Raw genomic sequence first — 448934 nt, 5'->3', positions numbered from 1 at the left:
ACCCAGGCTGATGCTTCCTCCCGGCAACTTGATGGACGTCGCCAGAAAGCTGCGGGTGGACGAAGTCATCGTTGCGGTTCGGGAACGGCGGGGGGGCGTGCTGTCACTGCGCGAGCTTCTCGACTGCAAGCTTGCCGGGTTGCGGATTCGGGATCTTTCGTCGTTCTTCGAATGCGTCCAGGGGCAGATTCGCCTCGACTCCCTGCGTGCAAGCTGGCTGATCTATGGAGACGGGTTCCGCCAGGGGTGGTTGCGCACTTTCGTGAAGAGGTGCTTCGATCTTGTGGTGGCCATGCTGCTCCTGCTGGTTTTCATGCCGATCATGATCGTTACGGCGGTCCTTATCCTGCTCGAAGACGGTGCGCCGATCTTCTACGCCCAGGAGCGGGTCGGTCTGGGCGGGCGAGTCTTCCGGGTGGTCAAGTTCCGCAGCATGCGCCGAGATGCCGAGAGGGATGGCAAGCCTCGCTGGGCGAGCGCTAACGATGATCGTGTAACGCGGATCGGGAAGGTGATCCGCAAGCTGCGCATTGATGAGTTGCCGCAGCTGTTCAACGTGCTGCGCGGGGACATGAGTCTGGTGGGGCCGCGACCCGAACGGCCGTTCTTTGTCGAGCAGTTGACGGAGCAGATTCCCTTCTATGCGGTTCGTCATTGCGTGAAACCAGGGGTAACGGGGTGGGCGCAGGTACGCTACCAGTACGGGGCTTCGGTCGATGATGCAGCGGAGAAGCTGCAGTACGACCTTTACTACGTAAAGAACCACACCCTGGTTCTCGATACACTGGTGCTGTTCGAAACTGTGCGTGTGGTGCTTACGGGAGAAGGGGCGCACTGAGCGTGCCGTGTCCGGTGAGGCAGTGCCAGGGTTCGGAGGCAGGGGTGTGCGTGTGCAAGCTTAAGGCGGAGCGGATGAATGCTTGAAGTCGCAGCCTGGAGTTACGGAGTCGCTGCGGTCGCCTATCTGGCTTTCGGGCTATACATTTTCTTTGCCTGGCGTGGGGCGCTGCCGGGCGGTGTGCTGTTTGCGGCGGTGACGCTGTCGGCGCTCTGGAGCGGGCTTTCCGCTCTGGGTGTGACCGGTTCAGGAATGAGCGTTTCGCTGGCGGCAAGCGTTGCGGACGTGCTACGGATCGGTGCTTGGTATGCCTTCCTGATCGTGCTCGCCCGTCCCTTGTGGGGGGGGCGACTGCGCTGGCCTGCGCAACTGGCCGTGCTGACGGTACTGATTCAGTTCGCCGCGCTCATTGCCGAGCTCTATCTGGGCGGTGCTGCCCTGGCGATTCGTCCGCTGCTGGCCGCCTGGCTGGGTCATGCCATTGTTGGCCTGATGCTCGTCGAGCAGCTCTACAGGAACGTGCCCCCCGCCTCGCGCTGGGGTATCAAGCCGCTATGTCTTGCGCTTGCTGCCGGCTATACCTTCGAGCTCTACCTGTTTGCGGATGCGGCCCTTTTCTCTCGTATCGATGAAGATGTCTGGGCTGTGCGCGGGCTTGCTCATGCGCTGGTGATTCCACTTATCGCGCTCTCGGGTGCGCGTAGCCCCTCGTGGACATTGCGCATGTCCGTCTCCAGAGAGGTGGTGTTTCACTCCACCGCGCTCGCGGGAGCAGGCCTCTATCTGCTTGTGATCGCTGGCGCAGCCTACTACGTGCGTTATTTTGGCGGTGACTGGGGCCGTGCCCTGCAACTCGCGCTGCTGTTTGCCGGATTGGTGCTGCTCGGTGCGCTGCTGTTCTCAGGGGCGCTGCGGGCGAAGCTGCGTGTGCTGATCAACAAGCATCTCTTTCCCTATCGCTACGATTACCGCAACGAGTGGTTGCGCTTCACGCAGGCGCTGGCGTCCGCAGACAAGAGTCTGGACCTCGGGCAGACGGTCATCAAGGCGCTGTCGGATCTTGTCGAGAGCCCGGGGGGGGCGCTGTGGCTTGCCAACGGGCGGGGTGCGTTTGCCCTGCATTCGCGTTTCAATCATCCGGATGTGGATGCCTTCGAACCTGCTGATTCGGCTTTCTGCCGCTTCATGGATGAACGAGGCTGGGTGGTCGATCTGGGCGAGTATGCCGAGCGCCCGGAGCGGTACGAAGGGATGGTGTTGCCGGGCTGGCTGTGCCGTTTGGAAGAGGCCTGGGCGGTGATTCCGCTGCAGACGCCGGATGGATTGATCGGCTTCGTGGTGCTGAGTTCGCCACGCACCCCGTTCGAGATCGACTGGGAGGTGCTGGATCTACTGAAAACCGCGCAGCGCCAGGCAGCAGGTTACCTCGATCGCATGCTCTCGGCAGAAGCACTGCTCGAGGCACGCAAGTTCGACTCGTTCAACCGCATGTCGGCCTTCGTCGTGCACGACCTGAAGAACCTTGTCGCACAACTCTCCCTGATGCTGCGCAACGCCGAGCGCCATCGAGCCAATCCCGAATTCCAGCAGGACATGCTTGAGACCGTCGCGCATGTGGAGTCGCGCATGCGCGGATTGATGACGCAGTTGCAGGAGAAGCGCTCGATCGATCCGCCGCGCGCGGTCGATCTGTGCACCCTGCTGCGCACCGTATGCGAGCGGCGGCGCAGCCAGCGGCCTGCGGTCGAGCTCGCACTGAACGAGGCGCATGGCATTGAGGTCGCGGCGCACCCGGAACGGCTGGAAAGAATCATTGGTCATGTCGTGCAAAATGCACTCGACGCAACGCCCGAGGATGGTAAGGTTTCATTGAGTGTTTATCACGCGACGCCAGGTTGCGCGAGTCTGGTCGTTGAAGATACCGGCTGCGGTATGACGCGTGCGTTCATTCGCGAACGCCTGTCGCGCCCATTCGAGACGACCAAGGCGAGCGGCATGGGCATCGGCGTGTTCGAGACCCGGCAGTACCTTGAGGAAATTGGCGGGAGTCTGCGCTACGACAGCGAGCCTGGGCGCGGTACGCGGGTGACGATCGAGTTGCCGGTGGTCCAGCGCGAACGTCAACGTTCGGAAATTACAGGAATACAGTGAATACGACGCCCGACAAGCAGCGCACGCTCCTGATCGTGGAGGACGATCCGGCGCTGCAAAAGCAGATGCGATGGGCTTTCGACGCCTGCGATACGGTTGTTGCCGACGACCGGGAAAGCGCCATTGTACAGTTGCGCAAGCACGAGCCGGCCGTGGTTACCATGGATCTGGGACTACCCCCAGCCCCGGACGACGTGACTGAGGGCTTCAAACTTCTCCGCGAGATCCTCACTTTGGCGCCCGACACCAAGGTCATCGTGCTGACCGGCCAGCATGATCGCGAGAACGCGGTCAGAGCGGTCGGGCTGGGTGCATACGACTTTTTCGCCAAGCCCTTCGAGCCCGAGTTGCTGAATCTGACGATTGATCGCGCCTTCCGCATGCACGACCTGCAGATGGAGAACGCCCGGCTTGCAGCGCTCGCAGGTAGCCCGATGTCGGGGCTGCTCACGCGCGACCCGGGCATGCTCAAGGTCTGCCGCACGATCGAGCGCCTGGCCTCCGCGTCGGTCACGGTCGCCTTGCTGGGGGAGAGCGGAACCGGCAAGGAGATCCTTGCCCGTGGGTTGCACGCTCTGTCGCCGCGTTCGCAGGAGCGCTTCGTGGCGATCAACTGTGCGGCAATCCCGGACACCTTGCTCGAGAGCGAACTGTTCGGTTACGAAAAGGGAGCCTTCACCGGTGCAGTAAAGCAGACTCCGGGCAAGATCGAGACTGCGCACAAGGGAACGCTCTTCCTCGACGAGATCGGAGATCTACCCCTGGCGCTGCAGGCCAAGTTGCTGCGCTTCCTGCAGGAGCGCGTCATCGAGCGCATCGGCGGCCGTGATGAGATTCCGGTCGATGTCCGTATCGTCTGTGCCACCCACCGCGACCTGAAAACACAGATCCAGGCGGGGGTTTTCCGCGAGGATTTGTATTATCGTCTGGCGGAGATCGTGATCGAGATTCCGCCGCTGCGTGCGCGTGACGGTGACGCTGCCCTGCTCGCGCACGCATTCGTGCAGCGCTATGCGCGCGAGAACGGGCGACGCCCGCCGGTGCTGGGTGAGGATGCCCTCTCCGCCATCGAGGCATACAGATGGCCGGGCAACGTCCGTGAGCTTGAAAACTGCATGAAGCGTGCGGTGATCATGGCCGACGGCGACTGCATCGGTGCGGTGGATCTCGGTCTTGGTGCCGCCGACGAGGATCTGTCCCACCTGAACCTGCGTCATGTCCGGGATGAGGCGGAGCGGACCGCGGTGCTCAAGGTCATCGCCCGCACTAACGGCAACATTGCGCGGGCTGCCGAGATCCTCGGCGTCAGCCGCCCCTCTTTGTACGATCTGCTCGGCCGCTTCGGCCTGAAGAAGGAGAATGGTTCGTGAGCTCGAGAAAACCCATACTGCGCCCGATCGCCTGGTCCGGGCGTGCCCGCGGCGCTGCTGCGATCGCGTTCTCCGCGCTACTTCTCGCGGGCTGCGGCCAGAGTCCCGACGAGATGTTGGCCTCGGCCAAGACCTACCTGGACAAGAAGGATCTTGCTGCGGCGAGCATTCAGTTGAAGAACGCCCTGCAGGAAAATGGAAGCCTTGCCGAGGCGCGCTTCCTGCTTGGCAGAATCCATTTGGAGCAGGGAGATGTGCTCGGGGCGGTCAAGGAACTGCAGCGAGCGCAGGAACTCGGTTACGCCAGGGACGAAACCGCGCCGCTGCTTGCCCGGGCACTGGCGGATGCGGGGGAGTTCGACAAGTTGCTCGAACAGTTCGCTGACCTGCGTGTCGGCAATGCTCAGGCCCAGGCGTCGATCCTTGCGGCGGTCGGTGATGCCCACCTCGCCAAGGGCAACCTCGAGAAGGCGCGCGCGGCGTTCTTGGATGCGCTGGTGGCCAATGACAATGATGCCAGGGCGCGGATCGGGCTGACGCGGGTCCATCTCGTCTCCGGCGACCTGGAAGCCGCGGAGCGTGAAGCTCGCCTGGGTGTTGAACGCCACCCCGAGCTGGCCATCGCGCATGCCTCCCTCGCAGACGCCCGGCTGATGCGGGGTGAGCCTGTCCAGGCGCTGGATGCGATGCGTGAGGCGGTTCGTCTGGCGCCGAAGAACGTCAGTTACCACAATGCCTACGTAATGCAGCTGCTGCGTTCGGGCAAGGCCGACGAGGCTGGCAAGGCGCTTGAGGCGATGCAGGCGGCGGCGCCCAATCACCCGCTCACGCGCTACATCAAGGCCGTGATCGACTTTCGTGATGGCCGGCTTGCCGAAGCACGAGACAACCTGACGCTAGTGCTCAAGGATGCGCCCAACCACCTGCCGGCAGAACTGCTTGCAGGGGCGGTACTCGTGCGGCTGAACGAGCACGCGCTTGGGCGCACCCATCTGGGGCGCGTGCTCGAACGTGCCCCGCGTGACGTCTTCGCGCGGCAGTCTCTGATTGTTTCGCATCTCGCCACCGGCGAGGCGCAGCGTGCCCTCGAACTGCTCGAGCCGCTGTTGCAGATGGCCGAGCCCGATGCTCGCCAGCTCGGACTGGCGGGGCAGGTGTTCCTCGCCAACGGGGATTTCGAACGTGCGGAGGCCTACTTCGACCGCGCCGCCCAGGCCGCGCCCGAAGATCCGCGTGCGCGCGTACGGCTCGGTATCACCCGCATGGCGACCGGCGATGCCGAAGCCGCCTTTGCCGACCTGGAGAATGCTGCGCAGATGGACGAAAGCGGGATCCAGGCCGATCTCGCGATCGTGATGGGGCATTTGCGCCGCGGCGAAGCAGACAAGGCGCTCGAGGCGCAGGCGCAACTCGAACGCAAGCAGCCCGACAATCCACTGGTGCACAATCTTCGTGGTGGGTTGATGCTCGCCAAGCGTGATGTGCCAGCTGCCCGGGAAGCGTTCGAAAAGGCGCTTGCGATCAAGGGGGACTACCTTGCCGCCGCCGTCAATCTGGCGCGTCTCGACCTCGCCGAACAGCAGAGCGAACAGGCGATCGCGCGCATCAAGACGGTTGCCGACCAGAACCCCCAGAACGTGGAGGCCCTCCTCACGCTGGCGGAGATTCAGCGCGCAACCGGGGCGAAGCCCGCCGAGGTGCTCGCCTCGCTCGAGCGCGCCGAGGCCGCGTCGCCCGGAGCGGTCGCGCCCAACCTCGCCATCGTTCGCCACCACCTCGGCCAGGGTGACTTTCCGCGTGCGCTGCAACTTGCGCAGAAGGTCGCAGCGGCCCATGGCAACGACGCCCGGGTGGTCGAGATTCTTGCCCGCGCCCAACTGGCCTCGGGTGACAGCCAGCAGGCAATCTCGGCACTGAATCGCCTCGGCAGCCTGCTGCCACGTTCACCCCAGCCGCACATCATGCTGGCCGATGTGCAGCGCTCGCTCAAGGACAACAGTGCCGCGGAGCAGGCCTTGCGTCGTGCGCTGTCGATCGCGCCGGATGCGACCGAGGCCCAGCAGCGGCTGATCGCGCTGCTTGTCGAGCGTGGTGACCGCGATGGCGCGCTCAAGCTCGCGCGCGAGGCGCAGTCGCGCCAGGCCGAACGCCCCGCAGGCTACCTGCTCGAGGGTGAGATCCATGCCAATGGCGGCAAGTGGAACGAAGCCGCGGAGGCGTATCGCAAGGCGCTGGAGGCCAACGGCGGCGGACCGGCTGCGGTGCGCCTGCATGGCGCCCTGTTGCGCGCGGAACGCCGGACCGAGGCGGATCGCGCAGCCGCTGCGTGGCTGGAGAAGCAACCGGATGATCTGATTGTTCGTGGCTACCTTTCGGAAATCGCGTTGTCAGAGGGGCGTCATGCCGATGCGATGACGCTGCTCTCGCGCATGCACGAGATGGTCCCCCAGAATGCACTGATCCTGAACAATCTGGCGTGGACCGCCAAGGAGATGAAGGACCCGAAGGCGCTCGAGTACGGCGAGCAAGCCTTGCGCCTCGCCCCCGACAACCCCGCCATCCTCGACACCGTGGGCATGATCCAGGTGGAAGGCGGCGATATCGAGAAGGGCCTGGTGAACCTGCAGCGAGCGGTTACGCTCGGCCCCGACCTGCTGCCGCTTCAGCTCAACCTGGCGCGCGCACTCGCGATCGCTGGGCGCAAGGATGAGGCGCGCGCAATGCTCGAAGCGCTGCTTCCGCGCCTCAAGGAAGGGACCTCACTGCACCGCGAGGCGCTTGCGGTGCAGGGCACGCTTTGAACGAACCGCATCTCCAAACTCACAAGGAACACGCTACATGACCACCATCGCCGTCGTCGGGCTCGGTTACGTCGGACTCCCGCTCGCCGTGGAGTTCGGCAAGAAGTACCGCACCCTCGGCTTCGACCTGTCTGCCGAGAAGGTTGCAGCCTACCGCGAATTCTGCGACCCGACCGGCGAGGTCGCGTCCGAGGATCTGCGTGCCGCCACGCAACTCAGCTGTCACACCGACCCGGCCGTGCTCGCCGAGGCCGACTTCGTCGTCGTGGCCGTACCGACGCCGGTCGATGCCGCGCATCAGCCGGATTTCACACCCTTGGTGAAGTCTTCGGAGACGGTGGGCAAGCACCTCAAGCACGGCGCAGTCGTGGTGTACGAATCCACCGTCTATCCGGGCGCTACCGAGGAGGTCTGCATCCCCATCCTCGAGCGACAGTCCGGCATGAAGTGGAAGGAGGGTTTCTTCGTCGGCTATTCGCCCGAGCGCATCAACCCGGGCGACAAGGAGCGCACCGTTACCAAGATTCTCAAGGTGGTCTCGGGCGACACCCCCGCAACGCTGGCGAGGGTGCAGGAGGTCTATGGCTCGGTGATCACCGCAGGTGTGTATCCGGCCAGCTCGATCAAGGTCGCCGAGGCTGCCAAGGTGATCGAGAACACTCAGCGCGACCTCAACATTGCGCTGATGAACGAACTCGCGGTGATCTTCCACAAGATCGGCATCGACACGCTCGAGGTGCTCAAGGCGGCGGGTACCAAGTGGAATTTTCTCCCTTTCCGCCCTGGCCTGGTGGGTGGGCACTGCATCGGGGTCGATCCCTACTACCTCACGCACAAGGCCGACATGCTCGGCTATCACCCCGAAGTCATACTCGCCGGTCGGCGCATCAATGACGGCATGGGCAAATACGTGGCCGAGCAGACGGTCAAGCAGATGATCGTTGCCGGCTCCAGCATCAAGGGTGCGAAGGTTGTGGTGCTGGGCCTGACCTTCAAGGAGAACTGCCCCGATCTGCGCAACAGCAAGGTGATCGACGTCATTCACGAATTGCAGAGCTACGGCTGCGAGGTGATCGTGCACGACGCGGTGGCATCGTCCGCTGAGGCCGAGCACGAGTACGGCGTGTCGCTGTGTGACTGGGACGCACTGCCGGCGGCCGATGCGATCGTGGCTGCGGTTGCACACCGGGAGTATGTCGAGATGCCACTCGAGCGCCTGCTCACCAAACTTGCCCCGGGCGGCGTTTTCGCCGACGTGAAGTCCAGCTACGATCCGGCCGCTCTTGCGGCAAAGGGCGCGCGGGTCTGGCGTCTTTGACCTCGGCATGCCATAAAGAAGCATGGAGAAGAGCAAGCGTAAAGCCTCGTTTCGAACCGTGCTTCGCCCGTGGCGTCTTGGCGCAGGCATTCGCCTGGCGCTTGCGGTGGGCTTGTCGTTCGCCCTGGGCCTTGCCGCCCCCGTGTTCGCTGCAGGCAAGGATGCTGTCGCGCGTGTCCTTGCCGAGCAGGCGTCCTATCTCACCGCCGAAGCGATCGGCTACGAGCATGGCGAGGGTGTCCCGCGTGACCAGCCTTATGCAGCGCGGCTGTATTGCGAAGCGGCGCGTTTGGGCAATGTGCAGGCCATGTACGCGCTGGGCTGGATGTATGCCAACGGTCGCGGGGTCGAGCGCGACGATGCGCACGCGGCGTCGTTGTTTTCGATGGCGGCCGAGAGGGGCGACGAGCACGCGGCACGGATGCTGCGCTACACCGGCGGCGCGGAAGGGGCTGCGAGATCGCCGGCCTGTCTCAAGACGCCTTCTTCCATCCTCGCGGAACGCTGGCCGGTCGCGGCGCTTATCGCCCGTCTGCCTGCGGAGCGCCAGCAGGTGGCCCAACTGCTCGCTGAACTTGCGCCTGCTTACGGGGTGTTGCCGCAATTTGCGCTCGCGGTCGGGCTGACCGAGTCAGCGCTCAACCCGCAAGCCCTGTCGCCCAAGAACGCGATGGGGGTGATGCAACTGATTCCCGCCACCGCCGAGCGCTTCAACGTCACGCGTCCCTACGATCCCGAGCAGAACATCCGCGGTGGCTTGGCCTATCTACGCTGGCTGCTGGCGTACTTCGAGGGGGATATTGCGCTTGCCGCGGCTGGGTACAACGCGGGCGAGGGCACGGTGGACCGCTACCGCGGCGTGCCGCCGTACCGTGAAACCCAGGCGTATGTCGAACGCATTCTTCGCCACGTCGGGCACGACCATCACCCCTTTGACGGTAGCGTGGTGGCACCCAGCCCGATGCTGCGCAAACTTCGCCTCGCCAGCCAGGAGGAGCACGAAACGTGAGCCCTGAACGCCGGGCAGAAGCCCCGTCGGCGCCGCGCCGGCGCACCCTCGTCGCTGCGTTTGCGCTGTCCGTGCTGGCGGCATTTCCGATCACATCTCGCGCGGGCTTGGTGGACACCGTTCCCCGCATCAAACCCTCCGTGGTTGCGGTGGGGACGTATCAGCGCACGCGCAGTCCTGCTTTCCAGTTCCGGGGCACCGGTTTTGTCGTCGGCAACGGTCTGCTGATTGCGACCAATGCCCATGTGCTCCCGGAAAGCCTCGAAAGCGACAAGATGGAGACACTCGTCATCGTCACCGCGGGTGACGCTGAAGAGGGAAGGGTGCGGGCGGCCAGCGTCGTTGCCACCGAGCGCGAGCGCGACCTCGCCGTACTCCGTCTCCTGGGCGGCGCACCGCTGCCTGCGCTGCGTCTGTCTTCAGGCGCGCGTGTTCAAGAGGGGCAGGAGGTTGCATTCACCGGATTTCCGATTGGCAACGTGCTCGGCATGACGCCGGTCACGCATCGCGGTATCGTCGCCGCAATCACCCCGATCGCCATTCCCCAGGCCAACTCCCGCGCACTTAACCCGGCGCTGATCCGGCGCCTTGCGAACGATCCCTTCCGCGTGTACCAGCTTGACGCGACCGCCTACCCAGGCAATAGCGGCAGCCCGCTCTACGATCCCGAGACGGGCGTGGTGATTGGCGTGCTCAACATGGTGTTCGTCAAATCGACCAAGGAGAACGTACTGTCAGATCCCTCGGGTATCAGCTACGCGATTCCGGTCGAGTATCTTCAGCGTCTGCTGTCGGGCGTCCAGTAGTCCCCACCCGCGTCCGCCTTGTGTTCAGCTTGCGTCGAGGATGGCTTTGGCCAACTCGGCCGGCGAGGTCGCGGCGCGCCAGTGCGGGGCCAGTTCGTGGCTGCCCAGGCTTCCGTACCCCCAGGTTGCGGCGATGAAGGGCAGGCCGTTGGCGTCGGCCGATTCGCCATCCTCGCTGCGGTCGCCCACATACACGGCCTGCTCGCGCGTGATGCCGCGGTCTGCCAGCAGGCGGGCAATCATCGTGGCCTTGTCCGGCAGGCGGGGGGTGAACAGATCGAGCGCATACACCGCCGCAAAATGCCGCGCCCAGCCGAGGTGCTCAAGGATCAGCTGCGTGGGGTGCAGGCGCTTGTTGGTCGCGATCGCAAGCGTGCATCCACCGGCCACCAGCGCCTGAAGCAACTCGCCTACGCCCGCGTAGGCCGCGGTTTGAAGGTAGCCGGTGCTGTCGTAGCTCGCCTTGAACGCGCCTGCGAGCGCATCGATCACGCCCGGGTCTTCGGTCCCGGCCAGCATCTGCAGCGTCTCGAGCAGCGGCGGGCCTACGATCGAGGCGTCGATGGAGGTCACCGGTTCGCGCGCCGTAGCGCTGAACGCGTCGCGATAGCTTGCGAGGATGGCCGGCGCAGAATCAACGAGCGTGCCGTCCAGGTCGAAGAGCACGTGGGCGTAATGCGGCATGGGCGGGTCACCGAGGTCGGCCGCGCAAAGTCGCGCAAGCTTGAGCAAGTGGTCCCGCCACCAGGAATCGAACCTGGATCTGGCGCTTAGGAGGCGCCCGTTCTATCCATTGAACTATGGCGAGACTCAGGGGCGGCATTCTAGCCGTTCGGAGGCCTCAGACCAAGCCCGGTGTAGGGAGTTGTCGGGAGCCCGGCTGCCAACAGCCAGGCTCCCTGTGCCTGGTTGATCAGGCCTCCGCTCGAGTTCGGCAGTGCTCAGCGGGTGTCCTGCGATGACGCGGCGGCGGGCTCGTCCGAGCGGGGTGGGAACAGGAAGGCGTGCGGCGTACGCAGGAGGCGGCGCAGCAGCAGGCCGCCCAACGCACGGCTCTGGGCGAAGGTGATGCGGCGCGCGCGCATTGCCACGCTCAGCGTGAGCAGGAAGCTGACCAGCAGGTTGGTGAGACCGATCAGCAGCACGCCAGAGAACGCCAGCAGCACCGTCCCGAGCGGAATGGAGAAGTCCAGCGCGGCGCTTGCATAGCCCAGGTAGGCCGACGAAAAGGCGATGTGGCGAATATCGATCGGCAGGCCGAACAGGACCCCGAGCGCGGTGGCGCCGCCGAGCAGGAAGCCGAAGAAGAAATTCCCCGCGAGCGCGCCGATGTGCTCCTCGACGTACTCGGCCAGTTGCGCCTGGCGTTGTTCGCCGAGCAGCCGTCGCAGGCTGCGCAGCTGGCGAAGGCGTTGCGGGACGCGGTTGTAGGCGGAGAGGTTGTCGTAGTAGGCGGCGATCAGGCCCGACATGAACAGGCACACGCCGGCGATCGCTGCGTAGAAGAGGGCGCCACCGCGCGGGTCGATCTCCTGCAGCAGCACCTCGGCCTTGTCCGGCGATACGAAATGGTCGCCGGTGGCGAGGTGGATGAGGAGCCCGACGCCGATCGCCACCGGGATCGCCACGCCGATGTTGCCCAGGATGGCGCCGGTCTGGCTGCGGATGGTACGCACGATGAGGTCGGCGAGCGCCTCCAGGTCGCGCGTCTTGCCCTTCGCCTCACCGATCGAGGCGGCGATCGCATTGGCGGTCATCGCCGGCTGCTTGGTCGCCACCGTGCCGCCGAGCATGTGGATGAGCATGAAACCCAGGCCGTAGTTCAGGCAGAACGACAGCAGTTCGTTGAGCGGCGCCATGCCCTGACCACCGAGTACGATCTTGTTGGCCGCCATGAAGGCGATGATCAGCCCGCCGAGCGCAGCGGAGGCGAGCAGGCCGAAATACTCGCGCCGGGTTGAGGTGATGTAGTGCTCGCCGGTCCGGCTCGCGCTCTCCGTCATGCGCAGGGACAACAGCTCCACGTTCTGCCCCCAGTAGTCCGAGAGCACGTTCTTGCGGCATTCGGCGCGAACCAGGGTCTTGAACAGGCGAACGATGCGTGGTGCAGCATCCTCGACCACCCGCCGCGTGCGAAGCTCGCCGAGCAGCTCGATCAGGTCGTGGATGCGCTCAAGATGCTGGCGCAGACGTTCCAGCTTGAAAGTGAGGGTGAGGCTGGTGCCGATGCGCATCGCACGTTTGCGCACGCGCTGCAGGATCTCGTCGCACTGGTGCAGCATCACGGTGAGGTGCTTGTCGTCGGCGATCAGCGCCCCGGGGGTGGTCCACCACTTCTTGTAGTGTTCGATGTATGAGAGCAACTCCGCGTTCTGCGCGAGGAAGGGTGACTCATGCTCCTCAAGATTGGGGTCGATGCGCACCAGCTCGCGGTCCAGTCCGATTGCCGAGACGTGGAAGGACAGCACGCGCAGCGACTCGAGAATCTCCTCCACCGCGTTGGGCAGCGGGCTGGCATCCTCCTCGAACATCGGTGTCTGGTGGCCTACCAGCAGATGCAGCAAGGCCTGCCAGTCCTCGTCCGGGATGGCGTTCACCCAGATCTCGTCGTCGACGCGGTGGAAGGCCGCAGAGATGAAGTCCTTCAAATAGCTTGTGTCAATGATCTCGGGCAGCAGCCGCCCGCCCACGCGGCGGAAGGTCTCGGAGAAGAAGCCCGTCGAAGGCAGCAGGCCCGAGGAGACGTACATCGTGACCTGCTTGTGCTCATCGAACAGGCGCAGCAGTGCGCCGCGCAGGTTGGCGAGCAGGTCGGAGCGGCGCGCGAGCAGGTGGCTCAACGCGCGCAGGTTCTCCGCAGCCTTGTCAGCCTGTGCGGCTTGCGGCGGACGCAGCTTGTTGATCAGCGATGCCCACAGGGCAGCCTGATCCTGGTCGGAGCGACCAAAACGTTCGAGAAGTCGTTCCATGATCCCTTTCGTGTCGATTCTGCCGGCCCGGAGCGCTGGGCGGGTAGGGGGTCCCGGTCGGTACCCGCGCTCTGCGCCCGGCCCTTTCGGCGATGCATTATGCGGCATTCCGCACCAGCGCCTTGGCGGGGGCTAGAATTCAGCCTTTCCCATCACCCTGTAGCCGTCGCTGCACAACCCACGATGCCCCTGCTTTCGGTCGAGAATGCCTGCCTTGCCTTCGGTCACGTCGATCTGCTCGATCACGTGAGCTTCCAGCTCGATCTCGGCGAGCGCGTTGCGCTCATCGGGCGCAACGGCTCGGGCAAATCCAGCCTGCTGCGTGCGCTTGCCGGGCAGGCGGCGCTGGATGATGGCACAGTCTGGCGGCAGGCTGAAATGGTCACCGCCTATGTCCCGCAGGAGCCGGACTTCCAGTTGGAACGCGACGTGTTCGCGACCATCGCCGACGGCCTGGGTGCAGCGGCGCAGCTACTGGTTGACTACCACGCAGCGATGCTCGCGGTGGCCGAACACGCCACGGCTGAGGCGATGGCCCGGCTCGATGCCCTGCAGCATGCGGTCGAGTCGGCCGAGGCATGGCGCCTGAACCAGCGCGTCGAACAGGTCGTGGCGCGTCTGGGACTCGATCCGACGGCATTGGTTTCCAGCCTCTCGGGCGGCGGCGTCAAGCGTGTAGCCCTGGCGCGCGCCCTGGTCGCCGAGCCGGATCTGCTGCTGCTCGACGAGCCGACCAACCATCTCGACCTCGACGGCATCCTGTGGCTCGAAGAGCTGATCCGCGACTTTCGCGGCGCGGTCATCGTCATCACCCACGACCGCGTCTTTCTCGACCACGTTGCCACCCGCATCATCGAGCTCGACCGCGGCCATCTGGCGAGCTACGCAGGGCGCTTCTCCGAATACCAGCGCCGCAAGGCCGAGGAGTTGGAGGCCGAGGAGAAAGCGGCTGCCCGCTTCGACAAGTTCCTCGCGCAGGAAGAGGTCTGGATTCGCAAGGGGGTCGAGGCTCGCCGCACCCGCAACGAGGGGCGCGTGCGCAGGCTCGAGTCCCTGCGCCGTGCGCGCGCTGCTCGCCGCGACCGCCTCGGCGACGTCAGCCTCACGGTCGACACCGGCGACAAGAGTGGTCAGATGGTGGCCGAGCTCACCCATGTCACCAAGCGCTACGGCGACAAGGTGGTGGTGCGCGACTTTTCAACCCGTATCCTGCGCGGCGATCGCATTGGCTTCATCGGTCCGAACGGCGCCGGCAAGACCACGCTGTTGAAGCTGATCCTGGGCGAAATCGAGCCCGACGAGGGCACGGTCCGCCGCGGTACCCGGCAGACGGTGGCGTATTTTGACCAGCTGCGCGCCCAACTCGACCCCGAGCTGCCGCTCACCGAGGTCATCAGCCCGGGCTCGGACTACGTCGAGATCGGGGGCGAGAAGAAGCACGTCATAGGCTATCTGGGCGACTTCCTGTTTGCGCCGCAGCGCGCGCGTTCGCCCGTCAAGTCGCTGTCCGGTGGCGAGCGCAACCGCTTGCTGCTGGCGCGCCTGTTCGCACGCCCGGCCAACGTGCTGGTACTCGACGAGCCGACCAACGACCTCGACATCGAAACCCTGGATCTGCTCGAAGAGCTGCTCGCCGGATACGACGGTACGCTCTTCCTCGTCAGCCACGACAGAGCCTTCCTCGACAACGTTGTGACGCAGGTGATCGCCGCCGAAGGCGACGGGCGCTGGGGCGAGTACGCGGGCGGCTACGAGGACTGGCAGCGTGTGCAGGCGCGCCGCGCCGAAGATGCAGCCGGCCGTGAGGCGGCAGCGCGCGAATCCGCGAAGCGTAGTGCGCCGGCGGTCGATAGGTCGCGCGTGACCGACACGCGTAGCGCAAGCCGGCCGGCCAAGCTCTCCTTCAACGACAAGCGTGAACTGGAGGCGCTGCCAGACCGCATCGCCGCGCTCGAGGACGAGCAGACCGCGCTCCATGCACGCATGGCCGACCCGGCGCTGTACCAGGGCGCTCCGCACGAAGTCGCGCAGATCAAGGCCCGGCTCGAGGCGCTCGAGGCTGAGATCGAGGCCGCGATGCTGCGTTGGGAAGCGCTTGAATCGCGCGCCGAGGGCTGACGCAGCCGCACGGGATCGGCACGCTGCGGGAGGCCCCCCTCGCGGGATGGCGTCTGTCCAGAGGCGGACGTGCGCGCGCATGCAGCCGTTCAACCTGCGGCGTTCGCGAGCGCGCGCCCACGGGGTGTCGCGGGTGAACGTTCGCGGCAAGATGATGGACTTCAGATCACGCCAATCTGCACGAACCAGGCCCCGGCACCTGCCGCACCGACGAACACCGCGGCGTGGTATGCGGCCAGCCAGCGGTAGTTGCGGCCGATCTCTTCCGGGTCGCGGTCGGAAATCAGGAACAGGCGGCGCCCGTCCGGGCGACGCACCACGTGCAGATCGGGTGCGGCCAGGGCCTCCGTCTGCATCCGTCGCACCTCGCGCCTGGCCTGCGCGCGGGCCAGCTCCCATTCGCGGATGTCGATCTCGCCATTGCCATCGAGGTCGAAGCGGGCCAGCAACTCGGGGTGGTTCAGCTTCCACTGTGCGAGCAATTCCCTGACCTGCGCGGCGCTATCGGTCGCGACATCGGCGCTGCCCAGGGTGGCGAAGTCGCCCAGCACATAGATGCGGTCGTGGCGGATCAGGGACCACTGGCGGTAGCGCAGGTCGCCGTTGCGGAAAACGTCGCAGCGGCGCACCAGCATCTCGGCGCCGTCCGGGTCCACCACGCACTGGCCGCTACCGTCGTCGAGCAAAAAGGACGCGTCGCTGGTTTCCGTGCCGGTCACACGCCATTTGCCGTCCGACTGTCGGCGCTCGGTGACCAGCCGGTACCACAGCAGCGGCAGGCCGTTCACCGGGGAGAGCAGCGGCATGCCGTCCAGCGGCTGACCACGGCCCTGCAGTTCGGTGTAGCCCTGGGCGGCAGACGCAATGCGTGCGGTCGGTGTGTCGGCGATCAGGCGCGCATGGCGCAGGGCGCGCACCCAGCCGAGCAGGCCGGTGCCCAGCAGCAGTGCGATCGCAACCGCCGTGCCTGCCCCTTCGCTGAAGCGCAAGGCGAGGGCGACGGCCGCGAGCTGGATTGCGGGCAGCGCGAGGTCGGTGCGCACATGGCGCAGATGCACGAGCATGGCTCAGGCCGACGTGTGGCGATAGGCAGAGGGTGCCGCCAGGTCAGGCGCGGAACAGGGCCTTCAGGTCGACGTCGGCCTTTTCCTCGGTGCTGAACTGCAGCAGCGGCTGCTCGCTGTAGGCGAACAGGCGGGCGATGATCAGATCCGGGAATTGCTCGATGCGGACATTGTGCAGATTCACCGACTCGTTGTACCACTCACGCCGGTCAGCGATCCCGTTCTCCAGTGCGGTGATGCGTGTCTGCAACTGCATGAAATGCTCGTTGGCCTTGAGCTCGGGGTAGGCCTCGGCCACCGCGAAGATCTGCCCGAGTCCGGCACGCAGCAGGTTCTCGGCGGCACCCAGCGCGGGTACGTCGTGCGCCTCGCGCGCCTTCGCCACACGTGCGCGTGCTTCGGTTACCCGTGCCAGTGTTTCCTGCTCGAACTGCTTGTACTGGCGGCAAACCTCGACCAGTTTTGGCAGTTCGTCGTGGCGCTGCTTGAGCAGCACGTCGATGTTGGCCCAGGCCTTGGAGAGGTTGTGCTTGAGCTGCACCAGGCCGTTGTAGACCACGATGCCGTACACCAGGGCAAGGACGATGAGGCCGAGAAAGACTGCAGTGCCGATGCTCATATGGGACTCCTGTTCGTTCGGGCTGCATCATATACTCCCGTCCTTGCCACAAGCGTTACGCATGCCACAGTCGCACTCAATAAAGGGTGCCAGATAACGGAAAACTGCAGCCTTGACCCCCGATTCCTCCTCATTTCTGCGCAGGCCCGCCGTGGTGCTCGTCTGCGGCGCGCTGATCCTTACGCTGGCCATGGGGGTGCGCCACACGGGCGGACTGTTCCTGCAGCCGATGACGCTCGACCAAGGCTGGTCGCGCGAGCTGTTCTCCTTCTCGATTGCGCTGCAGAACCTGCTGTGGGGCCTGTTCCAACCCTTCGCCGGGGCCTTCGCCGACCGCCACGGTGCGGGCCGCACATTGGTCGGCGGTGCGCTGCTCTATATCCTCGGGCTGGTGGTGATGGCCCATGCCGACACCGCGCTCGGACTCAACGTGGGCGCGGGCTTGCTGGTTGGCATGGGCCTGTCGGGCACCACCTTCAGCGTGGTGCTGGGCGTGGTCGGTCGCATGGCGGCGCCGGAGAAACGCAGCATGGCCCTCGGCCTTGCTTCCGCCGGAGGCAGCTTCGGCCAGTTCGCGGTGCTGCCGGTGGGGCAGGGGCTGATCAGCATGGTCGGCTGGCAGGATGCCCTGCTGTGGCTCGCACTCGGCATTGCGCTGATCATTCCGCTTGCCGCGGCCGTGACCGGCACCAGCGAGCGTGGCGGCGGTGTGGAGCAGTCGCTGCGCCAGGCGCTCGGCGAGGCGATGCGCACGCCCAGCTTTCATTACCTGTTCTGGAGCTTCTTCGTGTGCGGCTTCCAGACCGCCTTCATCATGCTGCACCTGCCCGCATTCGTGGTCGATAGCGGCATGTCGGCCAACATCGGCATGACTGCGGTGGCGCTGATCGGTCTGTTCAACATCTTCGGCTCCTTCCTGTCGGGCTGGCTGGGCGGCTGTTACAGCAAGAAGGGGCTGCTCGCGGGCATCTATGCGCTGCGTATCGTGGCGATCCTTGCGCTGCTGCTGTTTCCGCTCTCGCAGCTCACGCTCTATCTGTTCGCGGCGGTGATGGGGTTGCTGTGGCTGGGCACGGTGCCGCTGACCAGCGGCCTGGTCGGGCATATCTTCGGTCTGCGCTACATGGGCATGCTGTACGGCATCGTCTTCCTCGGCCATCAGATCGGCGGCTTTCTCGGCGCCTGGCTGGGCGGGCGGATCTTCGACCTGAGCGGCTCCTATCTGATGGCCTGGTGGCTGTCGATTGCGCTGTCGGTGATGGCGGCCGCGCTGTCGCTGCCGGTGCGTGAAGCGCCGCTGCTGCGAACGGCGGCACGCTGATGCACGCGTGGCTGCGGATCGTGCTGATTGCGCTTGCTGCGCTGGTGCTGGGGGTGATTTTCGCCGCCTATCAGCATCCCGCACTGCTGCTGGATTTCGGCAGCCTGCTCCTGATGTGCGGCTGACCCCGCGCGGGCTCAGCCGCCAGCGGGTGGCGCGAGCAGGCGCTCGAGCGCCTCTTCGGGCGCGCCGAGGCGGGTGAGGAGGGTTTCGCGTCCCAGATGAAGCAGATCCTCGAGTGCGGCGAGGTCATCAGGCAGTGCTGGATCATCCCAGCCATGGGCGAGGTGGCGCGTGAAGTCGGCCGCCAGCCGGATCGTGCGTACGCGCGGGTTCTGCTGCTCGCGGTCGTCCAGCAGGGCCACCAGCAACTGCGGCATGTGCCAGGCGCGAACCAGCGCGAGCTGCAGTTCGGCAGCGGTGACGCCGAACACGGCGCGCTGGGCCTCGGCCGATCGCAACCCGGGCTGTGCCTGCTGGCGGCGCAGGACCTCCAGGCTCATCGTGGGCGCGTGAATCCAGGTGACGATCTCGGTGGTGTCGTGCAGCAGTGCCGCGACGGTGATCTCCTGCACGTCGAGGTCGCGGCGCAGCACGGCAAAGTCGCGCGCGTACTCGGCCGCCCTGCGCGCCCTTCCGATGACCCGAAGCACGCCCACGAGTGCTCTGGGGTGCGCGGCGAGCGCGTCCTCGACCGTGGGCAGTTCGTCGAAGGCCTTGAAGAAGGGCTCCACGCCCATCATCATTACTGCACGTTCGATGGTCGTGATGTCGTGGTTCTGCGACGCTCGGCGATGACGTTCGAGGTACGAGAGCAGTCGCAGCGTCATCAAGGGGTCGGTCAGCACGATGCCCGAGAGTTTGCGGGCATTGATCGATTCGCCGCTGTCTCTCAATGTCTCGAGCGCACGTACTGTATGGCGGAGCACCGGCAGCGAGGTCGCAGAGAACGCGTCCACATACGCGGAGACCGACGAAAGGGGAGAATGCAGCAAAGGCATACGGGCCTCGTGGTGCGGCATGGGGTGTGTACGGGTCAGATTACGGCAGTCTGAACGCTCTTCTTGAGCGCGTCACGTGCTGAATTCACGATGCGGCGGGGCGGCCGCGAGTTGTGGCTATAATTATGCATGACGCGGCGCATGCGCTGACGGATACAGGACGAGGAGACTACCGGATGAGCCCCTTCAAGGCCTTCCAGATCGATGAGGGCACCAGGCGCGCGCTTGCTGGCCAGGGCGGCTGTGTACCGGGTCGCGGAGCCTGAGGCGAACACGGGCATGGAGGGGGAGATGAACGAAGACGGCAAGCTGCCCCGCATCCTCGTCGTGGACGATTCGCGCATGGTTCGTGCGACCATCGTCAAGCACATTCGTGGCCGCTTCGAGGTGCGTGAAGAAGCCGATGGCGAGGCGGGGTGGCAGACGCTGCTCGTAGACCCCGACATCGAACTCGTACTGACCGATATCGGCATGCCCAGGCTGGACGGCTATGGCCTGCTCGAGCGCATCCGCGCTTCCAGGGTGTCGCGTGTGCGCGACCTGCCGGTCGTCATCATCTCGGGCGACGAGGACGAATCCGCCCGCGAGCGTGCGCTGACGCTGGGTGCCAATGGATTCATCGCCAAGGGTACGGGCAGCGTCGAACTCATCGCCACGCTCTCGTCGCTCGTTCGCCTTGCCAAGGCGCAAAGCGAGCTTGAGCGTAACCGCGCGGCGCATGCAGATCAGGGCGCGGCTGCCGTAGTGGATACGGAAACCGGGTTGGCGAGCCCGGCGTATCTCAAGCAGCGTGCGGTGCAGGGGGTGGCCGAAGCCCGGCGTCAGGGGGGCGACATCAGCGCCATGGTGGTGCGAGTCGATCAGTTCGATGCGCTCGAGCAGCGCTATGGTGAGCAAGTGGCGCAACTCGTGCTGCGCAAGCTCGGCAAGATGCTCGCCGGGCGCATCCGTACGGAAGATACGCTTTCCCAGCATTCCGCCTCCGAGTTCGTATTGCTGTCGCCCGGTATCGACCGGATATCGAGCTGCGCCTTTGCCCTGCGTGTGCGAAGCAGCGTGGAACGGCTCGTCATGGTGTACCGCGAGGAACGTATCCGCGTCACCCTGAGCATCGGAGTGGCCAACGCGATGAGCGATGGGCGCGAGGTGGTCAGCGAACTGCTGGCGCTGGCGCTCGAACGTGCAGCCCAGGCCCGCGCTCATGGCGGCAACCGGGTGGTGGGCCGGGACGGAGAGGTCGACCCGGACGAGGTTGAGCGCATGCTCGGGCGTGCGCCCAGCATCGACCACGTTTTACGGCAGTTGCGCGCAGGTGAGCGCGAAGAGGTCGCGGCGCAATTGCCGCAGATCGTCGGTGCCCTGATGCCGCTGCTCGAATTGCTAGAATCAAGGCTTCATGCCGGCATACCGCTCGCCCGACTCGGCGAGTTCCATGACAAGAGCGGATCCGGCAAGGATGAGGGTGGGTTTACGCGCACCGTCGTCTGACAAAGGTGTGTCGGCCTGCATTGCAGCGCTATCCCGGCGCGGCACCGCGGGTCTCACGTCAATTGCGTTCCAGAAACATTGAAGGGAGAGGAATCAATGAGCAACTACCAGCAGTTTCACCGCCGTTCTATCGAAGACCGTGACGGATTCTGGGCCGAGCAGGCCCAACTCGTGCATTGGAACAAGCCCGCAGAGCAGATCTGCGACTTCTCCAAGCCGCCGTTCGTCAAGTGGTTCAGGGGCGGCGAAACCAACCTGTGTTACAACGCGGTCGACCGCCACGCCGCCGCGCGCCCGAACGACCGTGCGCTGGTGTACATCTCGACCGAGACCAACGAGGAGAAGGTCTATTCCTTCGCCGAGCTGCAGCGCGAAGTCGAGCGCATGGCGGCGATCTACCAGGAACTCGGCGTCAAGCGCGGCGACCGCGTGCTGATCTACATGCCGATGATCGCCGAGGCGGCGTTTGCGATGCTCGCCTGTGCCCGCATCGGCGCGATCCACTCGGTGGTGTTCGGCGGCTTCGCGGCCGGCTCGCTCGCCACCCGCATCGACGACGCCAAGCCGGTGCTCATGGTCAGTTCGGACGCCGGCATGCGTAACGGCAAGCCGGTCCCCTACAAGCACCTGGTGGACGAGGCCTGCAAGCTGGCCGAGTTTCCGCCCGCCAAGGTGCTGATCGTTGACCGCGGCCTGGACAAGGGCTTTCCGCGTGTTGAGGGCCGCGACGTCGACTATGCCGAGCTGCGCGCCAAGCACATGGACGCCCAGGTGCCGGTGACGTGGGTCGAATCCTCCGAGCCGAGCTACATCCTCTACACCTCCGGCACCACCGGCAAGCCCAAGGGCGTCCAGCGCGACACCGGCGGCTACACCGTGGCCCTGGCCGCGTCCATGAAGCACATCTTCACCGGCGGCGCAGGCGAGACCATGTTCTCGACCTCGGACATCGGCTGGGTGGTCGGCCACAGCTACATCATCTACGGCCCGCTGGTCGCCGGCATGGCCACGATCATGTACGAAGGCACGCCGTTGCGCCCCGACGCCGGCATCTGGTGGCAGATCGTCGAAAAGTACAAGGTCAGCGTGATGTTCTCCGCACCCACCGCGGTGCGCGTACTGAAGAAGCAGGACCCGGCCTTCCTCAAGAAGTACGACCTGTCCTCGCTCAAGCACCTGTTCCTGGCTGGCGAGCCGCTCGACGAGACGAGCCACAAGTGGATCATGGACGAGCTGGGCATCCCGGTCATCGACAACTACTGGCAGACCGAGACCGGCTGGCCGATGCTCGCCATCTGCCGCGGTGTCGAGGACAGCCCGATCAAGCTTGGTTCGCCCGCCTTCCCGGTCTATGGCTACGACCTGCGCATCTTCCGTGAGGACGGCAGCGAGTGCGGCGCCAACGAGAAGGGCATTGTCGGCATCGTGCCGCCGCTGCCGCCGGGCTGCCTGTCCACCGTGTGGGGCCAGGACGAGCGCTTCGTCAGCACTTACTTCAGCCTGTTCACCGATCCGGTGGTGTATTCCTCGTCCGACTGGGGCATCAAGGATGACAAGGGCTACCACACCATCCTCGGTCGTATGGACGACGTCATCAACGTCGCTGGCCACCGTCTCGGCACGCGCGAGATCGAGGAGGCGGTGCAGACCCACCCGGCGATTGCCGAGGTGGCGGTGGTGGGCGTGGCGGACGAGCTCAAGGGGCAGATGCCCATGGCCTTTGCCGTGGTGAAGGATGCCAGCACGGTCGACACGGCCGATAAGCGCGCCGTGCTGGAGAAGGAGGTCATGAAGAAGGTGGACGAGAGCCTGGGGGCGATTGCACGCCCGGCCCGCGTGCACTTCATCGGTGGACTGCCCAAGACGCGCTCCGGCAAGATGCTGCGCCGCTCCATCCAGGCCCTGGCCGAAGGTCGCGACGCCGGCGATCTGACGACGATCGACGATCCGAGCACGCTCGAGCAGATCCGGGAAGCGCTCAAGGGCTGAGGCCGCATACCGGCATCACTCGAGCACGAAAAGGCCCGCGCAAGCGGGCCTTCCTGTTTCAGGTGGCTGCGGGCCGAAAGTGTCGGCGTTTTTTACATAAACCCCGGATGAGGGACGCGGGGAAGTGTGTAACATTCGGTACGAAATGCATTTTTCTCACTTGTGGCGCGAATATTGCTCTATGTGAGACCGGAAGAATAAAAACCTCTGCAATCCATGTGGTCAACATGAAAGCCATTCGCCGTTTCTCCCTTGCCCTTCCGCTTTCTGCGGGTCTGATGTTCCTCGCGAGCAGTGCCGTTGCGGCGCCGTACATAACGAACCCGGATACGTGCAAGGATGACCGGGTGACGATCAACACCATCGAGAGGAGCCCTCTCGATGGGCAAGAGATCATCTATCCGACCGAATCCCTTGGCGCCCCGATTGATGCGACCAGCTGTTTTGGCGTCATCGCGGGCAACGACCACCAAGGGGGGCTGAGCGCGCCGGATCCGAACATTGGTCAGCTGAATGATGGCCTGCTGAATGGAGAGCGCGGTTTGATCAGCCCGCTTCAGTTCATCACCCAAGACCAACTGCTCGACCTGGATGGCGATGGCACCGCGACCGACCCAGGCTGGATCTTCCTCGGTGATGTTCAGCAGGGCAGGGGGTTTTCCGCTTACGACAAACCGCTGGACATCTCGACCATTCTCGATTTCACCTTGCTGTGCACGGGCAGTGGTGGGGATGCCTGTACGTCCGGCACCTGGTCGCTCGAAACCGAGCTGAACATCATCGACATCGTGCAGAAGGAACTGGGTCGCAATGCCTTCGACCATCTGGCATTGGTGATCAAGGCCAGCAACCGCTACGCGATCTACGATTTCGACTTCAACATCCTGGCACCGCAGTTCCTTGCAGCAGGGGGAGACTTCGACTTCGAGACCCCGTACTCCTTCACCGGTACCTGGAACACGCAGGACTTCCTGAACAAGAAGGGCAAGCCGCAAGACTTCTCCCACATCTCGCTCTGGGTGCGCGACCCGCTTGTGCAGAACGACGTCCCGACCCCGGGGACGCTGGCCTTGCTGGGTGCGGGCCTGCTGCTGCTGGGTGTGGGTCGCTATCGCGCCTGAGGTAGCACTGCAGCGGGGCGCGCGAGGAATGCGCGCCCCAGGTTGAATGCTTTGAGGCAGCGCTCAGTCGGGCGTTGCCTCAAAGCTTTTTTCGACCTCAGCGTGCACTTCCCGCCACAGCGGCTTCATCAGCGTGCGCATGTTGGCGATCACGTCCTGCACGTCGATCATCGAGGGTACGCGCGTGCCGCGGTGCTCAATCGGCCCGCCGATGCGGGTGATGCGCACGCCGAGCCGGGCGAAGTGGGCGGCGAGGCGGGGTTCGGTGAGAACGAACAGGGTGTCCACGCCCTGGCGGGCGGCGATGGCGATGCTGCCCATGTACAGGCTGACCGGAATGTACGGGAAGCGCGGTTGCTGTGCGGTGCCGAAGTCCTCGTCGCTGACGTCGTTGATCTCCTGCCGCTCTTCACCCTTGCGTCGCCGGTAGGCTCTGCGCACCGCGAGCCTGGAGACTTCGGCGATGCGTTCGCGCGGAAGTCTGGAAGGATCGATGATGCTGCGATCAAGCACCTCCGCGCACACTCGCTCGAAGGGCAGGAGGCTGTCGCGGTCGTCCGGGTTGGTCATCACCACCCGCGCGCAGCCCACTGGCCGGAACGGCTCGCCCACCGTGCGCAGCAGGCAGTGCAGGCTGTGCACGTCGAATGCGTCGGTCTCGCGCCTGTCGTCCCGGACCGGCTCGAAGCCGAGGTCTTCGCAGTAGACCTCGTGCCGGATGCGGTACACCTCATCGTGCAGGCTTTCGCCGAGCGCGGCGTCAATGCGGAAGTACTTGCGGAAGCCGTGTCCGAGGTTCAGATTTTCGAGAAATGACAACATAGTCTCCGTGACCTGGAAGGGGTGGCGAACCACCCGTCATTCGCGCGTCCTGAGCGCGCCGATGATGCTGAGCCTGGACAGCCGCCATGCCGGGTAGAGCGCCGCGACGACCGTGGCGAAGAGGCCGATCAGCCAGGATTCGGCCACCACCGAGGGTACGATCCGTATGAATGCATCGTAGCCCAGGTCTGCGTTCGGCGGTGGTGGCATCGGGATGCCCACGCCCGAAATCAGCACCGCCAGCCCCACCCCCAGCAGCGTGCCCCCGGTCGCACCGACGAAGCCCAGCGCTGCGGACTCGCCGATGATCAGCGAGGCCACGGTGCGCGTGCTGTTGCCCAGCGCGCGCATGGTGCCGAACTCCCATGAACGCTCCACCAGGCTCATGTTGACCGTGTTGATCACGCTCAGGCACACCATCAGCAGGACCATCCCCTTCAGGAAGCCGAACTGCTGGCGATACAACTCCACCGTCTTGCCATAGAAGTCGTTGAGCGCCATCCAGTCGCGCACGGAAAGCCCCTGCGCGGCCAACAGCGGGCGCAGGGTGTCGACCACCGTTTGTGTGCTTGCGGTGTCGTGCAGCGCGAGCACGAGCCGGCTGACACCCGTGGTGGCGAGCAGATCCTGTGCGTCCGGCAAGGCGATGCGCACCGCGCGCGCATCGAAGTCCTTCGAGAAGGTCTGGAACACCCCGACCACCTCGATATCCAGCGTGTTCATTGCGCCATCGATGGTGCTCACCAGCAGCGTGGCCTGATCGCCGGGCGCGAGCCGCAGCGCGCTCGCCACGCCTTCGCCGATCATCGCGCCGAAGCGGTCATCGTCTCGCAGCGTGCGCCCCGCGACCAGGTGGAGATGGGTGCCGAGCGCGTTCTCGCGGCCGGGCTCAACGCCCTCGGCCAGGATCGGGTAGTCGGTCCGGCCATTGTTGAGCAAGCCCGAAAAGGCGATCCGGCCCATGACGTCCTTGACCTGCGGCAGCGCACCGACCTGTTTGCGCAGGGCTGCGTGCTCCTCGATCAGGTATTGCTCCGGGGTGCGGGAGCCGTGGGTGAAGACCGCCTCCTGGCCGATCTGCACGTGTCCGCTCTGGGAGTGGATCAGCGCCTCGCCCAACTGCACGAAGATGTCACGCACGAAACCGCCGGACAGGATCAGCCCGCACACGCCGAACATGATCGCGGCCAGCGTGATCAGGGTGCGCACGCGGTTGCGCAGCAGGTTGCGCAGTGCCAGCCGGGAAAGATTGTGCATGGCGTGGCTCCTCACTGGCGGGCGCGCAGGGCGTCCACGATCTCGAGCCGCGAGGCTCGCCACGACGGGTACAGGCTCGCTGCCAGTGTCGTCACCAGCGCGATGCCGGCCGCGGTCAGCAGCGAGCGGGCCGAAAGCAGGATGCCCGCATCGTAGCCCCAGCTCATGCCTGGCCCCGGAGGCATGGGTATCCCCACTGCGCTCACGAGTGTTGCCAGCAGCACGCCGACCACCAGGCCGATGGAGATGCCGACCAGCCCCAGAATCAGCCCCTCGAGCAGAAACTGGGTGCGGATGCCGCTGCGCCGGATGCCGAGCGCCATCAGGGTGCCGATTTCGCCCACACGTTCCATGACCATCATGGTCATGGTGTTCGAGATCGACAGCACGATGATCACGGCAATGATCACGTAGATCACGCCGACCTGCTTGGCGAACAGCGCCGCGGTCTTGTTGTAGAAGTCGGCCAGCTCGGTCCAGGGCACGATCTGCACCTCGGTCGCGGGCAGGCTGCGCGAGAGCTGGTCGAGCGCGGCCGGTACGGAGCCGACATCGTCCAGATACACCAGCCGGAGGTGTTCGCCCTCGGTGCGCATCAGCTCCCGCGCCAGCCCGATCGGCACACGCAGCGCCGCATCGTCGTAGGCCTGCGAGATGGACTCGAAGATGCCCACCACCTGTGCCTCCACGGCGCTGATGCCACCGCTCTCGGTGTTGGCGATCAGCACCAGCGAAGCGCCGATCTCCAGTCCCAGGTTCTGCGCCAATCCACGCCCCACGACTGCAGTGTTCGGTTCGCCCGGCGCCAGGTTGCGCCCCTGCGGAAAGCGCAGCCCCGATTGCATGCCTGCTTCCGCCTGCGGATCGACCCCCTCGCCGATGAAGGACAGCGTGACTTCACCCGAACTCGCCAGCCCCGCGAGCAGCAGGCGCGGCGCAGTGAACCGGTAGCCCTTCACCGCCTGCAGTGCAGCATGCTCGGCCTCGCCCTGCGGCGGCAGCAGATAGGCGTAGGGATCGGCGCGGCCGTTCTCCAGAAAGCCGGGCTTCATCAGCTGCAGATGCCCGAGCTGGGACTCGATCGTGTTGTCGCGTCCGAAGCGCAGGTTCCAGTCGATGAACCCCGCTGCCAGCACCATGGCGACTACGCCGAAGGCAATTGCCGTAAGGGCGGCGCGGCTGCGGTGGATCTGGCGGGTGATGTTGCGCCAGGCAGTACGTAATGTGTGCTGTTGGGTCACAAGCTCAAGGCCCCGTCCGAAGGCGATGCGGCGTAGATCGGCTCGCGTCAGCAGTATGCATCCTCTATTTGACGAAGACAAAAAAAACTGCAGCCCGTAGGCTGCAGTTCTGGACCCGTATGCTGCAGCGTTCAGGCCGCTTTGAAGCGTCGCGTCACGCCGATGCCAAGCAGGCCGGCGCCAATAAGCGCGAGCGACATGGGCTCGGGTACGTTGAAGACGATGCTGCCGTCCAGCGTGGTCTGCCGCATGTAGGAGGTTCGACCGTCACCGTAACCCACCGCCTGCACGCCGCCAAGGTTATCCGCCGGGGCGGTGCCATCAGCATTGATATTGGTATCGAGTTCCCACTGCACGGCGAGGTTCAGCGGTGCTGCGATGTTGTCCAGCCAGAGCTCGTAGAAGGTCTTGTTGCTGTCTGCATCAACAAAGAAATTGCGCTGGAACGCCGACGTTGTGTCATCCACACCGTCTTCAGTCCAGTCAAAGCTGACGTTGCCAAAGATCGTGTATTTGAACTGGTTGCCGACAACAGGCTGCGTCCCGAGAACGTTCAGTCGGGCGATCTGGGTTCTGGCGGTTGCAGTCGGATCCTCCGTGAAGAAGATGTCGAAGTAGCCGCCGCCGAACAGAGCACCGTCGACAACGTTGCCGGCGCCGAGCAGGTAGTAGTCATAGACGATACCAAAACGGCCACCAACCCCCCAGTCACTGGGATCGCCGCGGAACCCGTTGGTGTCCAGGGTGGTCCCCGTGACCTGGTTCAGCGTGTCGACGTTGCTCTGTCCCGGAGCCGCGTAACCGAAACCATTCGATCCAGCGACGGTGTTGAACCCGTAGCTGTTCATGATCGATGCAATGTTCGTGTCGATGACGGATACATTTACACCGGAAGTGTTCGGATCGCCAAGGTAGATCGAAGTGGCCAAGGTGCCCGAATAGCCCAATTCGGCAAGCTCGCTGGTCCGAGTCGAACCATTCCCGCCGAAGTCAAAACCGGAGTCGATATAGAACGGGCCCGCGTAGGCAGATGCAGAGAATGCGAGGGCGACTGCTGCGCCAAGAAGTGACTTTTTCATTTGTCCTCTCCAACGAGTCCAGGTGATGGTGAGAAGGTAAAAGCACACTCTGTGCCAGTAGGCATTTCATACCCGGGAGGGGTTCGTAAGTCCGCGAAAAATAAGGAGTATTTGTGTGCGTCTCGGTTCTTCTCGTTCTGCGAAGATCGTGTGGGATCGGGGGTGTGTAAAAAAAACCGACACTCTCAGCGCGTAGCGACTTCAGCATCTGCGGGCGCAAATGCGCATAATGCGTCCGAGAAACTCAACATTCGGGTGCTGCAATGAATGCTGGCTTCAGTTCCGTCTCTGCCTTCTCGCGAAACATCGGCTGGGTCTCGGCTGCTGAGCAGCTTGCGCTCGGCGGCGCTCGTATCGCCATCGCTGGCCTGGGCGGGGTCGGGGGCGCGCATCTGCTGACGCTTGCGCGGCTAGGGATCGGCGCCTTTCATATCTCGGACTTCGATCGTTTCGAGGTGCACAACTTCAACCGCCAGGCGGGCGCGTTCATGTCCACGCTCGATCAGCCCAAGGTCGAGGTGCTGGCGCGCATGGCGGCGGACATCAACCCCGAGGCGGACATCCGGACCTTTCCCGCGGGCGTCACCCAGGACAACGTGGACGCCTTTCTCAATGGGGTGGATGTCTATGTGGACGGGATCGACTTCTTCGCCATGGATGCGCGGCGCATGCTCTTTCGCGCTTGTGCGGAGCGGGGCATTCCGGCGCTGACGGCGGCGCCGCTGGGCATGGGCGTGGCGCTGCTGTACTTCAAGCCGGGCGGGATGAGCTTCGAGGAGTATTTCTGCCTCGAGGGGCAGAGCCGGCAGGAACAGTTTGCGCGCCTGATGGCGGGGCTCTCGCCGGCGATGCTGCAGCGGACCTATCTGGCGGCGCCGGAAGCGGTGAACTTTGGCGAGCAGCGCGGGCCGTCCACGGCGATGGCCTGCGATCTATGCGCGGGGGTGATGGGGACGGCGGTGCTCAAGGTGTTGTTGAAGCGTGGACCGCTGCGGCCGGCGCCCTGGGGCATGCACTTCGATGCCTACCGGCAGAAGCTGCGCTTCACCTGGCGTCCACTCGGCAATCGCAATCCGCTGCAGAAGCTGCTGCTGGCCTTCATCCGACCGCGCCTGCACATGAAGTGAGGCGCAACGAATAAGCCGCTCCGGAGAGCGGCTTATTTTGGGCCCGTTTTTTGGCTCGCGCGCCGGGTCTGAACGACCCGGTTGCGCCTCAGGAGGCCTTGCGACGACGCAGGCTGGCGCCAACGCCCAGCAGACCCATACCAAGCAGTGCAAGCGTGCCAGGCTCGGGCACCGGCAGCGGGCGGGCGCTGATCGCGAAACCGAAGCGCTCGGTGGTGCGACCACCCTCGGCGGTGCGGAAGCCGAAGCAGCCATTGGACAGGCCGAGTGCCGAGCACTCACCGTTCGTCAGGTTGCCGATGCCGATGCTGTCAACCGATCCATCCGAGTTCAGTGACAGCACGCTGACGAAATACGTGAAGCCATCGTAGTTGAAGAACTGGTTCACGATGCTCAGGTTCTGATAACCGAAGAGGTCGGGACAGCCACCCGGGTACGCTGCTGCCGAAGTGCCGTCGGCGCAGAGCCCGCCAACACCGCCTGCGTTCGGTGTTTCGCTGAACTTGAACACGAACTGCAGATCCGGACCTGGCTCGGTCGGGCCGCCGCTCGGCAGAACCGGCGTCAGGCTGAGTGTGTCCAGGATCGTTGCACCGGTGAGGGTGGCGAGGGTTGAACTCAGTGGATTGTTCCAGTGCGAGATCGAAATGCCCTTCGCGATTTCGCTGCCCGCAAGTGTTCCATCTTCGTCGGTGGTGACCAAGCCGGTGGCCGGGCCGCCGCCGGTGAGGGTTTCCGGGCTCTCGCTGAAGTCGCCGATGGTCAGCGCGCTGCGCGTTCCGCCGGTGAAACTGCCACCCGTCGTGCCCCAGGAGAGCTCCGATGCAAGTTCGGTGGTCGTGCCGCCACCGCTATCCCAGGTCGCAGAGCCCGCCACGAAGACCGCATTGGTCGAGTAGGACCACTGCGTCACCATCGCGGCGCTCGCGCTGCCGGCGAAGGCGCCCAAGGCGGCGACCAGAGCGATGGCCACCGGCTTCATCGTGCGTTTGGTGATTGTGTTCGCTTTCATTTTCCTTCTCCTTCGCGGAACGGATGCCTGTGCAATCCTTGCGAAGGACAAAGCATTTCGCGTGCCAGGGTCTTCTTGTGCTCGCTCGATTTCTTTTTTCTTTTCTGGATATAAAGCGTAAGTCTATGAAATGAATGGGAAAAAAGATGCAATAAGCAAGAGGGTCATTGCTCTGATGACGTATGTGTTTCTGATTTTCGGCGTCGAAATCGGGTGAGTGTCAAAAATTCCGACACTCCGAGCGGGGCAAGAGGGCGTGGCTCACACCATGTTGTCGCGGTGGATCAGCTCGGGCTCGTCGATGTAGCCGAGGAGCTTTTCGATCTCGGCGGTGGGCTTGCGTGCGATACGGCGGCATTCCGAAGCCGAGTAGTTCACCAGTCCGCGTGCCACCTCCTCGCCGGTGAGGGTCCGGCAGGCGACCGCCGCGCCGCGCTTGAAGTCGCCGCGCACCTCGATGACGCCGACCGGGAGCAGGCTCTTGCCGCCCTTGAGCGCGGCGACGGCGCCATCATCGATGACGAGGTCACCTGCCAGCTGCAGGTGGTCCGCGATCCACTGCTTGCGCGCCTGTAGTGGCGTGCTGCTGGCGTAGAGCAGGGTGCCCAGCGCCTCGCCCGCGGCCAGGCGCAGCAGCGGGTCACTCTCGCGGCCGCTGGCGATGCAGGTGTGCGCGCCGCTGCGGGCGGCGCGCTGGGCGGCGCGGATCTTGGTGATCATGCCGCCGCGGCTGATGCCGGTGCCGGCGCCACCGGCCATGGCCTCGTACTGGCGGTCTTCGGCGCGGCCTTCGTGGATGAGCGTGGCGGCGGGGTCGCGGCGTGGGTCGGCAGTGTACAGGCCTTGCTGGTCGGTGAGGATGATCAATGCATCCGCTTCGATCAGGTTGGCGACCAGGGCGCCGAGGGTGTCGTTGTCACCGAACTTGATCTCGTCGGTGACTACGGTGTCGTTCTCGTTGATGATCGGCACCACGCCGAGCTGCAGCAGGGTGGTGAGGGTGCTGCGGGCGTTGAGGTAGCGGGTGCGGTCGGCGAGGTCCTCGTGGGTGAGGAGAATCTGCGCGGTCTGCAGGCTGTGGCAGGTGAAGGCCTTCTCGTAGGCTTCGACCAGGCCCATCTGGCCGACGGCGGCGGCAGCCTGCAGCTTGTTCATCTCATGCGGACGCTTGGCCCAGCCCAGACGCTGCATGCCGGCGGCGATCGCGCCCGAGGACACCAGCGCCACTTCGCGGCCTTCGGCGCGCAGCGCGGCGATCTGGCGCGCCCAGGCGTCGAGCGCGTCCTTGTCGAGGCCGGCACCATTGTTGGTGACGAGGGCGGAGCCGACCTTGACGACGAGGCGGCGGGCGTTGCGGATCTTGGTTCTCATCTTTGCAATGGGCCTGGGGGCAAAGGTGGAGGGGTTGAGTCGGGAGGGAGTCAGTCCTTGCGCGGCGGGTGTTCCGGCAGGGTGTCTTCGTCGTCGCGGGGGGCGTCGCTGCCTCCGCCCTCGCCTTCGCCGTCCTCCGCGTATGCCTCTTCCTCATAAGCTGCATCGGCAGCGAGGCGCGCGGCCTCCAGCGCGGCGAGGCGGGCGGCTTCGGTGGCCTGGCGTTCGGCGCGCTCGGCCTCGATGCGGGCACGTTCGGCGTCGAGAAAGTCCTGGACCGCAAAGATCAGCGTCTGTGTCCCTTCGCCCTTCATGGCGGAGATCTCGAAGTGGCGCTCGACGGGACCATAGGCGTCGAGGAAGGCCTGGATGCGTTCGGCGCGCTCCTCCTCGGGGATCAGGTCGAGCTTGTTCAGCACCAGCCAGCGGGGCTTGGCGTAGAGCTCGTCGTCGTACTTGCGCAGCTCTTCCGCGATGGCCTTGGCGTCGGCGACCGGATCGGCCTCCGGGTCGAAGGGGGCGAGGTCGACGAGGTGCAGCAGCACGTGGGTGCGCTGCAGGTGGCGCAGGAACTGGTGGCCCAGGCCGGCACCCTCGGCTGCGCCCTCGATGAGGCCGGGGATGTCGGCGATCACGAAGCTGCGCGCCTCGGTGGTGCGCACCACGCCAAGGTTGGGTGCAAGCGTGGTGAAGGGGTAGTCGGCGACCTTGGGCTTGGCTGCGGACACGCTGCGGATGAAGGTCGACTTTCCTGCGTTGGGCATGCCGAGCAGACCGACGTCGGCCAGTACCTTGAGCTCCAGGTGCAGGTTGCGGTACTCGCCTTCCTGGCCCATGGTCTTCTTGCGCGGGGCGCGGTTGGTGCTGGACTTGAAGTGGATGTTGCCCAGCCCGCCACGGCCGCCACGTGCGATCAGCACCGTCTTGCCGTCTTCGTCGAGGTCGGCGATCAGTTCGTCGGTCTCGAGGTCCTTGATCACGGTGCCGACCGGGAAGCGCAGCGTGATGTCGTCGCCGCCCTTGCCGTAGCAGTCGCGGCTGCCGCCGTTCTCGCCACGCTCGGCGCGGAAGCTGCGCGTGTAGCGGTAGTCGATCAGAGTGTTGAGGTTGCGGTCGGCCACGGCGTACACGCTGCCGCCACGCCCGCCGTCGCCACCGCTGGGGCCGCCCTTGGGGATGAACTTCTCGCGGCGGAAGGTGGCCGCGCCGTTGCCGCCGTCTCCGGCGTAGACTTCGATGCGGGCTTCGTCAAAAAACTTCATGCCTGATCAACCTCTTCGTGGCGCGCACCGCAAAGCGCGCGCCGGAAACAAAAAAGCCCTACCGCAAGGATAGGGCTTTCGTACTGCAGTGCGATCAAACGCGCGCGATCAGGCCGCTTCCGGCACGATGATCACGGTGCGGCGACGCGAGGGGCCCTTGACCGCGAACTGGACGACGCCGTCCTTGAGTGCGAACAGGGTGTGGTCCTTGCCGATGCCGACGTTGTCGCCCGGGTGGTACTCGGTACCGCGCTGGCGAACGATGATGTTGCCTGCGAGCACGAACTGACCACCGTAGCGCTTGACGCCGAGGCGTTTCGATTCCGAGTCGCGGCCGTTACGCGAACTACCGCCAGCTTTTTTGTGTGCCATGTCGGATTACCTCCTGCGCCTTAGGCCGAGATCGCTTCGATGCGAAGCTCGGTGTAGTTCTGACGATGCCCCTGGTGCTTCTGGTAGTGCTTGCGACGGCGCATCTTGAAAATCTTGATCTTGTCGTGACGGCCGTGGGAAACCACGGTCGCCTTGACGGTAGCCCCGGCAACCACCGGCGTGCCGATCTTGACGGCGTCGCCTTCACCGACCATGAAGACCTGGTCGATGGTGATTTCGGAACCCACGTCGGCCGGTATCTGTTCTACCTTGATCTTTTCGCCAGCGGCAACGCGATACTGCTTGCCACCGGTTTTTATCACCGCGTACATGGTGTTGCTCCAGTTGATGGGTCTGCGAAGAATCGCGCACTCTAGCGGGGGCGGCGGAGAAAGTCAATGCCGATCAGCGGCTTGTGCGTTATTCCGCTTCTGCCTGACGCGGTGCGAGTTCGGGCAGCAGCGCGTCCAGCGCATGGTGTTCGGTGCGGTAACTCGCCTGCGCCTGGATGCGCGCCCAAACGCCGTCGCGCTCCATGGCGTCGATCACCTGCTTCTTCAGCCCGCAGAAGGCGATCTTCTGGCCCTGGGCGTTGAAGCGCTCGATCAGGCCGGCCAGGGTGTGAAGGCCGGTGGCGTCGATGTCGTTGATGCCGGCGGCCGACACCAGCACGATGCGGACGCTGTCTTGCGCGCGCGCGGCGCCGAGCATCGCATCCTCGAAGGTGGCAGCGGTGACGAAGCTGAGCGGGCTGTCGAAGCGCAGGATCACTAGTTCGGGATGAGGGTGGGCGAGCCCGAAGCGCTCGCGGTCGCGGTAGGTGCCGTCCGCGTGCAGACCGAGCAGGGCGGCGCGTGGGCGCATGCCGCGATAGACCAACAGCCCGAGCGACAGCATGAGGCCGGTGAAGATGCCGTTCTGGATGTTGGGCGCGAAGGCCAGCGTGGCGACGAAGGTGACGGCGGCGGCCGCGCCGTCATCCTTGCTTGCACGCCAGGCCCGCCGCAGCACCCCGGCGTCGAGCAGGCCAGCCACCGCCTGCAGGATGACTGCGGCGAGCACCGGCTTGGGCAGGTGCCACAGCAGTGGGGTGAGGTACAGCAGCGCGAGCAGCACCAGGCCAGCCGTGATCAGCGAGGAAAGCCCCGTGCGGGCCTCATTCACATAATTGAGCGCGGAGCGTGAGAAGGATGCGCTGACGGGCATGCCGCCCGTGAAGGCGGCGGACATCTTCGCCAGCCCCTGGCCGATCAGCTCCTGGTCCTGTTGCCAGGCCTGCCGGGTGCGCCCTGAAATCAGTTTGGCGCTGGAGGCCGCCTCCATGAAGCTGACCATCGCGATGACGAAGGCGGCTGGCAGGATCGCGATCACGAGGTCGAGGCGCATCGGCGGCAGACTGAGTTCGGGCAGTCCGCGCGGGATCTCGCCGACCACGGCCCCGCCGCTGGCTGAGAAACCGGTCCATGCCGACAGCACGGTGGCCCCGGCGACCACCAGTGGCACGCCAGGCAGGCGCGGCCACAGCCGCTTGAGCGCGGCCAGCGCCGCCAGGCTGCCCAGGCCGAAGCCCAGGGACGGCAGGTGCGGTGCCGCGAGCCCGCCCAGGGCGTGTGCGAAATCCAGCACCAGGTGCTGCGAGTAGGGCATGGCCAGGCCGAGCAGAGGCGGAACCTGGGTGAGGCAGATGATCAGCGCCGCGGCGTTCACAAAGCCCATCAGCACCGGCACCGAGAGCAGGTTCAGCAGCCAGCCGAGGCGCATGAGCCCGAGCGCGAGCTGGATGAGTCCCGAGAGCAGTGCGAGCAGTAGCGCGAGCCCGAGCAGATCGCCCCCGGCAAGCCCGGACAGCGGCAGGATGCTGGCGGCGACCATGAGGCTGGTAAGGGCTACCGGGCCGGTGGAGAGCTGGCCGCAGGAGCCGAACAGCGCCGCGATCACCGCGGGGACGAGCGCCGCATACAGACCGATGTGCGGCGGCAGGCCGGCGAGTTTGGCGTAGGCCAGCGCCTGCGGAATCATCACCAGCGCCACCGTCACCCCCGCGATCAGGTCGCCACGCACGCCGGCGGCGCGCCATTGCGTGGGCCAGGACAGGAAGGGGAGCAGGCGCTGGAGTGTGGGCATCTGGGCGGATGTGGGCGATCACCCGGTTGCGGGCGAATTGTTCGCTGCGGCGTTGGCCGTGGGCAGGGGTGCCATGGTAACGAGAACGAGGGCACGATCAAACTGCGGATGCAGTGCCTGAGGTGCATTCACACCAAGGGCGCGCGCATAATGCGGCGGCGCTTCAGATGGTCCGGAGTCCCGTCCCGATGGCAACACGCCGCATCCCCCCGATACAGTGCCTGCTCACCTTCGAGGCGGTGGCGCGCTTGCGCAGCGCCAGCCGTGCAGCGGAGGAGCTGTGCGTGACGGTGAGTGCGGTCAGTCATCGGCTCCGCCAGCTTGAGACCCACCTCGGCGTGCGCCTGTTCAGCCGCGGCGATTTCACCCTCACCCACGAGGGCGAAACCTATCTGCAGCATGTGGACACGGCGCTCGCGGCGCTGCAGCAGATGCCGGGCGAGCGTGCGGCGGTCGGGCCGCGCCGCCTGCGGGTGGCGGTCACGCCTTCCTTCTGCCGCCAGTTCCTGATGCCAAAACTCGAACTGTTCCGTCGCAGTTATCCCGACATCGAGCTCACGCTGCACGTCTCGATTCCCTTGCGCGACGTCACCGCCGAAGCAGCCGACCTCGAGATCCGTTACGGTTTGGGGGGGTACACGGACGTGGAGCACCGGCTGATCCTGCGCGATGTGGTGACCCCGGCGTGCAGCCCCGCCTTCCTCGACGAGTTCGGCCCTTTCGACGGCTTCGAGCACGAAGCAGAGTGCGCCCGGGTACGGCTGATCCGCAGCCCGCTCGAACCGTGGGGGAACTGGTATGCGCATTGCGGGCTCGCGCTCACCGAGCCGCTGAATGGCGCGCAGTTCAACGACCTGGGGCTGGCCTACGACGCAGCGGCGAGCGGCTTCGGCGTGGTCCTGGTACGGCACAAGCTGGGCGCAGCCTGGTTCGACAGTGGCCGACTGCTCAATCTGTCGGAGCGCCCGATGCGTTCGCCCTTCGGTCACTACATCTGCTGGGCGCCGGGAACACTCGAGCGCTGGGAGTGCGCCGCCTTCGTCGACTGGCTGCAGGGCGTGCTGCCCTGATACAAGGTCGGGCGTGGCGAAGTTTCTTCAACGCCCCGGCAAAAATGCATCAAGCCGTGGCGTTTGCCCGGCGCCTATACTTGCGCGACGTGGCGGGCGAAGGGATCCGCCGCAGGCCCAAGGCGAGGACCGGAGACGATGAATACCGAAGCTGAAGTGCTGGCGTTCGGCGAGACCGAGCGCGACTTTTCCAGCGTGGACAAGGCGCGCGTGATCGAGGCGCTCAGCCGCGTGCTGCCGCCCGGCACGCTGATATACGACGCCGAGGACCTGCGCCCCTACGAGTGCGACGGTCTGGCAGCGTATCGGGCGTTGCCGCTGGTGGTGGCCTTGCCCACCACCGAAGAGCAGGTGGTCGCGGTGCTGCGCATCTGCTTCGAGCTGGGCGTGCCGGTGGTGGCGCGCGGCGCAGGCACCGGGCTGTCGGGCGGTGCGCTGCCCCATACCCGGGGTGTCCTGCTGTCGCTGGCACGCTTCAACCGCATCCTGAAGCTCGATCCGCTCGCTCGCACCGCCATCGTGCAGCCGGGCGTGCGCAACCTCGCCATCTCCGAGGCCGCCGCCCCGCACGGCCTGTACTACGCGCCCGACCCTTCCTCTCAGATCGCCTGCTCGATCGGTGGCAACGTGGCCGAGAACGCTGGCGGCGTACATTGCCTCAAGTACGGACTGACGGTGCACAACCTCCTGCGCGTGCGCGGTGTGACCATCGAGGGCGAGATCGTCGAGATCGGCTCGGGGGCGCTCGATTCGCCCGGTTACGACCTACTCGCGCTGGTGACCGGCTCGGAGGGCATGCTGCTGGTGCTTACCGAGGTGACGGTCAGGCTGGTGCCCAAGCCGCAGCTTGCGCAGTGCGTGCTCGCGGCCTTCGACGATGTGGTGCGTGCGGGCGATGCAGTGGCGAAGATCATCGCCGCCGGCATTATCCCCGCCGGGCTGGAGATGATGGACCAGCCTGCCACCGCGGCGGTGGAGGAGTTCGTGCGTGCCGGCTACCCGCTGGATGCCAAGGCGATCCTGCTGTGCGAGGCCGACGGCACGCCGGAGGAGGTCGCCGAGGAGATCGGCCGCGTGCGCGCGGTGCTGGAAGGTAGCGGCGCCACCGAGATCCGCGTCTCGCGTGACGAGGCCGAGCGGCTGCGCTTCTGGGCCGGCCGCAAGGCGGCGTTCCCTGCGGCGGGGCGAATTTCCCCCGACTACTACTGCATGGACGGCACCATCCCACGCAAGCGCCTCGGTGAGATGCTGACCGCGATCCAGGAGATGGAGGGCCGCTACGGCCTGCGCTGCATGAATGTCTTCCACGCTGGCGATGGCAACCTGCACCCGCTGATCCTGTTCGACGCCAACCAGCCGGACGAACTGGAGCGTGCCGAAGCCTTCGGCGCCGAGATCCTCGAACTGTCGGTGGCGCTGGGCGGCACCATCACCGGCGAGCACGGCGTGGGGCTGGAGAAGATCAACCAGATGTGCGCGCAGTTCACCGCCGCCGAGGTGCGCCAGTTCTTCCGCGTCAAGGCCGCGTTCGATCCGCCCGGGCTGCTCAACCCCGGCAAGGCGATCCCCACGCTCAACCGTTGCGCTGAGTACGGCCGCATGAAGGTGAGCAAGGGCCACGTGCCCTATCCGGACATCCCGCGCTTCTGAGCAGGAAGGACACGATGACGACGATCGAAAGGGAATGGGCCGAACGCGTGCGTGCGGCGGCTGCGGCAAAAACCCCGCTCTGCCTGCGTGGCGGCGGGAGCAAGGATTTCTACGGCCGCACGCCGGTGGGCGAGCCGTTCGACCTGCGCGCCAATGCGGGCGTAGTGGCGCATGAGCCGACCGAACTGGTGGTGATCGTGCGGGGTGGGACACCCCTGGCCGAGCTCGAAGCGGCGTTGGCCGCGCGCGGGCAGTATCTGCCCTTCGAGCCGCCGCACTTCGGTGCCGGCGCGACGGTGGCGGGGTGCGTAGCGGCAGGTCTGTCCGGCCCGCGGCGCGCGAACATGGGTGCGGTGCGCGACTTCATGCTGGGCGTGAAGCTCATGGATGGCCGCGGCGAGGTCATGAAGTTCGGTGGCCAGGTCATGAAGAACGTGGCCGGCTACGACATTTCGCGTCTGGTTGCGGGCAGCCTGGGCACGCTCGGCATCCTGCTCGAGGTGTCGCTGAAGGTGCTGCCCCGTCCGGTGGCCGAGGCGACGCTGCGCTTCGAACTCGATGAGCCGACGGCGTTGCGCCGGGTGAACGAGTGGGGCGGCCAGCCATTGCCGGTGTCGGCCAGCCTGTGGCACGGGGGCACGCTTCACCTGCGCCTGTCGGGGGCCGAGGCGGCCGTACGCGCGGCGATCGAGCGCTTGGGCGGCGAGCAACTCGCACCAACCGATGCCGCGGTGCTGTGGGATGGGGTGTGCGAGCACGCGGCGACGCCCTTCGTGCTCGGCCCCGGCGAGGTGTTGTGGCGGGTGTCGCTGCCGAGTACGGCGCCGGCGCTGGCGCTGCCGGGCCGGCAGGTGGTGGAGTGGGGCGGCGCGCTGCGCTGGGTGGTGGCTGAAGGCGATGGGGCTTCGGCGCATGGTGCACGCATCCGGACACGTGCCGCGGAGCTGAGCGGTCATGCGGCCGCCTTCCGCGGAGGCGATCGCGGCGGCGAGGTCTTTCAGCCGCTGTCCGCGCCGCTTGCAAGCATTCACCGCAGGCTCAAGCAGGCCTTCGACCCCGCGGGTATTTTCAACCCGGGCCGCCTTTATCCGGAGTTCTGATCCATGCAGACCCAACTCGCCGAATTCATCCGCGATACCCCGGAGGGGCGCGAAGCCGAAGAGATCCTGCGCAAGTGCGTGCATTGTGGCTTTTGCACCGCCACCTGTCCGACCTACCAGTTGCTGGGCGATGAGCTCGACGGCCCACGCGGGCGCATTTACCTGATCAAGCAGGTGCTCGAAGGTGCCGAGCCGACCGAGAAGACCCGCCTGCACCTCGACCGCTGCCTGACCTGCCGCGCCTGTGAAACGACCTGCCCGTCGGGGGTGCACTACAGCCGCCTGCTCGACATCGGCCGCCACGTCGTGGAGGCGCGCGTGCCGCGCAAGGGCGCGGACGCGCTCGTGCGCCGTGCGCTGCGCACGCTGGTGCCGCGGCCCGGGCTGTTCGGGGCGGCGATGAAGGCCGGTCAGTCGGTGCGCGGCCTGCTGCCGAAGACGCTGCAGGCCAAGGTGCCCGAGGCGCGTGCGGCTGGAATGTGGCCGGCGCCGCGGCATGCGCGCCGGGTGATTGCGCTCGCGGGCTGCGTGCAGCCGTCGATGGCGCCTTCGATCAATGCGGCGGCGGCGCGCGTGCTCGATGCGGTGGGCATCTCCATGGTCGAGGCGGACGGTGCGGGCTGCTGCGGTGCGGTGCGTTTTCACCTCAACGACCAGGCGGGCGGCTGTGAGGACGCGCGCCGCAACATCGACGCCTGGTGGCCCGCGATCGAGGCCGGCAGCGTCGAGGCGATCGTGATGACGGCGTCGGGCTGTGGCGTGCAGGTCAAGGACTACGGCCACATGCTGCAGCACGATCCGGCCTACGCAGAGAAGGCGAAGCGGGTGGCTGCGCTTACGCGCGACATCGGCGAGGTGGTGGCGGCCGAGGTGGTCAGCCTGGAGGCTGCGCTGGCAGCGCACGCCCAGCCGCGCGAGAAGCTGGCCTGGCATGCCCCCTGCACGCTGCAGCATGGACTGCGCATCCGCGGCAAGGTGGAGGCCCTGCTCACGGTTGCAGGCTTCGACCTGACGCCGGTGCGCGACGCACACCTGTGCTGCGGTTCGGCGGGCACCTACTCGATGCTGCAGCCGGAGCTTTCGGGTCGCTTGCGTGCGAACAAGCTCGACTGCCTGCTCGAAGGCAGGGCGGGCAGCATCGCTTCGGCCAACATCGGTTGCATCACCCACTTGCAGGCGGGCACGCAGACGCCGGTGCGGCACTGGGTCGAGCTGCTCGATGCTCGCCTGCGCGGCGTGCACGCGTTAGCCTTGCGAGGCGCCGAGCGGGGCAGGGTGTGACATTTGTCACAGCCCGCGCCGCTTGGCGTGTTTCCATTCCGGGGCTTGCGCTCCGGAGTGGGCAGCCGGTTGCTATCATCGGCCGATCCTGACCCTGCGGTGTGCATGCCGCCACCGAATTGACTCCCCCATGTCCTTTACCGCCGAAACCTGTGTTGCCATGCATATCGGCGACCGCAAGGAACAGCAGGACCGCGTCGCACTGTTCGGCCATCCCAAGCGCTCCGGGCTGGTGATGGCCGTGCTCGCGGACGGCATGGGTGGGCACAGCGGCGGGGCGATGGCGGCCGAGCAGGTGCTGATCCGCGCCCGGCAGAATTTCGAAACCTACGCGCCCCTGCACGAGACGCCGCGAGAGCTGCTCGGCAGCGTGATCGACGAAGCCCATGTCGTCATCAAGCTGACGCGCTTCACCAGCGAGCAGGACCCGCACAGCACGGCGGTGGTGTTCCTGCTGCAGCAGGGCAAGGCCTACTGGGCGCATTGTGGCGACTCGCGCATGTATCACTTCCGCGGAGCGCAAACGGTGTCACGCACGCGAGATCACTCGCTGGTCGGCGAGCTCGTGCGCAAGGGCCGCATCGGTGAGGAGGAGGCGCAGAACCATCCGCAGCGCAACGTGCTGCTGTCCTGCCTGGGCAGTGAACGCGAGCCGCGCATCGAGTATGGCTGCGAGGAGTCGCCCGTAGCGGGGGACTGCTTCCTGCTGTGCTCGGATGGGCTGTGGGGGCACTTCTCCGATTCCGAACTGGCGGCCGCGCTGCAGGCGCTGCCGCCGCGCAGCGCCGCGGAGCGCCTGATCGCGACTGCCCGTGAGCGCTCGGGCGGGATCGGCGACAACATCTCGCTCGCGGTCATCAAGCTCGTACCCCCCGCCTGACGCCAGGCCGATGGCCCGCCCGCGGCGGCGTGTGGCTGGTGCGCGGCTTGCGCCCTCCCCGAATGACGGTAATATCGGTCCTGTGTCGGCCCCGATGCGCTTTGCGCGGGGCAGGGGGATCAGAACAAATCAAGATGCGGCCGACGCATTCGACTCAGTTCCGTCTTTAAAGCCCTATTGGAAGGAGTACGCCCATGCCTCTGGTCATCGGAGTGCCAACGGAGACACGCTCCGGCGAACGACGCCTGTCGGTCGTTCCGGATGTAGTCAAGAAGTACCTGGGACTTGGTGCCCGGGTTGTCATGCAGAAGGAGGCGGGCAAGGCGGCCCACTTCCGGGATGCGGATTTTGCCGACGTGACGTTCGTCGACAGCGCGGCGGAGGTGGCCGCTGCGGCCGACGTGCTGTTCTGTGTGCAGGCGCCCGACGCGCAGGTGCTCGCAGCGCTGAAGCCGGGCAGCGTGCTGTGCGGAATGCTGCAGCCGTGGGCGAGCGCCGAGCGCGTGCAGCAGCTGGTCGACGGCCAGATCACCGCGTTCGCGCTGGAGCTGCTGCCGCGCATCTCGCGTGCGCAGAGCATGGACATCCTGTCCAGCCAGGGCGCGGTTGCCGGCTACGAGTGCGCGCTGATCGCGGCCGACCACTCGCCCAAGTTCTTCCCCATGCTGACCTACGCGGCCGGCTCCATCCGCCCGGCCAAGGTGCTGGTGATCGGCGCCGGGGTGGCCGGGCTGCAGGCCATTGCCACCGCGCGCCGCATCGGCGCCATGGTCGAGGCCTACGACGTGCGTCCCGAGACGCGCGAGCAGATCGAATCGCTCGGTGCCAAGTTCGTCGACACCGGGGTGTCGGCGGCGGGCAGTGGTGGCTACGCACGCGAGCTCACCGAGGAAGAGAAGGCCAAGCAGGCCGAGCGCCTGGCCAAGGCGGTGGCGCAGTGCGATGCGCTGATCACCACCGCGGCCATCCCGGGCAGGCAGGCGCCGAAGATCATCACCGCCGACATGATCGCGCGCATGAAACCGGGCGCGGTGGTCGTGGACATGGCCGCCGAGACCGGGGGCAACGTCGAGGGCACGGTCGCGGGCGAGAAGGTGTGGATCAACGACGTGCTCGTGATCGGCCCGACCAACATCGCCAGCCGCATGCCGGTGCATGCCTCGGAGATGATCGCCAAGAATCTGTTCAACTTCATCTCGCCCTTCATCCAGGACGGTGCGCTCGCGCTCGACTGGGAGGACGAGGTCATGGCCGGAAGCTGCCTGACGCACGCGGGCGAGCTTCGCCACGCCGGCGTCAAGCAGGCGCTCGGACTGTAAGGAGGATCGCGTCATGGATGGTTTTACCGCGCTGTACATTTTTGCGCTGGCCGCGTTCACCGGTTACGAGGTGATCTCGCGCGTGCCGGTGATCCTGCACACCCCGCTGATGTCGGGTTCGAACTTCGTGCATGGTGTGGTGCTGATCGGCGCCATGGTGGCGCTCGGCCATGCCGACCCGGAGAGTCCGCTGCAGTTGCTGATCGGCTTTTTCGCGGTGTTCCTCGGTGCGGCCAACGCGGCCGGTGGCTACATCGTCACCGAGCGCATGCTGGGCATGTTCAAGGCCGGTGGCCGCAAGCAGGGGGGTGAGCAATGAGCGGGAACTGGTTCGTGAGCATGGCGTACTTCATCGCCGCCGTCGTGTTCATCTTCGGCCTGAAGGCCATGGCCTCGCCGGTGACGGCCCGCAAGGGGGTGGTCTGGGCGGGGTACGCGATGATCGGCGCCACGGTGGCGACCTTCTTCATGCCCGACCTGCACAACGTCGGCCTGATGGTGCTGGCGATCGTGCTCGGGGGCGGTGCTGCCTGGTACAGCGGCAAGGTGGTCAAGATGACCGACATGCCGCAGATGGTCGCGATCTACAACGGCATGGGCGGTGGTGCCGCGGCCGGCATTGCGGCGATCGAGCTGGTGCGCGGAGTGCCGCACGACAGCGTCACCTCCACGCTGCTCGCGTTGGGTGCGGTGATCGGTGCGGTGGCGTTCTCGGGCTCGTGCGTGGCGTTTGCCAAGCTGCAGGGGCTGATGAACAAGGCGATCCGTCTGCCGGGGCAGAACAACATCAACTTCCTGCTCTCGGTCATCACCATCGGCATCGGCCTCACGGTGGCGTACTCGACACATCCGGGCGGCTTCGAGATCTTCCTGTTCTTTGCGCTCGCGCTCGCGCTCGGCGTGGTGCTGGTGATGCCGATCGGCGGCGCCGACATGCCGGTGGTGATCTCGCTGCTGAACGCCTTCACGGGCCTGGCGGTGGGCTTCAAGGGCTTCGTGATCGGGAATCCGGCGCTGATTGTGGCGGGCATCGTGGTGGGCGCCTCGGGCATGCTGCTCACCCAGCTCATGGCCAAGGCGATGAACCGTCCGATCAGGAACATCATCTTCGCCCCCATCACGGGAGCCGCGGCCGAAGGTGGCGAGACGGTCGAGGGCACGATGCGCGAGCTCTCGGCGATGGATGCGGCGGCGCTGATGCGCTACGGGCAGAAGGTCATCATCGTGCCGGGCTACGGCATGGCGGTGGCCGGTGCCCAGCACAAGGTGTGGGAGATGGCGCAGTTGCTCGAAGAGGGCGGTGTCGAGGTGAGCTTCGCGATCCACCCGGTCGCGGGCCGGATGCCGGGCCACATGAACGTGCTGCTGGCCGAAGCGGGCGTGCCCTACGACAAGATCTTCGACCTCGACGAGATCAACAACGACTTCGCGCAGGCCGACGTGGCCCTGGTGATCGGCGCCAACGACGTGGTGAACCCGGTCGCGCGCACCGACAAGTCGAGCCCGATCTACGGCATGCCGATCCTCAATGCGGACATGGCGCAGAACGTCATCGTGGTCAAGCGCGGCAAGGGGGCGGGCTACTCGGGCATCGAGAATGCGCTGTTCTACAAGGACAACTGCCGCATGCTCTACGGCAGCGCGCAGGAAGCGATCGGCGAGGTCATCCAGCACGTGAAGTCGATGGAAGCATGATTTCCTCCCCGCTGCCGGCCGCTGGGCCGGCAGATTCGACTCAAGTCGGAACCGCATCGGGCCGTGAACGGAAGCAGTCTGTTTCCGGGAGCGGTCCGATGCGTTTTGTGCGCGCACTGTCTGGCGTGGTGCTGGCATTCATGCTCGCCATGGCGGAGGCTCAGATGCCGCAGGTCGTGCCGGACGCTGCGCCTGCACAGCCGGCGGGCGTGGACGCAGCACCGGCTCCGGGTGCCAGGACGGTGCCGGAGTGGCGCAGGACCGATGGCTATCCCTTCCCGGCGCGTGCAGACGTCACGCGACGCCTGCAGTTCGTGGCGCAGGCGATGCAGCTGCGCGAGTATTGCGCGGACGCCACGGTGGCCAATGATTTCGTGCGTGCGCAGTTGCAGCGCTTCAGCAGCATGACCGGGCGTGAAGAGAATTGCCGGACCCTGCTCGACTACTGAGCGTGCCGTCCGTCGGGGAGCGCGAAGTACCGGGCATCGACCGGCGGCCCGAACAGTGGGCCCTGCTGCAGATGACAGCCAAGCGCCACGAGGAAGGCCTGCTGCCCCGGATCCTCCACGCCGCGTGCATGCACCTCTAGGCCGAGGGCGCCCGCCATTGCGCCGATCGCCTCGACCGTCGCCTCGCTGTCCTCATCCTTGCCGACGCCACGAATGATTCCGGGGTCCAGCTTTAGCGCGTGCACCGCCGAGCGGCGCAGCCGGGGAACGGAGGACAGCCCAGCGCCGAAGCCGTCGATCGCCAGGCGAACGCCGATGGATCGCAGTTCGCGCAGGGTTTCCGAGATGCGTGGGTTGTCCAGCTCGAGCACCTGTTCGGGGAGGTCGAGCTCCAGCAGGCGGGGTGCGAGGCCGGATGCCTGCAGGGTCGTGCGCACCTCTTCTGCGAGGCCGGGCGCCAGCAGGCGCTCGATGGAGAGATTCACCGTCACCCGGATACCCGTACTGCTGGCAGGCCAGCGATGTGCGGCCTGGCATGCGTTCGACAGCGCCCAGGTGTCCAGCGCGATGCGCAGGTCGGGGTTGCCGATGGTGTCGTCGAAACGCTGGAAGGGCAGCAGCCCGCGTTTGGGATGCTGCCAGCCCAGCAGGGCTTCGCCGCCGAAGAGCTTCCCCGTGCGCGCATCGACCAGGGGCTGGAACTGCAGCACCAGCTCATCGTGCGCGAGTGCCTCCGTGAGGCCCTTTTCCAGCCATTCGAGGTCGAACCCCGCGTCCAGCGGATTCAGATAGGCGCCGCTGCGTGCACCTCCGACACGGCGCGCATGCACCAGCGTGCTGCGCGCCTGGCGCATGCGCTGATCGAGTTCCTGCGGGCTGTGCGAGGCCTCAGGCGCCGCGTGCGCGTGCGGCGCGGCGAGGACGATCGCATGCAGCCCGGGGCGCAGTCTGGGTGCGGCAATGAAGTTCAGCGCGTGCGCTTGCCCATCCGGGCGGGCGAAGGCGAGCGTGCCGCGCCGCTCGCCCTCGATCAGGAGTCGCCGCCGTGCCTCGAGAAACGCCGCTTCGGAGGGGAACAACGCAGCGAGCGGGCGGGCGACGACCTCGCGGTAGTCACGCCCGAGCAGGCGGCAGGCGGCGCTGTTGGCGTCGAGCACGAGATCGTCGCCGGTGATCAGGAGGCCTTCGTCGATCAGCTCGAGCAACGCGAGATATACGCCGGCCTCTGCGCCCTCGGAGAGGTCCGGTAGAAAGGGTTCGATGCTCGCGCCGGGCACATCCTGCGCGGGCAGGGCAGCGGGTGCAAGCGGGTTGGGGCGGCGTCCGGGGAGGGTCACGGCTGGGCTGGGCAATGAAGTCGAGAAGGCCGGCCGTGGTTCGGCCGGTGCGCGGTGAGGGAAGCTTAATCCTGTGCGCTCCGTGCCCGTGGGCGGAATAGGCGGCGTGCTGCCGCCTATTTCCGGCCCAGACCGCCGAGCAGGACCGCGATTGGGCGCTGCCCGCGGCGGGCGGGTTCGGGCTGTGCGCCCGCGGCCAGGCCCGCCATGCCGGCCTCGGCGGAAACAGCGACTGGTGGCTGGGCCGGTTCGTAGGGTTTGCTGAAGTCGAACCCGTCTGCGGCCACGTGGCCACGGCCGCCGCGGCGCTGTCGTGCGCGCGCCTCGCCGGAGGCGCCGTCCTGCCGGCCTTTGCCCTCGCTGACCGGCGCCGTTCTCGTCGCGCGCGGGGACCTCTCGGGGGCTGCAGTGTCCTGGTCGACGCTGGAACGGCGGTGGCGGCCGGCGCGGCTGCCGGCCTCGAAGAACTCGGGCTCCGGATCGAAGCCGGGGACGGGCTCCTGCGGGATCTCGAGCTTGATCAGCTTCTGGATGTCCGCGAGGCGGTGCTTTTCCTCCGCGCACACAAGCGAGATCGCGTTGCCCTGGTGGCCGGCGCGGCCGGTGCGGCCGATGCGGTGTACGTAGTCTTCTGCCGTATGCGGGAGTTCGAAGTTGATGACGTAGGGCAGCTCATCGATATCGATGCCGCGTGCCGCCACGTCGGTCGCGACCAGCACGCGCAGCTTGCCGCTCTTGAAGGCTTCGAGCGTCTCGGTGCGCTGCTGCTGGCCCTTGTCGCCATGGATGGCATCGGCGGAGACGCCGTGGCGCTCGAGAAAGTGCGCGAGGCGGCCGCAGGCGAGCTTGGTGTCGACGAACACCAGCGCCTGAGTGTCGGGCTTGTGGCGCAGCAGGTGGGCGAGCAGGTTGCGCTTCATGCCCGAGGACACCGGATGCACGACGTGGGTGATCGTTTCCGACACCATGTTGCGGCGCGCGACCTCGATCAGCTGCGGGTTCTTCAGCATCTGGTCGGCGAGCTTCTTGATCTCGTCCGAGAAGGTGGCCGAGAACAGCAGGCTCTGGCGGTTGGCGGGCAGCAGGGCGAGGATGCGCTTGATGTCGGGGATGAAGCCCATGTCCAGCATGCGATCGGCTTCGTCCAGGACCAGCACTTCGACCTGGGACAGGTTGATGGACTTCTGTTCGACGTGGTCGAGCAGCCGTCCCGGGGTGGCGATGACGACCTCGATGCCGCGGCGCAGCTCTGCTTGCTGGGGGCGGATGTCAACGCCGCCATAGACGCACACCGAGCGCAGTGGCAGGTGCTTGCTGTAGGTCTTGACCGACTCGTACACCTGCATCGCAAGTTCGCGTGTGGGGGCGAGGATCAGCGCGCGGGTCTGGTGCCGGGCAGGAGAGGTGCTGGTGCTGGCGTGGCGCGCGATGCGATGCAGCAGCGGCAGCGTGAAGCCGGCCGTCTTGCCGGTGCCGGTCTGAGCGCCGCCCATGACGTCGTGGCCGGCGATGACGGTGGGGATGGCCTGGCGCTGGATCGGCGTGGGCTCGGTGTAGCCAGCGTCCGTGACGGCCTGAAGCAGTTCGGGAATGAGGCCGAGATCGGCAAAGCTCATGGGTACCTTCGGGGCGTGGGCGATCGCAAATGCTTCGCCGTTGTGATAAAGCGCGGATTATACACGCGGCAAAAAACCTTTACCCGCCAAGGGGTTTGCCAGTTTCCCCGAAGAGGCGGGCAGGGGGCGGGTGAGCTCGTGCTCAGCGCTTGAGGGTGAGGAAGGCGGTGACTTCCTCGCGGTCGTGGTACAGGTGCTTGATGCGCAGATCGAAGGGGCCGATGCTGGCGAGGCGCTTGCGGATCAACTCGCGGCACTGTTCGACCGCTTCGAGCCGGCGCTTCATCGGTAGCTTGAGGTTGAAAATCGTGTAGCGGCAGCGGCCGGTGGCGACCCATTCGGCCATCAGCGAGGCGATGCGCGAGGGTTGCTCGACCATGTCGCATACCATCCAGTCCACCGGGCGCGGCGGGCGCCAGGTGAAGCCGTCGGCGCGCAGGTGCTCGACCATCTCGGTGGCCATGACGGTGTCGCGCAGCGGGCCGTTGTCGATCGCGGTCACGCGCAGCCCGCGATGCACCAGCTGCCAGGTCCAGCCGCCGGGCGCTGCGCCCAGGTCTACCGCGCGCTGGCCGGCGCGCAGAATGCTGTCGCGTTCGCCGTCGTCAAGCAGGGTCATGAAGGCCTCGGCGAGCTTCATGGTCGATCGGCTCGGTGCGTTCGATGGCATGCGCAGACGCGGCACGCCCATCGGCCAGGTCGAGCACTGCCCCGGCTGGCCAGCGGCCAGCCATGCGGTGGTGGCGCTGGTGAACATCACATGCAGCACGGGCAGGCCAGTGCGGCTGGTGCGCAGGCAGCCCGATTTCTCCAGCGCCTGCGTGAGCGGTTCGGTGAAGCGCTTGCAGAAGCCGGAGCGCTGCTTGGCTTCGTCGGTGTCGGGGGTGTCCAGCACGACGCCGGAGAAGCGCTGGCCGCTTGCCTTGACCGCCGCGATGATCGGCGTGGCGCGGTCGCGTTCGGGCAGGTCGTTGATGCGTGCGAACCAGGGGAGGAGTTGGCGCGCGAATACCGAGCGACGCCAGTCCGTGGCGGTGCCGAAGTCTCCCAGCGGGGAGGGCTCGAAGGTTTCGAACACTGCGTAGGCAGCATCGGGATCGGCGCGGACGTATCCGATCAGGCCCGCTTCGGCAGCGAGATCGTCGAGCTCGCCGGCGAGCTCCTTCTCGAAGCCTGCGCGGCAATAGCCGATGAGGCCGGCGCATTGCAGGCCGGAGGCGGGGGTGTGCTGGTTCATGATGGGGGCGCCTGAACGCGGCGGACTGATTGGATGTGGCCGGCCTTGCCGGAGTGCCAGGCTGGCAGTTCCGGATGATAAGCCGCCACGGGCACGATGGCGAGGATAGGGGCGTGCGGGATACGAGCCTGCAGGATGCAGGCGGACATCCTGCAGGGTGCGTCGGCTGGCTCAGCCGGCGTCCGAGGGTGGGGGCGTCTTCAAGGGTGTGCCGTCCGGGAGCAGGCGTGAGGGCACGACCTCGAGCTTGTGTTCCATCATGTAGTCGTTCATGTCTCGCCATCCGGCGAAGATCGCGGCCTTGTCGGCGCTGCCGTTGAGCGCATAGCAGTCTTCCAGGGACCGTCCTGCGTGCCTGCATGCGCTGCCGATGGCGCGGCCCTCTGCTTCGGCACGGGCTGCGTCCCGCGACGGATTGGGCAGTTCGAGCAATTCGGCGACCTGATCGCAACCTGACAGCAGAGGCAGCAGGGCGAACAGGAGGACGCGCAGGAAGGCGGGAGCGGGGGGGCGCGAAGTGGAGCGGCGCATGGCGGGCAGGTTCGGAGACGGAGTCTTGGTCTTATCGACGCGTGAGGCTGGATTCTGAAGCACTTTTACAATTCGTGGTGTAGCGGAGAACTATAATTCGGCGCGTTACCGGGCCGTCGGCCCGGCGCTTGTGCAGGCCAGTCAAACTCATGCTCAACCTCCGTATCAGGGGTGTATTCGTGGGGCTCGCGGCGGGGCTCGCGGTCATCGCACCCCAGGCTGCTACCGCGGCGCCGCAGCAGATCGAACTCTTCCACCGTTTGCCCACTTCCAAGGCCGCGGCGCTCGAGGCGCTTGTCGAGCGCTTCAATGCGCAGGCCAAGGGATATCGGGTGGTGGTCCGTTCCGGGGAATGGAAATCCAGCGCGGCGCACATGCTGATCCTCGAGGGTGACGACGAGGAGTCGTTCGTTGCGGGCAAGCCCCGCTTCAAACCGCTGCACGAACTGATGAGGCAGAATGGCCGGGCACTGCAGACCCTGCGCCCGCCGGCGATGATGACGCGCACGCCGGTCGACGCGAAGGGGCGGTTGCTCGCCCTGCCAATCGGTCTGTCTACGCCCGTGCTGTATCTGAACCGTGATGCGTTGCGTCGCGCCGGCATGAACCCGGAGACCACCCGCATCGACACCTGGCAGGCGTTGCAGGACACGCTCGGTCGCCTGGCCGACACCGGCCATGCCTGCCCTTACACGGTGGCCGAGCCCGGGCGGGTGATGGTCGAGAATCTCAGCGCCTGGCACAACGAGCCGGTGGCGATGCAGCAGGGCAAGCAGGTCGTGCCACGCTTCAACGGGATGTTCCAGGTCAAGCACGTGGCGATGATGGCGAGTTGGACGCGTGCGCGCTATCTCCATATATTCGACCAGCAGGCGGAAGCCGAGCGCCGCTTTGGGGAGGGCGAATGCGCGGTGATCGCGGCGCCGTCCGCGAGCTGGGTTGATTTTCGCCGTACCGGCAAGGTCGACGTCGGGGTGGCCCGACTGCCTTACCATGACGACTTCCCTGGCGCGCCGCAGAATACCGTGGCAGATGGCCCGGCTTTGTGGGTGTCGGCCGGGAAGAAGGCTGCCGAGTACAAGGGGGTAGCGAACTTCGTGAGCTTCTGGCTCGAACCCGCCAATCAGGTCGCCTGGCAGCGCAGTACCGGGTATCTCCCGCTGAATCGTGCCGGGTTGCTCGCATCGCGCAGCGAACTGCTCGGAGGCGACCTCGAGAATGTGCAGGTCGCGGTCGACCAGCTCGGTAACAAGCCCCCGACGCCACAGTCTTCGGCGCAACCGGTGGTAGAGCGGCAGAAGGTCCGCCGCATCCTGGACGAGGAACTGGCCGGCGTGTGGGCCGATGAGAAGGCCGCCAAGGAGGCGCTGGACAATGCCGTCACGCGCGCGTTGAAGGAGTAGTCGCACGGCTGCGCATCCTCCACGAGTGCGGGTGCTGGCAAGGCTGCGGCCGGCTTGACGCCGGGCGCGGCCGCCCCATACCATCGCCGCTTTTCCAGCGAGCGTCACCGCCTTGTCAGTCAAGCAGCTTTTCGCGCCGATCGCCGCCGACATGCAGGCGGTGGATGCGGTCATCCGCCTTCGGCTGCATTCGGACGTGGCGCTGATCCGCACGGTCGCCGAGTACATCGTGCAAAGCGGCGGCAAGCGGCTCCGCCCCGCGCTCGTGCTCTACACCGCCGGCGCGCTGGGCTACCAGGGTACGCATCATCACGAGCTTGCTGCGGTGGTGGAGTTCATCCATACCGCGACGCTGCTGCACGATGACGTGGTGGACGAATCCGATCTGCGCCGCGGCAATCCGACGGCCAATGCCCGCTTCAGCAACGCCGCCGCGGTGTTCGTGGGCGATTTCCTGTACTCGCGTGCATTCCAGATGATGGTTCGTGTGGACAGCATGCGCGTCATGCGCGTGCTCGCCGAGGCCACCAACGTGATCGCCGAAGGCGAAGTGCTGCAGATGCTCAACTGCCACAATGCCGACGTGCGGATCGACGACTACCTGCGCGTCATTCGCTACAAGACGGCGAAGCTCTTCGAGGCCTCGGCTCGTCTGGGCGGCATCGTGGGCGGTGCGGATGAGGCACTCGAAGCGCGCCTGGCGGCTTTCGGCATGCACCTTGGCACGGCCTTCCAACTCATCGACGACGTGCTCGACTACTCGGCCGACGAGGCCGATACCGGAAAGCACCTGGGTGACGACCTCGCCGAGGGCAAGCCCACCCTGCCGTTGATCCACGTCATTCAGCACGGATCCTCCGCGCAGTCGGCGATGGTGCGCAGCGCCATCGAGAATGGTGGGCGCGAGGACTTCGCTGCGGTCCTAGCCGCCATCCAGGACACCGGAGCCCTGGACGAGACGCGCCGCTACGCCGAGGCCGAGGCTGCCCTCGCAATCGAAGCGATATCGGGGCTTCCCCCTTCCAATTTCAAGGATGCATTGCTACAATTATCGGACTTTGCAGTTCGGCGAAATCACTGATATAGTTCAGGGCTTCGCAGGGCAGCAAGGCCTGCAACAAAAAGTGTCGGGGAATAGCTCAGCCTGGTAGAGCACTGCGTTCGGGACGCAGGGGCCGGAGGTTCGAATCCTCTTTCCCCGACCAGTAATTCAAGCAAAACGCCCAAGTGATTCAGTCGCTTGGGCGTTTTGCTTTCGTGGTGCGCCTTGGATGCGCAGCCGGGAGAGGACGGCACGTCCAAGGTCACATTGAGCCTCACCGGGACCGTCAGCCGGATGGCTTCCTCAGCACCAGCACATCACCGCGTTGCGTAAACTCGAGGTGCTTCAAAACGCTCATGCCGAGCAGCACGTCGTCGTCACGCATGCCCGGATTCAGGTGGGCTGGGGCGCCGGCGAAGCGGAACGGCCCGATGTCGAGCGATGCAATGGTCGTGGCATGGACAATCACGCTGCCGTTGGCGGTGGAAACCATCGAACGGGCTCCAGGGCTCAGACCGAGTTGCGGGCCCAGGTGCGCCGGTACCGCCGTGTGGGTCGCGCCCGTGTCGAGCAGGAAGCGAACGGGCTGGCCGTTGATCAGGCCGGGTGAGAAATAGTGGCCGGCGCGATTGCGTTGCAGCACCCACTCTTCCGTGCCGTGCGCAACGGTCAACGCACGGTTGGGGTCCTCGCGGTGTTTGAGGACGCCATCGAAGGTCGCCCAGCCGAAGCCGAGAAATGCCAGGGTTGCGAGCAAACCCATGCGGCGCCCAAGCTTGCGATGCGTGTGGTCTGAGTTGGTCATGAGAAAGTGTCTTGCCGTCGCGCTCCGGCGCTGGACCCTTTGCGTACCTGCAGGGATGGGCGACGCCCTGCTCAGGTGCGAAAGCCCGCAATCGCCTGCGCGAGCAGGCCGGTCTGTTCGCGCAGGCGTGTAGCCGAGTCGCTCATGTCTCGAGCGGCTGTGCTGGTTTCGTCCGCAGACTGTGCAATGCGTTTCATGTTCTTCGCGACCACGGCGAACCCGCGTCCTTGCCCCGGCGCAGGATGTTCTTCCACTCCTGAACCTGTGTCTTGAAGCTCACCTGGGCGCTGCGTGCAGTGTCGACCGCATCGATCAGCCTCTGTTGTACGCGATCACCTTGGTCAGGGTGCTGTTCAACTGCCCCGCCTGGTAGAACGAGAAGCCACCGATCGCGACCAGCAGTGCGAGGGCGCACAGGGTCAGCAGGCCGAGCTTCACCTTGATGTCGAGGTTCTTCATGAGTCGTCCTGTTCCCTGTGAAGTTGCGTACCCGTGCGACCACGGAAAGTCCCTGCACGGTGTGCATGCAGCGTTTTCGGCATTTCGGTGTGAGGGCTTGAGCGAATTCCCGGCCGCGGACGCTGCCTTTTTGCCCGTCGGCTTGAACAGTTTAGACTGCGGCCATTCCGGTCATGACAATTCCGAAGGAGTCCATGCTGATGCAACTCAAGGACAGCAATCTGCTGCGTACGCGCGCATACATTGACGGCGCCTGGCTCGACGCGGACGGCGATGCCCGTTTCGAGGTACGCAACCCGGCCGATGGCAGCGTGATCGCCAGCGTGCCCGACATGGGTGCGACCGAGTCGCGGCGCGCGATCGCCGCCGCCGAGGCTGCATTGCCGGCGTGGCGTGCGCGTACGGCGAAGGAGCGTGCGGCCGTGCTGCGGCGCTGGTTCGAGCTGATCCTGGCCAACCAGGAAGACCTTGCCGTGCTGATGACCGCAGAGCAGGGTAAGCCGCTGGCCGAGGCGCGTGGCGAGGTCGCCTATGGTGCATCCTTCATCGAGTGGTTTGCCGAGGAGGGTAAGCGCATCTATGGCGACGTGATTCCGCCGCACGGCGCGGACAAGCGTATCGTCGTCATCAAGCAGCCGATCGGCGTGGTGGCGGCGATCACGCCGTGGAACTTCCCCAATGCGATGATCACGCGCAAGGCCGGCCCCGCCCTGGCTGCCGGATGCACCATGGTGATCAAGCCCGCCGAGGACACGCCGCTGAGCGCGCTCGCGCTCGCCGAACTGGCCGAACGTGCCGGCATGCCTCCGGGCGTGTTCAACATCGTCACCACCAATCGCGCTGCCGAAGTCGGCGCCGAGCTTACCGCCAGCCCGGTGGTGCGCAAACTCTCCTTCACCGGTTCGACCGAGGTGGGTAAGCTGCTGATGGCCCAGTGCGCCGGCACGGTGAAGAAGGTCGCGCTCGAGCTCGGCGGCAACGCGCCTTTCATCGTCTTCGACGATGCCGATCTGGACGCTGCGGTCGCGGGGGCAATGGCTTCGAAGTACCGCAACGCGGGCCAGACCTGCGTGTGCGCGAATCGCCTGCTGGTGCAGGACGGCATCTACGACGCCTTCGCCGAGAAACTGGCCGAAGCGGTGGCGAAGCTCAAGGTAGGCCCGGGGCTCTCGGGCGAGGTGCAGCAGGGACCGCTGATCAACGAGGATGCGGTGGAGAAGGTGGAGGAGTTACTCGCCGACGCGGTGGGCAAGGGCGCGCAGATCGCGTACGGTGGCAAGCGCCATGCGCTCGGCGGCACCTTCTTCGAGCCCACCATCGTCACCGGTGTCACCCCTGCGATGCGCGTGGCGCGCGAGGAGATCTTCGGCCCGGTGGCGCCGCTGTTCCGCTTCCATACAGAAGAGGAAGCGATCCGCATGGCCAACGACACCGAGTTCGGTCTCGCCGCCTATTTCTACGCGCGCGACATCGCCCGCGTGTGGCGCGTGGCCGAAGGGCTGGAGTACGGCATCGTCGGCATCAACGAAGGCCTCATCTCCACCGAGGTCGCGCCCTTCGGCGGCGTCAAGGCCTCCGGCGTCGGGCGCGAGGGCTCGAAGTACGGCATCGACGACTTCGTCGAGATCAAGTACCTGTGCATCGGCGGGATCCGCTAATCGCTGGCTGATCTCGGCGCGAAGGCTGCGCGGTGGTGGCGGGGGGCGCTGCAGGCGCCACCCCGTCCGCCTGTGCTCACTCCCAGCTCAGCGCGCCGCCGGTCTGATACTCCGTGACCCGCGTCTCGAAGAAGTTCTTCTCCTTGCGCAGGTTGGCCTGCTCGTCCAGCCAGGGCAGCACGTTTTCCGCGCCGGGGTAGGGCTCGGCCAGCCCGAGCTGGCGGGCGCGGCGGTTGGCGATGTAGCGGAACTGGCCCATATGCTGCGCAGCCGAGTAGCCAAGGATGGGCTCGCGCAGCAGGTAGCCGGCGTAGGCGGTTTCGGCGGCCTCGGCCTCCTCCCACAGGCGGGCGAGCGCCGCGGGATCGAGCTGCAGGTTTTCCTCGGCGATGAGCGTGCGCACGGTGCGGATGCCGAAGGCGCAGTGCAGCACCTCGTCGCGCATGATGTACTGCAACTGCTCGGCCGTGCCCTTCATCAGCCCGCGCCGTTGCAGCGCGAAGATGGGGGTGAAGCCGTTGTAGAACCAGCAGCCCTCGAAGATGGCCGCGAAGAAGAGGTAGGAGAGCGCGAATTCGTGCAGGTTGTCGCGGTCGGTGAGGTCGAAGTCGGCCCGCATCACGCGCTCGAGGCGGCGGTTGGCGAGCGCGATCTTGCCGTGGATCTCGGGCACGACGCGGTAGCGGTTGTAGATCTCCTGCTGGTCCAGGCCCAGGCTTTCGATGCAGTGCTGATAGGTCCAGGTATGCAGGGCTTCCTCATACACCTGGCGGGCCTGGTAGATCTGCAGTTCGGGCGCTGTCATCTTCTCCATCACCGCCAGGCCGATGTTGCGCATGGCGAGGATGTCCGAGGTGGTCAGATAGGACAGCACGTTCTCGAACACATGGCGCTCGGCCGGCGTCAGGCGATGGTGGTAGTCGTGAACGTCCTGCGCCATGGAGATCTCCAGCGGCGTCCAGTGGTTCTTGTTGGCGTTGAGGAAGAACTCCCACGCCCAGGGGTACTTGAAGGGCGCGAGCTGGTTGATGTCACCCTGGCCGTTGACGATGCGCTTGTCGGCAGCACGCACCGGCGCCAGCGCGCCCGGCCGGGCATCGGTGGCGGACAGGGCCGCGTCGGGGCCGGATGCCGTTGTCGTGGGCGTCGCCGTGGAAGCCGGGGAGCCTGCCTGGCGGGAGGATGGCGTGGTGGCTGGAGCAGTGGCTGCCCGAGGGCGAACCGGCGTGTCCCAGTCGTCGAAGAAGGCGGTCATTGGCAGGCCTCGCAGTCGGGGTCGAGAATGGAGCAGGTCTTGGGCGCCGGGTCGGCGCTGGCGGTGGCCGGCGTGTTGGTGCCGGTCTTCTCCATTGCGGTGGCGCTCAGGGTGCGCAGGTAGTAGGTGGTCTTGAGCCCGCGCAGCCAGGCCAGGCGGTAAAGTTCGTCGAGCTTGCGCCCCGAGGCGCCGGCGACGTAGAGGTTCAGCGACTGCGCCTGGTCGATCCATTTCTGCCGGCGCGAGGCGGCTTCAACCAGCCAGTGCGGCTCGATCTCGAAGGCGGTGGCGTAGCGCGCCTTGAGCTCGGCCGGGATGCGCTCGATCGGGGCGAGCGAGCCGTCGAAGTACTTGAGGTCGGCCACCATCACTTCGTCCCACAGGCCGAGTGCCTTCAGCTCGCGCACCAGATGCGCGTTGACCACGGTGAACTCGCCCGACAGGTTGGATTTGACGTACAGGTTCTGGTAGTCCGGCTCGATCGAGGCCGACACGCCGACGATGTTGGAGATGGTCGCGGTCGGCGCGATGGCGACGCAGTTCGAGTTGCGCATGCCATGGCGGGCGATGCGTTCGCGCAGCGGGCTCCAGTCGAGCGAGGAAGAGCGGTCTACTTCGAGCAGGGCGCCGCCGCCCGCGTTGCTGCGCCCGCGGCCCTCGGCCAGCAGCGCGAGGCTGTCCTGCGGCAGGATGCCCCGGTCCCACAGGCTGCCGCGGAAGCTGGAATACCGCCCGCGTGCCTCGGCCAGCTCGGTCGAGGCCCAGTAGGCGGCGTGGCACACGGCTTCCATCGAACGGTCGGCAAACTCGATAGCGGCGTCCGATGCGTAGGCCAGCCCCATCATATGCAAGGCGTCGGCAAAGCCCATGATGCCCAGGCCCACCGGGCGGTGGCGCAGGTTGGCGGCGCGCGCCTTGGGCGTGGCGTAGTAGTTGAGGTCGATGACGTTGTCGAGCAGGCGCATCGCGACACGCACGGTGCGCTGCAGCTTGTCGTGGTCGAGCGTCCAGCGCCCGTCGCCGTCGCGCACCAGATGGGCGGGCAGGTTCACCGAGCCGAGGTTGCACACCGCGGTCTCGTCGGCCGAGGTGTTGAGCGTGATCTCGGTGCACAGGTTGGAGCCATGCACCACGCCCACGTGCTGCTGCGGCGAGCGCAGGTTGCAGGCGTCCTTGAAGGTGATCCATGGATGCCCGGTCTCGAACAGCATGGTCAGCATCTTGCGCCACAGCTGGATGGCGGGCAGGCGCTTGAAGAGGCGGATCTCGCCGCGCTCGGCCTTTTCCTCATACGCGCGGTAGGCCGTCTCGAAGTCCTGGCCGTAGCGCTCGTGCAGGTCGGGCACGTCGACCGGCGAGAACAGGGTCCATTCGGCGTTCTCCAGCACGCGCTTCATGAACAAGTCGGGAATCCAGTTCGCGGTGTTCATGTCGTGCGTGCGGCGGCGCTCGTCGCCGGTGTTCTTGCGCAGTTCGAGGAATTCCTCGATGTCGAGGTGCCAGGTTTCGAGATAGGCGCACACCGCGCCCTTGCGCTTGCCGCCCTGGTTCACCGCCACCGCGGTGTCGTTGACCACCTTGAGGAAGGGGATCACGCCCTGGCTCTGGCCGTTGGTGCCCTTGATGCGGCTGCCGAGCGCGCGTACCGGCGTCCAGTCGTTGCCCAGACCGCCGGCAAACTTCTGCAGCAGGGCGTTTTCCTTGATCGACTGGTAGATGTCCTCGAGGCTGTCGGCCACCGTCGTCAGGTAGCAGGACGACAGCTGCGAATGGCGGGTGCCGCTGTTGAACAGCGTTGGCGTGCTGCTCATGAAGTCGAAGCTCGACAGCAGCTCGTAGAACGCGATCGCCTGTGCCTCGCGATCGATCTCGTTGATCGCGAGGCCCATGGCCACGCGCATGAAGAAGGTCTGCGGCAGCTCGATGCGGCGGTCGTCGACATGCAGGAAGTAGCGGTCGTACAGCGTCTGCAGGCCGAGGTAGTCGAACTGCAGGTCGCGCTCGGGCCGGATCGCTGCCGCCAGGCGGGCGAGGTCGAAGTCGGCCAGGCGGGGGTCGAGCAGCTCCGCCTCGATGCCACGGCGGATGAAGGCGGGCAGGCAGGCGGCATAACCCCGATCGGGGTCGGACATGTCGGCCTGCGAGGTTTCGTGCCCGAGCACTTCGACGCGGATCGCCGACAGCAGCAGGCGGGCGGCGACACGGCCGTAGTCCGGCTCGCGCTCGATCAGCGTGCGTGCGGCCAGCACCAATGCCTGGCGCACGGCGGCAATCGGCACGCCGTCGTAGAGGTTGTGCAGGGCGTGTTCGAGCACGGTGTCGGCGGACACACCGTCCAGCCCTTCGCAGGCCTCGCGGCACACGGCGAGCAGGGCGGCGCGGTCGAGCGGGCGGCGCGCTTCGCCATCGACGACGTGCAGCACGGGGCCGGTGCCGCCCGCCTGCGCTTCGGCGTCCTGCTGCGCGGCGCGTTCGGCGGCGCGGCGTTCGCGGTAGAGCACGTAGGCGCGCGCGACGTCGTGCTCGCCCGAGCGCATCAGCGCCAGCTCGACCTGGTCCTGGATGTCCTCGATGTGCAGCATGCCGCCGTCGGGCAGGCGACGGGTGAGGGCGCCGACCACGGTATCGGTGAGTCGGGCCACGATGTCGCGTACGCGTGAGGACGCCGCGCCCTGGCGGCCCTCGACGGCGAGAAAGGCCTTGGTCATGGCGACGGCGATCTTGTTCGGATCGAAGGCGACGACGGCGCCATTGCGGCGGACGGTCTGGAATGCGGCGAGTTGCATGGCGCTATCAAGTGCTTCGGCGGGAAGTCGGTCCACGGGTGGTCCTCGTCTGGGTGAGTGCGGATGAAACGGGTTTCTGAGGGAAGGCGAGCTTCAGGCGGCGGCCGCGAGGCTGACTGCGCTGGGGGCCGGGCAAGGATGGGTGTCGTCGCCGGCGTGGGACTCGGCCCGCAGATCCAGCGTCAGGGGGGCGGTGTGGCTGCCGCCAGGCCGACGGAAGCCGCTGGCGGCAGCCATGTGGAGTACCGCCGGGCTGACGCTGTGACACACGATCCGGCCTGCGCCGTGCAGGCGGGCCAGTGCAATGACGTGGTTGAACAGTGCTCGGCCCAGTCCGCGCTGGCGATGAGTTGCGGTGACGCTGAGCCCGAAGTCGACCTCCCCATCGCGCACCGCGACATGGGCGAGGGCGACGATGTCGCCTTGTGCGGTGCCCAGACCATGCACATGGTCGCGTGCGAAATCGAGCGTGGCGACGTAGGCGGCGATGCCTTCGTCGCGGATGCCGTGGCTGAAGCGCAGCAGGCGGTCATCGGCATCCAGCGCAAGAAGGTGTTCGAGGATGCGGGGGGCGTCGGCGGGGCCGAAGCGGAACATCGGCCTCAGAACGGCGCCCGTGGAATCGGTCGGCGGTGTCAGCGTTGCAGCGGGGCGGTCGGCGGTGGACATGGCGGAGATCCGGTGCGGGCAGGGCGGATCTCCGACGCACGGGCGTGATGCGTCACGCGCATGGCAATGCCATGCGGTGCTGCCGTGCCATCAGGAAAACGAGCAAGTGAAATGGTGTGAGCCATGCCTCTTGTCAGGGACACCCCGCCCCAAACTGTTGAAGGTGATGTGCATGGCAGGTCTCCTGGCTCACGGGTCGTCGTCTTGCGCCAGCCTTCCCGGAAGATTTCCAGTGGCAGAGAGGGCGCAGGACTCGCCGATTACAGTTGCGGGGGCAGCTCCGGGGTTCGCGCTGGGCGCGGCACCGGATTCCCTTTTCATGTCCGCCGATGACGGCGGACAACCATGAACAGGGGCGGAGGTTAGCCCTGGCCCCCGGCGCTGTCAAACGCGCCGCGTTCGATCGTACGCACCAGGGTATGCACCGCGCGATGCGTCGGAACTTCGAGCCCGGCCGCCTCGGCCATGGATAGCAGGGCGCCGGTGATGGCGTCGATCTCGGTGTGGCGGCCGGCGAGGACGTCCTGCAGCATGCTGGCGCGGTTGGCGGCGGTGGCGCGGGCAACGCCATGCACCCGCGCGAGCGCGGCCGCTTCGTCGAGCTCGAGGCCGTTGGCGCGCAGTACCGGCAGTGCCTCGCGCACCAGGGCGTTGAGCAGTACGCGGTGCGGCGGCTCGAGCAGGGCGCCGTTGGGCACGCGGAACAGCGCCGCGAGCGGGTTGATGGCGACGTTCACCAGCAGCTTCGCCAGCCGCGCGGCGGTGATTTCCGGCTCGATGCGAGCCTCGAGACCCGCGTCCGCCAGCATCCGCGCGAGCGGCTCGAACCCGGGCGGCAGCAGGGTTTCGCCTGCGCCTGAGGGCTGCACCCGGTTGCCGTCGCGCCACGCGCCCTCGGTGGTGATGCCCTGATCCACGTGTTGTGCGTGGCAATGCCCGCGCAGCATGTCCACGGTGATCCCGTTCTGCAAGGACAGCACGCCGATGGGGCGCATGCGTGAGGCGACTTCCGCGGCTGCCGCTGTGTCGGCGGCCTTCACCAGCACGATCACCCAGTCGGCGACAGGGGGGTGGGCAGCGTCGAAGGCTTCCAGGGCGAGTGTTTGCTCGCCCACTTGCACGCCGGTGCGGAGGCTTGCGACCCGGTGTGCGTTACGCGCAATCACGGCGAGCGGCACGACGGCGCGCAGCCGCGCAGCAAAGTGCAGGCCCAGCGCGCCGGCGCCGATGATCGCAACCGGGAAGCGCGTGTCGGCCTGGCTGTGGTGTGTGGCACGAGGGGGTGCCTCGAGATTACTGTCCATTCGATACGTACGGAGCGGTTCGGATTTCAAGTGGATCCCTGCCTGTTGCGTGCCAGACGGCTTCGCGGTCGCGATGTCGCATAAACATCGGATGGGTGCTCCAGCATGCCTGCTCCATGGAGCATCTGGAGCAACTCAGCCTGTTCATTCCACCCAATGGGAACAGCCGATGGGATGTGCTGTGGGGCTGGAATGCCCGAATCCAGGCGCATTCGCATTCTGGCATGACTCCTGCTGGAGGTGAGATGCAGCGACTTGCTGTGCATCCAGAAAATCGAGGAGACGAGATCATGCTGTACGCAATGCCCGGCCAGGCCGACGCCAAGGTTCAGTTCAAAAGCCGTTATGACAACTTCATCGGTGGCAAATGGGTGGCCCCGGTCAAGGGGCAGTATTTCGATGTGGTCACCCCGGTTTCCGGCCAGAAGTACACCCAGGCCGCGCGCTCCACGGCCGAGGACATTGAGCTGGCGCTCGATGCCGCACACGCGGCCTTCCCGACCTGGGGCAAGACCGACGCCACCACGCGCTCGAACATCCTGCTCAAGATCGCCGACCGCCTCGAGGCCAACCTCGAACTGCTCGCCTACGCCGAGACCGTCGACAACGGCAAGCCGATCCGCGAGACGCTCAACGCCGACATCCCGCTCGCCGTCGACCACTTCCGCTACTTCGCCGGCTGCCTGCGCTCGCAGGAAGGCGGCATCTCGGAGATCGACGAGAACACCATGGCCTATCACATCCACGAGCCGCTGGGCGTGGTCGGCCAGATCATCCCGTGGAACTTCCCGATCCTGATGGCGGCGTGGAAGCTGGCGCCGGCTCTGGGTGCGGGTAACTGCGTGGTGCTCAAGCCCGCCGAGTCGACCCCGATCTCGATCCTGGTGCTGATGGAACTGATCGCCGACCTGCTGCCGCCGGGCGTGCTCAACATCGTCAACGGCTATGGCCGTGAGGCCGGCATGCCGCTCGCCACCAGCAAGCGCATCGCCAAGATCGCCTTCACCGGCTCGACCTCCACCGGCCGCGTCATCGCCCAGGCCGCCGCCAACAACCTGATCCCGGCCACGCTGGAGCTGGGCGGCAAGTCGCCCAACATCTTCTTCGCCGACGTGATGGACAAGGATGATGCCTTCCTCGACAAGGCGATCGAGGGCCTGGTGCTGTTCGCCTTCAACCAGGGCGAAGTGTGCACCTGCCCGAGCCGCGCGCTGATCCAGGAATCGATCTACGACCGCTTCATGGAGCGCGCACTGAAGCGCGTCGCCGCCATCAAGCAGGGCAGCCCGCTCGACACCGACACGATGATGGGGGCGCAGGCCTCGCAGGAACAGATGACCAAGATCCAGTCCTACCTCGCGCTCGGTCGTGAGGAGGGCGCCGAGGTTCTGATCGGCGGCAATCGTGCCCAACTTGGCGGTGACCTGACCGACGGCTTCTACATCCAGCCGACGCTGTTCAAGGGCCACAACAAGATGCGCATCTTCCAGGAAGAGATCTTCGGGCCGGTGCTCGCGGTGACCACCTTCAAGGACGAGGCCGAGGCCCTTTCGATCGCCAACGACACCCTGTACGGTCTGGGTGCCGGCGTATGGAGCCGCAACGGTAACGTCGCCTATCGCATGGGCCGGGCCATCCAGGCCGGCCGCGTGTGGACCAACTGCTATCACGCCTACCCGGCGCACGCTGCCTTCGGCGGCTACAAGGAGTCGGGCATCGGCCGCGAGACGCACAAGGTCATGCTCGACCACTACCAGCAGACCAAGAACCTGCTCGTGAGCTACAGCGAGAACAAGCTCGGCTTCTTCTGAGCGACCGTCCTCTCTCCCCATGCCCTGTCCGGGGTATCTCCTCGGGGGCGGGCAACCGCCCCCTTTTCTGCATTGCGGAGGACGAAGCCATGGTCGAACGCGTTATTGCCACGCCTGCGGCGCTGGAGCTGATCGCGCAGCTCAAGGCCGAGCATGGCCCCGAGCTGATGTTCCACCAGTCCGGCGGCTGTTGCGACAACAGCGCGGCGAACTGCTACCTGCCCACCGACCTGACGATCGGGCCGCATGACGTGCGTCTCGGTGAGATCGGCGGCGTGCCGTTTTACATGAGCGCGTCGCAGTACGAGTACTGGAAGCACACTCAGCTGATCATCGACGTGGTCGAGGGGCAGGGCGGTACCTTTTCGCTCGAGGGGGGCACGGGCAAGGCCTTCCATACCCGGTCGCGACTGTTCAGCGACGAGGAGCTCGCTGAAATCGACGCTGAAGAGCTTCAGCGCAAGGGCTGAGCGCGCTCTGCAGCGTCAGAAGGACAAGGTTTCCCAGCCCGGGGCGCGCGCACGGGAAAGCCGCTGCACCTGCCTGGCCAGTGACCTCCGGGCACCGCACATCGGGGGCGAGCCCGTGAGCGCGCATTGCGGTAGGGCAGACATGGCAGCCGGCGCCGAAGCGAGTCAGAAGGGCGTCGCGCACTGCTGCTGCGCCATTCCTTGGCGCGAACAACTTCACCAGGTTGCCGGCGATCGGATTAGCATGTGGCCCGTGCGTCGGGGGCTGGCCTGCAGCCACGCCGATCGCACCGATCGAGATAGCTCGCCGGGCGTCTGCAAGCAGCCCGAGCATCGGCTGCGGGGGAGACGAAACGATGAGATTCGAAGCGGCAGACGTAGTCGCGCCCAATGCGGTGGCCTCGTTGCGGCGCAGGTTTCTTGAGCGCGGTGAATTGCCCCAGCGGGGGGTGGCCGCGCCCGTGCTGCGATCCTGGGAACGTTGCCTGCGATTGAGGATGGAGGTGGGCGACAGGGGGGAGTTTTCAGGTTCGACCCGCGGTGACCTGGTCGTGGCGCGTGAGCGCAATACCGTGCTGCTCAATCACGCGAGCGCGGTCATGGAGCACCTCCATGAGCAGATTCGTGCCTCGGGGAGCATGGTCTTGCTCGCGGACGCGAGTGGCTTGATCTTGCACGGCATTGGTGATCCCGCCTTTGTCGATCGCGCCAGCCGGGTTGCCCTGCAACCGGGTGCGAGCTGGAGCGAATGCCATCGTGGCACCAATGCAATCGGTGCGGCGTTGATCGAGCGCGCGCCGGTCGAGGTGCTGGGTGCCGAGCATTATTTCGAATGCAATGGTGTGCTCACCTGCAGCGCTGCGCCGATCCTGGACAGCCGCGGGCAACTCATCGGCGCGCTCGACATCTCGGGCGACCATCGCAGCCATCAGCCGCATACGCTCGGACTCGCACGCATGAGCGTTCGCGTGGTCGAGCGCCGGATGTTCGAGAGCGAGTGTGCGCGCCACGCGATCGTCGCCTTTCATCCGCGCCCGGAAGGGGTGGGCGGTCTGCAGGAGGGCCTGCTCGCGGTGGACCAGGATGGCGCAATCGTCGCTGCAGACCGACAGGCGCGGGTGCTGCTGGGCCTTGGCGATTCGCAGTCGGCAAACCTGGGGCTCTTCGGAAAGTTCTTCTGCAGCAGTTTCGGATGGGTGATCGGCCGCGCAGCCCGTCATCCCGAGGCCTTGGCCGAGCTCGCGCTGCGTTCGGGTGGGGCTGTGTTTGCGCGAGTCCGGGTGAGTCCCGCCTGGCACGTCGGGGAACGTGTCGGACCGCCCGTAACCGATCGGTCGGTCCGGGGCCGTGGGGAGAGCCTGCCGCCGACCCGGGCGGCTCGGCCGCCGGTCACGCTGGATGCGCTGTCGACCGGAGACCCTGCATTGCAGGCGGTGCTGGATCGCTGCGCCCGCGTGATCGGGCGCAACATTCCGGTGCTCATCCAGGGCGAATCAGGATCGGGCAAGGAACTGCTCGCACGTGCCTGCCACGAGAGCAGCCCGCGCGCCGGAGGGCCGTTCGTTGCGGTCAATTGCGCTGCGATTCCGGAAACGTTGATCGAGTCTGAGCTTTTCGGCTACGTCGGCGGTGCGTTTACGGGGGCACGCAAGGAGGGGGCGCTGGGCCGCATCCGGCAGGCTCATGGTGGAACACTGTTCCTGGATGAGATCGGCGACATGCCTGCGGCCATGCAGGCGCGCCTGCTGCGCGTGCTGCAGGAGCGCTGCGTCCAGCCAGTCGGCGGGTGCGAAGACGTTCCGGTGGATGTTGCGCTGGTGTGCGCCACCCATCGCAACCTGGGCGAACGGGTTGCCGCAGGGCATTTTCGCGAGGATCTGTATTACCGCGTCAATGGCCTGAGTGTGCGCCTGCCGCCGCTGCGCGAGCGCAGTGACCTCGCGCAACTGACGCGTTGCCTGATCGACGCCGGCAGCCACCCGGAGCCCGGTCGCGTGAGTCTGGCGCCAGAGACAATGGCGATCATTCAAGCCTACGCCTGGCCCGGAAACATTCGCCAGCTGCAGAATGCGATCGAGCTTGCCCTCGTGCTGCTCGACGAGGGGGAGTTCAGCATCCTGCCCAGGCATCTGCCTGAGGAGGTGTTGCAGGGGGGGGCGGGTGCCGGGCGTGCGGTGGTGGCGGCAAATGCCCCCGTACCGCAGTCGATGCAGGACTTTCCCGAGGCGGCTCCTTCGGTGCGCTCCGCTGGGTGCATGCGGGGGAGCAGGCAACTGGATGAGACGAAGATCCGTCAGGCGCTGGAGCGTTTCGACGGGAACCTCTCCGCCGCGGCCCGCTATCTCGGCGTCGCGCGCAATACGCTTTACCGACGGCTCGGTCGCGACTTCTGAATCAAGGTCCGCCCGAGTGGGGGGCACACTGCGCTGGCTCAGTCCCAGCGTGCAGCGTCCTCGTCACGAACGAAAGCGATGGTGCGTCCGTCCGCGAGCAGCTCGCGGATGCGCCACGGCACGCCTTCGGCGTCGACTTCGACGAGGCCGATGCCTGCGCCGTTGAGCAGGCGGCGGCCGCGGGCGGCGCCTTCGTACTTGCGCGGGATCACGCGCATGTGGCGGCGTCGGGTCAGCCAGTTGAGCGGCGAGCGCGGCGAATACAGCCAGCGGTTGAGGCGGTCGAGCACCGCGAGCAGGCGGGGCGGGAATTCGTTGCGCACGCCGCTGCTGCAGATCTGCCAGATGTCGGGGCCGTGCTCGCGACCGCGCAGCTCCACGTCGTAGACGAAGGAGTAATGCACGTCGCCCGACAGCACGACGAAGGTCTGCGGCGTCTTGCGGTGGCGGAAGATGTTGAGGATCGCCTGTGCGGCGCCGGGGTGGGCCATCCAGTTCTCGGCGTCGACCATCAGCGGGTGGCCGAACCAGGTGAACACGCGCTGGATCGCCTCGATCAGCTTGACGCCGAAGATCGGCGCCGGCGATACCAGCAGCACCGCCGGCAGGTCGCGCAGGCCGTGCTGCAGGTCGGTGAGCGACTCCCAGTCCATCAGCCCCGAGGGTTGGCGCGCGGCGTGCTCGGAGCGCCAGCGTCGGGTGCGGCTGTCGAGGACCATCAGTGGTGGCGTGCTCGGCCAGGCGTAGTGCCAGGACTCGAACTTCAGCAGATGCCTGATGCAGTCTTCGTGGGCGTCGCCGCCGGGCGCCTGCAGCGCCTTCGAAAGGTGCGCCAGCGAGGCGTCGTCGAAGGCGTCCGGATCGTTGCCCCAGCCCTGGTTCACCGCGTAAGCAAGCAAGGCGTTGCCGATCACGCGACGCGAGAAGGGGTGCTCGTAGGCGATCTCCTCCCATTCGCGGCTCAGGTTCCAGTCGTCGGTGACGTCATGGTCGTCGAAGATCATGGCCACGGGGACGTGCGCGAGCGCGCGGCGTACTGCTGCCAGGTCCGTGCGGAAGGTGTCGATGAGCGCGCTCTCCTTCGCCCACAGCGCGGCATCTTCCGCGCTCAGGTTCGACGGTGGGGCGATGCGCAGTCCGGCCCATGGCGCGGGGGACCAGACGAGCAGGTACATCGCCAGCACTTCGGCGAGTGTAATCAGGTGGTTGTGTGCGCTGGCCGAGGTGAAGACCGGCTTCTCGACGCCGCCGAACAGCACCTCGATGAGCGCGTAGTTGCGCTTGTGCTGGGGGAGCAGGGTTTCGCGGCGGTAGTAGCTCGCCGGGTGGGCGTAGAGCGCGGCGGCGTCGTGCACGCCGGCTTCCTCGGCGCCGCGCAGCGCCTCGACCGGTAGACCCAGGCGCCCGATCAGGGCGTGGATTGCGCCCAGCATCGGGCCAGCAACGTCATCGGCATAGATCTGGTCGCCGGTCAGCACAAGCGCGGAGGGCCAGCCGGGCAGGCCGTCCTCGCCCGGTGCGGGGTCGGCGTCGGCGGCATTGGTGGCGATCAGCTCGCCGAGCAGGCGATCGACCCGGGTGAGCCCATCACCGCCGTCATGATGCGGCTTGCGGCAGGAGCCGTGCAGCAGCGAGGCTACCCTGGGGGCGAACACGAAGCCGGGCGTAGCACGGTCGGGGTAGCACAGCTCGGGCGCCCAGTCGCGCCAGTGCTGCCAGTTGGCACCTGCTTCCGTCCCGGTGCGGTCAATCCCGTCGGCGGGTGCGAGCGCAAGGTCGTAGCCGATCCATCGCCCGGCTGGCAGTGGCGTCTCGAGCGCGAGGTCGATCAGCATGTAATGCAGGCGCGCACCGGCCTTGAGCAGGCGGTACGCCGGCGAGCCGGGGATGGGCCGGAACTGGCAGGGTGCGCCTTCCCCTGTGTCCACTTCGATCTGCACCTGCACGGCGCGGCTGGTGGCCGGCCACAGCACCAGGCGTTGCGATTCGACCCGGCGCAGGATCGGGCCAGCGAGCACGAGCGGTAGTTCGTCGCCTGCCGGGGGCGTGGTGGCGGTCACGGTGACGGACGGGCTCGGGGCGGTGGCGGCTGGTGCGTGTTTCTGTGGCAGCGTCATGGCGTGTTTATATCAAAGCCGGGTCGTGAGCGGCAGCTTGCGCGCGTGGCGCCTGAGAGCGTGGTCGGCGTGGGCGCTACGCTTGCCGAGCCTGCAGGCTCGCGTCCGTAGGTTAGGGGGCTGGCGGGTTAGAATTCGCGTCCGCATGCGTCGTCTCGGCGCGCGTACGCCTCGCCCTTTCTCGCCCCTCGCCCGCCCCGCCTCCTCCATCTCCACCCGCCCCAGAACCGTGAACATCGATCCGTCAACGCTGCCGCCCGGCTTGCCGCCTATCGAGCCTTTCGCATTGCTCGACGACTGCCATGCCACGCGTGCTGCGCCGACCAGCCGCCTGTACACGATGTTCGTTCGCGAGCATTGCTGTAACGACCCGACGGCGCTGGAGACGGTGTGGAGCGCGGTGGATGCCGACCTGCGCGCTGGCTTGCATGCCGTGGTGCTCGCCGACTACGAGTGGGGCGCCCGTCTGATCGGCGCGGGGCACGAGCGCCTGAGCGCTGCGGATGCGGGGAGTCTCCGCGTGCTGATGTTCGCGCACATGCAGCGGCTCGATGCCGATGCGGCGTCGGCGTGGCTGGCGGCGCGCGAGCGGGCGTGCGTGTCCAGCGCAGCTGGCGGGGCCTGCGAGCCCACCGACGCCGCTCAAGTCTTCAAGCCCTCCGAGCCCGAACCCGCCGGCGTGCTCGACCTGCGGGCCTCCGTGGATCGTGCCGCCTTCGATGCAGCGATCGTGCGCATCCACCACGCGATTGAGGCGGGCGAAACCTATCAGGTCAATTACAGCTACCGGCTCGATTTTTGCAGCTTTGGCTTGCCGCTGAGCCTGTACCGCCGCCTGCGCGCGCACCAGCCCGTGGCCTTTGGTGCGCTGATCGCCCTGCCGCGTGGCGACGCGGGTCCGGACTGGGTGTTGTCCTGCTCGCCCGAACTCTTCCTGCGCAACACGGGGGGCCGGCTGACCGCCCGCCCGATGAAGGGCACGGCAGCGCGCGCGCAGGATCCCGGAGAGGATGCGGAAATCGCCCGCGGGCTTGCGGCTGACGCCAAGAACCGCGCCGAGAACCTGATGATCGTCGACCTGCTGCGCAACGATCTGGGCCGCGTCGCGCGCACCGGCAGCGTGCGCGTGCCGGCACTGTTCTCGGTCGAGACCTACCCGACCGTGCTGCAGATGACCTCCACCGTCGAGGCCGAGTTCCCCGCCGGAACAGGCTTCCCCGCGCTGCTGCGCGCGCTGTTCCCCTGTGGCTCGATCACCGGGGCGCCCAAGCACCGGACCATGCAGTGGATCGCCGCGCTCGAGGATTCGCCGCGTGGTCTCTACACCGGCAGCATCGGCTGGATCGACGCCCCCGTCGCGGGCAGTGCATGCGGCGACTTCTGCCTGTCGGTGGCGATTCGTACCCTGAGCCTGCGCTCGCGCGCGGACGGTGCGGGCTGCGATGGCCGCATGGGGGTGGGCGCGGGCATCGTCATCGACAGCCGCGCTGCCGACGAATACGCCGAATGCCGCCTCAAGGCCCGTTTTCTGACCGCGCTCGATCCCGGCTTTGTGCTCTTCGAGACGATGCATGCGATGCGCGAGGCGGGTGTGCGTCATCTCGACCGCCATCTGGGGCGGCTGGAAGCCAGCGCGGTGGCGCTCGATTTCGGTTTCTCCCGCGAGCGCATTGTCGCCGGGCTGGAGCAGGCGGTGGCAGCATTGCCGAGCGGCGCGGCACACCGGCTGCGGCTGGCCGTGCACAAGGACGGACGCTTCGAGCTCGCGGTGGCGGTGCTCGATCCGCTGCCGCCAGGGCCGGTCGAGGTGCTGCTTGCGCGCACACCGATTGACGATCCGTTCGGTCTGCTCGGCCACAAGACCACGCTGCGCAGCCGCTACGACGAAGGCATCCGCGCCGCGCAGGCGCGTGGTGCGTTCGACATGTTGTTCTTCGATGGCGAGGGCTGGCTGACCGAAGGCGGACGCAGCAATGTCTTCCTGCGCGTCGAGGGACAGTGGCTGACGCCGCCGCTCGGGCGTGGCGTGCTGCCGGGCACGATGCGCGCCGCGCTGCTGGCCGATCCCGCATGGTCTGCGCGCGAGCGGCGGCTGCGGGTGGGGGATCTCCTGCGCGCCGAGCGCATCGTGCTCACCAATGCGCTGCGCGGTGTGCTGGAGGCGCGGCTGGCGCCCGGCGAGGCCGAGCGCGGGTGCCTGGGTCCGGTCTTGCCTTCAGCCCGCCGATAGCCGGCACGCCGCGTACTTGAACTCCGGAATCTTGCCGTAGGGGTCGAGCGCCGGGTTGGTGAGCAGGTTGGCGGCGGCCTCCACGTAGCAGAAGGGCACGAAGACCATGCCCTCGGGCATCCGCGGGTCGGTGCGGGCGGCGAGGGTGATGCAGCCGCGGCGGGTTTCGATCGTCAGGGGCGCGCCCGGGGCGAGGCCGAGGCGGGCGAGTTCGCCCGGGGCCAGCGTCGCTACGGCAGCGGGTTCAAGCGCGTCGAGCACTGCGCTGCGCCGGGTCATCGCGCCGGTGTGCCAGTGTTCGAGCTGGCGGCCGGTGATCAGCACCGTGGGCCAGTCGGCGTCCACCGGTTCGTCGGGCGGCAGCGGCACGGCGGGGCGGAAGCGTGCGCGGCCGCTTGCGGTCGGGAAGCGGTCGTCGAAGACCACGTCTTTGCCTGGGGCGTCGCCCGCGGGGCAGGGGTAGGTGACGGCACCCTCGCGCTCCAGCCGCGCCCAGTCGATGTGGTCGAGCGAGCGCATGGCGCGCTTCATCTCGGCGAAGACCTCGCGCGGGTGGGCGTAGTCCCAGTCGAGGCCGAGGCGGCACGCGAGCTGCTGGATGATCCACCAGTCGGGGCGGGCCTCGCCGGGCAGCGGCACGACGGCGCGGCCGAGCTGGATCTGGCGGTTGGTGTTGGTCACGGTGCCGTCCTTTTCGGGCCAGGCCGAGGCGGGCAGGATCACATCGGCAAACTGCGCGGTCTCGGTGACGAAGAGGTCCTGCACGACCAGATGTTCCAGCCTGGCGAGTGCGGCGCGGGTGTGGTGCAGGTCGGGGTCGGACATCGCCGGGTTCTCGCCGAGGATGTACATCCCGCGCACCCGGCCGGCGTGGATCGCGTCCATGGTCTCGACGACGGTGAGGCCGGGCTGGGCTGGCAAGGGCGTCGACCACAGTTCCTCGAAGGCGGCGCGGTACTGCGCGTCGCCCACCGGGCGGTAGTCGGGTAGCACCATCGGGATGAGGCCCGCGTCGGAGGCGCCCTGCACGTTGTTCTGCCCGCGCAGCGGATGCAGGCCGGTGCCGGGACGGCCGATGTGGCCGGTGGCGAGCGCGAGGGAGATCAGGCAGCGCGCGTTGTCGGTGCCGTGCACATGCTGCGAGATCCCCATGCCCCAGAAAATCATCGCGCGCTCGGCCTGGGCGTAGAGGCGCGCGATGTCGCGGATCTCGTCCGGCGCCACACCGCACAGCGGCGCCATGGCCTCGGGCGTCATCGGCGCGACGTGGTCGGCGAGCGCCTCGAAACCCTCGGTGCGCGTGGCGATGAAGTCGTTGTTGCACAAGCCCTCGTCGATGATGACGTGGAGCATGGCGTTGAAGAGCGCAACGTCGCTCCCCGGGGTGAAGCGCACCATGCGGTTGGCGTATTGGCCGAGGACCAGGCCGCGCGGGTCGAGCACGATCAGCTTCGTCCCGCGTTTGGCGGCCTGTTTGAACCAGGTGGCGGCGACGGGGTGGTTTGCCGTCGGGTTGCAGCCGGTGAGGATCACTACGTCGGCTTGCGCCGCCTGCATGAAGGAGGCGGTGACTGCGCCCGAGCCGATGCATTCCATCAGCGCGGCGACCGAGCTGGCGTGGCACAGCCGGGTGCAGTGGTCTACGTTGTTGGAGCGGAAGCCCGTGCGCACCAGCTTCTGGAACAGCCAGGCCTCCTCATTCGAACACTTCGCGCTGCCGAAGCCGGCGAGCACGCCAGGGCCGTGGGTGTCGAGCAGGCGGCGCAGGCCTGTGGCGGCGAACTCGAGCGCCTCGTCCCAGCTCGCCGGGCGGAAGTGGCTGAGCGGGCTGGCCGGGTCGAAGGCTGGATCCACGCCCTTGGGCACGCCCTCGCGGCGGATCAGCGGGGTCGTCAGGCGGCCGCGGTGATTGGGGTAATCGAAGCCGAAGCGGCCCTTCACGCACAGGCGGTTCTCGTTGGCCGGGCCGTTGCGGCCTTCTACGAAGAGGATGCGACCGTCCTTGACGTGGTAGGTGAGCTGGCAGCCCACGCCACAGTAGGGACACACCGAATCCACCTTGTGATCGGCGCAGGCCGAGTTGCCGCGGCCAAGCGCGTCGGCCACGCTGGCGGGCATCAGCGCACCGGTGGGACAGGCCTGCACGCATTCCCCGCAGGCCACGCAGGTGCTGTGGCCGAGCGGGTCGTCGAAGTCGAACACGATCTTCGTTGCCGCGCCGCGGTGGGCGAGACCGATCACGTCGTTGACCTGCACCTCGCGGCAGGCCTGAATACACAGCCGGCATGCGATGCATGCATCCAGATTCACGCGGATCGCTGGATGCGAGGCATCCGGCGCCGACGCGTGCGAGACGCGGACCAGGAAAGCGTCCTCCTCCACCCCCGCGGGGGCGTCGAGCAGGGCCATCTGCTCCGCCAGCTCCCAGAAATGGCTGGAGCGGTCGGGGCTGTCCTCGCGCGCGGCTTGCTCGGTGCGCAGCAACGCCATGACGCCCTCGCGCGCGCTGCGTGCGCGCCCGGATTTGCGGCTCCTGATCACCATGCCTGGCCGCGCCTCGCGGATGCAGCTTGCGGCCAGGGTGCGTTCGCCCTCGATCTCGATCATGCAGGCGCGACAGTTTCCGTCCGGTCGGTAGCCGGGTGCATCACGCAGGCACAGGTGGGGGATGCGCTCGCCTGCCCGTGCCGCGACTTGCCACAGGGTTTCGCCGGGGAAGGCCGTGACGGTGACCCCGTCAAGCGTGATCTCGAAGGCTTCGTTATCTGTTTCGGATGAGGCCGTGTGGCCTTGTGCCGTGTTCATCGCGCGTCCTCTTCGTGGCCGGCCTGCGTGGCCGGCGCTGTGTGTATCAGCCGAACGCCCCGGCGCGAAAGCTCATCCGGGAAAAAACGCAGCAGGCTGAGCACCGGGTTGGGAGCGGCCTGGCCGAGGCCGCAGATCGAGGCGTCCTGCATCAGCTGCGCAAGTCCTTGCAGCTGTGAGACATCCCACTGGTCGCGCTCGATCAGGCCCAGCATCTTCCCGGTGCCGAGCCGGCACGGGGTGCATTGGCCACAGGATTCGTCGGCGAAGAAGGCAAGCAGGTTCTGCACCGCCGCGCGCAGGTCGTCCTGGTCCGAGATCACCACCACCGCGGCCGAGCCGATGAAGCAGCCATGTGGCTGCAGGGTATCGAAGTCGAGTGGCAGGTCGGCCTTGCTCGCGGGCAGGATGCCGCCCGAGGCGCCACCGGGCAGCCACGCGAGCAGGCGGTGGCCCGCCGCCATGCCGCCGCAGTGCTCGTCGATCAGCTCGCGCAGCGTGATGCCTGCCGGGGCGACATGCACGCCGGGCTTGTTCACCCGCCCCGAGACCGAAAAGCTGCGCAGGCCGCTGCGGCCATGCCGCCCCTGGCTGGCGAACCACGCCGCGCCTTTCGCGTGCAGGAGCGGGATCCAGTAGAGCGTCTCGACGTTGTTGACCAGGGTCGGGCGGCCGAAAAGGCCGTGCTGTGCCACGAAGGGCGGACGATGGCGCGGCTTGCCGGGTTTGCCTTCCAGCGACTCGATGAGCGCGGATTCCTCGCCGCAGATGTAGGCGCCTGCGCCGCGGCGCAGCACGATGAAGCCGGGTCGGGTGATCCCGGCCTGCTCCAGTTCGGCGATCGCTTCGCGCAGCACGGTGTGCAGTGCCGCGTATTCGTCCCGCAGGTAGAGGTAGACCGCCTCGGCTTCGAGCGCCTGCACGCTCACCAGTGCGCCTTCGAGTACCTGGTGGGGCCAGCGCTCGAGGTAATGACGGTCCTTGAAGGTGCCGGGCTCGCCTTCGTCTGCATTGATCACCACGTAGCGGGGGCCGGCTTCTGCGCGCACCGCCTGCCACTTGCGCCAGGTCGGGAAACCCGCGCCGCCCATGCCGCGCAGGCCAGCATCGCGCAGCAGATGCTCGATGTGCGTTGCCTCGAGTGCGCCTGTGCGCAGGGCTTCGAGCAGGGCATGGCCGCCTTCGGCCCGATAGGATTCGAGCCGCTGCCAGGGGGGATGCTCAGGCGCAGCGCCGCCTGGTGCCAGGGTCGCGCGTACGCGTTCGGGAGTGGCATGACCGAGCGTGCGATGACCAATCTGTGCCGCTGGCGCACAGTCGCATTGGCCCATGCAGGGAGCGCGCAGGATGCGTACGCTGGAGGGGTCGAGCGCGCCCTCCAGTGCGGCCTTCAGATGCGCGGCCCCGGCGAGCTGGCAGGGCAGGCCGTCGCATATCCGGATCGTGAGCGCCGGCGGCGGGGTTTCGTCATCGCGCACGAGGTCGAAGTGGGCGTAGAAGCTTGCGGTCTCGAAGACCTCGGCCATCGGGAGGCGCATCCAGGCCGCGAGCGCGTGCATGTGGTTCAGCGACAGGTGGCCGAAGTGATCCTGAATCGCGTGCAGGTGCTCGATCAGTGCATCGCGGCTACGGGGGCGGCCACCGAGCAGGTCGGCCACGGCGCGTTCGGCGTCGGCGTCGAGCTGGCGGCCGCGCGGGGTGGCGCGGGTGCGCACCCGTTCGTGCGTCGTGTCTGTTCCTGCGGCGGGTGCCGCGGAGGATGAAGTCGGTGGCGTCATCGGCGCATGTTCCTGGCTTGCTGGGATGCCCTTTCGGCACTGCTCCCGCACTGTACTCCCCGGCGCGCCGTGCGGGCATTGTGGCAAGCCCGATCCCTCGACGGAGAAAGGGTTATCCCCGGCTTGACCTCGAGCCTCAAGCGCCTATGCTGCGTTTTGCATAGGTGAGTCATCCGTGTGCGCGGTTACGGTTGCGCGCGCCCCAGGATGAGCGCCGATTGTCATGACGAATAACGTGAACAACGCGAAACAGGAGACGATCGATGTGGAAAGCACTGCACATTGATCCCGCGAAGTGCACCGGCTGTCTGCAATGCGAGATGGCCTGTTCCTACGAGCACACCGGGGTCATCAATCCGAGCAAGTCGCGCATCAAGGTGTTCAACTTCGAACACGAGGGCCGCAAGGTGCCCTACACCTGTACGCAGTGCACCGAAGCCTGGTGCCTGAATTCCTGCCCTGTCGACGCGATCCGCATCGACCTGAGCACCGGCGCCAAGATGGTGTTCGAGGACACCTGTGTCGGCTGCAAGGTGTGCACGATCGCCTGTCCGTTCGGCACCATCAACTACAACCAGGACACCGGCAAGGTGCAGAAGTGCGATCTGTGCGAAGGCAACCCCGCCTGCGCCAGCGCCTGTCCGACCGGCGCCATCACCTATGTTGACGCCGACTGGACCGGCATCGACAAGATGCGCGCCTGGGCCGCCAAGGCCAACACCCCGGCTTCGGCCGCAGCCTGAGGAGGACGGATCATGGGTTGGAATCGAAAACTCCTGCGGGTAAACCTCTCGGCGGGCACCTGCTCGGTGGAGCCGCTCAACATGCAGTGGGCCGACGAGTACCTCGGCTCGCGCGGCCTGGCCACCAAGTACCTGGTGTCCGAGATCGACCCCAGGGTCGATCCGCTGTCGCCCGACAACAAGATGATCATGGCCACCGGGCCGCTCACCGGCACCATGGCCTCGACCGGCGGGCGCTACACCGTCGTCACCAAGGGGCCACTGACGGGCGCCATCGCCTGTTCGAACTCCGGCGGTTTCTTCGGCGCCGAGATGAAGTTCGCCGGCTGGGACATGGTGATCTTCGAGGGCAAGTCGGCGAAACCGGTGTGGCTCTACATCGAGAACGACAAGGCCGAACTGCGCGACGCCGCCGGGTTGTGGGGCAAGAGCTGCTGGGAGACCGAGGAGCAGATCAAGGACGAGCTGCAGGACCCGCTCGTGCGCATCTCGTCGATCGGCAAGGCGGGCGAGAACCAGGTGCTGTATGCCTGCGTGGTCAATGACCTGCATCGCGCGGCCGGCCGTTCCGGCGTGGGCGCGGTGATGGGCTCGAAGAACCTCAAGGCGGTGGCCATCCGTGGCACCAAGGGCGTGTCGGGCATCAAGGATTTCGGCGCCTTCCTGAAGGCGACCAACGACGCCAAGAAGGTGCTCGCCGACAACGCGGTCACCGGCCAGGGTCTGCCCAAGTACGGCACCCAGGTGCTTATGAACGTGATCAACGAGATTGGCGCGCTGCCGACCCGCAACCACCGCGACGTGCAGTTCGAGGATGCGTCCAAGATCTCCGCCGAGGCGATGCACGAGAAGCGCGAGTCGGATGGCAAGACCCACCTCGTCACCAACGCCGCCTGCTTCGGCTGCACCATCGCCTGCGGCCGCATCTCGGAAATCGACAAGGGGCACTTCACCGTCAAGAACAGCCCGAAGTACTGGGGCGCTTCCGGCGGCCTGGAGTACGAGGCCGCGTGGGCGCTCGGTGCGGCCAATGGCGTGGGCGACCTCGAGGCGCTGCAGTACGCCAACCTGATCTGCAACGAGCAGGGCATGGACCCGATCTCCTTCGGCGCCACCGTGGGTGCGGCGATGGAACTGTACGAGCTGGGCATCCTCAACGACGACATCATCGGGATGGCGGCGCCCTTCGGTTCGGCCGAGGCGCTGGCGAAGATGGTCGAGATGACCGCGGTGGGCGAGGGTTTCGGCAAGGAGCTCGGCATGGGCAGCAAGCGCCTGTGCGAGAAGTACGGCCGTCCCGAGCTGTCGATGAGCGTGAAGGGGCAGGAATTCCCGGCCTACGACTCGCGCGGCATCCAGGGCATGGGCTTGGCCTACGCCACCTCCAACCGTGGCGCCTGCCACCTGCGCGGCTACACGGTGGCATCCGAGGTGCTCGGCATCCCGGTCAAGACCGACCCGCTGGCCACCGACGGCAAGCCCGAGCTCGTCAAGGCCTTCCAGGACGCCACCGCGGTGTTCGACTCGGCCGGCATCTGCGTCTTCACCAGCTTCGCGTGGACCCTGGCCGACGTGCAGCCGCAGGTGGCCGCCGCCTGCGAGGGCGACTGGAGCATGGAGAAGCTGAACGAGGTGGGCGAGCGCATCTGGAACATGGAGCGCATGTTCAACAACGCCGCCGGCTTCACCGCCAAGGACGACAACCTGCCGCCGCGTCTGACGCAGGAGCCGGCCAAGACCGGTCCGGCCAAGGGCATGGTCAACGGCCTGGCGAAGATGCTGCCCGAGTATTACCAGGTGCGCGGCTGGACGCCCGAAGGCCAGCCGACGGCCGAGACGCGGGCCCGTTTGGGACTGTAACGGTGCAAGCCTGAGCGGGCGCCCTTCGGGGCGCCCGCCTTTCGTTCGAGGATGCTCCAATGAAACACCTTATTCTCGGCAACGGCCCCGCGGGTGTCGTCGCCGCCGAAACCCTGCGCAAGGCCGCGCCGCACGACGAGATCGTCATGGTCGGCCACGAGGACGCACCGCCGTATTCGCGCATGGCCATTCCCTACCTGCTCGAAGGCAACATCGACGAGTCGGGCACCTATCTGCGCAAGGGCGCCGACCATTTCGAACGCCTGCGCGTCCGTCAGATGCGTGGCCGTGCGGTGGCGCTCAACACCGAAAAGCGCACCGTGCTGTTCGACGACGGCCATTTCGAAAGCTACGACCGCCTGCTCATCGCCACCGGCTCGCATCCGGTGCGCCCGCCCATCCCCGGCGTGGACCTGCCCGAGGTGCAGACCTGCTGGACGCTTGCCGACGCGCGTGCGATCGCCGCCCATGCCAAACCAGGCGCGCGCGTGCTGCAGCTGGGCGCCGGCTTCATCGGCTGCATCATCATGGAGGCGCTCGCCAAGCGCGGTGTGCAACTCACCGTGGTGGAGATGGGCGACCGCATGGTGCCGCGCATGATGACGCCCAAGGCCGGCGGCATGATCAAGCGCTGGGTGGAAGAGAAGGGCGTCCGCGTCGTCACCTCGGCGGGTGTGCAGCGCATCGATCGTGGCAGCGAGGCGGGCACCGACGCGCCGCTGGTGGTGACGCTGTCGACCGGTGACCGCCTGGATTGCGACCTCGTCATCGTCGCCGCGGGTGTCGCGCCCAATGTCGGCTTCCTGGAAGAGACCCCGGTGCATGTCGCCAAGGGCGTCCTCGTCGACGACCGTATGGAGACCTCGGTGCCCGGCATCTTTGCTGCGGGCGACGTGGCCGAGGCGCCGGACCTGTTCACCGGCGCGCACCTCGTCGCCGCCATCCAGCCCAACGCGGCCGACCAGGCGCGCATCGCGGCGATGAACATGGCGCGTGGTGCAGCGGCCCGTGACACGAAGCTCAACGGCGTGCTCGCCATCAACGTGCTCGACACGCTGGGCCTGATCTCCTCGTCCTTCGGCCAGTGGTGGGGCGAGAAGCCGGATGTCGGCGGCAGCGGTGTCGAGTTGGTCGACGAGGCGCGCTACCGCTACCTCAGCCTGCAGTTCAAGGACGACGTGCTGATCGGCGCCACCTCCATCGGCCTGACCCAGCACGTCGGCGCACTGCGCGGCCTGATCCACGGCCAGGTCAGGCTTGGCGACTGGAAGGACCGTTTGCTCGCCAACCCGCTGTCCTTCGTCGATGCCTATGTTGCCCGCAGCCAGCAACCGATGGCGCTGGCGCGCTGAGGGCGGCGCATGGAGACCCGTGTGACGATCCGCATCGCCTTCAAGCTCTTTGCCTCGCTGTCGGACTACCTGCCCGACGGCCACCGCGGCAACCGGCTGGAACTGGACGTGGACGCGGGCACGACCGTGGCGGAAATGATTCACCGCTACCGCGTGCCCGAGCGCAGCGCCCACCTGGTGCTGGTCAACGGCCATTTCGTGCCGCCGGCCGAGCGCGCCAGGCGCCGCTTGCAGGACGGCGACGAGCTCGCCATCTGGCCGCCGATCGCCGGCGGCTGAGGCGTGGCCTTCATCAACGGCCCGGTGCCCGAGTCCTTCGAGCGCCGGGTCACCGCCACCGCGCGTGAATTCGAGCGCGACCTGCGCCAGGCCTGGCCCGCGGTGCAAGGCAACGCCGAAGCGCTGCGCTTCAGCCTGCAGGACGGTGCGCAATCCCTTGTCATTGACATCGAGCCCGCCGGCGTGCAGCGGCTCGGGCTGTTCGAGCTGCCGCAACTGATCGTGCGCTACCGCTTTGGCCCGGGTGCCGAGGCCATGCGCCGTGCCCTGCTCGTGCGGCTGGATCGGGCGATGCAGAAGGGCGGGGGCTGATCCCCCCACCTGCCCCGATCCGAGGCCGCATGCGTTACGGACCGTGCGGCCTTTCGGGTATGCTCCCCGTCGATGTCCGCCTTCGCCGCCACCTTCTCCGACGCCTTTTCGCTGCTCGCCACCTTCGACCACACCGTGGCCGAGATCGTGGCGCTGTCGCTGCAGGTCAGTGGTGGCGCGGTGCTGCTTGGCACGCTGATCGGTCTGCCGCTGGGCGCCTGCATCGCGGTGGGGCGCTTTCCGGGCAAGAGTACACTGTCCGTTCTCATCAACGGACTGATGGGCCTGCCTTCGGTGGTGGTGGGCGTGGTGGTTTACCTGCTGCTGTCGCGCTCGGGGCCGTTCGGAAGTTTCGGCCTGCTCTACACCCCGCTGGCGATGATCATCGCGCAGACCCTGCTGGTGATTCCGCTGATGGCGGCGATCACGCGCCAGGTGGTGGAGGACGTGTGGCAGCGCTACGCCGAAGAACTGCAGCTGATGCGCTTTTCGTGGTGGGACAGCGTCACCACGCTGCTCTACGACTGTCGCCACTCCTTGCTGGTGGCGGTACTGGCGGGCCTGGGGCGCGCGATGAGCGAGGTGGGGGCGGTGATGATCGTCGGCGGCAACATCGACCGGGCGACGCGCGTGATGACCACCGCGATCGCGCTCGAGACCAGCAAGGGCGACCTCGCGCTGGCGATCGCGCTCGGCATCGTGCTCATCGTCATCATCCTCGCGCTCAACGCGCTGGCCTTCATGCTGCGCCACTGGGCGATGCGGCGCTACGGCTGAGACGGATGATGGCGATCTTTCCCCTTCGCATCCGCGACCTGCGTTACCAGCCCAACGGCCGCGAGGTGCTGGCGGGCATCGACCTGGAACTGGGCGAAGAAGGCATCACCCTGGTGCTGGGCCCGAATGGGGCGGGCAAGAGCGTTCTGCTTCGCACGATCTGTGGCCTGATCGAACCGGACGCCGGCAGCATGGCCTGGGGCGACGAGGGCGCGCGCCGACCGGCGCAGGGCGTGATGATGGTGTTCCAGCGGCCGATGATGCTGCGCGCCTCGGTACTGCAGAACGTGGCTCTGGGGCTGAAACCCCTTGGGCTGACCGCCGCCGAACGCCGCCGGCAGGGGCTGGCGATGCTCGAGCGTGTCGGCCTGGCCGACCGTGCCGAGGACAGTGCGCGACAGCTTTCCGGGGGCGAGCAGCAACGCCTCGCGCTGGCGCGCGCGTGGCTGACGAAGCCGCGCCTGCTGCTGCTCGACGAGCCCACCGCCAGCCTTGACCCGTCGGCCAGCGCCGAAGTCGAGCGCATCATCCGCGAGATCCGTACCGACGGCACCCGCGTCCTGATGGTCACCCACAATCTTGGACAGGCCACGCGGCTCGCGGACGACATCGTGTTCATGTCTGCGGGGCGGGTGTGCGAGCACACCCCGGTGCGCGCCTTCTTTGCCCGTCCACAGTCGGAAGAGGCGCGCCTCTTCATCCAGGGAGAACTTCCATGGCGGATGCGTTTTCACGGCGCGTGAAACGTTCGATGCCCGTGTCGGCGCTGATCCTCTTCGCGCTCGCGGCGCTGGCGCTGATACCGGCGCTGATCTGCTTTGCGGGCGAGGGTGCGCGACTGCACCCGGCGCTCGCAGACCCGATGGCTGGGCTGGCCTTCCTGGTGTCGGCGGTCGCGCTGGCGGGGTCGGGTGCTTTTCCGCTCGCGCTGGCCAGGCTGGCCCGCAGCGATGAGGCCGGGCGGCGCGACTGACCCGCTCGTGCGCCTCAGGCCTTCCAGTGCCCCGATTTGCCGCCGAGCTTTTCCATGAGCTGAATGCCTTCCATGCGCATGCCGCGGTCGATGGCCTTGCACATGTCGTAGATCGTGAGCAGGCCGACATTCACCGCGGTGAGCGCTTCCATCTCGACGCCGGTGCGGCCGACGGTTTCGGCGGTGACGGTGCAGCGGATGGCGCACTCGGTTTCGTCGAGGTCGAACTCCACCGCGACCCGCGTGAGGGGGATCGGGTGGCAGAGGGGGATGAGGTCGCTGGTGCGCTTGGCGGCCTGGATCGCGGCAATGCGGGCGATGCCGAGCACGTCGCCCTTCTTGGCCGTGCCGGATTTCACCATCGCGAAGGTATCTGGAAGCATCAGGATGCGGCCGGTCGCAATGGCGACGCGGCGGGTCTCGGCCTTGGCGCCGACGTCGACCATGTGGGCCTGGCCTTCGCCGTCGAAATGGGTGAGCGGGTTGGAGGATACGGTCGTCATGGGCGGAGATGGGGGCGGGCTGCTCGCGCAGGGCGCATGCTGCACCGGACGAGGTGCCAGCAAAACACGCCGATACATCGAGTGTGGGAACGGGTTGGCGTCGGGCAGTATCATAGCATCCGATGATGCGACGACCTTTCGCCCTCCTGCTCAGTTGCGCGCTTGCGCTGCCCGCTCCGCTCAGTGCCCAGTCGTACGATCTTCCGGATCTGGGCGACGTGGCGGCTACCGAGCTTTCCCCCGCGGCCGAGCGCCGCATCGGTGAAGAGATCATCGCCCAGATCCGCTGGCGGGATGCCGCCTACCTGGATGACCCGGAGATCGAGGAATACGTCAATCGCCTCGGACATCGGCTGGCGGGGGTGAGCAACAACCCCACGCAGGACTTCGACTTCTTTGTCGTGCGCGACCCGACGCTCAACGCTTTCGCGTTGCCTGGCGGCTATATCGGTGTGCATACCGGGCTGCTGCTCGCGGCGCAGACCGAGTCGGAGTTCGCCTCGGTGCTGGGGCACGAGATCGCCCACGTCACCCAGCGCCATATCGCACAGATCGTGGGCAAGCAGAGCCAGTCGGCGATGCTTATGATGGCTTCGCTGCTGGTGGCGGTGCTGGCGGCGCGCAGCAATTCCGATGTGAGTCAGGCTGCGATCGCCGCCGGGCAGGCCGGGGCCATCCAGTCACAGCTCGGCTATACCCGCGCCTTCGAGCGCGAGGCCGATCGCGTGGGGCTGGAGACGCTGGACAAGGCGGGGATGGACGTGCGCGGCATGCCGAGCTTCTTCGAGCGTCTTCAGCGCAACACCCGGGTGTATGAGAACAACGCGCCGGCGTACCTCCGCACTCACCCGCTGACGACGGAACGTATTGCCGACATGGAGAACCGTGTCACGCGAATGCCGTACCGGCAGGTGCTCGACTCCGTCGACTTCCGCTATGCACGCGCGAAGCTGCGTGCAGATGCGGGCCAGCCCGCCGACGCGGTGCGGGACCTGGAGTCCGAAGTGGCGCGTGCGCCCCAGGCGGAGGAGATGGCCTATGGGCTCGCACGCGCGCTGCTGCGTGCAGGACGTGCCGACGATGCCCTGGTGCGTCTCGATGTGGTGCGAAAGCGTGCGCCCGCGTCCCCCTGGCTGGAAACGCTGGCTGCTGAGATCCACATCGCGCGCCGGGACGGTGCGGAAGCAGTGCGCATCCTGGATGCGGCGCGCCGGCAGTTTCCGGCCAGCCGCAGCGTGGCCTATGCGCTTGCCGATGCCCGCATCCAGGCAGGGCAGGCCGGCGAGGCCGCGAAGGCGGTGCGGCGCCTGCTTGACGATCGTAGCGGTGATCCGCGCCTGTGGCAGTTGCTCTCGCGCGCGCACGCTGCACTCGGCGAGCGTAGTGCGCAGCACCGCGCGCAGGCGGAGGTGTATGTACTGCGCGGTAGCTTGCCGGCGGCCATCGAGCAGCTGGAGATCGCGCGCAAGGCGGGTGACGGCGACTTCTATCTGCTGTCTGCCGTGGATGCCCGTTTGCGCGAGCTGCAGCGCAGCCTGCAGGAAGCGCGGCGGCAGCAGTGAGTGTTGCGGCGCTTTGCCGGTTGCCTGCCGTACTTTAGAATCGGTCGCGCTTGAAAACCCCAGAACAAAGGACGGAGAGGATGAATTTCGACAAGGAAGTGGATGCCCGTGGTCTGAACTGCCCGTTGCCCATCCTGCGTGCCAAGAAGATGCTGGCAGAGATGCTTTCGGGCCAGGTGGTGCGCGTGGTGGCGACGGATCCGGGTTCAGTCAAGGACTTCCAGGCATTTGCACGCCAGACCGGGAATGAGCTGGTCAAGCAGGGCGAGACGGCAGACAAGGCGTTCGAGTTCTTCCTGAAGCGGAAGTAGGTTTGCGGCGACGCCGGGCCACGGCGAAGCTGCCTGACGGCGTCATGGCGAACCGCATTCGCGCCTGGTTGCCGTAAGACAGCAAACGGGCTGCCGCGATCAATCGGGCAGCCCGTTTTGTCTTGCCAGCGCAGATGGGTACTTAAGCGCCCAGCTTTGCCAGTTGCGGTTTCAGCTTCTCGAGGGTGGCCTTGAATCCGGCGAGGCGATCCCGCTCCTGCTGGACCACCGCGGCGGGTGCACGATCGACGAAGCTGGCGTTGCCAAGCTTGCCTTCGGCCTTGGCGATCTCGCCGTCGAGGCGGGCGATCTCCTTGCCCAGGCGTTCGCGCTCGGCAGCGACGTCGATCTCCACCTTCAGCATCAGCCGGGTCTCGCCGGCCACCGCGACCGGGGCGAGTTCCTCCGCGCCGATCTCGTCAACGATCTGCACCTCGGCGAGCTTGGCCAGGCCGGCGAGGTAGGGCGCATAAACGGCGAGCGCGGCCTTGTCGCCCGCGGCCACCAGCGGCAGGCGCTGGGCGGGGGAGATGTTCATCTCGCCGCGCAGGTTGCGGCAGGCGTAGATCATTGCCTTCAGTTCGGCGACCTTGGCCTCCGATGCCTCGTCGATGCGGCCCATGTCCGCGCGCGGGTAGCGCACGCGCATGATGCTGTCGCCGTCCTTGCGTCCGGCAAGCGGTGCCACGGTCTGCCAGAGCTCTTCGGTGATGAAGGGGATCAGCGGATGCGCCAGGCGCAGCACGGTCTCGAGTACGCGCAGCAGCGTGCGGCGGGTGGCGCGCTGCTGGGCCGCAGTGCCGGTCTGGATCTGCACCTTGGCGAGTTCCAGATACCAGTCGCAGTATTCGTCCCAGACGAACTCATACACCGTGCGCGCGACCAGGTCGAAGCGGTAGGCCTCGAACTGCGCTGCGACCTCGGCTTCGGTGCGCTGCAGGCGCGACACGATCCAGCGGTCGGCGAAGGAGAAATCGAGCACCTCGGCGGAGCAGGCGACGTTGTCGCCGATGCCGCAGTCCTGGCCCTCGCAGTTCATCAGCACGAAGCGGGTTGCGTTCCACAGCTTGTTGCAGAAGTTGCGGTAGCCCTCGCAGCGCGCGAGGTCGAACTTGATGTCGCGGCCCGGGCTGGCGAGCGAGGCGAAGGTGAAGCGCAGCGCGTCGGTGCCGAAGGCAGGAATGCCCTCGGGGAATTCCTTGCGCGTCTTCTTCTCGATGCTTTGCGCCTGCTTCGGGTTCATCAGGCCGAAGGTGCGCTTTTTGACCAGCTCGTCGAGCGCGATGCCGTCGATGAGGTCGATCGGGTCGAGCACGTTGCCCTTGGACTTGCTCATCTTCTGGCCTTCCGCGTCGCGGATGAGACCATGCACGTAGACGTGATTGAAGGGGATCTTGCCGGTGATGTGCTTGGTCATCATGACCATACGCGCCACCCAGAAGAAGATGATGTCGAAGCCGGTGACGAGCACGGTCGAGGGCAGATAGAGGTCGAGCGCGTCGTTGCTCTTGCCGGGCCACTCGGCGGTCCAGTCCAGGGTCGAGAACGGCCACAGCGCCGATGAGTACCACGTGTCGAGCACGTCGTCTTCCTGGCGCAGGCGGCCGGCGTCGTGTCGGGCATGCAGCAGCGCCAGGCGCTCGGCGATGGCAGGGTAGTCAGCCGCGGTCTGGCCATCGCGCTGGCGCGTCTGGACCTCGGCGTTCAAGGCGTCGATCTCGGCCTGAAGCTCGGCCTTCCAGGCGCGGATCGCTTCCTCCTCGCAGGTGGCGACGTAGATCTTTCCTTCCTCGTCGTACCACGCTGGGATGCGGTGGCCCCACCACAGCTGGCGCGAGATGCACCAGTCCTGGATGTTGTTGAGCCACTGGTTGTAGGTGTTGATCCAGTTCTCGGGGTAGAACCTGATCTCGCCCGAGGCCACGACCTCAAGCGCCTTCTGAGTGATCGACTTGCCATCCGCGCCTGGCTTGGACATGGCGACGAACCACTGATCGGTGAGCATGGGCTCGATGACCACGCTGGTGCGGTCGCCGCGCGGCACCTGCAGCTTGTGTGCCTTGATCTCGAGCATCAGCCCGAGTTGCTCCAGTTCTGCGACCACCGCATCGCGCGCCGGCACGCGATCCAGGCCGGCGACCGTGGCCGGCATCGGCACGCCTTCCAGCGTGATGCCGTCGGTGGTGTAGCGTTCCGCAACCGCGGGCACGCTGCCTGCGAGCGTGAGCACCACGATCATGTCGAGCTTGTGGCGCTGGCCGACGGCGTAGTCGTTGAAGTCGTGCGCCGGGGTGACCTTGACGCAGCCGGTGCCGAACTCGCGGTCGACGTAGTCGTCGGCGATGACCGGGATGTGGCGGCCGGTGAGCGGCAGCGCAACGGTCTTGCCGATCAGGTGGGCGTAGCGTTCGTCCTCGGGGTGCACCATCACCGCGACGTCGCCGAGCAGGGTCTCGGGGCGCGTGGTGGCGACGGTCAGGCCCTTCAGCTCACCGATGGGACCGTCGCTGAACGGATACAGGATGTGGTAGAGCTTCCCGTCCTCTTCCTCGGACACCACTTCCAGATCGGACACCGCGGTGCCGAGCTTCGGATCCCAGTTCACCAGTCGCTTGCCGCGGTAGATCAGGCCCTCGTTGTAGAGGCGCACGAAGGTCTCGGTGACGGTCTTCGACAGGCCCTCGTCCATCGTGAAGCGCTCGCGCTTCCAGTCCGGGCTGGTACCCAGGCGGCGCATCTGGCGCGTGATGGTGCCGCCGGAGTACTCCTTCCACTCCCACACCTTCTCCAGGAAGCGCTCGCGGCCGAGGTCGTGTCGGCTGATGCCTTGGGCATCGAGCTGGCGCTCCACGACGATCTGGGTGGCGATGCCGGCGTGGTCGGTGCCCGGCTGCCACAGCGTGTTGTCACCCCGCATGCGATGGTAGCGGGTGAGCGCATCCATGATCGTCTGGTTGAAGCCGTGCCCCATGTGCAGCGTGCCGGTGACGTTGGGCGGCGGCAGCAGGATGCAGAAGGCGTTGGGGTTCGACTTGTCGAGTCCGGCGTTGAAATAGCCGCGGGATTCCCATTCCGGGTACCAGCGACGTTCGATGTCGGCGGGCTCGAAGCTCTTGGCCAGTTCCATGGTGTTCTACGCGCTTGTAGGCAAAGCGCGGATTATAGCGGATGCGCGCCGCGGGCCCCGATGCGCGCGCCGGCGTGTTCAGGCGCGGGGGGGCGGCGTGTCGTCGCTGTTCTGGTCGAGCAGGGCGCTGATGCGTGCGGAGATCTCCGGCAGCAGGGTGGCGCGCAGGTGGGACTGGACCTCGATCTCCAGTTGCCGGCGCACGCGATCCAGCTCGCGCGAGACGAGTTGAGGCAGCTCGGCTTCGACCCAGCGTGAAATCTCGCGGGCAATCGTGGTGTCGAGTTCGACGAGTCGCTCCGTCAGGTCCGGTAGCGCTGGCGTGCCGGCTGGGGGGCTGTCGGGGAAGACCGCATCCAGGACCGGGTCCGGCCCCTGTGTCGATGGCGCTGGGGCCGCAAAGGATGCGCTGGGTGCTGGCTGGGCTTTGATGGGGGGGGGCGCAAGGTCTTCCCAACGCAGTGGTGCGGCGAGTGGTTCGATGTGTTCGGGTTCAGCTGCGGGCTGAGGCATCGCTTCCGCCGGGCGCCAGCCCGCGGGCGGCTCGAAGTCCTCGACCACTTCGGTGAGGATGGGAAGTTCGTCGTCGTCGAAGCGCTCGTGGGCGGGCTCATGGGGGACGTTGGGTGCTGGCGCGTCGGTCCCGCGGTGACGGCGCAGCAGGGCGTCTGCCTGGTCGATCAGGTCGTCGGCACGTTCGAACTCATCGTCGTCAGGAAACGAGGACCATTTGTTCATAGCGCCTCCCTGCGTTCGGCGTCGAAGGCCTTGAGTTCGCAGCCCAACTCGCGGTAGCGCATCCAGCGCTGGCGGGCAGCGTGCCGTTCTGCAGCGTCGTGTCCGACGATCTCGACCACCATGCGGAAGGCGTCGTGCTCGGCGGGCAAATCGTCGCTGAGGTTGAGCAGCACGTCGCCATGCGGCCAGTTCGGGGCTTCCCCCGCGCATGCCAGCGTGACGGGCGTTTCGCTGGCCAGTGCATGGTCAGCGGGGACATGGGGGATGAAACTCAGCGGTTCGGCCGTCCACAGCAGCTTGTCGAGCGTACGGAGCTGCTCGGGAGTCGTGCAGCGCACCGCCACCTTGCGGCTGCGGCCGTGGGCGTTCGCGACCAGCTCGCAGGCGAGGGCGAGCCGGTCGGGCGTGTTGTGGTAGAAATGAACGCGTGCGGCCATGGCAGGACGACCGTTGCTCAAGCCTTTCTGGCGGCGCGGCCGATCAGGAAGGACGACAGCAGCGGCACCGGACGGCCGGTGGCGCCCTTGGCGTCGCCCGACACCCAGGCAGTGCCCGCGATGTCGAGATGCGCCCATTTGTAGGCCTTGGCGAAGCGCGACAGGAAGCAGGCAGCGGTGATCGTGCCGGCGTAGCGGCCGCCGATGTTGCCCATGTCGGCGAAGTTGCTCTTGAGTAGCTCCTGATACTCCTCCCACAGCGGCAGCTGCCATGCGCGGTCGCCGGATTCGGTGCCGCGGCGCAGGATCTCGGCGGCGAGCTCGTCATCGTTTGCGAGCAGTCCGCTCGGGATCTTGCCGAGCGCGACCACGCAGGCGCCGGTGAGGGTGGCGATGTCGATCACGCACTCGGGCTTGAAGCGCTCGGCGTAGGTGAGCGCATCGCACAGGATCAGGCGGCCTTCGGCGTCCGTGTTGAGCACCTCGATGGTCTGCCCCGACATCGAGGTGACGACATCGCCCGGCTTGGTGGCGCCGCCACCGGGCATGTTCTCGGTGGTGGGGACGAGACCGACGAGGTTGATGGGCAGGCCCATCTGTGCGATCGCCTTGAAGGTGCCGAGCACGCTGGCGGCGCCACACATGTCGAACTTCATCTCGTCCATCTCGGCGGCGGGTTTCAGCGAGATGCCGCCGGTGTCGAAGGTGATGCCCTTGCCGACCAGCACGATGGGCTTTGCCTTGGTCTTGCCACCCTTGTAGTGCATGACGATGAACTTGGGTGGCTGGTGCGAGCCGCGGGCCACCGACAGCAAGGCGCCCATGCCGAGCTTTTCCATGTCGGCGCGTTCGAGCACTTCGACGTCGAACTTGTACTGCTTGCCGAGCGCCACTGCGGTTTCGGCCAGATGCGTGGGGGTGCAGAGGTTGCCCGGCAGGTTACCGAGATCCTTCGCCAGCGCCATACCGGTGGCGATCGCCTGCCCCTGCAGCATGGCAGTGTCGAACCCGGCGTCGAGTTCGCTGCTGACGAGCAGGGTGAGCTTCTTCGTGCCGCGGTGCTTCCTGTCCTTCTTCTTGTCGGTCTTGAGCGCGTCGAAGCGGTAGGCGCCGTCGGCGAGGATGCGCGCGGCCTGCTGCAGGCGCCAGGGCAGGTCACGGCCGCTTGGCCCCACCTCCGCGAGCGTGATCACGGTGTCCTTCGCCGGACTGGAGGCGAGCACCTTCGCGGTGGCGCTCAGCGCGTCACGGTAGGCCTTGTCGCTGAACGCGTCTTCCGTGCCCAGGCAGACAAGCAGAACGCGCTCCGCGTGCGTGCCATGCACGTCGTGCAGCAACAGCGTGGAGCCGGCCTTGTCCTCGAGATCCCCGCGCTTGAGCAGGGCGGAAACGAGCCCTTGCGCCGCATCGTCGACGACTGCGCTGAGAGGGGGGAGCTTGCTGCCGGCGAACACGCCGAGCACCAGCAGGCCGGTCTTCAGCTGTGCCGGGTTGCCGGTCTTTATGGTAAATTCCATCCGCTTTTTCCTTGTAAATACGCCGGTTTCGGATTGCGGTCGATTATGGCCCGTTCGCAAGCAGGGCGTCAAAAAGGCTTCCCGTCTGCATCCGCGCGAGCTGCGCGGCGGGGTGCCGCGTTCCGGTACCGCATCTTGCCCCGCTTCCCGTCTCCTCCGCCTCCTTCTTCGCTGCTTCTTCCGAGCCGATCCGGGCTCGTCGTCCGATGATCTTCCGTCGTGCCTTGCAACGGGAGCTCGCGCAGACGGCAGCCGCGGTGTTCGTTGCCCTGTTCGCGATCCTGATCTCCACCGTGCTCATCCGCCTGCTCGGCCAGGCGGCAGGGGGCAGCGTGCCGGCCGATGCGGTCGCTGCGCTGATCGGCTTCGGGGCGCTCGCGCAGATGCCGACGGTCCTGACGCTGACGCTCTTCATTGCCATCCTGGTTTCACTTTCGCGCAGTTACCGTGACTCCGAGATGGTTGTGTGGTTCGCTGCGGGTGTGCCGCTGACGTCCTGGATCCGGCCGGTGCTGATCTTTGCCCTGCCGCTGGTGCTGGTGATTGGCGCCGGGGCGCTCTATCTGTCCCCCTGGGCGCAGCAGAAGAGCGGCGAATACCGCGCGCGGCTGGACAGTCGCGACGATACGCAGCGTGTCGCGCCAGGCGTGTTTCGTGAATCCTCCAGCGCGCAGCGCGTGTTCTTCGTGGAAGTGGGGGCGGGCGAAGACGGGCGCGTGCGCAACGTGTTCGTCAGCGAGCAGACACGCTCTGGCGGGTTGGTTGTGATCGTGTCGTCCGAAGGCTTCCTGCGCAGTGATGGCGAGGGACGGCGCTACGTGGTGCTGGAGAACGGACGGCGCTATGACGGCACCCCGGGTACGCCGGCGTTCCGCGTGATGGAGTTCGGTCGCTACGAGGTGCAACTGGAGCAGAAGCAGGTCACCAGCCAGCTCGCCCGCACGCGCGCGCAGCCGACCGCATTGCTGCTGGCGCAGCAGGACAAGCGCAGCCTGGGCGAACTGGTCGGGCGCATCGGCGTACCGGTCGTGGCGCTGCTGCTTGCGCTGCTGGCCATTCCGCTCTCCTTTGTCAATCCTCGCGCCGGGCGGGCCAATAACATGCTTATCGCGCTGCTCGTCTATCTGCTCTACAGCAACGCGATCTCGGTGTTCCAGTCCTGGGTGACGCAGGGGCGGGTTGGTTTTGTCCCGGGCCTGTTGCTGCCGCATCTGGTGGTGCTCGGTGCGCTCGGGCTGCTGTTCTACACGCGGCTCGCCGTGTCACCGTTCTGGCGGAGGCGTACATGAGCGTGGTGCTGCTGCGCTATATCGCGCGGGAAATCTTCGGCTCGACCCTGCTGGTGCTGGTCGCCTTCCTCGGCCTGTTCGCCTTCTTCGACCTCATCAACGAGCTCGAGGACATCGGCAAGGGGGGCTATACGCTCTACCAGGCGGTGATCTATGTGGTGCTGACCCTGCCGGCGCGGGTCTACGAGCTGATGCCGATCGCGGTGCTGATCGGTAGCCTCTATGCGCTGGCGACGCTGGCGCGGCATTCCGAGATTACGGTGATGCGTGCCTCGGGCATGTCGAACGGCGCGCTGATGCGCACCCTGGGCCTGATCGGCGTGGTGTTCGTCGCCCTGGTGTTCCTGATCGGTGAGTACGTCGCGCCCCCCGCCGAGTCGGCGGCGGAGGAGTGGAAGCTCAACGCAACCAAGGCCACCGTGTCGCAGCAACTTCGCTCCGGGCTGTGGGTGAAGGATGGGCGGCAAGTGATCAACGTGCGTACGCTGATGCCGGATCGCACGCTGCGCAACGCGCGCATCTACACCTTCGACGAGAACTATGCCCTCGTCTCCATCGCCGAGGCCAGCCAGGGCGTGTTCGACGGGCAGGGTGAATGGAAGTTGCTCGAGGTCGCCCGTACCCGCTTTCACGGTGACCGCACCGAGGTCGAGCACCTGCCGGAAATCGCGTGGAAGTCAGAGCTCACGCCGGAAGTGCTGGGTGTGCTGATGGTGTCGCCGGAGCACATGCAGCTTGGCAGGTTGTGGACCTACATCAAGCACCTGCGCGACAACGGTCAGAATTCGGACCGTTTCGAGATCGCGCTGTGGAAGAAGATCATCTACCCCTTCGCCGTGCTCGTGATGATGGCGCTGGCCATGCCATTCGGTTTCATCCATGACCGCATGGGCGGCGCGAGCGCGCGCATCTTCATGGGGGTCATGCTGGGGGTGGGCTTCCACCTGCTCAACGGCCTGTTCTCCAACCTTGGCATGATCAACGCCTGGCCGCCGGTCATGGCCGCGCTGACGCCGAGCCTGATCTTCCTTGCTGCGGCCGCCTGGCTGATGCACTACGTCGAGCGCCGTTGAGCGCAGACGCTGCCGCTTGGGAAGGCGCGGCATTGGATATGCCGGTGAACGAAAAAACGGGCCCGAAGGCCCGTTGCGAGAAGTGACCGCAGCGCGCTGCGATCAGCCTTCCTGTTGCTGCTGGGCGGCGCGCTTTGCAGCGGCCGCCTTGTAGTCCAGCTTTTCCTTGATGCGAGCCGACTTGCCCGAGCGCTGGCGCAGGTAGTACAGCTTGGCGCGACGCACGTCACCACGACGCTTGACCTCGATGCCGGCGACCAGCGGCGAGTAGGTCTGGAACGTACGCTCGACGCCCTCGCCCGAGGAGATCTTGCGGACGATGAAGGAGGAGTTGAGGCCACGGTTGCGCTTGGCGATCACCACGCCCTCGTAGGCCTGCAGACGCTCGCGGTTGCCTTCCTTGACCTTCACCTGGACGACCACGGTGTCACCGGGGCCGAAGGCGGGGATGGTCTTGCCGGCGGCGACGCGGGCGATCTCTTCCTGCTCGAGTTGCTGAATCAGGTTCATTGCAAAAACTCCATCGATGTTATCGGCCTTCCGCCATCTGCGTCGGCCTGGCCGCAGAGCAGGTCGCAACCTGGTACGTGCCGTTTGTGTAAGGGGTTCAGGTCTGCCGACCTTCCGCCCCGGCTTGCTCCTGCCTGAACTCCTCAAGCAGTTTCAATTCGGTCTTGCTCAGCTGGCGCAACCCGAGCAGGTCGGGTCTGCGCTGCCAGGTGCGGCCCAGCGCCTGCTTGAGCCGCCAGCGGCGGATCGCCGCGTGGTTGCCCGACAACAGCACATCGGGCACTCGATCGTTCTCGTACATCTCTGGCCGCGTGTAGTGCGGACAGTCCAGCAGGCCGTCGGCAAAGGAGTCTTCCTGTGCCGAGTCGGCCGTATTCAGTGCGCCGGGCAGCTGACGCACGATCGCGTCGAGCAGTACCATCGCCGGCAATTCCCCGCCCGACAGCACGAAGTCGCCGAGCGAGAGTTCTTCATCGACCTCACGCTCGATCAGGCGCTGATCCACGCCTTCATAGCGTCCGCAGAGCAACACCAGCCCAGGCTCTGCAGCCAGTTCCATCACCACTGCCTGGTCCAGCCTTCGACCCTGCGGCGACAGGTAGATTACCCGTCCGCTGCGCCCTAGCGCCTGTTCCTGCGCCGTGCGCGCCGCAGCGATCGCCTGTGCGAGCGGCTCGACCAGCATCACCATGCCCGGACCGCCACCATAGGGGCGGTCGTCCACGGTGCGGTGCGGGTCGCTGGTGAAGTCGCGCGGGTTGTGGAGCCCCATGGCGTACAGCCCGCGATCGATCGCCCTTCGTGTGATGCCGCTTCCGGTGAGGGCCGCGAACATCTCGGGGAAGAGCGTAATCACGTCGTAGCGACGTTGCCCACCTTCGATGCCCTTCGGCGCTCCTTCCTGCGTAGCGTCCGTGGAGGCTTGCGCTTCGACCGGAAGCGTGCAAGTCCGCGTCACCAGTCTTTTTCCCAGCTCACCCGGATGCGCCGGGCAGCCAGATCTACGTCCAGCACGTAGGCGGCGACAAAGGGAATCAGGCGTTCCACGCTCCCTTCGCCTTCACCTTCCTGCAATTGCAGCACGTCATGGGCACCGGTCGAAACCAGTCCCTTCACCGTGCCCAGCGCTTCACCGGCCTCGTTCTCGACCGCCAGGCCGACAAGGTCGCCCCAGTAGTATTCGCCCTCGGCCGGCTTGGGCAAGGCTTCGCGCGGCGCGGCGATGTAAAAGCCATCGATCGCTTCTGCGGACGACCGATCGGGGACCTCGGTCAGCGCGGCGACGAGCCCCTTGCCGTGCGCGCGGCAGGCCGCGAGCGTGTATTGCTTCCATTGGGAAGCCGGCGCAGCGTCGTCGCTGCTCAGCCACCAGTGGGACATCTTGCGCCACGACAGTGGATCGTCACCGAAGGGGTGGATCTTGACCCACCCTTGAACGCCAAAAGGGGCGACGATGCGCCCCAGTACGATCATGCTTCGTTCCGCCGTGGCAGACCGCAGCCGATCAAGCAGCCTTGGCGGCCTGCTTGACGAGGCGGGCAACCGTCGGCGACAGCTGGGCGCCGTTCTGCTGCCAGTAGGCCAGGCGCTCGGTGTTGATCACCAGGCTCTGTTCGGCGCCGGCAGCGATCGGGTTGTAGTAACCGACACGCTCGATGAAGCGACCGTCGCGACGATTGCGCGAATCAGCAACGACCATGTTGAAGAACGGGCGCTTTTTGGCGCCACCACGGGCAAGGCGAATGACGACCATCTGTTATTCCTGATCGGTGGATGCGAAAAACCGCGGAGTATAGGCCTTTGCTCCCGAGACGGCAAGAATAATGCGCAACTTTCCTGTGCATGGAGATGGGCCGAAAGGGCCGCTTCCCCGTAGCGGTGGAGCAGATAGAATGCGGTGTGCCCGACAGCGCGACCGACCATGAACACGTCCCCACTTCTTTCCGACGAAGCCCAGGCCCTGCTCGACCTGTTCGAGGATCGGGCTTTTGCGCCTTCGGTCGAGGGCCTCGAGGCCCTGCGCGATCCGCTTTGCGCGGTCCTGCAGAGGGGCGGTGCGCTGGAGGGGGGAGGTGTCCGTGTCGGCGTGGCGGCGGTGTCCTTTCTGCGGCGACTCTGCGCGGATTATCGCGCCGAGGCGGCGGGCTGCCCGCTGCCGCTTGACGAGGCGCTGTTCGCACGCCAGGCGGCATTGGGCTCCTTGTTGATTGCTGTTTCGGGCGGGTTGCTCCAGTTTGTCGAATCCGGTGCCGGGGGCAGTGCATCCGAACGGGATGCGGCCGCTGCGCACGCTTTCGAGGCGGTGCTCGAAGTCTTCCGTGTCGCGGGGCTCGCGGCGTCGGACGTGCCCGAGGGCAGTTGGCGGCTCGCACATCGACTCGCGCGCTCTACGGGGATCGGCACGGCTGCCGGGCAGCGCCTCGCGCCCTGGTATCTGCGCCTGCTCACGCTTGCCGCTTCACAGCCCGATGCGCTGACCGGCCGGGAACTCGTGTGGCTGTTCGATTTCCTCGATGAGCGCCTGCTCTCGGTTGCCGATCTTACGCGGAGCAGCCCGGCGGCGACTGCGGCGCAGTGGTGGGTGGACCTGGCGGGCGACGCTCCACCGGTGGCGGTCGCGCGCAGGCCTGTGCCGGCCGAGCGGGAGGGTAGCTCCGAGATCTGGTCCTTCAATCCCAGGCCGATGGCGCAGCGCTTGGGCGAGTGTATTGATTGGGTAACGGCGAACCTGACTGCCGCGGAGCTTGCCGGCGCCCAGGACGAACTTGCGCCGGAGGCGCTGCAGGGCGCGGGTCTGCCGCCCGGGCTGAAGGTCCTCGAGGCGCTCGCGCTGCTCAAGCGCTTGCGTGGTCTGTGGATGGCCGTTCCGGTGCGGGAGCAGCCGCGTCGCGCCCGGCACTATGCAGTCCAGGTGTGCGTCGGGCTGCATGCGATGTGGTTGCTGGGAAAGGATGCTGCGCGCCCGCTGGCCGGCATCCAGAAGTGGGAGGTCATCAACGAGAGCCCGGGTGGGCTTGCGATCATGAGCGTTGCCGGCGTCCGGGGAGAGATTGAATCGGGCTCCACACTGGCTCTGCGGCGCGACGCCGAACAGCCTTGGTCCATCTGCATCGTGCGTTGGGCGCGCAGCGAGCACCCGGGGCAACTCGAGCTTGGCTTGCAGATCGTCGGCATCGGTTTTCAGCCGGTGGAGGTCGGTTTTCGCGGCCGGGCCGCGAAGAAGCTTGAGCCCGCGCTCGCCCTTCCGGCGATGGAGCCCGTGCGGCGCCATCCCGCCATGCTTGCGCCCGCTGGCACCTATGCTTCGCGCCGCTTTGTGTTCGTGCGCGAGGGCGCGTCGCTCTACATCGCGCAGGCGCGTGCGCTCGGACTCGACATGCAGACCTCGCGTGTCGAACTGTTCCAGTACGAGCTCGATCCGTATCCGATCTGATCCGGCGCCCGCGAGTCGGGATCCGAGGTCCGGAGCCCGTTACCCGGAACCCGCAGGGCTGCCGGGGGACGAAGGGTATAATTCGCCCCCCGCCCTGGAACACAGCCCCCATGCACGAAATCCTCGTTCTCTACTACAGCCATCGCGGCTCGGTACGCGCGCTCGCCGAACAGATCGCCGTTGGCATCCATCAGGTCCCCGGGGCGTGTGCGCGGGTCAGGACTGTGCCGAGGGTTTCCACCGTGTGCGAGGCGGTGGAGGACGACATCCCGGCGGATGGCCCGCCCTACGTCGAGGTCGCCGATCTTGAGGCCTGCATCGGGCTCGCACTGGGCAGTCCGACGCGGTTCGGCAACATGGCGGCGCCGATGAAGTATTTCCTGGATGGCCTCGCTGGCGCGTGGGTCAACGGCGCGCTCGAGGGCAAGCCGGCCTGCGTGTTCACGTCCTCGGCGAGCATGCACGGTGGTCAGGAGAGCACGCTGCTGAGCATGATGCTGCCGCTCTTTCATCACGGAATGCTGGTCATGGGGCTGCCCTTCAGCGAGGGGGTGCTGAGCAGCACACGCTCGGGCGGCACGCCCTACGGGGCGAGCCATGTGGCGGGGGGGGACGGGCAACCCGAGCCCAGCACCGACGAGGTTCATCTGGCGCAGGCGCAGGGCAGGCGGCTGGCAGAGACGGCGCTGCGCCTGGCGGGTGTGCGATGAGTGCGCAATCGCTGTCCAGGCTTTCCAGCGTCCTGCTGCTGTCCCTGATCGCGCTCTGTGTGGTGTGGGAAGGCTGGCTCGCGCCGCTGCGACCGGGCGGGTCGTGGATGATGCTGAAGGCGCTGCCCTTGCTCCCGGCGGTGTTCGGTGTGCTGCGCGGGCGTCGCTATACCTCGCAGTGGCTGTCGATGCTCTCGCTGCTGTACTTCACCGAGGGCGTATTGCGCGCCACGGATCCCGGTCTCACCGGACTGTTCGCAATCGTGGAGATTGCGCTTTCGGTCGCGCTGTTTGCCAGCACCATGTTGCACGCGCGCGCTACCGCGCCGTCGCGGATGCAGTGACGCGGGGGAGGAAGGGGCAGGGGGCTTGCGCCCTCAGTCTGCCTGCCCCTGCGTGTGACGGGCTCAAACCTGCGGGTTGAGGCGCTCGGTGCCGACGTGCAGCTTGTTGAGCGCGTTCAGGTAGGCCTTGGCCGAAGCGACGATGATATCGGTGTCGGCGCCTTGCCCGTCCATGACGCGCCCTTCGTGCGACAGGCGAACGGTCACTTCGCCCTGGGCGTCGGTCCCGGTGGTGATTGCATTGACCGAATACAACAGCAGTTGGCTGCCGCTCGTGACGATGGACTCGATCGCCTTGAAGGCCGCATCCACCGGCCCGGAACCTTCGGCACGCGCATGCGATTCATGTCCGCCCACGGTGAGCGTGAGCTCGGCCACCGGGGTTTCTCCCGTTTCGGAGTGGAAGCGGGTCGACACCAGGCGGTACTGCTCGGGCGCTGGCGTGACGGCCTCGTCGCGCATCAGTGCGGTGAGGTCCTCGTCGAAGATCTCCGACTTGCGATCGGCGAGATCCTTGAAGCGGGCGAAGGCCTGGTTCAGGTGCTCCTCGCTTTCGATCTCGATGCCAAGCTCCTGCAGGCGGGCGCGGAAGGCGTTACGGCCGGAGAGCTTGCCGAGCACCAGCTTGTTGGCACCCCAGCCCACGTCTTCGGCACGCATGATCTCGTAGGTTTCACGGTGCTTGAGTACGCCGTCCTGGTGTATGCCGGACTCGTGCGCGAAGGCGTTGGCGCCGACGATGGCCTTGTTGGGCTGCACCGGGTAGCCGGTGATCTGCGACACCAGCTTGGAGGCGGGCACGATCTGGGTGGCGTCGATGCCAGTCTCGACCGGGAAAATGTCGGCGCGCGTGCGTACCGCCATGACGATCTCCTCCAGCGAAGCATTGCCCGCACGCTCGCCGAGGCCGTTGATCGTGCATTCGACCTGGCGGGCGCCGGCGCGTACCGCGGCGAGCGAGTTGGCCACGGCCAGGCCGAGGTCGTTGTGGCAGTGCACCGACCACACCACCTTGTCGGCGTTGGGGACGCGCTCGATCAGGGCGCGTACGGTACTGGCGAACTGCTCGGGTACGTTGTAGCCGACGGTGTCGGGCACGTTGATCGTCTTCGCGCCGGCCTGGATGACCGCCTCGAAGATGCGGACCAGGAAATCGATCTCGGAGCGGCCGGCGTCTTCGGCCGAGAACTCGACGTCGTCCGTGTATTCGCGCGCCCAGCCGATTGCCTTGACCGCCTGCGCGACGACCTCGTCGGGTGTCATGCGCAGCTTCTTCTCCATGTGGATCGGGCTGGTGGCGATGAAAGTGTGAATGCGGCCGCGGGCTGCGGGGGTGATTGCTTCGCCCGAGCGGCGGATGTCCTTCTCGTTGGCGCGGGCAAGGGAGCAGACCGTAGAGTCCTTGATCGCTTCGGCGATGGAGCGAACGGCCTCGAAGTCTCCGTTGGAGGCGGCAGCGAAGCCGGCCTCGATGACGTCGACCCGCATGCGCTCGAGCTGGCGGGCAATGCGCAGCTTCTCGTCGCGGGTCATCGATGCGCCCGGGCTCTGCTCGCCGTCGCGCAGGGTGGTGTCGAAGATGATCAGCTTGTCTTTCATGGCTTGCTCCCGGGGTCGGTCAAATCGCCTGCCGTCGATGCGTCAGGGCCGTCTTTCTGGTCTTTCTGTGCAGCGGAGGCGGGTGGGGCCGGTGGCTCCTGCCTCGACTGCCTGCGTCTGTGCCAGCGCAGCACGGCAATCACATAGCCCGATGCGGCATAGACCAGGAAAAGTGCGAACAGGATCCCCGGCGGATAGCTGGAGATGAGCGCGAAGGCCAGTACCAGTGCGATCAGTACGATGAAGGGGACGCTCTTGCGCAGGTTGATGTCCTTACCGCTCCAGAACAGTACGTTGCTGACCATGGAGACGCCGGCGAAGATGGTCAGCGCCGCGGCGTACCCACGCAGTTCGTCGCCGCTGAAGCCGTTGTCGATGCCGACCCAGACCATGCCGGCAACGAGGGCGGCTGCGGCGGGGCTGGGCAGGCCCTGGAAGTAGCGCTTGTCGACGACGTCGATGTTGGTGTTGAAGCGGGCCAGGCGCAGAGCCGCGCCGGCGCAGTAGATGAAGGCGGCCATCCACCCCAGCTTGCCGAGATCCTGCAGCGCCCACTCGTACATGACGAGCGCGGGTGCTGCGCCGAAGGAGACCATGTCGGAGAGGGAGTCGTACTCGGCACCGAATTCGCTCTGGGTATGCGTCATCCGGGCGATGCGGCCGTCCAGTCCGTCGAGCGCCATGGCCACGAAGATCGCTACTGCGGCGTATTCGAAGCGGTCGTTCATCGCCTGCACGATGGCGTAGAAGCCGGCGAACAGCGCGGCCGTCGTAAAAAGGTTCGGCAGGATGTAGATACCACGCCGACGTTTCTCGATGACCGGCGCGAGATGCGGTTCGTTGTAGGGCACGTTGGGCTTACCAGCTAGAGATCCTGAATGCGCATTCTAGCGCAGGCGCGCGTATGCCCGGCGCTCCGGAGCGCAAAGCGCAGTGATTGCCTGGCCCGCGCAGGTGGCGGAAAAAGCACAAGGCCGGCCCCGCGCGTGCGGAGCCGGCCTTGTGCATGATGCCGGAAGCGAAGATCAGTTCTTCGACTTGTCGACCAGGGCCTTGGCCTTGATCCAGGGCATCATTTCGCGCAACTGGCCACCGACCTGCTCGATCGGGTGGGCTGCGTTCAGACGGCGGCGGGCGGTCATGCTCGGGTAGTTGGTCTTGCCCTCGAGGATGAACATCTTGGCGTATTCGCCGGTCTGGATGCGCTTGAGCGCATTGCGCATGGCTTCGCGCGATTGCTCGTTGATGACTTCCGGGCCGGTCACGTACTCGCCATATTCGGCGTTGTTCGAGATCGAGTAGTTCATCGTCGCGATGCCGCCTTCGTACATCAGGTCGACGATCAGCTTGAGCTCGTGCAGGCACTCGAAGTAGGCCATCTCCGGCGCGTAGCCGGCTTCGGTCAGGGTCTCGAAGCCCATCTTCACCAACTCGACGGCGCCGCCGCACAGCACGGCCTGTTCGCCGAAGAGGTCGGTCTCGGTCTCTTCACGGAAGTTGGTCTCGATCACGCCGCCCTTGGTGCCGCCGTTGGCTGCAGCGTAGGACAGGGCGATGTCACGCGCCTTGCCGGACTTGTCCTGGTAGACCGCGATCAGCGACGGCACGCCGCCCCCGCGCAGGTACTCGGAACGCACGGTGTGGCCGGGGCCCTTCGGGGCGACCATGATCACGTCCAGGTCTTCACGCGGCACGACCTGGTTGTAATGCACGTTGAAGCCATGCGCGAAGGCCAGCACGCCGCCCTTCTTGATGTTCGGCTCGACTTCTTCCTTGTAGACCTGCGGGATGTTCTCGTCCGGCAGCAGGATCATGACGACGTCGGCGCCCTTGACGGCCTTGGCGATCTCTTCGACCTTCAGGCCGGCAGCCTTGGCCTTGTCCCAGGACGAGCCGTCCTTGCGCAGGCCGACGGTGACCTTGACGCCCGAGTCGGACAGGTTCTGGGCGTGGGCATGGCCCTGCGAGCCATAGCCGACGATGGTGACCTTCTTGCCCTTGATGAGGGAGAGGTCGGCGTCCTTGTCGTAATAAACCTTCATGTCTTTCCTTTGTTTGGCGGGTCGGTACGTGAAAACGGGAACGTTGTTTCTTGTGCTCAGACCTTGAGCACGCGGTCGCCGCGGCCGACGCCGCACACGCCCGAACGCACGGTCTCGAGGATCAGGGCCGGGTCGATGGCGCCGATGAAGGCGTCGAGCTTGCCCTGATTGCCGGTGAGTTCGACGACGTAGGAGGCGTCGGTGACGTCGATGATGCGGGCGCGGAAGATGTCGGCGGTGCGCTTGATCTCCTCGCGGTCCTTGCCGGTGGCGCGCACCTTGACGAGCATCAGTTCGCGCTCGATGTGGGCGGCCTCGGAAATGTCGACGACCTTGACCACTTCCACCAGCTTGTTCAACTGCTTGGTGATTTGCTCGATGATCTCGTCCGAGCCCGTGGTGACGATGGTCATCCGCGACATCGAGAAGTCTTCGGTCGGGGCGACGGTGAGCGACTCGATGTTGTAGCCGCGCGCCGAGAACAGCCCGGAGACGCGCGAAAGCGCGCCGGATTCGTTTTCGATCAGGAGGGAAATGACGTGACGCATGGTGTTGTGTTCCGCAATCGGTGGGTGGCGATCAGAGGTCTTCGGCCGACAGGATCATCTCGGTGAGACCCTTGCCGCCCTGCACCATCGGATAGACGTTCTCGGTCGCGTCGATCTGGAAGTCGAGGAACACGAGCTCGTTCTTGTGCGTGGTGAAGGCCTCGCGCAAGGCGCCTTCGACGTCGGCGGGCCTGTCCACGCGGATGCCCACATGGCCGTAGGACTCGGCCAGCTTGGCAAAGTCGGGCAGGGAGTCCATGTAGGACTCGGAGTAACGGCCGCCGTGGAACAGCTCCTGCCACTGGCGCACCATGCCCAGGTAGCGGTTGTTCAGGTTGCAGATCTTGATCGGCAGGCGGAACTGCTTGCAGGTGGATAGTTCCTGGATGTTCATCTGGATCGAGGCTTCGCCGGTCACGCAGGCCACCGGCATGTCCGGGTTGGCGAGCTTGGCGCCCATCGCGTAGGGCATGCCGACGCCCATCGTGCCCAGGCCGCCCGAGTTGAGCCAGCGGCGCGGCTTGTCGAAGCGGTAGTACTGCGCGGCCCACATCTGGTGCTGGCCCACGTCGGAGGTGATGATCGCCTCGCCGCCCGTCACTTCCCAGAGCTTCTGGACGACGAACTGCGGCTTGATGATTTCGTCCGAGTTCCGGTAGACCATGCAGTTGCGGCTGCGCCACTCCTCGACCTGCTTCCACCACGCAGCGAGCGCCTCGGGGTTGGGCCGGGCCTCGCCGGACTCGAGCTGGCGGATCATCTCGTCCAGCACTTCCTTCACGTCACCGACGATGGGGATGTCGACGCGCACGCGCTTGGAGATCGAGGACGGGTCGATGTCCACATGGATGATCTTGCGCGGCTCTTCGCAGAAGTGGTCGGGGTTGCCAATCACGCGGTCGTCGAAGCGGGCGCCCACGGCGAGCAGCACGTCGCTGTAGTGCATTGCCATGTTGGCTTCGAAGGTGCCGTGCATGCCGGGCATGCCCAGATACTGGCGATCGCTCGCGGGGTAGCCGCCCAGGCCCATCAGCGTGTTGGTGATCGGGTAGCCGAGCAGGCGCGTGAGCCTGGTGAGTTGTTCGGCCGCATTGGAGAGGATCACGCCGCCGCCGGTGTAGATCATCGGGCGCTTGGCTTCGAGCAGCAGTTGCACGGCCTTCTTGATCTGGCCCGAGTGGCCCCTGACCACCGGGTTGTATGAGCGCATCGAGATCTCTTTCGGGTACTCGAAGTCGCAGCGCTGCATCGACACGTCCTTGGGGATGTCGACCAGCACCGGGCCGGGGCGGCCGGTGCGTGCGAGGTAGAAGGCCTTCTTCATCGTGGCGGCGAGGTCGCGCGCGTCCTTGACGAGGAAGTTGTGCTTCACGCAGGGGCGGGTGATGCCCACGGTGTCGACTTCCTGGAAGGCGTCCTGACCGATCGCCGCAGTGGGGACCTGACCGGAGATGATCACCATCGGGATCGAGTCACAGTAGGCGGTGGCGATGCCGGTGACGGCATTGGTGGCGCCCGGGCCGGAGGTTACCAGCGCGACGCCGACCTTGTGCGTGCTGCGCGCGAAGCCGTCGGCGGCATGCACCGCGGCTTGCTCATGGCGCACCAGTACATGGCGCACCTGGTCTTGCTGGAACAAGGCGTCGTAGATGAAGAGTACCGAGCCACCCGGATAACCGAAGACGTATTCGACCTTTTCTTCCTGAAGGCACCTGATTAGAATTTCGGCTCCGGACAGCACCATCGCGAACTCTCTCGTATCTAGGGGTTTGAATAAACGCAGAACGTTACCGGCCGCTGATGGTTTGGTCAAGGCTGGCGGGGCTTTCACGCCCATGTCCGCGCATGTCATGACCCTGCCGGATTTCTGCATCGGCTGCGGCCTTCCGGCGCCGCAGCCGTCCTTCAGCCCGACGTCGCGAAAGCGGCGCATCTTCCGGAAGATTTCATGACACGCAGCAGGCGCGCTGGCCGCAAGGCCGGCGACAGCGGGGCTGGTCCCCTTTCAGTAGTTTCCGCCACCGCCGCGGACGAGGCCGGGATGACGAACCGAACGGTGGCTGAGCTCGCGGGGCTTCGCCGCCGGTTCGCATCCATGCTGTACGAATCCATGCTGCTGCTCGGCGTGCTGGCGCTTACCTTCCTCGTGCCCTACCTGATCCTCGGTCCGGTCACCGGATTCACGCCGCCGGGATGGATGCTTTGGATTCACGTGTTCCTGGTGCTCGGCGTCTATTTCGTCTGGTACTGGCGGCGGGGCGGGCAGACGCTGGCGATGCAGACCTGGCGGTTGAAGATCGTTGCCGCGGATGGACAGGGCGCGAGTCTCGGACGCTGCTGGCTGCGCTACGCCCTGGCCTGGCCCTCGGTGCTCCTGCTGGGCTTCGGCTTGCTGTGGGCGCTGATCGACCGTGAGCGCCAGTTCCTCCACGACCGACTTGCCGGCACCTGCATCGTTTTACTCTCGCAGCAGCCCAAGACCTGAACTGCGTCACCGCCGCGAAGCCCCCGGGGCTGCGGGCGGCTTCGCGATTGCTGCATCCCCCCTAGTTGCGCCTCGAAGCGCCGACGGAGAAAGAATGAAAACCGAACAATCCCCAAGCATCCAGCGCGCTGATTACCAGCCGTTGTCGTGGACGGTCGAGTCCGTCGATCTGCACTTCTGCCTCCACGCCGAGGCCACCGTCGTCACCAACCGCATGCACTGCGTGCGCAATCGCGCGGCCGTCGACGGGCCGATTCGCCTCTGGGGGGAGGATCTGGAGCGCCTGTCGATCACCGTGGATGGTGCGCCGGCGCAGGTGTTGCGCGAGGACGGCACGCTGATCGAGATCGCGGCGGAAGGCGAGCGCGCCGTCGTGGAGGTGCAGACCCGCATCAACCCGAAGGCCAACACCACGCTGTCGGGGCTCTACCTGTCGAATGGCGGCTTCTTTACCCAGTGTGAGGCCGAAGGCTTCCGCCGCATCACCTGCTTTCCCGACCGTCCGGATGTGATGGCGCGCTTCACCGTCACGCTCGAGGCCGACCGTGCGAGCTGCCCGGTCCTGCTGTCCAATGGCAACCTCGTCGAACAGGGCGAACTGCCTGGCGGCCGCCACTACGCGAAGTGGGAAGATCCGTTCCCGAAGCCGTCCTACCTGTTCGCGCTGGTCGCTGCCGACCTCGTCGCGCTCGAGCGAAAGGTCGAAACCATGTCCGGCCGCGAGGTGCTGCTGCAGGTGTGGGTGGAGGCGGGCAACCTCGACCGCGTCGAGCATGCGATGGACTCGCTCGTCCATTCGATGCGCTGGGACGAGGAGACCTTCGGCCTGGAGCTTGACCTCGACCGCTTCATGATCGTCGCCGTGGCCGACTTCAACATGGGGGCGATGGAGAACAAGGGCCTGAACATCTTCAACACCAAGTTCATTCTCGCCAAGCCCGACACCGCCACCGACGTCGATTACGAGCACATCGAGAGCGTGGTGGCGCACGAGTACTTCCACAACTGGACCGGCAACCGCGTCACCTGCCGCGACTGGTTCCAGCTCACGCTGAAGGAGGGGCTGACGGTCTTCCGCGACCAGCAGTTCTCGGCCGACATGCTGGGGAGGATGGCAAATGAGGCCGCCGGTCCCGAGGGCGCTGCCTCTGCGCGCGCGGTCAAGCGCATCGATGACGTGCGCGTGCTGCGTGCCGCACAGTTCCCCGAGGATGCGGGGCCGATGGCGCACCCGATCCGCCCGGACAGTTATCAAGAGATCAACAACTTCTACACCGCTACGGTGTATGAGAAGGGCGCGGAAGTCATCCGCATGCTGCACACCCTGCTGGGTCCCGAGGGTTTCCGGAACGGCATGGATCTCTACTTCAGCTACCACGATGGTCAGGCCGTGACCTGCGACGATTTCGTCGAGGTGATGTCCGAGGCCAACAACGGCTTCGATCTCGACCAGTTCATGCGCTGGTACAGCCAGGCCGGCACCCCGCGGGTGAAGGCCAGCGGGCAATGGAATGCCGCCGACGGCAGCTACACGCTGACGCTGGCTCAGAGCACGCCTGCCACGCCGGGCCAGCATGCCAAACTGCCGCTGATGATTCCATTCGCGGCCGGCCTCATCGGACCGGACGGGCGCGACTGCCCGCTGCAACTCGAGGGCGAGTCCCAGCCGGGCGCCACGACGCGCGTGCTCAAGCTCACCGAGGAGTCGCAGACCTTCCGCTTCGTCGGCCTGCCGGCCGAGCCCGTGCCCTCGCTGCTGCGCGGCTTCTCGGCACCGGTGATCCTCGAGCTGGACGAGGACGATGCGCGCCTCGCCTTCCGCATGGCGCACGATGCCGATCCCTGCAACCGCTGGGATGCCGCACAGCGCTACGCCGAGCGCGTCGCGCTGGCGATGGCGGCCGACCCATCGGCTGGGGTGCCGCCCGCCTTCCTCGACGCCTTCCGCGCCCTGCTCGGCAATCCCGCGCTGGAGCCCGCCTTCCGCGCGCAGGCGCTGGCCCTGCCAGGCGAGGCCTATCTGCTCGAGCGCATGAAACCGGCCGATCCGCTGGCGCTGCGGTCGGCGCTCGTGCGCCTCATGCGCACGCTGGGGGCGTCGCTCGCGGCTGAATGGCTCGCGACCTGCGAGTCGATGCAGGTATCCGGCCCGTATCGTTACCATCCTGCCGATGCGGGCCGCCGCGCGCTTGCGAACCTGGCGCTGCGCTACCTCGCGGCGGCGGGGAACGCCCAAGGGCTGGCGCTCGCACAGGCCCGCTTCGAAGCCGCGACCAACATGACCGAGCGTTTCGGCGCGCTCGCTGCGCTGGTGCAGAGCACGAACCCGGCGCGTGCCTTGGCGCTGCGTGCCTTCCACGAGCGTCATCGGGACGATGCGCTGGTGCTCGACAAGTGGTTCGCGCTGCAGGCCGGGGCATGGCGCTGGAGTGACGAGGCGGAGCCGACCCTCGTCCGTGTACGCGCTCTGCTCGAAGATCCTGCCTTCAGCCTGTCGAACCCGAACAAGGTCTATGCCTTGCTCGGTACGTTCTTCCGCGCCAACCCGGGCGAGTTCCACGCGGCCGATGGCAGTGGCCATGCGTTCTGGGCCGACCAGGTGATCGCGCTCGACAGCCGCAATCCGCAAGTGGCCTCGCGCATGGCGCGGGCGCTGGAGAACTGGCGCCACTTCACGCCGGCGCTGCAGGCCAGCATCCGACCGCAACTCGAGCGCGTGCTCGCGGCGCCGGGACTGTCCGTCGATGTAGCCGAGATCGTCGGCAAGGCACTGCAGGCTTGACCTGTGGCCGTGCGCCCTAGCCAGGGCGCATGGTCCGGAATGCCAGAACGCCGGACACCCTCCTCGGGTGATCCGGCGTTCCTGTGTCTGCGACAACGTCCCTGTCCCGCGTGCGCGGGGCAGGCTCACTCGGCGGCGAGATCGCCCGCGATGTAGCTCTCGAGCTGCTTGATGGTCTTTTCCTGCTGGGTAACGATGGATTTGACCATGTCGCCGATGGTGACGATGCCGAGCACCTTGCCGTCCTCGACCACCGGAATGTGGCGGAAGCGCTTGGCTGTCATGGTCGCCATCACCGTGTCCGCGGTCTGCATCGTGTCGATGGTGTAGGGGTTCTTCGTCATCAGGTCGCCAACCTTGACGTCGCGTGAGACCAAGCCCTTGAGCACCACCTTACGGGCATAGTCGCGCTCGGTGAAGATGCCGACCAGTTTCTCGTGCTCGATCACCAGTACGCTGCCGATGTCGTGCTGCGCCATCAGCGACAGCGCGTCGAACACCGAGTCGGTCGGGCGCACGGACTGGAAGGCTGCGCCTTTCTGATCGAGGATCTGCTTGACTGTCGTGTTCATTCTGTTGCTCCCCCTTCTTTGTTGGCGAGCGTGCCCCGCCATGCGGAGCGGCCCGGTTCTTCAGGTGATCTGGTTTTAACCATAACTGCTGGTGCGCGCAAGAGTGGGCGAACCCTTATCGCATCCGCCCGCTCAGATTTCGAGGTTGTCGATGAGGCGTGTGCGCCCAAGCTTGGCGGCGGCGAGCACCACCAATGGGTCGTCCATGTGCGCGGGCGGCTGCAGGTCGATGCGACGACGCACCGCGATATAGTCGGGTTCCCAGCCCGCCGCCGCCAGCTGCGCCACGGCCTCGGTTTCGAGCTTGAGAAGGTCGTGGTCGCCCGCGCGTACGGCGTCACGGATGCCGCACAGCAGTCGGTAGAGCAGCGGCGCGCGCGCGCGTTCTTCGGCGCTCAGGTAGCCATTGCGCGAGGAGAGTGCGAGGCCGTCGTCGGCACGTACCGTCTCGCCAGGCAGCACTTCGACCGGCATCGCCATCTCGCGCACCATGTTCGACAGCACCATCAGCTGCTGATAATCCTTCTTGCCGAACAGCGCGATGTCGGGCTGAACGATGTTGAGCAGCTTCAGTACGACGGTGGCGACGCCGCTGAAGTGGCCGGGGCGGAACTCGCCCTCGAGGATGGAGACTTGCGCCGGCGCAGGTTCGACGTAATAGCGTTGCGGTTGCGGGTACATCACCTTTTCGTCGGGTGCGAACACATGGGCTACGCCGGCCGCCTGCAGTTTCTCGCAGTCGGCGGCGAAGGTGCGCGGATAACGCTCGAAATCCTCGCCGGCGCCGAATTGCAGTCGGTTGACGAAGATGCTGGCGATCACGCAATCGGCGTGCTCGCCGGCCTGGCGCATGAGCGCGATGTGACCCTCGTGCAGGTTGCCCATGGTGGGCACGAAGGCGACCTTGCCGGCCTGGGCGCGTGCAGCGCGCACGCTCTCGATGGTGTCGTGGATCTGCATGGGTGAAGGCTCGCGAAGGGGATGCCGGCGGGCGGCTCAGTAGCAGTGCTCGGCGGCGGGGAAGCTGCCGTCCTTGACCGCGGCGACGTAGCGCCCGACGGCGTCCTCGATGCTTGCCGCCCCTTCCATGAAGTTGCGCACGAAGCGTGCGGTCTTGCCGTGGAACACGCCGATCATGTCGTGCAGTACCAGCACCTGGCCGTCACAGTCCGGCCCGGCGCCGATGCCGATCGTCGCCATGTTCTTCAGGCTGGCCGTGATCTCGCCGGCCAGTGCAGCAGGTACCATTTCCATGACCATCAGCGCGGCGCCCGCCTGTTCGAGCGCGAGCGCGTCGGCCTTGAGCCGGGCGGCTCCTTCCTCGCTGCGACCCTGCACACGGTAGCCGCCGAGTTGATGTACCGCCTGAGGTGTGAGACCGATGTGCGCACACACCGGCACGCCCCGCTCGACCAGAAAGCGGATGGTCTCGGCCATGAACTCGCCCCCCTCGAGCTTGAGCATCTGGGCGCCGGCCGCCATCAGGCGGGTCGCGTTGCGCATGGCCTGCTCGCGGCTCTCATGGTAAGTGCCGAAGGGCATGTCCGTGATGATCAGCGGGCGCGCGTCGGCGCGCGCGACGCATTCGGTGTGGTAGGCCATGTGCTCGAGCGTTACCGGCAGGGTGGACTTCTGCCCCTGCAGTACGTTGCCGAGCGAGTCGCCAATGAGGATGCAATCGATCCCCGCGCGCCCGAGCAGTGCCGCGAAGCTCGCGTCATAGCCGGTGAGCATGGCGATCTTGTGGCCCTCGGCGCGCATCTTGCCGAGTTCGAAGAGGGTGACGGGCTTCTGGTCCTGAAGGTAGCTCATTCATGACTCCTGGTGGGGGGCGCAGTGTTTCACCAAACGCCTGCCGGGTACAAGCGCAGGCGGCGATGCGCAATCACGTGGGGATAGGGGGCGCCGGCAAGGTTCAGTCTGCGTAGCCGAAGAATTCACGGTAGCTGCGCATCTCGCGCAGGCGTTCGAGCAGCATCTCGAAGTCCTCGTCGCGGTCGACCGGATTCAGTCGGCCATTGTCGACGATGAAGAGCGGTGCTGCGTCGTATTGGTAGAAATAGCGCGTGTAGCGCTCGGCCACCTGGTGAAGGTAGGTTTCGGTGATCCGTCGTTCGGCCTCGAGGCCGCGCTTGTGGATGCGGCCGAGCAGGGTGTCCGGTCGCGCCTGGAGGTAGATGACGAGGTCGGGTCGGGGGGCGTTGACGGGCTGCAGCGTGTCGTGCACGCGCTGGTAGAGCGCGAGTTCGCTCTCGGCGAGGTTCTGCTCGGCGAACAGGCGGTCCTTGTCGAAGAGGAAATCCGCGACCACCCTGCGTTCCCCCTCGATCGGCCCCAGCCCGGCGAGCTGGTCGATGCGCTGGAAGAGAAAGGAGAGCTGGGTTGCCATGCCCCAGCGTTCGGGTTGCTGGTAGAAGCGCCCGAGAAAGGGGTTGCGTTCGGCCTGCTCGAGCAGGGTTTCGGCCTGCAGGCGCTCGGCCAGGCGCTTCGCGAGCGAAGTCTTGCCGGCTCCGATCGGACCTTCGACGACGATGTATCGGGCTTTGTCGAGCATGCGTGCGTGGCTTCTCGTCCGCCTCAGCTGCGGAAAATGAAGTAGACCGCCCCGAGCATACACAAGGCGGCCCACAGATAGTCAAGCTTGATGGGCTGCTTCATGTAGAGGATGACGAAGGGCACGAACACCAGCAGCGTGATGACCTCCTGCATGATCTTGAGTTGCGCGAGGCTGAGCGCGGTGGCGCCGATGCGGTTGGCCGGAACCTGAAGCAGGTATTCGAACAGGGCGATGCCCCAGCTTACCAGCGCGGCCACGTACCATGCCTTGCCCTGCATGTTCTTCAGGTGGCCGTACCAGGCGAAAGTCATGAACACGTTGGAGGCGGTGAGCAGCAGCGCGGTCTGGAGCCAGACGGGGTTGGCTGTGAAGGACGTGGTGGCGGAGTGGAGCCAGGCGGGCATGATCAGCGCGAAGCCTCGGGTGAAGCGGCGGACGGGGCGGGCAGGAGGGGGTAGGTCTGCAGCGAGTATGCTGCGGCTGGGGCCGACCGCGCGCTCAAACGCGGGTGGGTGAGGTGTCCGGCATGCGTTCGATGGCCTGGTCGGCCACTGCCGGGAGCAGCTCGGTGACTGCGCCGAGCCCGGGGATCACCGCGTCGGGCGCGATCTCGGCCAGGGGCAGCAGGGTGAAGGCGCGCAGATGCATGCGCGGGTGGGGCACCTGCAGGCCGTGCTCCTCGATGATTTCCCCTCCGTAGAGCAGCAGGTCCAGATCCATGGTGCGGGGCGACATGTGGAAGGCGCGTGTGCGACCGCCTTCGCGCTCGATCCCGAGCAGTGCGTCGAGCAGGGCGCGCGCCGCCAGCGTCGTTTCGAGCGCGATCACGGCGTTGATGTAGTCCGGCTGGCCGTCGACCCCGACGGGCGCGCTGCGGTACAGCGAGGAGTACGCCACTACGCGGACCCCGGGCAGGGCGCCCAGGCGTGCGAGGGCCAACGAGAACGCGCTCGCAGGGTCGCCCAGGTTGGCGCCGAAGGCGACGAAGGCGCGTGTGGCGTTGGACATGCGGTGAGGGGTCAGGCGTTGTCCGCGGGCGTGGCCTGTGCGCTGGCGCCGGCGGCTGGCTTGCGCTTGCGACGACGGCGCTTCTTCGCTGCAGGGGAGGCCTCGGCGGGCGCCTGGTGAATCAGCGCCTCGCGCTCGTCATGGCCGGCATGGGCAAAGCGGTCCCACCAGTCCACGATCTCCATCGGAATCTCGCCCGCTTGCGCGCGCAGGCGCAGGAAGTCCCAGCCTGCGCGGTAGCGGGGCTGCTCGATGAGGCGGTAGGGCGTCTTGCCGGCGCGCTTGTCGAAGCGCGGCTGCAGGGCCCAGATGTCCTTGATGTCACCGGCGATGCGCCGGGTGATCGCCAGCTTGCCGGCCTGGGCGTCGAGTACCTCGTCCATGGCTTCAAAGAGCGCCGGCTGGCTGTGTTCCCCAACCGCTTTCTTATGTTCCCAGGCCTTCAGCACCTCATGCCAGAGCAGGGTGGAGAACAGGAAGCCCGGCGAGACGGACTTGTCCTGGCGCACGCGCTGGTCGGTGTTCTCCAGCGCCAGGGTGACGAAACGCTCGCCCATGGGCTGCTCGAGGATCACGTCCAGCAGGGGTAGCAGGCCGTGGTGCAGGCCTTCGCCGCGCAGCTGCTGCAGGCACTTCATCGAGTGACCGGAGAACAGCAGCTTGAGCATCTCGTCGAACAGGCGCGCGGCGGGCACGTTTTCGAGTAGCGGCCCCATCTCGCGGATCGGCTGGCGTGCTGCGGGGTCGATGGAGAGGCCGAGCTTGGCCGCCAGTCGCACCGCACGCAGCATGCGCACCGGGTCCTCGCGGTAGCGGGTACGCGGGTCGCCGATCATGCGCAGCGTCTTCTGCTGGATGTCGGCCACGCCGTGGTGGTAATCGACGATGGTTTCGGTGCCGGGGTCGTAATACAGGGCGTTGACGGTGAAGTCGCGGCGGGTGGCGTCTTCTTCCTGGCTGCCGAAGACGTTGTCACGCAGTACGCGACCGTGTTCATCGGTCTCGGCGGTTTCGGCGTCCTGGCTGGCGCGGAAGGTGGAGACCTCGATCGTCTCCGGCCCGCTCATCACGTGAACGATCTTGAAGCGACGCCCGATGATGCGTGAGCGGCGGAAGGCGCCGCGGACTTCCTCGGGCGTAGCGCTGGTGGCCACGTCGTAATCCTTCGGGGTCTGGCCGATCAGCAGGTCGCGCACCGCGCCGCCCACGACGAAAGCCTTGAAGCCCTTCTCCTGCAGAACTGCGCAGACCTTGCGCGCGGCGGGGGAAAGTTGCTCGCGGCGGATGCCGTGGCGTTCGACGGGGATCAGGGCGGGTTCACGGCGTATGGCGCCGCCCGGGCGCTTGAAGACCTTGCGCAGCAGCTTGCGGATCATCTCGAGAGGGGGTGTTCTTGCATAAGCACGCAATGATAACCGAAGCATTCGCCCCGGCGCGGTGCAGGATCGGCTTTGATCGGTGGAATCGCGCGCGGCGGAGCTGCCGGGCGCGGTCGAGCGACTGCGCCCACGGCGTGATTCAGCGCAGCGAGATCACCGGCCAGCCTGCGCGGGTGGCGTGCGCGTGCAGGGTGTCGTCCGGGTCGACGGCGACCGGGTTGGTGACGCGCCCCATCAGCGGCAGGTCGTTGTGGGAGTCGCTGTAGAACCAGCTCCGACTGAAGCTGCCAAGGTGCAGGCCGAGGGACTCCAGCCAGCTTTCCACGCGCTCGATCTTGCCGGCCTTGAAGGCAGGCATGCCGCGCGGTTTGCCGGTGAAGATGCCGCCTTCCTGTGCGGGGATCGTGGCGACCAGGTGCGGGATGCCGAACTCGCGCACGATCGGTCCGGTGACGAAGGCGTTGGTGGCGGTGACAACGGCCACGATGGCGCCGTCGTCCAGGTGTTCGCGCACCAGCTTGCGCGCCTTGGGCATCATCATCGGGCGCACTGACTTCTCCATGAACTCGATGTGCCAGGCGTCGAGCTGTTCGCGCGCGTGGCGGGCGAGCGGGGCGAGCTGGAAGTCGAGGAACTCGAAGATGTCGAGGGTGCCGGCCTTGTACTGCTCGTAGAACTCGATGTTTTTCGCTTCCTGGACTTCACGGTCGAGCACGCCCTTGCCGATGAGGAACTGCGCCCAGGCGAAGTCGGAGTCGCCGGCGAGCAGGGTGTTGTCGAGATCGAAAAGGACGAGATTCACGTTGTGGCTCCGTAAAGAGTGTCGGGTGCAGGGTGTCGGGTGCGAAAGGAGGCGGGAGGGAGGGGCGCAGGCAGAGACGCTGGCGGCGTCTGGCCGGGCATGCTCAGATCTCCAGCCCGTGCTGCATCATTTCGCGCAGCAGGGGGAGGGTGATCGCGCGCTTGCGCTCGAGCGAGACGGTATCCAGGGCATCGAGCACCGTGCGCAGGCTGGCCAGGTCGCGGCGTCCGTGGCGCAGCAGAAAGTCCACCACTTCGTCGGCCAGGCGCAGCCCTCGCCGTTCGGCGAGCGCGGCGAGGATGGCAGCACGTGCGTCGTCGTCCAGCGCCTTGACCTCGTAGATCAGGCTCTGGCCGACACGGGTGCGCAGGTCCTCGCGCAGCGCGAGCCCAAGCGGTGCGATCGGTCCCGAGAGCAGCAGCGACTGGCCGTTGCCGCGGGCGCGGTTGAAGGCGTTGAACAGTGCGATCTGCGCCGGCGGGGGGAGCGCGTCGATGTCGTCGATTGCAAGCAGCGCATCTGGCGTTTCGGGCAGAGCGTCGTCCACGTCTTGTGCACCCAGCAGGTGCGCGGGCCGGCCGTGGCTGCGGGCCATGGCGGCAGTGGCGCGCAGCAGATGGCTGCGACCGCAGGCAGGTTCGCCCCACAGGTAGAGGTGGGGGACGGGGAGCTGGACGGCCGTGCCCGGCTCGGCCAGCAGCGACAGCGTGGCCACCAGCTCGGCATTGGCGCCTGCGACGAAGTTCTCCAGTGTGGGCGGGGCGTCGGGGCGGATGTCGAGGAGAAGCTGTTTCATCGCGCGCCCGCGTCTCCTGTCGGAGGGGATTCCGGCGGCGTGTCCCTGCCGAGGTACACGGGGCTGCTCAGCCATGCGCCCTGGACTTCTCGCAGTCCGACCAGCAGGGCAGCACTCACGGGCAGGGCGACGAGCACGCCGACGAAGCCGAATAACTGCCCGAACGCCATCAACGAGAAGATCACCGCGAGCGGGTGCAGGCCGATGCGTTCCCCGACCAGGTAGGGCGTGAGGAGGAAGCTCTCGACCATCTGCCCCAGGCCGTATACCGCCGCCACGCCGATCAGCGGCGGCCATCCCTCCGCCTGCAGCACGGCCGCCACGATCGCGAGGATCAGCCCGCCTCCGAAACCCACGTAGGGGATGAACACCAGCAGACCCGTGAGCACGCCCACCGGCAACGCGAACTTGAGCCCGGCCAGCCACAGACCGACGCTGTAGAACACGGCGAGCAGCATCATGACCGACAGCTGTCCGCGCAGGAACTCGGACATCACCGAGTCGATGTCCTGAAGGATGCGCATCGTGCGCGCCAGCCAGGGGCGGGGCACGATGCGCCGGAGTGCGTCCAGGATGTGCGGCCACTCTTGCAGGAGATAGAACATCACCAGCGGGATCAGGAACAGGTTGGCGAGGAATCCAAGCAATGCCATGCCGCCCGTCTTCAGGTGGCCCAGAACGACGGGCACGATGTCCTGTGCGCTGGTCCAGTTCTCCGCGACGAGTGCACGGAACTGCGCTGCATCGAGCTGCGCCTCGATCCCGAGTCGCGACTGCAGCAAGGGGGCGATCTGCGCGTTGTACATTTCAACCAGATCCGGTAGTCGGCGCACCAGCAGCAGGCCTTCCCGGTAGACCATCGGCACCAGAATCAGGGCGAGCGCGATCAGTAGCAGTCCGAGGCCGATGATCACCAGCAGCACGGCGATTGCACGAGGAACGCGGCGCGCCACCATCCAGTTCACGGCCGGGTCGCAGATATAGGCGAACACGCCGGCGATCACGAACGGGGTGAGGATGGGGCCGAGCAGCCAGAACAGGCCCAGGATCGCCAGGCCGGCCGCGGCCCAGGCGAAGGTTTGCAGGCGATCGGCGCGAGGTGAGTTCATTTCAAGTAAAATCGCGGACTTGGCGCGGGACAAAACGGCCCGCGAAACACGTAAATGTAGCCACTTGGCGTTGCGGCCTCAAGCACGGCCGGCCGCCAGGCGGCTCCGATCCTGCATCCAGCGAGCCCAAAGGAACGATCTTGAGCGATTACCATCCAGCCCCTCTTGAACCCCAGGCGCCCCTGTCGTACCGCGACGCGGGGGTGGACATCGAAGCCGGTGACGCGCTGGTCGATCGCATCAAGCCGATGGCCAAGCGGACCATGCGCCCCGAGGTGCTGGGCGGCATCGGCGGCTTTGGCGCGCTGTTTGAGCTGTCGAAGAAGTACAAGGAGCCGGTGCTCGTGTCCGGCACCGATGGCGTCGGCACCAAGCTCAAGCTGGCCTTCCAGCTGAACAAGCACGACACCGTAGGTCAGGACCTGGTGGCGATGAGCGTGAACGACATCCTGGTGCAGGGTGCCGAGCCGCTGTTCTTCCTTGATTACTTCGCCTGCGGCAAGCTCGACGTGGATGCTGCGGCGGACGTGGTCAGCGGCATCGCGCGTGGTTGCGAGCTTGCAGGTTGCGCACTGATCGGTGGGGAGACGGCCGAGATGCCCGGCATGTACCCGGAGGGCGAGTACGACCTGGCCGGTTTCGCGGTGGGTGCGGTGGAGAAGGCCGACATCATCGACGGCAGCAGGATCGTGCCGGGCGACGTGGTGCTGGGGCTGGCTTCCAGCGGTGCGCACTCCAACGGCTACTCGCTGATCCGCAAGATCCTCGAGCGCACGGGGACCGACATGGACGCGCCTTTTCATGGCCGGGCCTTCCGCGACGTGGTGATGGCGCCCACCCGCATCTACGTGAAGCCGATGCTGGCGCTCATGCAGGCGATGCCTGGCGTGGTCAAGGGCATGGCCCATATCACCGGCGGCGGCATCACCGAGAATGTTCCCCGCATCCTGCGCGACGAGCTCACTGCCCGGATCGATGTCGAGTCGTGGTCTCTGCCGCCACTCTTCCAGTGGCTGCAGATGGCCGGCCGTGTGGCGGAAGACGAGATGTACCGTGTGTTCAACTGCGGCATCGGCATGGTGGTGATCGTGTCGGCGCAGGATGCCGATGCTGTGATGCAGAAGCTGGAGGCAGAAGGCGAGACGGTGTATCGCATCGGCCGCATTGATGCCCGCCGCGAAGGTGAGGCCCAGACCATCGTCGGCTGACGACCGTGTTGGCCGGGCACCTGCGGGCGCCCGGCTTCCCCGTCCTGCTGGCGCGGAACTGGGGTGCGTGGATCAGGACGATGCAGGCGGGGCGGGAAGCGGTGCCGTCATGACGCGGTTGCGTCCAGCCTGCTTGGCGCGGTACATCGCACCATCCGCGCGTTTCAGGGCACTTTCGAGTGCCTCGCCGTCGGCGACCGGGGTTACGCCTGCGCTGAAGGTGATCACCACCTTCTGCTGGTCGGCCATGAAGAACTCGCGCGTCAGTTCGCGCTGCAGGCGCACGAGCGCCTGTTGCGCAGCGTCGTTGCCGGTTTCGGGCAACAGGATGACGAACTCCTCGCCACCGAAGCGCGCCAGCACGTCCTGGGGACGAAGGTGCTGGCGCACCACCCGTGCCAGATGGATGAGCGCTTCGTCGCCGGTCCGATGTCCGTGGGAGTCGTTGAGCTTCTTGAAGTGGTCGATGTCCAGCAGCGCGACGGCGAGCTTCGAGCGGTGGCGTGCGGCACGCGCGGCCTCGGTGTGGAACATCTCTTCCAGCCCACGCCGGTTCAGGGCGCCGGTGAGCTGGTCGTGGCGCATCAGCCGGCTGGCTTCCTCCAGCTCGGCTTGCAACGTGGAAATGCGCTGCTCGGCCTTGCCTGCCTGCTCGCGTGCCGCAATCAGCTCGTCACGTGAACGGCGGGCCTCTTCCTGAATGCTCCGTGTTTCCGTCATTACCTCGTCGAGCAGCGGGCCGATCTCGGTGATGTCCTGTGCCTTTGCGATGCGCTGTGCGCAGTTGCCGATGCGGTCGTGGTAGGTGCCGGTGCTTTCGGCGAACTGAGCGAGCTGGTCGACGAAGCCGGCCAGCATGTCGCGCAGGTGGCGCTGGGTTTCGGCCAATGAGTGCTTGAGCTGACTCTGCTTGAAGATCAGATCCTTCAGCCTGCGCCCCGCGTCGTCCAGCTGGCGTGGGTCCGGTCTGCCTTCGACGACCTCGCGCAGCATTTCGATCTGGCCGCTGAGCCATTTGTCATCGAACACGAGCTCGTCGATGTTGCGCAACAGCAGCCGCAGGAGCTCAAGTAGCCCTTGGTTTACCTCTTCGTCGTCGAGCGCAGCGGACTCGATCTCACCGACGAAGGCCCGCAGCGCCAGGCTGAAACTCCGGAGCTCGCTCGCATTGTTGCGGCCTTCAAGCTCACGGGCGAGCGCGCGTGCTTTCTGCTGCAGTTCGGGGTGTTCGTGCAACAGCGGAGGAATGGCCTGCTTGAGGCTCTGTTCCAGTAGCGCGCGCAACTCGGCGCTCGCCTCGGTCGCAATCCCGCAGGGGGCGGTGCTGGAGGGGGCTGCCGCAGTCGTGGCTTCGGCGGGCGGGCTGCCGGCTGCGTCGCCGTCGGGGAGTGGTTCGACGGCCTCGTCCTGTGCCGTGTTCGATTGGCTCCAGCCCCTGACCAGCCCCTGGAGGCGGTTGAAGAGGGTGGCGGGGTCCGAGGCGTTGAGCACGCGCTCGAGCGATTCCCGCTTGCGTGCAGTCGTCCACCCGCTGTGTCGCGTTTCCCATTGGCGCAGCAGGCCCGTGATGAGCTCGTTCCACGCCGGCTGCTCGGCCAGCTTCAGCCCGTCGAGGTAGCGTCCCAGCGCGGCCTCGATCGCGGCGGGTTTCCCTGCGGTAAGTGCCTGGTCCAGTTCGCGGGCGTTGCGATGGCGCTCGGCGCTGTCGCGTGGGAGGCGCGCTGCGAGCCGGCGCATGAAGGCTTCGGGCAGGATGTCCTCGTCCGCTTCCGTGCCGGAGATCTCGTGGTAGAGCTTGCAATAGTTGTCTGGAGTTGGTGCCACGCGGCGCATAGCCAGCTGGCGAAGTGCTTCACGCGCGATCTCGGACGGGTTGCTGAAGGTGGACATGAGCTTGTGGGAAGAGGGGCGAGATGGCACGGGCCGGCCAATCGCTGCCGACACACGCTGCGGTGGATCAACGCGGGAATTATACGGGGCTTCCCGGGACTGGCGTGGTAGTTCGTCCCGTCCTCCGGGGAGCTTGCATGGACTTTTTCTCGGTTTGATATCGCTCAAGTTAGACATTAATCAAAAGCTGATATTGAGCGGCGGCGTAAAATTTCGCTTGTAACCGGAGTTCCTTGGAGGAGACAGAGATGAATGGACGAACATCGGGGTGGCGCCATTGGCTGGGCGCCACCATCATCATGGTAGCCAGCACCATGGCAATCGGGGCGCCCGCGGCGGGCGACATACCGGTGGCCGCTTCAGGTGGCAAGCCGCAGAGTACGGCGGACCACAGCAAGTTCAAGGAGCTTCAGGGGCCATTCAATAGTGGACCGGAGGTGACGAAGGCCTGTCTGGCCTGTCACAACGAGGCCAGTCACCAGGTCATGAAGAGCGTGCACTGGACCTGGGAAACCATTAGCCCCACCACCGGGAAGAAGCTTGGCAAGCAGCATGCCGCCAACAACTTCTGCGGCTCCATCCTTTCCAACGAGCCGCGCTGCACGAGTTGCCACGCCGGCTACGACTGGAAGGACAAGAACTACGACTTCTCCAACGAAGAGAACGTCGACTGCCTCGCCTGTCACGACACCACGGCCACCTACAAGAAAGTGCCGACGGATGCAGGCCACCCCCTCTACGAGCCGCGAGAGATGCCCAAGGGCAGCGGCAAGATCGTTCAGCCGCCCGATCTGACCAAGGTCGCGCAGAACGTGGGCAAGCCCGGGCGCGAGAACTGTGGCGCGTGCCACTTCAACGGCGGCGGCGGCGACGCGGTCAAGCATGGCGACCTCGATACTTCGCTGATCGATCCGCATCGCGATGTGGATGTGCACATGGCCAAGGATGGTGCCAACCTCGACTGTGCCGACTGCCACACCTTCAACGCGCACCAGCCTTCCGGCAGCCGCTACGCTGCGACCGCGAAGGACGTGAAGGGTCTGGACATGAAGCATGAGGACCACAATCGCGCCACCTGTGAGTCGTGCCACGACCTCACCCCGCATGAGGATCAGCGTCTTAACCATCACGCCAACCGCGTGGCTTGCCAGACCTGCCACATCCCCGAGTTCGCCCGTGGCGGCATCCCCACCAAGACCTTGTGGGACTGGTCGACGGCCGGTAAACGTGACGAGAACGGCAAGGGGCTGTTCATCAAGGACGATCATGGCCACCTGAGCTACTCGGCTGACAAGGGCGACTTCGAGTACGGCGAGAACGTGCGGCCCACCTACAAGTGGTACAACGGCGTCGTGCATCAGGTCGCGATCACCGACAAGATCGATGACTCCAAGATCCTTGAACTGAATCGCGTCGAGGGCTCCGCAAGCGACCCGAGTGCACGCATCTGGCCGTTCAAGGTCATGGTCGGCAAGCAACCGTACGACCCGGTGAACAAGACGCTGGTGGTCAACCACGTCTATGGCAAGGATGACGCGGCGTTCTGGGGCAACTGGGACTACGAGAAGTCGATCAAGTTTGGCATGGAGTACGCTGGCCTGCCCTACAGCGGTCAGTTCGATTTCATCGAGACGCGGATGAACTGGTTCATCACGCACATGGTGGCGCCAAAGGAGAAGGCTGTGCAGTGCCAGGAGTGCCATACCCGCTCCGAAGAAGGCCGCCTGAACGAGATCACCGACATCTATCTGCCGGGCCGCGACCGTAACGGCTGGGTGGATCTGCTCGGCGGTCTGGCCATTATTGGCGCGATTGGCGCCGGCTCCATCCACGGCATTGCCCGTATCCTCACCCGTCGCAAGAGGCACTGAAAATGAGTGAGAACCGAATCTACATCTACAAGCGTTATGAGCGTTTCTGGCACTGGTCGCAGGCGCTGCTGATCATCGTGATGATGATCACCGGCTTCGAGATCCATGGCAGCTACAGCCTGATGGGCTTCAAGGATGCCGTCGACCTGCACACGCTCGCCGCCTGGACCCTGCTGACGATCTGGGCCTTCACGATCTTCTGGCAGTTCACCACCGGTGAGTGGCGTCAGTATCTGCCTTCGATGCGGAACGTCGGGGCGATGGTGCTCTACTACACGGTGGGGATCTTCAAGGACATGCCGCACCCGTTCCGCAAGACGGTGGTGCAGAAGCACAACCCGCTGCAGCGCCTGGCTTACCTCGCTCTGCTGGCGTTCATCTCGCCGGTAATCTGGGGCTCAGGGCTGCTGTACCTGTTCTACGGCAACTGGGCGCAGCTCGGGCTGGACAAGTACTTCACGCTCGAGACGGTGGCCATCGTGCATACGGCCGGCGCATTCATGATCACGGCGTTCTTCTTCATCCACGTGTACCTGACCACGACCGGGCACACGGTCTTCGCGCACGTCAAGGCGATGATCACTGGCTGGGAAGAAATAGATGAGCATCACGCCCCTGCCAATAGTGGCAAGGCTCCCGCAGGCAAAGTCTGAGCGCATCTCTTGCTTGCCCGACGCCCCGCGGCTGGTCAGCGCGGGGCGTCCTCGTCTGGAAGCTCGTAACGGTCGGCAATGTAAGCCGGCCCCTTCATCACGAATATGATGAAGGCGTAGATTGCGACGACCGCGATTACGGTCCAGTGCAGAACCACGGCTGCGATCACCCAGATGTCAATCATCTGCAGCGAGCGCAGGGTTTCGTTGCTGTCGTCGCCCCACCACATCAGGCGTGCAAGCAAGGAAATAGAGATGCATGCAGCCGTACCCGCGAGTGCGATCAACGGTAGCCGGCGTAATATCTTGCGCTCCAGGCCTGCGGGTTCGGTCCGCGAGCCCGGTAAGCGGCGCCAGCGTTCTCTCATGATCTGCTCCTGATTCGATCGACAACTCGGCTGTGGGCGCCGAACGCACATCGACCGCCCGCCCGGACGCAGGGAGGGGGTGCTCGGGTTAGAATGCGGTCCCGATCGTCCCCATGCCACCGTACCCCACGTCTGTACTTCGCTCTATGCCTATTCAGACTTTTATACCGAATCCAGAGTTCTTGCAAAGATGACTTCAGAACAGATCGAGGCTGCTGCAGAGCAGCCGGCTTCCGCCGAGGCAGCTACGAGCGAACAGGTTCGAGCAAAGGTCGACCCGCGCGCGATGCTCAAGCGCCTTCAGGCCGAATCACCCACGTTTCGCGACTATCTGCCGCTGGCCCTGAAGATCGACACGGCCATCCTCGAACGCTTTCCTGACTTCGAGCGCAAGAACCTGCGCGTGGCCTTGCGTTTGCACACTGCTTCGACCAAATATTTGAAGTCGGTGGCGCGCGGCACTCACCGTCATGACCTGGATGGCCAGCCGGTGGGTGAGCTCACCGAGGAACACCGCACGCACGCTGCGACCACGCTCAAGGAGCGCTTTGCCGAGGTGGCACGCCAGCAGCGCGAGAAACGTGCGGCAGAAGAGGCCGAGCGCCGCCACGAGCAGAAACTGCAGCAGTTGGTCCAGAGATTTGGCCGTTAGGCCTCACGGGACCGATGCAGGTCGTGCTGGAGTGCGCCGGAGCGCACCAGCCATGCGCACGCTCCGGCTGCAACTGAGAGCGCAAGTGCGCCACCGGTGTGACCGGTGGCCAGTAAGAAACCGGCCAGCAGCCCAAGGGGCGTGATGATTCGTGCAAGTATTGCTTCCATGACGTCTTCCCCCGAACTGTAGCTTGGCAGTAACTGTATAAAAAAACAGTTATTGATGCAAGCAGATCGGATCCGCAAGCTTGCGCTATAATCCGGGCGCCTTGCCGGCATAGCTCAGTTGGTAGAGCAGCTGATTTGTAATCAGAAGGTCGTGGGTTCGATTCCTATTGCCGGCACCAGTTTTCTCCGAGCCTTGTGCGGCGCAAAAAAGATTGAAATTTGCGCACAACTCGTTTATAGTTCTGCTTCTCCGACGCGGGGTGGAGCAGTCTGGCAGCTCGTCGGGCTCATAACCCGAAGGTCGCAGGTTCAAATCCTGCCCCCGCAACCAAAAAAGTCATTAAAGCCAATCACCTAGCGGTGGTTGGCTTTTTTGCGTCTTGTGCGCCCTTGGGCGCCGTGCCCATCCCGTGCCCAAGGGGCTGACGCCGGTCTGAGCTGACAGTCCCGGCTTACGGTACTCGTGGCGTTCATTGCCTTGTCGCCACTCTTCCTCGCCGAGCCAGGGTGATGCCTGCGTAGGCCGATTGGCCCCCCTTTGGTTTCGCTATCCCTCGTGGCTGCGATCCGTGCTGGAGCGCTCGATGCCCGTCCCCCTATCGGGGACGTACTCGAGAACTGCGTTCAGTGCGCAGCCCGGATGCCCGCATCGTCCGTCCAGAACGCCGAACTCGAGGCGCTCCAGGGTCTCGTGAGAGAGGCGAGCCAGCGTTCCGCGGTTGATGGGGCAGCCCCCGGTTTGGGAGCGCGGTTTGGGAGCGCACTTGCCCGCGCGCCCACTCGCTGGCTTAGAATGCACGCTTTGCCGAAAGAACCGTCATGGCTACGGCCATGGAAGGCTTTCATCCTTGCAAGCGCATGGGGTGAAGATGAACAAGCCTTTCATTTCTCTGTGTCCCGAGATCACTCGGGCAGATGCACTGACCCTGATGGACTGGTTGGAAGACGAGTCCGTCACCTGCTACCTGAGCGATTCGCGCCACGTCTCCCGGTTCATTGAGCAGGTCGTCAATCGTGTCCAGCTGCCTATCCTGACGCATCTGTTCAACCAGGGGGGGCGGTTCTTCATGGCCTACGACCGGCATGATGCTCCGGTCGGTTTCGTACGTCTCGTCAAGACGGGCCCGACCTGCGAAATGGTCCTGGTCATCGGTAATCGCGACAACTGGGGCCGCAAACTCGGAGCCAGTGCCATCCGCGAAGCCATGAAGCTTGCCTTCTTCGAGATGCGGGCCGAAAAGATCATCGCCAAGATCCATGCGGACAACGCGCGTTCGCTGAAGGCATTCGAGCGCAGCGGCTTCCTGCTGGAAAGCCAGACGCCTACCCTGAAGTCTTTTGCCATGACCTTGGACCGATATCTGCGGTTCTTGCGCGAAAGCCCTGCAGAGCACGCCGCTGAGATCTACATCACCGAGATCGACAATACCCGGCTCAGAAGTCTGCTTGCGCTCGAGCACGCCTCAGATGTTTTCGAACTGGAGCACGAGATCGAGCGCGCCATCGTCGTCGATCCGCGTCAGGTGGCGCAGGATGTCGTCACCATGAATTCCAGGGCCCTGGTGCAGTTGGACGACGAGGAAGTGGAAGTGGCGCTGGTCTACCCGGAAGACGCGGATGACAGCGCTGGGAAACTGTCGGTTTGTTCCGGGATTGGCACTGCGATCCTGGGCTACCGGGAGGGAGATGCTTTCGACTGGCGAATGACGAACCGGACCCGGCGCGTTCGGATTGGAAAAGTGCTTTACCAGCCGGAGGCTGCTGGCGATTTCCATCTGTAGGTCAACACGCTGCGCGATCGCCGCCCTGCGAGAAGCCGGCGAGGATCACGCGTTCGCTCGGGAGGCCTCGGGTGGGTTCCCGGTCGAGTGAGGCGGGTGTCGATCGAGGTGCCGTCCTCAGAACAGTCGGCTCCGGGCAGCGTTTGGCGTTTCCTCGATCCTATGTCAGCCTTGGGACACGGTGGAGTCCACGAACGAGGGGTTCATGAAACGGAAGTGCATTGCGGCAGCCTTGACCAGCTTGGGTCTTTACGCTTCGAATGGCGCAGCAGTGGCCAGCACGGTGCAGGAGGACGTCTCGAGCGGCCGCGCATCGTTGCTGCTCATCGCCTTGTTTGCCGGGGTGGTGATTCTGATCGGAAAGACGGCGATCGGCATCGCAAAGAACAAGTTGGAAAAGGAAATCGCGGCCGAGAAGGAAAAGGCCGACCTCGAGGCGCGCAAGAGCACGTCACGGCAGGAGGGGTGAGGCCGATCGCGGCAGCACCTATAATGCGCGCCCTGCAACGAAACGCCCGATGCCGCCATGCGCCACAACCTGAAAGTCCCGTTTGCCGAGAAGGATGAGGCGAAGAAACTGGGCGCGCGCTGGGATGCCGTGCGCAAGCTCTGGTACATCGAGGGCAGCCTGGATAAGGCTTTGTTCGCGCGTTGGCAGCCAACGCAGCATGACCCCGCGGCGGCGGGTGTCTCGACCACCCCGCGACGTAGCGCGCCTGCAACCCCGATGAGCGAGGGTACGCTGCAGGTGGGGAGGCGCTTCGTGGTTCTGCCACGGGTGTGCGACTGCCTGCCGTGGGAGGACTGCGAGAAATGCCGGCTTCAGGCGTGGCCCGGTCCCGAGGGCGGGCGCTGAGCCCTGGAAGGGGCGGTGTCGACGTTTACGCCACGGGCCCGCCTCTGGCGCGGAATGAGCGGGCAGCCGAGGCCGCGGTGGGCGACGCGGTTTTCCGGCGGTGACCTATTCGTTCGGCGCAAACCCGTAGTACGAGCCGTAGGCAGAAGGATTTGGTGCGTAGGCAGCGACCTTGATCGCATCGGGTAGGCTTACCGTGTCGGTGAAGCCGTCGATGCCCCGCGTGTTCGCGAGCCATTTCGCTTCGACTTCCTCTTCGGTCATCCCGTCGAGCGCGAGGTTGCGGTCGAGGCGCTCCGAGCGGTACTCGAACGCGGTATCGTGAGCGATGAAAAGCGTGTGCGGGCAGGCGGTGATGCGGGTTTCATCGTGAGGGTCGGCGCCCATGACCCGCGTGCCACAGAACGGGCAATGGATGGGCGTGTAGTAGAAGGTCTTGAGTTCGGTTCGCTGAATGAGATGGGGCATGTCGCTCTCCTTGTACAGTTGAGGGGGCGGGTGGCCTGGCGCTTGCGGGCGTCGCAGTTCTCCGTAGCCTTAAAAGCAAAAGGCCCGACCGAAGTCGGGCCTCTGGGCGACCTGCGCCGGAGGCGCGGGCCGAACACGCTTAGCTGGCGCGAATGTTCGACGCTTGCAGGCCTTTGGGGCCGGTGGTCACGTCGAAGCTGACGCGCTGACCTTCTGCAAGGGTTTTGAAACCCTGGCCGGTGATGGCCGAGAAGTGCGCGAAAAGGTCTTCACCGCCCGCTTCCGGGGTGATGAAACCGAAGCCTTTGGAATCGTTGAACCACTTGACGGTACCTGTTGCCATGTCTTGAATCTCCTAAAAAATGGGGAAAGCCCCCTGAATGGGGCGAGCATCAAGACGGCGAGGTATGACTTGGGGGAATACGACCGAAAAATTCGGATATGCCAACAAATGAACTACACGACTTGAGTATCGCTGCGGCGCAGTATGGGCGAGATTCGATGATAAAGATAGTTTTATATTTTTATATTTTTGGCGGCCGCGACCATGGCGGCTATCCTGCGCAGCGTTTCTTCCACCGCAGGCACGGCTGCCTGCGGTGGAATACAGGCCCCCTGAGCGAGAACCGGATGACCGACCCCCAGCCCAACAACCCTTTGCACGGCCTCACCCTGGAGCGGATGCTGACCGAACTTGTGGACCGGCTCGGCTGGCCCGGGCTCGGCATGCGAATCAGCATCCGCTGCTTCAATCACGAGCCGAGCATCGCCTCCAGTCTCAAGTTTCTGCGCCGCACGCCGTGGGCGCGTGCGCAGGTAGAGGCGCTCTATCTCGATACGGTGCCGTCATCGAAGCGTTCGGCGCAGCGCGATTGTCGGCATCTTCCGGAGGGGCAGGGTTGATGCCTTGATCCCTGATCGACCGACACGAATTCCTGCGTCACGCGCGCTCCCAAAGAAATCGAGATGGCGGCCGTTTGAGCGGCTATATTGCTTCTAGAAGGTCCTGCAGCGGCCAAAAGGAGAGGCGTTGCCATGAACACCCGTCCGATCTTCCTCGTGCTCGCCGCGAGTTGGATTTCCCTGGCGGGCGCCACGACGATGGGGGCCGGGGATTGCAGCGCGCCGCAACCCCACACTGATCTGTCGCATTGCGACCTGTCGCACCGCAAGCTCGCGGGACTGAACCTCAGCGGTGTGAACCTGGCGGGGGTGATGCTCGACAATGCCGACCTGCGTGGCGCCAGGCTGTCCGGGGCGGACCTGCGCGGCAGCAGTGCGAAATGGGTGAACTTCGCCGGCGCCGACCTGCGCGAGGCGGATCTGCGCAAGGCGGATCTGTTCCATGCCACCTTGGATGACGCCAACCTCGAGGCGGCGCGCATGCAGGAGTCCAATCTCTTCGGCGCCAACCTGATCAACGCGCGCGCGGTGCGCGCCGATCTTTCCGGGGCGTACCTCAAGGATGTGCTGATGGAGGGCATCGACCTGTCGGGCGGGTCGATCCGTGGCTGCTATGCGTTCCGCGGCGTATTCACCGACGGACGGATGATCGGCACCGATCTGTCCGGCGCCGATCTCACCGGCGCGGCGATGGAGGATGTCGACTTCAGCGGCGCCAGCCTGCGCGAGACGAAGCTGCTTGGCGCCATGCTGCGGCGGGCGCGTTTCGGGCAGGCCGACCTCGCCGGTGCCGCGTTCACCAACGCCGACGTGTGGGATGCCGACTTCAGCGGCGCGATCAACCGTCCGCAGTCCGCCGAGGATGCGCTGATCGAGCCCTTCGTGGTGCGCGAGCGCCGCTGAGCGCCGGAGCGCCCAGCCCTAGGCCCCCTCTACCAGATTGCTTGGCCGGCCGGCGACGAAGTTCTCGATGTTGTCGATGAGCTGGTCGGCGAGCGTCTGCTGCGCCGCTTCCGAGGCCCAGGCCACGTGTGGCGTCAGGATCACGTTGGGGCGTGCGGCGATGCGCATCATTGGGCTGTCGGCGGCGGGGGGCTCGCCGTCGGTGACGTCGAAGCCGGCGCCCGCGATCAGCCCCTCGTCCAGGGCCCGCGCCAGCGCCTGCTCGTCGACCAGGCCGCCACGGGCGGTGTTGATCAGCAGCGGCCGCCGCGCCATGGTGCGGAACTCGGGCATCGCGATCATGCCGCGTGTCTCGGCGGTGAGCGGGCAGTGCAGGGTGATGATGTCGCTGCTGGCGAGCACCTCGTCCCAGGGCGTGTACAGGCGGCCGGGGCTGGGCCTGCCCTTGCGCGCGGCGAACAGCGGCTCCATGCCGAAGGCGCGCGCGATGTCCGCCACGCGCTGGCCCAGTATGCCTTCACCGATGATGCCCAGGCGCGCGCCGTGCAGGTCCCGCACCGGATGGTCGAAAAAGCAGAACTGCCCGGCGCGCTGCCAGGCGCCGGCGATCACGTCCTCGCGGTAGGCGATGAGGTTGCGCCGCAGCGCGAGCATCAGTGCGAAGGTGTGCTCGGGCACCGTATCGACCGCGTAGCCGCGGATGTTCGCCACTGCGATGCCGTGCGCGCGGCACCAGGCCTTGTCGACGCAGTCGGTGCCGGTTGCGGCGACCGCGATCAGGCGCAGTTCGGGCAGCTGCGCGAGCGCTTGGGCGTCGAGCGGCACCTTGTTGATGATCGCGATGCTGGCACCTTGCAGGCGCTCGACCACCTGCGCGGGCGGCGTGCCCGCGTGGAGGACCAGCTCATGCGGGAACGCGGGGGGGCGCAGGCGAATCTGCGGCGCGATGGTGGCGCGGTCGAGAAAGACGATCTTCTGCATGGCGGGTGTCCTGGTGGCGCGGCCGGGTCGGTGATGGGCGATGAAAGTGACGGAAGGAGGGGGCGGCGAAGCGGGAGCCAGCGCGAAGGATAAGCCACCGCGCCGGTGCCGCGGGACAAGGCCGGCCGCGAGCAGGTACAGTTCGCCTCCTCCACAAGAAGGTGTCGTGTCCCCGATGAAGAAGAATCTCTGGCTGCTGGCGATCGCCCAGGGCCTGTTCCTGACGAACAACGTGGTGTTCATCGCCATCAACGGGCTGGTGGGCTTCAGCCTCGCCCCGGTGGCGTGGATGGCGACGCTGCCGGTGATGGGTTACGTGGTGGGCGGGGCGCTGTCGACCGGATTGGTGGCGCGCACGCAGCGACGCTGGGGGCGGCAGGCGTCTTTCCAGCTCGGCCTGCTGGTGGCGCTGGTGACCACCCTGCTGTGCGCCTTCGCACTGTCGATCGGGAGCTTCTGGCTACTCGTCGCGGGCACGGTGATCGCGGGCTACTACAGCGCCAACGGCCAGCTCTACCGCTTCGCCGCTGCCGAGCTGGCGCCGGCCTCCTTCCGCGAGAAGGCGGTGTCGCTGGTACTGGCCGGCGGTCTCATCGGCGCGGTGATCGGCCCCAACCTGGCCAACTACACGCGCGAGGCCATGGGCGCGCCCTTCATGGGCTCCTATCTCGCGCTGGCGGTGGTGGCGCTGGTGTCGATGGCGGTGATGGCTGGCATCCGCTTCCCGGCCGAGCCGGTCAGGACGGCGGGGGCTGCCGGCGGCCGGCCGCTGGCCGAGATCGTCCGCCAGCCGGTATTCATCGTGTCGACGTTGGGCGCAGCAATGGGCTACGGCGTCATGAATCTGCTCATGGCGGCGACCCCGCTGGCCATGGACGTGTGCGGCATGCCGTTCTCGGATGCCGCGCTGGTGCTCGAGTGGCACGTGATCGGCATGTTCGCGCCGGGCTTCTTCACCGGTCACCTGATCAAGCGCTTCGGCGTGTTGCAGATCATGGGCGTAGGCGTGGTGCTCAACCTGGCCTGCATCGCGGTGGCGCTCTCGGGGCAGGACCTGCACCAGTTCCTGATCGGCCTGTTCCTGCTCGGCGTGGGCTGGAACTTCCTCTTCACCGGCAGCACCACGCTGGCGATGCAGGCCTACCGCCCCGAGGAGAAGGACAAGGCGCAGGCGGCGATCAACTTCGCGGTGTTCGCGGTGATGGCGCTGACCTCGTTCGCCTCGGGCGCGCTGGTGACCACGCAGGGCTGGACGCTGCTCAACCTCGGCTCGCTGCTGCCGGTGGGCGTCACCGGTGCGGCGCTGGTCTGGCTGGCGCTGCGTCAGCGTGCGGCTGCGGGGCAGAGCGCGTGAACTTCCTCGCCCATGCGCTGCTGGCCGGCGATGTGCCGGCCGGATGCGCAGCGCTTCGTGGCCGGTTGGCTGACCGCGCGCTGAACGATCGCCCGTTGCGTTTCAGTGGAAATCTCGGCTCCGTGCGGCCAGGTTGCCGAGCAGGGCAGAGTGGTCGACGACGCGGCTCGCCACCAGATGCACCACCCGGCCCTGGCGGCGGATCTGACCGAACACGCCCATCAGCCGCGCGCCGAGCAGGATGCGGCGTTGCTGCTCGAAGAGCTCGGGGCGGACGATCACGTTGGTGAGCCCGGTCTCGTCCTCCAGCGTCACGAACAGCGTGCCCTTGGCGGTGCCGGGGCGCTGACGGCAGGTCACGAGACCGGCGCCGCGCGCGAGCATGCGGTCGGGCGCGGCGGCGATGTCGGCGGCGGTGAGAAAGCGCAGCCCCGCGAGCTGGTCGCGCACGAAAGACAGCGGGTGGGGGCCGAGGGTGAAGCCGAGGCGAGCGTAGTCGGCGAGCAGGTCTTCGGCCTCGGCGGGCGCGGCCAGCGTGGCAGCGACGTCGCCGCCTGGGGCCTGGGCGAGCAGCCCGGGCAGGGGCGCGGCGCCACTCGCCTGCCAGAGGGCCTGGCGGCGATGGCCGGCAAGGCTGGCGAGCGCACCACCGGCAGCGAGCGTGCGCAGGTCGCCGGCATCGAGCCGGGCGCGCGCGGCGAGGTCCTGGGTGTTGGTGAAAGCGTGCTCGGTGCGTGCGGCGACGATGCGGGTGGCGGCCTCGTGCGCCAGACCGCGGATCATGCGCAGGCCGAGGCGGACCGCGGGCTGCGGGGTCACGGGTGCCGCGACGCTTGCAGCCACCTGTCCGGGTTCCGCCGTGGTACCCCCCGCAGGCTCCAGCGTGCAGTCCCACTCGCTCACGGTGATGTCCGCCGCGCTCACCTCCACCCCGTGCCGGCGCGCGTCCTGGATCAGCTGTGAGGGCGAATAGAAGCCCATCGGTTGACTGTTGAGCAGCGCGGCGAGGAAGGCCGCGGGCTCGAAGCACTTCAACCAGGCCGAGGCGTACACCAGCAGCGCGAAGCTGGCGGCGTGGGATTCGGGGAAGCCGTAGCTGCCGAAACCCTCGATCTGCTGGCACAGGCGCTGGGCGAAGTCGGGGTCGTAGCGGTTCTTCTCCAGCCCGTCGAGCAGCTTCTGGCGGTAGCGCTCGAGCTCACCCTTGCGTCGCCAGGCGCCCATCGCACGGCGCAACTGGTCCGCTTCGCCGCCGGTGAAGCCGGCCGCGACCACCGCGAGCTGCATCACCTGCTCCTGGAAGATCGGCACGCCGAGCGTGCGTGCCAGCACGCCGCGGATCTCCTCGCGCTGGTCGTCCATCGGATCCTCGCCGCGCGCCGCGCGATCGCGTGCCTGCAGGTAGGGGTGGACCATGCCGCCCTGGATGGGGCCGGGGCGCACGATGGCGACTTCCACCACCAGATCGTAGAAGCGGCGCGGCTTGAGCCGCGGCAGCATGGTCATCTGCGCGCGCGATTCGACCTGGAACACGCCGACCGAATCGGCGCGCGACAGCATCGCGTACACCTCTTCCTGCTCGCGCGGGATTGTCGCCAGCGTCACCGCCTGCCCGCGCCAGGCCGATACCAACGCCAGGCCGCGGCGTAGCGCGGACAGCATGCCGAGCGCGAGCACGTCGATCTTCATCAGCCCGACCGCGTCGAGGTCGTCCTTGTCCCACTGGATCACGGTGCGATCGGCCATGGCGGCGTTTTCCACCGGCACCAGTTCGTCGAGCCGGCCGCGCGCGATGACGAAGCCGCCGACGTGCTGCGACAGGTGGCGCGGAAAGCCGATGAGTTCCTCGGTGAGGGCAACCAGGCGGCGGGTGACCGGGCTGGCGGGGTCGAGCCCGACCTCGGCGAGGCGCTCGGGCAGGATGCGGTGGCCGTCGAACCAGTGATGCGCGCGGGTGAGGCGCTCGATCAGCGCCTCGTCCAGGCCGAGCGCACGGCCGACGTCGCGCAGCGCGCTGCGTGCGCGGTAGCGGATCACGGTGGCGGCGAGCGCGGCGCGGTCCCGGCCGTACTTGCGGTAGATGTACTGGATGACCTCTTCGCGGCGGTCGTGCTCGAAGTCGACGTCGATGTCGGGCGGCTCGTTGCGCTCGCGCGAGATGAAGCGTTCGACCAGCATGATGCCGAGCTGCGGGTCGACTTCGGTGATGCCGAGCGCCCAGCACACCACCGAGTTGGCCGCCGAGCCGCGCCCCTGGCACAGGATGCCGGCGATGCGGGCGAAGCGGACGATGTCGTGCACGGTGAGGAAATAGGGCTCGTAGCCGAGCTCGGCGATCAGTGCCAGCTCGTGCTCGATCTGCGTGCGTACCGAAGCCGGCGCGGGGTCGTCGGCGGGCTGGGGCGGCGTGGCGGTGGGTGCCGGGGTTGCGATGCGCAGCGGCGCCGGCGGGTCGGAGCACGGGGCCGTGGACGACGCATGGCCGGCGCAGGCTGGTGGCACGGGTGCCACGGTGTTACCGGCGCGAACGGAGACCTGCGCGCCGAAGCGCCACATCAGCCCGCCTTCGACCAGGCGGCGCAGCCAGCTCGCCGGAGTTTCGCCGGCGGGGACGAGTTCGGCCGGGTATTCGTAGCGCAGCTCGTCCAGGCTGAAGCCGCAGCGCGCGGCCACGGCGAGGGTTTCGGCCAGCAGTGCGGGCGGGTAGCGGCTGGCGAGCGTGGCGTGATCGTGCAGGCGGCGTTCGCCGTTGGGCGCGAGCGCCAGGCCGGCTTCAGCCACGCTGCAGTGCAGGCGCAGCGCAGTCATCACATCGGCCAGCGGGCGGCGGGCGGCCTCGTGCATCAGCGCGCCGCTGGCGGCGACCAGCGGCAGGCCGGCGCTGCCGGCGATGTGATCCAGCCGGTGCAGGCGGCGATCGTCCACGCCGTCGAGCAGGGCCGTCATGACGATCCAGCTGCGGCCGGGAAACAGCTTGCCCAGCCAGCGCGCGTCGGCGGCGAGCGCTGCCGACGCCTCGTCCAGCCCATGCAGGGGTGGAAAATGCGGTGGTGGCACGAGCAGGGCCAGGCAGTCGTCGAGACGCTGCGCAGGGTCGGCTTCGAGCATTTCCCGGTCGATGTGGTAATACCCCTTGTCGGCCGCACGCCGTGCCTGGGTAATGAGCCGCGAGAGTTGGCCGTAGCCCCGCCGGTTCGCGGCCAGCAGCACGACGTGGGGCCCATCCGCGAGCTGGAACTCGCTGCCGATGATCAGCTTCGGGCGGCCCCTGACGGGCATGTCCTGCAGTGCACGATGCGCGCGCACCACGCCGGCCAGCGAGCATTCGTCGGTGATCGCGATTGCCGCATAGTCCAAGGCCGCAGCCCGCTCGACGAGCTCCTCGGGGTGCGAGGCGCCGCGCTGGAAGCTGAAGTTGCTCAGGCAGTGAAGTTCGGCATACGGGATGGGCATGCAAAACTGTAAATAAATACAGTTTTTCTTGCAAGGCTTACGGCTGATCGTGAATGCTGGACACTGTCTTGGGGTCTACCGCAGTCGCATGTGCCAAGTGCGCTGTTAAACTCTCGAACTCGTTCGCTTTTCCTGTCGCGGTCGATGATCGCGTATGTCCTTCACTGCCCGGCCGGCATGGCCGTCAAGGAGTCCTTCATGAGCTTCACCAAGTCCCGCAAGGTGCTGTTCGGCGCGCTGGCGCTCGCTTTCGCCATTTCGAGCCCGGTGTACGCGCAGCAGAAGTCGGTCGCCATCACCGCGATCGTCGAGCATCCGGCCCTCGACGCGGTCCGGGATGGCGTCAAGGAGGCGCTCGCGGCCGCGGGCTACGAGGACGGCAAGAACCTCAAGTGGCAGTACCAGAGCGCCCAGGGGAACACCGGCACCGCGGCACAGATCGCGCGTAAGTTCGTCGGCGACAAGTCCGATGTGATCGTCGCCATCGCCACGCCCTCGGCGCAGGCCGTGGCAGCCGCGACCAAGGATATCCCCCTCGTGTTTTCGGCGGTGACCGATCCCGTGGCCGCCAAGCTGGTGCCTTCGATGCAGCCCTCGGGCACCAATATCACGGGGGTGTCGGATGCGCTCGAGCTCGACAAGCAGATCGAACTGATCAAGCGTGTGGCGCCCGCTGCCAAGCGCGTGGGCATGGTGTTCAACCCAGGCGAGGCCAACTCGGTCGTGGTGCTCGAGCAGATGCGCGAGCTTCTGCCCAAGCACGGCATGAGCCTGGTCGATGCCGCTGCGCCGCGTTCGGTGGATGTCGGCTCGGCTGCTCGCAGCCTGATCGACAAGGTCGATGTGTTCTACACCAGCACCGACAACAACGTGGTGTCGGCCTACGAGGCGCTGGTCAAGGTCGGCATGGACGCCAAGATCCCGCTCGTGGCTGCCGACACCGACAGTGTCGCGCGTGGCGCGGTGGCCGCGTACGGCATGGACTACAAGGCCATTGGCGTGCAGACCGGCGAGATGGTTGTGCGCATCCTCAAGGGCGAGAAGGCGGGTGACATTGCCTTCGAGACCAGCAACAAGCTGTCCCTGCATGTGAACCCGGGCGCCGCGCAGAAGCAGGGCGTCACGCTGGCAGAAGACCTCGTCAAGGACGCGGCCAAAGTCATCGAGTAATCGCGTTCAGGCTCGGTCCAGGACCGGCCGGATCGCTCCGGCCGCCGCGGGCGCTCCTGTCAGGGCGCCCGCGTCGTCTTTCAATCAACGGTATTTCCCATGTCCCTCTACACCTTGCTCGGGGCGCTGGAGATCGGCCTGATCTTCAGTCTCGTCGCCCTCGGCGTGTACATCTCGTTCCGGCTGCTGCGCTTTCCTGACCTGACCGTGGATGGCAGCTTCCCGCTCGGCGGCGCGGTCGCCGCGACCATGATCGCCGCCGGCTACGATCCTTTCACCGCCACCATCGTGGCGACGCTCGCCGGCGCGGTCGCGGGCCTGATCACTGGCTGGCTCAACGTCAGCCTCAAGATCATGGATCTGCTCGCCAGCATCCTGATGATGATCGCGCTGTACTCGATCAACCTGCGCATCATGGGCAAGCCCAATGTGCCGTTGATCATGGAGCCCACCGTATTCAACCTGCTGCAGCCCGAGGCGATGGCCGACTATGTGTTCCGCCCGCTGCTGCTGGTCTTTGTCGTGCTGGCGGTCAAGCTCGCCCTGGATGCCTACTTCGCCACCCAGAGCGGGCTGGCGATTCGCGCCACCGGCTCGAACCCGCGCATGGCGCGCGCGCAGGGTGTCAATACCGGGCTGGCGGTGCTGGCCGGCATGGCGCTGTCGAATGCGCTGGTCGGCCTGGCCGGGGCGCTGTTCGCGCAGACGCAGGGCGGGGCGGACATCTCCATGGGCGTCGGCACCATCGTCATCGGCCTGGCGGCGGTGATCGTCGGCGAGAGCCTGCTGCCTTCGCGCAAGCTCTACCTGGCGACGATCGCGGTGATCGTCGGCGCCATCGTGTATCGCTTCTTCATCGCGCTCGCGCTCAATTCGGACTTCATCGGCCTGCAGGCGCAAGACCTCAACCTCGTCACCGCGGTGCTGGTGACGGTCGCGCTGGTGGTGCCCAAGCTGCGCGCGCACTGGTCCGGAAAGAAGGTGAACTGACATGTTGAAAGCAACCGACCTGCGCCTCACCTTCAACCCCGGCACACCGATCGAGACGCAGGCCCTGCGCGGCATGTCGCTCGAGATTCCGACCGGGCAGTTCGTCACCGTGATCGGCTCCAACGGCGCCGGCAAGTCGACCTTCCTCAATGCCGTCTCCGGCGAGCAGCGTGTCGACAGCGGCACGATCGAGATCGACGGCATCGACATGACCCGCCAGCCGGTGTGGGCGCGTGCGCGGCACGTTGCCCGCGTGTTCCAGGACCCGCTCGCCGGCACCTGCGAGGACCTGACCATCGAGGAGAACATGGCGCTCGCCAAGATGCGCGGCGAGCGCCGCGGCTTCTCATTCGCGGTCAAGCCGGCGCTGCGCGAGGAGTTCCGTGCCCAGCTGTCCACGCTCGGGCTCGGTCTGGAGAACCGCCTGTCCGATCGCATCGGCCTGCTCTCGGGCGGCCAGCGCCAGGCGGTGAGCCTGCTGATGGCTGCGCTGCAGCCCTCGCGCCTGCTGCTGCTTGACGAGCACACCGCGGCGCTCGACCCGCGCACCGCGGCCTTCGTGCTGGAGCTCACCGTGCGCATCGTCGCGGAGCACAAGCTCACGACGATGATGGTCACGCACTCGATGCGTCAGGCGCTCGACGTTGGCCAGCGCACCGTGATGCTGCACCAGGGCCGCGTCGTGCTCGACGTCTCCGGCAAGGAGCGCGAAGGCCTCGACGTGCACCACCTGCTCGACATGTTCGAGAAGGTGCGCGGCGAGGAAATCGACGACGACGCGCTGCTGCTGGGCTGAACGGAGACGGGCCTGTCCCGGCTGCGCAGCCCCTTTCCGTCAATCTCATTTTTTAGAATCTGCGCTTCGTTCAAGCGCCACCATAGAAGTCCGCCATGTCCCAGACGCCTGACTCCCATTCCGTTCGCCCCCCTGTGCGGACGCGCTTCGCCCCCAGCCCCACCGGCTATCTCCACATCGGCGGAGCGCGTACCGCGTTGTTCTCCTGGGCATTTGCCCGCCGCCACGGAGGCACCTTCGTGCTGCGCATCGAGGACACCGACGTGGCGCGCTCCACGCCTGCGGCGGTGCAGGCCATCCTCGACGGCATGGACTGGCTGGGCCTGGCGCACGACGAAGGTCCGTTCTACCAGATGCAGCGCATGGACCGTTACAAGGAGGTGATCGGCCAGATGCTGGCCGCCGGCACCGCCTACCACTGCTACATGTCGTCCGAGGAACTGGATCAGATCCGTGAGGCGCAGCGTGCGCGCGGCGAAAAGCCGCGCTACGACGGTCGCTGGCGCCCTGAGGCGGGCAAGACCCTGCCGCCGCCGCCCGAGGGTGTGCAGCCGGTGGTGCGCTTCCGCAACCCGAGCGAGGGCGTGGTGGCCTGGGACGATCTGGTCAAGGGCCGCATCGAGATCGCCAACGCAGAGATGGACGATTTCATCATCGCGCGCGCCGACGGTACGCCGACCTACAACTTCTGCGTGGTGGTGGATGATTGGGACATGGACATCACCCACGTCATCCGCGGTGACGACCACGTGAACAATACGCCGCGCCAGATCAACGTGCTGCGTGCGCTCGGCGCCGAGGTGCCGCAGTATGCGCACCTGTCGATGATCCTCGGCGACGACGGCACCAAGCTCTCCAAGCGGCATGGCGCTGTGAGCGTGATGCAATACGACGAGGATGGCTACCTGCCCGAAGCGGTCATCAACTACCTGGCGCGCCTGGGCTGGAGCCACGGGGACGACGAGGTGTTCAGCCGCGAGCAGTTCGTGGAGTGGTTCGACCTCGACCACATCACGCCCTCGGCTGCGCAGTTCAACACCGAGAAGCTCAACTGGCTCAATGCGCAGTACATCAAGAAGGCGGACGATGCCTTCCTCGCCGCAGACGTTGCCAACCGCCTGGCCCGCCGCCAGGTGAACCCCGAAACCGGCGTGACCCTGGAGGCGGTGGTCGCGTTGTACAAGGACCGGGTCGCCAACCTCAACGAACTGGCCGACTCGGTCGAGCTGTTCGTGGCCGATGTGCATCCTGCGCCGGAAGTGATCGGCCAGCATCTGACCGATGCCGCCAGAGCTGCGCTCGCCAGCCTGCGTGCGCGCCTGGCGGACACGGAGTGGAACAAGGCCGCGCTGTCGCAGGCGATCAAGGACACCATGGCCGAGCACGGCCTGAAGATGCCGCAGGTGGCTATTCCGTTGCGCGTGGCGGTGCTTGGCGTGCCGCAGACCCCGGCGATCGACGCGGTGCTCGAGGTGCTCGGGCGCGAGCGCGTGCTGCAGCGGCTCGATCGCCGCCTCTGAACGCAGTGAGGGCGTGGGTTCAGGCGCCTTCCGGCGGAACGATGTCCGATGGGTGGAGCATGACGCGGTTCCGCCCCTCATTCTTGGCTTGGTAGAGCGCGTTGTCCGCGCGCCCGAGCGGCGTCTCGGGTTTACGATCGTCAGGCCGCAGGCGGGTGACGCCGATGCTGGCGGTGACCGTGACGGCGGTGCCGTCCGCCGTGCGCACAGGATGGGTCTCGAGCGCCTTGCGCAGGCGCTCGGCAGTCTGCATTGCGCTTACCGCATCGTCGTCCGGCAGCAGCGCAGCGAATTCTTCCCCGCCGAGGCGCCCGATCACGTCCGAGTGGCGCAGCGTCTGGCGGGACAGGGCGGCCAGGTTGCGCAGCACCTCATCGCCGGTGGCGTGGCCGAAGTTGTCATTGACTTGCTTGAAGTGGTCGAGATCGATCATCAACAGCGAGGCCTGTGTCGCGTGACGGCTCACGCGACCGAGTTCGGCCTGTAGCCGCTCGAGGAAGTGGCGCCGGTTGGCCACCCCCGTCAGTGCGTCGGTGTTGGCGAGCGCCACCAGGGCCTCCTCGCGCCGCTTGTTCTCGCTGATGTCGTGGAACACCACGACGGCGCCGTTGAGTCGCCCGTCCTCGATCAGTGGCGCACAGGTCAACTCCACCGGAAAGCCGCTGCCGTCGCGTCGGATGAACCACTCTTCCTGCCTCCGGACCAAGCCATCCTTCAGCGTCTTGGCAATCGGGCACTCCGTTTCCGGGTAAGGCTGGCCGTCGTGGTGCGAATGGTGGAACAGCAGATGCTGACGTTTGCCTTCGATCTCGTCCTGGCGAAAGCCGAGCATGCGCAGGGCAGAGGTGTTGATGAAGCTTGTGTGACCTTCGAGGTCAACACCGTAGATCCCTTCCTCGGCGGTCATCAGCAGCACCTCGTTGCGCTGGGCGAGCTGTGAGATCTCGTGTGTCTGGGCAAGGAGTTGTGCTCGCCACTCCCGCCGCGACAGGTGCGCGACGCCGAGGATGAGGCCCTGCACCAGCAGGAATCCAGCCAGACCCGAGAGGATCTTCTCCTCCTGTGCGCTGCGCAGCGCCTTGAGCGAGGGGGTCACGTCGCGCCAGATGGTCAGCGCGCCGACCGGTCCGCGACCCGGGTCGAGCTCTGCCTGGAAATCCTGCAGGGGGACGCGGAGCAGGTCGAAGTACCGCCCGCCGGCGTGCATGCGTTCGATCTGGTAGGGGGCGTTGAATGGAGCGAGCCTGCCTTCCTGGATCCATTGGCGGAGCTCGGGCCGCGAGTGGGCAAGCAGGAAGCAGCAGCTGTGGTCCTGATGCGAGCGCGGGGGCTTGAAGGCGTCCCACATCGTGGCCGAAACTGCGTTGGGATTCAGTAGCACGCCGTAGCCGACACCGGTCGACCGTGTCAGTCGGTCGATGGAACCGTCGAGAAGGGCCCCCAGTTCGATCAGCCCGACCAGCTTCGGAGGGGCGTCTGCCTGGTGGGCCATCACCGGCACGGCGCCACGCAAGCCGGCAAACGCACGGCCGATTTCGAAGCCGCTCTGGGTGACGCGCTCGCGGGCCGTTGTTTCGAGGAGGAGGCGGAACTGGCCGAGCGCGTCGCCGTGCTCTCCGGGCGCATGCAAGCGCAGCACCGAGATGAGATCCGGTGTCACCAGTTGCAGCTGGCGGATCCCCTGCTCGTCGCGCAATACCTGCCAGCGTGGCTCGAGCACGGTGCGCAGATCCTCCTGAATCGCGGGGAACGTCTCCCCGCGCCCCGAGCCGTCTGCAGAGTGCGGCAGGGCGGCGACTCGCGCCATCAGGCGAATGAGTTCGGGCTCACTCGCAAGAATCTGCGCAAGGTTGACGAGGTTGCGTTCGAGCTCGGCCAGCTGGACCTCAAAGGTCGTCCGCAGGGCGAGGATCTCCGCGTGCAGTTCCTGGGTGTTCCGACGTTCGCCCTGGCGGACGAAGTAGGCAGTTGCCAACAGGAAGATGAGGCCTGTGACGAAGCTTACGAGGATCAGGATCCGTCGATAGGTGATCACTTGGCTACCCGTGGTCGATCGCTGGAGTGCGACGATTTGATTATCCGTCTCCAGGATCAATTCGGAGCGTGTCAAAGTTGGCGAATTGTGGCGGCTTTGTAAGTATTCGTGCTCGGACGCGTGCGACGGTGGAGGTGATGTGGCGCCCGTTTGGGGTCAGGTGCTCGTGGCTTCGAAGCGTCCAGCACGGATCGCGTCGGCCAGATCGCGCTCCAGCGGAAGGGGATCGCCCTCGAGCTGGCTAGCGAGATGCTCGGCGACGAGCATGGACCAGACGAGCCCGCGGGCACCGAACCCCGATAGCGCGAACAGCTTTCGTCCGACATCGAGGGCGCCGACCATGGGCAGCCGGTCCGGCGAGGCCGGCCGGAAGCCGACGCGCCCGGCAAGCTTCGCGGCTTCGAATCCTTGCGCCGCGCCGGGCAGCATGCTCTCGAGCTTGGCCAAGTTCTCCGCGTGGTCGGCAGGGCGCAGTGTGGGGGCGTCGTCGTCCACCGCGAAGGTGGCACCGGCGCAGCGCAGGCCGTCGATCTCGGGGCTGATGTAGCCCCCGCAGCAGACGACGACGCGTGGCGGGCTGCTTGCCTTGGCGGGCAGCAGCGAGACTTGGCCGCGGGCGCTGACGACCGGCAGCGTGTTGGCCTGTGGAAAGCTCCGGATGCCGGTCCCTGCTGCCAGGATCAGTGTCGGTGCTGCGGCGATCCGGCTGCCGTCGGCGGCAATTGCCTCCCAGTGTTCAGCCACGTGAACGATACGATCGACCTGTGCGCCAAGATGTGTGTGGAGGGGGGCGCTGGCGCTCGCGCTGTCGAGCAGGGCACGACACAGGCTCGGCGGCTGAACCCAGCCGCTGTCGCCAAAGAACCAGCCACCGTGCCGCACCGCGCAACCGGCGATCGCCGCGGCTTCCTTTGCCTCCACGTAGCGCAGGTGCGTCGAAGGGAGTCCGAGGGCCTCGACCGCCTTGCGCATCTTGCCTTCCTGCGCGTTGTCCCGGGCGAGGTGCAGCACGCCGCAGGCCTCGGCCCTGGGTGCGAACCCGTCGCGTCTCAGGCGCGCAATCATTTGCCAGCCATACAGGCTGCCAGCACGCGTCAGACGGCTCATGCGGTTGTCGTCCAGGCTGGGCAGTGGGCGCAGCACCCCGGCGTGGTTGCCGGACGCGCCCTGGCCGGGGCCCGCCGCAGCGTCGATCAGGTCGATGCGCCACCCACGCGCCGCGAGCCGCTCGGCTACGCTGCAGCCCGCGATGCCGGCGCCGATGATCAGCGCGTGGCGATGGGGTGCGGTCTCGGGCGGTACGGGTACGTTGAGGCGGCCGCGCAACATCTGGCGTTTGCCGCGGAAGCCGGGCGATTTCTCGAGCACGAAGCCGGCGTTGCGCAAGCCCTTGCGCACGTGGCCGGCGACCGACCATGTGGCGACGGTGGCCCCCGGTGCGGACAGGCGCGCGAGCTGGCTGTAGATGTGCTCCGACCAGAGTTCGGGATTGCGCGCGGGGGAGAAGCCATCCAGATAGATGGCATCGGCGCGAAGTGTCAGTTGGCCGAGCCCGTCGCGTGCATCGCCGAAGTAGAGCGTCAGCGTGACCCGTCCGCCGTCAAGGTGCAAGCGCTGCAGGCCAGGTGCAAGGACCGGCCAGCGTGCCTGGAGCTCGGTAGCGAGCGGCGCGAGCTCCGGCCAGCGAGCGTGCAGGGTTACGAGATCCTCGCGGGTGAATGGGTGGAGTTCGCAGGAGACGAAGTGCAGCCGTGTGCTGCGTTGCGCATCGGCCCGCCAGGCGGCCCAGGTGGCGAGAAAGTTGAGCCCGAGGCCAAAGCCCGTCTCGAGGATGACGAAGCGCTCGCGTCCCTTCCAGCGCTGTGGCAGGTCGTTCCCGGCAAGAAAGACGTGCTGTACTTGCCCGAGTGCGCCGTGGGCGGAGTGATAGACGTCCTCGAAGGCTTCGGACCAGGGCGTGCCGTCATCGGCGAAGGCGAGCCGGGCTGGAAAGAGCGGCATCAGGTCAGGGGGGCGGAGCGTGTGGCCTGGCGCCTGGCTCAGTGCGCGGCCTGCGCCTTGGCGGGCAGCAGGCGTTTCACCAGGCTGACGAGCAGCAGCACCGCCGCACCGGCGATGAGGCCAAACACCCCGTCAAGCAGGCTTGGCACCAGCGCCCCTGCAACGCCTTCCATGTCGACCGTGAGCGAGGCGATAAGGTGGTGCACAGGTGGCAGGCCGTGGCTGAGAATCCCGCCGCCGACGAGGAACATCGCCAGCGTTCCCAGCACCGAAAGTGCCCGCATCAGCCAAGGCGCCAGCCACAGCAGGGCGGCGCCGGTGCCACGGGCGATCGCGTTGGCCTGGCGGCGCAGGTAGAGGCCTGCATCGTCGAGCTTGACGATGGCCGCCACGAGCCCATACACGCCGGTGGTGATCATCACCGCGATGCTGATCAGCACGGCGACCTGGGTGGTGAAGTCCATGCCGCTCACCACACCGAGCGCGATCACGATGATCTCGGCCGACAGGATGAAGTCGGTGCGGATCGCGCCCCTGATCTTGTCCTTTTCCAGCACGACAAGGTCGGCTTCGGGGTTGGTCATCGCTTCGACCACCTTGCGGCGGTGCTCGGCATCTTCCTTGCCATGGAGGTACTTGTGCGCCAGCTTCTCGACGCCTTCGAAGCAGAGGAAGGCACCGCCCAGCATCAGCAGGGGCACGATCAGCCAGGGAATGAACGCGCTGATCGCCAGCGCGGCGGGCACCAGGATGGCCTTGTTCACCATCGACCCCTTGGCCACCGCCCACACGACCGGCAGCTCGCGGTCGGCTTCGACGCCGGATACCTGCTGTGCGTTGAGGGCGAGGTCGTCGCCCAGCACTCCAGCTGTCTTCTTGGTCGCCACCTTGGTCATGGTGGCGACGTCGTCGAGGATGCTGGCGATGTCGTCGAGAAGAACGAAGAGGCTGGTCCCGGCCACCGACGGCTTACTCCGGACGCATCTGCGGGAACAGGATCACGTCGCGGATTGCCGGCGCATCGGTCAGCAGCATCACCAGGCGGTCGATGCCGATGCCGCAGCCACCCGTCGGGGGCAGGCCGTACTCGAGGGCGCGGATGTAGTCGGCGTCGAAGTACATGGCTTCCTCGTCGCCGGCTTCCTTGGCCTCGACCTGGGCGCGGAAGCGCGCGGCCTGGTCCTCGGGGTCGTTCAACTCGGAGAAGCCGTTCGCGATTTCGCGCCCGACGATGAAGAGCTCGAAGCGCTCGGTGATCTCGGGGTCGGTGTCCGAGGCACGCGCCAGCGGCGAGACTTCGACCGGGTAGTCGATGATGAAGGTCGGCTCCCACAGCTCGGCCTCAGTGCAGGCCTCGAACAGCTGCAACTGCAGGCTGCCCAGCCCGCCCGGCTTCACCTTCTCGCCGAAGGCGACGATTTTCTCCTTCAGCCAGTCGGCATCCGCTAGCTGCACCTCGGTGAAGCCCGGATGGTACTTGCGGATCGCCTGCACGATGGTGAGGCGGTGGAAGGGCCTGGACAAATCCAGCTCGCGGCCCTGGTAGACGAAGGATTCGGTGCCCAGCGCCTCGCGCGCGGCCTGGCGGATCAGCCCTTCGGTGAAGTCCATCAGCGTCTTGTAGTTCGCGTACGCCTCGTAGAACTCCATCATGGTGAATTCGGGGTTGTGGCGCGGGCTGAGGCCTTCGTTGCGGAAGTTGCGGTTGACCTCGAACACCTTCTCGAAGCCGCCCACCACCAGGCGCTTGAGGTAGAGCTCCGGCGCGATGCGCAGGAACAGCTCCATGTCGAGCGCGTTGTGGTGGGTGGTGAAGGGCTTGGCTGCGGCGCCGCCGGGGATGGGGTGCATCATCGGCGTCTCGACCTCGAGGAAGCCATGACCCGTCATGTAGTTGCGGATCGACTGCACCATGCGGCTGCGTGCCACGAAGGTGAAGCGCGTCTGCTCGTTCATGATCATGTCGACGTAGCGCTGGCGGTACTTCTGCTCGACGTCGGTGAGGCCGTGGAACTTGTCCGGCAGCGGACGCAGGCTCTTGGTCAGCAGGCGGATCTCGCTGGCCTTGACCGAGAGCTCGCCGGTCTTGGTCTTGAACACGGTGCCCACGCAGCCGACGATGTCGCCGATGTCCCAGGTCTTGAACTGGGCATACACGTCCTCACCCACGCCGTCGCGCTGCACGTAGAGCTGGATGCGGCCGGAGAGGTCCTGGATGGTGACGAAGCTCGCCTTGCCCATGACGCGCTTCAACATGATGCGGCCGGCCACCTTGACCTCGACCGGCGTGGCTTCCAGCGCGTCCGCCTCCTTCTCGCCGTAGAGCTCATCGAGCTTGCCGGCGGTGTTCTCGCGCGAGAAGTCATTGGGGAATGCGCTGCCGCTGGCGCGCCAGGCGGCGAGTTTCTCGCGACGCTCGGCGATCAGGTGGTTCTCGTCCTGGGGCGGGGTGTTCGTCTGGTCGGACATGGTCGGTGTCGGGGCGGTAAGAGTGGATGCGGCGCGGGTGCGACCGCGGCGCTAAAGGCGTAATTGTGGCAGGCCCGGCACCATGCGGCAATCGCGTGCTTACCCGGGTGCACGTTTCTGCACGGCTGGGCTAAAGTCCGGCGCTCTTTGACCGATTAGTCCATTAAGACTATTTCTTCTGGCGGAAGATTCCCATGAGCACGTTCAGCGAACTTTACGAATCAGTGGAGCGGACCTTCTGGAACTCGCTGACCAAGAAGCTGCTCAGCCTGTTGATGTTGCTCGTCTTCAATCTCGGTTATTTCGCGATCTGGAGCAGCCTGCACGCCGACGTCAAGCAAGCCTTGCGGACCGGGGGCGCCTCGCCCGAGACGCTCGCCCAGGTGAGTGCAGCATTCGACTTCGGGCTATACGCCATGCTGATACTCACCGCGTTCGCAGTCGCCTTCCTGGTGGGGCAGATCCTGTATTTGCGGCACCTGATCGTGCGCCCGATCCGGGTCGTCACACGCATTTTCAACGAGATCGCCCAGGGGCAGGGCGACTTTTCCCGTGATCTGCCACTGACCACGCATGACGAGTTGCGTGAGCTTGCGGAGGGGTACAACCGCTTTGCGGTCAAGATGCGCGAGGTGATCGGCAGCGTGCGCACCATGAGCGTCAGCATTGCCCGCGAGGCGGTTCAGGTGAAACTGGGTGTCGAGAACTCGGCCCGTGACGCGCGCAAGCAGGGGGAGATGACGCGCCTGGTGTTCGATGCGAGCACCAGTTCCACCTCGGCGATCGCCGACGTGTCGGGCAGCGCGCGTGCGATCGACGGTTCGACGCGCAGCAACCTCGAGATCGCACGCGCTTCGCTCGCGGAGGTGCAGAACGTGGCGGAGAAGATCAATCTCGTCAGCGAGAAGCTGCAGCGCTTCAACCACACCGTCGACGATCTGTCGCAGCGTTCTGAGAGCGTCATGCAGATTGCCGCACTGATTCGCGAGATCGCCGATCAGACCAACCTGCTCGCGCTCAATGCTGCGATCGAGGCCGCCCGTGCGGGTGAGGCCGGGCGCGGCTTCGCCGTGGTGGCGGACGAGGTGCGCAAGCTCGCCGAGCGCGTCAACAAGGCCACCCAGGAGATCGTCGGCAACATCAATGGCATGCTCGAGCTGGTCGGTGAGACGCGCTCCGAGAACGAAGTCATCAACGCCGACGTGCATCAGACGCGCGAGGTGGTCACGCGCTCGGCAGCGCAGTTCGAGCACATGGTGGGCGAGTTCGAGCGGACCGGCGAGCAGCTCACGCAAATTGCGGAGGGCATGGAGTCGTTGAACGAGACCAACGCACGCGTGCACGAGAACGTCAGCCTGATCCACGATCTGTCGACCACCGTGGCCGGCCAGATGGACCAGTGCGAGCGCCGCACCAACGAGCTTACCAAGTCGACCGAAGCGGTACAGGAGCTGGTGTCGCGCTTCACCATCGGCAGCGGCGCCTTCGACAACCTGGTCACGCAGGCGCGCGAGTTCCGCGACCGGGTGCAGGCGACACTGCAGGCCATGGCAGATTCCAAGGTGGACGTCTTCGACCGCAATTACCGCCCGATCGCCGGCACCAATCCGACGAAATTCAAGGTGGCCTGGAGCGAAGAATTCACCCGTCGCTGCCAGGGCATGCTGGACGAGGCGCTTGAGCGCGCGCGCGGTGCAGCCTATGCGGTTGCGGTCAACACCGACAGCTACCTCTCGGCGCACAACGCATGTTATTCGAAGCCGCTCACCGGCGATCCGGAAAAGGATCTGGTCGGCAACCGCACCTGCCGCAAGTTCGAGCGCCCGCCCGAACTGCGCGCGGCGCGCAATACGGAGTCCATGCTGCTACAGACCTTCCTGCGCGACACGGGCGAGGTGCTGTGCGACATCGCCATGCCGATCATGGTGAATGGCCGCCATTGGGGCAACGTGCGCATCGGCGCGCCGGCGGAGGCGCTGCTGGAGCGCTGAAGCGCTGCCCCCTGAGCAACCCGGCGTTCATGGTTACCGTGAACACTGGGTTGCTTAGTCCACCGCCCGCTGCAGCACCCCGATCGGTGGCGCCCAGTCGGTGCCGGGCTGCTTCTTGCGCGTGACCAGCGTCAGTTGGGCTGGGGCGAAGACGTTTGCGTTGTGGGTGACCGGCGTGGTGATCAGGTATTGCGCGCGGGTAGCGCGCAGGAAGGTGCCGACGCGGTCGATATTGGCGACGTCCAGGTGAGCAAAGGGCTCGTCGATGAAGACGAAGCCGCCCGGGCGGGATTCGTCCATCAGCAGGCCGATCAGCAGGATCAGAGACTTCATGACCTGCTGCCCGCCCGAGGCCTCGCCGTCGTTGAGGCCCACCGCACCCTTGCGGTCGAAGTCGAAGCGCACCTCCAGCCCGGCCTGGGCGAGCGAGAGGTCGTCGTTGTCCAGGTGCGGGGTGGGGCAGTCCACGCTGACGTTGGCCAACTCGCCGAGCGCCTTCAGGTTCTTCGCGTACTGGCGCACGGTGGCACGCAGCTTGGCGATGTAGGCTGCGCGTGCGTTGTCGGTGTGCAGGCGCGCGGTGGTGCAGTAGCCCTGGCGGTTGAGGTAGTCGCGCTCGCGCAGCGCGACGTCGGCGGCGAGGCGGTCGCGCACCACCAGCACCGCCGGGTCGGTGATCCAGTCGCCTTCGTCGAGGTGGCGGCGCAGGCGTTCGACTTGCAGGCGGGCGCCACGGGCATCGCCGTATTTGTCTGCGAGCAGGGCGAGCTCGCTGGTGTCGAGCCAGTGCGCGGGCATGCCGCGCCGACGGCGGCGCAGCTTGAGGATGCGTTCGGCTTGGGCGTGGCGGCGCGGGCCGTGCTCGCGCGCAATGTCGGCCAAGCGCAGGTCGATGGCCTTGAGTTCGCGATTGCGGCGGTCGAGCTCGATCTGGATGCCGTTGAGCTTTTCGGCGAGACGGTCCATCTCGCCGCGCGTCTCGGTGCGCTCGGCAATCGCTTCGGTGAGCGCCCTGCGCGCGGCGGGCAGCTCGGTTTCGGCACTTACGTAGGTTTCGGCCTTGGCTGCGAGCAATTGCGCCGACTGCAGGCCTAGCAGGCGCTGGCGGATCGTGGTGAGCCGGGCTGCGGCCGCATCCAGCTTGGGGCGCAGGGCCTGGAGCTGCTTGTCCAGCCCGGCGATCTCGTCCTGCAGCGCGGCGATGCGCGACTGGCGGGCGAGCTCGCCGAAGTGGAATTCCTGCGGCCGGCCGAGGTGGCGTGCGCCGCGGCGCTCGCGGTGGTAGCCGTCGCGGGTGATCCATTCCTGCTCGCGCGGCAGGTCGCGCGCGGCCTCGGCGTGCTCTACGCGGCGGATACGGTTGAGCAAGTCGGCGAGCCAGCGCGGCACCGGGGCACTGAACTCGACCACTTCAGCGAGGCTCATCGGTCGCGGAGGCGGCGCATTCTCGCGTTCCGGGACGATGAAGTGCCGGAAGCGTTCGCGCTCGCCGAGCGCCCATGCCGCATGCCGGTCGGCTTCGCGTTCGAGCAGGATCAGATTTCGGTAGGGGCGCAGGATGGCCTCGAGTGCGGCCTGCCACGCGGGGTCGATGACCTCCACCACCTCGGCAAGGCTCTTGTGCGCGATGCCGTCGGCCGTGAGCTTGACGCGAAAGCGCGCCACCTCGGTGTCGCCCGGCGGGCCGGCCCGGTTGCGCTCGCCGCGCAGGGTGTCGGTCTTCTCCTCGAAGGCGGTGACCAGCTCTCGCTCCTTGCGGCGCAGTGCGGCGAGCGCAGCGTCGGCTTCCTCATGCTCCTTTTCCAGTGCGACGGCGTCTGCGCCGTGTTCGCTGGCGAGCTGGGCGCGCAGCATGTCTCGCTCGTCGAGCAGCTTCTCCAGGTCGCGCACGCGGTCGTGGGCGGCGAGGTAGTGCCTTTCGGAGGCGGTGTCGCTTTCCTTCAGGCGCTTGCGCTCGGCCTGCGCGCCTTCCTGCTCGATACGCACGCCCTCCAGGCGCTGGCGGGATTCGCGTTGCTCGACGAGTTTCTCGGCGCGCTCGCGGCCAACGCGCTGCAGGGCTTCGCGTTCGCTGGCAATCTCGCGCTCGAGTTCGGCGATCTCGAGGCGGGGGACGATCTCGGCCTCCAGCGCCTGCGCTTCGTCGGCAAGCTGCTTCCACTCCAGGAAGCGGTTGGCCTCGGCCTTTTTCTCCTCGGCCTGGGTCTTCAGGCGGTCGAGATCGATGCCGAGCTCGCCCAGCTCGCGCTCGGCGGATTTCTGCTCCTCGCGCGCGGCCTGGTAGTTGTCCAGCACCTCCTTGTCGCCGAAGACGTCGAAGACGAGTTCGAGCAGGGCTTTGGGCGAGTATTCGCACAGCTTGTCGGTGTCGCCCTGTTCCAGCGCGAGCACCTTGGTGATGGCCGGGGTCAGGCCGCCCCAGGCGAGGCGGTTCTGGTAGTCGCGCAGGCCGATCCAGTCGTTGGTCTGCTCGAGCGCCTCGATCGCCAGATTGCCGTCGACGATGGTGTAGTCGCGGATCCAGTCGCCGCCGGCCTTGCGGATGCGGCAGGCGAGCGTGACCTCGTCCGCCAGGCAGGGGAAGAAGGGCCGCTTGCCGCTGTGGCCGGGCTGGTTGGCGACCACCGCGCGGATCCACGCGAAGCTGCGATCGGCGCGGCGCACGTAGCGGCGGAAGTCGCGCTTGCCCGAGCAGCGCAGCGCGAACAGCGTGCGCAGAGCGTCGAGCAGCGTGGTCTTGCCCGAGCCGTTGGGGCCGACGATGGTGATGATCTGCGCGTCCAACGGCAGCGAGAAGCGCCGCCAGAAGTCCCAGTGGACGAGCTCGAGAGTCTTGATGTGGAACATGGGCCGGGGTCGCGGTGAGGCTCAGCGCCGCTGCAGCAGCAGCCCGCACTCGAGGTGGTGGGTGTAGGGGAACTGGTCGAAGGCTGCCGCCGCGGCGATGCGGTGGGTGGCGGCGAGCGCGGCGACGTTGGCGCGCAGGGTCTCCGGGTTGCAGGAGATGTAGAGGATGTTGTCGAAGCCTCGGGCGAGCGCAATCGTGCCGTCGTCGAGGCCGGCGCGCGGCGGGTCGACGAAAAGCGTGCTGAAGCGGTAGCCGGCCAGGTCCACGCCCTGCATGCGACGGTACTGGCGCCCGCCGGCGAGCGCGTCGCTGATCTCCTCGCTCGCCATGCGCACCATGGTGACGTTGCCCACGCCGTTGTCGGCGAGGTTGGTGTGTGCGGCGCGCACCGAGGTCTTGCTCATTTCGGTCGCGAGCACACGCCCGAACAGCGGCGCCAGCGCGACGGTGAAATTGCCGTTGCCACAGTAAAGCTCAAGCAGGTCGCCCGGGCCTTGCGAGCGTGCGCCCACTGCCTTGGCCTGCGTGCGCGCCCAGGTCAGCATGTGCTGATTCACGCCGCCGTTGGGCTGGGTGAAGCTGCCTTCGAACTGCTGGTAACGCAGGCGCTGGCCGTCGACCTCGAGCACCTCCTGCACCCAGTCACGATCCAGCACGATCTTCTGCTTGCGGCTGCGGCCGATGAACTGGATCTGCAGGTCGGCGGCGAGCGCGCGCGCGGCCGCCTCCCAGGCCTCGTCGAGCGGACGGTGATAGACCAGGCTCACCAGGCACTCGCCGCTCAGCGTGGCGAGAAACTCGACCTGGAAGATCCTGCGCCGCAGCGGCTCGCTCGCCTGTAGGGCGTCGCGCAGGCGCGGCATCAGGGTGGCGATGGGTTCGGCGGCGGCGGGGAAGGTTTCGAGCAGGATGGGCTGCTTCGGGTCCGCACTGTCGAACATCGCGTAGTCGATGCGGCCCTCGTGGTGCCACAGGCGGAACTCGGCGCGCAGGCGGTAGTGCAGCGGCGCGGAGCGGAAGACCGCGGGCTCGGGCAGGTCGAATTCGGCGAAGTCGGCGCGGTAGCGCGCGAGCTTGGTGGAAAGCTGCTCTTCGTAGTGCGCGGGGTGGATGTCGGGTAGGGCCATGGATTCAGCGCTCCTCTTCCGTGGCGTCTTCCTCGTCGGGGAGCACGTCGGCAAAGTCCAAGGCATTGGCCGCAGGCATCGCGTGGCCGGCGGCGGCGAGCACCTCACCGAGCGTGCCGTGGATGACGCGGTCGGCCATCACCCGGTAGTCGAGCGCAAGGTCGAGCAGGGGGCCTTCGCTGATCAGGCCGTTGCGGCGCTCGATGAAGCCGAGGCGGGCGAGCTTGCCGAGCATGAAGTTGCGTACCTTTGTGCGCCCGCCCAGGCGCGGGCCGAAGTCGGCGATCAGCGAAGCCTCGGTGAGTGTGCCGGACACGGACTCGCCATGTGCCACAGGTTTGTCGGCGCCGCCGAAGAGGTCGGTCTGGCCGTCGTCGATCCGTTCGCGGCGGGTGACCTGACGCTCGCGTTTGGGCAGCACGATCAGCGACCAGAGGATCACCAGCAGCGCGATCTCGTCGCGCGTGAGGCCCAGATTGCTGGCGGCGTATTCGCGCCCACCGCCGAACACCGGCTCGGCCATTTCGGACTGCAGTGCTACACCGACATGGGCGGCGTAGGGGTTGTCGAGCAGGCGCAGGCCGACGTCGGCCAGCCGCCGGTCGAGCTCGAGGCGGAAGGTTTCGTCTACCAGCGCGCGGCGCACCTGCTTGTCGCTGCGCGGCAGCCAGCGCTGCGCGAGCAGCCGGGCGGTGAGCGTCTTGAGTTCGTGTTCCATGGGCAGTCCTGGCGGCTCAGGCCGTGGCGGTGTTGCGTGGGCGCACTTCGCCGAGCGTGATCGCGGCGATCTCGTCTTCGCCGACGGCGGTGAGCGTGTCACCAAACTCGACCTCCAGCGGCAGGCGCATGAAGCTGCTCACTGGGCCATCCTCCGAGCCGCCCTCGGGACCGGTACGGGCGCCATCCGCAAGCAGGGCGAGCAGCGACAGACGGTAGCTTGCCGGCGCGAAGCCGCCGCCGGCGATCACGCGCTGGAGTGGCTGCGGCGCCGGCAGGCCTTCGAGACGGTGGGTGAAATGCTCCAGCAGGCGCAGGTCTTCGGTGTGTGGCGCGACCTCGCCCGAGGTGTCGTCGGGCGGCGGCAGGCGCGCGTCGATCGCGGCGGTCACCGCATTGCCGTCGAGCTGGCTTTCGGCACGGTCGAGCAATTCGTGACCACCGGCCAGCAGTGCGAGCTCGGGCACCGCGGCGAACGCGTCGAACGCGAGCCCTGCGAGCGCATCCGCATCGAGGCTGCGAAGCCAGGCGGAGACGTCCGAGGACGAGATTCCCGAGGCGCCCAGCGTTACCCGCTGCGACTCGATCTTGTTGAGCGCGCGCTGGAAAGAGGCGTCTGCGCGTGCGAGACGTGACTGCGCCAGACCGATGCGTTGGGCAACGCGGGCGATGTCGAAGTCGACCTCGGGGTCGGCAAGCAGCTTGTTGAGCAGCTCGGTGCCGCGCTCCAGCCAGCGCCCGTTGGCCGACAGCCGGCGACGTGCATCGAGGATGCGGAACTCGGAGCCCGAGGCGATCGCCTCCTCGAAGTGCCAGGTGAGGTCGTTGAGCTTGGACAGCAGATGGCCGAGGGATTCGGCCGTGACGCCGCCCACGGCCTGCAGGCCGGCGAGCTGGGCGGTGAGGAAGCCGAGCTCGGCGTCTTCTTCCTCGCCGAAGCGCAGCAGCATGGCGATCGCCGCCACCGCATTGCGGCCGATGTCGGACAGCGCGTAGTGGCCGTCCTCGCCGATCGCGAGCAGGGCGTTGTCGCGCAGGCGCTTCAGCACCGTCTCGAGCTTGACCGGGTCGAGGTAGGTGAAGCGCGCGCGCAAGGCCTCGGGCGCCCAGCGCGGCGAGTCCGCTTCGCGCCCGATCTCGCGCAGCACCAGCAGGCGCATCAGCACCTCGGGCTCGGTGCCGCGGAAGAGCGTGATGAAGGCGTCGAGCAGCGGACGGGCCGAGGCCAGCGCCGCGAGCTCGGGCACTTCGTCGGCGTCGACGCCTGCGGCGAGGAAGTCGGACAGGAAAGGGTCAGTCAAACCTTAGACGCCTTGCTTCAGGCTCGCCGCAATGAAGTCGTCCAGGTCACCGTCCAGAATGGCCTGGGTGTTGCCGACCTCGTAGTTGGTGCGCAGATCCTTGATACGGGACTGGTCCAGCACGTAGCTGCGGATCTGGTGGCCCCAGCCGATGTCGCTCTTCGAGTCTTCCAGCTTCTGCTGCTCGGACTGGCGCTTGCGCAGTTCGGCCTCGTACAGGCGCGCCTTCAGCATCGACATGGCCTCGGCCTTGTTCTTGTGCTGCGAGCGGTCGTTCTGGCACTGCACGACAATGCCGGTGGGCTCGTGGGTGATGCGCACCGCGGAGTCGGTCTTGTTGATGTGCTGGCCGCCCGCACCCGAGGCGCGGTAGGTGTCGATGCGCAGGTCGGCGGGGTTGATCTCGATCTCGATCGAGTCGTCGACCTCGGGGAACACGAACACCGAGGTGAAGCTGGTGTGGCGGCGCGCGTTGGAGTCGAACGGCGACTTGCGCACCAGGCGGTGGATGCCGGTCTCGGTGCGCAGGAAGCCGTAGGCGTATTCGCCGGAGAACTTGATCGTGCAGTTCTTGATGCCGGCGACCTCGCCCTCGGTCTCTTCCATCAGCTCGACGGTGAAGCCCTTCTTTTCGCCGTAGCGCAGGTACATGCGCTCGAGCATGCCCGCCCAGTCCTGCGCCTCGGTACCGCCGGCGCCGGCCTGGATCTCGATGAAGCAGTTGTTCGGGTCCATTGGGTTGCTGAACATGCGGCGGAACTCGAGCTTCTCGATCGCCTCCTGCAACTCGACGAGGTCGGCTTCGACCGCCTCGAAGGTGTCGTCGTCGTCCTCGGCCTCGGCGAGCTCGTAGAGATCCTTGAGGTCGCGCGACTGCGCGTCGATCTGCTGCAGCGTCAGCACCACGTCTTCGAGCTGGCGCTTTTCCTTGCCAAGCTCCTGGGCACGTTCGGCGTTGTTCCAGACCGCCGGGTCTTCCAGTGCGCGGTTAACCTCTTCGAGCTTCGATGCTTTCACATCGTAGTCAAAGATACCTCCGTAGTTCGCGACCGCGGGCGGCGAGGTCGGCGAGTTTTTCGGCGATGGCGTTCTGGCGTTCGGCTTCCATGGCTGCGGCTCCGGCTGAATCTGGAAAACCGCGCATTATACCGGCCATGAGTCGATGGGCGTGTGTGGCATCGTTTCGTGCGGCATCGTTTCGCCGGCGGCCATCGCAGTGCAGCGCGGTGCGGGCGGACTTGCCAGCGACCTTGCGCCATACGAAGTCGCACGTCCGTGTGTGCGATCGCGCGGGTTTCGCCCGGGCGGGTGCCCGGATCAGGCTGCCTCGAAGTGCTCTACCATCAACTGCACGCTCGACACCCCCTGGTATTCGTTGATGCCCAGCCGGTAGGCGGCGTGGATCTGTGCGGCAGCACCTTCGGCGTGGTTGAACTGGATGGCCTCGTAGCGGCTGCCCCCGCGCGAGAGCTCGAGCTTGAGGTGCTTGTCCTTGAGCAGGCGCTGGCGCTCGACGCGGAACACGTCGTCGAACACCGGCGCGGGAAAGCCCTGGCCCCAGATCTCGTTGTCGAGCATGCGCACGGCGTCGAGCGCAAAGTAGCCCGACTCCAGGCTGCCGTCCGTGTCGATGCGTCGCTCGAGTTGGGCGGGCTCGAGCAACTCGCTTACCACCTCCTCAAAGGCTGCGTCGAAGCGCGCGAGTTCCGATTCGCGGATGGTGAGTCCGGCCGCCATGGCGTGGCCGCCGAAGCGCACGATGAGGTCGGGCTGGCGCTTGGTGACGAGATCGAGCGCGTCGCGCAGGTGCAGGCCGGGGATCGAGCGCCCGGAGCCCTTGAGCTCGCCGTCGTTGGCACGGGCGAAGGCAATGGTGGGGCGGTGCAGCTTTTCCTTGATGCGGCCGGCGACGATGCCGATCACGCCCTGGTGCCAGTCGGGCTCGAACAACGCCACGGTGGCGCGGTTGCCGGCGCTTACTTCCCCATTGATCCCGGCCAGGCGCGCGAGCGCTTCTTCCTGCATGCCGGCTTCGATGCTGCGGCGTTCGCGGTTGAGCTTGTCGAGTTCCTGGGCGATGTTCATCGCGCGCCCGGCGTCGTCGGTGATCAGGCACTCGATGCCGAGGCTCATGTCGGATAGCCGCCCGGCGGCGTTCAGCCGTGGGCCGATCATGAAGCCGAGATCCATTGTGCTGGCGCGTGCCGGATCGCGTCCGGCAAGGGCGAAAAGCGCGCGGATACCGGCCTGCATGCGGCCGGCGCGCATGCGCGCAAGACCCTGTGCCACCAGGATGCGGTTGTTGCGGTCGAGCTTGACCACGTCGGCCACGGTACCGAGCGCCACCAGGTCGAGCAGGTCGGCGAGGTTGGGCTCCGTGCCGCCGGCAAAGGCGCCGCGCTCGCGCAGTTCGGCGCGCAGCGCGAGCATCGTGTAGAACATCGCGCCGACGCCAGCCAGCGCCTTGCTCGGGAAATCGCAGCCGGGCTGGTTAGGGTTCACGATCACGTCGGCCTCGGGCAATACATCGCCGGGCAGGTGGTGGTCGGTGATCACGGTCGCCATGCCGTGCGCACGTGCCGCGGCGATGCCCTCGACGCTGGCGATGCCGTTGTCGACCGTGATCAGCACGTCGGGCTCGAGCCGCGCGGCGATCTCGACCATGGCGGGGGTGAGGCCGTAGCCCAAGGTGACGCGGTCGGGCACCAGGTAATGTACGTCGGCGCCGAAGGCGCGCAGCGCGCGCATGCCCACCGCGCAGGCGGTGGCGCCGTCGCAGTCATAGTCTGCGACGATCACCATGCGCGCGCCGGCCTCGATGGCGTCGGCGAGCAACACGGCGGCTTCCTGCGTCCCGGTCAGCGCTTCGGGTGGCAGCAGGTTCTTGAGGCGGGTGTCGAGCTCGTCGGCGCGAGCGATGCCGCGCGCGGCGTACAGGCGGGCGAGCAGCGGGTGCAGGCCGGCGTCCGCGAGGCGGGCGAAGGCTTGCTGCGATACGGGGCGGGACTGGATGCGGGTCATCGGTCGGAATTTGTATTCGGGGGCGAGGGCGGCTCGGAAGTCGTCAGCGGTGCCGGGGCAATCGACTTCAGCAGCGCCTCGAAAGCATAGGGTTTGCGCCAGAACTTCCAGCGGTCGCTGCCGCGGTTCTTGACCACCAGCGTGCCGCGGTCGCCTGGTGCGGTGATGCACAGGGTGTCGAGCTGGCCGCGCCGCAGCGCGTCGGCAAGCGGGGCGAACCAGTCGCGTTCGAGTGCCTGGAGGCCACGACGCCAGGCGTCGAGATCGAGCACCTGCGCGGGCCGGTGCAGGTCGTCCAGCACGACCAGCGTGTCCTGCTTCAACGCAGAAGCAAGGTCGGGCGTGGCGACCGGACATCGGCCGGCACGTGCGAGCCCGATGCTGAGCGGGTCGGTGGCCTGTACCAGGGCCGCCGGCGCCCGCGGCATGGGCTCGAGTTCCCCCGCGCCCCATAGCCACACGCTGTTGACGGGCCGCTGGCCGGATTCCTCGCGTGCCCGGCTGCGCGCGTGATTGTGCAGCACGATCTGCGCTTCGTTCATCGTGCGCTGCCACAGCCGAGCGTCCTCGCCCTCGGGGAGGAAGTGCTTCACCGGTCGGCCGACGACGTCGTCCAGGGGGTACAGCGTGACGTTCGTGGCCTTCGGCAACCGAAGATACCAGCGTGTCGGGGTGCAGGCCTCGAACGCCCCGAGGTCGGCGAAGATTTCATTGAGCGCAGCGACCAGTTCGGCGGCTTCCTCCGCCGCCAGCTGGCCGTCGTCGAAACCCTGCAGCAGCAGGTGCTCGCGGGCGAAGGAGAGGTTGACCGGGTCTGCGCATAGCCAGTGGCTGTCTTCGTCCGGGGGTTGCGCGCTCGTTTCGCCGAGGCGCCTGAGTGCAGCCAGGGGAAGTGGCGCGCCGTGCAAGCCGAACAGCCCTGCCCGTTGACCATCGTAGGGCTCGAAATCGCGCACTGAGCGCGACCCGCGGCCGAGCAGGGTGGCGAGCCCATCGAGCGTCAGCCCGGAAGCGGGGCCGAGCAGGGTTGCGGTAGGCCACAGCAGGCCGGGGATCAGGAGCTGGATCTGCATCGAAAGCGCATCATGGGGAGCGGCACGAGTCTAGCATGTGCAAGGGGGCATCTGCCGCGCGCCAGCCCGCGCCCGTGGTGGGCAGCGGCCCCGGATGAGCCTGTTGGGTGCGAGTTGACAGAAGCCGGCGCAAAGCCTTCAATTGATGCACATGAAAGAATCACATGATTGCATGGGGCCAGCATGAAGACGACGCCTTCCACCGCCCGCGAACCCACTGCCGCCTACGTCGCAGGGCGCGTCCTTGGCGGCGCGAGCATCGAGCACTACCTGCACGCAGCATCGGCCCTCGAGCGCGATCACATGGTGCGCGAGGGGTTTGATACGGGTTCGCTGGACGCGTTCGCCCACCGTTTCGGCCGCAGCGGACGCAGCCTCGCGCAGCTGCTGGGTGTGGCGCCGGCCACCTACGATCGCCGTGTGCGCGAGGGCAAGCCCCTGTCGCAGGATGACTCCGATCGCGTCGCCCGGCTGATCGATGTCGAACGCGCCGCTGCGCGCGTGTTCGGTGATGAGGCGGCGGCCCGCGAATGGCTGGCTGCGCCGATCCCGGTGCTCGGCGGCGCGATCCCCATCGAACTGCTCGCCACCACGCCGGGCCACCAGGCCGTGATGAACGCCCTGCGTCGCATCATGGCCGGCACCGCTGCCTGATGGCTGCGCGCAGGGCCACCTTGTGGCGGCTGGCGCAGGATTGGGTCGATCTCGAAACCGGGGTGCGCTTGTGCGTCGCGGAGGATTTCTCGTGTGCAGGCAACGGTGCGGCGGCCGTCGGCGGTCGCTGGAACAGCGTGGGCAGGCCGGTCATCTACCTGGCGGACAGCCTGGCCCTGGCGCAACTCGAGAAGCGCGTGCATACCCCGCTACGCCCGCCACGGGATCTGGTCGCGGTCGAGGCGATGCTGCCCGCTGCGGTCGTGGCAGCAGCCGAGACGGTCGTGCTCCCTGAAGGCTGGGATGCGGACAACGTCGACTGGTCGGTGGGCTGCGCGGTGTCGCAGCACCTTGGCGACGACTGGCTGGCGCGTGGCAGCGCCTTGCTGCTGCGTGTGCCATCGGTGGTGGTGCCGGTGGGGTGGAATTACCTTCTCAACCCGGCGCACCCGGATGCGGGGCGGGTGAAGACGCGTCGGATCGAATACAGGCCTGATGCGCGGTTGTGGTAAAGGGGGCTCGTTGATCGGGGGCGCTGCTCGGCCTGACCCAGGGCTCGCTGTTTGGCCCGACTGACGATCAACGGCAGCTATAAGACTTTGCCTTTTCAATAGCGACTTCCGGCCAAGAACTGCCAGTTAGCCTCTTTGCTCCAAGGGCACTCGAGCGGGAGCGCCGCTCTGAAACCTGCCGGATACTCAAGACGTACTCATCAGCCTGACCTGCCAGTCAGGTTGTACTGAGGTGAGCGGCAGCAATGTGCCCTGCTGCGGCCGCATGGCACTTAGTCCCAGCGACTTGCAGGCCTCTACTTCATCGGACTGTTGGTATCGGCCCTGGCCGGATGGCCGGCGAAGCAACGCTTGTGTGACTCGTTCTCGAGGCTTCGAGCCACGCCCGCTTTTCGCCCACCTTCGCCCACTCGTCTGCACCGGGAAGCGCCGGATGCGCCTCGACGATGCGAGGCCACGCCTTCGCCAGCGTGGCATTGAGCGCGAGGTATTCACGCTGCGCATCGGTGAGCTCATCCTCAGGCACGATCGCATTCACCGGGCATTCGGCCACGCACAAGGTGCAGTCGATGCACTCCTCCGGATCGATCACCAGGAAGTTCGGGCCTTCACGGAAGGCATCGACGGGACACATGCTCACGCAGTCCGTGTATTTGCAGCGGATGCACGCCTCGGTGACGACGTGGGTCATGGCAGTGTCTCCGCGAACAGGGCCTCGAGCACCGGAAAGAGCTCCCGCTCCTCGAAGCGCACGTGATCGATCAGTGCCTGCCCGGCCTGCGCTTCGTCCCTGCCGTTCAGTGCCGCCGCGAAAAGGTGCCTGAGTTGTGCGTGCTCCGCCCGCAGCCGTTCGGCGAGCGCGCAGTGGCGATCGGTCTCGAGCAGCGGCAGCAGGTCGCGCTCTTCCTCGACGAAATGGGCTTCGATGCGGGGAAGTTCGGTGCCGAGTTCGGCCTGGGCGCCGCCGGCGAGCAGATCCCTGCCGAGACGCAGCGCGGTGTGATGCTCACGGGACAATTGGGCGAGGCGGGTGTGGCGCTTCATGGCGGATCCCTGTGATGACTCCTTGAAGAGGAATTTAAAACTCCTCTTCAAAAGAGTCAACTTATATGAATCTATTATTGTTAGCATGCGGTCGACAACTACTCAGCTGCGTACCCTGCGATGAACATCACACAGCACACCGATTACGCGCTTCGGGTCCTCATGTACCTCGGGGCATGCCCCGAGCGGCGCGTCACCATCAAGGAAGTGGCCGAGCGCTTCGACATCTCGCGCAGCCACTTGATGAAGATCGTCACCGAACTGGTGGCGAAGGGCTTCGTCGATGGCGCGCGCGGCAAGGGCGGAGGCCTGAAGCTGGCGCGTGCCACGGCCGAGATCGGTGTAGGTGACGTGGTTCGTCAGGTGGAACCCAGCCTCGAACTGGTCGAGTGCTCAGGAACGCAATCGCACTGCCTGCTGGATCCGGCCTGCCGGCTCAAGGGCGCGCTGGACGGCGCCCTGCAGGCCTTCCTGGCCGCGCTCGACCGTGTTTCGCTTGCCGACCTCGTCGGCAGCGACGCACGACTGCACGCGGTGCTCGGGCTGGAACCGCCCGGGCGTCAGCCCTTGCCGGTCACGATCCCGCGCTAGGTCGCTCGGGCGAAAGAACGCTAGCGCAGGCGGATTGCCCACAGCAGTTTCGCGCGGGGCGCCGGCCGGATTGAAGCGCTTCACGCTTCGCACTGAACCGCGTCCCCCAAGGCCGCTGCCGAGCCATTTCGGGGTGCTGTGCTATGTTGAAAAAACAGCGGAGGGCAAGCGATGAAGATCCGTCAGGCCATGAGCTGGGAGTGGGATGCGATCGCCGGCATCGCCGCCGCCTTCGTGGCCATCGTTCTGCACCTGCTGCACATCGTCGATGAGACGGTCGTGCTTCCGATCCTGCTGGCGCTCGTGGGCCTGCTGTTCATCAATTTCATGCGCCACAGCCGCAACAACGAGCTGACCGCCGAGCAGGTCGAGCGCATGGGGCATACGGTCGACAGCCTGCAGGCCACACTCGAGCGTCCGGGCTTGGCCCTGATCGGGCCGCGCCAGTTGCAGACGGCGTATCACCGGTTCCTGCTTGCGATGAGCGGAGACTCGATCTGGTTCAACGTGTGCCTGTCGATGTACCGCACCCCCCCGCTTTTCGATGCCCTCCTGCGGCCGGCCATCGACAACCCGGCCATCGGGTCGATCCAGTTCGTGCTCGATGAAAGCCAGCGCGAGCTGTGGGACAGCACGATCGCGCCCCAGATCGCCGCTTGCGCCGGTCATGCGCGCGTTCGCCCGCCACGCTGGTGCAAGCTGGAGCGCACGCTCTCCTTCATCCTCGCGGACAGCCAGCACGGCGGCGGTTGCGAGGCCCTCCTCAGCTTCTGGGGCGAACCCTTCATGGCCCAGGCGACCGGGCGGGACGTGCCGCGCTTCGTGTTCCACGTACACCAGCACTCCGAGTTGCTGCCTCACCTGCTCGAACTCGAAGGCTGCAGCGCCCACTTTCGTTTGCGCGCGCAGTGAAGGGAACGCAGCAGGGCGCGGTGTTTCAGGATGAACGCCGCAGCAGCGCCAGGCGGATGCGCTCGATCGCGTGCGAGGGGCTCAGGCCTTTCGGGCAGACCTCGGTGCAGTTCATGATCGTCCGGCAGCGGTAGAGGCGATAGACGTCGTCGAGGAAGTCGAGACGCTCGGCGGTCGCAGTGTCGCGGCTGTCGGCAATGAAGCGGTAGGCCTGCAGCAGGCCCGAAGGCCCGATGAACTTGTCCGGATTCCACCAGTAGGACGGGCAGAACGCACTGCAGCAGGCGCACAGGATGCATTCGTACAGCCCGTCCAGGTGCTCGCGCTCGGTCGGGCTCTGCAGCCGTTCGCGCTCGGGCAGGGGCTGGTCGTTGATCAGCCAGGGCTTGATCGAGTGGTAGTGGGCGAAGAACTGCGTCATGTCCACGATTAGGTCGCGGATCACCGGGAAGCCCGGCAGTGGCCGCAGCACGATCGGCTCCTTCAGCCCGTCGAGCGCGGTGAGGCAGGCGAGGCCGTTGCGGCCGTTGATGTTCATCGCGTCCGAACCGCACACGCCCTCGCGGCACGAGCGCCGGAACGACAGGCTGTCGTCCTGGACGCGAAGCCGCATCAGCAGGTCGAGCAGCTTCTTGTCACCCGCCTCCGGCTGCACGTCGTAGGTCTGCATTCGCGGCGGATCGCCCGTCTCCGGGTCGTAGCGATAGATGCTCAGTTTCATGTCCGTCCCTTCGCCGCTCAGGCGGCCAGCGCCACCGTGGCCAGGCTCAGCAGCACGCGCACCAGCACGCCTAGCAGCACGACCGCGATCAGGCTCAGCACCGCCAGCCGCAGTCCGCGCGGCTGGATGTAGTCGAGCACGATGTCGCGCATGCCGACCCAGGCATGCACGCACAAGGCGCCGAACAGCAGCGCGATCAGCGGCCCGCCCAGCACGCCGCCGGCGAAGGCGCGCCACACGCCGAAATCGAGCGGCGGCGCAAAAGGCAGCGCAAGCACGCCGAACAGGATCAGCACCAGCAGCAGCAAGGCGCTGATGCGCTGCACCACCCATGCCCGCTGACCGTCGAACAGCCTCATGTCAGCCCCCAGACGAGAATGAGCAGGGCGAGCGCGGGGGCGGCGACTAGAACCAGGCGCGCACTGGCTCGTGCTCGCACAAGCTCGCTGCCCACGCCGACGTCCATCAGCAGGTGGCGGACCCCAGCCAGCACGTGATGCACAAGCGCCCACAACAGCACGGCTCCGGTAACGACCCACAAGGGCGACGAAAACAGATCGGAGACCGCCGTGAAACCCGCCTCGGTGCGCAGCGAGGCGTCGAGCATCAGGGCAACGACGGGCAGGGCAATGAACAGCAGCACCCCTGCCACCCGGTGCGCGATCGACGCGATCGCACTGATCGGAAAGCGGATCTGCGCCAGATTCAGGAATACCGGCAAGCGACGAGAATGCCTTTCCATATGGGCTCCCGAGCAGTTCGAGCCTCCGCCAGTGGCGGCGGAATGGCTCTTGTTCGAACCATAGACCAAAGGTTGACCCAGTGCCGGCCGCTGCCAGGCCCGCGCGCCTTCTGCAAATGGACGCGGGTGGTGAAGTAGCCGCGCGAGGGGCCGCTGAACTGCGTCAGCAAACGCAGCAGCTACTGCGCAGGAAGGCCGGGAATCAGAAGCACGACCATCGTTGCAGCCCAAGCCAGGACTCCCCCTTGAATTGCGACGAGGCTAAGCTCGAGTGCAACGATGTCTTCTCGGATTCCCAGCACGCAGCGCACCCCCCTCTTCAGCAGTGCGACTGAGGCACCGATTGCCAGTATGGGGATCGCCAGGACGGGAAGGATCTCGTCCTGGATGAGCGCCAAGGACGACAGCCAAAGTGGCAACAGGGACACCGTCGTAAGCATGAATGCATCGCGCCTGCTCGCTTTTGCGCCACGTGTCCCTGCAACCGCCCTGACCAACGACAGAACCATCAGGAAACCCACCAGTTGTGCGGCAAACAGCGCCAACTCGACGAACTGCCAACCCGAGGCTGAAAGCGCAGGCAAGTAGTGCGCAGAGCCGAGATCCGTGGCGTGCAACAGTATGGCGGGGGGCACCATTGCTGCCGGAAGCGCCAACCCGAAGGCGGTCGCGATCAACGACGGCGGACAGCGGGAGATTTCGTCCCAAGCAGCATCAGAGGACCAGAGCATTGGCGGCAGCTGAAGGGGAAACATGATCAATCTGGAGCGCGGAGAGCTGAAGATGTCCTTTTATATCACGTTACGATGTAAAGTGTCGCTGTTCATCTTTTGCGCGGATTCCGCGTCGGCCCAAAAGGCACGGCAGCGAGGCACACCAGCGCAAACCTCTCAACATCCGAAGGAGAGCATGACATGCGCAAACCTTTTCCCTTGAATCCAAAGCATCCCGAACGTATCTGCTGGGGGTGCGACAAGTATTGCGCGACCGATGCGCTCGGCTGTGGAAACGGTTCTGGTCGAACGATGCATCCTGCCGAGATGCTCGGGGAGGACTGGTACCTGCACGGTGACTGGGGGCTGGAAGTCGACACCAGCACGGGTCGCGCAGCGTCCTGACTAGTGTCAGTTCGCAGGATGAAGAAGCTGCCCTTCGCCGTCGCCTCAGGGACAAATGACAGGTGACCGGCGCATTGCTGCCCGACTTCATACATCAGGCCACCAGCCGCTTCAGTTGAGCAGTTCGCGGTCACTCTCCACGTTCAACGGCAGCTCCGCTCAGAAACCAGCCGCAGTACCAACGAGACAGTGAGTGTCTCTTCAGGGTCGGTAGTTCTACGTTGCAGAATCGAAAAGCTGGCGTTCGGCTCGTCCGGTGGGCCAGGTCGGTTGTGCCCGCCCGCGCCCGGGTGGACACCGGATCGTGGTCCGGGACGAGTGTGACAGGCAGTACCCGGCGGGCAGGGGCGTAACGGTGGCGCACCGGCTCGTTACGCCCTATACAATGGCGCCCATCATGCGATCACACCCTGCTTCCCGCGCCGCGCTTTCCGTTGTCGAATCAGAGGGTTCCAGCATCGTCGACGGTGCAGTCGCGGGCCGCCGCGCGGCGCCCTTCCTGCCCATGTCGCGCAAGGAGATGGACGCGCTCGGTTGGGACCAGTGCGACGTCATCCTGGTGACCGGCGACGCCTACATTGACCATCCCAGCTTCGGCATGGCGCTGGTGGGGCGTCTGCTGGAGGCGCACGGATTCCGTGTCGGCATCCTCAGTCAGCCGGACTGGCATTCGGCCGAGCCTTTCCGCGCACTGGGCAAGCCGCGTCTGTATTTCGGCATCACCGCCGGCAACATGGATTCGCTGGTCAATCGCTACACCTCGGACCGCAAGATCCGCTCCGAGGATGCCTACACGCCCAACGCCGAGGCGGGCAGGCGGCCCGATCGCGCGGTGACCGTATATGCGCAGCGCGCGCGGGAAGCGTTTCCGGGCACGCCCATCGTCATCGGCAGCATCGAAGCCAGCCTGCGCCGCATCGCGCATTACGACTACTGGTCGGACAAGGTGCGGCGCTCGGTGCTGCCCGATTCGAAGGCAGACATCCTGCTGTTCGGCAACGCCGAGCGCGCGCTGGTGGCGCTGACCCACCGCCTGGCGGCAGGCGAGCCGATCGAGTCCATTCGCGACCTGCGCGGTACAGCCTTCATGGTCAAGCCGGGCTGGCGGCCGTCAGAGGACTGGCACGAGATCGATTCGCTCGCGCTCGACAAGCCCGGCCGCATCGACACGCATCCCGACCCTTATGCGATGGAGCCGACGGCTGCTGCGCCCAGGACCGCCGCCGACGGTGCGCAGCCGGTGCGCATCGTGCCGGCGGCCGAAAGGGTGGCCGCGCGCCGCGCCGACCGCGCGCGCACGGTGATCCGGCTGCCATCCTACGAGCAGGTGAAGGACGACTTGGTGATGTACGCCCACGCTTCGCGCGTGTTCCATCTCGAATCCAATCCGGGCAACGCGCGTGCGATGGTGCAGTGCCATGGTGAAGGCCCCGGTGCGCGCGACGTGTGGATCAACCCGCCGCCCGTGCCGCTGACCACGCCCGAGATGGACTTCGTGTATGACCGGCCCTTCGCGCGTGCGCCGCACCCGAGCTATGGCGGTGCGCGCATCCCGGCCTGGGACATGATCAAGTTCTCGATCAACATCATGCGCGGCTGTTTCGGCGGCTGCACCTTCTGTTCGATCACCGAGCACGAGGGGCGCATCATCCAGAGCCGCTCGCACGAATCGATCCTCCACGAGATCGAGGAGATCCGCGACAAGTCGCCCGACTTCAAGGGCCACATCACCGACCTCGGCGGGCCGACCGCCAACATGTACCGCATGGCCTGCAAGAGCAAGGCGATCGAGGAGAACTGCCGGCGCCTGTCCTGCGTGTATCCGGGCATTTGCGAGAACCTCAACACCGACCATTCCTCGCTGGTCGAGCTCTACCGCAAGGCGCGCGCGGTGCCGGGCGTCAAGCGCATCACCATCGGCTCGGGGCTGCGTTACGACCTTGCGGTACGCTCGCCGGAGTACGTGAAGGAGCTCGTCACCCACCATGTCAGTGGCCTGCTCAAGATCGCGCCCGAACACACTGAGGAGAACACGCTCTCCAAGATGATGAAGCCGGGCATCGGCGCGTATGAGGAATTCCGCCGGATGTTCGAGAAGTTCTCGGCGCAGGCGGGAAAGAAGCAGCATCTGGTGCCGTACTTCATCGCTGCGCATCCGGGCACGACCGACGAGGACATGCTGAACCTGGCGCTGTGGTTGAAGAAGAACAACTTCCGCCTCGATCAGGTGCAGACTTTCCTGCCCACGCCAATGGCGCTGGCGACCACGATGTACCACGCGCGCAAGAACCCGCTGAAGAAGGTTTCGGCCGATTCCGAGGTTGTGGAAACGGCTCGTGCTGGGAAGATCCGCAAGCTGCACAAGGCCTTCCTGCGCTGGCACGATCCGGAAAACTGGCCGATCCTGCGCGAGGGGCTGATGCAGATGGGGCGCGCGGACCTGATCGGCAACGGCCCGCACTGCCTCGTTCCGCGCCACCAGCCTGCCGGAGCGGTTGCGGCCGATGCGCGCAAGGAGAAAGGCGGGCGCTGTGCCCGCAAGAAGGCGCTGAGCAGTGTGCCCGGGAGCGCACCCAAGAGCGGATCCAAGCCCACAGCCGGAAACCCCCCGCAGGTCGGGAGGCCGCGCCGCGGCCGCGCCTGACGCCTACGCGATCGCCTGTGGCGTGGTCGCGAAGCGGTTGCGCCCGCCGGCCTTGGCGCGATACATCGCCTCGTCCGCACGGCGCAACAGGTCTTCTGCGCGCTCGTCCGCACCGCTGAAGCCGCTGATTCCGATGCTTGGCGTGTTGTGGCAGGCCTTGCCGTCGAGAATGAAGGGGCGGTTGAGCGCTGCGAGGACGTTCTCGGCGATATGTTGGGCCTTTTCGCTGGCTTCCGCGCTGGTGTCGCCCAGGTCTTCGAGCATCACCACGAACTCGTCCCCGCCCAGCCGGGCAACGGTGTCGCCTTCGCGGACGCTTTGCCGCAGCCGCGTGCCGACTTCACACAGGAGCTGGTCACCCGCATCGTGGCCGTGCATGTCGTTGACCATCTTGAAGTGATCCAGATCGACGAAGAGCAGGGCGCCATGACGTCCGCTGCGGCGACTGTTGGCAATGCCCTGGCGCAGGCGGTCGAGCAGGAAGCGGCGGTTGGGCAACTGCGTCAGCGTGTCCACGAAGGCCAGGTTGCGCACGGCTTCGATTGCAGCGCGCTGTTCGGTGATGTCCACGATCACGCCGTCCAGCCATTGCGCCTGCCCCGTGGCATCGACATGCGCCTGCCCGCGCTCACTGACCCAGCGCTGCCGCCCGCTGCGGTCGATGATGCGGTATTCGACTTCGTATGGGCTGCGTGTGGCGATCGCCTGCTCGATCCGCGTGGACACGTGCGGGATGTCATCCTCGGCCATGAAGTTGCCAAAGGTGAGCTCTCCGTTCATGAAACGCAGTGCGTCTGCTCCCGTGAGGGCTTCGATGCGCTGGCTGACGTGAATGAAGCGCCACGGGGCTCGGAGCTCGGAGCGGAACACCACACCCGGCACGTTTTCCACCAGGGTGCGGAACTGCTCGCGACTGTCGGCGAGCCGCGTTGCGGCGGTGGACATGCGCTGGCGGTGATGCGCATTGATGTAAAGCATCGCGAACAGCAGCAGGTCAAGGGCGAGGCCGCCCACGAGCACGAGTGCAGGCGTGCGGTTGACCGCCAGGGTCTCGAAGTGCCTTGTGCTGCTGAAGCGTGCGACCCAGGTGCGCCCGCCGAACTCGACCGGCAGCGTGGTGCTGAATGCCGAGGCATGCCCGTCCGGCGCGTTCGAGAACATCCGCTGGTGCTCGCCAACGCTGCCGTCGAAGAGCTCCACGCCCATCGCGCCGGGAGATACGCCGAACACACGCTCCATGATCCTCTGCGTGTGAAATGCGCCGAAGACGTAGCCCTGCAGCTTGCTTTGCGGCGAGGGCTCCGCCGCTGCGTCCGCATGGGCGGTGTAGACGGGGAGATAGACCAGGAACCCCGGCATGGGCCGCTCCGGGGCGCTCTGGATCAGTGTCACCGCTTCGCTCAGCGCCGTGGTGCCACTGTCGCGGGCTGCCTCCATTGCAGCCCTGCGCTTGGGCTCGGTGAGCATGTCGTAGCCGAAGGCGGGGGCATTCACTGCGTCGAGCGGTGAGATGAACACGATGCTGCTCTGCGTGTCGTTCCCGGTTTCCGGATGGACGCGAAAGCCGGGGAAGCCTTCCGCGCGCACCGCTCGCTCGACCGCTGCGCGCTCGCCTGCGCCGAACACCGGGGCGTAGCCGATCGACTGCACGCCTGGTAGAAAGCGCTCCAGGGCGAGGGTTTCGATATAGGCATTCCACTCCCGGCGGTCCACGCGTTCGCTCCCCGCGAACAATCCGGCGACCCCGCGCAGCACCTGCTCATAGGCCTCGAGCTTCGATAGCAGCAGCCCGTGCTCGATTTCGGCGCGCAGCCGAAAGCGCTCCTGGGTGCGGCTTTCGAACTGCAGGTCGAAATGACGCCACGTCACCAGCGTCACCGCGAGCGCAAGGCCTAGCGCCGCCCAGGCAACCGACTTGCGGTCCAGCAGGGTAAAGCCAGTCTGGAATGAGGCTGGCTTTGGGGTCGCCACGCTCATGGGCATTCACCCGCGATTGCACGTCTGCAGTTTCCCACGATTCCCACCGAGGAGCCAGTCGCCTCCTCGAACTATAGAGGAGGGATCGTGACGATGCTTACATTCACATGCCTTTCGGGCTCGCCAGTGCGGGCCTGGCCGTGCACAATTCGGGCCCTTGCCATGTGGAACCGGGACCCGAACACTCCGATGCGCTACGAATTCCTCGTCGGCCTGCGCTACACGCGCTCGCGCAAGCGGGCGCAGGGACGCAACCGCTTCATCTCGTTCATCTCCCTTGTGTCGATGTTCGGCATTGCGCTGGGAGTCGCCGCGCTGATTGTGGTGCTATCGGTGATGAACGGCTTTCAGGAGGAACTGCGCACGCGCATCCTGGGTGTGGCCTCGCATGTCCAGGTGCACAGCCCGGAGGGTGGCTTGCTGCGCTGGCAACAGGTTGCCGACGACTCGATGCGTCACCCCTCGGTGCTGGCCGCCGCACCCTATGTGCAGGAGCAGGGCATGCTTTCGTTCGACGAGGGCGTGCGTGGCACCATTGTGCGCGGCGTGATTCCGGCCGAGGAGGACAAGGTGGCCGACTTCGCCCGCTACATGCAGGTGGGTAGCTTCGACGCGCTGCAGCCCGGGCGCTTCGGAATCGTGCTGGGGCGGGATCTGGCGTTTGCGCTGCGCGCGCGGCTCGGCGACAAGATCACACTGATCGCGCCCCAGGGACTGGTGACCCCCGCCGCGGTGCTGCCGCGTGTGAAGCAGTTCGAGGTGGTGGGCATCTTTGAAGCTGGCATGTACGAGTACGACTCGGGGCTGGCCCTGGTGCATATGGCCGACGCCCAGGCCCTGTACCGGCTCGGCGACGCCGTGAGCGGGGTGCGCCTCAAGCTCGACGATCTGTTTGCCGCCCCGCGCGTGGCACGCGAACTGGCGCTGAGCATCACCGAGCCGGGGCTCATCGTGTCCGACTGGACGCGCAGCCATGCCAACTTCTTCCGTGCCGTGGCGCTGGAGAAAACGATGATGACGCTGATCCTGTTTCTGATCGTGGCGGTGGCGGCCTTCAACATCGTGTCCACGCTGGTGATGGCGGTGCAGGAGAAGTACGCCGACATCGCCATCCTGCGCACCCTCGGTGCGAGCCCGGGTTCGATCATGGCGATCTTCGTGCTACAGGGTTCGATCATCGGCCTGGTGGGGCTTGGGGCGGGGGTGATCGGAGGGCTGGCGATCGCGAACAATCTCGACGTCGTGATCCCTGCGCTGGAGGCGCTGACCGGCGCAACCCTGTGGAACAAGGAAATCTATTACATCAACGAATTGCCCTCGAAAGTGCTCGGCGCGGATGTGGTGACCATCGTCTCGGTCTCCTTCGTGCTCACGTTGCTGGCCGCGCTGTACCCGAGCTGGCGGGCCTCGCGGGTCAATCCGGCGGAGGCGCTGCGTTATGAGTGAGGCCATGGACAGGACCGGAGAACAGGCTTCCGTGGTGGCCTGCTCGGGGCTTTCGAAGCATTTTCGCGAGGGGGTCGATGCAGTCAGGGTGCTCGATGGGATCGACCTGGAGGTGCGGCGCGGGGAGCGGATTGCGATCGTCGGAGCCTCCGGTTCCGGCAAGAGCACGCTGATGCACCTGCTCGGCGGGCTGGACGTGCCCAGCGCGGGCAGTGTGCGGCTGATGGGGCAGGACTTTTCCGGGCTGTCGGAGACGGCGCGCGGCCGCCTGCGCAACGAGGCGCTTGGTTTCGTCTACCAGTTCCACCACCTCCTGCCCGAGTTCTCCGCGCTCGAGAACGTCGCGATGCCGCTCTACATCCGGCGCGTGCCACGCGCCGAGGCCGACGAGCGCGCTGCGCAGATGCTTGGCGAAGTGGGTCTCGCACATCGCCTCGACCACGCGCCGGGCGAGCTCTCCGGCGGCGAGCGCCAGCGTGCGGCGATCGCCCGGGCGCTGGTGTCGCAGCCCGCCTGCGTGCTGGCCGACGAACCCACCGGAAACCTCGACCGGCGCACCGCCGAAACGGTGTTCGAGCTGATGCTCTCGCTCAACGAGCGGCTGGCGACGAGTTTTGTGATCGTCACGCACGACGAGGCGCTCGCGGCCCGCGCGCAACGGGTGCTTCGTCTGGTGGACGGACGTCTGTGCTGACGTTTCGATCCACTTTTCGCAAATCTTAAAGTTTCCGCAGGGGCAGTCGATAGACAATTCATCTCTTTCCAGCTTCGGCTTCCGGGCCGGCCCACGACGATGAAACTGCTCTTCCTGCCCGCCATCCGCCTGCTTGACAGGCTCAGCTATCCGTTCAAGTTCGGTCTCATCATTCTCGTCTGTGCGGCGGCCTCGCTGGTCTTGCTGTCGCAGATCTTCACCAGCCTGCGCGAGGAGATCCGGGTCACCCAGCAGGAGATCGCCGGACTCGAGCTCTTCGATGCCGGTTTCGCGGTCATCCTCAAGACCCAGCAGCACCGCGGCCTCTCTGCCGGCGTGCTCGGCGGGTCCAGCGACCTCGTGCCGCGGCGCGAGCAGAAGGCCGTCGAGCTGAAGGCTGCGATGAACGCGCTTGATGCAGCGATCGCCGCCGACCCTGCCTGGGCCGTGCTCAAGCCAGGCTGGGAGAAGCCGCGCGCCGAGCTTCTTGCCCTGGCTGACACCGGCCTTCGCCTGAGCGGCCCGGAGAACTTCGCTGCACACACCCAGACCATCGGGCTGATGCTGCGCTGGCTCGGGGAGTTGGGTGACGTATCCGGTCTGGCCCTGGACCCTGAGCAGGCGAGCGCAAACCTCATCGCGCCGATGCTGCAGACGTTGCCGGAACTCAGCGAACGTCTGGGCCAGTTGCGCGCACGTGGCACGAACATCGTCGCGCGGCGCGAACTGCTGCGCACGGACGAGTATGGCGTCGTCTCCCTGCTTGCGGAGATCAACCGCGCAGAATCCGCACTGCTCGAGCGTCTGCAGCGCACCGCGCGCGCCAATGCGGCCCTGTCAGGGCGCCTGGGTACGATGGGGCAGGAGATTTCCAGCGCGGTGGCGCAGGTGCGCACGACCGCCGAGCAGGAGGTGCTCGACCAGCGCTTCACGATCAGCTCGGCGGCCTTCTTCGAACTCGTCACCGGAGCGATCGACACCGCGGTGCGCAACTTCGACCAGGTGCTGCGTCCCGAAACCGGTCGCCTGCTGGAGGCGCGCCTGTCGTCGCTCAACCAGCGGCTGATGACGCAGATCGTCATCTCGGCGGTGGCGATGGTGCTCGCGGCCTATCTGTTCATCGGCGTCTATCTGGCGATCCTGCGCTCGGTGCGCGAGCTCTCGGCTGGGGCGCAGGCCTTTGCCGCGGGGGATTATCGGGTGCGGGTGGTGTTCTCCGCGCATGACGAGCTTGCCGAGGTGGCAAACCAGTTCAACGCCATGGCGAATCAGGTCTCCGGCCTGATTCGCGAGATTCAGCAAGGCGCAGAAAAGGTGGGCAGCGCCGCGACCGAGCTCAACGCGTCTGCACGGCAGGTGCTGGAGGGCTCCGAGACGCAGAGCGATGCCGCCTCGGGTGTGGCCGCCGCGGTCGAGGAGATGTCGAGCGGGGTCGATGGGATTGCCCATCACGCCGCCACTGCCCAGCAACTGGCCGAGGACTCGGGCAGGCTCTCGGCGGAAGGGCGCGAGGTGATGCAGAAGTCGGTCGCCGAGATGGAGCGCATCGCGCAGGCGGTCGATATGTCGAGCGAGGCGATCCAGGCGCTGGGCGAAAAATCGCACCAGATCAGCACCATCGTCGATGCGATCCGCGACATTGCGGACCAGACCAACCTGCTCGCCCTCAATGCGGCGATCGAGGCCGCACGCGCGGGCGAAAGCGGCCGTGGCTTCGCAGTGGTGGCCGACGAGGTGCGCAAGCTCGCGGAACGTACTTCGCTGGCCACGCAGGAGATCAGCGGCATGGTGGTGGCGATCCAGCAGGGGACCGAGCGTGCCGTGGAAACCATGCAGCAGGGCGTGACGCGGGTGCGCGATGGTGTCGAGATGAGCAACCGCGCCGGGGCGTCGATGGCGCAGATCAGCACCGGTGCCGGGCAGGTGCTCGATGCGGTGCGCGAGATCTCGACCGCACTCAACGAGCAGAGCCAGGCGAGCACGCAGATTGCTCGCAATATTGAGCGTATCGCCGACATGGCCGAGCACAACAGCGGTACGGTGCGCGAGACGGCGTCGACGGCAGAGACCCTGGAGGCGCTGGCCAGCGCACTGCGCCAGCAGGCGAGCCGGTTCAGGGTCTGAGCGCAGGGCTGCAGCGTCTGCCAGGCCGCTCTTCGGAGCGGCTTTTGTTTTGGCTCGCAGGAGGGTACAAGGCAGGCGGAAAGTGCTGTCCAGTAGCGCCTTGAACATGCCTTCGGCATTATTCGGGCATGAAGATCTTCGCGGCAGCCTTCCTTTCTGGCGTGTGCCTGGTGCAGACGCGCGCAGCGCTGGACGGCTGGCTGGTGGCAGGTTTGGCTGTGCTGCTGCTCGCCGTGCCGTCCACGCTGGCGTGCGCGTTGCTGCGTGCCCGGTGCTCCGGTGCGCGCGGTTGCGCAGGATTTTCCGTGGCGATGGGGATGGCAATGGCGGCCTTGGCCTTCGGTGCAGGGGTCTCGTGGACCGCCTGGCGCGCCGAGCTGCGGCTGCAGGACCAGCTTGGCAGTGCGCTCGAGGGCGTCGACGTCGTCGTGCACGGGCGCGTGGCCGGTCTCCCCAGCGCGCGCGAGGGTGGTTGGCGTTTCGTGTTCGAGCTCGATCCGTCTCTCCCCGGCCTGCCTTCCCGCGCGGAGCTCTCCTGGTACCCCGACCGGCGGACGGGAGCATTGCCGCCCGCGCTTCAGGCCGGCGAGCAGTGGTCGTTCGAGGTGCGCCTGCGCCGCCCGCGCGGCCTGGCCAACCCCGGCGGTTTCGATCAGGAGGCCTGGCAACTCGGGCGCGGTGTCCGCGCCACCGGATACGTCCGCGGCAAGGCGGTGCTGCTCGACCCGGAGCCCGACCGGTTCATGCATCATGTGCACCGTCTGCGGGCGCGGGTGCGCGATGCGCTCCACGCGGCGCTTCCTGCTGGTGAACAGACCGGTCTGCTGGTGGCGCTGGCCGTAGGGGAGCGCGGTGAGATATCCCCCGCGCAGTGGGACATCTTCCGCCGCACGGGCGTCGGGCATCTGGTGTCCATCTCCGGCCTGCATGTTGCACTGGTCGGCCTGCTGTGCGGTGGTGCGTTGGGGGCGGTCTGGCGGCGTGCTCCGGTGCTGGCGCTGCGCTGTCCTGCACAGAAGGCGGCTGCACTGGGTGCGCTCATCGCTGCAGGGGGCTATGCGCTGCTCTCCGGTCTGGGAATCCCGGTGCAGCGCGCGTGGCTGATGCTGCTCGCGGCTGTGCTCGCGCTGTTCGGCGGGCGCTCGGTGGCGCCCTCTCAGGTGCTCGCGCTGGCCTTGCTGGGGGTGCTCGTGGTGGATCCATGGGCGGTGCTGTCGGCAGGGTTCTGGCTGTCCTTCGGTGCGGTCGCGGTGATTCTGGCAACGCTCGGCGGCCGGCCGCATGCGGTGCGCGGCTGGCGTGCGGCGGTCCGCATCCAGCTCGCAGTGAGCTTCGCCCTGATGCCGCTGCTGATCGCGCAGTTCCAGTCCTTTCCGCTCGTTTCACCGCTGGCGAACCTGCTTGCAGTGCCGCTCGTCAGTCTGGTCATCGCGCCGCTGACCTTGCTCGCCATCGCCTGGCCGCATCCTGTGCTGCTGGCGCCCGCGGATGCCGTGGCGGGCCTGATGATGAAGGCGCTGGAATGGATGGCGGCGTTGCCTTATGCCTTTCACGAGCACGCTCCGCCGCCTCCATGGCTGACTGCGGTGGGGCTTGCGGCCGTGGCGGCGCTGCTGTTGCCTCGGGGCACGCCAGGACGGGTGGCCGCTCCGCTCGTGCTGGCGAGTCTGCTCGTGTGGCAGCCTTCGCGGCCCGCGCAGGGCGGATTCGTCGCGCAGGTGCTCGATGTCGGGCAGGGCCTTGCGGTGCATGTGCAGACGCGTTCGCACGACCTGCTGTTCGATGCCGGGCCTGCCTGGGGTTCCGCGAGTGACGCGGGCGAGCGGGTGATCCTGCCTTATCTGCGCGCTTCTGGTGTGCGCAGGCTGGATCGGCTGGTGCTCTCCCATGCCGATGCCGATCACGTCGGGGGCGCGGCCTCGGTGCTGGCCGGTGTGCCGGTGGCCGAGGTGATCGCCGGGCAGACCGAGGCTGTGCCGGGTGCGCATGAGCACAGGATGAAGGGACGGCCTCGTGCGGTCGCCGTACCCGTACGAATGGCCTGTGCGGCAGGTCAGTCCTGGGCGTGGGATGGCGTGCTGTTCGAGTTCCTGCATCCATCGCAGGGGGCGGATTCATCGCGGCCGCCGGGCAACGATAACGATGCCTCATGCGTGCTGCGCGTGCGTGGCGCAGGCGGGAGCCTTCTTCTTCCGGGGGATATCGGCATCCGGGTCGAGGCGTCGCTGCTTGCTTCACACGGGGAAGATGGCCTGCGCGCCGAGGTGGTGGTGAGCGCACATCATGGCAGCCGCTCCGCTTCATCAGCGCGCTTTGTCGATGCGGTACTGCCCGAGCATGTGGTCCATACGGCAGGCCATGGCAACGCCTTTGGCCATCCACACCCCGAGGTGTGGGCACGCTGGGCGGATGTGGGTGCGCGCAATTGGCGCACGGATGCGCAGGGGGCGATCCGCATCGACGTGAGCGACCGCGTAGAAGAGGGGGTGTCGGTGTCTGCCGCGCGGGTGTCGGGTGAACGCTACTGGCACGGGCGCTGAGTGTGGGCAGGAGGGCGGCTGAGGGCGGGGGCAGCCCGCCAGCGCTGCGCGGGTAGCTCCTCCTTTTGCGGTGCTTCCTTCCTGCGGGAAGGTGCCGCTTCGGGCTAGACTTGAAGCCCGGCTACCCGACTGCGCAGCGCGCCTCCTCATCATGTCCCTGTTCGATTCGCTCCGAAGTCTCTTCACGCCGGCCCCGGCTACCCCGCGCTCCGCAGGCTCGCCGCGCGAGCGCAGCGTACAGTGCATGGGGCCGCATGGCCTGCACCGCATGGCCTACACCGAATGGGGTGATCCGCAGAATCCGCGCGTGCTGGTGTGCGTGCACGGGTTGACCCGCAACGGGCGCGACTTCGACGAGCTCGCCCGGGCGATGGCGGGGGAGTATCGCGTGGTGTGCCCGGATGTGGTCGGGCGCGGACGCAGCGAGTGGCTGGGGGTGAAGACGGACTACGGCTTTCCGGTCTATCTCTCCGACATGGTGACGCTGATTGCCCGACTCGACGTGGAGACGGTGCACTGGGTCGGAACCTCGATGGGGGGCATCATCGGGATGCTGCTCGCCAGCCAGCCCCAGACGCCGATCACGCGCCTGGTGCTGAACGATGTCGGCCCGGTGATCACCGCCTCGTCACTGATCCGCATCGGGCAATACGTGGGCACTGCGCCCCGGTTTCCCGACATCGGGGCTGCGGAGCGCTACATCCGCCAGGTGAGCGCGCCCTTCGGCCCGCTGTCCGACGCACAGTGGCAGCATCTCACCCGCTATTCGGTGGGCGCCACCGACGACGGCGAAGGGGGGTTCCGCATGGTGTATGACCCGGGCATCGGCGATGCCTTCCGCAATACGCCCATCGTGTCCGACGTCGATCTGTGGCCGATCTATGAAGGTGTGCGCTGCCCGACACTGGCGCTGCGCGGCGCCGAGTCCGACCTGCTCGAGCGCGGCACATTTGCCGCCATGGCCGGGCGTGGGCCGTGCGCCCAGACGGTGGAGTTTCCCGGCGTCGGCCATGCGCCGATGCTGATGGATCCGGCGCAGATCAGCGTGGTGCGTGCGTTCCTGCTGGCAGACTGAGCGCCTTTCACCAGCCCGGGTTCAGGCGGCGCGCCTCTGCGATCTCGCCGCGGATCGTGCAGAAATGTTCCCAGCGTCGGGCGTGGATCTCGCCCGCTTCCAGCGCAGCGAGCAGTGCGCAGCCCGGCTCGCTGTCGTGCCGGCAGTCGCGGAAGCGGCAGTGCCCGAGGTGGGGGCGGAACTCCACGAAGGCCTCGGCCAGATCGTCCGCGGACAGGTGAGCGAGGCCGAACACCTGCAGTCCGGGGCTGTCGATCAGCCAGCCCGCATCGCCCGTGCCGTTCTCCTTCCCTTGGCCTTCGGGTATTGCCGGTAGCGGATACAGGCGGGCAAAGGTGGTCGTATGCTTGCCTGAGTCCAGCGCGTCCGAAATTTCGCGCGTGGCGGCCTGCGCCTCGGGGATGATGGCGTTGGTCAGCGTCGATTTGCCCATGCCCGACTGGCCGACGAAGATCGCCCGCAACCCACTCAGGCGCCGCCGAAGTCCATCGGCACCCTCGAGCGCGGAGACTTCGAGCACTTCGTAACCGAGCCGGGCGAAGGGCTCCAGCTGCCTGCGCGCGCCGGCGAGCCGGTTCGTCAGGTCGGCCTTGTTGAGAACGATCAGGGGCGTGATGCCCTGGCTCTCGGCCGCTGCGATGCAGCGCGATACCAGCAGGTCGGAGAACCCGGGTTCGGTCGCCACCACGATGATGATGTGGCTGAGGTTGGCGGCGATCAGCTTCTCGCGGAACGCGTCCGAACGCCACAGCAGGTTGCGTCGCGGGGTGAGCGCCTCGATCACGCCCTGGCCATCTCCACCGGGCACGACCTCCACCTCGTCGCCGCAGGCGTAGCTGCTTTTCTTGCCGCGCGGGTAGCACTGCAGGTGGCCGGCGGCGGTGTCGACCTCGTAGTGGCGGCCGAAGGCGGCGACGATACGTCCGTGCGTCCGGTGGGGGCTCGATGAGCCGGGGCGTGCGCGTGTTCTCACTCGAACCTGTAGTACTTGCTGTTGAGATAGCCGGCGAGGTGGTGCTCGTCCTCGGGGAACAGGTCGAGGTTGAGCATCGTCGTGCAGGCGGTCAGCTGCTGGGATAGCGCGCTGGGCGAACTCACGCGGCGATCAGGGCGCAGGTAGATTGCCGAACCCTCCTCGCCGCCGAAGCGTTGCTCGTGGCACTCGACACACATGCGCTTGTGCATGTCCATGGCCTGTGCATGATCTGCGCCGGGGAAGGGGTCGGCGTGCGCGGCGAAGGGAAGGCCGAGGGCCAGCATCGCGGCAAGGGTCGTCCTGTTCATGTCTGTCTCCTCTCTATCGTGGTCATGCCGACTGTCTTGACTGCAGCATCGCCACCCGCAGCGCGGCGGGCGGGTGGGAATCGAAGAAGCGGGAGTAGAGCGGGTCCGGCGTCAGCGTCGCCGCGTTGTCGCGGTAGAGCTTGACGAGTGCGCGGACCAGCGCCTCGGCGCGGGTCTGGCGCGCGGCGTAGTCGTCGGCCTCGAACTCGTGCGTGCGCGACCAGTGGCTCAGCACCGGCGCGAGCGGAAAGGTGAATACCGGCAGGGCGATGAAAAACAGCGCGAAGGCGCTCGCCATGTCCTGTGCGCGCATGCCCAGGCCGCTGAAGAACCAGGGCTGGCTCATCAGCCAGCCGAGCAGGCCGAGCAGGGCGAGGCTGGCGGGCGCCAGCACGGCCAGTCGCTTGAGCAGGTGCCGGCGGCGGAAATGGCCGAGCTCGTGCGCGAGGACCGCCTCGACTTCGTCGGGCTCGAGCTTGTCGAGCAGCGTATCGAAGAACACGATGCGCTTGGTCGCACCCAGCCCGGTGAAGTATGCGTTGCCGTGTGCGGAACGGCGCGAGCCGTCCATCACGAACACGCCGCTGGCGCGAAAGCCGCAGCGCTGGAGCAGCGCTTCGACACGTGCCTTCAGGGCTTCGTCGGCGAGCGGGGTGAAGGTGTTGAACAGGGGGGCGATGAACGTGGGCCACACCACCATCACGAGCAGGTTGAAGCCAAGCCAGAAAAGCCACACCCAGAACCACCACAACGCTCCCATGGACTGCGTGATCCACAGCAGCGCCCCGAGAAGCGGCAAGCCGATCACGACCGCCAGCGCCCCTTCGCGCAGCATGTCGGTGGCAAACAGCCGCGGGGTCATGCGGTTGAAACCGTAGCGACGCTCGATGCCGAAGGTGCGTACCAGCGCAAACGGCAGCTCGACGGCCCAGCCCACCACGCCAAGGCTGGCAAGCAGTGCCACCCCGTGTGCGATCTCGCCAGGCACGAGCAACTGCGCCCACAGCGTGTGCAGTATGTCCAGGCCGCCGCCCAGTGTCAGCGCCAGTGTCAGCGCAGCCCCGGCGACCGCGTCGATGGCACCCAGGCGTGCGCGCTCGAAGGTGTAGTCGGCGGCACGCTGGTGCGAGGCGAGTGGAATCGCGCCGGCGAAGCTGGAGGGCACCGTATCGCGGTGGGCCTTCACATGCCAGGCGTGGCGGTGCAGCAGCCACAGTCGCACGATCAGGCCGGCGCCGAGTGCGAGCAGGAACAGGAGGCTGAAGGAATCAGGGGCGTTCATCTAGGTTCCGTGGGTGATGCAGGAAGCGGGCAGGAACTGTGACACAATCGCGCCCTTGATTGTTTCGCACCCGGGGTGCCCGCCGAGGTACCCGCTTTGGTGCTCACATAGGCCGAACGATTATGGCACAGGACCCGAAGACCCTGATATGGCTGGACATGGAGATGACCGGCCTTGAACCCGACCGCGACCGCATCATCGAGATGGCCGTGGTGTTGACCGACGAGTCGTTGGAGGTGATTGCCGAATCGCCCGTGATCGCCGTGCATCAGCCGGACAGCGTGCTCGATGCCATGGACGAGTGGAACCGCAACACGCACGGCAAGAGCGGGCTGATTGATCGCGTGCGCGCCTCGACGCTGTCGGAAGCGCAGGCCGAGGCGCAGATGCTTGCATTCCTGCAGCAGTACGTGCCGGCGCGCACCTCGCCGATGTGCGGCAACTCGGTGTGCCAGGACCGCCGCTTCATGGCGCGCTGGATGCCGCAACTCGAGGCTTGGTTCCACTACCGCAACCTCGACGTGTCCACGATCAAGGAGCTCGCGCGGCGCTGGCGGCCTGAAGTGTACGAGGGCGTGAAGAAGGCCGGCAGCCATACCGCACTCGCCGATATCCATGAGTCGATCGCCGAACTGCGTCATTACCGGGATCATTTCCTGCGCCTCGAATGAGGCCGGGTGGCACACGGTGCAGGATATGACGGTCACGGTCCGATGAACACACCGCGTCCGCCCGGGTTCTCCGGCTGGGTCGCCGGGCTGGTGGCTTGGGTGCGCCGGCATCGGCGGCTGTTGCTGATACTGCTGCTGCTGTCGCTGTTCTTCAGTGTGCTGGGCTACTTCTCGAATCCGGTCAGCATGCCGGGGATGTGCAAGATCTACGGCTGAGGCTGCGGCTCATTCGGTGACGCGGCGCAGAAGCCGGTAGCCTTCGGTCCGCTTGCCGGCACCGCGGCTGTACTCCCACACCGCCTCCCATTTGTGCGACAGGGCCTGCACGGTTTCCGCACGCTCGGTGTCGATCAGCAGCAGCGGGCAGTTTGTGGCGCCGTCCTGCGGGCGTTCGACGCGCAGGGCGGCGTAGTAGTCCATCGAGGTGCGCAGCGCGTCGGTCAGGCCGCTGCCCGCGATGCATGCGCCCGGTTGCGCGCTGCGCTCACCCCTCACTGCGATCTCCAGCGAGCCGACCATTTCGCGGTAGCTGCGCCCGTGGTCGAACCAGGGCATCAGCAGTGTCACCGCGAGGCACCACAGCATGGCCAGGCCGATGGCCCAGTTTGCCGGGGCGCGGGAGGGCGAGCGCGGCAGGCGTGCGATCAGCACGATCCACGTCAGCGTGATGATCACCCCGACGACGAGGCGGTATTCGCTGTCGGGCAGTACGAAATCGGGGGCGTTGCGGGCGACGTGGCGCGCCAGTCCGGGCGGCCAGCCAGCCGTCTGTGCGCTCCAGGCCAGCCAAACCAGCACGCCGAAGACCGCAAGGCTCATCAGCGAGAACCAGTCGAAGGCACTCGCGGCTCCTCGGCGCAGCGTGCTTACACCCGTCGCGGCGAGCAGCGCGACGGCGGGCACCAGCACCGTCATCCGGGCCTGGGCGAGGTCGCCATCGAGCACGAACCACAGCGCCACAAGCAGAATGCTGCTCAGCGGCAGCATCATTGCCGGCTGGGTCAGCCGGCGCCGGCCGCGCCAGAGTGCCCACAAGGCCACCGGCCACAGCGGCCAGAGGAACCATCCCGCCAGTTCCAGGGCGCCGGGCAACTTTGCGGTGCTGAGCCCGGGCGTACTCAGGCGCGCCCACTCGGTGCGGAGCCATAACTCGAGCAACTCGGGCTGGTTCAGGTGCAGGGCGAGCGGCCAGACCGTCGTGATCGCCAGCGCTACGCAAAGCCCCAGCAGCAAGGCACCGCTCGCGCGTGGCGTGCGGCATTCTGCGCACAGCAGCACGGCTAGCGGCAGCAGCGGAAGGGTAATGAGCAGGCCGCCGAGGCCACCGGAGAGAAAGGCGAGGCCGCTGCCGACGCCGGCCTTGAGGCTGCCGGTGAGGGGCCGCTCGGCCATTTCGGCAAGCCCGCGCAGCGTGAGTGCGAGCATGGCGAATACCGCGAGCAGGGGCTGGGTCTCGTGTGCGTGCAGCACCAGACCCAGGGCGCCGAGTGTGAGCAGCGCTGCGGGCGTGCGCACCGGCCGCCCGTACAGCGACTCCGCAGTCCGCGCCACCCAGAACACCGCGAGCGCGACGAAGAAGGCGCTTGCCAGGCGGGCGCCGGCATGCGCGGGCAGCAGGCTACCGGTCAGCCAGGCGAAGGCAGCGGCGACCCAGTGATAGAGCGGGGGGTGCTCAGCCAGTGGTGCGCCGGCGAGAAAGGGAAAAAGCCAGGATTCGCCCTGCAGCATGGCGAGTACCGGGCCGAAGTGCCGTGCGTCGTCGCCCCGCCAGGGATCGTGCGATGTCAGTCCCACGAGCAGGTACAACCCGATCAGCACCGTCAGGCCGACGGTGCCGTAGATACGGCGCTGGAACGTGGTGGGCGTGGCGGGGTCGCGGATCATGCGGGCATTGTGCGGCGAAGTGCGCGTGAAGACCAAGGCTGCGCGGTTTCGCGGCGCACGCGCAAACTAAAAAAGGCAGCTTGCGCTGCCTTTTCGTGTGGGGCTCCGGGCCGGTGTGCGCGCATCACCGATGCGCGCCTGCACGGCGGGATCCTGCAACTCAGCTGGCGCGCTGAACGTTGCCGTACTTCTGGCGGAAGCGCTCGACGCGACCGGCGGTGTCGACGATCTTCTGCTTGCCGGTATAGAACGGGTGGCAGGCGGAGCAGACTTCGACGTGGTACTGGGGCTTGCCCAGCGTGGAGCGGGTGACGAAGGTGTTGCCGCAGGAGCAGGTCACGTTCACGTCTTCGTATTTGGGATGGGTGTCTGCTTTCATGGTGTGTTCCTGAATCGAGCGGGTGGCGGATGTGACCACCCTGAGGCCGTAAAGCGCTGGATTATCGTGCACTTGCGCGCCGCTGGCAAGGAAAACAGCAGGAAAACAGCAGCAAAAAACGCCCGTTGGGCCGTTCCCCCGCCCGGGCGGCGCTACAATCGCGCACTTTGCCGCGCCGGCGGCGGTGTTCGGGAGATTGGATGCGCCTGCTGCTCGCGCCGATGGAAGGCTTGCTGGACGATGTGCTGCGCGTGGCGCTGACGCGCGTGGGCGGCTACGACCATGCGGTGAGCGAGTTCGCGCGCGTCTCCGGCACGCTGCTGCCGGACCGCTTCTTCCGCCGCATCGTGCCCGAACTCGACCGCGGGGGGCGCACAGTGGCGGGGACGCCGGTGCATGTGCAGATGCTGGGCTCGGATCCCGCATGCATGGCGGCCAATGCCGCAAGGCTGGCGCGTCTGAATCCGCCCGGGATCGACCTCAACTTTGGCTGCCCTGCGCCCACGGTGAATCGCCACGGCGGCGGCGCGGCGCTGCTGGACGAACCCGAGCTGCTGTGGCGCATCGCGCAGGCCGTGCGCGCGGCGCTGCCGCCCGGCATGCCGCTCAGCGCCAAGATGCGGCTCGGCGTGCGGGATGCCGGGCGCGCACAGGAGTGTGCGCAGGCACTGGCCGATGGCGGCGCGCAGTGGCTGGTGGTGCATGCACGCACCAAGGCGGACGGTTACCGCCCGCCTGCGCACTGGGAGTGGGTGGCGCGCATCGCCGCCGCGGTGCCGGTGCCGGTGGTGGCCAATGGCGAGGTGTGGACGGCGCAGGACTGGGTGCGTTGCCGCGAGGTGTCGGGCGTGGCGGACGTCATGCTCGGGCGCGGTGCGGTCGCCGACCCTTTCCTCGCGTGCCGCATTCGGGCCGGGGGCCTCGACGAACCCGACGCCGATGAGCGCGCTGCCGAATGGCAGGCCCTGCGCCCGTTGATCGGCGAGTTCGTCCAGGGGGTACAGCGCAAGGTCGAGGCTCGGCATGCGCCGGGGCGCATCAAGCAATGGGTGCAGATGCTCGCGCGCAGGCACGAGGCTGCGCGTGCGCTGTTCGCATGCATCCGCCCGCTGCGCAGCCTGCCCGAAGTGGCGGCAGAGCTGCAGCGCCACGGCATCCACGCTCCGCAACCCGGCGATGCGCCGGCGGGCGATCCCTGGCAGCGGATCGAGCACCCTCCGCTCGCGCTCAAAGCCATGGCGCGGGCAGCATGAGACCTACGGAACGACGATGAGCTACGCCAATTCCCGCATCCCGCAGAGCGCCCAAGCCGGCGTTCACGACGCCTTGCGCGAGCGCGTGCGCAAGCACCTGATGCAACCCTTCCGCAAACCCTATGCCGACTACAACCGTGCCGCACTCGAACACGCCCTCGCCGGCTGGGACGGCAAGGCGCCCCTGATCCTCGATGCCGGCTGCGGAGTGGGGCACAGCACCATCCAGATTGCGCGCGCTCACCCGGATCACTGGGTGATGGGCGTGGACCAGTCGGAAGACCGCCTCAACCGGCGCAAGCCCTACCCGGAGGCCCTGTTGCCGCGAAACATGGTGTTCGTGCGTGCGGATCTGGTGGATTTCTGGCGTCTGCTCGACGACGCTGGCCTGCGCCTGGCGCGCCACTACATCCTTTATCCCAACCCCTGGCCCAAGATCGGGCACCTGGGTCGCCGCTGGCATGCCCACCCCGTGTTTCCCTGGATTCCGCGCCTCGGCGGTGTGCTCGAATGCCGCAGCAACTGGCAGGTGTACGTCGAGGAGTTCGCGCTCGCGCTGGGCGAGGTCACCGGTCGCCCGGTGGGGTGGGCGCCCTTCACGGCTGAGGTGCCGCTCACGCCGTTCGAGCGCAAATACCGCGATTCCGGACAGGCGCTGTACCGCCTCGAGCTTGACCTTGGGCTGGGGTGCGGGACGCCACCCGGTGCCTGAGCCGCGCCGGATGTCCGGCGGCGAAGAGATGATCCGACTTGCCCCCTGTGCGCGCTTGCGCCACGCTAGCCCCCATTACCGGAGAACACGATGAACGACGATATTCGCGACGACGCTGCAGCCCTCCCCGCCATGCAGGGCGAACAGATGACCGAGGAGGACTTCGAGGCACTCGAGGAGATCCTCACCTCGGATGTGGTGCCCGAGGACTGCATGGACCTCGAGATGCTCGACGGCTACCTGGCCGGCGTGCTGATATCGCCGCGTGCGATTCCGCCCGAGCGCTGGCTGCCGGGCGTGTGGTCCGCCCACGGCGATGAGGCGGACTTCGGCTCGGGTAGCGCGCTGCAGCGTGCGATCCGCCTGGTCAAGGCCTACCACAACGAACTGCTCTCCACGCTGGGTCTGGACGACGAGGACGAAGCCTGCTGGGAACCCTTCTGCTTCGCGGTGGCGGAAGGCGACGGCCTCAAGCTGGGTGAAGCCTGGATCGACGGTTTTGCGCAGGGCCTGGACCTGTGGCCCGAGGGCTGGGAAGAAGGGCTGGATGAGGACGCCGTCGAGGCGGTACGCGCGACGCTGGACGAGGTGCTCGCCCCTTGGGGCGAGGAGGGCGCGGCGAAGGCCGACGACGACACCCGCCTGGGCTGGCTCACTGCGGTAGGTGAGGCGGTCAATGACGTCTACGCACACTGGCGCGATCTCGGCCTGCCGCCGGCGGAAGCGCTCTCGGCCGAGGCGCCGCGCAAGCCGGCAGCAGGCGGGCCGGGACGCAACGACCCCTGCCCGTGTGGAAGCGGCAAGAAGTTCAAGAAGTGCTGCGGCGCAGAGAGCGCCTGAGGCACGCTCTCCATGCCTGAAGAGTTTTGCGCAAAAACTCTTTAGGTCATTGAATAAAAAAAGAAATTCGGGGGCTTGAACGGCGCCGCGGAAGCGCTAGAATCCGCGCGCCGAACAACCCCGCGAGAGCGCCTGAGTGCGCTGCGAGCATGCGCTCCGCGCATGCCGCGCGTACCGCTCGCCTCGCGCACTCCGCCCCCGATCATGGACGCCTACAACCCCTGCCTAGACTGCGGCATCTGCTGCACGCACTTCCGCATCTCCTTCTACTGGGCCGAGGCGGACGACACGCCCGGTGGCTACGTACCTGCGGACATGACCGAAAAGCTCAACCACAACCTGCGCTGCATGAAGGGCAACAATCAGGTGCCGCGGCGCTGTTCGGCGCTTACCGGCGAAGTCGGCAAGGCGGTGTCGTGTTCGATCTACGAGAACCGGCCCTCGCCCTGTCGCGAATTTCCGGTGTACTTCGAGGACGGCACGCCCAACCCCAAGTGTGATGAGCTGCGCGCGATGATTGGTCTGCCGCCGCTACCGCATGCGCCGCTTCCGCGCGCGGCCTGATCAGCGCGGGTGGCCCACGCTCGTCAGCACCGTGAGCGGGCCGGTTGTGCGCAGCGCTTCGATCTGGGCGCGGTCGCGCACAAAGAGCGACCCTGCGTAGGCGAGTGAATTGATCGACACGTCCCGCCACTTCTCCAGTGTGCGCGGTACCACCAGCATCACCTGTCTCGTGAGCAGAAGGTTGTAGGCCGGCATCGGATCGTCGTTGCATGCCATGCCGAGTTGGCTGCAGGCGTGGGCAAAGGCGGCGTGCAGGGCTGTGCCGGGGGAGCTGGGCGCGTGCCAGCAGGTCGGGTCGAGGCGGACGAAGGCGTGGGCCCAGGGCAGGGCCGGATTGCAGAACGCTGCCCCGGCCGGGACCGTGTGGCCAGGCTGCGGCGCCGGGATGAAACTGTCCAGCCGGCTCGCACTCGCGGGTACCCACTGCAGATGCTTGTGCGCCTGGCTGGCCCCCGCGACCCGGCCGCCGTTATAGAAACCTAGGCCGCCGTGGGTGGCGATGATGCTGCCCAGGGCATCGAAGTCAGCCACGGTGAGCGGGCAGCTCTGGTCCTCGAAGTCACGCGTGATCACGAGCAGGTGGCGCTCGATCACCGGAAACTTGTTCAGCACCAAGAGGTGGTCGTCGCCCAGCTTGGCGACGGTGAGCGCGGCTTCGGGCGGCAGGAAAGGGTTGAAGTCGGCGCGTCGCCGGGTCACCGTATCGACGCGGGCGCGGTCCTTGAGCGCCAGCGATGACACCCAGCGCACGGAGAAGCGCAGTCCGGCCTGTTCCAGCCAGTCCTGTTCGGTGCGGATGGGTTCCAGGGCGCCGCGCTCCAGCGCCGCAGCGATGCAGCGGTCGGCGCGCTCGATCAGGTCTTCGACCTCAGTTTCAGCGAATTGCGCAGGGGCTGGGTGGGCTGTGCTGGTCATGCGCTCGAGTCGGGGAGACAATGCCGCCATTTTGACATGAGGGCGGGTGCGCGCGGCGTCGCGCAGGCCACCAGGAGAACGCGATGAACACTTCCTTTGCCGTGCGCGGCGAATACATTCAGCTCGATCAACTGCTGAAGGCCGCCGGCCTCGTGGATTCGGGGGGCGCGGCGCATGCTGCGGTGGAGCAGGGGCAGGTGCGGGTGGACGGCAAGGTCGAGATGCGCAAGCGTGCCAAGCTGCGCCCCGGGCAGAAGGTGCGCTACGCCGGCGCGGAGATCACGCTCATGCAGCAGGACTGAACATCGTTCAGGGCAAGTGCGGGGCAGCGGCTGCGCGCGCGCGGCGGGAGAATTTCTCCCAGACCCAGCCTCCGGGCAGATCCTCGCCGGTGAGGATGTAGGCCAGGGTGTGCTCGTTGGCGATGATCAGGCCGATATCGTCGAGTGCGGCCCGCGTGCCCGCCAGCAGGAACTCGTCGCCGGCACGGACCCGGGTGCCGGGTTCCGGCACCAGCAGGTGGTCGTCGTCGTCGCGCTCCAGGTAGATCACCTCGCAGTCCAGCCCGCGGCTGCGGTCGGAGGGCGAGCGCATCAGTTGCTCGAGTGTGATCGTCTCTCCGCGCATGAGGCGCCGGTACAGTGCCGGTGCGCGGCTCAGGTTGATGCGCTCGCTGCGCACCTCAGGTACGGTCCAGCCCAGGCGATCGGTTAGGCGCTCGAGCTGTGCCCCGCACCACGCCTCGTCGCGAGCGCGGATCTCGCCCAGGAAGGGAACGAGCAGCGGTGTGCTCAGGATGGCGATGCACTCGTGACCGATGACGCGGCTGGGCACCACCGTGATGTCGGCGTCGAAAGCGTCGAACAGGGCGCGGTTGGATTCGTGGTTCTGGCGCAGGATTATGAACAGCTCCGGATTCAGCTCGCGCGCGGTGACCGCGATCGACAGGTTGTCCGCGTCCGAGCTGGTGCCGCACACGATACCCGTGGCAGCCTCCACGCCGGCTTCGCGCAGCGACTTCGCGCCCGTGCCATCACCCTGCACCCAGCGGTGCAGACCGTCGGGCTTGGGGTCGAGGTCGATGATCGTGACCGGCACGGCCTCGGAATCCATGGCTTCAACGAGCTGGCTGCCAAAGCGGCCATGACCGCACACGATCCATTCCCCATGCGGCGGATCGCGCCTGCGCTCGACCTCTGTGCCCGGCACGCCGGTGAGCCAGCTCATCAGTTGAGAGGCCTTGGGCGCGTGCAGCGACAGCGCGAGGGTCTCGGCGAAGCGCTCGAAGGGGTTGATGATGTGCCGCGTGCCGAAGGACGCCATGTTGTCCGCGGTGGCGTCGTTCTCTGCCCGGCACAGTGCAGGCAGTCGTGGCGCGAGCAGGCGCGCCGAGATCGCGATCGCCAGATTGGTGTGGTCGTCGTTGGTCAGCGCGATCACACCCCTGCAACTGGAGTGGGTGAGGCCGGCGAACTTGAGTGTCTCGGGGTTTCCGGCGTCGGCGCACACCGCAGGCACGTCGAGTACGTAGTTGTGCAGATCGAGTTCGCCGACCTTACCCTCGTCGATCTCCACCACGACCGCGCGCAGGCCCATGCGGTCCAGGGCCTCGCAGATCAGGCGACCCGTCTCGCCGTAGCCGCACACCAGATAGAAGGGTTCGCGCAGCCTCCGGACTGCGCGCACGAAGCGCTGCATGGCGATTGCCTGGCGCAGGCTGCGGTCCGACAACAGGCTGAACACCGAGCCCAGGGTATAGGCCCAGCCGATCACCGAAAGGTAGATGCTCACCATCACCCATAGCCGCTGCTCGTCGGAGAAGGTGTAGGGAACCTCGCCGAAGCCGATCGTGGTGGCGGTGTAGCTGATGAAATAGAAGGCGTGAAAGAAGCTCAGGTAGCTTGTCCGGCCCTCGACCTCCGGCCCGGGAACGAGCGTGAGCCCCAGCACCGAGATCGAGAACAGGGTGATGAGCAGGATCAGCGGCGTGCGCAGGCGCCGAAGGATCAGGAAGAAGACGCTGTGATGGTGGGCGAGGTTCTGCATGCCGCGGCCCCGGTCGCCGGCTCAGCGGCGCTGCATGATCGTCTCGGCGATCAGGATCACCACCGACACCATGTTGGCGAACAGCGCACCGCCCGACAGCGACACGATCTTGGCCATCATGTCGGGTGTGACGCCCTCGGCGCCGACGTGTGCGGCATAGCCCCACACCATGGCTGCCGCGATCAACTGCAGGTCGGCCGCGAGACTGGTGGACAGGTGGATCGCCCCGATCTGCGTGCGGTCGCCGAACTTGAGCACGGTGGCGATCAGGCTGACCACCAGCGCGGCGAAGAGCTCGTAGATGTCATGGTGCGCGGGGTTGTCGATGTCGCCGACGAAGAAGCCGAAGTTCAGCGTGGCGGCGAGCACGATGAAAAAACCGAAGATGACTTTTTCGAGGTTCATGATCTTCCTTCGGTGGGGCCCGTCGAGGCCGGTGTGACGGCCGCGGAGCCCGGTAGGTGGTGTTGCAGATTATGCGCCTGGCGCATTGCGATGTCTCGCGCGCCGCCCGTTGGAACCGGGCGGGCTTGCTGGTGCGCGCTCAGTCGGGGTGGAGGTCGCCATCCACGTAGTACCAGCGTCCGTCCTCGCACACGAAGCGGCTGGTCTCGTGCAGGCGTTGGGCGCGGCCGCCGATGCGGCAGCGGGCGATGAACTCGACCTCGGCATGGACTTCGTCCAGCGGGCGATGAGCGCGCACCTGCAGGCCGATCCACTTCGGCGCCGGCGTTTCGTCCAGGTCGAGCGAGGCCGGGCGCGTGCTCGGGTGCCAGCTCGCGAGCAGGTAGGCCGTGTCGGACAGCGCGAAGGCGGTGTAGCGCGAGCGCATCAGCGCCTCGGCCGTGCACGCCGGGTGTGCGCCGGACAGCGCAGGGCCGCAGCACTGTGCAAAGCGCTGGCCGGAGCCGCAGAGGCAGGGGGCGGTGGGTTTCATGCGGCAGGAGTATACCGGGGCTGGCCCGGGGAGATTCCCGCGACGGGTAGGCGGGTCATGGAGCCTGGCGAGCCGCAGAGGGCTGGGTTGCAGTTGGCGCGGGAATGCCCGCGCCAACGGCGTTGTCACGCGCCGAGGATCTCCCGCAGCACGTAGGGCAGGATGCCGCCGTGGCGGTAGTACTCGATCTCGATCGGGGTGTCGATGCGGCACAGCACAGGCACCGACCGCTTTGACCCATCAGTCCGCTTGATCTGCAGCGTGAGCTGCTGCTGCGGCGCCAGGCCGGCGGTGATGCCTTCGAGCGTGAACGTCTCGCTGCCGTCGAGCCCCAGCCCCTGCCAGCTGTCGTCGCCGATGAACTGCAGCGGCAGCACGCCCATGCCGACCAGGTTGGAGCGGTGGATGCGCTCGAAGCTCCTTGCCACCACCGCCTTGACCCCGAGCAGCGCAGTGCCCTTGGCCGCCCAGTCGCGCGACGAGCCGGTGCCGTACTCCTCGCCGGCGAAGACGATGCTCGGCACGCCACGCGCCATCCAGGTGCTCGCTGCTTCGTACACCGTGGTCTGCTCGCCGTCGAGCAGGGTGTAGCCGCCTTCGACACGGCTGCCGTCGGGGTTGGGCGGCAGCATCAGGTTCTTCACACGCACGTTGGCGAAGGTGCCGCGCACCATCACGTCGTGGTTGCCGCGCCGCGAGCCGTAGGAGTTGAAGTCCTTCTTCTCCACCCCCTGCTCACGCAGCCAGCGCCCTGCCGGGCTGGTCTCGCGGAAGGAGCCGGCGGGCGAGATGTGGTCGGTGGTCACCGAGTCGCCGAGCAGCAGCAATGCGCGCGCATCGTGAATGTCGCGCGCGGGCGGCGGCGTCATGCCGAAGCCCGCGAAGAAGGGCGGGCAGGCGATGTAGGTGGAGGGTGGCCAGTCGTAGGCCTGGCCGGTGGGCGCCGCGATCGCGTTCCACAGGTCGTGGTCGCGGGTGAAGTCGGCGTAGAGCCGGCGATAGGTGGACGGGTCGGTGGCAAAGGGCAGCACCGCGGCGACCTCGTCCGAACTCGGCCAGAGGTCGCGCAGATACACCGGCTGGCCGTCGCTGCCGGTGCCCAGCGGCTCCTGCGTCAGGTCGATGTTGGCCCGCCCGGCGAGCGCGAAGGCCACCACCAGCGGTGGCGAGGCGAGATAGTTGGCGCGGATGTTGGGGTGGATGCGCGCTTCGAAGTTGCGGTTGCCCGACAGTACCGCGGCCACCACCAGGTCGTGCTCGGCGATCGCCTCGTTGAACTCGGTGGCGAGGTCGCCAGCGTTGCCGATGCAGGTGGTGCAGCCGTAGCCGGCGAGTGCGAAGCCGAGCGCAGCGAGCGGCTCGAGCAGCCCGCCCTTGTCGAGGTAATCTGTGACCACGCGCGAGCCGGGGGCGAGCGAGGTCTTGATGTGTGGCTTCACGCGCAGGCCGCGCTCCACGGCCTTCCTGGCCAGCAGGCCGGCGGCGATCATCACCGCGGGGTTGCTGGTGTTGGTGCACGAGGTGATGGCGGCGATCAGCACGTCGCCATGGCCGAGGTCCACGCCTTCGCGCGCGGTGGCGAAGCGGTCGCCGAGCTGACCGGGCTCTCGGCCGAAGCCGTTCTCGGACACCGGCGCGGAGAACAGGCGCTCGAACTCTTGGCGCATGGCGGGCAGGGCGATGCGGTCCTGCGGGCGCTTGGGACCGGCGAGTGACGGTTGGATGGTGGCGAGCTCCAGCACCAGCGTGCGCGTGTAGTCGATTTCGCCCGCACGCGGCACGCCGAACAGGCCCTGGGCGCGGAAGTAGTCCTCGAACAGCACGCATTCGGCCTCGTCGCGGCCGGTGGCGCGCATGTACTCCACGGTCTTCTCGTCCACCGGGAAGAAGCCCATGGTGGCGCCGTATTCGGGGGCCATGTTGGCGAGCGTGGCGCGGTCGGTCACGGTCAGGCTGGCCGTGCCCTCGCCGAAGAACTCGACGAACTTGCCCACCACCTTCTCGCGTCGCAGCATCTCGGTCACGGTGAGCACCAGGTCGGTCGCGGTGGTGCCGGCCGGGAGGCTGCCCTTGAGTTCCACCCCGATCACGTCGGGGGTGAGGAAATATACCGGCTGGCCGAGCATGGCCGCCTCGGCCTCGATCCCGCCCACGCCCCAGCCCACCACGCCGACGCCGTTGATCATGGTGGTGTGCGAGTCGGTGCCCACCAGAGTGTCGGGGAAGCACAGGCCGTCGCGGCTGCGCACGCCGCGGAAGAGGTATTCGAGGTTGACCTGATGGACGATGCCGATGCCCGGCGGCACCACGCGGAAGGTGTCGAAGGCCTGCATGCCCCACTTCATGAACTGGTAGCGCTCGCGGTTGCGCTCGAACTCGATCTCCATGTTGCGGCGCAGCGCGTCGGGCGTGCCGTAGTGGTCCACCTGCACCGAGTGGTCGACCACCAGGTCGACCGGCACCCGCGGCTCGATGAGCTTGGCGTTGCGGCCTTGCTCCACTGCCACGTTGCGCATCGCGGCCAGGTCGGCGAGCAGCGGCACGCCGGTGAAGTCCTGCAGCACCACACGGGCGACCACGAAGGGGATCTCGGCAGTGCGCTGTGCGGTCGGCTGCCAGTTGGCCAGTTCGCGCACGTGGACTTCGGTCACTTTCTGACCGTCGCAGTTGCGCAGCACCGATTCGAGCACGATGCGGATCGATACCGGCAGGCGCGAGATGGGCCCGATGCCGGCGGCCTCTAGTGCAGGCAGGGCGTAGTACTGCAGCACCTTGCCCTTGGGGGAATCCAGGGTCTTGAGCGAATCGAAGAGCGTGTGCATCGGTGGCCTCCTGTGTGTAGCGTGGCCCGGGTCGGGGTTTCTTCAGCATAGCAGCGCAGCCCCACGGGGCCAGCTTGCGACTGGGGTGGTGTCTTGTGACGAAGTGCGCTGTTGGGAAGGTGAGCTGCGGGCTCGTTCGCACGGGGCAGGCGCCCTCGTAATCATTCACGGGGCTTACCTGCCCGGTTCGAACGCGTAGAATCGCAAAAGTTTTTTCCGGGATCTTCTGCCCGGCTGTTGCACCGCACCGCAAGTCTTATAAAAGACATATAATCTCGTCCGATCCGGCTGGGCGACCCCCGGTCGGAGCTCCGATCACCGCCACGAAATAGTGAGGAAGTCGCCGTGCTTGAAGCCTACCGTGCCCATGTCGCCGAACGTGCCGCCCTCGGCATCCCGCCGCTGCCGCTGTCCAAGCAGCAGGCCACCGAACTCGTCGAACTGCTGAAGAATCCCCCCGCCGGCGAGGAAGACTTCCTCGTCGAACTGCTCACCTACCGCGTCCCCGCCGGCGTGGACGACGCCGCCAGGGTCAAGGCCGAGTTCCTGGCCAAGGTCGCCAAGGGCGAAGAAGCCTGTGCGCTGGTGTCGCGCGCCAAGGCCACCGAGCTGCTCGGTACCATGCTGGGCGGCTTCAACATCAAGCCGATGATCGACCTGCTCGGCGACGCCGAAGTGGGCACCATCGCTGCTGAGGGCCTCAAGAAGACCCTGCTGATGTTCGACTACTTCCACGACGTCAAGGAACTGGCCGAGAAGGGCAACGCCAACGCCAAGGCCGTCATGCAGTCCTGGGCCGACGCCGAGTGGTTCACCAGCCGCCCGGAAGTCCCGGCTTCGCAGAAGCTGACCGTGTTCAAGGTCACCGGCGAGACCAACACCGACGACCTGTCGCCCGCGCCGGACGCCTGGTCGCGCCCCGACATCCCGCTGCACGCGCTGGCCATGCTCAAGAACCCGCGCCCGGGCATCGAGCCGGAAGAAGCCGGCGTGCGCGGCCCGGTCAAGTTCCTCGAAGATCTGCGCGCCAAGGGCAACCTGGTCGCCTACGTCGGTGACGTGGTCGGTACCGGTTCCTCCCGCAAGTCCGCCACCAACTCGGTGTTGTGGTTCACCGGCGAGGACATCCCCTTCGTCCCGAACAAGCGCTTCGGCGGCGTGTGCCTGGGCTCCAAGATCGCCCCGATCTTCTTCAACACGATGGAAGACGCCGGCGCACTGCCGATCGAGATCGACGCCGGCAACATGGAAATGGGCGACGAGATCGAGCTCAAGGTCGACGACAAGTCGGGCAAGGTCACCGCGCTCAAGAACGGCGCCGTGATCGCCGAGTCGCAGTTGAAGACTCTGGTGATCCTCGACGAAGTGCGCGCTGGTGGCCGTATTCCGCTGATCATCGGTCGCGGCCTCACCACCAAGGCGCGTGAAGCGCTGGGCCTGCCGCCCTCGACCCTGTTCCGCCTGCCGCAGGCCCCCGCCGACACCGGCAAGGGCTTCTCGCTGGCGCAGAAGATGGTTGGCCGCGCCTGCGGCATGCCGCTCATTGACGGAAATCAGCAGGGCATCCGCCCGGGCACCTACTGCGAACCCAAGATGACCACCGTCGGCAGCCAGGACACCACCGGCCCGATGACCCGCGACGAGCTCAAGGACCTTGCCTGCCTCGGCTTCTCCGCCGACCTGGTGATGCAGTCCTTCTGCCACACCGCCGCCTACCCGAAGCTGGTCGACGTCAAGATGCACCGCGAGCTGCCGAGCTTCATCAGCACCCGCGGCGGCGTGTCGCTGCGTCCGGGCGACGGCGTGATCCACTCCTGGCTCAACCGCCTGCTGCTGCCCGACACCGTCGGCACCGGCGGCGACAGCCACACCCGCTTCCCGATCGGCATCTCCTTCCCGGCCGGCTCCGGCCTGGTGGCCTTTGCCGCCGCGACCGGCGTGATGCCGCTCGACATGCCGGAATCGGTGCTGGTGCGCTTCAAGGGCACGATGCAGCCGGGCGTCACCCTGCGTGACCTGGTCAACGCCATCCCGCTGTACGCCATCCGCCAGGGCCTGCTGACGGTCGAGAAGAAGGGCAAGAAGAACATCTTCTCCGGCCGCATCCTCGAGATCGAAGGCCTGCCGGATCTGAAGGTCGAACAGGCCTTCGAACTGACCGACGCTTCGGCCGAGCGCTCCGCCGCCGGCTGCACGGTCCACCTCAACAAGGCGCCGATCGTCGAGTACATGAACTCGAACATCACGCTGATGAAGTGGATGATCGCCAACGGCTACGAAGACAAGCGCACCCTGGGCCGCCGCATCAAGGCCATGGAAGAGTGGATCGCCAATGGCGAACTGCTGAAGGGTGATGCCGACGCCGAATACGCCGCCGTGATCGAGATCGACCTCGCCGACATCAAGGAGCCGATCGTGGCCTGCCCGAACGATCCGGACGACGTCAAGCTGCTGTCCGAAGTCGCCGGCGACAAGATCGACGAAGTCTTCATCGGCTCGTGCATGACCAACATCGGTCACTTCCGCGCTGCCGGCAAGGTGCTGGACGGCAAGTCCGACATCCCGACCCGCCTGTGGATCGCCCCGCCCACCAAGATGGACGCGATGATCCTCAACGAGGAAGGCTACTACGGCGTGCTCGGCAAGTCCGGCGCCCGCATGGAGATGCCGGGTTGCTCGCTGTGCATGGGCAACCAGGCGCAGATCCGCAAGGGCAGCACCGCGATGTCGACCTCGACGCGCAACTTCCCGAACCGCCTCGGCATCGACACCCGCGTCTATCTGGGCTCGGCCGAACTGGCCGCGGTGTGCGCGCTGATGGGCAAGATCCCGAGCGTGCAGGAGTACATGGCGCAGGTTGAGGTGGTGAACAAGAAGGCTGCCGACATCTACCGCTACATGAACTTCGATCAGATCGAGGAATTCCGCTCGGTTGCGGATACGGTGGAGGTTTGAGTCGGTAGGTAGCCGGAAGGCTGGGACGGCCGGGAGGTCGTCTCGCCCGAGAACCCCTCGTCAGCGATGGCGGGGGGTTTTGCTTTATGTGGGCGTGAATGCGGACGAAGTTCCATATCTATAATGGGGGTACTTGTTTCACGAGGCGACTCCATCATGATGCACACGACTATCCCCGGTGCAGCCCGCAAAGCGACCAACGTGACGCTCGATGAAGCCTTGCTTGTAGAGGCGAAGGCCCTGCGCATCAACATCTCGCAGGCGGCCGAGGCCGGTTTGGCGCGTGCCGTGGCGGAGCGTCGTGCAGCGCAATGGCTCGAAGAGAACCGAGGCGCGCTCGACAGCTCGAACGCATACGTTGAGCAGCACGGCCTGCCGCTCGCGCAGTTTCGGAACTTCTGATGGCGCGCTTCGACGTCTACCGAAACAGCGTGGGCGAGGGCTTTCTGCTCGAGGTTCAAGCCGACCTGTTGAGCCACCTGAATACCCGGGTCGTCGTTCCGCTGCTGCCGAGCGGTGGTGAGCTCCAGCCGGCCAGAGGCCTCAATCCCGTCTTTGAGATCGAGGGCAGCCGTTTCGTGATGGCTACCCAGTTTCTGGCGACGGTACCGAGCAGCCTGCTCAAGGCGCCGGTGGCGAGACTGGGCGCTTTCAGGGCCGAAATCACGACAGCGCTGGATATGCTGTTTCAGGGGTTCTGAAGTCTTAGGGGCCAATCGTCATGGCGGAGGACCAGCGGGAATCGTATGACACTGCCTGACGGTCTCTACGACCAGCTCCTCACCGAGGCCCTTCGCGACGCCGTCACCCGGACGACCGACGAGCGTGCCCACAGCCTCCAGCCCCTCACCGCCGAAGACGCTCCCGAGCGCCTCGCGGACGCGCTCGCCGCCCAACTCGCCCGCATCCTCGACGATCTGCACGGCGATGGCGCCGAGAAGCTCCGGCAGCAGCTCGACCTCGTCAACTTCCTACTGGTGAGCCTGAAGCAGCGCCTCGGCAAGCGCGCGGACGATGCCGAGACGCTGTCCATGCCGCCTCAGATTCTGCAGGCCATTCACCAGCGCTCGCCCAAGCCGGCCATTCCGGAAACCGGCCTGGCCTTCCCCTGGCTTTTTACCGCGGGCAAGGGCTCGCCTTCGCTACTGACCGAGCTGTGCCGTGAGCTGGCGGTCTGTGATCAGGTGGACATCCTGGTGAGCTTCATCACCCATTCCGGCGTGCGCAAGCTACTCGACATCCTGCAGTCGATCACTGCGGTCGGGCCCGATGGCCAGCCGCGCACGCGCCTGCGCGTGCTCACCACCACCTACACCGGCGCCACCGAGATCCGCGCGCTGGACGAACTGGCGCGGCTGCCGGGCTGCGAGATCCGTGTGTCGCTGGATGGCCGCCGCACCCGGCTGCATGCCAAGGCCTGGCTGTTCCGCCGCCGCACCGGCTTCGGCTCTGCCTACGTGGGCAGCGCCAACCTGTCGGGCGCGGCCTTGATGGGCGGGCTGGAATGGACGGTCAAGTTCACCGAGCGCGGCCAGCGCGATCTGTTCGAGCGCGCCAGCGCGCACTTCGAGACGCTTTGGGAAGACAGCGAGTTTCAGGGCTACGACCCCGCCGACCCTGCGCATCGCAAGGCGCTCGGTGAGGCGCTCAGGCGCGAGTCCGGCGACGAGCTGATCGCCCGCCCGACCTATTTCGATCTCGAGCCCAAGGCCTACCAGCAGGAGATGCTCGACCAGTTGCAGATCGAGCGCGATCACGGTCGCTGGCGCAACTTGATCGTCGCCGCGACCGGTACCGGCAAGACGGTGGTTGCGGCCTTCGACTACAAGCGACTCTGCCAGCAGACCGGTGGGCGGCCGCGTCTGCTGTTCGTGGCGCACCGCGAGGAGATCCTGAAGCAGGCGCTGCGCACGTATCGCGAGGTGCTGCGCGACCACGCCTTTGGCGAGATGCTGGTCGGTGGCGCGCAGCCCGAGGGCTTCGAGCATCTGTTCGCCACCATCGACAGCGTGTCCGTGCGCGAGCTGGTGTCGCGCTGCGGTGCCGATCACTGGCACACCGTGGTGATCGACGAGTGCCATCGCCTGGCGGCGGATCGCTTCGATGCATTCGTGAGCGCCGTGCGCCCGCGCGTGCTGCTTGGCCTGACCGCGACGCCGGAGCGCAGCGACGGCAAGCCGATCCTGGGCTACTTCGACAACCGGCCGGATGGTTCGCCGGCGGTCGAGCTTCGACTGTGGCACGCGCTCGACCAGCAGTTGCTGTGCCCCTTCGAGTATTACGCCTGCGACGACGAGACGGACTTTTCCGCCGTGCCGTGGCAGCAGGCGGGGGAGGTGGCGGCGATCGACAGGCTGGTCACCGGCAACGACGTCCGCGCCCGGCTGGTGCTCGACGAGTGGCGGCGCCTGGCGGGCGACCCGGCGCGCGGGCGCGCGCTGCTGTTCTGCGTCTCTGTGGCGCACGCGCAGGACATGACCGCGCGGCTGAACAAGGCTGGAATCAAGGCGCTGTGCGTGGTGGGCGACACGCCCACGGACGAGCGCCGGCGTGCGCCCGAACTGCTGGCGCGGGGCGAGGTTGCCGCGCTGGTGACCTGCGACCTGTTCAACGAGGGCGTCGACCTGCCGCTTGTCGACACGTTGCTCCTGCTGCGTCCGACGCAGAGCCCGGTGCTGTTCCAGCAGCAGATCGGCCGCGGCCTGCGTCTGGCCAAGGGCAAGGAGAGCTGCCTGATCCTCGATTTCGTCGGCCGGCATCGCGAGGAATTCCGCTTCGATCGGCTGCTGTCGACGCTCACCGGGCTGTCGCGCGCGCAGCTGATCGAGGCGGTGGACAAGGGCTTCGGCCTGCTGCCGCCCGGTTGCCACATCCACTTGCAGCGCCAGACCCGCGAGCAGGTGCTACGTAGCCTGCGCAAGCTGGTGCAGCAGAACTGGCGGCGGTTGAGGACGGAGCTGCAGGCCTACGCCGCACTGCGCGGACGCACCGACATCCGGCTCGCGAGCTTCCTCGCCGAGCAGGCGATCGAGCTCGACGACCTCTATCGCAGCAGCGGGCGCTCGGGCTGGACCAACCTCAAGCGCGACGCGGGCTTGCTGAGCACGCCGCCGGGCAGCGAGGACGACTACTTCGGGCGCCGTTTCGGCGATCTGCTGCACATTGACGACCCTGCGCGGACCGATCTGCTGTGCTCGCTGCGCGAGCCGGACGCGGCATACCGGGCGCGGGACGAGCGCGATCGGCGCTTGCTGCAGATGCTCGCTTATCAGATCGATGCGCAGCAGCATCAGAAGGGGAGCGGCGAGGATTTCCTGCAGCGTCTGCAGCATCACCCCGAGCATGCGGCGGAGCTTGCCGAGTTGGGCGGCGTCTTGCAGGCACGCAGCAGCTTGCGGGCGCAGGCGGTGCCGGGGCTGGAGGACGTGCCGCTCAACCTGCACGCGGCGTACGGCGTTCGCGAGATCCTGACCGCGCTGGGCTGGCTGAGTCCGAGCCGGCGCACGCCCTTCCAGGCCGGCGTTCTCGCGCTGCACGAGCGCAAGGTCGAGCTGCTGTTCGTGACCCTGGACAAGCGCGAGGGTTATCACGAGCGCATCGCCTATCGGGATTACGCGATCAGCCCGGAGTTTTCCACTGGCAGTCGCAGAACTCGGCGGGGCCGCAGACGCCCGCGGGGCGGCGGTATCTGGAGAGCCCGGGTAACGGCTGGCGCTTTCAGCTCTTCGTGCGTGCAGCAAAGGGAACGCCGTATCGCGCTTGTGGCCCGGTGACGCTGGAGCGGGCTGAAGGCGAGAAGCCGATGAGCATCCATTGGCGGCTGAGCGTACCCTTGCCGGGGCGACTGTTCCGGGAATTCAGCATCCTGCGCGGCGAGTGAGTGCCGTGCCCCACGCGTCTCAGGGCGTGCGGTGACGATGCTGATCCGCGATAATCCCGTTATGACCCCAAGCAACCCCTCTACCCGCATCGAAGCCCAGCACCGCGCCGACGACATCCATGCCTTCCGTGCAGAGCTGGCGCGTCTCGAAGGTGAAGGGGTGTTGCAGCTTGCGAGCACGCAACGCCAGGCGGTGGACGAGCATCACGATGTGCTGTTGCAGCAATTTGCGGCCAGCTTCGATATCGACCGCGATCAGCAGGCGCGGCAGCTTTCGCTCGGCATGCGCGTGGCGTCCTTTCTGGGCGCGCTGGCGCTGGCGGCGAGTGTGTTCTTCCTTTTCTACCAGTTCTGGGGATTTTTCCCCGAAACGGCGCAGGTGGCCATTCTGGTCGGTGCAGGCCTCGCCAGCCTGGGGCTCACTGCGTGGATACAGGGGCGCGATGCTTCGGGCTACTTCACCAAGCTTGCGGCCATGGTGGCCTTCGCCTGCTTCGTGCTCAATCTCTACATGCTCGGGCAGATCTTCAACGTCATGCCGACGGACAAGGTGCTGCTGGCCTGGGCGGGCTTCGCCTTCCTGCTCGCCTATCGTTACGACCTGCGTCTGCTGCTGGCGGCGGGCGTCTGCTGCGTGATCGCCTGGGTGTCGGCGCGGGTGGGGGCGTTTGGTGGCATGTACTGGCTTTCGGCCGGGGAGTGGCCGGAGAATTATTTTCCGGTTGCCGCGCTGCTGCTGGCCGTGCCGATGGTCATTCCGCACCAGCGCTTCGCCGCCTTCGAGGTCATCTATCGGGTGTTCGGCCTGCTGTGTGTGCTGGTGCCGATGCTGATCCTGGGGCATTGGGGACGGGGCAGCCATCTGGAGATCGATCCCGACCTCATCGAGGGCGCTTACCAGGTGGGGGGCTTCGTCGTCAGCGCGCTGGCGATCTGGATCGGTACGCGTCGCGGGTGGAGCGACATGGTCAACACCGGTATCGTCTTCTTCGTGCTCTTTCTGTACACGAAGTTCTTCGACTGGTGGTGGGCGATCATGCCGAAATGGCTGTTCTTTCTCGTCGTCGCGCTGTCGGCGATCCTGGTCCTGCTGGTGCTCCGGCGCCTGCGCGGGCGGGTGGTGCCGGCATGAGCCCGCGCGCACTTACCTTCGCCCTGGGAGCGGCGATCATCCTCGCCGCCAATGCCGTGGCGCTTGGCGGCGTGGCCTGGAACCGCAGTGGCGAGCCCGAGAGCCGGGTGGCGCTTTCGCAGCGGGAACTGGCGAGGCCCCCTGAATGGCGCGCAAGCCGGGAGGACAGCAGTCTCGCGCTGTCGCTGAAATGGCGCGTGCCGCGTGCCGGGCTGGAGCCGTACGAAGAGGCCTACTGGCATTTCGGCGGCAGCCCGGCATGGCTGGACGAACGGCGCCTCGCTGAACTGGGTTTCGATGTCGAGCGGGCGAAGGTGGCGGGGGCACACAGCCAGAGGGCGCTGCGCAAGTCCGAGCGCGAGGTGCGGGTCGTACTCGAACTGGCGGGGGCTGCGTGGCGCCAGGCGCTGGATCAGGCCCGTAGCCACCTCGCCGAGCAGCAGGCGCTGCTTGCGGCGAGCCCCGATGCCGAGCAACGGATCCGCGCAGAGAAGCTGGCGCGGGAGCGGCTCGCGCGTGAGGAGCACGAAAACAGCCGTTTGTTCGCGGTCGATGTCGGCACGGATCTGGCCGCCCTGCGGGCGCAGTATCCCGACCGCAGCCGCTACCTCATCCTCGCGGCCCGGCTTCGGCTCCAGCGCACCACCGTTGCAAATGCGCCGGCGGTCAGCGGCTACCTGAACACCCTGGCCGGGCACCGTATCAACGTGCCGCATGCCTTGCGCGGCATGTTCGAGGTGGGGGCGGTCCGGGCGGGAGAGGCCGCCGACGGCGTCGAGGCACACGCACCGTTCGCCGCCGTGGTGGCCGTGGGGCGGCGCCTTGAGCCCTGGATCGAGGAGGTCTCGTTGCCTGCGGCTTCATCCTCTCCGGGAGGACTATAATGATTCCGTACCCACACGGGAGCCGACCATGAACACGATCTTGCCCGCTGCGTCCGCCCTTGCAGGCGGTAGCTTCCAGCCAAACGATGCGGCCCGGCAGAACAGTGCTGAAGCGCCGCGCGTGCAGCGCCAGGAGCCGATGTCCGAGGCTGCGTTGAAGAAGGATCTCAACGTGCAGATCCTGCAGTCGTCGATGGAGGTTTCGATCCGTTCCGGCGACGAATCGCTGGCCCTGCTGTTGCGTTCGGCGATCGAGGGGATCAACGAGGCGCTGACGCCAACGCTGGGGCCCGACGCGATCCAGAATGCGATGGGGCAGGACAACTCGCCCGAGGCGACCGCCGATCGCATCGTCTCGATGTCGACCGCGTTCTTCGAGGCCTACGCCGGACAGCGTCCGAACGACGATCCGGAAACCGTGCTGCGTGATTTCATCGACGTCATCCGCGGTGGCTTCGAGCAGGGCTTCGGCGAGGCGCGCGACATCCTCGACGGGCTCGGGGTGTTCAACGGTCAGGTCGAAGCCGACGTGATGAAGACTCGCGAACTGGTGCTGCAGGGCTACGACCGCTTCGTGCTCGACCGCCTGCCGACGTCCGACCAGCAGGCCTGAGGCCCGCCCCGCGCGAGTCTTGCTAGAATCGCGGCCCTCGTCTGAATCGAAGGCCGCGCATGCATGCCCCATCCATCGACGTGGCGATCCTCACCGAGGACCGCTACGTCACCCCCGACCGGAACGACTGGTACCAGGCGCAGATCGCGCGCGAGGAGGATCTCGTGGCGGACGCCCTTGCAGCGCTTGGGCTGCGTGTTGGGCGCCGCTCCTGGGCGGATCCGGACATGGACTGGTCACAGTGCCGTTGCGCGCTGTTCCGCTCGACCTGGGATTACTTCGACCGCTATGCCGAATTCTCGTCCTGGCTCGATCGGGTGGCGGGGCAGACGCGCCTGTTCAACGCTGCGGAGCTGATCCGCTGGAACGTGGACAAGCGCTATCTGGGGGACCTGCAGGATAAGGGCGTCTCGATCGTGCCCACGCGCTTCGTGGCGCGTGGCGAGGTGGTGTCGCTCGCGGACATCATGGACGCGCAGGGCTGGGACGAGGTCGTCTTCAAGCCGGTGGTGTCAGGTGCGGCGCGCCTGACGCATCGTGTCGGCCGCGCCACGCTTTCCGCGCACGAGGCCGTGTTTGCGCGCTGCGTGGCCGACGAGAACATGATGGTGCAGGCCTTCGAGCCCGCCATCCTGAGCACTGGCGAAGTGTCGGTGATCGTGATCGGCGGGCGCACCACGCACGCGATCCGCAAGACACCGCGCGCGGGCGACTTCCGCGTGCAGGACGACCATGGCGGCACGGTGCATGCACATGCGCCGGCGGAGGACGAGCGCTGGTTCGCGGAGGCTGCAGTTGCGGCCTGCCCAGTGGCGCCTGCGTACGCCCGCGTGGATTTCGTGCGCAGCGCCGACGGTGTGCTGCGCCTGATGGAACTGGAACTGGTCGAGCCCGAGCTGTTCTTCCGCTTTCACCCCCCCGCGGCAGCCGAGCTGGCGCACGTGCTTGCTGAAAAGCTGCGCTGAATCAACGGCTTTGATGCGATGCAGCATGCGCTTTGCAGCGCAAATTCGGCCGCGTCGCGCCCGGCAGCGGTTAAAATGCCGCCATTCACAAAATTGAAAGGGTTCCACATGATCCGTCGCATACTCATGCTTGCCGCGCTGGCCTTGGCCGCCCAGGGCGCGATCGCCAAGGACTGGAGCACCATCCGCTTCGCCACCGAGGGCGCCTATCCCCCGTTCAATACGGTGGACACCAGCGGCAACGTGCAGGGTTTCGATGTGGACATCGCCAACGCGCTCTGTGAGCAGATGCAGGCCAGGTGCACCTGGGTCAAGCAGGAGTGGGACGGCATGATCCCTGCGCTGATGAGCCGCAAGTTCGATGCGATCTCTGCCTCCATGTCGATCACCGAAGAGCGCAAGAAGCGCGTCGACTTCACCGAGCGCTATTACGCCACGCCGCTCGCACTGGTCGCGAAGAACGGCAGCCCGCTCGTGCCCGAGATCGCTGCGCTCAAGGGCAAGCGCATCGGCGTGCAGCGCGGCACCGTTGCCGACAACCATGCGACCCGTTTCTGGGAGCGCGAAGGCGTGAGCATCGTGCGTTATGCGCGCCAGGAAGAAGCCTATCTCGATCTCGCCGCCGGCCGTCTCGACGCTGCCTGGGCCGATGCGCTGGTGGCGGATGGGGGCTTCCTCAAGACCGATGCGGGTGCCGGTTACGCCTTCGTCGGTGGCCTGTACTACGGCAAGAACGCCGACGAAAAGGCGGTGATCGGCGAGGGCGTGGGCATCGCCGTGCGCAAGCAGGACGGCGAACTCAAGCAGAAGCTGAATGAAGCGCTCGCCGCCATCCGCGCCAGCGGCAAGTACGACGAGATCCGCGCGAAGTACTTCGACTACGACATTTACGGCGAGTAAGCGGCCGGCGGCCGCCTGTGCCGCCACCGGTTTCCCCCCAGCAACGGCGGCCTGCGGGCCGCCTTCACATTGCCGTTCGCAGCGCAGGGCACGTTGCCCCCGCGCTGCGGGCCACTCCGATGCTCTACGGCTATCTTCCATCCCTTTTCGACGGTGCCTGGGTGACGCTGCGTGTGGCGGTGTTCTCGCTGCTGCTCGCGCTCGCGCTCGGCCTCGCGGGCGCTTCGTCGCGCCTGTCACCGCACCCCTTGCTGCGCCTGCCGGCTGCAGCCTACACGACGATCGTGCGCGGCATCCCGGACCTGGTGATGATGCTGCTGATCTTCTACGGCGGCCAGGTCGGCATCAACTACGTCACCGATGCGCTGGGCCTGGGTTATATGGACGTGAACCCCTTCGTCGCTGGCATCCTCACACTGGGCTTCATCTTCGGCGCGTATTTCACCGAAACCTTCCGCGGTGCGTTCATGGCGGTGCCGGCGGGCCAGCTGGAAGCCGGGCGTGCCTACGGCATGAGCCGCTGGCAGGTGTTCCGGCGCATCCTGTTTCCGCAGATGCTGCGCCACGCGCTGCCGGGCCTGGGCAACAACTGGCAGGTGATGCAGAAGAGCACCGCGCTGGTGTCCATCATCGGCCTGTCCGACATCACCTGGCTGGCGGACCAGGCCGGGCGCAGCACGCATGAGCCCTTCCTGTTCTACATGGTGGTGTGCGTGTTCTACCTCGCCATGACGGCCGTGTCCGGGCTGTTGTTCCGCTGGCTGGAGCAGCGCTATTCGGTGGGTGTGCGGAGGGCCGCGGCATGATCGAGTGGAGCCTGTTCAGCGAGAGCTGGCCCGCGTACATGGCCGGCCTGTGGGTGACGATGAAGCTCACCGTGGTGGCGCTCGTCGCCGGCCTGTTACTGGCGATCCCGCTTGCGGTGGCGCGCGTGTCGCCCTCGCGCTGGGTGTCGGGGCCGGTATGGGCGTACAGCTATTTCTTCCGCGGCACCCCCATGCTGGTGCAGTTGCTGCTGATGTACTACGGCCTTGGCCAGTTCGAATACGTGCGTGAGCAGTGGGACGTTGGGAATGCCTTCTGGCTTGTGTTCCGTGACCCCTACGGTTGTGCACTGGTGACCTTCGCGCTCAACACCGGCGCCTACACCACCGAGATCATCGCCGGGGCACTGCGTTCGGTGCCGCATGGCGAAGTGGAGGCGGCGCGCGCCTGCGGCATGACGCGCTTCACCATGCTGCGCCGTATCCTGCTGCCGGGGGCGCTGCGACGCGCCATGCCGGCCTACAGCAATGAGGTCATCTTCATGCTGCACGGCACGGCGATCGCCTCCACGGTCACGCTCATCGATCTCACCGGCGCGGCGCGCAATGCCTATTCGCAGTATTTCGCGCCATTTGAAGCCTTCGTGTTCGCGGGCCTGATCTACCTGTGCATCACCTTCGCGCTCGTTGGCCTGTTCCGTCTTGCCGAGCGTCGTTGGCTGGCCCACCTGCAGCCCCGCAAGCCCGCCGCCAAACCGGCCTGAGCCCGCATCCAGGAATCTTTCATGACCCAGCTTATCGTCGAAGACCTGCACAAGCGCTATGGCGACCACGAGGTGCTCAAGGGCGTCTCGCTGTCGGCGGAGGCCGGCGACGTCATTTCCATCATCGGCTCGTCCGGCTCGGGCAAGAGTACCTTCCTGCGCTGCATCAACTTTCTCGAGCAGCCCGACGCCGGGCGCATCACCGTGTCGGGCGAGGAGATCCGCCTCGTGCGCGGCAAGGACGGTCACCTCAAGGTGGCCGATGCCAAACAGCTGCAGCGCCTGCGCACGCGGCTGGCGATGGTGTTCCAGCACTTCAACCTGTGGGCGCACATGACCGTGCTCGAGAACGTGATCGAGGCGCCCATCCACGTGCTCGGCCTGTCGCGCAAGGAAGCGCTCGAGCGCGCGATGGCCTACCTCGACAAGGTCGGCATCAGCCGCTTCAAGGACAGCTACCCGGCGCACATGTCCGGCGGCCAGCAGCAGCGCGTGGCGATCGCACGTGCGCTGGCGATGGAGCCCGCGGTGCTGCTGTTCGACGAGCCCACCTCGGCGCTCGACCCCGAACTGGTGGGCGAGGTGCTCAAGGTGATGCGGGGCCTGGCCGAGGAAGGGCGCACCATGGTGGTGGTGACGCACGAGATGGGTTTCGCGCGCGAAGTGTCGAACAAGGTGATGTTCCTGCACCAGGGGCTGGCCGAAGAAAGCGGCGTGCCGGCCGCGGTGTTCGCCAACCCGAAGAGCGAGCGCCTGCGCCAGTTCCTGTCGGGCAACCTCAAGTAAGCGCGATCACTCTGGCCCCGGGCGGGGCGCCTTCCGCTGCGGACCTCGCCGCTGGGTTCCGTGCGCGGGCACGCATGCCTGGCCCTCACTGCCGGGCCCCATGTCCGTCGTTCAGCGTGGGGTGTCGGCGGGCGGTGGCAGGCGGCGCAGCAGCAGCGCAGCGATCAGGGTGGCAAGCAGGCAGGCGCCCAGCAGCGCAGCCAGCCCCGGCCAGTGCCACGCCGCCCAGGCCGTCCCCGCCACGGTGCCGATGACCGAGGCACCGAAATAATAGCTCGTCAGATACAGCGCCGAAGCCAGTGCGCGGCGCTCGCCCGCGCGGCGTCCCACCCAGCCGCTCGCCAGCGCATGCGCGGCGAAGAAGCCGAAGGTGAACACCCCCACCCCCGCGATGATCACCCACAGCGGCGCGGCGAGGGTGAGCGCCAGGCCGGCGCCCATCACCGTCACCATCATCCACAGGACCTTGCGTCGCCCCTGACGCTCAGCCAGCCGGCCGCTCAGTGCCGAGGCCCAGGTGCCCACCAGATAGAGCAGGAAGATCGCGCCGATCGCGGTCTGGCCCAGCGCGTAGGGCGCGGCCTGCAGCCGGAAGCCGAGGAAGTTGTACAGCCCGACGAAGGCGCCCATGGCGAGGAAGGCGACCAGGAACAGCAACGGCAGGCCGGGGTCTCGGTAGATGGCCACGGTGTCGCGGAAGATGCGTGCCGGCGTGGCCGCGCGTGGCGTGAAATGGCGCGATGCCGGCAGGCGCCGCCAGAACACGATTGCCGACACCAGCCCCAGCACGCCGATCACCCCCAGCGCCCAGCGCCACGAGCTCCAGTCGGTGAGCAGCGCCGACACGAAGCGCCCGCTCATGCCGCCGAGCGCATTGCCGGCGATGTAGAGCCCCATCGCGCGCGCCTGCGCGCTCACCGCGACCTCTTCGCCGATATAGGCCATGGCCGCAGCCGGCAGCCCGGCCAGCACTGCGCCGAGCAGCGCGCGCAGCACGAGCAGGGCGGTGAAATCGGGCACCACCGCGGTCGCCAGCGCCAGCACCGCGGCAATGGCAAGCGAGATCTTCATCACCTGCTGGCGCCCGATGCGGTCGGCGAGCACGCTGCCCGGGATCAGCATCAGTGCCAGGCCCGCGGCGGTGGCCGAAACGGTCAGACTCGCGCTCGCCGCGCTCACGCCGAAATCGTTTGCCAGCAGCGGCAGCAGTGGCTGCGTACTGTAGACCATGGCGAAGGTGGCGAAGCCGCCCAGGAACATCGCCAGGTTGGCGCGCGTGTACTCGGGCGTTCCGGCTTCGAGCTGGGCGGCCGGTTGGGCGGTGGAGTCTTCGGTCGGGAGCGAGGCCATGGATGGGAAGGGTGCGGATGGAGCGAGTGAAGCGAATGGGGCGCTCGAGCGCAAGTGGAGCAGATTAGCGCGGAAGGCTGCGACGGGGCACCCCGGATATCACGCTACGCGCGCCTCATTCCGTAGCCTTCACCGGCGCTACCTCGTAGGCGGGCACGAAGCCGGCCGGCGGTAGCATCCATTCCATCGGGTAGCGGCCGAGCGTGGCCGGCTCGACCAGTTCGACGCTGGGGCCGAGGTGTGCCTCGATGGCGATGCCTTCGAGCGCACGCACGCCCTGGCGCACCGCCATGCGCCCCTGCAGCACCGGAAAGTCCGTCACCGAGGCGAGGATGCGGCCGCGCAGCATGCCGCTATAGACGCCGGGGGTGACGTAGGAGGCGACGATGCCCAGGCGGTCCGAGAGCTGGCGGCGGCGCAACTCGGCGATCGCCGCCTCGGCCATGGGCGCGTTGCCCACCAGGTAGTCGAGCGCCGGATGGGTGTCGAGCACTTCCTCGACGAGCTGGCGCTGGATCGAGCGGCCGGTGTCGCCGTGCCGCACGGTGGCGATGCGCACCGCGCTGCCGGCCAGCCCGGCGCGGAAACCGCGGTCCAGGAGGCCTACCCAGTCCGCGTCCTGCGGCCCGGGCAGCCAGGCGATGCTCGCCGGCACGCCGCCGGCGGGGTGGCGCTCGGCCAGCCAGCGGCTGATCTTCCAGCCGAGCTGGTACCAGGGCACGCCGACCTTGCCGCTCACCACGGCGGTGTCGATGTCGTTGACCGCGCCGATCACCGGGTGAAGGGCGAGGTAGGGCGCGAGCAGATCGTTGAGCCCGGCGAAACTGACCGTGCCCACGAGCAGGGCGTCGATGCCGGCGTCGGTGGTGCAGCTCGAGACGCGTTCGCGCTGGCGGGCGAGGTTCTCGTAGCCGCCGGCCTCAAGCACACGCAGGCCGACGCCGAGCGCGCGCGCCTCTTCCACCATGCCGAAATTGACCGCCAGCCAGTAGCTGTCCTTGAGGTGCGGATAGACGGCGCACAGCTGCCAGGGCTGCGAGGGGGCGATGGCGGGCAGGGCCGGGGCAGCGCGCCCGGGAGTCTCCGCGGCCGGGGCGTCGCCGTGCCAGCGGACCACCGGCCAGGGCGGGCCGGCGTCGGCAGCATGCGTGGTCGAGGCGCCGAGGGCGAGTGCGGCGAGCAGCGTGCGCATGATCAGACGTGCGGTGTTCGCGCCGCGCCGCCGGTAAGATGAAGCCATGTTTCCCCTGTCTGCGGTGTGCCGGGCCGGATGGCCTGCCGCCCATGAACCATGAGCGCCCAATCTTACGTGAAACCCGCCCCGCGCCGCTTCGGCCTGCGCGAACGCCTGATGCTGGCACTGTTCCTCGGCGCGCTGGCTACGGTGCTGGTCGCGGTGGTCGGCTGGTTCAGCTTCCAGCGCGTGGTGGGCAGCCAGCAGGCCATCGTGCGCGAGACCTTGCCCGCGGCCGATGCGCTGCACGAGGTGGTGCGCGGCAACGCCCGCCTGGCCGCGCTGGCGCCGCGGCTGGCGCGGGTGGATTCGATCGCCGAGCTGCAGGAGCTGCGCGCGGTGCTCGAGAACGAATCGGGGCGCATCCGCGAACGCCTCGCCGCGCTCGAGTCGCCCCATGTCGAGCCCGAACTGCGCGCGCGCCTGCAGGCCACCGGCGAGGCCCTCTCGGTGCGGCTCGATGCGATGGGTGACACCATCGGCGCACGGCTCGCGCTGCGCTCGGCGCGCGAGCGCGTAGCCGGCAGCCTGCGCGAGGCCATCGACGGGCTCGACGAGCTCGCGCGCATGCATACGGAGAACGCCACTGCGCTGCTGGTGACGACGCTCACCGGCCTGTTCCAGTCCGAGGCCCACGACGCGGCCGGCGCCCTCGCACCGCGGGACCGCGCCGCGGCGCGTGACCGCCTGCTCGACCTCGATCTCGACACGCTCGAGCGCATGCACGAGCTCGCGCTCACCGTGCATGCGCTCGCCTTCCTGAGCGAGCGGCTCGACGAGGTCGACTCGCCCGAGCGCCTCGCCGCCGCGCGTGCCGAGTTCGACCGCGAGCTGGTCGTGCTCGAGCGCCGCCTGCGCGACATCCCCGACCCGGTGGTGCGCGCGCAGGGCGAGCGCCTTCACGGCGTGCTCGCCGCTGCGCTGGCCAACGAGGGTGCATTTGCGCTGCGCAGCCGCGAGATCGACCTGCGTGCGCGCAGCGAGGGCTTGCAGAACGAGGTGGGCATCCTCACCACTGCGCTCGATGCGCTCGCGGGCGAGCTGATTCACCGCGGCGGCCGCATCCTCGCGGCGGCGGGCACGGCAGCGGAGGCCAGTGCCACCTCGGGGCTGATCGCCTTCGGCATCATCGCGGCGGTGCTTTTGTTGGTCACGGCCGGTGTGGGCGTGCAGGTGCTGCGCCGGCACACCTTGGGCCGGCTGCTCGCGCTCGAGCGTGCCACTCTGGCGCTGGCGGCCGGGCAGCGCGACGTGAACATCGACACGGCCGGCGACGATGCGCTGGCCTCGCTGTCGCGGGCGCTCGAGCGCTTCCGCAACGACGCCATCGAGCGCGACCGCCTCGCAGCGGCGCTGCGCCAGCACCAGCAGGAACTCGAGGACCAGGTGCTGGCCCGTACCGCCGAGCTGCGCGCGGCCAACAGCGCGCTCGCCCACGAGATGGCCGAGCACGCCAGCGCGCGCGTCGCCGCCGAGAAGGCCGACCACGCCAAGACCGCCTTCCTGGGCACGGTGAGCCACGAGCTGCGCACTCCGATGGCGGGCATCCTCGGCCTGATCGAACTGCTCGAGGGCGCGCCTGCGCCCGCCGAGCGCGCGCAGTATCTGGCGCAGATGCGCGCCGCAGCCACGCTGCTGCTCGAGCTGCTCGAGGACATGCTCGACTTCGCCCGCATCGAGGCCGGCGGCGTGCATCTGGATACGCTCGCCTTCAGCCTGCGCGATGCGGTCAATGATGTGTTCGCGGTGCAGGGCACGCGCGCATCGGCGCGCGGGCTGGCGCTGGTGGCAGACATCGACCCGGCGCTGCCGGAGCAGGTGCTGGGCGATCGGCGCAAGCTGAGCCAGATCCTGCTCAACCTGGTGGGGAATGCGATCAAGTTCAGCGACGAGGGGGCGGTGACCGTCCGCGTCCGTTCCGGCAGGGAGGACGGGCGCGTGCGCTTCGAGGTCGAGGATCACGGTATCGGTATCGACCCTGCACGGCAGGCGGAAGTGTTCGAGCCCTTCGTACAGGTGCGCGACCACGGCCGCCACCACGCGGGCACCGGGCTGGGGTTGGCGGTGTGCCGGCGTCTGGTGCGGGCGATGGGCGGCGAGATCTCGCTGGTGAGCGCGCCGGGGCAGGGGACGACGGTGCGCTTTGCGTTGCCGCTCGCTTCGCCGGTCGGGGTGGCCGCAGTGGCGCCCCGGGTCGCGGCCACCAGGGCCGCCGAGGTCGCTGCGGTGGCGGCTGCGCTCGCCCCCGGGCACGGGGTGCTGGTGGTGGAGGACGACGAGGTCAACCGCATGGTGGTGGAGCGCTTCCTGCAGGGGCTGGGGCAGCGGCCGGTCTGCGCGCCGGACATCCAGTCGGCGCTGCGGGCACTGGCCGGGCGGGCGTTTGATGCGGCGCTCATCGATATGAACCTGCCCGATGGCGACGGTCGTGAGATGCTGGCCCGCCTGCGCGCGCTGCCCGAGCATGCGCAGACGCCGGCGGTGCTGATGTCCGCGCATCTGCCCCGGGCCGAGGTGGATGGTCTGCTCGCGGCCGGATTTGGCGCTTTCCTGTCCAAGCCCTTCACGCGCGAGCGCCTGTGCGCCGTGCTGGCGGGGTTGATTGGGGGGGCGATCGAGGGCGGGGCAGCCGAGGTGCATGACGGTGCCGCGCAAGAGGCTCAACGGCCGGGCGCGGGCAAGGAGGCGGACGGGGAGGTGGACGAGGAGGTGGACGAGGAAGGGGCGCAAGGTGCGGGTGGCATCACCCCGTGGGTCGATGTCGACTTTCTGCGCGGCGAGGCGGTGGCGCTTGGGCCTGAGGTGCTCGACCGCATCCTCGCGGTGTTTCGCAGCCAGGGGGATGGGCTTGTGCAGGCGCTGCGCGCCGCCGCCGTGGCCGGTGATGCGGAGCAGTGCAGGCTGCTGGCGCACAAGCTGCGGGGCGCGGCCTCCAACGTCGGGCTCAGGCGCCTGGGCGAGGCGGCCGCGCAGCTCGAGCAGGAGATCGCCACGATTGCCGCGGCAGGCGAACTGGACGCGCGCGCGAGGGCGCTGGCCGATGCGTACGCGCAGTCGCTGCGGTCGCTGGAGGCGTGGCGCGCCGGCTCAGTCGCGCCCTGAATCCGGGACGGACGCGCTGCTGCGTGCAGACTCGGTGTCGACCGCCAGCCGGTAGCCTTCGCTGCGCACGGTGGTGATCAGCGACTCCGTGCGCTCGGCGGCGTCGAGTTTGGCGCGCAGGCGGCGCACCAGCACGTCCACCGTGCGGTCCTGCGGCGACCAGTCGTGGCCGCTGACGGCGCGTGACAGGCGGTCGCGGTTGAGGACCTCGCCCGGGTTGCGCACCAGCAGTGCCAGCAGCTCGAACTCGCCACGCGTCAGGGCCACGTCGGCGCCGTGCGGGTCGCTCAGGCGGCGGCGCGGCAGGTCCAGGGCCCAGCCGGCGAAATGGAAGACTTCGCCGGCGTCGGTCTGGCGCGCACCGGTCGTGCGGCGCAGCAGGCTCTTGACCCGCGCCAGCAACTCGCGCGGGTTGAACGGCTTGGTGACGTAGTCGTCCGCACCCACCTCCAGACCTACGATCTTGTCGATGTCGTCGCTGCGGCTGGTGAGCAGGATGATGCCGATGCCCGGCGCCCGGGCCCGCAACTCGCGCGCCAGTGACAGACCGTCCTGCCCGGGCAGGTTGATGTCGAGCAGCACGAGGTCGGCGCCGCTGCGCTCGAATGCGCGCCAGAACGCCTCGCCATCGCCGGCCAGCAGCACCCGATAGCCTTCCTGCGAGAAGTAGGCATCGAGCCGGGCCTGGGTGACCAGGTCGTCGTCGACAACGAGCAGGGTGGCGGTGCTGGGTTCGGCGTTGGGCGACATGCTTGGACAGGGCTGGATGCGAGCCACCATTCTAAGGCCAAGCGCTGGCCGTGACCGAGCGGCGACGCGTGTTGCGGCCGTGATGCACGGGCCGAAGATGGGCGCGCGGTTGTCCTGCCTGCGCGGCGACTCGGGTCCGCCTGCCTCAATAATCGAACGCTGCCTTGCCCCCGGGGCGCGCGAAGCCGCTGACGATCCAGGCCGTCGCGCTCGCGGTGTTGAGGCGGAAGTCGGGCGCCACGCGCACCTGCGCGACCTCTTCGCCGGCCTCGTCGAGTGCACTCAGGATTGCAAAGGGCTCGTATTCGTCGGGCGTGATGTCGAGGCGGACCTCCCACTGCGCATCCAGCGCGAACACGGTGAGCGACTTGTGCAGCATCGCGTGTGCCTGCTGTGCGTGGCGCTGCAGCACCTCGGTCGCGGTCTTGACCAAGGTGTTGAAGGCAGCCTGGTCGAGCGGTTTGGGGTTCTTTTTGTCGCGGCCCATGGTCCACGGCCCGACCAGCGCGGGCTCGGCCTCGCCATCCTTGAGCATTTCCACCGCCCAACCGTCGTCTTCCTGGTTCTTGATCACGCGCGCTGTCCAACCGTCCAGTTGCCACAGGCGGTCGGTGCGGGTGGCGGGGGCATCGTCGATGGCGGGAGTTGCGGGCTGGGAGTGGGTGGGGGGCTGGGAGTCGGTGGCTTCGGGCATGGGTGAGGTGGCTTCGAGAGGGGGCGTTGAGGGCGGGCAAACGGGAATGTTCAGGGGCAGAGGGGCGAAACAGACCGCTGCGGCAGCCCTGTCCGCGTCGGCGCCGATCGGCTCGATCATGGGGGGCGGCAAGGGTAAAGCCAGCAGCATGGCGCCTTCGTCCGTGGCGGACACGCGTGCGCGGGCCGGTCTGCGGGCGGGCTTGCGACGCGCGAGCGGCGACTCGGCGTGCGCGGCCGGGGCCGCGAACAGGGTCATCTGATCGTGAGTCATCTTCAGTCTTCCTGAGGTGGACTGATATTTTATACAGCTTTGTGAAGTCCTTCGAGTCCAGGCCCGGCTTTTTGCGCGGCCAGCCTACGGCTTCCTTCCGTTTCTGGTAGCCGCCCGATGTGCCCGCAGGCGTGCACGGGCGCAACTGGGGATGTCCCAGTTTTTCGTCGGAAGATAAAGACTAAAGGCGTGTTTTGACCCATTCGCGCAGCGCGTCATTCATTCGCGTCTGCCATCCCGGCCCACCCGCGCGGAAGGCCTCGAGGATGTCGTGATCGATGCGGATCGCGACCTGTTCCTTGGTGCCTGAACCCGCTGGGCGTCCCCGTTTGCGCCGGGTCGCCTCGATGCCTGCGGCCAGCTCGGCAGCGGTCGCGGGGCGGTCATCCTCATCCGAACCGTCCCACACAAAATCCTGCGCCGGCGGTATGGCGCGTACCGCCTCCAGTACGGCCTTACGCTTCATCGCATTCGTTTTCGAGCCACTCATCGTATACCTCGCGTTCTTCCCGACTTGCCCTGCGAAAGCTGATCACGCGTGCTGCACCCTCGCGCCCGGTATGCACCACCGTCAGTACCGCCAGAAAGCCTAGTGCGTAAGAAATGGACATCATGCGGCGTTCGCCTGCGCGTCGAACTGGAATATCCAGCCGATAGCGGGAATCGAGCACCTCGCCTGCCGCAGAAAAATCCAGTCCATGTTTGGCCAGATTGGCCCGGCGCTTTGCCTCGTCCCAGATCAGCCGCATGTTGATGCGTTTAATGTAGATACGTTAATTGTTGAATGCAAGTTTTTTGTAGATGCACTTAAGCACTTCAAGAAGCGACGTCACCCTTGCAACCGATACGCACCGTCCTCGAGCACCACCATGCCCAGCTCCTCCAACGCTTCGAGCACGGCCTGCACGCCGGCGGGGGGCGTGAGGGGCGCAACTGGTGTACGTCCCCGTTTTCCGGGGGTACGTCCCCGTTTTTCCGCGTCCCCGTTTTTCCGTTTTTCGTCACTGTCGGCCTGTGCGGACAGCGCCCGCAATCGGCAAGGTCACAGCTTCTTGATTCGATCGTTGATGATGCCCAAGCCTACGCATACAGCGGCAATCACGCCCAATAAGGGCCATCCGAGCTTTCCGAAAAACGAGAGCACCATGATCCCGGCGATCGGGGCGACGACACCCGCAACGAATATCGTTATCAGCAAAGACCACATTTCAACACCCCCTCTCACCCGATCGCCTTCCGGGTGATCGATGGTTCTTCGTAATCGGTGTATTTCCGCGTTTCTCCGTGCTCCCGCCTCTAATCGCGATCCGCAGCATCGAGCCGGTCCAGAACCGCGAGCGCGGCTCGAACGTCGCCCGTGGCCGCAAGGGCACGAAAGTGATTCTCCGTATCCCACGCGGCAAGCGCCTGCGCGCTGAGTTCTTCGATCAGCTTGTTCATGCTCTGTCCGCGGCTGTGTGCCAGGGCCTTTAGCCTGGCGGCAGTGTCGTCGGGCAATCGAATCGTCAAAGTGCTCATGGCCACTCCTTCAATGCTTCAGCAGGCGTCATCACGCGCAGGGCACCGAGCTTCAGCTCACCCCGCCCGACATCCCGGACGTTATGGGTGATGATTGCAGCTGCATTCCCGGCAAGCGCCAGTTCGAAAAGATGGTTGTCGCCCTCGTCAGGAAGATTCGGGCGCCAGCCGAAATAGACCGAAACCCATCGCCCTCGGTGTGCAAGCGCCGCCAGCACCTGTTCTCGCTCAGCCAGGCTCGTTGCATCGCCCCACACCGGCCGACCGAGCAGATCGTTGTATTCCAGCCAGAGTGCGTTCCCGAACAATGCCTGGAGATTTCCTGACAACGCGCGGCGCAGCACCTGTCGCGACGCACCTCCCGCTGAGCGCAAAGCCGCGACGAAGACATTCGTGTCGATGACGACTGGCACGACGTTGACAGCATAGGTGCTGTCAGATTCCCGGACAAGACGGCTCATGCAGTCACCCCTGCAACCGATACGCGCCGTCCTCGAGCGCGACCATGCCCAGCTCCTCCAGCGCTTCGAGCACGGCCTGCACGCCGGCGCGGGGCGTGCGCTTGAAGCGGGCGGCGATGGCCTCGGCGGGGAGCGGTTGGTGGGCCAGCGCGCTGCGCACGGCGGCGACCTGTTCGCGCATGCCCCTGGGCCACGCGGCCTTGCCGCTGGTCGCGGGCGTGGCGGAGGCTTCGGCCTCTTCGGCCGGGCCGAGGTCGGCTTCGACCTGGGAGGGGGTGGTAGCGGTGGCCGTGGCTGAGGTGGCGCCGGGGTTCTGGTAGTCGGGGCGCAGCCAGCGCACCAGGCCGCGGGCTTCTTCGACGGCGCGGGCGGCGTTGAGCTCGACCAGGCGGCGCAGCAGCTCTTCCTCGGCGGCGGCCTGGGCCTCGGGCTTGTCGGGCAGCGGCGTGGTGGCGCCGGGCTTGCCGACGAGCTCGGCGGCGAGGTCGCCCCAGCCGTAGGCCTCGAACACCGCGCTGTCGAGCGCGTCGTGCAGCTCGCGCAGTACCGACACCAGCCCCTGCTCGTGGATCGTGCGCTCCTTGGGCGTCAGCGTGTCGCCCGCGCGCAGCTTCTCGAGCACGTTGTACATGCCGGTGAGGGTCAGCTCGGGGTGCTGCGCCTGCTGGCGCTTGCGGTGGGCGTCGAGCTGCTCGGCGAGGTCGCGGATGCGGGCGGCTTGGTCGGGGGTGGGGTCGGGGAAGGGGAATGTTTCGAAGCAGCGGGTCTTGTTGTAGCGAGCGTCGTTACCCACGCCGAGCCGACTACCGGTAGCAAGCACCCAAACGACGTGAATTCGTGAGGATAGAACGCCGAGACTCACGCCGTTATTCAATGCGATTGCGACAAGCATTTGATCGGGAAGAATGCAGCCCCGAAGCATCTGGAAGACTCTGTGCTTTGCCGTCATCACGGTGGCAATGTAGTAGTCGAGACCGGAGATCGACCGTCTCAGATCTTCATTGTTACGGCGGTGAAGCCACCATTTTTCTCTCAGATCCTTATCTCTGTTCAGGTCCCTTTCCGGCTTTACCCGATCGAGGAGCCATTGGTAAAGCTTTGGAAACCTTAAACGAACTTCTTCAGATGAGAGTGGATAACAGTCGATGACGAGTAATCCCCGAGGCCTATCCGTTAAGTCCTTTCCGTTTCTGTATGGACGAATCGGCGCATCCGGTTCGAGCTGCGCTTGTTGATCAGTCGTTAGGAGCATCCCAACGCCATGCGGAATGACTCCCGTCGCGCTTAGCTTCCGGTTGCCCATCAACGGCTTCGCGCACGTGACATCAACGCCGATGCTCAGATCAGAGTTGACGCGTCCGATATGCGCCTCCAATTGGATATCGTTCGCTGAACTGTCGCCGTTCCTCTCATCCTGTACGAGCTGCAACTCGCCAGTGGTCCCTCCTGGCTGCCCCACAGTCATTGCAATCCGAACAGCCGCACCATCAACAGCATCAACCCAAGGATGATCAGGAATGGCAAAGCCGATCGAGATTGGATTGGAGGCTTTCAAGTGGGCTTCCACAACTCGACGATTGAATGTCTGTCGGATCGAGTTCGTCGTAATGAATCCAAAGCGGCGGGCACTCCCAGTCCTTACGGCTTCGGCCGCAATGTGCCACCAATACATTACGAAGTCGGCGGAATCGGGCACTTCGGAATATGCCCCTCGCAATGCGTCGACGTAGCCGTCGCCAAGGGCGCCACGGATATTGAGTTTGCCGATGAACGGCGGATTCCCCACGATGTAATCCGCCTGCGGCCACTCGGCCTTGCGCGGATTCACGTAGCGCATCTGCACCACCTGCGCGGTCTCGTCCGGGATGTCCTCGCCGGTGATCGGGCTCTTCCTGTATGTGAGGCCGTCCCAGCGCGTGACCGGGCGTCCCGCCTCGTCGGTGACCGGCTCCTCGCGCTCGTACTCGATCAGCGCGTCGCGGTGCTGGATGTTGCGGAAGTCGCGTAGCACCGGCTCGGGCGGGTTCACCGAGCCGTGGGTGCGGAAGTGCCATTGCAGATAGCCGATCCACAGCACCATCTCGGCGATGCGGGCGGCGCGCGGGTTGATCTCGAGGCCGAGGAACTGGTGCGGGTCGACGGTGACGCCTTCGAGTTCGAGCAGGCCCTGCGATTCGCCGAGGTCGTGCAGCAGGTTGAGCACTTCGCCTTCGAGGCGCTTGAGGTGTTCCAGCGTCACATACAAAAAATTTCCGCTGCCGCAGGCCGGGTCGAGCACGCGCACGGCGCACAGGTGGCGGTGGAAGCTGCGGATCTCGGCGACCGCCTCCTTGTGCTTGCCCTGCTGCTCGTAGGTGAGGGCGGCGGCCTGCACCTCGCGCCATTCGGCGCGCAGCGGTTCGATGACGGTGGGCAGCACCAGGCGCTCGACATAGGCGCGAGGGGTGTAGTGGGCGCCGAGCTTGTGGCGCTCGCGGGGGTCGAGCGCGCGTTCGAGCAGGGTGCCGAAGATGGCGGGTTCGACGTAGCGCCAGTCGGCCTCGGAGGCCTTGAGCAACAGTTCGAGCTGGTCGCGGTCGAGCGGGATGGCGCTGGCTTCGGAAAACAGGCCGCCGTTGAAGCGCAGCACCTTGTTGCGCAGGATGGGCGAGAAGCCGCCGGTGTTCATGTTCTGCCACAGGTGCTCGAGCATGGGCGCGAAGGTGTGCGGCTCGCCCTTGAGGCTTTCGAGCAGCTCGGTGAAGGCGCGCGGCGGCAGCAGGCCGACGTCCTCGGCGAACATGGTGAACAGCGCGCGCATCAGGAAGCCGGCGACCTGCTGCGGCGGGTGGCCGGCGGCCTCGAGCGACTTGGCGAGCGAAGCGAGGCGGTCGGCGATCTCGCGGGTGACGCGGGCGGAGCGGCGGGCGGGGTCGAGGCTGAGCGGGTCGAGCCAGACGTCGCGCAGGCGCTGGCGGATGTCGTCGCGGCGCAGGTCTTCGAGGCGGATGCGGTGGCTGCGCGGGTCGGGGTAGGGCGTGTAGGTGGCGCCCGAGCGGCTGAATTCGGCGTACAGTTCGATGTTGCGGCCGACGTCGGTGACGAGGATGAAGGGCGGCCGGCCTTCGTCGGCGGGCAGGGCGCGGGCGTACTGGTCGGCCTGGTTGTGGGCACGCAGCATGGCCTTGTCCCAGCCCGAGGTGTCGAGCGTGCGGCCAGTCTGCTTGGCCTCGAGCACGAAGGCGCCGCGGCGGTAGAGGTCGATGAAGCCGTTGTTGGCGCTGCCGTCGGGCTGGCGCATCACCACGCGGCGCTCGAACACGTAGGCGTTGTCGCGCGTGTCGTCGCCAGCGGGGTCGGGGCGCGGCAGGCCGAGGAGTTCGCACAGCTCGGTGAGGAAGAGCTGGTAGTTGGCGCGCTCGCTGCCGCCGGCGTGCTGCCAGCGGGCGATGAAGGTGTCGAGGGCGGCGGGGGTGGCGCTGTCGGCGGGCTGGGGCGAGGCGGATGACGAGGTCACAGGGGGCGCATGCATTCGGGTTGGGACGCGGGGATTGTAGCGGGCGCGGTGGGGTCGGTACGATGAGTCAACATGTCGGTCGTCGGATAGATCCGGTATTACGTCGTCTTCGTGGATCGTCCGGAAGGCTGGCGGGTGATCAGCCTTCGAAAGGCCAACCAGCGAGAGGTCAAACGTTATGCCGAAGCTTAAGACGGGAACCCCGCACCCGAGCGCCGAAGAAGATGCCGTCATCACGGCGGCTGCGCTGTCGGATCCGGATGCGATCCCCTACACGGACGCGGAGTGGGAGGCGGCCAAGCCCACGATCCGCTTGTCGCGCGACGTGGTGCGTGGCGGTTCGGAAGATTCAGAAAAGTGATGAATCGACCTTCGCCACCGCGGGTGCCATGCCGGCCTGGCGCTCGCACTCGGCGGCAACCAAGGTGCGCAACTGCTCGATGAGTTGGGGCGCCACCCCGGCGGCTCGCGCATCCTCGCAGGCCTTTGGCAGGCCGTCGCGCACGCGCTGGGCCATGCGCGCAAGCTCGGTGCTCACCTGGCGGAAGGGCAGCGCGCAGGCGTGCGCGAAGTTGGCCCACTCGTACGGTGACAGCGCTTGCGCGTGAAAGGCGTTGCCGATGGCCATGGCGTAGGTGTCGAGGAGTTGCTCGCCGCCGAAGGCGAGTCCGCAGACGAGGTCGTAGGCCGGGGCGAGCGAGAGCCCTTCACGGTCCAGGTAGAAGGAGAGGTTCTTCGCGTGCGCATCGGTGTTGCCGATCAGCACCTGGAAGAGGGTCCAGCGCAGCAGGGCAAGCCGTTCCGCGGCAGGCCGTGCGCAGTGCTCGAGGAGCGCGAAGAGCATCGGCAGCGACGCCCCCTCGCGCAGGTCGCGCACATCTCGGGTGTCGCCGTAGGGGCGCTCGTACTTGAGCGCCGACGACAAACCCAGCGCCTGGCAGCCGTCGATGATGTGCCGGCGCGCAACGTGCCCTGCGCCACGTTCACGGTCGAAACGCTTCACGACCAGCACCGGCTCGGGGACGTGCACGAGCGCGACCTCGGCGACAGGCAGCTTTGCCCACTGGGCGAGCCGCATGCAGAAGTATTCGTTGGCGGTGAGTCCGGCAAGCTGCGCGGTGACCGGCTCGGGCTTGAGGATGTGGGTAGAGGCGAGCTGCCCGCCCTCGACAAGCGCCCACTGACCGTCCTCCTCAAAGACGGCAATCTTGTCCTGAAAGCCGGCGATGGATAGCCGCACGCGGCCGTCCCAGACAGAGAAGGGCTGAAAGGGGCGTGCCCGGATGCGCGCCGAGAGTTCCGCATGTGACAGCGGGCGGCGAGTCGCTGCTGCCGGTGTTACGTCCGTCCCGGGGAGGCGCAATTGCAGCGCCCCGGCGGTCTCTCCGCCCAGTGCCGCCAGCAGCCCCATCAGGTTGCCCTTCGAGAGCTTGTGCGTGCTTGCCGCGTCATCGAGCGCCTGCCCCTCGGGCAGCAGATTCTCGAAGAACTGGCGCACCAAGGCGCTGTGGCGCTCCTCCGTCATTGTCTCGTCGACTTCGAGCGGCAAGGTCGGGCCGAGGGCGTAGCGCGCCTTGCGGGTCAGCCACGCCGGGCTGTAGTGGAACGCATAGCGGTGCGTCTGCGCCGTGTAGCTCAGCGTGCCCGCGAGCTCGCCATTCATCAGCACGTCGAGCTTCATCATTCACGCGCCTCGCGGATGCGCTGCACGATCGTGCCGGCGTCGCCCGCCGGCGCGATGAAGAGGCTCACACCAAGGGCCTTCGCCACCCGCAGGGCGATCCCCAGTCCGACGCTTGGCTTGCCTGCCTCCAGGTCGCCCAGGGTCTGTTTGGCGATACTCACCGCCAGTGCCGCTTCTTCGAGTGTCAGTCCGCTGGCGGTGCGAGCCGCACGAATGGCCGCCCCGAGTGCGTCAGGCGTTGTGAGCTGCGGATCGGTGGGGAAGGGGGTAGGGACAACACGACGCGCCATGAAAATACTCCCAAGACCGTAGGAGTATAGGCGATTCAGGCCCATGAATCGACAATACACCTATTAAAGTAGGTGAATAAATTGTGCGGTACATTGATGGGTATATTGCGCCTATTATGGTAGGCGTAAAATAGTGGATTGCGTGACGCGACGGAGCATGTGCTGTGAGCGAAGTGCGCGCACGCAGTACGCGCTCAGGACCTGGGACGGCGTTTCCGCCGCCGAGGCGGTCGCCGAGCGCAGCATGGCCCTGCTCGGCCGCCCCATCGAAATCGACCTCGAGGCGACGCCGCACCTGTTCTGGCTGTGGCGTGTCGATGCGCCCCTGGCCACCGCCGACATGACGACCAAGGCCGGCGACACCAAGGCCGGCGACGACTATGTGGCGCGGGACGAGGCGTGTATCGTGCCCGAATCTGCGACGAGGCGCGATGATCAGGTAGCACCCGACAGGAGCGAAGAATGAGCGAGGCCAGCGCACAGGCCGCAAGCCCACTTTGGGACGACGCCTCGATCACCGCGATCCGGCGCGACATGCTGCGCTTTGCACGCATGCAGTTGCGTGACGCAGCCGCCGCCGAGGATATGGTGCAGGAGGCGCTGATGGCGGCGATGACGAGCGCGAGAAGCTTCGCTGGGCGGTCGGCGTTCAAGACCTGGATGTTCGCGATCCTGCGCAACAAGATCGTTGATCACATCCGTGCGTCGTCGCGCGAGATCTGCGGCTCGGACCTTGTCGGGTCGTCGGAAATGGACGCCGGGCTGGAGGCGTTCGATGTGCTGTTCAAGCGGGGAGGGCACTGGAACCCTGAGGATCGCCCCGCGACCTGGTCCGACCCGGAAGCCGCGTTCGAGCAGGACGCCTTCTGGAGGGTGTTCGACATCTGCATGAACAACCTGCCCGAGCGCATCGCCCGCGTCTACACGATGCGCGAGCTCCTCGAACTCGAGACCGCCGAGATCTGCGCGGTGCTGGGCATCACCCGCAACAACTGCTTCGTCATCCTGCACCGCGCTCGGCTCGGGCTGCGCCTGTGTCTGGAAAATCGCTGGTTCCTGGGAGAGGCCCGATGAAGATGATGAACTGCAAGGATGCGACCCGGCTCATGTCCGAGCGCTACGAGCGCACGCTCAGCCTGCGCGAGCGGTTGTCACTGAAGGTGCATACGGCAATGTGCAAGGGGTGCTCGAACTACGGCGAGCATCTGGATGTGTTGCGCCTCGCCGCCAAGCGGCTGCGCGAGGGCGGCAAGGGCTAGTCTCAGCGCAGCAGCAGTGTCGGAACCGTCGCAGCGCGCAGCAGGTCGGTGGTCTTGCTGCCGAAGATCAGCGCGCGCAGCGGCGAGTGCGCATAGGCGCCCATGAGCAGCATGTCGATGTTGCGCGCCTTGACCTCGCGGGCGATCACCGTCTCGGGGTCGCCGGGGAGGACGTCGGCGACCACCTCGAAACCCGCGGCGGTAAGCGTGTCCTTGGCCCAGGCGAGCTGCCTGGGTGTGTCCGCACTCTTCTTGCCGGCCATCACGATGTGGATGGGCAGGCCCTTGAACAGCGGGCTGTTGGCGATCATGTCCACGCCCTTGCGGGTGACCGAGGTGCCATCAAAGGCGAGCATCACGCGCTCGGGTTCCTTGAAGCCCTCGGTTACGGTGAGGATGGGCTTGTGGATGGCGCGCACGACGCGCTCGACGTTGCGGCCCAGCGTGTTTGAACTCCCCGGCTGCATGGCCTCGGCCGAGGCGCCGCGGCGGCCGAAGACGAAGAGGCGCACGTTGTCTTCCTGCTCGGCCAGGGTGTCGTCGAGGGCGCCGTGGCGCTGGCGCATGTCGGCCGCGGGCGCGCCTGCGGCCAGCGCGCGCTCGCGCAGACGGTTGAGGAAGAGGCGGCCCTGTTCGCGCTTGGCGCGGGCGACGGCGGCGTCCTTGTCGCTGAGGGCGCTCAGCAGATGTTCCTGCGCGTTGATGCCGATCGCGCCGCTATGGTCTTCGCCCGAGCCCTGCTCGAGGTGGCGGTCGATCACGTGCAGCAGCTCGAGCGGCGCGTCCATGCGGCGTGCGGCCCAGGCAGCGTAGTCGGCGACGGTGTCAGCAAAGTGGGACTGATCCACGCAGGCCAGCACTTTCTTGTCTTGCTTGTTCATGCGGCTTCCCCTCAGTGGCCCGTCAACAAGTCGTCGGCGCCGTCCTTGTCGTGCACGGCGAACCTGTCGACCATGGTCGCGCTGGCCTCGTTGAGGCCGACGACCTCGACCTCGGTACCTTCGCGGCGGAACTTCACCACCGCCTTGTCGAGCGCGCTGACCGCGGTGATGTCCCAGAAGTGGGCGCGCGAAACGTCGATGACCACCTTGTCGATCACCTCCTTGAAGTCGAAGGCGGCAACGAAGTTGTCGGCGGAGGCAAAGAAGACCTGGCCGCTGACGGTATAGCGGCGCTGGCGGCCTTCGTCCTCGGCGGCGGAGCGGATGTGCAGGATGCGGCCGACCTTGTGCGCGAAGAAGAAGCCCGAGGCCAGCACGCCCACCAGCACGCCCTGCGCCAGGTCGTGGGTGGCGACGGTGACCGCCACGGTGGCGAGCATCACGATGCTCGAGCTCGGCGGGTTCTCGCGCAGCTTGCGGATCGAGTTCCAGTCGAAGGTGCCGATCGACACCATGATCATCACCGCCACCAGCGCCGCCATCGGAATCTGCGCCACCCAGTCGCCCACCAGCATCAGCAGCGCGAGCAGGAAGAGGCCCGCCGACAGCGTCGACAGCCGGCCGCGGCCGCCGGATTTCACGTTGATCACCGACTGGCCGATCATCGCGCAGCCCGCCATGCCGCCGATGAAGCCGCTGGCGATGTTGGCCACGCCCTGGCCGACGCACTCGCGGTTCTTGTCGCTGGTGGTGTCGGTGAGGTCGTCGACGATGGTCGCGGTCATCAGCGATTCGAGCAGGCCCACCACCATCAGCGTCAGCGAGTACGGGAAGATGATCGCCAGCGTTTCCAGGTTGAGGGGCACGTCGGGGAGCAGGAACACCGGCAGGCTGTCGGGCAACTCGCCCATGTCGCCGACGCTGCGGATGTCGAGGTCGAGAACGATGGCGACCGCGGTGAGCACCACGATGGTGACGAGCGGCGAGGGGATGGCCTTGGTGACGTAGGGGAACAGATAGATGATCCCCAGGCCGGCGGCGGTCATCGCGTACACGTGCCAGGTCACGTTGGTGAGCTCGGGCAGCTGCGCCATGAAGATCAGGATGGCGAGCGCGTTGACGAAGCCGGTGACCACCGAGCGCGACACGAAGCGCATCAGCCGCCCGAGCCGGATCCAGCCGGAGACGATCTGCAGCACGCCGGTGAGGATGGTGGCGGCGAGCAGGTATTCGAGGCCGTGCTCCTTGACCAGCGTGACCATCACCAGCGCCATCGCGCCGGTGGCGGCCGAGATCATGCCCGGGCGGCCGCCGGTGAAGGCGATGACCACCGCGATGCAGAAGGAGGCGTAGAGGCCGACCTTGGGGTCGACGCCTGCGATGATCGAGAACGCGATCGCCTCGGGAATCAGCGCCAGCGCGACCACGAGGCCGGCGAGCAGGTCGTTGCGGACATTGGAGAGCCAGTCCTGGTGGAAGGATTTCATTTGTCGTTATCGGTCCAGCAAGGTTGCGTGCGTCCCGGCAGGGACGCGATGAAGTCGGGCGAGACGGGTTCGCAATGCGTTAGACCGCCCCCGAGGGGCTTCACGATGCCCGAACGCTCGCATCGCGGCAGCTGCGAAGGTGGCGCCTTGTCATGGCGCTGGGAGCCGGGCAGGGACGGATCAAGCGGACGCGTTGCAGCAAGCCTCGCGCGAGCGGGAAGGGGGTGAGCAGCTCGCAGGCTGGGGCAAGGCTTACATGGGTCGCTTGTCGATGCGTTGCGGGGCGTTGCGTCTTCGTGGCTTGAGCGAGGGAAACACACGCTTCGCACGAAGAGGCTGAAGATTAACTGTATTGCTGCACTGCAGCAAGAAATGGCGCAATGGCCTGTCACTTGCGAGCGCAGCCGAATCCCTCGGCATGACCAGGCGCATGATCGCGCACTATCGCACCGGAAGCCGGCCGATTCCTAAGGTGGTCGGGCTGGCCTGCCTCGGGTGGGAGTCGCGCAGGCGGCAGCGGGCGGCCTGATCGCTGCCCCGGCCTGGGGTGCGCGATTCAGGAGACTGCCGCACTACCGCCCACATCTTCCAGAAACGCCACGTCCGCGCGCACGAACCCGAGCAGCAAGGCCGCCAGCGCCGGATAGACGTCGAAGCGCGGGCGCGCCTGCTGACAGCGCTCGACGAAACGCGGCAGCCAGTCGAGCAAGGCGGTGCGCAGGAAGTCCGCCTGGGTCGCGGCGGCGGTGGGGATGTCCTCTGCGCTCGACGCCGCCTCGGCCAGCTCCGCCATCAGCGCCAGCGGCACGGCGAGGTGGTCGGCGGGTTCGCGGAAGTCGGCCTGGACGCTCAACCCGCTTGCGGCGAGGAAGTCGCGCATGCGCGCCTCGGCCGCGCCGAAGAGCGGCGAGGCGCTGTCGGTGCCTGCGTAGGCCGAGGCGTAGGGCAGGGCGCTGGTCTTGCCGTCGAGCAGGAAGAGCTGGGCGAAGTCGGCGGCCAGTTCCAGGCGCGGCAGTTGCTCGGCGCGCAGCGCGGCGAGCGCTGCGTCGAGGCGTTTCGCCTCGGCCTCGAGGCCGAGCTCGGCCAGCCCCGCAAAGGGGGCGAAGCCCCCGTCCACGAAGTGGCTGCGATAGAGCGGCTCGGACACCTCCTCGGCGTACAGGCGGGCGAACCAGCCGTACAGACCGGCGCGCTGCGTACTCGTGAACAGCCACTCAGCCGGGGAGAGCGCTGCGCCGTCGGCGGCTTCGGCCGTGCCGGGCGCAGTAGCCGCGCCGTCTTGCGAGTGCTTGTCCATCACGCCTTCACCTCCCGCCCTTCCGGATCGACCTCGATCGGCCCACCGAAGGACGTCACCGCCGGCGCGGTGCCGACGAACTTCTCGATCTGCACCAGGCAGGTATTGGCGCTGGTGGCCTGTGCCAGACTGGAGGTGCCGATGTCCAGCGTCAGCGTGTTGGGGTCGCCGTAGGTGTCGAGGGCGCCGATCTCCGGCCCGGTCGGCCCGTACCAGGCGCCTTCCTGGATGCGCACCACGCCGCGCGGGAAATTGTCCGACACGTGCGCGCCGGCGAGCAGCTGGCCGCGGTCGTTGAACACCCGCACCAGGTCGCCGTGCTGGATGCCGCGCGCGGCGGCGTCCTCGGGGCCGATGAACACCGGCTCACGCCCGGCGATGGCGTAGGTCTCGCGCAGCGGCTCGGATTCGCACAGCTGCGAGTGCAGTCGATTGTCCGGGTGCACCGACTGCAACCACAGCGGGAAGCGGTCGGAGCCGGGGCCGCCGTGCGAGCGCTCGGTCTTCTCCATCCACACCGGGTGGCCCTTGCAGTCGGCGTAGCCGTAGCGGTCGATCTTGCGGCTGAAGATCTCGATGAAGCCGGACGGCGTGCCGAGGGCGTTGACCTCGGCGTCGTCGCGGAAGTCGGCATGACGCACCCAGGGCTTACCCTCGGGGAACATCACGTAGCCTTTCTTCCAGAACTCGGCGAAGGGCGGCATGGCGATGTCCTTGAGGCCGTTCTCCTTGCGGCAGTCCTCGTAGATCTTTTCCACCCACTGCATCTCGTCCATGCCGCGGGTGTATTCGGCGTCGCGGTTGAAGCGCCGGGTGAGGCCGCGGAAGATCTCGAAGTCGGGGCGCGAGTGGAACAGCGGGTCGATGAGCTTTTGCATCGCGATGATGCCGCGGTTGCTGTACGAGCCGTAGCCGTCGAGGTCGTTGCGCTCGAAGGGCGTGCAGGCCGGCAGCACGATGTCGGCAAAGCGGCAGGTGGCGGTCCAGTTGTAGTCGATGGCGACCACGGTCTCGAGCTTTTGCCAGGCTTCCTTCATGCGGTTGCGCTGGGGCTGGCGGTGCCACTGGTTGCAGCCGCTGAAGATCGCCATCTTGTACGGCGGCAGCTTGACCTTGCCGCCGTTGAAGTCGATCTCCTTGCCCGGTTCGAGCAGGGCGTCGATGACCCGCGCGATGGGCACCACCGCGCTATAGCCCTTGTAGTCGGTGTTGTCGTGCTTGGGTTTGCGGCCGGGGTCGAGGTTGAGCGGGAAGGCACCCGGCATGGCCGCGCCCGACGAGGAGACGCCCACCGAGCTGTAGTGGTGCGCGTAGCTGATGCCGCCGCCGGGCAGGCCGATCTGGCCGAGCATGGCGGCCAGCACCGCGCCCATCCAGTAGGGTTGCTCACCGTGCTGCTGGCGCTGCACCGCCCAGCCGAAGATGAGCTGGGTGCGGTGCCTGGCCATCAGGCGGGCGAGTTCGCGGATGCGATCGGCGGGCACGCCGCAGATTTTCGCGGCCCATTCGGGCGTCTTCTCGACCATGTCCTCGGTCTTGCCCTGCAGGTAGGGCAGAAAGCGGTCGAAGCCCAGCGTGTAGGTGTCGAGGAATTTCTGGTCGTGCAGGCCTTCCTTCACCAGCGTGTGCGCGATGGCGAGCATCAGCGGCACGTCGGTCATCGGGTTGATGTACTGGTGCTCGGCGCCTCCGAGGTAGTTCAGCGTCTTGCTCTTGACCGGGTCGATGCAGATCACCTGGATGGACTTGTCGGCCACCTTCTGCTTGAGCTGCTCGAAGTAGGCGTAGGACTCGTGCGTCTCCGTGTTCCAGCCCACCTGCAGGTTCTTGATCGGGTCGTTGGCCCAGAACACGACCAGCTTGCTCTCCTGCAGGATCACGTCCCACGAGGTGCCTTGCGAATACACCTCGGTCGAGCCCAGCACGTAGGGCAGGATCATCTGCCCGGCGCCGGTCGAGTAGTCGCCGATGGTGCCTACGCTGCGGCCGTGCATGCCGACGCCGCGCACCATGTGGTTGCCGCAGCTATGCACCTGGCCGACCGAGCGCCAGCCGACGCCGCCGGTGTGCAGCGCCCACGGGCCGTAGTCCTTCTGGATGCGCTCGAGCTCTTCGTAGAACAGGTCGAGCGCCTCGTCCCAGCCCACGCGCACGAAGCGGTTGTCGCCGCGCTGGCTGGTGTCGCTGAGGTGGCGCTTGCGGTACCAGTCCAGGCGCACCATCGGGTAGCGCACGCGGGACGGGCTGTAGATCATGCCCAGGATGCCGTCGAGCATCTTGGTCGGATGCTTGTCGAGTTCGAAGGGATGGATCTCGACCACGCGGTCGCCGAGCACCTTGGCCCGCATGGCGCCGAAGTGCGAGCCGGTGATCTTCCAGGTGGTGATGTCGTCGCTTACCGCTGCCTCGCCGGCGGCGCGGGCGGTGGCAGGGGCCAGGAGGCCGGGTGCGACCAGCGCACTGCCGGACATTGCCGCCATGGCCTTGAGGAAACCTCTCCGAGAGTAGTTCATGGTGTTCAACTCCTGATCAGGGACGCGCGGTTTGCAGGGCGGAATCGGGCGAACCGGTGCCGTGATGCGATGCGCTGAAATCGGACGAATGGGTCTGGAGGTACTTGAGCACCACGCGGGCGGTGTCGTCGTCCATGCTCGTGAAGCCCACCATGCCGCCGAAGAGGCCGGGCCAGGTGTTGGCGTCGAAGTGCGCTTCCTCGGGCTGGCGGTGGCACACGCTGCAACTGCGGCTGTAGCTGTCGCGGGCGATCGTCCACACCGGCTCGACGCTGTCGAGCAGGCTGCCCTTGCGCATCCAGGCGGTGGCGGTGACCTGCTGCCATTCGAGGCCGGTCATCGGGTCCTCCCTGGTGTCGAGCACCTTCACGAAGCTGGCGTCCTGGGCGATGTCCTTCTCGAGGATGGCGCTGGTGATGTTGAGGCCGAAGTGGCTGTACCAGACGCGACCATAGCCCTTGTTCTTGCGCCACAGCGCGAGCTCGACGCGTTGAGCGTCGCCCTTGGTCTCGAGCACCTTGACCTGGGTCGCCACCTCGACCGAACCGATGCGCTGGCTCAAGCCTTCGTCCGCATACAGATCCTGCGGCGCGACGAGGTAATAGGACTGGCCGGTGTCGACACCTTGTCCGGCGGCGGAGGAGAGCAGGGTGTCGAACGCCGGATTGCGCGCGCCCTTCATGTCGGGCAGCTGGTGTGCGATGCCCTTGTGGCAGTCGATGCAGCTCTGATCGCGGGCGGCGGCTGCGCGCATCGCGACCTGCGAGGCCGGACGCATCTTGTCGAAGTCCATGTCCTTGTAGTCGTGGCAGGCGCGACATTCCTTCGAGCCGTTGGCCGACAGGCGCTTCCACTCGCGTTGGGCCAGCACGATGCGGTGGTCCTTGAACTTTTCGCGCGTGTCGATGGTGCCCACGATCTGACCCCAAACCTCGCGGCTGGCCTGCATCTTGCGTGCGACCTTGTCGGTGAAATCATGCGGCACGTGGCAATCCGGGCAGCGCGCACGCACGCCGCTGCGGTTGTTCCAGTGCACCGTCTTCTGCAGTTCGGGCAGCAGGTTGTCGTGCATGGTGTGGCAGCTGAGGCAGAACTCCTCGGTGTTGGTCACTTCCAGCGCGGTGTTGAAGCCCTGCCAGGCGAGCACGCCGGCGACGAAGCCGCCGGTGACGAGCACGCCGAGCCCGATCCTGACCGATGGCTTGAGAAAGAGGTCCCGAAAAGACCGTAGCAACTTTTTCATGATGATGCTCCTGCGGGTTGTCCGATTTCCTGTTTGGCGGCACATGCCGGATGGCACGCTGCCTTGCCTGGTGAAATCAGGAAGGTGGGCCGAAGACCAGGATCTGCAGGAACCACACGATGAACCCGTACGCCGCGATCGCCAGCGTCATGGCGATGGGCAGGCCGACGAAAGCGAGCAGCAGGAACGAGGGCCACTCGCGCCGGCTGCCTGCTTCCTCCGCTCCGGGCGTCGTCGCACGCCCACTGACTTGATTGTTCACGTCTCGTTCTCCGTGTCTGCAAGTTCGCCGGGCGAGTGCGGATGCGGGAAGAAGCGCGCGCTCGCCGGAATGAAATGACTACACCCTGAATCCTAGTAATTGGGTGTTAACGTGCTGGCGAGATTTGTGAATGGCGGCGGCAGGCAAGTTAATGTCGTTAACAGATGGCCGCCCAGGACGCGAAAAAGCCCTGAGAAACAATTGGTTGCAGGGCTTCGAATGGTGTGCCGGGCAGGGCGTGCTTACTTGGTGGCGCAAGTCCTCTACCCGCTTGCCAAGGAAACGGACGCTGGGTAGCGTCCGGTGGCTCGTCGGTGTTGAATGGATCGGAGCCGCTCAAACGCCACTACCTGGGGTCGGCGATGCGAGCGATGGGCTGGAGCGTGACTTCGTCACAATTTTGGCCGGGACCCTTGCGGTCAATCACCAGGAAGTCTGAAACCCCATCCAGTGCAAGCAAGGGGTGGTGCCAAACCCCCGCACGATAGTTCACGCCTTGGCTCCCCCGCGCGAGGAAAGCCCGGAGTTCCGTGACGGCAGGGCTACTGGCTGCGGGAGCTACGACAACAAGGTAGGGCCTGCCCGACATCGGAATGAATGCCTGGGACCCAAGCGGATGCCGCTCCAGCATCCGTACTTCGAACGGCAGCGTACGAGGCTGTCCCCTGAAGATCGACACGATGATCCGCCCATCGGACCCCGCGTCGAGATCAGCCAGATCGTGATAGCGCTCGGTGTTGCCGCCGTTGATGAGGAGGCGCTCAGCATGATCTCCGGCTTCGATGACTTCGCCGAATGGCGCGAATGCCTCGTGCGTCAGAGGCTCGATCTTCAGGGACAGGAAACTCGGTACTGGCATGGCACTTCCGACAAAAGGTGAGGATGAGATCTTTCGGATGGGCGCTTTAACGCTGTTCCCAGCGCTGGAAGAATTCCTCCATGTGCTTCACGCAAAGCTTGATTTTCGCGGAGGAGCTCAGGCGTTCGGGATAGACGGCCCAGATGTTCGCCTCCTGCGTGTAGTCGGGGAGGATGTTCACCAGCAGCCCCGACTCGAGATGCGTGCGAGCGTCCCAGATCGACCGCAACATGATGCCATGGCCTGCGAGTGCCCATGCAACGGCAATCTCGCCGTTGTTGGTGACGAGCGACCCCCTGACCTTCACGTTGTAGTTGCGGCCCCGGCGGGTCAGCTTCCACAGCCCGACGGGGTGGTCTCGCTCCTTGATGATGAGGCAGTTGTGCTGTGCAAGCTCGTTCAGGTCTGTCGGCCTGCCGCATCGCTCAAGATACGACGGCGCAGCGCACAGGATGCGGTGATTACGTGCAAGTCGCTTCGCGATGTAATGCGGCGAGATCACATCGCCGATACGTACGTCCAGGTCGATCTTGTTGTGCGCAAGGTCGAGCAGATGATCGAGGACGTCGAGCCGAACCTCGATCTCGGGATACTTGCGTGAGAACTCCGCGAGGCTCTCACCCACCACCCGGCGGCCGAAGCCGAAGCTCGTCGAAACGCGCAGAACACCGCGCGGTTCGTTGCGCTTCACGCCGAGTTCCTCGTGCAGTTCGCTCACCTTGTCGAGGATCGATCGACCAAGCTCATAGACGTGCTCCCCCTGCTCCGTGAGCGAAACTTGGCGTGTGGAGCGGTGAAAGAGCTTGCACTCAAGTTGTGCTTCGAGCACCTGAATGCGCTTTGAGATGAAGGCGGGGGATACACCAAGCCTCTGAGCTGCTTGAGAAAATTTGAGTGTCCTGACAACTTCGGAGAACACCTGAAGGTCTTCGATCGAGAAACGATTGTTCACGGTACGTAAAAACTCGGTTCATTTATGGGTGCTTGTCCGAAGGGTAGCGCGATCGTAGGATGAATTGAAACAAATGCTTCATCCACGCGATCACGGGAGAGTCTGTTGGACACCAGCTACCTGCCCTTGGCGGAGCACGCTCGCCAGTTGCGCCGGCGCGATCAGACCGCAGTCGGGTTGATCGAGCGCTGTACGCAGAATTTCCTTGCCTCCGAAAGTCGCCTGAACGCCTACAAAACATGGGACGGCGCACGTGCCCGAAAGTTGGCTGAAGCCGTCGATGCCCTGTTTGCCGAGGGGGTGGATCTTGGTCCGTTGATGGGGATCCCGGTTTCGGTGAAGGACCTTTACGGCGTCCCTGGGCTGCCGGTGTATGCAGGCAGTGCCGAGCGGTTGCCAGAGGCCTGGGAGACCGCTGGCCCAGTGGTTTCGAGCCTGCAGCGGCAACTCGGCATCGTGGTCGGCAAGACACACACCGTCGAGTTTGCCTTTGGCGGTCTTGGCGTCAATGCGCACTGGGGAACCCCCTTCAATCCTTGGGCCTCCGCAGAGCACCGGACGCCAGGCGGATCGAGCTCCGGCGCCGGTGTCTCCCTGGTGCAGGGAAGCGCCTTCCTGGCGTTGGGCACGGATACCGCTGGCTCCGTTCGAGTGCCAGCGTCGATGACAGGGCAGGTCGGACTCAAGACGACTTACGGTCGCTGGTCGCTCAATGGCATCGTCCCCTTGTCCTCCTCACTGGACACCCCCGGTTTGCTCACGCGTACGGTCGAGGACCTCGCCTTTGCGTTTTCGGCCATGGATGCCAGCGCTCGGTCGGTGCCGAAGCCGTGTGCGCCTCGACCGCTGACTGGTTTGCGAATCGGCGTTCCCGAGAACTTCTTCTGGGAGGGTATCGAACCGAGCATTGGCGCGCTCGTTGAAGCGACGGTCGACCGCCTCGCGCAGGCCGGGGCCCGCATTGTCCGGCTGCAGTTGCCCCATTGCGAGGAAGCCTACGAGATCTTCCGCCAAGGCGGTTTGGCTGCCCCCGAGCTGGCGGCTTATCTGAACGAACACTTCCCGCAGAAGATCGACCAGCTTGACCCGGTGGTTCGTGCCCGGGTCCAAGGCGCCGAGGCGATTTCCTCGGTCGAGTACCTGCGTCGCAAGGCTGTGCTCAAGCGTTGTGGTGCAGGCGCTGCGCAGGTCTATGACGACGTGGATGTCCTGCTGTCCCCGACGGTGCCAATTACGCCGCCGCGCCTGGCAGACATCGCCGACGGAGCGAGTTACGGCAAAGCCAACATGATGGCATTGCGCAACACCGTGATCAGCAACCTCTTTGGCTGGTGCGCGCTGACCCTGCCTGTGGGGCTGGACGCCAGTCGCATGCCGGTTGGGCTTCAGTTAATGGGACCGGCAATGGCCGAAGAGCGCCTGATCGGCATCGCACTGAACATCGAGTCCCTGATCGGCAGGGGGTTCGACGTACTGGGCCGCGCACCCGCGCAGGCTTGATTTTTCCCGCATTTCAACCAACCCCCAAAAGGGAGGAGATTCATATGACAACCAAGAAGAGCTGGAAAAAGATCGCTGTCGCTTCCGTGCTGGCAGCCCTGTTCTCTGGCGCCGCCCAGGCCGCCGAGTTCAAGTTCACGTTCGCGCACGTGCTGGTCGAAAGCACCCCCAACGCAAAGGCTGCGGTGAAGTTCAAGGAGGAAGTCGAGAAGAACTCGAAGGGCCGTATCGAGATCAACATCCGCCCGGCTGCGCAGCTTGGCGGTGACGTGGAAATCATCGAACAGACCCAGATGGGCCTGGTGCACATCGCGATTCCGCCGACGGGCAACCTCGCGAACTTCGAGCCGAAGATGTACCTCTTCGATCTGCCGTTCCTGATGCCTGACAACGACGCGATGAAGCGCGTGCTTGATGGCGCAGTGGGTCGTGAGCTGCTCGACACGCTCGACAAGAGCAACCTCTACGGCGTGAACTTCTGGGGCGCAGGCTTTCGCCAGATGACGAACAACGTTCGCCCGATCACGCACCCGGATGACCTCAAGAACATCAAGATGCGCACACTGCAGGCGCCGGCGATTCTCGCCACGTATCGTGCCTATGGTGCAAACCCCACTGCGATGGCCTTCACCGAGGTGTACAACGGCCTTCAGCAAGGCGTCGTCGAGGGCCAGGAGAACCCGTTCGCGAACATCTATTCGATGCGTTTCCATGAGGTTCAGAAGTACCTGACACTGACCCGCCACGCTTATCACACCTATGCAGCCGTGATGAACAAGGCGGCGTGGAATTCTCTGCCGGATGATCTCAAGAAGGTCGTGGCGGATGCCTTCGATGTGGGCCGCGACTACGCCCGCCAGATCACCGATGAAGAGGATGCGCGCATCATCGCTGAGATCAAGGACAAGATCGAGATCCGGGAGCTGACGCCTGAGGGCCGCGCAGCTTTCATCGAGAAGTCCAAGCCTATCTACAAGGAGTTCGAGTCCCGGGTTACGCCTGAACTGCTCGATAAGGCGCTGAAGGCAGCCGCTGGCAACTAATCGCTGATCTGACCGGGGACGGCAATGATTCACGCGCTCAACAAGCTCATCGACTGGGTCGAGAACATCATGGTGGTTGTCCTGATGCTCGTGGCCACCGTCGTTGCCATCGTGCAGGTTGTGGCACGGTACGTATTCAATAACTCGTTGTACTGGTCCGAAGAGCTCATCCTGTATTCACTGATCACGATGAGCTTCCTGGCCGCCAGTATGGGAGTGCGGTACGCCGCCCACATCTCGGTGGAAATGTTGTACGCATTTGCCGGCCCCCGGCTCACCCGCGTCCTGAAGTACGTGGCGACGATCCTGGGGTTCATCTTTGCTGCCACGCTGGTCTATTACGGCGGACGACTCTTCATCAACACGTCCAGCATGGGGCAGCTCTCACCGGCAATGCAGATCCCCGTGGCCTACATCTACCTGACGATTCCCGTGGCGGGCGCTTTCATGCTGGCCCGGTACCTTTTGATCTTTCAGACCCTGGTGGCCGGCAAGGACTACAAGCCCCTTGCGACCACCATGAGCGCGACCTGAGGAAGGGCACGCAATGATCTCCGCTCTGGTCCCCATCTTCTTCAGCCTGCTGCTCTTCGGTCTGCCGATCTTTGCAGCCCTTGCACTGGCGGTTACGGCTGCGCTGTATTTTTTTGGAGGGATCGATCCGCTGGTGGTGCCGATGCGGATGTTCTCAGGGATGAACAACTTCTCCCTGATGTCGATCCCGTTCTTCATTCTCGCGGCCGAGTTGATGCGCATCGGCGGGCTGTCCGACCGGCTCATCGAGCTTGCCAAGGCGCTCATCGGCTGGCTACCCGGGGGGCTGGCAGCTGCGACCGTTCTGGCTTGTCTGTTCTTCGGGTCAATCTCCGGCTCGAGTCCGGCAACCGTCATCGCGATCGGCACGATCATGTATCCGGCCATGGTGGCGGCCGGCTACAACAAGTATTTCTCCATCGGCCTGATCGCGACGGCAGGGACACTTGGTCCCATCGTTCCGCCCAGCATCGCGCTCATCATCTATGGTTCGGTCACTGGTACTTCGGTTGGAAAGCTCTTTGCCGGCGGCCTGCTGCCCGCATTGCTCATTGGCGGACTGCTCATCGCGTACACCACCTGGTACGCGATCCGGAACGATTACTCGCGTGATCCCTTTCCGTCGCTGAAGCAGATCGGCGCGGCGTTCAAACGCTCCGCATGGGGACTTGGTCTGCCTGTCATTCTTCTTGGTGGAATCTATAGCGGCGTCTTCACGCCGACCGAGTCAGCGGCAAGCGCATGTCTGTACGGATGGTTTGTCGGTGCTGTGGTGTACCGGAGCATCAGTTTCCGTGCGCTCCTTGAGATCCTTCGGAATACGGGTTTGCTGTCGGGCACCTTGCTGCTGATCACGGCAGGTGCTTCCGCATTCTCTTGGATCCTGGCGAGCACGGGCACGCCGACCCAGATCGCCTCGGAAGTCTTGTCGAGCACGGACTCCCCGATCCTCATCATGTTGCTTTTCAACGTGATCATGCTGATTGCCGGCTGCTTCCTCGACAGTGCCTCCGCCATCATCATCCTGGCGCCGCTGATGCAGCCCATCGCCGCTCAGGTGGGCGTCGATCCGGTCCATTTCGGCATCATCACGCTGGTGAACCTGTCCGTGGGCATGCTCACACCGCCGGTCGGGCTGAACCTCTTCGTTGCGATGGGCGTGGCGAAGATGACCCTTTACGAGATCTTCCGCGCGGCACTACCCACTATCTGCCTGATGGTCGTGGCCCTGCTGCTGATCACTTACATCCCCGCGATCAGCACGCTGCTTCCCAACGCACTTTACTGATAATCATGAAGCGCATCTTCCTGCTTTCGACGGGGGGCACGATTGCCAGCGCCCCGGGCGAGAACGGCCGCAACGTCTCCGGAGCACTCCCGGGAGAGGCATTGGTTCAGGCGCTGGCGCTGGCCGACGATATCCGGGTTGAGGTCGAGTCGGTGCTGCAAAAACCCAGCAACGCCATTGACGCCGCGGATTGGGTGATGATTGCCCGCCGGTGCGAAGCCCTCACGGCCGATGGCCTGGCGGATGGAATCGTGATTACACATGGAACGGACACGCTCGAGGACACCGCGTATTTCCTCGAATGCGTGCTCGATACCTCGGACGTGCCCGTCGTCGTCACCGGGTCGCAGCGCGTGCCACATGCGCTGGGCAGTGACGCGCATGCCAATCTGAGACGCGCGATTGAGGCTGCCGCATCAGGGCGCTCACACGGCATGGGCGTAATGGTGGCGTTCAACGAATCGCTGTACAGCGCCAATTTCGTGCGCAAGGTCAGCAGTTTCCGCCTCGATGGGTTCGACGCGCCGGGCCTGGGCTGTTTGGGTTTCATTGATAACGGCGAGGTTCAGATCCTGCAGCGCCCCATGCGGCAGCGACGCCTTGTCCGGCCTTCTGCGCTCCCCCGGGTCGATGTTCTGCCCGTGTATGCAGGTGCGTCGGCCGCATTCCTGGAAGCTGTGCTCGCAAGCGCCCCGGCCGGTATCGTCATCGATGGCGTCGGACGCGGTCACGTGCCACCTGACTGGATGCCAGTGCTGCGCGCGGCGATGGACTGTGGCCTCCCAACGCTCATCTGCAGCTCCACCTTGCATGGCGCGACTCATCAGAGCTATCAGTTTCCCGGCTCCCTGCACGAGCTGGAAGAAGCCGGAGCCGTCGGTGTGCGGCACCTGAGCGCGCGCAAGGCCCGCATCCGACTGGCCTTGCTGCTGGCCAATGGGGTATCTGCCCCGCAAGCAATCCGAGCCGCCTTCGACTGGCAGCCCAACCGCTGCTGAAGCCTTCAACGAGGAAAAATATGTCTGCATCCAGAATCGCCGTTATCCCGGGTGACGGGATCGGCAAGGAAGTCATGCCCGAAGCCCTGCGTGCGCTTGCCGCGCTTGGAGAGCGGCACGGGCTCGCCCTTGAGTACGAACACTTTGACTGGGCTTGCGCCGAGTATTACCAGGCACACGGCGACATGCTCCCGGCAGACTGGTTCGAGCGTCTGAAGGGCTTTGATGCAATCCTCTTTGGCGCCGTGGGTTGGCCCGAAGTCGTACCCGATCACATCTCCCTGTGGGGCTCGCTACTGAAGTTCCGACGCGAGTTCGACCAGTACATCAACCTGCGCCCGGTCCGGCTCATGCCCGGCGTGCCTTGCCCGCTCGCAGGGAAGAAGCCTGGCGATATCGACTTCCTTGTCGTACGGGAGAACACCGAGGGGGAGTACACCAACCTCGGCGGCAAGATCTTTGGCGGTACCGAGCGCGAAGTGGTGCTGCAGGAGGCAGTGTTCTCGCGTCACGGCGTCGATCGCGTGATCGACTATGCGTTCAAGCTGGCGTCCCGGCGTGAGCGCAAGCACCTGACTTCGGCGACCAAGTCGAACGGCATCGCAATCAGCATGCCTTATTGGGATGAGCGCCTCGAAGTGGCTGCCGAGCGGTACCCTGACGTTCGATGGGACAAGTACCACATCGATATCCTTGCCGCCCGCTTCGTGCTCTCGCCCGAGCGCTTCGACGTGGTTGTCGCTTCCAATCTTTTCGGCGACATCCTTTCCGACCTCGGGCCCGCATGTGCAGGCACCATCGGCATCGCGCCCTCGGCGAACCTTAACCCGGAGCGTCGCTTCCCTTCGCTCTTCGAGCCTGTGCACGGCTCTGCGCCAGACATCTATGGCCGAAACATCGCCAACCCCGTGGGGATGATCTGGTCGGCCGCACTGATGCTCGAATTCCTCGGCGAACGTCAGCCTGCATGCCTCGCAGCCGCGCAAGAACTGGTCGGTGCCATCGAGCATGTGCTCGAACACGGCCCGCGCACACCGGACCTCGGCGGATCAGCGGACACGACGGAGATGGGCAAGGCCGTCACCGCCGCACTGACCCGGACTTGAGGCGCGCCGCGATGAGTGCGACAACACCCTTCCCATCGCTGAGCGAAGATGCGAGCCAGGCCATGGCCCATGTGGACGGCAGGCGGCTGATTGGCCTGCAACGCGCACTGGCAAACTTCGGCGGCCGTGAGGATGGCGGCGTGGCGCGCGAGGCGCTGACCGCCGCCGAGCGCGAGGCCCGACGCTGGCTCCTCCAGCAAGTGACCGGCCCACGCTACAGCTGGCACATCGATGCGGCGGCCAATCTTTTCCTGCGCCGCGCCGGCACCGATGACAGTTTGCCGCCGGTGATGACGGGTAGCCACATCGACACCCAGCCCGTCGGTGGCTGGCTTGACGGCGCCTACGGGGTCATTGCGGGGCTCGAAGCCTTGCTTGCACTTGACGCGGCGGGCATCGAAACGCGGCATCCGATCGAACTGGCCATCTGGACCAACGAGGAAGGTTCTCGCTTCAGTCCCGGCGCGATGGGTTCGAGCGCCTTCGTCGAGCCGGCCTCTCTCGCAGCCTCGCTGCTCAGCACCGATGCCGAAGGAGTTCGTTTCGAAATCGAACGCGACACCTCTGTTGCCGCTGTGCCTGAAGCGTCAAACGTGCCGCTGGGTCGTCCGGTTCAGGCCTATGTGGAAGCACACATCGAGCAAGGACCAATCCTGGAAGCTTCCGGCTGCAGACTGGGAGTCGTCACCGGCATCCAGGGCGTGCGCTGGTTCGAAATCACCGTGCGCGGCAGCAGCGCGCACGCGGGTACGACTCCGCTCGACAACCGTCGTGACGCCCTGATGACCGCAGCGACCATGGTTGGACGTATCGGCGAAATGGCCGTTTCGCTCAAAGATCCGGCTCTTCGCTTGACGGTGGGTCGCTTTGAAGCGGCCCCGGGCGCCATCAACACCGTCGCTGACCGCGTCACCTTCACGATCGATCTGCGCCATCCCGAGGACGCGGTCCTGGCTGCCTGCGAACGCCGCATTCGGGAGATCGTGGCCGAGGGTACCGGGACCTGTGTCGCCGAAGTGGGGCGCCTGATGCAGCGCGCCCCGACGATATTTGCCAATGAAGTTGTGTCGATCGTCGAGGCAGCCGTTGTCGCCTCGGGTGAACCTTACTGTCGAATCGTTTCGGGCGCCTTCCATGATGCAATGCACCTGGCTGACCATTGCCCGTCAGCAATGCTGTTCGTACCCAGCCACGGGGGCATCAGTCATAACGCCGCTGAAGATACGGACGAGGCCGACCTGATCGAGGGCGCTCGCGTCCTGGCGGGTGTTCTGGTGGAGCTTTCGCGCTGACGGGGGCTTGCGTTCGCTGCTAGGTTGGAGCTCGATGACGAGGGCGGACGGTGCGGCGACCTGCGCGCAGCCGCCGACCGCGTCTCAGGCATATCCAGCCCGCCGTTGCGGTGGAGCGCCTCTGCCGTCACGTCCGACCGCACAACGTCTCGACCGTGCCACTTAAAGAGCCACGACCCGCGCGAAGTGCAGCTGCAGTGATGGCTTGGAAAGCAAAAACGCGCCGAAAGGCGCGTTTTTGCTGGTGTTCTGGCGGACAGGGCGGGATTCGAACCCGCGTTGGGATATTATCCCAAACACGCTTTCCAGGCGTGCGACTTAAACCACTCATCCACCTGTCCGTGACGAGCCCGAGAGTATAGCGGCAAGGTGGCGCTCAGGGAAGGGTTTTCCACTCAAATGCGCGCCCGCCAATTGCTTTCAGGCGGCCTTGGGGGCGTCAAGCAACTCGCAGCCGTGCGGGTAACGGTGGCGTGGGTAGTGCGCGCCGTTGGGTGTCAGCGCTGCTGCGACGAGAGGAGCTGGTCGACCTCGGCGTGAAGGGACTCGAGTTCGGTGAGGAGCGCGGAGAGATGCGCGTGGACTTGCGGGGCGTCCGGCACGTCGTCGGCTTGTTTGCAGGTAGCCTCGAGCGTACGCGTGAGCGCCACGGCGGTGTCGGCGTGAAGTTGCATGAGGGCGCCGCGCAGGGTGTGGGCGTGGCGGGCCAGCTTGGCAATGTCTTGCGCTGCAGCGGCCTCCAGTAGACGCTCGCGCATTTCGGTCAGCCAGGGCGATACGGTCTGCAGCACAGCGTCGAGGGCGGACTGGCTGCCGAACAGGTCTTCGCGCAGTGCTTCGGGTGAGAAGTGGCAGGGCGGGATGGTGGGCTGTGGGGATTGCATCGGGGTGGCCTTCGGCGGGGAGATCATGATGTGCGCGGCACCGGGCTTGCGGCAGTGCCGATGGTTTCGACCACCGAGGACGGCGTGATCGGTTTCGTGAGGACCGCGTCGAAACCGCAGGCGATATACCGCCTGTGGTCCTCGTCGTGTGCATGAGCGGTGTAGGCGACGAGGCGGATGGCGTCGAGCGCAGGGTTTGCGCGGATACGGCGGCAGGCTTCCTCTCCGCTCATGCCGGGCATCGAGATGTCGAGCAGGATGACGAAGGGCTGCTGTGCGTCCAGGCGTTCGAGCATGGGCAGGGCGCTTGCGAAGGACTCCACCGCCCACCCGGTGCGCTGCAGCAGCACGGCTGCGATGTTGAGGTTGACGGGGCTGTCGTCGACGACGAATGCGAGCGTGTTCATGTGTTTTCCTCCGGGAGGTGCGGGGGAGGCTGGCAGGGCAGGTGCAGGTCGAAGCGTGCTCCGTGCCCCGGGGTGCTGATGGCGTGGATCTCGCCGCCCATCATCATTGCCAGGCGACGCGACAGGGTGAGCCCCAGCCCGGTGCCGCCGTGGGTCCGATTGAGAAAGGGGCGCGCCTGATAGAAGGGGTCGAAGATCCGCTCCAGCTCTTCCGCAGTGATGCCGATGCCGGTGTCGGAGACAGTGAGCCGCACGGCCTCGGGGCCCGGTGCCAGCGTGATCTCGACGCCGCCTTCGAGCGTGAACTTGATCGCATTGGAAACGAGGTTCTCCACGATCTGTCGGACGCGCACCGGATCGGCGGTGATGTGGCAGGGCGCCTCGGGCAACCGGGTGGTGAGGCTGATTCGTTTGGCTTCGGCGCTGACCTGATGCAGTGCCGCAACCGATCTGAGCAGAGCACAGAGGTCGAAGGTCTCGGGGTGGATGCGCATGCGGTTGGCTTCGACCTTGGCGAGGTCGAGCACGTCGTTGAGCACGGCCAGCAGGTGGCGGCTGCTGTGCCCGATGGTGTCGGCGAAATGACGGTGCTCCGGGCTTTCGAGTTCGGCCGCCAGCAGGTCTGCGAAGCCGATGATGCCGTTGAGCGGGGTGCGCAGTTCGTGCGACATGTTGGCGAGGAACTCGCTCTTCATTCGGTTCGATTGCTCCGCGCTGACGCGTGCGTGGTCCATGTCGAGGATCGAGGTGCGCACGGTGTCGGCCATGCGATTGAAGGAGCGCGCGAGTTCCGCGAGCTCGTCGCGGCCATGCGGGGTGAGACGGTGGTCGAGCTCGCCCTTCTCGAAACGATGGATGCCGTCGACGACGTCGGTGATGCGCCGCGAGAGCAGGTTCGCCATCCAGATCGCGATCAGGATCACGGCGACGGCCATGATCAGGGTGGACACGGCGAGCCCTGCCGAGGTCTGGCGCAGGGTGCGGCGGATGTCCGAGACGAGTTTGTCGCGCGCCTGACGAGTCTGCAGGTCTGCGGCGTCGATCATCTGGCCGATGCGGCGCCCGGATTCGGTGGCGGCGCGGTGGAACTCGTCGATGTTCGCCCCGATCGTCACATAGCCGAAACCGCGCTCCGAGCGAGCGTAGGGGCCGGTGTGGTAGGGGATGGCCGCGACCGTGGTGAGTTTGCGCAGGCCGCTGAACTCGATGACGAAGGAGCCCGAACCGCCGTGCTCGGTCATGTCGTGCCAGCCCAGGCATTGAGGGGAAAAGCTCAGGTAACGACAGTCCAGGCCCACCTGTCCGGAGGCGGTCGATTCAGGATGGGGTTCGCGGCTTAGGCGCTGGTCGCGATAGGCCGGGACGGTTGCCGCGAAATGCGTCCACTCCAGCCCGCTCGCCTGCCAGGCATTGAAGAGCTCTGTGTCCAGCCAAGGCACGGCGCGCTGGCCGGTGGTGGGGTCGAAGCCGTGGATGAAATAGTCTCGCGCGTGCGAGATGTTGTGCCCTTCGTCATCCCACATGAAGGCGTAGTTGCCCGAGGCCGGATCGGCGATCGGTGCGTGGCGCTCGGGGGTGGGGCGCAGGGTGTCGGTGAAGGCCATGATGTGGGCGTGGTCGAGCGCAAGCGTCACATAGCCCGTGATCTGTCCATCGCGCACGACCGGTGTGGCCCAGCGAACCAGACCACGGAAGCGGACGCCCACCGGATTCTCCAGGCCGGCGTAACCCGATGCCTCGGGCGCGAAGGGCTTACCTTGCCTTCGTGCCTCGTGCAGGGTGTACTCACCAATCCAGTGTGTATGCACCTGGGCGCCGATGACGCGGGACACGTGGATCTCGCCGGGGGCGAGCTTTTGCAGCGCGGGCCAGTAGGTTTCGGCGCGCACGAAAGTGTGCGCGGGATCGCGGATGTCGTGTAGCGCCGGGTCAAGCAGGCCGAGGGCGCGGTCACTGTGCACCTTGATGCGCTCGTGGCCATCCAGATCGATGAAACTCATCTCCAGGAAGAGCGGGCGTAAGGTCTGGTGGGTGCGCGGATCCGGCGTGCGGTAGTGGAAGCTGCCCGCGTTGTCGGGGAGCGGGGCGCGGACCAGCGCCGGCCTGTGCAGTGCGGGATCGGCTTCGACCCAGCGCGTGCCGTCGACGTCCAGCGCGTACGGCGCGTGCTCCTCGAGCAAGCGCAGGTGGGTATCCAGGAAGCGACGGTAGGCGTCCGCTGCGGGTGGGATCCGGGCTGCGCGCAGGATGTCCTGGTCACGGTCGTACAGGAAGCGCGCGACTTCGCGTGCCACATCGGTGGTGAGCGCTTCGATCGCTTCGCGAGCGCGGTCATCGAGCGCCTCGATGGCGTCACCAATCGCCGTGGCGCCGGTGCGCCGTTGTGTGTCCAGCATGACGTCGGCCATGCTCACCGCGCGCAGGGTGACGAGCCTGCCCAGATCGGTGGCCGCCTGCCAGGCGAAGAGCGCGAGCAGCAGCAAGGGCAGCACCTTGATCGCAATGAAGATCGCGATCAGCCTGGCCCGCAGGCTCATCTCGGCGAAGTGCGGCAGCGAAGAGGCGGGCATCGGCGCGCCCGGCGCGGTGGTGGGCGGAACGCTCAGGCTTGCTTGCGGCTACGCAGGCATTGGGCGATGAGGGCCTGGATGTAGCCGCGCAGCTCGTGGAAGGGGATCGGTTTGCGATACACCGTCACATCGTCGGGAAGGCCGCCTTCCACCTCGATCTCCTTCTCCGAGAGCGCCGACACGACGACGATCGCGACCTCGCTCGCGAGCGGATTGTCGCGCAGGCGGCGGATCATCTCGAAGCCGTCGATGCCCGGAATGCGCAGATCGGCGATCAGCAGGTCGGGTGGCTCGCGCCCGACCTCGACCAGGGCGTCCAGCCCGTGCTCCATGTAGCGGACGTCCATCGGCAGGCTCCAGGTGGAGAAGTTCTGCCGGTAGACGTTCTGCAGCAGTCGATCGTCCTCCACCACCAGCACGCGCAGGCGGCCACCGCTGCGGCGCTGGGTGACGCCGGGGCCGCGCGCGCGCGCAAGCAGGGCATCCACGGAATCCTGTCGTATGCGGCGGTGTCCACCCGCGGTCTTCCATCCGGCGAGGGTGCCGCTCTCGACCATCTGCTGGACCGCACCCAGCGAGAGACCCAGCTGTTTTGCGGCTTGAGCAGTGCTGATGAATTCGCGGCCGGTGTCGATATTGGAAGCCATGGTGAATCTTCGATTCGCAGGAAAAAGCAGAAAATAGCAGAAACAAGGCTTGTCTGCTAAGTGAAAATGAGTTTGATCATGCTCGGCGGCGGTTTACGGAAGCCGGCCGCAGCGCAGACCGGGAGCCTGGCGCGCAGCTAGAATGCAGGAGCGCCGCGCTGTCACAAGGCCGCGCCAGCGCGGCATCCATCGTAAGGAGGAGAATAGACCGTGAGCATGCGTTCATCGAGAAATGTGCTGGGCGGGCCCCTGCTGGCATGCAGCTATGCCCCCCTGACGGGCTTCTACCGCACCGGCTGCTGCGAGACGGGACCGGACGACCTCGGCCGTCACATCATCTGCGTGCGCGTGACCGATGCGTTTCTGGACTTCTCGCGCAGCGTGGGTAACGACCTGTCGACGCCGCGCCCGGAGCACCGCTTCGCAGGGCTGAGGGCGGGGGACCGCTGGTGCCTTTGCGCACTGCGCTGGAAGGAGGCGCTTGATGCCGGAGTGGCGCCGCCAGTCGTCCTTGAGGCAACGCACGAGGCGGCCTTGCGCGTGGTCGATCTGGGGACGCTCAAGACGCACGCTTACGGCGCCATGCAGGGGCCGGACGCGTGAGCGAGGCGCGGTGGACGATGCGGGATGCGCTGGCGCGCCTGCTCGCGGTGCTGGAAACGGGCCTGGTCGAGCGCAGCGAGGCGCTGCGCCTGAGTCTGCTGGCCGCACTGGCCGGCGAGCACACCCTGCTGATCGGTCCGCCGGGGACGGCCAAGAGCGCGCTTGCGCGGCGCATCCATCTCGCCTTCGCTGGGGCGCAGTACTTCGAGCGCCTCCTCACCCGTTTCACCGTGCCCGAGGAGCTGTTCGGGCCGCTGTCCATCCGCGGGCTGGAGCAGGACCGCTACGAACGCCATACCGCCGGTTTCCTGCCGGAAGCGTCGATCGCCTTCATCGACGAGGTCTTCAAGGCCAACAGCGCGATCCTCAATGCGCTGCTCACGCTGCTCAACGAGCGCGAGTTCGACAATGGTGCGGGGCGCGTGCATTGCCCCCTGATCAGCGTGCTCGGGGCGACCAATTCCGTGCCCGAGGATGAGGTGGCAGAGGCCTTCTTCGACCGCTTTCTGCTCCGCCTCGTGGTGGAGCCGGTGACAGCTGGGGGCTTCGGTGCCTTGCTCGGTGAAGACCGCGTCGGAGAGGACCGGTGGCCAAGTGTGCCGGCGGCCTTGCGGCTTGGCGAGGCCGAGCGTTCGGCCCTGTCGCGTGCGGCGGCTGCAACGCCGCTGTCGTCGGCCGTGCTGGCGCGCCTGGCCGAGTTGCGCGCGTGGCTGGTCGAGCACGGCCGCTACGTGTCCGACCGGCGCTGGGTGAAGATCGCGCACCTGCTGCGCACCGCAGCGGCGAGCGAGGGCCGCGCCCGGGTGGTGGAGTGGGATCTTGCCTTGCTGCCGTCCTGTGTCGCCTTCGACGCGGCGTCGAGGCGCACCGTGGCGGACTGGCTCGCGGCACGCCTGGGTGTGCGGGAGGCGAGCTCGCCGCCACGCGTGGCGCGGGTGGTGGAGGCCTTCGAGGCCCAGCTCAAGGCCGAACGCGAGGCCAATGACCTCGATTACGACGCGTCGGGCCGTTTGCGCTTCTCTGCAACTGCGCACGCGGCCGAACTGGCGGGGGAAATGTCGCGCCAGCTTGCAGAGGAGATCGGTGATGCCAAGGGCGGCGCGGCGGCGCAGCGCATGACCTACGCACGCAAGCGGCGCTATGGCGCGCTGCATGTCGCCGCACGCACCGGCCAGATCGACGCCCTGATCGGGCGTATCGCGCGTTACCGGGCGGAACTGGACGAACGCTGCAGCGAGCTGGAGGCCTGGGCCGCCCAGTCCTTGTGGGTCGATCCGGGCTTCGTGGCGGCTTCGCGCGCCCAGCTTGCCGCTGTCCGAGAGGCGCTGGAGGGGCTGGAGGCGCGTGCGCGAGCGACCCGGCTCGGCTTCGAGTCGCTGCCGCGCCTGGACGCCGATGGCGTGGCGCCGGTGCCGGTCGAACACCTGCCGCTGGCGGAGTAAGGCCCCGATGGCCGACCACCACCGTGCCGATCAGCCGCCCCAAAGTGTGCGGCCGGTGTTGTTCGAATCCCTCGAGGCGCCGCTGGAGGCGCTCGACCGTTTGCCAAGGGGGCTTTGGCTGGGCGGGCTGACGCATGCGGCCGGGGTGCTCGATGACCGTCTGCAGGCAGTCGAGGTCTGGCGGACGGCGCTGCTCCAGGGCGTGCTTCCGGCGCCCGTGCCTGCGTGGCCCGCTTTTCCGCTTGCGCAGGCCGTGTGTGCCAGCTTCGAGCAGCTGCGCCTGGCTACCTACTGCCGCGGCGATGAAGCGCTCACCGACACCGTACTGCAGGGGTTGCTCTTTCATCTCGACCTGATCGTGGACTACCGCGACCGTGGTGCAAGCGAGGCGGAGGCGCGCGCGATGGCGGTGGCGGCCTTCTCTGCGGACTGGGCCGAGCGCTGCGGCGAGGTGGATGCGCTGATCGGCGCGTTCGGTGAGTTGGGGGACCTGCTCAAGAACACCCGCTGGGATGCGCTGCGCGGCCTGCTGCGCAGCCGCGAATGGCAAGAGATGGTGCGTATCCGTGCGCTCATCGAGCGCCTGCCCGAGCTTGTGCGCATCCTCCGCGGTCTGGGGCGGGTGCTGCCGACCGACGCGCCCAGCGACGCCCATCACGCACTGGAGGAGGCGCTCGAGCCGGCGCAGGCGCTGTGCGCCACCTCACACAGTGTGCGTGTGCCGGAGATGCCGGGGGCCACGCGCGGTGTGCAGCGCTCCGGGCGCATCGCCCGCATGCTGCCTGCCGAGGCGATGCTGCTCGGCCACCCGCAACTGCGTCTGGTGTGGCACGCGCGTCGCGCAGAGCGCACGCTGCTGGTCTACGAGGACGACGACACCTTGCCGGCGCTGCGTCAGGGACCCACGCCGGTGCAGCGTCCGAGTCCGCGCCCGGCTCCGGCAACGCGGCTGGAGATGGGGCCGATGCTGATCTGCGTCGACACCTCCGGATCCATGCAGGGCGGCGCGGAATCCGTGGCCAAGGCCGTCGTGCTGGAAGCAGTGCGTAGCGCGCATGCCCAGGGGCGTGCGTGCCACATCTTCGCCTTTGGCGGGCCGGGCGAGATCGTGGAGCTGGCCGTGGGGATCGATTATGAGGGCGTGCGCCGGCTCGCGGCCTTCCTTGCCCAAGGCTTCGGCGGCGGCACCGACATCTGCGGCCCGCTCGAGCGAGCCATCGCTCGTATGGAGGACACAAGCTGGCGCCAGGCCGACCTGCTCATCGCCTCCGATGGCGAGTTCGGCGCCACGCCGATGCTGGCCGAGCGTTTGCACGCCGTGCGCCGCGAACACGGGTTGCGCGTGCAGGGCATCCTGATCGGCGACCGCGAAACCATCGGTCTGCTCGAGCTTGCCGATGAGATCCACTGGGTGCGTGACTGGCGTCGTTACGGCCGCCCCGAGGCTGCCGCGCGAGGCGAAGGCGCCGAGGCGGGCGGCTCGCCGGTACATTCGCAACAGCTGACCGCGCGCTACTTCCCCGGTGCGCTGCGCAGCCCCGAGAACCGCGCGCGCACCGTGAGCCCCCAGGTCGCAGCTGCCGCAGTGCGTGCCGGCCTTCACCGAGGAGATCCCCCATGAGTTTTGCCGCCGACCTCGTTGCCCAGCTCGAACACGCGACCGCCGGCCAGCCGGTGCCGCGGGTGCGTGCCCTGCATCTGCCACCCGCCGAGGCTGCTGCGTCGAAGACCGGCGAGTTCTGCGCGCTCGAGCTGGACGATGGTGCGCTGGGGCTTTCGTACGTGCTGCTCGATCACACCTTGCAGCGGCTGATCCAGTCGGGTGGCGGGGAGGGGCTCGTCGGCATGGGGGCGCTGGAACTGGCGCGGGCGTTTGCGGCGCCGTCGTCGTCTGGCGAGCAGGCGTCCGATGGCGCGGTTGCAGGGGCGTCCGGTTTCCGGGCAGCGGCGCTGTCGGGCCGCGCGCACACGGCGTCGCAGGATCCTGCGCAGGCGCTGCGCCGCACGCTGGGCTTTGCCGCGTGCAATGCGCTGTCGCGTACGGTCATGGACCGCATGGGCTTCGCCCCGCCGCGTGCCACCGACTCCATCGGCGGCATCGCCCCGCAGGCGGGGGATCACGTCGGTATGGTCGGCCTGTTTTCGCCGCTGCTCAAACAGGTGACTGCAGCGGGTGCGCGCCTCACGGTGGTCGAGCTCAACCCGGACTATGCCGGCCAATACGACGGCTACCACGTTACCCTGGATGCGGCCGAACTCCAGGGTTGCAACAAGGTGCTCTCGACCAGCACCATTCTGCTCAACCACACCGTCGACAACATGCTTGCCCAGTGTCGGGGCGCCGAGCGCATCGTCCTCATCGGTCCCAGCGCAGGTTGCCTCCCCGATCCACTCTTCGCGCGCGGGGTCACCCTGATGGGCGGCAGCTGGATCACCGATCGGGCGGGATTCATCGACGCCCTGCGCCGTGGCGACCCCTGGAGCGCCTTCGCCTACAAGTTCGCCCTCACCGCCTCCGACTGGCCCGGCCGCTGAGGCATGCAGGGCATGCGGGTGAGGGGGAGGGCGCGGCGGGGCGCTTTGAGCACGCGCCGCGCAGCCACGGCCCATGTGGGGCGCCTGCGCAAGCGGAAGCGCCTGGTGCCCGCTCGCCCCTTGCTTATCCGAGGGCGAGGCGCTCCGGGAGGCTGCGATCGGCCAGCGCGCGCGCGAGCTGCCCGGCGGCGGTGCCCAGGCAAGCCTCGAGTCGACGGCTGAGCACGGAGGCGGGTGCGTTGCCGTGACGCAGGAGATGGACATCGAACGGCATTGCCGGCGAGAGTCGCAGTACGGCAACGCGCTCGGGGGCGAGGCTGGCAGCCGTCAGGCTGTCGATGAAAGCGTAGCCCAGGCCGTGCTCCACCAGCGTTGCGGCGAGCGCGTAGGTCTGGACCTGGAAGGCGCGTTGCGGTACCCAGCCGATCTGATCCAGTCGCATGGCCAGGCGCTCGCCCAGCGGAGTGTGCTCGGCCAGTGCGATGAAAGGGCGCCCCGCCAGCCATGTCCGGTGCCCCGGGCGCAGGGCGTCGACCAGCCACGTGCGCGGCGTGGCCAGCACCATCTCACCCTGCGCAAAGGCCGTGCGTGCCAGTGCGACGTGTGCGGGGGCCTCGATCGCGATGCCGACCTCGATCTCGTAGGCAAGCAGATGGGCCTGGATTTCGTGCGTGTGGCTCGCCCACAGATCGCACTCGACTGCGGGGTGTGCTGCGCGCATGGCTGCGAGCGCAGCGGGGAGCACGCTTCCTGCCAGTGAGGGAGTGGCTGCGACCCGCAGCAATCCGGATGCGCCGTGGCGCAGATTGGCCGACAAGGCGTCGACACGCTCGATTTCGCTCCATGCGCGCTGAACCTGTGAGAACAGCGCCTGCGCCTCCGGGGTCGGCACGAGACGGCCGCGTCTGCGCTCGAAGAGCTCGAACCCCAGGCCGGCCTCGGCATGCTGCAGCACGCGCGAGACGACCGGCTGCGAGACGTTCAGCATGCGCGCGGCCCCACTGACGGACCCAGCGATCATCACTGCCCGAAAAACCTCGATCTGGCGCAGTCTCATCGCAACCATGTCTCCAGTGCATACCTGAAGCCATGATCCGAATATCGATCCTTGTCTGCAAGACCTACAGTGGGTGCGAGTGGGCCGTACTTTCTCCGGCCCTGCATCGGAGCAGCGGATTCATGCACATCGTGGTCATCGGGGGAGGCATCGTAGGCCTGAGCACGGCCTGGTATTTGCAGCAGGACGGTCATCGCGTCACGCTGGTGGACCGCGCGGATGGGGTCGGCATGGGGGCCAGCCATGCCAACGGGGGGCAACTTAGCTATCGCTATGTCGCGCCGCTGGCCGACCCCGAGGTGCTCGCGAAGATCCCGGGCTGGATGCTGCGGCGCGATGCGCCGGTGCGCTTCCGTCCGCGCTTCGACCCGCAGCAGTGGGGCTGGTTGATGCGCTTCCTGGAGAGCTGCAATCGTTACGACAAGGTGCGCTCGATTGCCAGCCTGCTGCCGCTGGCGTTGCACAGCAGGGCGTTGATGCATGCGTGGGTGGACAGGCAGGGGTTCGACTTCGACTTCGTCCCCAACGGCAAACTGGTCGTGCATCGCGATGCGGGCAGCTTTGCATCGGCAAAGCGCGCGCTCGCGTCCACACCGGCGCTCGGTGCGGTGCAGCAAGCGCTGGACGCCGATGCCTGCTTCGCAATCGAGCCCGCCATCGAGCGGCTGCGCGGACGCATCCACGGGGGCATCCATACGCCTACCGAGGATGCGGGGGACTGCCTGAAACTGTGTCGTGCGTTGAGCGAGCACATGGCCCGGACTGCGAACCCGGTGCAGTTCGAACTCGGTCGTACCGTGCTCGGCTTTCAGCGTGCAGGTGGGCGCATCGCCGGGGTGCTGACCGATGGCGGGAGCATCGATTGCGATGCCTGCGTGCTCGCTGCCGGGACGGCCGCTGCGGCTTTGGTGCGCCCACTTGGCGTCCGCCTGCCGATCTACCCGGTGAAGGGCTACAGCATCACTGTTCCGGTGGGCGCTGGCGTGCGCGTGCCCGCGATCAGCGTGACCGACTTTCAGCGCAAGATCGTCTACGCCCGGCTCGGCAAGCATTTGCGCGTGGCGGGCATGGCCGACATCGTCGGTCATGATGATCGTGTTGCGCGCGACCGCATTGCGACCCTTTTGGCCGAGACGCAGGCCTGCTTCGGCGATGGGTTCGACCCCCGCGCGGTCACGTCCTGGTCAGGTTTGCGCCCCGCCACCCCGACGGGTCGTCCGATCATCGACCGTGCCGGTGCCGATAACCTGTGGCTCAACGTCGGCCATGGCGCGCTGGGTTTCACCCTCGCGGCCGGTAGCGCGCAGGTGCTCGCCGACCTGATCGCCGGTCGTGCACCCGCTTGCCCGGTCGAGGACTTCCGTCTCGATCGCGCACGTCCTCGTGGTGGCGTGTTTCCGCGCAGGTAAGTGGCTCGTCGGTTGCCAGAGGGCCGGCGCGCAGGGCGCTCGCCATTTCTGGCGGCGATGGCAAGCGCGGGTGGGGCCGGTCATCAGGGCTTAACGAGGCTTGGTCACACTCCCGCAGATTTTTTGTTGACCGGGTGTCACATGTCCTTCAGTCAGGAATGCGAGGCAGGGCTGCGTCACGTTCTCGAGCGGCGCCAGTTGGCGTTCGTTTTTCAGCCCATCGTCGATCTCTCGCGCTCGACCCTCTTCGGCTACGAGGCCCTGATGCGCGGCCCCGCGGGTACGCCGCTCGAGAAGCCGGACGACCTGCTCCGTATCGCAAAGCAGTGCGGGTTGGCGAGCACGCTCGAGGTCGATGCCGCCAAGGGCGCCATCGAGGCGTTCGCCGCGCTTCAGTTGCAGGGAAAGCTCTTCATCAATCTCAGCGCACCGCTGATCACCGACTTCGGGCGCGAGGGCGGCGGGGGCCTCATCCGGTGCGCGGTGGATGCGGGCCTTGCACCCTCGCGCCTGATCCTGGAACTCACCGAGCATGAGCGTGTGGAGGATGTCGACTGCCTGCAGGCCGCGTTCGCTGCCCTTGCCGGGCAGGGCGTGGGGCTGGCGCTCGATGATTTCGGTGATGGTCGCTCCAGCCTGCGCTTGTGGGCGCAGCTCAAGCCGCAAATGGTCAAGCTGGACAAGTTCTTCGTTCGCCAGATCCATCGTGACAGCCGCAACGTCGAGGTGGTGCGTGCCATACTCAGGCTGTGCGCTGCCTTTGGTACGCCCCTGGTAGCCGAAGGGGTCGAGGGCGTGGAAGAACTCGCCGTGCTGCGCGACCTCGGATGCCACTTCGGCCAGGGCTACCTGTTCGGTCGGCCCGCGGCACATCCGGAGACCGCAGTGGCGGCGGCAGCGTGCGAGGTGCTCAACTCCTCCAAGATTTCGGTGCTGCCGAATCCGGCGCCCCGCCCCGACCTGGCGGAGACCATCGGGCGCTTGAGGATCGAGGCGCCCACAATCGAGGTGGCGGCGTCCAACGGTGAACTGATGCAGCTCTTCACGGGGCATCCGCGCCTGCATGCCGTGGCCGTGGTCGATCGGAACTACCCCATCGGCCTGGTGAACCGGCGCGACTTCGTGGACAAGTTTGCCCAACCCTATTCGCGCGAGCTCTATGGGCGCCGCTCGTGCATGCTGTTCATGAACCCAACGCCCTTGCGGGTCGAGGCCGGCGCGACGATCGATTCGCTCGCGGCCGTACTCACCGGAGACGATCAGCGCTATCTGCACGAGGGGTTCATCATCACGGAGGGCGGCCGCTATGCGGGGCTGGCGACCGGCGAGAGCCTCGTGCGCGCGGTGACGGAGCGGCGCATCGAGGCTGCGCGCCATGCCAACCCGCTCACCTTCCTGCCGGGCAACATTCCCATCACCGAACACATCCGCCGCTTGCTCGATGCCGGGGTGGAGTACGCCGCAGCCTATTTCGACCTGAACAATTTCAAGCCCTACAACGACTTGTACGGCTACTGGCGGGGTGACGAGATGATCAAGCTCGCTGCCCAGCTGATCCTGGCGAATGCCGATCAGTCGCAGGACTTCGTCGGCCATGTCGGGGGCGATGATTTCGTCGTGCTGTTCCAGAGCGATGACTGGCGGCTGCGGTGCGAGCGCATCGTGCACGCTTTCAATCTGGCCGTGCGCGACCTCTTCGATGCCAGCGAGCTCGCCCGCAACGGCTTCGAGAGCGAGGACCGCCGCGGCTTCCGTGCATTCTTTCCGCTCACCACCATTGCGGTCGGCGTCGTCCGTGTCAGCGCAGGACTGTTCCACAGTCCGGAAGAGGTTGCTTCGGCCGCTGCAGCGGCGAAAAAGGATGCCAAGCTGTCGGGGAGTGGCATGAACGTGGCGCCTCATGAACATGCGCCGATGCTGATGGCCGTGGCGGGCTGATGACGTGAGGCTGCGTCCGAGAGATTCAATGCGCTTGCGGTGGCCTGGTTGACGCACTGCGGCCACGAGGGCACTGGAGAGCGCCTGAGCGCGCGACGTGTGGATGCAAGGGTCGGGGCAAACCTGTCAAACTCCGGCCGATGAGAAGACTGCATCTGAATCCGTATCTGCTGCTGACATTGGCTTCGCTGTTCTGGGCCGGGAACATGGTGATGGGGCGCGGCCTGCGTGCCGATCTGCCGCCCGTGGGGCTGGCATTCTGGCGCTGGGTGGTGGCGTTCCTGTGCGTGCTGCCGCTGGCATTGCCACACCTGCGTGCGCAGTGGCCCCTGCTGCGTGCGGCTTGGAAGCAGGTGGTGTTCCTGGGTGTGTTCGGGGTGGGCCTGTACAACACGCTCGCCTACGCAGCGGTTCAGCACACCACGGCGACAAGCGCCTCGCTGCTCAACTCCTTCATTCCGGTGGCGACGATTGCGCTCGCCTTCGTGTTCCTCGGCAAGCGCCTGAGCCGCGCCGAAGCGCTGGGCGTTACGGTTTCGCTTGCGGGCGTGCTGTTGCTGATCGCACGCGGGCGCGTGGACACCCTGCTCGGGCTGGAGCTCAACGCAGGCGACATGTGGATGCTGGTCGCCGTGCTGTCGTGGAGCATCTACACCGTGGGCCTGCAGTGGCGTCCGCAAGCGGTGCATCCGATGCTGCAACTGGCCGCTTTCATCCTTGTGGGCCTGATCATGCTGGCGCCAGTGTACGTATGGGAGATCGCTGCCGGTGCCACGATTCATGTGCATACCGGATCGGTCCTGGGCATCCTCTATGCCGGCGTGATGGCGGCCTTCCTCGGCTTCCTGTGCTTCAACATGGGTGTGGCAGCGGTCGGGCCTTCGGTGGGCTCCCTGTTCATCCACCTGATGCCGGTCTTCGCGGGAATCCTGTCCACTCTGCTACTGGGCGAGCGCCCTGCCTGGTATCACTACGCCGGCATGGCGCTGGTACTGGGAGGGATCGTGCTCACCATGCGCCGCCCTTCGGTGTGAAAAATTTGTCCAAAACCAATTTGCTAGAATAGGAGCTCGCTAACCAGACAGGAAGTTCAATGTGCGGAATTGCAGGTGAGTTGAGATTCGATGGCGCCTCCCCCGACCTGCCGGCGCTGGCGCGCATGAATGCGCAGCAGCAGGCACGCGGGCCGGACAGCGGCGGCGTGTTCGCGCAGGGTGCGCAGGCTTGGGGCCATCGCCGGCTGAAGATCATGGACCTGTCCGAATCGGCGCAGCAGCCGATGTTCGACCCCGCACTCGGCCTGGGTATCGTGTTCAACGGCGCCATCTACAACCACCCCGAACTTCGCCGTGAGCTCGAGGCCAAGGGCTACGCCTTCTATTCGCACGGTGACACCGAGGTGTTGCTCAAGGCCTACCATGCCTGGGGCGAGGATTTCGTCACGCGGCTCAACGGCATGTTCGCCTTCGCGATCTGGGAGCGCGACAGCGGCCGTGTGCTGCTCGGCCGCGACCGCCTGGGCATCAAGCCGCTGTATTACGCGCCGATCGCGGGCGGGCTACGCTTCGCCTCCGCCTTGCCGGCGCTGCTCGCGGCGGGCGGGGTGGACACCTCGATCGACCCGGCGGCACTCAACCATTACCTCTCCTTCCACGCCGTGGTGCCTGCGCCGCATACGTTGCTGGCCGGCGTGCGCAAGCTCGCCCCGGGCACGCTGATGCGCATCGAGCCCGACGGCCGGCGCAGCGAGCGCAGCTTCTGGACGCTGGACTACGCCCGTGACGCCGCCGACGAGTCACGCAGCTTCGAGGAGTGGACGGAGATCCTGCTCGACGGCCTGCGCGCCGCGGTGAAGCGCCGCCTGGTGGCGGATGTGCCGGTGGGCGCCCTGCTCTCGGGCGGGGTCGATTCCAGCCTCATCGTCGGCCTGATGGCCGAGGCAGGCGTGAAGGAACTGCGCACCTACAATGTCGGCTTCGCCGATGTGGGCGGCGAGAAGGGCAACGAGTTCGAATACGCCGACATCGTCGCGCGCGAATTCGGCACGGTGCACGAGCGCATCTTCGTGCCCGAGCAGGAATTGCTTACCCGCCTGCCCGAGGCGGTGGCGGCGATGAACGAGCCCATGGTGAGCCACGACTGCATCGGCTTCTACCTGCTCTCGGAGGCGGTGAGCCGGCACAGCAAGGTGGTGCAGAGTGGGCAGGGCGCGGACGAGGTGTTCGGCGGCTACCACTGGTACCCCAAGCTCGCCGGCAGCGCCGACCCGGTGGCGGACTACCTCGCAGCCTTTCGCGACCGCGACTACGACGAATACCTCGCCACGGTGAATCCGCAGTGGCACGGCGTGGATGCGAGCGCGGCCTTCGTCGCGGCGAGCTTCAACGCCCCCGGCGCGGACGACCCGGTGGAGAAGGCGCTGCGCCTGGACACCACGGTGATGCTGGTCGACGATCCGGTCAAGCGTGTGGACAACATGACCATGGCCTTCGGGCTGGAGGCGCGCGTGCCCTTCCTCGACCACGCGCTGGTCGAGCTCGCCGCGCGCATCCCGGCGCGGCACAAGCTCGCGCACGGCGGCAAGGGCGTGCTGAAGGAGGCGGCGCGCAAGCTGATCCCGGCCGCGGTGATCGACCGCCCCAAGGGCTACTTCCCGGTGCCTGCGCTCAAGTACCTGCAGGGACCGGTGCTCGAGCGCGTGCGCGATGCACTGTCCAGCCAGTCGGCGCGCGAGCGCGGGCTGTTCCGCAAGGACTACGTCGACACGCTGCTCGCCGACCCGTCCGCTCACATCACGCCGCTGCGCGGTTCCAAGCTCTGGCAGCTGGGGCTGCTGGAGTGGTGGCTGCAGACGCATGTGGCCTGAGGATCGCGCGCCATGATCCGCAAGCACATCGCCCGCGCACTGCGGGCCGAGCAGCGCAGCGCGCACCTCGCGGTGCACCGTCCCGCCGGGCAGCCTGAGCGTGAGGGGGCGCGTACCGATGTCGTCATCGAGTGCGGCTGGGGGCGCTTGCTGCCAGCACAGACCTGGCGTGAAGCTGCCGGTCTGGCCGAGGCGCTGCTGGCCGAGCGTCCGGGCCAGCGCGACATCGCCTTCTACGTCGAGAAGCCGCACGTGGTCGTGGCGCATGCTCCGCAGCAGCTCTTCCTCGATCCATCCGAGGCCTTTCGTCTCAACCTCGCCACGTACCGCATTCCCTCGCAGCGCGCGGGGCGCAGCGGCTTCACGCTGCGCCGGCTGCGCACGCGCGCCGATGTGGCGGCGATCAACGTGCTTTACCGTGCGCGCCGCATGGTGCCGGTCGATGCCCAGGCGGTATGGAAGGCGCGTGCCAGCCGGGCGATCACCTACGCGCTCGCCGAGGATCGCGCCAGCGGCGAGGTGATCGGCGTGGCGATGGGTCTGGACCACGTCGAGGCCTTCGCCGACCCGCAGCACGGCGCCAGCCTGTGGGCGCTGGCGGTGGCGCCGCAGGCTGCGCACCCGGGCGTGGGCGAGGCTCTGGTGCGCTATCTGGCCGAGCACTACCAGGCACGCGGGCGCGAATGGATGGATGTCTCCGTGCTGCACGACAACGAGCAGGCGATCGCGCTCTACGACAAGCTAGGCTTCCACCGCATCCCCGCGTTCGCGGTCAAGCGCCGCAACGCGATCAACGAGCCGCTGTTCACCGGCAGCGGCGAGGCGCTGCAGGACCTCAACCCCTACGCGCGGCTGCTGGTCGACGAGGCTATACGGCGCGGCATCCATGCCGAAGTAATCGATGCCGAGAATGGCTATTTCCGCCTCACCCTGGGCGGACGCAGCATCGTGTGCCGCGAATCGCTCTCGGAGCTGACCACTGCGGTGGCGATGAGCCGATGCCAGGACAAGCGTGTCACGCTGAAGCTGCTGGCCGGTGCGGGCTTGTCCGTGCCACGCCAGGTGAGCGCCGAGGACGAAGCCGGCTGGCAGGCGCTGCTCGCGACCTGTCGGGCGGTGGTCGTCAAGCCGGTCGAGGGCGAGCAGGGCAAGGGGATCAGTGTGGATCTGCGCTCGGGCGAGGAGGTGCGTGAAGCCATCGCGCGTGCGCGGCAGTTCTGCGATCGCGTGATCGTCGAGCAGTTCTGCGAGGGCGAGGATCTGCGCATCGTCGTCATCGACCAGCAGGTGGTGGCGGCTGCGGTGCGACGACCGCCGGTCGTGGTGGGCGATGGGCGCAGCACGGTGCGCGAGCTCGTCGAGCGCCAGAGCCGGCGGCGGGCCGCGGCGACGGGAGGCGAGTCGCGCATTCCGCTGGATGCGGAAACCCTCCGCTGCGTGGCCGCGCAGGGCCATGCGCTCGACAGCGTGCTGCCGCCCGATTGCCGGCTGCAGGTGCGCAAGGCCGCCAACCTGCACACGGGCGGCACCATCCACGACGTGACGGCTGTGCTGCACCCGGCGCTGCGCGAGGCGGCAGAGGCGGCGGCGCGCACGCTCGACATCCCGGTGACGGGGCTGGACTTTCTGGTGCCGGCGGTCGATGGGGCGGACTACGTGATCATCGAGGCCAACGAGCGCCCCGGATTGGCCAACCATGAGCCCCAGCCCACCGCGGAGCGCTTCATCGACCTGCTGTTTCCGCGCACGCGCGCCGTTGCGGGTTGAACGCGTGACATTCGCAACCAGGGGCGGTACTGCGCTAGGGACCGCGTTCGCGCATTTCGCCGTCCGGCTGGCCTCACGCCTGCATTCGGCGGCAAGGGTGTTCCGCCCCATACCGAAAGGAGAACGAGACCATGAACATCCCCCGCCTCCGGGAGTCGCTTCCCCCGATCGACTATGCCTATCTGGAAGAGACGATGCTGCAGTTGCTCGCCATCCCCAGCCCGGTGGGGCTGACCGATGCCGTGGTGCGCTACACCGCAGGCCGGTTCGAGGCGCTCGGCATCCCCTACGAGATCACCCGTCGTGGCGCGATCCGCGCCACGCTCAAGGGGCAGGCCGCGCAGCCGGCGCGCGCAGTGGTGGCCCACCTCGACACCCTGGGGGCGATGGTCAAGTCGCTCAAGCCCAACGGACGCCTCGAGATCGTGCCCATTGGACACTGGTCGGCGCGTTTCGCCGAGGGCGGGCGGCTCACCATCTTCACCGATCACGGCCAGGTGCGTGGCACCTGTCTGCCCCTGAAGACCTCGGGCCACGCCTTCGGCGGCGAGATCGACACCCAGCCGGTGGGCTGGGAGTACGTCGAGGTGCGGGTGGATCTGCCGGTGGAGGACCGTGCCGCGCTGTCCGCGGCGGGGATCGAGGTGGGGGACTGGATCGCCTTTGACCCCCAGCCCGAGATCCAGCCCGACGGTTACATCAACTCGCGCTACCTTGACGACAAGGCTGCGGTGGCGGCGCTGCTTACCGCCTGCAAGGCCGTACGCGATCACGGGCTGGTGCTGCCGGTGGACGTGCATCCGCTATTGACCATCACCGAGGAGATCGGCTCGGGTGCGTCGGCTGCGCTGCACGGCGAGATCGCCGAGATGGTGAGCCTGGACATCTCGATCGCAGCCCCCGGGCAGAACACCTCCGAGCACGCGGCGACGGTCTGCATGCAGGACATGTCGGGGCCTTTCGACTACCACCTCACGCACAAGCTGATCGCGCTTGCGAAGGAGCACGGCATCCCGCATCGGCGCGACATCTTCCGCTACTACCGCTCGGATTCCGCGGCTGCGGTGGAGGCCGGCAATGACATCCGTACCGCGCTGATCGGCTTCGGTGCCGACGCCTCGCACGCGCAGGAGCGCACCCATCGTGATGCGCTCGAAGCACTCACGCGGCTGGTGGTTGCCTACGTAGCGAGCGAGCCGGTGGCCCGGCGCGACTGCCGCTCCATGGGCTCGCTCGACGGCTTTACCGAGCAGATCTGCCCTTGCGACATGTCGGTGCCCAGCACGCAACTGCCAGAGCCCGAGTCCTTCCTCTCAGCGCTCGAGAAGGTGGAACCCTCGCCGGGCTCGCCAGATCGCGGCTGAGTGTGTGGGTCTCGTTGGCCGGGGGCGCATCTGACGTGATGTCCGTACGCACGACTGCGCCGGGAGGCTGGGTTCGCGCAGGGCTCGGCACCGCCTTCAGCACGCGCCTTGGTAGCGCGATGTTGCAGTGCAAACGGGGGCTTATCTGTTGTATCTTATAGAGGACTTTTGTCCCCCCGGCATTGACGTGCCCGCTCCCCAGGTCACATGCTCTGCCGGTGATGCGCTGCCGCCGAGGTGGTGCTTGTCGATACCTAGCCAGAGAGCCAGAAACATGACTGAACGAGTGAAGTGCCAGCGCCTCGAAGTGGCGGCCAACCTGAAGCGTTTCATTGAAGAAGAAGCCCTGCCGGGCAGCGGCGTGGAGGTCGCCGCGTTCTGGTCGGGTTTCGATGCGCTGGTACATGATCTCGCGCCGAAGAACGCAGCGCTGCTCGCGGAGCGCGACCGCATCCAGTCCGAGGTTGACGCCTGGCACCGCGCCAACCCTGGTCCGATCCAGGACATGGCCGCCTACAAGGCCTTCCTGCAATCCATCGGCTATCTGCTGCCGGTGCCTGCCGGCGCCAAGGTGAGTACCGCGAACGTGGACGACGAACTCGCCGTCCAGGCGGGGCCGCAACTGGTTGTGCCGGTGATGAACGCCCGTTACGCCCTCAACGCCGCCAATGCGCGCTGGGGTTCGCTCTACGACGCGCTCTACGGCACCGACGCCATTCCGCAGCAGGGGGGCGCCGAGCTGACCAAGGGCTACAACCCGGTGCGCGGCGAGAAGGTCATCGCCTTCGGTCGCAAGGTGCTCGACCAGGCAGCACCGCTCGCGGGCGCCTCGCATGCGGATGCGACCGCGTACGCGGTTTCCGGCGGTAAGCTGGTGGTCACGCTCAAGGGTGGTGCCACCGCCGGCCTGCAGCAGCCCGGGCAGTTCGTCGGCTTCCAGGGGGACGCCGCAGAACCCCGTGCGGTGCTGCTGAAGAACAATGGCCTGCATATCGAGGTGCAGATCGACCGGAATGGCGCGATCGGCAAGAGCGACGCCGCGGGTGTGAACGATCTGCTGATGGAAGCCGCGCTGTCGACCATCATGGATTGCGAGGACTCGGTCGCTGCGGTGGACGCAGACGACAAGGTGGTGGTGTACCGCAACTGGCTCGGCCTGATGACCGGCTCGCTGGAAGACACCTTCGAAAAAGCTGGCAAGCCGATGACGCGCCGACTGAACGCGGACCGTGAATACACCGGTGCCGACGGCCAGGCGGTCAGGCTGCATGGGCGCGCGCTGCTCTTCGTGCGCAACGTCGGCCATCTGATGACCAACCCCGCCATCCTGTGGGGCGAGGGCAAGGAAATCCCCGAAGGCATCCTGGATGCGGTGGTGACGACGCTAATCTCGAAGCGTGATCTCGAGCGCAAGGGCAATTCCCGCAAGGGCAGCATCTACATCGTCAAGCCCAAAATGCACGGCCCGGCGGAGGTCGGTTTCGCCGACGAACTGTTTACCCGTGTGGAGCAACTGCTAGGGCTGCCGGCCAACACCGTCAAGCTCGGCATCATGGACGAGGAGCGCCGCACCAGCGTGAACCTGCGCGCCTGCATCGCCGCCGCACCGGCGCGCGTGGCCTTCATCAACACCGGTTTCCTCGACCGCACCGGCGACGAGATGCACACCTCGATGGAGGCGGGCCCGGTGATGCGCAAGGGCGACATCAAGAACAGCAAGTGGATCGCCGCCTACGAGCGCCGCAACGTGCTGATCGGTCTGGCCGCCGGCCTGCGCGGCCGCGCCCAGATCGGCAAGGGCATGTGGGCCATGCCCGACCTGATGGCTGCAATGCTCGAGCAGAAGATCGGCCATCCCAAGTCCGGAGCCAACACCGCCTGGGTGCCGTCACCGACCGCCGCCACCCTGCACGCGCTGCATTACCATCAGGTGAATGTGTCGGCGGTGCAGCAGGAGATCGAGAAGCTCGATCTGGACAAGGAGGCCGAGGCCCTGCTCGACGATCTGCTTACCATCCCGGTGGTGGCGAAAGCCGAGTGGAGCGCCGAAGAGCGCCAGCAGGAGCTCGACAACAACTGCCAGGGCATCCTCGGCTACGTGGTGCGTTGGGTGGAGCAGGGCGTGGGGTGCTCCAAGGTCCCGGACATCAACGACATCGGCCTGATGGAAGACCGCGCCACCCTGCGCATCTCCAGCCAGCACATCGCCAACTGGCTGCGCCATGGCGTGGTGCCAGCCGAACAGGTCGAGGCGACGCTGCAGCGCATGGCCGCGGTGGTCGATGGCCAGAACGCGGGGGATCCGCTCTATCGTCCGATGGCGCCGAACTTCGACGCCTCGGTGGCCTACCAGGCCGCGCGTGCGCTGATCTTCGAGGGCTGCGCCCAGCCCAGCGGCTACACCGAGCCGCTGCTGCACCGCTACCGCCAGCAGTTCAAGGCGAAGATCGGCGCCTGACCGCTTCGCAGACCCGCATCAAAAAGGCCGTGCCCGCAAGCTTTCGCGGGCACGGCCTTTCTTCGTTTTGTGGAGCGCACGCACCCGCAGCGGATCGCTCGCGGGTGCGCGTCAGCGTCTTACCAGAGCTGCCACCAGGGGCGGTCGTCTTCCGGTCCGCCGCGGAAATACACGCTGTCGGGGAAGTTGGCGTGCATCACCCGGTCGGCGTCGTCGCGCAGCTGGGGCATGCCCATGACGTCGTAGCTCTTTACGAGCAGGAACAGCGCTTCCTCGATCGCAGGCGCGTCGGGGAAGTTGGCGACCGCCGTCTGTGCGCGGTTGACCGCCGCCACGTAGGCGCCGCGGTTGTAGTAGTAACGCGCCACATGAACCTCATGCTTGGCGAGCGAGTTCACCAGATACTGCATGCGCGCCCGGGAATCGTCCGCATAGCGGCTCTCGGGGAAGCGCTCCACCAGTTCGCGGAAGCTGTCGAAAGCCTCGCGCGCACCCTTGGGATCGCGCTCGGAGAGGTCCTGGCGCGAGAGATTTGCGAGCAGGCCGAGGTCTTCGTTGAAGTTGACCAGGCCCTTGAGGTAATAGGCGTAATCGACGTTCTGGTGGTTGGGGTGCAGCTTGATGAAGCGGTCTGCCGCGGCCAGCGCAAGGGCCTGCTCGCCCTGCTTGTAGTAGGCGTAGGCAGATTCAAGCTGGGCCTGCTGTGCGAAGCGGCCATAGGGATAGCGCGCCTCGAGCTTTTCGAACAGCTGGATCGCCCGGTCGTAGCCGCCCTCGGACATCGAGGTCTTGGCCTCGGAGTAGAGCTTCTGGGCATTCCATCCTGCCGTCTCGTCGATCTGTTCGGGCAGCAATCCGCAGCCGCCAAGCAGCAGTGCGCCAATGAGGGCGGCTTTTGCCGTTAAACTTCCGGGGGTGAACCTGGCCATCGAAAGCACTCGCGTGAATGAACCCGAAGATTATATCCCAGCCGACGACGCGGACTCGTGCGATGCAGTGACGATTCCTGCAGCGCTCGGCGGCCTGCGCCTCGATCTGGCGCTGGCCAGGCTCTTTCCCCAGCACTCGCGGAGCCGCCTGCAGGGCTGGCTCAAGGATGGCTTCATCCGCGTCGATGGCGCCAGGCCCGATGCGCGGCGAAAGGTTTGCGGTGGCGAGTCCGTAGAAGTCGATGCGCCGCCCCCACCCGAGATCGCGGCCGAGCTGCCGGAGGACATCCCGCTCGGTATCGTGTTCGAGGACGAGCATCTGCTCGTCGTCGACAAGCCCGCCGGACTGGTCGTGCATCCGGGCAGTGGCAACTGGAGCGGAACGCTGCTCAATGCGCTGCTTCACCATGACCCTGCGCTGGCCGCCGTGCCGCGCGCCGGCATCGTGCACCGGCTGGACAAGGACACCACGGGTCTGATGGTGGTTGCGAAGACGCTCGTGGCGCAGACGGAGCTGGTGCGCCAGCTGCAGGCGCGCACGGTAAGGCGCCATTACCGGGCGCTGGTGCTGGGCGACGTACGCGCTGGCGGCACGGTCGATGCGCCCATCGGCCGGCATCCGTCGCAGCGCACGCGCATGGCGGTGGTCGGCAACGGGCGGCCGGCGCTCACCCACTACCTGGTCACGGCACGATACGCACGCACGACACTGGTGGAATGCAGGCTCGAAACCGGGCGCACGCATCAGATTCGCGTGCACATGGCGCACCTCGGCCATCCGCTGGTGGGCGACCCCGCGTACGGGGCGCGCCGCTGCGGCGATCCGCGCCTGGATGACTTCGGCCGTCAGGCCTTGCACGCGTTCCGGCTCGGGCTCGTGCATCCGCACAGTGGCGAGGCGATGCTGTGGGAGGTGCCGATGGCGGCCGACCTTGCGGCGCTGCTCGCCGCCCTGGAGCCGGAAAGGCGATGACCGTGCCCCAGGCGACGATCCTGCCTGGGCTCGTCGAGGTCTCGCCCGGGCTGATGCGGCCGGACTGGGTGCTGCCCGCCGGGGTGCAGGCATGTGTGACCACGCGGGCGGGCGGCGTCAGCCTTGCGCCGTATGCTTCGTTCAATCTCGGTGACCATGTTGGCGACGATCCGGCCGCAGTGCGCGCCAATCGGGCGCGCCTGCAGGCCGAACTGCGCGTTGCGCCGCTGTGGTTGTCGCAGGTCCATGGGGTTGTCGTGGCCGACGCCGACTGCGCGCAGGGATGCCCGGAGGCCGACGCCGTTCTGGCCCGCACCGGTCGCCGTGCGTGCGCGGTGATGACCGCCGACTGCCTGCCGGTGCTGTTCTGTGCGGATGATGCCTCGGTGGTTGCAGCGGCCCATGCGGGCTGGCGCGGGCTTGCTGCGGGCGTGCTCGAGCGCACCGTGATGGCGATGAACGTTCCGCCTGCGCGGGTAAAAGCCTGGCTGGGGCCGGCGATCGGCCCGCAGGCCTTCGAAGTTGGCGATGAGGTGCGGGCGGTGTTTGTCGCGGATGACCCTGGGGCCGCATCGGCCTTTGCGCCTGGCCTGGCGGGGGGCAAATGGATGGCCGACCTGTTCGCGCTCGCACGCCGCAGGCTCGCGCGAGCAGGCATTCACGATGTCGCGGGGGGCGGCCTATGCACGGTGTCCCGCACCGATGACTTCTTCTCCTATCGCCGCGACGGGCGCACCGGGCGCTTTGCGTCGCTGATCTGGCTGGAAGACGACCGGGCGCGCTGAACCGGCCGCATTCCGCGGGTGACCGTGATGCGCCGGCCAGGCATCCGCACTGCATGAGGCGTCCGACGGCTGGCGCTATTGATCGGCGCCCGTTTCGGCTCTATCGTTGCGGACAAGGGCTTCCTGCTCGGCCTCGCGCTCGAGCCGGCGCCGGCGACGCGCCGGCGTGCCGAACAGCCACAGGAACAAGGCCAGCGGTGCGAGGCCCCAGAACACGAAGGTAAGGACGGCTGCGACAATCGTGTCCTCTGCTGCAGCGACGAGGATCACGACGTAAAGCCAGGCGATGGGAACGAGGTACATGAGCGGATTCTAGCGCGTGCCATCGCGTGAGGGTCCGCAATCGGGTTCGGCGCGTGCGTCCGTTGCGCACGGCAGCGAAACAGGGTCAGGAGATACGTGGATGACGGATTCAACGGGCAAGCAGACACCCCCGGGCATGCAGGCGATGTACGCCGCGGGTCAGGCGATGGCGCAGGGCTTCTTCGAGGCGCTCGCACGCCAGCATGCAGCGATGCAGGATTCCTCCGGTCTCGCGGCGCAGAAGCTGCCGCTGCCCGAGGCCGAGGCGCTCGGGGCGATGCAGAAGGCGTTTGCGGAGAAGCACGCCGCGTTGTGGTCCGCGATGCTCGCGCGCAAGGGCGGCGAGGCGGGTGAGCCGGTTGTGCAGGCCGAGCCCGGCGACAAGCGCTTCAATGCCCCGGAATGGTCCGAGAGCCCGGTGTTCGACTACGTTCGCCAAGCCTACCTGCTCAATGCCGGATACCTGCGGCAGATGGCCGAGGCCATGCCGATCGCCGACGGCCGCGCCAAGGCGCGCATCCAGTTCCTGACGCGGCAGTACATCGACGCGCTGGCACCGAGCAACTTCGCCGCCACCAACCCCGAGTTCATCAAGACCGCGGTCGAGACCAAGGGCGAGAGCATCTCTCGGGGCATCCAGAATCTGCTGGGCGACCTCGAGAAGGGGCGCATCTCGATGACCGACGATTCAGCCTTCGAGATCGGCCGCAACCTCGCTTTGTCGCCGGGCTCGGTGGTGTTCGAGAACGAGTTGATGCAGCTCATCCAGTACGCGCCGCTCACCGAAAAGGTGGCGCAGGTGCCCCTGCTGATCGTGCCGCCCTGCATCAACAAGTTCTACATCATGGACCTGCAGCCCGAGAACTCGCTGGTGCGCTTTGCCGTCGAGCAGGGCAACACGGTGTTCCTGGTGTCGTGGCGCAACCCGCGTCCGGACAGTGGAGGGCACTTCACCTGGGACGACTATCTCGAGCAGGGGCCGTTGGCCGCGCTCGAGGTCGTGCGCTCGATCACCCGCAACAAGAAGCCCAACGTGCTCGGCTTTTGCGTGGGTGGCACCATCCTGACTTCGGCGCTGGCGGTCGCGCGTGCGCGCGGTGAGGATCCGGTTTCCAGCCTGACCTTGATGACCACGCTGCTCGACTTCGCCGACCCGGGCGAACTCGGCTGCCTGGTCGACGAGGCCGGGGTGGCTGCGCGCGAAGCCGCAATCGGCAAGGGCGGCGTGCTCAAGGGGCAGGAACTGGCCAACGTGTTCTCCTTCCTGCGCGCCAACGACCTGGTGTGGCAGTACGTGGTGGGCAACTACCTGAAGGGCAACAAGCCGGCCGCCTTCGACCTGCTGTACTGGAACTCCGATTCGACCAACCTGCCGGGGCCCTTCCTCACCTGGTATCTGCGCAACATGTATCTCGAGAACAACCTGCGCGTGCCGGGCAAGCTCAGGATGCTCGGGCAGAAGATCGATCTCGGCAAAGTGAACATGCCGGCCTATCTGCTGGCGGCGCGCGAGGACCACATCGTGCCGTGGAAGAGTGCATACCTGGCGCGCAACCTGCTGGGGGGCGATACGACCTTCGTGCTGGGCGCGAGCGGCCATATCGCCGGCGCGATCAACCCCGCTTCGAAGAACCGGCGCAGCTACTGGGTCTCGGGAGCGCATCCGGCCGATCCCGACGAGTGGTTCGAAGGCGCCGAGGAACACAAGGGCAGCTGGTGGCTGCATTGGGCCGAGTGGCTGCGCGCGTACGGCGGCAAGCAGGTGGCGGCGCGCGGTCGCCTCGGTAGCACGAAATACGAACCGATCGAACCGGCTCCCGGCCGCTACGTCAAGGAGCGTGCCTGAGGGCCATTACCGGTTCGGCGACGGCAGCGGATCGGACGGTCGCTGCCGGAGCATCGATTCCCGTCCAGCAGAAGAGAACCCGTTCAGGGAGAGGAGAAGACTATGGCAAGAGTTGCACTGGTAACCGGTGGCATGGGTGGTCTCGGTGAAGCGATCTGCATCAAGCTTGCTGCGCTTGGCTATAAGGTCGTCACTACGCACTCTCCGGGCAACAGCAAGGCCCAGGAGTGGCTGCAGGCCATGAACAACATGGGATATGGCTTCAAGGCGTACCCGTGCGACGTGTCGGACTTCGATTCCTGCAAGGCCTGCGTGGAGCAGGTGAGCAAGGAAGTCGGGCCGGTCGACGTTCTGGTCAACAACGCGGGGATCACCCGTGACATGACGTTCAAGAAGATGACCAAGGCCGATTGGGATGCGGTCATCGAGACCAACCTCGATTCGGTGTTCAACATGACCAAGCAGGTCATGGACGGGATGCTCGAGCGCAAGTGGGGCCGCGTGATCAACGTGTCCTCGGTGAACGGTCAGAAGGGCGCCTTCGGGCAGACCAACTATTCCGCTGCCAAGGCCGGCATGCACGGCTTCACCAAGGCGCTGGCGCTGGAGGTGGCGCGCAACGGCGTGACCGTCAACACGATCTCGCCGGGTTACATCGGCACCAAGATGGTGATGGCGATCCCGCAGGAGATCCTCGATTCCAAGATCCTGCCGCAGATCCCGGTGTCCCGTCTGGGCAAGCCGGAAGAGATCGCCGGCCTGGTTGCCTACCTGGCGTCGGACGAGGCCGCTTTCGTGACCGGAGCCAACATCTCGATCAACGGCGGTCAGCACATGTTCTGATTCCTCTCCGGCCGAAAGGCTGCGAGGACCGCGACGGGCGCACTCCGCGAGGGGTGCGCCCGTTTTCCTGTGCGTGCAGAACCATTCGCAGGGGTATTGCGTTGCAGCAAAGCCGCTCAACAGTCGATATAATGCCTCGGCGAGGCGGCTGATGCGCTGCCGCAACTCATGCCGGAATCCGGGCCGTGTCTTGTGTACCGGCGGGTTCTCGGTTTCGACAACTGCTCCACAAGGATTCCAAGATGTCCCAGAAAATCGCTCTCGTCACCGGCGCCATGGGCGGTCTCGGCACGGCGATCTGCCAGTCGCTCGCGAAGGACGGCTACAAGGTCGTTGCCAACTGCCTGCCCAACTTCGAGCCGAAAGGCGCCTGGCTGTCCGGCCAGCGCGAACTGGGTTTCGAGTTCGTCGCGGCAGAAGGTGACGTCTCCGATTATGAGTCGTGCAAGGCCATGGTCGAGAAGATCGAGGCAGAGGTCGGCCCGATCGACGTGCTGGTGAATAACGCCGGCATCACCCGCGACAAGTTCTTCCCGAAGATGGAGAAGGGACAGTGGGACGCGGTCATCAGCACCAACCTGAACAGCCTGTTCAACGTCACCCACCACATCTCCGCCAAGATGGCCGAGCGTGGCTGGGGCCGCATCATCAACATCTCCTCGGTCAACGGCGTCAAGGGCCAGGCCGGCCAGACCAACTACTCGGCCGCCAAGGCCGGCGTGCTCGGCTTCACCAAGGCGCTCGCCGCCGAGCTGGCCAACAAAGGGGTCACGGTCAACGCCGTCGCGCCGGGCTACATCGGCACCGAGATGGTCATGGCCATCCGTGAGGACATCCGCCAGGGCATCGTCGACACCGTGCCGATGAAGCGCCTCGGCCGTCCGGACGAGATCGGCGACCTGTGCGCCTACCTCGCTTCCGACAAGGCAGCCTACATCACCGGCGCCACCATCAACATCAACGGTGGCCTGCACATGTGCTGATGTACCCGCGCATGTGAACAATGCCGCGAAACCCCGTCCGCTGGCGGGGTTTCGCGGTTTTTCGCATTGTGTAGCACGATATAATCCGACGGTAAAGCAAGCGGATGCGGAGCCGCCGAGGAGACCCAGAAATGCCGGAACAGCAGCGCCTGATCAAGAAGTATCCCAACCGCCGCCTGTACGACACGCGGACGAGTTCCTACATCACCCTCAACGACGTGAAGGATCTCGTGCTGGGACACGAGCAGTTCCAGGTCGTCGATGCGAAGACCGGCGAGGACCTCACGCGCAGCATCCTGCTGCAGATCATCCTAGAGGAGGAGGCGGGTGGCGCGCCGATGTTCACCAGCGATCTGCTCGCGCACATGATCCGCTTCTACGGCAACGCGATGCAGGGCATGATGGGCAAGTATCTCGAGAACAACATCAAGGCCTTCACCGACATGCAGGGCAAGTTGCAGGATCAGGCCCGCGCGATCTACGGTGAGAACAGCCCGGTCGGCCAGGATCTGTGGGCGCAGTTTCTCAACTTCCAGGGGCCCGCGCTGCAGAGCATGATGGGCGCCTACGTGGATCAGTCCAAGAAGATGTTCGAGCAGATGCAGGGCCAGCTCGAAAGCCAGACCCGCAACATGTTCAGCGGTTTCCAGTTTCCAGGTTATCAGCCGTCCGAAGACGACGCCCAGGGCGCCGGACGCAAGGACCCGAACCAGAAATGAGCGCCTTGCCGGGGTGCCGCATTGCGGCGCCTTCCGGTGCAGGTGCCCCGACCCGACAGGCTTCCCACGCATGACCACCTTCAAGACCCCGGACCTGCCGCGCGTCGGCTTCGTTTCCCTCGGCTGCCCCAAGGCCACCGTCGACTCCGAGCACATCCTCACCCGCCTGCGCGCAGAGGGTTACAGCATTTCGGGCAGCTATGACGATGCCGACCTGGTGGTGGTCAACACCTGTGGCTTCATCGATGCCGCGGTCGAGGAGTCGCTCGACGCGATCGGCGAGGCGCTTGCCGAGAACGGCAAGGTCATCGTCACCGGCTGCCTCGGTGCCAAGGACGACGTGATCCTCGCCGCGCACCCGCAGGTGCTCGCGGTCACCGGCCCGCACGCCACCGAAGAGGTGATGCACGCGGTGCACAGGCATCTGCCCAAGCCGCACGACCCCTTCACCGACCTCGTGCCGCCACAGGGCATCCGCCTGACGCCGCAGCACTACGCCTATCTCAAGATCTCCGAGGGCTGCAACCACCGCTGTACCTTCTGCATCATCCCGTCGATGCGCGGCGACCTCGTCAGCCGTCCGATCCACGAGGTCATGCGCGAGGCCGAGGCGCTCGCCGATGCGGGCGTCAAGGAGTTGCTGGTGATTTCGCAGGACACCTCGGCCTACGGCGTGGACGTCAAATACCGCACCGGCTTCTGGGGCGGGCGTCCGATCAAGACACGCCTGCTTGATCTTGCCAGGGCGCTCGGCGAGCTTGGCATCTGGATCCGCATGCACTACGTGTATCCGTACCCGAGCGTCGACGAGCTGATCCCGCTCATGGCCGAGGGCAAGATCCTCCCGTACCTGGACGTGCCCTTCCAGCACGCCAGCCCGCGCGTCCTCAAGGCCATGAAGCGCCCGGCCAACGCCGAGAACGTGCTCGAGCGCGTGCGCAAGTGGCGCAGCATCTGCCCCGAGCTCACCATCCGCTCGACCTTCATCACCGGCTTCCCCGGCGAGACCGAGGAAGACTTCGAGATGCTGCTCAACTTCCTCGAGGAAGCCCAGCTCGACCGAGTAGGGGCTTTCGCATACTCGCCGGTCGAGGGTGCGGCGGCCAACGATCTGCCTGGTGCGGTGCCGGACGAGGTGCGCGAGGAGCGCCGTGCGCAGCTGATGGACTTCCAGGAAGACATCTCCACCCAGCGCCTCGAGGCCAAGATCGACCGCGAGATGACCGTGCTGGTGGACGAGGTCGATGAGGAAGGCGCACTGGCGCGCTCATCAGGCGATGCGCCCGAGATCGACGGCCTGGTCATCATCCCCGATGCCGAGGGCCTCGCCCCCGGCGACTTCGTGCGCGTGCGCATCACCGACTGCGACGTGCACGACCTCTACGCCGAACGGCTGGACTGAACCCGATGAGCCCGGCGCGCATGCGGAGCCTCCTCCCATGACCGGCGCGGGTGCTCTGGGTGCGCTCCGCATGGGGGTGCCCGATGCAACGGGCGGGCCGGTGATCGGTCTCGCCCTCGGCAGCGGCGCGGCACGCGGCTGGGCGCACCTGGGGGTGCTGCAGGAGCTTGCGCGCGAAGGCATACAGCCGCAGATCATCACCGGTTGCTCGATTGGCGCCTTCGTTGGCGCGGCAGCGGCTTCGGGCGATCTCGACCGGCTCGTGCGCTGGGCCGAGGCGCTCAAATGGCAGGACGTGGTCTCGCTGCTCGACGTCTCCCTGCGTGGCGGCCTGATCAAGGGGCAGAAGCTGATCGACTTCTTCGAGCGCAACTTCGTCGATCGCGACTTCTCTGAACTGGACGCCCGCTTTGCCTGTGTCGCCACCGAGTTGTCCTCGGGCCGTGAGATCTGGCTGCACGATGGCAGTGTGGCCGCTGCGGTGCGGGCATCGATTGCACTGCCCGGGCTGATGACGCCGGTGCGCCATCAGGGGCGTCTGCTGATCGACGGAGGGTTGGTCAACCCGGTGCCGGTGTCGCTGTGCCGCGCCATGGGGGCAGACGTGGTGATTGCCGTCGATCTCGGCTCGGACATGGTCGGGCGCGCGTTCCGCCGTGCTGCGGTGGAGCCTGCGCCAGAAGAGGAGACCGAAGCCGGCTGGACCGAGCGGCTGCTGGCGCGCTTTGGCATGACGGGCGATGAGCCGGCGACCGCGACGGGGGCCAGGCAGGGACGCCAGGGTGATATGGGCTGGAGCCAGCGCCTGTTTGCCAGCATGGGCCTGAGTGCCGATGGCGCTGCCGCGGGTGCGGCAGCCGACGCGGACAACCTGCCTTCGCTGGTCTCGGTGATCAGTTCGAGCATCAACATCATGCAGGTGCGCATTGCGCGCAGCCGCCTCGCGGGCGAGCCGGCGGACGTGCTGATCTCGCCCCGCGTCGGGCAACTCGGGCTGATGGACTATCACCGCGCAGACGAAGCCATCGCGGAAGGTGTTGCAGCGGTGGGGCGTGCGCGCCCCTTGCTGCGCGAACTACTGGGTACCGGTGAGGACGCCGACTCGGTCCAGCAGGCGGGGCAGGGAAGTCAATGAGGCCGGATCCGTCTGCGTTGCGCGCGCGGTTGCGCGCCATCGTTGGCCCGGCCAATGTGCTGGACTCGGCACAAGATATGGCGGCCCATCTGAGCGACTGGCGGGGGCGCTATCACGGCGAGGCACTGGCCGTGGTTCGTCCGGGTGACACGGCCGAGGTGTCCGCGGTGGTCGCTGCCTGTGCGGCTGCAGGTGTGGCCATGGTGCCGCAGGGCGGCAACACCAGCCTGTGCGGCGGTGCAACTCCCCTGGGCGACAGCCGTGCGGTGGTGGTGAGTCTGACGCGCATGAAGCGCATTCGCGCGCTCGACGCAGAGAACGACACCCTGACGGTCGAAGCCGGATGCACGCTGGCCCAGGTGCAGGCAGCCGCCGCAGCGGCAGATCGGCTCTTTCCACTTGCACTCGCCTCCGAGGGCAGTTGCATGATCGGCGGAAATCTCTCGACCAATGCCGGAGGCGTCCAGGTCCTGCGTTACGGCAACACGCGCGATCTGGTACTCGGCCTGGAGGTCGTGCTTGCCGACGGGCGGGTCTGGGACGGACTGCGCGGCCTGCGCAAGGACAACACCGGCTACGATCTCAAGCAGCTCTTCATCGGCGCCGAAGGGACCCTGGGCATCATCACCGCAGCCGTGCTCAAGCTGTTTCCGGCCATTCGCTCACGCGCCACGGCCTGGGCTGCAGTACCCGACCCTCAGGCGGCAGTGCGCCTGCTGGGGCGGTTGCGGGCTGAATGCGGCGACCGTGTGAGCGCGTTCGAGATCGTTGGCCGTGCGGCGCTCGATCTCGTGTTGCGCCACATTCCCGGGGCTCGCGATCCGCTCGCGGATGCTGCGCCCTGGGCGGTGCTGGTGGAGCTCGGCGATCCTGGGCTCGGTGCGCCGCTGGCGGAGCAACTCGAAGAGGCGCTCGCCACGGCTGCTGACCTGGGCTTGGTGACCGACGCGGCGATCGCGGCCAGCGGGTCGCAGGCGCAGGCATTGTGGGCGCTGCGCGAGAACATCTCCGAGGCGCAGCGCATAGAGGGTGTCAGCATCAAGCACGACGTCTCGGTGCCGGTGAGCCGCATTCCCGAGTTCCTGGAGTGCGCAGGCGCTGCGCTGCGCCAGCGCTGGCCCGATGTGCGCATCGTGGCGTTCGGGCACATCGGCGATGGCAACCTGCACTACAACCTTTCTAAGCCCGAGGCCGGTGACAACGCCAGCTTCATCGCCAGCACCCCCGAGGTCAATCGCGTGGTGCACGATCTGGTGCATACACTTGGCGGCTCGATCTCGGCCGAACATGGCCTTGGCCAGCTCAAGCGCGAGGAAATTGCGCGCTACAAATCTCCACTGGAGCTTGAGCTCATGCGCAGCATCAAGCAGGCGCTCGACCCGCGTGCGCTGATGAATCCGGGCAAGGTCCTGCCGCCCGCTTGCGCGGACCCGGGCGAGGGCTTGAAGGGGATTCCGGACAACACCATTACAGGGCCCTGACGCCCGGGAGCAAGCACGATGCGCAAGATCATGGTGGCCAATCCGAAGGGGGGCAGTGGGAAGTCGACGCTGGCGGTGCATCTGGCAAGCTGGTTTGCCAGGAACGACGAGGTCGTCTGCCTGGGCGATCTCGATCGACAGCAGTCCACTCGGTACTGGCTGAGTGAACGCCCGCAGCACCTCGCTCCCATACGCCATTGGGATGTGTCCGGCGATGAGTTGCCGGCAGCACCCAAGGAGTGCACGGTCGCGGTGCTGGACAGCCCCGCAGGACTGCACGGAAAACGCCTTAAGGCCTTGCTGAACGAGATGGACAAGGTGGTCGTGCCGGTTTCTCCGTCGCGCTTCGACATGATGGCTAGCCGCGAATTCTTCGAGGAGCTCTCTGGCACGAAGGCCGTACGCAAGGACAAGGTCGATATCGGGATCATCGGCATGCGGGTCGATCCACGAACCAACGCATCGAAGCAGCTGGTGGAGTTTCTGCAGCAGTTCGACCTGCCGCTGGTAACCTGCATCCGTCAGGCGCAGCGCTATGTTCACGCGGTCGAGTCCGGGGTGACGCTTTTCGATGCGAGCAACATCGATCCGGTCGATCGGCTGCAGTGGAAGCCGCTGCTGGACTGGCTGGTGAAGCGGCGTTGATGGTGGGCGAAAATGAAAGAACCCACCGCGAAGGGTGGGTTCTTTCATTCGTGTGCTAGTTTCACCATCCGCTTGTACGGGAGGTAACACACCGAATTTTTGGGGCGACATACCGGTTTCGAACCGGTGACCTTTGGAGCCACAATCCAACGCTCTACCAACTGAGCTAATGCCGCCACTACCAGATTCCGGTCAAGCCGAAACCCTGAAAACCGTCCTGGCCTGCCCGGCAGGGATCGAACCTGCAACCCCCGGCTTAGAAGGCCGGTGCTCTATCCAATTGAGCTACGGGCAGATTCCCGCGGGCATTCGAGGTGTGAGCTGGTCGGGGTGGAGGGATTCGAACCCCCGACATCTTGCTCCCAAAGCAAGCGCGCTACCGGACTGCGCTACACCCCGAGAGCCGCGAACTATACAGACTCCACATCGATGCGTCAAACGGATTCTGCGCGTTTTTTACGCATGCACGGCGCGATGCCATTCGCGTACGGCATGCAGCAGGTTGAGCAGCAGCCAGCCGAATTCGATCACCACCAGGATGCCTGCAAGCGGGGTCAATACGGGTACGAACACGGCGAGGAAGAGGGCGCCCAGCGCAAACTTGTGCACCACGATCTGGCCCCGGATCAGGTTGTCGGGGAGCAGCTTCTTCATGTTCGGGGCGCGGACCCGCGCCTGGGTGAGGTGAAGCCAGGTAAGGAAGGGAACGATCTTGTACAGCATGGCGGTGATCGCCCCGGCGAAGGTACCGTGAAGGACGAGCACGCCGGCGAGCACCGGCCATTGTTGCGCATCGTGGAACAGGGATAGCAGCAGCGCCACGAGGCTGCCGATCAGCGCGAACATCGACAGCCGGAAGGCACGGAAGGGCGCGTCGGGCGTGCTGCGGCGCGTGTTGCGCTGCAGCCTGAGTGTCTGAAAGGCGAATCCACCCGCGAGCACGAGCAGCAGGCTGCCGAGTACCGTCACGGTGAGGTCGAGGTCTGCGAGCAGGCCAGCCGACCACAGTGAGAGCACGGCGAGCGTGAGCGGCGCCCAGAGCCGGGTGAAGCGTGCAGGGTAGGCGGGCGTGATCTGGAACATCGGCACCACGACCCAGCTCGTGGCGGCGAGCAGCAGCCCTCCCCAGCCCAGCCAGGCCCATACCGCATGCAGGTCGACCAGCGTGGGCAGCGGGAAGGGCACGGGCAGACCGCGTACGAGCGCAAACGCGAGCACCACGCCGAGCACCGTGGTCAGGGTCAGCGCGACGAGGGCGAGGCGCAGGTCGCGCGGAGTCCGACTGGCTCCGTGCGCAGGTGCAGCGCGCAGAAGCGCCAGCAGGCTCGCGGCTAGGAACGTGACCAGCCCGCCCGCGAGCAGCACGCCACCCGCGATGATGGCGTTGGGTGAGCCCGCGCCCAGACCGTAGGCCAAGCTTGCCGCACCGGCGCCGACTAGTGCGTGCGTGACGGTGGCGACCGGAAGCGGGGCAGGAAAACTCGCACCCACGGCCACGGGCAGGATCTGCAGCAGCGCGCCGAGCATTACCTGGAGCATGAAGCCGGCGGCGAAGAGGTGAACGGCGGCCAGGGCGCCGGGCGTCCAGCGCGAAACGAGGAGGTCCGCATCCGCGAGCAGCAGGAAGCCCGCCGCAATGCCGAAAAGCGGCGCAGTCAGGAAGAAACGCAGCGGAGCGGAGAGCGGAGGCGTGTCCTCGTACGCGAGCCCGGGATTCGCACTGCTCATGGGCGAGAGATCAGGATCTCGACACAGCCGTCTTCGCGGAAACGCTCGTCATGCAGATAACCGTCACGGTCGAGTACGCGCAGGAGCGGATGTGGCATGCGGTCCAGAAGGAGGGTGAAGCTGTCGCCGCCCTGCAGGGCCATGATGGCTTCCATTGCGCGTTCAAACGGTTCGGGCGGCTCCAGGCCGCGGGCATCTACAGTCCGGGGATTCATGCGGCGTACTCGTGGGTGATTCGTTGCCCAAGCGTTTCGACGAGCGCCTCGCGCTGGTCGCCGAGGCGCATGTCGCACATCGGGTAAAGGATGTTCTCTTCCTTCATGTTGTGCTGCTGCATCATGATCAGCAGGGTCTCGGCCTCGCCGGCAAACTCTTCCGCGTCGCGGCTGCGCAGGGCGGCACGCAGTTGTGCGAACGAGTTGCGCATTTCGGCATGCTCGCCGCGCATCACCTGGGTCGGGCCCTGCGTCATGCCCGTGGCCGCCTCGAAGCGCGGGAAGAGTTCCTCCTCTTCGGCGCGGAAATGCGCTTCAACCCCTTCGGCGAACGCTTCGAAGGCCTCGGTCGCACCTTCCCAGTCCTTCTTGTTGACGAGGGTTTCGGCCCGGGCAAAGTCGTGGTCGCAACTGCGGTGATCGTGCGTCATCAGTTCTGCGATCGAAGTCATTTTTTGCTCCAGCGGTGAGTCCCGTGAATATTCCGGATCGCGTGCGCGAAGGCATTGATGCGAGTCAAGTCGACTCCGACGACGACCCCGTCGGCATCGATTCTTGCGTCCTGCGCGGGCTCGCCGCGGCGGCGCGGCGCAGGCAGAATGCGGCCTTTCTCCGCCACGGAGTTTCCCGGGATGCAGTCGAGTGCCGTGCCGAGCGCGTGGGGGCGGATCTTTCTGCCCTTTGCGCTGGGCTATTACCTGTCCTACTTGCTGCGTACGGTCAATGCGGTGATCTCTCCCGCCCTGACCGCCGATCTCGGCCTCACCGCGGCAAGCCTCGGGTTGCTGACCAGTACCTACTTCCTCGCCTTTGGCCTGGCGCAGATTCCAGTGGGCATTGCGCTCGACCGCTTTGGCCCGCGTCGGGTCGAGGCCACGCTGCTGCTCGTCACGGCGCTCGGCGCAGCCCTGTTTGCGCTCGGGGACGGCCTGCACACGCTGGGCGTGGCGCGGGCCCTCATCGGGCTGGGCGTGTCCGCATGCCTGATGGCGGCGCTCAAGGGATTTGCGCTGTGGTACCCGCGCGAGCGGCAGAGCTCGATGACCGGTTACATCATGGCGGCGGGGGCGCTCGGGGCACTGACGGCGAGTACGCCGCTCGAGGCCGTGCTACCTGTGCTGGGCTGGCGCGGAGCGTTCTGGATCATCGCCGCGGTGTCGGTGGTAGCTGCGGCGGTGTTGCTGCGCAGCCTGCCGGACGTGCCGGCCGATAGCTCGCGCGGCGGGCTGGCCGATGCGATGCGTGCGTTGGGTGGGATCTACACCTCGCCCGCATTTCTTCGCCTTGCCGCCTCGTCAGCCGCCTTCATTGGCAGCTTCATGGCCCTGCAAAGCCTGTGGGCGGTGCCGTGGATGATGCATGTGAATGGGCTCGGGCTCGCACAGGCGGCCGGCATGCTGGTGGTGCTAAACCTCGGTAGCTTCGCGGGGCAGCTGTCGATCGGCTTGCTGGGCGTGCAACTCGCGCGCCGTGGCGTCGAACCGCTCACGCTGCTGCGTTCGGGCTATGTCGCACTGATGCTCGTGCAACTCGCGATCCTGAACGCGTTCGGGCCGGTTTCGTTACTGTGGTTCCTGTTCGGTTTCTTCTCCGCGGTGAACTCGCAGAGCTATCTGGCTGCTTCGCGGGGCTTCGAGCCTGCGCTGTTCGGCCGGGTCAGTACGGCGTTGAACCTGATGGCCTTTGCGGGCGCTTTCGCACTGCAGTGGGGCCTGGGTTTTGGGCTCGATGCGCTGGGTGCGCGCGGCCACGCGATGACGGAGGCGCTGCAGCTCAGCTTTGCGGGGCTGCTCGCGCTCCAGGTCCTTGCCTATGTGCCGCTCCTGTTTCCGGGGGCGCGGCGCAGTTCCAGTGCTTGAGATGGCGGTCCGCCACGCTCACGCCGCACGCCCGCAGGCTACGCCCGAGGACCACGCCCACTGGAAGTTGTAGCCACCCAGGTGACCGGTGACGTCCATCACTTCACCGACGAAGTACAGGCCCGGTACCCCGCGTGCTTCCATCGTCCGGGACGACAGGGCATGCGTGTCCACGCCGCCCAGCGTGACCTCCGCCTTGGCGTGGCCCTGTGTGCCGGATGGGTTCAGCTGCCAGTTCGCCAGCCGGTCGGCGATGGTACGCAGTTCGGTGTGTCGATACTGGTTCATGGGCTTCGTCCAGCCATGCAACTCGCACCATGCTTGGGCGAAGCGGCGCGGCAGCCGTTCCGCGAGCAGGTTCGGGAGCAGGCTGCGCGCCTGTGCATTCGACAGCAGCCATGCCTGTGCGTCGCAGCCGGGTAGCAGGTTCAGGCTCAACGGCTCGCGCTCGCCCTGCACGTAGGTCTGTGCTTGCCAGTAGCTCGACACCTGCAGGATCGCGGGACCGGACAGACCGCGGTGGGTAACCAGGGCGGCTTCGCGGAACACCGGTCCGGCGCAGTGCGCTTCGACCTCCAGTGAGATGCCTGCCAGGGGCGCGAGGCGTTCGAGGGTTTTGGGCGACAGCGTGAGCGGAACCAGCGCCGGGAGCGGCGGAACGACCGGCAGCCCGAACTGCCCGGCGATGCGGTAGCCGAAGGCCGTGGCACCGATCTTGGGGACAGCCAGCCCGCCGGTGGCGATGACCAGCGAATGCGCGTAAAAGCGACCGCGATCGGTATCTACCTGAAAGCGGGCCGGTGCGGCCTCCGGCGCATGGCCGATCTCGTGCACGGTGGCCGGCATCGCCCACTCCACGCCGCCGTCCTCACACTCGGCGCGCAGCAGGTCGATGATCTGCTGCGCAGAGTCGTCGCAGAAGAGCTGGCCCCACTCGCGCTCGTGGAAGCGGACGCCGTGGCGCTGGACCAGTTCGATGAAGTCGCCCGGGGTGTAACGGGAAAGTGCCGAGCGCACGAAATGCGGGTTACGGCTCAGATAGTTCTCCGGGCCGACACGAAGGTTGGTGAAGTTGCACCGGCCGCCCCCCGAAATCCGGATCTTTTCGGCGAGGCGCGTCGCGTGGTCGATCAGCAGTACGCGCCGACCGCGCTGCCCCGCAGTGGCGGCGCATATCATGCCCGCAGCGCCCGCGCCGAGGACGATGACGTCGAAGTGAGCGTCGCCGCCCGACGTGGCGGAGATGGATGCTTGCGTCACGGCCTTACCTGTGCGGGTGAAAGCGGCGCAGAATACGGTTTCGGGACTCTTGCCGCAATGCGGTAATTGCGGCGGACTGTGCTTGCGGCGACAGTTCGCCCATTGTAAACATGCGCCGCGCGACGGAGTATTCCATGCCTGAAACCGCGACCGACTCGAGCTCCGCGCAAGCACCCCGGAGGCGGGTGGGGCGTGGTGCCTTGTGGGGCACGGGGATCCTGCTTGCGCTGTCGGCGGCCGCCTACCTTGTGGTGCCGCCGGTGGCACGACACTACGCACAGCAGATGCTGGCCGAGACGCTGGGGCGCGAAGTCAGCATCGAGCGCGTGCTGATCAACCCCTTCCGGCTGACCGCCGAGGTCGGTGGCCTGCGCGTAATGGACGCCGATGGTCGCACTGAGGCGCTCGCCTTCGATGTGTTGCGCGCCAACCTCGAACTCGAGTCGGTGGTGCGCAAGGGCGTGGTGCTGCACGAGCTTGCGCTGACCCGGCCGCGGGTGAGCGTGGTGTTGGGTGAGGATGGGCGACACAGCTGGCAGGACGTCGTCGACCGCCTTGCCGCATTGGCGGGCGACAAGGCCCCTGACGAGCAGGCGGCACCGCTGCCGTTTTCGATCGGCAACATCCGCGTTACCGATGGCCAGTTCTCGGTGGACGATCGGCCGCGCGGACTTCGGCACGAGATCAGCGAGTTCGGCCTGGGCGTGCCCTTCCTGTCCAATCTCCCGGTGCGCGTGGATGTCTTCGTGCAGCCTTCGCTCTCGGCGAAGATCAACGGCGACCCCATCCTGCTGAACGCGCGCACCAAGCCCTTCATCGAATCGCAGGAAACCATCCTCGACCTCGCGCTGCGCGGATTCGATCTCACACCCTGGCTGGCCTATGTGCCGGTTGAGCAGCGCTTCCGCCTGCCCTCGGCCTTCCTGACCACGAACCTCGAGATCTCCTTCAGCCAGCAGCCCGATGCTGCGCCGGTTCTAGCGGTGCGCGGCCCGGTGCAAGTCGACGGCCTGGTGTTGCAGGACCGGGACGGGGCGCAGGTGCTGAGCGTCGCCGAGGCCGAGCTCGAGTTCGCGGACGTGCAGCCGCTCATCGGGCGCTGGCAGTTCACCCGCTTGCGCCTTGCGCGTCCGGAACTCGACCTGGTGCGGCTCCAGGACGGCTCGCTCAACGTGCTGGGGCTGCTGCCGCCTGCCGAAACGCAGCCGGCGGCAGTCGAGCAACGCAAGCCGAAACCGCCTGCAGCAGTGGTCAGCGATGCGCCTGCTGCGCGGGAGGCCGCGGGAAGCGGGGCGGGGGCGTCGGATCCGGCGCAGTCGAAGCAGATGGGGGTGGATTTCCTGCTTGCGCTGATGCGCATCCAGGATGGCGTGATCCGCTTCGAGGACCACAGTTTGGCGGAGCCCTTCAGTACGCGCGTCGAGGCGATCAACCTCGACATGCGTGACCTCGCAACCGTCGGTGAGCTGCCTGCGGAGATCCGCCTCGATTACGTAAGTGAAGCCGGCGAAAAATTTGCCCACGAGGACGTGTTGCGTCTCGCACCCTTCGAATACAAGGGCACGCTCCAGTTCGATGCCATCCGGCTGCCGCGCTACGCGCCCTATCTCGCTGCGGCCCTGCCGGGCGGACGGATCAGCGAGGGTACGCTGAGCGGGAGCGCACACTACCGCGTGGTGCTGGATGAGCAGGGCGTGCCGGCCGTGCAGGTGGATGCGGATGCGCTGGCCCTGCGCGATTTTGCCTTGCTGCTCAAGGGGGGCGAGTCCCCTGCGGTGAAGGTGCCGGCGCTCGACCTGCGCGCGGCGACGGTCGATCTCGGCACGCAGCGGGTGAGTGTCGGTGGTGTCGAGGCCACCGGGGCGGCGGTCTCGCTGGTGCGCCTGAAGAACGGAGACATCGACCTGCTCGCTTCCTTGCTTCCACCTGCTGCGTCGACGAAGGGGCGCAGGACGGCGCCGGCGCCGGACGGACCTGAATGGGTGGTCACGGTGGACAAGCTTGCGCTCAAGGGCGCCTCCATGCGCTTCGAGGACCGCAGCGTGGGCCGTCCGGTGGTGACCGCGGTCGATGACATCGATTTCGAGCTCGAGGGTTTCAGCACCGAGAAGGGGACGGCGCTGCAGTTCAAGCTCGACTCCCGGCTCAACAAGCGTGGGAAGGTCGCTGCGAGCGGGTCGCTCACGCTTGCGCCGCTGAAGGCGGATCTGCGGCTCGACCTGCGCACCGTCGATCTGCTGCCGCTGCAACCCTATGTGCTGGCGCAGACCAAGATCGCGATCTCGCGCGGCAACCTCAGTACCCAGGGGCGGCTGAACCTCTCCACCGGACGGCGTGGGCAACTGCTTGGCCGCTTTACCGGCGATGTCGCGGTGTCCAATTTCGCCTCGGTGGACCGGCTGAACGCCACCGATTTCGTGCGTCTTCGCACCCTGCGCGTGGGGGGCATCAATGCGCGCCTCGAGCCGTTCTCGCTCGGCGTGAAGCGTGTGCTGCTCGACGACTTCTATACCCGCCTGATCCTGGATGAGGAAGGGCGGCTGAACGTGCGTGAGATTGGTGGCACGGGTACCGGGAAGAGCATGCCCGCCACAGTGAAAGTGGCGGCTCCCGCGGCGATTCCGGTGCCTGCCGAGGGGGCGGCCCCGGCGGCTGCGAACAGTGCGGAGATCGCCGCCCCCTCGGCCCCGCCGCCGCCCATCCGTATCGACCGCGTGGAGATCAAGCGCGGCAACGTCGCCTTCAGCGACCGCTTCGTGCGCCCCAACTACGATGCCAACCTCACCGATCTGGCCGGCACCCTGATCGGCTTCTCCACCGCGCAGGACACGATCGCCAAGCTGGATCTGCAGGGCAAGGTGGACAAGACCGCGCCGCTCAGCATCACCGGCGAGCTCAACCCCTTCCGCCAGGACGCACACCTGGACATTCTCGCCAAGGTGCAGGATTTCGAACTCACCGGGCTGTCGTCCTATTCGGGCAAGTACGTGGGCTACGGCATTGCGCGCGGCAAGCTCTCGGCTGAGCTCAATTACCGGATCGAGGAGCGCAAGCTTTCCGCCACCAACCAGATCTTCCTCGACCAACTGACCTTCGGCGACAAGGTCGATAGTCCGGATGCGGTAAATCTGCCGGTGCAACTCGCGGTGTCGCTGCTCAAGAACAGCCGTGGTGAGATCGACCTGCATCTTCCGGTGAGCGGCACGCTCGACGATCCCCAGTTCAGCATCTTCGGCCTGGTGCTCAAGATGTTCGTCAATCTTATTGGCAAGGCGATCACCTCGCCCTTCGCGCTGCTCGGCGCCGCGCTGGGCGGGGGGGAGGAACTGTCGCAGCTCACGCTGGCGCCGGGCACGGCGCGTCCGGGCGAGGCGCAGCAGGAGAAGCTGAGTACACTTGCGAAGGCCTTGATCGACCGTCCCTCGCTCAAGCTCGACATCGTCGGCCGTGCAGACCCTGCGAGCGATCTTGACGGGCTGCGACAGGTGGCACTTGGCCAGGCCGTGCGCGCGCAGAAGCTCAAGGCCATGCTCGCCCGCGGCGAAGAGGCGCCCTCGCTCGAGGATATCGAAGTCAGTGGTGACGAGTATCCCGAGTTGCTGAAGAAGGCCTACAAGGCGGCCGACTTCAAGAAACCGCGCAACTTCATCGGCTTGGCCAAGGATATTCCCGCCGCAGAGATGGAAGCCCTCATGCGCGAGAACGTCAAGGCGGGCGACGCCGAACTGCGCGCGCTCGCGCAGCAGCGCGCCCAGGCTGTGCGCGAATGGCTGGTGGGCGAGGGCGGCGTGCCGGGCGAGCGTGTATTCGTGCTCGAACCGAAGGTGGAGGCGGGCGGCGAGGCCGGGCAGGTGCAGTTCTCGCTGCGTTGACGCGGAACCTGGCGCACGGACATTCTCGCGTGCGATCCCGCGCCCGCGCCCGCAATTCGGTGCCGCATCGAGCGGCTCAGAACATGCCCATCTCCAGCCGCGCCGCCTCGCTCATCATCTCGCGGCTCCAAGGCGGATCCCACACCAGCGTGACCTCGGCTTCGGCCACGCCGGGAATCTGCAGCAGCTTGTCGCGCGCCTCGTCCGCAATCAGGGTGCCCATGCCGCAGCCGGGCGCGGTCAGGGTCATCGCGGCGGCGATGCGGAACCTGCCGTCCGGCAGCGCCTCCGCGGTGCACGCATACACCAGGCCCAGATTGACGATGTCGATCGGGATCTCGGGGTCGTAGCAGGTGCCGAGCTGTGCCCAGGCTGCCTGCTCGATGCTCTCGGCGGTCTGCTCGCCGTCCGCAGCGACTGGCGGGGGGGCGGCGAGCTGCGGCTCGAGGCCGAGCGCGTCGGCGTTGCGCTCGTCGATGCGATACAGGTTGCCCCCGCACATCACCGTGATCGAGCCGCCCAGGCGCTGGGTCACCAGCGCGTAGGCGCCCTCGGGGAGCGTCTCCGCCTTGCCCCAGGGCACGCTCACCGCTGCGCAGTCGCGCTGCAGCACGCGGGAATCGGTTTCGCCGTAGTGGTCGCCCATGATGTCTTGCTCCTCGAGGTCTTATTCGGTGTGTGCGGTCTCGTGCTCGCCGACGAGCGCGTTGTGCAGGGTGTGCCAGGCGAGCGTGGCGCACTTGACCCGTGCGGGGAACTCCTTGACGCCGGAGAGCACCTCCAGCTTGCCAAAGTCGCGTGCGGGGTCGGCGGTCCCGCGGCCTTCGGTGAGCAGCGCGTGCACGTCGCGGAACAGCGCCTCGACCTCCGCGACCGGCTTGCCCTTGACCGCCTCGGTCATCAGCGAGGCCGAGGCGGTGGAGATGGCGCAGCCGTGGCCGACGAAGCTCGCCTCGCGCACGATGCCGTCCTCGACCTGCAGGTACACCGTGAGCTGGTCGCCGCACAGCGGGTTGTGTCCGTCGGCATGGTGGCTGGCGGCGGGCAGCGGGCGGTAGTTCCGCGGGTTGCGGTTGTGATCGAAGATCACCTCCTGGTACAGCTCGCGCAGCGAATCCTGCATGTCGCTCATGCCGCGCTCCCTTTGCCGGGCGCTGTGCTGCCGCGCGTGCCGAACAGCGCCTGTGCTTTGTGGATGGCCGCGACCAGCGCGTCGAGGTCGGCCAGCCCGTTGTACAGGCCGAGCGAGGCGCGCGCGGTGCCGGGGATGCCGAAGCGCGTCATCAGCGGCATCGCGCAGTGGTGGCCGGCGCGGATCGCCACGCCTTCGGCGTCGAGGATGGTGCCGAGGTCGTGGGGGTGGATGCCGTCGACCAGGAAGGACAGGATGCCGGCTTTCTCGCGCGCGGTGCCGATCAGGCGCACGCCGGGGATGTCCTGCAGCGCGCGCGTGCCGTAGTCGAGCAGCGCCTGCTCGTGGGTGTGAACGCGGCCCAGGCCCACGCCCTGCACGTAGTCGATCGCCGCGGCCAGCGCGATCGCGCCGGCGATGTTGGGTGTGCCCGCCTCGAAGCGCTGCGGCGGCGGGGCGAAGGAGGTGTTGTCGAAGGCGACGGTGCGGATCATGTCGCCGCCACCCTGCCACGGCGGCATGTGGCGCAGCAGCTCGGCGCGGCCGTAGAGCGCGCCGATGCCGGTGGGGCCGTAGAGCTTGTGGCCGGAGAAGGCGTAGAAGTCGCAGCCGATTGCCTGCACATCCACTGCCTGGTGGGCCACGGCCTGGGCGCCATCGACCAGCACGACCGCGCCGACCGCGCGCGCGCGCCGCGTCATCTCGGCCACCGGGTTCACCGTGCCGAGCGCGTTCGACACGTGGGTGATCGCCAGCAGCCGGGTGCGCTCGCCGAGCAGGCCCTCGAAGGCCGCCATGTCGAGCTCACCGTTGTCGAGCACCGGGATCACCTTGAGCACCGCGCCGGTCTGCTCGCACATGAGCTGCCAGGGCACGATGTTGGAGTGGTGCTCCAGGGTGCTGAGCAGGATCTCGTCGCCGGCGGCAAGCCGCGGCCGGCCCCAGCTCTGCGCCACCAGGTTGATCGCCTCGGTGGTGCCGCGGGTGAACACGATCTCGTCGGCGCGCGCGGCGTTGAGGAAGCGCTGCACCGTGGCGCGTGCGCCGTCGTAGAGCTCGGTGGCGTGTTGCGACAGCCAGTGCACGCCGCGGTGGATGTTGGCGTTGGACTCGCGGTAGAAGCGCGCCTCGGCCTCGATCACCGCCGCCGGCTTCTGCGTGGTGGCGCCGTTGTCGAGGTAGGCCAGGCGCCGGCCATGCACCGGCCGCGCCAGGAGGGGGAAGTCGGCGGCGAGGTCCAGGATGGGCGCCTGCGCGCCGGGATCGCGCGGAGCGTTCACAGCAGTTCCTCCAGTCGGGCACCGTCGGGCAGGCGTTCGAGCAGCGCGGCGCGGCCGAGCGCGCGCAGCGGCGCGTGGGCGATGCGGTCGAGCACCTCGGCGGCGAAGGCGTAGGTCAGCAGCTGACGCGCGTGCACCGCATCGACGCCGCGGCTGCGCAGGTAGAAGAGGGCGTCCTCGTCGAGCTGGCCGACCGTGGCGCCGTGGGCGCACTTGACGTCGTCGGCGTAGATCTCGAGTTCGGGGCGGGCGTCGGCCTCGGCCAGGCGGGACAGCAGCAGGTTGTCGCAGCGCTGCATGGCGTCGGTGCGCTGGGCGTCCTGGGCGACCAGGATGCGGCCGGTGAACACGCCGCGCGCGCTGCCGTCGAGCAGGCCGCGGTAGAACTCGCGGCTGGTGCCCTGCGGGCGTGCGTGGTCGATGCGGGTGTGGTGGTCGACATGGCGGCGGCCGTCGGCGTGATAGAGGCCGTTCAACAGCGCCTCGGCGCCCTCGCCGGCGAGGCGGGTGCGGATGTCGTGACGTGCCAGGCGCGCGCCGAAGGACAGCGAGTGCGAGGCGAAGACCGCACCGCGGGCCTGTTCGGCCTCGATCGTCGCCAGATGGATGGCCTCGGGCGCCTCCTGCTGCAGCTTGAGGTGCGTGACATGGCTGTCCTGCGCCGCGAGCACGCGGGTGACCGCGGTGGTGAGCGTGCTGCCCGCGGCGCCGACCGGGTAGTGCTCGACGATCGTCGCCTGCGCGCCGGTCTCGGCGACGATGAGGTTGCGCAGGTGCTGGTCAGTGACCCTGGCACCGATGAAGACGAGGTGGATCGGCGGTTCCACGGCGACACCGCGGCCGAGGCGGATCCACGCGCCGTCGGCGGCCAGCGCGGCGTTGAGCGCGGCGGGGGCCTCGCCGTCGCCGGCCTCGCCGAAGGCAGCCTCGACCGCCTCGGGGGTCTGCCCAAGCGCATCGGCGAGGCTGCCGATGCGCACGCCGCCGGGAAGCCCGCCGATGGCGGACAGCGCGGGGGCGAAGTGTCCATCCACGAAAATCACCCAGTGGCCGTCCTTGCTGGCCGATTCAGGGGCCGATTCTGGGGCCGATTCCACGCCCTGCCGCGCGGGCGCATGCGCTGCGCCCCGTGCCGCCTGGTAGCGTGCGCGCAGCGCCGCCACGACCGCCTCGGGCGTGACCGCCTCGCGCACCACCAAAACCTGCTGCGCCATGAAGGCGAGCGAGGTGTGGCGCCAGTTCTCGCGCCGCGTCGTCGGCCAGCCTTCGTCGGCGAAGCGGTCGATCGCATCCTCGCGCAGGCGGGCGAGCCAGGGCAGGTCGGCGCCGGGCAGATCGGTGGCGGTATCGCGATGGCGTCCGAGCCAGAAGTCGATCGCGCTCATGGCCGTGCTCCCGCGGGGGCGGCACCGGCCTTGCCGCTCTGCGCGGCGTCGATCCAGCCGTAGCCGTGCTCCTCCAGCTCGAGCGCGAGCTCGCGCCCGCCCGAGCGCACGATGCGGCCCTGCGACAGCACGTGCACCTTGTCGGGCACGATGTAGTCGAGCAGGCGCTGGTAGTGGGTGATCACGATCATCGAGCGCTCGGGCGAGCGCAGGCGGTTGACGCCCTCGGCGACGATCTTGAGCGCGTCGATATCCAGCCCCGAATCGGTCTCGTCGAGCACCGCGAGCCTGGGCTCGAGCAGCGCCATCTGCAGCACCTCGTTGCGCTTCTTCTCGCCGCCCGAGAAGCCTTCGTTCACCGAGCGGTAGAGGAACTCCTCCTTCATGCCGACCGCCTTCATCTCGGCTTTCACGCGGGCGAGGAAGTCCATTGCGTCGTATTCCGACAGCCCGCGGTGGCGGCGCACCGCGTTGACCGCGGCCTTGAGGAAGTAGGCGTTCGATACGCCCGGGATCTCTACCGGGTACTGGAAGGCGAGGAAGAGCCCGGCGCGCGCGCGCTCCTCGGCGGGAAGGGCGAGCAGGTCGGCGCCGTCCCAGTCCACGCTGCCGTCGGTGACGGTGTAGGTCTCGCGCCCGGCCAGCACCTGCGCGAGCGTGCTCTTGCCCGAGCCGTTGGGGCCCATGACGGCGTGCACCTCGCCGTCGGCGACCTCGAGGTCGAGGCCCTTGAGGATGTCCTTGCCGTCGATCGCGGCGTGCAGGTTATTGATTTTCAGCATCTCGATTCTCCTGTGGGTCCTTAGCCGACGCTGCCTTCGAGGCTCACGCCCAGCAATTTCTGTGCTTCCACCGCGAACTCCATCGGCAGTTCCTTGAACACCTCGCGGCAGAAGCCATTGACGATCATCGACACCGCGTCCTCGGCACTGATGCCGCGCTGCATCGCATAGAAAAGCTGGTCTTCGCCGATGCGCGAGGTGGTGGCCTCGTGTTCGACATGGGCGCTGGGGTGGCGCACCTCGATGGTGGGGAAGGTGTGCGCGGCGCAGCGGTCGCCGATCAAGAGCGAATCGCACTGGGTGTAGTTGCGCGCGCCCTCGGCCTTGGGCGTGATCTTGACCAGGCCGCGGAAGGTGTTGCTGCCGCGTCCGGCCGAGATGCCCTTGCTGAGGATAGTGCTGCGGGTGTTGCGTCCCATGTGGATCATCTTGGTGCCGGTGTCGGCCTGCTGCAGGTTGTTGGTCAGCGCCACCGAGTGGAAGTCGCCCACCGAGTCGTCGCCGCGCAGGATCACGCTCGGGTATTTCCAGGTGATCGCCGAGCCGGTCTCGACCTGCGTCCAGGAGATGTGCGAACGCGCGCCGCGGCAGTCGCCACGTTTGGTGACGAAGTTGTAGATGCCGCCCTTGCCGTCCTTGTCGCCCGGGTACCAGTTCTGCACGGTGGAATACTTGATCTTGGCGTCGTCGAGCGCGACCAGCTCGACCACCGCGGCGTGGAGCTGGTTCTCGTCGCGCATCGGCGCGGTACAGCCCTCGAGGTAGCTGACCGATGCGCCTTCCTCGGCGATGATCAGCGTGCGCTCGAACTGGCCGGTGTCGCGGGCGTTGATGCGGAAGTAGGTCGAGAGCTCCATCGGGCACTTCACGCCCTTGGGGATGAAGACGAAGGAACCGTCGGAGAACACTGCGGAGTTGAGCGCGGCGTAGAAGTTGTCGCCCGGCGGCACCACCGTGCCGAGGTACTGGCGCACCAGTTCCGGGTGTTCCTTCACCGCCTCGGAGAACGAACAGAAGACGATGCCGTGCTCGCCCAGTTCCTTCTTGAAGGTGGTGGCCACGCTCACGGAGTCAAACACCGCATCGACCGCCACGCCGGCCAGGCGTGCGCGCTCGTGCAGCGGCACACCGAGCTTCTCGAAGGTGCGCAGCAGCTCGGGATCGACTTCGTCCAGGCTCTTGGGGCCGTCCTTCTTCGACTTGGGCGCGGAGTAATAGACGATGTCCTGGAAGTCGATCGCGGGAAACTCCACCGCGGCCCACTTCGGTGGCGTCATCGTCAGCCAGTGGCGGTAGGCCTGCAGGCGCCAGTCGAGCAGCCAGTCGGGCTCGCCCTTGCGCGCCGAAATCGTGCGGATGACGTCCTCCGACAGGCCCTTGGGCACGGTGTCGGTCTCGAGCGTGGTCTCGAAGCCGGCAATGTAGTCCTGCTCCAGGAAGGCGCCAATGGCGTCGCTGCGGCTGGCCGGGGAGGGGGGGGCGGCTGGGAAGGTGGCGGTGGCTGGGGTGGGGGCGTTCATCTTCAAGTCTCCTGTTCGTCTGCGCGCGCGGCAGGAAGGCAGGCCGCGGTGCTGCGCGCTGGGCCATGCATGCGGTGTTCGGTGGCGTGCGGGGCGGGGAAGGCGGGGCCGTGGCCGGGGTGCACCATGTCGGCGATGCTGACCGCTTGCAGCGCCTGGCGCACCACGGTATTGATGCGCATCCAGTTCTCGCGGATGCGGCAGTCGGACTCGATCGCGCATACGCCGCTGCTCGAGCTGCATTCGGTGAGCCCGAAGGCCTGCTCCTCGAGGGCGTCGATCACGTCCGCCACGGTGATGTGGTCTGCCGGGCGGGCGAGCGCATAGCCGCCATGCGCACCGCGCTGGCTGCTCACCAGCTCGTGGCGGCCGAGGGTCTTGAGCACCTTGCTGACCGTGGGCAGTCCGAGCCCGAGCGCTTCGGCCAGGCCGGCGGCGCTGTGCAGGCGATCCGGGTGTCCGGCCATGTGGGTCAGAATCAGGGTGCCGTAGTCGGTGAGTTTGCTGATGCGCAGCATGAGAATGTGCTCGAAGGGGGTGGCGTCGAAATTAAAGGTACCAAAACGGTACTATTTAGTCAAGATGGGGTCACGCCGGGGATGCGAACGGGGGCCGGACACCTTGTATGCTCCCGCTGCAATCTGGTCTCTGGTCGCGCCTGAAGGCGGTTCTGTCCGCGCTGGCGACAAGGGGCGTCCCGACTATCATTCAAGCAGGGCGCGCGACTGTTGCGGGCCTTCTGATCGTGAGGACGTCGAGAGCATGGAACCCGTCAGTGGCTGCAGCTATGTCATCCGCCTGTGCAGCGGCGAGCTGCGCAGGTGGCGCTTCGAGGGGGTGGATGTGCGCGGATTCGGCTGGTGGCAGGACGAGGAGACCGGGTTCGGCTTCTCCGATGCGAGCCTGATGTACGCGTGGGAGATCGTGGAGCGCGCCGACGATGGCTGAGCCCTGGATGCTGCGCGTGGCGCTTGCCTATCCGGCCTCGCTGGCGGTGCCGTGCGTTGGACTGGTCGCGCTGGGGGTGAGGTGGTCACTGGCTGCGGATGGGGGCGTGGGCCTGGCCGCCGCGCTGGTGGTCACGGGGCTTGCAGCCTGGACGCTGGTCGAATACGTCCTGCATCGCTGGATGCTGCACGGGGTCGAGCCCTTCCGGTGCTGGCACCTGGCGCATCACCGTGATGCAGCCGTGCCGATTCGCGTGCCGGTGCTGTTCAGCGGCGTGCTGGTGCTGGCGGTCGTCGGTCTGCCGGCGCTGTTCTCGGGCGGCAGTGCTTTCGCCACGCCGTTTTCGGCGGGCATGCTGATCGGCAACCTGCTGCAGGAGGTGGTGCATCACCGCCTGCACGCTACCCGTCCGGTCGGGCCCTGGCTGGATGCGCGCCGGCAGCTGCACGGTTTCCATCATTTCCGTGACGAATGTTGCGGCTACGGCACGTTGACCGATTTCTGGGACCGCGTCTTCGGCACGCTGCCGCCGCGCGCCTGAACGCGGGCCGCCCTCAGCCGCGCGGGCGCGCCACGCCGAAGGCCGCGAGCAGCGCAGCGGCGAGGAGGGGGAAGCGAAAGGATGGGTCGGTCATGGAGAGGGGGCTTGCGGCTGGCTGCGCTTGTTTACGGCAGGAGCAGCGGCAGCCGCAAACTTGGGAGCCGTCGGTGACGCTTCGTGCCTCAAGCCATTCAGGCCAGCCCTTCGGCCTTCAGCGCGGCCTGCACCGCCGGGCGCGCCGCCACGCGGGCCTGGAAGGCCGTCAGGTTGGACCACTTCGCCAGGTCGATGCCGACGAACTTCATCCAGCTCAGCACGGTAAAGAGGTAGCCGTCGGCGACGCTGAAGTCCTCGCCCATCAGGTAGGGCTTGCCTTCGAGCTCCTCGTTCACATAAGCGAGGCGACGCTCGAGGTTGGCACCGGCGATTTCCTTCCACTCCTTGCCCGAGGCCGGGTGGAAGAAGGGGCTGCAGGACTTGTGTAGCTCGGTGCCGATGAAGTTGAGCCAGGACTGCAGGCGGTAGCGCTCGATTGTGCCGTTGGCGGGCGCGAGCTTCTTCTGAGGTGCCTGGTCGGCAATGTACTGAACGATCGCCGCGCCTTCAGTCAGCAACTCGCCGCTGCCGAGCAGCAGCGCGGGTACGTAGCCCTTGGGATTGTTCTTCCAGAAGTCGGCGCCGCTGGCAGTCACCTTGGTCTTGAGGTCGACCGACTCGGTTTCGTAGGGCATGCCGGACTCTTCCAGCGCAATGTGGGGCGAGAGCGAGCAGGCGCCGGGTTTGATGTACAGCTTCATCGAAGGACTCCTTTGATTTCTGGAAGCGGGTGGATGGATGCACCGGAAGGCAGGCCGCAGTGCGGAGGTTTCAAGCCATTGGGGCAATGCGTAGCGGGACTGTGACCGGGCCGTCGTTGATGAGTTGCACCTTCATGTCCGCGGCGAAGCGACCAGTCTCGACCCGTGGATGGGCGGTGCGTGCGCGGGCGACGAAATGCGCATAGAGCGCCTGGCCGGTCTGCGGGTCGGCGGCGTTGGCGAAGCTGGGCCGGTTGCCGCCGGAGGTGTCGGCTGCGAGCGTGAACTGACTCACGATCAGCAGCCCGCCTTCGACATCCTGCACCGAGCGGTTCATCTTGCCGGCTTCGTCAGCAAAGATGCGCAGCTTGAGCATCTTGGCGAGCAGCTTGTCGGCCTCGGCTGGGGTGTCGCCGCGCTCGGCGCACACCAGTGCGAGCAGACCGTGGCCGATCTGCCCGATGGTCTCGCCGTCGACGATCACGCGCGCTTCGGACACGCGTTGCAGCACTGCGAGCATTCCGGTTCCTTCACAAGAAAGACGCCACCCGCAGGTGGCGTCGAGAGCGACTGCCGCCGTCGCGGGAGCGACGGCGGGGTGAATCAGACCGCGGCCAGCGCCTGCTCGAGGTCGGCGATGATGTCGTCGATGTGCTCGATGCCGATCGACAGGCGCACCATGTCGGGCGACACGCCGGCCTTGGCCAGTTCCGCCGGCGAGAGCTGACGGTGGGTGGTGGAGGCCGGGTGGCAGGCAAGCGACTTGGCGTCGCCGATGTTCACCAGGCGGGTGATCAGCTTCAGCGCGTCCTGGAAGCGGCCGCCGGCCTCAAATCCACCTTTCACACCAAACGACAGGATGCCCGAGGCGCGGCCGCCCATGTACTTCTGCACCAGGCCGTGGTCGGCGTGGTCGGGCAGGCCGGCGTAGTTCACCCACTCGACCTTGGCGTGCTTCTTCAGGTACTCCGCAACCTTGATCGTGTTGGTGCAGATGCGGTCCATGCGCAGCGCCAGCGTTTCGATGCCCTGCAGGATCAGGAAGCTGTTGAAGGGCGAGATCGCCGCGCCGGTGTTGCGAAGCGGTACGACGCGCGCGCGGCCGATGAAGGCGGCGGCACCGAGCGCTTCGGTGTAGACCACGCCGTGGTACGAGACATCGGGCTCGTTCAGACGCTTGAAGCGCGCCTTGTGCTCGGCCCAGGGGAACTTGCCCGAATCGACGATGGCGCCGCCGATCGAGTTGCCGTGGCCGCCGAGGTACTTGGTGAGTGCATGCACCACGATGTCGGCGCCGTGCTCGAAGGGGCGGCACAGATAGGGGGAGGGCACGGTGTTGTCCACGATCAGCGGCACACCGGCCTTGTGCGCGATCTCGGCCAGGCGGCCGATGTCGGTGACGTTGCCCAGCGGGTTGCCCACCGATTCGCAAAAGATCGCCTTTGTACGCTCATCGATCAGTGCCGCGAAGCTGTCCGGGTCGCGGTAGTCGGCGAAACGCACCTGGATGCCGAACTGCGGCAGGGTGTGGGCGAACAGGTTGTAGGTGCCGCCGTACAGCGTCGAGGCTGAGACGATGTTGTCGCCGGCTTCGGCGATGGTCTGGATGGCGTAGGTGATCGCCGACATGCCCGAGGCCACGGCGAGCGCGCCGATGCCGCCTTCCAGTTCGGCGACGCGCTGCTCGAGCACCGCGGTGGTCGGGTTCATGATGCGGGTGTAGATGTTGCCCTGCACCTTGAGGTCGAAGAGGTCCGCGCCGTGCTGGGTGTCGTCGAAGGCGTACGAGGTGGTCTGGTAGATCGGCACCGCGACGGCCTTGGTGGTGGGATCGGGCGAATAGCCGCCGTGCACGGCGATGGTTTCTAGCTTCATGCGTGAGGTCTCCCCTTCGGTGATGGTGGCGTGGAGTATAGCCAGCGCGGAAGGGATATCGAAATAACCGCGGATGTTCAGGCGCCGGCATGCCGCCGTGTCGGGTGCGGATGCCTAATCCGCGCCTTCGTCCAGCAGGCAGACCCGGTTGCGCCCGGCGCTCTTCGCGTTGTAGAGGGCACGATCGGCCCTGCTGAGCAGGCGAGCGGGGTCGCGGCCGGTAAGCGGCGTGAGGCCGATGCTGGTTGTGAACCGGATTGCCCCGGAAACGGTAGCTGCCGGGCTGTTCTCGACTGCCTGGCGAAGGCGTTCGGCGAGTGCGCGTGCTTCATCCAGGCTCACGTCGTGCAGCAGCGCAGCGAACTCCTCTCCGCCTAGGCGCGCTGCATCGTCCTGCTGGCGCAGGCTTTGGCGAATCAGGTGCGAAACGTGGCGGAGAACGTCGTCTCCGGTCCCGTGCCCGAAGCTGTCGTTGATGTGCTTGAAGTGGTCCAGATCGAGCATCAGCAGCGCGCCACGCCGCTCGGGTTCGCGCTGCAGCGCGTCGATGGCCGCGTCCAGGCAAGCCATGAAGCTGCGGCGGTTGGGCAGACCGGTCAGCGCGTCGGTTGCCGCAAGCTCGTAGAGCCTGCGTTCGCGCGTCTTGCGCTCGGTGATATCGCGCAGCAGCCACACGCGGCCCAGGCGCCGCCCCTCATGCTCGATCGGCAGCCAGTCGATCTCCATGGTGCCGCCGCTTTCGCTGTCGACCTCGATGCTGCGTCGCTTCTCGCCGGTCGAATCGGGTGCGGGCTGGTGCAGCCAGCCCGCTCGCTCGGTGCCCAGCCGCATGCACAGGGTTTCGTGCTGCAGCCCGATCAGTTCGCCGGGCAGGCCCGGAATGCTGAGAAGCTCGCACAGGCCCTGGTTGGCGGAGCTGATGATGCCGTTCTCGTCCTCGATCAGCACGCCGCCCGGGAAGCGCTCGAGCACCGTGCGCAGGCGCAGTTGTTCGGCGGCGAGGGCCGCCCGGGCGTCGCGCTTGTCCGAAATGTCGATCAGCGTCCACACGACCTTGCTTTGCGGGTCGGTGGGGTCAAGCATGACGGCATGGGCATCGAACCAGCGCTCCGTGCCGCGGTTGTCGAGGAGGGGGAGCTCAAGGTTGATTTGCCCCGTTTCGCGCAGCCGGCGATAGTGCTCGGCCATGCTTGCTTCATGTTGCGGACTGGCGTGGAACTGCGGAGCCTCCATGTCGGCCAGATTGCGCCCCGGGGGCGCAAAGATCGCGCTGGCGCGGCCGTTGGCCTTGAGGATCCGGCGCTGCGGGTCCATCAGGGCGATTGCCGCCACGCTGTGGTCGAGCAGGGCGCGGCGAAGCTGGGCGTCGGCCACGCGCTCGGTGATGTCGCTGAAGGTGCCTACGACGCGAACGGGCCGGCCTTGGCCGTCTCGGTCCACGACCCGGCCGCGGGTGCGCACCCACACCCATTCGCCCGAAGTCTTGCGCAACCGGAAGGAGCCGGAGAGCGGCTTGTCCGGATTCGCGAAGATGTTCGCGTATTGCTCCTGGTGGTCCGCCGTGTGATCGAAAGGGTGGACAAGCGCAAAGATGTCCGCGGCAGGATCGGTTGTCTCGATGCCCGGGCGCCCGAGCATTTCATTGCTCCGCTCATCGAGGGTGAGCTCGTCGTTCTCCAGATCCCATGCCCACAGACCGTCTCCCACGGCGCCGATTGCCTGGCGGAGGCGCTGCTCGTTCTCGCGCAGCCGCTCCGCTGCGAGGTGCTCGTCGGTGACATCGCGGATGTAACCGTGCCAGAGAATGCCACCGTCCTCGGTGGGCTCGGGGTTCGATTCGCCGAGCAGCCAGCGCGTATGCCCCTGCGGGTCGAGGATGCGGTACTCGGCACGCCATGGCATGAGCTTGGCAACAGAGCGCTGGATAGTCTCGTGCACCGGTGCCAGGTCGTCCGGGTGGATGCGCTCGAACAGCGGCGCGGCGTTGTGCCCCAGTGCCTCGGGCGTGACACCGAAGAGTGCCTCTACGCCCGGGCTGCAATACGGCATGGAGGATTGGCCGTCCGCCGTGAGCAGGAACTGGTACAGAAAGCCGGGGACGTGTGTGACCAGCTTCTCCAACCGCTCGCGGGCCTGGGCAAGCTCGCTCGCCTGGCGCGCATGGCGCAGCCACAGGGCGCTGAACAGCAGCGCGGACAGCAGGATGAGCAGGGAGCCCAAGGCGTTCTGCGTGCGGCTGTCGCGGACGGTCTTCTGCACCGTGGCGAATGTGGTTTCCACGCTCAGCCCGATCGCGGCCACGACCGGGTATCCGGGCACCCGGTGCCAGGCGTAGTAGCGTTCCACACCATCCACCGGCGCCACGGCGGTGAAGCTGCCTTCTTCCAGGTCGGGATGGACGAGGTAGGGGCGATCGGCGGGGACGCTGGTCTCCAGCGCGACCTCCAGCGGTCCTGAGTGCGCCATGAAGCGGCCGCTGCCCAGCACCAGTGCGGCAACGTCTTCCGCGTTCGGGTAGAGCGCCCGCAGATTCCTGGAGAGGTGGGCCGAGGAGACGGCGACGATTACCACTCCGGCAAAGGTGCCGTTCCGGATCAAGGGGCGGCTGAACGGCACGATCCATTCACCGGAAACTCTGCCGCGAACCGGCTGGCCGACGAAAAGTTGGGGCGTTCCCCCGTGCAGGTGGGCACGGAAATACGTACGGTCGGAAGTGTCTTGCGGCTCGGTGGGCGCGCCGCTTCTGCCGGCCAAGGTGGAGTAGAGGACGAGGCCGTTCGCATCGGTGACGCTGACGCTGCTCAGGGCCCCGTCGGGCAGTGCCAGGTGCGCCCGCAGGAGTGCCTCGCGTGCTTTCTTGTCTTCGTCCTGCGTCCAGTGATCGGTGAGGTGCCCGGTGAGGTAGTCGATCTTGCGCAACAGGGCATTGGTTTGCAGCGCGAGGGCGTGGGCCGTCTCTTGTCCGCGCAGATGGGTGAGCGTCTGGGCCTGTTCCAGCAGGCTCACATGCGTCTGGTGGAGGTGGAGCCAGTACCCCCCGAGCAGTGTCAGCAAGACCAGCCATCCGGCCAGCAGACGGCCGACGGGGCTGCGGCCCGCGAGGTGGGCGCCGCACTGCCGGAACAGACGGAAGAACATCAGATATCGGGCCTGGTGCGGGTTGGGTGCGGAACGGTGCTTCAGGCGCTTGACGCGTGCTCCCGGTAAACGCGCTGAACAGTCGGTCGCTTCGTACGGGCTACGGTGTTCGACTCCCCCTGAACTGGGAGCGAACAAATAAATTCTATCAATTTGCGAAGTAATCCAACTGTGTATTTGTTGGGTTTCATCGCCATTTTTCCGATCCCGCTACCCGCTCTGGGCGCATTGGACGTGGCCCGGGGTACACTCGCGGATCGTCCATCTTCATTCCTTCTGCACACGCTCATGGCCCAACTCGTCCTCAAACCCGGCAAGGAGCGTTCGCTTTTCCGCCGCCATCCCTGGATCTTCGCCGGCTCGGTCGAGCGCCTCGACGGGCGCGCGCGGGCGGGCGACACCGTCACCGTACTGTCTGCCGAGGGCAAGGCGCTGGCGCGTGCCGCGTGGTCGCCCGCCTCGCAGATTCGCGCGCGGGTGTGGAGCTTCGACGCCGAAACCGTGATCGACCACGCCTTTTTCAAGCGTGCCGTCGCCGCATCGGTTGCGCGGCGCGCGGTGATCCCTGCCTTGCACGGTCAGGAGGGTGTGCGCCTGATCCATGGCGAGTCCGACGGCCTGCCGGGTGTGATCGCCGACCGTTACCGGGATGTGGTGGTGCTCCAGCTCACCAGCGCGGGCGCCGACAAGTGGCGCGAGGCGATCGTCGCCGGCCTGGTGCAGGCCACCGGCTGCGCCGTGGTCTACGAGCGTTCGGATTCCGAAGTGCGCGCGCTCGAAGGGCTGGAGTCCCGCACCGGCTGCGCGCATGGCGAACTGCCTGCGGACACGCTCACCATCCTCGAGAACGGCGTGCGCATGGAGGTGGACGCCGCAGGCGGGCACAAGACCGGTTTCTATCTCGATCAGCGCGACAACCGCCTGCTCACCGGCCAGCTCGCCAGCGGACGCGCGGTGCTCAACTGCTTCTGCTACACCGGCGGCTTCTCGCTGCAGGCGCTGGCGGGTGGAGCGTCGTCGGTGCTGTCGATCGACTCCTCCGGCCCGGCGCTGGCGTCTGCCCGGCGCAACCTCGCGCTCAATCCGCAACTCGATGCCAGCCGCGCCGAGTGGCTGGAGGCCGATGTGTTCAAGGCCCTGCGTGCGCTCAAGGAAGAAGGCCGCAAGTTCGACCTGATCGTGCTCGATCCGCCGAAGTTCGCGCCCTCCGCGGCCCATGCGGAGCGCGCCGCGCGCGCCTACAAGGACATCAACCTGTTCGGCTTTCGCCTGCTCAACCCGGGCGGCATCCTGATGACCTATTCCTGCTCGGGCGGTATCGGCCAGGAGCTGTTCCAGAAGATTGTCGCTGGCGCGGCGATCGACGCCGGTGTCGATGCGCGCATCCTCTACCGTCTGTCGGCTGCGCCGGATCACCCGATCGGGCTCGCGGTGCCGGAAGGCGAGTACCTCAAGGGCCTGGCCTGCCAGGTCGGTTGACGCAGGGTGCCTGAGCGACGCACGGCTTCGTCGTTCAGCCCAGGCGAGTCGCCGGCACCTTGCTGACCGCGCTGTCCCGCGCCGGGGCGGGCTCGCCGATGACCGTGTGCAAGGGAATCACGCCAGCCCATGCGCGCCAGTCCAGATCGGCCGGCTCGTCCTTGACGCCCCCGTTGCGCACCTTGGCGGCGGCTTCGTCCAGCGCGATCCGGAGCACAGCGGTGGCATCGACCTCCTTGCGGGTGATCGGGCGCAGGCTGTCCCAACGGCCGGGGTAGAGGCCATCTATGAAGCTTTGCAGGCTTTCCTGCTTGCGGACGGGGTCCGTCACCGCTTCGAAGCGCCCGTAGAGGACAACCGACCGGTAGTTCATCGAATGGTGCAGTGCCGAGCGCGCGAGCACGAGGCCGTCGGCCAGGGCTACGGTCACGCAGGCCTCGCCCTCGGTGAGCGCCTTGAACATGCGCGAGGCCTTGGCGCCGTGGATGTAGAGGTGGCCGCCTTCCCGCCAGTGGGTGATGGGGATGGCATGCACGCTGCCGTCGATCTGGAAGGCGACGGTGCAGAGCATCGCTGCGTCGATGATCTCGGCGATCGTTGCCGCATCGTAACGGGCGCGATCGGGGAGGCGGCGGATCCGGGTGCGGGGCGAAGGGGCTGCAGACTGGCGCATCATCGAAGGGGCTCCGGTGGGTTGTCGATGAGCGGATCGTACGGGCTTGGTGGTACCTTATGTAGGGCCACCAAAGCACGAGAACATGGAGCCATGCTGGAATTCGACTGGCTGTTGACGCCGCTTGCCGGCGATTCGCTCCCCCGCCAGCGCGCCCTTTACCTCCGTCTGCGCGAAGCCGTTCTCAGCGGGCGGTTGCCCGCCGACACGCGTCTGCCGGCGAGTCGGCGCCTGGCCGCAACGCTCGGTATTGCGCGTAATACGGTGCTGTTCGCGTATGAGCAGCTCGTTGCCGAGGGCTGCCTGGTCGCCGACTGCCGGGGGACGCGCGTTGCGCGCCTGCCTGCGCGCGAGGGGCGAGAGGAACGAGAGGGGATGAACGCTCGTGGCGGGGCGGCCACCCCGGACTTGTCCCAACGCGCAGTCGTTGCCACACAGCATGAGCCAGCGCGCGACGCGGAAGCGCTGCCGTTTTCCCCCGGAGTGCCGGATTTCGGTGCCTTTCCTTTCCACAGCTGGCGGGCCTGCCTGGAGCGCGCCTGGAAGGACGCCGGCTGGCGCCAACTCGGCTACGCCGCCCAAGGCGGAGATCCGGCGCTGCGCGAGGCGCTGGCTGCGCACCTGACCAGCGTGCGGGGGCTGGTGGTGGAGGCTGGACAGATTCTCATCACCAGCGGTTCGCAGATGGCGCTGGATCTGTGCGCACGCCTGCTCGCCGACCACGGCGACACCGTGTGGGCGGAGAACCCGGGCTATCTTGCTGCGCGCGTGGCTTTTGGGCTCGCAGGCTTGCGCATCCACGACGTCGCACTGGACGCGGAGGGCCTGTGCGCGACCGACCAGGACTGGCGGCAGCACCCGCCCAGACTGATCCTCGTCACGCCCTCGCACCAGTACCCCACCGGGGCGGTGATGTCGCTGGCTCGACGCTTGGCGCTGATCGAGCGTGCTGTCCGGGCAGGCGCCTGGATTGTCGAGGATGACTACGACAGCGAGTTCCGGCGTGCCGGACCGGCACCGCCCGCCCTGTTCGGCCTGCAGTCGGACGCGCCCGTGGTGTATGTCGGGACGTTCAGCAAGACGCTGTATCCTGGCTTGCGATTGGGCTACCTGGTGCTGCCGCGAGGGCTTGCGCCCGATTTCATCCATGCGGCCGCACACGCCACGCGAGCCGGGCAGGGTGTGGAGCAGCGTGCGCTGGCCGACTTCATCCAGCGCGGCTTCTACACCAGTCATTTGCGCCGCATGCGTGGGCTCTACAGTCGTCGCCAGGCACTGCTGCGCTTGGCTCTTCAGGAGGCGTTCGGCCCGGGCGCACAACTCTCGGGTGGAGAAGCGGGGCTGCATCTGGTGATGACCTTGCCGGAACGGATTGCGGACGGCGGGGTCGCAGAGCGGGCCAGCCGCATCGGGCTCGGGGTGCGGGCGCTCTCCGCCTATGCGAGGCCTCCGGTGCATTGCAATGGGCTGGTTCTGGGCTACGGCAATCTCGATGAGGACAACGTGGCTGAGGCGGTAAGGCGCTTGAAGGCGGTGGTCGCAGGAGGGTGAGGACGTGGCAGTTGTGGCGGGTGGGCAGGATTCGAGCGCCGTGCGGATGCGCGCGCTATGGGTGAGCGGCGCGCTGGCGGCGACCCTTTTCGTCGGGACGATGGGCTATCTGTGGCCGCTTCGGCCGGGTGCGATCGCATTGCAGTTCGCCTGGCACCCGCAAACCTTCGGTGCCATCGTCCATCTATGGCCGCCAGAAGGCCTGGAGCGGTATCGCAGCCATCTTCCGATCGATTTCGTGACCCTGCTGGCCTACGGCAGCTTTGGCTGGCTGCTTGCGGTGCACACACGGGTCTTTGCGTTGCTCGGCCGCGGCGGGCAACTGTTCGCGCGCCTGTGCCTGCCGCTGGCGGCGGGCTTCGATGCGGCGGAGAACGCCTTTCACTGGTGGCTGACCGAGATGCCGCGCTTCGGTACGCCGCAGACCTACCTGTACACCACCGCCTGCTCGACGATGAAGTGGGTGCTGCTGATCGGATTCGGTCTGCTGGTGCTTTGGTCGCTGGCGCGTGCAAGGGACTGAACACCGCATGGATGGCAGCGGAGCAGGGGCCCGGACGGGCGGCGCCCGCCGGGCATTCATGGCAGCAAGGCATCCACGACAGACAGGAGGACATTGAACATGAAGCCCCGCATCAGCGTCATCACCCTGGGCGTGGACGCGCTCGAGCGCGCGCTCGCCTTTTATCGCGACGGACTCGGCTGGCCGACGGAAGGTATCGTCGGCGCGGCGTCGGAGCATGGCGGAGTGGTTTTCTTCGACCTTCAGCCCGCGCTGAAGCTGGCGTTGTTCGCGCGCGGGAGCCTGGCGCTCGATGCCGGCCTAGCGGACGCGGCACCCGGTGCTTGCCATGGCGTGCAGGGCGGCGGGGGAAACGGAGGCGCGCCCGCGTTCGCGCTCAGCCATAACGTCGCCGGCCGTGCCGACGTGGACGCTGTGCTGGCGCAGGCCGCGTCGGCCGGCGCGCGGATCACGCAGCCGGCGCGCGACACCTTCTGGGGCGGCTATGCAGGGTACTTCCTGGATCCGGACGGGCATCTGTGGGAAGTGGCCTGGAACCCGAAATGGCCGCTGCCGGACGATTGACTCGTCTTGCCGGGAAACGGGGAGGAACCGGACAGGGGGGCGTTTTGTCCTTAAACTCATGCCGGTGAGCGCGTTGGCGCTCCTTCACGAGCCTCTCCCTTTCTTCCGATCCGGTTGCCCATGCCCTCCAGTCGAACCCTCATCACCCTTTTCAGCCTCGTCGGACTCGCCGCGCTGGGAGGCTATGCCTGGCATGTGAATCGCACGCCGGCCCCGGGGCAGCCTGTCGCTGCCCAGGTCAAGACAGCCGGGGCAGGGGGTGGAGGGGGCGGCGGCGCGGGGCAGGCTGCTCCGGTCGTGGTGGAGACGCAGGCGGTGAGCGTGCGTGTACTCGACGACGACGTGAGCGCGGTGGGTTCGCTGGTCTCCAACGAGTCCGTCGTGCTTCGCCCGGAGGTATCGGGCCGGATCGAAGCGATCCACTTTCGCGACGGCGAGCCCGTGCGGCGCGGCGAGGTGCTGGTCGAGCTCGACGCCGCGGTGCAGCGCGCCGAGCTGCAGCAGGCGCGCGCCAACCTGACCCTGGCCGAGGCCGACTTCAGCCGCACGCAGGATCTGTTCGGGCGCAAGTTCGTCAGCCGCAGCAGCCTGGACGATGCGCGCGCCAAGCTCGAGGTGGCGCGTGCGGGGGTGGCGCTGGCGCAGGCGCGGCTGGCACGCATGCAGATCCGCGCGCCCTTCGACGGCGTGGTGGGCATCCGCAGCGTGAGCCCCGGCGACTTCGTCAAGGATGGTGATGTGCTCATCAACCTCGAGGACATCGCCACGCTGAAGCTGGATTTCCGCCTGCCCGAGCTCTACCTCGATCGCGTTCGCTCCGGGCAGACGCTGGAACTCTCCAGCGACGTGCTGCCGGGCGAGCGCTTTGCGGCCACTGTCGAGGCGATCGACCCGCTGGTCGATGCCGAGGGCCGCGCCGTGCGCCTGCGCGCGAGCCTGCCCAACCCTGACATGCGGCTGCGCCCGGGCGTGTTCGTGCGGGTGCGGCTGATCCTGGCCGAGCGCGGCGAGGTGGCCATGGTGCCCGAGGCTGCGCTGGTGCCGGCGCCGGGCGACGTGCAGTTCGTGTATCGCGTGGCTGACGGCAAGGTCCAGCGCGTGAATGTGCGCACCGGCCAGCGCCGCGACGCGATGGTCGAGATCGTCGATGGGTTGCAGCCGGGCATGGTGGTGGTCACCGCCGGGCAGCTCAAGCTGCGCGATGGCGCCGAGGTGAAGGTGGCGGCGGCCGGCATGGCGCCGCGGGCGGACTGAGCCATGGTCATTTCCGATATCTGCATCCGCCGCCCGGTGTTCGCCACCGTGCTGTCCCTGCTCGTACTGCTGATCGGCCTGATGTCCTACTCGCGCCTCACGGTACGCGAATATCCCAACATCGACGAGCCGGTGGTCACGGTGGATACGCGCTACCGCGGCGCCAGCGCCGAGATCGTCGAGTCGCAGGTCACCAAACCGCTGGAGGATTCGCTCGCCGGCATCGAGGGCGTGGATGTGCTGTCCTCGATCAGCCGCCAGGAGCGCAGCCAGATCACGGTGCGCTTCCGCGTCGAGCGCGACGCCGATTCGGCCGCGGCTGACGTGCGCGACCGTGTGTCGCGCGTGCGCCAGCGCCTGCCCGACGACATCGACGAGCCGGTGATCGCGAAGGTCGAGGCCGATGCCAGCCCGATCATCTGGGTGGCGTTCTCGTCCGACCGCCACTCGCCGATGGAGATCAGTGACTTCGCCAACCGCATCATCAAGCCGCGCATGCAGACCCTGCCCGGCGCGGCCGACGCGCGCCTGTACGGCGAGCGGCGCGCCTCGATGCGGATCTGGCTCGATCGCGACCGTCTCGCCGCCTTCGGACTCACGGTGCAGGACGTGGAGGATGCGATCCGGCGCCAGAACGTGGAGCTGCCCGCCGGCCGCATCGAGAGCCGCGCGCGCGAGTTTGCCGTGGTGGCGCAGACCGACCTCACCGAACCGGCGCAGTTCGAGGCCATCGTTCTGCGTCAGGGTGCCGGCGCCGATGCCTATCCGGTGCGCGTCCGCGACGTCGGCCGGGTGGAGATCGCGCCCGAGAGCGAGCGTACCTCGGTTCGCTTCATGGGGCGGCCGGCGGTGTCGCTGGGCCTGATCAAGCAATCGACCGCCAACCCGCTCGACCTCAAGCGTGGGCTGGACGAGATGCTGCCGCGCCTGGAGAGCGAGTTGCCCGAGGGCATGTCGATGAAGATCGCCAACGACACCACGGTGTTCATCGAGCGTTCGATCGACGCGGTGTTCTCCACCATCTGGGAGGCGGTGCTGCTGGTGGCTGCGGTGTGCCTGTTCTTCCTGCGCAACTGGCGCGCGATGCTGGTGCCGCTGGTGACCATCCCGGTGTCGCTGGTGGGCGCCTTCACGCTGATGCTGGTGCTCGGCTTCTCGATCAACACGCTTACGCTGCTCGCGCTGGTGCTGGCGATCGGCCTGGTGGTGGACGACGCGATCGTGATGCTGGAGAACATCTACCGCCACATCGAGGAGGGGATGGCGCCGGTGGCCGCAGCCTTCAAGGGTGCCAAGGAGATCGGCTTCGCGATCGTGGCGATGACGATCACGCTCGCGGCGGTGTACGCGCCGGTGGCCTTCATGACCGGGCGCACCGGCAAGCTGTTTACCGAGTTCGCGCTCACGCTGGCAGGGGCGGTGCTGGTGTCGGGCTTCGTGGCGCTGTCGCTGTCGCCGATGATGTGCTCGAAGCTGCTGCGCCACGAGCCGAAGCACGGCGTGATCTACAACAGTATCGAGCGCCTGCTGTCGGGGCTCACCGCCGGCTACCGCGGCGTGCTTGCAGCGGCGCTGAAGGCGCGCTGGCTGGTGATGCTGGTGTTCGCGCTCGTCGCCGGCAGTTCGGTGTGGCTGATGGGCCAGCTCAAGACCGAGCTCGCGCCGCTGGAAGACCGCGGCCGCGTGATCGGCATGTTCACCGGGCCGGAGGGCGCCACGCTCGACTACATGGCGCGCTATGCGGCCGAGATCGAGGACATCTACGCCGGCCTGCCCGAGGTCGACCGCTACATGGTGATCGCGGGCAACCCGACCGTCTCGCAGGGCATCTCCTTCGTCGGCTTCACGGACTGGGAGGACCGTACCCGCACGGCCAACGAGATCTCCGCCGACCTGCAACCCAAGTTGCGCGCGGTGGCGGGGGTGAACGCCTTTCCGATCCTGCCCGCATCGCTCGGCCAGAGCGTGCGCTCGCGGCCGGTGAGCTACGTGATCGCGACCTCGGACAGCTACGACGAACTCGCCCGCGTGTCCGACGCCTTCCTGGATGCGATGGGTGACAACCCGGGCTTTCTGTCGCCCGACACCAACCTGAAGCTGACCATGCCCGAACTGGCGGTGGAGGTCGATCGCGACCGTGCCGCTGACCTTGGCGTGGCGGTGGATGCGATTGCGCGTACGCTCGAGAGCATGCTCGGCGGCCGCCAGGTCACGCGCTACAAGGAAGATGCCGAGCAGTATGACGTGATCGTGCAGGTCGCCGAGGACGCTCGCCGCGACCCGCGCGACATCCGCGACATCTACGTGCGGGCGCGCAACGGCGAGATGGTGCCGCTAACCAGCGTGGTGAAGGTGAGCGAGCGCGTGGCGCCCCGCGAACTCAACCACTTCGGCCAGCGTCGCGCGGTGACGATCTCGGCCAACCTGGCGCCGGGCTATGCCCTGGGCGAGGCCTTGCAGTGGATGGACGACACGGCCGCGCGCATCCTGCCGCCGGGCTACAGCACCGACTACGACGGCCAGTCGCGCGAGTTCAAGACCAGCTCGGAGAGCCTGGCGCTGGTGTTCCTGCTCGCGCTCGCCTTCATCTACCTGGTGCTGGCGGCGCAGTTCGAGAGCTTCCGCGACCCGTTCATCATCATGCTCACGGTGCCGCTGTCGATGACCGGCGCGCTCGGCGCGCTGTGGCTGACCGGCGGCACGCTCAACGTGTACAGCCAGATCGGCCTGGTCACGCTGGTGGGCCTGATCACCAAGCACGGCATCCTGATCGTCGAATTCGCCAACCAGCTGCGCGAGCAGGGCCGCGAACTGCGCGAGGCGGTGGTCGAGGCCTCGGTGCTGCGCCTGCGCCCGATCCTGATGACGACCGGCGCCATGGTGCTCGGCTCGGTGCCGCTCGCGCTGGCCACCGGCGCCGGCGCCGAGAGCCGCCAGCAGATCGGCTGGGTGATCGTCGGCGGCCTTCTGATCGGCACCTTCTTCACGCTCTTCGTGGTGCCTACCGTCTATACCCTACTGGCACGGCGCGAGCGCGAGGCGCCTGCCGAGGTCGCGCAGGGCGTCGCTGCCTGAAAACAAAGAACCCCGCCGCACGAGCCGCGCTGGCGGGGTTCTTCATCGTGCGGAGTTGGCGATCAGCTTTCGGCGGCGACCCTCTTCAGGTACGCGTAGATCTGATCCTTGATCAGCAGCTTTTCCTTCTTCATGACTTCGAGCTCCACGTCGCTGGCCGGCACGATGTGGGTTTCGATATTGTGCACCTTCTCATCCAGCTCATTGTGCTTCTCGAAGAGCTGGGTGAAGTGGCGGTCGTGATGCTTGAGACGGGTGATCAGGTCGCGGTATTCGGGGAACATGGAAGGCTCCTGCGTTCAGGGTTGCAAAAAGCATGAAATGGCTGAACCTGCGCTTGAACCCAGTCTACTCCCGCTTTGGGTGCGCGGCCAGCGCGGCCGCCCCCGTTTCGAGCGCTGCTCAGCCGAACAGATACGGGAACAGCCGGGCGCGCTCCTCTGGGCTGAGCGTTTTCATGCGCTCGACATTGCGCTCGGGGATGCCCTCAATGTCGGGATAATGCTCGATCGCCTTCTCCAGGCTTTCCTCGCGGATGATGTGCAGCAAGGGCCAGGGCGACCGGTTGGTGAGGTTGCCGGGGTCGTCCGCCTCGGTATCCGCGAACTGGTACTGAGGATGGAAGCTCGCCACCTGCAGCTCGCCCTCCCAGCCGAACTGCTCCATCCACAGGTCGACCGCGTCGAGGAAGTCGTTGTACTCGGCGAAGTCCCCGAGCATGTCCGGGATGGCGAGCAGGGTGGTCTCGAGTGCCTCCACCGGAGTGTCGGCGAGGTGCTCGAGTTCGGCCTGGAGGTCGTCCAGCAGGACCTCGGCGTTTCGTGCGTGGCTGACCGCGATGCGCACGCGCTTCTCGCGCCGCGGCCGGGCGGCGAAGGGGCAGAGGTCCAGGCCGATGACGACTTGGTCGAGCCACTGCTCGATGTCGGCGATGATCTGTTCGTCCATGGGGGTTCCTTCAGGTGGTGGGGGCCGGGGGGGGCAGGTGCCGCAGCGCGGCGTTCAGTACGGCCTGGGGAAGGTCGGGGCGCAGACAGTCCAGCTCTTCGAGCGCTGGCCAGGTTTCGCGGAACTGGCGTTGCCAGGTGAGTTGTCGCTTGGCGAGCTGGCGCGTGGCGGCGATGCCCTTGAAGCGCAGTTCGTCGTAGCCGATTTTACCGTCGAGGTATTCCCATGCCTGACGATAGCCTACGCAGCGCATCGAGGGCAGGGCAGGGTCGAGCCGGTAGCGGGCACGCAGCTGGCGCACCTCGTCGATGAAGCCCGCGTGCAGCATGGCGTCGAAGCGGTCGGCGATGCGCGCATGCAGCACGCTGCGGTCGGCGGGGGCGAGCGCGATCGGCAGCAGGCGACAGGGCAGGGCGTCGTCCTCTTTTCGGGCATAGCTCTCCGCAAGCGGACGACCAGTGAGGCGGACGATCTCGAGTGCGCGCTGGATGCGCTGCGCGTCGCCCGGCTCCAGCCGTTCAGCGGCTGCGGGGTCGAGGCGGGCAAGCTCGGCATGCAGGGCCGGCCAGCCGCGCTCGGCGGCCTCCTGGTCGATTACGTGGCGCAAGGCGGGGTCGGCGGCGGGCAGGTCGGAGAGGCCGTCGTGCAGGGCCTTGAAGTAGAGCATCGTGCCGCCTGCCAGCAGGGGGATGCGGCCGCGGGCGGAGATTTCGCCCATCAGCCGTATTGCGTCGGCGCGAAAACGCGCCGCGGAATAGCACGCTTCGGGCGTCACTACGTCGATCAGGTGGTGCGGGCACTCCGCGCGCTCGGCCGCGCTCGGCTTGGCGGTGCCGATGTCCATGTCGCGATAGACCAGCGCGGAGTCCACGCTGATGATCTCCACCGGCAATGCGCGTGCAAGCGTGAGTGCGCAGGCCGTCTTGCCACTGGCGGTCGGGCCGAGCAGCAACAGGGCGGGGGGCAGGCGACCGGCGTCCCGTTTGGCCACGGGGCGGGCTTCGGAGATGAGATCGGTGTGCGCGGAAGGAGCAGGCTGGGACACGGTGCGGCGAAGAGTGGGCGTGGGCGGGATTATCCCCCAAAGCGCCGGGCGTGCCGTAAATGAAAGGGGCGGGCCCATTCGGGCGCGCCCCCTTGCGCTGCGGTCCTGCAGGGGATCAGCGGTTGGCTTTGAGCATTGAGCGCGTCATGCCGTCGAGCGGCAGTGCGTAGTCGTGCACGGCGAGTGCGACGTTGGTCTCGGGCTGGATCACCTTGAGGTTAACGAACACCATCTCGCTGCTTTGTGCATAGGTGCCAACAATAACAGCCTGGGCGTTGTGCGAGCTCGCGATGTCGCGGATCTCGCGGGTGAGCATCAGTTCGCCCTGGTCGCGGGCCATATAAACGTTATTGCGAAACTTCATCTCGATCATACGGTAGCCAGCATGCGTGAAGCGTGCCGAAACCTGTTCCGATATTACCCGGCCCAGCGTCGACGAGCGGTCGAGTGCGTCAATGTTTACCACTGTGGCGACGATCAGCGGCTGGTCCTTAGCGAGTTGTCCCTGCAGGCTGCCAAGCAGCTTGCTTGCAGCAGCGTAATTGGCAGGAATGAGCGGATTGGCCGCGGCCTGTTCCCAGGTCAGGTCCTGGCGCGCATTGACCGCGTTGGTGGCGCAGCCAGTGGCAGACAGGGCAACGGCGCCCGCGAGCGCGGCAAGGAGGGGTTTGCGCATCAGCATCATTCTCCTCCCACGACCTGGAAGGTCTTCATGATGGGCTTCGGTCTTTCGTCGCGCGACAGGTAGAGGCTTTGGTCTGCGTCGGCAACGTAATAGACGCTGGTGTTGCGCGCGATGTGACGATTCGCGTCGCTGACCGTTGTATTGACGATGATTTCCATGGACGGTGTAGTGCCGTCCGCGAACTCGGATTGGAACCACGCATGGGCATCCGCACCGCCCAGTGCGAGCAGCGCGGCCTTTGCCGGGCCGTTGGACGCGTACTCGACAATGTCGTAGAGCACCCACAGACCTGCGCCCAGCGTCGTTGCAGTGCCAGCATGACGGTACTGGGGCCGGTCCGCAGAGAAGGGCACGGCCTGGGTTTCTACGCCAACGCGAAGCGCACCCTCGGGAGAGCGCATCAGGGCATGTCCGCCGTCGATCAGGGCAGTGATGAGCTGGCTCGTGAAGGCACGCTCGAAGGGGGATGCGTCAGCGTGCTGGTTGACGAAAAGTGGGGTGTTCTCGGGGAGGCGGGCGGAGAGCTTTGCGGCCACGTCCTTGGCAATTGCGTTCCAGTGCGCCGCTGCCTGCAGCTTGTGCTGTTTGCTTGTTTCAAAGTTGGTCGCCAGTGGCGCAGGAGCGAAGGGCGTGGCGCATGCGGTCGCCAGCAGGGCTGTGGCTGCAACCGCAGCGGCGGTGAGGCATTTCTTCATTGAATGGGATCTCCGCAATCGAATTGCCTTTGTCATTTCCATTCATGACGCAGGCGTGGCTTGTTATTGAAACTGCTTGTTACGCGCTACCCGGAAGCTAACAGAACGCACGCCAGGCTTCAATTTCAGCGTGCTGAAGAATGCGAAATAGTTCCGGGGTCCGAGCTGCACAAAAAACAGGCGCTGCAGAGGAACGCTTACACGACAGGGAGTTGGATGACTTGTCCACAGCTTATCCCGGTCGCTGTTCACGCTGGCTGGGGACAAGCCGGCGTCAGTCGCTGGCCTCCTGGCGTCGTCCCTGCTTGTTGGCGTACATCGCGTGGTCGGCGTGGCGCAGCAGGCCTTCAGCGCTGTCGCCGTCGTCGGGGTAGAGCGCGCAGCCGGTTGCGCCCCCGGCCAGGATGCTTGGCAGCGCATCGACATGAAGGGGCTGGCTGAGTACCGTGTCGATGTGCGCACGGACGCTTTCGAGCGTTTCGCGATCAGGCACCCGGTCGACGAGGATGACGAACTCGTCGCCCGCATAGCGCGCGACCAGGTCCTCGCTTCGCACCGCCTGCTTCAAGCGGGCGGCGATCTCCTTCAGGACGCGGTCGCCCACCTCGTGTCCGTGCGAGTCGTTGATTTCCTTGAACCGGTTCAGGTCGATGAACAACACGCCGAGGTGGGGGTGGCGGCGGTCGTCGCGGATGTCCGTGATGCGACGCTGCAAGCCCTGGACCAGCGCCTCGCGGTTGGCGAGGCCGGTAAGGCGGTCGGTGCGCAGGCGTTCCTGCATGCGCTCGAAGTTGCGTGCTAGTTCGCCGATCTCGTCGCTGCGATCGATGTTCACCGGGCTGTTCAGGTCCCCATCGCCCACCCGCCCGGCAATCGCGGACAGCAGTCGCAGGTCGCGCGATACCCAGCCCAGGATCGATAGCCCGATGGCGATGGCGACGGCCACAGCAAGCGCAGCGAGGGCGACGGTGCGGCGTACGTTCTCGAAGACGCCGCCAAGGTAGTCGCTGGCCGGCATCGCAACCACGGTGATCCAGTCCAGCCCTGCGTTGTCCTGGACCCGATCGAACGCCGCGTAGATGAGGCTGCCGGAGTGGTCGGTGAACTCGAACACTCGCGGTAGCCGTTCGTCGGTGCGGTTTTCGATGCGTTCGCGTACCGTCTGATAGCTCGCCTTGACGAGCGGATGTGTGCTCTCGCTCGCAGCGATGCGTCCGTGCGTGCCGTCGGGCAGGGTGATCACGTTTTCGCTGGCGGAGGATGCGATCAGATTGCCATCGGGTTCGATGATGAAGGCGACGCCGTTGGGGGAGACTGTCAGCCGTGACACGAAGTCGTTGAGCGCCTTGAGCGACACGTCCGTCGCGACCACGCCTGCAAAGACGCCTCCCGGGGTCGGGACGCTACGGGCACGGGTCGCGACCAGTTGCAGCGTGCCGAAGTCGATGTAGACGGAAGTCCAGGTGTCGGAGGAAGAGTCGCGTCCGTCGGTGTACCACGGACGGGTGCGTGGGTCGAAGAGGTTCTTTTCGCGGCGTATGAATTCGAGCGGGCCGTCGATCCCGCTGAAGCGATAGATCGCACGGTGTTCGTCCGCCTTGAGCTTCATGCGCAACTCGACGTCTTCCCCGTTGTGCCGATACAGGCCGATCCCTTGGCCCATCTCGTTGCCGTAGTAGACGTAGTTGTTCGGGTCGGTGTGGATGGCGGTGGCGATCCACAAGCGTGCGCGCAGTTCGTGGAAATCCTCCTGGATCTCTGCGGGTGCAGGCAAGCCCTGCGGGAACGCCGTCTCGAGGACTGCACCGGAACCGACGATGTGGCGGTCGACTGCCTGTGCGATGCGCCCCACGACCTCGAGCAGCAACTGTTCCGATACGGTGGAGACGGCGCGTCGGCCCGTGTCGTAGGAGAGCAGGCCGATGGCCAGCGCCAGCCCGAGTACGAGAACGACGTACGGGACGATGAGCACGACGCGAAGCGACGTGCGGCGAATGCGGCGTTGTTCCATCGTGAGTCGCAGAGAATATGGCGGAGGGATTGTCATCGGTTGCTGCGGATGCTGCAACCACGGATTGTCGTGAAACGTCGTTGAACTGCGGCGACGGGTGCTCTTTCCGTGCGTGCGGACCTCGTCTGCCGTGGAGTCGAGCACAGAGTATGTCCGCGCACGGGGGCGGGTGCTTGCGGTTATCATTCGGCACCTTCGCATCCGGGCCGAGGCCGGTGCGCATCCTTCGGGGCCGTGTTTTGAAGATCTTCTCTCCGCTGTATGAACGGGCGATGTCGTGGTCGCGCCATCGTCGTGCGCCTTGGTTTCTCGGTGTCCTGAGCTTTGCCGAGTCCTCCTTCTTTCCGATCCCGCCGGACGTGATGCTCGCGCCGATGAGCCTGGCGGAACCGCGGCGGGCCTGGTGGTTCGCCTTACTCACCACGGTGACGTCGGTGCTGGGGGGGCTGTTCGGCTACCTGATCGGCCATTACGCTTTCGATCTGGTTGAGCCGTGGCTGAGGACGAGCCACTACTGGAGCGCCTACGAGCAGGCGGTTGCGTGGTTCGAGCACTGGGGCTTCTGGGCGATCTTCGTGGCGGGCTTTTCGCCGATTCCCTACAAGGTGTTCACGATCGCGGGCGGCGTGGCGGGCATGGCCTTGCTGCCGTTCACGCTCGCATCCATGGTGGGTCGGGGCGCCCGCTTCTTTCTGGTCGCCGGCCTGATGGCCTGGGGCGGTGCGCGCATGGAAGCGGCGCTGCGCACGTATGTCGACCGTCTGGGCTGGGCGACGGTTGTGCTCGTGGTGGCGGGGGTGCTGGTCTATCGCGCCTGAGCGCGGCGCAAGCGGCGCTCCGCGATCGGGGTGGTGCCTGCCTTGGTCCCTGCCTCGCTGTCTGCCTTATTGTCCGCGCATGAAAAAGCGGTCCAGCTCCGCCATGCTGAACTGCGTCCAGGTGGGACGGCCGTGGTTGCATTGGTCGGCGCGCTCGGTCGCTTCCATGTCGCGCAGCAGGGCGTTCATCTCGGGGAGGCTGAGCTGGCGGTTCGCGCGCACCGCGCCGTGGCAGGCCATGGTGGCGAGCAACTCATTGCGCCGTGCGGTGACGACCTCGGTGGCGGGAAAGTCGCGTAACTCCTGCAGCAATTCGCGCACGAGTTCGGCGACTGGCGCGCGTGCGAGCAGCGCAGGAACGCTGCGTACCGCCAACTCCTGCGGTCCGGCTGCGCCGATGTCGAAGCCCATGCCGGCCAGCACTTCGCTGCACTCTTCGGCCGCGGCCATGTCTTTTGCGCTGACGGAGAACACTGCTGGAATCAGCAGGCGTTGTACCGCAGGCCGGCCATCCAGCACGGTCTTGAGCTGCTCGTACAGGATGCGTTCGTGCGCGGCGTGCATATCCACGAGAACCAGCCCGGACGCGTTCTGCGCCAGGATGTAGACCCCATGCAGCTGGCCCAGCGCGAAGCCCAGCGGCGGTGCAGCACCGGGGGCACCGGCCGGCGCGGTGGTGTCGCTCGTGGAAGTGGTGGAGACGGAGCCTGCCGGAGGCGGGCTCGACCGCGCCAAGGCATCCGGGCGCGCGCCCAGCGCGAAGTCGAGGTAGCTGCGGCTGGCAGGCTCCATGGCGAGACTGCCCTGATGGGCGCGGGCGGGCGGCCAGGCCGCTTGCATGCCCGCCCGCGGGGCGGAAATCGGGTGCGCTGCTACACCCGTCGGAGACTGCCCGCTCAGGTCGGAACCGGCTTCGTCCGTGAGGCCCTGGGGCCGCCCCGCGCCGCTCTCTGCGAGTGCGCGTTTGAGTGCGTGGTAGACGAACTGGTGCACCGCGCGTGCTTCGCGGAAGCGTACCTCGATCTTCGCTGGATGCACGTTCACATCCACCCCGGCGGGATCCATGGAGAGGAACAGGACGTAGGCAGGGTGGCGGCTGCCGTGCAGGATGTCGGCATAGGCCTCGCGCACCGCATGGGTGAGCAACTTGTCGCGAACGAAGCGGCCATTGACAAAGAAGTACTGCGCGTCGCGGCTCGCGCGCGAGTAGGCGGGCAGCGACACGAAACCGCTGACCCGCAGGGGGCCGGCGTCGGCGTCGAGTGCACGCGCGTTGCGAATGAAGTCGTCGCCCATCAGTGCCGCGAGGCGTGTGGCGGCCGGTGCCGGCGGCAGGCGATGGATCACGCGTCCGTTGTGCGTCAGTTGCAGGCCGAGGTCCGGGCGGGCGAGTGCGATGCGGCGGAACATCTCGTCGCAGTGGGCGAACTCGGTGCCTTCGGTCTTGAGGAACTTGCGCCGTGCCGGCGTGTTGTAATACAGGTCGGCGACATCGACCACGGTCCCCTGGTCGAGTGCGGCCGGCTCCGGCTCGCTGCGGCCGGCGTCGATGCGCCAGGCATGGGTTGCGCCTTGCGCCCGGCTGGTGATGCTGGTGCGTGCGACCGCGGCGATGGCGGCGAGTGCTTCGCCGCGGAAGCCCATGGTGCCGACGCGCTCGAGATCGTCCAGGCTGGAGATCTTGCTGGTAGCGTGGCGCTCGAGCGCGAGCGCCAGTTCATCGTGGGGGATGCCGCAGCCGTCGTCCGCCACACGGATGCGGCGCACGCCGCCCTGTTCGAGCTGAACTTCCAGGGTTCGCGCACCCGCATCGACTGCGTTCTCGAGCACTTCCTTGAGCACCGAGGCGGGACGTTCGACCACTTCGCCGGCGGCGATCTGGTTGACGAGCAGGTCGGGAAGGCGATGGATATGGGGCATGAGCGCGTCCGGCACGATCGGCCCGGCATTATACGGGGCCCCGGCTGCGGTCTGATCAGCTGGTCCGGGTTATGATCGCGGCAAGAGGTTGTGGCGCAGGGGGATGGAGATGAGCGAGGCCGCAGTTTTGGGGGCGGAGGGCGGTTGCGGCCGGTGGCTTGCGCTGTCGCTCGTCGGCATCTTGCTGATGGCCTGCTCCTCACCGGGCACCGCGCCTACGCTGATGCGAAGCGCCGGCTTCGATCTGCGCCAGCTTGCCAAGACGGACATCAATCGCGTTGCGGAAACCCATCAGGTGCACGTGCTGGCCAGCGTGCGCCGGCTCACCGAGAAGCTTTACCGGCGCAATCCGGGCGAATGGCGCAAGAGCGACACCGGCAGCATGGAGGCGGCGGTGGTCCGCATCTTCGAGCAGAAGCATCGCTGGCGCTTTGCGTCCATCGGCTACCGGCGCGACATCGATGCCATGCACGTCGCGCTGCACCCGGATTATCGCGGCGATCGCGTGCAGGCGCTGGCTGTGGGGCTTGCCAGCATGGTGCAGGCTGCGCTCGGCGACCGGGAAAGTTTCTACATGCTGGATGATCTGGAGCCCCAGCACATCTACAATGCGGCCCGCAACGTCGAGATCGTGGCCTGGAAGCTGGCCAATGCCCGGGATGCCCAGGGGCACCTGCTGCTGCTCTCGAACGAGATGGGCGAGCTGTCGAACCTGAGCTTCGAGCGCGAGTTCGGCCGCATCATCGGCCTGCTCGATGCGCTCGCCGATGTCGTCGAGGAAGAAACCGACCGCACGGTCACGCGCGTGGTGCAGAACCTCGCGACGGCGGTATTCCTGCCTGTTTACTGAACGCCCGGGCAAAGCGAGCGTCTTGCCCTTATATCCTTCCCTTTCCAATTCGCAATGAAGTCCATCGTCATTCTGATCTCTGGCCGCGGCAGCAACATGGAAGCGATCGTGCGTGCCGGCATCCCGGGCGCACAGATTTCCGCGGTCATCAGCAACCGTCCCGGCGCGGGCGGGTTGGCGTTCGCCCAGGCACATGGAATTGCCGCCGAAGTGGTCGACCACACCGCCTTTGCCGACCGCGCCGCCTTCGATGCTGCGCTCGCCGCATGCATCGATGCGCATGCGCCCGACCTCGTGGTACTGGCCGGTTTCATGCGCGTGCTGACCGACGGCTTCGTGCGCCGCTACGAAGGGCGTCTGCTCAACATCCACCCCTCGCTGCTACCTTCCTTCCCGGGCCTGCACACACACCGGCGCGCGCTGGAAACCGGGGTGCGGGTGCATGGCGCGACGGTGCACTTCGTCACCGCCGAGCTCGATGATGGACCTATCGTGATCCAGGCCGCAGTTCCGGTGCTGGACGGGGATGACGAAGCCGCGTTGTCCGCACGTGTGCTGGCCCAGGAGCATCGCATCTATCCCCAGGCAGTCCGTTGGTTCGTCGAGGACCGGCTCGCGGTGCGGGGGAACCGGGTCGAGGTCCGCGGGCTGCCGGAAAGTGCGGATGTGGCGCTCCTCGTGCCGGCGCCGGAGGGGGCGGCATGATCGTGCGGATCCTGCGCGTGTTTTCCACAGTGTTTGCATTGCTGTTCGTGGTGCCCGCAGTGGCCGTGAGCGCAGCACCGCCAGCGGGCAGGATCTTGTTCGACGTGCATTACGGGTCGCAGGGTTTCAAGGTCGGAGAGGCTCGCCATGTATGGAAGTACGATGGTGTCCGGTACGAGCTTTCACTCACGCTGGAGGCGAAGGGGCTCGCCGGGCTGTTCGGGCTTGAGTATGCGCAGCGCAGCACCGGAACGCGTGATGGCAATGGGCTCAAGCCAGAGCTCTTCAGCGTGGAACAGCGTGGGCGCAAGCCCGAGAGTGCGCTCTTCGACTGGTCGCAGGGGCGGGTCAGCGTCCGCCGCGACGGGCAGGAGCGAAAGAGCGGCACCATACGCGCTGGCGACCAGGATGTGCTGAGCCTGTGGCACCAGGCGCGCCGCGTTGCCGAGCGTGGTGAAGCCGTCCATCTGACCGTGGTGACAAACAAGAGCATCAAGCAGGCTAAGCTTGAGCCAGCCGGCACCGAGCGCCTGAAGCTTGCGATGGGCGAGGTCGACACCGTGCGCGTCCATGCCTGGGCGGAGCAAGGCGAACTGGACATCAACATCTGGCTGTCCCCGCGGCACGGCATGCTGCCGGTCCGCATCCGCATCGAGGACGAGAAGGGCGGTGTCCTGGACCAGCGCGCCGTGCGCGTCGAACTTGGTGTGGCAGCGCAGAAACCGGAAAAGAACTGAAATGAGCAAGACGATCAAGACCAAGGCAGCCGAGGGGGCGGTATCCCGCCCCCTGTTCATTCATGCCGCACAGGCGCTGGGGGCGGTGCTCGGCTTCGAGCATCCAGCCGATGCGGTGCTATCGCGCCATTTTCGCGAGAACCGCGAGTTGGGGCACCGCGACCGGGGCTTTATCGCCGAGGCGGTGTATGGCGTGTTGCGCCGGCTGCGTTGGCTGCGCCGTCTTGCCGGCGAGGAGGCCACCCCGCGCATGCTGCTGCTGGCGTGGTTTGCGCGGGGTGAGGGCTGGCCGCTGCGCAATTTCGAAGGCTTGGTCAGTCCCACCGAGCGGGATTGGGTCGCTGCAGTGAAGGCGGCCGAGGTGGGTGCGCTTTCGCTGGCCGAACGTGCGGATCTGCCGGACTGGCTGGCCGATCGTCTTGCCGTGCAGATGGGGGAGGAAGAACTGGTTGCGCTGGCCCATGGCCTGAACCGGGCCGCTCCGCTCGATCTGCGCGTGAACCTGCTGAAAGCCGATCGGGATCAGGTGCTGGCGCGGCTGCAGTCGGAGGGGGTTGCCGCAGCGCCCGGCAGGCTGTCGCCGCAAGCGATCCGGTTGGCGGGCAAGCCGGCCTTGCAGAAGCACCCGCTGTTTCTCGAGGGGGGCTTCGAGGTACAGGACGAGGGTAGCCAGTTGCTGGGTTTGCTGGTGCAGCCTCGCCGTGGCGAGTTGGTGGTGGATTTCTGCGCCGGAGCGGGGGGCAAGACGCTGCAACTGGGCGCAATGATGCGCTCCACCGGCAGGCTGTATGCGCTGGACGTTTCGGAAAAGCGCCTTGCGAAGCTCAAACCCCGCATGGCGCGCGCAGGCCTGTCGAACGTGCATCCGGTGCTGATTGCGCACGAGGCCGACGCGAAGGTGAAGCGGCTTGCGGGCAAGGCCGACCGCGTGCTGGTCGATGCGCCCTGTACCGGCCTGGGCACGCTACGCCGCAACCCCGACCTGAAGTGGCGGCAGTCGCCCGCCGCGGTCGCGGAGATGACGTCCAAGCAGGCATCGATCCTCGCAGCGGCTGCGCGCCTCGTGCGTCCCGGCGGCCGGCTCGTCTATGCGACCTGCAGCCTGCTCGCCGAAGAGAACGACGCCATCGCCGATGCCTTCCTCACCGCGCATCCCGGCTTCCGTGCCCTTTCGGCGCAGGAGATCCTCGCCCGTCAGGGTGTGGAGATCGAAACCGGCGAACGCCTGCGTCTGCTGCCCCACGTTCATGACACCGATGGCTTTTTCGCTGCAGTGTTCGAGCGCAGTGAGGGCGCCTGATTCGCCGCGGACGAGCAGGAGAACGCGGGTGACGGCAGCTGGTCGGGGCCGGTCTTCGGTCCGCCTCGTCGCCTGCGTGCTGCTCGCGATCGGCCTGCAGGCCTCGCATGCGAGCCAGCGTTTTGCGGCCGAAGGTGAGATCGAGCTGGCGTTCTCACCGCGCGACGATGCAGAAAAGGTGCTCATCGGGCTTGTCCAGGATGCGCGCAAGAGTCTGCTTGTGCATGCTTACGCCTTCACAAGCCGCAGCATCGCTGACGCGATGGTGGCTGCGCATCACCGTGGAGTGAAGGTCGAAGTCCTGGCCGATGCGCAGATGAACCGGCGGGAAAAGGGCAATGCCATTGGCCGTCTGCTCGCGGCCGGGGTGCCCGTCGCCTTCGAGACTGCATACAGCGCGGCGCACAACAAGGTGTTGATTGTGGATGCCGAAGGGCCGGATTGTGCGGTGCTCACCGGTTCGTACAATTTCACGTGGTCGGCGCGCAACCGTAATGCCGAGAACATTCTGATCGTGCGCGAACATTGCCCGCTTGCGCGCGCTTATCGTGACAACTGGCGGCGCCACAGGGCCGATGCGACACCGATTCGTGCGCTGCCCTGGAAGCCCTGAACCGAGGGCGCGCAGGCCTGGCGTTAAAGCCCTGATGTGACCGTCGGCGTGCATGTGCAGCCTGGCTGCGAGGCGTTGGCGTTACCCCGTGACCTCAGTTACCCGGCTTCAGCATTCGCGCTCGGCGTCGGCCCAGCAGTTGGGCGTTTCGTACAGGCGCACGCGCTCGAGGCGCAGATCGTTTCCGTAGACGTCGTGATAGGCAGGTTCCAGAATGCGGAAGGCTTCGGCTGCGAGGTTCTCGGCCGTCGGGACCACATCCAGAACGATGGTCTTGTGCCCGGGCATGCTTGCGAGGAACTCGATCACTATGCTGTCGCCACGGTAGGCGAGGAAGGCATGATCCCAGCGCGAGACGACGAGTTCGTTGGCAATACGTTTGACGTCGGCGAAATCCATCACCATGCCGTTGACCGGTGCCCCATCGGCCTTGATGATGCTGCCCGAAAGGGTCACCTCCAGCGCATAGCGGTGGCCGTGAAGGTGCCGGCACTGGCTGGCATGATCGGGAATGCGGTGTCCGGCGTCGAATTCGAGGCGGCGGGTGATGCGCATGGCTTGGCTCTCCGGAAGGGGCGCAGATTATAACGCGCCGCCTGCCCACTGGCGTCGCGTGGTTTCCACGCGTGGTTTCCGCAAGTGTCTGACAAAACGATGAATTCTGCACATTCCATTCCGCCTGGAACGCTCGATACACTCAAGGTCAGCCAGCACGACCGGGACCTTGCCGGGCTGACCTACGTTTATCCCGTGCTCTCGCGTCGTGCTGGAGGGGTGTCGGTTGGCATCAACCTTAACCCCAACAACGCCTGCAACTGGCACTGTGCCTATTGCCAGGTGCCGGACTTGGTGCGCGGCAAGGCGCCCGACATCGATCTTTTACTCCTCGAGCACGAACTCTCCGGATTCCTGGCAGACCTGATCCATGGGGACTGGATGGAGCGCTTCGTGCCCGAAGGCTCGCGCGTCATTCGAGACATCGCCTTTTCGGGCAATGGCGAACCGACGAGTGCGGAGGTCTTTGCCGAGGCGGTGGACCGGGTGCTTCGCGTTCGCGATGCGTTCGGACTTGCTGCCGATGCGGTGCCCGTGCGGCTGATCACCAACGGCAGTCTGCTGGCGCAGGCGCGGGTTCAGGACGGCGTGCGCAGGCTGGGCGCCGGTGGCGGGGAGGTGTGGTTCAAGGTCGACGCGGGTACGACTGCCGGAATCGAACGCATCAACGGGGTGCGCCTTGAACCTGCAGCCGTGGCACGGAATCTGGCACGGTGCGCGGAGCTCTGCCCGACCTGGGTGCAGACCTGCGTGTTCCGCTGGGACGGTGCAGCGCCTGAGGAGGCCGAGCTGGATGCGTATCTGGATGTGCTCGCTCAGGCCGGGATCGCACGCCTGAAAGGGGTGCTGCTGTACGGCGTGGCACGCCCGTCCCGGCAACCGGAGGCCGTGCATGTCGCCCGCCTCAGCGAGGCAGAGATCGAGCAGATCGCCGAGCGTATACGACAGAAGGGGCTGACTGTTCGTGTCAGCCCCTGATGCGATCCCGCGTGCCGGCGCTCAGCGCTCCTTGCGTTTCGCGCGCGCTTCCTTCTTCAGCGACTTGTACAGCTCCGGATTGCTGGCCTTGAGGTACTCGGCCACTTCCATGTCGTCGCGCTTGACCTTCTCGATGTCGACCTGCTCGACATGAACGAGGCGAAGCAACGCCTGAACGGGACGGGGAATGTTGCGCCCGCTCTCGTAGCGGGAACCGCCGCTTTGCGTCACGCCGATCTTTGACCAGAACTGCGACTGGTTCAATCCAAGTTTGCGGCGAATTTCACGAACATCAAGTTTCTCTGTTGCTTTCATTACGGGGCCCTCGAAAAATTCTCCGACCCGGGTCGGAGCTACGCGCTTCTGCGCGGACTAGATCTGAATCTATGACCAAAGTCATAGAGTGCATGCAGTATAGGTCAGCAATCTTTCAAAATGCATTTTCGAATTTCGCGTTTATGTGAAATTTGAAATAGCATATCCAATTCGCCTTACGCAGATTCTCATCCGTCCTGGAAGTTTGTGGTTTGGATAAACTCGCGCGGTGGTTGGTAAGTGCTTTGATAGGACATTGGCACGGTTGGTTCAGTCTGGTGCTCTGAAGCGCAGCCTGGTGTTCTGCGGCCTCATCCGGAGGCGTGCTGGTTCTTCGAGTCGCACGATGCCAACACGGCGGGTGGCGGCTTGGGCGCGCGCTTTCCGGTGGGGACGGTCTGCTTGCGGGTAGGGAGTGATGGTCGTAGCCGCGGCTGGAGCAAGCGCTCGATCAGTGTTTGACCGGCAGAACTGAACTCGCTATGATCGCGCCTTCCTGATGGAGACGTGGCCGAGAGGTCGAAGGCACTCCCCTGCTAAGGGAGCATGCGGGCTAAAACTCGCATCGAGGGTTCGAATCCCTCCGTCTCCGCCAGACAAAACGCTGAAACCCGCACTGCCACTGGCTTTGCGGGTTTTTCGTTTTCTGGCGAGTCTCCACTTGAGTTGCCACTCGGCGGCTGCTAACCCCGGGGTTGCGTAGGGCCACATGCTGATGTGGCTGCTCTAGCTGCATCTATTACGCGCCCGCAAGCTGAACTTCAAATCGGCGCGATGAACGGGTTAAATCGGAGATGGGTTTGGGTTGTCAAGGCGCAGGCCACAGGCGCAGCAAGCAATGCGGGGTCGTCGGGTGCTGGCGACCCTGCCTATAATCCAGCCCGGTCGCCAAGGTGCGCATGCCCCCATGCGCCACGTACGATAGGACAGTGCGGAGTATGGAAGCGGTCGCAGTCATTGATTTCGAGACTACGGGGCTGTCTCCCGCGCAGGGTGATCGCGCCACGGAGATCGCAGCGGTCATCGTGGAGGACGGTCGTGTGGTCGACCGCTATCAGAGCCTGATGAACGCGGGCGTGCGGATTCCCGCCTACATCGAGGCGCTGACCGGGATCACGAACGCCATGGTCCGCAGCGCACCTTCGGCGGGCGAGGTGATGCGTGAGGTGTTCGATTTCGTCGGCGGCATGCCGATCGTCGCCCACAACGCTTCGTTCGACGCCAAGTTCTGGGACGCGGAGCTGGCACGGATCCAGCGCAGCAGGAAGCAGGACTTCGTATGCTCGCTGCTGCTGTCCCGGCGTCTGCTGCCGCTCGCGCCCAGTCACAAGCTCGGCGCGTTGGTCGAGTACGCCAGCCTGCCGGTCGCCGGGCGCTACCACCGCGCGCTGGCCGATGCCGAGATGGCCGCGAGCCTGCTGCTGCGGCTCGAGGATGAGCTGCGGCGCCGGCATCAGGTGCCCAGGGTGTCGGTCGCACTGCTGCGGCAGATCCAGCGCGCGTCGAAGGCGCAGCTGCCGAGATGCCTGGCCGCTGCCCGGGGATGCTGATGCCTGTGCGACGGGGCGCCGGGGCTGAGAGATGACGATCCGCTTCACACTCCCGCCCGACGAAATCGAGATCACCGCGATCCGCGCGCAGGGTGCGGGCGGCCAGAACGTCAACAAGGTGTCGAACGCCGTGCATCTGCGCTTCGACATCGCGGCATCGAGCCTGCCCGAGGACATCCGCACGCGACTGCTCGCCCTGCACGACCATCGGATCAGCAAGGAGGGCGTGGTGATCATCAAGGCGCAGAAGTTTCGCAGCCTGGAGAAGAGCCGCACCGAGGCGCTGCGCCGGCTGGAAGAGTTGATCGAGTGTGTGGCCGCGCCCCCGAAGGCGCGTCGTGCGACCCGGCCAACGCGTGCGTCGGTCGCCCGCAGACTGGAGGGGAAAGCGCGGCGGGCGTCGATCAAGGCCACGCGCGGAAGGGTGAGTGACTGATCGGCTTGTCCCGTCGAGGCTCAGTCAGCACCTCGCATCAATCAGCGTCCAGCAGGCGTGCGCACTCGTCCATCATCGATCGGGCCAGTTCCAACGCCGGCCTGCTTTTCGGCATCACCGATGCAAACGCGGCGCTTCAGGCTGGCGTGAGAGCCCTGGCCTCCGCGTCGCAGGGGTCGCCCCCGTCAGTCCCTTGCCCCACGGGGGTGAAGTCCTCCCGTTCGGCGATGAAGTTGGGACGTGGCTCCAGTCCGCAGAAGGGGGCGGCCGGCGTGTTGTGCACGCTGTTGAACACCATGAACACGTTGCTGCGGGGCAAGGGGGTGATGTTCGAACTGGAGCCATGCATCACGTTGCACTCGAAGAACGTGACCGAGCCCGCCGGCCCGGTCGGCGCGACAATGCCGCCGTCCTCGACGAGCTGGCTCAGGCTCGCCTCGTCGGGCACGCCGATGTCCTGCTGCCTGAGCGAGACCTTGTAGTGGTTCTCGGGCGTCGCGCCCACGCAGCGCACATAGCGCTGGTGCGATCCGGGAATGATCATCAGCGGGCCGTTATGGGGCGTGTTGGCCGTAAGTGCGATCGAGCAGCTCACCATGCGCATGGCGGGGATGCCGTCCTCCTCATGCCAGGTCTCGAAGTCGGAATGCCAGTAGAACGCCTGGCCGCGAAAGCCGCCCTTGTAGTTGACGCGCGACTGGTGGATGTACACCTGGCTGCCGAGCAACTGCTCGGCGATTGCCTGGGGTGGTTGGCGATGCGTGCGAGCACGGCGCTGCTGCGATGCACGGCGAAGATCGAGCGCAATTCCCTGCTGCCGGGCTCGATCACCGCTTCATTGCGATCCTTGATCGAATCGTCGGCACGCAGGCGCCCTAGCTCATCCAGGCAGGCCTGCACCTCACCGACATCGAGCAGCTCGTCGAAGTGCAGGTAGCCGTTTTCTTCGTAGAAACGTAGTGCTTCCGCGCTCAGCGGACCCGCGCCGGTGTGCGGGTAGACCACCGGATCCAGGCGCAGGCCGACATCGGCCTCGGACTCGAAGCGCGAAGGGTAGCGGTCGTCGGCGCGCGGACTTTGCAGCGCAGGCTGGGCGGTGCTCATGGCGGTCATGTCCATCATGGCGCTGCCCATCCTCTCAGTCGGCGAGCGCATACGCGCCCGTCTGGTCATGCACCTCGCGCCCGGTCAGCGGTGGATTGAACACGCACACCATGCGCATGTGGCTGCCCTTGTTGGCGCGCAGGATGTGGCGGTCGTGCCGGTTCAGGCAGTACAGGGTGCCGGGGCGGATGGCGTGGGTCACGCCGGTGGCGAGGTCGGTGATCTCGCCTTCGCCTTCGATGCAGTACACCGTCTCGAGGTGGTTCCTGTACTCGAACTCATGCTCGGTGCCTGGTTTGATGATGGTGTCGTTCAACGAATAGCCGACGCCGGCATCCTTGTAGATCAGGCGACGGCTGTTCCAGCCTTCGGTATCCACGTCGGCGGCGGTGCCGATGACGTCGTCCAGATGCTTCACGATCATTGGAGCTTCCTCGTAGGTACGGTGCACCCCGTTCTTTACGGGGCGCGGTAGGTGAAAGACGGGGAGCAGTGAGGACGGGGATCTTAGGCCGCGGCTACGATCGCGGCCGCCGCGTTGTCGACCCCCAGGGCGTCGCACAGACCCGCTTCGATCACGTCCAGGCCGTGCCGCAGCTCTTCCTCGGTGATGGTCAGGCTCGGGAGCAGCTTGAGCACCTGATCGTCGATGCCTGCGGTCTCGATGATCAGCCCGCGCTTGAAGCACGCCTGCGAGATGCGCGCCGCCAGCTGTGCGTCGTCGAACTCGACGCCCCAGATCAGCCCGCACCCGCGCACCCGCGCATCCGGAACGTGCTTTGCGACGATGTTGGCCAGGCGCTTCTCCACCAGCTCCGCCTTGCGCGCGACATCCTCGGTGAGGAGGCCGTCCTGCCAGAACTTGAGCGCGGCGGTGGCAGTGACGAAGGCCGGGTTGTGCCCGCGGAAGGTGCCGTTGTGTTCGCCCGGCGCCCATTGGTCGAGTTCGGGCTTGATCAGCACCAGCGCCAGCGGCAGGCCATAGCCCGACAAGGACTTGGACAGCGTGACGATGTCCGGCACGATGCCTGCGTCCTCGAAGCTGAAGAACGTCCCGGTGCGGCCGCAGCCGACCTGGATGTCATCGACGATGAGCAGCACGCCATGCTCTTCGGTAACGCGGCGCAGGCGCTGAAGCCACTCGATGCTGGCGACGTTGACGCCACCCTCTGCCTGCACGGTCTCGACGATGACCGCGGCAGGCTTGTCCATCCCGCTGCCCTCGTCCTTGAGCAGCGCTTCGAAGTAGTCGAGCGTATCGGTGCCTTCGCCAAGATAGCCATCGAACGGAACGGAGGCGGTGTGGCCGAGCGGCACGCCGGCCCCGGCGCGCTTGAACCCGTTCCCTGTCACCGCCAGCGCACCCAGCGTCATGCCGTGAAAGGCATTGGTGAAGCCGACCACCTGCTCGCGTCCGGTCACCTTGCGCGCCAGCTTGAGCGCAGCCTCGACCGCATTGGTGCCGGTCGGCCCGGGAAACTGGAATTTGTAGCGCAGGCCTCGCGGCTGCAGGATGACTTCGTTGAAGCGCTCGATGAAGCCCTGCTTCGCCTCGGTGTACATGTCCAGCGAGTGCGTGATGCCGTCGCGCATAAGGTAGGCCAGCAGGGCCTGCTTGATCCTATCGGGGTTGTGACCGTAGTTCAGCACACCTGCGCCGCAGAAGAAGTCGAGGTAGCGGCGGCCCTCGGCGTCTATCATCCACGCGCCCTTGGCGCTGGTGAACATCGCGGGAAAACTGCGGCAATAGCCGCGTACTTCGGATTCGCACTGTTCGAATGGGTTCATCATGAAGTAACTCCTGTGGTCGAAAAAGGGCGGGGCTGCGCTCGACGCGGGACGAGCGCTATCGGGGCGCTCGCGCCTGCGAGTGCCTGGCACGGCACGAAGCCGGTCAGACCGGTATGGGGTTCTCGAGCTGGGACTGAACGCCGCGGGCGGGCGTATGGCGCGCAATCGGGCCCACGCGCAACAGTGGCTCGGCGGGGTGATCTGCTGGAAACAGATCGACGGTGAAGTAGGGGGTTACGTGGCAGCGGGTGTCATGTTCGCGCGCCAGGCGGTGAAACAGCGCACTTGAGGCCAGGTTGTCGTCCGCCACTGTGGCTGTCACCCAGCGACAGCAGGCATTGGCCGGCAGGCTCAACCACTGCTGCAGCAGCTGCAGGCCGAGGCCCTGGCCGCGCTGCTCGGGCAGCACCCCCACCTGCCAGACGAAGGCAGTGTCGGCCTCGCGCGGCGGGTGGAAGCCGATGACGGCGCCGACGATGCGGCCGTCCTGCTCAGCCACAAGGCAGGTGTCGCCGAAGTCGGCGGCGAACAGCACGTAGAAATAGACCGAGTTTGGCTCCAGCGTGCCAGTAGCCTGGACGAATTGCCACAGAGCGGTGCCATCACTCGGGCGGGTGCTACGGAAACGAATGGGAGCGCGGGTGGAGGATCGGATGGACGAAGGTGTCTCGGTACGGGTCATGTCGTGGGTTGTTCTGGTGGCATGCCGCACTCACTGCGAGGTGAAGTGCAGCATGGCAGACCACGTCAGCGCCTTGGGGCGGGCACCGCGGCCGGTCGGCCCCGGCAAGAGGCCTCACAAAACTCAAGCGACGCATTGGCCGTTGAACGATCGCCCACTGCATGGCATGAATGGCCAGTCAATTGACCCTTGCGCAGCGGGAGGGATCCGATGTATTTGCTCAAATCCTTTTTTACCTTACCCGAGCATCCGGTTTCACATCAAGTCTGCGAAGGCGGTCATTGGATTTCGAGGTCACGGGGCTTGTCGTCCGCGTAAGGGCTTGTCGCCCGCGTAAGGCGATCGCGCCACGGAGATCGCAGCGCTTATCGTGGAGGATGGTCGTATGGTCGCCGCTACCGGAGTTTGACGAAAGCGGGGGTGCGGACTCCCACTTGCAACGAGGCGCTGACCGGGAGTACGGCCGCCATGGTCTGCAGCGCGCCGTGGCGGGGGAGGTGATCGGTGACCTTGCGGATTGCGTTGGTGAGTTTGTGATGCGACTCGAGGATGCGCTGCGGCTTCGACCGTGCCGGGGGGCCACCAGTGATCAGGCGACCAATGACGGGCTGCGCCACGACTCCTTATCCTCCCGCATGGCGGTGAGCGCTGATGAGGATGTTCCGCGGCGTGAGTGTTCGTGTGCAGAAGCAGCCGATCTGGACTTCGAAGCCACGCTCCTGCAGTCCCAGCGCGAGGTCGAGGGCCAACCAGATCTCCAGTGGGCGGCGGTAGGCGTGGCGGATGATCTCGAGGCGAAGGACCTGTTCGCGGCGGGCGGCTCCGGCGTTCTCCCAATGTGCCCAGTTGATGTGCCCGGGGAGCCGCAGTTGCGCGCGCGCGGCGAGAAGCCTGCAGAAGTTGGCGAAATCGTTCTTCAGCCATGCAGCCGGAACGGGCTGGAATGGTCTCTCCGCCTGAAGTCCGAGGTCATTGCGGAGCGCCAGATAACCGAGCTTCCAGGCCTGATCCCGCGCGAGTCGGCGACGGTCGTGCAGTGGCGCGGTGACGGTCTCGGTGACGGCGAGGCGCAGCTTGTTGCTGTCGAGTTGGAGGGTGGCGGTACCGCTCATGGCCTGGTAGGCGCCGGCGCTACCCTTGTGGTAACAACAGGGCGCGATGTGCAGGCTGCGCGCGCCGTGGTCGGCAGCGGTGCGGACGAGCCGGCGATGCAACTCTCCGCATGCATGCAGGGCTACGACGTCCCGCCCCTCAAGGTATTCGATTGCTGATGGGCTCGTCGCGTCGCCTTGGAGGATGGTGTGCGGAACGCGGTGTCGGGCGGCGAGCTGTCTGGCTTGCTGGCAGAGCGCGACATCGATCTCGAGTGCGGCGACTTCGATTCTGCGCGTTTGATGCAGGTGTCGGCCCAGGTGCGCCTTGCCAGCACACCATTCGAGGGCGGGCCCTGGAATCTGCGGCAAACGAGAGGCGAAAGCCTCGATCTGCGCTTTCTTGCGGCCCGGGATCCCTACGTCGAGGTGCGGCGGCACGGGTGTGGCCGGCTGCGCGGGCAGCATGTCGAGCGTGCTGAGTGCGGTCAGTTCCGCCAGGCCGTGCAGGTGCGGTGCGAGCCAGTTCGTCGCCAGATCCGGTTTGTCGCGGTAACGATCAACGCTTGCGGCATCCAGTGCGAGGACCTGGTGTGCCAGCTGCGGCTGATCCAGGCACCATTGCGGGAGTTCCTGATGAAAAGGCGAGGGCGCCCAGAAGGCGCGATGGGCCTGTAGCAGCGCTTGCAGTGCGAGAAAGCGTTCGCGCAGGTCCACTATCGGGGTGGCTCGTATCGGGTCGGATGGTGTCTAGGGGAGTCCATGCACGGGCTCGAGCAGCTGGATGACGGGCTGTGCAGGGGGCTATTGCATGCAGGGTGGCGTGGCGAAAACAGCGTGTATTGGAGGATGCTACAAAAATTGCAGAACGTGTTTACAAAGCGAAGAACGCTTACTATACTGCGCGCTCTTCGGTGACGGGGGTATAGCTCAGCTGGGAGAGCGCTTGCATGGCATGCAAGAGGTCAGCGGTTCGATCCCGCTTACCTCCACCAAATCGAAGTTGCAGTGCTGCAGTCCCCATCGTCTAGAGGCCTAGGACACCGCCCTTTCACGGCGATAACCGGGGTTCGAATCCCCGTGGGGACGCCATACAAGGCGACACAGCCATTGGGCTGTGAAGCGAATCCGACAAGCGTCGGAGAAAGTCAGTGCGGAGTGGTAGTTCAGTTGGTTAGAATACCGGCCTGTCACGCCGGGGGTCGCGGGTTCGAGTCCCGTCCACTCCGCCAGTTTCACCCGGAGCTTTGCTCCGGTCTGTTTCGAGAGTCGCGCTTCGGAACAGTTGCGGTGAGCTTGAACGGAAGCTATAATCGCCGACTCGTTGTGGGGGTATAGCTCAGCTGGGAGAGCGCTTGCATGGCATGCAAGAGGTCAGCGGTTCGATCCCGCTTACCTCCACCAAAGGTTTTGAGCAGTAAGTAGGCTTGCAGTCCCCATCGTCTAGAGGCCTAGGACACCGCCCTTTCACGGCGATAACCGGGGTTCGAATCCCCGTGGGGACGCCAACAAGGCGACCTGGCATGGATCAGGTTGCAAACCGGCGAAAGCCGGAGCAGGTTAGTGCGGAGTGGTAGTTCAGTTGGTTAGAATACCGGCCTGTCACGCCGGGGGTCGCGGGTTCGAGTCCCGTCCACTCCGCCACAAAAAAGCCCTTTCGAGATATCTCGAAAGGGCTTTTTCAATTTTTGCGCCCTGGATTTCTTCCTCCGTAAGGCTGGTCAGTCCGCCTGTCATCGGCTAGAGTTTCGTTCCATACGCTGTAGTATGGAAGGCGAAGGCCGCCGCCATTGCAGCGTTCGTTTCGGACCAACTATCGAGGGAGCGTATGAAGATGAGCATCGGCAAGATCGGCGTGGTGGGCGCCGGGACCATGGGGAACGGCATTGCACAGGCCTTTGCGGCCGCAGGTTTGAATGTGGTCATGATGGATATCGGTGAGCCCCAGGTGCAACGCGGGTTGTCGACCATCAGTGCGAGTCTTGATCGGCTGATCAAGAAGGAAAAGATGAGCGCCGACGAGAAAGCGGCTGTGATGGCGCGCATTTCAACTGCGACGGTCGTGAGCGCGCTCGCCGACTGCGACCTCGTCATCGAGGCTGCCACCGAGAATCTCGATCTCAAACTGAAGATTTTTGCGGATCTGGACGCCGCGATGAAGCAGGACGCGATTCTCGCGACCAATACTTCCTCGATCTCGGTGACTCGCCTGGCTGCCGCAACTGGCCGTGCCGACCGTGTCATCGGCATGCATTTCTTCAATCCGGTGCCGATGATGGCGCTGGTTGAGTTGATCCGTGGCCTGCAGACGAGTGCCGAGACTCACGCCCGTGTCGAGGCCGTGGCCAGGCAGATCGGCAAGACGCCGGTGCAGGTGAAGAACAGCCCGGGTTTCGTGGTCAACCGCATGCTGTGCCCGATGATCAACGAGGCGATCTTCACCCTTGGCGAAGGGCTTGCTACCGCTGGGGAGATCGACGAGGCCATGAAGCTCGGCTGCAACCACCCGATTGGCCCGCTGGCGCTGTGCGATCTCATCGGGCTGGACGTGCAGCTTGCGGTGATGCAGGTGCTGTTCGAGGGCTTCAAGGATCCGAAGTATCGTCCGGCTCCGCTGCTGGTGGAGATGGTCGAGGCGGGTTATCTGGGGCGCAAGAGCGGGAAGGGCTTCTTCGATTACAAATGATGTGTACCCCCGCCGGCATTGTGCGCTGCGGGCGGGCGTACACGCACGAACGCCACCCGAGGGTGGCGTTCGCTTGTTGCAAACGGCGATCCGTGGATCAGCCGCGGCCCGAGCGCATCGCGTCGAAGAACTCCGCGTTGCCTTTGGTGGCCTTGATCTTGTCAAGCAGGAATTCCATCGCGTCGATGTCATCCATGCCGTAGAGCAGCTTGCGCAGGATCCACACTTTCTGCAGCACGTCGGCCTTGAGCAGCAACTCTTCGCGCCGGGTGCCCGACCGGTTGACGTTGATGGCTGGATAGACGCGTTTCTCGGCCATGCGGCGATCGAGGTGGAGCTCCATGTTGCCGGTGCCCTTGAATTCCTCGTAGATCACGTCGTCCATGCGACTGCCGGTATCGATCAGGGTCGTGGCAATGATGGTCAGAGAGCCGCCTTCCTCGATGTTGCGCGCGGCACCGAAGAAGCGCTTGGGCTTCTGCAGCGCGTTGGCATCGACGCCGCCGGTCAGTACCTTTCCGGATGCGGGCTGCACCGTGTTGTAGGCGCGTGCGAGACGGGTCAGCGAGTCGAGAAGGATCACGACGTCATACTTGTGCTCGGTCAGGCGCTTGGCCTTTTCGATCACCATCTCGGCGACCTGAACGTGACGCGTTGCCGGTTCATCGAAGGTGGAGGCCACGACCTCGCCCTTCACCGAGCGCTGCATCTCGGTCACTTCCTCCGGGCGCTCGTCGATCAGCAACACGATCAGCTTGACGTCCGGGTGGTTGGCCGTGATCGCGTGCGCGATATGCTGCAGCATGACGGTCTTGCCACTCTTGGGCGGTGCGACGAGCAGGCCGCGCTGGCCCTTGCCGATGGGCGCGATCATGTCGATGACGCGGCTGGTGACGTTCTCCTCGCCGCGCATCTCGCGCTCGAGCTTCAGGCACTCCTGCGGATGCAGCGGCGTGAGGTTCTCGAACAGGATCTTGTTCTTGCATTCTTCCGGGGGGCGACCGTTGATCGTGTCGAGCTTGGTGAGCGCGAAATAACGCTCGCCGTCCTTCGGAATGCGGATCTCTCCCTCGATCGTGTCGCCGGTGCGCAGGTTGAAGCGCCGGATCTGCGAGGGCGACACATAGATGTCGTCCGTCCCCGCGAGGTACGAGGTGTCGGGAGAGCGCAGGAAGCCGAATCCGTCAGGCAGCACTTCGAGTGCGCCATCGCCACAGATCGGATCGCCCCTGCGGGCACGGTTGCGCAACAGCGCGAAGACGAGTTCCTGCTTGCGCAGCCTGTTTGCGCCTTCCACGCCCGCCTCGACCGCCATCTGCAGCAATTCGCTGACATGCAGGGCCTTGAGCTCGGAGAGGTGGAGTGCCGGGGCGTTGGGGTCGCGGGGCGTGGAGGAAGCTTCCTCGCCGACGGCCTCGACGTCGAACAGGTCGTTTTCGGACTTTGCGTTCTGGGGGGAATTGCCGTCCCGGTTTCGCGCGCCGCGGCGACGGGCGCGCGAAGAACTGCGGGAACGGGCCGGAGCCTGGTCCGGCTTAGATGTTGCTGTCAATGAAGGCGGTCAGTTGAGATTTGGAAAGGGCGCCCACTTTGGTCGCCTCGACGTTGCCGCCCTTGAACAGCATCAGCGTGGGGATGCCACGAATGCCGTACTTGGCGGGGGTTTCCTGGTTGTCATCGATGTTGAGCTTGGCAACCTTGAGCTTGCCGGCGTAATCCTTGGCGACGTCGTCGAGGATCGGGGCGATCATCTTGCAGGGGCCGCACCATTCGGCCCAGTAATCGACCAGCACCGGGGTCTGGGACTGCAGCACTTCGGCTTCGAAGTTGCCGTCGGTCACATAGTGGATATGCTCGCTCATGATTCCTCACATAAGGGCTAGCGGGGATGGACGCAACTGCACTGCTGCGTCGCGGAGAATGGATACGAGAGGGAGAGGATGAGCCGGCGATGCGCCGCTGTGCGGAGGATGCAGGCCGGGAGGTCCGGAGGAAGGGAGGGCCTTCCGTGAAGGATTTGCGCCGAAACTTATGCGAACCGATGCCCCGCGTCAAGGGTCTTGGAAGGCTGCGGGTGCTATCGGGCAGCAAGGCGTGGCAAAAAAACAAACGACTGGACTATATTTGACGTCCGGGCCAGCCAGTTGGCCAGCACAATTCTCACGCTTGGAGAGACACAATGGCTTATGTCGTGACCGAAAGCTGCATCCGTTGCAAATACACCGACTGTGTGGATGTCTGTCCGGTGGACTGCTTCCGGGAAGGCCCCAATTTTCTGGTCATCGACCCCGAGGAGTGCATCGACTGTACGCTGTGCGTGGCCGAGTGTCCGGTCGAGGCGATCTTCGCCGAAGACGACGTGCCCGCGGACCAGCAGCAGTTCATCGCGCTCAATGCGGAGCTTGCGAAGCAGTGGAAGCCGATCGTCGAGCGCAAGGATTCGCTGCCCGATGCGGACCAATGGGCGAAGATCAAATCCAAGCTTGGCGAGCTTCTGCGCTGAGCGAAGGCGGGTAGGTGTCTTCCCTGACCGGCTTTGCGGCATCGGGGTGTTGCACTAATATGGCGCCTGAACGGCTGTCAGACATACTCATTTACAGGCTTCGGAGACCGTCATGCTGGTGAGCGAGATTCTCGCGATCAAGGGCAAGGTGTTGTTTACCATCGCGCCCAACAGGAACATTGCCGAAGCGGTCGAGATCATGAACGAGCAGGACGTCGGCTCGCTCGTCGTTTTTTCTCGTGGCGAGATGGTTGGCCTGCTGACCTTCCGCGAGGTGCTGGTCGCCGTGCAGAAAGCGGGCGCCGACTGGCAGGCCCTCAGCGTCGGGGACGTCATGCTGCAGGATCCGCGCTCGGCTTCGCCGGACATGGAAATGGACGAGCTGCGCCGCCTGATGGTCGAGCATCATCAGCGCTACCTGCCCGTAATGGATGGCCATACGCTGCTCGGCGTGGTCAGCTTCCATGATGTGGCGAAGGCTGTGCTCGAAGAGCAGAGCTTCGAGAACCGGATGCTGAAGAACTACATCCGCAACTGGCCCGAAGGCGAGGAGCGGCAGCAGTAAGTATCCGCAAGAACAAGACCGGGCGATCTGCCCGGCGCGCGGTGCGCAGTCACCGCACCTCCATGGACGGAGCGATCCGTCCCGCCGACACCCCACCCTAAAACAAACGGGGGCGGCTTGGTTGGAATGAAGCGGCAGGTGCATGCGCCTGCTGGACGCCTCGGGAGGGCGGAGCCGGCGGGGCCACATGGCCCTGCTGGCGTTATTTCCAGCAACAGGAGGAGAAAGCGTGGAAAAAATCTGGCTGAAGAGCTACCCCCCGGGCGTGCCGCCGGAAGTCGACGTCGACGAGTTCCGCTCGCTCGGCCATCTGTTCGAGCGCAGCGCAGCGCGCTTTGCCGACCGGACGGCCTACGTGTGCATGGGCAAGGCGATCCGTTATGCCGAGCTCGAGACCCAGTCGGCACGCTTCGGCGCCTTCCTGCAGGGTGAGCTGAAGCTTCCGAAGGGCTCGCGCATCGCACTCATGATGCCGAACGTGCTGCAGTATCCGATCGCACTGTTCGGCGCCTTGCGCGCTGGATACGTCGTCGTCAACGTCAATCCGCTATACACGGCGCGCGAACTTGAACATCAGCTCAAGGATGCGGGTGCGGAGGCGATCGTCATCCTCGAGAACTTCGCGCACACGCTCGAGCATGTGCGTGCGCAGGTGCCGGTAAAGCACATTGTGGTGGCCAGCATGGGTGAACTGCTGGGCTTCCCGAAGGGGCCGATCGTCAATTTCGTGGTTCGCCGCGTGCGCAAGATGGTGCCCGCGTGGCGGCTCGACGGTCACGTGCGCTTCAGCGAGGCGCTGCGCCGCGGTGCAGCGCATACGCTGCAGCCGGTGGACGTGGGGCATGACGACATCGCCTTCCTGCAGTACACCGGAGGGACCACCGGAGTGGCGAAGGGAGCAATGCTCACGCATCGCAACATCATCGCCAACCTTCAGCAGGCGCACGCCTGGATCGGGCCCTACGTGAACGAGGGCAGTGAGACCATCATCACCGCGTTGCCCCTGTACCACATCTTCTCTCTGACGGCGAACTGCCTGACTTTCCTGAAGATCGGGGCGGTCAACGTGCTGATTCCCAATCCGCGCGACATTCCGGGCTTCGTCAAGGAACTGGGCAAGCATCGCTTCACCGTCATCACGGGGGTGAACACGCTCTTCAACGCCCTTGTGAACAACCCCGATTTTGCCAAGCTGGATTTCTCTTCGCTCAAGGTCACGCTCGGTGGTGGCATGGCCGTGCAGCAGGCCGTCGCCGAGAAGTGGAAGCGCGTGACCGGGGTGCCGCTGGTCGAGGCCTATGGTCTGACCGAGACATCGCCCGCCGTCACCATCAACCCGCTTGACCTCAAGGCATTCAACCATTCGATCGGACTGCCCGTCTCCTCCACCGAGATCAGCATCCGCGACGATGAGGGCAACGAGCAGGCCATCGGGCAGCGCGGCGAGCTCTGCGTGCGTGGTCCCCAGGTCACCCCGGGGTACTGGCGGCGGCCGGAGGAGACGGCGCGCGTGTTCACCGCGGACGGGTACCTGCGCACCGGAGACATCGCGATCATGGACGAGAAGGGTTTCATCACCCTCGTGGATCGCAAGAAGGACATGATCCTGGTCTCGGGTTTCAACGTGTATCCGAACGAGATCGAGGACGTGGTCGCGAGCCACCCGGGGGTGCTCGAGGTGGCCGCGATCGGTGTGCCCGACGAGCGTAGCGGCGAAGCGGTGAAGGTGTTTGTCGTGCGCAAGGATCCTGCGCTGACGGCCGAGGCGGTGCTCGCGCATTGCCGCGAGAATCTCACCGGCTACAAGATCCCGCATCACATCGAGTTCCGTGACGAGTTGCCGAAGAGCAACGTGGGCAAGATCCTGCGCCGGGAACTGCGTGACAGCTGATGCGGCAAGTTTCTCGCAACAAGCTTCTTGTGCAATGCACAGTTTCGTGCTTAAACTTCGGTCCACGTTTCCAGGCCGTTGAGCTAGGCACCCGTTAAAGAGACGTTCATGACCCGGTTTGAAGCCCTTGCCCTCGTATCCGTAGTACGCGTAGTAGGCGTAGGCAGGCGCGCGTCGTAACGGGACACGAAACACAGGACAGCAGGAATCTCCAACCCCCGTCGGCGCGCAAGCCCGACGGGGGTTTTGCTTTTTGCGCCCCGCCGGTACTGACGCCGCAGCACTCTCACCGTATCCCCAAGCAAGGAGAGCAACATGATGCAAATGACCGGCGCGCAACTGATGGTGCGCCTTCTCGAGCGCCAGGGTGTGCGCACCGTCGCGGGAATTCCCGGCGGCGCGATCCTGCCCTTTTATGACGCGATGTCCGCGAGCGAGCAGATTCGCCACGTGCTCGCTCGTCACGAGCAGGGGGCGGGCTTCATGGCACAGGGCATGGCACGCGTCTCCGGCGTGCCGCAGGTGTGCATTGCCTCCAGCGGCCCCGGAGCGACCAACCTGGTGACGGCGATCGCCGACGCCTGTCTCGACTCCATCCCGATGGTGGTCATCACCGGTCAGGTGCCGCAGGCAATGATCGGCACCGATGCCTTCCAGGAAGTCGACATCTACGGCATCACGGTGCCGATTACCAAGCATAACTTCCTCGTCCGCTCGGCGCAGGAACTGCTCGAGGTGATTCCGGACGCGTTCCGCATCGCGATGTCCGGCCGCCCCGGCCCGGTACTGATCGATGTGCCCAAGGATGTGCAGAATCAGCTGATCACCGTAGATCAACTGCCGCCGCCCGCAGTCGCAGATGCGACGCCGCAACTCGACATGGAGGCGATCGAGGCGGCGGCGCGGATGATCAACGAGGCCGAGCAACCGGTGCTCTACCTCGGCGGCGGCGTCGTCAGCTCGGGTGCTGCGCCGCTCGCGGTGCAACTGGCAGAGCAGGGCGGGCTGCCGACCACGATGACGCTGATGGCGCTCGGGGCGATGCCGATGGATCACCCCCTTTCGATCGGTATGCTCGGCATGCACGGCGCGCGCTACACCAACTTCGTGCTCGAAGAGGCCGACGTGCTGATCTGCGTGGGTGCCCGCTTCGACGACCGCGCCATTGGCCGTGCGGCGCAGTTCTGCCCGAACGCGAAGGTCGTGCATATCGACATCGACCCCTCCGAACTGCACAAGATCAAGACCGCCCACGTCGCGATCCATGCCAACGTGAAGTGCGCACTCGAAGCGCTGCTGCCGCGCATCCAGGTCGCCCTGCGCAAGCGCTGGCTGTCGCACGTCGAGAGCCTGAAGACGCGCTTCCCGATGCAGTTCCCCGGCCAGGATGATCCGCGCACCCACTATGGCTTGATCCAGGCGGTGGCCGGTGCACTCGACGACCGCGCGATCATCGCGACCGACGTCGGTCAGCACCAGATGTGGGTCGCGCAGGCCTATCCCTTCCGCCGTCCGCGCCAGTGGCTCACCTCGGGTGGCCTGGGTACGATGGGCTTCGGCTTGCCCACCGCGATCGGTGCGGCGCTCGCAGAACCGGAGCGCACGGTTGTCTGCTTCACCGGTGACGGCAGCTTCAAGATGAATATCCAGGAGCTTGCGACGCTGGCCGAGGAGGGCCTCAACGTCAAGATCGTGCTGATGAACAACAATGCGCTCGGCCTGGTGTATCAGCAACAGAAGCTCTTCTACGGCCAGCGCCTGTTCGCCTCCAAGTACCGGACCGAGCCCGACTTCGTGAAGATCGCCGAGGGGTTCGGCGTGCCGGCGGTCGATCTGGACAAGGTCGACAACCCGCGCGCGGCGCTTGCCGAAGCCCTGCATGCGCCCGGCCCATGCCTGATTCACGCGACGATTGATCGCGAACAATTCGTGTATCCCATGGTGCCGCCGGGTGCGGCCAACACCGAGATGATCGGAGGCTGATGATGATCGAACAGGTTGCCGACCCCCTGCCGCAAGCCGGCTATGCCAAGGTCGTTCTGGAACTGGATGTGAACAACCACCCCGGGGTGATGAGCCACATCTGCAATCTCTTTGCGCGCCGCGCCTTCAACGTCGAGGGCATCCTGTGCATGCCGGTGTCCGACGGCAAGCGCTCGCGCATCTGGTTGCTCGTGTTCGAAGACCAGCGCCTCGAGCAGATGATCCGCCAGCTTGAGAAGCTCGAGGACGTGCTCAATGTCCGCCGCCATGGTGCGGAGCACGAGGTGTTCGAGCGCCTGGAGGGTTTCTTCCACTAAATTGCGCGCGGGCCGATCCGGCCGCGCGGACGCCTGTCGGCATGCTGCCGCCGGGCTGAAGGGGGCGGGGTGCGCGTGCTAGACTCGCGCCCCGTCCCCGTTCATTTCGAGATGCCTTGTGCTGCGAGTGCGCGTGCTTCGGCCGTCACCTTCGCTGCGTGGGCGAAAAGAGAGATTCCCATGTCCGGCAACACCCTCGGCACGCTCTTCACCGTCACCTCCTTCGGCGAATCCCACGGCCCTGCGATCGGCTGCATCGTCGATGGCTGCCCGCCGGGACTGGCGATCAGCGAGGCCGACATCCAGGCCGAGCTCGATCGCCGCAAGCCGGGCACCTCGCGACACGTCACGCAGCGCCGTGAGCCGGACACCGTCGAGATCCTCTCCGGTGTGTTCGAGGGCGTCACCACGGGTACACCGATCTCGCTGCTGATCCGCAACCAGGACCAGCGCAGCAAGGACTACGGCAACATCGCCGATACCTTCCGCCCCGGCCATGCCGACTACGCCTACCTGCAGAAATACGGCCTGCGCGACCATCGCGGCGGTGGGCGCTCGTCGGCGCGCGAGACCGCGGTGCGGGTGGCGGCGGGCGCGATCGCGAAGAAGTGGCTGAAGGAACGCCACGGCATTGTCATTCGCGCATGCATGACCGCGCTTGGCCCGATCGAGATTCCCTTCGTGTCGTGGGAAGAGGTCGATGGCAACCCTTTCTTCGCCCCCAACGCCGCGATCGTGCCCGAGCTCGAGGCCTACATGGACGCACTGCGCAAGTCCGGCGACTCCATCGGCGCGCGCATCGACGTGGTTGCCAGCGGCGTCCCGGTGGGCTGGGGTGAGCCGGTGTATGGGCGGCTGGACGCCGACATCGCCTACGCGATGATGGGCATCAACGCGGTCAAGGGCGTGGAGATCGGCGCCGGCTTCAAATCGGTGGCGCAGCGTGGCACCGAGCATGGTGACGAGATGACACCGCAGGGCTTCCTGTCCAATCACGCCGGCGGCGTGCTTGGCGGCATCTCCACCGGGCAGGACATCCTCGCCAGCATAGCGATCAAGCCGACCTCGAGCATCCGCCTCGAGCGCCGCTCGATCGACCGCGCCGGCAAGCCGGTGATGGTTGCCACCGAAGGCCGCCACGATCCCTGCGTGGGCATCCGTGCCACGCCGATCGCCGAGTCGATGCTCGCACTGGTGCTGATCGACCACGCGCTGCGCCATCGTGCGCAGTGCGGAGACGTGCGCAGCGACACGCCGTGCATTCCCGCGCTCGCGCCGGAAGGGGACCAACGCCTGCCTTCGCCGCGCTGAAGCGACGCGGGCGCGATGATCCCGTACTGGCGCCTGTCCGCCTACTACTTCTTCTACTTCGCCTTCGTCGGCGCGTTCTCGCCGTACTTCACGCTCTACCTGCAGTCGATCGCGCTGTCGGCGACCGATATCGCGCTGCTGATGTCGCTGATGCAATTGATGCGCGTGCTGGCGCCCAACCTGTGGGGCTGGCTGGCGGAGAAGCTGGGTCTGCGCATGGCCATCGTGCGCCTGTCTGCCCTTGCGAGCCTGGCAGGTTTCTCGGTGTTCTTCATGACCACCGAGTTTGCCGGCCTGTTTGCGGCAATGGCGCTGATGGCTTTCTTCTGGAGCGCTGCGCTGCCGCTGGTGGAGGGGCTGACTTTTTCGCACTTGGGGGAGGCGGCCCACCGGTACGGCAGCATCCGGGTCTGGGGGTCCGTAGGCTTCATCGTCGCCGTGCTCGCACTCGGCCATTCGCTGGACCACCTGCCGATCGAGGCCGTGCTGTGGGTCACTTCCGCCATCCTGGGGGGCATCGTGGTGTGCAGCGCGCTCGTTCCCGAGGCGGCGCGCCCGCCTGCGCAGCGGCAGGCAGCAAGCTTTGGCGATACCTTGCGCAGGCCCGAGGTGCGGGCGCTGCTCGGGGCGTGTTTCCTGATGTCGGCGGCGCACGGCGCCTTGTACGTGTTCTACTCGATCTTTCTGGTCGACATCGGCTACGACAAGGCGCTCGTGGGCTGGATGTGGACGCTGGGGGTGATCGCCGAGATCATCGTATTCATGTGGATGCCGCGCATCTCGCAGCGCTTTTCGCTGCGCACCATCCTCCTGCTCTCGTTTGCCTGTGCGGTGCTGCGCTTTCTGATGATCGGCTGGGGGGCGGACAGCCTGGCGCTGCTGCTGCTGGCGCAGTTGCTGCACGGAGCCACCTTCGGCGCCTATCATGCAGCGGCCATCGCGGTGGTGAACCAGTGGTTCCCCGGTGCGCTGCAGTCGCGCGGGCAGGCGCTGTACGGCAGCCTGTCCTTCGGCGCGGGTGGAATGCTCGGTGGCCTGCTGAGCGGTTACACCTGGGAAATGATCGGTGCCGCGTGGACCTATACGATTGGGTCTGGATTCGCGCTGGCTGGTTTTGTCTGGCTGCTGCTGGGCTGGAAGCAGCATGGCGTGCCGCATGCGCCCGGCCGGGAAGGGGCCGCCTGAGGAGATCGATACGATGAAGTCAATGTGCAAGTTCGTCATGCCGGCCCTGGTTGCCGGCGCCCTCGCCACCGGCTGTCAGACGGTGCAGACCACCCAAGGGGGGGCCGTCGGCGTGCAGCGCTCGCAGCTGATGATAATGTCGGCGCAGGAGGTGGAGCAGGCCTCGAGCAAGCAGTATCAGGACATGCTCGCAGACGCTCGGCGGAAGAACGCGCTCAACCGCGATGCCGCGACCGTGCAGCGGGTGCGGCGCATCGTCTCACGACTGACGCCACAGACCGGCGTGTTTCGCCCGGACGCTCCGTCCTGGGCGTGGGAGGTTAACGTGTTCAGCGCCGACGAGCTCAACGCCTGGTGCATGGCGGGCGGGAAGATGGCGATCTACACCGGCCTGATCGATCGGCTCCGGCTCACCGACGACGAGATCGCCGCCGTGATGGGGCACGAGATCGCGCACGCCCTGCGCGAGCATGCGCGGGAGCGGGTGTCGAAGGCGATGGCAACGGGTCTTGGCATTTCGGTCGCAGGCGCGCTGCTCGGCGTGGGGCAGGCGGGGCAGGACCTGATGGGTACGGTGGCCAAGGTCACGTTCGAGTTGCCCAACTCTCGCGAACACGAAACCGAGGCGGACCGCATGGGTGTGGAGCTCGCCGCCCGGGCAGGCTACGATCCGCGCGCCGCGGTGACGCTGTGGAACAAGATGGCCAGCCAGTCGGCCGGGGCGCCGCCGCAGTGGCTGTCTACGCACCCCTCGCATGCCAGCCGCCAGCGCGACCTGGGCGAGTACGCGGCCCGCGTGATGCCGCTCTATCAGGCGGCCCGGCGCTGAGCCGGGGCGTGCTGTCCAGGCTCGCAGGCTTTGTGAAATAATTCATTCCTTTTTCTGACGCGGAACCACAGGGATGCACGCTCAAACGCTGTACGAAAAGCTCTGGTCCAGTCATGTCGTCCACCAGGAGGCCGACGGCACGGCGCTGATCTACATCGACCGCCATCTGGTCCATGAAGTGACCAGCCCGCAGGCTTTCGAAGGCCTGAAGCTGGCTGGGCGCAAGCCGTGGCGGATCGGCTCCATCGTTGCCACCGCCGACCACAACACGCCGACCGATCACTGGGATCTGGGTATCCAGGATCCGGTGTCGCGCCAGCAGGTCGAGACGCTCGACGCCAACATCCGCGAAGTGGGCTCGCTCGCCTACTTCCCGTTCAAGGACGCGCGCCAGGGCATCGTACACGTGATCGGCCCGGAGAACGGCGCCACGCTGCCTGGCATGACCGTGGTGTGTGGTGACTCGCACACCTCCACGCACGGCGCTTTCGGCTGTCTGGCGCACGGCATCGGCACCTCGGAGGTGGAGCACGTGCTCGCCACCCAGTGCCTGCTGCAGAAGAAGTCCAAGACCATGTTGATCCGGGTCGACGGCCAACTAGGCCGCGGGGTCACCGCCAAGGATGTCGTGCTCGCCATCATCGGGCGGATCGGCACCGCTGGCGGCACTGGCTACGCGATGGAGTTCGGCGGCAGCGCGATCCGTTCGCTGTCGATGGAAGGCCGCATGACGATCTGCAACATGGCGATCGAGGCGGGTGCCCGGGCCGGCATGGTGGGCGTGGACGAAACAACGATCGACTACCTCAAGGATCGTCCGTTCTCGCCCAAGGGCGCTGCCTGGGACCAGGCGGTCGACTACTGGCGTAGCCTGCACAGCGACGAGGGGGCTGAGTTCGACAAGGTCGTCGAGCTCAAGGCCGAGGACATCCTGCCGCAGGTCACCTGGGGTACTTCGCCCGAGATGGTCACCACGGTCGATGGTCGCGTGCCCGACCCCGCTGCAGTCACCGATCCGGTGCGCCGCGAAGGCATGGAGCGCGCGCTGAAGTACATGGGGCTGGCAGCCAACACGCCGATCACCGACATCAAGGTGGATCAGGTCTTCATCGGATCGTGCACCAACTCGCGCATCGAGGATCTGCGCGAAGCTGCCGCCGTGGCCAAGGGACGCAGCAAGGCCGCCAACGTTCGTCGCGTGCTGGTGGTGCCGGGCTCCGGCCTCGTCAAGCGCCAGGCCGAGGAAGAGGGCCTGGACAAGGTCTTCCTCGCCGCTGGCTTCGAGTGGCGCGAGCCGGGCTGTTCGATGTGTCTGGCAATGAACGCAGACCGGCTCGAGCCGGGCGAGCGCTGCGCCTCGACCTCGAACCGCAACTTCGAGGGTCGCCAGGGCGCGGGTGGTCGCACCCACCTGGTGAGCCCGGCGATGGCTGCGGCGGCTGCAGTCACCGGCCACTTCACCGACGTGCGCACGCTGGCCTGAAGACCAGTACCCGATTGAGGAGAATGCAATGAAGAGACTTGCACTGATCGCCGCCGCGCTCGTCGCCGGCTTCGCCTCCATGGCCTGCAATACCGTGCAGGGCGTCGGCAAGGACATCGAAAGGGGTGGCGAGGCCATCCAGAGGGCAGTGAAATAATGAAGCCGTTTACCACGCTCGACGGCCTGGTCGCGCCGCTCGACCGCGCCAACGTCGATACCGACGCGATCATCCCCAAGCAGTTCCTCAAGTCGATCAAGCGCAGCGGCTTCGGCCCCAATGCCTTTGACGAGTGGCGTTACCTTGATGTCGGCCAGCCGGGTCAGGACAACAGCCAGCGTCCGCTCAACCCCGACTTCGTGCTCAACCAGGCGCGCTATCAGGGCGCGCAGATCCTGCTGACCCGCGACAACTTCGGTTGCGGCAGCTCGCGCGAGCACGCGCCCTGGGCGCTCGAAGACTACGGTTTTCGCGTGCTGATCGGCCCGAGCTTTGCCGACATCTTCTTCAACAACAGCTTCAAGAACGGCCTGCTTCCGATCAAGCTCGATGCGGCCGAGGTCGATGAACTGTTCCGCCAGTGCGAAGCCAGCGCGGGGTACCGCCTGCAGGTGGATCTGGCCGCGCAGACCATCACCCGTCCGGACGGCAAGGTGATCACGTTCGACATCGACCCCTTCCGCAAGGAATGCCTGCTCAACGGCTGGGACGACATCGGCCTCACCTTGCGCCATGCCGAAAGGATCCGCGCCTTCGAAGAAAAGCGCCGCGCCGAGCACCCCTACTACTTTGCCTGAGCCTGCTTGCCCGAAGCGGGCGGCTCCCTGAACCAAGGAAAACGATTCGATGAAGATTTGCGTGCTGCCGGGTGACGGCATCGGTCCCGAGATCATGGCCCAGGCCGTGCGCGTGCTGAACGCGCTCGACCTGAAGCTCGAGATGGAAGAGGCGCTGCTTGGCGGCTGCGCGGTGGATGCCACCGGCACCCCCTATCCTGAAGCGACGCAGAAGCTCGCGCGTGAAGCGGATGCGGTGCTGCTCGGTGCCGTCGGCGGCCCGAAGTGGGACACCCTGCCGCGTGAGCAGCGTCCGGAGCGTGGTCTGCTCGGCATCCGCAAGGATCTGGGCCTGTTCGCCAACCTGCGCCCGGCCATCCTGTATCCCGAGCTCGCCAATGCATCGTCGCTGAAGCCCGAGGTTGTCGCGGGGTTGGACATCCTGATCGTGCGTGAGCTCACCGGCGACATCTACTTCGGCCAGCCGCGCGGCATCGAGATGCGCGAGGTCGAGGGCGCCCAGCAGCGTGTGGGCTGGAACACCATGATCTACGCCGAATACGAGATCCGCCGCATCCTCAAGGTCGCCTTCGAGGCGGCGCAGAAGCGTGGCAAGAAGCTGTGCTCGGTCGACAAGATGAACGTGCTCGAATGCACGCAGCTGTGGCGCGACATTGCCGAGGAGGTCGCCAAGGACTACCCGGACGTCGAGCTCAGCCACATGCTGGTCGACAACGCCGCCATGCAGCTCGTGCGTGCGCCCAAGCAGTTCGATGTCATGGTCACCGGCAACATGTTCGGCGACATCCTGTCGGATGAGGCCTCGATGCTCACCGGCTCGATCGGCATGCTGCCGTCGGCCTCGCTGGATGCCAACAACAAGGGCCTGTACGAGCCCTCGCACGGCTCCGCGCCGGACATCGCCGGCAAGGGCGTGGCCAACCCGCTCGCCACCATCCTTTCGGCGGCGATGATGCTGCGCTATACGTTCAATCAGGAAGCGGCCGCGCAGCGTGTCGAGAATGCGGTCAAGAAGGTGCTCGCACAGGGCTATCGCACGGGTGACATCTACGAGCCAGGTACGACCAAGGTTGGCACCCGCGAGATGGGCGACGCGGTGCTCGCGGCGCTGTAAGCTTCTGGGTCTGAAGCGGTTTTTCGAAGAACGTCTTTGTAGAGAGTGATGATCATGAATCGAGTCGGTCTGGTTGGCTGGCGTGGCATGGTGGGTTCCGTGCTGATGCAGCGCATGGTGGAAGAGGGCGACTTCGCCTTCATCGAGCCGGTGTATTTCTCCACCTCGAACGCCGGCGGCAAGGCGCCGTCCTTCGGCGGCAAGGAAGCCGCCGCGCCGCTGCAGGACGCGATGAACATCGACGCGCTCAAGGCCTGCGACATCGTGATCACCTGCCAGGGGGGCGACTACACCAAGGAAGTCTTCCCCAAGCTGCGCGCCACCGGCTGGAACGGCCACTGGATCGACGCCGCCTCCGCGCTGCGCATGAACGACGACGCGGTGATCATCCTCGACCCGGTCAACCGCAACGTCATCGACGCCGCGCTCGCCAAGGGCGGGCGGAACTGGATCGGCGGCAACTGCACCGTTTCGCTGATGCTGATGGGCCTGGGCGGCCTGTTCAAGCACGGCCTGGTGGAGTGGATCTCGGCGATGACCTACCAGGCGGCCTCGGGCGCCGGCGCGCAGAACATGCGCGAACTCATCAGCCAGATGGGCACCATTCACGACTCGGTCAAGGATCTGCTCGCCGATCCGGCCTCGGCCATCCTCGAGATCGACCGTAAGGTCGCCGAGACGATGCGCTCGGACAGCTTCCCGAAGAAGAACTTCCGCAATACGCCGCTCGCCGGCAGCCTCATCCCCTGGATCGATGTGCCGGTCGAGCACGGCCAGAGCAAGGAAGAATGGAAGGGCGGCGCCGAATGTAACAAGATCCTCGGCAATCCGGCCTTCCGCAGCTCGGGCTCGATCCCGATCGACGGCCTGTGCGTGCGCATCGGCGCGATGCGCTGCCACTCGCAGGCGCTGACCATCAAGCTCAAGAAGGACGTTCCGCTCGACGAGATCACCGAGATCATTGCTGGCGCCAACCAGTGGGTGAAGGTGGTGCCTAACGATCGCGAGATCACCGAGCGCGAACTGACCCCGACCGCCGTCACCGGCACGCTGACCGTCCCGGTCGGCCGCCTGCACAAGATGGCGATGGGCCCCGAGTACCTCGGCGCCTTCACCGTGGGCGACCAGTTGCTGTGGGGCGCGGCCGAGCCGCTGCGCCGCATGCTGCGCATCCTGCTCGAAGCTTAAGTATCGGGCTGAGCAGACGTAAAAAAAGGGGGCGCGAGCCCCCTTTTTGATTGGCGTTCCCGCATGGGGGCGGTAATCCGTCACGCTAAATGCATCGAATCGGCTTTCGATGATGATGCGATGACCGTCGGGAAATGCTAGATTCCTAGCCCAACGGCACTATTCGTGGCCGTAGCGTTCAGTTCCGGGGAGACGTGATTTGAAATCCAACATGACGAAGTCGGTCAGAGCTTCTCTGCTCGCACTTTCCATCGCGGCCATGCCGCTTGCGGCAAGTGCGGCAGGACTTGGGCAGATCAATGTTTTCAGCGGTCTCGGTCAACCCTTGCGAGCTGAAATCCAGATCAGTGCCACCGCGCAGGAGCTCCAGTCCCTCAGTGCCAGGATTGCTTCCACCGAAGCATTCCGGCGTGCGAATCTGACGTACGGCAGTTCGATCAGTGCGATTCGGGTCAGTGTCGATACGCGCGCAACGCGTCCGGTGATCCGCCTCTCCAGTGAGCGGCCGATCAACGATCCGTTCATCGATCTGCTTGTGGAACTGAACTGGGCGAACGGGCAACTGCTGCGCGAATACACCTTCCTGCTCGATCCGGTGGACATCGCCGCGCCGAAACCGCTGGCCGCCACCGTGGATACCCCGGCGGCAGCGCCGGTACCGCGTGCAGCGCCAACTCGTGCGAGCGCTCCGGTAGCCTCCGCGCAGACGGCGGATAGCTACGCCGTCCGGCGAGGTGACACCATGCACCGAATCGCGGGCAGGGTCGCGCCGGCGGGGGCAACGCTCGATCAGACCCTTGTCGCGCTGCAGCGTGCCAATCCACAGGCCTTCGATGGCGGGAACATGAACCGGCTACGTGCCGGGTCGGTGCTCAAGGTACCTGCGGCCGAGAGCGTTCGCACGATCGATGCTGGCGAGGCACGCCGCGAAGTGCGGGCCCAGGCCGCCGACTTCGAGGCGTATCGTCGTGGTCTGGCCGGTACCGCAGCCGCGCGGCCCGCGGTGCCCGCTGGCGAGGCCCGGCAGGAGAGTGCTGGCGCGATCGTTCCGAAGGTGGAAGAGCCTGCGGTGACAGAACGCAGTGGCGATCAGGTCCAGATCTCCCAGGATCCCGAGGCCGGCGACGGTAGCGCCCTGTCCCGGCTTCAGGCGCTCGAGGAAGAACTTGCCACGCGCACTGCGGCGCTTGATGAAGCCAATGCGCGCCTCGGGCAGCTTGAGCGCAGCCTGCAGGACCTGCAACGCCTGCTCGAACTGCAGAGTGGCACGATGGGCCAGTTGCAGGCCGAAGCAGAAACGGCGGGTGATGGCGGTGCGGCAGCGCCGACTGCCGCAGGGTCGGGTGAGCCTGAAGCGGCTGTCCAGGCGGCCCCTGCAAGCGCCGAACCGGCAGCAGGCACCGCGCCGGCAGCGGGTGTGGAGCCCGCCGCAGGGACCGAGGTGGCGATGCCTCCGGCGGACAGCGCGGCCGCAACGGCTGCGCCCGCAGCCGCAGCACCGCAGCTCGAGCCGAGCGCGACACCCGTCGCCGCGCCTGCACCAGAACCTGCACAGCCCCCGCAGACCGCTACGCCATCTGAGCCTGCGCCTCGGCGGGCGCCTGCGCCGGCCCCGGCGCCACAGCCCGAACCCAGCTTCGTCGATACCCTGCTTGCGGATCCTGCGGTGCTCTATGGCGGTGGCGGTATCCTGGTCCTGTTGCTCGCCTACGCCGGTCTGAAGTCCCGCCAGCGGCGCAAGGATCAGGAGATCCTCGCCGCGGATGCGACCCTGGACAAGCAAGTGGCGGGTGCCGACAGTCAGGCCGTCTTCGGCAGCACGGGCGAGCAGAGCGTCGATACCGGCGCCAGCAGCATCATGCACACGGACTTCAGCCAGACGGGGTTGTCTTCGATCGACACGGATGAGGGCGTCGATCCGGTCGCCGAAGCCGACGTGTACATGGCCTATGGTCGTGACGCCCAGGCGGAGGAGATTCTGCAGGATGCGCTCAAGGCCGACCCGGGCCGCGCAGCCATCTACCTGAAGCTGCTGGAGATCCACGCCCAGCGGAGCGATGCCCGTCAGTTCGAGAGCGTTGCGACCGAGCTGTTCTCGCGAACCGGCAGTCACGGGCGTGACTGGGAGAAGGCGGCTGCGCTCGGCCGCAAGCTAGACCCCGAGAACCCGCTCTATGCGACGCCGGTTTCCGAGTCCTTGGCTGGCTTGAGCAACCTGGATGAGCCGACCTCGCCGGGCTTCGGCGCGACCGCGACGCTCGCTGCAGGGGGCGTCGCCGCCGCTGCTGCGGTTTCGGTGATGCCGGAGCCTGAAGGCACTGCTCGGCCGTCCGCGCCTGCGACGGCTGAAGACGAGCCGGCCGCGGACGAGTTCGAGCTTTCGGCGCTGGATTTCACCACCTCCTCTCCGGTCGAGACTTCGCATTCGCAGATGCGCGACACCTGGACACTTCCCGGTGAACTCAACAAATTCACCGGCGCTGAAGCTGAGGAACCGGTTGATGAGCCGACGATCGACGCGGGCGTGATCGACTTCGAACTCGATCTGGGCGATGAGCCGTCGACGTCCGAGGCTGTGGTGGCGGCTGAGCAGGAAGAGACTGCGGACGCCGAGGCAGCTGTGGACGAGCTCATTTCCGCGACGGACTCGGCGCAGGAGGGTGACGAGGGCGCATTGGTGTTCGATCTCGACATCGGCGGCAGCGCGCCAGCGACCGGACAGGCGCCTGAGCCGGCCGCAGGCAACGAGGCCGCCGGGGACGCGGTGGCCACGACGAGCAGTATCGATTTCGAGCTCCCTGACGTCGATCTCGATGCCACCGGAGACCGCTTCGACCTGGCGGCAACCATCGTCAGCAGTGACGCGGCCGCAATCGATGCATTTGACGAGGGTGAGAAGCCGTCTGCGGCCGGGGGCGCGGCGGCTGCAAGCGCGGCGCCCAGTGAGGAGCCCGTGGTTGATCTCGAGAAAACCAGCTTCGACAACAGTCTGCTCGATTTCGATTTTGAGCTGGATGTGCCTGAGGCGGCGTCTGCCGCGACGGGTGCGATGCCCGCCGGGCTGGATCTCACCTCCATCGATCTGGATCTCGAGAAGTTCGACGAAGGGTTGGCGGGGTCCGGAGACGAGATGCCTGCCTCGATGATCGAGACCCGGCTGGAAGGCGACCTGCCGGGCATGGGACTGGAGGCTGACGACGGGGGGGCTCCGGGGCCGGATAATGAGGAGTCCGAAACCAAGCTTGAACTCGCCCGCGCCTACGAGGAGATGGGCGACAACGAGGGGGCCCTCGAACTCCTTCGCGAAGTGGTGGCAGAAGGCTCCGAGAGACAGCAGGTCGCAGCGCGCGATATGATCGCCCGCCTGAGCTGAACGCGCCTTGCCGGGCCGCCGCGTGCCTCGGGCCCGCGGCGGCCTTTCTTCGTTAACCCCCGCATGCATTCCGGTCTGATCCTGCTCCTTTGGCTGGCTGCCGTGGCCAGCATTCAACTCCTGCCCCCGCAGGCGCTCGGCGCTGCGGTGTTGGTCTGTGTTGCGCTCGCCGCGCTGCTTGCCCCAGGGCGAAGCTGGCGTCTGGTGAAGCGGGTGCGCGTGCTGCTGATTGCGATCGCCGCGCTGTTTGCATGGTTTACGCCGGGGGAAGCGCTCTTCTTCGACTGGCCCCGGCTTGGCCCGAGCCGGGAAGGTGTCGTTCTCGCTGCGGTTCATGCTGCTCGACTGCTCGCCGTGGTCTGTGCGGTGGGCATCCTGCTGGAGCGCTTGTCGTTGGAACGTCTCGTGGGCGGATTGCATGCACTGGCGCGCCCTTTGCGCCTGATCGGGGTGCCGCCCGAGCGGCTGGCCCTGCGCTTGTTGCTGGTGCTGCAGTACGTCGAGCAGTCGCCCAGGGGGCGTGCCGGTCATTGGAAAGACTGGTTGGTCGATGAGACCGGGCAGCAGACGGCCGATCCTGTCGTCCTGCGCAGGGAACGCATGGGGGGGATCGATGTGCTGGTCGCCGTATGTGTGTTCGGCGTGCTGCTGTGGTGGAGTCTGAAGTGACGCGCGTTGTGCTGGGGCTCGAGTATGCGGGTGATGCCTTCTGTGGCTGGCAGAGCCAGGCGCATGGGCGCACGGTGCAGGATGTGCTCGAGGCGGCGCTGGCGCAGATCGCTGCCGAGCCGGTGCGCCTGCATTGTGCCGGCCGCACCGACACCGGCGTGCATGCGAGTGCTCAGGTGGCGCATTTCGACACCGGCGCAAGACGTCCGGCCTCGGCCTGGGTGCGCGGCGTCAATGCCCTGCTGCCGTCATCGGTCGTGGTGCGCTGGTCGGCCGAGGCCGACGAGGACTTTCACGCCCGCTATCTCGCGTACGAAAGGCAGTATCGCTACATTCTGCACAATGCACCTACGCGGCCTGCGATGCTGACCCGGCGGGTAGGGTGGTTTCATCTGCCGCTGGACGATACGCGCATGGCGGCTGCCGCTGCGTGTCTGGTCGGCACGCACGATTTCTCCTCGTTCCGTGCCGCTGGCTGCCAGTCGAAAACGCCCGTAAGGGTGATGCGCGAGGCGCGCGTCAGTCGTCAGGGGGACTACCTGCTGTTCGATTTCCGCGCCAACGGCTTCCTGCATCACATGATCCGCAACCTGGTGGGGGCGCTCGTCTATGTTGGCAAGGGGCGTTACCCGGTCGAGTGGATGCGTGAACTCCTCGAGGCGCGTGATCGAACCCGTGCAGCGCCAACCTTCTCCCCCGATGGCCTCTATCTGTGCGGTGTGCGCTACCCGCCGCGCTGGCCGCTGCCCAACGATGGGCGTATCATCGCGCTGCCTCAGCTACCCCTCGTCTGAATGTCCCCGACCCGAATCAAGATCTGCGGCCTGACCCGCCCGCAGGACGTGCGCGCGGCCGTCGAAGCCGGTGCCGACGCGATCGGCTTCGTGTTCTATCCGCCCAGTCCGCGCGCGGTGTCCGCCGAACAGGCCGCCGAACTCGTCGCGCTGTTGCCCCCGTTCGTGAGTTCCGTAGGCCTGTTCGTGAATCCCGCGCCGGGGGAGGTGGAATCCGTGCTCGCGAGCGTCCCGCTGCAGTTTCTGCAGTTCCATGGTGACGAAACCGAGGCCGACTGTGCGCGCTTCGGTCGGCCGTGGATCAAGGCGGCCAGGATGCGCCCAGGGGTCGATCTGCTAGAATTTGCTGCATCGCACCCACGCGCCTGCGGCATCCTCGTCGACGCTTTCGTCGAGGGCTACGGCGGTGGTGGAAAAACTTTCGACTGGTCGCTGATTCCGCAGGGTTTTTCGCGACCGCTGGTCCTGTCCGGCGGACTCGATGCGGACAACGTGACCGAGGCTGTACGTCGTATCCGCCCGTGGGCGGTGGATGTGTCGAGCGGAGTCGAGAGTGCCAAGGGAATCAAGGACGCCGAGAAGATCGCTGCGTTCGTTGCCGGAGTTCGACATGCAATTGGCTGACACGCCTTATCAGTTTCCCGACGCGAGCGGACATTTCGGTCCCTATGGAGGCGTCTTCGTGTCCGAAACGCTGATGCCGGCGCTGGCCGAGCTGCGTGAAGCCTACGCAGCTTGCCAACGTGATCCGGCATTCATCGCCGAATTCGAGTACGAGCTCAAGCACTACGTCGGCCGCCCGAGCCCGATCTATCATGCCAAGCGCTGGTCTGAGATCCTGGGCGGCGCGCAGATCTACCTCAAGCGCGAGGATCTGAATCACACCGGCGCGCACAAGGTCAATAACTGCATTGGTCAGGCCATGCTTGCCCGCCGCATGGGTAAGCCGCGCGTGATCGCAGAGACCGGGGCCGGCCAGCACGGCGTCGCCACGGCCACCGTGGCTGCGCGCTACGGCATGGAGTGCGTGGTGTATATGGGCTCGGAAGACGTCAAGCGCCAGGCGGCCAATGTCTACCGCATGAAGCTGCTTGGTGCGACCGTCGTCCCGGTCGAATCCGGTTCGAAGACGCTCAAGGACGCCTTGAACGAGGCCATGCGCGATTGGGTTACCAACGTCGCCGATACCTTCTACATCATCGGCACCGTCGCCGGTCCGCACCCCTATCCGATGATGGTGCGTGATTTCCAGTCGGTGATCGGCAAGGAGTGCCTGGTGCAGATGCCGGAGATGACGGGGCGCCAGCCCGACTACGTGATCGCGTGCGTCGGCGGTGGCTCGAACGCAATGGGCATCTTCCATCCATACATCGATGTGGCGGGCGTGAAGCTCGTCGGCGTTGAGGCTGCGGGCGACGGGCTGGACAGTGGCCGTCATTCGGCCTCGCTGACCGCAGGGCGCCCCGGCGTGCTGCATGGCAACCGCACCTACCTGCTGCAGGACGAGGACGGCCAGATCATCGAGACGCATTCGGTGTCCGCGGGTCTCGACTATCCCGGAGTCGGTCCCGAGCACGCCTGGCTCAAGGACTCTTCGCGTGCCGAATATGTCGGCATCACCGACGCGGAGGCGCTCAAGGCCTTCCATGACCTTTGCCGGCTGGAGGGCATCATTCCGGCGCTCGAGTCGTCGCATGCGCTTGCCTATGCCGCCAAGCTCGCGCCGACCTTGCCCAGAGAAAAGATCCTGCTGGTCAATCTTTCCGGCCGTGGCGACAAGGACATGCACACCGTCGCCGAACGTTCCGGCATCCAGTTCTGAACCTGCCCCGGGCCGCGCAAGCGGCCCGCAGTGTGATCGAGACATGTCAAGAATCCAGACCGTTTTCCAGCGCCTGCAGGCTGAAGGCCGCAAGGCGCTGATCCCCTTCGTCACCGCCGGCTTTCCGGCGCCTGAGCTCACCCTGCCGCTGATGAATGCGCTCGTTGAAGGCGGCGCCGACATCCTCGAGCTCGGCGTGCCGTTCTCCGACCCGATGGCCGATGGCCCCACCATTCAGCGCGCTTCCGAGCGCGCGCTCGCACAGGGCATGAGCCTGCGCAAGGTGCTCGAAACCGTGCGCGTCTTCCGTGCCGCCAATGCCGATACGCCAGTGGTGTTGATGGGCTACGCCAACCCGATCGAGGCCATGGGGCCCGAGCGCTTCGTGGCTGCGGCGCGTGAGGCCGGTGTCGACGGCGTGCTGGTGGTCGATTACCCGCCCGAGGAGTGCGTGAGCTTTGCCGCCACTGCGAAGGCGGGCGGGCTCGATCCGATCTTCCTGCTTGCGCCGACCTCGTCGGAGCAGCGTTTCGCTGACGTTGCGCGTGCCGGCAGCGGCTACATCTACTACGTTTCGCTGAAGGGTGTGACTGGCAGCGCAAAACTCGACGTCGAGGAGGTTGCGCGTCGCATTCCGCAGATCCGCGCCGCGGTCGGCATGCCGGTGGGCGTGGGCTTCGGCATCCGCGATGCCGAGAGCGCGCAGCGCGTCGGTGCGGTGGCGGATGCGGTGGTGATCGGCAGCCGCATCATCGAGGAAATCGAAAACCACCCCGGGGCCGAGGTCGAGCGTGTGACCGCCTTCATGCGCGACATTCGCGTCGCGCTCGACGCCCTCGTTGCGGACAAAGGAGCCTGAACATGAGCTGGTTGCAGAAGCTGCTGCCACCGAAGATCAAGCGCGGCGATGCCTCCGCGCGCAATAAATCCATTCCTGAAGGCCTGTGGAGCAAATGCGAGGGTTGCGAGTCGGTGCTGTATCGCACCGATCTCGACGGCAACCTTGGTGTGTGCCCCAAGTGTGGCCATCACCACCGCCTGCGCGCGCGCCGTCGTCTCGATGTGCTGCTCGACGCCGACGGACGCAGCGAGATCGGCGCCGAGGTCACGCCGGTCGATGCGCTCAAGTTCAAGGATTCGCGCAAGTATCCCGACCGCCTGTCGGCAGCAACTGCCGACACCGGCGAGGCCGACGCCATGGTGGTGATGAAGGGTGCAATCAAGAGCGTGCCGGTCGTGGTCGCCTGCTTCGAGTTCGAGTTCCTCGGCGGTTCGATGGGCTCGGTCGTTGGGGAGCGCTTCGTGCGGGGTGCGAAGGTGGCCTACGAGGAACGGCTGCCCTTCATCTGTATCACCGCTTCGGGGGGGGCACGCATGCAGGAAGGCCTGCTTTCGCTGATGCAGATGGCCAAGACGACCGCCTCGGTCACCCGCCTGGCTGATCGCCGGCTGCCCTTCGTGACCGTGCTGACCGACCCGACCATGGGCGGTGTGTCGGCGAGCTTCGCCTTCATGGGGGACGTGGTGATCGCCGAACCCAATGCCCTGATCGGTTTTGCCGGCCCGCGCGTGATCGAGCAGACCGTGCGCGAGACGCTGCCCGAGGGCTTCCAGCGTGCCGAGTTCCTGCTGGAGAAGGGGGCCATCGATCTCATCGTCGATCGTCGCGAGATGCGTGAGCAACTCGCCACGCTGCTTGCGATGCTGAACCGGCAGCCTGCAGACGTGGTTGCCGACTGATGTCCGCTGAGCACGATCGTCCGGATCTCCCGGACAGCCTCGGCGCTTGGCTCGCGCTGCTCGAGCAGCGCCACGGCCAGCGTATCGAGCTCGGCCTGGAGCGGGTCGCTGCGGTTCGTGACCGTATGGCGGCCGAAAGCGATGCGGTCCTCATCACGGTGGGGGGCACCAACGGCAAGGGTTCCTGCTGCGCGATGCTCGAGAGCATCCTGCTCGCCGCAGGCTATCGCGTTGGCTGCTATACCTCGCCGCACTTGCTGCGCTACAACGAGCGCGTGAGGGTGGACGGGCACGAGGTCGACGACGGCGCCCTGCTGCGTGCCTTCGCGGCGGTGGAGGTGGCACGTGGCGACACCGTGCTGACCTATTTCGAGCACGGTACGCTTGCGGCCTGGCAGGTCTTTGCGGACGCTGCACTGGACGTGGTGATCCTTGAGGTGGGCCTCGGGGGGCGTCTGGACGCGGTCAATGTGTTCGAGCCCGACTGTGCGCTCGTCACCAGCATCGCCATGGACCACATGGACTATCTTGGCGACACGCGCGAGGCGATCGGTTTCGAGAAGGCTGGGATCTTCCGCGCCGGCCGTCCAGCGGTGTGTGGTGATCCCCAGCCCCCGGTCACGCTGGTCGAGCACGCCGCAGAGATTGGTGCGGCGCTGTGGATCAGTGGACGCGATTTCGGTTTCGGTGGCGACCGCCAGCAGTGGGGGTATTGGCGCTATGCCGAACCGCCGGCGCAAGGTGCGCTCGTCAAACGGGGTGGTATGGCCTATCCGGCCTTGCGCGGGGCCAACCAGTTGCTCAATGCCGCGGCGGTGATGACCGTGCTCGAAACCCTGCGCGACCGGCTGCCGGTGTCCATGCAGCATGTTCGTCAGGGGCTGATGCTGGTCGACGTTCCGGGGCGCTTCCAGGTACTCGCGGGTCGGCCCGCCATTGTGCTCGATGTCGCACACAACCCGCAGGCGGCGGGCGTGCTCGCCGACAATCTCGGCAACATGGGCTTCTATCCCGAGACCTGGGCGGTGCTCGGGATGCTCAACGACAAGGACGTCGAAGGCGTCGTGTCGCTGATGGCCGGGCGTGTGGACCACTGGCGGCTGGCGTCCTTGCCCGGGGGGCGCGGGCTGTCGGCCGAAGCGCTCGCCGCGCGTGTGCGTGCGGCGGGTGGCAAGGGCGATATCGCCTGTTATGGTTCGCCCATCGAAGCGCTCACGGCGGCGCAGGGAGAGGTTGGCGACGATGATAGAATCGTGGTCTTTGGATCCTTCCTGACGGTAGCGGATGCGCTCGCGGCCCTGAAGGCTGCAAGGCGCGCGTGAGGGCTGGCGTGAGCGACGCAGAAAACCTGGAGATCAAGAAGCGGGCGAGGCGCAGGCTGGTGGGTGCAATCGCGCTCGCCTTGCTTGCTGCCGTGGTGCTGCCGGTGATGATGGATCAGGAGCCGCATCCGTCGATGCAGGACATCCAGATCACCATCCCCGACCGGGACAAGGTGGCAGCGTTGCCGTCGCCGGCACCGCAGCCCGCGCCGGGAAATGACGGAGGCGTGGCGACGGTCGTGCCGGTGCCCGAGGATGATGGCGCTGCCACCGCCGAATCTGCACCGCCGCCCGTTGCGGCGCCCGCGCCTGCGAAGCCTCCTGCCGCAGGGCCGACGCCGCCGAAGGCTGCGGTCGTTCCCGAGGCACCACGACTGGCTGCGCCCGCGCGCTCGGCAGAGGAAGAGGCACGTGTGCGGGCGATCCTGGCGGGCGAGCCGGTACCCCCGCGCAGCGAATCCTTTGTGGTCCAGGTCGGGGCCTTCAGTGATGCGGCCAAGGCTGCGAAGCTCGTAGACGAACTCAAGGCAAAGGGCTTCTCGGCCTACACCGAGCCGGCGGGCCAGGTGACGCGCGTGCGCGTGGGGCCGGTCGCAGGCCGTGAAGCCGCGGACAAGGTGGTCGGACGCCTCAAGGCTGCAGGGCACCAGGCCGTGCTGCAGGCGCGCTGAACGGGACCCGATGACGGCATTCGATTACGTCTTCCTGGGCATGCTCGCGTTCTCCGCTGCGATCGGAATGTGGCGCGGGCTGGTCAGCGAGGTCATGGCGGTGCTGGCCTGGGTTGCTGCATTGTTTGCCGCCTGGCGCTATAACGAACAGGCCGCCAGCGTTTTCGAGGGTCTCATCCTCGAGCCGATGTGGCGTCAGGTCGCCGGGGGGGCGCTGGTCGTGGTCGGCGTGCTGATTCTGGTGGCGCTGCTGCGTTACCTGTTGCGCGAGCTATTGCGGGCCGCCGGGCTGGGGCCCACCGACCGCTTCTTCGGCGCATTGTTCGGCATCGCGCGCGGACTCGCGATCGCCCTCGTTGTGGTCCTGATCGGCGGTCTTGCCGGGGTGTCGCGCGAGCCCTGGTGGGCACAGTCGCTCTTTGCGCCGCCGCTGGAGTCAGTGGTGATCGCGACCAAACCCTGGCTACCCGATGTGGTGGCCGAAAAAATTCGATTCAGATAGGCGTTACTTCCATGTGCGGAATTCTCGGTGTCGTTGCCACCTCCCCCGTCAACCAGCTGCTCTACGATGGCCTGCAGGTTCTCCAGCACCGCGGTCAGGACGCGGCCGGCATCGCTACCTCGGAGGGCGGGCGCTTCCACATGCACAAGGGGTCCGGACTGGTGCGCGACGTGTTCCGCACGCGCAACATGCGCAACCTGATGGGCAACTGGGGCATCGGCCATGTGCGCTACCCGACTGCCGGCTCGGCCTACAACGCAGCAGAAGCCCAGCCCTTCTACGTGAACTCGCCCTTCGGCCTGTTGCTGGCGCACAACGGCAACCTCACGAATTCGGAATCGCTCAAGCGCGAGATGTTCCTGTCGGACCTGCGCCACATCAACACCAGCAGCGATTCCGAGGTCCTGCTCAACGTGCTTGCGCATGAGCTGCAGGCAGCCTGCAACGGCCTCAAGCTCGATGAGGACGCAATCTTCCGCGCGGTGGCGGGCGTGCATCGCCGCTGTCGCGGTGCCTATGCGGTGGTCGTGATGATCGCTGGCTACGGGCTGCTCGCCTTCCGCGACCCCTTCGGCATCCGCCCGCTCGTGGTGGGGCGCAACGACACCGGGGCGGGGGCGGAATGGCTGGTGGCATCCGAGTCGGTCGCCCTCGACGTCCTCGGGTTCAAGCTGCTGCGCGACGTGGAGCCGGGGGAGGCGGTGCTGGTGGATGTGGATGGCAATTTCCACAGCCGCCAGTGCGCGAGCAAGACGGTGCACGCCCCGTGCATGTTCGAATACGTTTACCTGGCGCGCCCGGACTCCATCATCGATGGCGTCTCGGTGTATGAATCGCGCATGAAGATGGGCGAGTTTCTTGCGGATCGCATGAAGCGCACGATGCCGAACGTTCACATCGACGTGGTCATCCCGATTCCGGACTCCAGCCGCCCCTCTGCCATGCAGATGGCGCACCGGCTCGGCCTGCCGTTCCGCGAGGGCTTCGTCAAGAACCGCTATATCGGGCGGACCTTCATCATGCCCGGTCAATCCACGCGCAAGAAATCGGTGCGGCAGAAGCTCAACACCATCCATCAGGAATTCCGGGGCAAGAGCGTGCTGCTGGTGGACGACTCGATCGTGCGTGGCACCACGAGCAAGGAAATCGTGAATATGGCGCGCGAGGCCGGTGCGACAAAGGTATACCTCGCCTCCGCCGCGCCCCCGGTGCGGCACGCGAACGTCTATGGCATTGATATGCCGACGCGGGGCGAGTTGATTGCCAGTGATCGCAGCGAGGACGAGATCTGCCGCGAGATCGGTGCGGACGGGCTGATCTACCAGGATCTGGACGATCTGAAGGCGTCAGTGCGTGCGCTGAACCCCTCGCTCAGCTTCTTCGAGACTTCGTGCTTCGATGGCCAGTACGTCACGGGCGACATTACCGCGGAGTACCTGAACGGGGTGGAGAACCAGCGTGGCGAGCTCAAGCCCGCCAAGCAAGACGGCCACGACGATGCGGACGATGGCCAGCTTGACCTGAACCTCGCCGGTGAGAATGAGGGCTGAGCCTGCCCCCCATGGTACGGAAGACCTTGATGAGCAATTTCGATCCCGCATCCCTTCGCCCCGACACCCTTGCTGTCCGCGCCGGCATCGAGCGCACGCAGTTCCGCGAGCATGGCGAGGCGATGTACCTGACCTCCAGCTTCGTGTTCGAGAGCGCGGAGCAGGCGGCAGCCTGCTTCTCCGGCGCGGAGGAGGGCTACGTCTATGCGCGCTTCTCCAACCCGACCGTAACTGCGATGCAGACCCGGCTCGCCGCGCTGGAAGGTGCGGAAGCCTGCGTCGCCACCGCGTCGGGCATGTCGGCGATCATGTCGCTGGTGATGGCGCTGCTGCAGGCGGGTGACCACATCGTGGCGTCGAATGGACTCTTCGGCGCCACGCAGCAGTTGTTCGGCAACATCCTGTCCAGGTTCGGCATCGAAACCAGCTTCGTGCCGGCCACGGACCTGCAGGCCTATCGGGATGCGGTGCGCCCGCGGACGAAGCTGTTCTTCGTCGAAACCCCATCGAATCCGCTTACCGAGGTGGTGGACATCGCTGCGGTCGCGGGCGTGGCGCATGAGGCCGGGGCGCTGCTCGCCGTGGATAACTGCTTTTGCACGCCGGTGCTGCAGCGTCCGCTGGCGCTGGGCGCCGATGTCGTCGTGCACTCGGCCACCAAATACCTGGACGGGCAGGGCAGGGTGCTGGGCGGGGCGGTCGCGGGACGCAAGACGGTCACCGATGAAGTGTTCAAATTTTTGCGCACTGCCGGGCCGACGCTGTCGCCGTTCAATGCCTGGGTGATTCTGAAAGGACTGGAGACGCTGCGCATCCGCATGCAGGCGCAGTGCGCGAGCGCGCTGGAGCTTGCGGGCTGGCTCGAGGCGCAGCCCGGCGTGACCCGCGTCTTCTATCCGGGTCTGCCGTCCCATCCGCAGCATGCGCTCGCGATGCGACAGCAGAAGGCGGGCGGGGCGGTCGTCAGTTTCGAGGTGGCGGGTGGGCGCGAAGCCGCCTGGCGCGTCATCGACAACACCCGCTTGATCTCCATTACGGCCAACCTCGGCGACACCAAGACCACGATCACCCATCCCGCGACGACCACGCATGGGCGGATCTCGTCCGAGGCACGCGCCGCGTCGGGGATTGGCGACGGGCTGCTGCGGGTGGCGGTCGGTCTCGAGGACGTGGACGACCTGAAGGAAGACCTCGCGCGCGGCCTGAAGCGTTGAGAACGCCCTGCATGCAACAAACGGAGACGCTTCAGCGAAAGGTTACTGTTTTGTTGCGGTGAAGTTGCATTACCATTGCGTCCCCGTGACGAGCGTACCGTTCCGCGTACGCCGGGATTCGCAATGGCGGTGTCGGCATGCGCGTTGGAAGACTGCTCAGGTTTCTGGCCATTCTGGCTGGATGTATGCTCTATGCGGTGCCGAGATGGCTGACGGACGAGTTCGGTCGCGTCAGCATCGACCAGATCCTGTATCACCTCCGCTTCGGCTCCGAAGGCGTGCTGAGCAGCGATCCCGAGCTCATTCGCCGCTTCCTGTGGCGGGCGTTGGCCTTGCCGGCCGCGCTCGCAGTGCTGCTGTGGGGCGTGGACGGTTGGCTGCGTCATCTGCGCGGGCATCCCGATGCCTGGCCGCGGCCCTGGCTGCGTCGTGCCGGCCGGGCGCTTGCGGTGGCCTTGAGGTGGGCAGCGCACCACACCGCGCCGCGCATCGTCCCGCTGATGGTGCTGGGTGCGGGGGTTGCCTTCTTCGTGGACAGTTTCTCGGTAGCGCGCTATGTGCGCGGCTACTTCGGGGATGATTACTTCGCCGAAGCCTATGTGGATCCTGGCCGTGCAACGCTGCAGCGGGTGGGCAAGCAGCCCAAGAGCCTGGTGCTGATCTATGTCGAAAGCCTGGAGACGAGCTATTCCGATCCGGCCCTGTTCGGCCACGACCTGCTGCACCGACTGAATGCGCTGAAGTCCCGACCGGGCGTGGTCTCCTTCGACAGCTATCGCGAGTTGATGGGAGCGCACTTCACGATCGCCAGCCTCGTCTCTACCCAGTGCGGCGTTCCCCTGAAATCGATCGCGATGTTCGGCGGCAACGTTCAGGGCGAGAAGGTGGAGCGCTACCTGCCGCGTGCGCGCTGCCTGGGCGATCTCCTTGCCGCAGAGGGCTACCGCAACGTGTTCCTGAATGGCTCTAGCCTAGCCTTCGCGGGGGTCGGCAAGTTTTTTCACGACCATCGCTACCACCGCGTGATGGGACGGGAGGAGTGGATCGAGGCGGGCGAGCCGCCGGCCGGGATGAGCGGTTGGGGGCTGCGGGACGATGCGTTGTTCCGCCGTGCCCGCGCGGAACTCGGGCAGCTGATGAAGTCGAAGCAGCCCTTCAATCTCACCGTGCTGACCATCGATACTCATCACCCCTATGGTCACCTGTCGCCGGAATGCGCGCGCCGCGGCCACGAGGGCTTCGAAGGGGTCGTTGAGTGCACCGCGGATCTGGTGGCCGAGTTCGTGGAGTACATCATTGCCCGTGGCTGGCTTGATCGCGTCGCGATCGTGGTGCAGGGCGACCACCTGGCGATGGGCAATTCCTCGTATCAGAAGCTGGTGCGCAATCCCGAACGCCGTGTGTTCAACCTGCTGATCTCGAACGATGCCAAGCTTGCGGCGAATACCCGGGAAGTCACCCACTTCGACATGCTGCCGACCATCCTGGATCTGGTAGGGTTGCAGGTGAAAGACGGGCGTGCCGGGCTGGGCTACTCGGCGATCGGACCGGTGCGGGCGCCACGGCCACCCAACCACGTTGCCAGCATGTCCGAGAAAGTGCTCGATTACAGTGCCACCTATCGCTCGCTGTGGGAGCCGCCCGAGCATCTGGCCGAGCAGCCTCGCCCGGCGCCGCCTCAGCCGGCAGCGGTCGATGCTGCGGTGAACGAACTGCCGTCGTAGCGCAGCCAGCAGGCCTCGCCGCGCCAGTCGGGGAGCACCCGCCGCTCGCAGGGATGTCCGTCGAGCGTGAAGCGGTGGGTGTCGGGGCGGTGGGTATGGCCGTGCACCAGCACCGGGAACCCGTGTTGGCGCAGCAAGGCCGCGACGGCGTCCGCATTGACGTCCATGATCTCCAAGGACTTGTCAGCCTTCGCCGCCTCGCTCTTCTGCCGCAGACCGGCGATGAAGGTCTTGCGCGCAGCCAGCGGCTGAGCGAGAAAGCCAGCTTGCCACCCAGGGTCGCGCACCTGCTTGCGGAAGGCCTGGTAGGCTAGATCGTCCGTGCACAGCGCGTCTCCGTGGGCGAGCAGCAGCGTCGGGGCTTGCGCTCCGGTCCCGAAGCGCACAGGGGCAGGGTCGGTGAGCAGGGTGGCGCCGATCGCGGCGGCGAACCTCGGGCCCGCGAGGAGATCGCGATTGCCGGTCATGAAGAAGACCGCAGTTCCCCGGTCGACGAGTGCCCGGACCGCTGCGGCGATGCGGGCGTTGAAAGGGGTCTCCAGGTCGTCGTCGCCCGCCCAGTATTCGAACAGGTCGCCGAGGATGAAGAGGCTAGCGGCCTCGCGCGCTGGCCCCTGCAGGAAAGAGAGGAAGGCGGAGACGTTGGCCGGTTCGTCCTCGTTCAGGTGCAGGTCGGAAATGAACAATGCCGGAAGTGCCGCGCGGGCGGCTTCCGGCATTGCTGCGGTACCCCCGCCCTTTTGGGAGGGGGTACCGGGTGCGCGTTCGCGGGTGGGCACGATCAGACGACTTCGGCGCGCTCGATGACCACGTCCTCTTTCGGCACGTCCTGGTGGAAGCCGCTCGAGCCGGTCTTGACCTTGCGGATGGCGTCCACCACGTCCAGCCCTTCGGTGACACGGCCGAACACGCAGTAACCCCAGCCTTGCAGGTCGGGCGAGCGGTAGTTGAGGAATTCGTTGTCGGCGACGTTGATGAAGAACTGTGCCGTGGCCGAGTGCGGGGCCTGTGTGCGCGCCATCGCGATCGTGCCGCGCTCGTTCTTGAGGCCGTTGTCGGCCTCATTCTTGATCTGTTCGCCGGTGGGCTTCTGGGTCATGCCCGGCTCGAAGCCGCCGCCCTGGATCATGAAGCCGTCGATGACGCGGTGGAAGATCGTGTTGTCGTAGTGGCCGGATTCGACGTAGGCGAGGAAGTTGGCCACGGTAGCCGGGGCTTTCTCAGCGTCGAGTTCGAGGGTGATGACGCCATGGTTGGTGTGCAGTTTGACTGCCATGTGATGCTCTCCTGGGGTGATTCGCGTGTCGTTCCGGCACCCTGTGTGCCGGGCGTCGGGGCAGGTCGATGCCTACTTGCTGGCCTTGCTGGCCGGGGCGGGGGTTTCGAGCAGGCGGGCGCTCTCCACGACTACCGGCTCGAGTGGCACGTTCTGGTGCATGCCGAGGTTGCCGGTGGCCAGTTTGCCGATCTTCTCCACCACGTCCATGCCGCGGACGACCTTGCCAAACACGGCATATCCCCAGCCGTCTCGGGACGGGTAGTCGAGGAAGGTGTTGGGCTTGAGGTTGATGAAGAACTGCGCGGTGGCCGAGTGCGGGTCGGAGGTGCGCGCCATCGCCAGCGTGCCGGGTTCGTTGCGCAGGCCGTTCTTCGCCTCGTTCTCGATCGGGGCGCGGGTGGCCTTCTGGTTCATCTGTGCGTCGAACCCGCCGCCCTGGATCATGAAGCCGTCGATCACGCGGTGGAAGACGGTGCCGTCGTAAAAGCCGTCCTTCACGTACTGCACGAAGTTCTCGGCGGATTTCGGCGCTTTGTCCGCGTAGAGTTCGACGACGATTTCGCCCTGATTGGTCTTCATCTCGACCATCGGGTTGGCCGCAAGGGCGGGCATGGTCAGGGTGGCGGAAGCGGCGAGGGCGAACAGGTATTTCTTCATGGAACCTCCGGGGGCTGGAGGGCGCATGCACCGGATGCTGCGCCCTTGCGGCGTGAGGAGAAGGCTTTTGCGTGCGTGCTATACTCGCGCGCTTGCCAGGGTGGGGCCGCGTTCGGGAACGAGGCGGAATTCTAGCAACAAGCCCACACCCCCACAATCGCGCGCCCCTCACGCAGCGGGGCGCCGCGCTGGTACCCGACCTTCCGACCACCGTACTCTTCTGTCGTCCGGACCGATGCTCTCGATCTACAACACGCTCTCGCGCAGTAAGGAAGTCTTCAAGCCCATCGAACCCGGAAAGGTCCGCATGTACGTGTGCGGCATGACGGTGTATGACTTCTGTCACCTCGGCCATGCGCGGGTGATGGTGGTGTTCGACATGGTGGCACGCTGGCTGCGGGCAAGTGGCCTGGACGTCACTTACGTGCGCAACATCACCGACATCGACGACAAGATCATCCGCCGCGCGCAGGAGAACGGCGAGAGCATCCGCCAGCTCACCGACCGCTTCATCGCCGCAATGCATGAGGATGCAGACGCGCTCGGCGTTCTGCGCCCCGAGCACGAGCCGCGCGCCACGGACTACGTTGCGCAGATGCAGTCGCTGATCTCGCGCCTGGAGCAGAAGGGCCTCGCCTACGTCGCGGCGAACCGCGACGTGTGCTACGCGGTGCGCAAATTCGACGGCTACGGCAAGCTGTCGGGCAAGTCGCTCGACGAACTGCGCGCCGGCGAGCGCGTGGACGTGGCGCAGGACAAGAATGATCCACTCGATTTCGTGTTGTGGAAGCATGCCAAGACCGAGGAGCCTGGGGAGGTAAAGTGGGCTTCGCCCTGGGGCGAGGGGCGTCCCGGCTGGCACATCGAGTGCTCGGCGATGAGCTCGGACCTGCTCGGCGACCACTTCGACATCCACGGTGGCGGCATGGACCTGCAGTTTCCCCACCATGAGAACGAAATCGCACAGTCGGAAGGCGCGCATGGTCACGCCTTCGTCAATTACTGGATGCACAACGGCTTCGTACGCGTCGACGACGAGAAGATGTCGAAGTCGCTCGGCAACTTCTTCACCATCCGCGAGGTGCTGCAGAAGTACGACCCCGAGGTGGTGCGCTTCTTCATCCTGCGGGCGCACTATCGCAGTGCGCTCAACTATTCCGACGCCCACCTGGAAGACGCCCGCAACGCGCTCACCCGCCTGTACACCGCCTTGAAGAACGTGCCGGCGCACGGTGATGCCGTGGTCGACTGGAACGAGCCGCACGCCAAGCGCTTCCGCGCTGCGATGGACGACGATTTCAACACTGCCGAGGCGGTGGCCGTGTTGTTCGAGCTTGCCAACGAGCTCAACCGTGGCGCCTCGCCGGCGCTTGCGGTGCAGCTGAAGGCGCTTGCGGGCGTGCTCGGCCTGCTCGGCCGCGCGCCGCAGGCTTTCCTTCAGGCGGGGGCGCCGGACGCGGGCGGGCTGGATGCCGAAGTGATCGAGGTCAGGATCGCCGAGCGCACCGCCGCCAAGAAGGCGAAGAACTTTGCCGAGGCCGACCGCATCCGTGCTGCGCTGACCGAGGCGGGCGTCATCCTCGAGGATGGCCCCGGCGGAACCACCTGGCGCCGCGCCTGAGGCGGCGTTCCAGCGCCGCAACGCATCTGCACAAACCGCACCGCACACGCACTGCATAAGGAACCTGCACATGATCATCACCGGCTTCCAGAGCCTGCTCGACGCCGCCCGCAAGCAACCCGAGCCGCAGCGCCTGCTGCTGGTGTTCACGCGCGCCGAACTCCCCGAGAACGCCACGCCCGAGCAGCGCGCCAGCTTTGAGCAGGGCGAGGGTGGTGCGCTGGTGCCGGTGATGTATGTCGACAAGCGTCCGGAAGAACTGCAGAGCTTCGAGGAGCTGGTCGAGGAGTCGCGCCACACCGGTCAGAGCTGGGACATGATGTTCGTCGGCTGCCTGAGCGGCCAGGCGGGGCGCGAGCCGAGCGACGACACGGTGCAAAAGGCGCTCGAAACCATGCTCATGTCGATCCAGGGTGGCATCGTCGCCCACCTGCTGGCCTACCGCCCGAACGGTGAACAGGTTTGGCTGCCCGACCAGGCGGAAGGCCTGGCCTGATCGTCTTCCTGCGGCCGGAGCGTTCCGCCGGCCACGCGCAATGAAAGCGGCCCGCGATTCGGTGTGAATCGCGGGCCGCTTTCATCCGCCCCGGTGGACAGGGGCGGTTTTACGTGCCGACGCTCAGGTGCCGAAGAAGTCGCGCACCTTGTCCATCCAACCCTTGGCCTTCGGGTTGTGGCGGTCGGCATTGCCGCTGGAGATCTCTTCGAACTCCCGCAGCAACTCCTTCTGGCGTTCGGTCAGGTTCACCGGGGTCTCGACCACGACATGGCACATCAGGTCGCCATGCACGTGGCTACGCACGTTCTTGATGCCCTTGCCGCGCAGGCGGAATACTTTGCCGCTCTGCGTCTCGGCCGGAATCTTGAGCCGTGCCATGCCGTCCAGCGTGGGGATCTCGATCTCGCCGCCGAGCGCCGCAGTGCTGATGCTGATCGGCATCTCGCAGTGCAGATCGTCATGGTCGCGCTCGAAAACGGCATGCTTGCGGATGTGAATCTCGACGTAGAGATCGCCCGGTGGTCCACCATTGACGCCCGGCTCGCCATGCCCGGCGTGTCGCAGGCGCATGCCTTCGTCGATGCCTGCGGGGATCTTCACCTCTAGCGTCTTCTGCTTCTTCACTCGGCCGGCGCCGCCGCAGTCGCGGCAGGGGTCAGGGATGATCTTGCCGCTGCCGTGGCACTTCGGACAGGTTTGCTGGATCGAGAAGAAGCCCTGCTGCACGCGAACCTGGCCGTGGCCGTTGCAGGTGGGGCAGGGCTTGGGCTGGGTGCCGGGCTTGGCGCCGCTGCCGTGGCAGGTGCCGCACTCCTCGACGGTGGGGATGCGGATCGTCTTCTCGGCGCCGCGCGCGGCTTCTTCGAGCGTGATCTCAAGGTTGTAGCGCAGGTCGGCGCCGCGATAGACGTTCGAGCGCCCGCCGCGTCCGCCGCCACCGAACAGGTCGCCGAAGATGTCGCCGAAGGCGTCGGCAAACCCACCCTCGAAGCCCTGTGCGCCGGGGCCCGCGCCCATGGACGGATCCACGCCGGCGTGGCCGTAGCGGTCGTAGGCGGCCTTCTTCTGCGGGTCGGAGAGCATCTCGTAGGCCTCCTTGGCCTCCTTGAACTTCTCCTCCGCCTCCTTGTTGTCCGGATTGCGGTCCGGGTGGTACTTCATGGCCAGCTTGCGGTAGGCCTTCTTGATCTCGTCGTCGCCCGCGTCGCGGTTGACGCCGAGGACTTCGTAGTAATCCCTTTTGGACATGGTGCTTCGCTCAGTCTGGTCTCAAGCAAAGGCCGAGCCGGCACCGGAGCAGGGCTCCGGCGGGGCTCGGCCGCGAAGGATTCGCCAGAGTGACGATTACTTCTTGTCCTTCACTTCGGTGAATTCGGCATCCACTACATCGGCATCGTCGGCCTTGCCGCCGGCCTGCTGGCCGCCTGCGCCGGCACCCGGCTGGGCGCCGCCTTCGGCCTGGGCGTACATCTGCTCGCCGAGCTTCTGCGCGGCCATCGCCAAGGCCTGGCTCTTGGCCTCGATGCTGTCCTTGTCACCGCTCTTGATCGCCTCTTCGGCGTCCTTCATCGCGGCCTCGATCTTGGACTTCTCGTCCTCGGAGAGCTTGTCGCCGTACTCGGTCAGCGCCTTGCGGGTCGAGTGCACCAGCGCGTCGCACTGGTTGCGAGCGTCGACCAACTCGTGCGCCTTCTTGTCTTCCTCGGCGTGCGCTTCGGCGTCGCGTACCATGCGCTCGACCTCGTCGTCCGACAGGCCGGAGTTGGCCTGGATCTTGATCTTGTTCTCCTTGCCGGTGGCCTTGTCCTTTGCCGACACGTGCAGGATGCCGTTGGCGTCGATGTCGAAGGTGACCTCGATCTGCGGCATGCCGCGCGGCGCCGGCGGGATGTCCGACAGGTTGAACTGGCCCAGGCTCTTGTTGCCCGAGGCCATCTCGCGCTCGCCCTGCAGCACGTGGATGGTCACGGCCGACTGGTTGTCGTCGGCGGTCGAGAACACCTGCGAGGCCTTGGTCGGAATCGTGGTGTTCTTCTGGATCAGCTTGGTCATCACGCCGCCCAGGGTTTCGATGCCGAGCGACAGCGGGGTCACGTCTAGCAGCAGCACATCCTTGACTTCGCCCTGCAGCACGCCGCCCTGGATGGAGGCGCCCACTGCCACGGCTTCGTCCGGGTTCACGTCACGGCGCGGCTCCTTGCCGAAGAATTCCTTCACCTTGTCGATGACCTTGGGCATGCGGGTCTGGCCACCGACGAGGATCACGTCGTCGATGTCGGACACCTTGAGGCCGGCGTCCTTCAGCGCGATGCGGCAGGGCTCGATCGAGCGCTCGATCAGCTCTTCCACCAGCGACTCGAACTTGGCGCGGGTGATCTTGATCGCGAGGTGCTTGGGGCCCGAGGCGTCGGCGGTGATGTACGGCAGGTTGATCTCGGTCTGCTGGCCCGAGGACAGCTCGATCTTGGCCTTCTCGGCGGCTTCCTTCAGGCGCTGCAGCGCGAGCACGTCGTTCTTGAGATCGACGCCCTGTTCCTTTTTGAACTCGGTGACGATGTAGTCGATGATGCGCTGGTCGAAGTCCTCGCCACCCAGGAAGGTGTCGCCGTTGGTGGCCAGCACTTCGAACTGGTGCTCGCCGTCGAGATCGGCGATCTCGATGATCGAGATGTCGAAGGTGCCGCCGCCGAGGTCATACACTGCGATCTTGGAGTCGCCCGGCTTCTTGTCCATGCCGAAGGCGAGCGCGGCGGCGGTGGGCTCGTTGATGATGCGTTTGACTTCCAGACCGGCGATGCGGCCGGCGTCCTTGGTGGCCTGGCGCTGGCTGTCGTTGAAGTAGGCCGGCACGGTGATGACCGCCTCGGTGACTTCCTCGCCGAGGTAGTCCTCGGCGGTCTTCTTCATCTTGCGCAGGATCTCGGCGGACACCTGCGGCGGCGCGATCTTCTTGCCGCGCACTTCCACCCAGGCGTCGCCGTTGTCGGCCTTGGAGATCGTGAAGGGCATCATCGCGATGTCCTTCTGCACTTCCTTCTCCTCGAAGCGACGGCCGATGAGGCGCTTGATCGCGAACAGGGTGTTCTTGGCGTTGGTGACTGCCTGGCGCTTGGCCGGCGCGCCCACCAGGATCTCGCCGTCTTCTGCGTAGGCGACGATGGAAGGCGTGGTGCGTGCGCCTTCGGAGTTCTCGATGACCTTCGGCTTGCCGCCTTCCATCACGGAGACGCAGCTGTTGGTGGTGCCGAGGTCGATGCCGATGATCTTGCCCATGAGTGTTCCTCTTTAGTCTGTTCAGTCTGTATCTGGGGCGCGCAGCGGTGGGTGCGCCAGTCTGCTTCGAATATGGGGCGGCTTGCCCGGCTTTCAAGCGCGCCGCACGAAAAACCTGACGAGGCCTACTGGCTCTTGCCCTTCGAGACCATCACCATGGCGGGACGGATCACGCGCTCGCTGAGTAGATAGCCCTTCTGCAGCACAGTCACCACCGTGTTGGCCTCGGCGTCGGCCTCGACCATGCTGATTGCCTGGTGCTTGTTCGGGTCGAACCTCTGGCCGAGGGGGTTCTCCTCGGCAAGGCTGGCGCTCTCGAATGCCGCGACCAGTTGCTTCAGGGTGAGCTCGACGCCTTCACGCAGGGTTTCGACGGTCTGGTTCTCCGTGGCGAGCGCAGCCTCCAGGCTATCCTTGACCGGCAGCATCGCGGTGGCGAACTTCTCGGCTGCGAACTTGCCCGCCTTGACGATGTCCTCCTGCGCGCGGCGGCGCACGTTCTCGGTCTCGGCCTTGGCGCGCAGCCAGGCGTCGTGGTGCTCCGCAGCCTTCAGTTCAGCTTGGCGCAGCGCTTCCTCGATGCCGGGCATGCTGTCGATGCCGCGTTCCGGGGAAGCGTCCTGTGTGGCATGGCCAGCTTCCACTCCTGACTGGGCATGGGTGTCCTGGGTCTGGGCGAGCTCGTGCTCGGTCGTGTTCGGGCTGGCCTGATTGGGGTCCTGCATGTCGGTCGTGCTCCCTGTTGATCCGAAACAGTCCGGTAGCTGGGGATGACGCGCTGGATTTCAAGAGCTGCCAGCAAGAAATCGGTGGCCGAAGCTTTGGGCTGCCGTGTGCCATCCGGAGGGCGCTTCTGCCGCGCCAGGGCAGGGCGGCTGATGCCCTCCGTGCGTGGTAAGATCACGTGTTTTGGTTTTCGCGGCTCGTCCGCCTGCAAGCATGACCCAGTTCGCCAAGGAAACCCTGCCGATCAGCCTCGAAGAGGAGATGCGCCACTCCTATCTCGATTACGCGATGAGCGTGATCGTGGGGCGTGCGCTGCCCGATGCGCGCGATGGCCTCAAGCCGGTGCATCGGCGCGTGCTGTTCGCAATGCACGAGTTGTCCAACGACTGGAATCGCGCGTACAAGAAGTCTGCGCGTATCGTCGGCGACGTCATCGGTAAGTACCACCCGCACGGCGACACCGCGGTGTACGACACCATCGTGCGCATGGCGCAGGACTTTTCGCTGCGCTACATGCTGGTCGATGGTCAGGGCAACTTCGGCTCCGTCGATGGCGACAACGCGGCGGCGATGCGTTACACCGAAATCCGCATGGCGCGCATCGGTCACGAGCTGCTGGCCGACATCGAAAAGGAAACGGTCGACTTCGGCCCGAACTACGATGGTTCCGAGAGGGAGCCGCTGGTTCTGCCCACCCGCATTCCCAATCTGCTCATCAATGGTTCGAGCGGAATCGCGGTGGGCATGGCGACCAACATTCCGCCGCACAACCTGGGCGAGGTGGTCGAGGCCTGCCTGAAGCTGCTCGCCGAGCCCGACACAGACATCGAGGCGCTGATCGACATCATCCAGGCGCCGGACTTTCCGACCGCCGGTCTGATCTATGGCCTGCATGGCGTGCGCGAGGGCTACCGCACTGGCCGTGGGCGCGTGATCATGCGTGCCCGTACCCACTTCGAGCCGATCGGCAAGACCGATCGCCAGGCGATCATCGTCGACGAGCTGCCTTACCAGGTGAACAAGCGCACCCTGCAGGAGCGCATGGCCGAGCTGGTCAACGAGAAGAAGATCGAGGGCATCAGCGAGATCCGCGACGAGTCCGACAAGTCGGGCATGCGCCTCGTCATCGAGTTGAAGCGCGGCGAGATGCCCGAGGTGGTGCTCAATAAGCTCTTCAAGCACACCCAGCTGCAGGACAGCTTCGGCATGAACATGGTGGCGCTGGTTGACGGCAAGCCGCGCCTGCTGAACCTCAAGCAGATGCTGGTGTGCTTCCTCGAGCACCGGCGCGAGGTCGTCACCCGCCGCACCATCTTCGAGCTGAAGAAGGCGCGCGACCGGGGTCACGTCCTCGAAGGCCTTGCGGTGGCGCTGTCCAACGTCGACGAGATCATCGCTCTCATCAAGGCCGCACCCACGCCCGCGGACGCCAAGCGCGGGCTGATGGCGCGCGAGTGGCGCTCGGCGCTGGTCGAAGAGATGCTGTCGCGCGCGCTCGCCGACAGCTACCGCCCGGAAGGGCTCGATCCGCAATACGGGCTGCAGGCACAGGGCTATCGCCTGTCCGAGACCCAGGCCCAGGCCATCCTCGAGCTGCGCCTGCAGCGCCTCACCGGCCTCGAGCAGGACAAGATCGTCGGCGAATACCGCGAGGTCATGGACGTCATCACCGACCTGCTCGATATCCTCGCCCGCCCTGAGCGCATCACCGCGATCATCGTCGAGGAGCTCACCGCGGTGCGCAACCAGTTTGGCGATCCTCGCCGCTCCGAGCTGGTGATGAACACCGCCGAGATCAACATCGAGGATCTGATCACGCCGGAAGACATGGTCGTCACCCTGTCGCACACCGGGTACTTCAAGCGCCAGCCGCTCGCCGACTACCGCGCCCAGCGCCGTGGCGGCCGCGGCAAGCAGGCCACCTCGATGAAGGACGAGGACTTCATCGACCACCTCTTCGTCGCCAACACGCACGACACCGTGCTTTGCTTCTCCAGCCGCGGCCGTTGCTACTGGCTCAAGGTATACGAGGTGCCCGAGGGCACGCGCAACTCGCGTGGCAAGCCCATCGTGAACCTCTTCCCGCTGCTCGAAGGTGAGAAGATCACCGCGGTGCTGCCGATCAAGGAGTTCGACGAAGAGCACTTCGTGTTCATGGCGACTTCGGAAGGTACGGTCAAGAAAACCGCACTGACCGCGTTCTCCAACCCGCGCAAGGCCGGAATCATCGCGGTCAACCTGGATGACGGCGACCACCTGATTGGCGTGGCCATCACCGACGGCCAGTGCGACGTGATGCTCTTCTCCGACGCCGGCAAGGCCGTGCGCTTCGCAGAGACCGACGTGCGCCCGATGGGACGCGAGGCACGCGGCGTACGCGGCATGATGCTCGAGGACGGCCAGGCCGTGATCGCCATGCTGGTGGCCAAGGATGAGTCGCAGTCGGTGCTGACCGCGACCGAGAACGGTTTCGGCAAGCGCACGCCGGTCGCCGAGTATACCCGCCACGGCCGTGGCACCAAGGGCATGATCGCGATCCAGACCAGTGATCGCAATGGCAAGCTGGTCGCTGCGGTGCTGGTCGAGCCAAGCGACGAGATCATGCTGATCTCCACCGGTGGAGTGCTGATTCGCACAGGCGTGGAGAGCATCCGTGAGATGGGGCGCTCGACCCAGGGCGTGACGCTGATCAACCTCGACGACGGCACGTACCTCGCGAGCGTGGAGAAGGTGGCCGAGTCGGAGTCCGACGAGAGCATGCGTGTCAACGGTGACGGCGCCGAAGAGGATGACGAGGCTGCAGGTGACGCGGGTTCGAACCCCGCGTCGGGCGAGGGTGGATCCCCGGCGGCCGGAGACGAAGGAGAGGCCTGATGAGCCGCGTGTGGAACTTCAGCGCCGGCCCTGCGGCGCTGCCTGAAGAAGTGTTGCGTCAGGCCGCCGCAGAGATGCTGGACTGGCATGGCGCCGGCATGGGCGTGATGGAGATGAGCCATCGCGGCAAGGAGTTCACCGCCATTGCTGCGCAGGCGGAGGCCGACCTGCGCGAGCTGCTTGCGGTGCCGGCCAACTACCGTGTCCTCTTCATGCAGGGCGGGGCGATCGCGGAGAACGCGATCATCCCGATGAACCTGATGGGCGACAAGCGCGTGGCCGATTACGTGGTCACCGGCGCGTGGTCGCAGAAGTCGCAGAAGGAGGCGCGCAAGTACGCAGAGGTGAACATCGCCGCGTCGTCTGAGGCGGGTGGCTTCACGACCGTGCCCGCGATAGCGGAGTGGAAGCTTTCCGCCGATCCCGCCTACGTGTTCACTTGCACCAACGAGACCATCGGTGGCCTCGAGTATCCCTTCGAGCCCGACCTCGCACAGGTCGGCCGCGGCGAGGTGCCGGTGGTGGCGGACATGTCCTCGCACATCCTGTCGCGCGTGATCGACGTGTCGAAGTACGGCCTGATCTTCGGTGGGGCGCAGAAGAACATCGGCCCCGCGGGGCTGACCATCGTGATCGTGCGCGAGGACCTGCTCGGGCGGGCGATGCCGCACTGTCCCACCGCCTTCGACTTCAAGACCGTGGCGGACAACGGCTCGATGTACAACACTCCACCCACCTACGGTATCTACATCGCCGGCCTTGTCTTCCAGTGGCTCAAGCGCCAGGGCGGGGTGGCTGCGATCGAGGCACAGAACGTCGCCAAGGCAAGGCTGCTGTACGACTTCCTCGACGCCAGCGATTTCTACGAGAATCGCATCGACCCGGCCTGCCGCTCGCGCATGAACGTGCCCTTCTTCCTGAAGGACGAGGCGCTCAACGAAGCCTTCCTCGCCGAATCGAAGGCCGCCGGGCTGGTGCAGCTGAAGGGACACAAGTCGGTCGGCGGCATGCGCGCGTCGATCTACAACGCGATGCCGCTCGAGGGCGTGCAGGCCCTGGTGCGCTTCATGCACGATTTCGCCGCCCGCCGCGGTTGAAGTCGGGTGGGCACAGGCAGGGCCGCACGGAAATACGGAACGAAAACAGGATGCAAGCCGGAGGGGCCACGGGCCGAGCATGAGCGACGAACTGCTGAAACTGCGCAACGAGATCGACCGCATCGACGAGGAGATCCTCGCCCGCCTCGCCGAGCGCGCGCGCTGCGCGCAGCGCGTGGGCGAGATCAAGCGCGGGGTGATGTACTACCGCCCCGAGCGCGAGGCCCAGGTGTTGCGCCGCCTGGCCGAGCTCAACCCCGGTCCGCTTTCCGCGGATGCGGTGAAGACCATCTTCCGCGAGGTGATGTCGGCGTGCCTCGGGCTCGAGCAGCCGCTGCGCGTGGCCTACCTTGGCCCCGCCGGCACGTTCTCGGAGAGCGCGAGCCGCAAGCATTTCGGCTCCGCACCCAACTTCATGCCGATGGCGGCGATTGATGATGTCTTCCGCGCGGTCGAGGCCGGCAATGCCGACTACGGGGTGGTGCCGGTGGAGAATTCCACCGAGGGCGCCGTCGGTGGCACGCTCGACCTGCTGCTTGCCAATCCGCTCAAGGTCTGCGGCGAGGTGCGCCTGCGCATCCACCAGCAGCTGATGTCGCGCGCGGACGGCATCGGCGCCGCGCGGCGCATCTATTCGCACGCGCAGTCGCTGGCGCAGTGCCATGAGTGGCTCAACCGCAACCTGCCGCACCTCCCGCGCATTCCTGTTGCGAGCAACGCCGAGGCGGCGCGCATGGCCGCCGAGGACTCCGAGTCCTGCGCCATCGCCGGCGAAGCGGCGGCACAGCTGTATGGGCTCAACATTCTCGCGCCCAATATCGAGGATGACCCCAACAACACCACGCGTTTCCTGGTCATCGCAGATCACGATGCAGGGCCTTCGGGTCATGACCGGACATCGCTGGTGTTCTCGTCGCCCAATCGCCCCGGGGCCATTCACGGCTTGCTCGAGCCGATGGCACGTCACGGAGTGGACATGACCAAGCTGCAGTCGCGCCCGGCGCGCTCCGGGCTGTGGGAGTACGTGTTCTACGCCGACATCAACGGCCACCGCGAGGATCCTGCGGTCGCTGCAGCACTGAGTGAACTCGGTGAACGCGCCGCGTTCGTGAAGATCATCGGTTCCTACCCGGTCGCGGCGATCTGAGCCTGCCCGGGGGCGTCGCCGTCCCCGGCGCTGCAGTCGACCCGGATCCGGACACCACCCGGTTCGCGACCAGCGCGCGAACCTCAGCAGGAGAAGACAATGAGCGTTGCCAGCCTTGCCCCCGACTATGTCCGTGCAATCATGGCCTATCAACCCGGCAAGCCGATCTCGGAGCTTGCCCGTGAGATGGGCATCGCCGAGTCGGACATCGTCAAGCTCGCCTCCAATGAGAACCCGCTCGGCATGAGCCCGAGGGCGCGCGAAGCCGCGATTGCCGCCGTATCCGATGTGGCACGCTACCCGGACGGGGGCGCCTTCGCACTCAAGAATGCGCTGTGCCGCACGCTCGGTGTGCAGCCCGAGCAACTGGTGGTCGGCAACGGTTCGAACGACATTCTCGAGCTCGTTTCGCAGGCCTTTCTCGCGCCGGGGCTGTCGGCGGTCTATTCGCGTCATGCCTTCGCCGTGTATCCGCTTGCCACGAATGCGCGCGGTGCGCGCGGCATCGAGGTGGCGGCGAAGAATTTCGGTCATGACCTCGACGCCATGGCCGCAGCGATCCGCCCCGAGACCCGGGTGGTCTTCGTCGCCAACCCGAACAACCCCACCGGCACCTTCCTCGGCGGCGCTGAACTCGAGGCCTTCCTCGAGGGCGTCCCGCGTCACGTGCTCGTCGTGCTGGATGAGGCCTACACCGAATATCTTGCGCCCGAACAGCGCTACGACTCGATCGCCTGGCTGGCGCGCTTCCCCAATCTGCTCGTGTCGCGCACCTTCTCCAAGGCATACGGGCTGGCGGGCCTGCGTGTCGGTTATGGCGTGACGCATCCCGCGGTGGCCGATCTGATGAACCGGGTGCGCCAGCCTTTCAACGTGTCGTCGGTGGGCCTGGCGGCGGCCGAGGCGGCGCTTGGCGATGAGGAGTTCATCGCCCGCACGGCCGAGGTCAATCGCCGCGGCATGACGCAACTCACCGCGGCGTTCGGCGAGTTGGGGCTCGAGTGGATCCCCTCGGCGGGCAACTTCGTCACCTTCAAGGTCGGCGACGCGGTGGGCGTCAATCAGGCGTTGCTGCGTCAGGGCGTGATCGTGCGGCCGATCGCCGCCTATGGCATGCCGCAGTGGCTGCGTGTTTCGGTCGGCCTGGCTGAAGAGAACGCCCGCTTCATCGCGGCGCTCAAGCAGGCGCTCGCCTGACCGGAGGCGGAATGGCTCTGATCGGCAAGCTCGTCGTCTGCGGCGTCGGCCTCATTGGCGGATCTTTTGCGCTTGCATTGAGGCGGGCGCAGGCGGTCGAGCGCATCGTCGGCATCGGTCGACGGCGTGAGCCTCTGGAGCGTGCGCGGGCGCTGGGCGTGATCGACGAAATCGCCGACGACTGGGCGAGCGCGCTCGATGGTGCGGACATCGTGCTGCTGGCTGCGCCGGTCGGCCAGATGGATGGTGTGATGGCGGCGATGGCACCGCATCTGCAACCCGGCACCATCGTCACTGACGCCGGCAGCACCAAGCGTGACGTCGTCGCTGCAATCGAGCGCCATCTGGGCGATGCCTTGCCCGACGTGGTGCCGGCACACCCGATCGCAGGGGCGGAAAAGAGCGGTGTCGAAGCGGCCTTTGCAGAACTCTACATGGGGCGCAAGGTCGTGCTGACGCCGCTGCCCGAGAGCCGGCCCGCCGCGGTGGAGAAGGTCCGCGCGGCCTGGGAGGCGTGTGGCGCGATGGTCGTCGGCATGACGCCGCAGGAGCACGATCGCGTTTTTGCCGCGGTCAGCCATCTGCCACACCTGCTGGCCTTCGGGCTGGTCGATGATCTCGCGGGGCGTAGCAACGCGCCGCTGCTGTTCTCGCATGCGGCCAGCGGTTTTCGCGATTTCACCCGTATAGCCGGCAGTCATCCGGAGATGTGGCGGGACATCTGCATCGCCAACCGTGTTGCACTGCTGGGGGAACTCGATGCCTACCTGGCCGAGCTTGGGCGCCTGCGCATGATGCTGGTCGAGTCCGATGGCGACGCGCTGGAGGCGGTATTCGAGCGGGCACGCACGGCTCGCAATGCCTGGGCCGAAGGTCTACCGGTGCGCAACGCCGAATGAGGGTGTGAGTGCTCCGAATTGCAGGCACGCAGGATTTCTTGTTGAGGTAAAGATGGAATTTCTCGATCTGCCCCCGATGCTGGGTGCCGCAGGCACGGTTCGCCTGCCCGGCTCGAAGAGTATCTCCAACCGTGTGCTGCTGCTCGCTGCGCTCGCCGAAGGTGAGACGGACATTCGCGATCTGCTGCTGTCCGATGACGTGGAGCGCATGCTTGAAGCGCTGCGCGCCCTTGGGGTCGAATGGCAGCGCGACGGTGACAGCCTGAACTATCGCGTATGCGGGGCGGGCGGGGCTTTTCCGGCCAAGCGTTGCGACCTCTTTCTCGGCAATGCGGGCACGGCCTTCCGGCCGCTGACGGCCGCGTTGGCGCTCTCCGGTGGCGAGTACCGCCTGTCCGGGGTGCCGCGCATGCACGAACGGCCGATCGGCGACCTGGTCGATGCGCTGCGTCAACTTGGCGCCGACATCGAGTGCACTGCGAATGAAGGCTATCCACCCCTGCATCTGAAGCCGGCGGAGATCTGCCCCGGCGGCGTGGTGAAGGTGCGGGGCGATGTGTCCAGCCAGTTCCTGACCGCCCTGCTGATGGCGCTGCCGCTCACGGGCGTCGAGACCACAATCGAGGTGGTCGGGGAGTTGATCTCGAAACCCTATATCCGTATCACACTGGAGCTGATGGCGCGCTTCGGTGTGCAGGTGGAGCAGCAAGGCTGGGTGCGCTTCATGGTGCCGGGCGGAGCGCGCTACCGCAGCCCGGGTACGGTGTTCGTGGAAGGAGATGCCTCGTCTGCGTCCTACTTCCTCGCCGCGGGTGCCATCGGTGGCGGGCCCGTGCGGGTCGAGGGCGTGGGCCGGTCCAGCATCCAGGGCGACGTGCGTTTTGCCGAGGCGCTGGAGCAACTCGGCGCGCGCATCACCCTTGGCGAGAACTGGATCGAGGCCGCGGCCCCCGAGGGAGGCAAGTTGAATGCCTTCGACCTCGACCTCAACCATATCCCCGACGCAGCGATGACGCTGGCGGTTGCTGCGCTGTTTGCCGACGGGCCTTGCCGGCTGCGCAACATTGCCAGCTGGCGGGTCAAGGAGACCGACCGTATCGCCGCGATGGCGACCGAGCTGCGCAAGCTGGGTGCGGAGGTGGAGGAGGGCCCCGACCATCTGGTGGTGAAACGCCCGCAGCGCGTGCAGCCAGCAGCGATCGACACCTATGACGACCACCGCATGGCGATGTGCTTCTCGCTGGTGAGCCTGGGCGGGTGCCGGGTGCGGATCAACGACCCGAAGTGCGTGAACAAGACCTTTCCGGGCTATTTCGACGCCTTCGCGCAGGTCGCCCGGCCGGTGCCGGTGCTGGCCATCGACGGCCCTTCGGCATCGGGCAAGGGTACGGTCGCGGCGCGGGTGGCGGAAGCGCTCGGCTGGCACTACCTCGACAGCGGCTCGCTCTACCGCCTCGTTGCGCTGGCCGCGCTGCGCAAAGGCGTTGCGCTGGAGGACGAAGCCGCAGTGGCCTCGATTGCGGCGGGACTGCCCGCGCGCTTCGAAGGAGGGCGGGTGTTGCTCGGCGAGGGGACGGACTGCGATGTCACCGATGCGATCCGCTCCGAAACCTGCTCGGTCGGGGCCTCCCGGGTGGCTGCGTTACCCGCCGTGCGTGCAGCCCTCTTCGACCGCCAGCGGGACTACCGCGTGGCCCCTGGCCTGGTCGCCGAAGGGCGCGACATGGGCTCGGTGATCTTCCCCGATGCCGGTCTCAAGGTCTTCCTGACGGCTTCTGCCGAGGCACGCGCCGAACGTCGTTATAAGCAGTTGATCGAAAAGGGATTGCCTGCTAATATGCAAAGTCTTCTGAAGGACCTGCAGGAACGGGACGCGCGTGACGCCACCCGGCCTGTCGCGCCCCTGATGAAGCTGCCGGATGCCGTGCTGCTTGACACCACCGAACGGAATGTCGAGCAAGCGGTCGGTTTCGTGCTCGATCTCGTCGCCGAGAAAGCATAGGCCGCCGGTTGAACGAAAACGCGCGGGAGCGTGGGCTCCGGCGCTTTTTTTCTTGAACCAACCATGTTTGCCGTCCCACGGCGGTGCCGGAAATCATCCCTTTATGTCCAACGCCACCCCCGCCTTCGAAGAAAGTTTTGCCGCCCTCTTCGAGGAAAGCCTTGCCACCCAGGAAATGCGCGCCGGTGAAGTCATCACCGCCGAAGTCGTGCGCATCGATCAGAACTTCGTCGTCGTCAACGCCGGTCTGAAGTCCGAAAGCTACGTGCCCATCGAGGAGTTCCGCAACGACCGCGGCGAACTCGAGGCCAACGTCGGTGATTTCGTCCACGTCGCCATCGATGCTCTGGAAGATGGTTTCGGTGAAACCCGTCTGTCGCGTGACAAGGCCAAGCGCATCGCCGCCTGGAACGATCTCGAGAAGGCGCTCAACGACGGCACCCTGGTCAAGGGCGTCATCACCGGTCGCGTCAAGGGTGGTCTGACCGTCATGACCAACAGCATCCGCGCCTTCCTGCCGGGTTCGCTGGTCGACATGCGTCCGGTCAAGGACACCACGCCGTACGAAGGCAAGGAATACGAATTCAAGGTCATCAAGCTCGACCGCAAGCGCAACAACGTGGTCGTTTCGCGCCGCGCCGTGCTGGAAGAGTCGATGGGCGAAGAGCGCGAGAAGCTGCTCTCCACCCTCAAGGAAGGCACCGTTATCAAGGGTATCGTCAAGAACATCACCGACTACGGTGCGTTCGTCGACCTGGGCGGCATCGATGGTCTGCTGCACATCACCGACCTGGCCTGGCGCCGTGTCCGTCACCCGTCCGAAGTGCTGTCGGTCGGCGATGAGATCGAAGCCAAGGTGCTCAAGTTCGACCAGGAGAAGAACCGCGTCTCGCTGGGTCTCAAGCAACTGGGCGAAGACCCGTGGGTCGGCATCTCGCGTCGTTACCCGCAGGGCACCCGCCTGTTCGGCAAGGTCACGAACATCACCGACTACGGCGCGTTCGTTGAAGTCGAGCAGGGCATCGAGGGCTTGGTCCACGTGTCCGAAATGGACTGGACCAACAAGAACATCCACCCGACCAAGGTCGTCCAGCTGGGCGACGAAGTCGAGGTGATGATCCTCGAGATCGACGAGGACCGCCGCCGCATCTCGCTGGGCATGAAGCAGTGCATGTCCAACCCGTGGGACGATTTCGCCATCAACCACAAGAAGGGCGACAAGGTCCGCGGCCAGATCAAGTCGATCACTGACTTCGGCGTGTTCATCGGCCTGGAAGGCGGCATCGATGGTCTGGTGCACCTGTCCGACCTGTCCTGGAGTGAGTCCGGCGAAGACGCCGTGCGCAGGTTCAAGAAGGGCGACGAGGTCGAGGCCGTGGTGCTGGCGATCGACGTCGAGCGCGAGCGCATCTCGCTCGGCATCAAGCAGCTCGAGGGTGACCCCTACACCAACTTCATCGCCACCCACGAGAAGAACAGCCTCGTGCGCGGCACGGTGAAGTCGGTCGAGGCGCGTGGTGCCGTGATCTCGCTGGGCGACGAAGTCGAGGGCTATCTGCGCGCTTCGGAAGCCGCTCCGCACCGCGTCGATGACCTGACCACCATGCTTAAGGAAGGTGACGAGGTCGAGGCCCTTGTGATCAACGTCGATCGCAAGAGCCGCTCGATCAGCCTGTCGATCCGCGCCAAGGATCAGGCGGAGCAGTCCGAGGCCATGAACAAGCTTGCTTCGGAGAGTGCTGCTTCGGCGGGTACGACCAACCTGGGCGCTCTGCTCAAGGCCAAGCTGAACGAGCAGAAGCAGTAATCCGACCGGTCATGACCAAATCGGAGCTGATCGTCCGGCTGGCGGAGCGTTTTCCCCAACTGGTCGCCAAGGACGCCGATTACGCGGTCAAGATGATTCTCGATGCGATGACCGATGCGCTTGCGCGCGGTGATCGCATCGAAATCCGCGGGTTTGGTAGCTTTGCGCTGAACTATCGTCCGCCCCGTACGGGGCGCAATCCGAAATCCGGCGAGAAGGTCCATGTGCCGGAAAAATACGTTCCGCACTTCAAGGCGGGCAAGGAATTGCGCGAAAGGGTGGACGTCGGCGGAAATTGACCGCGCGGCGATCGGTTTTACAGGCAATAATGAGGGGCGACCGAGGTCGCCTTCTTTTTTGTTCATCGCTCGGGGATAATGCCGGCCATGCGCGCAATCATCTGGTTCATCCGCCTGCTGCTGTTCTTTCTGCTGTTCGGGTTCGCGATCAAGAACGACCATCTGGTCACGCTGAACTTCTTCTTCGGCAACCAGTGGCAGTTGCCTCTCGTATTCGTGATTCTGGTGAGCTTTGCGGCCGGCGCCTTGATGGGTGTGACGGCAACGCTTGCATCGCTCGTGCGCCAGCGCCGCGAGATTTCCCGGCTGCGCCGCCAACTCGAACTGGCGGAGCGCTCGAAGGCTTCCACCGAGGTCGTTGTCTCCGGCGCACAAGCCCAGACACCGGTGCCCTGATCGCAGCATGGAAATCGAACTCTGGTGGTTGCTTGCGCTGCCGCTGTTCTTCGGTCTCGGCTGGCTCGCGGCACGGATCGACATCCGCCAGGTGGTGCAGGAGTCCCGAGCGCTACCGCGCTCCTATCTAAGCGGGCTGAACTTCTTGCTCAACGAGCAGCCGGACAAGGCGATCGACGCCTTCGTCGAGGCGGTCCGCATCGACCCGCAGACGGTCGAGCTCCACTTCGCTCTCGGTAGCCTCTTTCGCCGCCGAGGGGAGACTGACCGCGCGATACGCATCCACCAGTTGCTTGTGGATCGCGAGGACATCAGCGAGGAGCACCGCCTGCAGGCGCTTGGCGAACTCGGCCAGGACTTCCTCAAGGCCGGTCTGCTCGATCGTGCGGAAGCGGCCTTTTTGCGCCTGCGCGAGACGCGTGCAAACGACGTCGCCCTGCGCTACCTGCTCGAGATCTACCAGCAGGAGAAGGACTGGGCAAAAGCGATCGAAGTCGCGCGGGCCCTGCCCGAGCATGAAGGCGTGATGTGGCGCAGCGAAATGGCGAACTTCCACTGCGAGCTCGCCGCAAACGCCATGGCGAATTCGCGTTTCGAGGACGCTCGGCGCCACGTCGAGGACGCCTTCGCCGTCAATCGACAGAGCGTGCGCGCGAGCATTCTGCTCGGCGACCTCCACGCGGCGCAGGGGCGGGATGCGGAGGCGCTCGAGGCCTGGAAGCGTATCGAGAATCAGAGCCCCGTCTACCTCTCGCTGGTTGCCGAGCGCATCATGGACGCCTACGGCAGGCTGGGGCGGTTAGGCGAGGGTCATCAGCTTCTGCGCGCCTGGCTTGCCGCGCACCCCTCGCTCGATCTGCTCGACGAGCTTTTCCATTGGGAACTGGAGCGTGAAGGGCCCAGGGCGGCGTATGAACTCGTGCGCGAGGAATTGCGCCGCAACCCGACCCTGCTCGGGCTCGACAAGCTGCTTGAGGCGGCGGTCCTTGCGGCACCTGCCGAGCAGCGCAGCGACATCGAACTCGTCAAGCAACTCATCCATGGCCACACCCGCCGGGTCGCACGCTATTGCTGCGACGCTTGCGGTTTCAAGGCGCGCCAGTTCCATTGGCGATGCCCAGCCTGCGGTGGCTGGGAAACCTATCCACCCCGGCGCACCGAAGAGTTCGACCTGACGCCTTGAAGCGCGGCGAACCCGGTGGGCCTGTCGGGCGATCTCGCGCCGACGAACTCCACTCGACAGGGCAAAAATGGAATTCAGGACGCTGGAAGATTACGTCGGGCACACGCCGCTGGTGCGTCTCAAGCGCATCAACGCAGGACGCAACAATGTGATCCTGGCCAAGCTGGAAGGAAACAACCCTGCCGGCTCGGTCAAGGATCGCCCCGCACTTTCCATGGTGATGCGTGCGGAAGCGCGCGGGGTGATCAAGCCCGGCGATACCCTGATCGAAGCGACGAGCGGCAACACCGGCATCGCCCTCGCGATGGCAGCGGCCATGCGTGGCTATCGCATGATTCTGGTCATGCCGGAGAATCAGAGCATCGAGCGCCGCCAGACGATGCGCGCCTTCGGTGCGGAACTCGTGCTGGTTCCGGCCTCGGGTGGCATGGAAATGGCGCGCGACATCGCCGAGAGGATGCGTGACGAGGGGCGTGGCATCATCCTTGATCAGTTCGCCAATGCGGACAACCCGATCGCGCATTACGAAGGCACCGGCCCCGAGATCTGGGAGCAGACGGGTGGGCGGATCACGCACTTCATCAGCTCCATGGGGACGACGGGCACCATCATGGGGACTTCGCGTTTCCTGAAGGAACGGAATCCGGAGATCTGCATCGTGGGCTGCGAGCCTGAGCCAGGCTCGCAGATACCGGGCATCCGGAAGTGGCCCGAGGCCTACTTGCCGAAGATCTTCGAGCGTCCGCGGGTCGATCGCTTCGAGCCGGTGAGTCAGGCCGATGCGGAGGATATGACGCGACGACTCGCGCGTGAGGAAGGCATCTTTGCCGGCATTTCTTCCGGTGGTGCGATGCATGTGGCGCTTCGCCTCGCCGCCGAGGTCGAGAACGCGGTGATCGTGTCCATAGTGTGCGACCGCGGCGACCGCTATCTGTCCACAGGTGTCTTTCCGGCCTGAGCGAGCGCAGAGCGGGCGCGTGCCTGTGCGCGGCACGTGGGGTTGGCTCGCGCTGCTCGCCTGCGTGTTGTGGGCCGGCGGCGTTTGGGGTGTGCAGCGCATTGCGCTGGAGATCGGTGAGATCCGGCATCCGGTCGCCACGATGGGTGGTCTGCAACTGCGCTTCGAGGCCGATGGCACGCTGCTGCTGAGGGCGCGCAGCGCGCGGTTTGCGGGCCGTGAGTGGTCGGCGCCAACGTTGCGCTGCGCCAGCGCCCGCCTGGATGTGCAGGGTTTTCGCTGCGACGAGGGACGACTTCAGCTCGATGGAAAGGTGCTACCGCTCCGGTTTGCGGTCGAGGCAGCCTTCGAGCGTGGTGATGTCCGTGTGGTCGCCCGGCTCGGTGACGGTCTGATCGAAGCAGCGCTCGACCGCACGGGTGCGACAAGCGTGCTTTTCTCTGGTGTGGAGTTGGATGCACTGCTTGCCGTGGCCGCACCTTTCGCTGGAGCACTCCCGGTGCAGTTGAAGGGACTGAATCCGGTTGCGAAGCTGAATGGCGCGGTGGCCTGGGATCCCGCACGAAGGCGGCTGACGCTGAATGCACAACTGGAGGAGGGCGGCTTCGCATCCGCGGATGGGCTCCTTGCCGCGGAGGCGCTCGCGTTTGCGGTGCACCTGGATGCAACGGAGCAGGGCAGCGCCTGGTCCTGGTCGGTCGGTGCGCGCTGGGTGGCTGGCGCAGCCTACGTGCATCCTCTGTACCTGGAGTCCGGACCCGCACTGGAGGCTCGCGGCACGCTGCACGCAGGGAGATTGCGGGTCCATGAGGCGGTGCTCGCGGTCGACGGCGTGGAGCGTGTGCGTGCCGAGTCCGCATTTGTGTTGGATCCACCTGGGCTTGAGCGACTGGAGTTTTCCTTGCAGGGCATCGACCTCGACCGGGCGGGGAAGCGCTGGCTGGCGCCCCTGCTGTTTCCCGCGCAGGTGGACAGGTTGCGCTTCAGTGGGCGTGCAGATGTCAGGCTCGAGATGCGCGCAGGTGTTGTGGAGGGGCTGACGCTGCAGCTCGATGAGGCGGTGCTCGGGCTTCGCGGCGCCGCAGGCGGCGAAGGTGTGGGGCTTGGGCCGCTGGTTGGCGGTGGTTCCTGGTCGCGAACGCAGCCCACGGAGATGCGGGTGGCGGTCGGCGGCGGGTATTGGGAGAAGCTCGCACTCGGCGCCTTCTCTATCGAGGCGCATCTGGCGCCCGAACACGCATCCTTCGCTCGCATGGAGATCCCCCTCCTGGATGGCGCGCTGGTCATCGACGAGTTCGGGCTCAAGCGCGGGGCCGGGCACTGGGAAGGTCGCGCGAGCGTCGTCATCGAGCCGGTTTCGATGCGCGCGCTTACCGCAGCGCTCGACCTGCCGGAAATGTCGGGCGTGCTCTCGGCATCGCTGCCAGGGGTGCGGGCGAATCCCGGGGAGATCGCGCTCGATGGGGCATTGGTGGTTTCCGTGTTCGATGGCTACCTGCAGGCGACCGGTCTGCGTCTGCTCGAGCCCTTTGGCGTGGCTTCGCACCTGAGCGCTGATATCGAGGCCCGCCATCTGGATCTGCATCAGCTCACCGAAACCTTCAGCTTCGGCAACATCACAGGATTCGTTGACGCGGATGTGCGTGGCCTCGAGCTGGCGCGTTGGTGTCCGGTGGCCTTCGACGCGCGCATAGCCAGCAGTCCGGGCGAGTATCGACGCCGCATCAGCCAGCGTGCGGTCGAGAATATCAGCGCGCTGGGCGGTGCCGGCGCGCTGGCTGCGCTGCAGCGGGGATTGATCGGATTCTTCGACAGCTTCGGTTACCGCGAACTCGCTCTGCGCTGTGTGCTGCGCGACGGGGTTTGCGCCATGGGCGGCGTGGAGGGCGTGCAGCGCAGCGACGGTGGCTTTGTGATCGTGCGCGGAGGGGGCGTCCCGGCGCTGGATGTCATCGGCTACAATCGGCGCGTGGACTGGAACGAGCTGGTCGATCGTCTGCAGCGGGTGATCGACGAAAACGTCTCGCCCGAGCTGCACTGACCCGCAACCTGCAGGACGAGCACATGAACCCCGCATCGCGCTACCTTTTTGCCGCAGTCGTCGCTTTGTCGGCGTCCGCCTGCGTCACGATCAACATCTACTTTCCGGCCGCCGCCGCTGAGAAGGCTGCCGACCGAATCATCGACGAGGTGTGGCAATTGCGTGAAGCTGCGCCCGAGGCGCCTGCAGCACCGGACACCCAGGGAGGAACGAAATGAAACCCGCATCCGTGCTCATGCATTGGCTGTTCGTCGTGATGGCAGTGCTGTCGCTCGCCGGCGCCGCGCATGCCCAGGGCAATCTGGAAATCAACACCCCGGCCATCGCGGCGCTCAAACAGTCGATGCAGCAGCGCCATGTGGGCCTTGCGCCGCTGTATGCCTCGGGAGCGGTTGGTCTCGCGGCAGACGGCAGCGTGGCGCTCCGCGACGCGGGCGGCGTTCCGCTGGCGCAGCGCGGTCAGGTGAATGCACTGATCGCCGCGGAGAATGCGGACCGGTCCGCCCTGTACCGGGAAATCGCGCGCGCCAACGGCCATCCGGAATGGGAAGCCGATGTGCGCCGAACGTTCGCCCAGCGATGGATCGACCGCGCCCAAGCGGGCTGGTGGGTGCAGACCGGCGGCGGGTGGGCACGCAAGTAATGCCAGTCCTGATCTTCGACATCGAGACCATTCCCGATGTGGCCGGTATTCGGGCGCTGGAGGATCTGCCGGCCGAACTGTCCGACTACGAGGTCGCCGAATGGGCGTTCCAGCAGCGGCGCGCCAGCCATGGCAACGACTTCCTGCCGCACCACTTGCAACGGGTGGTGACGATCTCGTGTGTGCTGCGTGATGCCCAGCACTTTCGTGTGTTCTCGCTCTCCGAGCCGGATGCCAGCGAAGGCGAGATCATCCAGCGCTTTTTCGACGGCATCGAACGATACTCGCCGCAGATCGTTTCCTGGAACGGTGGCGGCTTCGACCTGCCGGTGCTGCATTACCGCGGCATGATGCATGGTGTGTCCGCCCCGCGATACTGGGATCAGGGCGAGGGCGACTATCACGACTCACGCGATTTCAAGTGGAACAACTACATCAGCCGCTATCACAGCCGTCATCTCGACCTGATGGACCTGCTGGCGATGTATCAGCCGCGCGCGAACGCGCCCCTCGACGACCTCGCCAAGCTCATGGGCTACCCTGGCAAGCTCGGCATGGACGGCTCAGCGGTTTGGCAGGCGTGGCAGGAGGGGCGGATCGCGGAGATCCGCGACTACTGTGAAACCGACGTGGTTAATACTTATCTGGTATACCTGCGCTTCGAGCGCATGCGCGGGCACCTCGATGCCCCATCCTGGGCGGCGGAAAAGCGGGTTGTGCGAGAGGCGTTGGGCCGGCTGGAAGCGCCCCACTGGAAGGCATTCCTGGAAGCCTGGCCAGCCGAAGATACGGCCGGCGCAGCGTAAATCGAGCCAAGAAGGAGAAAATCTCATGGGCATCCTCTACACCATCCTCATCGGTCTCATCGTTGGCTTGGTCGCACGCCTGCTGCATCCGGGCAAGGATGGGCTGGGGCTCATCATGACCGCCTTGCTCGGCATTGCCGGTTCGCTCGTGGCGACCTATGGCGGTCAGGCCTTGGGCATCTACCATGCCGGCGAAGGTGCCGGCTTCATTGGTGCTGTCGTCGGCGCGTTCGTGATTCTGTTTGCGGTGACGCGCCTGAAGAAATGAAACGTGCGGTGCACTGCAAAAAGTCTTTGACAAGATTTTTGCAGTGCCTATAATGCGGGACTTCAGCAGGCGCGTAGCTCAGTTGGTTAGAGCACCACCTTGACATGGTGGGGGTCGTTGGTTCGAATCCAATCGCGCCTACCAAGATTCAGGAGTTGATCAATATGTTCCGAACTACCACTTCGGCGGGATACTGAACAGGTCGGCTCCGCTTGTCTGCTAAAAGAGAAAAAAGCGCGCCAGACCGCGCTTTTTTTTCGTCCACGTTTTTTATGCCCGTCCTGCGCGCCGCGCGCGCAGGACGTCATCAGCCCGAGGCCATAGTCATGCCCAACATCACGCTCCCCGACGGTTCCGTGCGTAGCTTCGATCATGCGGTTACCGTGGCCGAGGTCGCGGCCTCGATCGGTGCCGGCCTGGCCAAGGCCGCCCTGGCTGGTCGCGTTGGCGACCGGCTCGTCGATCTTTCCCATCGGCTCGAGACCGATGCAGATCTCGCCATCGTTACCGACAAGACACCCGAGGGGCTCGAGATCATCCGGCACTCGACGGCGCATCTGCTCGCGCATGCGGTCAAGGAACTGTTCCCCGATGCACAGGTGACGATCGGGCCAGTGATCGAGAACGGCTTCTACTACGATTTTTCCTACAAACGCCCCTTCACGCCCGACGACCTCGCAGCAATCGAGGCACGCATGGCTGAGATTGCGAAGCGCGAGATCACGGTGCATCGCGAGGTCTGGCCGCGCGACAAGGCGGTCGCATTCTTCAAGGACATCGGGGAGCATTACAAGGCCGAGATCATCGCGTCGATCCCGGCTGGCGAAGACGTTTCGCTCTACCGTCAGGGGGACTTCATCGACCTTTGTCGCGGTCCGCACGTACCCTCGACCGGCAAGCTCAAGGTGTTCAAGCTCACCAAGCTCGCCGGCGCCTACTGGCGTGGTGACTCCAAGAACGAGATGCTGCAGCGCATCTATGGCACGGCGTGGGCGAAGAAGGACGAGCTCGACGGCTACCTGCACATGCTCGAGGAAGCCGAGAAGCGTGACCACCGCAAGCTGGGTCAGCAGCTCGACTTCTTCCACTTCCAGGACGAGGCGCCGGGCGCAGTGTTCTGGCATCCGAAGGGCTGGCGCCTGTTCAACACGCTGATCGACTACATGCGGGACCGTCAGGAAGAGGCGGGCTACGTCGAGGTCAATACGCCGGACGTGATGGACCGTGCGCTGTGGGAAACCTCCGGCCACTGGCAGAACTACCGCCAGAACATGTTCACCACCACGACCGAGGACGAGCGGGTCTTCGCGCTGAAACCGATGAACTGTCCCGGTGCGGTGTCGATGTTCGCTCAGGGGCTGAAGAGCTACCGCGACCTGCCGCTGCGCATGGCCGAATTCGGCAAGGTGCACCGCTACGAGCCTTCGGGCGCGCTGCACGGCCTGCTGCGCGTGCGCCACTTCACTCAGGACGACGCGCACATCTTCTGTACCGAGGCGCAGATGGAGCAGGAGTGCAAGGATGTCGTGCGCCTGATCCTCGACATCTACAAGGACTTCGGCTTCGACAACGTGCGCATCAAGCTGTCTACACGCCCGGAGAACCGGATCGGCACGGACGAGACCTGGGACAAGCTCGAAGGTGCGCTGGCATCGGCGCTCGAACACATGGACATGGCCTACGAGCTGTTCCCGGGCGAGGGCGCCTTCTATGGTCCCAAGCTCGAGTTCGTGCTGCGCGACACGATCGGCCGTGACTGGCAGTGCGGCACGCTGCAGGTCGACATGAATCTGCCCGAGCGCTTCGACATCTCTTACGTGGCCGAGGATAACGCGCGCAAGCGCCCGGTCATGCTGCATCGCGCCTTGTTCGGTTCGCTGGAGCGCTTCACCGGCATTTTGATCGAACATTACGCGGGCGCGATGCCGATGTGGCTCGCGCCGCAGCATGCTGCGGTGATGAACATCTCGGAGGGGCAGGCGGACTATGCTGCGGAAGTGGCGACCAAGCTGAAGAAGGCGGGTTTTCGTGTCGAGGCTGATTTGCGCAACGAGAAGATTAACTATAAAATCCGCGAACATAGCGTGCAGAAGCTGCCTTACCTGCTCGTGATTGGTGAGAAGGAAAAGGCGGCGGGCCTGGTGGCCGTGCGTGCCCGAGGTGGCCAGGATCTTGGCCAAATGTCCCTCGATTCGCTGATCGAACGCTGGCGTCGCGAAGAAGAAGCGAAGGCCGGTTCGGTCTGATTTTGTGGTTTTCGTGGAGAGTTGAACCATCGCTCAAGAAAAAAAACAGCGCGTAAATAGGGAGATCAACGCGCCCGAGCTCCGGCTGGTTGGCGAAGAAGGCGAGCAGCTCGGAATCGTGTCCCTGAACGCAGCCCTGAACATGGCCGAAGAGGCTGGGCTGGATCTGGTCGAAATCGCTCCGATGGCTGCACCGCCGGTCGCCAAGCTGATGGATTTCGGCAAGTTCAAGTATCAGGAACAGAAGAAGGCCCACGAAGCCCGACTCAAGCAGAAACAGGTGCAGGTGAAGGAGGTCAAGCTCCGCCCGGGTACCGACGAGAACGACTACCAGATCAAGCTGCGCAACCTCAAGCGCTTCCTGGAAGAAGGCGACAAGTGCAAGGTCACCTTGCGCTTCCGCGGACGTGAGATGGCACACCAGGAGTTCGGTCTGCGTCAGCTGGAGCGTGTGAAGGCCGACCTGGAAGAACTCGGTCAGGTCGAACAGATGCCCAAGATGGAAGGGCGTCAGATGATCATGGTCATCGCGCCGAAGAAGAAGATCTGAGCTGTACAGAATTTGCCTCGAAAGGGGCAAGACCGTCGGGTGGCGTGAGCTGCCGGGCGGAAAACAAGTGGTGCCGGGTAACAAAATGCGCCGGATGTCGGCGCTACCTGGTGTCATCCAAAAACATTGGAGTATCCGTAATGCCCAAGATGAAGACCAAGAGCGGAGCGAAGAAGCGCTTCAAGGTCCGCTCCAGCGGCGGGATCAAGCGGTCCCAGGCGTTCAAGCGCCACATCCTGACCAAGAAGACGACGAAGGTGAAGCGTCACCTGCGCGGCATGACCGAAGTGCATGCGGCAGATGAAAAGCTGATCCGCGCCATGCTTCCGTACGCTTGATAGGAGACCGCAATGCCTCGCGTTAAACGTGGTGTAACCGCCCGCGCTCGTCACAAGAAAGTCCTTTCCCAGGCCAAGGGGTATCGCGGCCGTCGCAAGAACGTCTATCGCATCGCCAAGCAGGCGGTGATGAAGGCGGGTCAATATGCCTACCGCGACCGCCGTCAGCGCAAGCGCCAGTTCCGTACCCTGTGGATTGCGCGTATCAACGCCGCCGCGCGCGAACTGGGGCTGACCTATAGCACCTTCATGAACGGCCTGAAGAAGGCTGCGATCGAGATCGACCGCAAGGTGCTGGCCGACCTGGCCGTGTTCGACAAGCCGGCTTTTGCCGCAATTGCCGAGCAGGCCCGGGCCAAACTCGCTGCGTAAGTCTTCGCAGCTCGAAAAAAGGAGGCCTGGCCTCCTTTTTTTTTCTGAGCCGTTGTCTTTCGAACCACCGAATTCCCGATGCGTGGCCGCAGCTTGGCCCCATCCGCAACACCGTACTCCGCCAGGGCAGGGACATGGAACAGCTCGATCAACTGGTACGACAGGCCGCAGCCGATTTTGCCGCTGCCGCCGACAGCGCGCAGCTCGAACAGGCGAAGGCGCGCTACCTGGGCAAGGCCGGGGCGCTCACCGAACGCCTGAAATCGCTCGGAAAACTCGAGCCGGACGCGCGCCGTGAAGCCGGTGCCGCCATCAATGCCGCCAAGACGGCGGTGGAGGCCGAACTGGAGGCGCGGCGAAATGCCCTGCGTGAGGCATCGCTGCATGCGCAGCTCGCCGCCGAGGCGCTCGACGTCACGCTTCCCGGACGAGGCGGGGTACAGGGCGGCCTGCATCCGGTCAGCCGCACGCTTGAGCGGATCGAGCAGCTTTTCGGCTCGATCGGCTTCGTCGTTGCGGATGGCCCCGAGATCGAAACCGACTGGCACAACTTCACCGCACTCAATACGCCGGAGAATCACCCCGCGCGCTCGATGCACGACACCTTCTACCTCGAAGGGCGTGAGGATGTGCTGCTGCGCACCCACACCAGCCCCGTGCAGGTGCGCGCGATGCTGGCCCATGTCGAGCGCCACCGCGCTTCCGACGCCATGCCGGATCTGCGCATCATTGCTCCGGGGCGCGTATTCCGGGTCGACTCCGATGCCACCCATTCGCCGATGTTCCATCAGGTTGAAGGCCTGTGGGTTGGCGAGACGGTCAGCTTTGCCGACCTAAAGGGGGTGATCGCCGATTTCCTGCGTCGTTTCTTCGAGACCGATGACCTGCAGGTCCGCTTCCGTCCCTCCTTCTTCCCGTTCACGGAGCCTTCGGCCGAGATCGACGTGGCCTTCATGAGCGGCGCGCTCAAGGGGCGCTGGCTCGAGATCGCCGGCTGTGGCGTCGTTCATCCGAACGTGCTGCGTTTCGGTGGCATCGACCCCGAGCGCTATACCGGCTTCGCTTTCGGCATGGGGCCGGACCGCCTCACCATGCTGCGGTATGGCGTGAACGACCTGCGCCTGTTCTTTGAAGGTGATCTGCGCTTCCTGAGCCAGTTCCGCTGAGTACGGGTGCTCACACCTCGCCCCCCCCACGCAATCCGGGTAATCGAATCATGCAATTCTCAGAACAGTGGCTGCGGACCTTCGTCGATCCGCAACTGGACAGTGCCGGACTCGGCCATCTGCTGACCATGGCTGGTCTCGAGGTGGAAGAAGCCGACCCTGCCGCACCTGCCTTCAGCGGGGTGGTGGTCGCGCAGATCGTCGAAGCGGATAAGCACCCCAACGCCGACAAGCTCAAGCTCTGCAAGGTGGATGCGGGCAGCGGCGAGTTGCTGCAGATCGTCTGCGGCGCACCCAATGCCGCGGTCGGAATGAAGGTGCCTTGCGCCGTGGTCGGCGCGACGCTCCCCGGCGATTTCGAGATCAAGAAGGCCAAGCTGCGCGGCGTCGAGTCCTTCGGCATGCTGTGCTCCGCACGCGAACTCGGCCTTTCGGAAGATCACGGCGGCTTGCACGTCTTGCCCGAAGATGCGCCGATCGGTACCGACATTCGCGAATACCTCGGCTTGAACGACACCCTGTTCACGATCAAGCTCACGCCCAACCGTGCGGATTGCCTGAGTCTCACCGGGGTCGCGCGCGAAGTCGCGGCGATCACCGGCAGTGCGCTCCGGCTGGAGCCTGTCGAGGCTGTTCCGGCGCGCGGCGAAGCGACGCGCGCCATCGTGCTCGACGCCCCGCAGGCCTGCCCGCGTTATTGCGGCCGTGTGCTGTCCGGGGTGAACGCCGAGGCGCCCACGCCCGAATGGATGGTGCGCCGGCTGGTGCGCAGCGGCATCCGCTCGATCAGCGCGCTGGTCGACATCACCAACTACGTCATGCTCGAGCTTGGCCAGCCCCTGCACGCCTTCGACAACACGAAACTGCACGGCGCCATCCACGTCCGCCTGCCGCGAAGCGGAGAACAGGTGCTGCTGCTCAACGAGCAGAGCGTGACCCCGACCGCCGACACGCTGCTGATCGCTGACGAGGCGCGCGCCCTGGCGCTTGCCGGGATCATGGGTGGTGAAGACAGTGGAGTGACGCCGGAGACCACCGAGATTTTCCTGGAGAGCGCCTTCTTCGCGCCCGACGCGATCGCCGGTCGTGCGCGCAGCTACGGCTTTTCCTCGGATGCTTCTCACCGTTTCGAGCGCGGGGTGGACCCTGAACTCGCCCGCACCGCGCTTGAGCGCGCCACGCGCCTGGTGCTCGACATCTGCGGGGGTGACGCCGGGCCGGTGGTGGAGGCGGTCGCCGCGCAGGATCTGCCGCAGCGCAGGCCGGTGCGGCTGCGTCCGGCGCGCGCGCGACGCGTGCTCGGCATTGGGCTCGAAGATGACGCGATGCTCGCGCTGCTGCAGCGCGTGCACCTGCGGGTCGAGCGCGAAGGCGACGATTTCGTGGTGACTCCGCCATCGTGGCGTTTCGACATCGAGATCGAGGAAGACCTGGTCGAGGAGATCGCCCGCCTCTACGGCTATGACAACATCCCGGCGGTGGCGCCCCAGGGCAGCCTGATGATGCTGCCCAGCACCGAGCGCGCCCGCCCGGTGTGGGCGGTGCGGCGCTTGCTTGCCGCGCGAGGCTACCAGGAGGTCGTCAACTTCGCCTTCGTCGAGGAGGCCTGGGAGCGCGACTTCTGCGCCAACCAGGACCCCATCCGCCTTGCAAACCCGATCGCAAGCCAGCTCAGTGTGATGCGTTCGAGCCTGATCCCCGGGCTGGTGGGAAGCCTTGTGACCAACCGCAAGCGCCAGATCGACCGTGTACGTGTGTTCGAGGTGGCGCGCGTGTTCGAGCGCAAGGCCGATGGCGAGCCCGTGAGCGGTTTCCAGCAGCGGATGAAGGTTTCCGCGCTGGCTGCGGGTCCGGCGTTGCCCGAACAGTGGGGCGAGCGTGCCCGCAGCGTCGATTTCTATGACATCAAGGGCGACCTCGAGGCCTTGCTCGCGCCGCGCGTGCCGAGCTTCACGCCTGTCTCGCATCCGGCTCTTCACCCCGGGCGTGCAGCCACGGTGTGGCTCGACGGTCATGTGGTCGGTGTGGTTGGTGAAATCCACCCGGTGTGGGTGCAGCGCTACGAACTGGGCAGTGCGCCAGTGGTCTTCGAGATCGAACTGGATGCCGTGCTCGCCGGCCGTGTGCCGGCCTATGCAGAGGTTTCCCGCATGCCTGCAGTACGCAGGGATCTCGCCCTCGTGATCGGGGTCGAGGTTCCGGTCGAGCGGGTGCTCGAGGTGTTGCGTGCCGCTGCGCCCGAGCAGGTCCGCGAGATCGCCCTGTTCGACGTCTATCATGGCAAGGGCATCGATCCGGACAAGAAGAGCCTTGCCTTCCGGATATCGATGCAAGATACTCATCGCACGCTCGAAGACGCCGAAGTGGATTCGGCCATCGATTCGCTCGTCAGGCAGGCCGAGGCACAGCTTGGCGCCCGCCTGCGTGGCACGGGGGGGTGACATGACCCTGACCAAGGCGGAACTCGCCGATCTGCTGTTCGAACAGGTCGGCCTGAACAAGCGTGAGGCCAAGGACATGGTCGAGGGCTTCTTCGAGGAAATCCGGACTGCTCTGGAGCGCGGCGACAGCGTCAAGCTGTCGGGCTTCGGCAACTTCCAGTTGCGCGACAAGCCTCAGCGCCCCGGGCGCAATCCCAAGACGGGCGAGGAAATTCCGATCACCGCGCGGCGTGTGGTCACTTTCCATGCCAGCCAGAAACTCAAGGCCGCGGTGGAGCGACTCAGCGATGCAAGCAAGCAGCCCTGAAATTCAGGATCAGGAACTGCCGCCGATTCCGGCAAAGCGCTATTTCACGATCGGAGAGGTGAGCGATCTGTGCTGCGTGAAGCCCCATGTGCTGCGTTACTGGGAGCAGGAATTCACCCAGCTGAAGCCCGTTAAGCGCGGTGGCAACCGGCGCTACTACCAGCATCACGAGGTGCTGCTGATCCGGCGTATCCGCCACCTGCTGTACCAGGAAGGCTTCACGATCTCTGGTGCACGCAACCGCCTCGGCGAATCGGCGATTCACGCTCAGGAAAGCGAGCTTGAGCTCGAGCGTTACAAGGCTTTGGTGCGGGATTTGCGGGTTGAAATCGTGCAGACGCTCGACCGCTTGCGTAACTGAAGCGTTTTTTACGTAGAACTGGTAAATCTGGAAACCGCTGCTATAATGGCGGCTTGTGTCGGGGCGTAGCGCAGCCTGGTAGCGCACTTGCATGGGGTGCAAGGGGTCGCGAGTTCGAATCCCGCCGCCCCGACCAATCGACAAAAGAACCGGCTCCGGCCGGTTTTTTGTTTTCTGCTGCGTATCAGGCACCCTCAAGACGGTGTGCTAACATCCCGCTTCCGGCCGTGTAACGGCCCCCGCATGGATCTCGAATGCGTATCCTGGTCAGCAACGACGACGGCTATTTCGCACCGGGGATCGCGGCGCTCGCCGAAGCGCTGTCGACGCTGGGTGAGGTGACCGTGGTCGCCCCCGAGCGCGATCGCAGCGGTGCGAGCAATTCGCTCACGCTCGATCGCCCGCTGTCGCTCAAGCGAACGTCCAACGGTTTCTATCATGTGAACGGCACGCCCACCGACTGCGTGCATCTCGCCGTCACCGGTATGCTCGACCACCTGCCCGACATGGTGGTTTCGGGAATCAATCACGGCGCGAACATGGGTGACGACACCGTCTATTCGGGCACCGTGGCCGCGGCCACGGAGGGCTTTCTGCTCGGAGTGCCTTCGATCGCGGTTTCCCTGGTGAGCAAGTCGGCAACCGATTTCACGGCCGCCGCACGCGTGGCACGCGACCTTGCCGAACGCTTCATGCGCAATCCCTTTCCGCAGCCGGTTCTGCTGAATGTGAACGTGCCCGATGTGGCGTACGAGCGCCTGCGTGGCGTGCGGGTGACGCGCCTGGGCAAACGGCACAAGGCCGAGCCCGTAGTGCGTAGCCAGACCCCGCGCGGCGAGACGGTTTACTGGATCGGCGCAGCGGGTGAGGCCGCCGATGCGGGAGAGGGCACCGACTTTCACGCGGTCGCCAACGGCGCTGTTTCGGTGACGCCGCTGCAGATCGATCTCACCCATACCGGCCTGGTCGCGCCGGTCTTCGACTGGCTCAAGCTCTGATGAACAGGACTGCAGACGCCGGTCAGGCCTCGCGCGCCCGCGCACGCATGGTCGAGCGCTTGCGCACTCAGGGCATCCGCGACGAGCGGGTGCTGTCCGCCATGCAGGCGGTGCCCCGGCACGCCTTCGTCGACGAGGGGCTGGGGTTCAGCGCTTATGACGATACGCCCTTGCCGATCGGATTCCAGCAGACGATCTCTCAGCCCTATGTCGTGGCCCGCATGATCGAGTTGCTGCGTGCGGGTCGCGAGCTGGGCCGCACGCTGGAGGTCGGCGCGGGCTGCGGCTACCAAGCTGCCGTGCTGTCGCTGCTGGCGACCGAAGTCTATGCCGTCGAACGTATTCGCGGGCTGCTCGACCGGGCGCGTTCGAACCTACGTCCATTGCGCTTGCCCAATGTACGGCTGAAACTTGCCGACGGTAACCTCGGTCTTCCGGAAGCGGCTCCGTTCGACAGCATCATCGTAGCCGCTGGTGCGGCGGGCCTGCCGCCTGCGCTCAAGCAACAGCTTGCGCCCGGCGGACGGCTGATCGTTCCGGTCGGTGGCGCCGATCAGCGCCTGCTGCTGGTCGAAAGACAGGGGAATGTGTTCCGGGAAAGCTGGTTCGAAGCGGTCCGCTTCGTGCCGCTGCTCGGTGGTACGGAATGAACGACGGTATTAACTGATGCAGATACGTGCAAGCTACTTGATTCTCTCTATGGTCACACTGCTCGGCGCGGGGTGCGCCTCGCAGGTGACCGCGCCGGTGCGCGACAGCAGTGGCCTGCCTTCCGCAACGGGGCCTGCCTCTTCGCCGGTGCCTGTGACCGGCTATCATGCGGTTCGCCAGGGCGACACCCTGCTCGGTATCGCCCGGCAGTACGGCGTGACCCTGCCCGACCTGGTCGCCTGGAACGGCGTTACCGATCCGAACCAGATCCAGGTTGGGCAGATGATCCGCGTCGCGCCCCCGGGAACTGCGACGGTCGCAATTGCTGCGCCGGGCGGCGCGGTGCAAACCACGCCCGTTCCTGTGCCCGGCGGTGAGTCAGCAGCGGTGCCGATCGTGCGCGAGCCTTTGGGAGGGCGCGCGCCGCTGACCGAGCCGATGGCCCCGGTGCCTGTGCCCACAGCGCCTGCAACGCCGCAGACGGCCGCACCCAGCGGGCAGTGGAAGTGGCCTTCGGGGGGCGCCGTAATCGCCGGATTCAACGAAGCCTCGAACAAGGGGCTGGACATCGGTGGGCAGGTCGGGGATCCGGTCTATGCAGCTGCGCCCGGCAAGGTCGTCTATGCAGGCAGCGGACTTCGCGGCTACGGAAAGCTGATTGTGATCAAGCATAATCAGGAGTACAACTCCGTTTACGCGCACAATGACAAATTGCTCGTGAAGGAAGACGACCAGGTCGAGCAGGGGCAGAAGATCGCAGAGCTTGGCAGTTCGGAAGCGGACCGTCCCAAGCTGCATTTCGAGATCCGCAAGCAAGGCAAGGCGGTCGACCCGTCGGGGTACTTGCCGGCACGATGACGGAGCAGGGGCATGGAAGAAGCGGGAAATCTCGATGAACTTGAGATACAGGAACCGGACCTTCCTCCTGAAGTCGAGGTTTTCGCCGCGCAGCCCCAGCCGGTCGTCGAGAATGATTTCTTCAGCGACGTCACCCAGCTCTACCTCAACGAGATCGGTGCAAACCCGCTGCTGACTGCAGAGGAAGAGCTTGCCATCGCCCGCCGTGTAAGCGCGGGCGACTTCGAGGCCCGGCAGACGATGATCGAGCGCAACCTGCGCCTGGTCGTCAATATCGCCAAGCACTACCTCAATCGCGGCATACCGCTGCTCGATCTGGTCGAGGAGGGTAATCTTGGCCTGATGCATGCGCTGGAGAAGTTCGACCCCGAGCGCGGCTTCCGTTTCTCCACCTATGCCACGTGGTGGATCCGCCAGAACATCGAGCGCGCGATCATGAACCAGTCGCGCACGATCCGGCTTCCGGTGCATGTGGTGAAGGAGCTCAACCAGGTACTGCGGGCACAGCGCAACCTCGAGGCCTGCGTGGGGAGTGATTCGACGCTCGAGACTGTCGCGAGGGAACTCGGTCGCCCGGTCGAGGATGTGCGCAGGCTTCTCGCGCTGAGCGAACACACGGCCTCGCTCGATGCGCCACTGGATATCGACCCGAGCCTTTCCATCGGCGAGTCGCTCGCCGACGACCATCAGCTCCCGGCCGATACCCAGATCCAGAACGCGGAGCTCGGCAAGCTCGTGCGCGAATGGCTCGGCATGCTGAGCGAGAAGCAGCGCATGGTCATTCGTCACCGCTACGGGATCGACGAGTGCGAGTTGCTGACACTGGAGGAGCTCGCCTCGCGCCTGGAACTCACGCGCGAGCGCGTGCGACAGATTCAGCTCGAGGCGCTTGGTCAGTTACGGCGCATCCTCAAGCGCCACGGCATCTCACGTGACGCGCTGCTGTAGGGGTGCAGGGCTGCGCCGACGGTGTCGTCCGGCTGCCCCGTTAGCGCTCAGCTGCGCTCCAGCGGGAACACGCGGAAGTAGAATTCCCTGCTCGCGTAGGCCATCACAGGCAGGGTCGCCAGCAGCAGCGGTAATACCAGCACGCTGAGCATGATCACCCCGGCGAGCACTAACGCCCAGCACATGACGACCCCGAAACGCCCGAACACCGCGCGTGCGCTTGCCACCACGCCCGAAACCAGTTGCGCCCGGCCATCGTAGATCAGCGGGATCGAGAATGCCGAAACCGTGAACAGGATGAACGCGAGCACCGCACCCATGATCGCACTCCAGGCAGCGTAATTGACCACCATGGCTTCGATGTTCAGCAGGCGCAGAAATCCGATCGGCTCGCTCCCCACCATGAAGCCGTACAGGATGCCTGCGTCGGTGATCCAGATCAGGAATAGCAGCCCGCACACGAAGGACACGACCCAGCCCCCCCGTGGCATGCGCCGAAAACCCTCCCAGATGTCGCTGAACACTGCGTGCCTGCCGTGGCGCAACTTGTCCGAAACCGCGAAGAAGCCGGCGAGCAGGATCGGTCCGACGAGCATGAAGCCGCCTGCGAGCGAGAGGCTCATCGGCGCGATCTCTCCGAACTCAAGAGCCGTGAACAGCGCAAGACCAATGGCGACGAAGAGCAGGGCGAAGCCCATGCTCAGCAAGGGAATGCTGCGGAACTGATCGAAGCCGAAGCGTAACGCGGAACCGATGTCGGAGAGCGAGATCGGGGCAGGGCGCAGGTCGGCGTCGCGCAGTTCGGAGCTGTGTTGGGGGCCGGACATGGCTGGGATCGTCCTTCAGCGGCGTTCGGCGCGTATGGCCTCGACCCGCTTGCGCAGGCGCAGTGCTTCCGCAAGCTCGAACACCGACATGGCGTAGAAACTGCTGCGATTGTAGCGTGTGATGACGTAAAAGTTGCGGTAGCCGAGCCAGTACTCCGTATCCTCGCCCGGCGTCGCGAGGTCGACCAGCGTGGCGACTGCGGCGGGCGCCTCGCCGCTCAGGGCGCGGATGCCTTGCCCGAGAAGGACGTCCGGTGCGAGCGCAGGTTCGATTCCGGCAGCCACCAGCGTGGCGGCATCGGCTGTGGCAGGTACCTCAGCGCGCTCGGCTACAGGGGCGCCCGCTTGCCAGCCGTGAACATGCAGGTAATGGGCGACGCTGCCGATCGCGTCGATCGCATCGGACTCGAAGTCGATGCGCCCGTTGGCGTCGAAGTCCACCGCATACGCCCGTATGCTGCTGGGCAAAAACTGTGGGAAACCGAGTGCGCCCGCGAAGGATCCGGTGTAGCTCGACGGGTCGCGACCCTGCTCGCGGGCGAGCAGGAAAAGTGCTTCGAGCTCGCGGCGGAAAAGCTCGGCGCGGGGCGGGTAGTCGAACGCGAGCGTTGCAAGTGCGGACAGGGTTTCGAAATTGCCGGTATTGCGGCCGTAGAGGGTCTCCACACCGATGATTGCCACGATGACTTCGGCTGGAACGCCATACGCCTGCTCGGCGCGTTCGAGTTCGACCGCATGTTCGTGCCAGAAGCGCATGCCGCCGTCGATGCGTGCCGGGTCCAGAAAGCGGGCGCGATAGTTCTGCCAGGAGCGCGCGCCCTTGCGTGTGGGCGGGGTGATGAGTCGGATCACGGTTGCGTCGTGCCGCGCGTTCTGGAGGCTGCGCAGGAGCTCTGCCGGATCGAAGGCGTGACGCTCGGCCATGTCTGCGATGAAGGCGCGGGCATCGTCATGGTCTGCGTAGGAGGCATGGGCGGGTGCTGCAAGGACCGTGAGCGTCAGCCCCGCGCAGATCCCCGCTAGCAACCTGCAGAGTCGCCCGGACCAGGATGCGCGTGTGGCAGCAGCAGAGCGCAGTGCGCAAGAGGCGGCGTGAGCGGGATGAGCGTTCATTGGATCTGTATTCCGTCGATACGTTTGTTCAGGGCCCGGATCTCCGCATCCGGACGGCGCCGCCCGTAGCGCAGTTCCGCATAGCTGCTGCAGATGGCCAGAAGCGCCGGGGCCTGATCTGGCAAGGCCTCGGCCAGCCGTCTGCCGTATGCCTCCGGGCCTTCCCAGGGGTGGCGAGCCAGATCAGCGCGTGCGAGTCGTGCGCTGAAGCGGTCCCATGCGATGAGCAGAGGGTCCTTGGGCTGGTTCGACCGTTTCGCCCAGAGATAGAGCCCGATGAAGATGGCGAGGCCGGCGCCGGCAAGCAGGGCGATGAGGCTGGCTATACCGTTTCCCGCGAGCCCGAGCCGTTCCAGGAGCGCACGCTGGCGTTCCGGATTGTATCCAAGAACGCGCTGGTTCCACGCATTCGAGAGCGCCTCCCACTGATGGCGCAGGTCGCGCAGCCAGTGCATGTTGGCCCGCATCAGCAGGGGCAGGTCCGCGTCCTGGGCGAGGGCCTCCGCCAGTCCGTCCTCAATCCGCTCCGGGGCGGCGAGGGCCGTGGGGTCGACCCGTAGCCAGCCCCGGTCAGCGAGCCAGACCTCGGCCCAGGCATGTGCGTCGGACTGGCGTACGACCAGATAGCCGTCGATCGGGTTGAGCTCTCCCCCTTGGTAGCCGGTGACGACGCGGGCAGGAACGCCGGCGGCACGCATCATCACCACGAAGGCGGAGGCGAAGTGTTCGCAGAAGCCGCGCCGGGTGTCGAACAGGAATTCGTCGTTGGGGTGCTCTCCGAGAGGCGGCGGGCGCAGGGTGTAGCGGTACTGTTGCGCGCGCAGGTATGCGGTGACGCGATCCAGGATCTCTGCGTGCGATCGCGCACCGTCGGCCAGTTCGCGGGCCAGCGTGGTTGTGCGCGGGTTGCTTGCGGGGGGGAGCTGGATTGCGGCAGCGAGGGTGGTGGCGTTCTCGTCAAGCCCGATCTTCGATTCCGGCCAAGCGCTCAGGTTGAAACGACTGCGGGTCTGTATGGGCCGCAGCGCCAAGGCGTGATGGTCGCTCGCATGTCGGATCGCGGGGCTTGCCGGTCCCGGGTAGTCGAGTGCGAGCAGCCAGCGCCGGTTGTGCGCTTCGAGCGTGAGTTCGTAGTCGATGCGCGGTCCGGTCACCGTGTATAAAGGGGTATCGGATTCACGGAATGGACGGGCACGCCAGGTACGTCCGTCGAAGTCCGTGAGTACCGGACCGCGCCAGTAGCGCTGCCCTTGCAGTGGAGCGTCCCCCTCGAACCGGGCGCGAAACGCAATTGCCGATGACAGCCCCAGTTCGCTGATCGAGCCTGGCGTCATGGTGTCCGACAGCCCGGTGCGCGCACTGAACGCGTCGGCCGGCAGGCCCCACAGCGGCCCCTGAATGCGAGGAAAGAGCAGGAACAGCGCCAGCATGAACGGGATGCCCTGCATCAGCAGGGTGGCTGCCGTGCGCAGTTGGCTGCCGAAGCGCCCGGCCGGGTCGCTCAGTGCCACCAGGGCGCCGAGGGTGAGCAGTGTTCCGCATAGCGCCAGTGTCGCGATGGGAAGGGACTGGTCTTCGAGGAAGATCGAAAGCTGAAGAAAGAGGCAGAGCAGAACCGCGGAGCGGATATCGCGCGCCGCTCGTGTTTCGAGCAGTTTGAGGCCGAGGAGCAGGGCGAGCAGGGCGACGCCTGGGTCTTTGCCGAAGAACTGTCCGAACTCGGTGCGCACGCCAACCGCCACGGCGAGGGTGATGCACAGCAGCAGCAGACGGTGAGGGGGGCGGCTGCCCCGCCACAACAGCAGGCCGCGCCAGGCCAGCAGCAGCATACACAGCGCACTGACCCAGCCGGGCAGCCACATCGCGTGCGGGGCGGCTGTAAGGGCGGCTGCAGCCAGCAGCCAGGTGCCCTGGCGGCGGTCCAGCGCCGGCAGCAGGCGTTCGCTATCGTTGCCGGCCTGTTGCCGCCCCTTGCGCCATGGCAGGCTGATCATGCACCACCTCCTTCATGGCCGAACGTGGCGAGTTGTTCGAGGCAACGGTCCCGATGCGCACGTCCCCGCTCGCATCCGGTACGCAAGCCGGGCAGCACGAGTGCGTAACGCCGTCCGTCCGCTTCAGCCTGCAGGATCCAGGCGCACAGGCGCGACAAGCGCTGCTCGACATCGAGCCCGGTGCCGGTGGCATCCCAGTCGAGCACGAGGTCGCGACCCGAGGCGGCTGCGTACTGCTTGGTGAGCATCGGCCCGCCGCGTGCGAGCACCTTCCAGGCAACATGCCGTGGTGAGTCCGCGCTGCGGTGAGCACGCAGACCGGCGAAATCGTCGTCACCTTCGGCAAGGGAAGGGCGGCCACCGTCGAGTGCCTCTCCGGATCCGGGAAGTTCCGGCGGATCGGGCTCGGGGGCAGGGAACACCAGGCAGCGGGCCTCGGGGACGAACACGCTCCAGGCCCGGATCAGACCGAGCGGCCAGTGAGTGTCGAGTACGGTGCGCCCGATCGCCAGCCAGCCCCGGTGCGTGGTCGGGCAGGGCAGGTCGACTTTGTCCTCGGTCTCCGCTCCGAGCGCGAACTGCGTTGCCTGACCCCTAGCAAGAAGTCGTAGTGCGGGGCGTCGGCGGGGCCGCTCGTTGGTCACCAGCAGGCGGAACACCGCTGTGTCGCCGCAGAACACCGGTTCGTTCCGAGCGGGGCGTATCGAGAGGCCGAACAGATTCCGGAACGCATGCAGGATGCTCGCTGCCGCTGCGCCACCGAGCAGGAACACGAGTCCGTAGCCGAGGCTGAGATTGTAGTTGATCGATGCGATGAGCATCACCAGCAGGGCTGTAGCGAACGCGAACCCGGCACGCGCCGGGAAGACGAAGATGCGCCGCTGCACAAGCCGGATCGGCGCAGGCTCCGGGCCGTCGATGCGGAACAGCCAGCGTTCGGCCGTCTTGCGCAGACGGCGCCAGAGTGCAGCGGGATTCATCAGCGCAGGGTGACGGATTGCATCAGCCTGGCGAGGGCGGCGGGCGGAATGGGGCGGCGGTCGGCGGCGAGATGCAGACGGTGCGCGGCGACATGCGGGAACAGGGTCTGCACGTCCTCGGGCAGGACATGGTCGCGCCCATCCAGCAGCGCCCAGGCTCGCGCGGCGGCGAGCAGTCCGAGCCCGGCGCGGGGGCTTAGTCCGGCCGCAAGCTCGGGGTTGCTTCGGGTGGCGCCGAGCAGGGCCTGGAGATAGTCGATCAGTGCGTCGGCGACGTGGATCTCCTGCGCTGCCATCTGAAGTTCGAGGATTTCCTCGGGTCGGGACACGGGCGCCTGGCGCTCGAGCAGGATGCGGCGATCCTCGCCCTGCAGCAACGCACGCTCTGCCTTGCGGTCGGGGTAGCCGAGGTGCATGCGCAGCAGGAAACGGTCGAGCTGGCTCTCGGGAAGCGGGAAAGTGCCGATCTGGTGAGCGGGGTTCTGTGTCGCAATGACGAAGAAGGGTTCGGAGAGCGGGAATGTCTCGCCGTCGGCGGTCACCTGGCGCTCCTCCATTGCCTCGAGCAGTGCGCTCTGGGTCTTGGGGGTGGCGCGGTTGATCTCGTCGGCGAGGATCAGTTGGGCGAACACCGGGCCGGGGTGAAAGCGGAACGCACTCGTTTCGCGATCGAAGATGGATACGCCGAGGATGTCCGCCGGCAGCAGGTCGCTGGTGAACTGGATGCGCTGGAACTGCAGCCCCATCAGGCGCGCGAGCACCTGGGCGAGGGTGGTCTTGCCGACGCCCGGGACGTCCTCGATCAGCAGGTGTCCGCGTGCGATCAGGCAGGTGAGGGCAAGGCGCAGTTCGCGCTGCTTGCCGAGAATGATCCTTCCTGCAGCTTCCAGGAGGCGGTTTGCATGATGAACGGGCATCTCGGGCGCACTGTGAAATTGGCTTGGAAGCGGTGATAATAGACCACAAAGGTTGCCGGGCCGGATGATGCACGTCACGCCGACCGGTTCGGAAAAGGTCGCAGGCACGCCCGCAAGAGGCGATGTCGACCATTTGCGAGGGGAGAGGGAGAAGTATGACCACGACGGCATTCATCACGCACCGCGATTGCTGGCTGCACGACATGGGATCGATGCACCCGGAGTGCCCAGACCGGCTTTCGGCGATCAATGATCGCCTCATCGCCTCCGGGCTGGACATGTACATCTCCTTCTATGACGCGCCCGAAGCGCAGCGCGAACACATCGAGCGCGTTCATCCGAAGGACTATGTCGACAACCTTTTCGACAACGTGCCCGAACACGGTATCCGCCATCTGGACCCCGATACGGCGATGAGCCCCGGCACCATGAAGGCCGCGCTGCGTTCAGCGGGCGCGGGCGTTCATGCCACCGACCTCGTCATGAAGGGCGAGATCGAGAACGCTTTCTGCGCGGTGCGTCCCCCCGGTCACCATGCCGAGCGTTCGAAGGCGATGGGTTTCTGTTTCATGAACAACGTCGCCATCGCGGCGCGCCACGCGCTCGAGGCCCATGGGCTGGAACGCGTGGCGGTCGTCGATTTCGACGTTCACCATGGCAATGGAACCGAAGACATCTTCCGCGACGATCCGCGCGTGATGATGGCCGGCATCTTCCAGCACCCGTTCTATCCATACTGCGGAACGGACAACCCGCCGCCGCACATGTGCAACGTGCCTTTGCCCGCGGGCACACGGGGTGACGCCTTCCGGCAGGTCTTCGGAGACATCGTCATCCCGGCGCTACGCGCGCACAACCCGCAGATGATCTTCATCTCCGCGGGGTTCGATGCACATTACGAGGACGACATGGGCTCGCTTGGCCTGCTCGAGGCCGACTACGTCTGGGCCACCGAGCAGATCAAGGACGTGGCCGCCGACTGCAGCCACAAGCGCATCGTGTCGATCCTGGAGGGCGGCTACTCCCTGTCCTCGCTCGCGCGCTCGGTCGTGGCGCACGTCAAGGCGCTTGCCGACCTTTGAGGCGCCCTATCCGGCGAACTGTTTGCCTGCCTGTGCGGGCGCGAGAAATCGCGCCCGCACAGGCCTCACTACTGGCCGCGCGTACGCGATCGGTTAGAATCCGAACTTTACCCAACAGCCCGACGCCATGATTACCGGATCGCTTGTCGCCATCGTCACCCCCATGCAGGACGACGGCAGCCTGGATTTTCCCCGCCTGCGCAGCCTCATCGACTGGCACGTCGCCGAAGGGACGGACGGCATCGTCATCGTCGGCACCACCGGCGAGTCACCCACCGTCGATGTCGATGAGCACTGCGAGCTCATCCGCGTCGCCGTCGAGCATGTCGCCGGCCGCGTGCCGGTGATCGCCGGGACCGGCGCCAACTCCACTGCGGAGGCGGTCGAACTGGCCCGCTTCGCAAGTCAGGCAGGCGCCGACGCACACCTGTCGGTCGTGCCGTATTACAACAAGCCGACGCAGGAAGGCCTGTATCGTCACTACCGTACGATCGCAGAGGCGGTGGATCTGCCGCTCATCCTCTACAACGTGCCTGGCCGCACCGTTGCCGATCTTGGCAACGACACCGTGCTGCGCCTGGCGGAGATCCCCAACATCGTTGGCTTGAAGGATGCTACGGGCAGCCTGGACCGCGCATGCGATCTGGTCGAGCGTGTTCCCGCGGGCTTCGGACTGTACAGTGGCGACGACATGAGCTCGGCGGCCTTCCTGATGCTCGGCGGGCATGGCGTGATCTCGGTGACGGCCAACGTCGCCCCGCGCGCAATGCATGCGCTGTGCGCCGCAGCGGCTGCCGGGGACATGCGTACCCTGCGTGAAACCAACGCCACGCTGACCGGTCTGCATCGGGACCTTTTCTGCGAGGCCAACCCGATCCCGGTCAAGTGGGCCGTGGCCCGCATGGGCCTGATCGGCGACGGCATCCGGTTGCCGCTCACCCAGCTCTCCGACGCGTACCACGAGCGCGTGCTCAAGGCCATGCGCAAGGCTGGCATCCAGGTCTGACCCGAAACTCTTCGCCCAGGTATTCCATGAACCGTTCCACGCGCACCTCCCTGTCACTGATCGCGTTGTCCCTGGCGCTCGGTGGTTGTTCCGGCTCACTGCTCGAGTCCAAGCGTATCGATTACAAGAGCGCCCGGAAGCTTGAGCGTCCGCTCGAGATCCCGCCCGACCTCACCGCGCCGCGCCGGGATGACCGCTTTGCCGTCCCCGACGTGGCGCCGCGCGGCGTTGCCACCTATTCGGCCTATGCAGCCGATCGCGCTGGTCAGCCTGCGGTGAGCAGCGGCGGTGGTGATGTCCTGGTCGCCTCCGAAACGATGCGCATCGAGCGCGCAGGCAGCCAGCGCTGGCTCGTTGTGAGCGGCACCCCAGACGATCTGTGGCCGCAGATCAAGGACTTCTGGCTGGAGCTTGGCTTCATCCTCAACGTCGACAGTCCCGAGATCGGAGTCATGGAGACGGACTGGGCGGAGGACCGCGCGAAGATCCCGCAGGATTTCGTCCGCTCAACGCTCGGCAAGGTGCTTGACGGCCTGTTCTCCACGCCCGAGCGCGACAAGTTCCGCACCCGCCTCGAGCAGGGCAAGGAGCCCGGAACGGTCGAGGTGTACATCAGCCACCGCGGCATGATGGAGATCTACCCGACCGAGGCCAAGGACAGCACGATTTGGCAACCCCGTCCGGCCGATCCCGAGCTTGAAGCCGAGATGCTGCGCCGGTTGATGGTCCGCCTCGGCGCAGAAGAGGCGCGTGCGGTCGCGGAGCTTTCTGCTCCGCAGACGGCCGAACGCGCGCAGATCGTGACTGCTCCGGATGGTCGTGCGGCGCTTTTGATTGAAGAGCCCTTCGATCGTGCCTGGCGTCGTGTCGGATTGGCGCTGGATCGGATCGGCTTCACGGTCGAGGACCGTGATCGCACCGAGGGTCTGTATTTCGTCCGCTATGTCGACCCCGAAGCTGACAACCGCAATCCGGAGAAGGGTTTCCTGTCTCGCCTCGCGTTCTGGCGCAGCGACGACAAGCCTGTAGTCGGGGGCAGTGAATACCGCCTGCAGGTTCAAGGGCAAGGCGATACCGCGCGCGTCAACGTCCTCACGCGCGAGGGGGGTGAAGACGACTCCGAAACGGCGCGGCGCATGCTTCGCTTGTTGCACGAGCAGTTGCGCTGATCGGCAGGATCCAGACACAAAAAAGCCGGCATTCGCCGGCTTTTTTGTTCGGGCCGAAACGCTACTGCTGCTTTTCCGCAGACTCCTTGGCGGCGCCAACGGCGGCCTCGGCTGCAGCCTTGGCGGCTGCCGCGGCGTCGGCGGCTTCGTCCTTGAGCGCTTCCGCGCCTTCCTTCACGGCTTCGACGGCTGCTGCGGTCTCTTCCTTGACCGCATCCACCACGGCAGCGCCGTTCTCCTTGGCGGCCTCGACCGCGGCATCTGCCTTGGCCGCGGCGTCACTGGCGGCTTCGCGGCTGGCTTCGGCAGCCGCGGCGGCCTCTTCCTTCACCGCCTGTGTGCCGGCAGCGGCTGCATCCTTGGCGGCTTCGACGGCTTGCGCTGCAGACTCCTTGGCCTGTTCCTGTGCGCTCGGCGCTTGCGCGGCGGGCTTCTCTTCCTGCTTGCTGCACGCCGAAACGGCAATGGCGACGAGTGCGGCGACGAGGAGGGGGTGTTTCATGAGGATGTCCTTTCTTCTGTTTCGGGGTTTGCTCGGCATTCCGAGCGCGCCGCGCGGCAATGGACACGCGACGCGACAGCGGAGCTTGCGAAAAGCATGTTAACACGCGCGCTGGGCGCCCCCCGCCCTGCCAGGCCTGCCTCGGGCATCCAGCGCATGGATGAATGGTAAGAAAGCGTTGCACCGGGCTTTAGCAGGGTTTGCAGCGATCTCTTCAGGGGCGGCAGCGCGCGCGTTAGAATCGCGCTCCTCCCTCCAAGTCCCAGCAAGATCATGCCCATCGCCACGACACAATCCCTGGATCACGAAGGCCGTGGCATCGCGCGGGTCGATGGCAAGGCGGTGTTCATCGAGGGCGCGCTGCCGGGCGAGCGCGTCGAGTACACGGTGCGTCGTGCGCGGCCGAACTACGAGCAGGGCGATACGGTCCGGGTGCTCAAGGCCAGCGCCCAGCGTGTCGCCCCCCGGTGTTCGCACTACGGAGTCTGCGGCGGATGTTCGATGCAGCATCTGGATGAGGATGCCCAGGCTGCGGTCAAGCAGCGCATTCTCGAAGACGCGCTGTGGCACCTCGGCAAGCTGCGCCCGGGCGTGATCCTGCCTGCCATCCACGGACCCGCCTGGGGCTATCGTTATCGCGCGCGCCTGGGCGTTCGTGTCGTCCCCAGCAAGGGCGGGCTGCGCATCGGCTTCCACGAGCGTCGTTCGAGCTACATCGTGGATATGCGCGAGTGTCCGGTGCTGCCTGCGCGTGTTTCGGCGATGCTGCCCCGGCTGCGCGACATGCTTGCCGGCCTCTCGATCGCCGACCGGCTGCCGCAAGTAGAGATTGCGATCGGCGATGGCGACGTTGCCGTGTTCGTGTTCCGTAACCTGCAGCCGCTCTCGCGCGCGGATGAGAAGCGCATCTCAGCCTTTGCCGATGCGGAGGATATCCAGGCCTGGTTTCAGCCGGGGGGGCCGGAAACGGCTACGCCGCTACATCCCCTGGAAGCGCCGGCGCTTGCTTACACGCTGCCGGAGTTCAACGTTCGCATGGACTTCCGGCCGACGGATTTCACCCAGGTGAATGTGCATGTGAACCGGCTCCTGATCCGGCGTTCGATGCAACTGCTTGATCCCCGGCCGGGGGAGCGCATCGGGGACCTGTTCTGCGGCCTGGGCAATTTCAGCCTGCCGATCGCACGGCGCGGGGCGTATGTCGTGGGGGTGGAGGGTAGTGATGCCCTGGTTGCGCGCGCACTCGAGAACGCACGCTGCAATGGACTGGAATCCCTGGCCGAGTTTCATGCGGCCAACCTCTTCGAGGCGACCGAGGACAGTCTCGCGGCCTTGGGGGCGCTGGATAAGCTGCTGATCGATCCACCCCGTGAGGGTGCAATTGCCGTAGTGAAGGCGATCGGCGTTCAGGTGCCGGCACGCATCGTTTACGTTTCCTGCAATCCGGCAACTCTCGCGCGCGATGCCGCCGTACTGGTGCACGAAAAGGGCTATGCCCTGCGTGCAGCGGGGATCGCGAACATGTTTCCGCAGACTTCGCACGTCGAGTCGGTGGCTCTGTTCGAGCGGATCTGAATGCAGGCCCGAGCCGCTCCGGGCGTGGGCATCGCGGTTGCTGGTGCTATAATGCGCGCCCTTGCGGAGGCGTGGCAGAGCGGTTGAATGCAACGGTCTTGAAAACCGTCAGGGGTTTGCGCCCCTCGTGAGTTCGAATCTCACCGCCTCCGCCAGATGCGCCTTGAAGCCCTTGAAACCAAAGGGCTTTTTTGTTTTCTGAGCGGTGCGTTACCGTTTGTGTAACCACTCGGCACGGGCTACCACGAGAGAAAAACGAAGCCCCCGCAAGCATCACGCAGGCACCCTCAGCGTGCCGCGCGTGACACTTTTCACCCATGCGCCGCCGACAAGCGACAAAAGCGACGAAACCGACTTCGCGCTCGTGACCTACGCTGCCTCGTCGCGCTCGTTTGCTGATCTCCGCAGGAATCAAAACGGGCGAAACCCGCATAGCGCAAGGCTATTGCGAGCGGTCAATTTGATTGTTTTCAAAAAGAGGGGATTTTTCTGCGCGTGCGATGCCGAGCGGATTACAGCCGGTCAGGGTTCCAGACTTTTGCACCTGCTACCCCGTCAGCAGCGAAAGCTCTGCGAGGATGCGTTCGCGCTTTGGAATCAAGATCGGTAGCTGGTGATTGCCCCATGGCGACGGGTGCGCGGTGTGTCTGCTGATCTTCGCCTCCACGTCCGCCAGCCTGCCCCGTAATCGGTCGATAGCGACTTCCTGAGCGCGCCGGCAGGGGATGCCGCAGTAATCGCGCCTGCGACCGCGTGCGGGCTGTTCTAGGGGCTTTCCGCAGACTCTGCAATTCTCCGTCATCGGGGGAATCCTCCGGGGAATCGACCTAAAAAGAACACGTTTAGCGCAAGAGACCTAACCGCGCGGTTTCCGGTCCGAAGGTCGGCGACTTAGCGACCGCGTACCCCTTCAGCCTTCGCTGGTAGGCTGCCAGCACCGTGTCACGATCCACGCCGGCCAGCCCGCACAAGCGTTGCAGCATCGGCCCAGGTCGGTTCAGCTCGAGGTGCGCTTCCTCCCGGTAGCCATGCCGATCCGGGCCAAGTCGCTGGAAGTCGAGCGCGTCCTCGATCAGTTGCGCCACGACCGCGAGCCATAGGCTTATCTCGGGGGCGATGGCCTCCATGCTCAGCACAGCGTTACCTGCTGAAGTGATTGCGCCGGGACTGCCAGACGCCAGCCCGGAACGGTCGAAGCTCGCGCGGCTCGACTGTGCGCAGATCGGTCGTGAGGATATTCACGTTCGGGCCTGTGATGCGCCACGCATGCGCGCCTGCCGGCTCGATGCTCAGACCTTCCTTTCGGGCGATGTCGCGGATAAGTTCGCGGTGTTCGGCAGCGGTTCTCATGGCGTCGATCTCCAAATGGAAATGCCGGCCACGCCTAGGAAGGGCTGCCGGCTGTCGGGGTTTTGCATGATCGTGGCACTCACCGACTGATCCACGTCCGATCATTCGCTTACGCGCCCCATCGGCGGGGGACTGTGCCCGGATTGCTCCGGGTTCCAGAAGTTATGCCTTCGGGGTGACGAGTCGCGCTGCACCGACCGAGCGGAACACGGGGATGATTCGGGTCTCGGCCAGCAGGGTCACAAGGTTCTGCGTGAATTGATCGCCGGTATAACCAACGGTCACTTCGTACTGATCGACCACGCGGGCGTCGATCTGCCCCGAGTCCAGCACCAGACACTTACCTGCGGTCACGCTCGGACTGAGCGCAATCCGCATCCCGCGCAGGGTCTCGGGGAGCGGTGCCAGGTAGGAGCCGCTGTAGTAGTCGCCGGTGGTGGCATTCTTCGCCGTGGTGACTGCCAGCCAATCCGCAGGACTGATGCCGATCACATCGGGGCGGAACCCTGCCGTCATCATGGTTGCAGCGGCCTCGCTTGCCGCATCCCACAGGTCGCCATAGATCAGCGAGGTGTGCGCCGTTGCCAGGCTCAGCAGACCAGCCCAGACCGGGTTGACGTTGCCGCCGCACATCGTGGCGTCCATCGCCTTTTCGATCTCTCGGGCCAGGGTGATATCGACCGCCTGCATCAGCTCAGCCGAATCGTTCATCGCCTGTTTCGAAACCACGGTCCAGCCTGCAACCGTCAATGCCGCCTGAGTAACAGCGGTGTGCGTCGGACGGACGGCGGGTTTATCTGCACCCTCGCCGGCCTGTACGCCTGCCGCACCTTCGATGCCGGTGAAGCGGTGGTATTCGAGCGCAGAGATACCGTTTGCCGGGTCACGTCGCAGCGCGGCCTGGATGCCGTAGGGCATTTGGGTCGGTGCGCCGACGCCGCCGCTTACGATCACGCGACCGCTTGCGCTGGTGACCGCATCGCCGGCTGCCTTGCACTCGAATCGCAGGCTGCGAGTCTTTTGCAGAAGGTCGGCATTTGCCTCGATCTGCTTGACGACTTGCGCGCCCAGGCTGCTGCCCTTGGTGGCGAAACCTTCGGCGGGGTTGCCCGGTTGCCGTGCGCCGCGCTGTTTCAGTTGCAGGATTTCGTCTTGCAGCTCGCGCTGCTTGGTTTCGAGTTGATCATGCGAGCGGCGGAACTTGCTCTCGATGATGTCGAGACCTTGATTGATCTGTTCGATCGGGGTCGTAGCCATTTTCAGTGTCCTTTATTCAGTTCGCGCTGGCGGAATTGCTCAGCGACGAGTAAGCGGGCAAACGTGCGGGGCGTCCCCTTCGCGCGCAGCTCGCGCTCCAATTGCCTTTTCGCAAGAGCAATCCGCATCGCCTCGGCATCCCGTCGATTCGTGCGTTTCGCCACCCACAGACCTACATCCCGTAGTGCCTTGGCAAGCAAGCGTGCAATTGAAGAATTCGTGTTCATCATTTGATTGTACCTGTATGTATTAACAGTGTGTTAGTGCTGTCGATTCCAGTGCTTCAACCTGCCGAAAAACCACATCCGCGTCGCCACGCCTTCAGGGCTTGGCGCCTCGGGTCGGCTCGCAGCAATCTCGACCGCATCGCCTTCTTCCTCGGTCGGTTCCAACAACAGGCGCATGGTCGGTTCCTCGCCGGCCAGGATCATTTCCAGCTTCAGGCGGGCATGACCGCACTGAATCAGCTCTAGCGCGACTTGCTCGGCTTCCTGTGAATGCGCGCGGAACCGCTGGAAAAGTTCGCTGGCGAGTTCCTGAGCGGCGACGGTGGTGCGGATCATTGCTTGCATGGCGCGGACTCCAAATGCTCGATAACAACGATGTGCGGGACGTAGTGCCGGAATACGATGGCGGTCAATAGCGGGTGCCACGATGCGGACTTCATAGACCGTCCTCCAGCGGCTCGGCTGCCACGCAGGCGACGTGCTCGCCCAAAACGCGCGACAGCGGGACGCGCCATTGATACTTGACGACGGTCGGCGAGCGGTCGCGCCAATGGATCAACCATCGTGCGGACGTGCGCAGACTTTGTGCTGCCAATGCCGCGCGGATCGCGGCGGGGGTCGGGGTCGTGCGTCGTTTCATTCGCTCACCTCCCATTCGCCGCAGCTTTCGCCGCGATCAGCGGGCAATCTGCGCAGCGGGTGTGAAGGGCCATAGGCCGGCGCCAAGTCAGCACGCTGGATGCAGTAGCCATCAGCGAGGCCGGGCCGGCGCAGGAACCTGCAATTCGCGCATCCGACCGTAAGCCATCGGTCCGGGTCCGCAGTCACCGCGCCTTCAATACCCTTCATCGCATCCGCTGCCGTGCCTGGTGGCGATAGCCAGACTTCGCGGGGGTCGCCGTCCGCTAACCGGACGAGCCAGCGATATGCGCGAACCGCTTTCCCTTCGCCGTGCGCTGGCGAAAGCGGCGAAAGCGGCGAATCGTCAGCAATGGCGAGGGTTTCAGCTTGGCGAAGATTTGGCGAATCGTGGCGAACGGATGGCGAATCGCCGCCGATCAGGTCCGCGATCAGGTCTCTAACGCTCATGGCTGCACCTCCACCGCTTGCCAGTCGGAACCAAGGCGCTCGATAACGCCGACTTGCTCAAGAACTGCCAGCGCCGTGTCTCGCCTCGACTTGGAACGGGTTGCGCGGGGGCCAATCCTAAGGATCGCCGTCTCGCTTGTTTTCATGCCGTCTAGCTTTACGATCCATTCGAGCAGGTGCAAAGCATGCGCATGCGTTTCGGCTTGCTCACGGTCTCCGAAGATTGAGCGCCAAGTATCCAGGCTGTAGCTAACAAGCCGGATCGCGTTTCGCATTGCCTCCAGGTCGATAAGGTCGCGCCCGCCGATCACCGCAAGCACGCCAGCGACTCGAAAGACATGCTCAGTTGCTCGAACCGCAAAGGGCTTGATCGTCGCCAATTCGCCGCGCTCCGACTTCGCGGCAATCTCCATGCGTTCGAAGAATTTGCACGCGAGGCTTTCGGCCTCGGTTGTCGCCTCGATTACAGGAAGGTCCGAGCATTCCTCGCCTAGCGGACGGTCGAGCAGTCGCTCGCACAAGCTCCAGAAGCCACGAATGCGACCATCGTGTTCTGCATGAAATGGGAGTGCCTTTCGAGGTGCGGCGGGGGCCGGCCATGCGATCAGGAATCGCGGCCAGAATCCGATACCTGCCATCAGCGGGTCATGCAATGCCGACCTTGCCGCCTCGGGTTGAATCAGCCAGTGCAGCGAAAGGCGCCGCCCATATAGCTGAATCCGCCCCGTAAGCGAGCGGCTTACGCTCACCTCGCCGTCATCCCATAGGGCATTAAAGGTGCCGCATGTTTTGGCGCGGTTATCGGGTGTCATGCCGTAACCCGAAACCATGATCGCCGCCTCTGAGGTGAATACTCCTTGGCTTGGCATCCCATGCTGAAACCCGGCGCGAATGCCCTCTACCGTTCCATCTCGCATGATCCTGTAAGGCGGACGCCCCACCTCCACGTCGAGCGGCTCGCCCTTCTTGCGGCTCGCCTTCGCGCGTTGGTATTCCTCGATCTGTTGCCGGTGCGCTTCAGCCTCCTCGCGCTGGCGGTCTCGGATTGGCTTCATGGCTACGCCCTCGGCAGTGCTCTTGCCGTCGCCGCTGTCGGCGATGGTGAATCCGTAGATGCTCAAGGGCTTGATGCCGGCCAGTGTGCGAACGTCCGCGCAGGACTGAGCCAGTAGCGCAGAGGTGGCGAGCAGGCTTTGCCCTGCCATCGCTGAGGCCATTTGTCCGCCTTCTGCAATCGCCTCGCAGGCCGGCGCGAGCGGTCCAAGTGCATCAGTCGGATAATCGAGCGCGGCGAGCGGTTGAACGTCCAGGCGGGCGCGAGCTATCTCAAGGATCACGCCCGGGGATGCTTTCGCCTTTCTTCGCCGCCCTTCGCCATCTTTTCGCCACGCTGTATCCCTTGCTTCGCTTGGGGTTTCGCCGCCTTCGCCGGACTCGCACAGCTTCGCCCACACATCATCCATTTCTGCGGTGTCGTTCATTGCGCCACCCCCCATGCGGTCGTGATGCGCTGGCGTGCGATGCGCTCGCGCTCGATGTCGGCGGGGCTGATTGGCTTGCCTTGCGCGCGGTCGGCGGCGATCACCCAACAGATCACCAGCTCGCGGACCAGCGCGGCATTTAGTGCGCGCTGAGATACGCCGGGGGCTGCCGATTTGGGGGCTTTGCCATCAGCGAAAAATTCATGCGCCTGCATTCCGAGTGCCGCGCGGATCTCGTCAAAAGTGCATCCAGCGCGGCAGATCAAAAGCACGCGGTCGCCTGCGTCGGTGATGTCGAGGCTCGGGGTGCGGTCGTCATGCGCGGGGCAGCACGCGCGGTACGAGTCAGGCTTGGTCTGACGGACTTTTTCGAGCCGGTCGAGGATGGGACTGACGTTCATCGCGCCACCCCGCCAATCAGTGCAACGAGGGCGGCGGCGATAATCCACGCAGCGGGCGATGCGGTAGAATTGCGCTCAGTGGTTTTCGCTTGGGGCGCGGCCTTATCGGGGCTTGCGCCCATTTCTTTTGCGCGGCCGGCGTCCTCGGCATGGTGCCGATGTTGATATGTGGTCATGGTCGGCCCCCTTACGCAGACAGCGCACGGCGGATATCGCCAGCGAGCCAGAAATTATGCGTGGGGCCGAGTTTTCGAGGCTTGGGGAGAATGCCCTTATCGATCCAGCGGTAGAGCGTTGCGCGGCTCTTGCCGGTGATCGCCTTCAGTGCAGCGATGTCGATATGAGTGGCATCTGATACGCGGTCGAAGTGCTCGACCACGAAGGGGATGGCGGCTTTCTGATCCATGTTCGCCTCTTGGCGTGAATTGAGACGACATGAATTAGATTGCACGTTTGCAGCACGGTGGTGTGGTCGCGCCCCCCGAAGGTGTCGAGATAGTCCTCGGTCGTCTTCGCCGTCGCCGTCGCCATCGCTGCCTTCATCCGACGCGGCCACCTCCGGAGCCGCAGAAGGGTTCGAGGATGCGCCTGTGTCCTGGCAGTCAATATCGAGAGTCGCAGCAGTGCCGCCTCCGATATTTTCACCGCCAGCGAGATTTGCCTCATTGGTGATCTTCATGCGGTCAATGACTGCATCGCGGGATCGGCGCACGGCACTTCTGATGTTCGCAATGCGCTGTCCGCAATCGCCTTCGAGCACATGCCGCATATAGTCCAGATACGATTTCATTTCGCGTTTCGTCCTATCGGATTGCAGTAAATCGCGCTGCATTGAGACAGCGCGGATTTACTTATAGCCGATGGCAGTCGGTGGCGAAAGTGGTTATGCGGATTTGCGAGGCCGGCGCTTTGCAGCAGCGACGAATTGCCGGAATTGATGATCTTGGCCAGCAAATGCGGCCTTGTTGATCTTCATCGGCGCAGTGCGGGTGAGGGTCATCAGGCGCAGCAGGATGCCTTCCACTTCCTTCATGGTCTCGGGGCTGTAGCGGTATTCGTCGGCCTCGTCGCACATATTGAAGGTGCGGCAGATTGCGCCGAAGGCCATCTGATAATGCTGCTCGGCGCGATCGCGTGCGCGGCGCTCTAGTTCGCGGTCGTAGTCGGTGGCGATAGAATCGAAGGTAGCCATGATGTGAGTTCTCTTCACGTTGTGGTCAGGGCTGGCGGCGGTGGTCTAGACCGTTGCCGGCTCGCTTTGCCTGATAACCGATCAGGCGGCGGTCTTGCTCGTGATCGGCACGACGTTTGCGGCCGGCTTCGTGGTGCAGTAGGTCGCCCAATCGGCCATTAGAGCGCGGCGCTTGTCGAGTAGATCGCCCCTTCGGTATGCGGCCTCCACCGCGTTGCCGACCGTATGCGCGAGGGCTTGCTCTGCAACGATGTTGGGGTAGTGCGTTTCCTCCGCGCACCAATCCCTGAAAGTGCTGCGGAATCCATGAACCGTCAGCTCGGGGTGGCCTAGGCGGCGCAGTACCATCGTCATCGCCATGTTGGAAAGCGGCCGGCCTTCACGCGCACCAGGGAAAACATAGCCTTCGCCCTTGATGCCTTGCAGCAGCTTCAGCACCTCATCCGACAGCGGGACGCGATGCGGCCGGCCTGCCTTCATGCGCTCGCCCGGAATTGTCCACAGCCTGTTGTCGAGGTCGAACTCCGACCAGTCAGCGAGTAGTACCTCCGACGTGCGGCAGGCCGTCAGGATCGTTATCTGCAACGCGACCGACGACAGCGAATCCCGGTCTTCAGTCAGGCGCTTGTAGAAGGCTGGCAGCTCTCGATAGTCCATCGCCGCGTGGTGGCCCTTGCTGGCCTTCGTGCGCTTGGGAAGCAGCTTATCCAAGTGCCCACGCCATGCGGCCGGGTTCGCAGCGGTGGACAGCCCCTTTGCGCGGCCGGCGTCGATTACAAGCTCGATCCTGTTGCGCAGGCGGCTCGCCGTCTCGGGCTTCTCGGTCCACAGCTTCTTGAGGATGCCGAGCACGTCCTCCGTGCTGATCTCGGCAATCGGCTTGTCGCCTATCTTGGGGAAGGCGTATTGCGCGAGGGTGTTCTCCCATTGCTGGCCGTGCTTGGCGTTGCGCCAGCCCGGACGATGATCCGCTATGTACTCGGTCGCAAGCTCTCGAAACGTCGTTGCCTTCGCCTTCACGGCGGTCTGCTCGGCTTCCTTCACTTCGAGCGGGTCGATACCTTGCTTGACCTGCTTGCGGGCGTCTGCGGCCTTCTCGCGTGCCTCAGCGAGTCCGACGTTTGCGCAGGAGCCGAGTCCCATCATCCGGCGCTTGCCGTTGATCTGATAGCGGTACTGCCACGAGGCCGAGCCCGTCGTGCCGATCTTCAGATACAGCCCGTCGTCGTCGGCGTACGCCCCCGGCTTGCCCTCGCGTATCATCTTGTCCACTTGCTTGGATGTGAATCCCACTTGTCCGCCCTCCTGGCGTGTAACCATCCGTGTAACCACTTAGCAGTGGATTAGGACGATACGCTTTGAGACAGTACAAGGCAAGGAATGGCGAGAAAACTGATTCACAACAGATGGTTAGAGGGTAGTTTATGTGTCTCGGCTTGTCTCAATTTTGCTCAACGTGGCGGTCACCGCCTCCGCCATCCTCGCGCCCGACCCGCCGCTCGGCGGCATTCTCCTCGAGAGGGGCCAGTCTCCGTGTCGCGCCTCATCTTGCTCAACAAGCCTTTCGGAGTGCTGTGCCAGTTCACCGATGGTGGTGGCCGTCCGACGCTCGCAGACTGGGTCGATGTGCCCGGCGTCTATGCTGCGGGGCGCCTGGACACAGACAGTGAAGGGTTGTTGCTGCTCACCGACGATGGTGCGCTCCAGCATCGCATCACCGACCCGCGTCATAAACTGCCGAAGACCTACCTTGTTCAGGTGGAAGGCGAGCCCGACGACGCTGCCTTGTCCGGCTTGCGCGCGGGAGTTGACCTCGGCGACTTTCACACGCGGCCCTGCGAGGCGCGACGTGTGCCCGAGCCGCAGTGGCTGTGGCAGCGAATCCCTGCGGTACGCTTTCGCAAGACGGTGCCGACGGCCTGGCTCGAGATCGTGCTGCGCGAGGGAAAGAACAGGCAGGTGCGCAGGATGACGGCGCGTGTCGGTCATCCGACCTTGCGCCTGATCCGCATCGCGATCGGACCTTGGCGCCTGGACGGGTTGCTGCCCGGGCAGTGGCGTGAGGTCCAAACTGCGCTGCCGGAATCTTCGTCTCCGCGATGGGGTGGAAGTGGCTTCACAGTCCTGTTGGGCGCGGGTGGTGCTCGTCAGTCGGGCAGGGGGGCGGGTAAGATGCGCGCCAGCAGGAAAACCACACGGAACGACCGATCATGATCTCTCCGAACGCACAGGTAAGGCTTTGCGGTGTCGCAGCCGGCCTTCTTCTCTCCGTTTCCGCACACGCACAGGGTACGCTGCCGATTGCAGAGCTTGGCGCGGGCATGGCGCGCATCGAGGCGGAGGTGGCGCATACCGCCGAAGCACGCATCACCGGGCTCATGAACCGGGTCGCCATGCCGCTGCATCGCGGTATGGTCTTCGTGTTCCCCGAGGAGCGGGCGCACTGCATGTGGATGAAGAACACCCTGATTCCGCTCTCGGTCGCCTTTCTCGACGCCGAGGGCCGCGTGCTCAACATCGAGGACATGCAGCCGCAGACCACCGACAATCACTGTGCGGCGGGGCCGGCCCGGTTTGCGCTGGAGATGAATCTGGGCTGGTTCGCCGAGCGTGGAGTGCGGCCCGGCGACCGCCTGCGCGGTATCGACAAGCTGCCGGCGCCGCAGTAACCCGGCCACAAGGCGCGAATAGCGCCGCTTTATCCGCGTTTATCCCGCCACGGCGCTTGCGCGTCCGGGCCGATAATCCGCACACGTCGCTTCGCGTCCGCGCCCACTCGGGCCGGCGGGGCGGCAGACGGAGCCGGCAGTGGCCGAAGAAAGCGACCTCGAGAAGACAGAAGCCCCATCACCGCGAAGGCTGGAACAGGCTCGCGAGGAAGGACAGGTTCCGCAGTCGCGGGAACTGTCGACCTTTCTCGTCACGGTGACCGGGGCAGCGACCCTGCTGCTGCTTGGCAACTGGATGGCGATCCGCGTCTCGGGCCTGCTGCGCGACGGCTTTGCCTTCGACCGGCGCGCCGCCTTTGATGAGAACGTCATGCTCGACATGCTCGAGCGCATGCTCAGCGGCGCACTGCTGACCCTGATGCCGCTGTTCTTCGCCCTGCTGATCGCTGCGGTTGCTGCCCCCATGCTGCTGGGCGGGCTGGTGTTCGCCCCCAAGGCGCTCGGGCCAAATTTCGGCCGCATGAATCCGCTCAAGGGGTTCGGTCGCATGTTCTCGGTGCACGGGCTCGCGGAGATGGTGAAAGCCATCCTGAAGTCGCTTCTTGTGGGGGGGGTTGCGGCGCTGGTGCTGTGGCTGAACATGGATCACCTCTTCGACCTGATGGTCGAGCCCCTCGAGATTGGCATGGCCGACTTCTCCGATACCGTCGCCTTCGCCGCGCTGCTCATCGTGCTCAGCCTCGGCCTGCTGGCGCTGATGGACGTGCCGTTCCAGCTCTGGCAGTACCACAAGAAGCTGCGCATGACCAAGGAAGAGGTCAAGCGCGAGGGCAAGGAGCAGGAAGGTGACCCGATGGTGAAAGGGCGCATTCGCGCGATGCAGCGTGAGATGGCCCGTCGCCGCATGATGTCCGAGGTGCCGAAGGCGGATGTCGTGGTGACCAACCCGACCCACTTCTCGGTGGCGCTGAAGTACGACGCTGAGAAGATGGGCGCGCCCGTGGTAGTGGCCAAGGGGCGGGGAGAACTCGCGCTGAAGATCCGGGAGCTTGCCAAGGAACATGGCGTACCCATGCTCGAGGCGCCGCCGCTGGCGCGTGCGCTCTACAAACACTGCGAACTGGAGCAGTCCATTCCCGCCGCGCTGTACACCGCAGTCGCCGAGGTCATGGCCTATGTCTACCAGCTCGATGCCTGGATGAAATCGGGTGGCCTGCCGCCCGTCGCACCGACTGCCCTGCCTGTACCGGCGGGTATGGACCCGGGTGCCCCTGAGGAATGATTGCCTGACCCATGGCCATGAACGACGCCCTGAATCTGCGCCAGCTGCTCTCGCCGGCAAACCTCCGCCAACTGGCGGCGCCCTTGCTCATCATCATGATCCTGTCGATGATGGTGTTGCCGCTGCCGGTGTTCCTGCTCGACGTGTTCTTCACCTTCAACATCGCGATCTCGGTGATGGTGATGCTGGTGGCGATGTATTCGAAGCGGCCGCTCGATTTCTCGGTGTTCCCCACCGTGCTGCTGGTGACGACGTTGCTGCGCCTGTCGCTCAACGTGGCGTCGACGCGGATCGTGCTGCTCGAAGGCCACGGTGGCGGCGACGCGGCGGGCAAGGTGATCGAGGCCTTCGGCAGCTTCCTCGTCGGTGGCAACACCGCGGTGGGTCTGGTGGTGTTCGTCATCCTCACTGTCATCAACTTCGTCGTGATCACCAAGGGCGCAGGGCGAATCGCCGAGGTGTCCGCCCGCTTCACGCTGGACGCCATGCCTGGCAAGCAGATGGCGATCGATGCCGACCTCAACGCGGGGCTCATCGATGAGAAGGAAGCCAAGCAGCGGCGCAAGGAGATCGCGCAGGAGTCCGACTTCTATGGCGCCATGGACGGTGCTTCCAAGTTCGTGCGCGGCGACGCGGTGGCCGGCATCATCATCCTCGTCATCAACATCCTCGGCGGCCTCTTCGTCGGCATCATGCAGCATGATATGGCGGTGGGTGAGGCGGGACGCACGTATGCGCTGCTCACGATCGGTGACGGCCTGGTGGCTCAGATCCCGGCGCTGATCATCTCGGTGGCGGCCGGCTTGGTCGTTTCGCGCGTGGGTGACGAGGGCGACATCGGCGGTGTCATCATCGCCCAGGTGTTCTCCAATCCAATGGTGATGACGCTGACCGCCGTCATCATCGGGGTGCTCGGGCTCATTCCCGGGATGCCGAACCTCGTCTTCCTGCTCATCGCGCTGACGCTTGGGGCGATGGCCTGGATGCGACACAAGCGGATCGCCGAGGCGTCGACGGCTGCCCAGGCGCCGTCCGAGCAGGTGGCCGCAGCCGCCGCGCCCGCCGCGGAGGCCCAGGAGGCGAGCTGGAACGACGTCTCCCAGGTCGACGTGCTGGGGCTTGAGGTCGGCTACCGCCTGATCCCGATGGTGGATAAAGGGCAGGATGGCGAACTGCTCAAGCGCATCCGCGGGCTGCGCAAGAAATTCGCCCAGGAGGTAGGTTTCCTGTCGTCCCCGGTGCATATCCGCGACAACCTCGAGCTCAAGCCCAACGCCTATCGCATCGCCCTCAAGGGGGTCGAGGTTGGCAGCGGGGAGGCCTATCCGGGTCAGCTCCTTGCGATCAACCCGGGCCGCGTGTCCGGCCCCCTTGCCGGGCGTGAAACCACCGATCCGGCGTTCGGTCTGCCCGCGGTGTGGATCGACAGCGGCATGCGCGAGCAGGCCCATGCGCTCGGCTACACCGTGGTTGATGCCAGCACCGTGGTGGCCACCCATCTCAACCACGTCATCCTCAATCACGCCGCGGAACTGCTCGGCCGCCAGGAAACCCAGGCGCTGCTCGACCACGTGGGCAAGGATTCGCCCAAGCTGGTCGAGGATCTGGTGCCGAAGGCGCTGGCCATCGGTACGGTTCAGCGCGTGCTGCAGAACCTGCTCGAGGAAGGCGTCAACATCCGCGACATGCGCAGCATCATCGAGGTGCTCGCCGAGCATGCGCCGCGCACGCAGGACCCGATGCAGCTCACCACCAAGGTGCGCGAGGCTCTGGGACGCGCGATCATGCAGAGCCTGTTTCCGGGCAACACCGAGGTGCAGGTCATGGCGCTGGAGCCGGGGCTGGAGCGCATTCTCATGCAGGCCATGGCCTCGGGCGGCGAGGGCGGTGCGATCGAGCCGGGCCTGGCCGATACCCTGCTGCGCCAGACGGCGCAGATCGCCCAGCGCCAGGAGGACATCGGTCTGCCGCCGGTGCTGCTCGTGCCCGCGCAGCTGCGCATGCTGCTGTCGCGCTTCCTGCGCCGCGCGGTGCCCTCGCTCAAGGTCATCTCCAACAGCGAGGTGCCCGAGAGCCGCACGATTCGCGTCACCGCAATGGTCGGCGCGCAGGGTTGAGCGCTGTCCCTGCGATGATCGTGAGCTGACCCTGCGCCGGCTCGGTGTCCGGCCTGCGCACGGGCGTCGAGTCCCTGCGTCCAGTCCTTTCTTCCCCGTGCAGGCCACGCTTCCGAGCACTCGAATTGACGGGGGAAAGCCGCTTTATTCGACCCAAGGGCCTTGACCGGGTGTGGCGATAATCCTCATCAAACAGTGGTCGACCGTGGCCACCGGGAGAATCGCCATGAACGTCAAACGCTACTTTGCCCCCACCGCCCGCGAGGCGCTCCGCGCGCTCAAGGAAGCCCTTGGTCCGGATGCGATCGTCCTGTCCAATCGCGCCGTCGAAGGCGGCGTGGAGATCCTCGCCTTGCCGGGTGAGGCCGTGGGGGCCTTGCAGGCCGCGAACCGTGCGGCCGTGACCGCGCGCAGCGCTGCCGCAGCGCCTGCCGCCCCCGCCGCGCCTGCCGCGACGCGTGCGCGGATGCAGCCCGATGCAGACGATGGCGACTTCGAGGTGAGCCTCTCTGCACTGGCGTCAAAGGCCGCGCGCAACGTCGAGCGTCCGCCGCTGCGCCCCGCGCCGGAGGCGTCCGAGCCAGTGCTGCGTCCGTTCAACCCCCCGCGGATTGAAACTGCCGACTATACCGTGCGTGCCCGCGAGGCCATTCTGCGCAGCGCCGCAGAAACGGCTCGCCCGGCGCAGGGGGCGAGCCCGGCGCCAGCGGTCGCGTCGGGGCGTGCGGCGGGCCGTGCAATGGCGGCTCAGTCGGCCGACGAGTTCGGCAGCACGCGGGTGCGCGAGCTGCAGGAAACCAATGCCCGCCTGATGTCCGAACTGACCGGTATCCGCAGCATGATCGAGCGCCAGCTTGCGGGTTTCGCCTGGGGTGAAACCCGGCGCCATGCTCCAGCGCGCGCCGCGATGCTGGGCGAACTGCTCGAGGCAGGATTCTCGGCCGCGACTGCGCGCAAGCTCGTCGAGGCCGTTGCGGAGGATGCCGGGCGCACCGAGGCGCGCGAGGCCGCGGGCGCGGCGCTGGACCGTATGATGCACGCCTGCGCCTCCGACGAGGATCTGCTCGATCAGGGCGGGGTGTTTGCCCTCGTGGGCCCGACCGGCGTGGGCAAGACCACCACCACGGCCAAGCTGGCCGCCCGCTGCGTTGTGCGTCACGGTGCCGGCAAGCTCGCCCTGATCACCACCGACGGCTACCGCATTGGTGCGCAGGAGCAGTTGCGCATCTACGGCCGCATCCTTGGTGTGCCGGTGTTCTCGGTGCGCGACGCGGCTGATCTTCGACAGACACTGGCAGGTTTGCGCAACAAGCACATGGTGCTCATCGATACCATGGGGATGAGCCAGCGCGATCGCATGGTGGCCGAGCAGGCTGCGATGCTGTCCGGTGCGGGTGATGTGCGCCGCCTGTTGTTGCTCAACGCCACCGTGCGTGGCGACACCCTGGACGACGTGGTGCGCGCCTATGCCGGCGATGATCTCGCGGGCTGCATCTTCACCAAGGTTGACGAGGCGGCATCCCTGGCGCCGGCACTCGATGTGACCGTGCGCCATCAACTCGACATCCGCTACCTGACCAATGGCCAGCGGGTGCCTGAAGATCTGCATCTTCCGAATCGGGCCTATCTCCTCCACCGCGCCCTGCGCGAGCATGCGGGTGAGTCGCCCTGGCATCTGAACGGCGACGAGGCCGGATTCATGCTGGCGGCCGCCGGGGGGGCGTGATCATGCTGGATGGACGCGAAGATCAGGCCGCAGGACTGCGCCGCCTCTTCCGCCGCGCGCCGCCGCAGGTGGTGGCGCTGTACGTGGGCGGCAGGACGCGGACCCAGAATGCCGTGCTGGCTGCGCACCGCATCGCCGGACGTGCGGAGCGCGTGGTCATCCTTGACGAAGCCGAAGGCAGCGACACCCTGGCCGACGCGCTCGGCGTGAGCGAGGGTACCGACTTACTGCAATTGCTCGATGGCCGCACCCGGCTCTCGGGCATCCTCCAGACGGTCCCCGGGCTGGTCGGGCGCGTGCCTGTGGCCGCGGCCGCGCTGGCGCTGCCCTTGCTCGATGAGGCGCGCAGGGCTTGCCTGGTCGAGGCGCTGCGTATCCTGCACCGCCATGCGAGCTTTGTGCTCTTGCATGCAGCGGCGGAGTCGGTGGCCGAGCCGTCCCCCTTCGTGCAGGCTGCACCGCGCCGGCTGGTGGTGGCCGAGGCGAGCGCGAGCGGCGCGACCGACGCCTATCGGAGCATCAAGGGCCTCGCCGCGGCGGGCGCCGGTTCCGTGCATGTCGCCGTGTGCGGCGCACGCGGGCGCGCTGATGCGGCGGCGTTCTTCCGCAGTCTCGAGGCGCTGGTGGTTCGCCATGTAGGCGTTCCCCTTGCCTGGCTGGGTGAGCTCGAGCGCGATGACATCGCCGCCGGGCTGCGCCAGCCGCTGGAATTGTCGCAGCCCGAAGCCGGGGCTGCCTTCCTGCGTCGTGTGGCCGGCCTTGCCGCAGCTCGCAGCGTGTCCGGAACACGGATTGCCAGGCGGGTCGGTCCATGAGTGTGAAATATCCCGCTGGTAATGCCGTCGGCGCTGCCGGACAATTGGGGCCTCCAATGACCGGAAGCGGTGGGCTCCGGAGCCCGCGCCGCAAGACCATACAGGCCCAGTGGATGTACGACGCAAACGGTAATCTCGACAAGGCGAGCCTGGTCGAGGCCTATGCCCCCCTCGTGAAGCGCATTGCCTTCCAGCTCATGGCGAAGCTGCCTGCGAGCGTGGACGTGGATGACCTGATCCAGAACGGGATGATGGGGCTGCTCGATGCCCTGGGCCGTTACGAGCACGGACTGGGCGCCCAGTTCGAGACGTACGCGGTGCAGCGCATCCGTGGCGCAATGCTGGACGGCCTGCGCGACAATGACTGGCTGCCGCGCAGCCTGCGTCGAGACATGCGCCGGATCGAGGCAGCGATCCATGAACTGGAGCAGCAGTGCGGCCGCTCGCCCACCGAGTCCGAACTCGCCGAAGCGCTTGAAATGTCGCTGGACGACTACCAGCGCATGCTGCAGGACGCGCGTGGGCACCAGCTCGTCTACTTCGAGGATTTCAACCGGGAGGAGAGCGATGACTACCTCGATCGCCATCTGGCCCAGGACGACGCCAACCCGCTCAGTTTGCTCGAGGACGCGGACATGCGCCGGCGACTGGTCGGCGCGATCGAGCATCTGCCCGAGCGCGAGCAGATGGTGATGGCCCTGTATTACGACGAAGAACTCAACCTGCGCGAGATCGGCGAAGTGCTCGGGGTGACCGAATCCCGCGTCTGTCAGTTGCACAGCCAGGCCGTCGCACGCCTGCGCGCATCCATCTTCGAAGGCGGGGCAGGGCGGCCAGCGGCACGCCGACGGGGGCGTCCCCCGAAGCAGAAAGCGGCGAACTGATCATGCATGCTGTGCTGACGGCCAGACCCGATCATGGATAAGACCAGCCTTTTCGGCCTCGCCCTCGGTCTCGCCGCGATCGTGCTCGGGCAGATGCTCGAAGGCGGGCATCTGTCGTCGCTGTTCCAGCCCACGGCCTTCCTGATCGTGGTCGGCGGCACCCTTGGCGCAGTGATGCTGCAGAGTCCCCTGCGTACCTTCGTCGATGGCATGCGCATGGTGCGCTGGGTGTTCGTTCCGCCCGCGGTCGATCAGCAGGCCGTGATCGAACAGGTGTCGGGCTGGAGTCACGCCGCACGCAAGGAGGGCTTGCTGAATCTGGAGCGCCAGGTCGATGGACTGAGCGATCCCTTCATGCGCAAGGGTCTGCAACTACTCGTCGATGGCATCGACCCGCAGCGCCTGCGTGAGTTGCTGGAGGTGGAGATCGGCGTGCGCGAGGCGCAGATGCGGCAGTGCGCCCGCATCTGGGAGGCGGCCGGCGGCTACGCGCCCACCATCGGCATCCTGGGCGCCGTGATGGGTCTGATCCACGTGATGGAGAACCTCTCCGATCCCTCGCGCCTCGGTGCAGGCATCGCGGTGGCTTTCGTCGCCACGATCTACGGCGTCGGTTTTGCGAACCTGGTGTTCCTGCCCATCGCCAAGAAGCTGAGCGCCCACATCGCGATGCTCACCACGCAGCGCGAGATGTTCGTCGACGGACTGATCGGGATCGCCAATGGCGACAACCCGCGCATCGTCGCCAGCCGCATGCAGGGCTACGTGGTCTGACGCGGACGACAACGGACATGAGGCGCAGGCGCAGACACGAAGAAGAGCATGAGAATCACGAGCGCTGGCTCGTCTCCTATGCCGACTTCATCACCCTGCTGTTCGCGTTCTTCGTCGTGATGTACTCGCTGTCCTCGGTGAATGAAGGCAAGTACCGGGTGCTCTCCGATTCCATGGTGCAGGCTTTCCGCAATGTCACCGTCAATGAAAGCGGCGAGCAGGTGATTCTGCCCACCACCAGCCTGATGCCGACAAGGCCGATCACTCAGGCAGGTCCGCCCGCGACCGAGGAGGTGGTCGATCAGCGTCGTCGCGAGGTTGCCCGGCAGATGCGCGACATGGCGGAAGAGATCCGTCGCGTGCTGTCGCCCCTGACCCAGTCGGGGCAGGTGAATGTCACCGAGGGTGCCTTCGGCGTGAGCGTCGAGATCAACGCCAGCCTGCTCTTTGGCGCGGGCGAAGCCGTGCTTGGCGCGCAGGCGGCCTCGGCGCTGCAGGCCGTGGCGCAGGTCCTGGCGCCTGCTGGATTTCCGATCACGGTCGAAGGGCATACCGACAACGTGCCCATCAATACTTTCCGCTTCCCCTCGAACTGGGAACTCTCGGCGGTGCGCGCCTCCACCGTGGCGAGGCTCTTCATCGACAACGGCGTGGCGCCCGACCGCCTCACCGCAGCCGGCTATGCCGACCAGCGCCCGGTTGCGGACAATGCCAGCGACGAAGGGCGTAGCCGCAACCGGCGCGTCACCGTGCTGATCGAGTCGCGCACCGCAGATCTTCTGCCAGAGCCGGGCCCGACCACGATCCCTCCGGACGACCCGATCCGGTCGATCCTGCCAGGCAATCCGGAGGGCTGACTCTGCCCAAGGCGGTCGCCCATCCCACTGTACGCCTCCTCTCCCGACGTCCACATCCCTGAGCTGGGTGATGGGACGTCCTCAGCGCATGTGCTCGGGCTTCACCTTCGGCGCCAGCGGCGCACCCTTGCGCGCGCGACGGTGGCGTAGCGGTTCGCGCTGCGAGGGCTTGAGTTCGATGCGCACCGTCTTGCCACCGCGTCCCACGCCCTCGATCGTCAGCACGGCATCGTCTGCCGGCACCGCCACGGCGGCCAGCGCCTCGCCTTCGTCGAGTGCCATCACGATCACACCGCGACCACCGCTCTGCGTCTTCATCTCCGGGCGGGGGAAGACCAGCAGTCGGCCGTTCTCGGACGCTGCCGCAATCCAGTCGCCAAGGACCTTGGCCGGCGGCAACACCTTCTCGCCCTTCTCGAGGCTCATGAAGGCCTTGCCTGCGCGCTGGCGGCTGGTGGCATCCGCGACGCTGCACAGGAAGCCGTAGCCGCCGCTGTTGGCGAAGAAGTACACCGACTCCGGCGTGTCGGTCACGACCTGCGCCAGCTTGCCGCCGTCCTGGAACTCGACCAGGGTGGTGATCGGCGCACCGTCGCCACGCCCGCCGGGGAGGTCGGACACCTTTACCGTGTACGCGCGGCCATTGCTGTCGATGACGATCAGCGGCCAGGTGGTGCGCGTCTCGATCACCGCGAAGCCGAAGTCGCCGGCCTTGTAGGCGATGCCTGCGGGGTCGATGCCGTGACCCTGGCGCGAACGCACCCAGCCGTTCTTCGACACGATCACGGTGACCGGCTCGTCCGGCACGCTGATCTCGGCAGGAGCCACCGCGGCCACCGCTTCGACCAGGGTGCGGCGGTCGTCGCCATACTTCTTCGCGTCGTCCTGGATCTCCTTGAGGATCAGCTTGGTCATCGCCGCGCGGCTATCCAGGATGTGCTGAAGGCCGGCGCGCTCGTCCTTGAGCTCGGCGAGTTCCTTCTCGATCTTGAAGCCTTCGAGGCGGGCCAACTGACGCAGGCGGATCTCGAGGATGTCCTCGGCCTGGGTCTCGGACAGGCCGAAGGCTGCGATCAGCGCCGGCTTGGGCTCATCCGACTCGCGGATCACGCGGATCACTTCCTCGATATGCAGGAAGGCGATCATGCGGCCTTCGAGGATGTGGATGCGGCGGTCGACCTCGTCCAGGCGGTGGCGGGTGCGGCGCTCGACGGTGACATAGCGGAAGTCGATCCATTCGCGCAGGACCTGCACCAGGTTCTTCTGCTGCGGTCGACCGTCGCGCCCGATCATGGTCATGTTGACCGAGGCCGAGGTCTCCAGGCTGGTGTGGGCGAGCAGTACCGCCATGAACTCGTCCCGGTTCTGGCGGCTGGACTTGGGCTCCAGCACGATACGCACCGGGGCCTTGTCGCTGGATTCGTCGCGCACGGTGTCGAGCACGCCGAGCACGAGCTGCTTGAGGTTCTTCTGCTCCTGCGAGACCTCCTTCTTGCCGGCGCGTGGTTGCGGGTTGGTCAGGGTCTCGATCTCGGACAGCACCTGCGCCGCCGACACACCGTGGGGCAGCTCCTCGACGATCGCGCGCCACTGGCCGCGGGCGAGCTCCTCGATCTTCCAGCGTGCGCGCAGGCGCAGGCTGCCGCGGCCCGCCGCGTAGGCGTCGCGGATGGTCTCGGGCGTGGAGATGAGCTGGCCGCCGCCGGGGAAGTCGGGGCCGGGGATGATGCCGAGCACGTCCTCGAGCGTCGCCTCGGGGTGGCGGATGAGGTGGCAGGTGGCCTCGGCCACCTCGCGCAGGTTGTGCGGCGGGATTTCGGTCGCCATGCCCACGGCGATGCCCGAGGCGCCGTTGAGCAGCACGAAGGGCAGGCGCGCCGGCAGCAGCTGCGGCTCTTCGAAGGCGCCGTCGTAGTTGGGGATGAAGTCTACCGTGCCGCGGTCGATCTCGGACAGCAGCAGCTCGGCGATCGGCGTCAGCCGGCACTCGGTGTAGCGCATCGCCGCCGCCGAGTCGCCGTCGCGCGAGCCGAAGTTGCCCTGGCCGTCGACCAGCGGATAGCGCAGCGAGAAATCCTGCGCCACCCGCACCATGGCGTCATAGACGCTGGAGTCGCCGTGCGGGTGGTACTTGCCGATCACGTCGCCGACCACGCGCGCCGACTTCACGTGCTTGGACGTGGACGACAGCCGCATCTCGTTCATCGCGTACAGGATGCGGCGCTGCACGGGCTTCAGGCCGTCCTCGACCTGCGGCAGCGCGCGCGACTTCACCACGCTCATCGCGTAGGCGAGGTAGGCGCGCTCTGCGTAGCGGTCGAGCGCCAGCGTGCCGTCGTCCTCGGGCTCCGGCTCGGGATCGGCGGGCGGTTCGGGGGGCGGGGGCAGGTTCGCGCCGGTGGCCGTCGGTGACTCGTCGGCGCCCGTATCCTGCGCTGTACCTGAGGTGCTCTTCACTGCAGTGGGCGTTGAGGTCGCAAGTGTTACGGATTCGGATGCGTCAGGCGCATCGAAGAGATCGGGAGTGTCTGTACTCATGTACTCGAACTGCAGGCTGCGAGCAGTAGCGGGTGTGCGACATGCTCGAAAGGATTGATGACGGTGACGCCGCGCCAGGTGAAGCCGTGCTGCAGGTCCTCGCTCAGCAGCAGGCGGCAACGGTTTTCTGCAGCGACCGAGAGGATCAGGCCATCCCAAACCTGCATGCGGTGATCGCAGGCCAGGTCGATGGCCGCCTGAAAGCTCGGCCAGGTCGAATCGGCCACCTCGTAGGCATCGGACCAGTCGAGCAGGGCTGTGCGAACCGCTTCGGCGTCGCGCTTGAGCTTTCCGGTCAGGACCCGGTACAACTCACCCAGCGTCTGGGCGGGAATCATCACCTCGCTCGCCGAGAGCGTTCCGAGCAGCACCCGGGCCGCAGCGCAACGTGCATTGTCGCCGGCGCCTTCTGCATAGGCGAGGATGTTGGTGTCGAGGGCGATCTTCATTGGCCGCGATCGTACAACTCGGCGCGGGTCCAGTTGCGGCTGTCCGCAACGGGCTCCCCATCTAGCCGGGCAAGTAGGCGAGCGCGTGCCTTGGTTCGATCGTGGTCGGGTTCCGTCCCGACGACAGCGGGGCTGATGGTTGCAACAGGGCGACCGTGGGACAGGACCGTAACGGTTTCACCCTGGCTCACTTGGCGCAGCAGGCTGGAGAACTGTCTGTTTGCTTCGGCAGCGGAGACGGTATGCATATCGGGTCCTTGGCTAGGAACTAAAGTAGTGAATGTCACTACTTTAGTTCCAGTGGTCTGATCGGGCAATGTCGATGACCCCCTAGCGCTTAAATATCCGCCTCCACGCTGTCGCCCTTTTCTTCCATCCACGCGCGTCGGCCGGAAGCCTCGCCCTTGCCCATCAGCAGTGTGAAAATCTTCAGCGTGTCCTGCAGCGCGCCGCTGCGTACCTTCACCGGCAGCACGCGGCGGGTGGCGGGGTCCATGGTGGTCTCGCGCAGTTGGTCGGGGTTCATCTCGCCCAGGCCCTTGAAGCGGCCGATCTCGATCGCGTCGGGCCTGAAGCCTTCCTTCTCCAGGCGGTCGCGGATCGCGGTGAGCTCTCCCTCGTCGAGCGCATACAGGCGGCGCGGCGGGCGCTTCTTGCCCTGGGCGGGTACGTCCACGCGGTAGAGCGGCGGCTGCGCCACGTAAACATGGCCGCGCTCGATCAGCTTGGGGAAGTGGCGGAAGAACAGTGTCAGCAGCAGGGTCTGGATGTGGGCGCCGTCCACGTCGGCGTCGGACATGATGACGACCTTGCCGTAACGCAGGCCGGAGAGGTCCACATCGCTGTCGGCCTTGTGCGCATCCACGCCGAGCGCCACGGCGATGTCGTGGATCTCGGCGTTGGCGAACAGGCGGTCGGGGTCGATCTCCCAGGCGTTCTGCACCTTGCCGCGCAGCGGCAGGATGGCCTGGGTCTCCTTGTTGCGCGCCATCTTGGCCGACCCGCCGGCGGAGTCGCCCTCGACCAGGAAGAGTTCATTGTCGGTGAGATCTTCGGACTCGCAGTCCGACAGCTTGCCCGGCAGCACGGCGACGCCCGAGGTCTTCTTCTTCTCGACCTTCTGCGCGCTCTTCTGGCGCGCCAGCGCCTGCTTGATCGAGAGTTCGGCGATCGCCTTGCCGGCCTCGACGTGGTTGTTGAGCCAGATCTCGAAGGGATCGCGCAACTGGCTGGAGACGAGCTTGACCGCTTCGCGCGAGTTGAGCTTTTCCTTCACCTGACCCTGGAACTGGGGGTCGAGCAGGCGCGCCGACAGCACGAAGCTCATGCGCCCGCACACGTCCTCCTGCTGCAGCTTCACGCCGCGCGGCAGCAGGGTGTGATGGTCGATGAAGGACTTCATCGCGTCGAACACGCCGGCGCGCAGGCCGGACTCGTGCGTGCCGCCGTTCACCGTCGGGATCAGGTTGACGTAGGACTCGCTCGGCACCGCGGACTCGAACCAGGCCAGCGCCCAGGCTGCGCCTTCGCCGGCGGCGAACGTCGGGTCGTCCTTGCCGGCGTACTTTTCGGCGGTGAAGATCGGTGCCACCGCCTCAATATCGCCGGCGAGTTCCCTGAGGTAGCCAGCCAGGCCCTCGGGGTAGGACCAGGTCTTGGTCAGCGCCGGGCCGCTGGCCTGCTCGATGTCCAGCCGCACCGCGACGCCGGACAGCAGGACCGCCTTCGAGCGCAGCAGGCGCTCGAGCTCGTTCATCGGCACGCGCGGCGACTCGAAGTATTTGCCGTCAGGCCACACGCGCACCCGGGTGCCGGTCTGGCGGCCGCAGTCGCCCTCGATGCGCACCGGGCTGATCGTCTCGCCGCCGTCGGCGAAGTCGATGCGGTGGACCTTGCCCTCGCGCCTCACCTCGACTTCGATGCGGGTCGACAGCGCATTGGTCACCGACACACCGACCCCGTGCAGACCGCCCGAGAAGGCGTAGGCGGAGTTGCCCTCGCGCTTGTCGAACTTGCCGCCGGCGTGCAGGCGGGTGTATGCCAGCACTACCACCGGCACGCCTTCCTCTGGATGCAGGCCGACCGGAATGCCACGACCGTCGTCGGCGACGGTGACCGAGCCGTCGAGGTGCAGGGTGACGTGGATCTTCCTTGCAAAGCCACCGAGCGCCTCGTCGGCGGCGTTGTCGATCACTTCCTGGATGATGTGCGCCGGGCTGTCGGTGCGGGTGTACATGCCGGGGCGCTCGCGCACCGGCTCGAGTCCTTTCAGGACGCGAAAAGAGGATTCGTCGTACTGCTTTGGGGTGTCTTGCTTGCCAGCCATGCTGCGCGCCCGTTCGGTGTCACGAAGGGCGCAAGGATAGCAGAGAGCCGGGCGTAGTTGAGTTGGCGATACTGAACAAACGTTCAGGCGCTGCCCAGTATGCGGCCGCCGCCGGTCGGCTTCGAAAGACCGTCGGCGTCATACAGTTGCGGGTGATTGGCGGCCGACAGCAGGATCGACAGTGCGGCCTGGTTCCCGGCCATGCGCTTGAGGATCAGCTTGCCGTTGAGTGCGTTGCGATCGCGCGCGTCGCGGGCCCGCGCGATGACTTCGTCCCAGCGGGCGAGTACGCGCGGCAGTCCCGAAAAGATTGCACGCACCGCCGCGTCGGCAGTCGGGTGGGCGGAACGACCCAGCAACCGGCCGCGTTCGTCGGATAGCCTTTGCAGCTGCCGGTAGCGTTCGTTCTTTTCGTTGGCGATGGCGACAAGGGCGTCGGTGTCGCCCTTGATCAACACAGCCTCCTCGCGATCGAGCAGGGCGAGGAATTCGCCAAGCTGGAGCGATTCGGCTTCGATCAGCAGCGCGATGCGCTGGATGTCGGCGGGGGTCGGAGCGGAGGTCTGCATGGAGTCGTGCCGGCGGTGTGGCCAGGGAGCGGTTCGCGTGCGCGAATCTTAGCGCCCCGGACTTATCCGCGCGAACCGAGCATTTCCCTGACGCTGTCGATGAGGCCGTCGGCGATGCGGCTGGCGTCGACCTTGAAGCGCCCCTCGGAGATCGCCTGGCGGATCTCGTCGACCCGCTGGCGGTTGACCTCGGGGGTGCTCGAGATCGCGGTCTCTGCCTTGCGCATCAGCGAGGCCATCGGCGAGATCTGCACACTTTCTGAACCGCCCTGTGTTTCGGCCTTGCCGCGCACAGCCTGGCTGCGTGTGTCCTGGGCAGGCGTTGGGACGTAGGCCTTGCCCGAGCTTTCGATTTTCATGTCTGTCTCCGCGAACGCTATGACTCGAAAGGGTATACGGCCCCCTTTCATAAAACTTGAGTGATTTATTTCACGCAGCGGAGGCTGCCGGCTTGCCCGGCTTCAAAAGCGCAGGGTGACGGTGCCGTCCTCGCGGGCGATGCCCTGGACGATCTGTCCGTTCGCCAGTCGCACGCGTACCCGCTCGCCCGGCGCCGCGTCGTTGAGGGCCTGGCCCTCGCCGGAAACGGTGAACCCCTCGCCCTGCGTGAACACCTGCACGGGCCGGCCGCGGCTCACCGCGTTGGGCGGTCGGAGCGAGCTGGCCCGCAGCGGCATGCCTTCTGCGACTGCGAAGCGGGTCAAGTGGCCCACTGCCTGGTCCGGGGAAGTAAGCACATTGTCGGGGAGGGCGGTGAGCTCGCCGCTGCGGAGTTCGATATCCTGTGTGCCCAGCATCTCGGCCGAACGCAGTGACCGGGCCGCCACGAGGTAGGCACCGAAGACCTGCACCTGCGCCTGAACATACGCGGTCCATGCCATGGGGGCGTCGCAGCGTACGCCCACGTTGATCGTGCCCCAGGGGCGAACCCCCGACGGCAGGAAGGGCGCGATCGCCGCGCAGGCCGGGAGCCGGTTCGCCGGGTCGAAGCCGCGCACCGCGATACGGACCTCGCCGGGCATGCCCTGAACCTCGCGCTGCAGGAATGTCCGCACTGCGTGCTCTACGGGTTCCGGGGGCTGGTGTGCGCCCGCTACCCCCGGAAGGAACACCGCGGCTAGCACGGTGAGGCTGGCGTGGGCGAGGATCGGTATGCGGAAGGACGGTTGCTTTGGGTCGCTCATGGGGTGATTGCAGCACGGTCCGCCAGCGCAGGCAAGGCGGCAGCTTTTGCCGCGGCCGGCGGGCAAGCGGCAAAGAAGGGCGGTTTTCTGCCGTCTTATCGGGCGAGTGCGGGTGGCGGCGGCCGCGTACCATCGCTGGCATGAAAGCTGCACGTTCTCCCGTCATCCAGCCCGCCGCGCCCAACGTGACGGCGCTGCTCATTCCCGAGGCCCTGCGATGAAAACCCTTGTCGACAACAGTTTCCGCTTTCACCAGACCGCGCTGAACCTGCAGGCGTACCGGCAGGAGTTGCTCGCCTCGAACATCGCCAACGCGGATACGCCGCACTTCAAGGCGCGCGATGTCGACTTCAAGAGCGCGCTGCAGGGGGCGCTTGCCGGCAGCGGCAGTGGTGTGGGGCTCGAGACCACGCACGCTGGGCACATTTCCGGCGGCGCCTTTTCCGCCGTCGAGGGTTCGGTCAAGTACCGTGCCGAGCTGCAATCCTCGGTCGACGGCAACACGGTGAACATGGATGTCGAGCGCGCGGCCTTCGCCGAGAACGCCCTGCGCTACGAAGCCAGCGTGACCTTCATCAGCGGCATGCTGCGCTCGATGAACACCGCGCTCACCGGCCAGTAAGGAGTTCTGTCATGAGCATGCTCAACGTTTTTCAGATTGCGGGTTCTGCGCTCAATGCGCAGTCGATGCGCCTCAATACCACGGCGTCCAACCTCGCCAACGCGGACAGCGTCACCACCGAAACCGGCGAACCCTACCGTGCCAAGCAGGTGGTCTTTGCCGCCCGTCCGGTTGCCGGACCGGGCGCGATCGGCGTCCAGGTCACGCAGATCGTCGAGAGCGCGGCGCCGATGCGGCTCGTGTATGAGCCGAACAACCCGGCGGCCAATGCCGACGGCTACGTCGAGATGCCCAACGTCAACGTTGCCGAGGAAATGGTGAACATGATCTCCGCGTCGCGTTCGTACCAGAACAACGCCGAGATCATGAGCACGGCACGGACCTTGCTTCAGAGGACATTGCAGATCGGACAGTAAGCCCGTCCGGCAAACGATGCCCCTAGCAGGAGATCTTCATGACCACCGTCTCGAACAATCAGACCGCGAACAGCGTGCTGGCCAGCCTGGCCCGCAGCGAACCTGTCCAGAAGCCCGAAGAGGACCAGCAGGGCCGCTTCCTCAAGCTGCTGACGACGCAGCTTCGGAATCAGGACCCGATGAATCCAATGGAAAACGCGGAGATGACTTCGCAACTTGCGCAGATGAGCACGGTGGATGGCATCGAGCGACTCAACAAGATGGTGCAGTCTTTCTTCGACTCGCAGGCTTCCGCCGAAGGGCTCAATGCAGCCGCGCTGCTCGGGCGTGGGGTGCTGGTGGAAGGGCGCAGCCTGGCGCTGACCGAATCGGGTGCAGTCGGCGGTTTCGAGGTCGACGGCCCGGCCGACCGCGTCACGCTGACGGTACGCGACAGCGCCGGACTGGCGGTGAAGCAGATGGATTTCGACGCGGTCGATGCGGGCAGCCACAACTTCGTCTGGGACGGTAGCGCGGACGATGGTTCGCGCGCTGCGGACGGCATCTACACGCTTTCGCTGTCCGCCACGCTGGGCGACGAGGCTGTAGCCGGGCGTACGCTGCAGTTCGGCCCCGTGACCAGCATCGTGCGTGGTGCCAACGGCACCGACCTTCAGGTTGGCGACCTTGGCGTGTTCAAGGTTGCAGACGTCAAGCAGATTCTCTGATCCGGAGCACCGATCATGGCATTTCAGCAGGGCCTCAGCGGCCTGAATTCTTCCTCGAAGGCGCTCGACGTCATCTCCAACAACGTCGCCAACGCCAGCACCGTGGGCTTCAAGAACTCCGGCACGGTGTTCGCCGACGCCTACGCATCCTCGCTCACCGGTGCAGTCTCCAAGGTCCAGATCGGTATCGGCAGCGGGGTGCAGGCCGTGCGCCAGACCTTCAACCAGGGCAACATCACCACCACCAACAACCCGCTCGACATGGCGGCCAATGGCAATGGTTTCTTCGAGGTGGAGCTGCAGAACGGTGGCTACGCGCTGACCCGTAACGGCCAGTTCAACATCGACAAGAATGGCTACATCGTTACCGCATTGGGCGACCGGTTGATGGGGTACCAGTTGGTTGATGCCGTGTCGGGCGACGTTCAGGCGCCGGCCACGGTCACAGCCGATTCGTTCCGTACGATGATGATTCCTTCGACCGGGGTGGGTGCCACGGCGACCACCGATGTTGGCCTGAGCCTCAACCTCAGCGCGGACGCAGCGACCATTGACGCCACAACGACGCCTTTCGATCCGGATGTTCCCGCCACCTACACGTACTCGACCGCGCTGAAGATCTTCGACTCCCTCGGGAAGGAGCACTCGCTGTCCCTTTACTTCGCCCGGCGTACGGATGTCGTAAACAGCACGTGGGATGTCTACACCGTTGTCGATAACACGGTGCCGCCGCCGCCGATCGCAGCAAATGCGACGCTGAGCTTCGATGGGCTCGGCAAGCTCGTTCCGCCCAGCAATTTCGTCCTGAATTCCAACCTTGGTCCGGACGCTGACCCGAGCGTGATCGACGTGGATATGTCGCTGATCACCCAGTTCGGCGGCAAGTCCACGCCGCGCGAACTGACCCAGAACGGCTCTTCCCCCGGCGAGATCGCCGGCCTGGCGATCAGCCGCAACGGCGTCATCCAGGCGCGCTACACCAACGGCATCACCAAGGACATCGCGATCGTCAACCTGACGACCGTGCGCAACAACAACGGCTTGTCGCCCATCGGCAACAACTACTGGGTCGAGACGCCGGAGTCGGGCGGCTTCGCCCGCGGCGAGCCGGGCAACGGGCTCAACGGCGTCATCTCCGCCGGCCAGGTCGAGGAGTCCAACGTCGATCTGACCCAGGAGCTGGTGCAGATGATCATTCAGCAACGTAACTACCAGGCCAACGCGCAATCGATCCGCACGCAGGACCAGATCCTGCAGACGCTGGTCAACCTGCGCTGATGCCTGAGCCGGCCGTCGGCCGACACAAGCAAGGGAGTCGAACATGGACCGCCTGATCTACACCGCGATGACCGGTGCCAAGGGCACGATGGACCAGCAGGCCGCGGTGTCGAACAACATCGCCAATGCCGCATCCACCGGTTTCCGCTCGCAATTGCACAAACTGCGTGCGGTGGAGGTCCAGACCGAAGCTTTCCGCACGCGCTCGTTCGCGGTCGATGCCAGCGTCGCCAACGACTTCACGCCCGGCACGATCCAGTACACCGGGCGTCCCTACGACGTGGCTTTGGAAGGCAAGGGCTGGCTGACGGTGCAGCAGCCCGACGGCAGCGAGGCCTACACCCGCAACGGCAGCCTCACGCTCAGCCCCGCGGGGGTGCTGCAGACGCGTGAGGGGCTACCCGTGATCGGGGATGGCGGGCCGGTGACGCTGCCTCCCGACACCGAGATCGTCATCGGCCGGGACGGCTCGATCTCCTCGATCAATCCGGACGATGGCGTCGTCAACCTCGTCGGCCAACTCAAGCTGGTCAACCCGCCCGAGGCGGAACTCGTGCGTGGCGACGACGGCCTGTTCCGCCTTGCCAACGGAGCGCCAGCGCCGGTCGACCCCAACGTCCAGGTCGCGGGCGGCTACGTCGAGGGCAGCAACGTCAACGTGGCCGACCAGATGGTGCAGATGATCTCGCTCGCCCGCCAGTTCGAGATGCAGGTCCGCATGCTGCAGACCGCCGAGGCCAACGACCGCGCAGCCAGCCAGGTGCTCGCCTGGCGCTGAGCCCTTCCGCGCTTGGCCTGCCGATTAGCACGGTTTTTGCATTGCTTATCCTGCAATGGCCTGGCCCGACCGAGGGCTAGACTGATCCCGTGAAAAAGCGGCAATCGCCGTCACGCTGCGGCAAAACCTGCCGCAGCGGCAAGGCAGAACAGAGGACTTCATCATGATCCGCTCACTGTGGACCGCCCGGACCGGGCTGGATGCCCAGCAAACCTCGCTGGACGTGATCTCCAACAACCTGGCGAACGTATCGACCAACGGCTACAAGCGGCAACGCGCCGTGTTCGAGGATCTGCTCTACCAGACCATGCGCCAGCCGGGCGCACAGACCACGCAGCAGACGCAGGTGTCCAGCGGCCTGCAGATCGGTACTGGCGTGCGACCGGTCGCGACCGAGCGCATCTTCACGCAGGGCAGCCTGCAACAGACCGGCGGCGCGCTCGATGTCGCGATCCAGGGCAATGGCTTTCTGCAGATCGAGATGCCCGACGGCACGACCGCCTACACTCGGGACGGCGCCCTGCAACTCGACAACCAGGGCAACGTCGTCACCCCCAGCGGCTATCCGCTGCTCGACGGCATCCAGATCCCCGCCGACGCCAAATCGATCACCATCGGCAAGGACGGCACCGTCACCGTGACCTTGCCCAATCAGGTCGAGCCGCAGCCCGTGGGGCAGATTCAGATCGCCACCTTCATCAACCCGGGCGGTCTGCAGAGCGCGGGCGAGAACCTCTTCTACGAGACCGCGTCGAGCGGCGAAGCCACGCCGACCGAGGCGGGCACCAATGGCGCAGGGGTGATCAACCAAGGCTATGTCGAGACCTCGAACGTCAACGTGGCCGAGGAACTCGTCAGCATGATCGTCACCCAGCGCGCCTACGAGCTCAACTCGCGTGCGATCTCGACGTCCGATCAGATGCTCGGTCGGCTCACCCAGCTCTGAGGAAACGGTCATGCGCAGCATCCGCGCCTTTGCGCTCCTGATCGTGGCCCTGCTGTCGGGTTGTGCGTCCATCGACACCGTTCCGCCGACGGCGGTGCATCAGCCGATGAGCGTGCGCCCGAACGAACGCGCGGCAATGCCGCCCGCCAATGGCGCGATCTACCAGGCCGCGCTCGCAAGGCCGCTGTTCGAGGATCGGCGCGCCCGTCATGTCGGCGACATCATCACGATCAACCTGGTCGAGCGCAACACCGCGACCAAGAACGCCAACACCAATGCCTCGCGCGGGTCCGGAATGACGGGGGGGATTACCGCATCGTCGCGTCTGCCCCTGGGCGGCCTCAATGGGCTGAACATCGAGGCCGGGGTCGAGTCCGAGTTCAACGGAACGGGGGCGGCGAGCGCGAATAATGCCTTCAATGGAACGATCACCGTTTCTGTCATCGACGTTTATCCCAACGGCAACTTGCTGGTGTCGGGCGAGAAGATGCTCGCGATCAACCAGGGCAGCGAGTTCATCCGCTTCTCCGGCGTGATCGACCCCAACACCGTCACGTCCACCAATACCGTCCAGTCCACCCAGGTGGCCGACGCGCGCATCGAGTACCGCGGCAGCGGCTTCATCGACCAGTCCAACACGATGGGCTGGCTGCAGCGCTTCTTCCTTGCCGTCCTGCCATTCTGATCGAGGTTCGCCATGTTCCGGATCCAGCCCTTCCTGCTGCGCGCTGCGGTTGCCGCCGTGGCCGCCGGCATTTTCCTCAGCTCCGCAGCCGAGGCTGCACCCGAGCGCATCAAGGACCTTGCCTCGATCGCCGGCGTGCGCGAGAACCAGCTCGTCGGCTATGGCCTCGTCGTCGGTCTCGATGGCAGTGGCGACCAGACCACGCAGACGCCCTTCACCAAGCAGAGCATCGTCAACATGCTCGGCAACATGGGCGTGACCGTGCCGCAGGGCACCAACATGCAGCTCAAGAACGTGGCGGCGGTCATGGTCACTGCGAGCCTGCCGGCCTTCGCGCGGCCCGGCCAGGCGATCGACGTCACCGTGTCCTCGATCGGCAACGCCAAGAGCCTGCGCGGCGGAACCCTGGTCATGACGCCGCTCAAGGGGGCCGACGGGCAGGTCTATGCGGTGGCGCAGGGCAACCTCGTCGTCGGCGGCGCGGGCGCTCAGGCCGGCGGCGCGGCGCAGACCATCAACCACCTTGCAGCGGGACGGATTCCCGCGGGCGCTACGGTGGAGCGCGGGGTCGCCTCGTCGGTGGGGCAGGGCGACTACGTCATGCTGGAGCTCAACGAAACCGATTTCGGCACCGCCCGCCGCGTGGTGGACGCGATCAATGCCGTCTCCCCGGGTGCCGCGCGCGCGCTGGATGGCCGCAGCATCCAGGTGCTGGCGCCGGCGGACGTGTCGCATCGCGTCGCGTTTCTCGGGCAACTGGAGAGCCTGCGCGTGACGCCGGAGCAGCAGGTGGCGAAGGTGATCGTCAATTCGCGTACCGGTTCGGTGGTGATGAACCAGCGCGTCACGCTGCAGAATGTTGCGGTCTCGCACGGCAATCTCACCGTCACCGTCAACGCCGAGACACAGGTCAGCCAGCCCAATCCCTTGTCGCAGGGCGTGACCGTCGTGGCGGAGAACCAGGGGCAGGTCGACATCCGTCAGGACGGTGGCAGCATCCATAACGTGCGTGCCGGCGGCAATCTGGCCGACGTGGTCAAGGCGCTCAATTCGCTCGGCGCCAATCCCATGGACCTGGTCAGCATCCTGCAGGCGATGAAGGCCGCGGGTGCGCTGCGCGCCGAACTCGAGATCATCTGAGGCTGCGGTCATGAACGCCGGCGTCCAGCTCAACGCTTTCGACCCGAACTCGCTGCGCGACCTGCATCGCCTGGCGCGCACGGACGGCCAGTCCAACGAAACGCTGCGCGCGGCTGCGCGCCAGTTCGAGGCGCTGTTCCTGCAGATGGCCCTCAAGTCGATGCGTGAGGCGTCGCCGTCCAACAGCATGCTCGACAGCGAGCAGACGCGCATGTACCAGAGCCTGCTCGACCAGCAGCTTGCGCTCAACGCTTCGCAAGCCCGTGGCACTGGGCTGTCCGAGGTCATCTTCCGCCAGCTCGGCGGCAAGAGCGAGGGTGCAGGCGACATCGATGCCCTTGTTCCATCGGCTGCGGGCGTGGGCGGCTTCGACCTTGCCGGTGTGGCGCGCCGGCCGGCAATTTCTGCCGTGATGCAGAAGGCCGGGCTTGCCGATTCTGCACGCGCGGGTGCGGAAGACCCGGCGGCGATGGCGGAAACCGCGCTCGAACAAGCTCGCTTCGTCGAAGCGATCCAGCAGGCGCGCGATGCCAGCGGCGAGGTCTCGGCCAAGGTGCGCGACTTCGTCACCGAGGTTTGGCCGCATGCGGCCGATGCCAGCAAACGCACCGGCATTCCTGCTGCATTCATGGTTGCGCAGGCCGCGCTCGAGACCGGCTGGGGCGAGAAGCAACTTCGCCACGCCGACGGCCGGCCCAGCCACAACCTGTTCAACATCAAGGCGGGCTCCGCCTGGCAGGGCGAGACGGTCGATCGGACCGTCACCGAGTACGCCGGCGGGCAGGCTTATGCGGAACCCTCGCGCTTCCGTGCCTATGCGTCCTACGCCGAATCCTTCCAGGACTACGCCAACCTCATGACCCGCAGCCCGCGCTACGAGGCGGTGCTCGGCACCACCAGTGCCGCCGGGTTTGCGCGCGCGCTGCAGGATGCAGGCTATGCCACCGATCCGCAGTACGCCGACAAGCTGACCCGCATCATCGGCGGCGCGACCTTGCGCAACGCGCTCGCGACCCTCGGCTGATCTTGCCGCTTTGCGCTGGCAAGGTAATTGCTAGGTTCCTGTCAAGGATCATTGGAACAGGACATTCATCATGGCTGGCATGCTCAATATCGGTGTTTCGGGCCTCAATGCGGCACAGGCCCAGCTGAACACGACCAGTCACAACATCACCAATGCCGGCACCACCGGCTATCACCGCCAGACGGTCGGCCAGGCTGCCCGTGAGCCTTTGTTCACCGGGGCCGGTTTCTTCGGCCAGGGCACCAACGTCACTTCCGTCACTCGCTCGTACGATCAGTTCCTTGAGGCGCAGGTGATGCAGGCGGACAACCGCCGCTCGCAGTATTCGGCCTACAGCAGCCAGATCGGCCAGATCAACAACCTGCTTGCCGACAGCACGACCGGCCTGTCGCCCTCGCTCGCAGAGTTCTTTGCCGGCGTGCAGGAGGTGGCGTCGAACCCCACCAGCGTGGCGGCACGCCAGTCCCTGATCTCCAATGGCCAGGCACTCGCATCACGCTTCCAGTCGCTCGACACCCGGCTGCAGGAGATCCGTCAGGGGGTGGAAGGCAACCTCGTCCAGACCGTCGAGTCGATCAACACTTACGCCAATGCCATCGCCGAGATGAACCAGCGCATCGTCGTGGCGCAGGCCGGCGGGGCGGGAACGCCGGCCAACGACCTGCTCGACCAGCGCGACCAGCTGCTGGCGGAGCTGAACAAACTGGTGCAGATCAGCGTGGTGCCCGAGACTGACGGCGGCAAGGCCAACGGCGGCGTGTCGGTCTTCATCGGCTCGGGCCAGCCGCTGGTGCTGCGCGGCACGGTGTCCGAATTCGAGGTCATCCCGAGCGCCACCGACCCGCAACGTGGTGCCATCTCCATGAAGGCGCCCGGCGGCAACACGATCGAGATCGCCGAGTCGTTGCTGACCGGCGGAGAGCTCGGGGGGCTGCTGGAGTTCCGCAGGGATTCGCTGGACCGTGCGCAGAACGAGCTCGGGTTGATTGCACTGGGGATCGTGGAAACCTTCAACGCGCAGCACCAGCTTGGTGTCGATCTCGAGGGCAAGCTCGGGAATCTATTCTTCAACCCGCCTCCGATCGGTGTTCAGCCGCTTGGCACGGGTGTAACCGTCGGTCTGGATGACGTGTCGCAGTTGCGTGCCAGCGACTACGAGGTCATTGGCGAGAGCGGCGGCTTCAGGGTGAAACGGCTCTCCGATGGGGACATCCAGCCTCCCCTCACCGCGTCCGCCGCAAGTGGCGCCCTCAGCATTGATGGGATGACGATCGACGGGAGTTCCTTGGCTGCGGGCCAGTCCGTTCTGGTGCAACCCACCCGCAATGCGGCGCGGGACATTTCGGTGGCCATCACGGACCCGCGCAAGGTCGCTGCCGGAGGCCCGGTTTCGGTCAACCTGCCGCTGACGAACCAGGGGACGGCGAAGGCGTCCGAGATCGATGTGCGCAGCGTGGGCAATGTGCCCGGAGCGCAGCCGTCGTTTGCCCCGTTTGCGCTGAGCTTCGACGGCGCGAATCTCGCCCTGCCGACCACGGGCGGTTACACCATCCAGCGACTCCAGTACCAGGCCAGCAGCGGCGAGTGGCTGCCGGTTGGCGGCCCCGCGACCTCGAGCACGGCCTTCGATCCGTCCGGTGATGCCGCCGGGGTCCGGTTCAGGGTTGTCGAGCCGGGCGGTTACGAATTCGATGTACGCATCAGCGGCGCGCCGCAGGTGGGCGACCGATTCGATTTCGCGCCCACTGTGGCCGGCGCTTCCGACAACCGCAATGCGGTCGCGCTCGGTGCCCTGCAAACGAAGAAGGTTCTGCTCGCGGATGCCAATGGGCGTCCCACAGCGACCTTCCAGACCAGCTACGCACAGACCGTGAGCACCGTTGGCAACAAGACGCGCGAGGTTCAGGTTAACGAGTCTGCGCAGGAAGCCCTGCTGACGCAGGCCACCACGGCGCGCGACAGCATGTCCGGCGTCAACCTCGATGAAGAGGCCGCCAATCTCGTCCGCTACCAGCTGGCTTACCAGGCTTCGGCGCGCGTCATGACCGTGGCGCAGCGGCTGTTCGACGAACTCATCAGCATCGGCCGCTGAGCCGGCAACACCGGGAGAACATCATGCGCGTATCGACAAGCATGATCTACGACAAGGGCGTAGGCTCGATCCAGCAGCAGTGGAAGAACATCCTGCAGACGCAGCAGCAGGTGTCCACCGGCCGGCGTGTGCTGACCCCCGCGGACGACCCCATCGCCTCCGCGCGTGCGCTGGAGGTCGGCCAGACCAAGGCGGTCAACACCCAGTTTTCGGTGAACATCGGCTACGCCGACGACGCCATGAAGCTGCTCGAGTCCCGCCTGCAGAGCGCGGGCGACGTTCTGCACTACGTCCGCGAGCGCGCGGTGCAGGCGGGCAATGGTGCCCTGGATGCCAAGGATCTGGGCTACATGGCAACGGACATGAAGGCCCAGTTCGAAGCCATGCTGGCGCTTGCCAACAGCCAGGACGGTACGGGCGACTACATCTTCGGCGGCTACCGATCGCAGCAGCAGCCCTATTCAGGCGGACTTTCCGGCGTCGGATACGAAGGTGATCAGGGCGAGCGGACGATCCAGGTCTCGGCCTCGCGCTACATGCCCGTCAGCTTGCCGGGCTCGGACGTGTTCGATCGTACGCTCACGCTCGGCACCGGGTCGATCAAGGTCTACGCGAACGCAGCGAACGAGGGACAGGCAGGCCCGACCATCGCGTCGATCGATGCGTCCAACGTACGGCAGGCAACGCGGTATCAGTTCGAGTACGACGCGCTCGCCGCGAGCTATACCGTAACCCGCATCGGGCAGGATGGGCAGGAAGTGCCGCTGGCGCCGGCAACCTATGCCGTCGGCAGCACGCCGACAATCGATGGTATCGATTTTGACCTCACCGCTGTGCCGGTCGGGAGTGAAGACAAGTTCGAGGTCTTCGTCCCTTCCACCAACCTGCTCAACAACATGGCGATGTTCGCCTCTGCGCTCGAGAGCCCGGGTGCCTCGGGCATGACCGGCGCTGTTGCCTTTGCGCTCGAAACCTTCGATGCCGGCCAGGAGAACATCCTCAAGACTCGCGCCCAGATCGGCTCCCAGCTCACCGAGACCGAAGCGCTCGCGAGTCTCGGCAGCGACCTCGACCTGCAATACGCCACTACGCTGTCCGGCTTGCAGGATGTCGATTACGCCGAGGCGATCTCGCGCCTGACGCAGCAACAGACCTACCTGCAGGCGGCGCAGCAGTCTTTCATGCGCGTTTCCGGCCTGTCGCTGTTCAACTACCTGAATTGAGTTCCTCCATGCGCACCGCACTTGTCGTTGGGGCTGCCGTCTTGCTCGCGGCCTGTACCACCACCCACGAGGCCTCGGTCCGCGAACCGGGGACAGTGTCGCCGGAGGAGGCCGTCGAGTTGCTCGCGCCGGTTGCTGCGCTCGCCGGTGGCCTGTCGATGCTCAGCGACCTGGACATGCTCGAGCCGCAATACATCGCCGGTGCGCTGGTCGCATTCGCGATCTATGACCCCTTCGCCCCCACCTGGCGCATCGACGTGCGAGAGGCTGGACGCGACCGGGTACGCATGGCGCTGAAGATGAAATCGCTCTTCACTGGCGGTGAGGGCGAAGCGCGGCAGGTGTTCCTGCGCAATGCGCGTCAGATCGTCGAGGCCGGGGGCTTCGCCGGCTATGAGGTCGTGCACTACGAGGAAGGCGTGGAGTCGACCCGGCCTTTCGCCCGCCGCTACGCGAACGCGGAGATCCGGCTGGTGCGCTCGCAGATCTTCCCCACGATGTAAGCGGGGGAAGAAGGGGAAAGGGTGAGAGGGCGAAAGGGCGAAAGGACGGGAGGGCGGAGAATTGCCCGCCCTCAGGGGGCCGGTGTTGGAAGCGGGGCGAGGGCGTCGAGCAGCAGCGAGATGGTGTCGAAGCCGCGTTCGAACAGGCTCTGCAGCACGGGGCCGAAGTTGGTCATGATCAGCAGCAGGCCGATGAAACCGGCGGTGAGCGTAATGGGGAAACCCACTGCGAACAGGTTCAGCTGTGGCGCTGCACGCGTCAGCACACCGAGTGCGATGTTCGCCACCAGCAGCATGGCGATGATCGGCATGGACAGCAGGAGCCCGGCCGCGAACACGGTCAGGCCGGTGCGCGCGATGAAGATCCAGCCGCTGGAACTGAGCAGATCGGTGCTGACCGGAAGCCACTCGAAGCTCCTGACCACGATCTCGATCAGCACCAGGTGACCGTTGGCCGCCAGAAAGAGCAGCGTGGCGAGCAGGTTCAGGAAGTCCGACAGCACCGCGGTCTGCCCGCCCGCGTCGGGGTCGAAGAAGATCGCGAAGGACAGGCCCATCTGCATGCCGATCAGTGCGCCAGCCATGTCCACGGCCGCGAACACGATGCGCATCATGAAGCCGATCGCGATGCCGATGAAGATCTGCTGGCCGAAGATCACCAGCCCCAGGCCGGAGTTCGGTGGCACGTCCGGCATCGGCGGCATGATCGGCAGCACGGCCACGGTCACCGCGATGCCGATTGCGAGCCGAGCGCGCACCGACACCCCTCGGTTGGCGAATACGGGCGCTGAAGAGAACAACCCGAGCAGCCGCGCGAGCGGAAACATCAGCGCGGCGAGCCATGCATCGAGCTGGGCGGCGGTTACGCTGAGCATCGGGCAGCGGTGCGGTGGTGCGTGCGGCGGCGCGGCGGCGCTAACCGATCATCGTCGGGATGGACTGGATCAGCCTGCGCATGAAGTCCGTCAGCAGGGTGATCATCCACGGCCCGGCAAGCACGAGGGTGACGAAGATCGCGACTAGCTTGGGCACGAAGGAGAGTGTCATCTCGTTGATCTGGGTCGCGGCCTGAAAGATGCTGATGATCAGGCCGGTCGCCAGTGCGGCGACGAACAGGGGTGCGGAAACCAGCAGCGTGACTTCGACGGCTTGACGCCCGATCTCGATGACTGCGGTAGGGGTCATGGCGTTTCTCCTCGGAACGCGCCCTTCAGAGGGCGAAGCTCTGTACCAGCGAGCCGATCAGTAGCGTCCAGCCGTCGACCAGCACGAACAGCATGATCTTGAAGGGCAATGACACGATCACGGGCGACATCATCATCATGCCCATCGACATCAGCACAGAGGCGACCACCATGTCGATGATGATGAAGGGGATGAAGATGATGAAGCCGATCTGGAAGGCGGTCTTGAGCTCCGACGTAACGAAAGCGGGGATCACCACGCGCATCGGCAGATCCTCGGCCTTCTCCACCGGAGGCACCTTGGCAAGTCCGGCGAAAAGATCGAGATCGGGCTCGCGCACCTGCTTGAGCATGAAGGCCTTTACCGGCACCGATGCGCGCTCGAGAGCCTCGTCGAACTGGATCGCCCCCTCGGACATCGGCAGGTAGGCGTCGGTATACACGCGCTCGGCGACCGGCGCCATGATGAAGAAGGTCAGGAAAAGTGCCAGCCCGAGCAGCACCTGGTTCGGCGGCGCGGTCTGCGTGCCCATGGCCTGGCGCAGCAGTGAAAACACGATGATGATGCGGGTGAAGCTCGTCATCATCAGCACCATTGCCGGGATGAAGCTCAGCAGCGTCATCAGCAACAGCGTCTGGATGGTCAGGCTGTAGGTCGTGCCGCCTCCGGGTGCATCGGTCGTGGTCAGCGCGGGCAGGGCCTGTGCGGCGGCCAGCAGCGGCAGGCCGGCGAGCAGTACGCCCAGGGCGAGCTGGCGCAGCAAGGCGGGGGACAATCGACGGCCGGTTTCAGCGCGCATTGCGGTGCTCCGTTGCCTGCTTGAGCCAGCTTGCGAAGCTGCGTCCGGCCGGTGTTGCCACCCCGGGCGCATCGGCGGCGAGCGGAAGCGCGCTGCGCTTCATGTCGTGCAGTTTGCTCACCGAGCCTGGCGCCACACCGAGCACCAGGACCTCGTCACCGAGTTCGACCAGCACCACGCGCTCGCGCGGACCCACGGCCGCGGCGCCCAGCACCTTGATGGCGGCGCCACCCCCGCGCGGTGCGCCCAGCCGGCGGATCAGCCACAGGCTGGCGAGCAGCAGCGCGATGACGATGGCGAGCCCGAACGCCATCTGCAGCAGGCTGGCACCGAGCTCGGGGAGGGGGGAAGAGGTAGGGGTGGAGACGGGGGTGGGGGCAGTCTGTGCCAGGGCAGCGCCTGGCCAGAGCGGGGCCAGTGTCGTGGTGCCCGCCAGGACAGGAACGGTCAGTCGTTGCAGGGGCATGGGTCGATCAGCTGCGGATCTTACGCATTCGCTCGGCGGGGGTGATGATGTCGGTCAGACGGATGCCGAACTTGTCGTTGACCACGACCACCTCGCCCTGGGCGATCAGGGTGCCGTTGACCAGCACGTCCATCGGCTCGCCCGCAAGACCGTCCAGTTCGACCACCGAGCCGTGTGCAAGCTGCAACAGGTTGCGGATCGACAGCTTCGTGCGCCCCAACTCCACAGTGATCTGCACCGGGATGTCGAGGATCATGTCGAAATCATTCAGCGACCCCTGCTTGTCGCTGCTGCCGCCGAAGTCTTCGAACAACTGGCTGGCCGGCTTGGCCTGGTAAGGCGAGCCGTCCATGGCCGCCGCGGCGAGTTCGGCCGCCACGCGGTCGGCCTCGCCGTCGCCTCCGGCTTCGACCGCGGCCTGCTCCATCATCGCAGCGGCCCAGTCGTCTTCGGTGATCTGGGGTTCCAGATTGTCGTCAGCCATTGTTTTCTCCCGGATGGCTCGATGTGTCGGTGTCGTCGGCGCGGATGAATTGCTCGAGCTTGATGGCGTAGTGTCCGCCCTTGGTGCCGTGGTTGCACTTGAAGACCGGTACCCCATCCACCTCGGCAACCAGTGCGGCGGGCACGTTCAGCGGAATCACGTCCCCCACGCGCATGTCGACGATGTCGCGCAGGGTGAGGCGGGCGCTGCCGAAATTGCAGCCCAGCTCCACCTCGACGGTCTGCAACTGTCGCGTCAGCAGCTTGATCCAGCGGCGATCCGAGGTCAGATGGTCGCTCTGCATGGTGGAATACAGCAGATCGCGAATGGGTTCGAGCATGGAGTACGGGAAGCAGATGTGCATCTCCGCCTGCGCGCCGCCGAGTTCGAGCGAGAAGCTGGTCGCGACTACGACTTCGGAGGGGGTCGCGATGTTGGCGAACTGCGAGTTCATCTCCGACCGAACGTACTCCAGATGCAGTGCGAACACCGGTGCCCAGGCGCGGGCGTACTCGGTGAAGACCACGTTGAGCATGCCCTGGATGATGCGCTGCTCGGTGGGTGTGAAGTCACGCCCCTCGACCCGGGTGTGGAAGCGCCCATCGCCGCCGAACATGTTGTCCACGACCAGGAACACGAGGTTCGGGTCGAAGACGACCAGCCCGGTGCCGCGCAGCGGCTTGGCGGTCACCAGGTTGAGGTTGGTGGGCACGACGAGGTTGCGGATGAACTCTGCGTACTTTTGCACCTTGATCGGTCCCACCGAGACCTCGACGTTGCGGTGCATGTAGTTGAACAGGCCGATGCGCAGATAGCGTGCGAAGCGCTCGTTGATGAGCTCGAGCGTAGGCATGCGCCCCCGCACGATGCGCTCCTGCGTCGCCAGATTGTAGGGGCGAATGCCTTCCGTCCCCGCGTCGTCCGCAGCCTGTTCGTCCGTCTCCCCGGTCACGCCCCGTAGCAGGGCGTCAACCTCTTCCTGGGAGAGAAAGTCCGCGGACATGGTGCCGCTCCTTACTGGATGATGAAGGAGGTGAACAGCACCGACTGCACGGGGCCGTTCGGGATGGGGCGGCCGCTCGCATCGCGCACCGCCTGGAAGCCGAGCGCCTCATTGACCTGCTGGGTGATCTCGAGCGAGAGCGCCTCGCGCCCTTCGATGGTGGCAAGCTCCGAGGGGAGTTTGGCCGACAGCAGCAGGTTGATGCGGTGGCGGATCTCCGGCATGAAGGCCTTCAGAGTCGGCTCCATCTTCGGGTCGGCGATGCGCATGACCGCCACCACCTGGAGGTAGTGGTCGCCCTCGTCGCGACGCAGATTGACCGTGAAGGCGTCGAGCGGAATGAAGATCGGTGGCTTGGTGAGGTCGACGGTGCCCTGGGTCTGGAGCTGCGCTTGCGCTGCAGCCTCGCTGGCAGCGGCTTCCTCACCGTCCTTGTCCTTGCCACCCTTGAGCAGCAGCAGCGCACCGACGCCCGCGGCGATCAGGATGAGTACCACGAGCAGCACGATGACGATGATCAGGCCGAGCTTGCCTTTCTTCTTGGGGACGTCTTCGCCTTCTTCCGTCTTTGCCGGTGCCTTGGCCATGCGTTTCTCCTGTTGTACGAATTGCATTATCCGGGAGGGGCACGCAAGCCAAAGCGCCGAAAAGTGGGGCAGAGCAGCCCCAATTCGCGCACTTCAGGCGAAGGTGTCGACCATCCCCTGCTGTTGTTTCACCCAGCCGCCACCGCTGCCGGACTGGGTCCCCGCCCCGTTGAGGGCTTCATCGCCCTGGCCATTTCCCCCGTCCTGGCGGGAGGTGCCGCCATCGCGGCCCTGCTGACCCGAAGTGCTCACGTTTGCATCGCCCAGCATGATGCCCGCCTGCTGAAGGATCTCGCGCAGATGCGGCATGGCGCGCTCGAGCGCATCGCGGGCGGCCTGGCTGGACGCGATGAACTGCGCCGTCGTCTGGTCGCCGTTGAGGCTGATCGAGACTTCGAGCTTGCCGAGGCTCGGCGGTGTCAGCACCAGTTCTGCCTTGCTTTCGGCGCGGCCGAGCATCCAGCGCACCTGGTTGCTGACGTCCTCCGCCCACGCCTGCTGGCCGGCTGGCGTCTGGACGGGCAACTGCGGCGTGGGTTGCGCACCCTGCGCCTGGCGCAGCAACTGCGGCGAACCATGCAGGTGCAGTCCGGTGCCCTGCAGGCTGGCGCCGCCCTCTGCGCCTTCCTTGACCAGTCCCGTCGCAGCCTCGGCACCGCGTCCGGCGGCGATGCCGGCAGAAACTGCGTTTGCCGCCACTGCGATGGCCTTGGCCTGCAGCCCGGGGTTGGCATTGCCGTCCGCGATCTCCTGGCCCAGGCTCGTCAGCAGCGCCGAATTATGAATTGATTTCTTCCCGCCGTTGGGGTTCGTCAGCAGGCTCTCCGTGCCATCCTCCACGGCGGCACTGTCCTGCTGCCCGGAGAGCAGGGCGGCAATGGCTGCCGGCAAGCCGGCAACGGAAGCCGCCGCCGAAGCCTCCGGGCTGCCGGCTGTGGCAGGCTGCTGCGGCTGTGCTGCGGTCTGCGCCTGTCCTTGCGCGTCGGAAGGGTTCTGGCCGCTGCCCGAGTTGCCATCCTGCGCTTGGGTGGAGGGCGGGGCGTCCGCGGGTTGGTCCGCCTCGGCCGCGCGTGCGCCGTCGGGGGAGGACGCGCGCTCGGGCGAGGGGCTGTTGCGGCCTTCGGCAGCGGTGCTGCGTTCCGCACCCTGCCTGTCCTGCGGGCGCGGAGCTTCATTGCGTGGGGGCTCCGGCATCCGGCTCTGCAGGGTTTGCGAGAAGGAGTTGGCGCGGGTGTCGGTGCGGAAACTGGCCTGGGCTTCGGTGCGCGCGTTGCGGGCCGCCGGGTTTGCGGGCTCTGGCTGCGCCGAGAGCAGGTTCACGGCGGAGACCGGGTTGCGTGCGGAGGCGTATGCGGAAGGCAGTGCAGACATGTCTGGGTCCCTGTGAGGCTGGCGGGGATCAAAGGATCCGGTGCGCAACCTCAAGCAAGGCTCATGCCACCAACGGACAGGGCCCTGCGACGGGCTTCGGGCGCGTGCTCAGCGGGGTCAAGATTCGCCCTCGCCTTCGTCATCGCTGCCGGAATCGAATCGCCGGCGCGCCGCGTGCTCGTCCGCCTGTTTCTGCTCGCGCCGTGATTCGGCTTGGTCCAGGGCAGAGCGGTGGCGCTGCGAGAGCGTGTCGAAGGCCTTCAGGCGGGTGTGCTGGGCGATCCAGCTCTGCTGACCTTCCACCGTGCGCGCCTGGGACTGCTCCACGAGCTTGCGCTGTGCGGCGATGGCTTCATCGAGCTTGCCCATGAAGGCGCTGAAATTGCGCCAGGCGTCCGGGCTCATGCCATCGCGCGCAGCCTGCACGAAGCGCTCGTTGTATTCCCTGCGGTAGGTTTCGAGCATCTCGAGCTTCTGCGCCTGATCGCGCTCGGCGGCGACGAGCTCGCCAAGCCTGCGGGCGGCTTCGTCGGTGCGGGTGTTGGCGAGGTCGAGCAGGGGCTGGAGGTGGAATTGCGCAGTCATCGGCTGCCGGTTGGCGTGCAGTCTGGAAGCCGGATTCTAGCGTGCCGGAGGGCCGCTGGCTCGTCTTGCCCAACAGTCTTGCCCGATCCAGACCCCTGTCCTTTGCGCCGGCAAGCGCGAACGGGGGGCCGTGCGCCTTGTCAGCCGAACACTTCGGCGAGCTTGCGCAGCGCGCCCTCGTGCGATTCGCGTTCGTGGATGCCCTGCTGGAGGAAGGCCTCCAGCCTGGGGTACAGCCGCACCGCGGTGTCCAGCACCGGGTCTCCGCCGGCCTGGTAGGCGCCCACCGCGATCAGGTCGCGCGAGCGCTGATAGCGCGAGAAGAACTGCTTGAACTGGCGCACGACGGCGAAGTGGTCGTCGCCCACCAGGTTGTGCATTGCGCGCGAGATGGACTGCTCGATGTCGATCGCGGGGTAGTGGCCCTGATCCGCGAGCGTGCGGGACAGCACGAAGTGGCCGTCGAGGATCGCTCGCGCAGAATCCGCGATCGGGTCCTGCTGGTCGTCGCCTTCGGCGAGCACGGTATAGAAGGCAGTGATCGAGCCGCCGCCCTCCGGGCCGTTGCCGGCGCGCTCGACCAGTGCAGGCAAGCGCGCGAACACGCTCGGCGGGTAGCCGCGGGTGACCGGCGGCTCGCCGATCGCCAGCGCGATCTCCCGCTGGGCCATCGCGTAGCGCGTCAGCGAATCCATGATCAGCAGCACCTGCTTGCCGCGGTCGCGGAAGTGTTCCGCCACCGTGGTCGCATAGGCTGCGCCCTGCATGCGCATCAGCGGGCTGGTATCGGCTGGCGCCGCGACCACCACCGAGCGCGCGAGACCTTCCGGGCCCAGGCTCTGGTCGATGAACTCCTTCACTTCCCGGCCCCGCTCGCCGATCAGGCCGACCACGATCACGTCGGCTTCGGTGTAGCGGGCCATCATCCCGATCAGCACCGACTTACCCACGCCGGAGCCGGCGAAGAGCCCCAGGCGCTGCCCGCGCCCGACCGTCAGCAGCGCGTTGATGGCGCGAATGCCCACATCGAGCGGCTGGCTGATCGGTGCGCGCGAGAGCGGGTTGATTGCACGGCCCTGCAGCGAGCGCGTTTCCTGGGTCCCGAGCGGACCATGTCCGTCCAGCGGACGGCCGGCGCCATCCACGACGCGGCCCAGCAGCTCATCGCCCACCGGGAGATGCTTGGCGCGGTCGGCGGCGCGCCGGCGCGGGCCGATGCGCTTGCCCGGCACCAGGCGCGGCACGCCCACTTCGATCGGCAGCACGCGCGCCCCGGGGGCGAGGCCGAAGACGTCGTCGGTGGGCATCATGTACAGCTTGTCGCCGTTGAAGCCCACCACCTCGGCATCCACCGAGCCGCCTCCGGGCACCAGGATGCGGCAGCCCGCGCCCAGCGGCAGCTTGATGCCGGCGGCCTCCATCACCAGCCCGTTGATGCGCGTGAGCCGGCCCGAGGTTTCGAGCGGGTTGCAGCCCTCGACCAGATGGCGTCCGTCGGTGAGGAAACTGCGCCACAGGGCGGTGTGTGGATTCATGGGCCGGGTGCCTGCGCCGCTCCGGGGCCGCCGGGCTGGCTGTCGTCTGGGCTGTTCGCGTCCTTGAGCGGTTGCCTGCCTCCTTCCCCGCTTCCGTCTTCGGTTGCGCCCCAGACTGGCTCCTCCGTCTCTTCGTCCGCCTGTTCCGCAACGCTCTCCGCAACGCTCTCCGCAACGTCCTCCGCGGCCCCTTCCGCGGGCGACCAGGCGGCCTTCTCGTGCCCGATCGATTCCAGCACCCGGCGCCAGCGCGTCTGCAGGGTCGCGTCTACAACGGTGCCCTGGCCCTCGATGCGGCACTCGCCGCGCTGAAGGTGCAGATCCTCGTGCAGCCGATGTCCGCCGTGTGCGAACTGATCGCCTGCGTGCCTGCGCACGAGGTCCAGGTCCTCGGGGTGAAGATGGATCTGCGCGTGCCCCTGGGGAAGCTGGAGCAGGGCTTCGCGTACGGT

At 66.2% G+C, this 448934-nt stretch carries 413 protein-coding genes, 18 tRNA genes, 1 pseudogene and 1 riboswitch (1 of these 433 running past the window's edge); of the genes and pseudogenes, 240 read left to right on the top strand and 192 right to left on the bottom strand.

Going from position 1 to position 448934, the window contains the following annotated elements; genetic code table 11:
• The 7 genes from ACNKW1_RS04265 to ACNKW1_RS04235 all read left to right on the top strand — a co-directional run.
• Positions 1–838, top strand: an 838-nt coding sequence (locus ACNKW1_RS04265) for a TIGR03013 family XrtA/PEP-CTERM system glycosyltransferase (protein ID WP_418363335.1), incomplete at its 5' end; no start/stop codon positions are given.
• A gap of 78 nt (positions 839–916) precedes the next feature.
• Positions 917–2989: an XrtA/PEP-CTERM system histidine kinase PrsK gene (prsK, locus tag ACNKW1_RS04260; RefSeq protein ID WP_418363334.1), complete on the top strand. Its 2073-nt coding sequence runs from the start codon at positions 917–919 to the stop codon at positions 2987–2989.
• On the top strand, positions 2986–4359 hold the full coding sequence (gene prsR / locus ACNKW1_RS04255) for a PEP-CTERM-box response regulator transcription factor (protein WP_418363333.1): 1374 nt from the start codon (positions 2986–2988) through the stop codon (positions 4357–4359). The genes prsK and prsR overlap by 4 nt, the downstream gene beginning before the upstream one ends.
• Positions 4356–7160, top strand: coding sequence for an XrtA/PEP-CTERM system TPR-repeat protein PrsT (gene prsT / locus ACNKW1_RS04250; protein ID WP_418363332.1), 2805 nt, complete (start codon positions 4356–4358; stop codon positions 7158–7160). The genes prsR and prsT overlap by 4 nt, the downstream gene beginning before the upstream one ends.
• A 37-nt stretch (positions 7161–7197) precedes the next feature.
• Positions 7198–8478, top strand: a complete 1281-nt coding sequence (locus tag ACNKW1_RS04245; protein WP_418363331.1) for a nucleotide sugar dehydrogenase — start codon at positions 7198–7200, stop codon at positions 8476–8478.
• Between the two features lie 58 nt (positions 8479–8536).
• Positions 8537–9487 (top strand): lytic transglycosylase domain-containing protein, encoded by a 951-nt coding sequence (locus ACNKW1_RS04240; protein ID WP_418363330.1) that lies wholly within the window; start codon positions 8537–8539, stop codon positions 9485–9487.
• Positions 9484–10293 (top strand): S1 family peptidase, encoded by an 810-nt coding sequence (locus tag ACNKW1_RS04235; RefSeq protein ID WP_418363329.1) that lies wholly within the window; start codon positions 9484–9486, stop codon positions 10291–10293. Before ACNKW1_RS04240 ends, ACNKW1_RS04235 begins: the two co-directional genes overlap by 4 nt.
• Before the next feature lie 24 nt (positions 10294–10317).
• Here ACNKW1_RS04235 and ACNKW1_RS04230 read toward each other — a convergent pair whose 3' ends face one another.
• From ACNKW1_RS04230 to ACNKW1_RS04220, 3 genes are all read right to left on the bottom strand, one after another.
• On the bottom strand, positions 10318–10977 hold the full coding sequence (locus ACNKW1_RS04230; protein WP_418363328.1) for an HAD family hydrolase: 660 nt from the start codon (positions 10975–10977) through the stop codon (positions 10318–10320).
• 49 nt (positions 10978–11026) lie between these two features.
• Positions 11027–11101: transfer RNA gene (locus ACNKW1_RS04225), tRNA-Arg, on the bottom strand.
• Positions 11102–11234: 133 nt separating this feature from the next.
• Positions 11235–13262, bottom strand: coding sequence for a site-specific recombinase (locus tag ACNKW1_RS04220; RefSeq protein WP_418363327.1), 2028 nt, complete (start codon positions 13260–13262; stop codon positions 11235–11237).
• 183 nt (positions 13263–13445) lie between these two features.
• On the opposite strand from ACNKW1_RS04220, the gene ACNKW1_RS04215 reads away from it, so the two are divergent.
• A complete protein-coding gene (locus ACNKW1_RS04215; protein WP_418363326.1) occupies positions 13446–15380 on the top strand; it encodes an ATP-binding cassette domain-containing protein in 1935 nt (644 codons plus the stop codon).
• Between the two features lie 161 nt (positions 15381–15541).
• On the opposite strand, the gene ACNKW1_RS04210 is transcribed toward ACNKW1_RS04215, so the two are convergent.
• Together ACNKW1_RS04210 and ACNKW1_RS04205 are read right to left on the bottom strand one after the other, a co-directional pair.
• Positions 15542–16444 (bottom strand): hypothetical protein, encoded by a 903-nt coding sequence (locus tag ACNKW1_RS04210; protein WP_418363325.1) that lies wholly within the window; start codon positions 16442–16444, stop codon positions 15542–15544.
• 43 nt (positions 16445–16487) lie between these two features.
• Positions 16488–17063 carry a LemA family protein gene (locus ACNKW1_RS04205; RefSeq protein ID WP_418363324.1) on the bottom strand — a complete coding sequence of 192 codons (576 nt, stop codon included), beginning with the start codon at positions 17061–17063 and terminating at the stop codon, positions 16488–16490.
• Positions 17064–17175: 112 nt separating this feature from the next.
• Here ACNKW1_RS04205 and ACNKW1_RS04200 point away from each other — a divergent pair, with 112 nt between their 5' ends.
• Positions 17176–18384, top strand: a complete 1209-nt coding sequence (locus ACNKW1_RS04200; RefSeq protein ID WP_418363323.1) for an MFS transporter — start codon at positions 17176–17178, stop codon at positions 18382–18384.
• Positions 18384–18509 carry a hypothetical protein gene (locus tag ACNKW1_RS04195; RefSeq protein ID WP_418363322.1) on the top strand — a complete coding sequence of 42 codons (126 nt, stop codon included), beginning with the start codon at positions 18384–18386 and terminating at the stop codon, positions 18507–18509. Before ACNKW1_RS04200 ends, ACNKW1_RS04195 begins: the two co-directional genes overlap by 1 nt.
• A 12-nt stretch (positions 18510–18521) precedes the next feature.
• On the opposite strand, the gene ACNKW1_RS04190 is transcribed toward ACNKW1_RS04195, so the two are convergent.
• Positions 18522–19385 carry an HDOD domain-containing protein gene (locus ACNKW1_RS04190; protein ID WP_418363321.1) on the bottom strand — a complete coding sequence of 288 codons (864 nt, stop codon included), beginning with the start codon at positions 19383–19385 and terminating at the stop codon, positions 18522–18524.
• A 291-nt stretch (positions 19386–19676) separates the two neighbouring features.
• On the opposite strand from ACNKW1_RS04190, the gene ACNKW1_RS04185 reads away from it, so the two are divergent.
• The 3 genes from ACNKW1_RS04185 to ACNKW1_RS04175 all read left to right on the top strand — a co-directional run bounded on the left by ACNKW1_RS04185 (position 19677) and on the right by ACNKW1_RS04175 (position 23983).
• Positions 19677–20873 (top strand): diguanylate cyclase domain-containing protein, encoded by a 1197-nt coding sequence (locus tag ACNKW1_RS04185; protein WP_418363320.1) that lies wholly within the window; start codon positions 19677–19679, stop codon positions 20871–20873.
• 96 nt (positions 20874–20969) lie between these two features.
• Positions 20970–22862: a propionate--CoA ligase gene (locus ACNKW1_RS04180; protein WP_418363319.1), complete on the top strand. Its 1893-nt coding sequence runs from the start codon at positions 20970–20972 to the stop codon at positions 22860–22862.
• Between the two features lie 278 nt (positions 22863–23140).
• Positions 23141–23983 carry a hypothetical protein gene (locus tag ACNKW1_RS04175; RefSeq protein ID WP_418363318.1) on the top strand — a complete coding sequence of 281 codons (843 nt, stop codon included), beginning with the start codon at positions 23141–23143 and terminating at the stop codon, positions 23981–23983.
• Between the two features lie 63 nt (positions 23984–24046).
• Here ACNKW1_RS04175 and ACNKW1_RS04170 read toward each other — a convergent pair whose 3' ends face one another.
• The 4 genes from ACNKW1_RS04170 to ACNKW1_RS04155 form a co-directional block, all read right to left on the bottom strand.
• On the bottom strand, positions 24047–24802 hold the full coding sequence (locus tag ACNKW1_RS04170; RefSeq protein WP_418363317.1) for a PEP-CTERM/exosortase system-associated acyltransferase: 756 nt from the start codon (positions 24800–24802) through the stop codon (positions 24047–24049).
• Positions 24803–24841: 39 nt separating this feature from the next.
• Positions 24842–26062, bottom strand: coding sequence for an ABC transporter permease (locus tag ACNKW1_RS04165; RefSeq protein WP_418363316.1), 1221 nt, complete (start codon positions 26060–26062; stop codon positions 24842–24844).
• 11 nt (positions 26063–26073) lie between these two features.
• Complete coding sequence (locus tag ACNKW1_RS04160; protein WP_418363315.1) at positions 26074–27303, bottom strand: ABC transporter permease; 1230 nt, start codon at positions 27301–27303, stop codon at positions 26074–26076.
• A gap of 131 nt (positions 27304–27434) precedes the next feature.
• A complete protein-coding gene (locus ACNKW1_RS04155) occupies positions 27435–28382 on the bottom strand; it encodes a PEP-CTERM sorting domain-containing protein (RefSeq protein WP_418363314.1) in 948 nt (315 codons plus the stop codon).
• A gap of 263 nt (positions 28383–28645) precedes the next feature.
• On the opposite strand from ACNKW1_RS04155, the gene ACNKW1_RS04150 reads away from it, so the two are divergent.
• Positions 28646–29509 (top strand): ThiF family adenylyltransferase, encoded by an 864-nt coding sequence (locus ACNKW1_RS04150; RefSeq protein ID WP_418363313.1) that lies wholly within the window; start codon positions 28646–28648, stop codon positions 29507–29509.
• Between the two features lie 88 nt (positions 29510–29597).
• Here ACNKW1_RS04150 and ACNKW1_RS04145 read toward each other — a convergent pair whose 3' ends face one another.
• The 6 genes from ACNKW1_RS04145 to ACNKW1_RS04120 all read right to left on the bottom strand — a co-directional run bounded on the left by ACNKW1_RS04145 (position 29598) and on the right by ACNKW1_RS04120 (position 35650).
• Positions 29598–30521 carry a THxN family PEP-CTERM protein gene (locus tag ACNKW1_RS04145; protein ID WP_418363312.1) on the bottom strand — a complete coding sequence of 308 codons (924 nt, stop codon included), beginning with the start codon at positions 30519–30521 and terminating at the stop codon, positions 29598–29600.
• A 261-nt stretch (positions 30522–30782) separates the two neighbouring features.
• A complete protein-coding gene (proB, locus tag ACNKW1_RS04140) occupies positions 30783–31892 on the bottom strand; it encodes a glutamate 5-kinase (protein ID WP_418363311.1) in 1110 nt (369 codons plus the stop codon).
• A 50-nt stretch (positions 31893–31942) separates the two neighbouring features.
• On the bottom strand, positions 31943–33154 hold the full coding sequence (cgtA, locus tag ACNKW1_RS04135; RefSeq protein ID WP_418363310.1) for an Obg family GTPase CgtA: 1212 nt from the start codon (positions 33152–33154) through the stop codon (positions 31943–31945).
• 108 nt (positions 33155–33262) lie between these two features.
• On the bottom strand, positions 33263–33526 hold the full coding sequence (gene rpmA, locus ACNKW1_RS04130) for a 50S ribosomal protein L27 (protein ID WP_324526200.1): 264 nt from the start codon (positions 33524–33526) through the stop codon (positions 33263–33265).
• 20 nt (positions 33527–33546) lie between these two features.
• Positions 33547–33858: a 50S ribosomal protein L21 gene (gene rplU / locus ACNKW1_RS04125; protein ID WP_297358894.1), complete on the bottom strand. Its 312-nt coding sequence runs from the start codon at positions 33856–33858 to the stop codon at positions 33547–33549.
• A gap of 88 nt (positions 33859–33946) precedes the next feature.
• Positions 33947–35650 carry a SulP family inorganic anion transporter gene (locus tag ACNKW1_RS04120; RefSeq protein WP_418363309.1) on the bottom strand — a complete coding sequence of 568 codons (1704 nt, stop codon included), beginning with the start codon at positions 35648–35650 and terminating at the stop codon, positions 33947–33949.
• Positions 35651–35838: 188 nt separating this feature from the next.
• On the opposite strand from ACNKW1_RS04120, the gene ACNKW1_RS04115 reads away from it, so the two are divergent.
• The 9 genes from ACNKW1_RS04115 (at position 35839) to ACNKW1_RS04075 (ending at position 45094) form a co-directional block, all read left to right on the top strand.
• A complete protein-coding gene (locus ACNKW1_RS04115) occupies positions 35839–36720 on the top strand; it encodes a LysR substrate-binding domain-containing protein (RefSeq protein WP_418363308.1) in 882 nt (293 codons plus the stop codon).
• 138 nt (positions 36721–36858) lie between these two features.
• Positions 36859–38370 carry an FAD-linked oxidase C-terminal domain-containing protein gene (locus tag ACNKW1_RS04110; protein ID WP_418363307.1) on the top strand — a complete coding sequence of 504 codons (1512 nt, stop codon included), beginning with the start codon at positions 36859–36861 and terminating at the stop codon, positions 38368–38370.
• Between the two features lie 14 nt (positions 38371–38384).
• Complete coding sequence (gene glcE, locus ACNKW1_RS04105; RefSeq protein ID WP_418363306.1) at positions 38385–39470, top strand: glycolate oxidase subunit GlcE; 1086 nt, start codon at positions 38385–38387, stop codon at positions 39468–39470.
• 3 nt (positions 39471–39473) lie between these two features.
• Positions 39474–40751, top strand: coding sequence for a glycolate oxidase subunit GlcF (glcF, locus tag ACNKW1_RS04100; RefSeq protein ID WP_418363305.1), 1278 nt, complete (start codon positions 39474–39476; stop codon positions 40749–40751).
• 130 nt (positions 40752–40881) lie between these two features.
• Positions 40882–41631, top strand: a complete 750-nt coding sequence (locus ACNKW1_RS04095) for a PP2C family protein-serine/threonine phosphatase (RefSeq protein ID WP_418363304.1) — start codon at positions 40882–40884, stop codon at positions 41629–41631.
• Positions 41632–41825: 194 nt separating this feature from the next.
• Complete coding sequence (locus ACNKW1_RS04090; protein WP_418363303.1) at positions 41826–42950, top strand: NAD(P) transhydrogenase subunit alpha; 1125 nt, start codon at positions 41826–41828, stop codon at positions 42948–42950.
• Between the two features lie 13 nt (positions 42951–42963).
• Positions 42964–43269: an NAD(P) transhydrogenase subunit alpha gene (locus ACNKW1_RS04085; protein WP_004324745.1), complete on the top strand. Its 306-nt coding sequence runs from the start codon at positions 42964–42966 to the stop codon at positions 43267–43269.
• Positions 43266–44645, top strand: coding sequence for an NAD(P)(+) transhydrogenase (Re/Si-specific) subunit beta (locus ACNKW1_RS04080; RefSeq protein WP_418363302.1), 1380 nt, complete (start codon positions 43266–43268; stop codon positions 44643–44645). Before ACNKW1_RS04085 ends, ACNKW1_RS04080 begins: the two co-directional genes overlap by 4 nt.
• Positions 44646–44743: 98 nt before the next feature.
• The gene (locus ACNKW1_RS04075) at positions 44744–45094 is read left to right on the top strand and encodes a hypothetical protein (RefSeq protein WP_418363301.1); all 351 of its coding nucleotides are present in this window, start codon (positions 44744–44746) and stop codon (positions 45092–45094) included.
• Here ACNKW1_RS04075 and ACNKW1_RS04070 read toward each other — a convergent pair.
• From ACNKW1_RS04070 to ACNKW1_RS04055, 4 genes are all read right to left on the bottom strand, one after another.
• The gene (locus ACNKW1_RS04070) at positions 45088–46431 is read right to left on the bottom strand and encodes an EAL domain-containing protein (RefSeq protein WP_418363300.1); all 1344 of its coding nucleotides are present in this window, start codon (positions 46429–46431) and stop codon (positions 45088–45090) included. The two genes, ACNKW1_RS04075 and ACNKW1_RS04070, sit on opposite strands and share 7 nt — an antisense overlap.
• Positions 46432–46547: 116 nt before the next feature.
• A complete protein-coding gene (locus tag ACNKW1_RS04065) occupies positions 46548–48047 on the bottom strand; it encodes a DEAD/DEAH box helicase (protein ID WP_418363299.1) in 1500 nt (499 codons plus the stop codon).
• A gap of 142 nt (positions 48048–48189) precedes the next feature.
• Complete coding sequence (rlmM, locus tag ACNKW1_RS04060; protein WP_418363298.1) at positions 48190–49284, bottom strand: 23S rRNA (cytidine(2498)-2'-O)-methyltransferase RlmM; 1095 nt, start codon at positions 49282–49284, stop codon at positions 48190–48192.
• 171 nt (positions 49285–49455) lie between these two features.
• Positions 49456–49815 carry a hypothetical protein gene (locus ACNKW1_RS04055; protein WP_418363297.1) on the bottom strand — a complete coding sequence of 120 codons (360 nt, stop codon included), beginning with the start codon at positions 49813–49815 and terminating at the stop codon, positions 49456–49458.
• A gap of 149 nt (positions 49816–49964) precedes the next feature.
• Here ACNKW1_RS04055 and ACNKW1_RS04050 point away from each other — a divergent pair, with 149 nt between their 5' ends.
• The 3 genes from ACNKW1_RS04050 (at position 49965) to ACNKW1_RS04040 (ending at position 52423) form a co-directional block, all read left to right on the top strand.
• Positions 49965–51218, top strand: a complete 1254-nt coding sequence (locus ACNKW1_RS04050) for an extracellular solute-binding protein (RefSeq protein WP_418363296.1) — start codon at positions 49965–49967, stop codon at positions 51216–51218.
• A gap of 112 nt (positions 51219–51330) precedes the next feature.
• A complete protein-coding gene (locus ACNKW1_RS04045) occupies positions 51331–52299 on the top strand; it encodes a polyprenyl synthetase family protein (protein ID WP_418363295.1) in 969 nt (322 codons plus the stop codon).
• Positions 52300–52346: 47 nt separating this feature from the next.
• A tRNA-Pro gene (locus tag ACNKW1_RS04040) sits at positions 52347–52423 on the top strand.
• 123 nt (positions 52424–52546) lie between these two features.
• Here the strand turns inward: ACNKW1_RS04040 and ACNKW1_RS04035 are convergent.
• The 3 genes from ACNKW1_RS04035 to ACNKW1_RS04025 all read right to left on the bottom strand — a co-directional run bounded on the left by ACNKW1_RS04035 (position 52547) and on the right by ACNKW1_RS04025 (position 53524).
• Complete coding sequence (locus ACNKW1_RS04035; protein WP_418363294.1) at positions 52547–53065, bottom strand: retropepsin-like aspartic protease family protein; 519 nt, start codon at positions 53063–53065, stop codon at positions 52547–52549.
• A gap of 71 nt (positions 53066–53136) precedes the next feature.
• Positions 53137–53262: a hypothetical protein gene (locus tag ACNKW1_RS04030; protein WP_418363293.1), complete on the bottom strand. Its 126-nt coding sequence runs from the start codon at positions 53260–53262 to the stop codon at positions 53137–53139.
• 115 nt (positions 53263–53377) lie between these two features.
• A complete protein-coding gene (locus tag ACNKW1_RS04025; RefSeq protein WP_418363292.1) occupies positions 53378–53524 on the bottom strand; it encodes a hypothetical protein in 147 nt (48 codons plus the stop codon).
• Positions 53525–53718: 194 nt separating this feature from the next.
• Here ACNKW1_RS04025 and gabD point away from each other — a divergent pair, with 194 nt between their 5' ends.
• On the top strand, positions 53719–55182 hold the full coding sequence (gabD, locus tag ACNKW1_RS04020; RefSeq protein ID WP_418363362.1) for an NADP-dependent succinate-semialdehyde dehydrogenase: 1464 nt from the start codon (positions 53719–53721) through the stop codon (positions 55180–55182).
• Positions 55183–55258: 76 nt separating this feature from the next.
• On the opposite strand, the gene ACNKW1_RS04015 is transcribed toward gabD, so the two are convergent.
• The 4 genes from ACNKW1_RS04015 to ACNKW1_RS04000 form a co-directional block, all read right to left on the bottom strand.
• On the bottom strand, positions 55259–56437 hold the full coding sequence (locus ACNKW1_RS04015) for a ribonucleotide-diphosphate reductase subunit beta (protein ID WP_418363291.1): 1179 nt from the start codon (positions 56435–56437) through the stop codon (positions 55259–55261).
• Positions 56434–59259: a ribonucleoside-diphosphate reductase subunit alpha gene (locus ACNKW1_RS04010; protein WP_418363290.1), complete on the bottom strand. Its 2826-nt coding sequence runs from the start codon at positions 59257–59259 to the stop codon at positions 56434–56436. Before ACNKW1_RS04010 ends, ACNKW1_RS04015 begins: the two co-directional genes overlap by 4 nt.
• 57 nt (positions 59260–59316) lie before the next feature.
• The gene (locus tag ACNKW1_RS04005) at positions 59317–59892 is read right to left on the bottom strand and encodes a GNAT family N-acetyltransferase (RefSeq protein ID WP_418363289.1); all 576 of its coding nucleotides are present in this window, start codon (positions 59890–59892) and stop codon (positions 59317–59319) included.
• 156 nt (positions 59893–60048) lie between these two features.
• A riboswitch (cobalamin riboswitch) is annotated at positions 60049–60255 on the bottom strand.
• Positions 60255–61196, bottom strand: coding sequence for a ketopantoate reductase family protein (locus ACNKW1_RS04000; protein ID WP_418363288.1), 942 nt, complete (start codon positions 61194–61196; stop codon positions 60255–60257). (Overlaps the previous riboswitch by 1 nt.)
• 290 nt (positions 61197–61486) lie before the next feature.
• Between ACNKW1_RS04000 and adh the strand changes: the two genes are divergently transcribed.
• From adh to ACNKW1_RS03985, 3 genes are all read left to right on the top strand, one after another.
• Entirely contained in the window at positions 61487–63007 is a 1521-nt protein-coding gene (gene adh, locus ACNKW1_RS03995; protein ID WP_418363287.1) for an aldehyde dehydrogenase, read from the top strand.
• Positions 63008–63096: 89 nt separating this feature from the next.
• Positions 63097–63477, top strand: coding sequence for a DUF779 domain-containing protein (locus ACNKW1_RS03990; protein ID WP_418363286.1), 381 nt, complete (start codon positions 63097–63099; stop codon positions 63475–63477).
• A 356-nt stretch (positions 63478–63833) separates the two neighbouring features.
• Complete coding sequence (locus ACNKW1_RS03985; RefSeq protein ID WP_418363285.1) at positions 63834–65870, top strand: sigma-54-dependent Fis family transcriptional regulator; 2037 nt, start codon at positions 63834–63836, stop codon at positions 65868–65870.
• A 38-nt stretch (positions 65871–65908) separates the two neighbouring features.
• Here the strand turns inward: ACNKW1_RS03985 and ACNKW1_RS03980 are convergent, their stop codons facing one another.
• Positions 65909–67987, bottom strand: a complete 2079-nt coding sequence (locus ACNKW1_RS03980) for an alkaline phosphatase D family protein (RefSeq protein ID WP_418363284.1) — start codon at positions 67985–67987, stop codon at positions 65909–65911.
• Between the two features lie 229 nt (positions 67988–68216).
• Here ACNKW1_RS03980 and ACNKW1_RS03975 point away from each other — a divergent pair, with 229 nt between their 5' ends.
• Positions 68217–70217 carry a chorismate-binding protein gene (locus ACNKW1_RS03975; protein ID WP_418363283.1) on the top strand — a complete coding sequence of 667 codons (2001 nt, stop codon included), beginning with the start codon at positions 68217–68219 and terminating at the stop codon, positions 70215–70217.
• Here the strand turns inward: ACNKW1_RS03975 and fdhF are convergent.
• Together fdhF and ACNKW1_RS03965 are read right to left on the bottom strand one after the other, a co-directional pair.
• Positions 70203–73022, bottom strand: coding sequence for a formate dehydrogenase subunit alpha (fdhF, locus tag ACNKW1_RS03970; RefSeq protein WP_418363282.1), 2820 nt, complete (start codon positions 73020–73022; stop codon positions 70203–70205). The two genes, ACNKW1_RS03975 and fdhF, sit on opposite strands and share 15 nt — an antisense overlap.
• Positions 73019–74800, bottom strand: coding sequence for an NAD(P)H-dependent oxidoreductase subunit E (locus tag ACNKW1_RS03965; RefSeq protein WP_418363281.1), 1782 nt, complete (start codon positions 74798–74800; stop codon positions 73019–73021). The genes fdhF and ACNKW1_RS03965 overlap by 4 nt, the downstream gene beginning before the upstream one ends.
• A 263-nt stretch (positions 74801–75063) precedes the next feature.
• Between ACNKW1_RS03965 and ACNKW1_RS03960 the strand changes: the two genes are divergently transcribed.
• The 8 genes from ACNKW1_RS03960 (at position 75064) to ACNKW1_RS03925 (ending at position 81096) form a co-directional block, all read left to right on the top strand.
• Positions 75064–75543 carry a 4Fe-4S dicluster domain-containing protein gene (locus ACNKW1_RS03960; protein ID WP_020687811.1) on the top strand — a complete coding sequence of 160 codons (480 nt, stop codon included), beginning with the start codon at positions 75064–75066 and terminating at the stop codon, positions 75541–75543.
• Between the two features lie 12 nt (positions 75544–75555).
• Positions 75556–77403 carry an aldehyde ferredoxin oxidoreductase family protein gene (locus ACNKW1_RS03955; protein WP_418363280.1) on the top strand — a complete coding sequence of 616 codons (1848 nt, stop codon included), beginning with the start codon at positions 75556–75558 and terminating at the stop codon, positions 77401–77403.
• Between the two features lie 59 nt (positions 77404–77462).
• Entirely contained in the window at positions 77463–78755 is a 1293-nt protein-coding gene (locus ACNKW1_RS03950) for an NAD(P)/FAD-dependent oxidoreductase (protein WP_418363279.1), read from the top strand.
• A 9-nt stretch (positions 78756–78764) separates the two neighbouring features.
• Positions 78765–79034 carry a sulfur carrier protein ThiS gene (gene thiS / locus ACNKW1_RS03945; RefSeq protein WP_418363278.1) on the top strand — a complete coding sequence of 90 codons (270 nt, stop codon included), beginning with the start codon at positions 78765–78767 and terminating at the stop codon, positions 79032–79034.
• A gap of 3 nt (positions 79035–79037) precedes the next feature.
• On the top strand, positions 79038–79346 hold the full coding sequence (locus ACNKW1_RS03940) for a hypothetical protein (RefSeq protein ID WP_418363277.1): 309 nt from the start codon (positions 79038–79040) through the stop codon (positions 79344–79346).
• Positions 79347–79418: 72 nt separating this feature from the next.
• Positions 79419–80123, top strand: coding sequence for an ABC transporter permease (locus ACNKW1_RS03935; RefSeq protein ID WP_418363276.1), 705 nt, complete (start codon positions 79419–79421; stop codon positions 80121–80123).
• Positions 80124–80131: 8 nt separating this feature from the next.
• Positions 80132–80866 (top strand): phosphate ABC transporter ATP-binding protein, encoded by a 735-nt coding sequence (locus ACNKW1_RS03930; RefSeq protein WP_418363275.1) that lies wholly within the window; start codon positions 80132–80134, stop codon positions 80864–80866.
• Between the two features lie 8 nt (positions 80867–80874).
• The gene (locus tag ACNKW1_RS03925; RefSeq protein WP_418363361.1) at positions 80875–81096 is read left to right on the top strand and encodes a hypothetical protein; all 222 of its coding nucleotides are present in this window, start codon (positions 80875–80877) and stop codon (positions 81094–81096) included.
• Between the two features lie 14 nt (positions 81097–81110).
• Here ACNKW1_RS03925 and moaC read toward each other — a convergent pair whose 3' ends face one another.
• Positions 81111–81599, bottom strand: a complete 489-nt coding sequence (moaC, locus tag ACNKW1_RS03920; RefSeq protein ID WP_418363274.1) for a cyclic pyranopterin monophosphate synthase MoaC — start codon at positions 81597–81599, stop codon at positions 81111–81113.
• A gap of 122 nt (positions 81600–81721) precedes the next feature.
• Between moaC and ACNKW1_RS03915 the strand changes: the two genes are divergently transcribed.
• A complete protein-coding gene (locus ACNKW1_RS03915; RefSeq protein ID WP_418363273.1) occupies positions 81722–83161 on the top strand; it encodes a M48 family metalloprotease in 1440 nt (479 codons plus the stop codon).
• Positions 83162–83241: 80 nt separating this feature from the next.
• Entirely contained in the window at positions 83242–83472 is a 231-nt protein-coding gene (locus ACNKW1_RS03910) for a sulfurtransferase TusA family protein (RefSeq protein WP_418363272.1), read from the top strand.
• 142 nt (positions 83473–83614) lie between these two features.
• On the opposite strand, the gene ACNKW1_RS03905 is transcribed toward ACNKW1_RS03910, so the two are convergent.
• From ACNKW1_RS03905 to ACNKW1_RS03890, 4 genes are all read right to left on the bottom strand, one after another.
• Positions 83615–86599 (bottom strand): valine--tRNA ligase, encoded by a 2985-nt coding sequence (locus ACNKW1_RS03905; RefSeq protein WP_418363271.1) that lies wholly within the window; start codon positions 86597–86599, stop codon positions 83615–83617.
• A 78-nt stretch (positions 86600–86677) separates the two neighbouring features.
• Positions 86678–87337, bottom strand: coding sequence for a hypothetical protein (locus tag ACNKW1_RS03900; protein ID WP_418363270.1), 660 nt, complete (start codon positions 87335–87337; stop codon positions 86678–86680).
• A complete protein-coding gene (locus ACNKW1_RS03895; RefSeq protein WP_418363269.1) occupies positions 87334–87774 on the bottom strand; it encodes a DNA polymerase III subunit chi in 441 nt (146 codons plus the stop codon). Before ACNKW1_RS03895 ends, ACNKW1_RS03900 begins: the two co-directional genes overlap by 4 nt.
• A gap of 17 nt (positions 87775–87791) precedes the next feature.
• Positions 87792–89291, bottom strand: coding sequence for a leucyl aminopeptidase (locus ACNKW1_RS03890; RefSeq protein ID WP_418363268.1), 1500 nt, complete (start codon positions 89289–89291; stop codon positions 87792–87794).
• Between the two features lie 206 nt (positions 89292–89497).
• Between ACNKW1_RS03890 and lptF the strand changes: the two genes are divergently transcribed.
• Together lptF and lptG are read left to right on the top strand one after the other, a co-directional pair.
• Positions 89498–90580: an LPS export ABC transporter permease LptF gene (gene lptF, locus ACNKW1_RS03885; protein WP_418363267.1), complete on the top strand. Its 1083-nt coding sequence runs from the start codon at positions 89498–89500 to the stop codon at positions 90578–90580.
• On the top strand, positions 90577–91653 hold the full coding sequence (lptG, locus tag ACNKW1_RS03880) for an LPS export ABC transporter permease LptG (RefSeq protein WP_418363266.1): 1077 nt from the start codon (positions 90577–90579) through the stop codon (positions 91651–91653). The genes lptF and lptG overlap by 4 nt, the downstream gene beginning before the upstream one ends.
• Before the next feature lie 102 nt (positions 91654–91755).
• Here lptG and rplS read toward each other — a convergent pair whose 3' ends face one another.
• The 4 genes from rplS to rpsP form a co-directional block, all read right to left on the bottom strand.
• Positions 91756–92163, bottom strand: coding sequence for a 50S ribosomal protein L19 (rplS, locus tag ACNKW1_RS03875; protein ID WP_418363265.1), 408 nt, complete (start codon positions 92161–92163; stop codon positions 91756–91758).
• Between the two features lie 97 nt (positions 92164–92260).
• On the bottom strand, positions 92261–93019 hold the full coding sequence (gene trmD / locus ACNKW1_RS03870; protein ID WP_418363360.1) for a tRNA (guanosine(37)-N1)-methyltransferase TrmD: 759 nt from the start codon (positions 93017–93019) through the stop codon (positions 92261–92263).
• A 98-nt stretch (positions 93020–93117) separates the two neighbouring features.
• Positions 93118–93636, bottom strand: coding sequence for a ribosome maturation factor RimM (gene rimM, locus ACNKW1_RS03865; protein WP_418363264.1), 519 nt, complete (start codon positions 93634–93636; stop codon positions 93118–93120).
• A 31-nt stretch (positions 93637–93667) separates the two neighbouring features.
• Positions 93668–93916, bottom strand: a complete 249-nt coding sequence (gene rpsP, locus ACNKW1_RS03860) for a 30S ribosomal protein S16 (protein WP_418363263.1) — start codon at positions 93914–93916, stop codon at positions 93668–93670.
• 168 nt (positions 93917–94084) lie between these two features.
• Between rpsP and ACNKW1_RS03855 the strand changes: the two genes are divergently transcribed.
• From ACNKW1_RS03855 to ACNKW1_RS03845, 3 genes are all read left to right on the top strand, one after another.
• Positions 94085–95596, top strand: coding sequence for a hypothetical protein (locus ACNKW1_RS03855; RefSeq protein ID WP_418363262.1), 1512 nt, complete (start codon positions 94085–94087; stop codon positions 95594–95596).
• Positions 95597–95706: 110 nt separating this feature from the next.
• A complete protein-coding gene (wrbA, locus tag ACNKW1_RS03850; protein ID WP_418363261.1) occupies positions 95707–96306 on the top strand; it encodes an NAD(P)H:quinone oxidoreductase in 600 nt (199 codons plus the stop codon).
• Positions 96303–96650: a DUF2069 domain-containing protein gene (locus ACNKW1_RS03845; protein ID WP_418363260.1), complete on the top strand. Its 348-nt coding sequence runs from the start codon at positions 96303–96305 to the stop codon at positions 96648–96650. Before wrbA ends, ACNKW1_RS03845 begins: the two co-directional genes overlap by 4 nt.
• 63 nt (positions 96651–96713) lie before the next feature.
• On the opposite strand, the gene ACNKW1_RS03840 is transcribed toward ACNKW1_RS03845, so the two are convergent.
• The 5 genes from ACNKW1_RS03840 to ACNKW1_RS03820 all read right to left on the bottom strand — a co-directional run bounded on the left by ACNKW1_RS03840 (position 96714) and on the right by ACNKW1_RS03820 (position 102583).
• Positions 96714–98249, bottom strand: coding sequence for a 2-isopropylmalate synthase (locus ACNKW1_RS03840; RefSeq protein ID WP_418363259.1), 1536 nt, complete (start codon positions 98247–98249; stop codon positions 96714–96716).
• A complete protein-coding gene (gene pssA / locus ACNKW1_RS03835; RefSeq protein ID WP_418363258.1) occupies positions 98246–99100 on the bottom strand; it encodes a CDP-diacylglycerol--serine O-phosphatidyltransferase in 855 nt (284 codons plus the stop codon). Before pssA ends, ACNKW1_RS03840 begins: the two co-directional genes overlap by 4 nt.
• A 174-nt stretch (positions 99101–99274) precedes the next feature.
• A complete protein-coding gene (ilvC, locus tag ACNKW1_RS03830) occupies positions 99275–100291 on the bottom strand; it encodes a ketol-acid reductoisomerase (protein WP_418363257.1) in 1017 nt (338 codons plus the stop codon).
• A 56-nt stretch (positions 100292–100347) separates the two neighbouring features.
• A complete protein-coding gene (gene ilvN, locus ACNKW1_RS03825) occupies positions 100348–100839 on the bottom strand; it encodes an acetolactate synthase small subunit (RefSeq protein ID WP_418363256.1) in 492 nt (163 codons plus the stop codon).
• A 31-nt stretch (positions 100840–100870) separates the two neighbouring features.
• Complete coding sequence (locus ACNKW1_RS03820) at positions 100871–102583, bottom strand: acetolactate synthase 3 catalytic subunit (protein WP_418363255.1); 1713 nt, start codon at positions 102581–102583, stop codon at positions 100871–100873.
• 297 nt (positions 102584–102880) lie between these two features.
• Between ACNKW1_RS03820 and ACNKW1_RS03815 the strand changes: the two genes are divergently transcribed.
• Entirely contained in the window at positions 102881–103324 is a 444-nt protein-coding gene (locus ACNKW1_RS03815) for an RDD family protein (protein ID WP_418363254.1), read from the top strand.
• A gap of 94 nt (positions 103325–103418) precedes the next feature.
• Positions 103419–106106: an aminopeptidase N gene (gene pepN / locus ACNKW1_RS03810; RefSeq protein ID WP_418363253.1), complete on the top strand. Its 2688-nt coding sequence runs from the start codon at positions 103419–103421 to the stop codon at positions 106104–106106.
• Between the two features lie 125 nt (positions 106107–106231).
• Here the strand turns inward: pepN and ACNKW1_RS03805 are convergent, their stop codons facing one another.
• From ACNKW1_RS03805 to ACNKW1_RS03760, 10 genes are all read right to left on the bottom strand, one after another.
• Entirely contained in the window at positions 106232–106678 is a 447-nt protein-coding gene (locus ACNKW1_RS03805) for a CBS domain-containing protein (protein WP_418363252.1), read from the bottom strand.
• A 132-nt stretch (positions 106679–106810) separates the two neighbouring features.
• The gene (panC, locus tag ACNKW1_RS03800; RefSeq protein WP_418363251.1) at positions 106811–107638 is read right to left on the bottom strand and encodes a pantoate--beta-alanine ligase; all 828 of its coding nucleotides are present in this window, start codon (positions 107636–107638) and stop codon (positions 106811–106813) included.
• Positions 107639–107674: 36 nt separating this feature from the next.
• On the bottom strand, positions 107675–108490 hold the full coding sequence (gene panB, locus ACNKW1_RS03795; protein ID WP_418363250.1) for a 3-methyl-2-oxobutanoate hydroxymethyltransferase: 816 nt from the start codon (positions 108488–108490) through the stop codon (positions 107675–107677).
• Positions 108491–108593: 103 nt separating this feature from the next.
• Positions 108594–109232 (bottom strand): deoxynucleoside kinase, encoded by a 639-nt coding sequence (locus tag ACNKW1_RS03790; protein WP_418363249.1) that lies wholly within the window; start codon positions 109230–109232, stop codon positions 108594–108596.
• 23 nt (positions 109233–109255) lie between these two features.
• Complete coding sequence (locus ACNKW1_RS03785; protein WP_418363248.1) at positions 109256–109639, bottom strand: DMT family protein; 384 nt, start codon at positions 109637–109639, stop codon at positions 109256–109258.
• A 94-nt stretch (positions 109640–109733) separates the two neighbouring features.
• Positions 109734–110243, bottom strand: a complete 510-nt coding sequence (gene folK, locus ACNKW1_RS03780) for a 2-amino-4-hydroxy-6-hydroxymethyldihydropteridine diphosphokinase (protein ID WP_418363247.1) — start codon at positions 110241–110243, stop codon at positions 109734–109736.
• 11 nt (positions 110244–110254) lie between these two features.
• A complete protein-coding gene (pcnB, locus tag ACNKW1_RS03775; protein ID WP_418363246.1) occupies positions 110255–111619 on the bottom strand; it encodes a polynucleotide adenylyltransferase PcnB in 1365 nt (454 codons plus the stop codon).
• A gap of 142 nt (positions 111620–111761) precedes the next feature.
• Positions 111762–112424 (bottom strand): HAD family hydrolase, encoded by a 663-nt coding sequence (locus ACNKW1_RS03770; protein WP_418363245.1) that lies wholly within the window; start codon positions 112422–112424, stop codon positions 111762–111764.
• Positions 112425–112527: 103 nt separating this feature from the next.
• A complete protein-coding gene (hda, locus tag ACNKW1_RS03765) occupies positions 112528–113220 on the bottom strand; it encodes a DnaA regulatory inactivator Hda (protein ID WP_418363244.1) in 693 nt (230 codons plus the stop codon).
• A complete protein-coding gene (locus ACNKW1_RS03760) occupies positions 113217–114329 on the bottom strand; it encodes an AI-2E family transporter (protein WP_418363243.1) in 1113 nt (370 codons plus the stop codon). The genes hda and ACNKW1_RS03760 overlap by 4 nt, the downstream gene beginning before the upstream one ends.
• A gap of 140 nt (positions 114330–114469) precedes the next feature.
• Between ACNKW1_RS03760 and purM the strand changes: the two genes are divergently transcribed.
• Entirely contained in the window at positions 114470–115537 is a 1068-nt protein-coding gene (gene purM / locus ACNKW1_RS03755) for a phosphoribosylformylglycinamidine cyclo-ligase (protein WP_418363242.1), read from the top strand.
• Positions 115538–115609: 72 nt separating this feature from the next.
• Here purM and ACNKW1_RS03750 read toward each other — a convergent pair whose 3' ends face one another.
• Positions 115610–117427, bottom strand: a complete 1818-nt coding sequence (locus ACNKW1_RS03750; RefSeq protein WP_418363241.1) for a diguanylate cyclase — start codon at positions 117425–117427, stop codon at positions 115610–115612.
• 248 nt (positions 117428–117675) lie between these two features.
• Here ACNKW1_RS03750 and ACNKW1_RS03745 point away from each other — a divergent pair, with 248 nt between their 5' ends.
• Both ACNKW1_RS03745 and ACNKW1_RS03740 read left to right on the top strand, forming a co-directional pair.
• Positions 117676–119298: a tetrathionate reductase family octaheme c-type cytochrome gene (locus ACNKW1_RS03745; RefSeq protein ID WP_418363240.1), complete on the top strand. Its 1623-nt coding sequence runs from the start codon at positions 117676–117678 to the stop codon at positions 119296–119298.
• 2 nt (positions 119299–119300) lie between these two features.
• Positions 119301–119951: a cytochrome b/b6 domain-containing protein gene (locus tag ACNKW1_RS03740; RefSeq protein WP_418363239.1), complete on the top strand. Its 651-nt coding sequence runs from the start codon at positions 119301–119303 to the stop codon at positions 119949–119951.
• A gap of 35 nt (positions 119952–119986) precedes the next feature.
• Here ACNKW1_RS03740 and ACNKW1_RS03735 read toward each other — a convergent pair whose 3' ends face one another.
• Positions 119987–120319: a hypothetical protein gene (locus ACNKW1_RS03735; RefSeq protein ID WP_418363238.1), complete on the bottom strand. Its 333-nt coding sequence runs from the start codon at positions 120317–120319 to the stop codon at positions 119987–119989.
• 190 nt (positions 120320–120509) lie between these two features.
• On the opposite strand from ACNKW1_RS03735, the gene ACNKW1_RS03730 reads away from it, so the two are divergent.
• The 6 genes from ACNKW1_RS03730 to ACNKW1_RS03705 all read left to right on the top strand — a co-directional run bounded on the left by ACNKW1_RS03730 (position 120510) and on the right by ACNKW1_RS03705 (position 123778).
• The gene (locus ACNKW1_RS03730; protein WP_418363237.1) at positions 120510–120971 is read left to right on the top strand and encodes a ProQ/FINO family protein; all 462 of its coding nucleotides are present in this window, start codon (positions 120510–120512) and stop codon (positions 120969–120971) included.
• 273 nt (positions 120972–121244) lie between these two features.
• Positions 121245–121320: transfer RNA gene (locus ACNKW1_RS03725), tRNA-Thr, on the top strand.
• Positions 121321–121395: 75 nt separating this feature from the next.
• Positions 121396–121472 (top strand) — tRNA-Met (locus ACNKW1_RS03720).
• A gap of 538 nt (positions 121473–122010) precedes the next feature.
• On the top strand, positions 122011–122922 hold the full coding sequence (locus tag ACNKW1_RS03715; protein ID WP_418363236.1) for a GNAT family N-acetyltransferase: 912 nt from the start codon (positions 122011–122013) through the stop codon (positions 122920–122922).
• 271 nt (positions 122923–123193) lie between these two features.
• Positions 123194–123391, top strand: a complete 198-nt coding sequence (locus ACNKW1_RS03710) for a hypothetical protein (RefSeq protein ID WP_418363235.1) — start codon at positions 123194–123196, stop codon at positions 123389–123391.
• Between the two features lie 57 nt (positions 123392–123448).
• Positions 123449–123778 carry a DUF5710 domain-containing protein gene (locus tag ACNKW1_RS03705; protein ID WP_418363234.1) on the top strand — a complete coding sequence of 110 codons (330 nt, stop codon included), beginning with the start codon at positions 123449–123451 and terminating at the stop codon, positions 123776–123778.
• Between the two features lie 105 nt (positions 123779–123883).
• Here the strand turns inward: ACNKW1_RS03705 and ACNKW1_RS03700 are convergent, their stop codons facing one another.
• Together ACNKW1_RS03700 and ACNKW1_RS03695 are read right to left on the bottom strand one after the other, a co-directional pair.
• Positions 123884–124246, bottom strand: coding sequence for a hypothetical protein (locus ACNKW1_RS03700; RefSeq protein ID WP_418363233.1), 363 nt, complete (start codon positions 124244–124246; stop codon positions 123884–123886).
• A 139-nt stretch (positions 124247–124385) separates the two neighbouring features.
• Entirely contained in the window at positions 124386–124589 is a 204-nt protein-coding gene (locus ACNKW1_RS03695) for a cold-shock protein (protein WP_418363232.1), read from the bottom strand.
• Between the two features lie 287 nt (positions 124590–124876).
• Here ACNKW1_RS03695 and ACNKW1_RS03690 point away from each other — a divergent pair, with 287 nt between their 5' ends.
• Entirely contained in the window at positions 124877–125149 is a 273-nt protein-coding gene (locus ACNKW1_RS03690; RefSeq protein WP_418363359.1) for a VF530 family DNA-binding protein, read from the top strand.
• A 132-nt stretch (positions 125150–125281) separates the two neighbouring features.
• On the top strand, positions 125282–126052 hold the full coding sequence (locus ACNKW1_RS03685) for a pentapeptide repeat-containing protein (RefSeq protein WP_418363231.1): 771 nt from the start codon (positions 125282–125284) through the stop codon (positions 126050–126052).
• Positions 126053–126070: 18 nt separating this feature from the next.
• On the opposite strand, the gene ACNKW1_RS03680 is transcribed toward ACNKW1_RS03685, so the two are convergent.
• Complete coding sequence (locus tag ACNKW1_RS03680; RefSeq protein ID WP_418363230.1) at positions 126071–127033, bottom strand: D-2-hydroxyacid dehydrogenase; 963 nt, start codon at positions 127031–127033, stop codon at positions 126071–126073.
• Between the two features lie 175 nt (positions 127034–127208).
• Between ACNKW1_RS03680 and ACNKW1_RS03675 the strand changes: the two genes are divergently transcribed.
• Positions 127209–128387 (top strand): MFS transporter, encoded by a 1179-nt coding sequence (locus ACNKW1_RS03675; RefSeq protein ID WP_418363229.1) that lies wholly within the window; start codon positions 127209–127211, stop codon positions 128385–128387.
• 102 nt (positions 128388–128489) lie between these two features.
• Here ACNKW1_RS03675 and ACNKW1_RS03670 read toward each other — a convergent pair whose 3' ends face one another.
• The gene (locus ACNKW1_RS03670) at positions 128490–131840 is read right to left on the bottom strand and encodes an error-prone DNA polymerase (protein WP_418363228.1); all 3351 of its coding nucleotides are present in this window, start codon (positions 131838–131840) and stop codon (positions 128490–128492) included.
• Positions 131841–132038: 198 nt separating this feature from the next.
• On the opposite strand from ACNKW1_RS03670, the gene ACNKW1_RS03665 reads away from it, so the two are divergent.
• The 4 genes from ACNKW1_RS03665 to gltX all read left to right on the top strand — a co-directional run bounded on the left by ACNKW1_RS03665 (position 132039) and on the right by gltX (position 136316).
• Positions 132039–133010 carry an ABC transporter substrate-binding protein gene (locus ACNKW1_RS03665; protein ID WP_418363227.1) on the top strand — a complete coding sequence of 324 codons (972 nt, stop codon included), beginning with the start codon at positions 132039–132041 and terminating at the stop codon, positions 133008–133010.
• 99 nt (positions 133011–133109) lie between these two features.
• Positions 133110–134000, top strand: a complete 891-nt coding sequence (locus ACNKW1_RS03660) for an ABC transporter permease (RefSeq protein WP_418363226.1) — start codon at positions 133110–133112, stop codon at positions 133998–134000.
• 1 nt (position 134001) lies between these two features.
• Positions 134002–134796, top strand: coding sequence for an ABC transporter ATP-binding protein (locus ACNKW1_RS03655; protein WP_418363225.1), 795 nt, complete (start codon positions 134002–134004; stop codon positions 134794–134796).
• Between the two features lie 95 nt (positions 134797–134891).
• Positions 134892–136316 (top strand): glutamate--tRNA ligase, encoded by a 1425-nt coding sequence (gene gltX, locus ACNKW1_RS03650; protein ID WP_418363224.1) that lies wholly within the window; start codon positions 134892–134894, stop codon positions 136314–136316.
• 19 nt (positions 136317–136335) lie between these two features.
• Here gltX and ACNKW1_RS03645 read toward each other — a convergent pair whose 3' ends face one another.
• From ACNKW1_RS03645 to lysS, 4 genes are all read right to left on the bottom strand, one after another.
• Positions 136336–138351, bottom strand: a complete 2016-nt coding sequence (locus ACNKW1_RS03645; protein ID WP_418363223.1) for a diguanylate cyclase — start codon at positions 138349–138351, stop codon at positions 136336–136338.
• A gap of 156 nt (positions 138352–138507) precedes the next feature.
• Positions 138508–140352 (bottom strand): bifunctional tRNA (5-methylaminomethyl-2-thiouridine)(34)-methyltransferase MnmD/FAD-dependent 5-carboxymethylaminomethyl-2-thiouridine(34) oxidoreductase MnmC, encoded by a 1845-nt coding sequence (gene mnmC, locus ACNKW1_RS03640; RefSeq protein WP_418363222.1) that lies wholly within the window; start codon positions 140350–140352, stop codon positions 138508–138510.
• Positions 140353–140390: 38 nt separating this feature from the next.
• Positions 140391–141314 carry a DUF808 domain-containing protein gene (locus tag ACNKW1_RS03635; RefSeq protein WP_418363221.1) on the bottom strand — a complete coding sequence of 308 codons (924 nt, stop codon included), beginning with the start codon at positions 141312–141314 and terminating at the stop codon, positions 140391–140393.
• Positions 141315–141321: 7 nt separating this feature from the next.
• A complete protein-coding gene (gene lysS / locus ACNKW1_RS03630) occupies positions 141322–142821 on the bottom strand; it encodes a lysine--tRNA ligase (protein ID WP_418363220.1) in 1500 nt (499 codons plus the stop codon).
• 194 nt (positions 142822–143015) lie between these two features.
• Between lysS and ACNKW1_RS03625 the strand changes: the two genes are divergently transcribed.
• Positions 143016–144812 carry a methyl-accepting chemotaxis protein gene (locus ACNKW1_RS03625; RefSeq protein ID WP_418363219.1) on the top strand — a complete coding sequence of 599 codons (1797 nt, stop codon included), beginning with the start codon at positions 143016–143018 and terminating at the stop codon, positions 144810–144812.
• Between the two features lie 54 nt (positions 144813–144866).
• On the opposite strand, the pseudogene ACNKW1_RS03620 reads toward ACNKW1_RS03625, so the two are convergent.
• The 7 genes and pseudogenes from ACNKW1_RS03620 to ACNKW1_RS03590 form a co-directional block, all read right to left on the bottom strand.
• Positions 144867–147635 (bottom strand): annotated as a pseudogene (locus ACNKW1_RS03620) (AAA family ATPase); the annotation flags it as partial.
• 45 nt (positions 147636–147680) lie between these two features.
• Positions 147681–148787 carry a tRNA (uridine(54)-C5)-methyltransferase TrmA gene (trmA, locus tag ACNKW1_RS03615; RefSeq protein WP_418363218.1) on the bottom strand — a complete coding sequence of 369 codons (1107 nt, stop codon included), beginning with the start codon at positions 148785–148787 and terminating at the stop codon, positions 147681–147683.
• 4 nt (positions 148788–148791) lie between these two features.
• Entirely contained in the window at positions 148792–149505 is a 714-nt protein-coding gene (locus ACNKW1_RS03610) for a hypothetical protein (RefSeq protein ID WP_418363217.1), read from the bottom strand.
• Between the two features lie 16 nt (positions 149506–149521).
• The gene (locus tag ACNKW1_RS03605) at positions 149522–150805 is read right to left on the bottom strand and encodes a hypothetical protein (protein WP_418363216.1); all 1284 of its coding nucleotides are present in this window, start codon (positions 150803–150805) and stop codon (positions 149522–149524) included.
• A 3-nt stretch (positions 150806–150808) separates the two neighbouring features.
• Positions 150809–151913, bottom strand: a protein-coding gene (gene prfB, locus ACNKW1_RS03600; RefSeq protein WP_418363215.1) for a peptide chain release factor 2 whose coding sequence is annotated in 2 segments (ribosomal slippage) — positions 150809–151831 and positions 151833–151913 — 1104 coding nt in all. Because the reading frame shifts where the segments join, the coding sequence is not laid out codon by codon here.
• 209 nt (positions 151914–152122) lie between these two features.
• On the bottom strand, positions 152123–153826 hold the full coding sequence (gene recJ, locus ACNKW1_RS03595) for a single-stranded-DNA-specific exonuclease RecJ (RefSeq protein ID WP_418363214.1): 1704 nt from the start codon (positions 153824–153826) through the stop codon (positions 152123–152125).
• A complete protein-coding gene (locus tag ACNKW1_RS03590; protein ID WP_418363213.1) occupies positions 153823–154899 on the bottom strand; it encodes a hypothetical protein in 1077 nt (358 codons plus the stop codon). The genes recJ and ACNKW1_RS03590 overlap by 4 nt, the downstream gene beginning before the upstream one ends.
• 183 nt (positions 154900–155082) lie before the next feature.
• Here ACNKW1_RS03590 and ACNKW1_RS03585 point away from each other — a divergent pair, with 183 nt between their 5' ends.
• Both ACNKW1_RS03585 and ACNKW1_RS03580 read left to right on the top strand, forming a co-directional pair.
• Positions 155083–155553: an antitoxin Xre/MbcA/ParS toxin-binding domain-containing protein gene (locus ACNKW1_RS03585; RefSeq protein WP_418363212.1), complete on the top strand. Its 471-nt coding sequence runs from the start codon at positions 155083–155085 to the stop codon at positions 155551–155553.
• Complete coding sequence (locus ACNKW1_RS03580; RefSeq protein ID WP_418363211.1) at positions 155553–156065, top strand: RES family NAD+ phosphorylase; 513 nt, start codon at positions 155553–155555, stop codon at positions 156063–156065. The genes ACNKW1_RS03585 and ACNKW1_RS03580 overlap by 1 nt, the downstream gene beginning before the upstream one ends.
• 301 nt (positions 156066–156366) lie before the next feature.
• On the opposite strand, the gene fdxA (ACNKW1_RS03575) is transcribed toward ACNKW1_RS03580, so the two are convergent.
• The gene (gene fdxA / locus ACNKW1_RS03575; RefSeq protein ID WP_418363210.1) at positions 156367–156756 is read right to left on the bottom strand and encodes a ferredoxin FdxA; all 390 of its coding nucleotides are present in this window, start codon (positions 156754–156756) and stop codon (positions 156367–156369) included.
• Entirely contained in the window at positions 156753–157109 is a 357-nt protein-coding gene (locus tag ACNKW1_RS03570; protein WP_418363209.1) for a hemerythrin domain-containing protein, read from the bottom strand. Before ACNKW1_RS03570 ends, fdxA (ACNKW1_RS03575) begins: the two co-directional genes overlap by 4 nt.
• 120 nt (positions 157110–157229) lie before the next feature.
• On the opposite strand from ACNKW1_RS03570, the gene ACNKW1_RS03565 reads away from it, so the two are divergent.
• Together ACNKW1_RS03565 and ACNKW1_RS03560 are read left to right on the top strand one after the other, a co-directional pair.
• The gene (locus ACNKW1_RS03565; RefSeq protein ID WP_418363208.1) at positions 157230–157700 is read left to right on the top strand and encodes an RrF2 family transcriptional regulator; all 471 of its coding nucleotides are present in this window, start codon (positions 157230–157232) and stop codon (positions 157698–157700) included.
• Positions 157701–157871: 171 nt separating this feature from the next.
• Positions 157872–158612 (top strand): hypothetical protein, encoded by a 741-nt coding sequence (locus ACNKW1_RS03560; RefSeq protein WP_418363207.1) that lies wholly within the window; start codon positions 157872–157874, stop codon positions 158610–158612.
• 25 nt (positions 158613–158637) lie between these two features.
• Here the strand turns inward: ACNKW1_RS03560 and ACNKW1_RS03555 are convergent, their stop codons facing one another.
• From ACNKW1_RS03555 to ACNKW1_RS03540, 4 genes are all read right to left on the bottom strand, one after another.
• The gene (locus ACNKW1_RS03555) at positions 158638–159333 is read right to left on the bottom strand and encodes a succinate dehydrogenase iron-sulfur subunit (RefSeq protein ID WP_418363206.1); all 696 of its coding nucleotides are present in this window, start codon (positions 159331–159333) and stop codon (positions 158638–158640) included.
• A 17-nt stretch (positions 159334–159350) separates the two neighbouring features.
• Positions 159351–159692, bottom strand: a complete 342-nt coding sequence (sdhD, locus tag ACNKW1_RS03550) for a succinate dehydrogenase, hydrophobic membrane anchor protein (protein WP_418363205.1) — start codon at positions 159690–159692, stop codon at positions 159351–159353.
• Positions 159689–160075 carry a succinate dehydrogenase, cytochrome b556 subunit gene (gene sdhC / locus ACNKW1_RS03545; RefSeq protein WP_418363204.1) on the bottom strand — a complete coding sequence of 129 codons (387 nt, stop codon included), beginning with the start codon at positions 160073–160075 and terminating at the stop codon, positions 159689–159691. The genes sdhD and sdhC overlap by 4 nt, the downstream gene beginning before the upstream one ends.
• A 179-nt stretch (positions 160076–160254) precedes the next feature.
• The gene (locus ACNKW1_RS03540; RefSeq protein WP_418363203.1) at positions 160255–160830 is read right to left on the bottom strand and encodes a DUF1282 domain-containing protein; all 576 of its coding nucleotides are present in this window, start codon (positions 160828–160830) and stop codon (positions 160255–160257) included.
• A gap of 159 nt (positions 160831–160989) precedes the next feature.
• Here ACNKW1_RS03540 and ACNKW1_RS03535 point away from each other — a divergent pair, with 159 nt between their 5' ends.
• Both ACNKW1_RS03535 and ACNKW1_RS03530 read left to right on the top strand, forming a co-directional pair.
• Positions 160990–161193: a DUF3079 domain-containing protein gene (locus ACNKW1_RS03535; protein ID WP_418363202.1), complete on the top strand. Its 204-nt coding sequence runs from the start codon at positions 160990–160992 to the stop codon at positions 161191–161193.
• Between the two features lie 505 nt (positions 161194–161698).
• On the top strand, positions 161699–163837 hold the full coding sequence (locus tag ACNKW1_RS03530; protein WP_418363358.1) for a YgiQ family radical SAM protein: 2139 nt from the start codon (positions 161699–161701) through the stop codon (positions 163835–163837).
• A 3-nt stretch (positions 163838–163840) separates the two neighbouring features.
• Here ACNKW1_RS03530 and ACNKW1_RS03525 read toward each other — a convergent pair whose 3' ends face one another.
• Positions 163841–165814: a CHASE domain-containing protein gene (locus tag ACNKW1_RS03525; protein WP_418363201.1), complete on the bottom strand. Its 1974-nt coding sequence runs from the start codon at positions 165812–165814 to the stop codon at positions 163841–163843.
• A 189-nt stretch (positions 165815–166003) separates the two neighbouring features.
• Between ACNKW1_RS03525 and ACNKW1_RS03520 the strand changes: the two genes are divergently transcribed.
• From ACNKW1_RS03520 to ACNKW1_RS03500, 5 genes are all read left to right on the top strand, one after another.
• Positions 166004–167260 (top strand): lipoprotein-releasing ABC transporter permease subunit, encoded by a 1257-nt coding sequence (locus ACNKW1_RS03520; protein WP_418363200.1) that lies wholly within the window; start codon positions 166004–166006, stop codon positions 167258–167260.
• Complete coding sequence (gene lolD, locus ACNKW1_RS03515; RefSeq protein ID WP_418363199.1) at positions 167253–167954, top strand: lipoprotein-releasing ABC transporter ATP-binding protein LolD; 702 nt, start codon at positions 167253–167255, stop codon at positions 167952–167954. Before ACNKW1_RS03520 ends, lolD begins: the two co-directional genes overlap by 8 nt.
• Before the next feature lie 99 nt (positions 167955–168053).
• The gene (locus ACNKW1_RS03510; RefSeq protein WP_418363198.1) at positions 168054–170078 is read left to right on the top strand and encodes a methyl-accepting chemotaxis protein; all 2025 of its coding nucleotides are present in this window, start codon (positions 168054–168056) and stop codon (positions 170076–170078) included.
• 128 nt (positions 170079–170206) lie between these two features.
• Entirely contained in the window at positions 170207–172618 is a 2412-nt protein-coding gene (locus ACNKW1_RS03505; RefSeq protein WP_418363197.1) for a DNA internalization-related competence protein ComEC/Rec2, read from the top strand.
• Positions 172619–172769: 151 nt separating this feature from the next.
• Positions 172770–173693, top strand: a complete 924-nt coding sequence (locus ACNKW1_RS03500) for an alpha/beta fold hydrolase (RefSeq protein WP_418363196.1) — start codon at positions 172770–172772, stop codon at positions 173691–173693.
• 7 nt (positions 173694–173700) lie between these two features.
• Here ACNKW1_RS03500 and rsgA read toward each other — a convergent pair whose 3' ends face one another.
• The 3 genes from rsgA to ACNKW1_RS03485 are packed head-to-tail and all read right to left on the bottom strand — an operon-like array spanning position 173701 to position 176259.
• The gene (gene rsgA, locus ACNKW1_RS03495; protein ID WP_418363195.1) at positions 173701–174666 is read right to left on the bottom strand and encodes a ribosome small subunit-dependent GTPase A; all 966 of its coding nucleotides are present in this window, start codon (positions 174664–174666) and stop codon (positions 173701–173703) included.
• Complete coding sequence (locus tag ACNKW1_RS03490; RefSeq protein ID WP_418363194.1) at positions 174663–174977, bottom strand: hypothetical protein; 315 nt, start codon at positions 174975–174977, stop codon at positions 174663–174665. The genes rsgA and ACNKW1_RS03490 overlap by 4 nt, the downstream gene beginning before the upstream one ends.
• A gap of 22 nt (positions 174978–174999) precedes the next feature.
• Positions 175000–176259 carry a M48 family metallopeptidase gene (locus tag ACNKW1_RS03485; RefSeq protein WP_418363193.1) on the bottom strand — a complete coding sequence of 420 codons (1260 nt, stop codon included), beginning with the start codon at positions 176257–176259 and terminating at the stop codon, positions 175000–175002.
• Between the two features lie 122 nt (positions 176260–176381).
• Here ACNKW1_RS03485 and orn point away from each other — a divergent pair, with 122 nt between their 5' ends.
• Positions 176382–176930, top strand: a complete 549-nt coding sequence (gene orn, locus ACNKW1_RS03480) for an oligoribonuclease (RefSeq protein ID WP_418363192.1) — start codon at positions 176382–176384, stop codon at positions 176928–176930.
• A 42-nt stretch (positions 176931–176972) separates the two neighbouring features.
• Positions 176973–177146, top strand: coding sequence for a hypothetical protein (locus ACNKW1_RS03475; protein WP_418363191.1), 174 nt, complete (start codon positions 176973–176975; stop codon positions 177144–177146).
• A 9-nt stretch (positions 177147–177155) separates the two neighbouring features.
• On the opposite strand, the gene ACNKW1_RS03470 is transcribed toward ACNKW1_RS03475, so the two are convergent.
• Both ACNKW1_RS03470 and rpmE read right to left on the bottom strand, forming a co-directional pair.
• Entirely contained in the window at positions 177156–178814 is a 1659-nt protein-coding gene (locus ACNKW1_RS03470) for an ArnT family glycosyltransferase (RefSeq protein WP_418363190.1), read from the bottom strand.
• Between the two features lie 160 nt (positions 178815–178974).
• Positions 178975–179193, bottom strand: coding sequence for a 50S ribosomal protein L31 (gene rpmE / locus ACNKW1_RS03465; RefSeq protein WP_418363189.1), 219 nt, complete (start codon positions 179191–179193; stop codon positions 178975–178977).
• 200 nt (positions 179194–179393) lie between these two features.
• Between rpmE and ACNKW1_RS03460 the strand changes: the two genes are divergently transcribed.
• The 4 genes from ACNKW1_RS03460 to ACNKW1_RS03445 all read left to right on the top strand — a co-directional run bounded on the left by ACNKW1_RS03460 (position 179394) and on the right by ACNKW1_RS03445 (position 182562).
• A complete protein-coding gene (locus ACNKW1_RS03460; RefSeq protein ID WP_418363188.1) occupies positions 179394–180446 on the top strand; it encodes a tRNA dihydrouridine synthase in 1053 nt (350 codons plus the stop codon).
• Positions 180447–180462: 16 nt separating this feature from the next.
• Positions 180463–181158, top strand: coding sequence for a tRNA (guanine(46)-N(7))-methyltransferase TrmB (gene trmB, locus ACNKW1_RS03455; RefSeq protein WP_418363187.1), 696 nt, complete (start codon positions 180463–180465; stop codon positions 181156–181158).
• A gap of 90 nt (positions 181159–181248) precedes the next feature.
• On the top strand, positions 181249–181998 hold the full coding sequence (locus tag ACNKW1_RS03450; protein ID WP_418363186.1) for a UPF0149 family protein: 750 nt from the start codon (positions 181249–181251) through the stop codon (positions 181996–181998).
• Between the two features lie 204 nt (positions 181999–182202).
• Positions 182203–182562 carry a YkgJ family cysteine cluster protein gene (locus tag ACNKW1_RS03445; RefSeq protein WP_418363357.1) on the top strand — a complete coding sequence of 120 codons (360 nt, stop codon included), beginning with the start codon at positions 182203–182205 and terminating at the stop codon, positions 182560–182562.
• On the opposite strand, the gene ACNKW1_RS03440 is transcribed toward ACNKW1_RS03445, so the two are convergent.
• Positions 182563–183477: an ATP adenylyltransferase family protein gene (locus tag ACNKW1_RS03440; RefSeq protein ID WP_418363185.1), complete on the bottom strand. Its 915-nt coding sequence runs from the start codon at positions 183475–183477 to the stop codon at positions 182563–182565. It abuts the gene before it with no gap.
• Positions 183478–183560: 83 nt separating this feature from the next.
• Between ACNKW1_RS03440 and ACNKW1_RS03435 the strand changes: the two genes are divergently transcribed.
• On the top strand, positions 183561–183779 hold the full coding sequence (locus ACNKW1_RS03435) for an RNA-binding S4 domain-containing protein (RefSeq protein ID WP_418363184.1): 219 nt from the start codon (positions 183561–183563) through the stop codon (positions 183777–183779).
• 7 nt (positions 183780–183786) lie between these two features.
• Here the strand turns inward: ACNKW1_RS03435 and ACNKW1_RS03430 are convergent, their stop codons facing one another.
• The 4 genes from ACNKW1_RS03430 to acnA form a co-directional block, all read right to left on the bottom strand.
• Positions 183787–185523 carry a potassium channel family protein gene (locus ACNKW1_RS03430; protein ID WP_418363183.1) on the bottom strand — a complete coding sequence of 579 codons (1737 nt, stop codon included), beginning with the start codon at positions 185521–185523 and terminating at the stop codon, positions 183787–183789.
• Positions 185524–185544: 21 nt separating this feature from the next.
• Entirely contained in the window at positions 185545–185928 is a 384-nt protein-coding gene (locus ACNKW1_RS03425; RefSeq protein ID WP_418363182.1) for a DUF6394 family protein, read from the bottom strand.
• 139 nt (positions 185929–186067) lie between these two features.
• Entirely contained in the window at positions 186068–186460 is a 393-nt protein-coding gene (locus ACNKW1_RS03420; protein WP_418363181.1) for a YchJ family protein, read from the bottom strand.
• Positions 186461–186585: 125 nt separating this feature from the next.
• Positions 186586–189282, bottom strand: coding sequence for an aconitate hydratase AcnA (gene acnA / locus ACNKW1_RS03415; RefSeq protein ID WP_418363180.1), 2697 nt, complete (start codon positions 189280–189282; stop codon positions 186586–186588).
• 345 nt (positions 189283–189627) lie between these two features.
• Here acnA and acnB point away from each other — a divergent pair, with 345 nt between their 5' ends.
• From acnB to ACNKW1_RS03355, 12 genes are all read left to right on the top strand, one after another.
• Complete coding sequence (acnB, locus tag ACNKW1_RS03410; RefSeq protein ID WP_418363179.1) at positions 189628–192237, top strand: bifunctional aconitate hydratase 2/2-methylisocitrate dehydratase; 2610 nt, start codon at positions 189628–189630, stop codon at positions 192235–192237.
• Positions 192238–192393: 156 nt separating this feature from the next.
• Entirely contained in the window at positions 192394–192639 is a 246-nt protein-coding gene (locus ACNKW1_RS03405) for a type II toxin-antitoxin system CcdA family antitoxin (protein ID WP_418363178.1), read from the top strand.
• On the top strand, positions 192639–192938 hold the full coding sequence (locus ACNKW1_RS03400) for a CcdB family protein (RefSeq protein ID WP_418363177.1): 300 nt from the start codon (positions 192639–192641) through the stop codon (positions 192936–192938). The genes ACNKW1_RS03405 and ACNKW1_RS03400 overlap by 1 nt, the downstream gene beginning before the upstream one ends.
• A gap of 45 nt (positions 192939–192983) precedes the next feature.
• Positions 192984–196010 carry a DEAD/DEAH box helicase family protein gene (locus ACNKW1_RS03395; protein ID WP_418363176.1) on the top strand — a complete coding sequence of 1009 codons (3027 nt, stop codon included), beginning with the start codon at positions 192984–192986 and terminating at the stop codon, positions 196008–196010.
• A 168-nt stretch (positions 196011–196178) separates the two neighbouring features.
• On the top strand, positions 196179–197249 hold the full coding sequence (locus tag ACNKW1_RS03390; RefSeq protein ID WP_418363175.1) for a DUF2157 domain-containing protein: 1071 nt from the start codon (positions 196179–196181) through the stop codon (positions 197247–197249).
• Positions 197246–198133: a DUF4824 family protein gene (locus tag ACNKW1_RS03385; RefSeq protein WP_418363174.1), complete on the top strand. Its 888-nt coding sequence runs from the start codon at positions 197246–197248 to the stop codon at positions 198131–198133. The genes ACNKW1_RS03390 and ACNKW1_RS03385 overlap by 4 nt, the downstream gene beginning before the upstream one ends.
• Before the next feature lie 28 nt (positions 198134–198161).
• Positions 198162–198746, top strand: coding sequence for a DUF5610 domain-containing protein (locus tag ACNKW1_RS03380; protein ID WP_418363173.1), 585 nt, complete (start codon positions 198162–198164; stop codon positions 198744–198746).
• 59 nt (positions 198747–198805) lie between these two features.
• On the top strand, positions 198806–199711 hold the full coding sequence (locus ACNKW1_RS03375) for an ATP-grasp domain-containing protein (RefSeq protein WP_418363172.1): 906 nt from the start codon (positions 198806–198808) through the stop codon (positions 199709–199711).
• Positions 199712–199819: 108 nt separating this feature from the next.
• The gene (locus ACNKW1_RS03370; RefSeq protein WP_418363171.1) at positions 199820–200611 is read left to right on the top strand and encodes an ABC transporter substrate-binding protein; all 792 of its coding nucleotides are present in this window, start codon (positions 199820–199822) and stop codon (positions 200609–200611) included.
• 119 nt (positions 200612–200730) lie between these two features.
• Positions 200731–201417, top strand: a complete 687-nt coding sequence (locus ACNKW1_RS03365) for an ABC transporter permease (RefSeq protein ID WP_418363170.1) — start codon at positions 200731–200733, stop codon at positions 201415–201417.
• The gene (locus ACNKW1_RS03360) at positions 201414–202139 is read left to right on the top strand and encodes an ABC transporter permease (protein WP_418363169.1); all 726 of its coding nucleotides are present in this window, start codon (positions 201414–201416) and stop codon (positions 202137–202139) included. The genes ACNKW1_RS03365 and ACNKW1_RS03360 overlap by 4 nt, the downstream gene beginning before the upstream one ends.
• A 21-nt stretch (positions 202140–202160) precedes the next feature.
• Positions 202161–202925 (top strand): ABC transporter ATP-binding protein, encoded by a 765-nt coding sequence (locus ACNKW1_RS03355; protein ID WP_418363168.1) that lies wholly within the window; start codon positions 202161–202163, stop codon positions 202923–202925.
• Between the two features lie 111 nt (positions 202926–203036).
• Here ACNKW1_RS03355 and ACNKW1_RS03350 read toward each other — a convergent pair whose 3' ends face one another.
• The gene (locus tag ACNKW1_RS03350; RefSeq protein ID WP_418363356.1) at positions 203037–204185 is read right to left on the bottom strand and encodes an MFS transporter; all 1149 of its coding nucleotides are present in this window, start codon (positions 204183–204185) and stop codon (positions 203037–203039) included.
• A 205-nt stretch (positions 204186–204390) separates the two neighbouring features.
• Positions 204391–205515, bottom strand: a complete 1125-nt coding sequence (torT, locus tag ACNKW1_RS03345; protein ID WP_418363167.1) for a TMAO reductase system periplasmic protein TorT — start codon at positions 205513–205515, stop codon at positions 204391–204393.
• 51 nt (positions 205516–205566) lie between these two features.
• On the opposite strand from torT, the gene ACNKW1_RS03340 reads away from it, so the two are divergent.
• Complete coding sequence (locus tag ACNKW1_RS03340; RefSeq protein WP_418363166.1) at positions 205567–208611, top strand: ATP-binding protein; 3045 nt, start codon at positions 205567–205569, stop codon at positions 208609–208611.
• Here ACNKW1_RS03340 and ACNKW1_RS03335 read toward each other — a convergent pair.
• From ACNKW1_RS03335 to ACNKW1_RS03305, 7 genes are all read right to left on the bottom strand, one after another.
• On the bottom strand, positions 208597–209361 hold the full coding sequence (locus tag ACNKW1_RS03335; protein ID WP_418363165.1) for a response regulator: 765 nt from the start codon (positions 209359–209361) through the stop codon (positions 208597–208599). The genes ACNKW1_RS03340 and ACNKW1_RS03335 overlap by 15 nt on opposite strands.
• Positions 209362–209506: 145 nt before the next feature.
• The gene (locus ACNKW1_RS03330) at positions 209507–210328 is read right to left on the bottom strand and encodes a hypothetical protein (protein ID WP_418363164.1); all 822 of its coding nucleotides are present in this window, start codon (positions 210326–210328) and stop codon (positions 209507–209509) included.
• A gap of 181 nt (positions 210329–210509) precedes the next feature.
• Positions 210510–210794 carry a BrnA antitoxin family protein gene (locus ACNKW1_RS03325; protein ID WP_418363163.1) on the bottom strand — a complete coding sequence of 95 codons (285 nt, stop codon included), beginning with the start codon at positions 210792–210794 and terminating at the stop codon, positions 210510–210512.
• Positions 210784–211077 carry a BrnT family toxin gene (locus ACNKW1_RS03320; protein WP_418363162.1) on the bottom strand — a complete coding sequence of 98 codons (294 nt, stop codon included), beginning with the start codon at positions 211075–211077 and terminating at the stop codon, positions 210784–210786. The genes ACNKW1_RS03325 and ACNKW1_RS03320 overlap by 11 nt, the downstream gene beginning before the upstream one ends.
• Before the next feature lie 547 nt (positions 211078–211624).
• Positions 211625–211846, bottom strand: coding sequence for a ribbon-helix-helix protein, CopG family (locus ACNKW1_RS03315; RefSeq protein WP_418363161.1), 222 nt, complete (start codon positions 211844–211846; stop codon positions 211625–211627).
• Positions 211843–212307, bottom strand: coding sequence for a putative toxin-antitoxin system toxin component, PIN family (locus tag ACNKW1_RS03310; protein WP_418363160.1), 465 nt, complete (start codon positions 212305–212307; stop codon positions 211843–211845). The genes ACNKW1_RS03315 and ACNKW1_RS03310 overlap by 4 nt, the downstream gene beginning before the upstream one ends.
• Positions 212308–212311: 4 nt before the next feature.
• Positions 212312–215818, bottom strand: coding sequence for a class I SAM-dependent DNA methyltransferase (locus ACNKW1_RS03305; RefSeq protein ID WP_418363159.1), 3507 nt, complete (start codon positions 215816–215818; stop codon positions 212312–212314).
• Positions 215819–215981: 163 nt separating this feature from the next.
• Here ACNKW1_RS03305 and ACNKW1_RS03300 point away from each other — a divergent pair, with 163 nt between their 5' ends.
• Complete coding sequence (locus ACNKW1_RS03300; RefSeq protein ID WP_418363158.1) at positions 215982–216164, top strand: hypothetical protein; 183 nt, start codon at positions 215982–215984, stop codon at positions 216162–216164.
• On the opposite strand, the gene ACNKW1_RS03295 is transcribed toward ACNKW1_RS03300, so the two are convergent.
• Positions 216153–217487, bottom strand: a complete 1335-nt coding sequence (locus tag ACNKW1_RS03295; RefSeq protein WP_418363157.1) for a HipA domain-containing protein — start codon at positions 217485–217487, stop codon at positions 216153–216155. The genes ACNKW1_RS03300 and ACNKW1_RS03295 overlap by 12 nt on opposite strands.
• Positions 217484–217777, bottom strand: a complete 294-nt coding sequence (locus ACNKW1_RS03290; protein ID WP_418363156.1) for a helix-turn-helix transcriptional regulator — start codon at positions 217775–217777, stop codon at positions 217484–217486. Before ACNKW1_RS03290 ends, ACNKW1_RS03295 begins: the two co-directional genes overlap by 4 nt.
• A 157-nt stretch (positions 217778–217934) precedes the next feature.
• Here ACNKW1_RS03290 and ACNKW1_RS03285 point away from each other — a divergent pair, with 157 nt between their 5' ends.
• The 3 genes from ACNKW1_RS03285 to ACNKW1_RS03275 are packed head-to-tail and all read left to right on the top strand — an operon-like array spanning position 217935 to position 219036.
• A complete protein-coding gene (locus ACNKW1_RS03285; protein WP_418363155.1) occupies positions 217935–218243 on the top strand; it encodes a DUF3047 domain-containing protein in 309 nt (102 codons plus the stop codon).
• Complete coding sequence (locus ACNKW1_RS03280) at positions 218240–218851, top strand: sigma-70 family RNA polymerase sigma factor (protein WP_418363154.1); 612 nt, start codon at positions 218240–218242, stop codon at positions 218849–218851. The genes ACNKW1_RS03285 and ACNKW1_RS03280 overlap by 4 nt, the downstream gene beginning before the upstream one ends.
• Positions 218848–219036, top strand: a complete 189-nt coding sequence (locus ACNKW1_RS03275) for a zf-HC2 domain-containing protein (protein WP_418363153.1) — start codon at positions 218848–218850, stop codon at positions 219034–219036. The genes ACNKW1_RS03280 and ACNKW1_RS03275 overlap by 4 nt, the downstream gene beginning before the upstream one ends.
• 2 nt (positions 219037–219038) lie before the next feature.
• Here ACNKW1_RS03275 and ACNKW1_RS03270 read toward each other — a convergent pair whose 3' ends face one another.
• The 8 genes from ACNKW1_RS03270 to ACNKW1_RS03235 form a co-directional block, all read right to left on the bottom strand.
• The gene (locus ACNKW1_RS03270; RefSeq protein ID WP_418363152.1) at positions 219039–219917 is read right to left on the bottom strand and encodes a universal stress protein; all 879 of its coding nucleotides are present in this window, start codon (positions 219915–219917) and stop codon (positions 219039–219041) included.
• An 11-nt stretch (positions 219918–219928) separates the two neighbouring features.
• Positions 219929–221404, bottom strand: a complete 1476-nt coding sequence (locus ACNKW1_RS03265) for a SulP family inorganic anion transporter (RefSeq protein ID WP_418363151.1) — start codon at positions 221402–221404, stop codon at positions 219929–219931.
• Between the two features lie 556 nt (positions 221405–221960).
• On the bottom strand, positions 221961–222701 hold the full coding sequence (torD, locus tag ACNKW1_RS03260) for a molecular chaperone TorD (protein WP_418363150.1): 741 nt from the start codon (positions 222699–222701) through the stop codon (positions 221961–221963).
• Positions 222701–225214, bottom strand: a complete 2514-nt coding sequence (torA, locus tag ACNKW1_RS03255; RefSeq protein WP_418363149.1) for a trimethylamine-N-oxide reductase TorA — start codon at positions 225212–225214, stop codon at positions 222701–222703. Before torA ends, torD begins: the two co-directional genes overlap by 1 nt.
• A gap of 16 nt (positions 225215–225230) precedes the next feature.
• Positions 225231–226457: a pentaheme c-type cytochrome TorC gene (gene torC / locus ACNKW1_RS03250; RefSeq protein WP_418363148.1), complete on the bottom strand. Its 1227-nt coding sequence runs from the start codon at positions 226455–226457 to the stop codon at positions 225231–225233.
• Between the two features lie 76 nt (positions 226458–226533).
• On the bottom strand, positions 226534–226719 hold the full coding sequence (locus ACNKW1_RS03245) for a periplasmic nitrate reductase, NapE protein (protein WP_418363147.1): 186 nt from the start codon (positions 226717–226719) through the stop codon (positions 226534–226536).
• Between the two features lie 346 nt (positions 226720–227065).
• Positions 227066–227578: an ureidoglycolate lyase gene (locus ACNKW1_RS03240; RefSeq protein WP_418363146.1), complete on the bottom strand. Its 513-nt coding sequence runs from the start codon at positions 227576–227578 to the stop codon at positions 227066–227068.
• Between the two features lie 46 nt (positions 227579–227624).
• A complete protein-coding gene (locus tag ACNKW1_RS03235; protein WP_418363145.1) occupies positions 227625–228530 on the bottom strand; it encodes a LysR substrate-binding domain-containing protein in 906 nt (301 codons plus the stop codon).
• Positions 228531–228707: 177 nt separating this feature from the next.
• Between ACNKW1_RS03235 and ACNKW1_RS03230 the strand changes: the two genes are divergently transcribed.
• From ACNKW1_RS03230 to ACNKW1_RS03200, 7 genes are read left to right on the top strand one after another with little or no spacing between them, the layout of a single operon-like run.
• Complete coding sequence (locus ACNKW1_RS03230; RefSeq protein WP_418363144.1) at positions 228708–230030, top strand: amidase; 1323 nt, start codon at positions 228708–228710, stop codon at positions 230028–230030.
• 44 nt (positions 230031–230074) lie between these two features.
• Positions 230075–231073: a TRAP transporter substrate-binding protein gene (locus tag ACNKW1_RS03225; RefSeq protein ID WP_418363143.1), complete on the top strand. Its 999-nt coding sequence runs from the start codon at positions 230075–230077 to the stop codon at positions 231071–231073.
• Positions 231074–231097: 24 nt separating this feature from the next.
• The gene (locus ACNKW1_RS03220; RefSeq protein ID WP_418363142.1) at positions 231098–231607 is read left to right on the top strand and encodes a TRAP transporter small permease; all 510 of its coding nucleotides are present in this window, start codon (positions 231098–231100) and stop codon (positions 231605–231607) included.
• 13 nt (positions 231608–231620) lie between these two features.
• On the top strand, positions 231621–232895 hold the full coding sequence (locus tag ACNKW1_RS03215; protein WP_418363141.1) for a TRAP transporter large permease: 1275 nt from the start codon (positions 231621–231623) through the stop codon (positions 232893–232895).
• Positions 232896–232900: 5 nt separating this feature from the next.
• Positions 232901–233893 (top strand): asparaginase, encoded by a 993-nt coding sequence (locus tag ACNKW1_RS03210; protein WP_418363140.1) that lies wholly within the window; start codon positions 232901–232903, stop codon positions 233891–233893.
• Between the two features lie 20 nt (positions 233894–233913).
• The gene (locus ACNKW1_RS03205; RefSeq protein ID WP_418363139.1) at positions 233914–234999 is read left to right on the top strand and encodes a tartrate dehydrogenase; all 1086 of its coding nucleotides are present in this window, start codon (positions 233914–233916) and stop codon (positions 234997–234999) included.
• 11 nt (positions 235000–235010) lie between these two features.
• The gene (locus tag ACNKW1_RS03200; RefSeq protein WP_418363138.1) at positions 235011–236291 is read left to right on the top strand and encodes a M20 family metallo-hydrolase; all 1281 of its coding nucleotides are present in this window, start codon (positions 235011–235013) and stop codon (positions 236289–236291) included.
• Positions 236292–236541: 250 nt separating this feature from the next.
• Here the strand turns inward: ACNKW1_RS03200 and ACNKW1_RS03195 are convergent.
• The 5 genes from ACNKW1_RS03195 to ACNKW1_RS03175 form a co-directional block, all read right to left on the bottom strand.
• Positions 236542–236632 (bottom strand) — tRNA-Ser (locus ACNKW1_RS03195).
• 156 nt (positions 236633–236788) lie between these two features.
• Positions 236789–237175: an Hpt domain-containing protein gene (locus ACNKW1_RS03190; protein ID WP_418363137.1), complete on the bottom strand. Its 387-nt coding sequence runs from the start codon at positions 237173–237175 to the stop codon at positions 236789–236791.
• Between the two features lie 23 nt (positions 237176–237198).
• Positions 237199–237582 carry a response regulator gene (locus ACNKW1_RS03185; protein WP_418363136.1) on the bottom strand — a complete coding sequence of 128 codons (384 nt, stop codon included), beginning with the start codon at positions 237580–237582 and terminating at the stop codon, positions 237199–237201.
• Positions 237579–240152 carry a sensor histidine kinase gene (locus ACNKW1_RS03180; protein WP_418363135.1) on the bottom strand — a complete coding sequence of 858 codons (2574 nt, stop codon included), beginning with the start codon at positions 240150–240152 and terminating at the stop codon, positions 237579–237581. The genes ACNKW1_RS03185 and ACNKW1_RS03180 overlap by 4 nt, the downstream gene beginning before the upstream one ends.
• A gap of 32 nt (positions 240153–240184) precedes the next feature.
• Entirely contained in the window at positions 240185–240799 is a 615-nt protein-coding gene (locus tag ACNKW1_RS03175; protein ID WP_418363134.1) for a response regulator, read from the bottom strand.
• A 216-nt stretch (positions 240800–241015) separates the two neighbouring features.
• Between ACNKW1_RS03175 and ACNKW1_RS03170 the strand changes: the two genes are divergently transcribed.
• From ACNKW1_RS03170 to ACNKW1_RS03155, 4 genes are read left to right on the top strand one after another with little or no spacing between them, the layout of a single operon-like run.
• A complete protein-coding gene (locus ACNKW1_RS03170) occupies positions 241016–241402 on the top strand; it encodes a DUF2237 family protein (RefSeq protein ID WP_418363355.1) in 387 nt (128 codons plus the stop codon).
• A gap of 17 nt (positions 241403–241419) precedes the next feature.
• Complete coding sequence (locus tag ACNKW1_RS03165) at positions 241420–242844, top strand: AAA family ATPase (RefSeq protein WP_418363354.1); 1425 nt, start codon at positions 241420–241422, stop codon at positions 242842–242844.
• A gap of 7 nt (positions 242845–242851) precedes the next feature.
• On the top strand, positions 242852–244465 hold the full coding sequence (locus tag ACNKW1_RS03160) for a VWA domain-containing protein (RefSeq protein ID WP_418363133.1): 1614 nt from the start codon (positions 242852–242854) through the stop codon (positions 244463–244465).
• Positions 244462–245379, top strand: a complete 918-nt coding sequence (locus ACNKW1_RS03155; RefSeq protein WP_418363132.1) for a Rossmann-like domain-containing protein — start codon at positions 244462–244464, stop codon at positions 245377–245379. Before ACNKW1_RS03160 ends, ACNKW1_RS03155 begins: the two co-directional genes overlap by 4 nt.
• Positions 245380–245503: 124 nt before the next feature.
• Here the strand turns inward: ACNKW1_RS03155 and ACNKW1_RS03150 are convergent, their stop codons facing one another.
• Positions 245504–246445 carry a LysR family transcriptional regulator gene (locus ACNKW1_RS03150; protein ID WP_418363131.1) on the bottom strand — a complete coding sequence of 314 codons (942 nt, stop codon included), beginning with the start codon at positions 246443–246445 and terminating at the stop codon, positions 245504–245506.
• Positions 246446–246558: 113 nt separating this feature from the next.
• Between ACNKW1_RS03150 and ACNKW1_RS03145 the strand changes: the two genes are divergently transcribed.
• The 7 genes from ACNKW1_RS03145 to ACNKW1_RS03115 all read left to right on the top strand — a co-directional run bounded on the left by ACNKW1_RS03145 (position 246559) and on the right by ACNKW1_RS03115 (position 258238).
• Positions 246559–247845 (top strand): D-amino acid dehydrogenase, encoded by a 1287-nt coding sequence (locus ACNKW1_RS03145; protein ID WP_418363130.1) that lies wholly within the window; start codon positions 246559–246561, stop codon positions 247843–247845.
• A 141-nt stretch (positions 247846–247986) separates the two neighbouring features.
• On the top strand, positions 247987–249783 hold the full coding sequence (locus ACNKW1_RS03140; protein ID WP_418363129.1) for an EAL domain-containing protein: 1797 nt from the start codon (positions 247987–247989) through the stop codon (positions 249781–249783).
• Between the two features lie 140 nt (positions 249784–249923).
• Positions 249924–250817, top strand: a complete 894-nt coding sequence (locus ACNKW1_RS03135) for a DMT family transporter (RefSeq protein ID WP_418363128.1) — start codon at positions 249924–249926, stop codon at positions 250815–250817.
• A 59-nt stretch (positions 250818–250876) separates the two neighbouring features.
• Positions 250877–252649, top strand: a complete 1773-nt coding sequence (locus ACNKW1_RS03130) for an N-acetylglutaminylglutamine amidotransferase (protein WP_418363127.1) — start codon at positions 250877–250879, stop codon at positions 252647–252649.
• A gap of 12 nt (positions 252650–252661) precedes the next feature.
• The gene (gene ngg, locus ACNKW1_RS03125) at positions 252662–254416 is read left to right on the top strand and encodes an N-acetylglutaminylglutamine synthetase (protein ID WP_418363126.1); all 1755 of its coding nucleotides are present in this window, start codon (positions 252662–252664) and stop codon (positions 254414–254416) included.
• A 131-nt stretch (positions 254417–254547) separates the two neighbouring features.
• On the top strand, positions 254548–255780 hold the full coding sequence (locus ACNKW1_RS03120; protein WP_418363125.1) for an osmoprotectant NAGGN system M42 family peptidase: 1233 nt from the start codon (positions 254548–254550) through the stop codon (positions 255778–255780).
• A 274-nt stretch (positions 255781–256054) separates the two neighbouring features.
• Positions 256055–258238, top strand: coding sequence for a malate synthase G (locus ACNKW1_RS03115; protein WP_418363124.1), 2184 nt, complete (start codon positions 256055–256057; stop codon positions 258236–258238).
• A 119-nt stretch (positions 258239–258357) separates the two neighbouring features.
• Here the strand turns inward: ACNKW1_RS03115 and ACNKW1_RS03110 are convergent, their stop codons facing one another.
• The gene (locus ACNKW1_RS03110) at positions 258358–259167 is read right to left on the bottom strand and encodes an outer membrane protein assembly factor BamD (protein ID WP_418363123.1); all 810 of its coding nucleotides are present in this window, start codon (positions 259165–259167) and stop codon (positions 258358–258360) included.
• Between the two features lie 13 nt (positions 259168–259180).
• Between ACNKW1_RS03110 and rluD the strand changes: the two genes are divergently transcribed.
• Positions 259181–260140: a 23S rRNA pseudouridine(1911/1915/1917) synthase RluD gene (rluD, locus tag ACNKW1_RS03105; protein ID WP_418363122.1), complete on the top strand. Its 960-nt coding sequence runs from the start codon at positions 259181–259183 to the stop codon at positions 260138–260140.
• Positions 260137–260925, top strand: coding sequence for a peptidoglycan editing factor PgeF (pgeF, locus tag ACNKW1_RS03100; protein WP_418363121.1), 789 nt, complete (start codon positions 260137–260139; stop codon positions 260923–260925). Before rluD ends, pgeF begins: the two co-directional genes overlap by 4 nt.
• A 75-nt stretch (positions 260926–261000) precedes the next feature.
• Here the strand turns inward: pgeF and ACNKW1_RS03095 are convergent, their stop codons facing one another.
• Positions 261001–261228, bottom strand: coding sequence for a hypothetical protein (locus tag ACNKW1_RS03095; RefSeq protein ID WP_418363120.1), 228 nt, complete (start codon positions 261226–261228; stop codon positions 261001–261003).
• A 100-nt stretch (positions 261229–261328) separates the two neighbouring features.
• Here ACNKW1_RS03095 and ACNKW1_RS03090 point away from each other — a divergent pair, with 100 nt between their 5' ends.
• The 8 genes from ACNKW1_RS03090 (at position 261329) to ACNKW1_RS03055 (ending at position 270282) form a co-directional block, all read left to right on the top strand.
• The gene (locus ACNKW1_RS03090) at positions 261329–263074 is read left to right on the top strand and encodes a PHA/PHB synthase family protein (RefSeq protein ID WP_418363119.1); all 1746 of its coding nucleotides are present in this window, start codon (positions 261329–261331) and stop codon (positions 263072–263074) included.
• Between the two features lie 102 nt (positions 263075–263176).
• Positions 263177–263917, top strand: a complete 741-nt coding sequence (locus ACNKW1_RS03085) for a beta-ketoacyl-ACP reductase (RefSeq protein ID WP_418363118.1) — start codon at positions 263177–263179, stop codon at positions 263915–263917.
• Positions 263918–264159: 242 nt separating this feature from the next.
• On the top strand, positions 264160–264900 hold the full coding sequence (locus ACNKW1_RS03080) for a beta-ketoacyl-ACP reductase (RefSeq protein ID WP_418363117.1): 741 nt from the start codon (positions 264160–264162) through the stop codon (positions 264898–264900).
• Between the two features lie 131 nt (positions 264901–265031).
• Positions 265032–265619, top strand: a complete 588-nt coding sequence (gene phaR / locus ACNKW1_RS03075; protein ID WP_418363116.1) for a polyhydroxyalkanoate synthesis repressor PhaR — start codon at positions 265032–265034, stop codon at positions 265617–265619.
• Between the two features lie 70 nt (positions 265620–265689).
• A complete protein-coding gene (rimO, locus tag ACNKW1_RS03070) occupies positions 265690–267021 on the top strand; it encodes a 30S ribosomal protein S12 methylthiotransferase RimO (protein ID WP_418363115.1) in 1332 nt (443 codons plus the stop codon).
• Between the two features lie 37 nt (positions 267022–267058).
• Positions 267059–268156 carry a patatin-like phospholipase family protein gene (locus ACNKW1_RS03065; RefSeq protein ID WP_418363114.1) on the top strand — a complete coding sequence of 366 codons (1098 nt, stop codon included), beginning with the start codon at positions 267059–267061 and terminating at the stop codon, positions 268154–268156.
• A 77-nt stretch (positions 268157–268233) separates the two neighbouring features.
• Complete coding sequence (locus tag ACNKW1_RS03060) at positions 268234–269637, top strand: FAD-binding oxidoreductase (RefSeq protein ID WP_418363113.1); 1404 nt, start codon at positions 268234–268236, stop codon at positions 269635–269637.
• Between the two features lie 18 nt (positions 269638–269655).
• Positions 269656–270282: a ParA family protein gene (locus tag ACNKW1_RS03055; protein ID WP_418363112.1), complete on the top strand. Its 627-nt coding sequence runs from the start codon at positions 269656–269658 to the stop codon at positions 270280–270282.
• Between the two features lie 100 nt (positions 270283–270382).
• On the opposite strand, the gene ACNKW1_RS03050 is transcribed toward ACNKW1_RS03055, so the two are convergent.
• The 6 genes from ACNKW1_RS03050 to ACNKW1_RS03025 all read right to left on the bottom strand — a co-directional run bounded on the left by ACNKW1_RS03050 (position 270383) and on the right by ACNKW1_RS03025 (position 272677).
• A tRNA-His gene (locus ACNKW1_RS03050) sits at positions 270383–270458 on the bottom strand.
• Between the two features lie 42 nt (positions 270459–270500).
• A tRNA-Arg gene (locus tag ACNKW1_RS03045) sits at positions 270501–270577 on the bottom strand.
• Between the two features lie 27 nt (positions 270578–270604).
• Positions 270605–270681, bottom strand: a tRNA-Pro gene (locus ACNKW1_RS03040).
• Between the two features lie 57 nt (positions 270682–270738).
• On the bottom strand, positions 270739–272010 hold the full coding sequence (locus tag ACNKW1_RS03035) for a hypothetical protein (protein ID WP_418363111.1): 1272 nt from the start codon (positions 272008–272010) through the stop codon (positions 270739–270741).
• Positions 272007–272225 (bottom strand): DUF2249 domain-containing protein, encoded by a 219-nt coding sequence (locus tag ACNKW1_RS03030; protein WP_418363110.1) that lies wholly within the window; start codon positions 272223–272225, stop codon positions 272007–272009. Before ACNKW1_RS03030 ends, ACNKW1_RS03035 begins: the two co-directional genes overlap by 4 nt.
• Positions 272222–272677 (bottom strand): hemerythrin domain-containing protein, encoded by a 456-nt coding sequence (locus ACNKW1_RS03025; RefSeq protein ID WP_418363109.1) that lies wholly within the window; start codon positions 272675–272677, stop codon positions 272222–272224. The genes ACNKW1_RS03030 and ACNKW1_RS03025 overlap by 4 nt, the downstream gene beginning before the upstream one ends.
• Before the next feature lie 180 nt (positions 272678–272857).
• On the opposite strand from ACNKW1_RS03025, the gene ACNKW1_RS03020 reads away from it, so the two are divergent.
• Positions 272858–274084, top strand: coding sequence for an MFS transporter (locus ACNKW1_RS03020; protein ID WP_418363108.1), 1227 nt, complete (start codon positions 272858–272860; stop codon positions 274082–274084).
• Between the two features lie 18 nt (positions 274085–274102).
• Here the strand turns inward: ACNKW1_RS03020 and ACNKW1_RS03015 are convergent, their stop codons facing one another.
• On the bottom strand, positions 274103–275344 hold the full coding sequence (locus ACNKW1_RS03015) for an NAD(P)/FAD-dependent oxidoreductase (protein ID WP_418363107.1): 1242 nt from the start codon (positions 275342–275344) through the stop codon (positions 274103–274105).
• A gap of 134 nt (positions 275345–275478) precedes the next feature.
• Between ACNKW1_RS03015 and ACNKW1_RS03010 the strand changes: the two genes are divergently transcribed.
• Positions 275479–279216, top strand: a complete 3738-nt coding sequence (locus tag ACNKW1_RS03010) for a DUF748 domain-containing protein (RefSeq protein ID WP_418363106.1) — start codon at positions 275479–275481, stop codon at positions 279214–279216.
• Positions 279217–279292: 76 nt separating this feature from the next.
• Here the strand turns inward: ACNKW1_RS03010 and sufT are convergent, their stop codons facing one another.
• The 7 genes from sufT to ACNKW1_RS02975 are packed head-to-tail and all read right to left on the bottom strand — an operon-like array spanning position 279293 to position 285833.
• The gene (sufT, locus tag ACNKW1_RS03005) at positions 279293–279862 is read right to left on the bottom strand and encodes a putative Fe-S cluster assembly protein SufT (protein ID WP_418363105.1); all 570 of its coding nucleotides are present in this window, start codon (positions 279860–279862) and stop codon (positions 279293–279295) included.
• 21 nt (positions 279863–279883) lie between these two features.
• Entirely contained in the window at positions 279884–280348 is a 465-nt protein-coding gene (gene sufU / locus ACNKW1_RS03000) for a Fe-S cluster assembly sulfur transfer protein SufU (RefSeq protein ID WP_418363104.1), read from the bottom strand.
• Positions 280345–281628: a cysteine desulfurase gene (locus ACNKW1_RS02995; protein WP_418363103.1), complete on the bottom strand. Its 1284-nt coding sequence runs from the start codon at positions 281626–281628 to the stop codon at positions 280345–280347. Before ACNKW1_RS02995 ends, sufU begins: the two co-directional genes overlap by 4 nt.
• Positions 281625–283013 (bottom strand): Fe-S cluster assembly protein SufD, encoded by a 1389-nt coding sequence (gene sufD / locus ACNKW1_RS02990; protein ID WP_418363102.1) that lies wholly within the window; start codon positions 283011–283013, stop codon positions 281625–281627. Before sufD ends, ACNKW1_RS02995 begins: the two co-directional genes overlap by 4 nt.
• On the bottom strand, positions 283010–283795 hold the full coding sequence (gene sufC / locus ACNKW1_RS02985) for a Fe-S cluster assembly ATPase SufC (protein WP_418363101.1): 786 nt from the start codon (positions 283793–283795) through the stop codon (positions 283010–283012). The genes sufD and sufC overlap by 4 nt, the downstream gene beginning before the upstream one ends.
• Before the next feature lie 20 nt (positions 283796–283815).
• The gene (sufB, locus tag ACNKW1_RS02980) at positions 283816–285315 is read right to left on the bottom strand and encodes a Fe-S cluster assembly protein SufB (RefSeq protein WP_418363100.1); all 1500 of its coding nucleotides are present in this window, start codon (positions 285313–285315) and stop codon (positions 283816–283818) included.
• 2 nt (positions 285316–285317) lie between these two features.
• On the bottom strand, positions 285318–285833 hold the full coding sequence (locus ACNKW1_RS02975; RefSeq protein WP_418363099.1) for an SUF system Fe-S cluster assembly regulator: 516 nt from the start codon (positions 285831–285833) through the stop codon (positions 285318–285320).
• 244 nt (positions 285834–286077) lie between these two features.
• Here ACNKW1_RS02975 and ACNKW1_RS02970 point away from each other — a divergent pair, with 244 nt between their 5' ends.
• Positions 286078–286263, top strand: coding sequence for a hypothetical protein (locus ACNKW1_RS02970; protein WP_418363098.1), 186 nt, complete (start codon positions 286078–286080; stop codon positions 286261–286263).
• Positions 286256–286804 carry a sterol desaturase family protein gene (locus ACNKW1_RS02965; protein ID WP_418363097.1) on the top strand — a complete coding sequence of 183 codons (549 nt, stop codon included), beginning with the start codon at positions 286256–286258 and terminating at the stop codon, positions 286802–286804. Before ACNKW1_RS02970 ends, ACNKW1_RS02965 begins: the two co-directional genes overlap by 8 nt.
• Before the next feature lie 191 nt (positions 286805–286995).
• On the opposite strand, the gene gstA is transcribed toward ACNKW1_RS02965, so the two are convergent.
• The 4 genes from gstA to ACNKW1_RS02945 form a co-directional block, all read right to left on the bottom strand.
• Positions 286996–287601: a glutathione transferase GstA gene (gene gstA / locus ACNKW1_RS02960; RefSeq protein ID WP_418363096.1), complete on the bottom strand. Its 606-nt coding sequence runs from the start codon at positions 287599–287601 to the stop codon at positions 286996–286998.
• Positions 287602–287671: 70 nt separating this feature from the next.
• The gene (gene dtd / locus ACNKW1_RS02955) at positions 287672–288121 is read right to left on the bottom strand and encodes a D-aminoacyl-tRNA deacylase (protein WP_418363095.1); all 450 of its coding nucleotides are present in this window, start codon (positions 288119–288121) and stop codon (positions 287672–287674) included.
• Positions 288122–288204: 83 nt separating this feature from the next.
• A complete protein-coding gene (locus tag ACNKW1_RS02950) occupies positions 288205–289476 on the bottom strand; it encodes a bifunctional O-acetylhomoserine aminocarboxypropyltransferase/cysteine synthase (RefSeq protein WP_418363094.1) in 1272 nt (423 codons plus the stop codon).
• A gap of 114 nt (positions 289477–289590) precedes the next feature.
• Positions 289591–292614, bottom strand: coding sequence for a diguanylate cyclase (locus tag ACNKW1_RS02945; protein WP_418363093.1), 3024 nt, complete (start codon positions 292612–292614; stop codon positions 289591–289593).
• A 288-nt stretch (positions 292615–292902) separates the two neighbouring features.
• Between ACNKW1_RS02945 and ACNKW1_RS02940 the strand changes: the two genes are divergently transcribed.
• Positions 292903–294093 (top strand): class I SAM-dependent rRNA methyltransferase, encoded by a 1191-nt coding sequence (locus ACNKW1_RS02940; protein WP_418363092.1) that lies wholly within the window; start codon positions 292903–292905, stop codon positions 294091–294093.
• A gap of 34 nt (positions 294094–294127) precedes the next feature.
• On the opposite strand, the gene ACNKW1_RS02935 is transcribed toward ACNKW1_RS02940, so the two are convergent.
• The gene (locus tag ACNKW1_RS02935; protein ID WP_418363353.1) at positions 294128–294766 is read right to left on the bottom strand and encodes a pyridoxamine 5'-phosphate oxidase family protein; all 639 of its coding nucleotides are present in this window, start codon (positions 294764–294766) and stop codon (positions 294128–294130) included.
• 96 nt (positions 294767–294862) lie between these two features.
• Between ACNKW1_RS02935 and ACNKW1_RS02930 the strand changes: the two genes are divergently transcribed.
• The 5 genes from ACNKW1_RS02930 to ACNKW1_RS02910 all read left to right on the top strand — a co-directional run bounded on the left by ACNKW1_RS02930 (position 294863) and on the right by ACNKW1_RS02910 (position 301733).
• The gene (locus ACNKW1_RS02930) at positions 294863–296317 is read left to right on the top strand and encodes a PLP-dependent aminotransferase family protein (protein ID WP_418363352.1); all 1455 of its coding nucleotides are present in this window, start codon (positions 294863–294865) and stop codon (positions 296315–296317) included.
• Between the two features lie 4 nt (positions 296318–296321).
• Positions 296322–296840, top strand: a complete 519-nt coding sequence (locus ACNKW1_RS02925; protein ID WP_418363091.1) for a hypothetical protein — start codon at positions 296322–296324, stop codon at positions 296838–296840.
• Between the two features lie 99 nt (positions 296841–296939).
• On the top strand, positions 296940–297404 hold the full coding sequence (locus ACNKW1_RS02920) for a VOC family protein (RefSeq protein ID WP_418363090.1): 465 nt from the start codon (positions 296940–296942) through the stop codon (positions 297402–297404).
• A gap of 120 nt (positions 297405–297524) precedes the next feature.
• On the top strand, positions 297525–298658 hold the full coding sequence (locus ACNKW1_RS02915) for an efflux RND transporter periplasmic adaptor subunit (RefSeq protein ID WP_418363089.1): 1134 nt from the start codon (positions 297525–297527) through the stop codon (positions 298656–298658).
• Between the two features lie 3 nt (positions 298659–298661).
• The gene (locus ACNKW1_RS02910) at positions 298662–301733 is read left to right on the top strand and encodes an efflux RND transporter permease subunit (protein ID WP_418363088.1); all 3072 of its coding nucleotides are present in this window, start codon (positions 298662–298664) and stop codon (positions 301731–301733) included.
• Positions 301734–301795: 62 nt separating this feature from the next.
• Here the strand turns inward: ACNKW1_RS02910 and ACNKW1_RS02905 are convergent, their stop codons facing one another.
• From ACNKW1_RS02905 to ACNKW1_RS02880, 6 genes are all read right to left on the bottom strand, one after another.
• The gene (locus tag ACNKW1_RS02905) at positions 301796–302017 is read right to left on the bottom strand and encodes a YdcH family protein (RefSeq protein ID WP_418363087.1); all 222 of its coding nucleotides are present in this window, start codon (positions 302015–302017) and stop codon (positions 301796–301798) included.
• Positions 302018–302135: 118 nt separating this feature from the next.
• Positions 302136–302681, bottom strand: a complete 546-nt coding sequence (locus tag ACNKW1_RS02900) for a DUF1415 domain-containing protein (protein ID WP_418363086.1) — start codon at positions 302679–302681, stop codon at positions 302136–302138.
• Positions 302682–302691: 10 nt separating this feature from the next.
• Positions 302692–303672, bottom strand: coding sequence for a tRNA (adenosine(37)-N6)-dimethylallyltransferase MiaA (gene miaA / locus ACNKW1_RS02895; protein ID WP_418363085.1), 981 nt, complete (start codon positions 303670–303672; stop codon positions 302692–302694).
• Positions 303673–303841: 169 nt separating this feature from the next.
• A complete protein-coding gene (locus tag ACNKW1_RS02890) occupies positions 303842–304411 on the bottom strand; it encodes a FlgO family outer membrane protein (protein WP_418363084.1) in 570 nt (189 codons plus the stop codon).
• Positions 304408–305106 (bottom strand): hypothetical protein, encoded by a 699-nt coding sequence (locus ACNKW1_RS02885; RefSeq protein WP_418363083.1) that lies wholly within the window; start codon positions 305104–305106, stop codon positions 304408–304410. The genes ACNKW1_RS02890 and ACNKW1_RS02885 overlap by 4 nt, the downstream gene beginning before the upstream one ends.
• Positions 305107–305380: 274 nt before the next feature.
• Entirely contained in the window at positions 305381–307117 is a 1737-nt protein-coding gene (locus ACNKW1_RS02880) for a diguanylate cyclase domain-containing protein (RefSeq protein ID WP_418363082.1), read from the bottom strand.
• 239 nt (positions 307118–307356) lie between these two features.
• Here ACNKW1_RS02880 and ACNKW1_RS02875 point away from each other — a divergent pair, with 239 nt between their 5' ends.
• Positions 307357–307935 carry a YqaA family protein gene (locus tag ACNKW1_RS02875; protein WP_418363081.1) on the top strand — a complete coding sequence of 193 codons (579 nt, stop codon included), beginning with the start codon at positions 307357–307359 and terminating at the stop codon, positions 307933–307935.
• 66 nt (positions 307936–308001) lie between these two features.
• Here ACNKW1_RS02875 and mutL read toward each other — a convergent pair whose 3' ends face one another.
• A complete protein-coding gene (gene mutL / locus ACNKW1_RS02870; RefSeq protein ID WP_418363080.1) occupies positions 308002–309855 on the bottom strand; it encodes a DNA mismatch repair endonuclease MutL in 1854 nt (617 codons plus the stop codon).
• A 109-nt stretch (positions 309856–309964) separates the two neighbouring features.
• Here mutL and ACNKW1_RS02865 point away from each other — a divergent pair, with 109 nt between their 5' ends.
• Genes ACNKW1_RS02865 through ACNKW1_RS02845 form a run of 5 tightly spaced genes read left to right on the top strand, consistent with a single transcriptional unit; the run spans position 309965 to position 314060 of the window.
• The gene (locus ACNKW1_RS02865; RefSeq protein WP_418363079.1) at positions 309965–310705 is read left to right on the top strand and encodes a hypothetical protein; all 741 of its coding nucleotides are present in this window, start codon (positions 309965–309967) and stop codon (positions 310703–310705) included.
• 54 nt (positions 310706–310759) lie between these two features.
• Positions 310760–311410 (top strand): phosphoribosylglycinamide formyltransferase, encoded by a 651-nt coding sequence (purN, locus tag ACNKW1_RS02860; protein WP_418363078.1) that lies wholly within the window; start codon positions 310760–310762, stop codon positions 311408–311410.
• Positions 311407–312147 carry a DUF3108 domain-containing protein gene (locus ACNKW1_RS02855; RefSeq protein WP_418363077.1) on the top strand — a complete coding sequence of 247 codons (741 nt, stop codon included), beginning with the start codon at positions 311407–311409 and terminating at the stop codon, positions 312145–312147. The genes purN and ACNKW1_RS02855 overlap by 4 nt, the downstream gene beginning before the upstream one ends.
• A 1-nt stretch (position 312148) precedes the next feature.
• Positions 312149–313447 carry an RsmB/NOP family class I SAM-dependent RNA methyltransferase gene (locus tag ACNKW1_RS02850; RefSeq protein ID WP_418363076.1) on the top strand — a complete coding sequence of 433 codons (1299 nt, stop codon included), beginning with the start codon at positions 312149–312151 and terminating at the stop codon, positions 313445–313447.
• Between the two features lie 28 nt (positions 313448–313475).
• The gene (locus ACNKW1_RS02845; protein WP_418363075.1) at positions 313476–314060 is read left to right on the top strand and encodes a phospholipase D family protein; all 585 of its coding nucleotides are present in this window, start codon (positions 313476–313478) and stop codon (positions 314058–314060) included.
• Positions 314061–314168: 108 nt separating this feature from the next.
• Here the strand turns inward: ACNKW1_RS02845 and queD are convergent, their stop codons facing one another.
• Entirely contained in the window at positions 314169–314615 is a 447-nt protein-coding gene (gene queD, locus ACNKW1_RS02840; protein WP_418363074.1) for a 6-carboxytetrahydropterin synthase QueD, read from the bottom strand.
• Positions 314616–314714: 99 nt separating this feature from the next.
• Between queD and ACNKW1_RS02835 the strand changes: the two genes are divergently transcribed.
• The gene (locus ACNKW1_RS02835; protein ID WP_418363073.1) at positions 314715–315593 is read left to right on the top strand and encodes a radical SAM protein; all 879 of its coding nucleotides are present in this window, start codon (positions 314715–314717) and stop codon (positions 315591–315593) included.
• 21 nt (positions 315594–315614) lie between these two features.
• Here the strand turns inward: ACNKW1_RS02835 and ACNKW1_RS02830 are convergent, their stop codons facing one another.
• Entirely contained in the window at positions 315615–315908 is a 294-nt protein-coding gene (locus ACNKW1_RS02830; protein WP_418363072.1) for a helix-turn-helix domain-containing protein, read from the bottom strand.
• 501 nt (positions 315909–316409) lie between these two features.
• On the opposite strand from ACNKW1_RS02830, the gene ACNKW1_RS02825 reads away from it, so the two are divergent.
• The 3 genes from ACNKW1_RS02825 to arfB all read left to right on the top strand — a co-directional run bounded on the left by ACNKW1_RS02825 (position 316410) and on the right by arfB (position 317894).
• Positions 316410–316503: transfer RNA gene (locus tag ACNKW1_RS02825), tRNA-Ser, on the top strand.
• A gap of 343 nt (positions 316504–316846) precedes the next feature.
• The gene (locus ACNKW1_RS02820; RefSeq protein ID WP_418363071.1) at positions 316847–317458 is read left to right on the top strand and encodes a PolC-type DNA polymerase III; all 612 of its coding nucleotides are present in this window, start codon (positions 316847–316849) and stop codon (positions 317456–317458) included.
• Between the two features lie 31 nt (positions 317459–317489).
• A complete protein-coding gene (arfB, locus tag ACNKW1_RS02815; RefSeq protein ID WP_418363070.1) occupies positions 317490–317894 on the top strand; it encodes an alternative ribosome rescue aminoacyl-tRNA hydrolase ArfB in 405 nt (134 codons plus the stop codon).
• A gap of 136 nt (positions 317895–318030) precedes the next feature.
• On the opposite strand, the gene ACNKW1_RS02810 is transcribed toward arfB, so the two are convergent.
• The 6 genes from ACNKW1_RS02810 to ACNKW1_RS02785 form a co-directional block, all read right to left on the bottom strand.
• Positions 318031–318621 (bottom strand): phytanoyl-CoA dioxygenase family protein, encoded by a 591-nt coding sequence (locus tag ACNKW1_RS02810; RefSeq protein ID WP_418363069.1) that lies wholly within the window; start codon positions 318619–318621, stop codon positions 318031–318033.
• 411 nt (positions 318622–319032) lie between these two features.
• Positions 319033–319422, bottom strand: a complete 390-nt coding sequence (locus ACNKW1_RS02805) for an ectoine synthase (RefSeq protein ID WP_418363068.1) — start codon at positions 319420–319422, stop codon at positions 319033–319035.
• An 83-nt stretch (positions 319423–319505) separates the two neighbouring features.
• Positions 319506–320789 carry a diaminobutyrate--2-oxoglutarate transaminase gene (gene ectB / locus ACNKW1_RS02800; RefSeq protein ID WP_418363067.1) on the bottom strand — a complete coding sequence of 428 codons (1284 nt, stop codon included), beginning with the start codon at positions 320787–320789 and terminating at the stop codon, positions 319506–319508.
• Positions 320790–320892: 103 nt separating this feature from the next.
• Positions 320893–321471 (bottom strand): diaminobutyrate acetyltransferase, encoded by a 579-nt coding sequence (ectA, locus tag ACNKW1_RS02795; RefSeq protein ID WP_418363066.1) that lies wholly within the window; start codon positions 321469–321471, stop codon positions 320893–320895.
• Between the two features lie 395 nt (positions 321472–321866).
• Positions 321867–322088, bottom strand: a complete 222-nt coding sequence (locus ACNKW1_RS02790) for a hypothetical protein (protein WP_418363065.1) — start codon at positions 322086–322088, stop codon at positions 321867–321869.
• A 6-nt stretch (positions 322089–322094) separates the two neighbouring features.
• Positions 322095–323279, bottom strand: a complete 1185-nt coding sequence (locus tag ACNKW1_RS02785; RefSeq protein ID WP_418363064.1) for a methyltransferase — start codon at positions 323277–323279, stop codon at positions 322095–322097.
• 202 nt (positions 323280–323481) lie between these two features.
• Here ACNKW1_RS02785 and ACNKW1_RS02780 point away from each other — a divergent pair.
• From ACNKW1_RS02780 to ACNKW1_RS02750, 7 genes are all read left to right on the top strand, one after another.
• Positions 323482–323557, top strand: a tRNA-Ala gene (locus tag ACNKW1_RS02780).
• A 21-nt stretch (positions 323558–323578) separates the two neighbouring features.
• Positions 323579–323654, top strand: a tRNA-Glu gene (locus ACNKW1_RS02775).
• Positions 323655–323717: 63 nt separating this feature from the next.
• Positions 323718–323794 (top strand) — tRNA-Asp (locus tag ACNKW1_RS02770).
• 96 nt (positions 323795–323890) lie between these two features.
• Positions 323891–323966: transfer RNA gene (locus ACNKW1_RS02765), tRNA-Ala, on the top strand.
• Between the two features lie 28 nt (positions 323967–323994).
• A tRNA-Glu gene (locus ACNKW1_RS02760) sits at positions 323995–324070 on the top strand.
• A gap of 59 nt (positions 324071–324129) precedes the next feature.
• Positions 324130–324206, top strand: a tRNA-Asp gene (locus ACNKW1_RS02755).
• Positions 324207–324396: 190 nt separating this feature from the next.
• Positions 324397–325248, top strand: coding sequence for a 3-hydroxybutyryl-CoA dehydrogenase (locus tag ACNKW1_RS02750; RefSeq protein WP_418363351.1), 852 nt, complete (start codon positions 324397–324399; stop codon positions 325246–325248).
• A gap of 97 nt (positions 325249–325345) precedes the next feature.
• On the opposite strand, the gene rho is transcribed toward ACNKW1_RS02750, so the two are convergent.
• Together rho and trxA are read right to left on the bottom strand one after the other, a co-directional pair.
• Entirely contained in the window at positions 325346–326800 is a 1455-nt protein-coding gene (gene rho / locus ACNKW1_RS02745) for a transcription termination factor Rho (RefSeq protein ID WP_418363063.1), read from the bottom strand.
• Positions 326784–327110, bottom strand: a complete 327-nt coding sequence (gene trxA / locus ACNKW1_RS02740) for a thioredoxin TrxA (RefSeq protein ID WP_418363062.1) — start codon at positions 327108–327110, stop codon at positions 326784–326786. Before trxA ends, rho begins: the two co-directional genes overlap by 17 nt.
• A gap of 317 nt (positions 327111–327427) precedes the next feature.
• Here trxA and fdxA (ACNKW1_RS02735) point away from each other — a divergent pair, with 317 nt between their 5' ends.
• The 26 genes from fdxA (ACNKW1_RS02735) to ACNKW1_RS02610 all read left to right on the top strand — a co-directional run bounded on the left by fdxA (ACNKW1_RS02735) (position 327428) and on the right by ACNKW1_RS02610 (position 355793).
• Positions 327428–327751, top strand: a complete 324-nt coding sequence (gene fdxA, locus ACNKW1_RS02735) for a ferredoxin FdxA (RefSeq protein ID WP_418363061.1) — start codon at positions 327428–327430, stop codon at positions 327749–327751.
• 112 nt (positions 327752–327863) lie between these two features.
• Positions 327864–328316, top strand: a complete 453-nt coding sequence (locus ACNKW1_RS02730; protein WP_418363060.1) for a CBS domain-containing protein — start codon at positions 327864–327866, stop codon at positions 328314–328316.
• Between the two features lie 229 nt (positions 328317–328545).
• Positions 328546–330207, top strand: a complete 1662-nt coding sequence (locus tag ACNKW1_RS02725; RefSeq protein ID WP_418363059.1) for a long-chain-fatty-acid--CoA ligase — start codon at positions 328546–328548, stop codon at positions 330205–330207.
• A 315-nt stretch (positions 330208–330522) separates the two neighbouring features.
• On the top strand, positions 330523–332190 hold the full coding sequence (ilvB, locus tag ACNKW1_RS02720; protein WP_418363058.1) for an acetolactate synthase large subunit: 1668 nt from the start codon (positions 330523–330525) through the stop codon (positions 332188–332190).
• Positions 332190–332507, top strand: coding sequence for an acetolactate synthase small subunit (ilvN, locus tag ACNKW1_RS02715; RefSeq protein WP_418363057.1), 318 nt, complete (start codon positions 332190–332192; stop codon positions 332505–332507). The genes ilvB and ilvN (ACNKW1_RS02715) overlap by 1 nt, the downstream gene beginning before the upstream one ends.
• A 180-nt stretch (positions 332508–332687) precedes the next feature.
• Positions 332688–333818, top strand: a complete 1131-nt coding sequence (aroC, locus tag ACNKW1_RS02710; protein ID WP_418363056.1) for a chorismate synthase — start codon at positions 332688–332690, stop codon at positions 333816–333818.
• Between the two features lie 15 nt (positions 333819–333833).
• Entirely contained in the window at positions 333834–335003 is a 1170-nt protein-coding gene (locus tag ACNKW1_RS02705; RefSeq protein ID WP_418363055.1) for an MFS transporter, read from the top strand.
• 13 nt (positions 335004–335016) lie between these two features.
• On the top strand, positions 335017–335832 hold the full coding sequence (locus tag ACNKW1_RS02700) for a M48 family metallopeptidase (RefSeq protein ID WP_418363054.1): 816 nt from the start codon (positions 335017–335019) through the stop codon (positions 335830–335832).
• Between the two features lie 73 nt (positions 335833–335905).
• Positions 335906–337315 carry a 3-isopropylmalate dehydratase large subunit gene (leuC, locus tag ACNKW1_RS02695; protein ID WP_418363053.1) on the top strand — a complete coding sequence of 470 codons (1410 nt, stop codon included), beginning with the start codon at positions 335906–335908 and terminating at the stop codon, positions 337313–337315.
• 28 nt (positions 337316–337343) lie between these two features.
• On the top strand, positions 337344–337472 hold the full coding sequence (locus ACNKW1_RS02690) for an entericidin A/B family lipoprotein (protein WP_418363052.1): 129 nt from the start codon (positions 337344–337346) through the stop codon (positions 337470–337472).
• Positions 337472–338110, top strand: a complete 639-nt coding sequence (gene leuD / locus ACNKW1_RS02685; RefSeq protein ID WP_418363051.1) for a 3-isopropylmalate dehydratase small subunit — start codon at positions 337472–337474, stop codon at positions 338108–338110. The genes ACNKW1_RS02690 and leuD overlap by 1 nt, the downstream gene beginning before the upstream one ends.
• A 49-nt stretch (positions 338111–338159) precedes the next feature.
• Positions 338160–339224 (top strand): 3-isopropylmalate dehydrogenase, encoded by a 1065-nt coding sequence (leuB, locus tag ACNKW1_RS02680; RefSeq protein ID WP_418363050.1) that lies wholly within the window; start codon positions 338160–338162, stop codon positions 339222–339224.
• A 54-nt stretch (positions 339225–339278) separates the two neighbouring features.
• Entirely contained in the window at positions 339279–340412 is a 1134-nt protein-coding gene (gene asd, locus ACNKW1_RS02675; protein WP_418363049.1) for an aspartate-semialdehyde dehydrogenase, read from the top strand.
• Between the two features lie 211 nt (positions 340413–340623).
• The gene (locus ACNKW1_RS02670; protein ID WP_418363048.1) at positions 340624–343785 is read left to right on the top strand and encodes a FimV/HubP family polar landmark protein; all 3162 of its coding nucleotides are present in this window, start codon (positions 340624–340626) and stop codon (positions 343783–343785) included.
• 63 nt (positions 343786–343848) lie between these two features.
• Complete coding sequence (locus ACNKW1_RS02665) at positions 343849–344454, top strand: CbiQ family ECF transporter T component (protein WP_418363047.1); 606 nt, start codon at positions 343849–343851, stop codon at positions 344452–344454.
• The gene (gene truA / locus ACNKW1_RS02660) at positions 344451–345248 is read left to right on the top strand and encodes a tRNA pseudouridine(38-40) synthase TruA (protein ID WP_418363046.1); all 798 of its coding nucleotides are present in this window, start codon (positions 344451–344453) and stop codon (positions 345246–345248) included. Before ACNKW1_RS02665 ends, truA begins: the two co-directional genes overlap by 4 nt.
• Entirely contained in the window at positions 345249–345872 is a 624-nt protein-coding gene (locus tag ACNKW1_RS02655; RefSeq protein ID WP_418363045.1) for a phosphoribosylanthranilate isomerase, read from the top strand.
• Positions 345859–347070, top strand: a complete 1212-nt coding sequence (gene trpB / locus ACNKW1_RS02650) for a tryptophan synthase subunit beta (RefSeq protein WP_418363044.1) — start codon at positions 345859–345861, stop codon at positions 347068–347070. The genes ACNKW1_RS02655 and trpB overlap by 14 nt, the downstream gene beginning before the upstream one ends.
• Before the next feature lie 43 nt (positions 347071–347113).
• Positions 347114–347929: a tryptophan synthase subunit alpha gene (gene trpA, locus ACNKW1_RS02645; protein WP_418363043.1), complete on the top strand. Its 816-nt coding sequence runs from the start codon at positions 347114–347116 to the stop codon at positions 347927–347929.
• A gap of 2 nt (positions 347930–347931) precedes the next feature.
• Positions 347932–348810: an acetyl-CoA carboxylase, carboxyltransferase subunit beta gene (accD, locus tag ACNKW1_RS02640; protein WP_418363042.1), complete on the top strand. Its 879-nt coding sequence runs from the start codon at positions 347932–347934 to the stop codon at positions 348808–348810.
• Entirely contained in the window at positions 348810–350132 is a 1323-nt protein-coding gene (folC, locus tag ACNKW1_RS02635; RefSeq protein WP_418363041.1) for a bifunctional tetrahydrofolate synthase/dihydrofolate synthase, read from the top strand. The genes accD and folC overlap by 1 nt, the downstream gene beginning before the upstream one ends.
• Before the next feature lie 8 nt (positions 350133–350140).
• Positions 350141–350803 carry an SPOR domain-containing protein gene (locus tag ACNKW1_RS02630; protein ID WP_418363040.1) on the top strand — a complete coding sequence of 221 codons (663 nt, stop codon included), beginning with the start codon at positions 350141–350143 and terminating at the stop codon, positions 350801–350803.
• A gap of 10 nt (positions 350804–350813) precedes the next feature.
• The gene (locus tag ACNKW1_RS02625) at positions 350814–351305 is read left to right on the top strand and encodes a CvpA family protein (protein ID WP_418363039.1); all 492 of its coding nucleotides are present in this window, start codon (positions 350814–350816) and stop codon (positions 351303–351305) included.
• 11 nt (positions 351306–351316) lie between these two features.
• Positions 351317–352855, top strand: a complete 1539-nt coding sequence (purF, locus tag ACNKW1_RS02620) for an amidophosphoribosyltransferase (protein ID WP_418363038.1) — start codon at positions 351317–351319, stop codon at positions 352853–352855.
• A 29-nt stretch (positions 352856–352884) separates the two neighbouring features.
• Entirely contained in the window at positions 352885–354069 is a 1185-nt protein-coding gene (locus ACNKW1_RS02615) for an O-succinylhomoserine sulfhydrylase (RefSeq protein WP_418363037.1), read from the top strand.
• A 137-nt stretch (positions 354070–354206) separates the two neighbouring features.
• Positions 354207–355793, top strand: coding sequence for a sulfatase-like hydrolase/transferase (locus ACNKW1_RS02610; RefSeq protein WP_418363036.1), 1587 nt, complete (start codon positions 354207–354209; stop codon positions 355791–355793).
• Here the strand turns inward: ACNKW1_RS02610 and ACNKW1_RS02605 are convergent.
• The 3 genes from ACNKW1_RS02605 to ACNKW1_RS02595 all read right to left on the bottom strand — a co-directional run bounded on the left by ACNKW1_RS02605 (position 355748) and on the right by ACNKW1_RS02595 (position 357729).
• A complete protein-coding gene (locus ACNKW1_RS02605) occupies positions 355748–356512 on the bottom strand; it encodes a UDP-2,3-diacylglucosamine diphosphatase (protein WP_418363035.1) in 765 nt (254 codons plus the stop codon). The genes ACNKW1_RS02610 and ACNKW1_RS02605 overlap by 46 nt on opposite strands.
• 62 nt (positions 356513–356574) lie before the next feature.
• Complete coding sequence (locus ACNKW1_RS02600; RefSeq protein ID WP_418363034.1) at positions 356575–357069, bottom strand: peptidylprolyl isomerase; 495 nt, start codon at positions 357067–357069, stop codon at positions 356575–356577.
• A 72-nt stretch (positions 357070–357141) separates the two neighbouring features.
• The gene (locus ACNKW1_RS02595; RefSeq protein ID WP_418363033.1) at positions 357142–357729 is read right to left on the bottom strand and encodes a peptidylprolyl isomerase; all 588 of its coding nucleotides are present in this window, start codon (positions 357727–357729) and stop codon (positions 357142–357144) included.
• A 235-nt stretch (positions 357730–357964) separates the two neighbouring features.
• On the opposite strand from ACNKW1_RS02595, the gene cysS reads away from it, so the two are divergent.
• Both cysS and ACNKW1_RS02585 read left to right on the top strand, forming a co-directional pair.
• A complete protein-coding gene (cysS, locus tag ACNKW1_RS02590) occupies positions 357965–359350 on the top strand; it encodes a cysteine--tRNA ligase (protein ID WP_418363032.1) in 1386 nt (461 codons plus the stop codon).
• 70 nt (positions 359351–359420) lie between these two features.
• Positions 359421–359846: a ribonucleotide reductase subunit alpha gene (locus ACNKW1_RS02585; RefSeq protein WP_418363031.1), complete on the top strand. Its 426-nt coding sequence runs from the start codon at positions 359421–359423 to the stop codon at positions 359844–359846.
• A 123-nt stretch (positions 359847–359969) separates the two neighbouring features.
• On the opposite strand, the gene dnaJ is transcribed toward ACNKW1_RS02585, so the two are convergent.
• From dnaJ to grpE, 3 genes are all read right to left on the bottom strand, one after another.
• Positions 359970–361097, bottom strand: coding sequence for a molecular chaperone DnaJ (dnaJ, locus tag ACNKW1_RS02580; RefSeq protein ID WP_418363030.1), 1128 nt, complete (start codon positions 361095–361097; stop codon positions 359970–359972).
• A gap of 96 nt (positions 361098–361193) precedes the next feature.
• Positions 361194–363122, bottom strand: a complete 1929-nt coding sequence (dnaK, locus tag ACNKW1_RS02575; protein ID WP_418363029.1) for a molecular chaperone DnaK — start codon at positions 363120–363122, stop codon at positions 361194–361196.
• A 125-nt stretch (positions 363123–363247) separates the two neighbouring features.
• Positions 363248–363847, bottom strand: coding sequence for a nucleotide exchange factor GrpE (gene grpE / locus ACNKW1_RS02570; RefSeq protein WP_418363028.1), 600 nt, complete (start codon positions 363845–363847; stop codon positions 363248–363250).
• Between the two features lie 214 nt (positions 363848–364061).
• On the opposite strand from grpE, the gene gyrA reads away from it, so the two are divergent.
• The 30 genes from gyrA (at position 364062) to rpoS (ending at position 392701) form a co-directional block, all read left to right on the top strand.
• Positions 364062–366722: a DNA gyrase subunit A gene (gyrA, locus tag ACNKW1_RS02565; RefSeq protein WP_418363027.1), complete on the top strand. Its 2661-nt coding sequence runs from the start codon at positions 364062–364064 to the stop codon at positions 366720–366722.
• On the top strand, positions 366722–367819 hold the full coding sequence (gene serC / locus ACNKW1_RS02560; RefSeq protein WP_418363026.1) for a 3-phosphoserine/phosphohydroxythreonine transaminase: 1098 nt from the start codon (positions 366722–366724) through the stop codon (positions 367817–367819). The genes gyrA and serC overlap by 1 nt, the downstream gene beginning before the upstream one ends.
• Before the next feature lie 79 nt (positions 367820–367898).
• On the top strand, positions 367899–368966 hold the full coding sequence (pheA, locus tag ACNKW1_RS02555; RefSeq protein WP_418363025.1) for a prephenate dehydratase: 1068 nt from the start codon (positions 367899–367901) through the stop codon (positions 368964–368966).
• 99 nt (positions 368967–369065) lie between these two features.
• Positions 369066–370163, top strand: coding sequence for a histidinol-phosphate transaminase (gene hisC / locus ACNKW1_RS02550; protein ID WP_418363024.1), 1098 nt, complete (start codon positions 369066–369068; stop codon positions 370161–370163).
• Positions 370164–370174: 11 nt separating this feature from the next.
• Positions 370175–371062 (top strand): prephenate dehydrogenase, encoded by an 888-nt coding sequence (locus ACNKW1_RS02545; protein ID WP_418363023.1) that lies wholly within the window; start codon positions 370175–370177, stop codon positions 371060–371062.
• 52 nt (positions 371063–371114) lie between these two features.
• Entirely contained in the window at positions 371115–373064 is a 1950-nt protein-coding gene (locus ACNKW1_RS02540) for a bifunctional 3-phosphoshikimate 1-carboxyvinyltransferase/cytidylate kinase (RefSeq protein WP_418363022.1), read from the top strand.
• Positions 373065–373167: 103 nt separating this feature from the next.
• Complete coding sequence (gene rpsA / locus ACNKW1_RS02535; protein WP_418363021.1) at positions 373168–374871, top strand: 30S ribosomal protein S1; 1704 nt, start codon at positions 373168–373170, stop codon at positions 374869–374871.
• An 11-nt stretch (positions 374872–374882) separates the two neighbouring features.
• Positions 374883–375170, top strand: a complete 288-nt coding sequence (locus tag ACNKW1_RS02530) for an integration host factor subunit beta (protein ID WP_418363020.1) — start codon at positions 374883–374885, stop codon at positions 375168–375170.
• An 87-nt stretch (positions 375171–375257) separates the two neighbouring features.
• Entirely contained in the window at positions 375258–375566 is a 309-nt protein-coding gene (locus tag ACNKW1_RS02525; RefSeq protein ID WP_418363019.1) for a LapA family protein, read from the top strand.
• Between the two features lie 7 nt (positions 375567–375573).
• Positions 375574–376749 (top strand): lipopolysaccharide assembly protein LapB, encoded by a 1176-nt coding sequence (gene lapB, locus ACNKW1_RS02520; RefSeq protein ID WP_418363018.1) that lies wholly within the window; start codon positions 375574–375576, stop codon positions 376747–376749.
• Positions 376750–376816: 67 nt separating this feature from the next.
• On the top strand, positions 376817–377707 hold the full coding sequence (gene cysM, locus ACNKW1_RS02515; RefSeq protein ID WP_418363017.1) for a cysteine synthase CysM: 891 nt from the start codon (positions 376817–376819) through the stop codon (positions 377705–377707).
• Positions 377708–377732: 25 nt separating this feature from the next.
• On the top strand, positions 377733–379748 hold the full coding sequence (locus ACNKW1_RS02510; protein ID WP_418363016.1) for a hypothetical protein: 2016 nt from the start codon (positions 377733–377735) through the stop codon (positions 379746–379748).
• A 23-nt stretch (positions 379749–379771) separates the two neighbouring features.
• Positions 379772–379966, top strand: coding sequence for a hypothetical protein (locus ACNKW1_RS02505; RefSeq protein WP_418363015.1), 195 nt, complete (start codon positions 379772–379774; stop codon positions 379964–379966).
• The gene (locus ACNKW1_RS02500; protein ID WP_418363014.1) at positions 379963–380391 is read left to right on the top strand and encodes a YdbL family protein; all 429 of its coding nucleotides are present in this window, start codon (positions 379963–379965) and stop codon (positions 380389–380391) included. The genes ACNKW1_RS02505 and ACNKW1_RS02500 overlap by 4 nt, the downstream gene beginning before the upstream one ends.
• Positions 380391–381197, top strand: a complete 807-nt coding sequence (locus tag ACNKW1_RS02495; RefSeq protein WP_418363013.1) for a 3'-5' exonuclease — start codon at positions 380391–380393, stop codon at positions 381195–381197. The genes ACNKW1_RS02500 and ACNKW1_RS02495 overlap by 1 nt, the downstream gene beginning before the upstream one ends.
• A gap of 25 nt (positions 381198–381222) precedes the next feature.
• Positions 381223–381465, top strand: coding sequence for a GlsB/YeaQ/YmgE family stress response membrane protein (locus tag ACNKW1_RS02490; RefSeq protein WP_418363012.1), 243 nt, complete (start codon positions 381223–381225; stop codon positions 381463–381465).
• A 67-nt stretch (positions 381466–381532) separates the two neighbouring features.
• Positions 381533–381609, top strand: a tRNA-Val gene (locus ACNKW1_RS02485).
• 182 nt (positions 381610–381791) lie between these two features.
• A complete protein-coding gene (gene thrS / locus ACNKW1_RS02480) occupies positions 381792–383711 on the top strand; it encodes a threonine--tRNA ligase (RefSeq protein WP_418363011.1) in 1920 nt (639 codons plus the stop codon).
• Positions 383712–383739: 28 nt separating this feature from the next.
• Positions 383740–384261, top strand: a complete 522-nt coding sequence (gene infC / locus ACNKW1_RS02475) for a translation initiation factor IF-3 (protein WP_418363350.1) — start codon at positions 383740–383742, stop codon at positions 384259–384261.
• A 140-nt stretch (positions 384262–384401) separates the two neighbouring features.
• The gene (gene rpmI, locus ACNKW1_RS02470) at positions 384402–384599 is read left to right on the top strand and encodes a 50S ribosomal protein L35 (RefSeq protein WP_004299086.1); all 198 of its coding nucleotides are present in this window, start codon (positions 384402–384404) and stop codon (positions 384597–384599) included.
• A 12-nt stretch (positions 384600–384611) separates the two neighbouring features.
• Entirely contained in the window at positions 384612–384971 is a 360-nt protein-coding gene (gene rplT / locus ACNKW1_RS02465; RefSeq protein WP_320364630.1) for a 50S ribosomal protein L20, read from the top strand.
• A gap of 134 nt (positions 384972–385105) precedes the next feature.
• A complete protein-coding gene (gene pheS / locus ACNKW1_RS02460; protein ID WP_418363010.1) occupies positions 385106–386137 on the top strand; it encodes a phenylalanine--tRNA ligase subunit alpha in 1032 nt (343 codons plus the stop codon).
• A 50-nt stretch (positions 386138–386187) separates the two neighbouring features.
• Entirely contained in the window at positions 386188–388578 is a 2391-nt protein-coding gene (gene pheT / locus ACNKW1_RS02455; protein WP_418363009.1) for a phenylalanine--tRNA ligase subunit beta, read from the top strand.
• Between the two features lies 1 nt (position 388579).
• A complete protein-coding gene (locus tag ACNKW1_RS02450) occupies positions 388580–388885 on the top strand; it encodes an integration host factor subunit alpha (RefSeq protein WP_418363008.1) in 306 nt (101 codons plus the stop codon).
• The gene (locus tag ACNKW1_RS02445) at positions 388866–389246 is read left to right on the top strand and encodes a MerR family transcriptional regulator (protein ID WP_418363007.1); all 381 of its coding nucleotides are present in this window, start codon (positions 388866–388868) and stop codon (positions 389244–389246) included. Before ACNKW1_RS02450 ends, ACNKW1_RS02445 begins: the two co-directional genes overlap by 20 nt.
• A 59-nt stretch (positions 389247–389305) precedes the next feature.
• Positions 389306–389382 (top strand) — tRNA-Pro (locus tag ACNKW1_RS02440).
• Between the two features lie 118 nt (positions 389383–389500).
• Positions 389501–390244, top strand: a complete 744-nt coding sequence (gene surE / locus ACNKW1_RS02435) for a 5'/3'-nucleotidase SurE (protein ID WP_418363006.1) — start codon at positions 389501–389503, stop codon at positions 390242–390244.
• Positions 390244–390894: a protein-L-isoaspartate(D-aspartate) O-methyltransferase gene (locus ACNKW1_RS02430; RefSeq protein ID WP_418363005.1), complete on the top strand. Its 651-nt coding sequence runs from the start codon at positions 390244–390246 to the stop codon at positions 390892–390894. Before surE ends, ACNKW1_RS02430 begins: the two co-directional genes overlap by 1 nt.
• A 16-nt stretch (positions 390895–390910) precedes the next feature.
• Positions 390911–391753, top strand: coding sequence for a peptidoglycan DD-metalloendopeptidase family protein (locus ACNKW1_RS02425; protein ID WP_418363004.1), 843 nt, complete (start codon positions 390911–390913; stop codon positions 391751–391753).
• 12 nt (positions 391754–391765) lie between these two features.
• A complete protein-coding gene (rpoS, locus tag ACNKW1_RS02420; protein ID WP_418363003.1) occupies positions 391766–392701 on the top strand; it encodes an RNA polymerase sigma factor RpoS in 936 nt (311 codons plus the stop codon).
• Between the two features lie 47 nt (positions 392702–392748).
• Here rpoS and ACNKW1_RS02415 read toward each other — a convergent pair whose 3' ends face one another.
• From ACNKW1_RS02415 to ACNKW1_RS02395, 5 genes are read right to left on the bottom strand one after another with little or no spacing between them, the layout of a single operon-like run.
• Complete coding sequence (locus ACNKW1_RS02415; RefSeq protein ID WP_418363002.1) at positions 392749–393528, bottom strand: DUF2189 domain-containing protein; 780 nt, start codon at positions 393526–393528, stop codon at positions 392749–392751.
• A 15-nt stretch (positions 393529–393543) separates the two neighbouring features.
• Complete coding sequence (mltB, locus tag ACNKW1_RS02410; RefSeq protein ID WP_418363001.1) at positions 393544–394641, bottom strand: lytic murein transglycosylase B; 1098 nt, start codon at positions 394639–394641, stop codon at positions 393544–393546.
• Positions 394638–396635 carry a transglutaminase TgpA family protein gene (locus tag ACNKW1_RS02405; RefSeq protein WP_418363000.1) on the bottom strand — a complete coding sequence of 666 codons (1998 nt, stop codon included), beginning with the start codon at positions 396633–396635 and terminating at the stop codon, positions 394638–394640. Before ACNKW1_RS02405 ends, mltB begins: the two co-directional genes overlap by 4 nt.
• Positions 396632–397615: a DUF58 domain-containing protein gene (locus ACNKW1_RS02400; protein ID WP_418362999.1), complete on the bottom strand. Its 984-nt coding sequence runs from the start codon at positions 397613–397615 to the stop codon at positions 396632–396634. Before ACNKW1_RS02400 ends, ACNKW1_RS02405 begins: the two co-directional genes overlap by 4 nt.
• On the bottom strand, positions 397615–398532 hold the full coding sequence (locus ACNKW1_RS02395; protein ID WP_418362998.1) for an AAA family ATPase: 918 nt from the start codon (positions 398530–398532) through the stop codon (positions 397615–397617). The genes ACNKW1_RS02400 and ACNKW1_RS02395 overlap by 1 nt, the downstream gene beginning before the upstream one ends.
• Before the next feature lie 155 nt (positions 398533–398687).
• On the opposite strand from ACNKW1_RS02395, the gene ACNKW1_RS02390 reads away from it, so the two are divergent.
• From ACNKW1_RS02390 to bamC, 3 genes are all read left to right on the top strand, one after another.
• Entirely contained in the window at positions 398688–399614 is a 927-nt protein-coding gene (locus ACNKW1_RS02390) for a histone deacetylase family protein (RefSeq protein ID WP_418362997.1), read from the top strand.
• 127 nt (positions 399615–399741) lie between these two features.
• Complete coding sequence (dapA, locus tag ACNKW1_RS02385) at positions 399742–400620, top strand: 4-hydroxy-tetrahydrodipicolinate synthase (protein WP_418362996.1); 879 nt, start codon at positions 399742–399744, stop codon at positions 400618–400620.
• Positions 400621–400646: 26 nt separating this feature from the next.
• Positions 400647–401789: an outer membrane protein assembly factor BamC gene (gene bamC / locus ACNKW1_RS02380; RefSeq protein WP_418362995.1), complete on the top strand. Its 1143-nt coding sequence runs from the start codon at positions 400647–400649 to the stop codon at positions 401787–401789.
• A 61-nt stretch (positions 401790–401850) separates the two neighbouring features.
• Here the strand turns inward: bamC and ACNKW1_RS02375 are convergent, their stop codons facing one another.
• Entirely contained in the window at positions 401851–402291 is a 441-nt protein-coding gene (locus ACNKW1_RS02375; protein WP_418362994.1) for a hypothetical protein, read from the bottom strand.
• A gap of 273 nt (positions 402292–402564) precedes the next feature.
• Between ACNKW1_RS02375 and rlmD the strand changes: the two genes are divergently transcribed.
• Together rlmD and ACNKW1_RS02365 are read left to right on the top strand one after the other, a co-directional pair.
• On the top strand, positions 402565–403866 hold the full coding sequence (rlmD, locus tag ACNKW1_RS02370; protein ID WP_418362993.1) for a 23S rRNA (uracil(1939)-C(5))-methyltransferase RlmD: 1302 nt from the start codon (positions 402565–402567) through the stop codon (positions 403864–403866).
• 65 nt (positions 403867–403931) lie between these two features.
• Positions 403932–404021, top strand: a tRNA-Ser gene (locus tag ACNKW1_RS02365).
• Between the two features lie 687 nt (positions 404022–404708).
• On the opposite strand, the gene ACNKW1_RS02360 is transcribed toward ACNKW1_RS02365, so the two are convergent.
• A complete protein-coding gene (locus ACNKW1_RS02360; RefSeq protein WP_418362992.1) occupies positions 404709–404993 on the bottom strand; it encodes a hypothetical protein in 285 nt (94 codons plus the stop codon).
• Here ACNKW1_RS02360 and ACNKW1_RS02355 point away from each other — a divergent pair.
• Positions 404992–405306, top strand: coding sequence for a hypothetical protein (locus tag ACNKW1_RS02355; RefSeq protein ID WP_418362991.1), 315 nt, complete (start codon positions 404992–404994; stop codon positions 405304–405306). The genes ACNKW1_RS02360 and ACNKW1_RS02355 overlap by 2 nt on opposite strands.
• 72 nt (positions 405307–405378) lie before the next feature.
• Here the strand turns inward: ACNKW1_RS02355 and ACNKW1_RS02350 are convergent, their stop codons facing one another.
• From ACNKW1_RS02350 to ACNKW1_RS02305, 10 genes are all read right to left on the bottom strand, one after another.
• Complete coding sequence (locus ACNKW1_RS02350; protein WP_418362990.1) at positions 405379–406473, bottom strand: phage major capsid protein; 1095 nt, start codon at positions 406471–406473, stop codon at positions 405379–405381.
• A 2-nt stretch (positions 406474–406475) separates the two neighbouring features.
• Positions 406476–406703 carry a hypothetical protein gene (locus ACNKW1_RS02345; RefSeq protein ID WP_418362989.1) on the bottom strand — a complete coding sequence of 76 codons (228 nt, stop codon included), beginning with the start codon at positions 406701–406703 and terminating at the stop codon, positions 406476–406478.
• 30 nt (positions 406704–406733) lie between these two features.
• Positions 406734–407045, bottom strand: coding sequence for a hypothetical protein (locus ACNKW1_RS02340; RefSeq protein ID WP_418362988.1), 312 nt, complete (start codon positions 407043–407045; stop codon positions 406734–406736).
• Between the two features lie 91 nt (positions 407046–407136).
• Positions 407137–407340: a hypothetical protein gene (locus ACNKW1_RS02335; protein WP_418362987.1), complete on the bottom strand. Its 204-nt coding sequence runs from the start codon at positions 407338–407340 to the stop codon at positions 407137–407139.
• Entirely contained in the window at positions 407337–407789 is a 453-nt protein-coding gene (locus ACNKW1_RS02330; protein ID WP_418362986.1) for a hypothetical protein, read from the bottom strand. Before ACNKW1_RS02330 ends, ACNKW1_RS02335 begins: the two co-directional genes overlap by 4 nt.
• Positions 407786–409270, bottom strand: a complete 1485-nt coding sequence (locus ACNKW1_RS02325; protein ID WP_418362985.1) for a DUF3987 domain-containing protein — start codon at positions 409268–409270, stop codon at positions 407786–407788. The genes ACNKW1_RS02330 and ACNKW1_RS02325 overlap by 4 nt, the downstream gene beginning before the upstream one ends.
• The gene (locus tag ACNKW1_RS02320) at positions 409267–409671 is read right to left on the bottom strand and encodes a hypothetical protein (RefSeq protein ID WP_418362984.1); all 405 of its coding nucleotides are present in this window, start codon (positions 409669–409671) and stop codon (positions 409267–409269) included. Before ACNKW1_RS02320 ends, ACNKW1_RS02325 begins: the two co-directional genes overlap by 4 nt.
• 187 nt (positions 409672–409858) lie before the next feature.
• Positions 409859–410461 carry a helix-turn-helix transcriptional regulator gene (locus tag ACNKW1_RS02315; protein WP_418362983.1) on the bottom strand — a complete coding sequence of 201 codons (603 nt, stop codon included), beginning with the start codon at positions 410459–410461 and terminating at the stop codon, positions 409859–409861.
• Positions 410462–410554: 93 nt separating this feature from the next.
• The gene (locus ACNKW1_RS02310) at positions 410555–410863 is read right to left on the bottom strand and encodes a hypothetical protein (protein ID WP_418362982.1); all 309 of its coding nucleotides are present in this window, start codon (positions 410861–410863) and stop codon (positions 410555–410557) included.
• A gap of 81 nt (positions 410864–410944) precedes the next feature.
• On the bottom strand, positions 410945–412156 hold the full coding sequence (locus ACNKW1_RS02305; protein ID WP_418362981.1) for a tyrosine-type recombinase/integrase: 1212 nt from the start codon (positions 412154–412156) through the stop codon (positions 410945–410947).
• A gap of 240 nt (positions 412157–412396) precedes the next feature.
• Between ACNKW1_RS02305 and ACNKW1_RS02300 the strand changes: the two genes are divergently transcribed.
• The 9 genes from ACNKW1_RS02300 (at position 412397) to motD (ending at position 421987) form a co-directional block, all read left to right on the top strand.
• Positions 412397–413077: a pseudouridine synthase gene (locus ACNKW1_RS02300; RefSeq protein ID WP_418362980.1), complete on the top strand. Its 681-nt coding sequence runs from the start codon at positions 412397–412399 to the stop codon at positions 413075–413077.
• Positions 413074–413532: a DUF192 domain-containing protein gene (locus ACNKW1_RS02295; RefSeq protein WP_418362979.1), complete on the top strand. Its 459-nt coding sequence runs from the start codon at positions 413074–413076 to the stop codon at positions 413530–413532. The genes ACNKW1_RS02300 and ACNKW1_RS02295 overlap by 4 nt, the downstream gene beginning before the upstream one ends.
• A 139-nt stretch (positions 413533–413671) precedes the next feature.
• The gene (gene flhB / locus ACNKW1_RS02290) at positions 413672–414814 is read left to right on the top strand and encodes a flagellar biosynthesis protein FlhB (RefSeq protein ID WP_418362978.1); all 1143 of its coding nucleotides are present in this window, start codon (positions 413672–413674) and stop codon (positions 414812–414814) included.
• Positions 414815–414825: 11 nt separating this feature from the next.
• Complete coding sequence (gene flhA / locus ACNKW1_RS02285) at positions 414826–416931, top strand: flagellar biosynthesis protein FlhA (RefSeq protein WP_418362977.1); 2106 nt, start codon at positions 414826–414828, stop codon at positions 416929–416931.
• A 226-nt stretch (positions 416932–417157) separates the two neighbouring features.
• The gene (gene flhF, locus ACNKW1_RS02280; RefSeq protein WP_418362976.1) at positions 417158–418657 is read left to right on the top strand and encodes a flagellar biosynthesis protein FlhF; all 1500 of its coding nucleotides are present in this window, start codon (positions 417158–417160) and stop codon (positions 418655–418657) included.
• Positions 418658–418659: 2 nt separating this feature from the next.
• The gene (locus ACNKW1_RS02275; RefSeq protein WP_418362975.1) at positions 418660–419472 is read left to right on the top strand and encodes a MinD/ParA family ATP-binding protein; all 813 of its coding nucleotides are present in this window, start codon (positions 418660–418662) and stop codon (positions 419470–419472) included.
• 113 nt (positions 419473–419585) lie between these two features.
• Positions 419586–420356: an RNA polymerase sigma factor FliA gene (locus tag ACNKW1_RS02270; protein WP_418362974.1), complete on the top strand. Its 771-nt coding sequence runs from the start codon at positions 419586–419588 to the stop codon at positions 420354–420356.
• A 33-nt stretch (positions 420357–420389) separates the two neighbouring features.
• Positions 420390–421130, top strand: a complete 741-nt coding sequence (locus ACNKW1_RS02265; protein ID WP_418362973.1) for a flagellar motor protein — start codon at positions 420390–420392, stop codon at positions 421128–421130.
• 17 nt (positions 421131–421147) lie between these two features.
• Positions 421148–421987 carry a flagellar motor protein MotD gene (motD, locus tag ACNKW1_RS02260; RefSeq protein WP_418362972.1) on the top strand — a complete coding sequence of 280 codons (840 nt, stop codon included), beginning with the start codon at positions 421148–421150 and terminating at the stop codon, positions 421985–421987.
• Positions 421988–422068: 81 nt separating this feature from the next.
• Here the strand turns inward: motD and parC are convergent, their stop codons facing one another.
• From parC to flgA, 7 genes are all read right to left on the bottom strand, one after another.
• A complete protein-coding gene (gene parC / locus ACNKW1_RS02255; RefSeq protein ID WP_418362971.1) occupies positions 422069–424525 on the bottom strand; it encodes a DNA topoisomerase IV subunit A in 2457 nt (818 codons plus the stop codon).
• Positions 424522–424974 (bottom strand): PIN domain-containing protein, encoded by a 453-nt coding sequence (locus tag ACNKW1_RS02250; RefSeq protein WP_418362970.1) that lies wholly within the window; start codon positions 424972–424974, stop codon positions 424522–424524. The genes parC and ACNKW1_RS02250 overlap by 4 nt, the downstream gene beginning before the upstream one ends.
• The gene (locus ACNKW1_RS02245; protein ID WP_418362969.1) at positions 424971–425222 is read right to left on the bottom strand and encodes a type II toxin-antitoxin system Phd/YefM family antitoxin; all 252 of its coding nucleotides are present in this window, start codon (positions 425220–425222) and stop codon (positions 424971–424973) included. Before ACNKW1_RS02245 ends, ACNKW1_RS02250 begins: the two co-directional genes overlap by 4 nt.
• A gap of 89 nt (positions 425223–425311) precedes the next feature.
• Positions 425312–427300, bottom strand: a complete 1989-nt coding sequence (locus ACNKW1_RS02240; protein WP_418362968.1) for a DNA topoisomerase IV subunit B — start codon at positions 427298–427300, stop codon at positions 425312–425314.
• Between the two features lie 83 nt (positions 427301–427383).
• Complete coding sequence (locus ACNKW1_RS02235; RefSeq protein WP_418362967.1) at positions 427384–427869, bottom strand: flagella synthesis protein FlgN; 486 nt, start codon at positions 427867–427869, stop codon at positions 427384–427386.
• A gap of 62 nt (positions 427870–427931) precedes the next feature.
• On the bottom strand, positions 427932–428228 hold the full coding sequence (gene flgM, locus ACNKW1_RS02230) for a flagellar biosynthesis anti-sigma factor FlgM (RefSeq protein ID WP_418362966.1): 297 nt from the start codon (positions 428226–428228) through the stop codon (positions 427932–427934).
• Between the two features lie 102 nt (positions 428229–428330).
• A complete protein-coding gene (gene flgA, locus ACNKW1_RS02225; RefSeq protein ID WP_418362965.1) occupies positions 428331–429053 on the bottom strand; it encodes a flagellar basal body P-ring formation chaperone FlgA in 723 nt (240 codons plus the stop codon).
• A 217-nt stretch (positions 429054–429270) separates the two neighbouring features.
• Here flgA and flgB point away from each other — a divergent pair, with 217 nt between their 5' ends.
• The 12 genes from flgB (at position 429271) to ACNKW1_RS02165 (ending at position 440467) form a co-directional block, all read left to right on the top strand.
• Positions 429271–429675, top strand: coding sequence for a flagellar basal body rod protein FlgB (flgB, locus tag ACNKW1_RS02220; RefSeq protein ID WP_418362964.1), 405 nt, complete (start codon positions 429271–429273; stop codon positions 429673–429675).
• Between the two features lie 11 nt (positions 429676–429686).
• Positions 429687–430091: a flagellar basal body rod protein FlgC gene (gene flgC / locus ACNKW1_RS02215; RefSeq protein WP_418362963.1), complete on the top strand. Its 405-nt coding sequence runs from the start codon at positions 429687–429689 to the stop codon at positions 430089–430091.
• Positions 430092–430129: 38 nt separating this feature from the next.
• Positions 430130–430798: a flagellar hook assembly protein FlgD gene (locus ACNKW1_RS02210; protein ID WP_418362962.1), complete on the top strand. Its 669-nt coding sequence runs from the start codon at positions 430130–430132 to the stop codon at positions 430796–430798.
• A 15-nt stretch (positions 430799–430813) separates the two neighbouring features.
• Entirely contained in the window at positions 430814–432076 is a 1263-nt protein-coding gene (gene flgE / locus ACNKW1_RS02205) for a flagellar hook protein FlgE (RefSeq protein WP_418362961.1), read from the top strand.
• A gap of 43 nt (positions 432077–432119) precedes the next feature.
• Positions 432120–432854: a flagellar basal-body rod protein FlgF gene (flgF, locus tag ACNKW1_RS02200; protein WP_418362960.1), complete on the top strand. Its 735-nt coding sequence runs from the start codon at positions 432120–432122 to the stop codon at positions 432852–432854.
• A 163-nt stretch (positions 432855–433017) separates the two neighbouring features.
• Positions 433018–433800: a flagellar basal-body rod protein FlgG gene (flgG, locus tag ACNKW1_RS02195; RefSeq protein WP_418362959.1), complete on the top strand. Its 783-nt coding sequence runs from the start codon at positions 433018–433020 to the stop codon at positions 433798–433800.
• A gap of 10 nt (positions 433801–433810) precedes the next feature.
• Positions 433811–434485, top strand: coding sequence for a flagellar basal body L-ring protein FlgH (locus tag ACNKW1_RS02190; protein WP_418362958.1), 675 nt, complete (start codon positions 433811–433813; stop codon positions 434483–434485).
• 12 nt (positions 434486–434497) lie between these two features.
• The gene (locus ACNKW1_RS02185; RefSeq protein WP_418362957.1) at positions 434498–435625 is read left to right on the top strand and encodes a flagellar basal body P-ring protein FlgI; all 1128 of its coding nucleotides are present in this window, start codon (positions 434498–434500) and stop codon (positions 435623–435625) included.
• Positions 435626–435635: 10 nt separating this feature from the next.
• Positions 435636–436649 carry a flagellar assembly peptidoglycan hydrolase FlgJ gene (flgJ, locus tag ACNKW1_RS02180; RefSeq protein WP_418362956.1) on the top strand — a complete coding sequence of 338 codons (1014 nt, stop codon included), beginning with the start codon at positions 435636–435638 and terminating at the stop codon, positions 436647–436649.
• Positions 436650–436719: 70 nt separating this feature from the next.
• Positions 436720–438741, top strand: a complete 2022-nt coding sequence (gene flgK / locus ACNKW1_RS02175) for a flagellar hook-associated protein FlgK (protein ID WP_418362955.1) — start codon at positions 436720–436722, stop codon at positions 438739–438741.
• 23 nt (positions 438742–438764) lie between these two features.
• The gene (gene flgL / locus ACNKW1_RS02170) at positions 438765–439964 is read left to right on the top strand and encodes a flagellar hook-associated protein FlgL (protein ID WP_418362954.1); all 1200 of its coding nucleotides are present in this window, start codon (positions 438765–438767) and stop codon (positions 439962–439964) included.
• 8 nt (positions 439965–439972) lie between these two features.
• A complete protein-coding gene (locus ACNKW1_RS02165; protein ID WP_418362953.1) occupies positions 439973–440467 on the top strand; it encodes a hypothetical protein in 495 nt (164 codons plus the stop codon).
• Positions 440468–440538: 71 nt separating this feature from the next.
• On the opposite strand, the gene fliR is transcribed toward ACNKW1_RS02165, so the two are convergent.
• From fliR to ACNKW1_RS02110, 11 genes are all read right to left on the bottom strand, one after another.
• Positions 440539–441342, bottom strand: coding sequence for a flagellar biosynthetic protein FliR (gene fliR / locus ACNKW1_RS02160; RefSeq protein ID WP_418362952.1), 804 nt, complete (start codon positions 441340–441342; stop codon positions 440539–440541).
• A gap of 40 nt (positions 441343–441382) precedes the next feature.
• Positions 441383–441652, bottom strand: coding sequence for a flagellar biosynthesis protein FliQ (fliQ, locus tag ACNKW1_RS02155; RefSeq protein ID WP_418362951.1), 270 nt, complete (start codon positions 441650–441652; stop codon positions 441383–441385).
• Between the two features lie 25 nt (positions 441653–441677).
• A complete protein-coding gene (gene fliP, locus ACNKW1_RS02150; protein WP_418362950.1) occupies positions 441678–442451 on the bottom strand; it encodes a flagellar type III secretion system pore protein FliP in 774 nt (257 codons plus the stop codon).
• On the bottom strand, positions 442441–442917 hold the full coding sequence (gene fliO, locus ACNKW1_RS02145; protein ID WP_418362949.1) for a flagellar biosynthetic protein FliO: 477 nt from the start codon (positions 442915–442917) through the stop codon (positions 442441–442443). The genes fliP and fliO overlap by 11 nt, the downstream gene beginning before the upstream one ends.
• 7 nt (positions 442918–442924) lie before the next feature.
• A complete protein-coding gene (fliN, locus tag ACNKW1_RS02140; RefSeq protein ID WP_418362948.1) occupies positions 442925–443401 on the bottom strand; it encodes a flagellar motor switch protein FliN in 477 nt (158 codons plus the stop codon).
• Positions 443394–444404: a flagellar motor switch protein FliM gene (gene fliM, locus ACNKW1_RS02135; protein WP_418362947.1), complete on the bottom strand. Its 1011-nt coding sequence runs from the start codon at positions 444402–444404 to the stop codon at positions 443394–443396. The genes fliN and fliM overlap by 8 nt, the downstream gene beginning before the upstream one ends.
• Positions 444405–444415: 11 nt before the next feature.
• Positions 444416–444991: a flagellar basal body-associated FliL family protein gene (locus tag ACNKW1_RS02130; protein WP_418362946.1), complete on the bottom strand. Its 576-nt coding sequence runs from the start codon at positions 444989–444991 to the stop codon at positions 444416–444418.
• 93 nt (positions 444992–445084) lie between these two features.
• Entirely contained in the window at positions 445085–446362 is a 1278-nt protein-coding gene (locus ACNKW1_RS02125) for a flagellar hook-length control protein FliK (RefSeq protein ID WP_418362945.1), read from the bottom strand.
• A gap of 117 nt (positions 446363–446479) precedes the next feature.
• Positions 446480–446947, bottom strand: a complete 468-nt coding sequence (gene fliJ, locus ACNKW1_RS02120) for a flagellar export protein FliJ (protein ID WP_418362944.1) — start codon at positions 446945–446947, stop codon at positions 446480–446482.
• Positions 446948–447087: 140 nt separating this feature from the next.
• Positions 447088–448482: a flagellar protein export ATPase FliI gene (gene fliI, locus ACNKW1_RS02115; RefSeq protein WP_418362943.1), complete on the bottom strand. Its 1395-nt coding sequence runs from the start codon at positions 448480–448482 to the stop codon at positions 447088–447090.
• Positions 448479–448934, bottom strand: partial view of a flagellar assembly protein FliH gene (locus ACNKW1_RS02110; protein ID WP_418362942.1) — the 3' portion only. 519 nt of this gene lie beyond the right edge of the window; only the last 456 of its 975 coding nucleotides appear in the window; its start codon lies off the right edge, out of view; its stop codon occupies positions 448479–448481. The genes fliI and ACNKW1_RS02110 overlap by 4 nt, the downstream gene beginning before the upstream one ends.

Origin of the sequence: Thauera sp. WH-2, from assembly GCF_048321015.1 — a bacterium.
Lineage (GTDB): Bacteria > Pseudomonadota > Gammaproteobacteria > Burkholderiales > Rhodocyclaceae > Thauera.
Note: the sequence above shows the minus strand (reverse complement) of the source record. Positions and strands in the feature narration are given on the sequence as shown.

Coding starts and splice junctions, on each gene's coding strand:
- ectB (WP_418363067.1), bottom strand. CDS start 320,789: ATGATGAACCCATTCGAACAGTGCGAATCCGAAGTACGCGGCTATTGC.
- ACNKW1_RS02600 (WP_418363034.1), bottom strand. CDS start 357,069: ATGGCAGTCAAACTGCACACCAACCATGGCGTCATCACCCTCGAACTC.
- aroC (WP_418363056.1), top strand. CDS start 332,688: ATGTCCGGCAACACCCTCGGCACGCTCTTCACCGTCACCTCCTTCGGC.
- ACNKW1_RS02165 (WP_418362953.1), top strand. CDS start 439,973: ATGCGCACCGCACTTGTCGTTGGGGCTGCCGTCTTGCTCGCGGCCTGT.
- ACNKW1_RS03200 (WP_418363138.1), top strand. CDS start 235,011: ATGAGTGCGACAACACCCTTCCCATCGCTGAGCGAAGATGCGAGCCAG.
- ACNKW1_RS03565 (WP_418363208.1), top strand. CDS start 157,230: ATGAACATCACACAGCACACCGATTACGCGCTTCGGGTCCTCATGTAC.
- ACNKW1_RS03655 (WP_418363225.1), top strand. CDS start 134,002: ATGTTGAAAGCAACCGACCTGCGCCTCACCTTCAACCCCGGCACACCG.
- ACNKW1_RS03950 (WP_418363279.1), top strand. CDS start 77,463: ATGAAACACCTTATTCTCGGCAACGGCCCCGCGGGTGTCGTCGCCGCC.
- hda (WP_418363244.1), bottom strand. CDS start 113,220: ATGAAACAGCTTCTCCTCGACATCCGCCCCGACGCCCCGCCCACACTG.
- ACNKW1_RS03930 (WP_418363275.1), top strand. CDS start 80,132: ATGGCGATCTTTCCCCTTCGCATCCGCGACCTGCGTTACCAGCCCAAC.
- rimO (WP_418363115.1), top strand. CDS start 265,690: ATGACCACCTTCAAGACCCCGGACCTGCCGCGCGTCGGCTTCGTTTCC.
- ACNKW1_RS04015 (WP_418363291.1), bottom strand. CDS start 56,437: ATGACCGCCTTCTTCGACGACTGGGACACGCCGGTTCGCCCTCGGGCA.
- rpmA (WP_324526200.1), bottom strand. CDS start 33,526: ATGGCACACAAAAAAGCTGGCGGTAGTTCGCGTAACGGCCGCGACTCG.
- ACNKW1_RS03295 (WP_418363157.1), bottom strand. CDS start 217,487: ATGATGAAGCTCGACGTGCTGATGAATGGCGAGCTCGCGGGCACGCTG.
- ilvB (WP_418363058.1), top strand. CDS start 330,523: ATGATGCAAATGACCGGCGCGCAACTGATGGTGCGCCTTCTCGAGCGC.
- ACNKW1_RS04025 (WP_418363292.1), bottom strand. CDS start 53,524: ATGAAGAACCTCGACATCAAGGTGAAGCTCGGCCTGCTGACCCTGTGC.
- ACNKW1_RS03520 (WP_418363200.1), top strand. CDS start 166,004: ATGCGCTACGAATTCCTCGTCGGCCTGCGCTACACGCGCTCGCGCAAG.
- ACNKW1_RS02950 (WP_418363094.1), bottom strand. CDS start 289,476: ATGAAGCTAGAAACCATCGCCGTGCACGGCGGCTATTCGCCCGATCCC.
- queD (WP_418363074.1), bottom strand. CDS start 314,615: ATGCGCATCACCCGCCGCCTCGAATTCGACGCCGGACACCGCATTCCC.
- pepN (WP_418363253.1), top strand. CDS start 103,419: ATGAAAACCGAACAATCCCCAAGCATCCAGCGCGCTGATTACCAGCCG.
- mltB (WP_418363001.1), bottom strand. CDS start 394,641: ATGAACGCTCATCCCGCTCACGCCGCCTCTTGCGCACTGCGCTCTGCT.
- ACNKW1_RS03695 (WP_418363232.1), bottom strand. CDS start 124,589: ATGGCAACAGGTACCGTCAAGTGGTTCAACGATTCCAAAGGCTTCGGT.
- ACNKW1_RS03925 (WP_418363361.1), top strand. CDS start 80,875: ATGCCCGTGTCGGCGCTGATCCTCTTCGCGCTCGCGGCGCTGGCGCTG.
- fliM (WP_418362947.1), bottom strand. CDS start 444,404: ATGTCCGCGGACTTTCTCTCCCAGGAAGAGGTTGACGCCCTGCTACGG.
- ACNKW1_RS03560 (WP_418363207.1), top strand. CDS start 157,872: ATGAAGATCCGTCAGGCCATGAGCTGGGAGTGGGATGCGATCGCCGGC.
- flgJ (WP_418362956.1), top strand. CDS start 435,636: ATGAACGCCGGCGTCCAGCTCAACGCTTTCGACCCGAACTCGCTGCGC.
- ilvN (WP_418363256.1), bottom strand. CDS start 100,839: ATGCGTCACGTCATTTCCCTCCTGATCGAAAACGAATCCGGCGCGCTT.
- ACNKW1_RS02430 (WP_418363005.1), top strand. CDS start 390,244: ATGAACAGGACTGCAGACGCCGGTCAGGCCTCGCGCGCCCGCGCACGC.
- proB (WP_418363311.1), bottom strand. CDS start 31,892: ATGAGAACCAAGATCCGCAACGCCCGCCGCCTCGTCGTCAAGGTCGGC.
- ACNKW1_RS03365 (WP_418363170.1), top strand. CDS start 200,731: ATGCTCTACGGCTATCTTCCATCCCTTTTCGACGGTGCCTGGGTGACG.
- ACNKW1_RS02320 (WP_418362984.1), bottom strand. CDS start 409,671: ATGAACGTCAGTCCCATCCTCGACCGGCTCGAAAAAGTCCGTCAGACC.
- ACNKW1_RS03035 (WP_418363111.1), bottom strand. CDS start 272,010: ATGAGCAGTGCGAATCCCGGGCTCGCGTACGAGGACACGCCTCCGCTC.
- ACNKW1_RS03960 (WP_020687811.1), top strand. CDS start 75,064: ATGTGGAAAGCACTGCACATTGATCCCGCGAAGTGCACCGGCTGTCTG.
- ACNKW1_RS03955 (WP_418363280.1), top strand. CDS start 75,556: ATGGGTTGGAATCGAAAACTCCTGCGGGTAAACCTCTCGGCGGGCACC.
- ACNKW1_RS02295 (WP_418362979.1), top strand. CDS start 413,074: ATGATCTCTCCGAACGCACAGGTAAGGCTTTGCGGTGTCGCAGCCGGC.
- mnmC (WP_418363222.1), bottom strand. CDS start 140,352: ATGCCGCTCTTTCCAGCCCGGCTCGCCTTCGCCGATGACGGCACGCCC.
- ACNKW1_RS03275 (WP_418363153.1), top strand. CDS start 218,848: ATGAAGATGATGAACTGCAAGGATGCGACCCGGCTCATGTCCGAGCGC.
- ACNKW1_RS03320 (WP_418363162.1), bottom strand. CDS start 211,077: ATGCGGCTGATCTGGGACGAGGCAAAGCGCCGGGCCAATCTGGCCAAA.
- ACNKW1_RS03120 (WP_418363125.1), top strand. CDS start 254,548: ATGAACATCCCCCGCCTCCGGGAGTCGCTTCCCCCGATCGACTATGCC.
- ACNKW1_RS04230 (WP_418363328.1), bottom strand. CDS start 10,977: ATGCCGCATTACGCCCACGTGCTCTTCGACCTGGACGGCACGCTCGTT.
- ACNKW1_RS04165 (WP_418363316.1), bottom strand. CDS start 26,062: ATGCACAATCTTTCCCGGCTGGCACTGCGCAACCTGCTGCGCAACCGC.
- ACNKW1_RS03820 (WP_418363255.1), bottom strand. CDS start 102,583: ATGGTGCTGTCCGGAGCCGAAATTCTAATCAGGTGCCTTCAGGAAGAA.
- panC (WP_418363251.1), bottom strand. CDS start 107,638: ATGCAGATCCACGACACCATCGAGAGCGTGCGCGCTGCACGCGCCCAG.
- ACNKW1_RS02450 (WP_418363008.1), top strand. CDS start 388,580: ATGACCCTGACCAAGGCGGAACTCGCCGATCTGCTGTTCGAACAGGTC.
- ACNKW1_RS02625 (WP_418363039.1), top strand. CDS start 350,814: ATGACGGCATTCGATTACGTCTTCCTGGGCATGCTCGCGTTCTCCGCT.
- ACNKW1_RS03390 (WP_418363175.1), top strand. CDS start 196,179: ATGACCCCAAGCAACCCCTCTACCCGCATCGAAGCCCAGCACCGCGCC.
- ACNKW1_RS03160 (WP_418363133.1), top strand. CDS start 242,852: ATGGCCGACCACCACCGTGCCGATCAGCCGCCCCAAAGTGTGCGGCCG.
- dnaK (WP_418363029.1), bottom strand. CDS start 363,122: ATGGGCAAGATCATCGGCATCGACCTCGGCACCACCAACAGCTGCGTC.
- ACNKW1_RS02250 (WP_418362970.1), bottom strand. CDS start 424,974: ATGAAGATCGCCCTCGACACCAACATCCTCGCCTATGCAGAAGGCGCC.
- arfB (WP_418363070.1), top strand. CDS start 317,490: ATGACGATCCGCTTCACACTCCCGCCCGACGAAATCGAGATCACCGCG.
- ACNKW1_RS02615 (WP_418363037.1), top strand. CDS start 352,885: ATGAGCAATTTCGATCCCGCATCCCTTCGCCCCGACACCCTTGCTGTC.
- rimM (WP_418363264.1), bottom strand. CDS start 93,636: ATGATCGTACTGGGGCGCATCGTCGCCCCTTTTGGCGTTCAAGGGTGG.
- fliO (WP_418362949.1), bottom strand. CDS start 442,917: ATGCCCCTGCAACGACTGACCGTTCCTGTCCTGGCGGGCACCACGACA.
- ACNKW1_RS02665 (WP_418363047.1), top strand. CDS start 343,849: ATGCATTCCGGTCTGATCCTGCTCCTTTGGCTGGCTGCCGTGGCCAGC.
- ACNKW1_RS04120 (WP_418363309.1), bottom strand. CDS start 35,650: ATGCCCACACTCCAGCGCCTGCTCCCCTTCCTGTCCTGGCCCACGCAA.
- ACNKW1_RS03335 (WP_418363165.1), bottom strand. CDS start 209,361: ATGTCGCCCAACGCCGAACCCAGCACCGCCACCCTGCTCGTTGTCGAC.
- ACNKW1_RS03270 (WP_418363152.1), bottom strand. CDS start 219,917: ATGAACAAGCAAGACAAGAAAGTGCTGGCCTGCGTGGATCAGTCCCAC.
- ACNKW1_RS03685 (WP_418363231.1), top strand. CDS start 125,282: ATGAACACCCGTCCGATCTTCCTCGTGCTCGCCGCGAGTTGGATTTCC.
- ACNKW1_RS02185 (WP_418362957.1), top strand. CDS start 434,498: ATGTTCCGGATCCAGCCCTTCCTGCTGCGCGCTGCGGTTGCCGCCGTG.
- gabD (WP_418363362.1), top strand. CDS start 53,719: ATGCTGATGCAACTCAAGGACAGCAATCTGCTGCGTACGCGCGCATAC.
- cgtA (WP_418363310.1), bottom strand. CDS start 33,154: ATGAAGTTTTTTGACGAAGCCCGCATCGAAGTCTACGCCGGAGACGGC.
- ACNKW1_RS03360 (WP_418363169.1), top strand. CDS start 201,414: ATGATCGAGTGGAGCCTGTTCAGCGAGAGCTGGCCCGCGTACATGGCC.
- ACNKW1_RS02540 (WP_418363022.1), top strand. CDS start 371,115: ATGGAATTTCTCGATCTGCCCCCGATGCTGGGTGCCGCAGGCACGGTT.
- dtd (WP_418363095.1), bottom strand. CDS start 288,121: ATGCTCGCAGTGCTGCAACGCGTGTCCGAAGCGCGCGTGATCGTCGAC.
- ACNKW1_RS03470 (WP_418363190.1), bottom strand. CDS start 178,814: ATGATCCGCGACCCCGCCACGCCCACCACGTTCCAGCGCCGTATCTAC.
- ACNKW1_RS03760 (WP_418363243.1), bottom strand. CDS start 114,329: ATGAACTCACCTCGCGCCGATCGCCTGCAAACCTTCGCCTGGGCCGCG.
- ACNKW1_RS03445 (WP_418363357.1), top strand. CDS start 182,203: ATGGACGCCTACAACCCCTGCCTAGACTGCGGCATCTGCTGCACGCAC.
- ACNKW1_RS03890 (WP_418363268.1), bottom strand. CDS start 89,291: ATGGAATTTACCATAAAGACCGGCAACCCGGCACAGCTGAAGACCGGC.
- ACNKW1_RS03690 (WP_418363359.1), top strand. CDS start 124,877: ATGACCGACCCCCAGCCCAACAACCCTTTGCACGGCCTCACCCTGGAG.
- ACNKW1_RS04175 (WP_418363318.1), top strand. CDS start 23,141: ATGTTCCTCGCGAGCAGTGCCGTTGCGGCGCCGTACATAACGAACCCG.
- ACNKW1_RS03135 (WP_418363128.1), top strand. CDS start 249,924: ATGAGAAGACTGCATCTGAATCCGTATCTGCTGCTGACATTGGCTTCG.
- ACNKW1_RS04000 (WP_418363288.1), bottom strand. CDS start 61,196: ATGGACAGTAATCTCGAGGCACCCCCTCGTGCCACACACCACAGCCAG.
- moaC (WP_418363274.1), bottom strand. CDS start 81,599: ATGACGACCGTATCCTCCAACCCGCTCACCCATTTCGACGGCGAAGGC.
- ACNKW1_RS03715 (WP_418363236.1), top strand. CDS start 122,011: ATGAACAAGCCTTTCATTTCTCTGTGTCCCGAGATCACTCGGGCAGAT.
- trpB (WP_418363044.1), top strand. CDS start 345,859: ATGCAATTGGCTGACACGCCTTATCAGTTTCCCGACGCGAGCGGACAT.
- ACNKW1_RS03185 (WP_418363136.1), bottom strand. CDS start 237,582: ATGAACACGCTCGCATTCGTCGTCGACGACAGCCCCGTCAACCTCAAC.
- ACNKW1_RS03145 (WP_418363130.1), top strand. CDS start 246,559: ATGCACATCGTGGTCATCGGGGGAGGCATCGTAGGCCTGAGCACGGCC.
- ACNKW1_RS02265 (WP_418362973.1), top strand. CDS start 420,390: ATGGATAAGACCAGCCTTTTCGGCCTCGCCCTCGGTCTCGCCGCGATC.
- flgM (WP_418362966.1), bottom strand. CDS start 428,228: ATGAAAATCGAAAGCTCGGGCAAGGCCTACGTCCCAACGCCTGCCCAG.
- ACNKW1_RS03305 (WP_418363159.1), bottom strand. CDS start 215,818: ATGCATGCGCCCCCTGTGACCTCGTCATCCGCCTCGCCCCAGCCCGCC.
- ACNKW1_RS03215 (WP_418363141.1), top strand. CDS start 231,621: ATGATCTCCGCTCTGGTCCCCATCTTCTTCAGCCTGCTGCTCTTCGGT.
- sdhC (WP_418363204.1), bottom strand. CDS start 160,075: ATGGAAAGGCATTCTCGTCGCTTGCCGGTATTCCTGAATCTGGCGCAG.
- flgG (WP_418362959.1), top strand. CDS start 433,018: ATGATCCGCTCACTGTGGACCGCCCGGACCGGGCTGGATGCCCAGCAA.
- ACNKW1_RS04210 (WP_418363325.1), bottom strand. CDS start 16,444: ATGCTCGTGCATCTGCGCCATGTGCGCACCGACCTCGCGCTGCCCGCA.
- ACNKW1_RS02395 (WP_418362998.1), bottom strand. CDS start 398,532: ATGCCCGTTCATCATGCAAACCGCCTCCTGGAAGCTGCAGGAAGGATC.
- ACNKW1_RS03355 (WP_418363168.1), top strand. CDS start 202,161: ATGACCCAGCTTATCGTCGAAGACCTGCACAAGCGCTATGGCGACCAC.
- bamC (WP_418362995.1), top strand. CDS start 400,647: ATGAACCGTTCCACGCGCACCTCCCTGTCACTGATCGCGTTGTCCCTG.
- ACNKW1_RS03675 (WP_418363229.1), top strand. CDS start 127,209: ATGAAGAAGAATCTCTGGCTGCTGGCGATCGCCCAGGGCCTGTTCCTG.
- ACNKW1_RS02970 (WP_418363098.1), top strand. CDS start 286,078: ATGGAACCCGTCAGTGGCTGCAGCTATGTCATCCGCCTGTGCAGCGGC.
- ACNKW1_RS03680 (WP_418363230.1), bottom strand. CDS start 127,033: ATGCAGAAGATCGTCTTTCTCGACCGCGCCACCATCGCGCCGCAGATT.
- ACNKW1_RS03165 (WP_418363354.1), top strand. CDS start 241,420: ATGCGGGATGCGCTGGCGCGCCTGCTCGCGGTGCTGGAAACGGGCCTG.
- ACNKW1_RS03475 (WP_418363191.1), top strand. CDS start 176,973: ATGAACACACCGCGTCCGCCCGGGTTCTCCGGCTGGGTCGCCGGGCTG.
- ACNKW1_RS03555 (WP_418363206.1), bottom strand. CDS start 159,333: ATGAAACTGAGCATCTATCGCTACGACCCGGAGACGGGCGATCCGCCG.
- ACNKW1_RS02945 (WP_418363093.1), bottom strand. CDS start 292,614: ATGTTCTTCCGTCTGTTCCGGCAGTGCGGCGCCCACCTCGCGGGCCGC.
- ACNKW1_RS03660 (WP_418363226.1), top strand. CDS start 133,110: ATGTCCCTCTACACCTTGCTCGGGGCGCTGGAGATCGGCCTGATCTTC.
- ACNKW1_RS03450 (WP_418363186.1), top strand. CDS start 181,249: ATGAACGACGATATTCGCGACGACGCTGCAGCCCTCCCCGCCATGCAG.
- ACNKW1_RS02340 (WP_418362988.1), bottom strand. CDS start 407,045: ATGCAAGCAATGATCCGCACCACCGTCGCCGCTCAGGAACTCGCCAGC.
- ACNKW1_RS03290 (WP_418363156.1), bottom strand. CDS start 217,777: ATGGCGCGTCGTGTTGTCCCTACCCCCTTCCCCACCGATCCGCAGCTC.
- ACNKW1_RS02610 (WP_418363036.1), top strand. CDS start 354,207: ATGCGCGTTGGAAGACTGCTCAGGTTTCTGGCCATTCTGGCTGGATGT.
- ACNKW1_RS03490 (WP_418363194.1), bottom strand. CDS start 174,977: ATGAACAGGACGACCCTTGCCGCGATGCTGGCCCTCGGCCTTCCCTTC.
- glcE (WP_418363306.1), top strand. CDS start 38,385: ATGACGACGATCGAAAGGGAATGGGCCGAACGCGTGCGTGCGGCGGCT.
- panB (WP_418363250.1), bottom strand. CDS start 108,490: ATGAGCTACCTTCAGGACCAGAAGCCCGTCACCCTCTTCGAACTCGGC.
- rplT (WP_320364630.1), top strand. CDS start 384,612: ATGCCTCGCGTTAAACGTGGTGTAACCGCCCGCGCTCGTCACAAGAAA.
- ACNKW1_RS02830 (WP_418363072.1), bottom strand. CDS start 315,908: ATGAAAGCAACAGAGAAACTTGATGTTCGTGAAATTCGCCGCAAACTT.
- ACNKW1_RS03375 (WP_418363172.1), top strand. CDS start 198,806: ATGCATGCCCCATCCATCGACGTGGCGATCCTCACCGAGGACCGCTAC.
- ACNKW1_RS03310 (WP_418363160.1), bottom strand. CDS start 212,307: ATGAGCCGTCTTGTCCGGGAATCTGACAGCACCTATGCTGTCAACGTC.
- motD (WP_418362972.1), top strand. CDS start 421,148: ATGAGGCGCAGGCGCAGACACGAAGAAGAGCATGAGAATCACGAGCGC.
- ACNKW1_RS02835 (WP_418363073.1), top strand. CDS start 314,715: ATGAATTCTGCACATTCCATTCCGCCTGGAACGCTCGATACACTCAAG.
- ACNKW1_RS03435 (WP_418363184.1), top strand. CDS start 183,561: ATGAACACTTCCTTTGCCGTGCGCGGCGAATACATTCAGCTCGATCAA.
- sufD (WP_418363102.1), bottom strand. CDS start 283,013: ATGAGCGCGATCGACTTCTGGCTCGGACGCCATCGCGATACCGCCACC.
- trxA (WP_418363062.1), bottom strand. CDS start 327,110: ATGAGCGAGCATATCCACTATGTGACCGACGGCAACTTCGAAGCCGAA.
- cysM (WP_418363017.1), top strand. CDS start 376,817: ATGGAATTCAGGACGCTGGAAGATTACGTCGGGCACACGCCGCTGGTG.
- flhA (WP_418362977.1), top strand. CDS start 414,826: ATGGCCATGAACGACGCCCTGAATCTGCGCCAGCTGCTCTCGCCGGCA.
- cysS (WP_418363032.1), top strand. CDS start 357,965: ATGCTCTCGATCTACAACACGCTCTCGCGCAGTAAGGAAGTCTTCAAG.
- ACNKW1_RS03525 (WP_418363201.1), bottom strand. CDS start 165,814: ATGAGCGTGGCGACCCCAAAGCCAGCCTCATTCCAGACTGGCTTTACC.
- rpsP (WP_418363263.1), bottom strand. CDS start 93,916: ATGGTCGTCATTCGCCTTGCCCGTGGTGGCGCCAAAAAGCGCCCGTTC.
- ACNKW1_RS02445 (WP_418363007.1), top strand. CDS start 388,866: ATGCAAGCAAGCAGCCCTGAAATTCAGGATCAGGAACTGCCGCCGATT.
- ACNKW1_RS03530 (WP_418363358.1), top strand. CDS start 161,699: ATGTCGCGCAAGGAGATGGACGCGCTCGGTTGGGACCAGTGCGACGTC.
- ACNKW1_RS03590 (WP_418363213.1), bottom strand. CDS start 154,899: ATGCAGATCCAGCTCCTGATCCCCGGCCTGCTGTGGCCTACCGCAACC.
- ACNKW1_RS04180 (WP_418363319.1), top strand. CDS start 20,970: ATGAGCAACTACCAGCAGTTTCACCGCCGTTCTATCGAAGACCGTGAC.
- ACNKW1_RS03175 (WP_418363134.1), bottom strand. CDS start 240,799: ATGGCTTCCAATATCGACACCGGCCGCGAATTCATCAGCACTGCTCAA.
- ACNKW1_RS03315 (WP_418363161.1), bottom strand. CDS start 211,846: ATGAGCACTTTGACGATTCGATTGCCCGACGACACTGCCGCCAGGCTA.
- grpE (WP_418363028.1), bottom strand. CDS start 363,847: ATGCAGGACCCCAATCAGGCCAGCCCGAACACGACCGAGCACGAGCTC.
- flgA (WP_418362965.1), bottom strand. CDS start 429,053: ATGAGCGACCCAAAGCAACCGTCCTTCCGCATACCGATCCTCGCCCAC.
- ACNKW1_RS02705 (WP_418363055.1), top strand. CDS start 333,834: ATGATCCCGTACTGGCGCCTGTCCGCCTACTACTTCTTCTACTTCGCC.
- ACNKW1_RS02690 (WP_418363052.1), top strand. CDS start 337,344: ATGAAGAGACTTGCACTGATCGCCGCCGCGCTCGTCGCCGGCTTCGCC.
- ACNKW1_RS04215 (WP_418363326.1), top strand. CDS start 13,446: ATGCCCCTGCTTTCGGTCGAGAATGCCTGCCTTGCCTTCGGTCACGTC.
- ACNKW1_RS04220 (WP_418363327.1), bottom strand. CDS start 13,262: ATGGAACGACTTCTCGAACGTTTTGGTCGCTCCGACCAGGATCAGGCT.
- rpmI (WP_004299086.1), top strand. CDS start 384,402: ATGCCCAAGATGAAGACCAAGAGCGGAGCGAAGAAGCGCTTCAAGGTC.
- ACNKW1_RS04075 (WP_418363301.1), top strand. CDS start 44,744: ATGCGTTTTGTGCGCGCACTGTCTGGCGTGGTGCTGGCATTCATGCTC.
- ACNKW1_RS02335 (WP_418362987.1), bottom strand. CDS start 407,340: ATGAAACGACGCACGACCCCGACCCCCGCCGCGATCCGCGCGGCATTG.
- thiS (WP_418363278.1), top strand. CDS start 78,765: ATGGAGACCCGTGTGACGATCCGCATCGCCTTCAAGCTCTTTGCCTCG.
- torC (WP_418363148.1), bottom strand. CDS start 226,457: ATGAAAAAGTTGCTACGGTCTTTTCGGGACCTCTTTCTCAAGCCATCG.
- ACNKW1_RS03280 (WP_418363154.1), top strand. CDS start 218,240: ATGAGCGAGGCCAGCGCACAGGCCGCAAGCCCACTTTGGGACGACGCC.
- ACNKW1_RS02360 (WP_418362992.1), bottom strand. CDS start 404,993: ATGGAGGCCATCGCCCCCGAGATAAGCCTATGGCTCGCGGTCGTGGCG.
- lysS (WP_418363220.1), bottom strand. CDS start 142,821: ATGTCCGACCAGACGAACACCCCGCCCCAGGACGAGAACCACCTGATC.
- pheT (WP_418363009.1), top strand. CDS start 386,188: ATGCAATTCTCAGAACAGTGGCTGCGGACCTTCGTCGATCCGCAACTG.
- ACNKW1_RS02210 (WP_418362962.1), top strand. CDS start 430,130: ATGACCACCGTCTCGAACAATCAGACCGCGAACAGCGTGCTGGCCAGC.
- ACNKW1_RS04245 (WP_418363331.1), top strand. CDS start 7,198: ATGACCACCATCGCCGTCGTCGGGCTCGGTTACGTCGGACTCCCGCTC.
- ACNKW1_RS02240 (WP_418362968.1), bottom strand. CDS start 427,300: ATGGCTGGCAAGCAAGACACCCCAAAGCAGTACGACGAATCCTCTTTT.
- ACNKW1_RS02315 (WP_418362983.1), bottom strand. CDS start 410,461: ATGAAATCGTATCTGGACTATATGCGGCATGTGCTCGAAGGCGATTGC.
- torA (WP_418363149.1), bottom strand. CDS start 225,214: ATGAACTACTCTCGGAGAGGTTTCCTCAAGGCCATGGCGGCAATGTCC.
- flhF (WP_418362976.1), top strand. CDS start 417,158: ATGAACGTCAAACGCTACTTTGCCCCCACCGCCCGCGAGGCGCTCCGC.
- pcnB (WP_418363246.1), bottom strand. CDS start 111,619: ATGATCCGCAAGCTGCTGCGCAAGGTCTTCAAGCGCCCGGGCGGCGCC.
- ACNKW1_RS03740 (WP_418363239.1), top strand. CDS start 119,301: ATGAGTGAGAACCGAATCTACATCTACAAGCGTTATGAGCGTTTCTGG.
- ACNKW1_RS02850 (WP_418363076.1), top strand. CDS start 312,149: ATGAGCAAGACGATCAAGACCAAGGCAGCCGAGGGGGCGGTATCCCGC.
- ACNKW1_RS02525 (WP_418363019.1), top strand. CDS start 375,258: ATGCGCGCAATCATCTGGTTCATCCGCCTGCTGCTGTTCTTTCTGCTG.
- ACNKW1_RS02940 (WP_418363092.1), top strand. CDS start 292,903: ATGGCCCAACTCGTCCTCAAACCCGGCAAGGAGCGTTCGCTTTTCCGC.
- ACNKW1_RS03580 (WP_418363211.1), top strand. CDS start 155,553: ATGGCTGCGCGCAGGGCCACCTTGTGGCGGCTGGCGCAGGATTGGGTC.
- ACNKW1_RS02235 (WP_418362967.1), bottom strand. CDS start 427,869: ATGCAGACCTCCGCTCCGACCCCCGCCGACATCCAGCGCATCGCGCTG.
- ACNKW1_RS03190 (WP_418363137.1), bottom strand. CDS start 237,175: ATGCAATCCCCACAGCCCACCATCCCGCCCTGCCACTTCTCACCCGAA.
- ACNKW1_RS04090 (WP_418363303.1), top strand. CDS start 41,826: ATGCCTCTGGTCATCGGAGTGCCAACGGAGACACGCTCCGGCGAACGA.
- ACNKW1_RS03170 (WP_418363355.1), top strand. CDS start 241,016: ATGCGTTCATCGAGAAATGTGCTGGGCGGGCCCCTGCTGGCATGCAGC.
- ACNKW1_RS03855 (WP_418363262.1), top strand. CDS start 94,085: ATGAACACGTCCCCACTTCTTTCCGACGAAGCCCAGGCCCTGCTCGAC.
- ACNKW1_RS03330 (WP_418363164.1), bottom strand. CDS start 210,328: ATGACTCACGATCAGATGACCCTGTTCGCGGCCCCGGCCGCGCACGCC.
- flgC (WP_418362963.1), top strand. CDS start 429,687: ATGAGCATGCTCAACGTTTTTCAGATTGCGGGTTCTGCGCTCAATGCG.
- ACNKW1_RS04185 (WP_418363320.1), top strand. CDS start 19,677: ATGAACGAAGACGGCAAGCTGCCCCGCATCCTCGTCGTGGACGATTCG.
- ACNKW1_RS02415 (WP_418363002.1), bottom strand. CDS start 393,528: ATGTCCGGCCCCCAACACAGCTCCGAACTGCGCGACGCCGACCTGCGC.
- ACNKW1_RS04195 (WP_418363322.1), top strand. CDS start 18,384: ATGCACGCGTGGCTGCGGATCGTGCTGATTGCGCTTGCTGCGCTGGTG.
- ACNKW1_RS03540 (WP_418363203.1), bottom strand. CDS start 160,830: ATGTTTCCCCTTCAGCTGCCGCCAATGCTCTGGTCCTCTGATGCTGCT.
- ACNKW1_RS03440 (WP_418363185.1), bottom strand. CDS start 183,477: ATGACCAGCACAGCCCACCCAGCCCCTGCGCAATTCGCTGAAACTGAG.
- flgE (WP_418362961.1), top strand. CDS start 430,814: ATGGCATTTCAGCAGGGCCTCAGCGGCCTGAATTCTTCCTCGAAGGCG.
- ACNKW1_RS03585 (WP_418363212.1), top strand. CDS start 155,083: ATGAAGACGACGCCTTCCACCGCCCGCGAACCCACTGCCGCCTACGTC.
- lolD (WP_418363199.1), top strand. CDS start 167,253: ATGAGTGAGGCCATGGACAGGACCGGAGAACAGGCTTCCGTGGTGGCC.
- fliQ (WP_418362951.1), bottom strand. CDS start 441,652: ATGACCCCTACCGCAGTCATCGAGATCGGGCGTCAAGCCGTCGAAGTC.
- lptF (WP_418363267.1), top strand. CDS start 89,498: ATGATCTTCCGTCGTGCCTTGCAACGGGAGCTCGCGCAGACGGCAGCC.
- folC (WP_418363041.1), top strand. CDS start 348,810: ATGTCCGCTGAGCACGATCGTCCGGATCTCCCGGACAGCCTCGGCGCT.
- asd (WP_418363049.1), top strand. CDS start 339,279: ATGAATCGAGTCGGTCTGGTTGGCTGGCGTGGCATGGTGGGTTCCGTG.
- ACNKW1_RS02125 (WP_418362945.1), bottom strand. CDS start 446,362: ATGTCTGCACTGCCTTCCGCATACGCCTCCGCACGCAACCCGGTCTCC.
- ACNKW1_RS02890 (WP_418363084.1), bottom strand. CDS start 304,411: ATGATGCTGATGCGCAAACCCCTCCTTGCCGCGCTCGCGGGCGCCGTT.
- ACNKW1_RS04205 (WP_418363324.1), bottom strand. CDS start 17,063: ATGAGCATCGGCACTGCAGTCTTTCTCGGCCTCATCGTCCTTGCCCTG.
- ACNKW1_RS03805 (WP_418363252.1), bottom strand. CDS start 106,678: ATGAACACGACAGTCAAGCAGATCCTCGATCAGAAAGGCGCAGCCTTC.
- leuD (WP_418363051.1), top strand. CDS start 337,472: ATGAAGCCGTTTACCACGCTCGACGGCCTGGTCGCGCCGCTCGACCGC.
- ACNKW1_RS03910 (WP_418363272.1), top strand. CDS start 83,242: ATGAATTTCGACAAGGAAGTGGATGCCCGTGGTCTGAACTGCCCGTTG.
- ACNKW1_RS03055 (WP_418363112.1), top strand. CDS start 269,656: ATGCGCAAGATCATGGTGGCCAATCCGAAGGGGGGCAGTGGGAAGTCG.
- ACNKW1_RS03790 (WP_418363249.1), bottom strand. CDS start 109,232: ATGCTCGACAAAGCCCGATACATCGTCGTCGAAGGTCCGATCGGAGCC.
- leuB (WP_418363050.1), top strand. CDS start 338,160: ATGAAGATTTGCGTGCTGCCGGGTGACGGCATCGGTCCCGAGATCATG.
- acnA (WP_418363180.1), bottom strand. CDS start 189,282: ATGCACACGCTCTTCGATTCGCTCAAGACCCTGGATTCCCCCAAGGGC.
- ACNKW1_RS02270 (WP_418362974.1), top strand. CDS start 419,586: ATGTACGACGCAAACGGTAATCTCGACAAGGCGAGCCTGGTCGAGGCC.
- ACNKW1_RS03905 (WP_418363271.1), bottom strand. CDS start 86,599: ATGGAACTGGCCAAGAGCTTCGAGCCCGCCGACATCGAACGTCGCTGG.
- parC (WP_418362971.1), bottom strand. CDS start 424,525: ATGAGTACAGACACTCCCGATCTCTTCGATGCGCCTGACGCATCCGAA.
- ACNKW1_RS03385 (WP_418363174.1), top strand. CDS start 197,246: ATGAGCCCGCGCGCACTTACCTTCGCCCTGGGAGCGGCGATCATCCTC.
- ACNKW1_RS04030 (WP_418363293.1), bottom strand. CDS start 53,262: ATGAAACGCATTGCACAGTCTGCGGACGAAACCAGCACAGCCGCTCGA.
- ACNKW1_RS02400 (WP_418362999.1), bottom strand. CDS start 397,615: ATGAATCCCGCTGCACTCTGGCGCCGTCTGCGCAAGACGGCCGAACGC.
- ACNKW1_RS02965 (WP_418363097.1), top strand. CDS start 286,256: ATGGCTGAGCCCTGGATGCTGCGCGTGGCGCTTGCCTATCCGGCCTCG.
- ACNKW1_RS02190 (WP_418362958.1), top strand. CDS start 433,811: ATGCGCAGCATCCGCGCCTTTGCGCTCCTGATCGTGGCCCTGCTGTCG.
- ACNKW1_RS02245 (WP_418362969.1), bottom strand. CDS start 425,222: ATGCATACCGTCTCCGCTGCCGAAGCAAACAGACAGTTCTCCAGCCTG.
- ACNKW1_RS03240 (WP_418363146.1), bottom strand. CDS start 227,578: ATGCCAGTACCGAGTTTCCTGTCCCTGAAGATCGAGCCTCTGACGCAC.
- ACNKW1_RS03405 (WP_418363178.1), top strand. CDS start 192,394: ATGATGCACACGACTATCCCCGGTGCAGCCCGCAAAGCGACCAACGTG.
- rplU (WP_297358894.1), bottom strand. CDS start 33,858: ATGTACGCGGTGATAAAAACCGGTGGCAAGCAGTATCGCGTTGCCGCT.
- rpsA (WP_418363021.1), top strand. CDS start 373,168: ATGTCCAACGCCACCCCCGCCTTCGAAGAAAGTTTTGCCGCCCTCTTC.
- gstA (WP_418363096.1), bottom strand. CDS start 287,601: ATGAAGCTGTACATCAAACCCGGCGCCTGCTCGCTCTCGCCCCACATT.
- ACNKW1_RS03155 (WP_418363132.1), top strand. CDS start 244,462: ATGAGTTTTGCCGCCGACCTCGTTGCCCAGCTCGAACACGCGACCGCC.
- rlmM (WP_418363298.1), bottom strand. CDS start 49,284: ATGAACCAGCACACCCCCGCCTCCGGCCTGCAATGCGCCGGCCTCATC.
- flgB (WP_418362964.1), top strand. CDS start 429,271: ATGAAAACCCTTGTCGACAACAGTTTCCGCTTTCACCAGACCGCGCTG.
- ACNKW1_RS02585 (WP_418363031.1), top strand. CDS start 359,421: ATGATCATCACCGGCTTCCAGAGCCTGCTCGACGCCGCCCGCAAGCAA.
- ACNKW1_RS03965 (WP_418363281.1), bottom strand. CDS start 74,800: ATGACGCCACCGACTTCATCCTCCGCGGCACCCGCCGCAGGAACAGAC.
- ACNKW1_RS03915 (WP_418363273.1), top strand. CDS start 81,722: ATGATGCGACGACCTTTCGCCCTCCTGCTCAGTTGCGCGCTTGCGCTG.
- ACNKW1_RS02500 (WP_418363014.1), top strand. CDS start 379,963: ATGAAACCCGCATCCGTGCTCATGCATTGGCTGTTCGTCGTGATGGCA.
- ACNKW1_RS03265 (WP_418363151.1), bottom strand. CDS start 221,404: ATGAAATCCTTCCACCAGGACTGGCTCTCCAATGTCCGCAACGACCTG.
- adh (WP_418363287.1), top strand. CDS start 61,487: ATGCTGTACGCAATGCCCGGCCAGGCCGACGCCAAGGTTCAGTTCAAA.
- sufT (WP_418363105.1), bottom strand. CDS start 279,862: ATGGGCGACCACTACGGCGAAACCGATTCCCGCGTGCTGCAGCGCGAC.
- ACNKW1_RS03400 (WP_418363177.1), top strand. CDS start 192,639: ATGGCGCGCTTCGACGTCTACCGAAACAGCGTGGGCGAGGGCTTTCTG.
- ACNKW1_RS03095 (WP_418363120.1), bottom strand. CDS start 261,228: ATGTACCTCGTTCCCATCGCCTGGCTTTACGTCGTGATCCTCGTCGCT.
- ACNKW1_RS02880 (WP_418363082.1), bottom strand. CDS start 307,117: ATGGAACAACGCCGCATTCGCCGCACGTCGCTTCGCGTCGTGCTCATC.
- ACNKW1_RS03340 (WP_418363166.1), top strand. CDS start 205,567: ATGAGCGCCCAATCTTACGTGAAACCCGCCCCGCGCCGCTTCGGCCTG.
- ACNKW1_RS03325 (WP_418363163.1), bottom strand. CDS start 210,794: ATGAAGCGTAAGGCCGTACTGGAGGCGGTACGCGCCATACCGCCGGCG.
- ilvC (WP_418363257.1), bottom strand. CDS start 100,291: ATGAAGGTTTATTACGACAAGGACGCCGACCTCTCCCTCATCAAGGGC.
- ACNKW1_RS03535 (WP_418363202.1), top strand. CDS start 160,990: ATGCGCAAACCTTTTCCCTTGAATCCAAAGCATCCCGAACGTATCTGC.
- ACNKW1_RS02805 (WP_418363068.1), bottom strand. CDS start 319,422: ATGATCGTGAAGCATCTGGACGACGTCATCGGCACCGCCGCCGACGTG.
- rlmD (WP_418362993.1), top strand. CDS start 402,565: ATGCCCATCGCCACGACACAATCCCTGGATCACGAAGGCCGTGGCATC.
- fliI (WP_418362943.1), bottom strand. CDS start 448,482: ATGAATCCACACACCGCCCTGTGGCGCAGTTTCCTCACCGACGGACGC.
- ACNKW1_RS03225 (WP_418363143.1), top strand. CDS start 230,075: ATGACAACCAAGAAGAGCTGGAAAAAGATCGCTGTCGCTTCCGTGCTG.
- ACNKW1_RS02325 (WP_418362985.1), bottom strand. CDS start 409,270: ATGAACGACACCGCAGAAATGGATGATGTGTGGGCGAAGCTGTGCGAG.
- ACNKW1_RS03300 (WP_418363158.1), top strand. CDS start 215,982: ATGCCGAAGCTTAAGACGGGAACCCCGCACCCGAGCGCCGAAGAAGAT.
- trmB (WP_418363187.1), top strand. CDS start 180,463: ATGAGCTACGCCAATTCCCGCATCCCGCAGAGCGCCCAAGCCGGCGTT.
- ACNKW1_RS02530 (WP_418363020.1), top strand. CDS start 374,883: ATGACCAAATCGGAGCTGATCGTCCGGCTGGCGGAGCGTTTTCCCCAA.
- sufU (WP_418363104.1), bottom strand. CDS start 280,348: ATGAGCGACATGCAGGATTCGCTGCGCGAGCTGTACCAGGAGGTGATC.
- fdxA (WP_418363061.1), top strand. CDS start 327,428: ATGGCTTATGTCGTGACCGAAAGCTGCATCCGTTGCAAATACACCGAC.
- pheA (WP_418363025.1), top strand. CDS start 367,899: ATGAGCGACGAACTGCTGAAACTGCGCAACGAGATCGACCGCATCGAC.
- thrS (WP_418363011.1), top strand. CDS start 381,792: ATGCCCAACATCACGCTCCCCGACGGTTCCGTGCGTAGCTTCGATCAT.
- ACNKW1_RS04085 (WP_004324745.1), top strand. CDS start 42,964: ATGGATGGTTTTACCGCGCTGTACATTTTTGCGCTGGCCGCGTTCACC.
- ACNKW1_RS04150 (WP_418363313.1), top strand. CDS start 28,646: ATGAATGCTGGCTTCAGTTCCGTCTCTGCCTTCTCGCGAAACATCGGC.
- ACNKW1_RS03110 (WP_418363123.1), bottom strand. CDS start 259,167: ATGGCCAGGTTCACCCCCGGAAGTTTAACGGCAAAAGCCGCCCTCATT.
- ACNKW1_RS02595 (WP_418363033.1), bottom strand. CDS start 357,729: ATGAAGAAATACCTGTTCGCCCTCGCCGCTTCCGCCACCCTGACCATG.
- ACNKW1_RS03430 (WP_418363183.1), bottom strand. CDS start 185,523: ATGCAGAACCTCGCCCACCATCACAGCGTCTTCTTCCTGATCCTTCGG.
- ACNKW1_RS03130 (WP_418363127.1), top strand. CDS start 250,877: ATGTGCGGAATTGCAGGTGAGTTGAGATTCGATGGCGCCTCCCCCGAC.
- flgL (WP_418362954.1), top strand. CDS start 438,765: ATGCGCGTATCGACAAGCATGATCTACGACAAGGGCGTAGGCTCGATC.
- rpoS (WP_418363003.1), top strand. CDS start 391,766: ATGGAAGAAGCGGGAAATCTCGATGAACTTGAGATACAGGAACCGGAC.
- fdhF (WP_418363282.1), bottom strand. CDS start 73,022: ATGAACACGGCACAAGGCCACACGGCCTCATCCGAAACAGATAACGAA.
- ACNKW1_RS03785 (WP_418363248.1), bottom strand. CDS start 109,639: ATGCCCGCCTGGCTCCACTCCGCCACCACGTCCTTCACAGCCAACCCC.
- ACNKW1_RS03670 (WP_418363228.1), bottom strand. CDS start 131,840: ATGCCCATCCCGTATGCCGAACTTCACTGCCTGAGCAACTTCAGCTTC.
- prsK (WP_418363334.1), top strand. CDS start 917: ATGCTTGAAGTCGCAGCCTGGAGTTACGGAGTCGCTGCGGTCGCCTAT.
- dnaJ (WP_418363030.1), bottom strand. CDS start 361,097: ATGTCCAAAAGGGATTACTACGAAGTCCTCGGCGTCAACCGCGACGCG.
- surE (WP_418363006.1), top strand. CDS start 389,501: ATGCGTATCCTGGTCAGCAACGACGACGGCTATTTCGCACCGGGGATC.
- hisC (WP_418363024.1), top strand. CDS start 369,066: ATGAGCGTTGCCAGCCTTGCCCCCGACTATGTCCGTGCAATCATGGCC.
- phaR (WP_418363116.1), top strand. CDS start 265,032: ATGCCGGAACAGCAGCGCCTGATCAAGAAGTATCCCAACCGCCGCCTG.
- ACNKW1_RS03370 (WP_418363171.1), top strand. CDS start 199,820: ATGATCCGTCGCATACTCATGCTTGCCGCGCTGGCCTTGGCCGCCCAG.
- ACNKW1_RS02900 (WP_418363086.1), bottom strand. CDS start 302,681: ATGGACGAACAGATCATCGCCGACATCGAGCAGTGGCTCGACCAAGTC.
- lapB (WP_418363018.1), top strand. CDS start 375,574: ATGGAAATCGAACTCTGGTGGTTGCTTGCGCTGCCGCTGTTCTTCGGT.
- ACNKW1_RS03025 (WP_418363109.1), bottom strand. CDS start 272,677: ATGACTTCGATCGCAGAACTGATGACGCACGATCACCGCAGTTGCGAC.
- ACNKW1_RS03840 (WP_418363259.1), bottom strand. CDS start 98,249: ATGAAAGACAAGCTGATCATCTTCGACACCACCCTGCGCGACGGCGAG.
- ACNKW1_RS03060 (WP_418363113.1), top strand. CDS start 268,234: ATGGCGGCCCATCTGAGCGACTGGCGGGGGCGCTATCACGGCGAGGCA.
- pgeF (WP_418363121.1), top strand. CDS start 260,137: ATGACCGTGCCCCAGGCGACGATCCTGCCTGGGCTCGTCGAGGTCTCG.
- gyrA (WP_418363027.1), top strand. CDS start 364,062: ATGACCCAGTTCGCCAAGGAAACCCTGCCGATCAGCCTCGAAGAGGAG.
- ACNKW1_RS03395 (WP_418363176.1), top strand. CDS start 192,984: ATGACACTGCCTGACGGTCTCTACGACCAGCTCCTCACCGAGGCCCTT.
- ACNKW1_RS03980 (WP_418363284.1), bottom strand. CDS start 67,987: ATGACGCTGCCACAGAAACACGCACCAGCCGCCACCGCCCCGAGCCCG.
- ACNKW1_RS02310 (WP_418362982.1), bottom strand. CDS start 410,863: ATGGCTACCTTCGATTCTATCGCCACCGACTACGACCGCGAACTAGAG.
- ACNKW1_RS03115 (WP_418363124.1), top strand. CDS start 256,055: ATGACTGAACGAGTGAAGTGCCAGCGCCTCGAAGTGGCGGCCAACCTG.
- ACNKW1_RS02505 (WP_418363015.1), top strand. CDS start 379,772: ATGAACCCCGCATCGCGCTACCTTTTTGCCGCAGTCGTCGCTTTGTCG.
- ACNKW1_RS03065 (WP_418363114.1), top strand. CDS start 267,059: ATGACCGGCGCGGGTGCTCTGGGTGCGCTCCGCATGGGGGTGCCCGAT.
- ACNKW1_RS03220 (WP_418363142.1), top strand. CDS start 231,098: ATGATTCACGCGCTCAACAAGCTCATCGACTGGGTCGAGAACATCATG.
- serC (WP_418363026.1), top strand. CDS start 366,722: ATGAGCCGCGTGTGGAACTTCAGCGCCGGCCCTGCGGCGCTGCCTGAA.
- ACNKW1_RS02920 (WP_418363090.1), top strand. CDS start 296,940: ATGAAGCCCCGCATCAGCGTCATCACCCTGGGCGTGGACGCGCTCGAG.
- ACNKW1_RS03745 (WP_418363240.1), top strand. CDS start 117,676: ATGAATGGACGAACATCGGGGTGGCGCCATTGGCTGGGCGCCACCATC.
- orn (WP_418363192.1), top strand. CDS start 176,382: ATGGCACAGGACCCGAAGACCCTGATATGGCTGGACATGGAGATGACC.
- flgK (WP_418362955.1), top strand. CDS start 436,720: ATGGCTGGCATGCTCAATATCGGTGTTTCGGGCCTCAATGCGGCACAG.
- ACNKW1_RS04110 (WP_418363307.1), top strand. CDS start 36,859: ATGAATACCGAAGCTGAAGTGCTGGCGTTCGGCGAGACCGAGCGCGAC.
- ACNKW1_RS02730 (WP_418363060.1), top strand. CDS start 327,864: ATGCTGGTGAGCGAGATTCTCGCGATCAAGGGCAAGGTGTTGTTTACC.
- gltX (WP_418363224.1), top strand. CDS start 134,892: ATGTCCCAGACGCCTGACTCCCATTCCGTTCGCCCCCCTGTGCGGACG.
- ACNKW1_RS02910 (WP_418363088.1), top strand. CDS start 298,662: ATGGTCATTTCCGATATCTGCATCCGCCGCCCGGTGTTCGCCACCGTG.
- ACNKW1_RS03205 (WP_418363139.1), top strand. CDS start 233,914: ATGTCTGCATCCAGAATCGCCGTTATCCCGGGTGACGGGATCGGCAAG.
- ACNKW1_RS03500 (WP_418363196.1), top strand. CDS start 172,770: ATGTCCCTGTTCGATTCGCTCCGAAGTCTCTTCACGCCGGCCCCGGCT.
- ACNKW1_RS03080 (WP_418363117.1), top strand. CDS start 264,160: ATGTCCCAGAAAATCGCTCTCGTCACCGGCGCCATGGGCGGTCTCGGC.
- rpmE (WP_418363189.1), bottom strand. CDS start 179,193: ATGAAAGCAGACACCCATCCCAAATACGAAGACGTGAACGTGACCTGC.
- ACNKW1_RS03380 (WP_418363173.1), top strand. CDS start 198,162: ATGAACACGATCTTGCCCGCTGCGTCCGCCCTTGCAGGCGGTAGCTTC.
- ACNKW1_RS03420 (WP_418363181.1), bottom strand. CDS start 186,460: ATGAAACCCACCGCCCCCTGCCTCTGCGGCTCCGGCCAGCGCTTTGCA.
- ACNKW1_RS02495 (WP_418363013.1), top strand. CDS start 380,391: ATGCCAGTCCTGATCTTCGACATCGAGACCATTCCCGATGTGGCCGGT.
- ACNKW1_RS02670 (WP_418363048.1), top strand. CDS start 340,624: ATGACGAAGTCGGTCAGAGCTTCTCTGCTCGCACTTTCCATCGCGGCC.
- ACNKW1_RS02390 (WP_418362997.1), top strand. CDS start 398,688: ATGACCACGACGGCATTCATCACGCACCGCGATTGCTGGCTGCACGAC.
- ACNKW1_RS02905 (WP_418363087.1), bottom strand. CDS start 302,017: ATGTTCCCCGAATACCGCGACCTGATCACCCGTCTCAAGCATCACGAC.
- lptG (WP_418363266.1), top strand. CDS start 90,577: ATGAGCGTGGTGCTGCTGCGCTATATCGCGCGGGAAATCTTCGGCTCG.
- ACNKW1_RS02330 (WP_418362986.1), bottom strand. CDS start 407,789: ATGAGCGTTAGAGACCTGATCGCGGACCTGATCGGCGGCGATTCGCCA.
- ACNKW1_RS02545 (WP_418363023.1), top strand. CDS start 370,175: ATGGCTCTGATCGGCAAGCTCGTCGTCTGCGGCGTCGGCCTCATTGGC.
- ACNKW1_RS02355 (WP_418362991.1), top strand. CDS start 404,992: ATGCTCAGCACAGCGTTACCTGCTGAAGTGATTGCGCCGGGACTGCCA.
- ACNKW1_RS03610 (WP_418363217.1), bottom strand. CDS start 149,505: ATGGAACACGAACTCAAGACGCTCACCGCCCGGCTGCTCGCGCAGCGC.
- ACNKW1_RS04050 (WP_418363296.1), top strand. CDS start 49,965: ATGCTCAACCTCCGTATCAGGGGTGTATTCGTGGGGCTCGCGGCGGGG.
- ACNKW1_RS03010 (WP_418363106.1), top strand. CDS start 275,479: ATGCCTGAAACCGCGACCGACTCGAGCTCCGCGCAAGCACCCCGGAGG.
- rplS (WP_418363265.1), bottom strand. CDS start 92,163: ATGAACCTGATTCAGCAACTCGAGCAGGAAGAGATCGCCCGCGTCGCC.
- ACNKW1_RS04080 (WP_418363302.1), top strand. CDS start 43,266: ATGAGCGGGAACTGGTTCGTGAGCATGGCGTACTTCATCGCCGCCGTC.
- ACNKW1_RS02490 (WP_418363012.1), top strand. CDS start 381,223: ATGGGCATCCTCTACACCATCCTCATCGGTCTCATCGTTGGCTTGGTC.
- ACNKW1_RS03735 (WP_418363238.1), bottom strand. CDS start 120,319: ATGAGAGAACGCTGGCGCCGCTTACCGGGCTCGCGGACCGAACCCGCA.
- trpA (WP_418363043.1), top strand. CDS start 347,114: ATGTCAAGAATCCAGACCGTTTTCCAGCGCCTGCAGGCTGAAGGCCGC.
- fliJ (WP_418362944.1), bottom strand. CDS start 446,947: ATGACTGCGCAATTCCACCTCCAGCCCCTGCTCGACCTCGCCAACACC.
- ACNKW1_RS04115 (WP_418363308.1), top strand. CDS start 35,839: ATGGCAACACGCCGCATCCCCCCGATACAGTGCCTGCTCACCTTCGAG.
- sdhD (WP_418363205.1), bottom strand. CDS start 159,692: ATGAGGCTGTTCGACGGTCAGCGGGCATGGGTGGTGCAGCGCATCAGC.
- ACNKW1_RS02350 (WP_418362990.1), bottom strand. CDS start 406,473: ATGGCTACGACCCCGATCGAACAGATCAATCAAGGTCTCGACATCATC.
- ACNKW1_RS04145 (WP_418363312.1), bottom strand. CDS start 30,521: ATGAAAGCGAACACAATCACCAAACGCACGATGAAGCCGGTGGCCATC.
- ACNKW1_RS03750 (WP_418363241.1), bottom strand. CDS start 117,427: ATGTCCACCTTCAGCAACCCGTCCGAGATCGCGCGTGAAGCACTTCGC.
- ectA (WP_418363066.1), bottom strand. CDS start 321,471: ATGACCCGTACCGAGACACCTTCGTCCATCCGATCCTCCACCCGCGCT.
- ACNKW1_RS03030 (WP_418363110.1), bottom strand. CDS start 272,225: ATGAATCCCCGGACTGTAGATGCCCGCGGCCTGGAGCCGCCCGAACCG.
- mutL (WP_418363080.1), bottom strand. CDS start 309,855: ATGCCCCATATCCATCGCCTTCCCGACCTGCTCGTCAACCAGATCGCC.
- ACNKW1_RS02375 (WP_418362994.1), bottom strand. CDS start 402,291: ATGAAACACCCCCTCCTCGTCGCCGCACTCGTCGCCATTGCCGTTTCG.
- ACNKW1_RS03140 (WP_418363129.1), top strand. CDS start 247,987: ATGTCCTTCAGTCAGGAATGCGAGGCAGGGCTGCGTCACGTTCTCGAG.
- ACNKW1_RS03485 (WP_418363193.1), bottom strand. CDS start 176,259: ATGAACGCCCCTGATTCCTTCAGCCTCCTGTTCCTGCTCGCACTCGGC.
- leuC (WP_418363053.1), top strand. CDS start 335,906: ATGCACGCTCAAACGCTGTACGAAAAGCTCTGGTCCAGTCATGTCGTC.
- folK (WP_418363247.1), bottom strand. CDS start 110,243: ATGTCCAACGCCACACGCGCCTTCGTCGCCTTCGGCGCCAACCTGGGC.
- ACNKW1_RS03705 (WP_418363234.1), top strand. CDS start 123,449: ATGCGCCACAACCTGAAAGTCCCGTTTGCCGAGAAGGATGAGGCGAAG.
- fliN (WP_418362948.1), bottom strand. CDS start 443,401: ATGGCTGACGACAATCTGGAACCCCAGATCACCGAAGACGACTGGGCC.
- ACNKW1_RS02915 (WP_418363089.1), top strand. CDS start 297,525: ATGCCCTCCAGTCGAACCCTCATCACCCTTTTCAGCCTCGTCGGACTC.
- ACNKW1_RS03180 (WP_418363135.1), bottom strand. CDS start 240,152: ATGCCCGCCTCTTCGCTGCCGCACTTCGCCGAGATGAGCCTGCGGGCC.
- ACNKW1_RS04155 (WP_418363314.1), bottom strand. CDS start 28,382: ATGAAAAAGTCACTTCTTGGCGCAGCAGTCGCCCTCGCATTCTCTGCA.
- ACNKW1_RS03210 (WP_418363140.1), top strand. CDS start 232,901: ATGAAGCGCATCTTCCTGCTTTCGACGGGGGGCACGATTGCCAGCGCC.
- ACNKW1_RS04095 (WP_418363304.1), top strand. CDS start 40,882: ATGTCCTTTACCGCCGAAACCTGTGTTGCCATGCATATCGGCGACCGC.
- torT (WP_418363167.1), bottom strand. CDS start 205,515: ATGGCTTCATCTTACCGGCGGCGCGGCGCGAACACCGCACGTCTGATC.
- torD (WP_418363150.1), bottom strand. CDS start 222,701: ATGGACAAGCACTCGCAAGACGGCGCGGCTACTGCGCCCGGCACGGCC.
- ACNKW1_RS03285 (WP_418363155.1), top strand. CDS start 217,935: ATGTGCTGTGAGCGAAGTGCGCGCACGCAGTACGCGCTCAGGACCTGG.
- ACNKW1_RS02885 (WP_418363083.1), bottom strand. CDS start 305,106: ATGAAGAAATGCCTCACCGCCGCTGCGGTTGCAGCCACAGCCCTGCTG.
- ACNKW1_RS02345 (WP_418362989.1), bottom strand. CDS start 406,703: ATGATGAACACGAATTCTTCAATTGCACGCTTGCTTGCCAAGGCACTA.
- ACNKW1_RS02700 (WP_418363054.1), top strand. CDS start 335,017: ATGAAGTCAATGTGCAAGTTCGTCATGCCGGCCCTGGTTGCCGGCGCC.
- ACNKW1_RS03350 (WP_418363356.1), bottom strand. CDS start 204,185: ATGTTCCTGGGCGGCTTCGCCACCTTCGCCATGGTCTACAGTACGCAG.
- ACNKW1_RS03935 (WP_418363276.1), top strand. CDS start 79,419: ATGTCCGCCTTCGCCGCCACCTTCTCCGACGCCTTTTCGCTGCTCGCC.
- ACNKW1_RS02750 (WP_418363351.1), top strand. CDS start 324,397: ATGAGCATCGGCAAGATCGGCGTGGTGGGCGCCGGGACCATGGGGAAC.
- ACNKW1_RS03150 (WP_418363131.1), bottom strand. CDS start 246,445: ATGGTTGCGATGAGACTGCGCCAGATCGAGGTTTTTCGGGCAGTGATG.
- ACNKW1_RS02605 (WP_418363035.1), bottom strand. CDS start 356,512: ATGCCGGAAGCCGCCCGCGCGGCACTTCCGGCATTGTTCATTTCCGAC.
- ACNKW1_RS02935 (WP_418363353.1), bottom strand. CDS start 294,766: ATGCGCCAGTCTGCAGCCCCTTCGCCCCGCACCCGGATCCGCCGCCTC.
- fliP (WP_418362950.1), bottom strand. CDS start 442,451: ATGCGCGCTGAAACCGGCCGTCGATTGTCCCCCGCCTTGCTGCGCCAG.
- sufB (WP_418363100.1), bottom strand. CDS start 285,315: ATGAACGCCCCCACCCCAGCCACCGCCACCTTCCCAGCCGCCCCCCCC.
- ACNKW1_RS03815 (WP_418363254.1), top strand. CDS start 102,881: ATGACGAACCGAACGGTGGCTGAGCTCGCGGGGCTTCGCCGCCGGTTC.
- flgF (WP_418362960.1), top strand. CDS start 432,120: ATGGACCGCCTGATCTACACCGCGATGACCGGTGCCAAGGGCACGATG.
- ACNKW1_RS03505 (WP_418363197.1), top strand. CDS start 170,207: ATGAAGATCTTCGCGGCAGCCTTCCTTTCTGGCGTGTGCCTGGTGCAG.
- fliR (WP_418362952.1), bottom strand. CDS start 441,342: ATGCTCAGCGTAACCGCCGCCCAGCTCGATGCATGGCTCGCCGCGCTG.
- ACNKW1_RS04065 (WP_418363299.1), bottom strand. CDS start 48,047: ATGAGCTTTGCCGATCTCGGCCTCATTCCCGAACTGCTTCAGGCCGTC.
- pheS (WP_418363010.1), top strand. CDS start 385,106: ATGGAACAGCTCGATCAACTGGTACGACAGGCCGCAGCCGATTTTGCC.
- purF (WP_418363038.1), top strand. CDS start 351,317: ATGTGCGGAATTCTCGGTGTCGTTGCCACCTCCCCCGTCAACCAGCTG.
- ACNKW1_RS04055 (WP_418363297.1), bottom strand. CDS start 49,815: ATGCGCCGCTCCACTTCGCGCCCCCCCGCTCCCGCCTTCCTGCGCGTC.
- ACNKW1_RS03665 (WP_418363227.1), top strand. CDS start 132,039: ATGAGCTTCACCAAGTCCCGCAAGGTGCTGTTCGGCGCGCTGGCGCTC.
- ACNKW1_RS02820 (WP_418363071.1), top strand. CDS start 316,847: ATGGAAGCGGTCGCAGTCATTGATTTCGAGACTACGGGGCTGTCTCCC.
- ACNKW1_RS03460 (WP_418363188.1), top strand. CDS start 179,394: ATGCGCCTGCTGCTCGCGCCGATGGAAGGCTTGCTGGACGATGTGCTG.
- ACNKW1_RS04035 (WP_418363294.1), bottom strand. CDS start 53,065: ATGACCAACTCAGACCACACGCATCGCAAGCTTGGGCGCCGCATGGGT.
- ACNKW1_RS03090 (WP_418363119.1), top strand. CDS start 261,329: ATGACGGATTCAACGGGCAAGCAGACACCCCCGGGCATGCAGGCGATG.
- ACNKW1_RS02275 (WP_418362975.1), top strand. CDS start 418,660: ATGCTGGATGGACGCGAAGATCAGGCCGCAGGACTGCGCCGCCTCTTC.
- ACNKW1_RS03895 (WP_418363269.1), bottom strand. CDS start 87,774: ATGGCCGCACGCGTTCATTTCTACCACAACACGCCCGACCGGCTCGCC.
- ACNKW1_RS03985 (WP_418363285.1), top strand. CDS start 63,834: ATGAGATTCGAAGCGGCAGACGTAGTCGCGCCCAATGCGGTGGCCTCG.
- ACNKW1_RS04190 (WP_418363321.1), bottom strand. CDS start 19,385: ATGCCTTTGCTGCATTCTCCCCTTTCGTCGGTCTCCGCGTATGTGGAC.
- ACNKW1_RS02405 (WP_418363000.1), bottom strand. CDS start 396,635: ATGATCAGCCTGCCATGGCGCAAGGGGCGGCAACAGGCCGGCAACGAT.
- ACNKW1_RS03625 (WP_418363219.1), top strand. CDS start 143,016: ATGAGCACGTTCAGCGAACTTTACGAATCAGTGGAGCGGACCTTCTGG.
- ACNKW1_RS03845 (WP_418363260.1), top strand. CDS start 96,303: ATGAGTGCGCAATCGCTGTCCAGGCTTTCCAGCGTCCTGCTGCTGTCC.
- sufC (WP_418363101.1), bottom strand. CDS start 283,795: ATGCTGAAAATCAATAACCTGCACGCCGCGATCGACGGCAAGGACATC.
- ilvN (WP_418363057.1), top strand. CDS start 332,190: ATGATGATCGAACAGGTTGCCGACCCCCTGCCGCAAGCCGGCTATGCC.
- ACNKW1_RS03900 (WP_418363270.1), bottom strand. CDS start 87,337: ATGAACAAATGGTCCTCGTTTCCTGACGACGATGAGTTCGAACGTGCC.
- ACNKW1_RS03510 (WP_418363198.1), top strand. CDS start 168,054: ATGAAACTGCTCTTCCTGCCCGCCATCCGCCTGCTTGACAGGCTCAGC.
- ACNKW1_RS02425 (WP_418363004.1), top strand. CDS start 390,911: ATGCAGATACGTGCAAGCTACTTGATTCTCTCTATGGTCACACTGCTC.
- purN (WP_418363078.1), top strand. CDS start 310,760: ATGAAGTCCATCGTCATTCTGATCTCTGGCCGCGGCAGCAACATGGAA.
- ACNKW1_RS02130 (WP_418362946.1), bottom strand. CDS start 444,991: ATGGCCAAGGCACCGGCAAAGACGGAAGAAGGCGAAGACGTCCCCAAG.
- ACNKW1_RS03020 (WP_418363108.1), top strand. CDS start 272,858: ATGCAGTCGAGTGCCGTGCCGAGCGCGTGGGGGCGGATCTTTCTGCCC.
- ACNKW1_RS04005 (WP_418363289.1), bottom strand. CDS start 59,892: ATGTCCACCGCCGACCGCCCCGCTGCAACGCTGACACCGCCGACCGAT.
- ngg (WP_418363126.1), top strand. CDS start 252,662: ATGATCCGCAAGCACATCGCCCGCGCACTGCGGGCCGAGCAGCGCAGC.
- ACNKW1_RS03730 (WP_418363237.1), top strand. CDS start 120,510: ATGACTTCAGAACAGATCGAGGCTGCTGCAGAGCAGCCGGCTTCCGCC.
- recJ (WP_418363214.1), bottom strand. CDS start 153,826: ATGACCCGCATCCAGTCCCGCCCCGTATCGCAGCAAGCCTTCGCCCGC.
- ACNKW1_RS03700 (WP_418363233.1), bottom strand. CDS start 124,246: ATGCCCCATCTCATTCAGCGAACCGAACTCAAGACCTTCTACTACACG.
- accD (WP_418363042.1), top strand. CDS start 347,932: ATGAGCTGGTTGCAGAAGCTGCTGCCACCGAAGATCAAGCGCGGCGAT.
- ACNKW1_RS02655 (WP_418363045.1), top strand. CDS start 345,249: ATGTCCCCGACCCGAATCAAGATCTGCGGCCTGACCCGCCCGCAGGAC.
- ACNKW1_RS02865 (WP_418363079.1), top strand. CDS start 309,965: ATGAGCGAGGCCGCAGTTTTGGGGGCGGAGGGCGGTTGCGGCCGGTGG.
- trmA (WP_418363218.1), bottom strand. CDS start 148,787: ATGGCCCTACCCGACATCCACCCCGCGCACTACGAAGAGCAGCTTTCC.
- glcF (WP_418363305.1), top strand. CDS start 39,474: ATGCAGACCCAACTCGCCGAATTCATCCGCGATACCCCGGAGGGGCGC.
- ACNKW1_RS03570 (WP_418363209.1), bottom strand. CDS start 157,109: ATGAAGCGCCACACCCGCCTCGCCCAATTGTCCCGTGAGCATCACACC.
- ACNKW1_RS02975 (WP_418363099.1), bottom strand. CDS start 285,833: ATGCTGCGCATCAGCAAACTCACCGACTACGGCACCCTGATTCTGACC.
- dapA (WP_418362996.1), top strand. CDS start 399,742: ATGATTACCGGATCGCTTGTCGCCATCGTCACCCCCATGCAGGACGAC.
- ACNKW1_RS03085 (WP_418363118.1), top strand. CDS start 263,177: ATGGCAAGAGTTGCACTGGTAACCGGTGGCATGGGTGGTCTCGGTGAA.
- ACNKW1_RS03425 (WP_418363182.1), bottom strand. CDS start 185,928: ATGAACCTCGAAAAAGTCATCTTCGGTTTTTTCATCGTGCTCGCCGCC.
- wrbA (WP_418363261.1), top strand. CDS start 95,707: ATGCACGAAATCCTCGTTCTCTACTACAGCCATCGCGGCTCGGTACGC.
- ACNKW1_RS02855 (WP_418363077.1), top strand. CDS start 311,407: ATGATCGTGCGGATCCTGCGCGTGTTTTCCACAGTGTTTGCATTGCTG.
- ACNKW1_RS03990 (WP_418363286.1), top strand. CDS start 63,097: ATGGTCGAACGCGTTATTGCCACGCCTGCGGCGCTGGAGCTGATCGCG.
- fdxA (WP_418363210.1), bottom strand. CDS start 156,756: ATGACCCACGTCGTCACCGAGGCGTGCATCCGCTGCAAATACACGGAC.